Source organism: [Mycobacterium] stephanolepidis (genome assembly GCF_002356335.1).
Classification (GTDB): domain Bacteria; phylum Actinomycetota; class Actinomycetes; order Mycobacteriales; family Mycobacteriaceae; genus Mycobacterium; species Mycobacterium stephanolepidis.
In genome coordinates this window covers 4,630,437-4,994,485 of record NZ_AP018165.1, presented here as the reverse complement: position 1 = coordinate 4,994,485, position 364,049 = coordinate 4,630,437, and the positions used below count along the sequence as shown (strand labels likewise).

Here is a 364,049-nt window from a genome sequence, read left to right as displayed (position 1 = left end):
CGGCGAGCATCTCTCTGGCAGTAGGGGACACGTCGACAGTAGCCCCTTTTCAATGATCGGTCGTGGGTTTCCACACGGTTATCCACACCTGTGGACAACAAAGCAGACCACCCCTGTAGTGGTCAGTGTGCGCATACCAGGAGATCACGTCGGATCACCTGTTCCGGGGGACCGGCTAGTCGGTGTCCGACCGCGATCGGCATCGGCCCGCGTGGGTGGTTCCGATGCATTCGCCCGGTGGAAACGGCATTCGCAGAAGCTAACAGTTTTTGTTCCGCCCCGCCAACCTATCCCGTGACATCGACGACAACTTTCGTAAAGGTGACAGACTGCTGTGCAGAGGGGATACGCGTGTGACGGTTGAGATCAGTTTGACCGGCGACGAGCAGGTCAGTACCCTCAAACAGTCGCCCGAACGTTGGCGGCACGGCCGCGACCCGCACGTCATCAGGGGTGAAACCCAAGATTCCGTAGGCACCGCGCCGGTGGCGAGTGAGCAGTACCAACGGACTGATGCGTCTCAGCACATTGCATGCGTCGTGAACGGACGGCGTGAGTGATGTCAGTTGAGCACGTGACGGACATAAAGGAGTAGTAACGGTGGCAAAGGGCAAGCGGACCTTCCAGCCAAACAATCGGCGTCGCGCGCGTACCCACGGTTTCCGGTTGCGCATGCGTACCCGCGCCGGGCGCGCAATCATTGCGGTCCGGCGCCGCAAGGGCCGCAAGGAACTGACCGCCTGAGTTTCGGGCGCAGGTAGGTAGTCGGTGTTACCGACTCGACACCGGATGACCAAATCATCCGAATTCCGGCAGACCGTCAAGCGTGGAGTGCGAACTGCCCACGCGGACTTGGTGATTCATCTGCAACGCGGCTGCGTGGGCTCCACTGCAGCTGACGTTGAGGGCCCCAAGGTCGGTTTGATCGTCGGTAAATCGGTTGGCGGCGCGGTAGTGCGCCACCGAGTGTCTCGTCGGCTCCGGCATGTTGCCGCAGAGGTGCTCCCCACACTTGAACCCGTGGACCGCATGGTGATCAGAGCGCTGCCCAGTAGCAGCACCGCACTCTCGGCGAGTCTGCGTCAGCAATTGCGAGATGGGGTCAATCGATCGGTGCGCCGGTTGGAACCCACACCAGAGCGGCAGCCATGAAAAGCCGCCCCGCACGCGCGGTGATCTTCCTGATTCGCCTGTATCAAACCTGGGTCTCGCCGATGCGACTGCCCAGTTGCCGGTTTATGCCGACCTGTAGCCAGTATGCGGTGGAGGCATTGAGTGTGCACGGACTGGTCCGCGGCGGCTGGTTGGCCACGATCCGTCTACTGAAGTGTGGGCCCTGGCACCACGGTGGATGGGATCCGATTCCTGAACGCCATACGAAGCACGAAGACGTAGAGCACGTGAGCGTGCGGAGGAGTACAGCGGATGTTTGATTGGTTCAGTCTCGGGTTCATCTACTACCCCGTCTCGGCGATCATGTGGGTTTGGTACAAGCTGTTCGCGTACCTGCTGGGTCCCAAGAACTTCTTCGCATGGGGGCTGTCGGTGATGTTCCTCGTTTTCACCCTCCGCGCGATCCTGTACAAGCCTTTCGTGCGGCAGATCCGGACCACCCGGCAGATGCAGGAACTGCAGCCACAGATCAAGGCCCTGCAGAAGAAGTACAAGAACGACCGCCAGCGCATGGCGCTGGAGATGCAGAAGCTACAGCGCGAGCATGGTTTCAATCCGATCCTGGGCTGCTTGCCGATGCTGGCGCAGATCCCGGTGTTCCTGGGTCTGTTCCATGTCTTGCGTTCGTTCAACAGAACCACCGGTGGCTTCGGCCAGGTGCACATGTCGGTGGAGGCGAACCGCGCCACGGGCAACTACATTTTCAGCGCGGGCGACGTGGCCAACTTCCTGGACGCGAACCTGTTCGGCGCACCGCTGGGCGCCACGATGATTCAGACGACGGGTCTTGACGCATTCACCGAATTCAATAGATGGGCTGTCGCGGGTGTCTCGATACCGTTGATGGTCATCGCTGGCGTCGCGACCTACTTCAACAGCCGCGCCTCCATTGCGCGACAGAGCCCCGAGGCCCAAGCCAACCCGCAGACCCAGATCATGAACCGACTGGCGCTGTACGTGTTCCCGCTCGGTGTGGTCGTGGGTGGTCCGTTCCTGCCGATCGCAATCATCCTGTACTGGGTGTCCAACAACATTTGGACTTTCGGTCAGCAGCACTACGTCTTCAACCACATCGCCAAGGAAGAAGAAGAGAAGAAGCAGGCGGATCTGGAGCGGCGGGCAGCCAATGCCCCGAAGCCGGGTGCCAAGCCGACGCGCGGCGGAAAGAACCAGCCGGCGAAACAAGCAGACGAGTCCGACAGCACCGAGATAGTGGAGTCAGCTGGTACGGACGAGGACACCGGGGGACAGGCTTCCCCGGACTCCACCAATGGATCAGGTACGACGAGCCGCACCCCGAAGCCGGGTGCTCGGCCCGATCGTCGCCGCAAGCGCTAACCGCCCGCGATTCTGCACGGGCGTGACAGAGGGAGAAGAACGATGACCGATCTGGACACTCAAGCCGAAGAGACCACAGCCGAGGTCGAGGCCGCACCTGAGGGTGAGACGCGCACGGTAGACCTCGAGGAACGTCTGGTTGCCGAGGGCGAGATTGCCGGCGACTATCTCGAGGAGCTCCTCGACGTACTCGACTTCGATGGCGACATCGACCTCGATGTCGAAGGAGACCGCGCGATTGTCAGCATCGACGGCGGCGGCGACTTGTCCAAGCTTGTTGGCCGCAAGGGCGAGGTGCTTGACGCGTTGCAGGAACTGACCCGGCTGGCGGTACAGCAGAAGTCCGGTGAGCGCAGCCGCCTGATGCTGGATATCGCAAACTGGCGGGGTCGTCGCCGCGACGAGCTGGCGGCGCTGGGCACCAAGATCGCCAAGCAGGTGCTGGAGTCCGGTGAGCGCGAGGAGCTCGCGCCGATGACTCCCTTCGAGCGCAAGATCGTGCACGACGCGGTTGCAGCGATCGACGGTGTGCACAGCGAGAGCGAGGGCGTGGAGCCGTCGCGCCGCGTCGTCGTGCTGCACGACTGATCGCAATAAATTCCATCCATGTAATTCAGTGGCCGCGCTCCGGGAGGAATGTTTCACGTGAAACACGGCGAGACCCTCCCGGTGCCGGAGGCCGCCGCCGAGGTCTTCGGCGAGCGGCTCCCCATCGCGGTTGACTACGTTGACGCCCTCGCGACGATTGGCGTAGAGCGGGGTCTGATCGGACCCCGCGAGGCCGATCGACTGTGGGAGCGCCACATCCTTAATAGCGCCGCGCTGGGGGAGTTACTCGTCGCGGGTGAGCGAGTGATCGATGTCGGCAGTGGCGCGGGTCTGCCGGGCATACCGTTGGGTATCGCACGCCCCGACGTCGATATCGTTCTCGTCGAGCCGATGCTGCGCCGCACAGACTTCCTCCGTGAAATGATCGAGCGGCTGGGACTCGCCAACGTGTCGGTGATGAGGGGCCGGGCAGAGGAGCCGAGTGTTGTCGCGGAGGTTGGCGGGGCGGATGCGGTCACGTCTCGGGCGGTCGCGGCACTGGACAAGATCGGCCGCTGGTCCCTTCCGCTGGCGCGGGTCGGTGGACGCATGTTGGCGATCAAAGGTGATCGCGCCGATGAAGAAGTGCAGCAGTACGGTAGTGCGCTGAGCCTGCTCGGCGCTGACGATGTGAGGGTGGTGCAGTGTGGCACGCGGTACCTCGATCCGCCCACCACGGTGGTGGTCGCGCGGCGGAAAGAATGCGACGGAGGCCGTGGACGGGGAAGCTCCCGCGGCGGCACGCGGAAGCGGACCCGATGAGCATCCGATCAAGGAGACGACAGTGACTAGCGACGATGTTTCACGTGAAACCGGCGCAACGGGTGACGGCCACCGATCGCCCGCGAACTTCGAGGAGTCGGAGACTCCGATCGGTGCAGCCGCTCAGCGCGCTACCCAGATCAAGCAAGGATCGGTCCGCCTACCGAAGCCGGCTCAGCGCCGGATGCTGACGATTGCCAACCAGAAGGGTGGTGTCGGCAAGACCACCACGGCAGTAAACCTCGCCGCTGCGATGGCGATGCAAGGCCTGAACGTTCTGGTGATCGATCTCGATCCACAGGGCAACGCAAGCACCGCATTGGGTGCCGATCATCGGGCGGGCACCCCGTCGTCGTATGAGGTGCTACTCGGTGAGATTCCGATCAAGGATGCAATCCAATCCAGCCCGCAGAGCGAGCACCTGTTCTGCGTTCCGGCGACGATCGACCTTGCCGGCGCCGAGATCGAATTGGTGTCGATGGTGGCTCGTGAAGGCCGGCTGCGAGGCGCGATCGCTGGGCTACCCGCCGACGCTTTCGACTTCGTGTTCATCGACTGCCCGCCCTCACTTGGCCTGTTGACAGTCAACGCACTCGTGGCGGCGAACGAGGTACTGATCCCGATCCAGTGTGAGTACTACGCGCTGGAGGGCGTCGGTCAGCTGCTGCGCAATATCGAACTCGTCCAGGCGCACCTGAATCCCGCGCTGCACGTGTCGACGATTCTGCTCACCATGTACGACGGCAGGACCAAGCTCGCCGACCAGGTGGCCGATGAGGTGCGCAGCCACTTCGGACCGAAGGTGTTGGGTTCCGTCATCCCGCGTAGCGTCAAGGTGTCAGAGGCTCCGGGGTACGGGACCAGCGTCCTCGAATACGACCCGGGTTCACGGGGAGCCCTGAGTTATCTGGATGCCGCACGCGAACTCGCGCAGCGGCCGAGCCCGTCGGCGAGTGAGACGCAGTGAGCGCCGCGCGCTACGGGAAGATGATCATGTGCGTAAAGCGGAAGCGAAAAGGGAGAAGTATCCGATGAGTCAGTCGCCTTCATCACGGCGTAAGGGCGGACTCGGCCGGGGCCTGGCATCCCTGATCCCGACCGCACCGGTGGATGGCTCGTCCGCCCCCGCGGGCCCGCGGCTGGGTGACGCGGCTGCCGATGTCGTCATCGGTGGCGGCCCAGCCGCTCCGGTTGCACCGGCCACCGATGCCGGCGCGGTGTACCGCGAGATCGCGGTGACGGCCATCAAGCCCAACCCCAAGCAGCCGCGCCAGGTGTTCGACGAGGAGGCGCTCGCGGAGTTGGTCCACTCGATCCGTGAGTTCGGCGTGATGCAGCCGATCGTGGTGCGTGCGGTCGAGGGCGGTGACTACCAACTGGTCATGGGGGAGCGGCGGTGGCGCGCTACCCAGGAGGCCGGCCTGGACACCATCCCGGCGATCGTCCGGGAGACGGCCGACGACAATCTGCTTCGAGACGCGCTGCTGGAGAACATCCATCGGGCACAGCTGAACCCCTTGGAAGAGGCGGCCGCGTACCAACAGCTTCTCGAAGAGTTCGACGTGACGCACGAGGAGTTGGCGTCCCGGATAGGTCGATCACGCCCGGTGATCTCCAACATGATCCGACTGCTGCGCCTACCCATCGCGGTACAGCGCAGGGTCGCGGCGGGTGTGCTGTCGGCCGGCCATGCGCGGGCGCTGCTCGCTCTCGAGGGTGGAGCCGAGGCGCAGGAGGAGCTCGCCGCACGGATCGTGGCGGAGGGCATGTCGGTGCGTGCTGCGGAGGAAGCGGTGACGCTGGCGAACCGTAGCGACGCCCCCAAACCGGCGCCGCGCCGCAAGCCGATTCAGATGCCGGGTCTGCAGGATGTCGCCGAGCGACTGTCGGGTACCTTCGACACCCGCGTGACGGTGAGCCTGGGCAAGCGCAAGGGAAAAATCGTCGTCGAGTTCGGCTCGGTAGAAGATTTGCAGCGAATTGTCGACATGATGTCCGGCGAAGCCACGTCCTAGCCCCACAAGGGAGAAACGTCACTGTGACGCGAAAACCCAGCGGACATGGCTTCTACGCGAAAATGCTTGGGAATTAAGAGGTTTCAGCTCCAAGGGGAAGTCATCGGCTCGGCAACGGCTCCGGGCATGGATTCCAGGCATCTCGGCAAGGTCGCCGGGTGCCAAACCAGAAATTTCGCATATCCTTGAAGGGTTGCCGGACGCCCGAGGCGTTCCGCGGACCATGTGGACCTGACGTGGAGGCGTACAAGACCAGTGTCGGCTCGGATCGTTCCTTTGCGGCTCGATGGTTTCGAGCAGCTGCCCAAGCACGCCCGGCGGTGTGTCTTCTGGGAAGTGGACCCCGCTACCGTCGGAGACAGCCAGCACCTGTCGGACCCAGAGTTCGAGAAGGAAGCATGGTTGTCGATGGTCATGCTCGAGTGGGGGTCATGCGGTCAGGTCGCAATCACCGGCCCGCAGTCCCGCCCCGCCACCGTGGGATACGCGTTGTATGCCCCACCCGGGGTGGTGCCTCGTGCGCGGCTGTTCCCGACGGCCCCAGTCAGCGCGGATGCAGTGCTGCTGACGTCCTTGGGTGTGGAGCCGGGGCATGAGTCAGACGGATTGCCGCACAGCATCGTCGCCAATGTGGTCGCCGAGTTGGTGCGCCGCGGTGTGCGTGCGCTGGAGGCGTTCGGCCGGACCAGTGAGGCTCTGAACTTCGGTGAAGGATCCTTGGCGCGGCATTCCGAAGCGGCAGATGTACTGGGGGAGTGCACCATCGAGCAATGCATGATCGATGTCGACTTCCTGAAGGACGTGGGTTTCACGGTGGTCGCACCGCACCAGCATTTCCCGCGACTGCGGTTGGAGCTTGACAGTGGGCTCGGGTGGAAGGCAGAGGTGGAGGCCGCGTTGGAGCGACTGCTGGAGTCCGTGCAGATTCCGCAACCTGCCGGGGCCGGTCCGGTGGTGGGTGCCGCGTTCTAGCGGCTGGGTTCATTGCCCGGCGAGGGGATCTACCCATTCAAATGCGGTGCCGCTCCGGCGGACGCCCTATCGGGAGATGTGCGGGGAAGTGGGCGGTCACCAGTTGCAGGCCCTCGTCGGCGCAGCGCGCGAGCAGTGCGCGACGGGCGGTGGTACCCATGGTCGGATCGGCATCCGCGAAAAAGGGCAGATCCGGAAACTGGGCCTGCATGGGGTGATGCAGCGCATCGCCGGAGATGATCACGCCGGTGCCCGGAGCGCTGATTTCGATGGCGAGGTGCCCGGGTGTGTGCCCGGCGGTGTCCAGAGTGGTGATGCGCGTGGAGCCGTGCGCGTGGATCTGATGACCCGGCGCGACGAAACGGTGCGGAGCGTGTTCGAGGACCGGAAGGACGCTGTCCTGATACACCCAGCCGCCACCCTCGGCCCATTCACCTTCTGAAGCTGATTCCCATTGTGTCGAATGTATTTCAGCTCAGTTGCGTGAAACAGGTACGTGGCGTTCGAAAAGGTGGGCTGCCAGGTGTCGTCGATGAGCCGGGTGTTCCATCCGCAATGGTCCAGATGGAGATGGGTATTGATGACGACGTCGATGTCTTCGGGATCGAATCCCGCGTGCTTGAGGTGAGTCAGGTAGTCGGTATCGAGCATGTGGAGATCTGGGAACAGGGGCCGGTTCTTGTGATTGCCCGAGCAGGTGTCGACCACCACGACTGTGTCGCCCAGCTCGATGAGGTAGTTGTGGATGGAGAAGATCAGATCGGCACCGTCTGCCGAGACGGCCGAGGGTGCATAGGCGGCTCGGGCGAACGCGAGCTGTTGCTCGCTGATGGCGGGATACCAATCGTGCGGTGGGATGGGCCACACGGCGAGTTCAGTGAGCTGTGTGACGGTCGCATCACCGACGGTGAATGTGTTCACAGCCGCCGGAAACGCTCACCGGGAGCGGCGTATTCCCGCTAGGGGGCGATCCCTCGGCAGACGAGGTCGGCGGTTGCGCGTACGCGTGATGCGAGAATGTCCTGATCGGGGTCGTGCCCGTAGCGGGCAAGTATTCCCAGCGGGATCCCCGCCACCGAATCAGCGACGGCCTCGACGTCGATACCCGGTCGGACGTAACCAGATTCGATTCCATCGCGCAGCAGGCCGGCGAGAACCGAAGCCCCGGCATCGAACACCTGGCAGAACTGCGCGGTCATCTCCGCATCCACGGCGGCACCCTGTTGCAGCATCAAGCGTGACAGCCGGGGATCTGCCACCACCATGCCGATGTAGGCAAGCCCGAGATTGACTGCAAAATCGTGGAATTCGTCCAGCGACGTAATGCGGCCGGGCAGCGTGTGACTGAGAGTTTCGACGGTGCGCTGGGTGGCGTGCTGAACCACGTGTTCGAGGATGTCGCGTTTGTTGGTGAAGTATCGATAGAACATCGAGTGGCCGGTGCCGAGCCGTTCCGCAATGTGCGCGATCGACGTCTGGTGGTACCCGCGCTCGGAGAATTCCGCGAGGGCAGCCTCCACTACCTCTTCCTTGACGAGCTCGCTGCGTCGAGCGCGCTGCCGGTCTGCCATGCGGATCTGCGGTTCCGCGGGGTCCTCCATGCGGCTGAGAATAGTCGACACCGCAGGCAAGGGGCGAGGCGTGTCGTCTTGCGGAATCAATTGTCTCAAAATGATTGACATATTCTCAAATCAGACATTAGTGTCCGAATGAACCGCTTGCCGACGGCGAAAGGACACTTGTGACGACACGATGGAGCGCGGGCGCGCAGTGGGGTCTACCGCCTGTCATTCACGGTGAGCCGTGGTGGGCATGGACCGTGGTCGCGATACTTGTTGCATGCCTGGCGTTTTCCCTGATCTGGGTGGGATGGATGACTCTGCGCAGGCACGAAGACGCATTGATGTACTGGTTGATCATGCTCAGCGGGGTCACGATCTTGCCGTACTTCGTCGAGCCGTGGCTCGACGTCATCGGTGCCACCACCTATATGACCAATGCCCTCCCTTACGTCACGATCGCCGACCGGCCCCTTCCGATCTTCGTCCCCCTAGTCTGGGTAGGTACGGCGCCGACCGCGCTACTCGTCTACGAGATGATCAAAAAAGGTTGGGCCGCTTGGACGCTCATCGTGTTCGCGTTGGTCTTCGGAATCGGTGAATGCATCGGTGAGATGGTCAACAGTCACTTCGGCCTGATGCGGTACTACAGCAACAACGCACTGGTCTACGGTGTGCCGTTGCCCAGCCTGGTGCAGAACGGCGGATTTCTGGTGATGATCGCCTGGGTACTGGCGGCGATCCGGCCGCATATGCGCGGATACCGTTGGGCGATAATCCCATTCGTTGCGCCGGGGGCGTATCTCGCGTACACCATCATCTGCACGCTGCCCAACTATTTCGCGATCCACCTGGGGCTCGGGCCCGAACCGTCGTGGGCGATAGCCATTCTGTGCACGGCCCTCAACCTCCTGGCTGTCGCCATCGTGGCGTACTCACCCACATGCCAGCGCTACCGCGATGCGGTCGGAGCCACGGTGTTGGGGCCGGTCCGTGGCGCGTCCTCCAAACAGCCGGTGCCGGCAGCGTAATCACACTTCTGGAAGGGAGCCCGATGAGCATGCCACAGCGGCCCACTGTCGAGAACACAGCCGATCTTTGTCCGTTCGATGCCTCCGTAGCCACCCAAACTCGAGGTCCCGCAACTGATTTGTTGTTGCCGCGTGAGCTGGCGGGAGATTGGGGGCCTCTGCCGATCAATCCAACGGTGCGCGAAGTCAACGCGATCGGTAGGCGACATGGAAAGTCCGCTCCCCACCGGCATGATCCATGGCGGATCACTCGCGCAGGCATACCCCTGGCGGCCAGCGCCGTCCGGGGTGTGGGGAGTCCGGCGCTCACTCCACCGGGCCCTGTTGGCAGGCCCTTCCTCGGTAGCGTCCCGGAGATGCGACGCGAACCCTTCGAGTTCTTCCGGCGCTGCGCCAATGAGTTCGGGGACATCTATAGCGTTCCATTTCCGTTGGGCGGCAGCATTGTTGTGGTCAACCACCCGGATTACGCCGGCCAGGTTATGGATGACCCTGTCGGTCGATACAGCATGATCGGACCGGGGCAGGCGGCGATGGGCATGATCGGTGCCGCAATTCCGATGCTGGAAGGGGACAAGTTCCGTCAACGACGGCGGATGCTCATGCCGATGTTCGGACGCCGGCACCTAGCACGGGTGGCAGAGGTGATCGCCGACGAATTCGTGATCCGAGTCGATGGATGGGCACGGTGGGTTGACACCGGTCAGGAGGTGGATTTGCAGCATGCCATCGCACAGGTGACCTTGCCCGCGTTCCTCCGCGCGATGTTCTCCTCGTCGATCACCGAGCAGGAGATCCACGAAACCGATGTCGACTTGCGAACTTTCATGTCTCTGATGGCGTCGGTGACACTGATGAGTCCGTTACCGAACCTGCTGCCGGTGCCTGGGCGCGACAGCGCGCCCAGGTCCATGTGGAGACTGTGGCGATTGACGAGACGGCTGATCAAGGAGCGTCGGAGGAACCCCATCGAGACTCCGGACCTGTTGAGCCTGTTGTTGGAGGCCACCTATGATGACGGAAGTCCTTTGTCGGAGCGGGATCTCAGTATGGAACTGATGATCTTGATGGCGGGTGGATACGAGACGGTGGTGGCGTCGTTGTCATGGACGCTCGCGCTACTGCTGGCACACCCGGACCACCTCGACCGACTGTACGCAGAGGTCGATGCATTGCACGGCGCAGTGCCGACGCCGGATGATCTACCGAAACTTCCTTGGGCGAAAGCGTGTTTCGATGAGGGGCAAAGGCTGCAGGGCCACCCGCTTAATCCTCGATTCGCGATGGAAGACGACGTGATAGGTGGGTACTTCATCCCGCGGTACACCATCGTCGGCCCGTCGTTGTACTCGATGCACCGCGATCCACGCTGGTGGGTGGACCCCGACACGTACGACCCGGACCGATTCATGGACCAGGCACTGGCCAGGGAGCGTCCGAGGCTGGCGTTCATGCCATTTGGCTCGGGCAGACACCACTGCCTCGGCACCGGTATGGCCTACATGAACGCGCAGTTCTTGCTTGCGATCATTTTCCAGAGATATCGGTTGATGCTTCCGCCGGGTTGGAAACCCAAGCACCACTTCAACTTCTCGGTGACGCTCGATGGTGGGCTGCCCGTTACGCTGACGAGGGCGTGACCATGGTCGGGGCCCACGCCGGGTTCACCGTGACCGTCGATCAGGATCTGTGCATGGGGTCCGGATACTGTGTTGCACAGCACCCGGAGTTGTTCTAGTGCGGATGCGGATGGCACCGCCGTACCGAGGGGCGCAGGGATGTTGAACGAGGACGAGCTGGCGAAGGCCGATGAGGCGGCGCACCTCTGTCCGGCGAGTGCGATCGAGGTGGTGGGCCGGGACTAGCTTCCGGCGGACAGCTCGTGCGCCAGCAGCTCGTCGAAAGTGAAGGTGCCGGTCGGCCTGTCGTTCTTGCCGAGCAGGTACACCCGCTTGACCGCGGCCAGAATCGACTCGGCGACCACGTCGCGGTAGTGCGCGGCGCTCAGAATGGAGACGTCGTTCGGCGAGGTGATGTATCCGATGTCCACCTGCACGGTGGGCATCCGGGTGAGGCGCAGCAGGTCCCACGTGCGGCCGTGCGCCCTGCAGTCACGTAATCCCGTGCGCGCGGCCACTTCTCGCTGAATAAAGTCGGCCAGCATGTGTCCGATGGTGGACACCGAGCCGTGCAGATTGCCGAAGTGGTAGGACGCGACGCCGCTGGCGGCCACCGTGGGCTGCGAGTCGAAACGCAGGCTGATCATCAGATCGGCACCCACATTGTTGGCATAGGTGGCGCGGTCGATATCGGTGGGGTTGTTCTGGATGGCGCGCGAGATGTAGGTGTCCATACCGATGGCGGTCATCCGCCCTTCGAGGCGACTGGCCAAGTCCCACAGGATGTCTGCTTCGCTGGTCGGGCCCTCGCGGCCTGGAACGATGACTCCACGGTCGGCGCCGCCGAGACCGGGATCGATCACGATGCGCTTGCCCGACAGCTGTGGGCCGGCGTTGCGGACGTGTTCGGTCTCGCGAATCGCGTGCGCAGATCCACCGGTGACGTGCCGACCCAGCAGCTGGAACGAGCGCAGAGTCTCGGGCCCACAGATGCCGTCCGCCGTCAGCCCGTACTCCCGCTGGTACGACATGAGCGAGTTGTAGGTCTGCAGCCCGAAGTTTCCGTCTACCAGGCCGGTGTAGAACCCGAGATCCTGCAGGCGCTTCTGCAGAGTCGCCACGTCGTCGCCGTACATGGGCGCGGAGAACTGGTGAAAAAGGGTGCGTGCCCCGAGCCGGTAGGAGGCTTCCTTGAGAGTGCGATAGGTCGCGGGTCCGACGAGGCCATCGACCAGCAAGCCGCGGCGCTGTTGGAACGCGCGCACGGCGTCATCCAAGGTCGCGTCAAAGTGATCGGGCATGACGTGCCGACCGGTCGCCAGCACCTCATCGGGATCCTCCAGGAACCCGAGTGCGGTGAGCACCTCGCGTACCTCGCTGACGGCGGGGCCTCGATCGCCGCGGCGAATGTTCGACGCGCCTGTCGTCATACTCCGCCTTTCGCAAGAAACCGCACTGTCACCAACCGGACACGGGCTGCCCGTCGTCGGGACGGCACTATTGTCTCAGATGCCTAGGCGATGAGAGAAACTCCCGGCCTTCTCAGCCGACCGGTGTCGAGCCGGTCAGACGACCCCGTCCAGCTCACGCAGCAACGCCGACTTGCTCTTGGCGCCGACGATCCGCTTGGTGGCCTCACCGTTCTGGAAGAGGATCAGCGTGGGGATCGACGTCACCTGGAAGGCGCGCGCGGTCTCGGGGTTGGCATCCACATCAAGCTTGGCGATGGTCAGCGTCTCGCCGTGGTCCTTGGCGATCTCCTCCAGCACCGGGGCCACCATCTTGCAGGGCCCACACCAGGTCGCCCAGAAATCCACCAACACGGGCTTATTGCTGGAGACGACGTCCTCCTGGAAGGAGTCGTCGGTGACGGTAACGGTTGCGTGGTCGCTCATGGATTCTCCTTGTGATGGGTGGCGGTGAGGCTAGGCCTCGACGAGGGTCTGGGAATGCGCCGTCTCGGCGAGCCAGCGCTCGGCGTCGATGGCTGCCGCACAACCACTTCCGGCGGCGGTGACGGCTTGTCGATACGTCCGGTCAACGAGGTCGCCCGCGGCGAACACGCCTTCCAGTGAGGTGTAGGTGCTTCTGTCGCGCACCAGCACGTATCCGTCTGGATCGACGTCGACGACATCCTTAACGAGTTCGCTACGCGGATCGTGCCCGACGGCGACGAACATGCCGGTGACGGGCAGCTGCGAGGCTTCCCCGGTCACCGTGTTCTCGAGCTTGAGCCCGATCACCGAGTCGGTGCCCTCGACCCCGAGGATCTTGGTGTTGGTCAGGACGTTGATCTTGGGGTCTGCGTACGCACGCTCCAGCATGATCTTGGACGCGCGGAACTCGTCGCGGCGATGGATGAGCGTCACACTGCGGGCAAACCGTGTGAGGAAAGTCGCCTCTTCCATCGCGGAATCGCCGCCGCCGATGACGGCGATGTCCTGGTCCTTGAAGAAGAAACCGTCGCAGGTGGCACAGGAGCTCACGCCCCGGCCCAGCAAGGTGTCCTCGCCCGGTACGCCCAGATACCGCGGAGCGGCGCCCATGGCCAGGATCACCGCGCGGGAACGAAAGACCTCGCCGCCCACGGTGACGGTCTTCACAGGGCCACGGAGGGACACCTCGTCGACATCCTCGGTGCGAAGATCGGCACCGAAGCGGATGGCCTGCTCACGCATCTGGTCCATCAGGTCGGGACCCATGATGCCCTCACGGAACCCCGGGTAGTTCTCGACCTCCGTGGTGGTCATGAGTGCACCGCCGAACTGGGTGCCCTCGAAAACGACCGGTTTCAGCTGGGCGCGGGCTGCGTAGACCGCCGCGGTGTATCCAGCGGGTCCTGAGCCGATGATGATGAGCTCATGGATGTCCGATTCGGACTCGGTCGATACAACCTCCGACATGCGGTTCCCTTCTGATCCGATCTGAGTGCCTGTTCCACATAAAGGCCGTGCGATTGCTGAAACAACAGCCTAGAGCGGGATGTTCCGCACGGGGCGGGCGGTGGGAGGTACAGGGGGCGGGCGGTGGGAGATACCCCGGGCTGGCGGCGTCCTAACGGCCGGGTGTCGCGCCGATCCGGGTCTGGGCCACCCGCTGCGGATCGGACTGGTTGCATCCGGGCCGCACGGCCACGGCCAACAGCTCGCCCGGCCGTTCGGCGGGTAGCACCATCAGCACCGCGGGACCGTCGACATCGAGAGTCTGCGCGCCGAGCACGGGCGTCGAGGCGGAGAAGCCGAGGCCGGTGAGGCAGGACGCGCGCCGCCCGGCATCCTCAAGATCGCCGAACGCGGGGGTACGGCCGACGAGCGCGGTGATCGCGTTCCCGGAGATCGGGAACGCGGTGTCACCCAGGGCGCTCTGCGCTGGTAGCTCCGGCGCCACGGGGGCGGCTGTCCTGGGTGCGATCTGTTGCGACAGCGAGGGACCTGCCACCGCGGGGGTGGTGTCGGAGGCGCGGTGGTTGTTCTGCGCGACCACGGTGATGGCGACGGCAACGCAGGCGGCCGCGGCCAACCCAGCGCTGGAGTATGCGATCCAGCGACGCTTTGCCGCGGGGCGACGGCGATGGTCCAGTGGAACCGGACCGGTCACCAGGTTGAGACGGGGGTCGGCGGGCCGAGCGGAATGCGCAGCTACCGTGGGCAACGTCGACCTGGCCGACTCGGCCTGCAACGCGGCAACGATGTCGTCGACGACGGACTCGGGCACATCGGGCGCGGGGCTCTCCATCCATGCCACCAGGTCGGCGCGTACGCGATCCAGGGCGGCCAGCGCCGTGCGTGCGTCCGGATCCTGCTCTGCCCGTTGCCGAAGTACCTCGGCGTCCCGGGCGTCATAGACGCCGGCTTGCAGGTCGGCCAGGACCTCGAGTGACAGCGGTACCTCGGCGAGGTTCACCATCTCGAGGTTACCTTCGCCTTCGGGACTGTCCGGAGGGCTGCTGACCATGTGAGTTCATTGTTCCCATATCCAGCTACCGCTGACCACGCCAGTTGCCCAATTGGTAGGCGGATCGTGACACGGTGGCACACGGCTAGTAGTCGATGGTTTCCGGTTCGACGGAGCCGGCTTTGTCGAGGTAATGCAGGGCCACTGCCAGGCGTGCGCGTGCTCGCGCACAGCGGCTCTTCACCGTGCCCTCGGGCACGCCGAGCAGCTCAGCGGCATCGGCCACCGAGTATCCCTGCATATCGACCGCGATGACTGCGGCGCGCTGCTCGGCGGGCAGCCGGAGCAGGGCCTTCTGAATGACGATCGAGGTATCGATGTTGGTCGAGGGGTCGTCGAGGGTGTAGACGTCCTCTTCGAGTTCGATCGGGATGTGTGCCTTGGTGCGGCGCAGACGGTCCAGACAGGCGTTCACGACAATGCGGTAAAGCCAGCTGGTGACGGCGGCGTCATTGCGGAAGTTCGCGGCTCCGCGGTGCGCCGACAGCATCGCCTCCTGGAGCGCATCGGCCGCATCCTCGGGGGTGCGACTGGTGGCCCGGGCGAGTCGGTAGAGCCGACGGTGGTGCCGGCGGAACAGCTGCTCGAAGGCCGAAGGGTCGCCGGCGACATGGGCAGCCAACAACTCGGCGTCCGAGTGCTGAGGAGTCGTGAGAACCCCCTGAACCATGCCCACACGCGCACAGTAATCAAAAACGGGGGGTGGCGTCGACCACAAGGCCGCCCCACAGCAAACTGTTATACAACTTTCAACAACCTGTAACGGCGATATACGTAACTGAACAACTTGAACCGCAGTTCAGTGGCCAAATTTGAGGTTGCCATCGGGTTTCAACTACCGCGAAAAATATAGGGGTAGAAATTGCGGAACCATACTGAATACCCTTCGATAACTGCTCGCCTGGCAGGCGATCCCGCAGCTAGGAAGCAGTTGAGACAGTGATTTCGCCGATCTCCGCATGGTGATCACCGTTGGTGGAACCGAGCTTGTTGATCCACACCAGCACATGAGAGACCTGCGAGCTGCTGGTGATCGGGATCGTTGTTTTGCCGGACTGCAACGTCGTGGTAGCGGAGATCTCCTTGGTGTCGTTGAAGGAGCCGGGTGTGGCCGAGTCGGCAGAACGAATCTGTACTTGCGTTCCGACACTGTGAGATTCGATCGTGACGCTGCTCAGCGCGCTGGCGGACTGCAGATCGAGCAGTAGGCCGACCCCTGGCTTGAAGAGCACCGGGAAGGGATCGGCATCGGTGTAGGTGTCGGTGGACCATGACGTGGACGCGTTGCCATCCACCGCCAGATTCGCCTTGCCGGGTTGATCGGCGTCGGGGCCCGGAGGGAACACGGTCGCCTGCACGATCTTGGCCGGGCTACCAGGCTTGGCGGTCTCACCGTTGGCGGACTGGGTGGGCAATCCGATGCCGATGTTGATCTTGTCCAAGGGGCCGACATCGCCGAAGATCCGCGTGACCCAGACGCCCAGCGCGATGCACAGCGAGATGACCAGGACACCGACCACGCCGAGCCCGATCAGGAAGATCTTCCGGTGTCGTGCCGCTTCCTCGGGGTCCTCGTCGTCGTCGACTTCGTCGTAGTCGTCATCGTCGGCGAGGTCCCGGGAATCCTGGAAACCCGGGGGGCGGCCGATGCTGAACGACTGCGTAGGTGCTGCGGCGGCAGGCTCCAGCATGGTGGTGTGATCGACGCTCGCGATCGCCGATTCCAGGCCGTCGAGCAGGTCGGCGGCAGAACCGGGATCGTCGCCGAGTGCGTGGGAGGCTACGTCCGAGATCTCTGCGGGGATGGTGGGAATGATGACGCGTGGCTCAACGGGGCGACCGTCGGGCGCGCGGTTGGCGCCGGGCAGCCCGCTTGGCTGACCGGTTTCGGCCAGCGGCCAGCGGCGCGTGGTGAGTGCGTACAGGGTGGCGCCGAGGCCATGGACGTCCTCGTCCGCACTGGCCGAGGAGAGTGTGGCGGGGAATGCGAGCACGGCGTCCCCGTCGATGCTGATACGTACGCGATCGGGATGGTCGATACTCAGCGCCGTCCCGGCCTCGAAGGCGGCGTCGGCAGCCTCGGCCAGAGAACGGACCGCCCGGCTGGCGCCCACGGCGGAGGGTTCGGTGTCGGCAACCTCGCGCAGCGAACCTCCGCGGACCCACTGCGCGACGATGATGCCGCCGGTCCCTTCGCGTACGGCGTCCAGCACACGCGCCAGGCCCGATGATCCAATCTTACTGAGCCGCAAGGTATTCGACAGAATGTCCTGCACCTGATCGGAGGTGAAGGTGGCGCCGTCGATGATGGTGAGCGCTACCGGCCGATTCAGCTCGGTATCGGTGGCCTGCCAGAACTGCAGCCCGTCCGGGCCTCCGTGCGAGGTGAGCAGACGGTAACGGCCGTCCGCGATGCTGGCACCCGGCATTACGGAGGTGGGGACCGCGCCCCCGGAGGGGGACTCGGTGGAAACAGACCGGGTCGATGACCCCGGGGTGTCTGTCACGGCCCTGCCCTTTCTCGTATCAGCGCCGCCCCCGTGCACTGATTTGTTTGCGGTTGTCAGGCCGACAGCGTCGCCGCTGCCGACTCGATCACCCGAATCAGGGTACGGCAGGGATGGCGGTGGGGAGTTGCCGATGACCGAAGCGTGATCTTGGATGCCGATGCCGATGCCGATGCCGATGCCGATGCCGAGCCGGCTGCCCAGGCGACGCTGCAGCAGCGAGACGATGCTCAGTGCCTCGGGAAGCTTGACCGCCACCATGACCGCGAAGGTGATGGTGAGCATCACGGTGCCGAGGATGACCAGCCGCAGAACTGAGCCGAGGCCGCCGCCTGCCCGGGTGAGCAGATCCAGGTCGAACCCACGGTCGATGCCGAGGCCGACTACCGCCGCGATACCCGAGGCGGCAAGGCTGAGCAGCACCGTACGGACCACGCCCGGACCGATGAGCGGTCCGGCCGCGCGCCCGATGCTTCGGCGCAACAGCAGATATCCGCACACGGCGCCCGCCACGAACCCGAGACCGTTGGCGGCACCGAGATAACCGGCGACCAGGCTGGGATCGTCGGTGAGGTACGGGGCGATCACCGAACAGACAATCTTCACCGCGGTGATCACGATGATGATCAGGGTGGGCGTCCATGCCTCGTGGCGCGCATAGAACACCCGAAGCTGAAGCAGCACAAGGGCATACGCGATGAGGGTGAAGGAGGAAAGCGAGATCGAGAGCCCGAGGTAGTGAGCGTCACCGAGGGTGAAGTGCCCGTATGCGGAGAGCGCCGGACCCATCGCCGGACCGGCGACGGTCATCACCGCAACCACCGGGATCAGGACGACCATCGTCAGCCGGGTGGCCAGAGATATGTCGCCCACCACCGCGGAGGTGTCGTCGGCGGCGGCGTTGCGGCTGAGCCGAGGCATGATCGCGGTCAGGATGGTCACGCCGACGACCCCGTAGGGCAGCTGCAGGATCATCCAGGTCTGGTTGTAGATGATGGGACCGGAATCGGCTGCGCCGGCGGCGATCCGGTTGGTGATGACGAACCCGAGCTGGCTGATCGCCACGTACGCGAACATGGCCGCGGCCATACCGGCGAACTGTTTGAGCCGGTCGTCAACCCCCCACAGGGGTCGCATGGGGATCCGCTGGCGGCGGATGGCGGGAATCAGCACCATCGCCTGAGTCACCACGCCGAGCGTGGTGCCGATACCCAGCACCAGGAGTTTGGGATCGCTCATCCGGGTTGGATCCAGGGTGAGTTCCCCGGGCATCAGCCAATACAGAATCAGTGCGGCGATCGCGACAACGTTGTTCCACACCGGAGCCCACGCGGGTGGGCCGAATACGTTGCGGGTGTTCAGGATCGCCATGAACACCGAGGACAGCCCGTAGAACAGGATCTGCGGGAGCAGTAGATACGCCAGTGCGGTGGTCAGCGGTGTGCTGACCTTCGGTGCGGTGCCGAGTAGGAGCGCGGCCAGCAATGGTGCGGCCAGCACCGACAACACCGTCGTGACCAACAACACCGATGTGGAGATGGTCAGCAGCTTGCGGATGAATGCCTCACCGCCGTCGGCGTCTTCCCGCTCGGCGCGGGTGAGCACGGGGATGAATATGGCGGTGAAGGTGGCCTCGAGCACCAGCGCGGCAATGATGTTGGGCAGCTGGTTGGCGGTCGAGAATGCACTTGCGGACGCGGCACCGAGCGCGGCGGTGATCAACAGCAGCTTGATGAATCCGGTGATCCGGCTGACCAGGGTGGCCACCGCCATCGATCCGGAATGCGCTACGACCGCCGCGTCCGAGAGCTCTTCGATCGTGTCGTCGGATTCCGGATCGGGTAGCGGGTCCAGCGGCTTTCTCACGGCTGCCACGGGGTGCCCTTCCCGTCGGCGGAAACCTCATCCTCGCGGTCGAGATCGGCGCGGTCGGGCTGGCCGCGGAACCGATGCCATAGGCGCCGGCCCGTCAACGCGAAGAGCACCGTGGCTGCGCTGATGGTGATGAAGAACAGCGGCTTTCCGTAGGCGTTGGAGTGCACCGACAGACGTACCGGATCACCCAATGGCAGGCCATCGGGGGTATGCAGCGTTACGTCGACAGCCATGCGCTGGGAGACGTTGACCTCCACCGGCACCTTCACCGGCAGGAACCCCGGCGGAATCTCTTGCACGCCAACATCTGTGGCACTCATACCGGCGGGCGTTTCGACGCGGAGAGCGACCCGGATCGGCACGGGAAGCTCATTGCGCAGCACCAGCGGCAGCGGGCTGTGTTCGGTGGCCAGTGTGTAGGAACCACCCGGATTGACGACGGTGACGGCGTTGAACAGGTCACCGACAGTGCGGCGGATGGCCGACAGCCGTTCCTGGGCGGTGTCGTCGCGAGCGTCGGGCGGAACGCTCTGGCTCACGGCGCGTAGGGCGTCCTGGCGCAACGGATCGGTGTACTGGACACCGGTGAGGCCGGTGCGGGCGTCCACGGTCAGCGCTGCGGTGAGTCCCCACAGCCGCCGGACCTCGTCGCCCAGCCCGAGCGATACCCCGTCGTCCCCGGCGCCCGGCGAATCCACCCCGAACGCGGTGTCCACCGGGTTGGCCTGGGCGCCGGCGCGCGCCTCGCCGATCACGGTGGGCAGCGGTCGCGGTATCGCGAGTCCGGCGTGCAGAAGCGTGGATGTGGTGGACAGGATGGCGCGGGCCTCGCCGTCGGACAGATCCCAGGTGGCGTCCGGCAGCAGAATCGTCTGGCGGGGAGTCTGCTGGGGAGTCAGCGCCTGCCAGGCCATCGCGCCGAGGGCGTCCTGCATCCGCGCTACGCGCGAATCATGTTGCAGGGTAAAGCGAAGCGACCGGGGTACGTACTCGGGCGTGGTGGGGGCGCGTCCGGCGGCGCTGAGCGCGGCGCCCACCGACGGGTCGAAAGGTGCCGCCACGACGGTGTCGGACACCCGGCGCGGGTTGAAGTCCGGTGGTGTCTCCTGATCTGCGGGCAGGGCCGACACTGCCACGGTAGGACCCTGTCCGGTGAGCAGATCTATGCCCGCCTTCGACAGATGACCGTCGCCGAGAAGGGTGGCACCGCGCAGGCTGTTGATTCCTAGAATCTGGTCGAGCACATCTGCGGTGCCGGTGGTGGCCTGATGGGCCAGACCCTCATCGGCCATCTGAGCCACAGCATCCAGCCCGGCCTGTGCATACGGCAGCGGCGTGACGCACGTGCGCTTGGCCAACGCGCGCAGCCTCTCGAGCCAGGCCGCCGCGAGCCCCTGTCCGGTGCCGGGGTGCACCGGACCGGCGGGATCGGCGGAGTTGTCGAGAACCTGGTACCCGAGGGTCATCTCGTTGACCGTCACCAGCAGATCGGGGTCGACAGCCAGGCAGACCGTGCGGGCCAGATCTGCCTTGGGGTCGACGACCGCCTCGGTCGCGAACTCCAGGGCACCCAGCAGCGCATCCAACCGGCCTCCGGGTGACAGGGAACGTTCGAGCTGATCGTCGAGTAGCCGCACCGGCGCCGGCCCACCGGGCTGACCGGGCGCCAGCCGCGGGCGGTCGGCCAACGGCCACAACAGCGTCAAACCCACGGGGCGAGAGGTGTCGGGTGCGACCTCGGGTTCGGAGGGAGCACCGGCGGGGGGCGGAACTCCGAGAACCGGGAGCAGGAAGCGCGCGTCATCGAGCCGGGCAGCTGCCCCGTAGTCGGGGGTGCCGTTGACGTTCACCAGGGCTGGATACACCCCGGGCGTGGAGATGTTCCAGGTTGGTCCGGTGCCGCCGCGCAGCGGGAAGGCGAGCGTGAAGGGACGCTGCTGACCCTGCTCGAGAGTGCCTGCGAGAGTGACGAAATCACCGATGGGCTGGTACTGGTCGTGGCGGCCGTGAAGATTGGCGCGTAACTCGGCACTGGTCGCGACCGCCTCGGCGCGCTCTAGCCGCACGACCACGTCGGTCACCGGGCGATCGCCGACGTTGACCACCGTTCCCCGCACCGTCACGGTCGAATCGACGGTGGTGACGGTTTGTGGGGTCACCTCGTCAAGGACGACCTTGAGGAACTGCCCGTCCCGATAGGCATGGGCGCGCGGTGTGGCCCAGGGAGCGCCCAGCAGGACAAGTGCGAGGACGGCGAGTGCCGCCGCCACACGCGTCGCGTTGCGAAGCGTGATTCGAGTCATTGCTGTGGTCCACGCCCGGTTCGTCGGCCCGGTGTCCTATGGGTGCTGGAGTGCGTCTGTGGGCGGCGTCTCGGGGTGGACGGAGGCAACGGGGGCAGTGATTCGGGCCCGTCGTTGTGCAGCTTGTCGATGAGGTCGCCGGCCACTTGGGCCAGCCGACGCTCATCGGCGTACGCCAGCCGGGTGGGCAGCTCCCCGAGGGGGACCCAGGCGACCTCGGTGACTTCGACATCGTCATCGGAGAGCTCTCCGCCCAGCGAGCGCATCAGATAGTGGTGGACGGTCTTGTGTACGCGGCGGCCTTCGGTGACGAACCAGTAGTCGATGCTGCCGAGTGCGGCCAGCACGCTTCCGCGGATACCGGTCTCCTCGGCGACCTCGCGGATGGCGGTCTGCTCGGCGGTCTCGCCCTGCTCGATGTGACCCTTGGGCAGTGACCACAACATTCGGCCACGCCGGTCGGTCCGTCCGATGAGGGCGGCCACCTGGCCGTCCTTGGGGCCGTCGATGCCGGCGATGACCAGGCCACCTGCGGAGGTCTCACGGACGGTGCGCAACGAGGTTCCGGCGGCGCCGCCCTTCGCGCGCCCGCGTCCGCGGCCTTTTGCACCCGCAGCACCGGTTCCGTTGGTTCCGTGAGGAGCGCCTGCGGCCGGGGAGGCCGCCGGAGTGCTAGCGCCTTGTGCCCGGCCCTGCGATCGGTTGCGCCGACCGCGTCGCGACCCCCTGCCCCGCGCTGAGGCGGGGTCCGAGCCGGGTTCATCCGACGACCCACCCGTGCGGGAACCGCCGGAGGAGTCAGACACCCATGTGATAGTAGTTCCCGCTACTGAGAGCCCCCGCGATACGCGCCGGTAGGCTGCCCGACGTGCCCGAATCGATACCGTCCGCCGAGCTGCTGGCCACCGCCGCAGTGACCCTGAACCGGCACAAGAAGATGCTGTCGGAGTTGGGTGCACTCTTCGATTCGGCAGGTTTTGACCTGTATCTGGTGGGCGGTACCGTCCGCGACGCCCTGTTGGGCAAGTTGGGCACTGATCTGGACTTCACCACCGATGCCCGTCCTGAGCAGGTGCAGGAATTGGTGGCCGGCTGGGCCGAGGCCACCTGGGACGCCGGTATCGCCTTCGGCACCCTCGGTGTGGTGCGCAAGGGGCAGCGGGTGGAAATCACCACATACCGCAGCGATAGCTATGACCAGCAGTCGCGCAACCCCGAAGTGGTGTTCGGCGACAGCCTCGAGGGTGATCTGGTGCGCAGGGATTTCACCGTCAACGCGATGGCGGTGAAAATCGGGCCGGACGGGCCGGGAGAGTTCTGCGATCCGCTGAACGGACTGGAGGCCCTGCGTGCCGGGGTGCTGGACACCCCGTCTGCTCCGGAGATCTCTTTCGGTGACGATCCGTTGCGCATGCTGCGCGCCGCCCGCTTCGTATCTCAGCTGGGTTTCACGGTGGCGCCCCGGGTGTTGAAGGCGCTGGATGCGATGGCCGGCCAGTTGGGTCGGATCACCGCTGAGCGGGTGCAGGTGGAGCTGGACAAGATGATCGTGGGCGCCAATCCGGTCGCCGGAATCGATCTGCTGGTGGAGAGCGGTCTTGGCGCGGTCGTGCTGCCCGAGGTCGGTGAGATGCAGCTGACCATCGATGAGCATCACCAGCACAAGGACGTCTACCGGCACTCGTTGACGGTGTTGGAGCAGGCGATCGACCTCGAGGATGACGGCCCCGATCTGGTGTTGAGGTGGGCGGCGCTGCTGCACGACATCGGCAAGCCGGCCACCCGTCGGCATGAGGACGGCGGCGGGGTGAGCTTTCACCACCATGAGGTTGTCGGGGCCAAGATGGTGCGCAAGCGGATGCGTGCCCTCAAGTACTCCAAGCAGATGGTCGACGACGTGTCGCAGCTGGTGTATCTGCATTTACGGTTCCACGGCTATGGGGATGGCAAGTGGACCGATTCGGCGGTGCGCCGGTATGTCACCGATGCCGGCCCGATGTTGCCGCTGCTGCACAAGCTGGTGCGCGCGGACTGCACCACGCGGAACAAGCGGCGAGCGGCCCGGCTGCAGGCGAACTATGACGGGCTTGAGGAGCGCATCGCCGAACTGACCGCCAAGGAGGATCTGGCGCGGGTGCGGCCCGACCTCGACGGCAACGAGATCATGGAGCTGTTGGGCGTTCCGGCCGGGCCGATCATCGGGCAGGCGTGGCGGTTCCTGAAAGAGCTACGGCTGGAGCGGGGACCGCTCGATCACGACGAGGCGGTTGAGGCGCTGCGCGAATGGTGGGCGAGCCGTGCCTGAGCGCGCTCAGCCGATCATGTCGTAGCCGAGCTTGCCCACCATTACCACGACGACCACCAGCAGCACCACGCGGACAAATCCCGCGCCGCGTCCGAGCGCCATATATGCGCCGAGCTGAGCGCCCGCGATGTTCGCGACACCGAGCGACAGGCCCAGTAGCCACAGCACGTGGCCCTGCGACGCGAAGACGATGAGAGCACCGACATTGGTTCCCGAGTTGAGCACTTTGGCGGTGGCCGAGCTTTCCAGGAACGTCATTCCCGCGACGGCGGTCAGGGTGATGATCATGAACGTCCCGGTGCCCGGGCCCATGATTCCGTCGTAGAACGCGATCAGGATGGCCGCGACCGCGAGCGCGGCGACCGTGGTGGCCTTGGTGCGCGCGGTGCCCGCCGTCGCGGTGCCGAACTGTGGACGGGTCGCGACGAACACTCCGACGGCCACCAGCAGCACGAGCACCACGGGTTTGAAGACCGACACCGGTAGCCGCGAGGCGGTGTAGGCGCCGGCGCTGGAACAGGCCGCGGCGAGCACGAATGCTCCCAGGAGAGCGCGCCAGTTCAACGGGGTGCGCGGGAAGAGCCGGACGGCGGCCGAGGACGTGCCGGCCAGCGCGGCGAGTTTGTTGGTTCCCAGCGCCGTCGCGGGAGTCATCCCGGGAAAGACGAGCAGCAGCACGGGGATGAGGACGAGCCCGCCACCACCCACCACCGCATCGACCCAGCCCGCGGCGGCCGCTGCACTGAGAAGCAGCGTGAGTGTTGGGGCATCCACGAGGTCAGAGATTATCCAGTCGCGTGAGCGCCGGAGGGAGAGTGGTTGCAGATTCAACTACCCGCGAAGAATGTTTCCCAGAGACGGAACCAAACAGCCGTTGACGGACTCGTACTTCACCGACGGGCAATAACGCTTAGAAGGGGAGACAAAAGTGGTGGTATCGGTGGAGGTTTCAGACCTCCGAGGATGGTCGAAGCAGGTGAGCCGCGCAGGTGCAGACATGTACGCGGGCAACGACTATGCGGAGAAGTACCTCAATGACGCCAATTTCGGCAAGATTCTGGAGCTGATTACAGGCGAGTACCGGGAACTTCTTCCGAAGGTGCAGACCACCCTGGACACCGACGGTGAACGCCTGCGCAAGTCGGGTCTGGCGCTGGAGTATGCGGCGGACGACTACCATCAGCGAGACCACAACTTCGCTTCCGAAATCGCGAAAGCCGATGGTTCCCTGGCGGTTACCGATGACGGTGTGGCGAGTGGATTCGAGGATGTTACGACCGGTGCATCCCATCTCATGCCGCCTACTTCTAACGGTCAGCAGTTGCCGGAGGTGTCCTTGGGGATGCTTTTCGACACGATCTGCGACGTGATTATTAAGGTGGGCGGGCCTGATATCCGACAGTCACTCACCAGTTTTATCGCTGGAGACGTGAGTAAGGCCGCGACCCAGGTTTCGGCATGGCAGCATCTGGCCAGCTGCGCCGAGACCGTCCGCCAGAATCTAGAGCGAGGCCAAACCGCCATCACGAAGACGTGGACCGGGAATGCTGCGACCGCGCAGTCGGCCTACTTCCAGCGCTGGAACGGGTCAATCGGTGGTCAAAAGTCGGCCCTGGAGCAGATGGGAAACTATCTTAAAGACGCAGTCGAGCAGGCCGTGTCATTCGCGCAAGTGACCATCGACATCGTCAAGACCGTGATCAGTCTTGTCTCAGCGGCATGGAGTAATGCGGCGATTCCATTGTGGGGGCAATGGAAGGCAATTAAGACGGTGAAAGAAGCGATCACCACGCTCAACTCTGCGAGAAAGGTCTTGATGGTCTTTATGAATCTATTGAAGTCGATCGTGGACTTCATCAAGGCTTCGTATCTCGTGTTCACGAGCGAGTCGCTTCCCCCAGCACCCACGGCAGGCGGATAACAATGCCGGTCGTCGATCACAGCGCACGTATTGCGGCTGCGCTGGCTAGCGTCCGAACTGCGGTCGGAGAAGCCGAAAGTCAGCTCCAAGCTTTCAGGTCGCAGAATCAGGTGCCGGCCGAGGTTCTTCAGCAATTGCAGTCCAAGTCGATCGAGGGTGAACTTGGTTCGGACATGCGGTCGGCCGCGACTCTGGTGGCGAGCGGGCAGGAAACGTGGTCTCGGTTGTTCAGCGGGGTGTCCCCCAACTCGGGATTGCTTGTAAGCCACATCAACAAAATGGTCGCCGAGAATGCGGCAGCGGCTCAGGGCTCGGTGAGCAGCGATCCGGCGTGCCAGCCACCGCCGGGTGCGATCTGACCAGGCCCAGGAAGAGGAAGAGTTGCTATGACCGACGAGGACGGCCTGAGAGACAACGTGGTGGAACAAAAGCACGAGGTGTCTGAACCATCGCGCCGTGATGTGGCGCGTGCCGCGGGCTGGGGGTTGCTTGCGTTATCTGAAGGCTTCATCCGCCAACTGTTCGTGGAGATAGTCCTTTTTGCGAGTTGCATCGTGGTGGTGATGTGTCTGATTTCCGGGCAGACCTGGATGAAGATTGGGGGCGTTGCGCTCGGTATCGGCACGTTGGTAGCCATCGTATTTGCGCTGCGGAAGAAGTTGACGGTGAGGCAGCAATGGCTACTTGCTGTGCTGCTGGGCGTCATCGATGTCGCGATGATGGCAGTGGGATGGAAACTGGGCGTGTGGTCAGTGCACGCTGAGTAATGGTTGCGACGACCTAGTTCCGATGGACTCGAACCGTCGTGTGGACGAACCGCCGCGGCGGTGGATTCTGGTACTGCTGCAAGACATCCTGCGATATCTGCTTATGCAGGCTGTGCTTCTGTACAGTCTTGTTGCCGCGGCCATGTCCATGGCGTCTGTGTATGTTGCGATGAAGGCGGCAGGAGTCGCTCTAGGGATAGTGGTGGCGATTCTCGCCATTTGGATATGGGCAGACCGCAAGGCGCGTGTCCGCCAGTGGTGGATGATCGCGGTGCTGTTGGTATTGAGCACCTTGCTAATGATCGCTGGGTGGCAGTTGGGCAGCCTGTGAGTGCACGAGCAGGGATGTCGTCTTGGGTTCGGTCGGGTTACAGGGTTTGAATCGCGTATGGAACCGAATCGCTGTGGTTCCCCTCCTAACTATGTGAACCGAAATCAGCGCAGTTTCTGCCTCCGCGGTTATCCACATGCCCCAAGAAGGCGGAACGCGCGGAGCCGTCGCGGCCTCGTATCGGGTATGGATTACTGCTTTGGTATCGGAGACGGGAGCGTCACCGCGTGGGATGCACCACCCAACGCCGATCTTGACGGAGATGGAGTCATGGACGCGGTGCGTCTGGATTTCGACGGCGACGGGTTGTTCGACGACGTGATGTGGGATTCGGACGGTGATGGCTCGGCGGACCACAGCGTCCTTGACGTGGACAACGACGGCAGGCCGGAGACCTACTTCACCGATGATGGCTTGGGCACGTGGGCGTTTCACGTGGAACGGAGCGGATCTATCAGCTGGTTCGGTCTTGACGGGGTTGAACACGCCGGCGGCGCAGCAGATATCGATGGGGACGGGAAGCCCGAGCAGCTAGTCGACGCGGACAACGACGGAGATGCTGAAAGAGCCTTCCGGGCAACCGATTCAGGCACTTCCGTGTATGCGGACACCACCGGTGACGGCCACTGGGATGTCGAACTCACCGATGCGGACGGTGACGGGATTGCCGATGTCGCCCGGCCACTCGGACCACCGCGTCCGTCAGCGGAGAATGCGGTCGAAGGCGCGCCCTAGCGCCTCTGTCCAGCCGATGGTGGGGTCAGACTCGTCGGCGACCCAGGCGGGATGATCGATGCTGAGCCGTTCGTCACAGGTGGTGACGAAGAAGCTCGGTGGAAGTGTCGTGGCCCGTAACCCGATGCGCCGGCCGCGGACGGTGGCGCGGAAGTCGTGTGTGCGCAGTCCCTCCGGCAGAGGCAGCGTCGGTATCCGACCCCAGTTCGTGACCATGAGTGGATTCTCGAGCGACTGGTGCTGCAGCTGTGGCCGGCGCAGAAATACCTGGTGCACAGTGTGATCCGCAAGGCCACCGGCCAGAGAATCCAGGACGGCACGAGCCAGGCGCAGCGGGTCATCATCGGGTACGACAGTCAGAATCGCGGTATCGGCACCCTGGATCACCGTCCCTTGCGCCGCGTCGATGGGTACGTCCGTCCGTGTGCGCAGCTCCACCGACGATGTCAGGCCAAACGTGACCGGGCCCTGCGACCGTGAAAGCGCATGAGCGGCCAGCACAATCGCGGCGCACACGACTCCGTGCACGGTGAGGTCGGCCGCGCGGGCCGCGTCGAACAACCCGTGGTCTGCTCGCGCCCGAGCCGAGTGCGCCCGTGCCGAACCACGACCGTAGGGTCGACCGTCGTTTCTGCTCGCGGCGCCGGGGGCTCGCCGACCTCGGGTAGGACGTATCCGCGCGTGGCAAGGAACTGCTCCAGCGACAGGGCGAGTGGATACGAGCGGATGGCCCCGGCCGACCCCGTCTCGACCGCGCGGGTGTAGTACGCGCACAACACTTCCAGATAGCGCAGCGAGGCAACCGCGTCGGCGATGCTGTGATGGGCCAGCAGCGTCAATCGAAAGTCGGTGCCGGTCTGTGCCACGTCGATGGCGCAGACCGTGTCGGGGTCGGCGATGGTGAACCCTGCCCGGGGAAGGGCGGTGGATGCACCGATCTGCAGTGCGGGCGGAGGGGGGGCGTATCGAAGCACGTACCCGTGCCCAGCAGGTACGATCTGCGCGGACAGCATCGGGTAGCTCGCCAACAGCGCGCGGAAAGCTGTTGTCAGAGCGTCAATTTTGAGAGTGCCGGTGCCGAACGCCGAGTACGCCACGGTGCTGCGGTTGCCCGCGAACATCGCTTCCGAGGGATACAGCGGGCGAATGGTGGCCCCGGTGTTCACCCCCGGCCGGTGCCGGGCGGGCCGGCGAAGGCCTGTGCGATGGACAGCCATTTCTCCGCGTCCTCGCCGGTGGCCTGCAGATCCAGCTCGGCGCGCGGACGCCGTTGGGTCACCAGGTAGCAGAAGTGCAGTGCCGATCCGGTGACACGCTGGGAGGCTTCGTCGGGGCCCCACGTCCAGGTATCGCCGTCGGGTCCGGTCAGCTCGACGCGGAACGGCTCGGCGGGGGCAGCCAGCGAGTGCACGGAGTACGCGTAGTCACGGGTCCGAACACCCAGGTGTGCAATCGATTTCAGGCGGGCGGTGGGCGTGGGGACCACGCCGAGCGCGTCCGCGACGTCAAGGGCATGGGCCCACGTCTCCATCAGGCGTGCGGTGCCCATCGAAGCGGAGCTCATGGGAGGCCCGTACCAGGGGATCTTCACGCCGTCGGGCACCGCGCGCAGCGCCGCATGCAGTTGGTTACGCGTATCGCGCCAGTGGGCCAGCAGCTCGTCCGGGGGAGTCTGGGCGGTCTCCTCGGCGGCCTTGTCCACGAACCCGAACGGATCGGCCATGGCCTTGGGCAGTTCGTTGGCGAAGCCCTCGGGATCGGTGACCGCCAGCAGGGACTGCGCGTCGGTCCAATGCAGATGGGCGATCTGATGGGCGATGGTCCAGCCGGCGGCGGGGGTGTCGCGGGCCCAGCCCTCAGTGGACAGGGGAGCTACCAGGGTGTCTAGTCCATCGCTCTCGTCGCGCAGGTCATCGATGACAGCGTCAGCGGTCGAGGTCACGGGCGTGTCCTTCCGGGTCGGGTTGGCTGGATTCGGCCGGGCTGGGCCAAAGGGTCCGGGTCATGTGCACGATCAGGCCGATCAAGTAGATCACTGCCCCGGAGAAGGCCAGCCAGTGCGACTGCGTGATGAAGGCCGCGGCCACGCTCATCGCGCCGGTGAAGGTGACCCAGAAGAGTGAGTCCTGTACGGCGAAGACGTGCCCCCGCAGGGCGTCATCGACATCGGTCTGCATGCCGACGTCGGCGCACAACTTGATCACCTGCCCGGCCATCCCGAGTCCGAACGCGGCAACCAGCACGATCGGCACGTACAGACTCGAGGCGATCAGCTGCAGCACGACAGCGCCGCCGAGCGCCATTCCGAGGGTGCGGCCGCGCCCGAAGCGCCGGAGCAGGGCAGGGGTGGATACCGTCCCCAGGAATGAGCCGATGCCGGTGCACGCCAGGAACAGTGCCGCGGCACCGATGCCCGCGAACAGTGATGCGTTGTTGCGCACCAGCACCAGGACCAGCAAGGTATTGATGCCGAAAACCATGCGATGGGCGGCCAGACCGATAAGCGCGTCGAACACCGAGGGCGTGCCGACAATGGTGCGGGCACCGTGTAGCCAGCCGGTCGCGACCGCATAGAAGGCCGAGCCGTGCACGGCGCGCACGCTGTCGTCGGGACCCAATCGGTCGCCCGGAAAGCCGGTGGCCACCCATGCTGCGGCGACGGTCGGCACGATCACCAGGAATATGACTGTGGCAGAACCCAAGTCCCCCGCCCCGAAGGCGGCCCGCAGCATCAGCATGAAGTTGGCGCCGACGAAGGTGGCCGTGGCGCCCACCGCGGTCGCCACCGAGTTCATGGTCGCGACCTGGTCGCGGGGCACCACATGGGGGAGGGCGGCCGAGAGACCCGATGTCACGAACCGGGTGACCCCGTTGACGATCAGCGCACCGAGCAGCAGCACGACATCGTCTGCGCTGAAGGCTAGCTCGATACCGACGAGGGCCACCAGCAGTACGCGGATCAAGTTGGCGCAGATCAACACCGTGCGCCGGTCCCAGCGGTCCAGCAGCGCACCCGCGAAGGGACCGATTGCCGAGTACGGCAGGAACAGCACCGCGAACGCGCCCGCGATGGCCCACGGCTCGGCCTCACGCTCCGGATTGAACAGCAACGCTCCGGCCAGCCCGGCCTGGAAGAGGCCGTCGCTGAACTGGGTCAGCAGCCGCACCCAGACCAGCCGCCCGAAGTCGGGGAGATCGTGGATTGCGTGCCACAGGCTCAGCGGCGAGTGGCGCGCAGTCATGTGAGTCGCTTTCGTATATCTGGATCGGGCTACGGGAATTAGGCGGAGCGCTTACGCCCACACTACAAATGTGTAGCGGTTGGTCGAGCACAAGTCATGAAACGGCAAACGATGTCATGATGTTGAGGTGGCGCACGGGGACGAGCCCGACGAGGGCGAGGCATATGGCGAGGGCTACATGGCGCCGCCCGCACACCGTCTGCGGGCGGGCACCTTGCTGGTCGCCAACACGAATCTGTTTGAGCCGACGTTTCGGCGCAGTGTGATCTTCATCGTCGAGCACAATGACGGCGGCACCTTGGGTGTGGTGCTGAACCGTCCCAGCGAGACCGCCGTGTACAACGTGCTGCCGCAGTGGGCCAAGCTCGCCGGCAAGCCGAAGACAATGTTCATCGGCGGTCCGGTCAAACGCGATGCGGCCCTGTGCCTGGCGATGCTGCGGGCCGGTGTCAGCATCGACGGGGTGAAGGGTCTGCGTCACGTGGCGGGCCGCATGGCCATGGTCGATCTGGATGCTGAGCCCGACGACATCGCCCCGCTGGTGGAGGGCATCCGGGTCTTCGCAGGCTATTCGGGGTGGACGATCGGCCAGCTCGAGGGGGAGGTCGAGCGCGACGACTGGATCGTGTTGTCCGCGCTGCCGTCCGATGTGCTCACCGACGCGAGTGGTGATCTGTGGGCGAAGGTGCTGCGCCGTCAGCCGCTGCCGTTGTCGCTGTTGGCGACGCACCCCATCGACGTAAGCCGCAATTAGACCTACAGGTCGTCACCCACCGACGGATCGGATGGGATGACCGCTCGGCAGAAGTCCTCACCGAACGGCGTCAGGTGAATGCTGCGGCGAACAGTCTTGTGTGCGCGGCCCGCGCGGCGGCACGCCGCTACCACGTCCGGCTGCACCTCCAACACCTGATAGCGCTCGGCAGCAACTGATTCCGGAGACGCCCGGACCAGGCCGAGCCGTACCAGATTGTTGGTGTAGGCATTGTTGCGATCGGTGTAGCGGCAGCCGGAGCGTTCGGCGACCATCGAGAGACCCTCGGCGATCATCGCCGAGCCGACGTCGAACGGGCGGCTGGTGCGGACGTCAACTACCGGTTGCGCGCCGTGCGCGGCCAGGAACCGCAGGATGCGCGCTTCATCGGGTGCCAGCTGATTGATGATCCGGGCGTAGGCAGGATGGGTGTCTTCTACGTCGGTGACATCGGCTGAACGCCGCAGCAATTCGGCACCGCGCCGGCGTAGTTCATCGCAGTCGGCGGAGCCGGACTCGGTGATGTCGATGGTGACCCGCGACGGGGCGGGCCGTTGCGGTTTGGCGAGGGTGAGCCCCGAGGAATCGTTGGTCGGCAGCTGCAGCGCGTCGCGCACGGCGCCCAGCACATGCTCGGTTGCCGACAGGGCTATGTCGGTGGCCGAGCGGCCGGCCCGGACATCGTCGATGATCTTGGTGCCGGTGGTGGTAGCGATATCGGCCGACCACTTCACCCCGCGCCACCAGGTTTTCGCGGCCAGCATCGCGACCCCTTGGACCACGCGATCGGGCCGGAGCTCACGATTGTTGTGCGCGGGAACGGGCGTGTTATCGGTCATCGGGCATCATCTTGTCAGGTCGATTCGGGGCACGTGTCACCCCGCCGGCGGGAAGATCAGCAGGTGCGCCAGGCCTCCGGCTGCACCAAGGACCGCGCCGTGTACGAACAGCAACCACTCGTCCTGCTTGACCGCCGAGCGCAGCAACTCGTTGAAATCGTCGAGTGAGAGCTTGTGCATCTGGGTCGAGACGAAGGCGCCGATCTTGCCTTGGCGTTGCTTGTTGAACTCGGGATCGGAAAACGCAAGCGGCGCAAAGCCGGTTGCCTCGATCGTGACCGATTCGGTGATCTGGTCGTATTGGCGCCGGCCAACGGCTACCCGAATGGCCCGCCGCGCGGGTCCGAGTGCTTGCTCCAGTGCCGGCCGGATGCCATCGGCCAGCATTTGTCTGGTGCGGTCCGACCGTGGCCCGTTGAGCATCTCGTTGCCGATGTTTTCCAGGGTGATGACGTTCTCAGAGATGGTGCGCGCGTACTCCTCGGAGATCTCCGACTTGCGCTTGATGAACAGCCCCTGGCGCCACGGCACCCACTTGTTGGGATGGACTGGTTCGAAAATCATGGTGATGCCGAGGTAATTGACGATGTACCCGATGATGATGCCGCCGAGCGGCAGCACGATCCATGGAGTCCACCAGTGGTGCGGAACCGAGTGCAGGATGGCGACGAGTACGAAGCCCATGGGATAGCCGAAGTAGAAGCCGAAGTTCTGCATGAACTGCAGTTCCTTGTGCCCCATGGTCCGGAAGATGTCGTTGAGCAGCTTGGGATGAGCGGTGAGGTACCGGATGATCATCAGCTTGGCGTCGACGAGTTGCCCGATGTTCTCGCCGATTTGATCGGTCATGTTCTTGACGATCTGCGGCAGCTGATTCTCGATGCGCTTGAACATCATCTCCCGCAAGGCGGGCGGCAGGTTGTGCCACAGCTGCGGGTCCTCGCGCTCCATGATTTTGGTGATGACGCTGCGAATCTCTGATTTGGCAATCAGTGCAAGGTGATTGGCAATGAGGTCCGGTTCGAGCTGCTCGTAGAAATCCGAGATGCTACCGAGCTTGGCAAGGCTCTTGTCGACGGCGATGCTGGCCATCTTCTCCGCGCGTGATGGCACGATGCCCTGCCATCCGAATCGGCCGTCGGAGGTGATGGCGGGGATTACCTGTACGCGGCGGGGCAGGAACGCGTAGAGAGTGCGCAGCCCGGGGATGCGCCAGCCGTAGAAACGCAAGGGTGCGAACAGCATCAGCACACCGGTCCAGTTGGTGATGTAGCCGATGATGCCGGTGAACAAGGGCACCGTGAGCAGGTCCACGATCAGTTGATCGTCGCGATAGATGTATGCGGCGATGCCCGAGGCGAGCGTGAGAACACCAACGAGGATGAACTTCACCATCTGCTTGGTGTCTTTCACGGCTCCCTTTCTGACCACGCCTGTCTACGAGTGCCCGGGAACATAACACCAAAAAATGGGTCGACATGGGCGAATACGGATCACATTCAGATGAGGTAGCGCCGAGGTGTCTAAAGATTGGACACGTCAGGGCCGAGCGCACACCGATGATTCGGCACGTCCGGCACTGGGGCATCCGCCGCACGAACTGCCGCATCCGCCGCCCGAGGACGACATCTGTTGTGCGGCGGTGGTGTAGCGGGCCACCTGCCAGGCCGCCGCACCCACTGTCACGATGGCGGCAGCGCCGCACACCATCAATCCCACCAAACCGATTGCGGTGGAACCGAATAAGGCCGCGAGCGCGCCCGCCGCGAGAATCAGCGCGGCCGCCGCCTGCGCAGGTGCAAGCATGCGTTGAGGGCTGCCGTGCGGCGCCCGCAGAAACGCCGTCGCCGACAGCGCACCCAACAGCCCGGCGAGGGCAATGGTCACGATGGCGGCGATCAGCACCCGCTCAGTTTAAGCGGGATGCGAGCCCGCTTACGCCGCGGGCGGTGCCGGCGGTACCGGCGCAGGCAGAGTGGGCAGCGGTGGCAGACCCGGGATTCCCGGCGCCGGCGCAGCCGGCGCGTTGGGGTCGGTGCCCGGAGCAGGGGTTACGGGCGCTGCGGGCAGCGCATCCGGATCGGCGAGCGCGTTGGGGTCGGCCACCGGCGCGGTGACGGGGGTGCCCTCACCGAAGCGCAGACCGTTGACGATCAGGTCGGTGGCGGGAGCCTCGGCGATGGCGTTGCCGACGGTCGTGGTGACGGCCAGCTGAACCAGGTAACGGTCCTTGCCCTGCGTGATGATCACGGCGCGGCGCGAGGTGTTGAGGGTTTCACCGTCTTGGCGGAAGGTGCCTTCCACGACCGAGGACGGGAAGCCCTGGTAGGTGACCAGCGAGGCGTCGGTCGGCTGCCAGCCCTGCAGTGCCTTGACCTCGACGGGGCCGTGTGAGACGGCCTCGTTGGTGTCGAACTCACCGACGAGCTTGCTCATCGTGACCTGTGCGTTGGACTGGTACAGCCCGGTGCCGTTGGCCTTGCTCACGATCACCTGGTACGCGTTGGGAACGTTGGGATCCGGCACGTTCGCCCAGTTCGCCGGTATCGGGATGCTGACACGCGGTGCTCCGTGGCTGTTCTTGGTCAGCGGTTCCAGCTTGACGTTCTTGGAAGCGAAGAACTCCGTCAGCGTGCCATCGGCGGCGGGCGCGACGCCGTTGATCGGCGGGGCGGGCTGGAGCGGGTTCGTCGACGCCGTGGGTGCGGTCGCCGGCGCGGCGGCTGCGTTGGGGGCGGCGGCTGCGTTGGGGGCGGCGGGGACCGCCGCCGGTGCGACGGGAGCCGACGTGGCCGCGTTCGGAGTGGCGACCGGTGCTGGAGGCGCCGGCTGCGGGTCCGCCAGCGCGATGGCGGTGGTCCCGGCGAGCAGTGCCGCGACGGACGCCGTGGCCGCCGCGAACCTGACTGAATACCGTGTGGTCGTCACCTTCTCTGTCCTTCCGGCTCTGTCGAATGCGTGGTGTGTGAGTTGTGGACGACAACCGTGAGCGCGGGCACGCCGACCACGATGTCGACAGGTGGGCTCTCGGTTGTAGCGGTCCCGAAGTTAATAAGCGCAGCTGAGAAAGCACCCCGGACACCCCCGGAAGTGGCCGGATTGTGACCAGAGTGATTAACTCTCGTCGCCAAACCGGCGATTTCTGTTCGCTGAGCTGCCGCATTTACCCTTGATGCGTGACTGAAGCCCAGCAAGACGCCGCCGATACCCCCGAGCATCGCTACACGGCGCAGCTCGCCGGGCAGATCGAGCGTCGTTGGCAACAGAGCTGGGCCGACCGCGGCACGTTCCACGTCCCGAACCCCGTGGGCTCACTCGCGCCGACCGATGGCACGCCGATTCCCGCCGACAAGATGTTTGTGCAGGACATGTTTCCGTACCCCTCGGGCGACGGGCTGCACGTCGGGCATCCGCTGGGCTACATCGCGACGGACGTATACGCCCGCTTCCACCGGATGCGCGGCGCCAACGTGCTGCACGCGCTCGGGTTCGACGCGTTCGGTCTGCCCGCAGAGCAGTACGCGGTACAGACCGGCACCCACCCGCGGGTCCGTACCGAGGCCAACATCGTCAACTACAAGCGTCAGCTTGGGCGGCTCGGATTGGGCCACGACTCGCGCCGCAGCTTTTCGACCACCGATGTCGACTTCTACAAGTGGACACAGTGGATTTTCCTGCAGATCTATAACGCCTGGTACGACGTCGAGGCCCAGCGTGCCCGCCGGATCGATGAGCTGGTGGCCGAGTTCGATTCCGGCGCACGTACGCCGGCCGACGGCACGGTGTGGAGCGAGCTGAGCGATGGCGAGCGCGCCGACCTGATCGACTCGTATCGCCTGGTGTACCAATCCGATTCGGTGGTCAACTGGTGCCCAGGATTGGGTACCGTGTTGGCCAACGAGGAGGTCACCTCGGACGGCCGCAGCGAACGCGGCAACTTCCCGGTCTTCCGTAAGCGGTTGCGGCAGTGGATGATGCGGATCACCGCGTATTCGGACAGGCTGATCGACGACCTCGAATTCCTGGACTGGCCCGACAAGGTCAAGACCATGCAGCGCAACTGGATCGGTCGATCGCAGGGTGCGTCGGTGTTGTTCGCCGTCGCCGGTGTGGGTGATATCGAGGTGTTCACCACCCGGCCCGACACGCTCTTCGGTGCCACCTACATGGTGTTGGCCCCTGAGCACCCACTGGTGGACAGCCTGGCCGGTGACACCTGGCCGGAGGGAACAGACGCGCGCTGGACCGGCGGGCAGGATTCGCCGCGCGCGGCGATCGAGCAGTATCGCCGCTCCATCGCCGCCAAGAGCGACCTGGAACGTCAAGAGAACAAAGAAAAGACGGGCGTATTCACCGGGGCGTACGCCACCAACCCGGTGAGCGGTAAGCCGGTGCCGGTCTTCATTGCCGACTACGTGCTGTTCGGTTACGGCACCGGGGCCATCATGGCGGTGCCCGGCCACGACCAGCGTGACTGGGACTTCGCGCATGCGTTCGGTTTGCCTGTGCAGCAAGTCATTTCCGGTGGCGATATTACCGAGTCCGCATACACGGGCGACGGTCCGCTGGTGAACTCCGATTACCTGAATGGGCTGGATATCGCCGCTGCCAAGGCGGAGGTGACGCGCCGGCTGGTGCAGGACGGCCGCGGCGAATCGCGCATCGAGTACAAGCTGCGCGATTGGCTTTTCGCACGCCAGCGCTATTGGGGCGAACCTTTCCCGATCGTCTACGGCGAAGACGGGCGACCCCGTGCGCTGGGTGAGGGCGCGCTGCCCGTCGAGCTGCCGGAGGTCGAGGACTACGCACCGGTGTCCTTCGATCCCGACGACGCATCGAGCGTGCCGTCGCCGCCGCTGTCGAAGGCTACCGATTGGGTGAACGTCGAGCTGGATCTGGGCGACGGGCTCAAGCGGTACACACGGGACACCAACGTGATGCCGCAGTGGGCGGGCAGTTCGTGGTACGAGCTGCGCTACGCCGACCCCGATAACGCGGACGCGTTCTGCGACAAGGAGAACGAGGCCTACTGGCTGGGTCCACGCCCGGCTGAGCACGGCCCGGATGATCCCGGAGGCGTCGACTTGTATGTCGGCGGCATGGAGCACGCCGTGCTGCATCTGCTGTACTCGAGGTTCTGGCACAAGGTCCTCTACGACCTCGGACATGTCAGCTCCCGCGAGCCGTACCGGCGGCTACTCAACCAGGGCTACATCCAGTCGTACGCCTACACGGATGCGCGCGGCATGTACGTGCCCGCCGCCGAGGTGGTCGAGGAGAACGGAACGTTCTTCTGGCCCGGTCCCGACGGGAAAGTCGAGGTTAAGCAGGAGTTCGGCAAGATCGGAAAGAGCCTCAAGAACTCGATCTCGCCGGATGACATCTGTGACAACTACGGTGCGGACACTCTGCGGGTATACGAGATGTCGATGGGCCCGCTGGAGTTGTCGCGGCCCTGGGCGACAAAGGATGTCGTTGGCGCGCACCGATTCCTGCAGCGGGTGTGGCGCGTGGTGGTCGACGAGGAGACCGGCAAGATCCGGGTTACCGAGGACGACCTGACGAGCGAGGACACCCTGCGGGCGTTGCACAAGACGATCGCCGGAGTCTCCGAAGATTATGCGGCCCTGCGTAATAACACCGCGGCAGCCAAGTTGATCGAGTACACCAACCACCTCACCAAGGAGTATCCGGAGGGTGCCCCGCGTGCCGCGGTGGAACCGCTGGTGCTGCTGCTGGCGCCGCTGGCGCCGCACCTGGCCGAAGAGCTGTGGAGCCAGCTCGGACGCGATGAGACCCTGGCTCACGGCCCCTTCCCGGGATTCGATGAGCGGTGGCTGGTGGCCGATACCGTCGAGTACCCGATTCAGGTCAACGGCAAGGTGCGCGGCCGGATCACGGTGGCTGCCGATGCACCGGCGGCCGATATCGAGGCGGCGGCCCTTGCCGAGGAGAAGGTGCTGGAGTTCCTGGCGGGCGTTACCCCGAAGAAGGTCATCGTGGTCCCCGGGCGCATGGTGAATCTGGTCGTTTAGTTCTGGCGCACCACGATCTGGTGCACACGAGCGTCGCGTGGCAGCTTCACGGCATCGACGATCAGCTGCGCGACGGACTCGGGGCGCATGTACTCATCCGGGTTGTATACGCGCCCTTCATGTTCGGTGAGTTCCTGCTGCATCGGGGTGCTGATCCGGCCGGGATGCACCGAGGTCACCCGCAGCCGTGGCTCCTCGGCCCGCAGCACATCGGCGACGCCGCGTAATGCGAACTTGCTCGCAGAGTAGGAGCCGATGCCCGGGTGTGCGTTGATTCCCGCTCCGGAATTGACGAACACCACGTCGCCCTGTGCCGCGCGCAGGGCGGGAAGCAGGGCCTTGGTCAGTGCCACCGGGGCTAAGACATTGACGTCAAAGGTTTTACGCCAGTCCGCCAACTGCGAATCGGCGATCGTCGCCGGATAGGACACCCCGGCGTTGTGCACCAGTACGTCGAGTTCGTCGATGCCGGCGGTGGCCGCCAGCAGTGCGCTCTCGTCGCCCAGGTCTACCGGCCATGCTGTGGCCTGCAATTCGTCGGCCAGTGCGTCCAGTCGCGTGGACGGGCGGCCTCCCAGCAGGAGTGCATGGGTGGGGGCCAGGGCACGTGCGATGGCAGCACCGAGACCGCCGCTTGCGCCGGTGATGAGAGCGAGGGGCATGCGCGCCAGGCTAGCCGCCTTCCGTCGAATGTGGACTTTTGGCGGCGTCTACTCGCACTTTCACACCAAAAGTCGGCTTTCGGCGAGAGGGAATGGGCGGGTACGCCGCACAATGGACGGATGCCGTCCCACCCGATGTTCACCCCCACGCAGTTGGCCGCACGTGCGGCATACCTGCTGAGGGGAAATGACAGGGGGACGATGACCAGTGCCGCCCCCAAGTTGTACCCCCATATGTGGAGCTGGGACGCGGCATTCGTGGCGGTCGGCCTGGCGCCGCTGAGCGTCGAACGCGCCGTCACCGAATTGGACACCCTGCTTTCCGCGCAATGGGCCAACGGGATGATCCCGCACATCGTCTTCGCCAACGGGGTCGACGGATACTTTCCGGGACCCGCGCGCTGGCGCACCTCGGAACTGGCGGTGAACGCGCCGTCGAACTACCAGACATCGGGCATTACCCAGCCGCCGGTGCATGCCATAGCGGTGCAACGCATCCTGGATCACGCGCGCCGCCGTGGCCGGAGTGCGCGCGGCATCGCGGAGGCGTTCCTGGACAGGCGCTGGGCAGACCTCATGCGGTGGCATCGGTGGCTTGCCGAGACTCGCGATCAGAACCAGCACGGCCGCATCACCCTGTATCACGGCTGGGAATCGGGGATGGACAACTCGCCGCGCTGGGACGGCGCGTACGCCAATGTTGTTCCCGGAGAGCTGCCGCCGTATGTGCGGGAGGACACCGCGATCATCACCGACGCCTCGCAGCGCCCCAAGGACTCCGAGTACGACGTCTATCTGTGGCTGCTGGAAGAGATGAAGTCGGTGGGCTACGACGATGCCCGGCTGCCGGACGTCATGAGCTTCGTCATGGAGGACGTGTTCGTATCGGCGATCTTCGCGGTGGCCTGTGAGGTGCTGGCCACCATCGGTGAGGAGCATGCGCGCCCGCGAGCCGATGTGCGTGAACTGCACGGCTGGGCCGAGCGGTTCTGCGCCGGGGTAATCGACACCACCGAAGAACGTAGCGGTGCGGCAAGGGATTTCGACGTTAAGACCGGCAAGTGGGTGGCGACCGACACGGTGGCCATGTTCGCACCGCTGCTGTCCGGGGGGCTGCCGCGTCCGCAGGAGTTGGCGCTGCTGCGGCTGTTGGAAGGACCACGCTTCTGCGGCCACCCCGATCTGCGGTACGCACTGGTGCCGTCGACGTCGCCGGTGTCCCGGGACTTTCGTCCGCGCGAGTATTGGCGGGGTCCGGTTTGGCCGGTGCTCACCTGGCTGTTCTGTTGGGCGTTCGAGAGGCGTGGATGGAGTGAACGTGCGTTCCTGCTCCGGCAGGAGGGCTTGCGGCAGGCGGGTGACGGTTCCTTCGCGGAGTACTACGAACCGTTTACCGGGGCGCCGCTGGGCAGCATGCAGCAATCCTGGACGGCCGCAGCGGTTCTGGACTGGCTGGGCTGAGCGCTCAGTCTTGTCCGGCGAGGCGCCGCAGCAGTGGCGTCATCCGGAATGCCACCAACTCGTGCATGGCAATCGCGATCGACGTGCGCGTGATGCCGGGGATATCGAGGATGTTCCCGGCGATTCGGTATAGGTCGTCGCTGTCGACGGCCACCACCTTGATCATCAGATCGTCGGCGCCCGCCAGCCCGTGCACCTGCACCACCTCCGGCACGTCGGCCAGCGCCACGCCTATCCCCTTGAGCTGATGCTGGTCGATGCGTGCGGTGACGTAAGCCGTCATGGGATAGCCCATCGCGCGCGGCACGATCTGGTGGTCGATACCGGCCAGCGCCTCGTGCTGGTCCCAGCGGGTCAGCCGGGCCTGCACGGTGTTGCGGGACAGATTCAGTCGCTGCGCCAGCTCCACGCCGGACGCTCGGGGTGTTTGCGTGAGCGCGAGTAACAACTTCGCATCAGTGGCGTCCAGAGTGGTCATAGAGCGCAGTATCGCACAGAATTGACCACAAGAGCTGGGCACTATGCACAATGCGACACGCATCGGTTGCGCAGTATGACTATCTGATGCACTGTGAAGCAAGACACACCTCTGGGGTGACGGTCAGGCATGGACAGTGCATCAGATGGTTAGCGAGGCGGGTATGGAAACCATCCAGCTCCTGGATCCGGAGGGCAACCGGGTCGAGGATCCGGCGTACGCGCCGCTGGTCGCGGATATCGACGACCAGCAGCTGGTCGCGCTCTACGAGGACATGGTCGTGGTTCGCCGCATCGACACCGAGGCCACAGCGCTGCAGCGTCAGGGTGAGCTCGCGCTCTGGGCACCGCTGCTGGGTCAGGAGGCCGCTCAGGTCGGCTCCGCGCGTGCGCTGGCACACGATGACTTCGCCTTCACGAGTTTTCGTGAGCACGGTGTCGCCTACTGTCGCGGTATCGAACCCACTGCCATGCTCCAATTCTGGCGCGGTTCAACGCAGTCGGGCTGGAATCCTCGCGACCACAATGTCACCACACCGGCGATCATCGTCGGAGCGCAGTCGCTGCACGCCACCGGATACGCGATGGGTGTCAAGTTCGACGGCGCCGATGCCGCGGTCATCGCGTACTTCGGCGATGGCGCGACCAGTCAGGGCGACGTGTCGGAGGCTTTCGCCTTCGCGTCGAGTTTCGGTGCGCCCGTGGTCTTCTTCTGTCAGAACAACCAGTGGGCCATCAGCGAGCCGGTGCGGGTGCAGAGTCATCTGCCACTGGCCGCGCGTGGCACAGGATTCGGTGTGCCGGGAATCCAGGTGGATGGCAACGACGTGCTCGCGGTGATGGCGGTGACCCGCGCGGCGCTGCGGCGCGCGCGCGAGGGTAGCGGGCCCACCCTCGTCGAAGCGGTCACCTACCGGATGGGGCCGCACACCACCTCCGATGATCCGACCAAGTACCGCAACTCCGCCGAGCTTGACGAATGGCGTGCCAAAGACCCGCTGTCGCGGGTGGAGAAGTATTTGGAAAGACTGGGCGTCCTGACAGATTCGGAGAAGCAGCGCATCGCGGCCAAGGCCGATGCCGTGGCCGCCGAAATGCGCGCGGGATGTCTCGGCACCATCGAGCCGACCGCCGCCGACATGTTCAACCACGTATACGCAGAACCGCATTCGCTTGTCGCCGCGGAACGGCGCGACTATTTGGAATATCTTGCGGGCTTTGAGGATGAAGGGATCGCATCATGACCAGAATGACCATGTCCGGCGCCCTGAACGCGGGTCTGCGTGCGGCCCTGGAAGACGACGACAAGGTGATCGTCATGGGGGAGGACGTCGGCAAGCTCGGCGGGGTCTTCCGGGTCACCGACGGGCTGCAGAAAGACTTCGGCGACCATCGAGTCATCGACACGCCGCTCGCCGAATCCGGAATCATCGGCACCGCGGTGGGTTTGGCCATGCGTGGATATCGCCCGGTGTGCGAGATCCAATTCGACGGCTTCGTGTACCCGGCTTTCGATCAGATCGTCAGTCAGGTGGCCAAGCTGCACTACCGCACCAAGGGTGCGGTGGGCATGCCGCTGACCATCCGCATCCCGTTCGGCGGCGGAATCGGTGCGGTGGAACACCATTCGGAATCACCGGAGGCCTACTTCGCCCACACCGCGGGCCTACGGGTGGTGGCGTGTGGATCACCCCAAGATGCCTACGACATGATCCGCCAGTCCGTGGCGTGCGACGACCCGGTCATCTTCTTCGAGCCCAAGCGGCGCTACTGGGAGAAGGGTGAGGTCAACACCGAATCACAAGACCTACTCCCACTATCGTCCGCCCGCATCGTCCGGCCCGGTACTGCGGCCACGGTGGCCGCATATGGCCCGATGGTCGCCGTCGCCACGGCCGCGGCGGAAATGGCCGCGGCCGAGGGGATGTCGATCGAGGTTGTCGATCTGCGCTCCCTTTCGCCGGTCGACTTCGAGACTCTGGAGACCTCGGTCCGCAAGACGGGCCGACTGGTGGTGGTCCACGAAGCATCGGTGTTCATGGGATTGGGCGCCGAGATCGCGGCACGCATTACCGAGCGGTGCTTCTACCACTTGGAGGCGCCGGTGCTACGGGTCGGTGGTTTCGCTCTCCCGTACCCCGCCAACAAGGTGGAGCACCACTTCCTGCCCGATGCGGAGCGGGTGATGGACGCCGTCGACCGCGCTATCGCCGTATAGGAGAGGTGCGAAATCCATGGCAGTCAAACAGTTTCTACTTCCGGATCTCGGTGAGGGGCTCACCGAAGCCGACCTGATCGCCTGGAAGGTGAAGGTCGGCGATGAGGTGAAGCTCAACCAGGTGCTCGCCGATGTGGAGACCGCCAAGGCGACGGTCGAGCTGCCGTCGCCGTACGAAGGAACAGTGGTGGCGCTGGAGGCGGCGGAGAACTCGACTCTCGCGGTCGGGTCGCCGCTGATCTCGATCGAGGTCGCCGGTGCCGAACCGGACGAGCCCGCCAACCTGGTCGGCTACGGCCCATCGGAGTCGACGGGCCAGACCCGACGACGGCGGCGCGCGGGCACGGGCTCGGCCGCTCTCGCCCTCGTCGAACCCGAGGCGCCGGTTGCCCCACCGGAACCGGCGCGGGCCGCCGCGAAACCGTCGGTGCGCAAACTGGCCGCCGAACTGGGCGTGGCCCTCGACCTGATCAGCGGCACGGGGATCGGGGGCAGCATCACCCGCCAGGATGTGGAGGCCTATACGCGCAGTCTCACCGCGCGCGCTCCGCAGGCTGAGCCCCCGGTCCCGGCCCCAGTGGGCGGGGAGACGCGGATTCCCATCGCGGGCGTCCGCAAGTACACGGCGGCCGCCATGGTGCGCAGCGCCTTCACGGCGCCCCACGTCACCGAGTTCCTCACGGTCGATATGACCGCGACTATGGAGCTACTGGCCGAGTTGAAGGCGAAGTTCCCCGATCTCAAACTCACGCCCATGACGCTGGTCGCGCGGATGGTGCTGCTGACTCTGCGGTCGCACCCCTCGCTGAATTCCACCTGGGATGAGCAAGCCGGCGAGATCGTCATCAAGCATTACGTGAATCTCGGTGTGGCGGCAGCGACCGAGCGCGGACTGGTGGTCCCGAACGTGAAGAACGCTGGCGGGATGTCGCTGCGTGAACTGGCGATCGCATTCGCGCAGTTGGTGACTACCGCACGCGAGGGAAAGACCGCGCCCGCCGACATGTCCGGCGGAACGTTCACGCTGACCAATATCGGAGTCTTCGGCGTCGATGCGGGTACCCCGATCATCAATCCGGGCGAAGCGGCCATCCTGGCACTGGGCTCGATTGCCAAACGCCCCTGGGTGGTGCACGGAGAACTCGCCGTCCGCGACGTCACCACGCTCGCGCTGTCCTTCGACCACCGACTGGTGGACGGTGAGCAGGGGTCCAAGTTCCTCGCGGATCTGGGTGCGCTGCTTACCGACCCTCGCATGGCACTGGTGGTGTAGCTTCGCTTCTAGCAAACCTCGGGTGGGGATGCTGGGATAGGGGGTGCGGTGATGCGGGCGGCGGCGGTGTTGATCTGCGTGATGGTTGCCTGTGGCGGCTGCTCCCGCGTAGCCGACGGACTCGCCACCCCGCCGCCCGAGCGTGCTGGCCTTTATCCAGAACTGCACGCCATCGGCTGCAAGCTTCCCGGTGGCACACTGCTTACGGGGCGGCAGATTCGCGAGATATCGGAGTTGCCACGGCTAGAGCCGGGGCAGGCAGTGGACGCGATGTTCCGCTCGACCACCGACGCCACCGTGTGCGCGGCTGGCTACTCACTGGCCGAAATCGCTTCCTATGAGAAGCACGAGGCGGCGCGCATCGAGTTGTATGTGGAGGAGAGCGATGTCGCGCGGCTGCATACGGTGGGAAACGCGGTGGTGACCTTCTCCGACGATGCCACGGCTCGACAACAGTTCCAGCGGTTCAACGGTCTGATGGCCAGGTGCGACGCGATCACGAGCGCCACGCATACACAGCGCGATCCCTCCTCATGGAAGCTGAGCATCACCAGTGCCGACACCGCCGACGAGGTGGCGTGGACGCGCAGCGTGGTCGACTCGAGCTGGACCTGTTACATGGCTGCACGACAGCGGGCCAACTTTGTGGCATCGTCGATGTTCTGCACTCACGGTTCGGATAACAAGGCGGGCAACGTGCTGGACCGATTGACGCTAAAACTCTCGGGGACACGGTAATGCGCTGGGCACCAGCCGTTTTACTGACGGCCGCCGCGCTGTTGGCCTCCTGTACGCACGCGGTTGAGGGCGACGCGGCGGCCCCCGCCAGGCCGGAGAAGTTGTATCCGGTGCTGCCGCCCAGGCAGGCCGACCTTGAAGACCGGCTTCTGTCGGCGTCGGATATCCTTGCGGCAGTGGGCCTTCCGGATATCAGGACCATTCCCGCCGTCGAAACTGTGCTCTCGACGGCCAACACGGTCTCCGACTGTGCATACGGATACTCGTTGGCCACGCGGCAGCAGTACCTGAGCTTCGGTGCGGCGCGCATCCAGGCGTATTCCGAGACGGTCGGAAGGGTTCGCCAGCACACCATGGGGTCAGCGCTGATTGTCTTCGAGACCGCTACCTCGGCAAGTCAGCAGTTCGAGCAATTCGCCCAGCGCATGTCCAGATGCGATGGAGTACATGGCGTTACCTCGGTCAACGGCATCGCGGAGAATTGGACGCTCAGCATCGGGCACAGCGGTCAAGACGAGGTGAACTGGACGCGAACCACTGACCGTTCACCGTGGTCCTGCCGTCTGGTGGCGCGCCAGCGCGCGAACTACGTCGCTTCGGTGATGTTCTGCCGACTCGACCCCAACGATGACAAGACCGAGGCGATGTTCACGCTGCTGCTGGACAAGCTCGCCCGCTGATCCACGGCTGCCGCCCCTTGCGCTATCGGCATCGCTTCTTTAATGTATCGATCGCCACATTAGTCAAGGAGGCACCGGATGCTGCAGGACAAGGTCATCGTCGTCACCGGTGGTAGCCGCGGATTGGGCCGGGCGATGGTGCAGGCGTTCGCCGCGCATGGCGCCGATGTGGTGATCGCGAGCCGCAAGATCGACTCCTGTAACGAGCTGGCCGCCCAGGTGGAGGCCGACCACGGTCGCCGTGCCCTCCCGGTGGCCTGCAATGTCAGCTCCTGGGAGCAATGCGACGAGCTGGTCGACACCGTGTACCGGGAGTTCGGGCGGGTGGACGTCCTGGTCAACAACGCCGGACTGTCCCCGCTGTACCCCAGCCTGGACCAGGTCTCGGAAGCATTGTTCGACAAGGTCATTGGGGTCAATCTGAAGGGACCGTTCCGGTTGTCGGCCCTGATCGCCACCAAGATGGCGGCAGGAGCCGGCGGTTCGATCATCAACATCAGCTCGATCGAAGCGGTGCGACCCGACGCCACCGCGTTGCCGTACGCAGCGGCAAAGGCCGGTTTGAATGCCCTGACCCTTGGCCTCTCGCACAGCTTTGGGCCGACCGTACGCACGAACACCATTCAATGCGGACTTTTCAACACAGATATCGCGGCGGCCTGGCCGGAAGGATTCGCCGAGGCGCTCATCCCCAGCATTCCATTGCGACGCGTGGGCGAACCGGAAGACATCGTCGGCGCGGCACTGTATCTCGCAAGCGAAGCATCGGCCTACTGCACGGGAACGACAATTCGACTGGATGGCGGCATCCTGTGACCGAGGCCGGCGCCAAGCCGCGTCGGGGCCGTCCGCCCGCCGCCGACGGTGATGCCGCGGCGACCCGTCGACGGATCATGGATGTGGCAACGGAACTCTTCGCCGAGAAGGGATTTCACGCGACCGGCGTCGCTGAGATCGGCGCTGCGGCCGGTGTACGGGGTGGTGCGCTGTACTACCACATCGGGTCCAAAGAGGAACTCCTCTGGGAGATCCTGCGCAGCTACATCGACGAAATGCTCACCGAGGCCGCCCACATCGCAGGCATGAACACCCCGCCCGCCAAGCGTCTACGCACTCTCATCGGCTCCTACGTCATCCTTATCGTCAAGTACCGCAAACAGGTTGCCATCCAGGTCCGCGATGGTTCCGCGCTGACCGGCGAGCGGGCCGCCGAGTTGCAGGGAATGCGTGACGAGTTACAGCGCTGCTGGCAACGCGTTCTCGACGAGGGCTACGAAGCCGGGGTGTTTCGCACCAGCGATCACCTGATCACCAACGCGATCCTCGGGATGCTGAACATGGTGGCGGTCTGGTACCGCGCCGACGGCAAGAGCCCGGCGCAGATCGCCAAACGCATTGCCGACATGGTGGTGGACGGCGTACATACGGATCGTCCGCACGAACTTCCCACTGAACCCGAACCGACAGGAAGTAACTGACATGGCATGGGATTTCGAGACCGACCCCGAATACCAGGAGCTGCTGGACTGGGCCGAGGAATTCGTCCGCACCGAGGTGGAACCGCTCGACTACGTGTTCCCCAACCCGTACGACAAGTCCGACACCGAGGCCATGGACTACGTGCGACCGCTCAAGGAAGAGGTCAAGCGCCGCGGGCTGTGGGCCTGCCACCTCGGCCCCGAGCTAGGCGGTCCGGGCTTCGGGCAGCTCAAGCTCGCGCTGCTCAACGAGATTCTGGGCCGCTCGGTGTGGGCCCCCTCGATCTTCGGATGCCAGGCCCCCGACACCGGCAATGCCGAGATCCTCGCGCACTACGGCACCGAGGCGCAGAAGGCGAAGTATCTGCAGCCGCTGATGGACGGCGACATCGGGTCCTGTTACGTCATGACAGAGCCGCAGGGCGGGTCCGATCCGACCCTGTTCAAGACAACCGCGGTGCGTGACGGTGATGAGTGGATCCTCAACGGCGAGAAGTGGTTCAACTCCGAGGCGCGGCACGCCGCCTTCTGGATCGTCATGGCCGTCACCAACCCGGATGTCAGCCCGTATCAGGGAATGTCGATGTTCATCGTCGACCCGAACGCGCCCGGGGTGGAGATCGTCAGAAACATCACCGTGCACGGCTTCAGCGAGGACGAGGCCTACACCCGCTTCACCAATGCCCGGATTCCCGCCGAGAACATGCTGGGTGCCGAGGGCGCCGCGTTCGTGATCGCGCAAACCCGCCTCGGCGGTGGTCGCGTGCATCATGCGATGCGGACGGTGGCCCAGGTCCGTAAGGCTTTCGACATGATGTGCGAGCGTGTCATCAGCCGGGAAGCGCGCGGCGGCACCATCGCCAAGTTGCAGATGACGCAGGAGCGCATCGCCGACAGCTGGATCGAGATGGAGTCATTCCGTCTGCTGGTGCTCCGGACCGCCTGGCTGATCGACAAGCACCAGGACTACCTCACGGTGCGCAAGGACATCGCGGCCATCAAGGCCGCCATGCCGAAGGTCATGCATGACGTCGCCCAGCGGGCGCTGCATCTGCACGGCTCGCTCGGAGTCTCCGAAGAGATGCCCTTGGCCAAAATGTTCCTGTACTCGGAGGTGATGGGTCTGGTCGACGGCCCCACCGAGGTGCACAAAGTCACCATCGCCAAGGAAGTCCTCAAGGACTACACCCCGTATGAGGGTCTGTTCCCGCCGAGTCACATCCCGGCATTGACAGAGAAGGCCAGGGCACATGTGGCGGCCCGCCTCGAGCACCGGGTGGGCAACCTGTAATGGCGGCTCCGCAGCATGTCGACCCGAAAAGCGTTGATTTCGATATTGTTTCGCGCTGGATGGATGAGCAGGGACTTCCGGCGGGTGAGGTGGCGGACGTCTCGGCGATCACGGGCGGCACGCAGAACATCATGGTGCGCTTCACCCGGGGCGGCCGCGAGTATGTGTTGCGCCGGCCCCCGAAACATCTGCGTGAGGCCAGTAACAATGTCATCCGCCGAGAGTCGCAATTGCTGGGAGCGCTACGCGGACAGGGAGTTCCCGCGCCTGACCTCATCGCGGCGTGCACCGACGAGACGGTACTGGGCGGTGCCGTCTTCTATCTGATGGAGCCGGTCGACGGATTCAATGCCTCGGTCACCTTGCCGGAACTGCACGCAAGCAATCCGCGGATTCGGCACCAGATGGGGCTGGAGGCGGTCAGCGGTATCGCCGCCCTGGGCGCACTGGACTATCAGGCGCTGGGACTGGACGGGTACGGCAATCCCGAAGGCTTCCTGGAGCGCCAGGTACCGCGCTGGCTCAAGGAGCTCGACTCGTTCGGCAAGCACGAGGGATATCCGGGCCCGGATATCCCGGGCCTGCAATCCGTGGCCGATTGGCTTGAGCAGCATCGGCCGTCGCAGTGGAAGCCGGGAATCATGCATGGTGATTTCCACCTGGCCAACATGATGTTCCGCAACGACGGCCCCCAGCTTGCGGCCATCGTGGACTGGGAGATGTCGACGATCGGTGACCCGCTGCTGGACTTGGGCTGGCTCTTGGCGACGTGGCCCTCGGATGCCGACGATGCTTCACTGGGTGGAGCACTCGTACAGGCCGGAGGTCTGCCCACGCCCGAGGAGCTCGTCGCGCACTACGCGGAACGCACGGACCGTGATCTCAGCGCGATCCACTGGTACACCGTGCTCGCCTGTTTCAAACTGGGCATCATCCTGGAGGGCACACACGCCCGCGCCTTCGCCGGGAAAGCACCGGTGGCGGTGGGTGATTACCTGCATGGCCTCACGTTGCAGCTGTTCCGGCGGGCCGGGGCGATTACCGGGTAACCGGTTCGTCGGACACCGGCGCGCGGCGCCGGGTCACCCGCAGCACCACGAAGGCGAGCAGGATCACCGCCCAGGACAGCAGGCTGGTCCACAGCTGCGAGCGGGTGCCGTCCTGAAAGCCCATGGCAACCAGGATCGCCACGATCGCACCGGCGGTGAGGATCGTCAACACCGGATAACCCCACATCTTGACGATCAATTTCTCCGGGGGTGTGCGGGGCCTGAGTACCAGCTGCGATATCGCAATCATGAAGTACACGAACAGAATTACCGCACCAGAGGAGTTGAGCAGGAACAGGAAGACGGTGTCCTCGGCGACGTATGCCAGCACCACGCAGACGAATCCGATGAATGAGGACGCCAAGATGGCGTGCACCGGAACACCGCGCGAGTTGACGCGCAGCCAGCTGCGGGGTGCCTCGCCCCGCCCTGCCAGGACGAACAGCATGCGGGAGGCGGTGTACATCGCCGAATTGAGACAGGACAGCACGGCGGTGAGCACGACTATCCGCATGATGTTGTCGGCGCGCGGAATTCCCATCGTCTTGAATGCGGTGACGAAGGGCGAGGTGCCCAGAGTCGGGCTATCCCACGGCACGATCACCGCGATGAGGAAGATGGAGCCCACGAAGAAGAGCCCAATTCGGTAGATGACCGAGTTGGTCGCCCTGCTGATGGCCCGCGCGGGGTCCTTGGATTCGGCGGCCGCGATGGTCGCGATTTCCGGGCCGACCATCGAAAACACCACGACCACGATGGCGGAGAAGATCGCACCGGTGCCATTGGGAGCGAACCCGCTCTTGGTGAGGTTGGAGAAGTCCATGTGCCTGCCCGGCCACCAGCCCAGTACGAACATCGTGCCGAGAACGAGAAATGCAATGATGGCAAGGACTTTCACACTGGCGAACCAGTACTCGAACTCGCCATAGGACCGCACCGAGAAGAGGTTGGTGGCGGTCATGGCCACCATGAGGACAAGTGCGATGAGCCACAACGGAAAATGCGGCCACCAATCTTGGACGATCTTGCCACCGGCCACCGCCTCGAACCCGACGACGATCACCCAGAAGTACCAGTAGAGCCAGCCGACCGAGAACCCTGCCCAATCACCGAGGGCACGGCGGCTGTAGTCGGCGAAGGAGCCGGTCGACGGATTCGCCACGGCCATCTCGCCGAGCATGCGCATCACCAGTACGATGAGCACGCCGGTTATGGCATAGGTGAGGAAGGCGGCCGGGCCGGCCGCCTTGATCGTCGCACCGGACCCGACGAACAGACCGGCGCCGATGACACCACCGATCGCGATCATCGTCAGGTGGCGCTTCTGCAACGAATGCTGCAGACCGCCCTCGCCGGACGATTCCGTGGTCGCCATGGATTCTCCTTACAGCCGGGTAGGTCGATGTTGCACCCCGCAATCAGATCGTGCAGCGCGTTGCCAGGAATTTCGGTGGCGTGCGGGAGGTTCCTGGAGGTCATGGCCGGCTTCGGTATCTCTACCTCATCGGCCGACGGATACGTGGCCCCCGACGTGCTTGCCCGCGCTGTCGAAGAGCGCGGCTTCGACTGGCTGCTCTTCGACGATCATTCCTATTTCCCGGTCGACACACCCGATGACATCGATGCGGAGTTTCGGGCCCGGCTCCCGTTGATACGAGATCTGCCGGTGGTGCTCGCCTACGCCGCCACGGCCACCGAGCACCTGGTGGTCGGGTCCGGGGTGGCGCTGCTGCCCCAGCGCGATGTGTTGCACACCGCCAAGGCCTGGGCGACGCTGGCGACGCTGTCAGGTGGCCGCGCCGTGCTGGGAGTGGGCGTCGGGTGGAATCTGGGCGAGCTACGCAACCACGGCGCCGACCCGACGCTGCGCGGTGCGAAACTCGACGAACAGTTGGTCGCCCTGAGACAGCTGTGGACCGAGGAAGTAGCGGAATTCCATGGCGAGCACCTCGATTTCGGGCCCATCGCCGCGAGCCCGCGTCCACGGAGACCTATTCCGGTGTACGTGGGTGGTCCGAGCCGGGCCGCTCAATCACGCGCGGTGCGGTTAGGTGATGGGTGGTTGCCGTACGCGGCGACGTCTACCCCCGAGGATGTGCGGGTGGCGCGCCGCCGGTTCGCCGAGCAGGGACGCGCGGATCTGCCGGTCGGTGTGAGCGGCGTGTCCGGGGAGCGGGCTGCCGCTGCGTATCTGGATGCCGGCGTGGAGCGGGTGCTCCTTCATCTGGATCCGTTGGGCGAGGACGAGACCCTGGCCGCGCTCGACCGGCTGGCCACAGTCGCGAATCGATTGCGGGACAACAAATAACACCGAGGGCACACCTGACGGTGTGCCCTCGGTGGGTAGAACGAAGAACAGGCTCAGCCTTCGATGAACTGCTCCAGCTGGGTACGCGCGATGTCATCGGCGAGCTGCTTCGGCGGGCTCTTCATCAGGTAGGCCGAGGCCGGAAGAATCGGGCCACCGAGTCCGCGGTCGAGCGCGATCTTCGCCGCACGTACCGCGTCGATGATGATGCCGGCAGAGTTGGGGGAGTCCCAGACCTCAAGCTTGTATTCGAGGTTCAGCGGCACGTCGCCGAAGGCGCGACCTTCCAGGCGCACGTAGGCCCACTTGCGGTCATCGAGCCACGCGACGTAGTCGGACGGCCCGATGTGCACGTTCTTGTCGTACACCTTGTCGGCCAGCGAGCCGTTGAGGTTCGAGGTGACGGCCTGGGTCTTGGACACCTTCTTGGACTCCAGCCGCTCACGCTCGAGCATGTTCTTGAAGTCCATGTTGCCGCCGACATTGAGCTGGTAGGTGCGGTCCAGGGTGACACCGCGGTCCTCGAACAGCTTGGCCATCACGCGGTGGGTGATGGTGGCGCCGACCTGACTCTTGATGTCGTCGCCCACGATCGGCACACCGGCATCTTCGAACTTCTTGGCCCACACCGGATCCGAGGCGATGAAGACGGGCAGTGCGTTGACGAACGCCACCTTGGCGTCGATGGCGCACTGGGCGTAGAACTTGTCGGCCTCTTCCGAACCCACCGGAAGGTAGGAGACGAGGACGTCAACGTTGTTGTCTTTCAGCACCTTCACGACGTCGACCGGATCGGTGTCGGAGACCTCGATGGTGTCGGCGTAGTACTTGCCGATGCCGTCCAGGGTCGGTCCGCGCTGCACGATGACATCGGTGGGAGGCACGTCGGCGATCTTGATGGTGTTGTTCTCCGACGCCGAGATCGCCTCGGAGAGGTCGAAGCCGACCTTCTTGGCGTCCACGTCGAACGCGGCGACGAACTTCACGTCGCGCACGTGGTACGGGCCGAACTTGACGTGCATCAGGCCCGGAACATTGGAGTTCTCGTCCGCATCCTGGTAGTACTGCACGCCCTGAACCAGCGAGGATGCGCAGTTGCCGACGCCGACGATGGCGACTCGCACCTCAGATGATGTGTTGGACATGGACGGTTCTCCTTTACCGATGGTCGTGCGCTGTGTCACGTCTAACGCTCCTCGACTCGTGCCTGCGCGGTGCGCTCGGCGGCGATCAAGTCGTTGAGCCACTTCACTTCTCGTTCACTGGATTCCAGGCCAAGCTGGTGCAGCTGCTTGGTGTACCGGTCGAACGAACTGCTTGCCCGGGTGATGGCCTCGCGCAGGCCCTCCCGACGCTCTTCTACCTGACGGCGTCGGCCTTCGAGGATTCGCATCCGGGCCTCGGCCGGGGTGCGGTTGAAGAACGCCAGGTGCACACCGAAGCCGTCGTCGGTGTAATTCTGCGGACCGGTGTCCGCGACCAGCTCGCTGAAGCGTGCGCGACCGGCGGCGGTCATCTGATAGACCCGCTTGCCGCGAAGCAGCACCGTGGTGCCCGCGGGCGCGGAGTCCTCTGCGATCAGCCCGTCGGCCTGCATGCGGCGCAAGGCCGGGTACAGCGAGCCGTAGGAGAAGGCCCGGAATGCTCCGAGCAATCCGGTCAGGCGCTTGCGCAGCTCGTAGCCGTGCATGGGTGACTCAAGCAGCAAGCCAAGGATGGCCAGTTCCAACATGAAGTCACCTCCTCACACCGTGTATGACGCCGGAGCATCTCTCGTGCACCGATCGGGACATAGTATCGCCGCGATATATGCGGGCGCCACACGGGGGAAGATCTAACTCCCGGAGGGGTACATGGTTCGGATGGGGGTGCCGTCCGGATTCACGTAGATCGACCCGTTCTGGAACTCGCCGCTGATCGAAATGTCGATCTGAACGGTGTCCGGCGGTGCGGTCTTGTCCTCGCTCGGCTTGATGAACAGGTACGTGTTCTTGACCTCGCTCTGTTTGATGCCGAGGGTTTCGGGTGCGCCGCGCATGATGCCGATGATGGTCTTGAGGTCGAACTTGGCGAGATCAACCGTGCGGTCGGCGTGGCTGCCCGATGAGTCGTCGGGATGGTCCCATCCGCCCCGATAGGTGTAACGCAGGGTGCGGCGAGGTTCACGGGGATCGGGGCGGGTCAAGATCGCGTAGTCCCCGAAGATGTTCAGCTCGTACCCGGCGGTGTCACCGAATTTTTGGCGCATCTGCTCAAAGAGACCTGTCAGGCCGCCGAGCGACATCAGTTGGCGTGGGGGCGTCATCACAATGGGCGCCACACCGTCGGGCTTGGCACCGGGGTCGGCGGTGAAGTCCATCGGAGAGCTGGTGTTTCCGTAGGCGCCCCAACCGATGAGCACACCGACGAGGACAAGGGCGGCGGCCACACCGGCGGGCGCGTACCACCGTCGCCACCAGGGGCGCTGCGGACCCTTCAGTACGGGCATGTGGGCGGCCGCTTTGGCGTTCTGCAGATCCGAGACCAGCGAGCTGAGCTGTCCCAGCGTTGAGGCGGTGGTGGCCGAGGCAACGCGTTCGCGGTGCTCCTCCATCGACAGCTGCCCGTCGCTCAGTGCGTCGTCGAGCAGCTTGCAGGTGTCGTTGCGGTCGCTGTCCTTGGCCCGGGTGCCTGTCGCCATGCGAGGAATCGTAGAGCGATCGTGATGGTCAGGATGCGGGCACGACCTCTTTGGGCTCGCCGTTACCCGCGACGACCATCCGCCCGGTGCGGTCTCGCTCCGAGACGGTAATGGTGATGTCGACGCCCTCGTCATTGGGCTTGATCACCATGACGGTCCCGCCATCGCCGGCGGCGGGCACATTCAGGGTTTCGGGTGCTCCGCGAAGAACCCCGATGATCTTGGCCGGATCGAATCGGCTCAGGTCTCCGATCCGAACATTGCGCCAGGTACCGGGCATCGCGCCGCCGTCACGGAACCCGCCCTGATACGGGTACGTGATGGGCAGGTTCGGATCCGCGGATTCGATGCGGACCAGCGCCGCGTTGTTGGAGCGGACGGTCAGTTCGATGCCGACGGTGTCGCCGAACTTGGCGCGCATCTGGTCCAGCAGGCCGGACAGTCCCGGGACGGAGAACAACTTCGTCGGGGCGATCACGACGGGAGCGATGCCGTCGGCCGCCGCGCCCGGGTCAGGTGGCACCGGCCGTGTGACATAGGCACCCACCCCGGCCCCGAGGGCGGCAGCGACGACGGCGGTCACGACGATCGCCGGCCAGCGGCGCCGCTGCGGCTGGGGGATGGGTATCTGGGTTGGCAGGGTGGCGATCTGCAGATCGGAGACCACGCTGTTGAGCTCGCCGAGAGTCTGTGCACTGGTGGCGATGGCGATCCGCTGGCGGTGCTCCTCCGATGAGAGCTGGCCATCGCCGAAGGCGGCGTCGAGCGCCTTGCACGTGACGTCTCGGTCGGAATCCTTGGCACGGGTCGCCATGCGAGGAATCGTAGAGCGGCCCGGGCCCGCAGCACCCAGGTGCGTCAGCCCCAGTACGCGAACTCGCAGACCGGGTTCGGCTCGCTCTTGAACGACACCAGCATGTCGCCCATGGTGATCGTGCAGCCGGTAGCGCCGGTCCCGTTGGCCCGGACTTCGGAGTTCGCTTCCTCGACGACGTCGATGGTGTGCTCCCAGGGCAGCGCGACATCCTTTTCGATGTGGGCCGTGCCGTCGTTCTCTTTCCAGGTGACGGTCGCCGTCCCGCCACCGATCACCTTCAGGACCGCCGTTCCGACGACCTTTCCGGTGCCCTTCACCCCAACCGGTGGGGAGGCGGTCGCCACGGGATTGTCGATGGCGACGGGTGCGATGACGGCCAAGACCGCAAAGCCGCCGAGCACCGGTGATAGTCGACGAAATGTCATATGTCCCCCTCTTCCCGACAGCCGTCCCATCGTAACGAGCGGAACGCGGGCAGAGATCGGCTTCGCAAAGTACGTGCTGTCTGTGTGGCCCGGGCTTGGCCAGCGCGTAATCGGACGTACTCTGGTTACCGTGCGATTGCAGAGACAGGTGGTGGATTACGCGCTCAAGCGGCGATCCCTGCTGGCTGAGGTCTATTCCGGGCGTACCGGCGTGGCCGAAGTCTGCGACGCGAACCCATATCTGCTCCGTGCGGCCAAGTTCCACGGCAAATCGAGTGCGGTGGTGTGCCCGATCTGTCGCAAGGAGCAACTGACGCTGGTGTCGTGGGTTTTCGGCGAGCATCTGGGAGCGGTATCCGGCTCGGCCCGTACGGCCGAGGAACTGGTGCTGCTGGCCACTCGGTACTCAGAGTTCGCCGTGCACGTTGTCGAGGTATGCCGGACCTGCAGTTGGAATCATTTGGTGAAGTCGTATGTCATGGGCGCCCTCCCGGCGCCGAAGGGGACCACCCCACGTCAGCGAACAACTCGTGCCCGGACGGCCAGTGAATAGGCCACAGGGTGAGGGTGGCGTGGTTGGCGGACAGAATCCGGTAGCTTCCGGCGGCTCGGATTCACCGCGCACCCCCAGCATGGACGATCGGCCGACGTCGATCCTCGACCCCGTCGAGGATCTGCCGCTGTACCGGCGCGATGAGGACGCTGTGGCTGCGGCGCGCGCTGCGCTGGAGCGTGATGGCGAGGGCAACGGACATGAGCCACCGCCCCCATCCGGCAGGCCGGGTGGTTCGTCGCGTCCGCCGCAGCGTCGCCGTAGACGAAAGAGCAACAGCTGGAAAGTCTTCCGTCGCGTGATGATCGCCCTGGTGCTGTTGGCCATCGTCATACCGCTGGCGACGTTCGCACTGGCGTATTCGGTGGTCGACATCCCGAAGCCGGGCGATATCCGTACCAGCCAGGTGTCCACCATCTTGGCCAGCGACGGCACCACCGAACTCGCGAAAGTTGTTCCACCGGACGGAAACCGGGTCGACATCAAGATCGACCAGGTGCCCCAGCACGTGCGTGCGGCGGTGATGGCCGCCGAGGATCGCGATTTCTACGGCAACCCGGGCTTCTCCTTCTCGGGTCTGCTGCGCGCGGTCAAGAACAACATGTTCGGCGGCGATACCCAGGGTGGTTCCACGATCACCCAGCAGTACGTGAAGAACGCGATGGTGGGTGCGCAGCGCGCCGGCCTCGGCGGTCTGACCCGTAAGGCCAAGGAGATCGTCATCTCCACCAAGATGTCGCAGTCCTGGTCTAAGGATCAGGTGCTGGAGGCCTACCTCAACATCATCTATTTCGGACGTGGCGCCTACGGCATCTCGGCGGCGTCGAAGGCCTACTTCGACAAGCCCGTCGAACAGCTCACGGTCTCCGAGGGCGCGTTGTTGGCCGCACTGATCCAACGGCCGTCACGCCTGGACCCCGCGGTGGATCTGCCGGAGTCGACGAACCGGTGGAACTGGGTGCTCGACGGCATGGTCACCATCGGCGCACTGTCCGCGCAGGATCGTGCCGGGCAGGTGTACCCCGCGACGGTGCCGCCCGAGCAGGCCGCTGCCCAGAACGCGACCACCGGTCCCAATGGACTTATCAAGCGTCAGGTGATGGCGGAGCTCACCGATCTGTTCAACATCGACGAGCAGACGTTGAACACCGAGGGCCTGCAGATCACGACGACCATCGACACCAAGGCGCAGCAGGCTGCCGAGAACGCGGTCAACAGCACCTTGCAGGGCGAGAACGCGGACCTGCGAACGGCGGTGGTGTCCGTGGACCCGCGCACGGGTGCGGTCAAGGCGTACTACGGCGGGTCCAACGCGCAGGGCCTGGACTATGCGCAGCAGGGTCTGCAGACCGGTTCGTCGTTCAAGGTGTTCGCCTTGGTCGCGGCGCTGCAGCAGGGAATCGGACTGGGCTACCAGCTGGACAGCTCGGAGCTGACCTATCAGGGCATCACCATCAAGAACAGCGAAGACGCTTCGTGCGGAACGTGTTCGGTGGCCGAGGCGCTCAAGCGCTCGCTGAACACCAGCTTCTACCGGCTCATGCTGAAGCTGAAGAACGGGCCCGACGATGTGGCTACCGCCGCGCATGCCGCCGGTATCGCCGAGAACTTCCCCGGTGTCTCGCACACCTTGTCCGAGGACGGTCAGGGCGGTCCGCCGAATAACGGTGTGGTGCTGGGCCAGTACCAGACCCGGGTGATCGATATGGCCTCGGCGTACGCGACCTTGGCGGCGTCGGGGACCTACCGCAAGCCGCATTTCATCCAGAAGGTTGTGAACGCGGACGGCCAGGTGCTTTTCGACGCGGGTTCCTCCGACAACACAGGCGAGAAGCGATTCTCTGATGATGTTGCGAACAACGCGATCTCGGCGATGAAACCGATCGCTGCCTACTCCCGTGGGCATGGCCTGGCCGGCGGACGAGAGTCGGCCGCCAAGACCGGTACCGCGCAGCTGGGCGACACCAAGGACAACAAGGACGCCTGGATGGTCGGCTTCACCCCGTCGCTCTCGACCGCGGTGTGGGTGGGAACCGACGATGGCAAGCCGATCAGAAACAGTTGGGGTGGACCGATCTACGGCTCCGGCCTGCCGTCGGACATCTGGCAGAAGACCATGAATGGCGCGTTGGACGGCTCCACCAAGGAGACCTTCCCCAAGCCGGGCGCCATCGGTGGTTACGCCGGCGTGCCGGTCTACGTGCCTCCGCCTCCCGCTCCGAACGGTCCGCCGGCGCCCGCGCCGGGCGGTGGCGGCGAGGTGACGGTCATCCAGCCGACCATCGAGATCGCGCCGGGTATCACCATTCCGGTGGGACCGCCGACGACGATTCCGGTGGGCCCGGCGGCGCCACCGGCGGGTGACGCGCCGCCACCTCCGGGGCAGTAGGCAGGTGCCGGCCGAATCCCGTGCGACGGTGTCTCCCGAGAAGCTCGCCGATGACCTGCGCAGTGCCGATGATCGCAACTTCCCCAGTCACACCGATGCGATGGGTGCCGAGCTATCCGAGGTGATCGGTGGGCCGTTGGGCAGGCACGCGCTGGTCGGGCGCCAGCCGTTCTGGACACCGCTGCGGGTGGTGTTCATCATCGCGCTGGGATTCCTCATCCTGGGGTGGACCAGTAAGGCGCCCTGCCTGCAGCAGAGTGGTTCCGGCAACGGTGCTCAGCGCGTGGCCAATTGGGACAACAACCGGGCCTACTACCAGTTGTGCTACTCGGACACGGTGCCGCTCTACGGCGCGGAGCTGTTGAATCAGGGGCGTTTCCCGTACAAGTCCAGCTGGCTGGAGACCGACTCGGGCGGGCGCCAGAAGATTCAGTACGACGGCACTCCGGCGGTCCGGTACATGGAGTACCCGGTGGTGACCGGGGTGTATCAATACACCGCGATGGCGCTGGCCAAGACGTACACCCAGGCCAGCGATCTGCTGGGGCTGCCGATCGTCGCCGAAGTGGTGATGTTCTTCAACATCGTGGCTTTCGGATTGGCGCTCGCGTGGTTGGTGACCATCTGGGCCAGTGCGGGATTGAGCCCGCACACACGCCCGTGGGATGTGGTGATAATCGCCGCGTCCCCGATCGTGATCTTCCAGATATTCACGAATTTTGATTCTCTTGCAACGGCTTTCAGCATGACGGCACTGTGGGCGTGGGCTCGTCGCAAACCGTGGCTGGCGGGTGTGCTGATGGGGCTGGGTGTGGCCGCCAAGCTCTATCCGGTGCTGCTGCTGTTTCCGCTGCTGTTGGTGAGTCTGCGCGGCGGCAAGATGCACGAGTTCTCCAAGACGGCCGCGGCCGCACTGGCAAGCTGGGTCGTGGTGAACGCGCCGGTGGCGATGCTCTTCCCGCGCGGATGGGGGGAGTTCTTCCGGCTCAATACCCGTCGCGGCGACGACATGGACTCGCTGTACAACGTCGTCAAGTCCTTCACGGGATGGCGGGGCTTCGACGGCCCGCTGGGTTTCTGGGAGCCCCCGGTCGTGCTCAACGCGGTATCGGCCGTTCTGTTCGGGATCTGCTGCCTGGGCATCGGATACGTGGCACTGGCGGCTCCGCGACGCCCGCGTGTGGCGCAGTTGGCCTTCCTGGTGGTGGCGGTGTTCCTGCTGACCAACAAGGTCTGGAGTCCGCAGTTCTCGCTGTGGCTGGTGCCACTTGCCGTGGTGGCCTTGCCGCATCGCCGAATCCTGTTGGCGTGGATGACCGTCGACGCGTTGGTGTGGGTTCCGCGGATGTATTACCTGCTGGGTATGGAGAACAAGGGGTTGCCCGAGCAGTGGTTCACCGGCACGGTGCTGGTGCGCGATATCGCGGTGATCGGGTTGTGCGCGTTGGTGCTGCGCCAGATCTATCACCCCAGCGAGGACCTGGTGCGCGCACATAGTGATGACACGGACGATCCGGCGGGCGGGCCGTGCGATGGGGTTGCCGACAATCCTCCGGCCTGGCTGCCGTCGTGGCTGCACGCGCGTAGACCCGCACCCCATATCGCCCGAGCATCTGTCTGATTTCGCCGGTCAGGGGGCTGTGAGGTAACCTTGGCCGGTTGCCGACGCAGGCGACTCTCCTGCCACGGATTGGCCGTGGCCGCACTAGACCACAGGAGGTGATGAGTTTCTCATGCGTCAGTACGAAATCATGGTCATTCTCGACCCCACTCTTGACGAGCGCACCGTAGCTCCATCGCTGGATACGTTTCTGAACGTCATCCGCGGTGACGGTGGAACCGTCTCGAAGGTGGAGGTTTGGGGTAAGCGCCGTCTTGCCTACGAGATCGCCAAGCATGCCGAGGGCATCTACGCGGTGATCGACGTGGTCGCGGAGCCCGCCACCGTATCGGAGCTGGATCGCCAGCTGGGCCTCAACGAGTCCGTGCTGCGGACCAAGGTCCTGCGTACCGGAGCCCGCTGAGGTCCTACGGAAGTCAGTTGACTTCCGTAGGCTGCCGTTAACCACGCCAGCTGACAGACACGAGGAGGAACCGTGGCAGGTGACACCACCATCACGGTCGTCGGAAACTTGACCGCCGATCCAGAACTGCGCTTCACGCCGTCCGGGGCTGCCGTCGCCAACTTCACTGTGGCGTCGACTCCCCGCATCTTCGACCGACAGAGTTCGGAGTGGAAGGACGGAGAGGCGCTGTTCCTGCGGTGCAATATCTGGCGTGAGGCCGCTGAGAACGTGGCCGAGAGCCTGACCCGCGGGTCCCGTGTCATCGTCACTGGCCGGCTCAAGCAGCGCTCCTTCGAAACCCGCGAGGGCGAGAAGCGCACCGTCATGGAGGTCGAGGTCGACGAGATCGGCCCATCTCTGCGGTACGCGACCGCCAAGGTCAACAAGGCCTCGCGCGGTGGTGGCGGCGGTGGAGGTTTCGGCGGCGGCGGTGGTGGCGGGGGTTCCCGCTCCAACGAGCCTGCCGACGATCCGTGGGGCAGTGCCCCGGCCTCCGGTTCCACCGCGGCCGACGACGAACCGCCCTTCTGATCTGGGCGATACAACTTATCTAGCTAGAAAGAAAGAGATTCACCATGGCCAAGACGACTAAGCGCCGTCCTGCCCCGGAAAAGCCGGTCAAGACACGTAAGTGCGCGTTCTGCACCAAGAAGGCGCTGAACATCGATTACAAGGACACCAACCTGCTGCGCACGTACATCAGTGAGCGCGGCAAGATTCGTGCCCGCCGGGTTACCGGAAACTGCGTTCAGCACCAGCGCGACATCGCGATCGCGGTGAAGAACGCTCGCGAGGTGGCCCTGCTGCCGTTCAGCTCGGCGACGCGGTAGGACCGGAGGGATATCTGATGAAGCTGATTCTGACGACCGAGGTCGAGCACCTCGGCACTGCCGGTGGCACCGTTGAGGTCCGGGACGGTTACGGACGTAACTACCTGCTGCCGCGCGGACTGGCGATTGTCGCCACCCGTGGTGCCGAGCGCCAGGCGACCGACATCCGTCGTGCCCGTGAGGCCAAGGAGATCCGTGGCGTCGAGCACGCCCACGAGATCAAGCAGGCCATCGAGGGCTTGGGTGCTGTTCAGCTGACGGTCAAGACCGCCGGCGAGGGCAAGCTGTTCGGCTCGGTGACCGCCGCTGACGTGGTGGGCGCCATCAAGGCCGCCGGTGGGCCGAACCTGGACAAGCGCACCGTCACCCTGCCGAAGGCACACATCAAGCAGATCGGTTCGTACGCACTGGATGTGCACCTGCACGCCGGTGTGGCAACCAAGGTCACCGTGGATGTAGTCGCCGCAGACTGATCGATTCGAAATACTGCCGGGTCAACGGCGTCGCGGGTTTCCGCGGCGCCGTTGCCGTACCTGCTGGCGAACGTATTGTACGCGTGTGCCACTCCAGCGAAGCTACCTCTAGTTAACCTAGAGGGTTGAGAGGGGTAACAGAACACGCCCGAGCACGCAACCTGATGCGACACGCCGGACGGATTCCCATCCACAGTCCTGTCAATTAGTTCACCGGCTGCCAAATGGGAAAAGTGCAGGAATGTAGGTAGCTATCCCCAGGTTGTCCCCAACCCCCTAACATCGGGTTGGACAGTAGTCCACACCCCATGCCCAGGCTCATCCACAGGGGCGCTTGGCAGAGTCGCCAGCAACATCTAACGTCTACCGCGGCGCGCGGGCTGAACTGTACTTGTCAGACCTAGCCGCGATCATGTGTTCGACTTGATGTGATTAGGAGGACCAGCGCGCTGTGGCGATAGTCGACGATCTGGGCCAGGCCGGCCCAGTTGCCCCTCCCGAGGAGGAGTTCGGCCGTCAACCACCCCAGGATGTGGCGGCCGAGCAGTCCGTGTTGGGCGGGATGTTGCTGTCCAAGGACGCCATCGCCGACGTGCTGGAGAAGCTGCGGCCGCACGACTTCTATCGGCCCAACCACCAGAGCGTGTACGAGGCCATCCTCGACCTGTATGGCAGGGGAGAGCCCGCTGACGCGGTGACGGTGGCCGCCGAGCTGGACCGGCGCGGGCAGCTGCGTCGGGTGGGTGGTGCGCCGTATCTGCACACGCTGATCTCCACCGTGCCGACCGCCGCCAACGCCGGGTTCTATGCCGGGATCGTGGCCGAGAAGGCGCTGCTGCGCCGTCTTGTGGAGGCCGGGACACGCGTGGTGCAGTACGGGTATGCCGGGGCCGAGGGCGCCGATGTGGCCGAGGTGGTGGACCGCGCACAGGCCGAGGTCTACGACGTCACCGACCGGCGAATGTCGGAAGACTATGTACCCCTCGAAGAGCTGCTACAGCCCACGATGGACGAGATCGATGCGATCGCGTCGGCGGGCGGCATGTCCAAGGGTGTGCCGACGGGCTTCACCGATCTGGACGAGATCACCAATGGGCTGCATCCGGGTCAGATGATCATCGTGGCGGCCCGACCCGGTGTGGGTAAATCGACCCTGGGCCTGGATTTCATGCGGTCGTGTTCGATCAAGCACCAGCTGCCCAGCGTGATTTTTTCGCTGGAAATGAGCAAGACCGAGATCGTCATGCGACTGCTCTCGGCCGAAGCGAAGATCAAGCTGGGTGACATGCGCTCGGGGCGGATGAGCGATGACGACTGGACCCGGCTGGCACGGCGGATGAGCGAGATCAGTGAGGCGCCGCTCTACATCGACGACTCCCCGAACTTGACCATGATGGAGATCCGCGCCAAGGCGCGACGGCTCAACCAGAAGGCCGGCCTCAAGCTCGTGGTCGTGGATTACCTGCAGCTGATGACCTCAGGTAAGAAGCACGAATCCCGTCAGCAGGAAGTCTCGGAGTTCTCCCGAAACCTGAAGCTGTTGGCCAAGGAGCTCGAGGTTCCGGTCATCGCGATCAGTCAGCTCAACCGTGGTCCCGAGCAGCGGACCGACAAGCGTCCGCAGGTCTCGGATCTTCGTGAATCCGGCTCGCTGGAACAGGATGCCGACATGGTGATCCTGTTGCACCGTCCCGATGCGTTCGAGCGCGACGATCCGCGCGGTGGTGAGGCTGACCTGATCCTGGGCAAGCACCGTAACGGTCCGACGGCCACCATCACCGTGGCGCACCAGCTGCACCTGTCGCGCTTTACCAACATGGCGCGGTAACTACATTGTGGATTCTCAATTCAAATGGCCAATTCTGGGGTAGTCAAGCATGTACCCGTACCCGCCGAAGATCTGCACGCAACGATCCACGACTTCGCATTGCTGCTCGGTAAGCCAGACCTTGGCCATACACGCGGTGGCGGCATCGAGCGTGCTCGCAAGGTGATCGCCGATGCACTTGTCGACGAAGACCCGACCCACCCGTGCGGTCGTCGCGCACCGTGCGATCTCGAATCGGATGTGCTGCATCCGTGAAATCGGCTTTCCGTACGCCTCACGGGTCTTGGCGTACTTGACCGTCTCCGCTACCGCACATTCCATGACGGTGGCCGATGCCGCCGCGATCAGCAGGCGTTCATGCGCGAGCCGTTCGGTCGCATAGAGAAGGCCCATACCCTCCTGGCCGATCAGATTGCCCGTGGGTACTCGCACGTCATCGAAAAACAGCTGGGCTGTGTCCTGGGCCTTCATTCCGACCTTGTTTAAGATCCGACCGACGGTGTAGCCCTGGCGGTCCGATTCGACCGCCAACAGGGAGATTGGCCCGTCAACGGTGGCGGTCTTAAGGACCAGCAGAACGAGGTCGGCCGATCCGCCGTTGGAGGTAAACATCTTCGAACCGTTGACCACGTATTCATCGCCCTCACGCCGAGCGACCGTACGCAAATTGTTCAAGTCTGAGCCGCCGCGGGGCTCGGTCATGGCGATCGCGGTGATCAGCTCGCCGGAGGCCATCTTCGGTAGCCAGCGCTGTTTTTGTTCCTCAGTCCCGTAGCGCATGATGTAGTATGCGACCAGGCCGGAGTGCACACCGTTGCCGAACCCGGTATCACCGGCGATCACCTGGGCGTCGAAGATCGCCAGATCATGCGCAAAACTGCCGCCCCGCCGCCGTACTCGGTAGGCACACCGGCGCAAAGTAACCCCACTTCCCCTGCCTTAAGCCAGAATCCGCGGTCGACGCGCTGTTGCTCTTCCCACCGCCCGCGATGAGGCAGGGCTTCCTTGACGAAGAAGTCGTGTGCCATCGCACGCACAGCCAGTGTGTCCGGGTTCATCCAAGGGCTTACATAGTCGGGTTTGAACATGTCGCGGCATCCTCCCAGCGTGCGGAACAGTCACGAGCTGCTGGGCGTCGCCGGCAGAAACCTCCGGTGCCCTACCAGCGACTCGGCGGAGGTTTACACATGGAATACGTCATTAACGGCGGGCCGCATCTGGCATGCTGTTACCGACAAGTAGCGCTGCTTCAGAAGGACATACCCATGGCCAAGAGGGTCACCGTAACAATCGTTGACGACGTGGATGGCGAGTCCATCGCCACTGAGAACGTCGAATTCGGCATCGACGGGGCTAGGTATGAGATCGATCTATCGTCCAGGAATGCAGAAAAACTGCGTGGACAATTGAACTCTTGGGTAGAGCATGCTCGTCGAGTGAATGGACGCCGCAACCTTCGCGGCAGCCTTAATCCGAGTCGGAAGCGGCCAGCCATCGACCGCGCACAGAGTACCGTGATCCGCCAATGGGCCAGCAAGAACGGACACGCAATCTCGGCGCGCGGACGCATTCCCGCCGAAGTCATCAACGCCTTTAACGCGGCGAACTAGCCGAGAGTGGCCGACTCGCTGGTATCGCGGCTAGTGGCCAAGGGCGACATACGGAATCGGAAGGGCCTGTAGCCGCTGATCCAGGTATCTGTCGTTATCCTCGGCAACGGTTCGGCTGCTATTGGCTGTGCGTGGTACAGCTCATGGATCGGCATGCTGTTGGGCGGTCCTAGACGGGGTTCTAGTCGGGCCAGGTACGTCTGCTGTATCTGATGTTGGACACGGCCCCAACGGAACGCTGTAGCTGGGCCGCGACTTCGCGCACTGGTACGGAGCGGTCTTTCGCCAATTCGAACTCCTCACGGGTCCAGGGGAGATAGGCGCGTGACGGCGTAGCGCCATGACCGCTGCTGGTGTTCGTGTACCGCCGGTCGACATTTCTGTTCACCAGCTTCCACGATTGTCGGTAAGTGCGGGCGATGTCGCGTGTCCGGGCTGTTTCGGCGTAGGTACACACATCGCAGCGGCACCCGTGCTGATAGGCCGCGACTCCATGTATCACTACGCCGACAGCCTTTTTGGTGGAATGAATAGGTCTTGATAGCGATCTGCCGTGAATGTCAAGGGGCCAGCCCGGGCGCAATCGGTTGAGGTTGGTCTTGTTGGAGCGGCTCTTTCCGCGGCGACAAGGACCTTGGGTCGCGCTGCCCAGGCAAGCCTGCCTATCTGGGTGACCGCGGCGAGCGCTAGGGCGGTCGCGATCGCCACAAAGATACCGGCACCGATCTTCCTGCCCGCGACTGAAGGTTTCTTCGGTTGCTGGGTCGAATCCGGTGCGTCAACCATCGGGCCCCTCAATAGTTGTTAACCCCGACCGTGGCCGCAGTCTACCCCCAGGTGGCTAACTTGAGCGCGGCAAACTGTCACAGGTTGTTGAGATGAGCTGCTCTTCTTGACCGGGCTGCCCAACCGAAGAAGCAGCCCACGCCGACGGCGAACAGAGGAACTGCGGTCATACGGATGTTCACTGTCGACAAACATCGGGGCACGCTTGGGGCGCCGAGTGGACGAAAACCTCGAAGGCTGTCGACCTCATCGCGGACGGCGACCGGGTAGGCGGCTCTGCCGCTATCGCTGGCACCGACCCCGCTGAAGCAGTGGATTCGGTTATCGGGGATGGGAGCAGACAGTGCCACGCATCCCGCCAGGATGCCCATCGCCGCGCAGGCGGCTAGGACAGTTTTCATCATCGCCCCAATATGAACGAGTCTGTCCGACCCGCAGGACTCTATGCCCGATCTGGGATCACACGTACCGAACTAGCCGGGTTCACACTAGAGGATTCCTTGAAAAGGCGTCTGCGTTGTCAACGGCGCTCGACGTCTACAGGGCACTTGGAATCCCTGAATCCACCCGAATCCGCTGGATGCGGGCCATGTCTATCGCAATAGTACCCATGCTGATCCTGGCACCCTGGCTGTCGATCTACACCAATGACCCCGAGGGCAGACGCCAACCAGCGCGTCTGGTCGCAGAAACCGTGAAAATGCTGCGCAACCCCATGTTCCGCGGAATCTACTCAGACATGAAACCGTTCAAAAGACCCGGCTTCCACCCCGACCACATTGACACCACCGCACTCCTGGTCCACTGGCAACAAGCACTCTTTGGCCCGCGCGGCCAGCTTACAGCCAACCTCAAATAGCGACCCCGAAACCAAGGCGCTTCATGCCGATACTTGGGCCGGCATGCGGCAGGGCCTGTTCGGTGGCGGGTGTGCGAGCCGCTGGCCAGTTCGTTCTGCGTACTTTGCTGACGGGGCTTCGAGTGTGCCCGGAGACCTTAGTTCATGTTCCAGTCCTCACCGTAGGTGGTGACACTATCGCCGGCAGAACTAATCAGGCGGGCGTAAGGACGCAGCAGGACGCCGCCCGCAGCGCCGGTCACGGTGCCGTGGGCGTTGCTAACGGCAACCGCTCCCTTCGCCTTTTTGACGGCCACAGAGAACGTGGCAATCTCTTGAATGCCGGGGCCATTGCTTAAGTCAATGTTGATGCCTGCGCTCGGTAGCAGATTGGTGGTCTGCACATACGACGCTTCGGCACCTGAGTCGACATTGGCGAGGTTGGGCGCAACGCCCGCCGCAGCGGCGGTGGCAAGTTCGCGGGCAAGTGACGGCCCCGCCACGGCGGGATTCGGAATCCCGTACAGTGCCGATGCATTCGGTGTGGAGTAGTTGAAATTGATGCCAACACCCAGCGACCACGGGTACCCCACTTGGTACCCCATCTCGAGTGTCCCTTCGAACACGTCGGACTGCGGTCCCGTCACTTCATAGACTGCCCGGCCGGAGTGAAACCACTCGCGGGTTAGCCGGTTTCGGTCCAGCGGCGACACTCCGTTGAGGAAAGTGTCCCACTGCTGGATTCTCAGCGTTCTGCCTTTGCCGTCCAGGATGGTCAGCTCGTTATCCAGGCCGGCGTGAGCGGTTCCAGGGATTACCAGCACGTTGGCGAGTACCGCTACGAAAGTGAGCATCGCGTGGGCAACCGCGTTGGTGGGATTGCGGCGACGGTCACGTGCGGGTGCATTGCCGGAATACGGTTCACTACGAGCATTGACGAATGACATGAGCGCTCCCCGCGGCTTATCGAATATCTATGTGTCATTGAGTGATTCATGCTGAGATTGCGTGGCCAACATGACGCTATGTTCATACCGCATGTTTTGCCGAGTCGCTCCCCGCCGAGGGCAAGTATGGGCTATATCACGCCCGCTCAGTTATGTGATGTGGTGGGTTGGTGGCGCGCCGATCGGGAGTGGATGGTATGGCCGGTGAAGTGGCACAGGCTTCTGGAGTGATGCTCGCGGCGGCGGGGCGGGGCCTTTTCGAGGAGCCGGTACGTGAGCATTTGGGTCACGCGTGATTTGGCGGCGACGATGAGAGCCGCTATCTCGAAGTTGGGAAATCATCCGATCAGGCCCGCGATCAGTTTTCGGCCGAAACGCCGATCATCAAGTGACGTACGCAGTCCGACAGTTAGGGAAACCAGATTCACGGTGCTGTAGTCGAGGTTTGGGCATGCGTTGCGTAGCTTGCGAGGAATCCCGCGCCTCCAGCTCGGCGGAGCGATGTAACGCCCGGCGCAGGTCAGTGCGATAAACCCTGTGTCGTAATCGCTCTCTCGTCAGGAGGACTGCATGCGGAAACTCGCTGGGGTGGTAGTGGCGTTGTTCGGTGTGCTGGCCCTATTCGGTTCCACATCGGCTGCGGCTACCCCTGCGGAATCCTCGTTGATCGGGATGCGATGGGCGTTGAAAACAGACCAGACCGCCTACTTTGAGTTGGACCTGGACGGTCGGCTCAGCGGCAGCGATTCCTGTAACCGCATGATGGGATCATTCACGGTTTTGCCGGATGAGAATCTAGACTTTGGGCTTGGCCCGGCGTTGACGATGATGTACTGCGGCGATGTCACCGGGGCGCAATCGGCCATGCGAGCTGCGCTTTCAGGCAGCCGCTACTGGCACAGAGTTGACAGTGCACTGACGCTTTCGGAGCTCCCAGGGGAGCAGGTCTGGGAATTTGTACTTGTGCCACTCGGTAGCGCAGGTCCTGGTTAGCTTCGCAACAACGATGACGGCGCGGCGGCTACTACGTGACGTGTGGGAGCCTGCCGCTGGACGAGTTCGTGGTCATAACGGGGATTCTGTTACGGCAACGACGGGTAGGTCATCTAGCCGCCATTCGAGCATGCCGTCGCTGAGACGGATAGCTCGGTGGCCCCGGTCGGTCAATATCTGAACGGCGTCATAGGCCATGGCGCAGTACTCGCCGCGGCAGTAGACGACGATCTGGGCGTCTGCCGGTAGTTCAGTGATCCGTTGGGCGAGTTCATTGATCGGGACGCAGATTGCACCGGGGATGTGGCCAGCGAGGTACTCCTCTGTTGGGCGTACATCGAGGATCACCGCCTCACCGGACTTGACCAGCCGCACGAGTTCTTCGCTACCGGCGATGCGCCGCAAGTACGGCAACGTTTTCTCGCTACAGGTGCCCCCGTATGCGGACAACCCGGTGGTGTACAGCCGCCCTGAGCACATCAAGGAGATCTTCGCCGCGGACCCGAAGATCTTGCATGCCGGTGAGGGCAACCAGATTCTCGGGTTCGTCATGGGCGAGCATTCGGTGCTGATGACCGATGAGGGCGCCCATGCGCGGATGCGGTCGCTGTTGATGCCCGCATTCAACGGGGCTGCCCTGCGCGGGTACCGCGCCATGATCGCCGCCGTCGCTGCTGAGCACATTGGTCAGTGGCCCGCCGGGTCGGAGATCAGTGCGCTGGAGCACATGAATGCCCTGACACTGGACATCATTGTGCGGGTTGTTTTCGGAGTCACCGATCCAAAAACGAAGGCCGAGTTGACTACCCGCCTACACGCCATCATCAGTATCCACCCAGTGATCTTCGCCGGACGCCAGTTCCCGGTTCTCAAGCGTTTCCCGCCGTGGAAGGGCTCTCTCGACAACCAGCATCGGATCGATGCGATTTTGTATCGGGAAATCGCTGCACGCCGCGTGGCCTTAGATCTGCCCGACCGCAGAGGGGGTCTGCTGCACGTGTTGTGACAGGTTGGGTTTAGGCCGCATGGGCTTGGGTGGGGTTCATGATGGTCTCGAGTTCGATGGGGGTCAATTTGCCGAGTGCGGCTTGGCGTCGTCGGCGGTGGTAGGTGAACCGCCCCGGCAAGTCGGGGGACTTCACTTCTTGGGAAGGTTGGAGTCATGGCAGGAATGCCTCGAAGCGGTACCCGGCTGAGCTGAAAGTGCGGGCGGTGCGGATGGTTGCCGAGCGACCCGATGGCGAGACGGAGTGGTCGGCGATGGCGCGGATCGCATCATTGCTGGGCATTGGCAGTGCCGAGACGCTGCGTAATTGGGTGCGTCGATCTCAGACCGATTCCGGGCAGCGGCCCGGTGTCACGACGCAGGAGTCGGCCGAGCTGAAACGCCTGCGGCGGGAGAATGCCGAATTACGCAGGGCCAACGCTATTTTGAAGTCAGCGTCGGCTTTTTCGCGGCCGAGCTCGACCGGCCCCACGCGTGATCACCGAGTTCATCCGCTCCCATGCCGAATGTTGCGAGGGTGGGCTGCGATGGGGTGTCGAGCCGATCTGCGCCGTGCTCACCGAACATGGCCTGCTGGTTGCCCCATCAACTTACTACCGGCAGGTCAACAAGACGGCGACAGACCGTGAACGCCGAGATGCGGTGCTGATCAACCACATTCACCGCGTGCATGCCGCTAACTACGGTGTCTATGGTGCCCGCAAGGTCTGGCTGCAGATGAATCGGGAAGGGGTCGCGGTAGCCCGCTGCACCGTCGAACGGTTAATGCGCGATGAGCAGCTGACCGGTGCGGTGCGGGGCAAGGTCAAGCGCACCACGGTCAGTGATCCGAAGGCGCCCAGACCGGGTGATCTGGTGAGTCGCCGATTCGCCCCGATAGCACCGGATCGGTTGTGGGTCACCGACATCACATATGTGTCAACCTGGCCCGGATGGGCCTATACCGCGCTCGTCACCGATGCCTACGCGCGCCGCATCCTGGGCTGGGCAGTCGCCTCGTCAATGAGTACCGCCCTGGTCCTTGCGGCACTGGAGCAGTCGGTGTGGACCCGGCAGCGACACGGCCGGGACCTGGCCGACCTGATCTGTCACAGCGACGCGGGTAGCCAGTATGTATCGATCCGGTATTCCGAACGTCTCGCCGAGGCGAACATCGCTGGATCGGTCGGGGCCGTGGGCGATTCGTATGACAACGCGCTGGCTGAGACGATCAACGGACTCTATAAGACCGAGCTGATCAAACCCCGAAAACCCTGGAAAACCGTCGATCAGGTCGAGATCGCGACCGCCGAATGGGTCGACTGGTTCAACCATCGCCGCCTCTACCAGTACTGCGGCGACATCCCACCAGCAGAACCAGAGAACGCCTACTACGCTCGATTCACAGCCCACCAACCGGCAGGGCTGACCGTTTAACACAGTCTCCCGACTTTCCGGGGCGGTTCATTCTGCGGTCGCGGCAGCATTTCTCAGCGCTGCACCTGATGCCGCCGTTGGGGCCATCGAGAGGTTCAACGTGTGGACAGACAATTTTCCAGATTTTGGATTAGTTGCCACAACCGCAAAGTTCGCTTTGCTCTTTAACGAAGTGTTGCTACCCGATTGCCGCCGTCTCGTTTGGCCGTGTACATCGCGTTGTCGGCGTCTATGATTAGTCGGCTGACCAGATCTCTGGGTCTGTCTGTTCGTAGCGGCCGACCTGTGGCGACTCCGATGCTCGCCGTGATCATGGCTACCGTGTCGATTGACTCGAGCTCGATGCGGATCTGCTCTGCGGCTTCGATCGCGGACTGTACGGGAGCGATCATGGCCACGCAAAATTCGTCGCCTCCAAGGCGTCCCACCACTGCTCGATCGCCGGTAACCACCCGAATCCGTAACGCAGCGAGCACGATTACTCGGTCACCGGCATCGTGCCCTCGATGATCGTTGATTCGCTTGAATCTGTCGATATCGACCACGATTATGCTGAGTTCGGATCGCTGCGCGTGTGCGGTCATCGCTAGTCGCACAGATTGGCCATTGAATCCGCGCCGGTTGTGTAGACCGGTGAGTTGGTCTCTTTCTGCTGACACGGCATCGTGGGCAAACACGGGATACACCAGATGGAGGATCGTTGGCATGACAAGGACCACCGCCCCGATCTCGACTGATTTCGCTGCGGCCACGGCCCAGCCTTGTTGCAGGCTAAGTGAAATGGCATGAAGCGTGAGTGTCGACAGCGCTAGCAACCAGTACAGGGCGAAAAGTCGGGCACCGTGAAAAGCTCCGATGTAGACAGCTGCCACGGCTAGCGCGCTCATCCAGCATATGCCGGTGACCTTGTCGGAGTCTGCGAAGCTCCCGACACATATCGCGGCTATGGAGGTGGTGGCGAAGATTGCCGACACAAGTTGCGTAGGCAGCGGCCCGAACCACCATCTCAGCATCCAGAAGATCCCGATTGCGCCGACTATGACGTCCAGCGACCGCCATAGCGGCCCCTGCGGCCCCTGCGGCGAGAACTCCATTGCCAGCGGACTAATCGCTAGGGCACCTGCGCATCCGCCTACGACGACTCGCATCACCGGTACCAGGGAGCGTGAACGAAGGTAGGACACCACCGGGTCGTAGCGCGTGGGTGTATGCCACCATCGAGACAGATTTTCGAATGTCAAGATGCTCGCAAGTGTCTTGCTGGCGGTACTTACACGGGCGACGAACAGTGGCATGGTCCTGTGCCCCTCCGAACTCCTCAGCAATGTGGCAAGTATTGCAAAGCGCAGCCGTCGCGGGCGCTGATTAGGACTTTTCGGTTTGTGCGGCTCGGGGATAGACTCAGATGCTCAAGCCAGCTGCGGTACGTGTGTTCGGCGGCAGCGAGTTGCTCTTGCAGGGTCATAATCTGGGAGTGAAGCTCGACCAGTTCGGCGACATATTGGGCGGCTTGCCGATGGGGCTGTTTGTCGATAGAGCTCTGGTGGTCTTGGTCAACGAGCTTTTCGGAATCGTTTTTGACCATGGCCGTTAGCGTAAAAAGTTGACCGAACCGAGTCAACCAAACTAGGGGCAGACCCCTGGTGATGGACAACTACGCCGCCCACAAGAAACAAGAAGTCCGCGACTGGCTCGCTGAAAACCCCCGAATCCGAGTCCATTTCACCCCGACCTCGGCGTCCTGGATGAACCTGGTCGAGGTCTGGTTCGGCATCATCGAGCGCCAGGCCATCCACCGCGGCAGCTTCCGCAGTGTCCACGACCTCACCACCGCGATCCGTCAATTCATCAACGGTTGGAACCCACGCGCTCAACCATTCGTCTGGACCAAAACCGCCGAGGAAATCCTCAAGAAAGCCCACCGCCCAACAACTTCAAACGCGGACCACTAGATGGTAGATAACTGTTGCGGATGCGGTGCCTCGCACGCGGCAACGTACGGCCAACGGAGTCCGGATGCAGGCGCACAGCCACAGAAGGCAGATCGCTGACCACCAACGCATCATCGGGCGCACACCACCCCGACACCATCCGCCTCCCGGAAGCGGAACCAGATCGGAAACGATTTCGGCTCTGCATACCCACGATTGGACGCTCTTAGCGCGAACGCCAGTCTGCGGCGAGGTGATGGGCCGCGAGGGTGGTCCCAATGCGGGTACCGTGGTCGATCAGCTCGGTCGCACTGACGTCGATGAGTCCGGAGCGCCAGGCATTGATCAGTTCGCTGAATCCGCCGATACCCACTAGGGTATCAATTCGGAACCCGATCCGATCGACGTTCCTCACCAAGTAGGGCTCGGCCGCGGTCATGAGGACGGCTGTCGCCTGGTGCAGCAGGTCGGTTCGTCGCTGTTCGAGGACGGCGCTGCCTATATGCCGGACAAACATGATCTCTGCCCAGCCGGGATCGGTGGAAACACGTTCGACGACAAGGGCGATCGTCTTGCGCAGGGTGTCCAGCGGAGGGCGGTCCGGGTTTTCTCCGACGATATCGGATATCCGCGCGATGAGTTCGTCGCGCATACCGTCCCAGACCACGGCCAGCAGATCGTCACGATCGGCGAAATCGTCGTAGAAGTACCTGTCGTTCAACGAGGTTCGCGAGCATACGCCGCGCATGGTGACTGCCGCCCACCCCTGCTCGGCCCAGATCTCCTGGGCGGCCGCGACCAGCCTTGTCCGACGTTCCGCGCGGCGCTCCGCCGCGGTGCGTCCGCCCCACAGACCTGCTGATGCCGTCATTGCCCCATGTTGACAGCCGAGCACACCGTAGGTCAAAGTGGTGGCATGTGCAGTCAGTTATGGCGGGTGCCACCACTATGTGCTGCGGGTGGTTCACGGTGAGTCTGATGGGGCTCGGCCGCCGTGGGCGCCGCACGCGGAAGGCCGATGCGGTGGTCACGGGCGCAGCCAGCGGTATCGGCCGCGCCTTTGCCGTGGAAATCGCGCGGCGAGGTGGCCGGGTGGTGTGTGCCGATGTGGACCTGCCCGGCGCCAAGGAGACGGCCGCATTGATCGGTGGCGGCGCCATCGAGGTCGCCTGTGATGTCTCGGCGTTTGACGAGGTCGCCGCACTGGCCGATACCGCGGAGGAATGGTTTGGCAAACCGGCGGATCTGGTGATCAACAACGCGGGTATCGGTGCCGGGGGACAGGTGGTCGGTGCCGCTCCTCTCCCGGATTGGCGCAAGACCCTCGGGGTGAACCTGTGGGGGGTCATTCACGGCTGCCACGTCTTCGCACCCCGACTGCGCGAGCAGGGGCGCGGCGGAATCATCAACGTCGCCTCGGCGGCGAGCTTCGCGGCCGCGCCGCGCATGGGTGCCTATAACGTCAGCAAGGCGGGGGTGCTGGCGCTCTCGGAAACCCTCGCCGCCGAATTCAGTGGCACGGGTGTGGCTGTCACCGTGCTGTGTCCGACCTTCGTCAAGACGAACATCGTCGAGAGCGGCATCATCGAGGACTCGGCCGCCCGCCTCGCCGCCACCGCCATGAAATGGACCGGCGTCTCGGCGGATTCGGTGGCCCGCGGTTGTCTCGACGCGCACGACCGGGGTCAGCTGTATGTGCTCCCGCAGCTCGATGCCCGATTCATGTGGCAGGCCAAACGCTTGGCTCCCGATACCTACACCAAGGCGCTGGGACTCACGGAACGAATCTCCCGCCAGCGCGGGAACTGATCAGAAAGGCAGCACGGTGGCAATCGCACTGGACAACATACTCGCGACCATCAAGGACAAGCAGTGGGCGCTGGCCGATATCGATTGGGACGCACCGGGTGCAGACCAGATCACCGATGAGCAGCGTCCCGCGCTCAAGGAATTCATGTCGGATCTGGTCTGGATCGAAAATGTGGGTGCACAGGGGTTCGTGGCACTGGCGAAGAAAGCACCGAATGAGGTTCTCAAGCAGATATACACCTACTTCCATGCCGAGGAGCAGCGACACGCTAATGCCGAGCTGGCCCTGATGCGACGCTGGGGCATGATCGAAGAGGGCGAAGTGCCGTTGCCCAACAAGAACATTCGTCTCGTCATCGAATGGCTGGATCGGTATAGCGACGACCTCAACATGGCAACTTTGGGGACAGCCATCCCGGCGCTAGAGACCGCACTCGACGGCGCCCTGGTCAAATTCCTGCTCGATGAGGTGGCGGACCCGCTGTGCCATGAGGTGTTCCAACACATCAACAGCGACGAGTCGCGGCACCTCGCAGTGGGCTTCGGGGTTTTGGACATGTTAGGCGCCAGCCCCATGCGCAAACTCATCATCGAAACCGTGGGCACCGTGATGAAACCGTCGGTGATGCTCGCCGCACTGATCTACTCGCCTTTGCTAACCCGGATGATGACCAACATCTCCGCGATGGGACTCTCCGAGGAGAAGCTGTACAACGCCGTCAGACGATACGAGAACGTGGGTGGACGCAGCGCAAACACGCGGAGAATCCCCGCCTTCCATATCATCAAACACCACATGGGAATGTCCATTAACCATGTGCAGCCCTACCAGTTCATCTCCGAATCCTTGGGCAAGGCCATCGACCTATTCCCGATCCGCGTGCTGGGCAAGACCCCGACCTGGTCCGAGGAACTCACCTACAAGCCGGTGTCGCGATGAGCGAGGTGCTGATCGTCGGTGCGGGCTTCGCCGGTCTGGGCACCGCGATCCGCTTGCTGGAGCAGGGAATCGAGGACTTCACGATCCTGGAGCGGGGACAGGATGTGGGCGGGACCTGGCGGGATAACTCCTACCCCGGTGCGGCCTGTGACATCCCGTCGCTGCTGTACTCGTATTCCTTTGAGCAGAACCCGGATTGGTCCAAGGCGTACTCGGGAGGCCCCGAGATCCTGCGTTACATCCAGCGCATGGTCGACAAACACCAGCTGCGGCGCTTCATCAAATTCGGCGTCGACGTCACCGCGCTGACATTCGACGAGAACAAGGGGATGTGGACCGCCGACACATCGTCCGGCGAGATCTTCAGCGGACGATGTGCAGTGATGGCGGCGGGACCGCTGGCCAACGTCAGCTGGCCCGATATCCGCGGCCTCGACAGCTACACCGGGCACAAGATTCACAGTGCACGGTGGGATCACGACTACGACATGGCCGGCAAGCATGTTGCGGTGATCGGCACGGGAGCCAGTGCCGTGCAGATCATCCCGGAGTTGGTCAAGACGGCCGCCCGGGTCAAGGTCTTCCAGCGGACCCCCGGTTGGGTGTTGCCGCGCTTGGACTTCCGGCATCCCGCGTGGGCGCAAAGACTTTTCGGCAGCAATCCGGCGGTGCAGAGCGCCGCCCGACAGGCCTGGTACTGGACGCATGAGGCCGCCGCGGTGGGAATGGTCTGGGACACCCCGGTGACCACCCTCATCCAATGGATCGCCAAGGCGAACCTGCGCCGGCAGATCAGTGACCCCTGGACCCGCCGCCAGCTGACCCCCGACTTCCGCGCCGGTTGCAAACGGATGCTGATGACCAACGACTACTACGCGGCGCTGGAGAGGGACAACTGCAAGCTGATCACCTGGCCCATCGCCACATTGTCCCCCAAGGGTATTCGCACAGCCGACGGTATCGAACACGATGTGGATTGCATCGTCTTCGCCACCGGGTTCGACGTATGCAAAGCGGGCACCCCGTTCCCGATCGCGGGACGCGACGGCAGGAAGCTCGCCGACGAATGGTCCGAGGGAGCCCACGCCTACAAGAGCGTGAACGTTTCCGGCTACCCGAACCTGTTCTTCACCTTCGGCCCCAACTCGGGACCGGGGCACAACTCCGCGCTCGTCTACATGGAGGCGCAGATCGACTACATCGTGCAGGCGATCGGCATCCTCCGGAACCGCGATCTGCTGACCCTGGACGTGCGCAAGGACCGGCAGGACGCCTTCAACGAAGACATTCAGCAGCGGCTCGGGAAGACCACCTGGAACTCCGGCTGCCAAAGCTGGTACCTCACCGCCGACGGTAAGAACACCACCATGTTCCCCGGATTCGCCACCCAGTTCGCGCGGCAACTGCGAACAGTCGAACTCGACGACTACAGCTTCACAGAGAGCGCCGTCACCCACGCAACCAACTGATCGCAGAGGAACCCGGCTACGGCCTGCGGCCCCGGGGAGCACAGGCAGCACCATCATGGTCTGTCTACGTCGCGCATCATGCCTACGGCCGATGCAGTGACCGCCATCCGAGAATAGCCACAGTCCGCTGATCAACCACCAAGGGACTGTCTGAAAAACGGTGGATCTGACTTGGTTCAACACGCCGGGCGTTGCTTGGCGGGAAGGACTGATGATGACCGAAACCATGGATGACATGGCGAATCAGATTGATACCGCGGCGGTGGCCGCGCAGTTGCTGGCCCAAGCCAGCGAGCAGGGTGTGGAGCTGGTCGGCCCGGACGGGTTGCTCAATGCGCTCACCAAACAGGTGTTGGAGTCCGCGCTGCAAGCGGAGATGGATGAACACCTGGGCTATGAAAAACACCAGGTGGCGGGCCGTAATGGCGGGAACTCCCGCAACGGGGTCCGCGAGAAAACGGTGCTGACCGAGATCGGGCCGGTGCAAATCGAGGTGCCCCGCGATACCGACGCCAGCTTTGATCCGAAGATCGTCCGGAAACGCCAGCGCCGGCTGACCGGGATCGATCAGATCATCTTGTCCCTGACCGCCAAAGGGCTGACCACCGGCGAAGTCGCCGCTCATTTCGGTGAGGTCTATGGTGCTGACGTCTCGAAGGACACGATCTCGAAGATCACCGATAAGGTGGTCGGAGAAATGGCCGAATGGGCAGGGCGGCCACTAGATTCGGTGTATCCGGTGATGTTCATCGACGCTATCCACGTCAAGATCCGCGACGGCCAGGTCGCCAACCGGCCGGTCTATGTCGCCATCGGCGTCACCACCGCAGATGAACGGGACATCCTGGGCTTGTGGGCCGGGGACGGCGGTGAAGGCGCCAAATACTGGCTTGCTGTCTTGACCGAGATCAAGAACCGTGGCACCGCCGATGTGTGCATCGTGGTCTGTGACGGACTCAAAGGCTTACCCGAGTCGATCAACACTGTCTGGCCCGCTGCTGTGATCCAGACCTGCGTTATCCATTTGATCCGCAATACCTTTCGCTACGCATCCCGCAAATACTGGGACGAGATGGCCCGCGATCTGCGGCCGGTCTACACCGCAGCGACCGAGGCCGCGGCCAAAGAACGCTTCGTCGAGTTCAGCGGCAAATGGGGCCAACGCTATCCGGCGATCATGCGACTCTGGGAGAACGCCTGGAGCGAGTTCGTGCCGTTCCTGGACTACGACACCGAGATCCGGCGAGTCATCTGCTCCACGAACGCTATCGAATCGGTCAACGCCCGCTACCGCCGGGCAATCCGCGCCCGCGGTCATTTCCCCACCGAGCAAGCAGCTCTCAAGTGCCTGTATCTGGTCACCCGATCACTAGACCCCACCGGCAAAGGTAGGGCACGATGGGCCATGCGGCGGAAACCAGCTTTGAACGCATTCGCTATCGCGTTCGAAGGCCGGATTACCCCGGCAGCGAATAACTAACCATGCCAAGCAGATCCACCGTTAATCTGACAGACCCCTGCTGTCGAATCGGTGGTGCTGTGAGGGTCAAGTAGCGTGGAATCCAAGGTCACTGGATGGGCGGGCTGTTCGAGGGCCTTGGCTAAGGCTGTAGGAAATGAAGTGCTTCGTGAGACAAAACCCGGTGCATTCGGCGTGAGACAAATGCAATAGCTGCAGGTCAGGGTAGTGGCCAAGTGCAGTTGAATTTGAGACCCTACATTCGGTTTGTAGGGGCGCACTTTCGGCTGCGTCCCGTCCCGGCATTTTTCGATGCGCGGACGCTGACTGGCCGCCACTGCTGATGGCGGGGCACTCCGATAGGTTGCCTACCGCCTCATGGACAAAGTTGGTCGGCATGCTTTATACGCGCGTAGTCAGCTTTCGCAACGTCTGATACTCGGCGTCGCGATACGGCCGCCCGTCCGGCTGTAGTAGATCACTGAACCACACGTCCGGGACCTTGGTGTAAGGCTTGTCCCAGGAATCCCACGGGAAGTAGGTCTGGGTCTTGCCCGCCACCAACCCCCAGCTGTACGCACCGACGTTGTGCCGCTTCGCAACTGGGAGCACGCCCTCGACTGTGCTGCCCTGGCCGCGGGCCAGGTACTCGGTGCACAGGATCGGTCGGCCCAGCGGGGCGAGTTCGTTGATGCGGGCCTCGAACTCGGTGGGGCCTGCATACGAGTGAAACGAGATGACATCGGAGTTGTCGAGTTGGAAACCGGCCATCTCACTACGGCTTCCGCGATCCCAGCTGCCCTGCCACACACCACTGGTCAGCGGCTGCACTGGATTGACCGAACGTGCCCAGCTGAATACCTGCGGAAGCAGCCCACTGACGGCGTCGATCTTGTCTTTGCGCTCCACATTGCGGTACTGCTTGGCCGGGTTGTCCGGCTCATTCCACAGGTCCCAGCCCAGGATCCGGTTGTCATTACGAAACTGGTTCATGACGCCCACCACGTAATCTCTCAGCACCCCGCGGTAGCTCGGGTCGTCGATGCGCTGCGCCCCTGGGCTCTGTACCCAGCCCGAGTTGTGCACGCCCGGCGTCGGCGCCCGCTGGGCTCCTAGCTGAGGATTCGGATCCCAGCACGAGTCGAAGAAGACGAAAAGTGGCTTGATGCCCTGGCGCGCGGCGATCCCGACGAACTGCGACAGCCGGTTTTGGAATCCGGCGCGATCCTGGGCCCACAGCAGATCGTGTAGGAACACCCGTACGGTGTTGAACCCCAATAGCCGGCACGCCCCCAACTCGCTGTCGATGCGTCGCGCGTCGTAGGTGCCCGGTGCGAACATCTCGAGCTGGTTGATCGCGTTCGAGGTGATGAAGTTGGTGCCGACCTGCCAACCCTGCGCCTGGTACCACGCATTGGCGCGTTCAACCGGCCATTGGCCTGGCGCGGCGGTCGCACGCGGGATTACCGAAAGAGGAGCCAGTATCTGGGGGAGAGTCGCTACTGCCAGCGCCAGCGGAATCTTTAGGGCCGTTCGACGGTGCACTTAGTGAACATAGTGGCGTACAGCAAGTACGCAGGCCCACGTATCGCATTGCAACCACTGAGGTTTCATATCGTTATCAACTTGAGGCGCCTGGGTTTGGAGGCTACTACATGGGCCAGTACCGACGCGGGCCGTCATGAAGCAGCGCGATAGATATTGCGTCGCGATTAGCTGGCTGATTGTGGTCGCTTTTGCACTGTCGTCACCGGGGGTGCGACAACCCTGACGAAATCACTAGGTGCCGGGACCGCCGCCGACGGTGCCGTTCATGTCGGCGGGGCCGCTGGGGACTCCACCCGCGGCACCGTTCACCCCGCGGGACCGTTGGAGGAACCGCCTGCGGAACCGCCGCCGGGACCACCGATGGGGGGGACGTTCGAGTTGGCGGAATTGCCAGCGGGACCGCTGGGTGAACCACCGATGGGGCCCGTCACGTCGGAACGGTCAGAGTTTCCGATGGAACCGGTCACGTCCGAACCCCCGGAAGAATCGCTGTCGGGATCGGCCACCTCGGAATTGCCGGGGAGTGCCATCACCGTGGAAAGCACGCCAGCGTGGCTGCCGTGATTGGTGGCGACGGCGCCGCCGAACAAAGCCACGACCCCGCACCCCACCAGCGCTCGTCCCAACATCCGGTGGCGGTTTGAAGGCTTACCCGTCATAGCCATAACCCTAGTTTTATTCTGTAAACAATTGCGAGCATCGTCGGGCATCCGAGGTTGGTTCATAGATGTCTCTTGCCGGCGCACGATCTGCAGGAGTGCAGTACGCGTTTTTCGCGGAAGATCGATCACACACCAAGGGAGAGAAGTAGATGCGCATCAAGAATCTGCATGTCACCGCGTTGCCCGTCGCAGTAGGCGTCATTGCCTCAGTTGCGGTGGGCTGCTCACACAAGACTGGTGACGCGCCTTCGCTCAGTTCTGCTAGCTCGGCCGCTTCGTCGGCGATCTCGTCCATTACCGCTTCGCCCTCCGAAAAGCCCAGCACCACACAGATTCCGGGTAAGAACGGCACGCCTTACACCGTGGAGGGACCGATCCTCGCCAAGTGGAACACCCTGAACGATGTTCAGAAGAAGGACCTGGGCGCACCGTATGACAATCAGAAGGAGACCCTGGATCGCAGCGGTGTCTATCAGCAGTTTGACGGCGGCGTGCTGATCTACCGCAATGGAAAGCCGGTCTATTTCGTGTGGGGCAAGATCCGAGACACCTGGAACGAAAACCAAGCCTCACAAGGCAAACTCGGCTATCCCACGGCCGATGAGGTGACCGAGTCCGACGGCTCGTTCAAGTCCACCTTCGAGCACGGAACGATCACTTTCAAAGTCGGCGATGCCGATGCGAAAGTCTCACTGACAAACTGAGCAACCAGTAGAAACGTCAGCACGGGCACGGGTCGTCGATGGCCCTCAAAACGCCGCGGACGACCCGTGCTGCTGACGACAGCGGAGTTGGCCATTCTAAAAACGAGACGCTTGTCTCGCTGCACGACATCATGAGAAAGGTTGGGACATGGGAATTACTGATGACGCCCAGAACAAGTTCGATGATCTTAAGGGCCGCGCTAAGGAAGCCGCCGGATCCGTCACCAACGACGACGATCTGAAAGCTGAAGGACAGGCCGAGCAGGGGATCGCCTCTGCCAAGCAGAAGATCGCTGATGCTGCCGATAAGGTCAAAGAGGGTGTTGAGGCCGTCAAGGACAAGCTAACCGGAAACGACTAGCCAAGCCGCGCTCAACAACCGGCGTCTGACGTGGGTCAGTACCGCCTGCGCCACAGGGCGGTCACCGACCGACGGACTGTACCAACGCCTTAATCCGTTGTGCAGCTGACGATTTCACTTCCATCGAACACAGTAGTGCTGCCGTACTGGAATGCCGGATCGTAGGGATAACGGGCAGTCGATGACGTGCACTTCATCGACTGCCCGTTGGCGTCGAGATGTGCCCCTTTGCTCGGATAGGAAGCGCCAGGCTGCTACCTACTCGGGGTCGCCGATGTCGCCGATGTCGCCGACGTGGCCGTGCAGGACGATGCGTCCGTCGGCCAGTTTGTAGGTCAGGTACACGATGGCGAGCTTGTTGGCCTCGACGGCATCGGCGACGACCTGTGAGCGCTGCAGGAGTTTGGTGCCGGTCTCTTCGACGTGGCGGGCCTCGAATTCATCGATGCGCGACAGTCCGTCCTTGCGGCCCCCCAGGATCGAGGGCATCACCCGCACCACCAGGTCCCGGATATACCCGCCCGGCACCTCGCCGCTATCCAGAGCGGCCACCGTGGCCCCCACCGCGCCACAGGAGTCATGACCCAGGATCGCGATCAACGGCACACCCAACACCGCCACCGCATACTCAATCGAACCCAACACCGCCGAGTCGATCACCTGACCGGCGGTGCGCACGATGAACATATCGCCCAGGCCCTGATCGAAAATGATCTCCGCGGCCACCCGACTATCCGAACACCCGAACAACAACACATCAGGGCTCTGACCATTAGCCAGCTCAGTACGACGCGCGATGCTCTGACTCGGATGCTGCGGCAAACCACCAACAAAACGCTCGTTGCCCTCTTTGAGTGCCTTCCAGGCGGACTTCGGATCAGCTGTCATATGCGCATTGTGCATTACGGGGGTATCGTATGCAGCGCATGTGAGCGTGGACACATTCTTCATGAACAAGCAGCCGCCCAGTTGTGCTGATGTGTTGCCTTGCATATCGATTCGCGGCCCAGACCGAGCGGCCAAACTCTCCTGAACCCATCTGTGGTTCACGGTGCCGATCCGGCTTGTCGAAGTCGCACTGACCACCGCCCGCAGACCTTCTCTAAACGGTGGCAAATTCATTGCCTGAACAATCAGTATTGCTTGGGGTGGAGTGTCCGAAACCGGGCGGTGAAGAGAGTCCTCGGCGCCTCACAGAACCGAAGAATGCGTCTACGTAGCAAACAATGGACCACTCTTCGTGACCTGTATGCCGCGCGCCCCCGCCCTCAGCGACGTCCCGGTCCCGATTCATTCGTTGAACGCGTCGAGTCAAAGCCGTCACCCGATGCAGGTCCGTGACGATGCTCATCTGAGGCCCCGTCATGTAGTGGAGATCACTGGCTTTCACGAGATAGCGTGGCACTTTTGCGCAATTTCTCTTGATACGGTTGCCCGATGGCATGGGACGCGCATTCCCAGGTAAATTCTGGTACGGTTGTCCCCATCCGCCCAATGGTGGCAGGGGTGTCTCCTCGCCTTCGCACACTCATTCAAGCCGGCGCGGCAGTCTTTATGGCAATGGGGGTGTCCGCCTGCGACCCGCCGACACTGGAGAGTCTTGACCTGCCGGCGCCGAGCATCGGTTCCGACGCGTATGCGGTGACCGCAAAGTTTGCCAATGCCCTGAATCTGCCGGATCTGGCAAAGGTCCGCCTCAAGGGCGCCGATATCGGCGAGGTCGAATCCATCGAGGCCATCGACGATGTGGCCGTCGTCAAACTTCGGATACTCAGGGGTGTGCGTCTGCCGGTCGGGTCTACCGCCCAGCTGCGCAGTGCCACCCCGTTGGGTGACGTGTTCGTAGCCCTCGAACCCCCCATTCAGCCATCCGCGGAACTCCTCAAGGACGGCGACGTTCTCGATTTACAAACCACGTCGTCGGCGGCCTCCGTGGAGGGTGTGCTCAGTTCAGCCGCGGTATTGGTCAACGGTGGTGTGGTCCGCAACTTGACCCATCTGGTCAACGGGCTCGGCAAGGCTTCGGCAGACAATGGCCAGACCCTGGGGGACATTGTGGGGCAATCGAATCAGCTGCTGGACACCCTCAATAAGCGTTCGGCACAGATTCAAAACTCATTGGACAAGACGTCCCAACTGGCCGCCTCGATTTCGTCGCGAGAGAAGACGATCAATGATCTGCTTGCGGCATCGGGCCCGGGCGTGCAAGCGATCGACGCTAACCAGATCGGCGACCTGGCCAACAAGAGCGGGCAGATCAGCGACCAACTTGCGAAATTCCCATCGATCCAGGGCACCGACGGCCGCAGCACACTGGCCGACCTCAACTCGATTTCGCGCGGCTTCAACGACATCGCGGTGAGTCCCGACACCAGCCTGGTCGCACTCAACCGGCTGATACCAATGCTCATTAAGGCGAACGCCGGTAGTGCGCAGGCGCATGACGTCAACATCGCCAAGCTCGCATTGGGCAACATGGACGACGCGGGCTACAAGGGCTCCAGCGATTACCATGGACCCAAGCAGGCCGACTGGGCGTACTTTGTCGGTAGCTTCAAGTACACCCTGTACCGGCTTCAGGAGCGCATCGTTGGGCAAGGCCCGAACCCTCTAGCCCCCCAAGATAGTTCGGTACCGCCAGGGCGGTGAGCCATGAGAGCCTACGTGTTGTGGGCCAGTACTCTCCCGATATTCTCGCCGCCGGGCTCGACGTAATTTTCTGCGGAATCAATCCTGCCGCCACCGCGGTGGCCGACGGACACAACTTCTCGAATCGGAGCAACCGTTTCTGGGAAGTGCTCTACCGGGCCGGCTTCACGGACATTCGCCTGCGCCCGGAGGACGAGCGTCAACTGCTGACGTACGGGTGCGGAATCACCGCTGCTGTCAGCCGTGCAACACCGCGCGCCGACGATATTGCGGTTAGCGAATTCCGGGCGGCGCGGCCAGATTTCGAGGAGAAGATGCGTCGCTTAGAACCCCGTGCACTGGCATTTCTTGGAAAGCGGGCAGTGGTGTCCATGCTCGAATCCCCGCACATCGCATTCGGACCACAGCCATTTCGCGTCGCGGAGGTGACGACGTGGGTGCTGCCTAATCCCAGCGGCCTCAACCGGCGGTTCACGCTCGACGCACTCGTCGACGCCTACGCCGAGCTTCGCGTGTCTCTCACTGGTGGAAGTTCCACTGGCCGACATCCTGGGCCAGAGCATCGCTGACGTCGACCTCGAGCCCGCCCACCACCGGGCCGGGATTGGACACGGTACTCACGATGCGCTGGTAGAGAACCGCACCGGGGAACACCTGGCCGCGTGACCATGACCGGGTCTGCCAGGCCCACACGTGGCCGGGCGAGCGCGAATTGCCGATCACACCATCGGCGGCAGCCCACTGACACGGATTGACACCGCCGTAGATGCCGGTGCGCTGCACCCCGAGCACCGAGTTGATGCCCTTAAACCATTGCAGTGCAACGTTGTTCCAGGTATCGCGGTTGATGTCGTCGTCGACGGAGAAGAAGACCGGCGCGCTCTGGCCGCCGCCGGCCGCGGTGTGCAGCTGCCAGGCGGTGCGAGCGTCCTCGACGCCACCGGCGAATCCACGCGTGAAGTCCGATGGCGCTGTCCCGCCGGGCTTTCCGTATTGGAAATTGCTGACGATCACCAGCCCGGCCGCCGTGAGCGCCTGGGCATACGGCCGGGTGATCGGCTTGGCGCCCATGAACGAGCCGGGACGTGAGGTGGAGACGTAGTTGATCACTCCCGAGTGTCCGGCGGCCTTGATGTCCTCTGCCGGAATCTGGCGCATGGCGAAGTCGATCAATGTGGGCGCGGCGGCGGACGCCGTCGGTGTGCCGGCAGCGGCTGATGCCGCACCGAGCCCGGCCAGTGCGGACAGTGCTGTGGCGTAGCGCAGCGCGTCACGTCGGGTCACCGAGCGTGAAGGGCGCAGAGGGTCGTGGGTCCCCGACGAATCGTGCATCGCAGGAAGTTAACAATGTGACTGTTGTTAAAGATGTTGCCTCGCCGATACGTCCGATAACGTTCTGGCATCAGGGTGAAGAATCTCGTGATAGGCAGGGGCGCAGTGGTTCTCGGCTACAGGACCGGTTAATTGCTGTAGAGATGCAGAACCCGGGCTGCCGTGGTGGCGATATCGCCGCTCAGCCCCACAATGGGTGGTCCGCCGCGCTGATGGATAACGTTCGCCAAGACCACTACATACGTGTCGGATGCTGCATCAATCCACACCGTCACCCCGGTGAAGCCTGAGTGGCCGACGCTGCCGATGGGAAAGAGCATTCCACGCGGCTTGGACAGCTCCGTATCGATATCCCAGCCGAAACCGCGCAGGCTCTGTCCCGCTATCGCCGGATAGTGCGGTGCAAGTAGGGGATCGGTGGTGTTCGCACTCTTCTGGATGGCCTGGCGGCTGGCGTTGTTGGCCGCTTCGAGCTGTGCGGTGGTGTGGCCTGGCTGCTGCGGCGTCGTCATCAGTTCCAGGGTGGATCGCTTCAGCGGGAACAGGCTCGGTCTTCCGGCGAGCCGATCGAGAAGTGCCTGGGAGTATCGGCCGACGTCATCGGCCGTCGAGAACACACCCGCACTGCCGACCGCGCCGCCCATCCGGCGCGCGGTGGGGTCGTGCACGGTGCCGCGAAGCAGATTGTCGTAGTTGGGATTGATACCCGGGGCGTCCTCGTCGCGAGCTGTCGGTGCGATGCGTCTCAACAGATCGGTGTTCCAGGCGCCCACCGGGCAGGGAACGTTCGCGTCCGACAGTTTGCCGAAAGAAACTGCTGTACCGATGATTTGGTGCGGTCCACATGCCTTGGCCGGGGGTAGGTAACGCGTGTCGGACATGCCCAGCGGCGCAAAAACGCTGTCCTGCACGTAGACATCCAGAGACTCGCCGGTGACTTTCTCGATGAGCACACCGAGGATGATGAAGTTGATATCGGAGTAGTGGAATGTCTTACCGGGGTCCAATGCCAACGGGGCGGTGAGTGCCCGATGTACACCGCCTGCCTTGTCCGCCTCCGTCACTCCCCAAGGCCCCTGATGGCTCAGGTCGCCTCCGATGCCCGAGGTATGCGTCAGCAGCATGCGAAGCGTCACCTGTGCGCGTCGCGGGTCGTTGTCGGGGTTGAAATCCGGCAGGTATGTCTGCACGGGCTCGTCGATCCGAACCAGGCTCTTCTCGTACAGCTGAAGAAGGGCCACACTTGTCGCGAGCGGTTTGGTCAGCGAGGCCAGGTCGAAAATCGTGTCGTCGGACATCGGTTCGGCAGGTGCGGGCGACCCGTCCAATCCCGGTTCATCGGGGAGCTTGCGCCACCCGAAGGCCTGCCTGAACACGACCTTGCCGGCGTGCCCGATGTGCACCACCGCTCCAGGGAGCCGAGGCGCTGCAACCGCGTCGTTGACGAGTCGGGTGACGGGTGCGAAAGGACCTTGGGGCTCCACGCTCGGCGCCGTGATCGGATTCGTTGCGTGCCCGCATGCCGGCACCCCGGCCAGGACGACGAGGACTGTGGCGATGGCGCAGACCCGAGCTCGCGACACCTTCACCAGATCAACGGTAGAGGCTCAGGTATGGGTGAGTGCATCCCGCACGGCTGATTGGGTGTGGGGCAGCCAGATTGCCTGGATAGGTGCCTGCGGTGGGTCGGTGATTTCGACGACGACCACCTGGCCCGCCAGGCATGGGCCGGTGGGGGCGGTGACGAAGGCGACGCCGTCGTTGTCGAGGACCGCGGTCACCGGCGGGGTCCCCTGAACACGGTTGATGGTGAACGCGGGTTCGAAGCCGGCGGACCGACAGGTGCTCAGGATGTAGTCCGTGTAGTTGGAGAATCCCGGAGGGGCCCACACGATGATCCGCTCATTCCGCAGATCGCGTAGAGCTACTGAATCACGTTCTGCCAGAGGGTGATCTCTGGGGACGGCGACACGCAGGGCGTGGTATCCGATCACGCGTGATGCGAGATTCTTGGGCGTTGATATTCCCCGGCGCAGCGCGATGTCGGCCGATCCGCAGATGATCGCGGGTTCGAGGGCGCTGGGGAACATCTGCAGTGCGGTGATCGATATGTCCGGCAGTGCGGATCGAACGGGAACGAGAAGCTGATGAACTTCTTCGGCGGTGATCGCCGGAGTGTGTGCGACCACGAACGGCCGGGGTACATCGGATGCGGTGTTCTGTACCTGGCGCACCAACGTCTGCGCGGCCGCCAGCAGTACGACGGATCCATCGCGCAGAACCTCCCCGGCCGGGGTCAACTCGATATGGCGGCCACTACGGTCGAACATCTTCGCGCCGAGCTGCTTTTCGAGGTTCGCCATCGACTGGCTGATGGCCTGTTGCGTCAGTCTGAGTTGCCCGGCCGCCCGGGAGAAGCTCGCGTACTCCGCCACGGAAAGGAATTGCTGGAGACGCCGGAGATCGATCGGATCGTCGCCTTTTTCCGTTGACCGAGAAGCCATGAATAGCACTATATGCCCAAGTAAAAGTTGTAGATCTTGAATAGTTTTATGTTTTCGCCTTGTACCGGGTGCCTCTAGCGTGGAGTCGTCAGGGCTTTACTGACGAATGAGTCGCGTAAATGAAAGGTGCCGCCCCATGCCAGACGAAGTGGACCAGCTTGTTAAGCAGCTTGCCGAAACGTTCGGACGCCCGATCCGCTCGCCGATTCTGCATTGGCCGGACGAATACGGTCTGGAGTACGAGTCGGTGACCTTCCCGTCGGAGGACGGTGTCCCGTTGGATGCCTGGTTCATTCCCTGTAAGGGCTCCAAGAAGATCGCGATCGCCAATCACCCGATATGGCACAACCGCTATGGGCTGCCCGCCCACCTGGAGCCGTGGAAGCAGATCGGTGGCGCCGGCGGTAACGACTTCGAGGTCAACTTCATGGCGGACTACAAGAACCTCCACGACGCCGGATACAACGTACTCACCTATGACATGCGCAACTTCGGACACAGCGGAATCGGCAACGGTGGCATCGGCAGCAACGGAATCTTCGAGTCCCGCGACGTCATCGGTTCAATTCAGTACGTACGTGCACGGCCCGATACCAAGGACATGACTGTTGTGCTGTTCAGCCGCTGCTGCGGCATGAACGCCACCTTCATCGCCCATGATCGGCGCCCGGAGGTGTTCGAGGGCATCCCGGCCATCGTGTCTCCGCAGCCGGTCTCGCTGCGCCCGTTCTATGAGCGCATCACCGAGATCCTGGGTATCACAGACCGTTTGGACGATATTGAGCGCGAGATCCAGCTGATCACCAGCTTCAAGCTCGACGACATGTCACCGATCCCTACGCCAAGAGCATGGACATTCCCACCTTCCTGGTCCAGGTTCGCAACGACGCGCTCACCCGGGAGAGCGACGTTCAGACGATCTTCGACAGCATGCCCGTCACCGACAAGAAGCTGTTCTGGATCGAGAACTCCATCAGAAGGTGGGACGGGTACAACTACTTCCCGAACAACCCTGAGCAGTTGATCGACTGGTTCGACACCCACACCTCCTAACGGGTACGGGGGCCACCTCGACGGGGGGTGGCCCCCAGCCTGTCGGTGTGCCGACCCGATTCGGAGCTTCACCGCGTACCAGATCGAGGGACCCTTGCATGGCAATACGTTTCGATATCAAGACCGCCAATCATCACACGCGATGGCCGGACATTCTTGCCGTGTGGAAGGAAGCCGACAGCATCGAAATTTTCCATACTGCATGGCTTTTCGATCACTTCTATCCCATCGCCTCACCATCGGAACACGAGCCGGATCTGGATGGCCCATGCCTGGAAGGATGGACACTGTTGGCAGCCCTGGCGCGGGAGACGACTCGCCTGCGGATGGGAACATTGGTCACGGGCATCCACTACCGCCACCCGGCGGTGCTGGCGAATATGGCCGCGACGGTCGACATCATATCCGGCGGGCGGCTCGAGCTAGGTCTCGGAGCGGGCTGGAATGAAGACGAATCCAATGCTTACGGTATCGATCTCGGCTCGCTAAGTCAGCGTTTCGACCGGTTCGAAGAGGCCTGTGAGGTGATCGTCGGGCTGCTGTCGCAGCGTCTCACCGACTTTTCCGGGAAGTATTACACGATCACCGGCGCGTACTGCGAGCCCAAGGGACCCCAATGGTCTTATCCACCAATACTTATCGGTGGCAATGGAGAGAAACGTACGCTGCCCCTGGTAGCCCGGTTCGCTCAACACTGGAACTTCCCCAACGGCACCCCAGAGGAATTCGCACGTAAGCGCGACATCCTGCACGCTCGATGCGCCGATATCGGCCGTGATCCGTCAGAGATCGTCACCTCCGCACACATCTGGCTCAAATCGGGTTCGCGTGACGACATCTCACGTCTGGTAGAGGAGATCGCGGCGTTCCAGAGCGTGGGCCTTGAGGCCGCTGTTATCTACCTGCCCTTACCGCTGGATCCCCGGGTGCTCACACCGTTGGCGGTAGAACTCGGCGCGCTCGCCTAGTCGTCCACAGCAGTACCTCCAGAAATGTAACGAGAGAGGACAACAGATCATGGTGGATATTCCTGATTCAATCGAGACGGTGCAGCCGTACCGTCCGTCGGACCGGCCGCTCGCCGGGAAGGTGGCAGTGGTGACGGGGGCCTCGGCGAATATGGGTGCTGCGCTTGCCCGGACGCTTGCGTACGACGGCGCGCGGGTTGTTGTGCACTACCGCAGTGATTCCAAGAAGGACAAGGCCGCACAGGTGGTGCGGGAGATCCAGGACGCCGGCGGCGAAGCGGTCAGCTATCAGGCGGATCTGGTGGTCCCGGCAAACTGCGCCAAGCTTGTGGACTTCACATTCGAGACATTCGGCCGCTGGGACATCCTCGTCAAAACCGCCGGAATGATTGTGCGAAAGCCTTTGGCGGACATCACCGAGGACGAGTATGATGCCGTGTTCAACACCAACGCCAAGACGGTGTTCTTCATGATGCGCGAGGCTGCGCGCCGGATGGCCGATGACGGTCGGATCCTGAGCTTCATCACGGCAATGGTTGGCGCGCTGGCCCCGACATACAGCGCCTATGCCGGGTCGAAGGCTCCCGTCGAGCACTTCAGCAAGGCGTTGGCCAAGGAGGTGGGTGGTCGCGGGATCACCGTGAACTGCATTGCGCCGGGCCCGCTGCAGACGAGCTTCTTCTATCCCGCGGAGTCCGACGTGAACATCGCCTGGCTGCAGTCGATGAGTATCAATGGGCAGATCGGCCGGGGTGACGACATATTGCCGGTCGCCAGGCTATTGGTTCTTCCGGAGGGTCGCTGGACCACCGCCCAGACCATCTTTGTCAACGGCGGCATTCTCTCCACCATCAACTAGTGCCCGCAAGGAGGCTGTTATGCCATCTCCGACGAAAGATCTAGGCCTTGTCACCGATCCCGCGGTACGGGATGCGATCGCCGCCTGGCAGAGTAAAGATAGCGAGCACTGGCTTGCCGCGTTCATAGCGGCGCCCGGGCTCACCGATGATGGCGCGATACGTGATTTCAGTGCGTTCAGCGCAGAGATCGGTCACGAGTACTTCACGCGGATCGAGCGGGTCAGCCCGGACGGACACACCGTCATCGGGCAGTTTCATAGCGAGACATGGGGAGATTTCCGGACGTTCTTCCGATTCGTTTCCGGTGGGCCAGAAGGAAAATTCACAAAGCTGGAGATCGGCCAAGCCTGACCCGCCTACCGTTCGAACGCGGGATTCAGGTGTTGTCGCGATAGGCACGGGGGGGTCGTGCCGACGTGATTCTCGAATATGGCGGTGAAGTGGTTGGAGTTTGAAAGTCCAATGGCAGAGCCGATGTCAGCGATTGACAGTGCACTGTGGGTCAGCAGTCGTTTTGCCTTGGAAATGCGCCGGTTCAGGAAGAACTGATACGGCGTGGTCTGGAACGTCGCGGAGAATGCTCTGGTGAACTCGCGCACGGTCATGCCGCAGCAGCCGGCGAGCTGAGCCAGCCCGATGAGATGATCGGGGCTGGTGTCCAGGTATTCGATCAGTGCGGCTTGGGTGGCTCTGTCCAGGCCGCGATAGAACGGTGGTTGCGCCGCGCCATCGCCGGTGTGTCTGTCGGCAAGATGGAGCAGTAGCGATTCGGTCAGCGATTCCATCAGCAAGAGCGCGAAGACATCGTCCCGGTTCTTCACTTCGTTGATCCGTTCGACGAGGTGATGTGTGAGTGAATCACGTTGCCCGATAGCAGGTTTGACAGTGCCACGGGTGATGGCCCTGGTGGGGATGGAGAGTTGGCAGTACTGGACGGTGTCGCCCTGTGCCAGTGCGGCGTATTGGTGTTCGGCGGGAATGACCCACACATCACCGATGTTCGGCAGCGCGCGACCCGACGGCCCGTGCTCGATTTCGAATTCCATGGTGCGCATGCGGCCATAGCGATGAATCACGATGACGTGATGGGATTCGCGCCACGACCAATCCGTGGGCGCGGCAATGTTTTCGGTGACAAGGGCCAGCTCGACGTCGCCCGCGGCAATCGTGGTGGACGAGGTCAGCCGACGGGCACTCGTGGTCCGCTCGGCGTATCGGGGCGTGTCAAGCATGGGTGTGACTCCGTCCGCGTGTCAGGAGTCCAGCGTATCCATGCAGATGGCCAGCTGCAGCTCACGGGTGCCCTGTCGTTGCGTGGGCTAAGTTCACCGCGAAGCCATCAATCGCGCGACGCCACGCATCACTGTGCGACGCGCCAGGTCCCGTGCGTTGTCCGCGAGTGACCGCGTCGGGGGAGCAGGCGCCGTGCCGAGGTGGGGAAAGAGCGTCAGGGCATTGGCATGATCGATCGCGGCGCGAGCCGAGTCGTCCAGCGGGTAGTTCTCCAGGCCGGCGGCGAACAGCTGTGAGGCTGCGAGCGGCGCGAACGGCCAGTCCGACCCGAACAGGACGTGACCGGGTTCGGCGAATGCCAGTAACGAGGGCAGTGCAGCGGGGCTGGAGGACAGTGCGGTATCGAAGTAGAAGCTTGCGAAGTCATCCAGATTGTCCGCAGGGCTGGCTCCCGTGTCGCTGGTGATGGCGACGGCCATGCGGTGGCTGGCGTATGGCACGAAGCCACCCGCGTGACTGAGGATGAATTTGATGTGCGGGTATTTGCGGCGGATTCCGTTGCGAACCAAAAGGTATGCGGCACGGGTGGTATCGAGAAGGAAGTCGGCGGCAAAGGGCAGCACCCCGGTTACGGCCGGTCCGGGCAGATCGGCGGGATGGATGAAGACCGCCGCTGAGCGGGCGTCCAGAGCGGCGAACAGATCGTCCTGTCCGTCCTGGCCGAGGTAGACGCCGTCGTTGTTGGCCAGCAGGACCACGCCATCTGCACGCAAGACATCCAGTGCCCGAACGGTTTCCGCGACGGACGCATCGATATGGGGCATCGGGACGGTAGCGAAAAAGCCGAACCGCTCCGGTTGGCCGTCGACGACGGACGCGGTGTAGTCGTTGAGGTCGCGGGCCAGTGCCGCGGCATCGGGGGCGGACGACATGAAGGTAGTGCCCGGTGTCGATACCGACAGGATTGCGGTGGCGATGTCCAGGGCATTCATGGTTTCCAGGGATGCCTCCGGGCTCCAGTCCGGTAGTGCCCTTCCTCCGGCCTCATCGATTCCGGCGGTTTGTAAGGCCTTGCGATACAGGGCCGGGATGCAGTGGTGGTGGGTGTCGATGCGTGCCATGAGTGTCCGCCTCAGCTGTCGGTTTCAGGGTGCAGCAATGATTGTGCCCCGATCTCGTGCCCAGCGGCCCTAGCGCGTGAGCACCTACAGTGGTTGTTCGAAGAACATCGAGAGGACCGTATGTCTACGGAAACGCCTGCTACACGCCTTGAGGCGGATGTTCGGGTTGTGCAGCCGCGCGCTTTCCTGCCGGTCTTTCTGCTGGCCTACTTCGCCTCTGCAATCGCGCTGCTTGCCGCCGGGGCGGTGAGCATCCCGCTGCGGCTGGCCGAGCTGGACCCGGTGCACAAGACGCAGGTGCTGTCGCTGACGATGGCTCTCGGGGGCATTGCGATCATCGTGGTGACGCCTCCGTTGGGTCATCTCAGTGACACCTCGATCTCGAGGTTCGGTATTCGTAGGCCGTTCCTCGTGGGTGGCACGCTTGTCGGTGCGGTGGGTCTGACGACACTGGCCACGGCACCGACGGTCGGTGGAGTGGTCGCGGGTTGGTGCATCACCCAGATCGGCTTCGCCGCGACTCTCGTGGTCTTCAACGCGCTGTTGGCAGATCAGATATCGGTCGCAATCCGGGCACGTGTGGCGGCGGTGTTCGGCATCTCGACCAGCCTTGCACCCGTGGTCGGGAGTGTGTTTATCAACGTCCTACCGAACGACCCACGGTGGTGGTTCGGCCTCCCGGCGGTACTGGCGCTGATGTTCAACGGCGCCGCCGTACTCGTTCTGCGTGACATCGTCCGTACGCAGCGGGCCCCTCGAAGCTGGCAAGCCATCCTCTCCAGCTATTGGATAAATCCGAGGAAACACCAGGATTTCGCGTGGGCATGGATCTGCCGCCTTTTCGTCACGATGTCGGTGCTGCTGGTGACGGTCTACATGCTGTACATCGTGGCGGGCACCCTGGGGTTGTCGGAGCATGAGGCAGCCGCCAGGTACGGCAGCATCATCGGTGCCTTCCTGATCACCAATACGATCACCGCAGCGATATCGGCGTGGTGGTCAGATCGCACCGGGCGGCGCAAGGGCATCGTCTGGACCTCATGCCTGATCACCGCGGTCGGCTTGGTGATCTTGCTGTTGTTCAAAGACTTTCATTCCCTGCTGCTCGGCGCGGCTGTGATCGGAGCAGGGCAGGGCGCCTACGCCGCAGTGGATTTGGCGCTGATGACGGAGGTGCTCCCCGAGACGGAGTCGTCGGGGAAGGACCTTGGCGTGGTGGCCATGGCGTACCTGTTGCCGCAGTTGCTTGTGCCCCTGTTGGCAACAGCGCTATTCGGGCTACATCACACCCAAGGGGACTTCAGCATCCTGTATCTGGCGTCCATGGTGCTGTCGGTCCTCGGTGCGCTGGCAGTGCTTCCGATCAAATCCGTACGGTAGGCGGACCTACGTGATCGACGCGATGGTGGTGTCCGCTGCTGTCGGGGAGAACAAATCGATCGCCGGTAGCAATGCGCGCAGCACGGCGGCGTTGACCTCCACCGGCTGGTGAGTCACTGCGCGCGTGATCCAGCGGCCGGCTTCCTGTGCGGATAGCGCTACGGCCGCCTCGTATTCCGCTGTGGGCGCGATCATTTCGGTGCGCACCAGCGGGAAGTACACATTGGTCGCGCGCACACCGGGGTGTGGCTGTTCGGCGTTGAGGGTGCGGCCGAAGATCGCCAGTGCGCTCTTGGACGCCGCGTAGGCGGAGAAGCGCGGAAAAGTGTTGGCGTGGAGGGCCCATGTGCAGACATTGACGATTTGGCCGCGTCCACGCTCGATCATTCCGGGCAATAGACCCAGGGTCAGCTGCACGGGCGCAAAGTAGTTCAGCGCCATGGTCCGCTGGTAGTCGTGCAGCCGGTCGGTCGCGTCGATGATGCGACGGCGGATCGAACGGCCGGCGTTGTTCACCAACACATCCACGTGCTGATCGGTGAGGTCCTCCAGCAGCCGGGCGATCTCGGCCTCGTCGTTCAGATCGCAGGTGCGCCACTCGCAACCGGTCTCATCCGCGAGAGCCTTCAGCTCATCCGCGCGCCGGGCCACACCGATCACGCGGGCTCCCCGGGCGCGTAGTTGGATGACGGCCTGTCGGCCGATTCCGGCAGACGCACCCGTAACCACCACTGTCAGTTGGCTGACGTCACGTCCCGGTCCTGCCAGTAGGGAATCGAGTGGTGCGGGCAGCAGGGTGCGGCGCTGAGCAAGGTTTTGGACAGTACGGCGTACGGACACGGGAATCCCCTTTACATCGGGTGGCCACTTCCTACTGATATGACCACACGGTCATATTAACGGCTCTGCGCGTGCAGCCTGGACTCGGGCGGTACGCATTGATGCCGCCCGACGGTGTGTGTACAGTGATCGAAAAGTGAGCAGTGATCACTAACTGGAGGCGTCGATGGCGATACTGAGTGATGAGGCGCGAGCGCTCCGAGGGCGCATCATGACGAAGGTGCTGACCGACGGAACCGTGCCGACGGTTGCGCAACTACGCAGCGAGTTCTCGCTGTCGGACGGGGAGCTCGCTCTGCTCCTGCGTGACCTGGAGGGCGCGATCTGTGTGGCCCGCCAGGACCGGGAGCATGCGGACAGCGAGATGTTCCAGGGTGAAGTGCTCACTGCGCCGCAGCCGCCACTGGGCGAGCTGGTCTACGCGCGCCCGTTCGCGACCTTCAAGAACCACTACGCGGTTACCGTTGAAGGCCAGCAGAAGTGGTTCGCCGAATGTGCTGTCGAGGCATGCGCGATATCAGGACAGTTCCCCGGCGCGGAGGTGATCGTGGACTCGGTGTGCCGGCACACCAAGCAGCCGGTACGCCTCGTCGGGCGGGATGGCCTGCTGGTGGACTACTCACCCCAGACGCTGCGGGTACACCTCGGGTATCCGGTTCGTGAGATGCCTCATCGGGTCGTCGGCTGGTGCGATTTCAACAGTTTCTTCGCATCGGAAGACGCCGTGAATCAGTGGAGGACAGAACATCCCGAGATCGCCGGAATCACTCGGTCGCCCGTCGAGATGGCGCGCCTGATTTCCGGTTCGATCGCGCAGGGGCGGCACGACTACTCCTACCAACCCAACCTGCCGCTGCTGACGATGGCACGACAGATGCGGCAGATGGGCCTCACCCGCACCACGCGGCTCGGGTTCCGCGTGCCCGATTCATTTTGGCTGCCGACACCGAAGATGCTGTCCAGCTGGCGAAAGAACGGTCTGGGCAGCTTCATCCGGCTGCGATTCCACTGAATACGCCGAGGAACACCGAGCCAAGGGAGCTGAAGATGTCTCGAGCCGATGTGTACGCGATGGTTCAACAGGAGAAGCGCGACCTCGCCGCGCTGCTGCGCACGCTCACTCCGCAGGAATGGGATGCGCCGTCACTGTGCGCTGGGTGGAGGGTGCGTGATGTGGTGGCCCACGTGCTGTATGACGGAACTTCGTTACCCAGGTACGTCTACGAGGTCGTTCGGGTGGGCGGATCGGCCGATAAGTTGAACCAGCTCTATATCGACCGAGCAGAAGGATGGTCGACGGACACGCTCCTTGCGGCCTTCGAATCCACCATCGACAGAAGCTATTCGGCGAAGCTTCAGCCGAAGCTGGTTCTCGCTGACCTGCTCATTCATCACCAGGACATCCGGCGCCCGCTGAATCGGCTCCGGAAGGTGCCCGCCGGCACTCTGCGAACCGTGTTGGAGAACCCCGACCCGTTCATTCACTCGAAACGCAGACTCAAGGGTTTGCGTTGGACGGCAACCGATGTGGACTGGGCCTACGGTGACGGGCCGGAGATTCGAGGCCCAGGAGAGGCAATCGTGATGGCAGTCGGTGCCCGACCCAGCGCGCTGTCCGAGCTCACCGGGCCGGGTGTGGATGTACTTCGCCCCAGACTCGGCAACAGCTGAGCACGCGGGCATTCATAGACTGGCCACGTGCCCACCCCGACGAATGCTGCGGATGTCCCCGCCACGAGGCGGGCCAGACAACGCGCGCAGACAACGGATGAGATCAAGTCTCACGCCAGAAAGCAGCTCGCCGACGGCGGCACCGGTGCCCTGTCTTTACGGGCGATTTCCCGAGAGATGGGCATGGCACCCGCGGCATTGTTCCGCTACTTCGATACGCAGGCAGCGCTGATTACCGCGTTGTGCGTTGACGCCAATGTCGCCCTTGCCGAAGCAATGAACGAGGGGCAAGAAGCTGCGGACCAGGACAGTGCGACGGAGCGGGTACGCGCCGCGTTCGTCGCCGCTCGTCGCTGGGCATTGGCGAATCCGGGAGATTTCGCATTGCTCAGCGGTACGCCCATACCGGGATATCGTGCGCAACCGTCCGAGACCGGTCCTGCCGCTGTGCGAGTCATGGTGTCCTTTATGGGTGCGTACCTCAACGCCGTCGCGGCCGGTGACGCGCTACCGCAACGCACCTCCTTCCGCTCATTGGCTCCGGGGCCACTTCTTGCCGCGCTGCTGGGAGCGAGTTCGGACACCCCGATTGACACGGCGATCATCGGGATCGGCATCTCGGCGTGGACGTCGATCACCGGGTACCTCGCCGGTGAGATCTTCGGGAGTCTTCGGGATCTCGTGATGGACAGCGATGCGCTATACGAAGATCACCTGGACACCGTCATGCGCGGAATGGGTTTCGCCATCACCTAGGGGCGGCCGAAGGCGCGGGCGAGCCTGCGAAGCCTGGGTGGTGGGTCGGCGGCAAGGGCCTCGATCTGTTGGCGGCCCTTATCTGCCGCGCTCGCCAGTTCGGTACTGTGCTCCGAGATACGTTCCGCGAGTTCACTTCCCCGCCACGACGCGATGTCCGCGAGTTGGCTGCCCCGTCGTTGTGCCGCCTCGGCGATCTCTGCACCCCGTTCGCGGGCGTGTTCGGCAATCACCGGAACCTTCTCGCGCGCCGCTTCTCCCAGCTCTACCGTCTTGGCGCGGAGCGACTGCGACGTGTCTTCGGCTCCGGGGAGCGCTGAGGTAACCACAGCGACGGCGTCGCTAGCTGCTCTGCGCGCGCGCCACGATAAGCCGGGCCGTCCCTCAGTGTCGATGCCGGCGATGATCAGACCGCCCAAGATGGAGACGTTCTTCCAGAAGTCGGTCTTCTGCTGCAATTTGAGGGCAGGATCGGTCTCGCGCCAGAACGCCTTGCTGCCCAGGGTCACCGGTACCAGGGTGCCCGCCAGTACCCATGCCGATATCCGGGGGAACCGTCCACTGGCCAAGGCCACACCAGCGGCAAGTTGTGCTGCCCCGTGTATTTGGACGTAGGTCTTCGGGTCCCGCGGCAGGTATCGGGTAGTCGAGCTGGGCGCGTTCTCCAAAAGATCGTTGACCAGAGGTTCGGCAACGGCGGCCGATGCCTCCGGATGGCGGAGGCCATCGGCGCCGCAGCGATGAATATGGACCCGAGCATGGGACGGGCGATGCGGCGTACCAACACTCAGAACCACACCTTCCGACCCGCGACGGGCCTGCCCACCGCTCCTAAGATCCACAGGACCGCGCCGGCTAGCACCAGGATTATCCCCACCGTCTGGAGAATCGGGACGGCCAAGACGTATCCGAGTACTGCCAGCAGAACACCCAAGATAATCATGATGCTGCTCTCCTTGCTCAAGGTTCGTAGCGGCCACTTCGGCCTCACGACCTGGATATACCCACTCGACGTGATTCCGAAACACGAACAATGAGCAGATGTTTCGAACGGCGGGTATGGGCGGCAGTTGGCGCCCAGATCAGCGGGTTTCGCCGTCGTCTTCCGCGGTGCTCCACGTTCCCGGGAGCATGGGGGTAACCCGGCTTTCGGGGGAGTCTCCGGCGAGGGTGGTGAGTCCGGCGGCCTCGGCGGGTGCCGATGTGGTGCGCACACCGGCGAAGCCGAGCCTCCCCGCGCCTGTACGTGAGGCGCTCACCGTCACCGGATCGTCGGTGGCGGTGTCGACGGGGATGTCGTTGTCCAGGGTGGCGTACTCGTGACGGTACCCACGGTCCTCTGCGGTTCCGCGACGGCGCCTGCGGCTCTTGGACTTTCCAGGGTTGCAGGCCAATGCCGCCGCAGCCGCCACGGCACTACTCGGGGCGTGCGCCGGGGCGCCGGCACTCTGGCCCATGGTTGGGCCGAACCCGAATCCGGGTCCGTCCCCCCGGACGGCGTATCCGAGTCCTTCTGCGCCCGCGGGTGGTGGAGTGGTGGGAGCCGGGGCAGAGGTAGGGGTGACCGTGGAGGTGGATGATGGGGGAGGCGCGGCCGAGCTCGCTGTGGTCACCGTGCCACCACTCATCGCGACAGCATTCGGCTGGTCGGCACGTGGATGGACGACCTCCGCGGCTAGGTCTGCGGGCGGCGCCGCCGGCATCTGGGACAGGCTGCCCAAGGTGATGGCGAGCGGCAGCGAGATACCCGCCGCGGGGCCCAAGATAGCGGCGTAGATCGGCGTTCCCATCACGCCGAACGTTGCGGCATAGGCGAATACGAAGAACAGTGGCTGCCAGGTCACCAGGGCGGCGGCCGGATTCGTGGAGAAATCGATGATGATCTGGATGATGGTGCCGACCGGGTCGGTAATCAGTCCCTTCAACGCGCGGTACATGCCCAGGAAGTGTTGGGAGTTCGCCAGCAGCATCTCAATGGGATCGTTCGGATCGGGCACGAGGGGCGGCGGCTTGGTGGCGTCCTGGGCCGCGGCCCGCGCGGTGCGACTACTTTCTGGCGAGAGCACTACCGGTGACGGGAGGGTCGGCGGTGCCGTTGTCACCGAGGTTTCGGAGACGGCCTGATAGGTGCTCATCACCGTCGCGGCCTGTATCCACATCCGGATGTAGTCAGCCTCATTGAGGGCGATCGGAATGGTGTTGATACCAAAGAAATTGGTGGCGGTAAGCGCCCCGTGTGCCGCGTGATTAGCGGCGAGCTCGGCAAGGGTGGGCATGGTGGCCAGCGCCTCGGAATAGGCGGTGGCCGCCGTCTCGGTCTGGGCGGCCACTCCGGCGCTGACGGTACTGGTCTGCTGCAACCAGCTGAGGTACGGCACGTGCGCCGCCTGGTACTGATCGGCGCTGGGCCCGTTCCACGGACCGCTGTGCACCGTACCCAACGTTGTGGTGAGTTCGGTTGCCGCTGCGGAGTATTCAGTGCTCAACGAACGCCAGGCGTATGCCGCTGCGAGTAGGGATCCCGGGCCGGGGCCGCTGCTGAGCAGGGCCGAATGCACTTCGGGAGGTGCCGCCATCCACACCGGAGCCGTCATGACCTGTCGCCCGCGCTGTCAACCGGACCGACTGTGGGGGAATCAGTTTCACAACGCATCATCTGACCGATTTCCAAGGCCACACGCGGGCAGCCTGGCGTCTCCTCTCCAGTGCTGCTGACCGCCTGTGAGATCGGGCCAGCCAAGGAAGGTTAGCGTAACCTTCCTTTGAAGTGGGGGCGTCCCTCCGTGGCAAATCTGGTTCGGCTGTGGTGCCGGTTCGCTATCGGCTCAGGTCCCACTGGCCGAAATCGGTTGCCAGCACGTCGTCTACGTCCACGTGTACGTCACCGATCAGTGGACCGGGGCTCGACTCCGTGTTCACTGCGGTCTGGTACAGCACGGCCGCCGGCTCACGTGCCCCACCGGACCACGCTCGCGTCTGCCAGGCCCAGCGGTAACCGCCGGTCGTGGAATGCCCGATGACACCGTCTCCAATCGCCCATCCGCACGCCCGGGCGTGACCATAAATACCCGTACGGCGAACTCCGAGCACCGAATTGATACCTCGGAACCATTGGACTGCGAGTGTTTTCCAGGTGTTTTGGTCAATGTCCTCATCGACGCTGAAGAAGATCGGTGCGGAATCGGGCCCGTCTGCGGCCCCATGCAGTCGCAGGGCGGTCTGTGCGTCGGCAACGCCGCCGTCGTAGCCGCGGGTGAAGTCGGACGGGGTGGGCCATCCGGGCTTGCCGTATTGGTAGCAGCTGACGATGTGCAGTCCGGCGGCACGTAACCCGGCGGTGTAGTCGCGGGTGACGGGTTTGAAGTCAAAGGTGGCTCCCGGCCGCAACTCGGATACATAGACGAGCGCACCCGCGTAGCCGGCGGACTTGATCTGTTTGGGGGTCACCAGCCGCTCGGTGAAGTCGATCAGTCTCAATCCGTCGGCAGAGGCACTCGGTGCAAGGGCCATCGGAAGACTCGCGAGGATCGGCGCGGCCAAGGTGTATCGAAGGGCGTCGCGTCTCGAAACCGGCCGGTGCATGGCGCGATGGTATCGGTCCGATACCTACGCGCGGGTTCTCTTGCGTCATGGTGATGCGACGATGAAGCCATGACGGCAACGCTTGTCGCGAAGAATGTGGCCGGCGGATTCGCTCATCGCACCCTTTTCGAGGGGCTTGACGTGACTGTTGCGCCGGGGGATGTGATCGGAGTGGTGGGCGCAAACGGTGCCGGCAAGAGCACACTTCTGCGAATCCTCGCCGGGGATTTAGAACCACTCGAAGGTGTGGTCAGTGTTGCACCGGCCGACGCGTTCATCGGCTGGTTACCGCAGGAGCATGAGCGCGTGCCCGGGGAAACCGTCGCGGCCTACATCGCCCGCCGTACGGGGTGCACAGATGCCACCCAGACCATGGAGGCCGCTGCCGCATCGCTGGCCGACCCTGGGCAGGGCCTGCCGGAGGCCGATCTGGCCGAGGTCTACTCCGCGGCGTTTGATCGCTGGCTTGCCTCTGGTGCGGCGGACCTTGACGAGCGGCTGCCCGCGGCGTTGGCCGACCTGGGCCTCGGTCCGGATGCGGTGCGCCCGGAGTCGACCTTGATGACGTCCTTGTCGGGCGGCCAGGCGGCACGTGTTGGATTGGCGGCCCTGGTGCTCTCGCGCTTCGACATCGTTTTGCTCGATGAGCCGACAAACGATCTCGACCTGGACGGACTGGCTCGGCTGGAGGACTTTGTCCGCGATCTTCGCGGTGGTGTGGTGTTGGTGAGCCACGACCGCGAGTTTCTGGCCCGCAGCGTCACCCACGTCCTCGAACTGGACCTTGCCCAGAACACCACCACCGTGTTCGGTGGCGGTTACGAAAGCTATCTGGAAGAGCGTGAGGTTGGCAGGCGCCACCGGCGCGAACAGTACGACGAGTTCGCCGAGAAAAAGGCCGACCTGGTGGCGCGCGCACGCACTCAGCGGGAATGGTCGAGCCAGGGTGTGCGCAACGCGATGCGCAAGGCTCCCGACAACGACAAGATCCGGCGCCGGGCGGCCTCCGAATCCAGCGAGAAGCAGGCGCAGAAGGTTCGCCAGATGGAGAGCCGAATCGCCCGTCTGGAAGAGGTGGCCGAGCCCCGCAAGGAATGGGTGCTCGAGTTCACCATCGGCGCCGCACCCCGGTCGAGTTCGGTCGTTGCGACTCTGGCCAATGCTGTTGTGCGGCAAGGCGATTTTGTTCTCGGCCCGGTCTCCCTTCAGGTCGATGCCGGTGAACGGATCGGCATCACGGGGCCCAATGGGGCAGGAAAGTCCACGCTGCTGCGGCTGCTGTTGGGGCGTCTGCAGCCCGATGAGGGCCGCGCGAGCCTGGGGGCAAATGTCTCGATCGGCGAGATCGACCAGGCGCGTGGCGATTTCACCGGCTCGGACCGGCTCGTGGATCGCTTCGAGCAGCGGTTGCCGTCATGGCCGACAGCCGATGTACGCACCCTGCTCGCCAAGTTCGGGCTGCGTGCCGACCATGTGGAGCGCCCGGTTGACGAGCTCTCACCCGGTGAGCGCACCCGTGCCGGCCTTGCACTGTTGCAGGCATGCGGCACGAATGTGTTGGTTCTGGATGAGCCGACCAACCACCTCGACCTCGCCGCCATCGAGCAGCTCGAGCAGGCGCTCGAGGCCTATGACGGTGCGCTGCTGCTCGTGACACATGATCGCCGGATGTTGCAGAACGTTCGGCTGGATCGCTCATGGAGGCTCGACGACGGACGCGTGGCAGAGCTCTAACCATAGTTAGCTGGCGCTGTAATTCGATCATCGGTGTCTTGCAGGGCGTTCACGCGACAAACTGGGCACAATCCACACAGTGTGGCGACCCTGTGTTACCAGTGTCTAATTAGCTGAAAGGTATTGTCGCCGTTATCGAGAACTGCTAGCGTCCGGGTCTTAGGGAGCTCGGCTTAGCGAGACGCGTCAGTGGTGTCCCGAGATCGGCCCGCGCTTCTGTACCAACGTTCCGTACGACAGCAAGGGGACGTTCATGAGTACCGCCGCCGAGCGTGCGTCACGTCTGGATCTGGTGGCGCGCTTGAAGTCGTCCTATCCGGAAATCGTGGATGCACCCACACCCGACCTCATCGACCACGCGTATTTCGCCGCGTACATGAAGACCTCCCACGACGTCGGTGGCGAGCCGGATGCACCCATCAAGTACGAGAACAAGCAGTACGAGAAGTGGGAAGAACTGACCTACGTCATGTGCGAAGTCCTGGCATGGCGCGGCATCTGGCTCTCTGAGGAGCGGCGCCGGATAGGGAATGTCGACGTGGGTCGCGCCATCTACCTCGGGCTGCCGTACTACGCACGCTGGCTGTGGGCGGTGGGCCGCGTTCTGGTGGAGAAGCATCACATCAGCCTGGGGGAGCTCAATGACCGGATGCTGGAGGTCAAGACGCGGTACGCGGGTGGTTTGAACGGCAGAAGCCCGGAGGCGCAGCCCAAGTGCGAAGGCGACGGCGCGCAGGTGAAACGCAATACCCACCACATCGAAGCGGTCGGTAAGGGTGATCCCCAGGTCTATGCCGGGCAGGCCGGTGAGCCCAAATTTGAGGTGGGTGACCCCGTCGTCGTGCGCGAGGAGCCTGCTTTGTTCTACACCCGCACACCGGAATACGTCCGAGGTGCCCTTGGCGAGATTGCGGCGATCGCATACGAGACCCCGGCGGCAGAGGATGAGACGTGGGATCGCCCGGACGCCAAGCCCGAATGGATGTATATCGTGCGGTTCAACCAGTCCGAGCTGTGGCATGGCTATGCCGGGACGGCCAGTGACACCCTGCAGACAGAGCTCCCCGAGCGCGCGCTCAGGGCGATCCACTAGAGCAGAGAGGGATCGGCAAGATGACCGACGACCACGATCACGACCACGCGCGTGCCGTTGCTCCCATGGTGGATGAGATCACCGATTTCGAGGTCCTGGAGATCGCGCTGCGCGAATTATGCATCGAAAAGGGAATTTTCACCGCCGAAGACCATCGGCACTTCACCGAATTCGCCGAGCAGATCGGCCCGACTCCCGCTGCGCGTCTGGTAGCCCGGGCGTGGCTCGATCCGGAGTTCAAGGAGCTCGCGCTCACCAGACCGATGGAGGCCAGTAAGGAGGTCGGCGTCGATTGGTTCGAACCGACCGGGTGGGGCACCCCCAGTGACTTCATGGCATTTGAAATCCTTGCGGACACAACGACCTTGCATCACGTCATCGTCTGTGCCTTGTGTTCCTGCTATCCGCGACCCATTCTGGGAAATTCTCCTGAGTGGTACCGCACGCCCAACTATCGCCGCCGCCTCGTCCGTTGGCCGCGCCAAGTGCTCTCCGAATTCGGACTCAACCTGCCCGACGATGTCGAGGTGCGGGTGGAGGATTCCAACCAGAAGCATCGATTCATGGTGATGCCAGTGCGCCCCGCGGGCACTGAGGGTTGGGATGAAGACCAGTTGGTCGAGATCATCACCCGTGACTGTTTGATCGGGGTCGCTCTGCCCAAGGCCGGCGTCACCACCAATGTCGTCGTCGACACGCGTCCGGCCGTCCATCCGTAACTCACTGAGAGCCGAAAGATCATGAAGACAGAGGGTTTGCGCGCGGCCGCAGAGGTTACCGTTGCGCCCTTACAGGACATCGTGAATCGCCATCAGGTATGGCCGGAAATGGCAGCCAAGTACGGCGTCGAAAATCCGATGCCGCCGTGGAAGAGCAGTTTGGACGGACTCTGCGACGCGTTGGACCACGCTTCCTGCGGCGGTGATGCCCTCACCTTCACACAGCGGCGGGATGAGGAGGACGCGCTTTCTGCGACCGTGTATGCGAGCCTGCCGTATCCCGAGAGTCAGCTGGTATCGCTTGCACACTCGCTGGTCGCCAGGGGAGTCATCCACGAAGCCGAACTTCGGGGCCGACTCGCTGGCGTTCGGGCCCGGCTGGAAGCCTGACCTACTGCGAGGATCGTCGGATCAGCTGAAGCGGACGTTCAACGTCGCCAGGCCAAAGATCTTCTTACCGCTGGACTTCGCGGTGACGACGATGACGCCGGTGCGAGTTTCCGGATCCAGCGATTTGATCTTGCCGCCGAACTCGATGTCCGCGCCCTCGGCGGACGAGACGATGGCCGGTGCGGACAGCCGCACCGCGTAACGCGTCACCGCACCCGGGTCGCCCGACCAGACCGAGAAGAATCCGGCACCTAATCCCATGGTCAACATGCCGTGTGCGATCACATCGGGCAGTCCGGCCAACTTGGCGATGTCTTCGTCCCAGTGAATCGGGTTGGCATCGCCTGCCACGCCGGCGTAGTTCACCAGATCGCCTCGGGACAGTCGGGTGTGATGCACCGGTAGCTCGTCTCCGACCGTCACGTCGTCGAAGGACGGCGTCCCCGGTGCGCGGCCGGTGTCCTGGGCGATCCGAACCTCGCCCTCGGGCCGGACAGTCTTCTCGTAGGCCTGGGCGGCTGCCCCGATGCCAGAGAAGTCGACATCGTGCATCATCGCCCGCTGCACGGCCGCCATCGTGCCCGGATTGATCTCGTCGGCGGTGATCCCGACGACGGTGGTGTGCAGCGTGTGGACGCGCTCGCCGGCCGTGTCGGTGAAGGTGTTGGTCACGGTGATCAGGTCTCTGCCCGCCACCCGACGCACCGAGGTCAATTCCACATCGATGTGCAGCTCGTCACCGGCCACGATCGGACGGTGCTGCTCGAAGACCTCTTCGGTCTGCAGATAGGTGTCGTAGCCGACGACCACGGATTCGAACATGCGCCGGTTACAGGCCATGGCCGGGGTCGACGTAAACGTCAGCGGGGCCGCCAGACCGGAATAGCCGAGCCCTGCGGCGGCGGCCTCGTCCCAGTGCGCGGGGTGGTAGTCCTGCACCGCGCGGGCGTACTCGCGCACCTTCTCCCGGCCCACCAGGTAGGGGCCGTCCATCTGGTAGTAGTGGCCGACACGTGCTTCGAGCGCCGACGCTTCTGCTGGTGCAGTCATGAGGTGTCCAACTTTTCTACCGGCCTGTTCGCTGAGGCCGACGCAAGCACATTAGCGCGCAGGTTATGGGTAGTTGGTCGCCGATCCATATCCGAAACCCTCGTTGGAGCGATCTTTGGTTTGTAAAATGGGTGGTCACCGCCCGTATTTACCGTTGTTGTCGCTCAGAAACGGTGGTCGGGGGTGGTGCCCGTACAAAGAAGGGAGGGCACTGTGGCAGCCATCATGAGAGGTGTCGTGACCGCGGCCTTTGCGGCCGTGATCGCGGGTGCTTTTCAGGTCTCGGCCCCCGCGGCCTATGCGGCGCCCACCGCTCGCGTGATGTGCGAGAGGGTCAACGAAGTCGGCGATTGCGAGGAGCTTCCTCCCAACCAGCAGGACAACGGAGACAACTGTGTACTGGTCAACGCGTTGGGCGCTTGTGAGGACAGGCAGGAAGTAGACGATCCCCCACACACGATGGATAGATAGCCACCGCGCATCCCCACTGGGCCGAATGGCGCTTGTTGAGGTGCTGAGGCTATTTTTCTGAGGTGATTTCCTCAGCTGCCGGTGTCCTCGCGCGACGGATCGCCCCCCTGTTGGCCGTGATGTGCCTGGGTCTCTTCGTGGGTCCGATGGCGCGGGCGGACAACCCTCTGGACGGCCAAGGGTTCTATGTCAACCCGAACTCGGCGGCGATGCGTGCCGCGCAGGGCGCCGGGAGCCCCGAGTTGACCTCCATCGCCAACACGCCGCAGGCGTACTGGATGGACAATGTGTCGACTCCCAGCGTGGACGCGAAGTACATCGGTGCGGCGCAGGCCTCCGGCGCCACCCCGGTGCTGGCTCTTTACGCAATTCCCCACCGCGACTGCGGCAGTTTCGCCGCCGGCGGTTTCGGATCCGCCGATGCCTATCGGGGATGGATCGACGGCGTCGCATCCGCCGTGGGCTCGGGACCGGCAGTAATCATCCTTGAACCGGATGCCCTGGCCATGGCGGACTGCCTGTCGCCCGGCCAACGCCAGGAACGCTTCGAGCTGATGCGGTATGCGGTCGACACACTGACCCGTAACCCGGCCACAGCCCTCTATGTCGACGGTGGCCACTCGCGTTGGGTGAGTGCCGACGTGATGGCGGCCAGGCTCAACGATGTCGGTGTCGGAAAGGCTCGAGGCTTCAGCCTCAACACCGCGAACTTCTTCACCACGGATGAGGAAATCGGTTACGGGGACGCGATTTCGGGAATGACGAACGGCGCGCACTACGTGATCGACACCTCGCGTAACGGAGCGGGACCCACTGCTGATGCCCTCTACTGGTGCAATCCCAGCGGTCGTGCATTGGGCACCCCGCCCACCACGGCCACCGCAAGCCCGAATGTCGATGCCTACCTGTGGGTCAAGCGTCCCGGCGAATCGGACGGTTCATGCGACCGTGGAGACCCGCGGGCCGGCACCTTCGTGAACCAGTACGCGATCGATCTGGCGCGTAACGCGGGCCGGTAAGAGGTTGGGCTACTTGCCCGTCCACTGAGGTGAGCGGCGTTCGAAGAACGCGGTGATCCCCTCTGCCATGTCCGCGGATTGCAGCACCGCCTCGAACGCCGTCTCGGTGTCGGCCCACCCGGCGCCGTCCGCCTGCTCGAAGGCCTTGTGCGTTGCGAGCAGACTTTCTTGAACAGACACAGGCGAATTGAGCACGATCCGTTGGGCCAACGCGATCGCAGACTCCAGGGCCGCGCCGCTTTCGGTCACCTCGTTCACCAGCCCCAGCTGGTAGGCGCGATCCGCCGTTATCGGATCACCGGTGAGCAGTATCTGCCGCGCGATGTTCAGCGGCAGCGCGCGCTGCGCGCGGAACAGGCCACCGCAGGTGGCGATCACCCCCCGGCGCGCCTCGGGCAGTCCGAAGGTGGCTGATGCCGACGCCACCACCAGATCGCACGCCAGCACGATCTCCATGCCGCCGCCCAGGGCCATTCCTTCGACGGCGGCGATCAGCGGCTTACGGCGTGCACGCCGGATCACGCCGTACTCTCCGCCGCGAGGAGTGCGGGGGCCGGATGTCTCGGCGAGATCGGTGCCCGCACAGAATCCCTCGCGATAACCGGTCAGCACGGCCACCCACAGGCTCGGGTCGTCCTCGAACTCGTTGAGGGCGGCATCCAGTGCCAGGGTCATCTCTGGGTTGATGGCGTTGCGCTTGGCAGGCCGGTCCATTCGGATCACGCATATCCGGTCGTTCTTCTCGATCGCTACAGGCATACCGCTGAGCATGACCGATCTCGTGCCGGGCTTCTAGACCGTCGTACCGCGGATCATGGTTTCGTTCGGCCACCGGCCCGCTGGCCCGTCGGATGTTCGCCGAGGTCGGGTACCAGAAAGCCATGGTCCGGGGCATTGCGGCGGCAGCCGACACAAGCACGTTGTAGGCCGTTCAATGCGTTGAGAGCACCAGCAACTTCTTCCCTGAGCCCGTTTGTTGGCTGATCCGCTGCGGGAGTTGACGATGTCGCACGCGCCGAAACGTCGGAGAACTACCTGCGGGATTACCGTCGGATGAACCGAAGCCCCGCAGGTCCGATGGCAGTTTCGCTGTGCAGCGGTGTGACCTGCGAGGATGTGCAGGAGCTGCTGTATGGCGGCGACCATCGTTGCGCCTGATGTGCGGTCGCGAGCAGCGTCGCTGAGTGCCGTGTGGGTGGGTATCGAGGGCCGACGTTATCTCTGCAGCGACCAGACCCGGTGGCCGCCAGCGACGCTGAGATTGGCCCGCCGATGGCCCCGCTGGTGACAGTGCCTATCTCGCGCTGACACGCCGCCGGAAAAGTCGCAATTTGGGGTGCCTCTGAGACCAGTTAGCGGGCATTTTTCACGGACTTTTTCGTTATCAAACCGTGGGGAACGCGTTATCGAAACGGCAAGCGCGCCCGCTACTTCGGGCATCGACACGTCCATACGATCGCATCATTCATGACGAAGTGGTCATCCCAAAGGGGTCGGTCGATGAGGACAGTTCTTCACGTGGTTGTCGCAGTATCCGTGGTCGCGGCGACGATGGCCGGACGTACCGTCGGCATCGAGGCTGCAGCCGTCAGCCTGCCGCTCGATCTGGACGTCAGGTCCATTGCGCCCATGCCGGATAAGCCGGTGGGTATCGCACATCCGGTGGTGGTGACGTTCAATGGGCCCATCGCCAATCGCCAGGCCGCCGAGCGGGCGCTGGAGATCACCTCCACGCCCGCCATGACGGGGAAGTACGAATGGCTCGAGGACAATGTCGTGCAATGGATGCCAGATCGGTTCTGGCCGTCGCACAGCACCGTGAAACTCATGGTGGGTGGCAAGCCCGCGGAGATCACGACCGGCCCGGCTCTCGTCGGTATCGCCAGCATCTCGCGGCACACCTTCACCGTGTCCTATGAGGGGGTGTGGAGAAGGCCATCGGACGGGGTATCGGGACTGCCTGCGCCGCATCACCTTCCCCGTCTGGGGGAGGAAGGGGTGTTCCCCGCGTCAATGGGCCGCCCTGAGTATCCGACACCCATCGGCACCTACGCGGTCCTGGGAAAGGAGCGCTCGGTGCTGATGGATTCCAGTAGTGTCGGCATCCCGGTGACCGCCGCCGACGGCTACAAGATCGATGTGGAGTACGCCGTCCGCTTCACCAACCGCGGGCTGTTCGTGCACGCGGCTCCGTGGGCCGTACCGGCGATGGGCTACGAGAATGTCAGCCACGGCTGCATCAGCCTGAGTCCGGCGGCAGCCCAGTGGTACTTCGACAACGTCAACGTCGGCGACCCGGTGGTCGTGCAAGAGTAGTGGCGCGCGACCAACGTAATCTTTTGCAGTTCTGAATATTTGGCGAGAAACAATGATGCCGAGGCCGCGTTCGCGGCCTCGGCATCATTGAAGAAGCGGGTGTGGTTTGGCTATCAGCCTTGCGGACCGGCGGGAGTCGGGACACCCGGGGTCGGGCCGCCGGGGACGGTGGAACCGACCGGAACGCCCTTACCTGCCACGGGGCCTGCGGCCAGTGCGCCATCGAGGGGCGCGGCGGCGGGGACCACGGCGGGTGCGGCCGGAACTACCGGCGCTGCCGGAACCACTGGCGCCGCAGGAACAATCGGCGCGGCCGGGATGATGGGCGCTGCCGGTACGACAGGTGCCGCAACAGGGCCCGGCAGGATCGGCACACCCGCCACGGGTGCGGCTCCCGCGGCGGGGGCGCCGACTAACGCACCCTTACCGGAGGCGCCGGGGCCGTCTTCCACCGCGTGGTGCGCACTCTCGGATGACTCTGCGACTGCGGATGGCGCCCATACGAAGGCGGCTGCACATAAACCAGCGCTGGCAATTACCTGAATAGCCATTCTATCAAAGATGATGATCGCCACCGACCCGACTCCCTAGCTTGTGCGTGTAAATCACGCTGGTGAAATTCGATGGCTGAACTTTATAACGCCCCAAAATTGACGTCCAGCTGACGTTCAGGTTGGTTATGAAGTTGATGCGGAATGTGAACTGTGGCTGTGACCTAGCGGGCGCACGAGGGTGATCAGATGCCTCCCGAGTGTCACGCTAATCACCATGTCAGAAGGTGCATCTCGATGAGGCCGGGCATGTGTTCAGGCGAGATCGAACCGTGACGGAAAGGTATTCGATATGAGTTGATAATCGCGTAAAAGTCGAGTAGCCCGAATTAATGTAAATCGTTTGGTTTATGGGGGTCCAATATGATTAATTAGCGATGTCTAAGAATGGCGCACGAACTGAACCAGAAATGCAAATTTCCATTCCGGAATCCAATGACATTCGTTACTCAGATAGTCGTGGTACCTATGCTTTTCCGGCCGCACCCCGGCGCGCTGCTTCTCGGCGTGCGCCGTCGACGAGGCTCGACATCGATTTACGCAGAACCCACACCATCGCGGTATCGGGTACCGGGATCAGCGGAGTGGACTCCATCGAATAGCGCACGGCCGTCCCCTGCGGATGGTCGGTGAGGGTGATGGTTCCGATGTGCGAGCGTACCGGCAGTCCACCGACGACACGATACTGAATACGTTCCCCGGCAACGAGTTCGAGGATCTCTTCCTTGACGCCGACCGGGCCCACACCGATTCGATGAATCGCCCCCACACCCTGCCTTTCGGTGGCGCCGGGCCGGACTAGTGTGACGGTGAAGGGCAGGAATTCGTTGTAGCCTTCGCGGTCGGCGAACAATTCATACACGGTCGTTCGGGGTGCCTCGAAGATTGTTTCCTCGATGTACTGCGCCATGTGATGTCCTTTCCTGTCCGTCAAAATCCTGTCCGTCAAAATCAGCGGGTCGTTATGAGCGTTTGCGGGTTCGCAAGACATGCGAGCCCAACCGAGAGAACCCCTTGACGCGTACCCCGCGCAAGTGACGGAGAACGAACTCGTCGTCGTCTCCCAGTGCCGCCGCGGCGGCGTCGTCGAGAAGGATGGTTCCGGGCCGGGCCACGCCGGTCAGTCGTGCTGCGACATTGACCACGGTGCCGTAGAGATCGCCGAAGCGTACGAGCACTTGCCCGTAGGCCAGGCCCACCCGGATCTGTGGCATATCCGGAATGGTCTGAGCCGCTGCGGTAATCGCTGCATTCATGGCAACCGCGATGCGCGCGCCGGCTCCAGCGCTCGCGGCGGCGAACATGACCTCGTCGCCGACGTTCTTGATCACCCAGCCGCCATGGGTGGTGATCGCTTCGGTGAGTGCGGTCTCGAAGGTTTCGAGCAGGTTGGTCAGCTCATCGAGGTCCAGATGGCGAGAGAGGCGGGTGTAACCAACCATGTCGGCGAAACCAACAAGCAATTGTCTTGTGGTGCTGCCGGATTCATTCGACCGAGTGAGCGCCGCAGCCAAGTGCCGCTGCCACGCATAGTCCTGCAAGTCGGTCAGGGTCGAGATTGTCCGTGTGACGGCATCGACGCTTGACCCGGTTGTGAATGCGTCGCCATCGTTGGCAATGCGATCTTCGACCTCGCGGGTCAATAGGTCTGCCTGCCATTCGGCCAACCGTGCCATGGCCTGGCCGAGGGTTCGGGCCGCGGTGACCTGGCTCTGTTCGTTGGCCGCGGTGGCCGTTCCCAATGCCGCGAAGGTGCGGATCGCGGCGACATCGGCATCGGTGAACACGACCTCGTCGTCGCTTTCCGCCGCGGCGAAGCCCAGTGCCACCCATAGCTTGCGGGCGCGTTCGACCGGGACGCCGGACAGCTCGGACACCTGAGACCGGGTGTACTTGCGGGGGCCACCGAGTAGTGACTGCTCGATCGCGGCGTCCACCACCTCGTTGAGCTCGCGAGACTCAGCCATCTCGCCAGTACAGCACACCTAAACCCGGTGTCGGTAGAACCCTGTGAGCCGCAGGCAGTGTCAGGAACCTTGACTTGGTTCAAAGAAACCCCGAGTATCTCCCAGGAGATTCCTCGACGGCGGGGCAAAGGGACGGTGCGATGAACTGGAACTTCTTGGGGCACAACTGGCACCTCTTCGGGTATCTGGCGATTCTCGCCTTTGTGGCCCTGCTGACCTTCGCGACGTGCATGTTCGTGTACACCACCCGTCTGAGAAACCAGGTGTCCTCGCCACTGGCGGACCGTATCGGTGGCTATCCATCGGTCTTGAAGAAGGTGCGCAAACGGGAACAGATGTCGCCCGATGAGCTCACCTTTGCACGGCAGGCGATTGCCGATCGCGGCTCGTTGTGGGCATTCTCCATCCCGGCCACCATCTTCAGTCTGGGCTGCTTCTATGTGCTCGGCAGCCTGGAGCAGTTACACGGAGCCACCCCCTCCGAGAGAACGTTCCTCGGCGTCATTCCGATGATCTCGTCCATCAACATCACGGCGCAGGTACTGCGGATGCGGCGGCTGAAGGGGCGGTTGCCGCGCACGTCGTGACACCGATCTGACGGATTGCCGGGGTGGGCGAAACTTGCCGCTCGCATTCCCAGGTTCTGCTGATAGCATTTCCGACCGTACTTATGTCAGTGTCATTGACATGCACGCGGCGCGAGGTCCGGGAGGGTGGTCGGGTGAGCCGACGTTCGGTTGGCAGGACGGTCTTGGCGCGCGCCTGGATGCCGCTGGTCGCCGTCATCGCGCTAGGAGTGGCCGGTGGCTCGATGTTGAAGGTGCACGAGCTGTCCGCTCCCGGACCGGTGCTCACCGTCAATCCGCCGCAGGCACCGCCGGAGTTCACGCCCAAGACGCTCACCTACGAGGTCTTCGGCACGGTCGGGAATGGCGGGATGTTGAGTTATGTCGATATCGATGGTCATCCGCACCAGGTGGATGTGACCACGCTGCCGTGGTCGCACACGGAGACGACGACTCTCACCGTGGTTTCGGGCAGCATCTCGGTACAGGTGCGTGGGGGACAGGTCGGTTGCCGGATACGGGTGAACGACGTTGTCCGCGACGAGATGTCCGATGACCATGCGGATGCGAACGTCATGTGCAGGGTGAAGTCGGCATGAGCGAGCATCGGGTGAAGAGGCCCTTCGTTCCCAGGATGGTTCGCATCCTGGCGGTACCGATCATCGTCTTCTGGGCCATTGTGGCGGTGACGACGAATACGTTTGTGCCACACGTGGAAGATGTCGCCGCCGAGCTCGCCGGTCCGATGATCCCGCACTACGCACCGTCGCAGCGGGCGATGCTGCAAATCGGGGAGAAGTTTCACGAGTCGACGTCCACCAGCCTGACCATGCTCGTGCTGGAGGCCGATCGGCCGCTCGGCGCTGCTGATCACGACTATTACGACGAGTTGGTGCGCCGACTCAAGAACGACACCGAGCATGTGCAGTACGTGATGGACACCTGGGGAAAGCCGATCACGGCGGCCGGGGCGCAGAGTCTGGATGGCAAGTCTGCGTTCGTATTGCTGCGTCTGGCGGGCGATATCGGCCAGATGCAGGCGAACAAATCCGTTGACGCGGTCAAGGACCTGATCGATAAGGACACCCCGCCACCCGGATTGAAGGTCTATGTCAGTGGTGCGGCGCCGCTGGCCTCAGACACGCTCAGCGTGGCGAACTCGAGTCTGAACAACATCACGATCGTCACGATCTTCCTCATCATCTTCATGCTGCTCACGGTGTACCGCTCGGTCACCACGATGCTGGTGCCCTTGTTCGGGGTTCTGGTCGAGATGCTGGTCGCGAGAGGCGTTGTCGCCACTCTCGGACATTTCGGATACATCGAGCTGTCCTCATTCGCCGTCAACATCGTCATTTCACTGACGCTGGGTGCCGGCACCGACTACGGCATCTTCTTGCTGGGGCGCTATCACGAAGCGCGTAACGCGGGACTGAGCCGCGAGGACGCCTTCTATGCGGCATACCGCGGCGTTTCTCACGTCATCATCGGCTCGGGTTTGACGATCGCCGGCGCCGGTCTGTGCCTGAGCTTCGCTCGTCTCAACTATTTCCACACGATGGGCCCGGCAGTCGCCATCGGCATGCTCTTGACCATCGCGGCAGCGGGCCCGCCATGCTGCATCTGGGCAGTCTGTTCGGGCTCTTCGACCCCAAACAGAAGGCCAAGGCGGATCTGTACCGGCGTATCGGGGCCAGTGTGGTGCGTTGGCCCAAGCCGATACTTGTGGCAAGTTCAGCAGCGGTTCTCGTGGGGGCGGTCTTCGTGCCCACCTATCAGGTGAGCTATGACGATCGGGCCTATCAGCCGTCCGACGCCCCTGCGAAGGAAGGTTTTGCGGCGGCAGACCGGCATTTCCCGCCGAGCAAGCTGTTCACCGAGATGCTCATGGTCGAATCGGACCACGACATGCGCAACTCGGCCGATTTCATCTCGTTGGACCGAGTCTCCAAGAGCCTGGTACGACTCCCCGGCGTCGCGATGGTGCAGAGCATCACCAGGCCGATGGGACGGGCGCTCGAACATGCCTCTCTGCCTTACCTGTTCACCACGCAGGGAAGTGGGAATGGTCAGCAACTGCCCTTCACGAAGGCTCAGAACACCAACACCGACAAGCAGGCCCAGATCATGGCGCACTCGGTGGCGGTCTTGCGACAGACCATCGACCTGACGCAAAAGCTCGCGGATGAAATGCACAACACCGTCGTGACGATGGAGGACATGCAGCAAGTCACCAAGGACATGAACGAGAAGGTCTCGAACCTCGACGACTTCATGCGCCCGCTGCGCAACTACTTCTATTGGGAACCACACTGTTTCGACATTCCGGTGTGCCTGTCGTTCCGGTCGTTGTTCGACATGCTGGACAGCATCGACAAGTTGGCCGCCGACATCAAGGATGCGGTGGGCTCCCTTGAGGTTGTCGACCAGTTGTTGCCCCAGATGGTTTCGCTGTTGAAGCTCACGGCCAACGACCAGGAAGCGCTGCAAGCCCTCATCGTCAACACCTACGGCCAGACGAATCTGCAGTCCACCGCCACGGACCAGACATTCGACGACATGATCAACGTCGGCAACGACTTCGACGCGTCCCGTAGCGACGACTTCTTCTACATACCGCACGAAGCTTTCGACAATGAGGACATCAAAACCAGTATGGCGCTGATGATGTCACCGGATGGCAAAGCGGCTCGGTTCATCGTCACGCACATGGGCAACGCCATGGGACCGGAAGGCATTGAACATGTTAACGAGTTCCCCGATGCCATCACGACGGCGCTGAAGGAGACCTCGTTGGCGGGGTCAAAGGTCTACATCGGCGGCGCGGGGTCGAACAACAAGGACATCAAAGAGTACGCCGCGTCCGATCTGCTCATCGCAGCGATCGCGGCTTTCACCCTGATCTTCTTGATCATGATGGTCATCACCCGAAGTCTGGTGGCGCCGTTCGTCATCATCGGCACGGTGGCCTTCTCATTCGCGGGCGCGTTCGGTCTCTCGGTACCTATTTGGCAGCATCTCGTCGGTCTGCCCTTGCACTGGTTGATCCTGCCGCTGACGTTCATCATCTTGGTGGCAGTGGGATCGGACTACAACCTGCTGCTGATCGCCCGGCTCAAAGAAGAGACCCACGCCGGATTGAACACCGGACTCATCCGTGCGCTGGGAAGTACCGGAGGCGTTGTCACCTCTGCGGGCTTGGTTTTCGCCTTCACGATGCTGGCGATGCTCTCAAGCGATCTGCGAACCATCGGCCAGGTGGGCACCACCGTGTGCATCGGGCTGCTACTCGACACACTGATCGTGCGCTCATTCGTTGTCCCTGCGCTTGTTCGGCTACTGGGGACGTGGTTCTGGTGGCCGACACGGGTGCTTTCGCGCCCGCGCCGGAAACCTGTGCGTTCCTGAGTCGCGCACGCAGACGGGCCCGGCGCCGCCAATGCCAGGTGCTCAGGCCGGTGAGTCCGAGCATTAGTGGAGCCATGCCGAGAACGAACCAGATCGAGCGCCAATAGCCGTTTACGGCAAGGCCGAAATGCGCGGCGGGCCCGGCCCATTCGTCGGCGATGGCGTTCGATGCGGTGGCTGGTTTATCGCGAAGGATCTGCACGTGGCCGGCGTCGTGGGCGTCTACCCCGACGGAGCGGTTGCCGTGGTAGTTGAGGCTGTGCGCCCGCAAATCTGGCTCGCCGGGATCCAAGAGATCCACGGTGTAGAAGGCATTGTCGTCATCCGGGAGTCCTATCCAGGTCACCTCAGATCCCGGGAACTGGCGCGCGGCAGCGTCCACGGCGCGTTCCACGGTGATGTTCTGCTCGCCCGGGCCTCCCGCGAACGTGTTCTCGGAGGCTTGCCCTCCGGTGAAGGAGTACCACAGGGTGGTCAGCCCGGGGACCTCGAATTGCGTTCCGGTCAGCCCCCATACGATCAACGGCGCCGTGGCGACGATGCCGATCATGGCGTGCAGGTCGAAATCGCGAGCGAACCGCCCGGAGGCCCATCGCACACGTAAGGCGTTGCTTAACTTACGAATTGCCTTCCACCAGATGTACGGTGCGGGAACCACCAGTAGGAGCAGGATAAGGGCCGCCAGGGCGAGTAGTGCCGACCCCCAGGACATTCCGGCGAAGGCGTCGAGCTGCGCCAGCGGGGAAGGCTGAGTCAGGAAGGGGACGTAGCCGCTGTAGCCCTCGCAGGTGAACCCGCAGTCGTGCATGTTGACCAGGAATCCCAGTACTCCCGCGCCGAGATCGATTCGGCCGTTGAGGAGGCCGGTGCCCGCGTCGACGAAGAATGTGTCGCGTGTGCCGGAGGCGCTGAGCAGATACACACCGTCCTTGAGAGAGGCACTCGCAAGCTGGATTTCGGGGTAGTGCGATTGGACCTCGGTGATCGCCCGCGCGAATCCGACCGGTTTGGCTGCGGATGTGGTGCGGAAGATCTCGGGGTGCAATGCCCGGACGAGCTCCGGCTGGTACACGAGTATGGCGCCGCTGGTGCTGATGATCACCACAAGGAGCCCACCGATGAGGCCGATCCAGCGGTGAGCGAGAACCAAGGTGCGCCGGAACTTCAAGGACACACGCCGGCGCCGGGGTGTGGCCACCTTCTCCTCCATAACGCGCACCGACCGCTGTCCGGGAAGTAAGGCTAGTGGTAGTGAACGAGTAATGGGGCTCTACCTCACGGGCGAGCGAAGCGCATTGTGCGCTAAGCGCTTCCGATGTCCGTGATGACGCCGCTGAGCGCGTCGTAGGAACGGATCAGTAGATCGCGCAGCTCGGCGCGGTCGACGATGCCGTCGATGAGCCACGCCATGCACATGTCGACGATGTAGACGACCCAGGCGCGCGCGATCATGCGTTGGGCGGGCGTGGGCGTTCCCGAGACGATCCTCTTGAGGGTGTGCTCTGTTACCACCGCACGGTTGCTGTCGAGGATCTCCCGGACCTCCGGGTCGGTGCTGGTCAGTCCGCGGGTCATCGCGATGTATGCGTGTGGATGCTGTTCGATGTGGTCGAGGTAGGCGTCGAGCGAGGTGAGGAACTGCTCGTAGGGCGGTAGTGCGGGGTCCACCGTGATCGCCCGCAGAAATGACTCGGAATCGCGGCGGACAATCTCGCCGACGAAGGTCTTCTTGTTGCCGAAGTAGTGGTAGATCAGGGCGGACGACACGCCCGCTTCCTGGGCGACGTGCTCGATCCAGACCTCGTCATAAGGGCGGGTGGCGAAGAGTACCGAGCCCACCCGCAGGAGTTCCTCGCGGCGGGCTGCCACGGAAAGACGAGTTCGAGGAGTCGTTGACATGAGTTGGGCCACAGGATAGCGTGCCGTTCTTATTATAGTTGGACTCAATAACGACGACGGGATGCTGCTGTTGCTGCGATTGCATCATCTGGAGCCGGTTACGCCGGATTCGGACTTCTATGTTTCTGCGCCGCTGATCGCCGAGGGCCGTGCTGCGTTTTCGGTACCGGTCGAGCAGTTGTGGGCGCTGCTGGACGACATCGACTTTCCGCCCTGGCGTGCCGAATGGCTCACCGCGCCGCCGCGCGGCGACGGATCACGACGCATGTTGCGGATGGGAGGGCGTCATCTGAACGCCGGATACTTCACACGATTTGAGCCGTTCCGCGAGATGCGTTTCTACCTTGGTGAACTCGCGTCACCCGGTGTACGCGCGCTGGCGGCCGTCATGTGGTTCGACACGTTGGGGCCGACCCGGAGCGCCATCCGGTGGCGGGTGGCCGTCAAACCCGGTCTACTTGCCAAGCGTACCCGGCCTGTCCGATGGGTCACCGCAATCGCCAATCCGGTGATGTCGCTGGGCATGAAGATTGTCTTCGGCTATGGATTGAGGCACGCACGGGCCAAGGCCAGTCGATGAGCACGGGGCGGGTACTGGTCGACTCCGATGAGACCGTCGAGGTCACTCGGGTCGGGTGGCATTCACCGTTGGAGCAGCATCCGACCGCGTGTCCCGAGGCCCTCGACTACCTGAGCTTCCTGCGCTACCGGCTGACCGGTGGTCCTGCCGAGGCTCACGACGCCGACGCCATCCTGGTCTTGCAGCCGGGCAACTATGGCGGACCCAGTTCCCTGGATTGCCTTGCCAACACCGTGCTGCGCCGGGGCGTGGAACAAGTTCTGGCAGTCGAAGTGTGGGCGCTGGCCCGCCGCAGTGCCGGCCTGGAAGACTCGGCGGGCGTGCGTGCCGCGTTCGCCGCCGATGCACCCGATATCGCCTTCGATTACTACTTCAACGGCGCGGTCGTCGACGGCAGCGTCTTCGAAGGAATCAAGGCGAATCGTGACGTCCCCTTCCTGGCAGAGTTCGGATTCGCTCGTGTCATCCGCGACATGCACGAGACGCTGGAGAGATTCGTTCCCGACCCAGAAGTGCGGCGCCAGAAGGTGTTTATCGGAGGTCACTCCGGCGGTGCGATTGTGGCGGCCGCTTTTGGCGCGTGGGATTTCGACGGGATTCCCGGCCATGACATGTGCAGGGGATTCGTCGCGCTGGACACCCCTGTCGACTGCGACTTCGGGTTGCGGACCCACCCGGCGCTACGCGTCGCGGGGTGGCCGGTGCCGTCACTGGCCGAGGCGCTGTATCCGCACGTGGTGGGGGGTCTGAGATCCGGCGTGCTGCCGCGGATCTCTGGGAGTTCGGTGGCCCTGATGTCTTATGCCCTGCGTGTTTACGCGACGTACGCGTACCTGAGCCCGGAGGTCGAGTCGAACCTGAATGAACGGATCACCACGTCGCTTGCGGCAGGCGCGTACCACCGTGTCTGGCGCATCCTCACACGGCTCATCTTCTCGACGGGTCTGCGGCAGGTGTTGACTGGGCGGCCGCGGTTCCGCTACACCAGTGCTGCGGAGTTCGGGATGTGGCTGGGTGCTGCAGTCAGTCCCGTTGGGGTCGGCGGAATCTCGGTCGGATCACTCGATGGCCCGCAAGGCCCGCGGTCCTTCCCGGTACCTGCGTGGGCCTGGCGTGTTCCCGTCGTACGCGGGCTGGTGGGGTTTCTGTTGGGGGAGAAACCGCTGGCAGGCCCGACAGATCCGGAGCACCTTTACCGCTGGAACTCTGCCGTCGGTACCGGGCAGTCCGCGGAGATGGCAGCGAGCGCAAAAGCATTCGCGGGGCGCGCGGCTGTGTGTTTCGAGCCCTACCACGCCTCCCGATACACCATTGATCAGGCGTTCGTCATGGCGGGAGCGCGCTGCGGGGATCTGGCATCCATTCAGCATGAGCGGGGTATGCGTGCCAAGCCCTTGCTGTCGCTCTTCGCCGGATTGGTTCCCTTTGCGCCGCGCCTGCCATTCGTGAATGTCGGTGAAGCACATGTTATCCGGGGCTATACGCATGTAGACGTGGGCTTCGCTGTGCCGCGACCTGACGGCGTGCCTGAGCCGCTCGCCGACTTGATCACCAGCTTTCTGCTGCGGCACACCGCACCGGTGGACAATCGAGGAGGGATGGATGAACCAGGTCGAGCGTCGGGCTTCAGGCTCGCGCGTTGAGGCGTTGTTCCGCCGGCCAGGCGCCAAAAACACAGCCGTGCAACCATTGTGGTACGCCGAGACCGAGTCCGTGATCGCTGCACCACGTGGAGATGTTTGGCAGACGATCGTGGATGTGCACGGCTGGCCTAGGTGGGGAAACTTCTTACCGTTCAGGTCGCGTGGACCCCTCGTCGAAGGCGTCGCGATGGCTCTGGGCTTCGGCCGTCGCGGCTGGATCGTGGTTCCGTTGGCGCGTTGGCTGGTTGTGCGTCACGCGGACACACTCTGCTGGGGTGGCGGCATTCCGGGACTACATATCCGGCATTGGGTGATGCTCGAGGAGATCGCCCCCGACGTGGTGCGGGTGCGCCATGGTGAAGGTGTGCAAGGAGCGGTGGCCCGAGTTCTTCCGGGATTTCTGCGCCGGCCCTATGGTGCGATCCTCGGACTCGTCGTGAATCGCGGGTTGGAGCGCCGATTCCGCCCGCACGTCACCGGTTAGGCCTGCGCAGGATGGTGACGGACTCATCGATCTTCTTGAATGATGCGAAGGTCTCCGTCGGTACACCGAATATCGCGGCGAGGACATCGGGCGGCAGCTTGCTGATCGACGCGCCAATTCCAATGTCGTCCTTGCCTTCCGCAGTACTGGCGTTGAACACGATCAGCAGCTTGAGGTCCTCGGTGCCTTTGTTCTCGAAATAATGCAGCGATCCCTGAGGTGCGAAGACGACATCGCCGACGTGTGCGTCGAAGGTTTCACTGTGTCCCTCCGGGTCCAACAACGTCCACTTCGCCACACCGCTGGTGATGACGTTGATCTCCCAGGCGCTGGGATGCCAGTGCGGTTCCCGTATTCCGCCCGGCTGCAAGGTCACCATGACGATGCTGGCCTGCTGCCCGGTGAGGATAGGGAAATTGCCCTCGTGGGCCTGCCGCAGGTCGCCCCCGTAGAAGGTTTGCGGTGCCAGCGCGCCAAGGTGAAACAGGTGCGGTTGTGCGGTGTTCAACTCGGCGGGGATGCGGGGATCGCCGAAGCGGGCGGCGTCATCGGTCACGGTCTGATCCTTTATGTCGTCACGGGAGCGGGGAGAAGACAGAGCGCGGTCGGCCCCTGCGCCGGCGACGGCTGCGACCCCCGCCACTCCGACACCGCCGAGGACGGTGCGTCGATTGATCGGCTTCATAACGTGAAGGTAGGACCGCGCGACTAATTACGAAAGACGATAGAAGTGATTAATCTAAACGAATTTAGTGATTAATTAGAGCGCTGGGCCAGGATGGCTCCGCCGAGCCAGCGCCTGAGAAAGCGACGCAGTTCATCACGGGAACGCGTGGCTTCATTGGGTGAGACGAAGAACGACAGCATGATTCGTAGGGCGAACTCGACGAGTCCGCGTTTGGCCTCATCGTCGTATCCGTACTGGTCCCATTCGACGTCGAATCGGCCGAGCATGCGCAGACCGAAGGCCTGTGCCTCGTCCGAGGTCATATCGCTGGTGTGCGAGTGTGCGTACGGTTCGGACATCATGATGGCCAAATGTGGTGTGCGAGTGACTTCTTCCAAGGTGTAGAGCACACCCTCGGTAAGTGCTTCGGCGGGATCGGTGATACCGCGCACGACTCCCGTCAGCCGGTCCAGGAAGCTGTCCACCGACGCGATGGAGGCCGCATGCATGAGTGCGTCAGCCGTCGGGAAATACCGGTAGACGGTCTGCCGGATGACGCCGAGCTCTGCCGCGACGTCGGCCAGGCTTACCGCTGAACCGGTCTCGCCGATCAGCTTCACGGCCGCGGCGACTATCCGATCGGACGCCTCGGCGTCACTGTTCGGCGGTTGACCGTCCCACCCCCGTCTACGCGCCATCGTGAAGTCCCCTGGCCGCCGGCATCTATGCAGCATATCGACCGTTGACACCGCACGCCCGATCCAGTAATCATACAGAATAACAAATAAGTGTCTGATTGTATGTTCTAAGCGAGGTGCCTGTCATGACGGAACTCATCGTGCGCAAGTTGCGGTTTGCGTTCGCCGACCATCACGTTCCGTTCCTGTGGAACGAGTCCAACCCGGCGTTTTCGAGCATGGCCAACGCGGTCTCCTTCCTGGCGATCGCATTCGAGAAGATGATCGGGCAGATGATTCCCGAGGCCATGCCGCTGATTGCCGATCCGGCGATCGCCGAGGAGGCCGAGGCCTTCGTTCGGCAAGAGGGCCAGCACTCCATGGGGCATCGCCAGCACGCCAAGGGTCTGATCAAGAGTTACCCGGGCCTCAAGGAGACCCTGGACGAGGTAGTCGCCGCCTTCGATGACCTGACCGCGAACAAGCCGTTGAAGTATCGGTTGGCCTACACCGCCGACCTGGAGGCGACGTTCACCCCGGTGTTCAAACTGATGCTGGATCACGACGACACCCTGTTCGCGCCGGGCGACGATCGCGTCGCCTCGCTGTTCCTGTGGCACTTCGTCGAAGAGGTGGAACATCGCAGCTCGGCGCTGATCATCTATGACGCGGTGGCCGACGATCCCTGGTACCGCATGCGCGTGGCGCCGTCGATCTTCAGGCACGTTTGGGCGGTGTTGCGCATCGCCTGCGAAGGCTTCAACAAGCATGTCCCTCTCGAGGATCGCAAGGTGGACGCGCTGTCGATGTTCGGCATGCAGGCGCGGAAGAAGTCTCTGCTGCAACGGCTTCCGTTTGTGGACGCACCGTATGACGGACCCATCGAGAACGCGTTCAGTAGCTTGCCGGTGCGCGAGGTGCTCGTCGCGATGTCGGGTGCGGTGCGCAGTCAGATCCCGGGGCACAATCCAGCACATGAGAAGTTGCCGGCCTTGGCCGACGAATGGTTCGCGCGTTATGAGGCCGGTTATGAAGTCACGCAGTGGTACACGGCTGATCCGGTGGCGCAGGTGGGAGTCTGAACATGTCTGATCTGTGTGCCCCCACATTCGCCGATCTGGCAGCGCGCCTGGGATTCTCGTGCGACACCGCGGGAGGGATCGTCGCCTTCCGCAGCCCGTTCTCACTGGAGAACTGGACGCTGCCGGTCTTGGAACTGACCGTAATCGCGGGGGCGGTGTTGGCGCTGGTCTACGCGATCATTCGGCTCCGCCGCCACAACGATCCGACAAACATCGTCGTATGGTTCGGAGCGATCGCATACCTGTTGATCATCGAACCGCCCCTGTACTTCCCCGGGCCGTTCGGTATCAGCGAGCATGTGGATACGATGTTCGCGCACAACGTTTTTACTGTCGACTTCTTGTGGGGACGGCTACCCCTGTACATCATCGCGATCTATCCGATGATGGCCACCGTGGCCTTCGAGATCGTCAGGACACTGGGCGTCTTCCGCCGCTACGGCGTCCTGATCGGAGCGGCGTGCGTCGGCATGGTGCACCACGCGTTCTATGAGATCTTCGACCACCTCGGCCCGCAATTGCGGTGGTGGGAATGGACGCTGGACAATCCGCTGAACAAGCCATTCTTCGACTCGGTGCCCATGGGCAGTGTGGTCGTCTTTGCCGCACTATGGCCGATGTCGTTGGCTTTCTGTGCCCAATTGCTCGTGGGGCGGCATGTGGACCATGGGCGATCCTTCACAGGAGGTCAGATCATCTGGCGCACGGTGGTTATCGGTGTGTTGGCGTCGATCGGTACCGCGGTCTTGCCGCTGCCGGCAACCATCGCGGGTGCGGTATCGGGCAGCACCACCGTGGTGGGTGTGGTCTATGCCCTGGAGCTGATCGCCGTCGTGGCAGTGGCGGCGCCTGTGCTGATCAAACAGTGGCGCGGTGTCCGGCGCGATGGCGCGGACGGTTACACCACGCATCCGGCCATCCTGATTTATGCGGGGTTCTACCTGGTGGTGATGACGGTGCTGTGGGTGACGGCGCTGCCCGACTACGTCGGGGCGGACAATGGGGTGACCGGCACCGGCGATCCGATCGGCAGTCTTTGGTATGCCGCGATTTGTCTGGGCACCGCGGCGGCGAGCACAATCGCCGCCTGGACTGTCGCCGCACCCGCCCACCGAGGTGGATTGGGGCAGCGGACGCACACAGTAGCGATTGGCGCCGGCGAATCCTAGAGCCAGTCGGGATAATTCCGCGGCGCGCATTGTCCAAACTGGCTATCGCATTCCGACGGTCATGGGCTCCAGACTCGGTGGATGCGGATGGCATCGACGCACCGAAATGTTTTCGGGCGGTTTGGGGCACGGCCGTGACACGACCGAAGTTCCGCGGCCTGGAACCGGGCCTGGACGAACTGGAGTGGCAGGTTAAAGCGGTCTGTCGCGGAATGTCGACGGATATCTTCTACTACGCCGAAACTCAGCGTGGAGCCTTGCGGAAGCAGTACGAGGTGCAGGCGAAACAGATCTGCAACGAGTGCCCGGTGCGCAGGCCATGTGCGGCGTATGCCATGAGAACCGATGAACCACACGGTGTTTGGGGCGCGATGACAACACGGGAGCGCCGAGTGGCCATGACACGCTCCCGGCGCAAGGCCACCACGGCGGAGCGCGCTACATCTTGATCGACGGCAGCAGCCGCGTCAGATTCCAGAGTTGATTGCGCCGGGCCGACAGGCTGGTGATCAGGAGCCCGCCCAGCGCGATGCAGAGCAGGGTGATCACCGACTGCCACAACCTGCCGTCTATGCCGCCCAGGATCAGCTGACGCAATCCGTCGACGCCGTACGTCATCGGATCGTATTTGTGCAGCACCTGGAAGGGTCTCGAGGTGGTCTCCACCGGATACATGCCGCCGGCGCTGACCAGCTGCAACATCAGTAGCGCCATGAGCAGCACCCGGCCGACGGCCGGACCCACCAGCGCGTTGATGGCCTGAGTCGCGGCGACGAACGCGAACGAGACCAGCACCATAAAGGCGAGCATCGCGACGGGGTGCGCGGCGTGCATTCCAAGTGCGAATCGCACCACGCAGTACAGGATGATCGCCTGGAAGATCCCGATGGTGGCCGCGGGAAGATAGCTGGAGAGGGCCACCCGAATCGGCAGAACCTCGGCGGCGATAGCCCGAGTTTGCAAGGGCCGCAGTATCATCCAGAGCACCAATGCGCCGAAGAACAACGCCAGCGTGACGAAGAACGGTGCCATGCCGGTTCCGAAATTGGGCGCGGCGTTCTCATGCGAGGTCTCCAGATGCACCGGACCACCGATGGTGTCGGCGATGGCATCCTTCTGCTGAGCGCTCCAGTTGGGCACCTGCTTGGCGCCTTCGGCGAGCTTGGTCGCCAGTTCAGCCGAACCGGAACGCAGCTGTGCGGTGCCCGACTTCAGTTGTTGTGCACCGTCGTCCATGTGGGCGATACCGGTGGACAGTTGCGCGTTCCCGGTGGCCAGCTGCTGCGCGCCGTTACGCAGCTGGGTGAGCTTGTTGGTGAGCTCCTGCCCCTTGCCGCCGACCTGATCGAGCGCAGACTTCAGCGGGCTGCCGGGTCCGCGCAGCGTCTCGGTCATCGCGATCGACGCGTTCTCCGCGTCGGTCAGCTGTTGGCGAACCTGGGGTGTGAACTGATGTTCACGCAGCTGATCCTGTATCCCGCGCAAGGTGTTCGCCGCCGGGTCCTGGCGCCCGGCCAGCTGATCGATCACCGCGGTGAGCGCGTTCGCGGCGCTGTCCTGGGCCTTGGCGATGCCGTCGATTTGATCATTGGCCTGCCGGAGCGCGTCGGTGCCCTGCTGAAGTTTGTCGGTGCTGCCGCCGATGTTCGCGACCGCCTTACTGACGGTCAGCAGGGGGTCGGTGGCCTGGTTGATGCCGTCGGAGAGCTGCTTGGCGCCGGTGGCCAGTTGCGCTGATCCGGGTCGGGCGGTGTGCAGCCCGTTGGCGAGCTGGCCGGCACCGTCATCGACCTTGGCCGCGCCGTCTGCGAGTTTCTGGGCGCCATCGGCGGCCTGCTGGATGCCCGCGCCGGAGGAAACCACGACGGACAGAACCTGATTGACGGCCTGCCCGGAAATACGGGTCGAGACGGCATTGAGCACCTGGTCGATGGCGGTGCGGCCGATGCTCGAGGAGATGTAGTTATTGGCGTCGTTGTAGACGGCGACCAGATTGGCCTGCTTGGGCTGACCGGTCAGCGGTGAGGCGATGGCCTCACTGAAATCGGGCGGCAGCTCCAACATGAAGTAGTACTTGCCGTGGTCGACTCCGGCGCGCGCCTCATCGAGATTCAGGACGTGCCAATCCATGCTGCCGTCTGCGGTGAGGCTCTTGGAGATCTCCTCGCCGATGTTCACCTGCTGGCCGGAAACAGTGGCGCCCTTGTCGGCGTTGACGAGGGCCACGGGCATCTTGTTGACGTGGCCGAAGGGGTCCCAGTAGGCCCACAGATACAGCGCGCCGTACACCAGCGGCAACAGCATGAGGACCACGATCGCGGCGCGGGTCATTCGGCTGCGGCCGAAACGCTTTATTTCTGAACCAAATGCGAGTCCAGCGAGCATGGGCTAGTCCCTCCCGGTGAGGATGCGATGGTCGTGCAAGTCATGGATGGGCGCGTCGATGCCGAGGGGGTTGGTCACCCCGATAACGATGGTGCGGTTCTTGGCGAGCGCGCCGAGTCGTTCGACGGCCGTGGCCCGGCGCGAGTTGTCACGGACCTGTTCCAGGTCGCCGATGACCAGAATGGGCCGGTCGGAGAGCAGCGCCAGCGTGATGCGCAACAGGAACAGGTCGAGGTCGGACAGTTCGACGATGTACGTGCCCGCCGATGGTGTTGGAAGCTCACCGAATACCTCGGCCAGCGTGTCGCGTCCGGTGTCGGCAGGGACCCGTGAGAACCACGGTGCCAGCCAGCGAACCTGTTCGGCCAGAACGGTCTGCACCGTCACGGTCTCTTCGAGCTCGTCGATATCGGCGAAGGCAGCGATGGCACAGTGTCGGCGGATCGTGCGTGGATCGCTGTCACCCATCACTGTGACGGTGCCGTGGCTGGGTTTGAGTCGCCCGGCCAGTGCCAGTAGCAGCGTGTGCTGTCCGGGTCCACCGGGCATCTGAATGGCATGGAACCCCGAGGTGAGTTCCAGGTCGATATCGGAGAAGAGCGGTCCGTGTTCACCGTCCACGCCCAGTCCGGTGGTGGTGATCAGGGCCGAAGCACTCTGCTGGGGAGCGTCCTCTCCCGGCTCCTCGGGTAGCGCGGTATCCGATTCATCCGGTGTGGTGGTGTCCGGCTCGTCCTGTGCGTTCACGGGTTGCTCGTTTCAGATCGCTGACTGGCACGTCCATTCGATCAAACATCAGGTTGCCCGGGGAAATCAGTGTGATCTCGAATATTCCTGTGGCCGTGAGTGACATTCGCGGGCTCCTCCGGGCCACAGATCAGCTGTGCTCGGGGCGATAGGGATTCCCGTCGAACCGTTCGAGGGTGACGAATTCCTCGACGGCGTTGCGTCGCAGCCTGGTCAGCTGCTTGATCGGCTTGCCGATGGGTAACACCGCGGCCACCGCGTACGTATCGGGAATACCCAGTAGCTCACGTACTTTCGGCTCCTGTGCGACTGCCATGGTGGTGAGCGTTCCGCCGAAGCCTTCCGCTCGCGCGGCCAGCAGGATGTTCCACACCAGCGGATAGACCGATGCTCCACTGATGACGCCGACACGACTGAGCTCCTGATCCGTCGCAGCGACAAGCCGCAGGTCTACACACACGACAAGCACGACCGACGCGGTACGCAGCGTTTCGGCTACCGACGCGGGAACGGTGGTCGCATCGATGGTTTCCGGATCGACCTGTGTGGGGGTTACCGGATTCCACGGCGATTCGCCCGCCATGATCTGCGCGAAGTAGCGGCGTGCTCCCGGCTGCGCCGCCGCGATGAGGCCTTCACGGGCCTGTTGGTCCCGGACCACGATGACGTGACCGGCCTGCCGGTTTCCTCCGCTTGGCGCAAACCGGGCGTTGTCCAGGATGCGGTCTAATACCTTGTCGGGCAGGGGTTCTCCGGTGAACTCACGTGCCGCGAACGTGGTGCGCATGACGTCGTAAAGTTCCATGACGTCACTCTAGTCAGCGCGGGGTGGACTCAGCCGTCTCTTGATCTCGTTCTGGAACGACACGAGGACGCCACGCACGGCGGACTCGGTGACGGTGACCGGTGTGAGCACGGATTCCGCGAGCCCAGCGATCCGCTCGATGCGCGTCATCACGTTCTCCATGCGCTCCACGACGAGCATCATGCGGGGTGTGAGCTCGCCGATGACGCCAAGTGTGTCGTTCATGTCGATGAGAACTGCTGACATGTCGGTGAGCACGGTGTCGAGCTGCTCGACGGTGACGTCCGCGTTGAGTGCCGCGCGGGCCAGTTTCTGGATCCGCTCACGCCCGCTGCGGGAAGCGGGCGAGCCCTTCTCCGGGGTCTCGTCGAGCACCACGCGGTCAGTATTACAGCTCGGTGTGCTCAGTCGTGCTGATGTTCCAGCAGATCCGCCTGATTGATCTTGAATCTCGGCATGAGTAGCCATCGGAGGGTCTGCGCGCGTGCACGGTCGATGAGCTCACCGGAATGCGAGAAGTCGATCGGTGAGATACGGACGGGACATAGCGGCGGAACCACCCGCAGGTCGACGGTCCCCTCGAATCGGGCCACATCTACGGCCAGGCGTTGGTTGATGGCCAGCGTGGTGGCGTGCAATGCCATGGCCAGCGCGCCTTTCGGGGCTTCGCGAAGAGCGCATGAGTATCCGGTGGGCAGCACCCAGATCTCGTCGGCGCCCAGTGAAACAGCGTGGGAGAGAGGGGTGTTGTTCACGACGCCGCCGTCGATATAGTCCCGCCCGTCGATAGTCACCGGCGGCAGCACGGCGGGGATAGCGGCACTGGCGGCGATCGCGTCGATCGGATTACCGCGCGACAGCAGGATGTCTTTGCCGGTGAGCACGTCCGTCGCGACAACGTGCAGGGGTATGGGCGCGTCTTCGAGCCGGTGGAACTCCAAGTTTTCTCGCAGTAACCGGCGCAGGCCCGAATCCGAAACCAGGCTGCGCCGGCGACCGACAAACCCCAGGAACCCCGTGTACAGGTTGGTGGGAAAGACGTCACCGCGTGAGAGCGAACGCCACAGATCGGCGAGTGCGTTCACACCGCCCATATCGGAGCGGGCGGCCAGCCAGCCGCCGTTCAGGGCACCCACGGACGTGCCGACGATCAGGTCGGGGGTGACGCCCGCCTCTGTCAGCGCCTGCAGCATGCCGACTTGTATCGACCCGAGGCTGGCGCCACCGGACAACACGAACGCCGTTGTCATGGTCCAACACTAGCGATCTGCCAGGGAGCCGGGCCGCCGCATAACCATTCTGGACAGGTGTCTGGTTTTCGGTAATAGTGGATTCGGTATAACCCGTACACGTCCTCGGCCGCAATCAATTAGGGCCTGGACACTTGTCTATTTGGAGGTTGGCGTGACCGGTGATCGTGTTCTGGTGACCGGGGCGTTCGGCCTGGTGGGGTCCGCTGTTGTGGATGCCCTCGCGACACAGGGTTACGCGGTGGCTGCCACTGATCTGCGCACACCGGCGAACCTGCGGAGCGCGGAATGCCTGCCACCCGGAGTGCAGGTGCACTGGGCCGACCTGACATCCGTCGCCGAGGTCACGGCATTGATCGAATCCGCAGCGCCCGCAGCGATTGTCCACCTCGCGGCGGTGATTCCGCCGTTCTGCTACGCGAATCGGGCATTGGCGCAGACAGTAAACGTCGAGGCGACGGGGCATCTGGTGGCAGCCGCCTCCGGGCTTGCAGCGCCGGCGCGCTTCATCCTGGCCTCCAGTGTCGCGGTGTACGGCACCCGAAACCCGCATCGTGACAGGGGGTTGCTCACCGCCCAGACGCCGGTCAACCCGAGTGATCTCTATGGTGCCCACAAGGTTGCCGCTGAGAGGCTGGTGACTTCGTCGCCACTTGAATGGGTTGTACTGCGGCTCGGCGGGGTGTTGACTCCGACGCCTCGGTGGAGCATTGATCCCAACTTGCTGCGATTCGAAGCGGTACTTCCGTCGGACGGCCGGATTCAGACCGTCGATGTGCGCGATGTCGCGCAGGCCTTTTGCGCCGCGGTATCGACGAGTCAGGTACGCGAGGTCTTCCTGATCGGCGGCGACAGCTCCCATCGCACCACGCAGTCGGCCGTTGCATCGGAAACGGCGGCCGCCATGGGGCTTGTCGGCGGCGTTCCGGCGGGACGGCCGGGTGATCCCGACGATGATCGGAGCTGGTTCGTCACCGATTGGATGGATACGGAACGTTCCCAACAAGTCCTTGGCTTCCAGCGGCATTCGTTACCTGTGATGCATGCTCAGACCAGTGCCGCGGTGGGGTGGCGGCGCGCACCACTGCGATTGGTGGCGCCGATCGTGTGGGCCGCGCTCAAATCCCAGTCGCCATACCGCGGGATGGGTGGGCGTTTCGCCGATCCGTGGCGTGCGATCGATCGGTGCTGGGGCGATCCGCAATACTGAGACCATGCGAAAGGTCGACGGATGAGTGGCATTGAGCGGGTCGTGACCCGCGGAACCTTCGAACTCGATGGCGGCAGTTGGGAAGTCGACAACAACATCTGGATCGTTGGTGAGGGCGACGATGTGGTGGTCTTCGATGCCGCCCATTCGGCAGCGCCGATCGTCGAGGCGGTCGCCGGACGCAATGTCGTCGCGGTGGTGTGTACCCATGGACACAACGACCACATCACCGTCGCTCCCGAGTTGAGTCACACGCTGGACGCGCCGGTGCTGTTGCATCCGGCTGATGACGTGCTGTGGCGAATGACTCATCCGGACAGGGATTTCCGTGCGGTAGAGGATGACATGGTGTTGGCCGTCGGTGGACTGGAACTGCACGCCCTGCACACGCCGGGTCATTCGCCGGGCTCGGTATGTTGGTACGCACCCGAGCTGCGGGCAGTGTTCTCGGGCGACACCCTATTCCAGGGCGGACCGGGTGCCACCGGCCGGTCGTTCTCCGATTTTCCGACGATCCTGCAATCCATTTCGGGCCGGCTCGGCCCACTACCCGAAGACACGGTGGTCTACACCGGTCATGGCGACACCACCACCATCGGCGACGAGATCGTGCACTACGACGATTGGGTGGCGCGCGGGCACTAGCGTGCGGTGGTTCGGAACCGGTCGCGGTAGGACTTCGGTGAGACTCCCAACTCGCTGACGAACACTCGTCGTAGCGTCTCGGGGCTGCCGAATCCTGCGATTCGAGCGGCTTCGGCGACGGTGCTGCCCGCATCCAAGGCGCCGCGGGCCGCATCGATTCGGGCGAGCTCCACGTATCGTGCTGGCGTAGTGCTCAATTCGGTGTGGAAGAGTCGGGTGAGCTGGCGGGTACTCAGCGCCGCCCGCGCGGCCAGCTTGCTGACGCTGTGATCGCCGGCGGGGTCGGCGGCGATCGCGTCGGTCGCCGGGCGCAGCGCCGAGCCCGCGGGTGGCGCCGACTCCACGAAGACCGAGAACTGGGACTGCCCACCCGCGCGTTTGAGATAGACGACCAGTGACCGTGCTACCTCGCGCACGATGTCTGATCCGTAGTCGTCCTCGACGAGCGCCAGCGCAAGGTCGATACCCGCGGATACCCCGGCCGAGGTGAAGACATCCGCATCTCTGACGAAGATCGCGTCGGGCTCGACGGTGATGTTCGGAAACGCCCGCTGCAGCAACCCGGTATGACGCCAATGCGTGGTGGCGCGACGATGGTCGAGTACACCGGCCTGCGCGAGCAGGAAGGCACCCGTACAGATGGATGCGATGCGCCGGCAGCGTGCGGGCATTCGGGCCAGGGCGTTCACGAGTGGGGGGTCCAACGGGCGCCCGATCAGCACATCCCCACCCGCCACCAACACGGTGTCCGTGGACTCGATGGAGTCGATCGTCGCGGTCACCGAGAACGCTGATCCGATGGATGTCGCCACATCCTGCCCGTCGACCGAGGCCACCACCAGCCGGTAGTTCGCGCCGAATCGGTTGGCCTCGGCGAACACCTCGGCGGGACCGGCCAGGTCCAGCAGCTTCATGCCGTCGAACACGACGATGGTGATGAGCCGCTCATCGGACATGACCTCAGGATCGCAGATGCGCGGCCGTGCACATGTCCGGATCTGTGGGATCGACGGCGGTTGCGCACCTCCCACTCGCGAGTGTTTGCGCCAGAGACTCGTAGGTGACCGAGTTCCGTCGGACACGTTCCGCCAGACATGAGGAGATGCCATGACCGAGATTGCCGGAGTCGAGATCCCGGACACCCCGCTGGTCCGTGAGATCACCGAGTACATCCGCGACACCGAGGACGATCTGCTGTTTCACCATTCCCGCCGGGTGTATCTGCTCGGTGCGTTGCAGGGTCAGCGTCGCGGTGTGAAACCTGATCTGGAGATGCTGTACGCCGGTGCGATGTTCCACGACATCGGCCTTACCGAGCGGTTCCGGGACTCGCAGCTGCGTTTCGAGGTGGACGGCGCGAACGCGGCCCGCGACTTCCTGACCGAACGTGGGGTGGGTGCCCAGGAGGCGCAGAACGTGTGGCTGGCGATCGCGCTGCACACCACGCCCGGGATTACGGAGTTCTTGAGCCCAGAGGTGGCCCTCGTTACTGCCGGGGTTGAAACCGACGTGGTCGGCATTGCGCGGGATGCGCTGTCTGCCAAAGATTTAGATGCGGTGACCGCCGCGCACCCGCGGCCCGACTTCAAGAACGGAATCCTGAACGCCTTCTTCGAGGGCAATCGGCACCGGCCGGACAGTACGTTCGGCAACATGAATGCCGATGTGCTCGCGCATTTCGATCCGTCCTTCGTGCGGGCGGATCTGGTGGAGCTGATCCGGGCCAATAGCTGGCCGGAGTAGGTAAGGCGCCCTAGAACGGTGGCGGATCTTGGGCGGCGAGTGCGGACAGCGCTGCTTCGCGTTGTAATCGGTGGTGGCGGTTGAGGCTTCGTTCCGAGCGGTGCCGACGGTCGCGTTCCTGTTTTCGGGTGCGTAGCCGGGTAAGGGCGGGAAAGAGGAAGCGGCTGGCAGGAGTGGTGACGTAGGTGTGCCCCGTTGGGGCCTTCCAGTGCACGGTGCCGTCGGGCTCCTGGATCTCGGTCCAGCCGCCGAAGGTCTTCAAGAGATGATGTTTGCGGCACAACGCTTTCAGATTGGCGCCAGTGGTGGGGCCGCCCGCGGCCCACGGCACGGTGTGGTCGGTGTCCGTCCGGTCTGCGGCTGCCTCGCAGCCGGGGAATCGGCAGAGCTGGTCGCGAGATCGCACGAAGGACACAAGCCCGTCGGATGGACGGTATCCGGTGCTCTGGGAGTCAGCGAGCATCCGAGTGCGGGCGCCGGCGGCCACGGTGCGCGCCTGCTCGGCGGCAAGCACCCCGAAGCCGGGGACATGGGCGGGTACGTCGTCTTGACCATCGAGGGTTGACTGGTTGACGATCACGTTGACGACGACCGCGACATCGGCGATATCGCGTCCAGCGCAGTCGGGACGCCCACAGGTGCAACGCATCTGATCAAGACCCCGTGTCAACGCGCCGACCGCATCGGCACGGCGCTGGGCTTTGGTGCGTGTATCTGCCGGGCACACAGTATTGGCCAGAAGATCGAGACGTTTGTCCAGCGCGACGGCATGGGTGGCCTGCAGGGTGCCCCGGATCTCGACGACGGGTTCGCCGGTGCCGACGGGGCGGATTTCGATGTGCTGGCCCTCCTTGGCGGATCTGTTGCGCCGCACGGCGTCCTGATCGAAGCGATGCACCAACGCATCGAGTGCCGCGGTGATGCGTTTATGTGACCAGCGCGCCCAGTGGGGCAGGGCCCGCACAATCGCGGTATCGACCTGGGTGACCACGGCATCGTTGTCGACGAGTTCGGTCCGGTTGACGATCAGTGCGACGGTCCTGAAGTCAAGATCACCGGCGGCGAAGCGTTCAGCGACTCCCGTGAGGCGGTGCCGCAGAACCTGGGCGTACCGCATCTGGCTGGAGGCCAATGCCTGGGTGATGCCCTGAGCCGCCGCGATTTCGGCGGCAACCCTGTCCCAGCGATCCAGGGGGTGACGGTCCCGTGCATCGGCCTTGTCGAGGTCAGCGTGCCGGTCGACGAGCACGCCGATAGCGTCCAAGCGTCGGGCACATGCCTGCGCCTCGGCACGCTGTGCCGACGTGACCACATCGATCAGATCCGCGTCTCCCAATAAATCGAACACACTTTCGACTTTAGGGGAATCTGTTGAGCCGCACCGTGCACCAGACCCTGGTTGTGGACCAACTGCCGATTGTGGATAACCCGGGGGATCCTCTAGTGCGACCGTGGGTCCGTCAGGATCTCAACCAGGGCAGGCCCAGGATGGCTGAGCGCCTCGGCGATCGCCGGATTCAGCTCGGCCGCATCGCTCACGCGCCTGCCATACGCTCCACAGTCGCGGGCGAACTCCGCGAACGACGGATTGTGCAGCGAGGTTTGCCACACGGCGTATTCGGAGCTGCGCTGTTCCTCGCTGATCTTGGCCAGCTCGCCGTTGTTGAGCAGGATATGGGTGATGTTCATGTCGTACTTCACGGCAGTGGTGAAGTCGGCGAGGTACTGACCGAAGCCGCCGTCACCGGTCACCGCGACGATGGGCCGATCCGGGGCCGCTGCCCAGGCGCCCATGGCGGCGGGAAAACCGAAGCCGATGGAGCCGAGGTATCCCGACATGAGCACCGACTGTGCGGTGGGCTCGAAATAGCGGCCGAACGAGTATGCGTGATTTCCCACATCGACTGTCAGTACCGAATTTTCGGGCACCAGGCCGTTGAGCTCATGAAAGACGGCGGCAGCAGGTACCCGTCCATGTGCGGGGGCGGCGGCTCGGCGCGCTTTTTCCGTGCGCCATACCGACCAGCGTTGCGCGAGCTCGGGGCGTTGATCGACTAACGACGGGTTTGTCCGGAGCCCATCGGACAGGGCCGTGGCCGTCACGCCGACGTCACCGAGCACCGGCGCCGTGACCGGCCGGAAGCGGCCGAGCGCCAGTGGGTCGGTGTCGACCTGAATGGTCGGCTTGTAGGGCGAGATGCCAGTGTGATTCGAGAACGATGCGCCGAATACCAAGAGCAGATCGGTCTTGTTCATCATCCAGGACGCAACCGGTGTACCCGAGCGCCCCAGCACCCCGCCGGCGAGCGGATGACGGTCGGAGATCTGACCCTTGGCCTTGAAGGTGGTGAGGACCGGGGCGCTCAGGCGCTCGGCCAGCGCGGTGATGGCCGCCATGTCGAATTTCGCACCGGCGCCCACCACGATCACTGGGCGCGTGGCCGATTCGATGAGACGCAGCGCCGCGTCGAGCGCCGCTGCCGGTGGGCCCACCCGCAGATCCGGCATGCGGCCCTGCGGCCCGGCGGCCGGATTGTCGGGCGCGGGGAGCACCTGAACTTCGTCGGGCAGCACAAGATGGCCGACACCGCGCTCCAGGATGGCGTGCTTGAGCGCCATGGTCATCAGTTCAGCGTGGTCGGAGCCCGACCGCACCATCGCCGAATACACGGACACGTCGGCGAAAGCCGCCAGCAGATCGATGTCCTGGAAGGTGCCCTTACCGGCCACCGATGAATCCACGTTGCCCGAGATGGCCAGCACCGGTGCGCGATCGGCCTTCGCGTCGTACAGCCCCGTCAACAGATTCGTCGAGCCTGGGCCCGCGATACCGAAACACGCGGCGGGGCGTCCGGTCAGCTTCCCGTATGCCGAGGCGGCGAAGGCTGCCGCGCCCTCGTGCCTGATGCCGAAGTACCGCAACTTGCCGTCGCCTTCGGCCCGGTGCATCGCCTCGGCGACACCGAGATTCGAGTGTCCGACCATGCCGAAGACGGTGTCCACACCCCAGTTGGTCATGGTCTCAATCAGCACGTCGCTGACCGTGCGGACATGAGGAGCCGGCGGTGGAGTGCCCACGTATACGCCGTCCTCGCGCACGTCCACGGGATAGGTCAGCACGTCGAAGTCGGGTCCGCCGGCTGCCTCGCCGGTAAACGGGTCGAAGTCGAATCCATGCCAGGGACAACGAATCTTGTCGTTCTCCAGGGTGCCCTGACCCAGCGGACCGCCCTGGTGGGGGCAGCGGTTGTCGATGGCACCGAAACGGCCGTGCAGTTTGGTCAACGCCACGGATTTCAGGCCCACCGGGCAGACCGTCACCTCACCCTCATCCAGCGCATCCTGATCAGCCGCCTTGTGCCAGACCAGTTCCTGTTCGATCACAGTGGTATCGCTCCTGCGTAGGGGACTGCGCTGAGGTATGCGAAGTCGCGGTCGAATGTGACGAGATCGTCGAGCTCCAGGTCGGCAAGACGGCGATGCCCGCATGCCCTGGCCAGTATTGTCATCAGCTCGACGGTGGACTGCAGGAATCGCTGCAATCGCATGGCGGCAAGGTCGATGGGCAGACGATCACGCAGCGCTGGATTCTGGGTGGCGATGCCGACGGGGCAGGTGTTGGTGTTGCAGGCGCGCATGCCGACACAGCCGATGGCTTGCAGAGCGGCGTTGGACAGGCCGATGGCGTCGGCGCCCAGCGCCAGCGCCTTGACCATGTCGGCCGCGGTGCGGATGCCGCCGGTCACCGCCAAGGTCACCTCCCGGGCACCGGAGCGATCGAGATGTCTACGCGCGCGGGCCAGAGCCGGAATGGTCGGTACGGAGATGTTGTCGCGAAAGAGAATTGGTGCAGCACCGGTGCCACCTCCACGACCGTCGAGAATGATGTAGTCGACGCCGATGGTGAGCGCCGCGTCGATATCGCGCTCGATGTGCTGCGCGCTCATCTTGTAGCCGACCGGGATTCCCCCCGACAACTCGCGCACCTCGTTCGCGCAGTCGCGGAATTGGTCCAGGGATGTCCAATCGGGAAAGCGAGCCGGCGAGATCGCGGGGGTGCCCGGTGCGAGACCGCGGACTTCGGCGATCTTCCCGACGACCTTGTTACCGGGCAGATGCCCGCCGGTGCCGGTCTTGGCGCCCTGGCCGCCCTTGAAATGAAAGGCCTGCACCTTTTTGACGTGCTCGAAGCTCCATCCGAATCTGGCGGAGGCCAGCTCGTAGAAGTATCGCGAATTGTGTTGCTGTTCTTCGGGGAGCATGCCGCCCTCGCCCGAGCAGATGCCCGTTCCGGCGAGCTCGGCACCGGCGGACAGCGCGATCTTTGCCTCTTGCGAGAGTGCCCCGAAACTCATATCACTGACAAACAGGGGGATATCGAGGGTCAGCGGGCGCCGTGCGCCCGGGCCGATCACTGTTCGGGTGTCGACGGGTTCGTCGTCCAGCAGCGGCAGACGGGCCAGCTGGCCGGTCACTACCTGAATCGAATCCCACGAGGGCAGCTTGTCGCGCGGAACTCCCATGGCCGCCATCGTCCCGTGATGCCCGACTCTGTCGAGCCCGTGGGCGGCGAGCTCGTGAATCTGGGTGACGAAGAGCTCCTCCGCGGTATCAGAAGGTTTGATCCACGCACCCTGATAGCCGTCGTCCTCGTACGACACCGGATGTACCTTTGCGAATGCCGACACTGCCGATTCATCCACGTAGACAGTGCCGTTGGAGACCCAGGCGGGAAATTTCGTCAGTGCGACCGAGGGATTGACCGGTGAGATGCCGCTGTCCACCTCATAACGCCAGCCGTGGACCCCGCAGACCAGGAGGTCGCCTTCGAGGTGGCCGTCGACCATCAGGGCACCGCGATGTGCGCAGCGCCCGTACAGCGCCGAAACATTCTCGTCCTGACGGATCAGAACGATGTCCACGCCGCTCACTGTGGTGGCGTAGGGCGCCCCCTCGGGGAGCGCCGACAGCTCTGCCACCTGCAGTGCCGCTGTGGGCAGGGTAGTCATGGGTGCACTATGCGTCACCGTGGACATGAGCGCATCAGTCATATGACTGGTGCGGTGAGCGGGCCCAGCTACGTGATCAGATCGCGCAGCTCGTGCCGTCGGCTGATCCCCAGCTTGGGGTAGACGTGATACAGGTGAGAAGCGATGGTGCGAGGTGAGAGGTTGAGCTGATCGCCGATCTGGCGGTTGGTCATGCCAGACGCCACCAGCCTGACAATCTGCTGTTCTTGCGCGGTCAGCGATTCGAGGCCGGCTGTGGTCCGGACGGATTTCGAGACGACGCCTGCCGCACGCAATTCGGCACGGGCGAGTGCCGCCAGTGCCTCGGCGCCATGGCGCTCGAAAACCGCCAGGGCCGTAGATAGGAGTGGACGTGCCTCGGCGGGACGACGCGCTCGGCGCAACCACTCTCCGTAGTGCAGGCGGGCGCGCGCGTTCGATCGGCCACTGATCTCCGGTGGAATCGTCTACCGCGAGCCGGAAGTAGTTCTCCGCATTCGCGGTAGAGGACACCAGCGCCATCGCCTGGTGATGCAGAAGCCGGATCCGGGTGGGTGACGCGGAGTCCAATTGGCCTCCGATGGCGTCGATCAACGGCCGGACCTCCTCGGCGCGGCCGCCCAGGCCAGTTCGGCGACCCCGCGGTGCGATACGACGAAGTGCGTGGGCATCCCGTCGGCATGAAATTGCGCGCGGAAATACTGATACGCGCCGTCGAAGTCGTTGTGGAGGAACGCCGTCCAGCCCTGTGCGCGCGTCAGCGCCGCACGTGTAGCTCCTGACAGCGTGCTCGACGAGGACGTATCGATACCTCGCAACATCGCTGTCGCTGCCGTGACGTCACCGCGATACGCGAGCAGCTGCGCACGACACACGGCTGTTTCGCTGCTCAGTAGTGCGAGATCGTGGAGTTCGTACAGGTCCGTGGTGGCGGCAAGGAGCTCGTCGAGTTGACTCCAGCGGCCCGTGTCCAGCAGTGCCCAGGAAAGGGGAGCTATCGCATAGGTGAAGCCCCGCATGCCTCCACTGCCTTTGAGGGATTCCACCGCCTCCGAGAGATGGCGAACGGCAAGGTCGGAATCGTCGGTGGAGGCAGCCATCACGCCTACCACCAGATGCCGAAAAGGTTCCAAGATCGGTGCCTGCGGTGTGAGCCAGCACCGGTCGAAGGATGTCGGCCTGACGTGCCCCGAAGAGGCGGTATCGGCGTACATGCCGATGTAGGTGCGCTGCAGGGCGGCGGCGCCCTCCGGGAACGTCAAGAATTCGGCCTGTGTCTCCTCCTGCTCGGTGTCGTCGAAAGGGAGGCGGGGAAGCCACTTCTGGAGGGCCTCGCGGTGTGCGATATCCCCGGAGTAGTACGAGGCCGAGGCGCCCAGATAGGCCAGCGTAAGGGCCAGCCGACCCTCCGGAGGCGATGCGCCCTCCATGCAGCGGAGAACCAATTCGAAGGCCTCGGTCGCCTGTGCTGATTGCAGCCGGATGGAACCTCGGGTGAGGGAGGCCTAACCGAGGATATCGGGTTGATTGGTTAGCTGAGAAGCCTTGTCGCAGAGGATGAGTGCCCACGCGGTATCGCCGCCGAAGTTCGCGGCGGCCGCGGCGCGGGCATACCGGCGCGCACCGTCGTCACCGTGTGGACTCAACTCTGCGGCACGCTGCAGCGCACGCGTGACCTCCAGGTAGCCTCCGCGCTCCTGGGCCAGCTGCGCAGACTGCTCCAGTGCGGACGCGATGGCCTCATCTGGCCCGCCCGCTGCTTCAGTCAGATGCCATGCGCGGCAGGCATTGTCGAGTAACGGGGATTGTCCGAAGGCGAGGTGGGCGGCGCGTTGTTCGGTCAGGGTTGAATCGGTGTAGGCGAGGGTCCGAAGCAGCGGATGACAGAACTTGATCAACCTATCCGGGGTGATACTCAGCAGCCCTGCTTTTTCCGCATCGTTCCAGACGGACATGTCGGAGCCGTAGCCGGCCACGTCGGTGATGATGTCCACGGTTTCGTATCCCGAACCAGAGGCACTGTACAACAATAGTTTCCGGGTGGTCGCGTCGAGTGCTGCCAGCTCTATGGAGAAGATGGAATGCGCACCGCGGTATCCGGCCATGTTGTTTCCGCGGAACACCGTGGCGCCGGAAAGGCCGTAGAAGCGTGCCCCTTCGATCAGCGCCAGCGGATTTCCGCCCGCCCACCGGATGATCTCACCGCGAACGCCACGATCGGGAGGCGGCGTCTGTGTATCGAGGAGATCACTCGCTTCACGATCGTTCAGCGCCGGTACGTCGATGACGGTGATGACCGAGTCGAAGCCCGGCAGCCCATCTCGGTGTCGGCCGGTCATGATGACCGAGATGGGAGTGTGGATGAGCCTGCGTGACACTGAGGTCAGCACTTCACGTGAATCGCGGTCGAGAAGGTCGACATCGTCGATCGCGAGAAGGAGCGGGCGTTCACGGGCTACGGATTTCAGGAGAGCAAGGAGCGCGTGCCGGATGACGGCAGGACTGCGTGGTGAGGGTGTGCCGTCGATACCGAGGATATCGTTGAGGGTGTCACGCAGCAGTCTGGGCAGCGCGTTGACGTGCTCGTTCAAGGGGCAGATGAGTTCAGCCAGGGACGTGTAGGCATGCAGCAGATCTGGCTGACTCCCGGCGGCGAAGAGCACCCGGACTCCGGCGTTCGCGGCAGCTGCGGTGGCATTCAGCAGCAGCGCTGACTTACCAATCCCGGCCTCCCCGAGCAGGAGTAGCACGTTGGGCGGGTTATCCGTCGTGGTCGCGACGCGCCTGACCGCGTCGCGCAGGTTGTCGCGCCCGACGAACGAAGGAGGGGAATGAGGAGCGGTCATGGCGTTTGCGATGGTAGCGCCAGGACCGCGTGGCAGCGGTGGTTGAGACTTACCGACGGCGCAGGCGTGCGCCGAGGTTCGTCTTGGCCAGGTCGATCAGCTCGTCGCCGCGGCCCGACAGCAGGGTTCTCGTTGCCCACAGGGAGAAGCCTGCCACCTGTGCCGCCGTGATGGTCGGTGGAATCGAGAGCTCCTGGCGGGCGGTGAGCACTTCCACGAGGGCCGGACCGTCGTGACTGAAGGCATCCGACAACGCGGCGTCGAGTTGATCGGGGCGTTCCACACGGACGCCGTGAATCCCGAGCGCCCTCGCGACGTCGGCGAAGACTGGATTATCCAGGGCCGTACCGTAGTTCACGATGCCTGCGGCCTTCATTTCCAGCTCTACGAAGCTGAGCGCGCCATTGTTGAACACCACCATCTTGATAGGCAGCTGCGACTGGGTCAGTGTGATGAGGTCTCCCAGCATCATCGCCAGCCCGCCGTCGCCGGAGAGCGTGATGATCTGGCGACCGCGGTGTGATGCCTGGGCCCCGATTCCCTGAGGTACCGCATTCGCCATGCTGCCGTGGTTGAACGAGCCGAGCAGGCGCCGTCGGCCGTTCATGGACAGGTAGCGCGCGGCCCAGATGACGGGAGTACCGACATCGGCGATGAACACCGCGTCCTGGTCCGCCAACTCGTCGATCCTGCGCGCTACCAGTTCCGGCCGCACGGGCGTCTGATTGCGATCGTCCACCGCCAGCCGGTCGAGCTGAGCCCGCGTACGCGTGTAGTTCTCCCTCGCGCGCTCCAGATGCTTGCCGTCGGAATGCGGAAGAAGTGTCGAATTAAGCTGCTGCAAGGTGTCTTTCACCGAACCGATGAGTGGAACATCCACCCGGACACGTCGGCCGATGTGTTCACCGCGGATATCGACCTGAATCACGGTGGCCTTCGGTGGATAGAACTGTCGATACGGGAAATCCGTTCCGAGCATCAGCAGCACCTCGGTGTCCTCGAGTGCGTCGTACCCGGAACGGAATCCCAACAGGCCCGTCATGCCGACGTCGAACGGATTGTCGTACTCGACGAATTCCTTGCCGCGCAACGTGTGCACGATAGGGGCCTGCAGCGTGCGGGCTACCGCCAGCAGTTCGGCATGGGCGCCCTCACAGCCGGCCCCGGCGAGGATCGTGACCGCGTTGGATCCGTTCAACACACGTACCGCTCGCTCCAGGGACTCCGGATCGGGCAGACGGGTCCCGATGCCCGCCACGATAGGAGCCGAGGGCGGTGCCACGTCTGTCTTGGCGCTGAGGATGTCTCCGGGGATTGTCAGGACGGCCACGCCCCGTTGATCCAGTGCGGCCCGTATGGCGGTGTCCAAGACGTACGGCAGCTGTTCAACGCTGCTCACCAGCTCGCTGTACACACTGCATTCGGCGAACAGATTCTGTGGATGCGTTTCCTGGAAGTAGCCGCTGCCGATTTCGGCGCTGGGAATGTGCGATGCGATTACCAGGACGGGAACGCGGCTGCGGTGCGCGTCGAAGAGCCCGTTGATGAGATGCAGATTGCCCGGACCACAGCTGGCGGCGCATACCGCAAGAGTGCCGGTCAGTGCGGCCTCGGCTCCTGCGGCGAATGCCGCCGCCTCCTCGTGGCGCACGTGAACCCACTCCACGGTGCCATCGCGGCGCAGAGCCTCGGTAAAGCCATTCAACGAGTCACCGGGAAGTCCATAAATACGTTGAACACCAGCGGCTTTCACGGTATCGACGATGAGTTGCGAGACTGTGCGGGCCATGGTGCCCTCCAAGGGGATGAGGCGTGCTGGGCGGTCGGGGACGGTTGACGCTCTTCATTGGATGCTAGCGGCGGGCGCGGTGGTCGGCCATCAGTCATTCGACTGGTGGGCGGGATGGCAACGGCTAGTTCGTGTTCGCGTATGCGTCGAGAGCCTCAGCGGCGCAACGGCGCCCGACTTCGATGACCTCGGAAGCGCGATGAAAATCCAGACTGCGACTGACACTGCGCGGCACCTCGATGAGAACATCAGGCGGGTGTGCCGCGAGCTGCATGCGGGCAAGGGAGGACTGCATGACCTCGATGGTGCGGTTCATCACCTCGAAGCTCGTCAGTTTCGCGGCGGGATCGGGTTGGCCGGCGGCCTCGGTGCCATCGGTTTCGAACAGCGCCGAGGTGCTGCGCAGCAGCCGGTTCAGCCACTCCGTCGTCACGCGCGGCTCACGGGGCTCGGGGTCCAGCGGCGGCGCCGGGGCGCGTACCTCTTCGCCTCCGCTGAGGCTTACCGCCACTCGCAGCTCGGCGTGCACCCCGGCCAGCGGCGCAACCGCCATCAGATCGAGAACACCGCCGTCGGCCAGCACTCTGCCGTCGAGTACGTGTGGAGAGATCATTCCGGGAATCGCGATGGATGCGCGAATGGCAGAAGCCAATGAGCCGCGCTGTAGCCACACCGACTTACCGGCGATCAAGTCGGTCGCGACCGCGGTGAAAGGGATCGGCAGATCTTCGATCGCGACGTCGCCGAGCAGGTCGCGCACCACGTCCAGAATCTTCTCCGCACGGAAGAAGCCGGGGCTGGTCCAGGTCGGGTCCAACAGCCGCAGTACCGCGCGCTGCGTCAACGAGGTCGCCCACGAGGTGAATCCGTCGAGTGCACCGGCCGCTTCCAAACCGCCGACCAGCGCACCCATCGAGGATCCCGAGATCCCGGAGATCTCGAAGCCACGCTCGCGAAGTTCCTGGATCACACCGATATGCGCGTAACCCCGGGCCCCGCCGGCGCCCAGCGCCAGCGCGATCTTGGTGCCGGGTGCGCCGGTACTCGCCTCGTCAGTCATCCACTCAATCTTGGCAAGAGTGAAGCGAGGTATCCAGGTGAGGTGTGCGACACCCGTTACTGGCGAGCGTGGGGATCGGAGGCGTTGAGCGTCGCGACGACGTGGTCGTAGTCGCCGCGTGACTCGCCGTAGCGCAGGAACTTCACCCGCTCTACCTGGATCTCGTTGGCATCGGGCTGCGTCTCCAGCAGAGTGACCACCTCATCGACGAAGTCCTTCAGTGGCATTGCGAAATCACTCTCTTGCTGTCCCGGCATGAGGTCTGTGCGAACCGCGGGTGGCTGGAGTTCCTTGACCGCGACGGTGGTATCCGCGAGCTGCAGCCGGATCGTCTCACTGAGCATGTGGATGGCTGCCTTGGACGCGTTGTAGCTGGGCGTGACCTTCAGCGGCGCGAAGGCCAACCCGGACGACACCGTGATGATGGTGGCTTCCGGTTGGGCCTGTAGGTGCTCGACGAAGTTGGCGATCAACCGAATCGGGCCGAGCACGTTCGTGGTGACGATCTCCTCGGCCGACTGAAGGAACGACTCGGGGTGGTGCCAGTCCTCGACCCGCATGATCCCGGCCATCGCGATGAGGACATTCACGCCGGGATGATCGGTGAGTACCTGTTGGGCAGCGGTGTGAATGCTCGCCGGATCGGAGATGTCGATCTGCACGGCTGAGATTCCGGGGTGCTCGGCGGAGATTCGCTCGAGTAGCTCTGTACGGCGGCCGCCGACGATCACGGTGTTGCCCTTGGCCTGCAACGCTAGGGCTAGTTCCAGGCCGATGCCACTGGTGGCTCCGGGGATGAACACGGTGTTGCCTGTGATCTTCATGCGCGACCTCCGATCAATTATGTGTACATATCGTACATATAAATAATGTACGGTACGTACACATAGTTGGCAAGAGGACGGGGCGACGGTGACCCAGGCAGAACGGGACGTGGTGAGGCAACCGCGCCGAGGACGTCGCCCTGCTGACGAGGTGCGCGAGGAAGTGCTGCAGGCGGCGGGAGAGCTGCTCTTCGCCGACGGGATGAGCGGATTCACCATTGAGAAGGTCGCTGCACTTTCTGGTGCGAGCAAGATGACGATCTACAAGTGGTGGCCGTCGAAGGGTGCCCTCGCGCTTGACGGCTACTTCCGAAAGGTTGAGCCGGAATTGGGGTTCCCCGATACCGGGGAGATCGAGCGTGACCTGCGCAGCCAGTTGGGCGCGTTCCTCGGCGTCATCCGGGACTCGGTTGGTGGCGGAATCATCGGCGAGCTCATTGGTCAGGCCCAGCTCGATCCCGACCTCAAAGTGGCTTTTCTGCAACGGTATTCGGGCCCACGGCGAGCACTTGCGGTTGCGGCGCTACGCCGCGCGCAGGAACGCGGCCAGCTCGATGCGACCGTGGACCCGGAAGTTGTCGTGGACCAATTGTGGGGCGCTTGCTACCACCGGCTGCTGATACCCGACCAGCCGCTGACAGCGGATTTTGTGGACGCCTTGCTCACCAATCTGTTCGGCGGGATCAAATCCAGATGAATCTAGGTACGGGAATAAGGCCGACAGATACCGGGGTTTGACGCGGTATGCCACGTCAGTTCACCGAAGCAGAACGTCAGGAATTTCTCGCGGCCAAGCACATCGCCGTGTTGTCGGTTACGGCCGACAACGGGCGCCCGCCGGCCAGCGTGCCGATCTGGTACGACTACGTCCCCGGTGGAAACATCCGCATCAGTACGAGTGCGGCGAATCGCAAGGCACGGCTGATCGAGCAGGCTGGGGTGGTGACGTTGACCGTCCAGCACGAAGAGCTGCCGTATCAGTACGTGATCGTCGAGGGCAGTGTCGTGGAAACTGCTCAGCCGGCCCCGGAGGCGGCGCGGGTGGAAATCGCCATCCGGTACCTCGGCGAGGAGGGCGGCCGCGATTTTGTGCGTAGCTACGACGGTGGAGACAACGTGCTGTTCACGATCCGTCCGGACCGCTGGTTCACCGCGGATTTCTCGGACGATCTCTGAGCCGCGAAAGGCGGGCGCGGGTCACCGCGCTCACGCCAGGGCGAGAAACAGTTTCTCGAGCTCGGCCTCGGTCATGGGCGCGGTGTCGCCATTGCGATCGGCGGTGATGCATTCCCGCAGCCCGGTGGCGACGATCTTGAACCCTGCGCGGTCGAGGGCTCGTGATACGGCAGCCAGCTGAGTCACGACGTCTTTGCAGTCGCGTCCGTTCTCGATCATGTTGATGACGCCGTTGAGCTGACCCTGTGCCCGGCGCAGTCTGCTGAGGATCGCGGTGATGCTGTCTTGATCGTCGATCATGTTTCTACCTTTCGGGGGCGCCTAGCTACTGGCTACTATACCCTCCTGGGTATAGGGTTCGTGCGTACTCTCAGCGGCCACCAGAACCATGGGCCGAGCAACCCGGCTATGGACGGGGTCATCAGTGAGCGCACGATGAGTGTGTCGAATAGTAGGCCCAGACCGATGGTGCTTCCGGCCTGGCCGATCGAGCTCAAATCGCTTGCAGCCATGGACATCATGGTGAATGCGAATACCAGCCCCGCGGACGTGACGACCCCGCCGGTCTCTCCCATTGAACGGATGATCCCGGTCTTGAGTCCCGCACCGATCTCTTCCTGGAATCGGGATACGAGAAGCAAGTTGTAGTCGGAGCCGACAGCCAGCAGGATGATCAGTCCGAAGACCGGAGCGATCCAGTTGAGCTCAAGACCGAAAATGTGTTGCCACACCAGCACCGAGAGCCCGAATGCGGCGCCGAGGGACAGCAGTACGGTGCCGACGATGACCAGTGAGGCGACCAGCGCGCGCGTGATGATCATCATCACGGCGAAAATTAGTGTCACGGCTGCGATTCCGACGATCAACAGGTCATAGTGAGAGCCGGATTGGATGTCGCGGTAGATCGCGGCGGTGCCGGTGAGGTAGAACTCCGCGTCGGTCAGGGCGGTCCCCTTGACGGCTTGATGGGCGGCTTCCAACTCGGAGATGACTGAGGAGATTCCTGCGGGGGTGGCCGGGTCCTTGTCGTGGGTGATGATGAAGCGCGCGGCTGTGCCGTCGGGAGACAGGAACAGTCTCAGTCCGCGCTGAAAGTCCTTATTCTGGAATGCTTCTGGCGGTAGATAGAAGTAGTCGCCGCTTCGGGAGGCGTCGAAGGCCTGTCCCATCGCGCTAGCGGTGTCGGTCATCTGCGCCATCTGTGTCACCAGGTTCGAGAAGCTGCTGTGCATGGTCAGCAGGCTCGCGCGCATGGACTTGGCCACGGCGATGATCGGTGGGAATTGGGCCGCCATGTGGGGAATGATTGCGTCGACGTTTCCGACGTCTGCGGTCAGTGTGCGCATCGTGTCGCTGAATGTGTCGACACCGTCGATGGCGTCGAACACCGAACGTATGGCAGAGCATGCCGGGATATCGAAACAGTGCTGATCCCAGTAGAGATAGTTGCGCAGTGGTCGTATCGCGTCGTCGAAGTCGGCCAGATGGTCTCGAATCTCGTTGAGTGTTGCCGTCGCATCTGTCATGTCCGTGCTCATGCGATGAGTCGCGTTGTTCATGTGGCCCAGTAGGGATCGCATGTGTTCCATGGAGCCGATCATGGAGCCGAGATCCTCACTCATGGTGAGCATGTCGGCTGTACGGTCCTTCATGAACTGAAGATTCTGTTGGATCGGAATCGACTGGGCACTGATCTGGAAGGGGATGGAGGTGTGCTCAATCGGGCCGCCCAAGGGGCGGGTGATGCTTTGTACCATGGCGATTCCCGGCGAATGGAACACGTCTTTGGCGATCTTGTCGAGGATGATCATGTCGCCGGAGTTGCGCATGTCGTGATCGCTCTCGACCATCAGGATGTCGGGATTCATTGTGGCGGCGGTGAAATGGCGTTCTGCGGCCGCGTAGCCGACGTTCGAGGGCAGGTCGGCCGGTATGTAGAACCGGTCGTTGTAGCTGACCTTCATGGTCGGCATGATCGCGATACCGATGATCGCTATGCCCAGCGAGGCGGCAAGCACCGCGCCGGGCCAGCGCACCGTGGCGGTGCCGATACGCCGCCACCGTCGAACTTTCACGGCTCGTTTGGGTTCCAGCAGCCCGAACCTGGTTGCGAGGACGACGACGGCGGGCGCCGCGGTGAGGGCGCCTGCGACAACGACGAGCAGCCCGAGTGCGGATGGGATGCCGAGGGCCTTGAAGTACGACAGTCGCGCGAGATGCAGACACAGTGTTGCACCGGCGATGGTCAGACCAGAGCCCAGGATGATGTGGGCGGTGCCCCGGAACATGGTGTAGTACGCGGTTTCTTGATCCTGGCCGGCTTGGCGCGCTTCCTGATAGCGGCCGATGAGAAAGATGGCGTAGTCGGTTCCTGCGGCAATCGCCAACGAGGACAACATGGCCACCACGAATGTCGAGAATCCCAGGAGATCGTAGTTACCGAGAATCGCGACAACACCTCTGGCGGTGCCCATCTCGAAGCCGACCATGACCAGAACCAGCAGCATCGTGCTGACGGAGCGGTACGTGATGAGGAGCATGATCATGATGACTGCGCCGGTCACGCCCATCATGATCAGCATGCTTTTGTCGGCGGCCTCATTCATGTCTGTCGTCAGTGCGGCCGGGCCGGTGACGTAGACCTTGAGGCCCGGCGGTGGGGTGGAGTTGTCCACGATTGTGCGGATCGCTGCCACCGACTTGTTGCCGAGCGTGCTGCCCTGGTCACCAGCCAGATTGAGCTGTACGTAGGCGGCTTGACCGTCGCGGCTCTGAACGCCGGAAGCCGTCAGTGGGTCGCCCCACACGTCCTGAACATGCTGAACGTGGCCGGTGTCCGCCCGCAGCGCGCGTACCAGGTTGTCGTAGTAGTGGCGTGCCGATTCGCCGAGCGGTTTGTCGCCCTCCAGCACGATCATGGCGATGCTGTCGGAGTCAGATTCGCGATACTTCTCGCCGATGTGCTTGGCCGCCATCATCGCCGGCGCGTCATGCGGCGACATCGTCACCGCATGATCTCTTGCCACCGACTCGATCGGCGGTACAAGCAGGTTCACCGCCACGGTCAGTAGCAGCCAGGCCAGCACAATGGGGATAGCGAATCTGCGAACCAATCGCATGAAGGCAGGGCGTTCTTGAGCAGAAGGGTTCATGCGGCTTTCACCAGGCAGGAGATCTGGGCGCGGTGCCCGTCGGCAGACCGATCATCTTCGATTCGGCCGTTCACGGTGATCCGGCACCCAATCGCGGCGCTATTGCCTTGCGCCACAACGCTGGCAATCACCGCCGGTACGGTAGTTTCGATTGTGTAGGTCCAGGGCAAACTGGCGAAATCAGCGGACCGTGGTTGAGCGTCCTTGTCCAGGTAGCTCACCGCACCCCTGGTGCCGGTGGGGCCGTAGATCTCGTATCGCACGTGCTTGATCGTGGACGGCGCGAGTGGCTGTGCACTGCTGCCGGTGGCGGAGAATATGGGTTCGGAGCCGAACGCTCCGCGCAGGTGATTCACGGCGATTGCGCCGACACCCACTGCACATGCGACAACCAACGCAACCCACGCGCGCCGCATAACGGCAAATATCGCTGTGCGCACCTTCCGGCCACCTTTCTGTTGTAGATCAAATATTTTCGGCGCCGACGTGCGCCCTCTCCACTCGCATCGACTCTACAAATACCATACCCCCTACGGTATATGGACGGAATCTCATCCCGCCTTATATACCGTAGGGGGTATGGTATAAACGGAGTGAGAACGAGCTTGCGAGCAGTGATGGGAGACGCCGAATGTCCACAGACAGTGGTTCTGCACAAGCCGACACGTTCGATGTGAGGGTGTGGCTCGACCCGGTATGCCCGTTCTCCTGGAATACCGCGCGATGGCTGGACACAGTCGCGGACCGGTCGGGCCTGTCGATCGATTGGCAGCTGATGAACCTCGCCGTCTTGAATGAGGGTAGGGCGCTCCCGCCCGCACAACAAGCACGCATGGATGACTCGCGACAGGTGGGTCGACTGATGGCCGCCGTCCATCGTGAGTTGGGTCAGCAGGGCCTGCGCACCGCGTACTTCAGCTTCGGTGAACTGTATTTCGATGAGTCGATGCCCGTCGGCGCACATCTGGTGGACCGGGTACTGGCAGCGGTCACACCCCACGGGGTGTCACGTGAATCGCTATCGGACGGTTCCCTCGATGCACTGGTCCGTTCCTCTCATGAGTCCGGGCAGCAGGCGTTGGGAGACGTCGGCGGCAGCCCGTTGTTGCAGATCAACGGCCGCACGTTCTTCGGCCCTGTGTTGACGGCGTTACCGGAGCACGGCAACGCGCGCGCGCTTTTTGACGCGGTCATCGTGCTGGCGGGTGTGCCGGAGTTCACCCAGTTGCAGCGTCCGCGCCCGGCGCATTAGATCCGGGCATGTGGTCGCCACGCTCTACGTCCGTGAAAAACAAAGTGCCCGAACAGGGGCCTGTTCAGGAAGAGGGATCACAGAACATGAAAAAGAAGGTTGTCATCCTGGGTGCCGGAATCGGCGGTCTGAGCGCGATCAACGAATTCCGTCAGTCGCAGGTGCCACTGGGCGACCTCGACATCACCATCGTTGACGAAGACTTCGCGCACTTTCTGGGATTTACCTTGCCGTGGGTCATGAGGGGCTGGCGCGACGCGGCTAGTGTGCCGATACGGCCCAGCTCTGAGGCGCTGTCGGGGATAACCACTGTCACCGGCTCCGTCATCGGCATCGATCCCACTGCGCGCACCGTAACCCTTTCCGATGCATCGACTCTGGACTTTGACGCGCTCATCGTCGCCACCGGCGCGCACAATGCCCTCGACAAGATTCCGGGCCTGAGCGAAGCAGTAGCACGAGGTGAGGCGGTGCACTACTACGGTGTCGATGCGGCCGGCGATGCCAGGCGCGCTCTGGAGCATTTCTCGGGAAGCAAGATCGTCTTCCTGGTGACTTCACAGCCTTACCGTTGTCCGATAGCACCCTACGAAGGAGCCCTGCTGGCCTCGGACTTCTTGAACGACAAGAACATGCGATCGGATGTCGATATCAGCGTGTACACGCCGGAGAAGCACCCGATGCCCTCAGCCGGCCCCTACGCGGGACCGCAACTGGTGCAATTACTCAGGGACAACGACATCACCTTTCATGGTGAACACACCACAGAACGTGTTGACCCGGATAGAAAGGTCGTCGTATTCGCCGACGGCACCACAGTGAGCTTCGACCTGTTGGTGTTCGTGCCGCCTCACGAGCCGTCTGTCACTATCGACGGGCCGGAATGGATCGGCGTCGACGCGCAGACCATGCAAACGCCCTACGAGGGCATCTGGGCTATCGGCGACACCGTGTCGGTGACATCACCCTCCGGCAGGCCACTACCGAAGGCCGCCATCTTCGCCAAGAACGGTGCAAAAGCGGCTGCCCAAAACGTACTTCACTACCTTGAGAGGTCCGACCGGACCGCGGTACTTTCGGGACTGGGGTACTGCTACCTCGACACCGGGCAGCATCGTGCGGCACAGGGTAAAGGCGACTTCTTCACACTGCCGCATCCAGAGATCACACTCACCGAACCTTCCACCGGCCAGCATCGTGACAAGCAAGAAGAGGAAGCGCAATGGCGTGACATGTGGGAGTCACGCTCCGGAGCTTGATATCTCAGCCGCTGTTGCGCAGCGCGGTGGCCAGACCGCTCATCGTGAGCAGTATGCCGCGCTGCACCAACTCGTCCTGATCGCCGGACCGGTACCGGCGCAGCAGTTCCACCTGTAGGTGGTTGAGGGGCTCCAGGTACGGAAAGCGGTTGAACACCGAACGTGCCAGCGCCGGGTTGTCTGCAAGCAGATCCTCATGCCCGGTGATCAATTGATGCATGGCAATGGTTCTGTCGTGCTCGGCCACGATCTTGTCGAAAACCCGGTGCCGCAACGCTTCGTCGTCGACGAGTTCGGCGTAGCGGGCTGCTAACCCCATGTCTGACTTGGCCAGCACCTGGGCCATGTTGGACAGGACCGTCTGAAAGAACGGCCATCGGCGGTAGAGCTGTTGCAGCACCTCAAGTCGTCCGTCGCCTTCGGCGATCCACTGTTCGATCGCGGCTCCCGTCCCGTACCAGCCGGGCAGCATCACCCGCGACTGGCTCCAGGCCAAAACCCATGGGATGGCGCGCAGGTCGGCGATCGATGTGGTGGGCTTACGGGAGGTTGGCCGACTGCCGATATTGAGTGCACCGATCTCGTTGACCGGTGTCGATGCCTTGAAATACTCGACAAAACCTGGTGTCTCGTGCACCAGTTCGCGGTAGGTACGTTGGGCGCGCGCGGCAAGGTCATCGAGTATTTCGTAGGCCGCGCCGGCCGCCTCTCCTAGTCCTTCGACGTCGAGCAGTGTCGACTCCAGCGTTGCGGCCAGCAGCGTCTCGAGGTTGCGGTGGGCCGCACGTGGTTCGGCGTACTTGGCGGCGATCACCTCACCCTGCTCGGTGATACGAAGCGATCCGGATACCGCCCCAGGCGGTTGGGCCAAGATGGCGTCGTAACTCGGACCACCGCCCCGTCCCACGGTACCGCCACGACCGTGGAAGAGCCGCAGCCGAATTCCGTTCCTGCGGGCAGATTCCACCAGGTCTAGTTCGGCGCGGTACAGAGCCCAGTTGGCGGCCAGATAGCCGCCGTCCTTGTTGGAGTCCGAGTACCCGAGCATAACCTCCTGGCTCTCGCCTCGAGCAGCCACCAGGGCCCGGTAAAGCGGAAGTTCCAGGGCTGCTTCAAGAATGGCGGAACCACGTTGCAGGTCGTCAATGGTCTCGAACAGCGGCACGATGCCCACCGGACAGAATGGTCGTGGTCGTGAAGCGTCCAGCAATCCCGCTTCCTTCAAGAGAATTGCCGCTTCCAGCATGTCCGAAACCGATTGGCACATCGAGATGATGTAGTTGGGAACCGCCCGGGGCCCGTAGGTCTGAACCGCCCGCGCGGCAGCGGCGACGATATCGAGTTCCTTGCGGGCAAGCTCGGAGAGCTCGGCGCCCTCGCCGATCAGGGGCCGCCGGGTGCGTAGCTCGGCGACAAGTACCTCGATGCGCCGAGGCTCCGAGAGCGATCGGTAGTCGGAATGCACACCGGCCCAGGCAAGTAACTCGGAGATCACCTCTTCGTGGATATCCGAGTTCTGCCGCATGTCCAGCCCACTGAGATGAAAACCGAAGACATGAACGGATTCTCGCAACGCACGTAGTCGATCGTCCGCCAGCACTACGCTGCCGTGCGCACGCAACGACGCATCCACGATATCGAGGTCTCGTAGTAGTTCGTCCGGTGCGCGGTACGGAATCAGGCCTAGATCCAGGCCGTGCTCCGGCAGTTGGTCAAAGATGGTCGCGGCCGTCGCGGTAAGGCGCGCATGGATGACGCGTAGTGCGCGGCGGTAGGGCTCGTCTGCCCGGTCGGTTTCGCCGCCCTGCTCGGCCAATGCGATCAGATCGGCAGAAACCGTGACCAGGCGGACCGATAACGAGAGCTCCTGCTCCAGTGCCACCAATTGTTCGAAGTAGTAGGCGATCGCCGTCTGTGCGGCACTGCTTGTCGCAAGATGCACTACCTCGGCGGTGACGTTCGGATTTCCGTCCCGGTCACCACCGATCCACGATCCGGGTCGCAGAATCGGCTCGCTGAGTAACTCGGCATCCGGCCACCGGCGGCGTAGCGCCGTGCGGATCTCGGCGTTGATCTCAGGTATCACCTCGAAGAACGAGGCCGGGTAGTAACGCAGCCCCACGGCGATTTCGTCTTGAATCTTCAACCGGGACAACCGGATCAATGCCGTCTGCCACAGCGTGAGAATGTGCCGCTGAAGTTCGCGCTCGATATCCCGGCCGGTTTCGGTCTGCGTCAGTCCCTGCATACGCAGCCGCATGAGCTCGGTGATGCGATGTTGGGTGTCGAACACGGTACGACGGCGGGTCTCCGTCGGGTGAGCGGTAATAACCGGCGACACCAGCGCGCCGGTGAGAGCGTGCGCAACGCGATCCGAAGCAAGTTGTGCGGCATCGAGTTTGAGGTACGTGGCGGCTAAGCTACTGTCCTGCGGTGGTGCGCCCGCAGCGACGTGCACGGCCCGCCGGCGCTCTCGATGGATGTCCTCGGCCACATTGGCCAGCAGCGCGAAATGGGTGAATGCCCGAATGACGGGGATGGCTCGGTGGATGTCGACGCCGTCGAACAGCTGCGCCAGTTCGGCGCGATCGATCTCTGATCGGCGCACCCGGAACGACTCCACTCGCGCCCGCTCCACGAGCTCGAAGACTTCGTCGCCGCACTGCTCACGCACCGTAAGACCCAAGATGGTGCCCAGCAGCCGGATGTCTTCACGCATCGGCTCGGTGGCCTCCCGGCCCACCTGTGTCCGGGTGACGGCGCCTATCGGTGCAAGATCCGTAACCTCAGCCATGGATCGAGTATCCGTGGCAACGCCGCCGCTCGCACGATGAGCGCCGATGATGAGACCAGATCGGCAGCTGAGCTACCAGACCCTGATCCAGTCGACGAGCATCTCCGCGGGGTAGGTGCCGCCGCGCGGATCACCACCGCCGGATCCGGCCACGGCCAGGTTCAGCACCGCGAAAGCCTTGTGCCCGGGATTGTTGAACGGCCAGTCCGCCAGGGAGTTGGCCGGGACATCGAAGTACGGCGCCGCCCCGTCGGTGTAGTCCCGCCAGAAGCGAATCCCCTTGTCGTCCCACTGGGTGCGCCAGGTGTGCCAGCCGCTGTCCAGGGTCAGGTTGTGGGTCTTCCATTCCGAGCCGTTTGCCTTGGCGTGCACCGTAGTTGCGGCCGGCCAACTGCCGTTGCCGTACCACTCGACGATGTCGATCTCACCGTCCTGGTCGCTGCCGAGCCAGAACGCGGGCCACGCGCCCGGGGTCAGGCAGTTGAACTTGATGCGCGCTTCCCAGGTGTAGCCGATGCCAAGTTCGGTGGTGCTGTAGATCTTGCCGCCGTAGTAGGTATTGCCTTCCTTGGCGGCCTTGATGACCAGATTCGAGTTGCCGTCGATGTAGACGTTCTTGCGGTCGTCACGGTACTGGCCGACGTTCTCGGGGAGCTCCCAAAAGGTCGGGTCCTTCATGGACTCGCGAGCCTTCGACACAGCCCATTTGGACCCGTCGGGCGCCGACCCGGCTGGGCCGTCGAACTCATCGACGAAGACGTACTTGCCGGTGGGGGGTGCCGCTGGCGGCCGGTTGGGTGGGTTCTGTGGTGCCGGTTGCGCCCACGCCTGCGGCATAGAAGCCGCTGCTGCCAACATGCCAAGCCCTGAGAACGCCATCATCCGGCGCCGATCCATGTTCACCATCGACGCCGACGATAACAGGATTCGCTCGGCGCGGTCCGGGTCTGCGGTACGGCTGCTAGTGGCGGGCGCGCAGCGACTCGCGACCGGGCGACAGCATTGCGACGTCCAGTCCGCGGGCGGCCAGATCCTCCGGAACCGGGCTGCGCGCGGCCAGTGCGGCACCAACTCGCGCGAGCGCCGGGGCCATCTGGATGCCATAACCACCTTGGGCGGCGTACCAGAAAAAGCCCTCGATATCCGGGTCTTCCCCGACAACCGGCGTGCGATCGGGGGTGAAGGACCGCAACCCCGCCCATGCGGAGTTCACCGTCCGGATACCGAGGGTGGTGGCCTCGTTGATCATCCCGATCGCCCGCGCCATCTCCAGCTCGTCGGGTCGGGGGTCTCCGGGTGCCTGAAGCGTCTCGTCGGCGGGCGAGCACAGGAACTGGGCGCCGTCGGGTTTGAAATAGAAGGTGTCTGAGGTGTCCAGTGTCATAGGAATCGAGCCGGCAGACCTCTCCTGCGGCGCGGACACCATGAAGGCGGTACGTCGAAGCGGCATGATCCCCACCGGGTGCGCGCCCATGGCCTGCGCGACTTCATCGCACCAGGCACCGGCGGCGTTCACGACGGTGGCCGCTTCAAATTGTCGTCCGGACGAGTCCCGCAGGATCCACCTGCCCTGACGGCGGGTGCTACTCACGATGGGCGCCGACTTGACGATGCTTCCGCCACGGCGGCGCAGCCCGCGCACGTAGCCCTGGTGCAGCCCGTGCACGTCCAGCTCCATCGGAGTCGGATCGATCGTCGCCAATCGGGTGTGCCCGGGACGTAGGTACGGGTTGATCTCCTCGGCGACCGCACCGTCGACCAATTCCGTGTGACACCCCTGGAGCAGGGCCTGATCATGTAGTTGGCGCAGCGTCTCCGCATGCGTGTCATCGGCGATGATCAGCAGCGGCAAGGGTGTGGCGAGCTGAGCATCGAAGCCCTCGCGGGGTTCGGTGAAGAAGTCGCGGCTCGCCGCCGTCAACATACGGATGACGGGATTTCCGTAGTTCTCGATGAAGGTGGCCGCAGACCTTCCGGTGGTGTGAAACGCCAGGGTCGATTCGCGTTCCAGCAGTGCGACGGTTTGATATTCGGCCAACTCGTAGGCAATCGACGCACCTGACATCCCGCCTCCCACGACAATGGTGTCGACGGAGAGTTCGGTATCGATGGACTGGCTCACGTATCCGAGGGTAGGTCGTAACGACCGCCGTATGGTCGGTCTAAGACGCAGCAACACACAGAGTGGGAGAGGCCGGATGACGATCACGCTGCCCGACAACTGGGCGGACACTTTGGGGGATTTGGCCGACTTCTACCGCGACCTGCATCAGCATCCGGAACTCTCGTTCCAGGAACACCGGACCGCGGCAAAGATCCAGGAGGCGATTGCGCCGCTCGGGCTGGAGGTGACGTCGGGCGTCGGCGGTACCGGTGTTGTGGCCGTGCTGCGCAACGGATCCGGTCCGGTGGTGTGGCTGCGGGCCGACTTTGACGCACTCCCGGTACAGGAGCAGACCGGTCTTCCCTACGCGAGTACCGTTCGCGCCACCAACCCGGACGGCAGGGATGTTCCCGTCATGCACGCCTGCGGGCACGATATGCACGTCACCGCGCTGGTGGGCGCCCTTCGGCTGCTGAATGAACTCAAGACCGTGTGGTCGGGGACGGTGGTCGCGATTTTCCAACCCGCCGAGGAGGTGGGCGGGGGTGCGAAGGCGATGATCGCCGACGGCATCTTGGATCGGTTTCCCAAGCCCGAGGTCGTTCTCGGCCAACACGTCGGTCCGTTGCCGGCCGGGATGATCGCGTACAAGACGGGCACCGCGCTGGCCGCCTCGGATTCGCTCAAGATGCAACTGTTCGGGCGGGGTGGCCATGGCTCGCAACCGGAGTCGACCGTCGATCCGGTGGTGATGGCCTCGAATGTGGTGCAGCGTCTGCAGACCATCGTGTCGCGCGAGCTGTCCCCGTTCGAACCCGCCGTGGTCACCGTCGGTTACCTGCATGCGGGGGCGAAGGACAACATCATCCCCGACGACGCGGAACTCGGCATCAATGTCCGTACCTTCAACGAGGAGGTGCGGCGCAAGACGCTGGCGTCCATCACGCGGATCGCTCAGGCCGAGTCGACGGCTTCGGGTGCCGACAAGGAACCGGCGGTGACGTCGATGCACACCTTCCCGATCACCGTCGTCGACAACGCGGCGATGCAGGCGATTGCCGCCGTGTTCCGTGAGCACTTTGGTGCTGAGCGGGTGATCGAGTCTCCGAATCCGCTGGCAGGCAGTGAGGACGTGGGATTTTTCGGCACCGCAGCCGGTGTCCCCACCGCATTCTGGTTCTGGGGCGGGTACGAGCAGCAGCGTTTCGAGGATGCCGCGGCGGCCGGAAAGCCGGTGCCGTCCAACCATTCTCCGGAATTCGCGCCGGTGCTGGAACCGACGCTCAGCACCGGGGTTGAGGCGCTCACCGTGGCGGCGTTGTCGCGGTTGACCGCTACGGCGTGATCAAGCCCAGCATCTGCGCGCGTTCCAGAATGATCCGGGCACGATTCAGCCGGGGTAGGTCGCTACCGTCCTGTGGCTTTCCACCGTGGCTGTTGAACTGCTCCACGAAGTTCTGAGCCCACACAACGTCGTCATCGGAGGGGCTCAAACCCTTGTTGATGGTGTCGGCATCGGAGGAGTGCAGCGCCAGCTTTCCCGTCATACCCATGCGGCGCGTCAGCGCGACTCCCTCGGCGAGTTCGGCCGGATCGCGGGTTGGGCCGTCGATCGGTCCGGGAATGTGTGCGGCGCGCGAGGCCACCACAAGCTGGGATCTGCTGTAGGCCAGGGCCAATGGGTCTGGATCGACACCGATATCGAGCGTGTAGTCATTGACGCCGAAGGCAATGCGAAAGCAGGGGCGAGCCGCGGCGATGTCGTGCACGCGGGACAGGCCCCGCGCGGTCTCGATCAGCGCGATCACGGGAGTTTCGCCACCGAGGCGGTTGGCGGTGTCCCACATGTGATTTCCACCCTCGGTCTTGGCCAGCACCACACCCTTGAGGCCCTGCGCGTCCGCGAGGGTTCGGCAGTCGGCCGACCAGAAGTCACTGGAAGCATCGTTCACGCGCACCCAGGCGTGCCCGCCTGAATTGAGATACTCCAGCACACGTGCGCGTGCTGATTCTTTCTCATTAGGTGCGACGGCGTCTTCCAAGTCCAGGATCACTTCGTCGGCACGTGTGGATGTGACGGCAGCACCGAGGTCGGGCTCCCGGGAAGGATTGACCAGAAGCCACGAGCGTGAAACCTTCGAGTTCACTGCCACCTCACCAGTATTTCGCAGAGCGACGCCGTTACCGCGGGATTCGATTCAGCCAAGCAGATTCTCCATCAACAGGTTGATTGTCGATGACAACCATGGGCACACCGGATTTGGGGAAGGCACGCAGCAGCGGCAGATTGTTCGCCGCGATGGCACGGGCATCAAAGGGCACCGGCAGCCCGACCCTGATCAGATCCTGTGCGCTCTGGGGCGCGTTGACTCGGGCGGCCAGCTCCGCCAGCTGGTCGTTGCTCAGGTCCGTGTCACCTTCCTCCTCGGGCTGCTGGTCCTTGGCGTAGAACTCTCGGATGAAGCGCCAGGTGATATCGCTTGATCGTGACTGATCGGCGACAACGAAGCTGGCATAGATCGCACGGCTGTCGTATGTGCCGCTGGCAGAGTACTTATCGAGGAAGTCCACGAATCTGAGGTTGATGTGGAGCTTGCCCGACTCGATGCGCCGCCCGATCTCCTCGCCCTGGCTCTGAACCATCTTCCCGCTGTAGGGGCACAGCGGGTCCAGGTAGAGATCGATCTGCCCCGGGGCGGCCGGGTCGCCAAGGGACAGCACATCCCCGGCGGGCGACGCATCGGCCGCGTGCGCCAATCCGGCGTTGGGGCCAAGGACCAGGACCGCGGTGACTAGACCGATGATCGTCGCGAAGCGCTTCACTGCATGCATCGGTCCATCATCGCTCAGTCGGCTACACCTTCCGGTTCTCGGACTTGATCAGCCAGGCCAGCTTCTCCAAGCCGTCGATGAGCTGGTGCAGGATGTCGGCGGTGGTGGGGTCCTCGTCGTCCACCGCGTCGTGCACCGCGCGCAGGGTCTTCACCGTGGCATAGATGCGGGTGGTGATCAGGTCGACGACATCGCCGGTGCTGCGTTCATAGGGCGGGAACTCCGGCAGTGTGGTGCTCGCCGCGACGGTGTCGGATCGGCCGTCGGGCAGCGCATCGAGCGCGCGCATGCGTTCGGCGACGGTGTCGCTCGATTCGCGTGCGAAGTCGACCAATTCGTCGAGCTGCAGGTGTAGATCGCGAAAATTACTGCCGACGACGTTCCAGTGGGCCTGCTTACCCTGCAGATGCAGTTCGATCAGGTCGACCAGGACCTGTTGCAGACTCGCGCTCACTGCGGCCGAGGCCTGGAAGTTGGTGACGTCGGATTCGGGAGTACGGGTTGTGTTCGGCATATCAGGTGCAACCCGGTCTAAATTGGATCTATTCCAGATTAGGGCACATTTACACGTCGATACGTGAACCGATGATGACCGTGCGGTGCCGAGGTAAGCCGAAGTATTCGACAGCATCCGCCGTGATGTGGGATGTCGCGATGAACAAGCTCTTGCGCCAGCGCGCCATGGTGGGTGCCTGGCCCTTGATCAACTCGAGCTTGGACAGGAAGTAGGTGGCCTCGTCGAGGTCGATGCGGCCCTCGGTGTCGGATGCGTCGAGCAGTCCCAGAGCATGCGGCACGTTCGGCGTCTCCATATATCCGAAACGAGCGCTCACGTGCACGATTCCGTCCTTGATGTATCCGAGGTGATCGATCGTGGTGCGATCGGAATCGGCCACGCGGGGTATCGGCTGTGTCTCGATGGACAGGATGACCACGTGCTCGTGCAGCACGTGGTTGTGCTCGACGTTGGCGCGCATGGCCAAGGGCGCAGTTTCCTTGCCCCTATTGAGGAATACTGCCGTGCCTGGCACGCGCACCACCTGCGGAGGCTCGTTGTGGAGGGTGTCGATGAACTCACGCAACGCTCCCTCTTCCTCCTCGCGTGCGGGAGTCACGATGGCACGGCCGCGTTGCCAGGTGGTCATCACGGTGAACGCCGTCAGCGCGATGAGTAGTGGCAGCCACGCGCCGTGCACCAGCTTGGTCATGTTCGCCGCCAGGAACAGCAGATCGACCGCCAACAGCGATCCCGCGCCAATCACCACGAGCCACAGTGGCGTGTTCCAGCGGATGCGGGCGACGTAGAAGAACAGCAGGGTGGTGATGGTGATGGTGCCCGTCACCGCCATGCCGAAGGCATATGCCAGCGCCGCGGAGCTTCGGAAGGCGAAAACCAGTGTCAGCACTGAGACCATGAGCACCCAGTTGATCCACGGCACGTAGATCTGGCCGATCGTCGATTCGGAAGTGTGGTCGATTCGCAGGCGCGGCAGGTAGCCGAGCTGGGCCGCCTGCGAGGCGACTGAGTATGCGCCGGTGATTACCGCCTGCGACGCGATGACCGTCGCCGCGGTGGCGAGCAGAACCATCGGCAGTCGGGCCCAGTCCGGAGTCAGCAGGAAGAAGGGTGCGCTGATGGCGGATTCGTCGCCGAGGAGAAGGGCACCTTGGCCGAAGTAGCTCAGGGTGAGAGCGGGTAGCGCCAAGCCGAGCCAGCCGTAGGTGATGGCCTTGCGCCCGAAGTGGCCCATATCGGCGTACAGGGCCTCGGCCCCGGTGACCGAAAGCACCACGGCGGCAAGGGCGAAGAAGGCGATGTGAAAGTGCCCGATCATGAAGCCGACCGCGTAGGTGGGTGAGAGAGCCTTGAGGATCTCCGGGTGTTTGGCAATGCCGGTAATCCCACAGGCGCCGATCGCGGTGAACCACGCGATCATGACCGGGCCGAAGAATCGCCCGACGGCCGCGGTGCCGTGACGTTGCACCATGAACAGTCCCACGATGATCACCGCGGTGATGGGTACGATCCACTCCTCCAGATCCGGCTGGACGACCTTTACCCCCTCGATCGCCGAAAGCACCGAGATGGCAGGGGTGATCATGCTGTCGCCGAAAAACAGTGCGGCGCCGAAGAGTCCGGCACCGGCCAGCACCAGAGCGCTGCGGCGCCCTTGCTTTCCGCTCCACCGCGTCAACAGCGTGATGAGTGCCATGATGCCGCCCTCGCCGTCGTTGTCGGCGCGCATGACCAACGTGACGTAGGTGAGTGTGACGATGAGCATCACCGACCAGAAGATCAGCGACACAATGCCGTACACGTTGTTGGTGTTGAGCGGCACCGGATGGGGATCAGCGGGATTGAACACCGTCTGGATGGTGTAGATCGGGCTGGTACCGATATCGCCGAACACCACCCCCAGTGCGCCCACGATGACCCCCAGGCGCACGGTCTGCGTGAGGCTCCCGGGACTGTGTGATGACGTGGTCGCAGAGTCTTGTTGCACGGTGCGGTTCTCGTTTCTGCTGCGCCCACCGTGCCATGCGGTGTGGCCGGTGCTGTGGCAGCCAGATATTAGCTCGATCCCGGGGCGTCGGCCCCCCGATAGGCGGCCGTCAGCTCGGCGCCGCTGCCCGCATACGGCGCGATGTCGATACGGGTGATCAGTCCGTCGCGGATATCCATTCGGATGATGGCGAAGGGGTGGCCACCCGGCGCGATGACGGCACCCGGCCTTCCGTCGACGAAAAGTGTTGTCGACACCGCGATGCGATCGACAAAGGTGCGCGTTTCCTCGGCGACGGCTCGGGCGCCCTGCATGAGTGTCGCTGCGTCGCCGGGGATGAGTGAACGGTCGACCGTTCGGACCACATCGGGCGACATCAGCGTGATCAGACGCTCGATGTTGCCGCCGCGGGCTGCCGACAGGAAGGCATCGACGATCGCCCATTGGCTCTGAGCCTCGCGGGCCGGCACCGGTTCCGCGGCACTGAGGCGCAGTCGCGCCCGGCTGGCGAGCTTCTTGGCGGAGACGGCAGTGGTATCGAGCGCTGCGGCGATGTCTTCGAAGGGCATGGAAAACAGGTCATGCAGGACATAGGCCACACGCTGTTTGGGGGACAATTCGCCGAGCACCACAAGCAGTGCACGCGAAACCTGCTCGCGCTTCAGGAAGTCCTCGTCGGCGCCAAGCTGCGTGCCCGGGAGGTGTTCGGCAGTCAGGGGAATCTCCCCGTGCCGCTCGCGCACCCGGAGCTGATCGAGGCAGAGCCGGGCCGTGACGGTGGTGAGCCACCCGTCGAGATTGTCCACCGCGTTGAGGTCGGCCGACTGCGCCCGTATCCATGCGGCCTGTACCGCGTCCTCGGCATCGTGGTGCGAGCCCAGGATCCGGTGCGCCACAGCCAACAGTCGTGGCCGTGCGGCCTGGAATCTTTCAATGAGATCCACGGGAGGTCACCTTTCCGTCATGTCGGTCGTCAAGAGGGGTGAGGTCAACGAAAACCGACTAGAGAGGAGGCACAGATGAGCGTACAGATGGTCCGCTTCAGCACAGATGCCGAACGGGTACATGAGGTCGAGGGCGCTATCGCGGCGCTATTCACGGCGGTGAGCGTGGCAGCCCCCACGGGCATGACCTACACGGCAGGCAGGGTCGGAGATGGCCCCGACTTCGTATTCCTGCTGCACCTCGCCGAGGGAGTCGACAATCCGCTCCTGGGTATCCCGGATGCGCTCGACTTCCGTAGCAAGGTCGCCGGATGGGCGACCGAACCCGTTGCCCCCCAATCTTTCACCGTGCTGGGAAGGTATGAGGGCTGATGTCGGTTCTCGGAATTGCGCTGTGGGTGACGACCGTCCTCTGCGTCATCGCCAATGGATTCGAGGTGGTGGCCAAGGCCGTCAAGGCACAGTTCGTGGTGCAGAACTCCGGTGAGGTGGGATTGGCCCCGCGCTGGATTCCCTATCTCGCGGTGATCGAAGGAGCCGGGGTGGCCGGCCTGATCATCGGGCTGGCCGGGGTGCGCCCGATCGGGCTCGCTGCGGCAATCGGATTGGTGGCGTTCTTCATTGGCGCTGTGGCTGCGCACATACGCAGCAATGTGTTGCACAACATCGCGTTCCCAGGTGTGTTCCTGGCACTCGCGGTGGGGTCGCTGGCCTACTTCGCGCTACCGGTGGCCTAGGTCCCGAGTGCAGGGGATCACCGGTGCAAGCGGTGCGTGCTGGCGATGATCGCGTCACACAACGCCTGTTCGGGTTCGGACAGCACACTACGACGACGCACCAGCACGAACTCCAGCTCGCCAAGGTCGGGCAGGCTGTCATCGCGAACCGTGACAAGGCCTTCTGGCAAAAGGGATTCGGCGTGGGAGATGACACCCATACCTGCCAGGGCCGCTGCCCGCAGTCCCAATTGACTGTCGCTGACACAGGTGATGCGCCAGGTGCGGCCCTCCCGCTCGAGTGCGCGCAGTGCCGCATGCCGAGTCAAGCTCGGCGGGGGATAGGTGACAATGGGCACCGGGTCGCGCACGTCATGGGTGTTGGGCCGGCCCGCCCAAACAAGCTTGTCGCGCCAGAGCAATTCACCATGCTTTTCACCCGGCAGGCGCTTGGCCACCATCAGATCCAGTTCGCCCGCGGTCATGCGTGTCTTGAGGTACTCGCTGAGCCCGACGACCAGCTCCAGATCCACACCGGGATGGGAGTCCTGAAACTCGACGAGGACATCGGGCAGCTCACGGGCCACCAGGTCATCGGAGGCGCCGAGCCGGATGAGTCCGGTCAGCTCCGAACTCGCGAAGTAGCGATCGGCCTGGCTCTGGGCGTCCAGGATGGAGCGGGCGAAGCCGACCATCGCGGCACCGTCGGCGGTCAACGACAGATTGCGGGTATCGCGGCGAAACAGCTCCCGGCCGACGGACTGCTCCAGCCTCGCGATATGTCCGCTCACGGTGGACTGGCGCAGCCCGAGAATGCGCCCGGCAGCGGTGAATCCGCCGGCTCGTTCGACGGTCAGAAAGGTCCGCAGCAGCTCGGGATCCAACACATCCATCACGGTACGCGTTCATAGATATCACTTCTATCGGCTTTCATAATTAGTTCCTGCGCTCGTATTGTGGCGTAGTGACGTGGCTGGCCAAACTCCGCATTGACGGGTTCCTACTCGGACTGTTCGCTGCCATGGGGATTGGGCTGCTGCTCCCCGCGCGCGGCGACGCGGCCGACGTCCTGGACTGGGCGACCAAGATCGCCATCGCGGTGCTGTTCTTCCTCTACGGGACTCGATTGGAACCTCGTGAGGCGATCGAGGGTCTCAAGCACTGGAAACTGCACACCACGGTGTTGGCCGCGACCTACGTACTGTTTCCCCTGCTGGGCCTGGCGATGCGGCTGTTGGTGCCATCGGTGCTGACCAGTGACCTCTACACCGGTGTGCTGTACCTGTGTCTGTTGCCTTCGACGGTGCAATCCTCATTCGCCTTCACGTCCATCGCCCGCGGCAATGTCGCGGCTGCGGTGGTGAGCGCCTCGTTGTCGAACATGTTGGGAGTCTTCATGACTCCCGTCTTGGTGATGCTGCTCATGCAGACCACCGGAGAGGCGACAGTCTCGCCCACCGCGATCCTGGAGATCGTGGTGCAACTGCTGTTGCCCTTTGTCGCCGGCCAGTTGTTGCGCCCCAAGCTGTATCGAATCCTGTCCCACACCACGCTCACCAAGGTTGTCGATCGTGGATCTGTCTACCTGGTGGTCTACGCGGCGTTCAGCGCCGGGATGGTCGAGCATGTGTGGCAGGGTCTGCAGCTCTCCCGGTTGTTGGCCGTGTTCGCGGTCAGCATCGTGCTGCTGGCGGTGGTGCTGGGCGTCACGGCGGGGGCCGCACGACTGCTGCGGTTCGACCGGGCGGACCGCATTGTCGTGATCTTCTGCGGCTCCAAGAAGAGTTTGGCGACCGGATTACCCATGGCTACCGTGTTGTTCGCGGGCCATCCGGTGGGCTTGATCGTGCTGCCGCTGATGATTTTCCACCAGATTCAGCTGATCACCTGCGCGGCGCTGGCGGGGCGGTGGGGACGGGCCCAGAGTTCCGACGCGGCGACCGTCGGAGACGAGACCGTCTCTGCGGCCTGACCTTTGCGTGTCGGCGGCCTCGCTATCACTCCGGTGCGGAGTTGGGTAGCCTGTGACGGCTAGCGCAAGGAGGACTCGGAATGCCAGAAGGCGACACGGTTTTCCGAACAGCGCGACGCCTGGGCGATGCACTGACCGGCCGGGTGCTCACGGGCTGCGATATCCGTGTTCCACGTTTCGCGACCGTCGATTTGAGTGGAGAACGCGTGGACGGCGTGGTTGCACGCGGAAAGCATCTGTTCATTCGTGTCGGCGGGGCCAGCATTCACTCGCATCTGAAAATGGATGGCAGCTGGCGGATCGTGTCCGCTCGGGAGTCCGTACCTACCTGGGACCACCGAATCAGAGCGGTACTCAGGACGGACGACTCGGTGGCCCTTGGGATCAGCTTGGGCGTTTTGGATGTGGTCAAGCGGGGACGGGAAAACGACATTGTGGGCCATCTAGGCCCGGATCTTCTTGGGACAGATTGGGATCCGGCCGTCGCCTTGGAGCGATTGATGGCACGAGCAGATGATGAGCTGGGTTCGACGCTTCTCGACCAGAGAGTCATGGCGGGCATCGGCAACGTGTATTGCAACGAACTGTGTTTTCTGGCAGGGATGCTGCCCACAACGCCGGTGCGGGGCCTCGTCGACCCCGAGCGATTTGTCGAGCGTGCCCATGCGTTGTTGCGCGCGAACAAGGACAGCCATCGCAGGACAACGACCGGTGATCCGCGCCCCGGCCGTGAGCTGTGGGTTTACGGCCGGTATGGAAAGCCGTGCCGCCGTTGCGGAACCCGGATCTCGCGCGATCAGGCCCTGCCGCGGGTGGCATATTGGTGCCCCAATTGCCAGCGGTGACGTGACACCGCGTACCCGGGCGCCAGTTCCCGCGGGGTGTCGGAGGGCTGGCTTAAAGTCCATCCAATGAGGCTGCGGCGTTTCAGACGGAGGGCTGCTCGTAGGTGGCACCGTCTTTCGCGTGCACTGGTCGCGCTGATCATCGTGGTGCTTGCCGGGCCCATCATCGCGCTGGCTGTCTGGCCCGGTGTCCTGGTGTATCGGAACACGGCAGACCCAGCGCTCGCCGCGCTGGCGCAGGTCGGCTACCTGGCCTCGCCGTATGCGGTGTATCTGATCCTGCGTGCAGCGGGATGGGGCCTGCGCGGACTCGGCGATGTGATGGCGCATCGCCGTTACGAAGCCCAACTGCGTAGGTATATGACAATGTCAGGGCTTTCCGAGATCGATGAGATGTCCGGCGTCGATTTCGAGACCTTCGTCGCGGCTCGTATGCACGGAGCCGGGTGGCATATCGAGACCACTCCGGCATCCAGTGATTACGGCGTAGACCTGATAGCCACCAATCGGCGTGACGTCGTCGCCGTCCAATGCAAGCGATACTCAAAGACAGTGGGTGTCAGGGCCGTTCAAGAGGTCGTTGCGGGTGCACGGCATTATGACTGCACCCGCACGATGGTGGTCAGCAACCAGGATTTCACCCGTCAGGCGCACGCTCTTGCCGCGACCAGCAAGTGTGAACTCATCGGTCGTGATCGGTTGCCGCGCTGGCTGAATCAAGCTGAGATGCACGGCTCTTCGAACGCCGCACTGCCCAGATGACTACCAGCAGCGCCAGTCCGGCGAGCGGATAGCCCATGGCGACGCGTGCGATGGCCAGCCAGCCAACCGAATCAGCGGCGTACAACCATTCCTGCACAACAAATCTGGACGCGAAGACGCCCGCCATGGTCAGTGTCGCCAGCGTGAAGGCGAATCGTGAGGGTTTGTCTTTGCGCCAGCGGTGTCCGGTGCCGGTCAAGCCGTGCCAGATCACTCCGGCAAGTGGCCAGCCCACCAAGACTGAGGCCAGGAAGACGACTGCGGCGATCAGGTTGGTCCAGATGCCCATCAGGAAGAAGCCCTTGGCCGAACCGGTTTGGTAGGCGATGGCCACTGAGATGGCCACCCCCAACAACCCGGAGATCGCCGGCTGCAGTGGTTGGTTGCGTAACCACCGCCATGCGGCGATGGCGCCCGCCGTGGCCATGGATATCCAGATGGCACCGGCCAAGCCGAAAGCACTGTTGCCCAGTGCAAATGTCACACTCGGTAAGCCGGCGTAGATGAGCCCGGATAGTCCGCCGACCTGTTCGAGAAGTGTGGGCTTGTTGTCGGGTTTCTCTGCGAACTCAACAATCTCGGTCACGAAACCTCCCGTCCGCCGAGGTACCGGGCCAGGAATCGCTGCGTCGCGCGGAATAGGTCGATCTGGTTTTCAGGGTTCAAGAACCCGTGCCCCTCGTCCTCCTTGACCATGTATTCGACCTCGACGCCACGGGCCCGAAGTGCGGCCACGATGTTGTCGGACTCCGCTTGGACAACACGAACATCGTTGGCGCCCTGCACAACCAGCAATGGGGTGCGGATCTGATCCACCCGACTGATGGGTGAGCGGGCGAGCATATCGGATTCCTGTTCCGGCACCGCAGGGTCGCCGACGTAGCGGTACCAGTTGTTGGTCAGGTTCGGACGGACGAACGCGGGAAGGGTACGCATGAAGTTGGCGAGGTTGGAGATGCCCACGTAGTCGATGGCGGCCGCGAAGACATCGGGGGTGAAGGTAACCCCGACCAGCGCGGAGTAACCACCGTATGAGCCGCCGAAGATCGCGACCCGGCTCGGATCGGCGTAGCCCTGCTTGACCGCCCAGTCGACGGCGTCGATCAAATCGTCGTGCATCTTGCCCGCGAACTCGCCGATGGCCGCCTTCGTGAAGGCCTTTCCATAGCCGGTGGATCCGCGGAAGTTGACCTGCAGCACTGCGTATCCGCGGTTGGCCAGGAGCTGCACCGACGGATCGAATCCCCAACTGTCACGGTGCCACGGACCGCCGTGGACCACCAGCACCAGGGGTAGTCCTGCGGGTTCCACCCCCACGGGCAGCGTCAGGTAGGAGTGCAGACTCAAGCCGTCGCGCGAGGTGATCGTCACGGGCGTCATGGGCGCCAACGTTGCCGAATCCAGGTGCGGGTACGGACGGAACAGCAGCCTGCTTTCGCCCTTCTCGTGGTCGTAGAGGTAGGTGACACCGGGATCCCGGTCGTGGGTGAAGCTGACCACCCAACGGCGGCCGTTCTCGTCGCACGAGATTTCTGCAACGTCACCGTCCGAGAGCTCCTGAATTTTCTCCAGCACCGGAGCGAAGTTCGGATCGAGAACCCGGATTTCCTGCCGTTCGCCGAGATACCGAACGGCCAGTAGCTCTCCGGTCTTGCGATGCCGGATCAGTGCCGGTGCCAGACCCAGGGCAGCAGAGAGGTCGAACGCAGGGTGGCTGTCAACCACCGACTCCTCACCGGTGGCCAGGTCTAGCCGGACCAGACGCGTGCGATCGGTATCGCGGCTTGAGCCCATCCACAACCCGGTACCGTCGGGTGTCATCTGAGTCGGATGCATACCGACCGGGTAGTCCGCGCCGTTGTACACGACGAGAGACTCCAGCGCCCCGGACTCGTATCGAGAAAACTCGATATCGCCTTCAGGTGTCAGCGATTGCGTGAACACCTCATGGTGAGGGCCGCAGAACCAGGACATGACGTTGCCGGGGTTTTCGGCGAGCATGGTCAGTTCGCCGGACGCGACATCGAGCTCGTATAGGTCGATGTGGTCGATTCTGCGGTGGTTCAGCTGAACGAACAATTTTCCGGGACGGCCGTGGGGCTGCTCCAGGCCCAGCAGACGCGCACCGGGATACGGAGTGAGGTCGACAGCCGGGGCGCCGGGATTGTCCAGATCAACCCGGTATAGGTGCCAGTTCTCGTCTCCGCCGGAGTCCTGCACGTACAGCAGCCAGCGCGGGTCATCGACCCAGAGAAATCCCGTGACGCTTCGTATTTCGTCGTACGTAACACACCGTGCCGCGTCATGGTTGTCGTCATCGACGGTGTGGACCCATACGTTGAGACGGTTCTTCCGCGGCGCCAGGTACGCGATCTTGGTGCCGTCCGGTGAGATCGATGCGGACGCGCGCACCGGCGGATCGAAGAATTCCTCGACGGTGATGAGCTTGGGCAGCACGATGGGTGTTCCTCTCGGTGTGACGAAGTAACACCAGGAGAAACTATGCCGCTACGGCACAGTCAACTGTGGCGCCGCCGACCTGCTGAATGGCGCGCGAAGTGTCGCGAGGACGTGCCTGCGGTTGACGATCAAGCCGGCTACCGCCAGGACGGCGTACACGCCGCACAGGATGAGCCGACCATGGGTCGAGGTGATGGGGAACTGGATCACGAACAATGCCAGCAGCGCCCACGCGGTGCCACGGTGGAATCGCAGGGCGAGGATCAGGGCCACACCCATCATGGTTTGTGTGGCGGTCAGCAGGGTTTCCTCGATCTGACGGGCATCGAGCACCAGGGAGTAGCCGCCACCGCCCGCGAGATGGGCGATCGGGAGTGAACCGATCAGGAGCGTCCACTGATTGACCTTGGACGAGATCAGGGTCGCGATGGCTGCGGTTCCTTTGCCCCGCGCGGCGAAGATCGCGGCGATGATGAACTCGGGCGCTTCGGATGCCAGCGGTGCCAACCATTGCACCAGCAGGAACTGGTCGATGCCCAGTTGTGTTCCGGCGCTTACCAGGCTGTTGGCGAAGGGCTCTGCGCACAACAGGATGATCGACGCGGCAAGGATGAACATCGTCACAACGGTGCTGCGGCGCATGTGCTTGGGCAGCATGCCGATGGCCGCGGCGGTTCCCACCAGCTGCGGTTCCTCGGCTTCGCCGCGGCTGATCGTGAACAGGTAGAACCCGAACCAGGCCAGCAGTGCGATGCCCAGCACGAGGTGAATCTGGCCGCTTGCCGGTATCACGAACGCCACGACCCCGGCCACGAGCAGGAATCCGAGCTCGATGCGGTTGGACGGCTCCAGCGACAGCAGGTTGGTGGGTCGACCGGATGTCTTGCGGGCCACCGCGAGTGCGATAAGAACGACAACGGGCCAGCCCAGTCCCATCAACAACCTGTTCGAACCGGTCATGTTCGCCGCGGCGTATTGGCTGTATTCGGGAACCTGGCCGGAGATGTAGGCGTAGTAGAGATCGACCGCGTATTCGGGCAGCACCGCGATCAGGGCCAGCACCGCGATGGCCAGGCCACCGGAGACGTCGATCTGTGCCGCCTCGGCCGCCCAGGCCAATACGAAACTGGCGGCCACCACCGCAGCGCCGTAGATGACGAGAGCTACTACCGGATTCGGATGCAATCCACCGATCCGTGTGATCAGTGCGGGCGCCATGAACAACGCGGTGATGAACACCGACCGGAGGAGCTGGCGGCGCAGTCCACCAGGCACGGTGGTCACGTTGGCGGTGGTCTGCACGGGACCAAGTTAGCACCGCCACACGCACTCAGCAACAGATCGATACCCCTGCGAGATGTACCCGAAATGGGAAAATTAGAAGCTAGTAGGCACCGTTATGAATTCTTCGGTTACCCTAATATCAGAATGTGGCAAACCAGATTGCGCGCGTTGACTCAGGAGTTGCTGGTAGCCGAGGGTTTCGAATGTTGACCATGCCGCAGCGGCATAGTGTCGAGTGGGCGGTATGTCGGCAGATGCAGAAGGAGTGACGGTGGGCTGGAGTACGCGGGAGCTTGCCGAGCTCGCCGGTACCAGCCTTCGTGCTGTGCGCCACTACCACGACATCGGCCTGCTCGATGAGCCGAAACGTCGGTCAAATGGCTACAAGAGCTATGGAGTCGCACACCTGGTCAGGGTGCTGCAGATCAAACGTCTCACGGGGCTGGGTCTTTCCTTGAAGCAGATCGCGGAGATGGATGAGGCCGACGAGAATCCGCAGGAGGCATTGCGGGCCCTGGACACGGAGCTCGCTGCCACCATCGAACGGCTGCAACATATCCGCGACGAGCTCGGTCAAATACTGTCCAGCGAGGTGCCGGCCGATATGCCGCCCGAATTCGGTTCCGCGGCGGTCGCCATGGAGCTCACCGATACCGACCGCTCGCTGGCATTCGTCATGTCGCGGGTGCTGGGTCCGGTGGGTCTGCAGGCGTTCATCGGGATGTTTCTGGACCAGCAAGACCGCGATCTGGACCGCGAGCTGGAAGATCTGGCGGCCGACGCCGACGAGCAGATGCGCGCCGACCTCGCGGCCCGGATGTCCGCACATGCCAGGAAGCTCTACGCCGATCACCCGGGGATGCTGAACTCGACGGCGGACGCTCCGCGCGGGCAACAGTTCGCCGAACGCACGGTGGCGCGGGCGCTGTTGGACCGGTTCAACCCTGCGCAGCTCGACGTGCTGGTTCGGGTGGGTGCGGCGATCAGATCAGAGTCAGAGCCTGGCTGAGTGGTTCACTGGCTTGGCTGTGGGATGTTGCACTGACTGACTGTCGGATTGAGTCCCGCATAGTTGAGCGGGCCGGCGAGCACAGTCAGCGCGATGGTTCCCGCGCTGGCGCAGGTTTGTGGGCTGTTGGTGAAGTATCCGCGTTGAGCGACGGCGATGGCCCCTACGATCAGCCAGACGGCGAGCAACAATCCTGCGTACCGCATTGATGTACTCCTTTGCGGCTCTTAGTAGTAGTGGCGACGGCCACCGATGGCGTGCCCCATGCGGCCCGCCACCATCAGGATCAATCCGATGACGATGAGCACGACCCCGCCGGTCCACAACCATCCAATGTCGAGAAAGAAACCGGCGGCCAACAGGATGGCTCCGAGGACGATCATGGCCCTCACCTCGTTCCGTGCGGGTTGCTACGCACTATGTTTTGTTTACGGCGTCAACCATACGCCGTCGGCCCTCATCGGGGGAGACGTTTGAGTGCGGTGTTCGCGGCATGTACACCGCACATGCCGTGAGCGCCGGGGCCGGGCGGTGTGGCCGCCGAACAGATGTACATGCCCGGTGTACCAAGGCTGTACGGAGCGAGCCCGACACGGGGGCCGAACACCAGCTGTCGAACGTCCTTGGCGCCGGTCATGATGTCCCCGCCCACGTAGTTGGCGTTGTACACCGACATCTCCGTGGTGGAGCGCACCGCCAGACCGACGATCCGTTCACGAAACCCGGGCGCGAATCGTCCGATCTGCTCGATGATCGCCTCGGTGGCGTCTCCGGTGTAGCCGAATGGCACGTGTGCGTAGGTCCACAACGGGTGGACATTGCCGGAGGAGCGCTGCGGGTCGGCCAGATACTGTTGGCCGACAAGGACGAAGGGACGCTCCGGCATGGTCCCCGCGTGGATCTGCCGTTCGGTTGAGGCCACCTCGGCGTAGGTCCCGCCAAGGTGCACAGTGCCTGCCCGGCGCGCGACGGATGCGGTCCACGGCACGCCGCCCTCGATCGCGAAATCGACCTTGAAGGCGCCGGGCCCGTGCCGGAACTGGGTGAACGCACGGACGACTCGCGTGGGCAGTCGATCACCGAGAATCTTTGCGACAGAGCCGGGTTCAAGGTCGAACAGCGTGAGATCGGCGGCGGGTAGTTGTGCGGCGTCATCGATGCGAACGCCCGTGTGCACCTCCGCGCCCAGGTCGCTCAGCGTTGTGGTCATGGCGCCGATGAGAGAACCGGTGCCGCCGGAGACGACGGGCCAACCGTGGCGGTGTCCGGCCGTCATGATTCCGAGGCCAACCGCGGCGGTCATCGGGTAGTGCAAGGGGCGGAAGGCATGCGCGGCGACGCCGCCGTAGAGGGCGCGGGCCGATTCGGTGCGGAGCAGTTGTGCGATGGCTGAGGCGGGCAGGGCGGCGGGCATGCCGAATCGCGCCAGCTGAACAGGGTGGCGAGGTATCCGCAGCAACGGCGCGGTGATGTCTTCCACGAGGGTGTCGAAATGTCGCGAGGGATAACCGAACAACGCACGCCAACGGTTGCCGTCCCGCCCCATCCGTGCGGCGGTGTCGTCGACCGATCGGAACAGCACGCCTGCCGAGCCGTCGTCGAGGGGGTGAACGCAATCGATATCTGGCAGGAGCCAGTGCACACCATGGCGAGCCAGATCCAGACTGGTCAAGAAGGACGACCCGATCGCCATCGGGTGCGCGGCCGCGCAGTGGTCATGGATGAGCCCAGGATGGAGCATCTCCGAGGAACGGCACCCGCCCCCGGGTTCATCAGTGGCTTCCAACACAGTGACAGAGATCCCCGCGCGGGCGAGGGTAATTGCTGCGGCCAGCCCGTTGGGTCCGCTGCCGACAACGGTCGCGGTGCTCATCGGGCTACCCGGAGGCTGGCCCAAACGCTGCGAGATACACAGGTAATCAACGAATTACAGACGACCTGCACCGTGACATCCACCTCCGTCGGGTCCGTCACCCGAGTCTACAAACCGGGTTGCGGAGCCCTTGGCTGGCCGTCGTTCGCGTCGATTTCGGCAGTTGACGAAACTGTAAACGTAGTGCAAATTTTGTCTCTGTGGCGGTACTCAGTGAGCAGGCAGGGATCGGCGACCTTGTGGAACAGCTCCATGGGCGGCATCCGAATCTGACTCGCGACATCGTGGAGGCGGTAGTTCGGGCCGAGCACTCTCGCTTCGATGACAGCCCCCTGCGTGACTACGTCCCACTACTGGTCGAGCGGCGGGCGCGTGAGGAGCTGGCCCTGCTCAGCGTGTAGCCATCTATCTGTCGGGCGCTACTGCGGCTCCGTGGATTGCTGCGCGAACGGCGGGCTCGACCGCGCTGTTGGCGATGAAGAGCATCTCGTCCCCGGCCTCCAAGACATCCTCGGCCTGGGGAACTACGACGGTTCCATTCCGAATCAAGGTGACCAGTGCGGTGTTTGGCGGCAAGTCCAGGTTTGCCACACGCTGTCCCACCAACGGATTGTCTTCGGGCAGCGTCAGTTTTGTCAGTTCCGCGCTTCCCTCGCGCAATCCCATGAGGCGGACCAGGTGTCCGATGTCGATCGCGCCCTCGATACCCGCCACCATGGCGCCGGGTGTCGAGACCGCTACGTCGACACCCCAGGTCGGGCCGAACAGCGACTGGTTCCGAATGTCGTTGATGCGGGCCACCACCCTGGGTACCCCGAACTCGTTCTTGGCCAGCAGGCCCACAACGAGATTTGCCTTGTCGTCACCGGTGGCAGCGACTACGACGTCGCAGGTCTCGATCCCCGCATCTTCCAGGGTGTCCAACTCGCAGGCGTCGGCGTTGAGCCAGTCGGCGCCGGGCACGGCGTGCGGGTCGAAGTTGCTGCGCTCGCGTTCGATCAGCAGGATCTTGTGGCCGTAGTCGAGCAGCTCACGGGCAACGGAACGGCCGACCTTGCCCGCACCGGCAATCGCCACTCGCATCTTCCGTTCCACCACCCCGCTATCGTGCCCTATTAATCGGAGTCGACCGACGGGAATGACGTGAGCCTGCACGAGCTGTACCTGGCCTTGCTCATTGGTGGGCTTGTGCTGCTCGCCAGCATCGTCGGCACTCGGGTGGCCACGCGTATCGGGTTCCCCAGTCTCTTGTTCTTTCTCTTGGTGGGTGTGGTGCTCGGCGAAGACGGGCTCGGCCTTGACTTCGACAATGTGGAACTGGCCCGGAACGTGTGCACCGCAGCACTTGCGGTCATTCTCGTCGAGGGTGGCTTGACCACGCGGTTCTCCGATATTCGTAAGGTCCTCGCGCCCGCCGGCGCGCTGGCCACCGTCGGTGTGGTGATCAGCACGATGGTCACCGCGGTCGGTGCGCACGTGTTGTTGCGCATGGATTGGCAGTTGGCATTGCTGTTGGGCGCCATCGTGTCCTCCACCGATGCCGCGGCCGTGTTCTCCGTGCTGAGGGTGCTGCCGCTGCCGCGCCGGCTCGCCGGTCTACTGGAGGCGGAGTCCGGATTCAACGACGCTCCCGCCGTGATTCTGGTCTTGATGTTCAGCATCGTGCCCTTCGTATTCGAGCCGAAGAGCGCTGTTGTTCAGATCGTGTACGAGCTGCTGGCCGGTTCCGCGATCGGTCTGGTGTGTGGGTTTCTCGGGGCGATGGCGCTGCGCCGTGTTGCCCTGCCCGCGTCGGGCCTGTACCCGATCGCGACATTCGGTATCGGGCTGGTCGCGTTCGCAGCCTCTGGCAGCGTGCACGCCAGCGGATTCATCGCCGCCTATCTGGCCGCGGTGGTGCTGGCCAATTCCGGTCTACCGCATCGGTCTGCCACTCGATCTTTCGCCGAGGGGCTCGGTTGGCTGGCGCAGATAGGTCTCTTCGTGCTGCTGGGCTTGCTGGTCAATCCCAGTGAGCTATGGGGCGACCTGGTTCCGGCGATCGTCGTCGGGCTTGTGCTGTTGCTGGTGGCCCGGCCGTTGTCTGTGGTGGGATCGCTTGTTGGATTTGGAATCCCCTGGCGCGAGCGGGCCTTTCTGTCCTGGGCAGGTCTGCGTGGTGCGGTGCCCGTTGTTCTTGCCACTTTTCCGATCGTGGAGGGCGTACCGGACAGTTACCGCCTGCTGAACATCGTGTTCGTTCTGGTGGTGGTCTTCACGTTGATACAGGGGCCGAGCTTGCGGCCTGTCGCGCGTCTGCTCGGTCTGATCACCCGCGAAGCTACCCGTGAAATCCAAGTCGAGGCAGCACCTTTAGATGTGCTGGATGCCGAGTTGCTCACCATGAAGGTGCAGTCGGGTTCGCGGCTGCGCAATGTCACCATCCTCGAACTGCGATTGCCCGACCCAGCTGTCGTCACGCTGATCATCAGGCAGGGCAACACCTTCGTACCGCTACCGGACACCCGGATCGAGTCGGACGACGAATTGATGATCGTCACCACCAGTAAGGCGCGGGCGTTGACGGAGTCGCGACTGCGTGCGGTGAGCCGGCGCGGCAAGCTCGCGTACTGGTTCGACGAGTACGGGGACCTCGGCTGATCGGTTGCGCTGCCGTCAAGAAGTTGTGAGGAATAGGGTTTGCGTTGACGCACAGCAGTACTCGGGCATACAGTAACGCGCGTCAGCACCTCGCTAGGCGAGGCTCCTGCACGAACACAGGCCACTGATCCGACGACGTCGAGAGACGCCCAGGGTTAGGACAGATCTCCCCGGCCTAAGGGGTGATCCGAGGTGGCTTCCCATTGGGGATTACGTCGTGCAGTGCCGAAGCTCTGACGAGAGAGGTGGTCGGCCCGTGCAATGGCGGGCACTCTCTCCTGTCTGGGCGCCATTGACGTGCGCTGACACGAAGATGTTGCGGCACAGCCGCTCTGGCAGCGAGGAGGTGAGGGACGACATGCAGTCCGGCGATAGTCCGTATCCCAGTCCGGATCGACAACCTGGCCTAGACCAGCACATACGTGTGTTCCCAGCCTTCCGCTGCGGTACCGCTCACGCCTGACCTGTCGCGAAATCTATTGCGCCAGGCTTTATTTGCTGTGCGCGGGAAATGTCCGCAGTGGACCGAACCCTGAGAAAGGGCGGCATCTGCAATGTCATTCTTCAACGGCGTCCCCCGCCGATACGACGACACTCACGCCCCTACCGGCGCTGTCATGGACAGCGCGCATGTCGGCGACATCGTCGGCGCCCTGGGCACCATCGGGCAGCATGAGAGCACCGAGGGCCGTACTAAGCGGCAGCGATTCCGGATGTTGTTGGCGGTCTTGGGTCCCGGCCTCATCGTGATGGTCGGCGACAACGACGCGGGAGGCGTCGCCACGTACGCCCAGGCCGGACAGAACTACGGCATGGCGTTGATATGGACGTTGGCCCTGCTGATTCCCGTGCTCTACGTGAATCAGGAGATGGTGGTTCGGCTCGGTGCGGTCGCCGGGGTGGGCCATGCGCGGCTTATCTTCACCCGGTTCGGGCGGTTCTGGGGCGCCTTCAGCGTCGGCGATCTGTTCGTGGTGAACGCGCTGACGATCGTGACCGAATTCATCGGAGTGGCGATGGCGTTGAGCTACTTCGGACTTCCCCGGTGGATCTCGGTGCCGTTGGCCGCCGTGCTGTTGTTCGCGGTGATCGCCGGAGGCTCGTTCCGACGCTGGGAGCGATTCCTCTTCGCGCTCATCGCGCTCAATGTGGTGATGATTCCGATTGGCGGTCTTGGTTCGGCCCACGCTGGCCGAGACGGCCTCCGGGCTCGTGCCGTCGTTTCCGGGCGGGCTGAACGCCGAGCTGCTGATGTTGATCGTCGCGATCGTGGGGACCACGGTGGCACCGTGGCAGCTGTTCTTCCAGCAGTCCAACATCGTGGACAAGCGTCTGACACCGCGCTGGATCCGTTACGAGCGAATCGATCTGGCCATCGGAATCGTCGTGGTGATGGTCGGTGCCATCTGCATCATGGGTGCGGCGGCATTCGGCCTGGCGGGTACCGATGCCGTGGGGAACTTCACCGATGCGGGTGCCGTCGCGCGGCTGCTGCACGAGCATGTCAGTCCCACGGTGGGTGCGCTCTTCGCCCTCTTGCTGTTGGATGCCTCGCTCATCGGTGCCAACGCGGTGGGTTTGGCCACCACCTATGCGCTGGGCGATACCTTCGGCAAGCGCCACTCGCTGCACTGGAAGCTCAGCGAGGCACCTGCTTTCTACCTGGGCTATGGCGTGTTGCTCGCGGTCGCCGCGGCGGTGTCGTTCAGCCCGGATCCGGTGCTGGGTGTGCTCACCCAGGGGGTGCAGGCACTTGCCGGAGTGTTGCTGCCGTCGGCGACGGTGTTCTTGGTGCTCCTGTGCAACGACAAGGCGGTCCTGGGTCCGTGGGTCAACACCGTGCGCCAGAACATCGTTGCGGGAGTGATTGTTTGGTCGTTGGTGCTCTTGTCCTTGTCGCTGACCGCGGTGACATTCTTCCCGGACCTGACGACCCAACAGCTCAAGGTGTTCTTTGTGGCCGGAGTCGTTGTCGGCGCCCTTGGTGGGCTGATGATTTACGCGATGCAGAAACGGGTCGAGCGCGCCGAGGCGCGTGTTATGGCCACCGATCTGGGGGGACTGGATCCCGCGCAGATCTGGGACCTCGAATCTGCGCCGCGTGATCGGGCGCTGCGGCGGGAAGTCCTACGGCAAGAGCGCGAAATCTGGCGTACCCCAGCGCTTGACACGCTGGAACGCCCAGCGTGGTCGGCGCTGCGGACCGCGGGAATGGTTGCCCTCCGCGGCTACCTCGTGCTGGCGGTGGTGCTGGTCGGTGTCAAAGTCGCGCAGACGATCGTGGGGTAGCGGAAATGAAGTGGCTTGAGTGGGCGCGCTGCCGTGGCATGTCGACCGATCTGTTCTTCTCACCGGATAACGAGCGGGGAAGAGCCCGAAACCTGCGGGAGGCCCGCGCCAAACAGATCTGCCGGAATTGCCCGGTGCGGGACCCATGCGGTAGGTACGCCATCGCGGCGGGTGAATCGTTCGGAGTATGGGGAGCAACCACGCCACGGGAACGGCGCGACCGGAGCGGGGTGCCGCCGCGGAAGCGAGCACTAGACGTAGTTGGGCAATGCGAATAATATAGTTAGGTGACCCGAAACCATGAGGTGGATCTAGGGCCCGTAAATGCGTCCTGGTGTGAGGCGGTTGCGATAGCTCAAGCAATCGCTCTGGGCGACAAGGTTTCCGCTGCGGGCATCCTACGGACCAGCCAGCGCCCGCTCATGGTTTCCGAGGGTCTGCTGCATCTGCTCTCGGTGCTGATGCGCACGGCTCCGGTCGGTGATGCGAGGCGGCTACTCGACACCGCCCGGGCCTGCGCACCGCCACCACCTACACCGAATCTCATTCCAGTACAACCATTCCAGGAGGTCGCGCCCACCATGCCCACGCTCACCGATGAGATGAAGCGGATGCTCGGTTCCCAGCTGGCGATTCTTGCGACCGTGACCGACGGCACGACCCCCAACATCGGGCCCAAACGCTCTCTGCGGGTCCGGGATGAACACTCGCTGATTTTCAACGAGAACACCGGAGGGCAGACCCTGGCCAACATCCATGCGGGATCGAAGGTCTCGGTCGCGGTGATCGATCGCGAAGCGTTGGACGGCTACCGGTTCGTCGGTTCGGCCCACGTTCACGAGTCGGGGCCCGCGTTCGACGATGCCGTCGCGTTTGCGCAGGAACGAGGCTTGAAGTACCCACGCTGTGCCGTCGTTATCGCGATCGACGACATCTACACACTCAAGCCGGGCGTCACCGCGGGGAAGCGCGTGTAGACATGGATCATGACGAAGCCCATTCCAGCGTCTGACGAGGTCGTCCTGTACTGGCGACCGGGCTGCCCCTACTGCATCAAGCTCCGGGCCGAACTGCGTTTCAGCGGACTTCGCTACACCGAAGTCAACATCTGGGAATCCGCGGCGGCGGCGGCCTACGTACGTTCCGTTGCCAACGGCAACGAGACGGTGCCGACCGTCGACGTCGCGGGGCATCCCCTGGTGAATCCCTCGCGGCGGCAGCTGCTGGCGTTGGTGCGAGAGCACGCACCGCAGGCGTTGCGAGAGTGACGCTCCTCACCCCGCGGTGACATTCGTGCTGGACCTGCTCGGCCTGGACCAGCATGAATGCCCGCTCGGCGGGAGGGGAGAGCCGAACGCTCACAGGGAATAGTTAGCGTAGGTATGTACTTTTCTCCTGTAGGCGTAACCGCCTTCCCACTTACATCGACTACCGAGGTGTCTAGGCATGACTGAAACGATTTCCACACCCGCCGCAACCACGACGCCCGATCTCGCCGACCAGCAAGAGCTCGAACGACGTGTCGCGCAGGTCGTCTCCAACGACCCGCAGCTGCAGGGCCTCATCCCCGATGACGCGGTGTCCGACGCGGTCAACGAACCCGGCCTGACACTCATCGAGCTGATCCGGCGACTGTTGGAGGGCTACGGGGATCGCCCGGCTCTCGGGCAGCGCGCCGTCGAGCTGGTGACGGACGAACACGGCGTGACCACCGTGGCGCTGAAGACCGAGTACGTCACCACGTCCTATCGCGAGTTGTGGAATCGCGCCGAGGCCATCGCCGCCGCCTGGTACGCACAGGGAATCCGTGACGGTGACTTTGTCGCGCAGCTCGGCTTCACCAGCACGGACTTCGCCTCATTGGATGTTGCGGGGCTACGTCTGGGGACTGTCTCGGTGCCATTGCAGACCGGCGCATCCGTGCAGCAGCGCAACGCGATCCTCGAAGAGACGCAGCCCACGGTCTTCGCCGCCAGCGTCGAGTACCTCGAAGCCGCCGTGGAATCCGTGCTCGCGACGCCGTCGGTGCAATTGTTGTCGGTATTCGACTACCACCCAGAGGTGGACGCTCATCGCGACGCACTGAGTGCCGTGCGTGACCGGCTGGAGGCGGCGGGCCGCACGATCACCATCGACTCGTTGGGTGATGCCATCGCCCGAGGACGCGAGCTTCCCGCGGCACCGCAGCCCAGCGAGGACCCCGATGCACTGCGTCTGCTGATTTACACCTCCGGTAGCACCGGAACCCCCAAGGGGGCCATGTACCCGCAGTGGCTGGTGGCCAACCTGTGGCAGAAGAAGTGGCTCACCACAACGGTGATCCCATCCGTGGGCGTCAACTTCATGCCGATGAGCCACCTCGCGGGTCGCCTTACTCTGATGGGCACCCTCTCCGGAGGCGGTACGGCGTACTACATCGCGTCCAGCGACCTCTCGACGTTCTTCGAGGACATCGCGCTTATCCGCCCGACCGAGGTGCTGTTCGTGCCGCGCGTGGTGGAGATGGTCTTTCAGCGATACCAGGCCGAGCTGGATCGCTCGCTCGCGCCCGGCGAAAGCAATGCCGAAATCGCCGAACAGATGAAGGTGCGCATCCGCGAGGAGGACTTCGGCGGACGCGTGCTCAACGCCGGATCTGGTTCTGCGCCACTATCTCCCGAGATGAATGACTTCATGGAATCGTTGCTGCAGGTAGCGATGCTGGACGGTTACGGTTCCACCGAGGCCGGGGCGGTGTGGCGTGACGGTGTCTTGCAGCGCCCTCCGGTCACCGAGTACAAGCTTGTGGATGTTCCCGAACTCGGTTATTTCACAACGGATTCCCCGCATCCGCGGGGTGAGCTGCGCATCAAGTCGGAGACCATGTTCCCCGGCTACTACAAGCGCCCCGAAACCACGGCGGATGTCTTCGACGCGGACGGCTTCTACATGACCGGCGACGTGGTCGCCGAGTTGGGACCGGACCACCTCAAGTACCTTGACCGCGTCAAGAACGTGCTCAAGCTCGCCCAGGGTGAGTTTGTCGCGGTGTCCAAGCTGGAGGCCGCCTACACCGGTAGCCCGCTGGTTCGGCAGATCTTCGTGTACGGCAACAGCGAGCGTTCGTACCTGCTGGCGGTCGTCGTGCCCACTCCGGAAGCCCTTGAACGATATGCGGATTCGCCGGATGCGCTCAAGCCGCTGATCCAGGATTCACTGCAGCAGGTCGCCAAGGGTGCGGAGCTACAGTCCTACGAAATCCCCCGGGACTTCATCGTTGAGACCGTGCCGTTCACGGTCGAGTCCGGATTGCTATCGGATGCCCGTAAGCTGTTGCGCCCCAAGCTGAAGGAGCACTACGGCGAACGACTGGAGGCGCTGTACGCCGACCTGGCCGAAAGTCAGAACGAGCGTCTGCGCGAGCTGGCGCGGGAGGCGGCGGGCCGTCCGGTGCTCGATACCGTGACCGATGCCGCTGCGGCCCTGTTGGGGGCGTCAGCGGCAGACCTGGGCCCCGATGTCAGGTTCATTGACCTCGGCGGTGACTCGCTTTCGGCGCTGTCGTACTCCGAGTTACTGCGCGACATCTTCGAGGTGGACGTTCCGGTCGGTGTCATCAACAGCGTCGCCAATGATCTGGCCGCCATCGCCCGGCACATTGAGGCACAGCGCACCGGCGCCGCGACGCAGCCGACGTTCGCCTCGGTTCACGGCAGAGATGCCACGGTTATCAACGCAGCCGAACTCACCCTCGAAAAGTTCATCGACGAGTCGGTGTTGAAGGCGGCCAAGGAAATTCAGCCACCTACCGCGGACGTGAAGACCGTATTGGTGACCGGCGGCAATGGCTGGCTAGGACGCTGGCTGGTACTGGACTGGCTAGAACGGCTGGTTCCCGCCGGAGGAAAGGTATATGCACTCATCCGCGGCACCGACGCCGCGGCCGCCCGTGCGCGCCTCGATGCCGTCTATGAGTCGGGAGACCCGAAGCTGTCGGCGCACTACCGTCAGCTCGCGGAGCAGGGCCTTGAAGTGATCGCCGGTGACTTCGGTGACCAGAACCTGGGCCTGTCCCAGGATATTTGGCAGAAGCTGGCCGGAGATGTCGATCTGATAGTCCATTCCGGTGCGTTGGTGAACCATGTGCTGCCGTACAGCCAGCTGTTCGGCCCGAATGTGGCGGGCACCGCCGAGATTATCAAGCTGGCGATCTCCGAACGGCTCAAGCCGGTCACCTATCTGTCGACGGTCGGTATCGCCGATCAGATCCCGGTGACGCAGTTCGAGGAAGACTCAGATGTCAGGGAGATGTCGGCGCAGCGGCAGATCAACGACGGCTACGCCAACGGATACGGCAATTCGAAGTGGGCCGGCGAGGTGCTGCTACGTGAGGCACACGACCTGGCCGGGCTGCCGGTGCGGGTGTTCAGGTCCGACATGATCCTGGCCCACAGCGAGTACCACGGTCAGCTCAATGTCACCGACGTATTCACGCGAACGATCCAGAGTTTGTTGCTCACCGGTGTAGCACCGGGCAGCTTCTACGAACTCGATGCCGAGGGCAATCGTCAGCGCGCCCATTACGACGGCGTCCCAGGCGATTTCACTGCCGCTTCCATCACCGCGATCGGTGGGGTGAACGTGACGGACGGTTACCACAGCTTCGATGTGTTCAACCCCCACCACGATGGCGTCTCGATGGATACCTTTGTGGATTGGCTGATCGAGGCCGGGTACAAGATCGCCCGGATTGACGACTACGGCCAGTGGCTGGCCCGGTTCGAGACGGCCCTCAAGGGGTTGCCCGAGCAACAGCGTCAGCAGTCCGTGCTGCCGCTGCTCAAGATGTACCAGAATCCGCAGGCGGCGATCGACGGAAGTGCGCTGCCGACAGCTGAATTCAGCGGAGCCGTGCGAGAGGCGAAGGTCGGCGGCCTTGACCAGACACCAGGTGAGATCCCGCATGTCACCAAGGAACTGATCCTCAAGTACGCCGACGATATCAGTCTGCTGGGTCTGATCTGGGGGGCGTGAAAAGTCTGGGCGGATCGGGGCGGCCCCTCCACCCGGTGATGGTACCTAACCCCCGATGAAAAGTTGACAGATTAACCGCCCGTCCGGCCGGAAAGCGCCTGTTCAGGGGCTTGACTACCCGCGCGGGCGCTATACCGCCGGGTACGCATTCCCCAGGGTTGAAGACTTAGCTGGAAAGGTGCTATACCACAGGTATAGTTCCGGGAAAGCTGACCGTGGCTATGCCAATCACCAGCAGGGGGCAACATCGTGTCCGACGACAAACTCAGGCTTGCGCTGGACAAGCTGTCCCCGGAGCTGAACACGATGGCCGACAAGCTGAACAAGGCCGCATCGAGTCCTGCTGAGGTCAAGGATGGGGACGCTCCTTCCTTGGTGGCGGCGCGTCGGCTGGTGACCCAGGCGTTGCCGGGTTTGCAGCGCGCCTTCGCGGGGCGGTGCTCGAATGTCGCGGACCTGTCGGTGCAGACCCGCAACGGCTTCGGGGAAACCGAGGATCACGTCACGCAGCTGATCCAGTCGGTGACCGGGTTATCGCGGGGAGGCAATGGATGAGCGGGTACTCGCTGCGGCGGCTGCTGGAAAACAATCCGTAGAACTCGATAGAGGCGGTACGCCAGGCGATCCTGGGTGCCACGCAGACCCAGTTGATTGGCCGCGACTATAGGCACGCCATTGACCGGCCTGGCGCCCAGGAGTGGGAAGGTAAGGCCGCCCGGGCCGCGCAGGACACTGCCACTGGTGACGAGAAAGTCGTCTACCGGGCCACCCAGCATGTGCTCGATGAAGGGCCAAAAGCGCTAGACACGTTGGCGTTTCAGGTGACCGAGCACCACAAGCGAGCAGTCGGCTACTACAACGAGGCCACCAGCAACGGCTACAAGGTCTCCGAAGAGATCACCGTCGAATGGATCGTGCCCAAAGGCGCCAAGCCCGAGACCGTTGCCGAGGGCAAGCGGTGCGCCGCGAAGCTTCAGGACATGATCCGGGGCGAGTACGACAAGTGGTGGGCCGCAGAAGAAGAGGCCGCACAGCAGATCGACGCGATCTCCAAGGAGCTGGACACCTCCTACAACCCCATCGGTGGTTTGAGCGCCAGCGCGGGGCATCTGGACGGCGCCTACTTGCAGGGCGGAACCCAGTGGGACAAGGACGTGTTGGGCCGTGTGCAGGCCGCCTCCACGCTGGATGATCAGCAGCTCAAAGACCTTGCCGGGGGCAAGAAGGTCGATATCGGCTCTAACCGGATGCAGTACCTGTACCAGTTCGCGCACTCATTCAAGAACGTCGGCGAAATGCGGGACATGGTGTCCACGTTCGACAAAGGCCACTACGCGGGCGAGATCATCAACGAACAAGCCCAACAACAGCATCAGCAGCTTCTCAACGATGCTGCCCGCAGCGGCAGCGACCACGACCTCAAAGCCGCCGGACGGCTCTCACAGGGCATGCTCGACGGGGCGCTTGACTCGGTCGGCGAAAAACCCACCGACCAGAACGTCGAAGACCTCAAGAAGCTCATCGGCAAGGTGCCCTTCGCCAGCGATGCCATGGACGTTCTCGACAGCGCCCAAAAGCAGATGGAGAACGCCACCAAACTGCCCGAGGGATTCGCTCAGGATCTCGCCCAATCCGGCAGCTTCGGCAACCCCTACGCCTACCAGGCCAGTGTCCTAGACGCCCTGGCCCAAGCCCACCCCGGTATCACCGACGACCCCATCGTTGGCAAATACATCAACGGCGGACACTTCGACCCGTCAATAATCAACGGACAGACGGGGGTAGAGCAAGCTCAGCAGGATTTGGAGAACTGGTTCAAGACGACGGCTCCACGTGACTACAACGTGAACTTGGACCACTGGCAAGCCCAGGAACAGATGGGTGGCAAATACCCGAACTGGCAGTGGGACCCCAACAAGTGAGCCCATGCCCCGTCGTGCTACCCACCGCTCTGTTAGGTGCTCTGCTGCTCACCTCGTGCGCACACGACAAACCCAAGCAACCCCCACCATGGGAGGACAAGGACCACACCACCATGCGGTGGGTTCCCAACCCGGTAGCGGATCTGAGGTCCCCAGCGGGCACCTTTGTGCGTGCAGTAACAGAGTCCTACCGAGCCGCCCAGTCTGCGCCAGGCGCGGGCATGGACGCGATACGAGCGGGCGGCTACCCCGGCTTCGATCACGCGTTCAACAACGCATGGCGGCCGGAAGGGGTTGGCGGTACGGTCCGCTACCCGTACGAGAATGTCGGCACCCGCTATGCCGAGATTGTTGAGCTTCACCGGGAGGGGGATCAATTCACCGCTGGGGTTTGCGAATACGGCTCGTTGACGGCGGGGAAGCTACCGGACGGCACATACGAAAGCAGCGGCTCGCAGTCCCTCGGGCATGCCGAGTGGTTTACATTCGGCCCCGACCCGAAACTTCCTGCCGAGCAACAACATCCGCCATTATCGAACCAGCGGGGGCCAGCCAAGCGGCCCGTAGACAACGTGTTCGGCACCCGGGTGTTGACCCACATCGACATCGCGGCCACCGACCTACCCGAGTGCAAGAAACTCGCCCCTGGCACACCCGACAACTGGCCCAAGCCATACGTTCGACCCGACCCGCCGCCCACGCTGCCGAACGATCCTGGTTGGCCTGAGGGCAGTAAGGCGTAAGAAGACACTTACCCCTGAAGGATTCCGTTGTGTCTGAAGAAATTCCAGAAGGCAGTAGTGACGATGCCTCTGCGGCAGAAGTGGCCGATCGTACTGAAGCGCTAGCGCACGGTTGGCGTGCCTCAAACGAGGGGGGCTTTGGCGCGCATGGAGGCCGCCGCACCGGGATGGGTTGGGGAAGCAACGGAAGCGCTCAAAACTGATTCCCAGGCTGCAGAACCGGGACAACCAGATGCACGCAAGGATGATGCACAGCGCGGACCTCATCCGCAGATCGGACAAGCTCCCCGAGCATCAAACGCCACCCGATCCTGGAAAGCTAGACGGCAGCGCCGAATAGGTACCCAACTTCCGAGCAGGTACCCCAACCATTGGGTTTTGCCTAAGACCGCCGCTGCGGCACAAAACCACGAGCGCCCGGTTACTTGTCGTGGAGATGTTCCAGGCCGGTGACGAGCAGTCCCAGGCCGAACTCGAAATCATCCTCGGTCGCCTCTGACCAGTGCTCGCAGCGACCCTCAGCCCAATAGTCGGTCGATGGTTGCGACAGCGCAGGCGGCGCCGTCCTCGGCCCCGATGACATCCGCGGCCCGGCGGACCCGATCTTTGAGCTCTTGGTCGGTAGTGGCCGCCCGGATGGCCTCCGAGAGCCGTTCAGTCGTCAGTGCGCGTTGTGGGATGGTGCCGGTGCTGAGCCCCAGATTCCGGAGCCGTCCAGCCCAGAAGGGTTGATCTCCGAGGCCGGGTACAGGCACCGTGGGCACGCCGGCACGCAGACCGGCAGCGGTTGTCCCGGCGCCGCAATGGTGCACCACGGCGGCCATGCGTGGAAAGAGCCAGCTGTGCGGCAGCTCGCCCACGGTCAGAATGTCATCATCATCATCATCATTGGGATTGATTCCGGCCCAACCCGTTTGCACGATGCCCCGCACACCCGCCTGATGTACCGCGCCGCGCACGAGCTCCGATAGGCGTGCAGCGTCGGCAGCCGACGTCATCGTGCTGCCGAAGCCGAAGTACACCGGTGGGTCGCCCGCCTGGAGGAAATCGGTCAACTCTGGGGTGGGCTGCCACTGTGGATCGGTTTCCGGCCAACAGTACCCGGCGACCTCCAGGCCTGGCCGCCAATCCGGCGGACGCGGCACAATGTACGTCGAGAAGCCATGCAAAATAGTCCATTTCGACTGCGTACGGTTTTTGCGTGACTTGCTTGCCGATACTTTCGGTAGACCGAGATCTCGCCGGAAACCGGCCACCACCCCGCCATAGAGGCGATCGACGAGCCGGGCCCCGGCGTGGGATGCCAGACGATTGCCTGCCGCCCCGGCGGACCAAGCCCCGAGGGTCGCGGGCGGAAACTGCGCGGTGGCAGAACAAGGCTGAAGCCGGATCCCCATGGAGGGAATGCCTTTCGCCTCGGCTAGGGGATGACCGGCGAGTTCGCAGAAGGGTGATAGCAGCAAGATGTCTGCCGCCAAATCCTGAACGGCGCTGAGCATTGCGTCGCCGAGGGATCGCATGCCTCGTGGGGCAAGAAACTCGGCCAGGCCCTTGGTGACGTTGACATCGGCATCCTGCGATGGTGCGCCCGGCTCTGCAATGCCACGGAAACACAGGCCCGAGTCGGATATCAAGGAGCTGAAGCGGTCAAACGCGGCGACTGTCACCTGATGTCCGGCCTGGCGTAGGCGGACACCGACACCGGTCAACGGGGCGACATCGCCGTGGCTGCCGATGGCGGCGATGACGATACGGGCCACTACACCCTCCTCACCACGCGCCGGAACATCTTCACGAGATCCTCGGTGTACCCACCTGTATCGAACGCGGGATCCTGCAGGATCTTCTCCACGACGGCATTGACGGCTCCTCTCAGTGCGATCGCAGTGGAATCGACTGGAAAGGAAGAGAATTCGCTGGACTTCTGACCCGCTCGGAGAATGGCTGACGGGTCGAGCTGGGTCAATTGCGCGGCCAGTTCGGGCGTCAATCCCACGTCGCGGAGATGTCTGCCGCCGCTGGGTTTGTAGCCCGCTGCGAGCTGTGTCAGCGCTGCCAGCTGAATCCGGTGACTGTCGAAATAGCTGATACTGGAGCGGATGTAGGCCGCAAGCTTGTCAGTCTGCGTCCGCGCTCGATCAACCTCGGGGACCACGGCATCGAGTCCGGACCGGTACATGGACGCGATCACCGCCTCGACGAGTCCATCCTTGGAGCCGAAGTGGTACAGCACCACGCTCATCGCGATTCCGGCGCGCTCGGCGATCTTCCGAATCGAGGTCTGCGGATAACCCACCTCGGCGATGACTTCGATGGCGCACGCGACGATCTGATCGCGGCGAGCGACCTCGGTGAACGTGGGTTCCCGATCGCTTTTAGATCGCATGATCGAAGTATAGATCAACTGATCTAGACAGTTCAGGCCGTTTCGCCTGGTTAACGACAAGTTAACGGCTATATACCACTTTTCGCCGACCCCAACCCCCATGGGGTATCCTGAGTTTTAGCTGAGAATCAGCCGAGGATCTCATAAATTGGGAACCAGGTGGACCTTAATGCCGTTGAACAGGGTGAATGCATCAACGTTGATGTCTTTGGCAAGTGATGTTCACTTCCTAGGCCATTAGCAAGATGACCGAGCGGAAAGGAAACACCACATGAAAAAGTCACTCGCTGCAATCGTCGGGGGCGCTGGCATCGCTGTAGCCGTCGCTGTCATGGGCGCCCCTGTCGCCCTGGCGGGGCCGACGCCTCCTCCGGTCTGCTACGCCAGCGAGACCAGCGTCAACGCCACTGATCTGCGTCCTTGCGTGGCTCCGGGCGATGTTATTTATGAGCAGGGCGTCCACCAGCCGACGTATGAGGGCGCCAACCCGTTGGTCCCGCTGGGCACCAACCCGCACGTCCCCTTTGGCACCAACAAGAACAACGCTTCGTAACCAGATGTAAGTCCGCTTCATCTTCGTCGACGCAGAAGGAGCAACAATCATGAAGAAGATCACGACCGCGGCGGCGTTACTCGCTGCCGCGGGGCTGTCCCTGGCCACAGCCGGCGCAGCCTTGGCCGGTCCCGCTGCGGACCCGGACTCTGTCATCAATGACCTCAAGTCCAACGGGTACCGAGTGATCGTCACCAAGGTGGGGTCGGATCATCCGTCGCAGTGCACGGTTCAAGGAGTGTCCCAACAGTCTGGCGTTCAGAACGTGCAGCCGGGACGCAACATGCGCAACCAGCCGACGACGGTTCCTACGACAGGACAAAAGGTCGCGTACGTCACGCTGGCCTGCTAGTTACCCCACGGGGTGGTGGCGGCACCTGGTAGTGAGCGATCTGCGAACGTTCCTCCTGCCGTGTCGCCACTATCCCGATGAAAACTGAGACTGCGGGCCGGTTCTCGAAAGAGAACGCGGCCCGCACTTATCCGAGCATCGCCATCTCCTCCAGCAGGTGTGGTTGCGCGGAGTGGTAGTTCGCTACTCATGCGCGCCCGACGCTGTATGGCTGAAGTCCTTGAAACTTCGGTGAAGACCGCGGCGGCGGCGTCTGGGCGGTATGCGTCGAGGCCGTTCTTCCACAGTCCGAGTAGCGAATTGGGTATCGAGGCGGCTGTTGCGTTGACTCATGCGGCAGACCTCTCGGCCGAGACGCGATAGGGCTGTCAAGGACGATCCGTATCACGCTGCGGGGTAAAGACATTCAGCGGAAAGTATTGTCGTCCGGTTGAATACGGATCTGCACTCGCCAATGAGGCTGGAGTTGCCCGTACACGGAGCGGATTCAGAAGCGCAAGAGCCGATTCGGGGTCCGACGGCAGGTGCTTGCCCTCAGATCGTCAATGGCGACGACCATCGTGGGAAAAAGTGCATACATTGTCTATTTCATCGGCCTGACGCGCGCATGCGGCACCGAATGAGATAGCGCGCAAGCCATCCCACAGAGTGGGATGCGAGGTGCCCAAAAGGTGGGATGGGTAACAGAAAATTTCCTGCGTTAATAGAAGAGATGCATGGATGTGTGAGAAAAGTGACCAATGTGATTAGCGCACAGCAAATTACGGCTCGGGGCTATAGAACATTCAACAAACCGACCATATACTGCGGGTTTATTGGATTGGACGAACGTTCATACATGCTCTACCGTAATCAGTAAGGCGTTGGCGGAGAGTAATTCTCGCCATAATTTTCAGCAAATATGACGCAAGCCACATATTTTGGTGGGTCGTCAAGCTCGTTGTTAGCGTCGCGTCCCATGTCTGATCTCGCTGCTTTGCTGGCGTTTATCCATCAGGTCTCGGGTACGCCGTACGTCTCGGGCGGAGACTCCGCCCGTGGCACCGACTGCTCCGGTCTGGCCTCCTGGGTGTCCAACGTCGCCACCGACCGCCCCGCTTTCGGTTCTCGCTTCAATACCGGGAACCAGGAGCGTGCCCTCCTTGCGCGTGGTTTCAAGTACGGCACCGCGCCAGGTGCACTGGTAATTGGCTGGAACGGCGGTCATACCGCTGTCACGCTGCCCGACGGCACTGCCGTGTCCAGCGGCGAGGGAGGTGGCGTCAAGATCGGTGGTGGCGGCGCTTACCAGGCGCAGTTCAAGCGGCACATGTACCTTCCGATGGACAACGAGGGTGAAGCTGCCCCGTTGGATGTGCCCGCTCATGGGGAGGGTCCCGAGGTGATCCCCGCGTCGGTCCTCGCGCCACATGCTGAGCCGGCTCCCGCCGACGAGGCCCCCGCTGAAGCAGACGCTGTCGAGATCTAAGGAATCTAATCCATAGTCGCCACACCACAATTGGTGGTGTGGGTGTTGTCGCTCACTCTTCCCGTTAGGCGGGAGAAGTTCCGCGTGCGTTCGCAGCGTTGTGGTTGCCTGGAACTATGAATGGCAATTCTGCTCTGCTACAAGGAAAGAACGTCATTGTCACGGGTGGCGCTCGCGGGCTCGGTGCGGCCTTCGCGCGCCGGATAGTGTCGGAGGGCGGCAAAGTCGTTGTTGCCGATGTACTCGAGGACGACGGACGGCAGCTTGCGGCCGAGCTCGGTGACTCTGCGCGATTCGTCCGCCTGGACTTAACAGATGCCGATCAGTGGCGCGCGTTGGTCGAAACCACGCTGGCGGAGTTCGGCGCTGTCACCGGATTGGTGAACAACGCCGGGATATCCAGTGCCTCGCTGGTTGCCGACGAGCACCTTGAACACTTTCGCAAGGTGCTCGAGGTGAACTTGGTCGGTGTCTTTATCGGCATGCAGGCCGTTATCCCGCCGATGCGCGCGCGGGGTGGCGGTTCGATCGTGAACATCTCCTCGGCCGCCGGTCTCGTCGGTCTGGCGCTCACCTCCGGCTATGGCGCCTCGAAATGGGGTGTGCGCGGTCTCTCCAAGGTTGCGGCCGTTGAATTGGGACCCGAGCGGATCCGGGTGAACTCCGTGCATCCCGGCGTCGTGTACACCCCCATGACGGCCCAGGCCGGTTTTCGCCGGGGGGAAGGCAATATGCCCATCACCGCCATGGGGCGAGTGGGAACTCCCGATGAGGTGGCCGGTGCGGTGACCTATCTGCTTTCGGACGCCGCGAGCTATGTCACGGGGGCCGAGCTTGCCGTGGACGGCGGCTGGACCGCCGGCCCCACCCTGAAGGCTATGACGGGTCAGTAGTTACGAGAGTAGATTCGTGATCTCCGCCGCGACCTGTGCGGGCAACTCCAGCTGCGGGAAGTGAGTCGTGCCGGGCAGGCGAACGTAGCTGAACCACGGATTGCGGGACTGGAACTCTTGGTGAAGATCATCGTAGGCAGTGCGCTGTGGGTTGCAGAAGATGTGATGAACGCGCCGTGGTTCGGACAGCTTTTCCATTCGTGACAGGGGAGAGCCCCACGTGGCGTACGCATCCTCGATGACTCGTCCGGCTCGTGCCCACACGTCGAACCCGAATCCGCCCATCTCGGAGCGGATGTGCCGGATGACGGCTTCATTGTCGCTGCCGGATAGCCAGGCTCGGAGGAACCCGAGGCGGCTAGCCTGCCAGCGTTGCGGATCCTGGAATTCTCTTATGCCGTTGAGGAATTCGAGCGGAGCCTCCGTCATGATCAGGTCCACGATCACGAGACTCGGCACCCGAGTTGCCCCGAGGCGGTCGGCGATCTCGAGCGCGGCCCACCCCGCATGGGCATGGGCGACGGGAACGACCGATTTCACGCTTAGAGCCTCAAGTAACCCTATGACATCTGAAACCTGTTCTGTAAGAATGAAATCGGCAACCGGCGTGCGGTCGGTACCATGGCCGCGCCAGTCCATGCGGATGATGCGGTGATGGGGAACGAGGTAGGGCAACAGCTCGTCATACGCACGGTGGTCGTGCCCCCAGCCGGTGAGCAGCAGGATGGCCGGTCGATCGCCCAGGCCTTGATCGTCGAAGGTGAGCTGCGCTCCATTCACGGTGATGGTGTACATCGTGGGACTTCCCGAGCGTCAGAGGGCGGTGTGGATGCGGACGGGATGTATGCGCACGATCGTCTCGCCTGGTGCGCTGTGGTGCTCGTCCACGTACGCGGCGGCACGGTCGGCTCCCAGGTATCGGGTGGTGATGTCGATCAGAGTGTCTCGAACCTCTGACGTGTCGGGTTCCACGTGGGCGTCCCCTTGGACCTGGACGTAAAGGTAGGGCTCTGATGGCGTTGCCACGGTGACCACCGCACGTGGATCACGGTGCAAAGAACGGACTTTCCGAGTACTCACGTGCGTGACGAACTGTAGGTGATCCTCGCCGAGCCGGTACCAGATAGGCAGAACAAGCGGACGTCCGTCGTTTCCGAGATATCCCAGCTGCCCCACCAGGGCGGGAGTGGAATCGAGGAACTGCCGGACGGCCGGATCATGGATCGAGGTCATGGATCCACAACCTAGAATCTCAAGTGCGCTTGAGGTCAAACCCACACTTCCGTCAGGAGTGATGTGCCGGAATAATAGGTCGGATGACTCGCGTTTTCGCGATCGGAATTGCGGCGCTGGCGCTCGTCTTCGGGGGGCCGCCTGTGGGGTTCGCTCATGCCGACCCACAGGCGTGCGTTCCGGGTGATGCCGCCCGCCCCAGGCGGAGCTCTTCGCTACCAACAACGTTGCGGTCATCACCGACCCCGCCGATGGGCGTCTGCTGGACCCCCTCGATGACTTCTCGCTGCAGGTGAGCGCGATGACCGCTCAGCACCTGGTGCTGCCCGTGCGCTCGACACCGGTCGACGGCGTGTACTGGTCTCAGGACAACAACCGCATGACCTATGAGAGGTCGCGCGCCTTCGAACTCGCGTGCGTGGATCGCGATGACTTGCAACGCATCGGTGAGCAGGTGGGGCGGCAGTATGGTCAGGAATCTGTGCTCACCTTTGAATACCTGCCGACCGGGGATGCAGAGATAAATGCTGTGGCTGTGGAGGTTCCGGGTATCGACCGGGTGCGGTTCCACGATGCGCTGGAAGCAGATGCGTCTGCACGTGAGGCGTTGGTCGGCGGCTCGATCACTGAAGACGGGTGGCTGATCCTGATCGCGGGCATCAAGGATCTGGGCACCGCGCGTCGCCTCGTGGATGCGGCCGGTGGCCGGTGGCAGGACGCCACCATTCAGTATGGAAAACGCGAGTTCGTAGCGGCAGGCAGTGAGTAGCTACCAGGTGTCGACGACGGATCTGCGTGGCGGCAGCGGTTCTCGCATGGCCGCCGCGAATGTCGAGGCGATGAGCGATCGCGTCTCTGCTGGATCGATCACATCGTCGATCTCGAAAATCTGTGCGGCGTTGAGCGCCTTGGCATTCTCTTGTGCCGCGGCGGTGGCCTGACGCACGGCTTCCTCCCGGGAAGCCTCGTCGGGAATCGCCTCCAATTCCTTGCGTAGCCCCAGACGCACCGCACCCTCTAAGCCCATGGGTCCCAGATGCGCGCCAGGCCAGGCCACCGTCAGCAGTGGTTCGTGCAGGCTGCCGCCGGTCATGGCCTGCGCCCCAAGGCCGTAGCCTCGGCGCAGGATGACTGAGACAAGCGGTACGCGAAGTGCCGCCCCGGCGACGAGCATGCGCGAGGCGCGCCGTACCAACGCATCGGCCTCCGCGGCAGGACCCACCATGTAGCCCGGACAGTCGACAAGCGAGAGCACCGGCAACCCGAATGCGTCGCACAGCTGCAGGAACCGAGCGGCCTTATCCGACGCGGCGGCCGTGATCGCCCCTGCCATCACCATCGAATTGTTGGCCAGGATCCCGATTGCGCGGCCCTCGATACGCGCGAGTACCGTCACCATCTCGGGTGCGAACTTCTCTCGAAGGAACGTCACCGAGTCCTCGTCGGCCAGCGTCTCGATGATGGGCCCCACCGGATAGGCTCTCCGCGCACGTTCGGGAATCATTGTGCGCAAGATAGTTTGGTCCGCTGCAGGCCTCGGCTCTACCGCTCCTTGGAAGTATCCGATGAGCCGTTTGGCCACGGCGACGGCTTGCTGCTCGTCGTCGACGACGACGTCGACCACCCCATTGGGCGACTGCACCGACAGCGGCCCGACCTCGTCCGGATGTACCTCGCCGAGTCCGCCGCCCGCGATCATGGCCGGACCGCCCATGCCGATGGATGTGTCTCTGGTCGCCACGATCAGATCCGAGCATCCCGCGATGACAGCATTGCCCGCGAAGCACCGGCCCTTGACCACGGAGATCCGCGGCACTACGCCCGACAGCGCGGCCCACAATTTGAACGCTCGTACATCGAGCATCGAGACGACGGGATAGTCCGTATCCCCGGGCCGCCCGCCGCCGCCTTCGGCGAAGAACACCGTCGGCAGCTTCATGCGCTCGATGAGATCGAACAGCCGGTCCTTCTTGTGGTGTCCAAGCGCGCCCTGCGTCCCGGCGAGCACGGTGTAGTCGTAGGAGAGCACGGCACACGGATGACCTGCGATCCGTGCGGTCCCAGCCACCAGGCCATCGGCGGGTGTGCGGGCGATCAAGTCGGCGATGTCGCGTCGCTGGCGCTGCGCAGCGGTAGCGAATCGGCCGTATTCGACGAACGACTCCGCATCGACCAGGTCGGCGATGTTCTCGCGCGCGGTGCGTCCGCCGCCCGCATGGCGGCGGGCAACCGCATCGGGACGAGCCGCGTCTTCGGTAAGCGCACGTCGCCTCAATAGCTCAGCGTGGTCAGCGCGCAGAGGTTCATCAGCCATGGCCCGGACTCTTCCATAATGGCCCGAGACTCTGCGGGAACTTTTCCTCACGATGATTCGACCACTCCACCGGTGCCCTGTGTGGGCTAGGCAGTCAAAGGAGACGTGCAGTGGAATTGGTCACCATGCTCGGGATGCCGGGGGAAGCCCTTCGGGTGGCGCGGGACGACTGGCGCGCGTCGCTCACCGGCGTGGTGCGTCAGGCCTTCGCGCTGCACTTCGAACGCAATGGGTTCTACCGTGCCCAGTGCGACGCCGCCGGACTCACTCCGAGTGACATCCGCGACTGGGCCGACTTGCAGCGCATCCCTCTGCTTCCCGTCAGCATGTTCAAGCAGGCCGGCGCGCATGTGCTCATGACCTGCGGTCTTGAGGATGTCGAGATCGAGATTCGTTCCACCGGCACAAGCGGTGTGCCATCGGTGGCGCGGCGCGATTCGACGACGGTGACCCGGGCGTCGGTCGGAATCTTCGGTGGATACCGGGACTTCTTCGGTATCTCCCAGGGCGCGGGGCTGTTCCTGTGCCCGTCCACCGCCGAGGTGCCCGAGATGGGAATGGTCAAGATCTTCAACCTTCTCACCGGCATGCTCGATGACCATCGCTACATCGTGCGTGAGTACTCCTTCGACCCCGAGGAGGCGCTGGCGCAGCTGCGGAGCTGGGAGGGCCGGATGACCCGGCACCTGATCGGTCCTCCGTTCATCATCGCCAGATTCCTGAAGTATTTGGAGCTGGAGGACATTCCGCTCACCCTCGACCCCGACTCACTGATCATCATGCTGGGCGGCTGGAAGCAATACACCGGAAACTCGATCAGCCGGGACGACTTCAACGACAAGGCGCACCGCGTGCTGGGCATCGACCGCACCCGCATCCGCGACATGTACGGCATGATCGAGTCCAACATGCTCGCCATCGAGTGCGAGCATCAACGTAAACATGTGCCGCCGTGGTGCTACATCTCGATCCGGGACGTCACCGACGCGTCCGTCGAGCTTGGACCCGGGAAGACCGGCGGAATAGCGATTCTTGACGCGCTGAACACCGCGTACCCCGGCTTCCTGCTCTCGGACGATGTCGGCGAGGTAGACGAGGGTGACTGCCCCTGCGGCCGTACCGGCCAGACCGTGAAGTTCCGGCGGCGGCGCCAGGGTGCTGAATTGGGCTGCTGCGCAGTAAGTATCGAAAAGTACATCGACTCACGGGAAGTCGTTTCCGAGTGCGAGTTGGTGTCGGCGGGGGCGGTTCAAGGGGTGGACGCCTAGTGCCCCGGTTCAGTCCGACGGTGGTCGATCACTTCACCAACCCGCGCAACTCGGGTCGCCTTGCGCAACCTGATGTTTCGGCGTTCATCGGCAACCCGGTGTGCGGGGACCAGATCCTGCTGACTGCGCAGGTGCAGGGCGAGGCCGTGAGTCAGGTCGGCTTCGAGGCCTACGGATGCTCGGCTTCCCTGGCAGTCGCGTCCATCCTCACCGAGCGGCTCACCGGCATGCCGGTGGAAACGATCGCGGCGATCGAAGCGGGCCATGTTGCGGAATGGGCGGGGGGCCTCTCGCCGGAACAGCAGCACGTCGCCGCCCTGGGCGCCGATGTCGCACAACGTCTAGCCAACAACTACCGCAACGGAATTCACGAAGATGTCAGCACCCTCCCCGGTACTTAGCCCACCCGCGCAGATAGCGTCGGCAGAGATCTACTTGGACTACGCGGCCACCGCACCCCTGCATCCGCGTGCCGCACAGGCGATATTGAGCGGGCACCGGCTGGTCGGGAATCCGTCGAGCCGACACAGCGCTGGACGGGACGCCGCCGACGCCCTCATCGATGCCCGCCGGACCGTCGCTCAGCTGTTCGGTGCCGATGCCGAGGAGGTGGTGCTGACCTCCGGCGGAAGCGAGGCGAACACTCTGGCATTGTGGGGAACCTTTGCGGCCGTGGGATTTAAAGGCCACCTGGTGACCTCATCGATCGAGCACCCGGCCGTGCTGGCGAATGCTCATGCATTGCGGGACCTGGGTGTGGAGGTGACCTTCGTCGATCCCGCGTCGACCGGACACGTGGATGCGGCGGACGTGGCTCGTGCGCTGCGCCGCGAGACGCGGCTGGTCTCGGTGATGCACGCGAACAACGAGACTGGCGCCATCCAACCCGTACGGGAGATCGCCGAGATCGCCGCACGGTCGGGTGCGGCGTTCCACATGGACGCCGTGCACACTGCGGGCAAGCTTGATCTGGCAAGCGTTGGTGCCACGATGATCTCGGTTTCCGCGCACAAGTTCGGCGGCCCGCGGGGAATGGGTGCGCTACTGGTACGCGGTGGACATCACTTGTTGCCGGTCATGCGGGGGGGACCGCAGGAGAACCGGCTGCGCGCGGGTACCGAAAACGTGCCCGGTGCGCTGGGCATGGCCGCCGCGGCCGACGTGTGTCTGCGCTCGGTATCGATGGGCTATCGATTGGGCATGCGGGACCGGCGCGAGCGACTGGTGGACGGGCTAGGCGCGGTGGGCGGTGTGCATCTCAACGTGGCAGAGCCAGTGCTGGAGGAGACAATCAGCGTGCGCTTTGATGGAATTCGCGCCGACACCCTCGCCGATGATCTCGATATGCACGGCATCTATGTATCCACCGGATCGGCCTGCCATGCTGGAGAAGACTCGGTTTCTCATGTGCTGCAGGCGATGCGGCTAACCGAGGACCAGGCGAGGGCGACGGTGCGGTTCTCGATGGGGCCGGACGTGTCACCGGATGATGTCGACAGGGTCGTCGCGGTCACTACCCGGGCCGTACAGAGGTTGCGCGCCATGGCCGGCGGGATGATCCGATGATCGTCGCCGTCAAGAACCTTGTCGCAGAACGCGCCCGATTTGTCCTTTCAGTGATCGGGGTCGCCGTCGCGGTAATCCTGGTGTTGGTGATGTCGGGCATTTTCGTGGGCACCACGAATCAGGTCACCACCTACATAGACCACTCCAAGGGGGCGGTGTGGGTTGTCCAGCCCGGCGTCTCCCAGATGTTCCGTGCGGTGTCGTGGTTGCCCGCCGACGGCAAGGACCGGCTGTTGAAGGTCCCCGGTGTGCAGTCGGCCGACCCGATTCTCGGGCTCCCATCGGATTTCGTTCACAACGGCGGGCATACCGCCTACTTCGTCGTCGGATACGACACGGCCACCGGTGTGGGGGGCCCGTGGTCATTGTCGGAGGGGCGCAACGTGGCGGGACCAGGTGAGGTCGTGCTCGATCGCGTCCTCGCCAAGAAGAACAAGATCCACGTCGGCGACACGGTGCAGCTCGTGGACGGTGACTTCACGGTCGTGGGGTTGTCGAACCAAACGGCCGCCGTGGGCAACTTCTATGCGTTCATCTCCCTGCCCGATGCAACGCGTCTACTGCGCGCGGGAAATCGTGTGTCCTACTTCCTGGTTCAACCGGCCGAGGGGTTCAGTTCCGAGCAGGTCGCGGATTCGGTCCGTAAGTCGGCGCCCGGAATGGACGCACTCACCTCCGACACGTTCGCCGAGAACAGCCGGGCGATTGTGATCTCGATGATCGGACGACCATTGAAGACGATGATCGGGATCGCCGCGCTGGTCGGGGTGGCACTGGTGGGGCTGACCGTGCTCGCGGTGACCACCGAGCAGATGAGTGATTTCGGAGTGCTACGCGCGCTGGGTGTTCGTCCGGCGCAGCTGTGCCGCACTGTGATTACTCAGGCTGCCTTGATCGCCGGACTCGGATATGTGCTGGGCGCGGGTGTCACCTACGGGGTGCAGTTCCTGGTGAAAGACCGGCTCGGGGACGTCACAGTGCAGGTCACTCCCACCATGCTCGCCGCGATGGCGGCGGCCACGGGCGTCATGGCGATCATCGGATCACTGATTCCCGTTCGGCGGGTCTCACGGATCGACCCGGCTCAGGCCTTCCGGAGGTGAATTCGATGAATCCTGTGCTGCAACTTGAGAATGTGGAACACCAGTACGGCACCGGGGACGCGGCGGTGCGCGCCCTGCGGGGGCTGGATCTGACAGTCAAACCGCACGAGGTGGTTCTGGTAGTCGGCCCCTCCGGCGGAGGCAAGACCACTGCACTTCTTGTCATGGGACTGTTGCTAACCCCGGGTTCGGGGCACGTCCGGATCGACGGACAGAACGTTGGCGAGCTCGGTGAACGGGAACGTGCACGAATCCGCCTGGAGCGCTTGGGCTTCCTATTTCAGGAATACAACCTGCTCAACGCGTTGACGAGCGCTGAGAACGTGGCGTTGCCGCTACGTTATGCCGGGGTCAAGAAGGACACCGCGATGACGCGGGCTAGGGAACTGCTGACCGAGCTGGGATTGGGGCACCGGACCGGCCATCGCCCACCGGCGCTCTCGGGCGGAGAAAAGCAACGCGTCGCCGCCGCACGAGCCCTGGTGGCACGCCCAGGCCTGGTCCTGGCCGACGAGCCCACCGCGAACCTGGATTCGGCTACCGGGAAGAAGGTGGCCGAACAACTCGCGGATGCCGCCAGGACTCAAGGCGCGGCCGTGGTGATCGTCACGCACGATCTGCGCCTCACGGGGATCGCTGATCGGGTGCTGCACCTTGAGGACGGTGTGTTGCTGGAGAAAGAGGAAAAATGACCGAAACCGTTGCGCTCCCCGATGATATGGAAGTCATCGGTGCGCTTCGAGATGCCTTGACCCGGCTGCTTCCCCCGGAGGATCTGGCACAGGTCGACCTTGAGGCGGTTGATGTCGACTCGCCGCTACTGGCCTTGCCCGTCGACTCCGTGGTGCTGATGGCGTTGATGAACGAACTGGAGGATAGGTTCTCGGTCTTCATTCCCGAAGAAGAAGCCTTCGCGTTCACGGTGGTGGGCGATATCGGAGTGCTTATCCGTCAGCGTCTTAGCGATAAGGCGAAACATCGCGAACAGGCATGAGTGACATAGCAATTAGTCGGCATATGAAGGCTAATGCTCCGGCCCTGGCCTCCGGCGCGATCGATTACGCCGCGCTGCTGCGCTCGGAGTTGGAGCAGAACGACTTCTACGACTCGCGCCGCCATCTGTATACCCTTGCGGCGGTAGACCTGGTTAATGCCACGAGGATTCGTGCTGCGGCGCTGGCTGCACGGGGTCTTCGTCGTGGCGACCGGGTGGCAATGATTGCGGTGAGCGACGAGGAGTACCTGACCGCGCTGCTGGCAGTGCTCTTGCTGGGCGCGGTACCGTGCGGGATAGCACCGCCGCCGACGCCTTCGCGACCGGAATCTGCGGGGGTCGCGCATCTGAGTGCGGCGCTGGGCGTGTTGAACCCGGCCATGGTGATCACACAGCCGCGGGTAGAGGTGGCGATCACGCACCCGGTAGTCGTGATGTATGACGAGCTGACCGACGCTGAACCGATTGACTGGAAGCGTTGCTCGCGTGCCGATCCCGGCGATATCCACCACATCCAGCTCACTTCCGGATCCACGTCGGCCCCTAAGGCAGTGTTGTTGACGCACGGCAATGTGGTGCACAACGCCAGTGCGATCGCTTATGGCACAAGGGCATTACGCGGGCGGGATCGAGTGTTCAGTTGGCTGCCGCTCTACCATGACATGGGATTCATCCAGGTGCTGGCCGCGCTACTCTACGGCCTGCGGGTCGGAGTGATGACCCCGATGGGGTTTTTGCGGGATCCGGTGTCCTGGTTACGCCACATGTCCCAGCATGGGTCCACGCATACCGCAGGACCTCCATTCGCGTATCGGGCGGTAGCGGAGGCGATCTCGCGTGGTGGTGCGGTGGTAGACGTGGACTTGTCGTCACTGCGTCACGCCTACGTCGGCGCCGAGCCTATCGCGTTCTCGGTGCTGCGCGAGGTTACCGAAAGTTTTGCGCCGCTGGGGATGCGGACAGATGTATTGGTGCCGTGCTACGGCATGGCCGAGACGGTGCTGGCGACAACCGTTGCGCTGCAAGCCTGTATTCCCGACGCGCGGTCCTTCGGCAGGGTGCGAGTTGGCCATGGTCCGGATGACGGCGAGCTCGTGGTCTCCTGCGGAAAGGTTGTTGATGGCCTGGAGCTTCGGATCGTCACCCCGGGCGGTGCGACCGCGCCCGATGGTGCGGTCGGCGATATTCAGGTGAGGGGGCCATCGGTGATGGCGGGCTACCTCACAGCAGACGGTGGAGTGGCCACGCCTGTGGGTGGCTGGCATGACACCGGCGACCGAGGCTTTCTCACCGATGGTGAACTGTTCGTGGTGGGCCGACACAAGGAGATGCTGATCGTGCGCGGCCGCAATTTCCCGCCCTATGACATCGAGCGGGAGATCGACAATATGTCCGGCTCCGGTGCGGTATCTGTCGTCTTCTCCTTGCGCGACGAACAGCGGGCCCGTGAGTCGGTGATCGCCGTCGTCGGAACCCGCGCGACAGCCGACGAGTATGAGGAACTTCGCACGCGCATCGCCGGCGGTGTACGTGCCGCCTTCGGGTTCTCCCTCGATGAGGTGATTGTGGTGCCGGCGCGAACCATTCCCCGGACCACGAGTGGAAAACGTCAGCGATTCATGGTGCGGGAGGCCTACCGGGCGGGTTCGCTCGTCTAGCCGTCAATGCGGAAAAGCGCGGCGCTATTGCGGTAGAGCACATCGCGCATCCAGCTGTCGTCGACTCCGGGCAACGCCTGCAGCGCGGTGACCGCCTCGGCATATCCGTAGGGGATGTTCGGGAAGTCGCTGCCGAAGAAGATCTTATGACCGAGCTCGATGAGTCGCGGGTAGGCGGATTCCGGAAACGGCGCCTTCTCGTTGGAGAACGCAGTGAAGGCCATAGTGGTGTCGAGACGTACCTCGTCGTACCGCGCGGAGATATCGAGAAAGTCGGAGTACTCGGGCATACCCATATGCGCGATGATCAGGCGCAGCCGGGGGAACTGCCTGAGTAGCAACCGGATTGGCTCGGGCCCGGTGAACTCGCCCGGTGCTGGTCCGGAGCCGCAGTGGATGACCACTGGAACAGCGGCGTCCTCAAGAAGCCCCCACACGGGGAAGAGCAACGGATCGAGGGGAGAGAACGCCCCCACCTGGATGTGGACCTTGAAGACCTCGGCGCCCGCCTCGATTGCCTCGCGCACGTAGTCGACGGCGTCGGCTTCGGGAAAGAAGGTGGCGGTGTGCACGCAGTCCGGAGTCTGCGCCGCGAACTGAGCGGCCCACTGATTGAGCCAGGCGGCCATCTGTGGCTTGTGGGCATAGATCAACGAGGTGAACCGGAGCACGCCGAACTCTCGCAGCGTCTGTACTCGCTGGGACTCTTCGGTGCGGTAGGTGATCGGCCAGGGGCGCCCGATGAGAGGCCCCGCGGAGTCGAAGTACGCCCACACCTTGTCCATGACGGGCTTGGGCATGAAGTGGGTGTGCACGTCCACGATCCCCGGGACACCCAGCTCCTGCCAGATCTTTCTGACGGGTCTGGGGTCGAAGGCTGATTCGGGCATACGCCTATCTATATCAATCGATGTGTCTCGCCTTGCAACGGCTCCGAAATATACCCCCTAGGGGTACTTGCCAAGGTGCGCCGGCCGCTGCTACGTTCGGGAGGTTATATACCCCTATGGGGTATAGAAAGGAATGGACGAAATGTCGGCGACGGATACCTACGACTGGAATCTCAAGGGCGATTGGTTCGACGTGTGCAGCTGCAAGCTGCCCTGCCCGTGCAGCTTTGCGCAGGAGCCCACACACGGGGACTGCCTGTTCACCTTGGTGTGGCATGTCAGCGAAGGCCATTGGAGTGACGTCGAGTTGAGCAATCTGGGCGTGGTTGCCCAGGGCGAGTTCAAGGGGAACATGTGGATAGGCGACCCGGACGCGACCATGAAGCTGATGTTCTACATCGACGAGTCGGCGGATGCCCGCCAGCGCATCGCCCTCGAGCGGATCTTCACCGGTAATGAGGGTGGCTGGCCCGCGGAGTTCGCGAGCCTCATCGAGGAACTGCGTGGCATCGAGTACGTCCCGATCAACTTCGACAAAGCCGATGATCTCGCGAGCTGGGGTGCGGAGATCCCCGGCAAGGTGGATCTACGTGTCGAGGCTTTGACTGGCCCGACCGCCGACCCGAGTCGTCGGGTTACCACCGCGAACGCACCGGGAGCGGAAGTCGGGCCCGGTCAGATCGCGACCTGGGGCGTGGTCAAGAAGGACCACTCGGTCGGGTTTGAGTGGTCACATGAGCATCGCGGTGAGTCGAGCAAGCTTTTCCCGTTCGATTGGCGTCCTGACGGCAAGGTTGAGGTTGTCTCGGAGGAGTTGGCGTCGGCTCAGCAGGGTGGATGCTGCTGTTCGGACTGAGCAGTGTGGAACCGGAAACGCCCTCGGCCTCAATCCGGGGGTGTTTCCGGTTGTCACGGCCGCCCATTGCCCGTTCGGGAATGAACTCGGGTGCGGCGCGACTTCAATGAATACGTGAACATCGACCTGACCGGTAAGACAGCGCTAGTAACGGGCTCCGCACAGGGCATCGGCCTGGAGATTGTTAGGCAGCTCGCGGCCAGTGGCGCGCGCGCCGTGGTCAACGGCCGGTCCCAGGAACGCGTCGACGCGGCTATCGCGGAGGTCGGGCTTCAGAACGGCAGCGTGATCGGTGTTGCCGCCGACGTCTCGACCGCAGAGGGTGTCGAGTTGCTTCGTGCGCAACTCCCCGAGGTCGACATCCTTGTCAACAACTTGGGCATCTTCGGTGCGGCGCCGGCCCGCGAGATCACCGATGAACAGTGGCGGAACTATTTCGAGGTGAATGTGCTGTCCGCCGTGCGCCTTATCCGCGAGTACTTGCCGGGAATGATCGACACCGGATGGGGCCGCATCATTCAGATCGCCAGTGACTCGGCGATTGTCATCCCGCAGGAGATGATCCACTACGGGGTCTCCAAAACCGCGCTGCTGGGAGTCACCCGAGGATTCGCGAAGGATGCGGCGGGGTCAGGCGTCACCGTCAACTCGGTCATCGCCGGGCCCACGCACACCGCGGGTGTGGAAGATTTCGTCTATCAGCTCGTCGACAAGTCACTGCCTTGGGACGAGGCGCAGCGTGAAGTTCACCGCTGGCCTCCGCCACGACAGGTGCTGCGGTTCGCGCCGATGGCGGGTACGTGGACTCGATCTTGCCCTAGCCCCGTCGGGCTTAGCGCCGAACAACACAAAGGGCCGCTTCCGGATGTTATTCCGGAAGCGGCCCTTAGTGTTTCGGATGGGCTAGTTGATGCCGCCGATGTACTGGCCACTGGCGGGAGGGGTGTACCGCATCTGTGGGCCGGAGTTGTTCATCGTGTACTGGCCGGTGCCCAGCCGAGCGTGGTCGCGGTTGTTGCCCCCTGAGCCGTTGTTGCCGGCGCCGGCGACCAGAGCGGAGGTGGGAGCCGTTGCCAATTCGATGGCGGCGAAGGTGGGCACCAGGATCGCGAGACCGATGCCGGCCGCGGCGACAACGCGTCGAGCGTTAGTGGAGATTGCCTGCGAGGTGGCGGTGATGGCGGTCATTTTCTCTGTGCTCCAATGCTTTTGACGATCTGCTTGCGATGTTTCTAATAACGTGAGCGCTATCCGCTGCAATCCGCCATCGCCTGTGATAAGTCAGTCAGTCAGGACCGGAATAATCTCGATCACCGGCCTGTTCGATTAAGCAAGACAACCGAATACGCCAAACGCGGACTCCCACGGCCATACGACCGGGGGCGGTCCGCGTTTAGCGTTTGAAGCGTGACTTCAGTTGTGGATGGGGCACGAGATGTCCACGTACACCGTGGAGAAAGCGGTGGCGCCGCGCAGTCCTTCGACACCGGTCACCACACACTCAGACAGTGGCGTGTCTGCGATGCCGTTCAACTGAACGGTGTAACCCTGCGCCTGTAGCTGATTCACGGTGTCGGCGGCAGACGACCCGCCTCCGGCGGATGCAGAGGCCTGTGCAGTGAATGCGAATGAGGCCACGGTCATCGCTGTGAGTGCGGCCAGCGCCGCCATGAACGAAACTGCCGATCGGATGGCCGACCGAGTGAATGAGGTGATCTGGGTGTTCATGGTGGTTCCTTCCACCGTCGGAAAGTCCTAACGTTTAGAGGAACCTCTAGACATTAGACGGTATTTCCTCTGCACTGTTAGATAGGCCACATGGTTACAAGTGGCACCATCCATTAGTAGGGATAAGGTCGTGGCGTGGAAACGAGCACGTCGGGCACTATCGCCGCCATCTTGGGTGAACCACTCCCGGTCGAGCTGATGAATACCGTCCGCGGTGGGCGCGGCGATGTGCGGGATGCTCTGGAGGGCGATGAGCCTGTGCACGCATGGCTCGAGGCGATGGCGGATCGGATACTGGTCGAATCGGGGGCACACACCATTGCCTTCTCGCTGGAGGACGCCCAGTTCATCGCCGACGATCTGCGGGCTCTGCGTGACGCACTACGGTGTCTGGCCGCAGAGGTCACCGCAGATCCGAGACCGCCGACATCCGGCATGACGCACACCCAGGCCGTCGCCACGATCAATACGCTCGCTCGTGCCCGAGCGGAGCTTGTGTGGCCGGCGAACGGAGAACCCAGCAGGGCGGCGACGGCCCGCGGATCGCAAGCGCGGTTGACGGTCGGTCTGATCGCGCGTCAGGCAATCGACTTCTTCGGTGGCCCGGAACGTCACCGGCTGCGGGCCTGCCTGGCGTCGCACTGCGTGCTCTACTTCGTCAAGGAACATCCCCGTCGGGAATGGTGCACCCCGAAATGCGGCAACCGCGCGCGGGTGAAGCGGCATTACGACCGCCAAACCGCGACGGGTGCCTAGCCGTTATCGGTGACTGCGCGCCGCTTCTCCAGGTACACCTTGGCCGCCGTGGCGGCGGCTGGAAGCGTCGACAAGATGGCGATCACCAGGATGAAGATGTCCAGATGCTCGCCGACGAAGGCGACGTTACCCAGAAAGTAGCCGACCGTCGTCAACCCGACACCCCATGCTGCGCTGCCAATAGCGTTGTACAGCAGGAATATTGGATAACGCATGCCGGACATGCCGGCGATTACCGGAGTGAAGGTGCGGACCACGCCGATGAACTGGGCGACGAGCAGTGTCTTGGGTCCGTGTCTGTCGAAGAACTCTCGCGAGGCGGTCAGATACCGCTGTTTGAAGAAACGTGCGTCTTCCTTCTTGAACAATGCCGGGCCCAGCCGGCGTCCGATGACGTACCCGCATTGACTTCCCAGCAGGGCCGCTAATGCCGCGTATGGCGCCAGCACCTGGATCGAGACAGGGGAATTCGGCTGAGCGGCAATCAGCCCCGCGGAGAACAACAGCGTGTCACCGGGCAGGAAGGGAAACAGTAGGCCAGTTTCGATGAAGACGATGACCATGACACCGGCCAAGACGGCGCCGCCGAATAGTCCGCCATCGCCCAGCCAATACATCGGATCCATGACGTCCGAGGGCGCCAGACCCATGTCCATGGCTGGAAGTTAGCCACGGAACATGGCTGGACAGGAAACAACACGAGAACCCCACCTGGCGTGCTCGCGGTTGGTGGGCGCTCCGGTGTGACGGATGAGTGGCAACCGGGTGAATACTCTCGACGTTCGACGGTTCGCGGAATACCTTGGCGATCATGGTCCGCACCACGTTCAGCGTCGCGACGTTCAACATGTACAACCTGCAGGACGCAGACACTCCGCTCTACGCCACGACAAAGCCATGGACTCTCGAGGAGTTCAAGCGCAAAACCGAATGGGCGGCATGGCAACTGGGCACTCTCGGCGCCGATGTCGTCGGGCTGCAGGAAGTCTGGAGCAAAAGTGCCCTGGAGGCGGTCCTTGCGGTAGATCCGCAGGGCCTGACCGACGAGTACGACGTCCTGGCCACTCCGGCGGTAGGAACCTCGATCACCTGCGCCGCGTTGGTGCGCAAGGGTCTCCTCACTGGAAAGCCCAAGTGGATAACCGACTTCCCCAAGGCGGTGCGGCTCGAATCCCGGGACGACCCGGCCGACCCGCAGGCACCCGTCATCGACGTCTCGATCAAGAGCTTCTCCCGGCCGGTCTTGAACTTTCAGGTTCAGCTACGCGACGACGAACCGGCCACGGAAGTCTTTGTGGTGCACCTCAAGTCCAAGCTGCCCACGCAGATCAGCAAGGAGGCCTGGTACAAGAAGTCCTCGGCGACGTATCGGCCACATCAACAAGCGCTGGGCGACGGGATCTCAACCATCCGCCGAACGGCCGAGGCGGTGGCCGTGCGGGTGCTGCTCAACGGCGTCATGCGCGACACGGAGACTCCGGTCGTCGTGCTGGGCGATATCAATGACGGCAAAGAGAGCAACACTGCGAACATCCTGACGAGCCAGCCCCGGTATCTCGTCGGAGACTCTCAAGGGGGAGTGATTTTGGTCTTTATTCGGCGCAGACGTTGCAGGAGTACCGGGACACCCGCGACGTGTATTACACCCACGTGCATCAAGATCTGCGGGAGTCTCTCGACCACGTGATGGTGAGCGAGCAGTTCTATGACCACAGCCGTAAACGGGTGTGGCTCTTCGAAGGGCTGCTGATCAACAACGATCATCTCAACTTCGAGAATCACCGGGAGACCGGTACCGGGGACCACGGCATCGTCAGGGTGAGCTTCAAACACGACCCCGTGAAGTGACAGTCAGGACGCGCTGAGGACACTTCGGTCGGCAAGTGGGGTCGCCAGTGGCACGGTAAGGCTGCCTTGAACGGCGATCAGGATGCAGGCCTTGCCCACGGCTTCCGGCGGCGTACCACCGCGCAACGCGATCTCGACGGCGTCAGCGGTCTCGCGGACGGTGGCGTGCACGCCGTGGCATTGCGGGGTGCCGCTGGTGAAGTGCACGATCACTGCACTGTCGTCGGCGGAGCGACTCCACGTGTCGAATGTCATCGGACGGCTGTCCAGGATTCGTGCGTCGTCCTCAAACACCACAGATGAAGCGGTGGGCGGGATCTCCGTCGGCGTAGTGGCCGAGGTATCGGCTGCCGCCCGTGGCGTATCGAGCCCATGGTCGCCACAGCCCACCATGAGGAATAGGGGCAGGACTGCCGTCACAACCAGGCGCATGCCACCACGGTATGCGTCCGACCGCACTATTTGGTGATCGGCGGCGAGAGCAGGGCGCGGACCTCGTCATCGGAGACCTGGCGAAAGTCCTCGTACGCATCCCCCACTGCCTGGAACACGGACGGACAAGACGCAACCACGAAATCGTCCACCAAGGAACTGAATCGGTGGAACGCCGATCGCGGTGCAACAGGAACGGCCGCCACCACCCGGGCAGGCGATGTTCGCCTGATCGCGAGCAGTGCGACCCGCATCGTGGCGCCGGTGGCAATGCCGTCGTCGACCAGGATGACGGTCTTGTCGTCGATTTCGATGTCGCGATGTCTCAGATACAGCTGTTCGCGCCGGGCAAGCTCACGACGCTCGTTGGCGGTGACATCGCGGAGCTGTTCCCGGCTGATCCCCATGGTGCGCACAATGTCCGCGTCGACGACCACCTCTCCGCCGCTGGCGATGGCTCCCATCGCGTACTCCTCGTGTCCGGGTACGCCGAGCTTGCGAACGACCAGCACCTCTAGAGGGGCGTTCAGGGCTGCCGCGATCTCCCGCCCCACCGGTATTCCGCCGCGCGGCAACGCAAGCACCACCACATCCTGCTCCCGGTAGGGCGCAAGGATGCTTGCCAGCACGCGGCCCGCGTCCTGGCGATCACTGAACATCCGATGCGTGTGTGACATGGGAGGGACTCGGAATGCTTTTCCGGATCTCTCCATCTTCCAACTGCGTTCCCGCGCTGACAACACTCGCACCACGAGCGGCCTCGAAGATCCTGTTGCGGATCGTTGACACCGAGTGCGGGAGCCATACCGCCTGGACGGGAACCAATGGGGGATTGGCGATCTCGATCACCTTTACCTTGCCGTGGTAGACGGCGCCCGGCTCGTCGGTGACGAACGCGCAGTGATCGGGGTGGGCAAGCACGGCCGTGTACGGCGGAGTGCCCTGCACCGGATTGACCAGCAGTTGGGGTTCGAAACCGCTTCGGCGGCAATGTGAAACCAGCAAGTCCGTGTAGAACGAGTGGCGGGGCGGAGCCCACACCACGATGGGGTGCTCGGCGATCTCGGTGATGTCGATGCGATCGTGGGCGGCAAGGGTGTGAGACCGCACGACGGCGATACGCAATGGCTGGTACAGCAGGGTGTCGGTGGCCAGATCGGCGGGCATATCCACCCCGCGCCGTAGCGCTAAGTCGAGTGAGCCGTCCAGAAGGCCATCACCCATGGTGCTCGGGAAGACCTGTCGGATGGTGATCGACACCGTGGGATCCGCGATGACCATCGGCTCGACGATCCGGTAGACCTCTTCACTGGAGATCGCCGGAGAGTGTCCGATGACAAAGGCCCGCTGGGGATTCGAGCGGTTTCGTGTCGCGTTGGCCAGTACTCGTATTCCGGCCAGAAGCGGTTTTGCGCCGGTGTACAGCTCATGGCCGGCATCGGTCAGTTGCAGGCTGCGTTGCGCGCGCGAGAAGAGTGCGACGCCGAGGTCGCGCTCCAGCTGGCGTATCGCCGACGACAGCGCCTGTTGCGTGATGAACAGCTCGGCTGCTGCGGCCGCGAGCGTCGGGGCTTCCGCGGCCACGACGAACTGAAACAATCGCCGGGAATCCAGCACATTGGCCAGCGAACTACCCTCTGCTGTCGCGCTCATCTGCAATGACAACTCCTAGTTGTGCTTATACAAGAATAATGTGGCTTCACCTTGTGCTACCTAAACCTACGATTTGTGTGGAGTTGTGGGCAATCGTGGAGCCCACTCGCAATGACAAGGTCACAACGTACTAAAGGGAGATAATCGAGTCACGGATCATTCACTAAAGGGCAAGACTGTTCTTATAGCCGGTGGCGGCAAGAATTTAGGTGGCCTCATTGCCCGGGACCTGGTAGCCAACGGCGCAGGTGCGGTCGCGATCCATTACAACAGCCCGTCGAGCAAGGATGCCGAGGATGAGACGGTCGCTGCCCTCCAAGCGGCCGGAGCGAAGGCAGTGGCATTCCAGGGAGACCTGACCACCGGAGATGCGGTAAGCAAACTGTTCGCGGATACCGTTGAAGCGATCGGGCGTCCCGACATCGGGATCAACACCGTCGGCAAGGTCATCAAGAAGCCGTTCACCGAGATCACCGAGGAGGAGTACGACTCGGCGAGCGCAGTGAACGCCAAATCCGCATTCCTGTTCCTCAAGGAGGCCGGGAAGCATGTCAACGACAACGGCAAGATCGTCACGCTGGTGACATCGCTGCTGGGTGCGTACACCCCGTTCTACGCGGCGTACGCGGGGACCAAGGCGCCCGTCGAGCACTTCACCCGCGCAGCTTCGAAGGAATTCGGGGAGCGCGGCATTTCGGTGACCGCCGTGGGACCGGGCCCGATGGACACCCCGTTCTTCTACCCGGCGGAGGGCGAAGACGCGGTGGCGTACCACAAGACGGCCGCTGCACTCTCGCCGTTCTCGAAGACCGGACTGACCGATATCGATGACATCGCTCCGTTCATCCGGTTCCTCGTCAGCGACGGATGGTGGATCACCGGGCAGACCATCCTGATCAACGGTGGCTACACCACGAAGTAGTCACCGGTGCGATGGTGACCCTCGGGGTTGCCACAGCTGGCCGCCGCACGTACTTGGCGAGTAGAACACCCGCCAGGACGACGGCGGCCAGCTCTGTGAGCACGCTGATCACCGCATACGGTGCCGGATCCCAACCACGTTCGGAGAACCCGAAGAGGCCGATGGTGCGGGACAGCGCGAATGCCACGAGCGCTCCGGCCGAACCCAGACCCGCCGTCGCGATCATCCAGTCCGGCGCGCCCACCGTGATCAGTGCGGCCAATGCGATGAATGCGCTGGCCTGCACCAGGAAAGCAGGCCCTATTTCTGGAATGTGTTGATAACCATGCATATACAAGTGAGCATGGACGGACCCGCTGATGGCCAGCGCCGCTGCCAGGGCAAGACGGCAGATGATGTTCATGTCAGCTTGTCTTCCTTGATCGCAAGGGCCTGGGCGCCTTTCACGTAGCTGACCTCCCGAATGCCGAGGATCTCGTGTAGCTGACCGGCCGGCAGCGTGACAGGTTTGGGAGCGGGACCGTCGCCCGGTTTGGGTAAGGGGTATGCCGTCGTAGTGCCGCTGTAGAAGGTGATGTTGCCCTCGGTCTTGGTGAACAATTGGTGCACGTGTCCGTTGAGGCACGTCACGGATGCGAATCGCTTCATGTAGCTCAGAGCTTGCGCGGAATCATCAGTACCCCAACCCCATTCGGGATACATGGCGAACAGCGGGATATGGCTGAATACGATGATCGGGGTGTCCGCCGACAACTGTTCGAGATCCTTGCGGATGAAGTCGAGCTGTTCGCCGCCCAAGTGTCCGAGCTTCTTCAGGTTGAGAGTGTTGACCAGTCCTATTACGTGGACGCCCCCGATATCGAAGCTGTACCACCCGTCGCCACGGGTGCCGCCGCCGAACACGCCACGGTATCTCTGGCCTGCATCGTCAACCGAATCATGTTCTCCTGGAACGGTAAAAACGTGCGGTGTGTCGATACCGGACATCATCTGCTTGACCTGATCGAACTGTTCGTCGGTGGCCAGATGTGTGAGATCGCCGGTGTGGATGACGAAATCCGGGGTGTAGTCCAGGCTGTTGATCTGGCTGATCGCATGGTCAAAGGAGTCGACGACATGGGTGTTGGCACTGCCCGTGAACCCGATGTGACTGTCGCTGATCTGCGCGAACCGCAGCGTCGGGCGCGCGCTGCTGATCGGAGCGGTAGAACCGGCCACGTGCGAAACAACCTCTCCGCCGGACACTGTCAATGCGACCGCAGCGCCGAACCACGCGGTGTGCCGGATCAGCTGGCGCCGGCTCATGCTCTGCGGATCCCGTTCGTCGGTCATTGCACTACCACCGTGGCCTTCATGAAGGGGTGGATGCCGCACACGTACCGGTAAGTACCCGGCATGGTGAATTGATACGAGAAAGTCCCCTTGGAGTCCATCCCCGGAGACCGGAAGGCACCGTCTTCGGACACCACGTTGTGCGGTTCCTCGTCCTTGTTGGTCCAGGTGACGATGGTGCCCGCGGGCACCGTCAAGGTGGCGGGATCGAAGGCGAAGTCCTCGATGTCGACGGCGGGCCCGGCGGGCGCGGGTGCCGTTACAGTGCTGCCGCGCGGCGCCATGGTGCCGGGCATGTTGTGCCCAGACATCCCGGGAGCACCGGTGGCATCGGAAGCGACCGTGATTGACAGCGGTGCATCGGATCTTTCGTCGCCGCCGCACGCTGCTAGTGGAATCGCTGCTGCCGCAACCAGTGCGGCGCAACACCGTCGAGACATCTGCATGTGGGCCCCTTTCCATGGAGGAGTCCGCCGTGGGTCGCGGACCACCGCACAGAGATAGCGGCGGGGGTTACAGCCGGATCAGACCGGGCGGTCGGGCGCGAACACCTCGATATGACCGTCGGCCTCGCGCACCTCCAATGTGGGCAGCGGCTTTGGGGCGATGGGGAGTTGGTGGGTGAGGACCCGCCCATCGGTAGCGAATGACGTGGTGTGGCAAGGGCATTGCAATCGGTCATGTGCCCCGTCGAACCAGAGTTTGCACCCCTGATGGGTGCAGACGCCCGATACCGCCTCGATCTGACCGCCCACCCGGCGCACGAATCCGTTGACGAATCCGAGGTCGAACGGATGCACGCCGCCTTCGGGGACCGCGCTGCTGGCGGCCACGCGCTGCCAACTCCCGGTGTTGGGGACGATCTCGTCCGAGGTTTGCGGAGGGTTGACCTCGGGCCTCTGGTTGATCAGACGGTCCGTGGTGACGGCCACCGCAGCGGCGGCCGCGGCCGCCGAGGTGCTGACGAGGACCGTTCGGCGGGTAGGAGCTTGCCATCGCTTTTGCTCGGCGGGCGCCGGGGTTTCGCCCATCTGCTCGGCCAGGCGACCCTGCAGGCTCGCGAGGAACTCCTGGCTTGGAGCGTCATCACCAGGACGGCTCGCGCGCAATTCGATTGCGGTCCGGATCTGTGCCGCCTCGAAGTCGTCGGGCCGAAATGGCTTGGGCCGGCGACCCCGGAGCAGGTCGTCGATGTAGTGGCGCAGCCCGCGCGGATTCATGAGAGATCCTGTTCGTTGATCTGGGCGGCCAGGCGCAGTGCCCGGTGTTGCAGCACTTTGGCATTGGCGACGGTGACACCCATCGTGGCGGCGGACTCCTTGATCGAACAGCTCTGCAGGAATCGCAGTTCCAGAATTCGACGATAGTTGGCCGGCAGTGCGTCCAACACGGCCTTCGCATGTTGCGGTGCGGTGCTGATGGACTCTTCGGCCTCGGGCGGACGATCGGCGATGTCCTGCATATCGGGGATTGTGGTGATCTCACGGCCCAGCGTCTCGCGCCAATGCGCGGCGAGCACTGTGCGAGCGACCGTTCGTAGGTAGGCCCGCACCTCGGCCTTCGTCACGGTGAGCCGCAGCGGGCGCAGCGCGGCCAAGAACACCTCGGCCGTCAGGTCCTCGGCATCCGGTTTATTACCCACCCGGGCGTAGATGGTGCGGTACACCCAGACGGCGTTGTCCTGATACACGGACTGCCAGTCCGCGTAGTGGTCGCCACCCGTTGGAACGGCCCGCAGGCCGCGCCGGGCGGTGGGATCACGTTGCGTCATCACCGTCGGATGTCCCGTCCCCAAAGCGTTCTTCCCGGGCAGGCGGATGTCTGCCCCTGAAGAAGTAGTGCCAGTGGTTACACGATGCTGACGGTCATGTGGTTCGGGGTAGCGTCACTGGGATGACGGGTGCTCTTGACGGGATCCGGGTGCTGGAGCTGGGCACCCTGATCGCCGGGCCTTTCGCAGGGCGGTTACTCGGGGATATGGGTGCCGAGGTGCTCAAAATCGAGCCGCCCGGTGCGCCGGATCCGTTGCGGACGTGGGGGCAGGCCGAGGTCGATGGGCACCATGTGTTCTGGACGGTGCACGCACGCAACAAGAAGGCCATCACCCTGGATCTGCGGACGGGGTCCGGACGCGCACTGTTCCTCGATCTCGTCGAGAAGTCGGATGTGATCGTCGAGAACTTCCGGCCCGGCACCCTCGAGAAGTGGGGCCTTGGCTACGACGTCCTGGCCGAACGCAACAAGGGCATCGTCTTGGTTCGTGTTTCCGGATACGGGCAGACCGGTCCGGACGCACATAAGGCCGGATACGCCTCGGTGGCCGAGGCCGCCAGTGGGTTGCGGCACCTCAACGGTTTCCCGGGCGGCCCGCCGCCCCGGATGGCACTCTCGATCGGTGACACCCTTGCCGGGATGTTCGCCGCCCAGGGTGCGCTGGCCGCGCTGTACCGGCGAACCGTCACCGGCCGCGGACAGATCGTCGATACGGCACTGACCGAGAGTTGTTTGGCAGTGCAAGAATCCACCATCCCTGATTACGACGTGGGTGGCGTGGTGCGTGGCCCGTCGGGAACCCGGCTGGAGGGCATTGCGCCGTCGAACATCTACCAGAGCGCGGACGGCAGCTGGGTGGTCATCGCTGCCAATCAAGACACCGTGTTCCGCAGGCTGTGCGAAGCGATGGATCAGCCGCAGTTGAGCTCTGATGAACGCTTTGTCGATCACGTTGCGCGGGGCCGCAATCAGGACGAACTCGACGCGATCATCGCCGAATGGGCGGCTGGGCGTCTACCCGCCGACATCATCGATGTGCTCAATGCTGCCGGTGTCATCGCAGGTCCCATCAACACCGTCGCCGATGTGGTGCAGGACCCGCAGCTCAAGGCGCGAGAGATGCTCGTTGAACATTTCGATGAACGGCTCGACCGTTCGGTGCTGGGTCCTGGGGTTGTCCCGGTGCTGTCCGAATCGCCGGGCGGTGTTCGCAACGCCGGCCCGGCCCGGCCCGGCCAGCACAACGAGGACGTCTTTGGGGGACTGCTGGGCAGGAGCGCCGCGGATATCGAGAAGTTGCGGGCGGAGGGGGTCGTATGAGTCTGCCCGCCCACGTCACCATCCGCGAGGTGCTGCTGCGGGACGGACTTCAGCTTGAGGCACCGATCCCGTTGGCGGACAAGCTGACACTGCTCGATGCGATAGCGGCGACAGGGGTGCGGGAGGTAGAGGCCACCGCATTCGTCTCACCCTCCAAGATGCCGGCGCTGGCCGATGCCGCCGAGTTGTCGGCGCAGCTGCATAACTACCCGGATATCGAGTTCTCTGCCCTCATCGCCAGCCCCAACGGCGCCAAGCGTGCCCTGGCGGCGGGACTCACCTCGCTGGAGTATGTGGTTTCGGCATCCGATGCACACAGTCGGGCCAACGTCGGCAGTAGCAGCGCCGAGGCCACCGCGCGCATCGAGGAAATCGTGGCGCTTGCCCGTGACGCCGATGCCACTGTGGAGGTGATAGTGGCCTGTTCATGGGACTGCCCCTTCGACGGACCCACCCCGGAACATCGGGTGCTCGACATCGTGCGCCGAGCCGCCGATTGGGGGGTGGACCGTTACGCCGTTGCCGACACCATTGGCACGACGACACCGCGTCGAGTCGCGAATCTCGTTGCGGCGGTGCGGCCCATCGTCGGTGATGCACCGCTGGGCGCGCATTTCCACAACACCCGTGGATCCGGTTTGGCCAGTGCGTACGCCGCTGTGCAATCCGGAGTGACGCGGCTGGACTCCTCGATAGGCGGACTCGGTGGCTGCCCGTTCGCGCCGGGCGCGACCGGCAACATCGCCACCGAGGATCTGGTGTATCTGCTGCGGGACAGCGGTATCGGCGTCGATGTGGACCTAGAAGCCGCGATCGCGGCCGCCCGGGTGGTGCAATCGGTCGTCGGGCACGAGGTCCCCAGCGCCTTGTTGCGTGCCGGTGATCGGGTGTTGAACTAGATCGCCGGTTTCAGCGGGTTGTGTTCGGCGTAGATCTGTTCGATGCGCGCCTCGTCGATGCGGTTGCGGACCTGCTGTGACTCGTGGGTGTCCCGGATGACCTTGGCCAGCCCGAAGCAACTGGTGACCAGAAACAGGGTGCACACCGCGAGGAACGCGCGGGGCCACGGCGATATCGGTAGGTAGACGATGCCGCCCAGCGTGGAGGCGAAGGCGACCGCGAAGGCGATTGCGGACTGCACGTAGTACGCCGTGGAGGCGCGGACGGTGGGCTCCGATGTGCTCATGAGACCACGGTCGCAGCCGAGGCCCGATAGGACATGAGTAGAGCTACCCGAATTGTCGAGGCAAGTTTGCGTGCGGGCCGCCGGTAGCGATACGGGGTTGGGCCACAAGAAATGGGTGCCTCAGACTGGCCTCGGTCACTAACTTGTGCGATTGCGCTTCTGTGGGTGCTGGTAGGAGGGCTAGCTTGCTAACTGACTCGCGAGTCAGTTAATGGCAACTCGTACTCAAGGAGGACCATGTCCACTCCGGTGCTGATCGGGATCATCGTGGGAGTGCTGGCCCTCGGGGGCTTGCTGGGGGCCGTGGTGCTCTTCGCCCTGGCCTCCGGCGACAGCGGGCCGCGACGCTTCGGGGTGACCATGCCGGACACCGACTTTTTCGACAAGGGGGCATCGTTCGCGGTCACCGCGCAGGTCACCGTGCCGGGGCCCGTCGATCGGGTGTGGACTCAGGTGTCCGAGGGCGGCTACCTGGAGACGATTCCCTTTGTGTCCGGTCCGGTGAGATCGGGTGATCAGGTGGTGACCCGCACTCCGCTGTTCGCGATCACCGAGAAGGTGGTCCACAGCGAAGAGGGCCTCAAGCTGGTCGCGATCGGGACCGGCGTTTCGGTTCCCTTGGTGATCAAGGCATTCGGTGAGCGTTGGGAGCTCGCCGCTGATGGAAACAAGGTATTGGTGCGCTGGACGGTGGCATTCACTCCGAAGTGGGTGGGATGGTTCCCGTTGCGCTGGACGGCGTTCGCGGTGCGCCCCTTCTTGCGCACGCTTTTGTTCCTGGCTATCCGTTAGCGGCGGCCCGCGACAGCGGGACGTCTCCGAGCACGATCCCGCTGAACATGGTCGCGATCGTATCGGCGACTTCTGTCATTGTCGTTGCGGGATCATCGGATTCGGCGATGATGCTGTTGGCGGTGACGAACATCGTCATGAGCATCCGGGCGGCCATATGGGTGTGCACACCGGCCTTCAGTTCATGACGGGCGGCGAGGGTCTCCATGAGTGTGACCAAGGGGGGCAGCACGATGGTCTCGTCGATGTGGCGGTAGGTCTCTTCGCCGAGGACCATCGGCGCTTGGCGCATGAGTTCCCGGTAGGTCCTGTCGTCGCGCGATCGGGACAGATACACCCATGCCGACGTGGCGGCGACCTGTGGGCCGTTGGCGCCGGGCTTGTCCAGGAGGCGGATCGCCGTGGTGACGGTATCGGCGGTCTCGGTCAGGCATTCGGTGAGCAGGGCGCTGAACATCGCCTGCTTATCGGAGAAGTGGTAGTAGAACGTGCCCTTGCTGACTTCGATGCTGCTGACGATGTCGTCGACGGTCACGCTGTTGTAGCCGGTCGTCGTGAAATGCCGGCGTGCGGAATCCAGAAGATCCGAACGAGTCTGTTCTGCGTACATCTGCCGCCGTGTCGCCATGCAGGCAGTTTAGTCAGATGCCGACTCGAGGTCGGTTTCTGAACGTGCTGTACTACCAGACCAGTCGAGCCAGATAGGTCTGTGCGTACCGCCGTACCGCGGCGGTATCGGTGATATCGAGTACGCCGGCGCGGTTGGTGAGCAGGGAACCCACCAGCCGCACAAGGATTTCCGACACCGCGAGCACCGCATCATCAGGCATTGTGGCGCCGCTGTGCCGCAGGCTGGACGCCACCAGCGCGCTGGCTCGCACGATGGCCTTCTCCCCGGAAGGGGTGTTCAGTCCGATGACGAGTTCCGGCTCGTTCTCGATGATGGTGCCCGCAAGCCGGCTCTCCGTGATGAGCCGCATGGCCAGCGTGAAGCATTCGACAATGGCGCCTTGAGCATCCTGGCCGTTGGCGGCGACGGCTAGCTGACCGAATATGCCCAGGCTCTCTGCCTCGATGAGGTGCTCGAACAGCGCTTCCTTGGTGGGGAAGCGGCGGTAGAGGGTGCGTCGGCTCACCCCGGCGCGACGTGCGATGGCGTCCATGTTGGCGCGGCGCATGCCGTGTCGCTCGAACTCAACGCGCGCGGCATCGAGTACGGCATCGGCGGGCGGGGCGCTGGTCACCCCCACGAGTGTGGTCATGCCGCCCGGTTGTACAGCGGGCGGGGGTCGACTCCTTCACGATTCCAGCCCTCGGATGCCCATGGCAGGTACAGCGCGCGCACCGGCAGCCTGTTGAACAGCGGGTTGAGTGCGCGCATGACCGCGGCGAAGCGCTGGAAGTTGCGTTCCTTCTTGTCACTCCACTCCAGTCGGCAGACCTGCTTCATCTGTGGCGGGAGCGTTCCGACGACGACAGTCCGGATGAAGGCGTTCAGTGGTGCCGACAGCAGACGCCACACCGGAGTGGGAATCTGCTTGGGTCCGGGCACGCCCTGGCGGATATAACCCGTCGCGTAGAGGATCGTCTTGGTCGGCACGAACCGGTCGAACATGCCCTCCATGTAGGTGACGAACTCGTCGTACGTCTGCGGCTGATTACGCGCACTGACCCCGTAAAGGCTGTACCAGACCTTGCTCTCCTCGAAGATCCGCACCTTCTCGGCGTAGGAGAGACGTCGGATGAAGGTGTCGGTGATGTACAAGACCTGATCGACGAAAGTCGCATGCGCCCAATAGAAGAGCTCGGGGTTGAGAGCGTGGTAACGCGAACCGTCGCTGATGGTTCCGGTGATCGGCTTGTGGAAATCGCGCACCATCCGCCCCCACTTCTGTGGGTCCGCGGAGTAGATGGTCTTCATGATGGGCGGCCCGGATCGGCGTGCGCGGCCAAGGGTGTCGGTGAAGATCACCGAATGATCCTCGACCGCCTTCCCCAGCTGCTCGATGCAGTTCTCGGTACCGGCGAGCCGTTGAAAGCCGAGTACGCCACGGATATCTCCGTAGAACTTCCACACCAGGGAGTCGGCGCCCAGCCGCGGGGTCTCCACGGAGTCGTCGGCAGGGTCTTCTAGGGGCATGGGGATTGCTTCCCGGAGCCCTTCGTCGAGGCTGACGGGACGAGTGATGGCGCTCTGATCGACCATGTGGCCCACGCTAGCTCAATGGCACAAAAGTGCGCAAGTGTGCCAAACCTTGGGTTTGGCCCTACTGGTCGAGAAGGAAGCCCAGCTTCTCTCGGTTCTGCTCAAACCAGGCGGCCTCGGCGCCCGCCTCGGGGAAAATGAGCCCGGCTTCCATGACTGTGGAGGCGTCCTGTTCGGAAATACCTAGGACGAGTTCCTCTTCCGACTGGCCCGTCAGCTCATGCCAGGCGGACGAGAGTTCACGGAGCAGTTGTTGACGTTGTTCCAGGGAACGCCCTGAACGGATGGTGCCCGCGATGAAGGTGGTGTCGCTTTCCGGTTTTCCCGCCAGATAGTGGTGGCCCGCCTGGTATTCGTTGAAGACCACGTGGACGAATACCGCCGGAGCGCCGGTGATTTCGCAGTGAATACGTGTGAATTCCTGGGCGATGGCCTGCCGCACCTCGTCGGTGAGGCTTTCCGCACGTGTTATGCACTGATAGAGAGGCATATCGCGTAACCCTTGTCCTCAGTCGGTGAACTCGATGCGCACCGATATGGGGGTGGTCTCCAGTGCCTTGACCACCCGCGCGCCGACGGCCCCGAACTTGCGGCCCCGCGCGACGACGTCGTCATCGGGCCGGAACTGGGCGGTTCCGGTACGCCACCTGTTTCCCTGCTTCAGGCGGACATTGGGATTCGCGGCGATATTGCTGCCCCAGCCCGAGCGGGTGCCGTGCTGGCTGATTACCCACGCGCCGGTCGCGTCGAACTGGACCGAGACCGGGACCCGCCGCAGCTGGCCGGTCTTACGTCCGGTGGTTTCCAGCTCCGAGGCGAGCGCTGTGCGCAGGCCCAGCTTCGTCAGGGCCGAGACGGCGGGGTTGAGCAGGTAACGGCCCATGGCGCGCTCTCTGCGGAACTTGCGCAGTGTCTTGTCCGTCATGAACTTCTCCTTCTCCGAAAGGCGTCGACACCGTTGTTCTTGAGGAGTCGAAGTGCCGTGATCCACGGGCCGATGGTGGGGTCCGGGTCGGTCCCCGCGCCCAGGCGGTGCAGTTGGGTGTTGTGCCACTGGAGTTCCAGTGCGCTGAGGAAGGATTTCGCCCGGCCGGTCGATGCCAGCCAGCCGGGTAGGGGCAGCGAAGCGTCCGGAACGGTCAGCTTGTCCTGACGCGCAGTCAGCAGGCTGTCGGCGGACTCGGGATTGACGGTTGTCGGGCGCCCGAGCCCCACGACATCGCAATCACCCGATCGGATGGCGTCGGACATGGCGGCTTCCGTACGGAAACCTCCCGTCACGGCGATCGGGACATCACCGGCCGCCTGGCGCGCGGTGCGGGCGTACTCGAGGAAGTAAGCCTCGCGGGCCTGCGTTGAGGCTGATGTCACCAGCGGCCTACCTTCCATCGCCGGCGATTCATAAGTACCACCGCTGATTTCGATGAGGTCGATCTCTTCAGAGGCGAGTGCTGCGATGACTGCCCGCGACTCTTCCTCGGTGAAGCCTCCACGCTGGAAGTCCGCGGAGTTGAGCTTGATGGCGACCGAGAAGCCGGGGCTCACGGCCGCACGAGTGCGGCGGACAACCTCGAGAACGAACCGCATCCGATGTTCCGGGTCGCCGCCCCACCGGTCGGTGCGCCTATTGGTACGTGGCGAGAGGAACTGTGCCACCAGATAGCCATGTGCACCGTGGATCTGAACACCGTCGAACCCGGCGGCATCGGCGATCGACGCCGTGGTCGCGTACCGGTCGATGATGTTCTCGATCTCGTCATCGGTGAGTTCACGCGGCGCTTGCCATCCGGGGACGTTCATCTTGATCGCGGACGGCGCCACCGGCTGAGACGCCGTGGCGAGCGGGTTGGCTTGCCGTCCCGGATGGTTCACCTGCATCCAGATCAGGCCGCCGCCGTCCTTGGTTGCCTTGGCCCACCGTGACAGGCCATCGAGATGCCGGTCGTCCTCGATGACCACATTTCCCGGCTCACCCAGATGGCTGCGGTCAACCATCACATTGCCGGTGACGACGAGGCCGAACCCGCCGGTGCCCCAGCGGCGGTACAACTCGACGAGCCGGTGGTCAGGTCCCTGAGCGGTGTCGCCGAGGCCCTCGCTGAGGGCCGACTTCATCAGTCGATTGCGCAGAACCTGGCCCGAGGCCAGGGGAAGGGGGTCGTGTAGGTCTGCCACTCGGCCGACGGTAGTACACCGATTGGTTTACCGCAATGTTCCTATAAGTTCCCCGCCCTGGCCACGACTCGGTAGACTGAGCGGTATAGTTAACACCTGACAAGTTGGGAGGCGGGCAGGATGTCGGCACGTGACACGTTGATCGCTAGCGTGACGGGTCTGGTGCGGCGCCGGGGCGTCGCGGGAACCGGTCTCAACGCACTGCTGGAAGACAGCGGCGTGTCACGGAGAACCATCTACCTCAACTTTCCCGGCGGTAAGCAGGAACTGGTCGCCGAGGCGACCCGCCTCGCGGGGCAAGAGCTGACGGCCATCATCAAGGCGGCCGGTGACGATATCGATCCAGCACACGGCATTCAGTTGTTCATCGAACTGTGGAAGGCGCAACTCGGCGAAACCGAGATGCAGGCGGGGTGCCCGATCGTCGCTGCCGTGCTGGGACGTACCGAGGCGCCCGAGGCCTCGGCGGTGGCGGCGGATGCATTCGAGGATTGGCAGGCCATTCTCACCGAGCGGTTGACGCGCTATCACGTGGCTGCCGAGGCGGCACGCTCGCTGGCCCGGACGATGATCGCGGCGATCGAGGGCGCCGTCATCATGTCGATCGCGGCGCAGTCGACAGAGACGCTCGACGATGTCGGCGAGCGGTTGGCAGAGCTCATCAGGCTGTACGTCCCCGCAGGCACCACGCCGTAATCGCCCACCGCACAAAACCCGCCAGTAGGGTCTGCTGATGCGCGCATGGACCGTGGTGCTCACCATCCCGGTGGTAGCACTGCTGCTACAGCCGCTATGGGCGCCACGGTGGGGATCGGGAGTTCTCGGGGAAGTCGCCGCAACCGGGCCGGTGGCCGCGGTGGCCACCATCGTGGTGTTCTTCGGCCTCGTGGCCCTCTATTGCCTTACCCTGCAGCGCATTCTCGCGCGCCTGCCCGAATGGGGGCGTACGCGGACTCCCCGGTCGGTGTGGTTGATGTTCGCCCTGCCCTTCAACTTCGTTGAAGACTTCTTCATCGTCAACGACATCGCCGGAAGCCTTGCGGCAGCGCCGACCGTTAGCGACTTCAATCGAAATATCTGGCGTGCAACGGGTTTCGCGTGGTGCGTATTGCAGATCGTCTCACTGCTCCCCGGGCCGCCCGGATTGGTCGGCGGTGCGCTGGCGATGCCGGTGTGGCTGGGCAACTGGATTCACGCCGGGAGCATTGCCCGAACGCTATCGCGCGCGCCCCTTCCCTGTGATCAGCGGTAGGTCCAGCGTGGTGCGGATACCCGCATCGGCTGCGACGACGGCAGGTACCGCGTTGACCACGCGCATCGCCGTCGCGATCAGATTGGCGTAGTTGTGGTCACCGCGTGCGCTGAACGAGCCCAAATCCAGTATGTAGCTGGGCTCCCCGGTGATCTCGACACGATAGGTGCCTCCCTCGTGTGCGGGCTGCGGCCAGTCTGGCGCTAGATCTTCGCGCAGACGGGTGAAGTGCTCAAGGACCGTCACCACCTTGCCGTCCTTCATCCCACGCACCTCGAAGTGCAGCGCGGCCATGGTGCCCGCGCGGATATGTCCCGAGGAAATGTCGAAATCCTCAGGTGCAGGTAACTTTTCATACGTCTCGATGACCTCGTCCAGTTCGATGCCCAGGCCGACTGCGAGCTGCCGAACCACCGAACCCCAGGCCAGGGACAGCACTCCCGGTTGCAGCAGGAGGGGGGTCTCGTCCATCGGCCCACCGAAGCCCATGACGTCGAACATCACCGTTGCGCTGTCGTACGTGGCGTAGTCGACGATCTCGATGCAGCGCACCTGATCGACATGTTGGCAGGTACCCATGAGTGCCAGCGGCAGTAGATCGTTGGCAAAACCGGGATCGATACCACCGACAAAGATCGACGAGTTGCCTTCCCGCGCCGCGGCTTCGATGGGTTCCAGCATGTTGTCCGGCAGGACGCCCCACGGATACTGCAGGAACACCGGCGCGCTGGCGGCGACGTTGATCCCGGCGGCGAGGATCGAGCCCAAGTCCGCGATCGCCTCCATCAGGCGGTTGTCGGTCATAGCGGTGTACACCACGCAGTCGGGCTTGAGTGTGAGGATCTCGGCGGCATCGGTGGTCGCGGCGATACCGGTGGTGGTGTCGAGTCCGGCCAGCTCACCGGCGTCCTTGCCGGCCTTGTTGGCTCCGGACACCCATACGCCGACGAGCTCCATATTCGGGTCCGTGATCACGCCGGCGAGCGCATGCTGGCCGACGTTTCCTGTGCCCCAGACGGCTACACGTGTCTTCGTCATATCAGGTTCTTTCTGGAAGTGGTCAGGCGAGGTCGGGTAGGGGGATATCGAGATTGGGCGCGATGAGGCCGCCATCGACTTCGAGCACCTTGCCGGTCAGAAAGCTGCCGGCGGGCGATGCGAGATAGATTGCAGCCGCCGCGATATCGGTCGGATCACCCAGTCGGTGTAGTGGCGTGTTCTTCTCGAGCGTCCCGCGCACCTCGTCGTTGCCCGCCACGACCTCCAGCGCAGAGGTAAGTATGGAGCCGGGGGCGATGCCGTTGACGCGGATTCTCGGACTCAAATCCATTGCGGCCGTGCGTGTGTAATGAGCAAGTGCACCCTTGGCGGTGCAGTACCCGAGGAAGGCGCGGCCCGGGAGCCTGCCCATGGTGGACGTGATGTTGATGACCGAGGCGTTGTCAGACTTGAGCAGGTGTGGCACCGCGGTACGCAACAGCGCATGACCATTGAGAACGTTGAAGGAGAAGGCCTCGGCGAGGTCGTCGTTAGTGGTGTCCAAGAAGGGTTTCGGCATGGTGCCGCCCACGTTGTTGACGACGATGTCGAGTCGTCCAAACCGGTCGACGGCCTTCTGCGCCAGCGAGGCGGATGCTTCGGTATCGGAGAGATCGGCCACGACAACCTCGGCCTGGCGTCCCGCGGCAGCCACTTTCGCGGCGACCTCGTGCAGTTGGGATTCGGTACGCGAGGCGATCAGCACATCGGCACCGGCCTGCGCGAAGGCCTCTGCGATCGCCGCGCCCAGCCCACGACCTGCGCCGGTAACGATCGCAACGTTGCCGTCGAGCCTGAAGCGGTCCAGAATCATGTCTACCTCCGTGTCGAATATTCGACTACCTTGGGGCGAATAGTCGATGCACTGTAGACCTGAGCATTGCAACGCGCAAGAGGGAGGGAACCCATGCCGACCATCTCGCCGCCGACCGCGCGCGTCGTACGAATCGTGGAAATGCTCGCTGCTGCAACACAACCCAAATCGCTGAGTGAGATCGCCGCAAGTACGGGTATTCCTCGTGCCACCGCCACCGCGGTGGTGAACGAGCTGGAAGCGGCGGGGTGGTTGACGCGCGATGGTGAGCTTCGTTATCGAGTCGGGTCGGCCCTGCCGCGCGCGGTCGAGGCAACCATGCCCCGCGAGGTCCAGGACGTGCTGGCCCGAATCGCGGGAGCAGCACAGGCGGGGGCGACCATCAGCCGAATCAGTCCGAAGACATTGACGATCGTTGCCAAGGCGCAGGCGGGACGCAGGGCTGTCACCGGATTCGCGGTGGGGCAGACCATACCGCTGGCCTTTCCCGCGGGTTCGGCCGTGATGCCCTGGCGTTCGTCCGACGAACGTGCACAGTGGCTCGGCACCGCCCGCGGCTTGAGCACGCGTTCCGGCCAGCGGCTTCTGCGACAGGTTTCCGACTGCGGATACGTGATCTACCGCCCCGACCACGACGACACCGGGATGGTTGACCTGCTCTCGGACCTGCTCGGCTCGGTGGGCTCGGAGGTGATGGAGGCCGCGCTTCGCGAGCGGCTATTGCGACAGCTGTCCCGGCTCACCTCGCGTCTCTACTCACGCGATGAGCTGATATCCGACGATGTGCTGCCGATCAGCTATCTGGCGGCGCCCATCTTCGTGGGTGCCGATGCCGCCTACGAACTTCAGCTGGGGCCGCTGCTGCCCAGTGCGACCCGCGCGGAGCGGGAAGCACTGATCGCGACATTGACTCGGGGGGCCAAGGAGCTTTCGGGGCAGATGATGCTCTAGCCGGCCGTGACGACGGGAACGCCCTCGGATGGTTGCACGATGACAAATCCCTGCCCCTGGAATGAGACTTGGAGTGCCTCACCCGAACCGCGGCCGATGAGGGCGCCGGCCTTGAAGCTCGTCTTGAGCTGTGTCTGAAGGTTGGCCGACCACGCCACCACCGCATTCGTGTCGGCGAATGTCGGCGCCTCGGCGGCATTGAGCACCACCGGCGGGCCGTCGGTGGTCAAAGCCACCCACCCCGTTCCCCGCAATGTCGTGTTGAACAGGCCGCCGGTGACCATGCTGGCGCCCTTGACCCGCTCGATGTTCCAATTCAGGCCTGCCGAGAAGGCCAGCACGTTCTTGCCGCTGATCGAAAGGCCCGCGTTGTTGAGGTTCAGCAGATGGACGTCGAAGGCGCGCTCGGCCAGGAATACGTCGCCCTGGCCCGAACACCGCATGAGCGGCAAGCCTTCTCCGGTGAGTGCCTTCTTCAAGAACTTCGCCGCACCGCCGCCTTCGAAGGCGAAATCGACATTGCCCTGGTAAGCCACCATCGATCCTTGACGCGCCAGGAATGGCTCGCCAAGGCGAACGCGCAACAGTTTGGCGTTTTGGTTGGAGATCGGTTTGGCTTCATTCTCGCTGAATCGGCCGTCCACCAAATCTCCACTGATGCCAGAGAATTGGTCCCCAAGAGGTTGGGCTTGTGCTGCCGGTTGTGCGGCCGGGGCCGCTGGGCTGGGCTGTGGGGCGACCGGCGCGGAGCCTCCGAGCGGAGCTGAACTGACTTTGCCCTGATGGGCAACCTGATCCGTCCAGCGGTGGCCGTCGTGCCAGCGGAACTCGAATCGTCCGTCGGGGTCGGGTTGCCAGCTTCCCGGGTTCGGAGTCGTCATAGATCCCAACCTAGTCGGCGGCTAGCGCTGTTCAATCAAAATTGTGGGGACTGCCAGCCCGGGGTCTTTGACTGTCGCGACTCGAGTGCCCGGCTTGTGGCCGTTACGGATGGCACTGAGAGTGACGTCGGCAGCCGTCAGGCGAGCATGAGAGCCGTCAATATCGTTGGTGCGCCATGCGATTCCCCACAGCGAGTCCGGTCCGGTGGGGTCGTCGTCGCGCAGGACCACCTCAACCACCAGGCCCGTGCAACGGAAGAACAGTTGGTGTACGCCCCACGACTGCACGCGGTCCAAGCGCAGATCGAAGCCGAGTCGTCCGCATAGCGTCGCAATGATCCTGTCGCGATTGGGGGAGAACAGCACCAGGTGATCGATCTGCTCGCTCGCCGGGACCGCGTGCGGTGCCGGCTGCGCGCACAGGCCCAGGGTGAGTCCGTCGGCCTGTCCCACCACGAACTCGCCGTGAGAGGTAAGTGCGAGGCCACGGCGATCGACCGTCCGGGCCGCGGACGACAAGTCTGCGACACCGAACAGCAACCCAGGGTGCGGTGCCCAATCGGGGAGCCCGAGGCGGAGCTGGGGGTGTGGCGTGTCGGTTCCGAGCAACCGCGCGTAGGCGGCCTTTGCGTCAGCGAGATTTGGAACGTCGAGAAGCACCGACTCCAGTTCGGTGATCATCAGAACATCTCCTCCCTGCCGGACCGGGGTCCGTTTCGGCATACTGGCGATATGCGCTTCCAGCTTCTCGACATTGTCTTCCACCTGCCGAACCCTGCAACGGGGGCATTGGCACCCGCCGCCGACCGGCTGAACCGCGTGGTCGAGACCGCAGTGTTGGCCGAGAGCCGGGGCTTGGATTCCTTCGCGGTGGGGGAGCGGCATGCGGGAGACGTGCTGTCCTCGGCGCCCACGGTACTGCTGGGAGCGGTGGCTGCGGCGACCGAACGGATCCTGTTGTCGACCGGCGTCACGGTGCTCTCCCTCCTGGACCCGGTGCGTGCGGCCGAGGACTTCGCCACGATCGACCAGCTGAGTCGCGGCCGGCTGGAGATCGTCATCGGGAAGGGCAATGAGGACCGGCAGTACCCGTTGATGGGGCTGGATATCGCGAAGCAGTACGAGTATCTGCAAGAGAACTACGAGCTGCTGCGGCGGCTACTGCGTGAGGAACACGTCGACTGGACGGGTACGCATCGGCATCCGCTTGCCGACGCGACAACGCTGCCCAGGCCGTACGACGGACCGTTCCGGATCTGGCACGGGTCGGCGACCTCGACGTTCGCGGTTGAACTTGCCGCTAAGTGGGGCGATCCGATAGTCACCGCAAATGCTTTGCAGCCCAAGGAGAACTACAAGATTCTCATCGACAGGTATCGGGAGCTGTACGCGCAGAACGGGCACGATCCGGCCAATCTGCACGTGGGTGCGGGTTCGGGAGGGCTCTATCTGGCGGATACGACCGAACAGGCCATCGCGCAGTACCGGCCGATCTATGAGGCACGCCTGGCGCAGATGGCCAAGCTCAAGGACCATCCGAAGGCCGTCGGCAAGTTCCCCTCCTTCGAATCCATCGAGGACGCGGCGGATCGCGGCCCGGTGCTGGCCGGTTCGCCGGAACGCGTGGCCGAGAAGATCATTCAGTGGCATGAGGCCTTCGGCCACGAGTTCCAGTCGATTTCGTTGAGCCCTGAGGCCGACTTCGAGGAGCAGAAGGACACCCTGCGTCGATTCGCCGAAGAGGTTGTCCCGCTGGTGAAGGCGGAGATCACCTCGACGCTGTGGAGTGCGCAGGACACACAGCGGGCCAAGGGATTCACCGCCGCCTGAGAGCCGGCCGTCGCGAGCAGCCGCCGTTGAGCCATTGACCCCGGCGCAGCAGGGCAGAGGCACGTTCTTGCCCAAAACTAGAACATGTTCTAACGTCGAGCGAAGCGCCTGATCGGCGACTATTCACTCAAGGAGCGCGATGCCTGACTCATTTGACCCGCTGCACGGGTCGATCAACTCCGGGCACCTGCTGGTCGCCGCGCTGAAAAAGAATGCGAGCGCACCCGCGCTGGTGCTCGGGGATGTGACGCTCACCGGCGCCCAGATGGCCGACGAGATCAGCAAGTACATCCAGGCCTTCACCGCGCTGGTGCCCGACCCGACCGATGGCCAGGGCATGCTGGCACTCAATCGCCCCGAGGTGCTGTTGGTGATCGGCGCGGGCCAGTTGCTGGGCACCCGGCGTACCGCACTGCACCCGCTCGGTTCGCTCGACGACCATGCCTACGTGCTGGCCGACGCCAAGATCACCACACTCGTCATCGACCCCACCCCGCAGTTCGTGGAGCGCGCCGCCGCCCTGGTGGAGAAGGTGCCGACGCTGACCCGCGTGCTGACGCTCGGGCCGGTGCCCGCTGAGCTGGCCGAGGTGGGACATGACCTGGTGGCCGCGGCCGCAGGCTTCGAGGCGAGGCCGCTGGTTCCGATCAACCTGTCACCGGATCACATCAACGGCCTCACCTACACGGGTGGGACGACGGGTAAGCCCAAGGGCGTCATCGGAACCTCACAGTCGATTCTCACCATGACTCAGATCCAGCTGGCCGAGTGGGAGTGGCCGGATCGCCCCAAATTCCTGATGTGTACCCCGCTTTCGCATGCCGGCGCGGCATTCTTCATGCCGACCCTGATGAAGGGTGGGTCAATGGTGGTGCTGCCCAAATTCGATGCGGGCGCCGTGCTGGCCGCGATCGAGGAGCACAAGATCACCGCGACCATGCTGGTGCCGTCGATGATCTATGCGCTGCTGGACCACCCGGACTCTCAGACTCGCGACCTGTCGTCGTTGCAGACCGTCTACTACGGCGCCTCGGCCATCAATCCGGTACGGCTCGCGGAGGCGATCAAGCGATTCGGGCCGATCTTCGCGCAGTACTTCGGCCAGTCCGAAGCGCCGATGGTGATCAGCTATCTGGCCAAGGGGGATCACGACACCCAGCGGCTCTCCAGCTGTGGCCGGCCCTCGGCGTTCCTGCGCACGGCGCTGCTCGACGAGAACGATCGGCCGGTGAAGCAGGGTGAGCCCGGCGAGATCTGTGTGGCCGGGCCGCTGGTGGCGGGGGGCTATTGGGGCCTGCCCGAACAGACCGCCGACACGTTCAAGAACGGCTGGCTGCGCACCGGCGATGTCGCACGCGAGGACGAAGACGGTTTCTGGTTCATCGTCGACCGGACCAAGGACATGATCGTCACCGGTGGTTTCAACGTGTTCCCCCGCGAGGTGGAAGACGTTGTCGCCGAGCACCCCTCGGTGGCGCAGGTCGGGGTCATCGGGGTGCCCGATGAGAAGTGGGGCGAGGCAGTGACGGCGATCGTGGTGCTGCGCGCGGATGCCGACCGCAGCGGCGACGCGGTGTCCAAGATGACGTCCGAGATCCAGTCCGCGGTCAAGGACCGCAAGGGTTCGGTGCAGTCGCCCAAACATGTGATCGTCGCCGACTCGCTGCCGTTGACCGCGCTGGGCAAGCTCGACAAGAAGGCTCTGCGTCAGAAGTACGCCACGGTCTAACTCTCGCGGGCGAGGAGCTCCCGGGCGCTGGCCCGGACGAACTCGCGCAGCCACGGTGCGGGCACGCCCCTATCGGGCAGATGACGGCGCACCGCCGCGTACGGCATGTCGATCAATGCGAACATCGTCTTGTCGATCAGCTCGGGAGTGATCGCGCCGAACCGATGCTCGGTGTACTCGCGCAACGCCGTGCGGACCCGCGAGTTGAGTGTCGTGAGCTCCGCGGCGAGGGTGTCGGGCCAGTGCGCGACCAAGTCGGCCTTCTCGTACTGGAGCAGCAGCTGCGCCTCGTTGCGGTTCGCCGTCGTCCAATCGAAGGCGTGGTCAATGGTCGCCGTAAGTGCATCGTCGAGATCCGACAGGCACAGGGCCGCGAGTATCCCGTTCTGATAGCGGGCGATCGATCGCAGCCAGAGCCGGGCCATGAGCTCATCGCGGCTGGCGAATCGGTGGTAGATCGAACCCGACGGTGCCCCGAGGACGCGTCCGATGGCGGCGGCGGTGGCCGCTGACGGGCCGCCCGAGGTCACCAGTGCCAGCGCCGCGTCCAGGATGTCGTCCGCGGTGTACTGCGGTTTACGCCCCACGGCGCCGGACCATGCTCGTGCCCTGAGCGACCGCAACCAGCTTGGTCGTGCCGTCGTGGCCTTCGACGGAGATTTCGCAGCGGCCCAGCGCCTTCGTGCGGCCGGTGCTCACCAGGGAGGCGTCGGCGAGTAGCCGTACCCCATCGCCCGCGGGGGACACGTACTCGACGGTGTATCCGCTGGTCACAATGTCTGCACCCAAACCAAGGGCGCAAGCGTAGGTGATGGCGTTGTCGGCGAGATAGCTCAATACGCCGCCGTGGATGAACCCGTTCTGCTGCCGTAGCTCGTCGCGGATATCAAGAGCGAGCCGGATTCCGGACTCATCGACCCGGCACACGGATGCGCCGAGGAGTCGGCTGAAGGGCTGCGCATCGAGCACCCGCTGAGCCTGGTCCAAGGTGATCACAATATTAGAGAATAGTCGCTAATATTTGTGTTGGATAGCGCGCATATGATGAGAAATGCAGCTGGTCTGCTGGTAGTGGCACGGGTTTGATCCGAGCCGGTACCAGCATCGAGTGCTGGACCCTCGGGCCCGGCACAAGAGGGAACCCGGTGAGAATCCGGGACTGTCCCGCAGCGGTATGCAGGAACGACAGTCGTCATATGCACTGGGTTGAGCACCAAGAAGCCTGGGAAGCGGCGACCAGTAGGAAAACCTGAGTCCGGGTAACGCCTGTAAGTCCGAAGACCTGCCAGCTGTGCCGGGTGCGCCGCACCCGGCGGATCATCGCCTCGCGGAATGGGCGTATGGCCGAAGCGGTTTCACCGAGCAGATATCTGTTGCGGTGGTTCCGTGCTCGGTTCTTCGTCCCCGGGCGGTGGCTACCCCGCTGTTGATGAAGGACTAATTCATGACTGCTCAACCTTTGACCGCCACCACGCTCGGATCCGCGCGCATCGGCCCGCGGCGTGAGCTCAAGAGGGCTACCGAGAGCTACTGGGCCGGACGTACCAGCCGTACCGAGCTCGAAACTGTCGCCGCAGGGCTTCGGCGCGACAATTGGACCGCATTGGCGGCCGCCGGGCTCGATTCCGTACCGGTGAACACCTTCTCGTACTACGACCAGGTGCTGGACACCGCGGTGCTGCTGGGAGCCCTCCCACCCCGTGTCGCCGGTATCGCCGATGACCTCGACCGCTACTTCGCCGCCGCTCGCGGTAATGATGACGTGACACCGCTGGAGATGACCAAGTGGTTCGACACCAACTACCACTACCTGGTGCCGGAGATCGGGCCGGACACGAAGTTCGAGCTGAACCCGACCAAGCTGTTCGGAGAGCTGAAAGAAGCTCAGGCGCTGGGTATTCCGGCACGTCCGGTCGTCGTCGGACCCATCACCTTCCTCGCGTTGAGTAAGTCAGTCGACGGCGCCCCGGCGACCATCGAACGGCTCGACGAGGTGGTGTCGCTGTACGAGCAGCTGTTGGTGCAGCTTGCCGAAGCAGGCGTCGGCTGGGTGCAGATCGACGAGCCGGTGCTCGTCACCGACATCCTGCCGAATGGTCCCGAACTGGCCGAGCAGGTGTATGGCCGTCTCGGCACGGTGGCCGATCGCCCCGCGATCCTGGTCGCCACCTACTTCGGGGACCTCGGTGCCGCGCTGCCGGCGCTGGCACGTACCCCCGTCGAGGCGATTGCCGTCGACTTGGTCTACGGGTCCGCATCGGGCGTGGCCTTGGTGCCGGAACTGGCCGGAAAGACCGTTGTCGCGGGCGTTGTCGACGGACGAAACATCTGGCGTACCAACCTGGAGTCCGCGCTGGGCACCCTGGGGACGTTGTTGGGATCCGCCGGTGCCGTGGCAGTGTCCACGTCCTGCTCGACGTTGCATGTGCCCTACTCGTTGGAGCCGGAAACCGAACTCGATGACCAGCTGCGCAGCTGGTTGGCTTTCGCAGACGAGAAGGTCAAGGAAGTTGTGGTGCTGGCGCGGGCACTGGGCGGGGCGCGCGACGCCGCGGAGTTCGCGGCATCGAATGCGGCTGTCGAATCTCGCAAGACGGATCCGCGTCTGAACAACGGCCAGATCCGTGCACGCCTGGATTCGATTCTGGCGGCTGGTATTTCACGTGGGGATGCCGCCGAGCGTCGCCGCAGTCAAGATGAGCGGCTGCAGCTGCCCGAGCTGCCGACCACCACCATCGGATCGTTCCCGCAGACCGTCGAGATTCGCAAGGCACGTCAGGCTCTGACCAAGGGCGAGATCGACGAGTCCGAGTACGTGCGGCGGATGCGTGCCGAGGTTGCCGATGTTATTGCGCTACAGGAGAAGCTGGGCCTGGACGTATTGGTCCATGGCGAGCCGGAACGCAACGACATGGTGCAGTACTTCGCCGAGCAGCTCGACGGATTCTTTGCCACCCAGAACGGCTGGGTTCAGTCGTACGGCAGCCGCTGTGTGCGCCCACCGATCCTGTACGGCGATGTCGCACGGCAGAACCCGATGACCGTCGAGTGGGCCACCTACGCCCAGTCGCTGACCCCCAAGTACGTCAAGGGCATGCTGACCGGGCCGGTGACCATCCTCGCGTGGTCGTTCGTGCGCGACGATCAGCCGTTGGCGGACACCGCTAACCAGATCGCGCTGGCCATCCGGGACGAGACGGTGGATCTGCAGGACGCCGGGATTGCGATCATCCAGGTGGACGAGCCCGCATTGCGCGAGCTCCTGCCGCTGCGCTCGGCGGATAAGCCCGCATACCTGGACTGGGCGGTCGGCGCGTTCCGGCTGTCCACCTCGGGCGTGTCCGATGCGACGCAGATTCACACGCATCTGTGCTACTCGGAGTTCGGCGAGGTGATCGGTGCGATCGCCGATCTGGACGCCGATGTCACCTCCATCGAGGCGGCTCGCTCGCACATGGAGGTGCTCGACGACCTCAACGCGATCGGATTCTCCAACAGCGTCGGCCCGGGTGTGTACGACATCCACTCGCCGCGGGTGCCGTCGACGGCCGAGATGGCGAACTCGCTGCGTGAGGCGCTGCAGGCCGTTCCGGCCCAGCGTCTCTGGGTCAATCCTGACTGTGGCCTGAAGACTCGGAAGGCCGACGAGGTCACTGCCTCGCTGGCCAACCTGGTGGCGGCTGCGACCGAGGTGCGTGCGGACGCCTAGTTCGGCGATGAGCGCGCGGGCAGTCCCCTTCGCGGGGGACTGCCCGCGCGTGAATTTGATTGGTGTATAAACCATTAGCGAGACTAATCGGAGGTCCTTGGTGTCCATGAATACCGTTGCGCTGGAGCTGGTGCCTCCCAATGTCGATGGCGGCCTCGAGAAGGCATCCGAAGAACTGCAGAAACTGTCCAGGTTTTCGGCGGAGTTCGGCATCGACGGGCGCATCGACCACGTCATGATCCCGTCGATGATCGTGGAGGATGCCGATCGCCCGCTGGAGATGAAGCCGAAGCTGGATGTCGTCGACTATTGGTCGATCATCCGGTCGGAGCTACCCACCATGCGGGGACTGTGCACGCAGGTCACGTCCTTTTCGGATGAGACGTCGTTGCGGAGCCGGCTGACCGGTCTGACCGAAGCCGGGATGGACGGGGTGATCTTCGTCGGTGTACCGCGCACCATGAGCGACGGCGACGGTTCGGGCATTCCACCGACTGACGCGTTGTCGAAGTTCGATGACATTGTCGATAACAGGGGAGTGATCCTGATCCCCACCCGCAGTGGGGAACAGGGCCGCTTCTCCTTCAAATGCGACAAGGGCGCCACCTTCGCCATGACCCAGCTGCTGTATTCGGATGCGGTGGTTGGGTTTCTGCAGGAGTTCGCGCGCACAAGCGAACACCGGCCAGAGGTGTTGCTCTCGTTCGGTTTCGTCCCGAAGCTGGAGTCCAAGGTCGGGCTCATCGACTGGTTGATCCAGGATCCCGGCAACGAAGCCGTTGCGCGCGAACAGGATTTCGTGAAGTCGCTTGCCGGCTGCGAGCCAGATGTCCGGCGGCCGCAGCTTGTGGATCTCTACAAGCGAGTCATCGATGGAGTGGCAGACCTCGGCTTTCCTCTGAGCGTGCATTTCGAAGCGCCGTATGGTTTGGCCAGGCCGGCCTTCGAGACCTTCGCGGAGATGTTGGAGTACTGGTCGCCGGTACCCGAGACCTCCTGACGCAGGCGCGGTCGCACGGAATTCCTTTGACCACGTTGTAATTCGTGGTTGAGACTGGTCGCATGGAACCTACCCAGTTGCAGACGGACCGGTTGGTTCTGCGCGCCGTCACCAGCGCGGACGAGGCCGCGATTGTCGAAGCGTGCAACGAGCCGCAGATCGCGCACTACCTTCCGCTGCCGGTTCCGTACACCCGTGAAGACGCCCGGAGTTTCATCGTCAGGTCGGCGCAGGAATGGGCCGACAACTCGCGATACGGCTTCGGGTTCTTCCGTACAGATACGGATGAACTCGTGGGCACCTGCTCACTCAAGTCAATCGCGCCCGGCGTCGTGGAGGTCGGATACTGGTCGGCCTCGCAGCATCGTCGCAAGGGGCTGACAACGGAGGCGATTAGGCGGCTGTGCCAGTGGGGATTTGATGTGCTGGGCGTGCACCGCATCGAATGGTGGGCCGTCGTCGGCAACGACGGTTCACGGGCGGTGGCGCAAGCCGTCGGATTCGACATGGAGGGCTTGCTGCGCCAGCGTGGGTATCGGCGAGAGGCTCCGGCAGATTGGTGGGTTGGCGGGCTCTTGTCCCGGCCCGCGTAGCGGGTGTTGACGCCTGGCGTGATGCTGGCTAACCTTGGCCCTCGGTACACCGGGTCCGGAGCGTTCGTGCTCCGTTCGTCTAACACCTGGTTCTTCAGTGATTAACAAGATTCTCAATCGAAATGAATCTCTTGTATACCTTGGTATTTCACATTGGGAATACCAGTGCTGCGGTAGAACTCCGGAGGTAGGCCAGTCTGTCGATTGGCAGATCTGTGCCCACCCCGCCGAGAGTGGCTACCTACTGGCATCGGCTGCTGCGGTCGACTGGGACGAAGACCGCGAGATCGTCCGGTTTCCCTACGGTTGTGCGAGCTGGGATCCAACACTCGGAGATCCTGCGAATGCGCTGGTAATCCTTTGGGCTACTTGGCACGAGAGTCAAAGCTGGCCCCGTCTACGGGGCGTCGTCGAGGAGCTGTATGACGTGTCGGCCATTACCTATCTGAATGAGTCCGGTCAGGTGAGCCAAGAGCCGTCATCGTTTCAGTACCGGCCTACCGAACTTGCAACACGTTGGCCAGATCAGCCACCGTCGGGCGAGATCGGGCATCGAGTGATCACCGGATCCGTTGTGGGGCTCCGTGTCACCTCAGCGGTGGAGCCGACCGGCGACGATGTTGAGGCGCTGCGTGATGCGCGGGATCGGGGCCGTAGGACGTTGCATCTATTCGCGCCTCCAGACGTGTTTGGCGCGGTGATCCCGTCGCGGGGAGATCGAGTGACAGTCGATCTCGAGGATCCCCGGCTGAGCGTGAACGATACGCGTGGCTATGCGGGTGTCGTCGCGGGCATTGCCGGGCAAGTAAGTCGTGCGGTGCATTCACCAGATGGCTTCTACACCAGCTTTCTCAACATCGACCCGGAGGCGCCCGCGCCGGACGAGTTGTTCATCCAATTGCTTTGCGACAGAATGCCGAACTAACCAAGTCGAGTGTGCGGTTCGTGTCGATAATCAGCGAGATATCGACACGAACCGCACACTCGGTGGTCACACTTAAGACGCCAGCGTCCGTTGGGGCTTGCCGGAGTACTCGCTCAGCGGCCGGATCAGGGCGTTGGCCGCTGCCTGCTCCATGATGTGCGCGGTCCAGCCGGTGATCCGGCTCATCACGAAAATCGGTGTGAAGCAGGGGATATCGAATCCCATGAGGTAGTAGGCGGGCCCGGTGGGGAAATCGAGATTGGGCTTGATTCCGGTGGCGGCGTCCATCTCGGACTCCAGCACCTTGTAGATCTCGAGCCACTGGCGACCGTCACGAACCCGGGCCACGTCCTCCAGTGCGGCGCGCATCGTCGGGACCCGGGAATCACCGTTCTTGTATACGCGGTGCCCGAAACCCATGACCTTTTCTTTTCGGGTCCGCTTGCCCTGCAACCATTCCGCGGCCTTGGCGGCATCGCCTATCTCGATCATGTCGTGCATGACGGCCTCGTTGGCTCCGCCGTGCAAGGAGCCCTTGAGCGCGCCGATCGCTGCCGTGACCGCGCTGTAGATATCGGATTGTGTCGAGGTCACCACACGGGCGGCGAAGGTTGAGGCGTTGAAGCTGTGCTCGGCGTACAGGATCATCGACTGCTCGAACGCCGTGACGATCACGGGGTCCGGTACCTCGCCGAAGCACATCCGCAGGAAGTTGGCCGAGTAGCCGAGGTGGCTGTGGGGCTGAATGGGGTCCAACCCACGGCGACGCCGCATGTCGGCCGCGACGATCGTCGGCAGCACCGCGAACATACGAAGCGATTTGGCGTAGTTGGCCTCCGGCGTGCTGTCGTCCTCAGAAGGATCCTCAGCACCGAGGACGCTGATGGCGGTGCGCACCACGTCCATCGGATGGCAGGTCTCCGGCAACTTGGCCAGCAGCGCCATCAGGGAACGGTCCAGGCGGCGCTGCGCCCGCTCGCGTTGGTTGAACAGCGCGAGTTCGCCCTCGTTCGGCAACTCGCCATGCCACAGCAGGTAGGCGACCTGCTCAAAGCTGCACCGGGCGGCCAAGTCCTGCACCGGATATCCGCGGTACGTCAGCGAGTTGGTCTCGGGCACCACCTTGGAGATGGCGGTGGTGTCCACCACGACGCCGGCAAGTCCCTTGTGAATAGTCGGGGTCGCGGTGGTCATCGGGCTCCTCCTCCATTGAGGCTGAAATTGAAGATCTCGGTATCGAACTGGTTGTATTCGGAATAGCGGAGCAGCTCGTACAGGCGGCTGCGGTGCTGCATCTGGTCCAGCAGGGCAGACTGTGTTCCCGCCGAATCGATGTGGCGCAGACCCTGTTCCACTGCGAACATCGCCAGCCGCAGGGTCGTGACGGGATAGATGACGACGTTGTACCCGACGTCGCGGAGCTGGTCGGCCGTCACGAGTTCGGATTTCCCGAATTCGGTCATGTTGGCGAGCAGGGGAACATCAACCGCCGCCCGGAACTTCTCGAACTCGCCGATATCACTGAGTGCTTCGGTGAAGATGAGATCCGCACCCGCATCGGCGTAGGCCTTTGCGCGGTCGATTGCCGCGGGCAACCCCTCGATGCCCGCGGCATCAGTGCGGGCGCAGATCACGAAGTTGGGGTCGCGCCGGGCGGAAACCGCCGCACGGAGTCGCCGAACCATCTCGGCGCTCTCGACGACGGCCTTGCCATCAAGATGCCCACACCGCTTGGGGTTCACCTGATCCTCGAGATGAAGGCCGGCGACTCCACAGTCTTCGAGCACGGTGACCGTACGTGCCGCACTCATCGGCTCGCCAAATCCTGTGTCGGCATCGATCAGCGTCGGCAGGTCGGTAACCGACGCGATCTGACGACCGCGGGCCGATACCTCGGTGAGCGTCGTCAATCCGATATCGGGCAGGGCCAGATCGGCAGACAGTACTGCACCCGAGACGTAAACCCCCTCGAACCCGATCTCCTGGATCAGCTTGGCCACCAACGGTGAGAACGCGCCGGGAAAGCGCAGCAGCTCGCCGGAGGACAGGCCCGCCCGGAACGCGGCACGCTTGGTGGCCGCATCCGTTGCGGAGGCTAGAAGCGCGCTCACTTAAAGATCCCCTCCGGTGTCGTGGGCGCCTTGTCGAGAACCACGGCATCCACGAGCGGGTTGAGCGCACCCAGCGAGCCGGCCTTCAGATCGGCCAATCCCTGTGCCACTGAAAGGAATCGGTCTTGCTCGCGCTGTTCGATGACGCCGTCAGACAGCACCGTGAACTTGTTGATGTAGTTCTCTCGGGCGAACGGCCGTGCCCCCAAGGGGTGCGCATCGGCGATCGCGAGCTCGTCGGTGATCACCTCGCCGTTCTTGAGAGTGACGACGGCCTTGCAGCCGAAGGCCTTCTCGTCGGGATTGCTCGAGTGATAACGGCGAGTCCACTCCGGATCCTCGACGGTACTGATCTTGTTCCAGAGGTCGATCGTTTCGGTGCGGTGTGCGCGTTCGGGAGCATAGGAGCGCTCGTGATGCCAGGTGCCGTCCTCCAACGCCACGGCGAAGATGTACATGACCGAGTGGTCGAGTGTCTCGCGCGAAGCGTCGGGGTCGAACTTCTGCGGATCGTTTGATCCGGTGCCGATCACGACGTGCGTGTGGTGGCTGGTGTGCAGCACGATCGTCGCAATCTGATCCAGGTCGCCGATGCGCTCGCGCATCCTGCGGGCCAGGTCGATGGGTGCCTGGCTCTGATACTCGGCCGAGTGCTCCTTGGTGTAGCTGTCCAGGATCGCGCGCTTCTCCTCGCCTGAGCCCGGCAGTGGCACCTCGTAGACCTTGTCGGGACCGCCGAGCAGCCAGGCGATCACGCCGTCCTCGCCCTCCCAGATTGGGGACGGAGCACCCTCGCCGCGCATGGCGCGGTCGACGGCCTCGATGGCGACCTTGCCGGCCCACGCCGGGGCATAGGCCTTCCAGCTGGAGATGAGTCCCTTGCGGGACTGCCGGGTCGCGGTCGTCAGGTGCAGAGCCTGACCGATGGCCTGATAGATCGTCTCGGTGTCGAGCTTGAGCATGGCGCCCAGGCCGGCGGCCAACGAAGGGCCGAGGTGTGCGACGTGGTCGATCTTGTGCTCGTGCAGACAGATTCCGCGGGTGAGGTTGATCTGAGTTTCGTATGCGGTGGCCAGACCGCGAATGAGGTCCGGCCCGCCGATGCCGAGCTGTTGGGCCACGGCTACCAGCGGTGGAATGTTGTCGCCGGGGTGCGAGTAGTCGGCGGCCAGGAAAGTGTCGTGGAAATCCAGTTCGCGTACTGCGACCCCGTTGGCCCAGGCCGCCCACTCGGCCGAGTAGCCACCGCTGACACCGAAGACGTTGGCGCCACGTCCGCCGGAAGACACCCCGTGGGCCTGCGCCTGGCGGCGCGCGACCGTGACGGGACGACGGATGACCGACGCGGCACTTACGGCGGCGTTATCGATGATCCGGTTGATGACCATCGCCTCGGTGTCGGCGGGAACGGCAACGGGGTCCGAGGCGACCTCGGCGATCTTCCAGGCGAGGTGTTGGTCGCGGGGGAAGACGTCGGCGCTGCGGCGGGTGTGTACGGAGTGAACGTGCATGATTCGCACATTACGCACGTGGTCGACGGATAAAAAGGCCATGTAAATGCGTATTTCTGTATCCTTAGTTCGCGCATCTTGCAAACATTGCGAATGGTTGTGGAGTTATCCTGACGAACATGTCCAGACCGTTCGCCGGAGCGCGGTTGCGGAGGTTGCGTGAAGAGCGCGGCCTGACGCAAGCGGCGCTCGCACGCGTCCTGGATTTGTCGACGAGCTATGTCAACCAGCTGGAGAACGACGCGCGCCCGGTGACGGTCGCGGTGCTGCTGCGGCTCACCGAACGATTCGATCTGTCGCCGCACTATTTCTCCCCGGACTCCGACGCCCGGCTTGTCGCGGACCTCGGCGAGATATTCACCGAAGCAGCAGTGGGCGAGATCAGTGATCTGCAGCTCGAAGAGCTGGTCGCCCGGATGCCATCGGTGGGTCAGACCCTGGTGGGCATGCACCGCAGGCTGCGGGACGCCACCGCTGAGCTGGAGAGCTATCGCGCGACCGAGAACGCCGCCACCATCGGTGATTCGATACGAGAACCGCTGCGTCCCATGCCGTTCGAAGAAGTCCGTGACCTTTTCTACGATCACAAGAACTATCTCGGTGAACTCGACACCGCCGCCGAAGATCTATTCGAGCACTACGGACTGCACATCGGCGGTCTCGACACGCAGCTGGCCACGGTCTTGAAGCAAGACCACGGCATCGCCGTCACGGTGGCCAAGGGTGGGGCACTCTCAGATTCGTCGAAACGCCGGTTCGACACTGACGCAGGGATTTTACGCATTGCGCATTGGCTCACACCAGGCCAGCGTGCTTTCCAAATGGCCACGCAGCTGGCGCTGTTGACGCAGACCGAAACCATGGCGGCAATCCTCTCTGGCGCTGAGCAGCTGAGCCCCGAAGCCGTCGGTGTGGCACGGATCGGACTGGCCAACTACTTCGCCGGTGCTTTCCTGTTGCCGTACAAACAGTTTCACCATGCGGCGGAGTCCAGTAGATATGACGTAGACATCTTGGCACGACAGTTCGAGGTCGGACACGAGACTGTTTGCCACCGGTTGTCGACTCTGCAACGCCCCTCCATGCGGGGAGTTCCGTTCATTCTGGTCCGGACAGATCGGGCGGGGAACATCTCGAAACGTCAGTCCGCCACGGCATTTCACTTCTCCAGAGTGGGTGGGAACTGCCCGTTGTGGGTCGTGCACGAGGCATTCTCGAATCCGGGGCAGTTTGTGACCCAGGTTGCCGAGATGCCGGACGGTCGCACGTACTTCTGGGTGGCACGCACGAGTAGTACGTCAACGGGCGGATTTCTCAGCACGCCAAAGTCATTCGCGATCGGGTTGGGATGCGATATAGCCCACGCGCATCGTCTGGTGTATTCGACGGGAATCGCCATCGATGATCCGTCAACGGCAGTGCCGATCGGCCCGGGCTGCAAGGTGTGTATCCGCGATTCCTGTGCCCAGCGAGCTTTTCCCTACATCGGCCGCAGCGTTCATGTCGACGAGGACGCCAGTAGCCGCCTGCCCTATACCTGATCGGCGTGCCGCAGCACAGTGGGCGCGGCGGCGACCAACGCGACCAGCTGAATCACGCCGACCACCCCGATGAGCATGGGAATTGACACCTCGTAGAGATACCCCGTGAGTGTCCCGCCGACGGCGGTTGCGGTGCCGAGCACGGCCGCGTAGACCCCGTACGCGGTGGCCCGTCGCGCGGGCGGGACCAGGTCTGCGACCACTGCACGCAGGGTGGATTCCTGAATCCCGATGGCGGCACCCCATAACAGCGCGCCAAGCACGATGCCTGTGAGCGAGTCTGTGAATGCCAGCATGGGTACGACCGCGCCGACAATGGGCAAGACCACAAGTGTTTTGGGGCCTGTCCGGTCGTACGCCCAGCCGGAGAACAGGGCGGATACGGCGGCCGCGGCCATCGCGACGGCGTACACCAACGGCACCGCGGCGGGCGCGAGGATGCCCCGGTCGACCATGTGAAATGACAGCACGCCAAAGGTCGCGAATCCGGACACAGTGATCCCGGAGAAGCCCGCGTACAGCCAAAACCGCGTCGGTAGTTGGAGTTTTTGGCGCGCGGGCGTGCCATGCGTGTCTGCGGTGGCCTCATACCGTTCCGGATGGGGCACCCGGCGGCGAAGCCAGAACAACAGGGCCAACGCCGCAGCGCCCGGGACCGCCAGGACGGCGAATGTCGGCAGATAGTTCCCGTGGGTGAGGGTGAGCATGCCCGCGACGACGAGCGGGCCGGTGATCGCCCCCACCTGGTCCATGGCCTCGTGCACCGCGAAGCCTCTGCCACGGCCGGTGATGGAGGTGGCGTGCGACAGCAAGGTGTCCTTGGCGGGGCTGCGTACCGCTTTACCCACTCGTTCGGCGATCACCAACGTGGCGGCAACCCAAAGCACGCTGGCCACGCCCAGGAACGGGACCGTCACCACCGTCAGCGCGTATCCGGCGATGGTCCAGGTCCAGAACATGCGGGTGCGGTCGGTGAGTGGTCCCGACACCAGACGCAGCGCCAGGGCGGCGGCCTCGCCGATTCCGGTCACCACGCCGACAACGAGAGCGGACGCCCCGAGCGATGCCAGAAGTGGTCCGGTGATCGAGCGTGCGCCCTCATAGACGATATCGGCGAACATGCTGATGACACCGAATGTCGTGACGAATCGCCAGGCCGAAAGACGTTGTGGCACAGCTGGTGAATCTAGCCGATCCACCGTCTAACCTGCTCGGCGATCCACGCGCCGTCGTCGAGGGGAATGTCGTGGCCGGCGGTGGGATGCACCGCGATGGGTGCGCCGAATCTGTTGGCGATCGTGCCTGACGCCGAGGAACTCACAAGCCGGTCGCGCGTGGAGGTCAGAACCAGCAGTGGAGTGTCGATGCGTTTCGGCATCCGGAAGCTGATGGCCGCGGCGATCTGCCGGGCGATACTGGCGCTCGACGGACGCTGGGTCTGTAGGTAACCAGCCCACCGCTGAGACAGCGCGTCGAGATCGAGATCGGGGTTGTTGGCCGTCTGCTCCAGGATCGCACGCTCGCGAGGCACGTCGGCACGGAACCGTCCGAGCACCAAGTTGGGAATTGACGACGGCCGAAACCGCTGCCACACCGGCGTCGCGGCGGTGCTCGAATTGATGATGACGGCGCGTTCGAAATCCCCGGGATAACGCGCGCACCAATCGAGTCCGATCATGCCGCCCAGAGATATCGAGAGCAGTGACCAATCGTCGCCGCCCCGGTCCAGCCGGGATCGGACATCGTCTGTGATGGCCGAGATACTCGCCGGTGAGACACGCTGGAATTCGGTGCCGAATCCGGGCGCATCCAGGCATTGCACCTGAACGCCAAGTGATTCGGCAAAGACCTGTGGGAACTGTTCCCAGTGGCGCTTCTCGCGGCTCAAGCCACGAAGCAGCAGCCACCGTGTCATCGCTTGATGCCCACAGTGAGTCGATCGAACTCCACGAACGGAAGCGTGAAGGGATGGTGCACCGGTCGCTGCACCGCGACCTCGAACCCAGCGGTCTCGAACATCTGGCGCATCTCGGCCTTCGACGGAACGCTCGCGGGCACGCGATCGCCGAAGATCCGGCGCAGGATGGGCGCAGAGGCGCGATCGGGCGTGAAGGTGGTGATCGCGGTGAAACCGCCGGGAGCCAGCACCCGATGGAACTCGGCGAGGGCGGCGGGCTGATCAAAGAAGTGGAATGCCGATGTGGATACCACCGCGTCCAGTGCGCCGTCGTCGAACGGCAGCTTCTCGGCGGGCGCGAACCGCCAGTCGACCAGCGCAGAGCGGGACTTCGCCTGGGCGAGCATCCCCTCGGACATATCGACCCCGTGCACCTGCTCGGGTTCGAGTTCCTCCTGGATGCGCGTCGCCAGAATGCCTGTACCGCAGGCGATATCGACAACGCGCTGCGACTCGTACTGACGCAGCAGGGCGATCATCTCGTCCTGGGCCGGGCGATACACCCATTGTTGTAGCGGCGCCCAGTCGTATGCCTTGGCAGCGCGTCCCCAGAACCGCGTCACCTGGTCGTTGAAAGCTCGTCGTTGAACCGTCGTCATGGGCTCAACGTACGCCAGCAATCAGGGGGTCGCCAGACGGGTGCGTTCAGTCTGCGGTGAGGTTGACCCGGTCGGGATAGAAGGCCAGATGACGGGCAATCTGGGCGACCGCCGGGTAGGGGTCTTCGTAGGTCCAGACGGCGTCTTCGACCGTTCCCTCGGGTATGTGCACCGAATAGTACGAGGCGTCGCCCTTGTACGGACAGTACGTGTGGGTGTCGGTGCGCTGCAGCACCTCCCAGTTCACCGCGTCGGGCGGGAGGTAGTACACGGGTGGATAGCTCGCCTCCTGCAGCCGCAAGGCGCTGGTGGTGTCGGCGATGGTGACGTCGCCGGACGTGACCACGATGCGGGTGCTGGCGGGCTCGATGGTGATCGGATGGTCCGGGCCGGGAACCAGTTGCGGCCTGTCGGGGGTGGACATATCTCCGAGGGTAGGCCTGTTCTGGACTATGGCTAGGCTGCCCTGGCTCCGCAGGTTGAGCGGCTGTACCGCCTCGGTTTCTGGCCGAGGGGAGGCCCGGGGGCGCTAGGGTCGGCGGCATGGCTGCGGATGCTGATCGAAGTGACCCCGACGAGTTGTTCGGTATCGACGCGCTACTCAGCGACGAGGAGCGCGCGATCCGCAACAGCGTGCGTGCCCTGGTTCAGGCGCGCGTGGTTCCGAACGTTCAACGGTGGTACGAAGACGGTGACCTCCCCGTACGCAAGCTTGCACTTGAGCTGGGCAAGATCGGCGTGCTCGGCATGCACCTGCAGGGTTACGGATGCTCCGGAACGTCTTCTCTCGCATACGGACTGGCATGCATGGAACTCGAGGCGGGCGATTCGGGGATTCGTTCGCTGGTCAGTGTGCAGGGATCGTTGGCGATGTACGCCATCTACGCCTACGGCAGTGACGCGCAGAAACAGAAGTGGCTGCCGCGGATGGCCACCGGAGAGGAGCTGGGGTGTTTCGGCCTGACCGAACCCGATTTTGGCTCCAACCCCGGTGGAATGCGCACCCATGCCCGACGTGACGGTAGCGACTGGATCATCAACGGCACCAAGATGTGGATCACCAACGGGTCGATTGCCGATGTCGCTGTCATTTGGGCGCAGACCGACGAGGGTGTTCGCGGATTCCTGGTGTCGACCGATTCGGCGGGATTCAACGCTCAAACCATCCGTTCCAAGATGTCGCTGCGCGCGTCTGTGACCGCCGAGCTCAACCTCAGCGATGTGCGGGTGCCGGAGAAGAACCGACTGCCGCAGGCCATTGGACTCAAGGCGCCCCTGTCGTGTCTCAACGAGGCGCGTTTCGGCATCATCTTCGGTTCGATGGGTGCGGCGCGTGAATGCCTGCGTACCGCACTCGATTACGCCAATACCAGGGAACAGTTTGATCGGCCGATTGCGGGATTCCAGCTGACCCAGGAGAAGCTGGCCAACATGGCGCTCGAGTACGGCAAGGGTGTGCTGTTGGCGTTGCATCTTGGGCGTCGTAAAGATGCGGATACCTTGAGCACTCCCCAGGTCAGCCTGGGCAAGCTCAATAACGTGCGCGAGGCGATCGAGATCGCCAGAACGGCCCGGACAATTCTTGGTGCAAACGGTATTTCGGGTGAATATCCCGTCATGCGGCACGCCAACAACCTGGAGTCGGTGTTGACCTACGAGGGCACCAGCGAGATGCATACGCTCGTCATCGGCCAGGCGTTGACGGGTATCGCGGCGTTCCGATAGCTTCGGCCTCGAAGGGGCGTTTCGGTCCCCTTCGAGGGCCGATCAAACCGCTCAGTACTGGTGGCAGTTGTTTACGGGTCCGTTGGCGGAGTCCATCAGCAGATTGCCAAGGTCGATTGCCTCAGGCCCGCGACCCATGCCCTGCTGCAGGTTTTCGATTGCCTGTCTGCGCTGCCCTTCGGGAACGGCAAGTAGCAGGTTGAGATCGTTGCGAAGTTTGTTCTCTGCGTTGGGGTGGTTGGACAGGTACGTCCGGACGCGTGGGTTGTTCTGCTGTATGGAAGACATGATCTGTTCTGAGGAACAGCTTGTCGTGTCCAGGGTGTCGGCATGGGCCAGGGGCGCCAGTCCAACGAGGCAGGCACCCAATGCCGCACCCACACAGGGCAACACAACTTTGTTAAGCGGGATCATTCCGAAACCCATTCGCGCAACCTGCGCCGTACGTCCTTCCTGTAGGGGAATCACCTAACACCCCGATCTAGGATGTAGACAACTGTATACTCGACTGAGGGTACGGTTCGCATCCCTGGAATTTCCTGCCAGTTTCCTGCCAGCTGTCTGGATGTCGAGGCACGCCTGGGATCGCCTGCGGCCCTTTGTGTGGGACCGAAGCCGTTGTCAGCGTGGCGTCCGTCCAACGCCGACACGCCGCCTCGCGGCGGAATCGTGCGATACGAATCCGCCGCCAGACGGCGTGTCGGGGAAGAGCGTGGGATCAGTACTTGCCGAGGGCGATCGCCACGTTGTGGCCACCGAACCCGAACGAGTTGTTGATCGCATACTTGTAGTCGCCCTTGCGAGGCTCCTTGCTGACGACGTCGAGTTCGATCTCCGGATCGGGCGTCTCATAGTTGAGGGTGGGCGGAATGATGCCCTCCTGCAACGACTTCACCGTGATGACGGCCTCGACGGCGCCGACGGCACCCACCGAGTGCCCGAGGGCGCCCTTGGGTGCGTAGACCGCGGCGTGGTGCAGGTTCGAGTTATGGATGGCCTTGCCCTCGGCGACGTCTCCCACGCTTGTTGCGGTGGCGTGGGCGTTGACATGGTCGATGTCCTTGGCGTCCAGTCCGGCGGTTTCCAGGGCACGGTTCATTGCCTTGGAGGCGCCGATGCCGTCCGGATGCGGTGCCACGACGTGGAAACCGTCCGACGTGATGCCGGCACCGAGAAGGCGAGCGTAAATCCGCGCTCCCCGCGCCTTGGCGTGCTCCTCGGTCTCGATGACCATGAGAGCCGCGCCCTCACCGAAGACGAAGCCAGTGCGGTTCTTGTCGAACGGGCGCGACGCACCTGCGGGGTTGTCGTTATCGGTCGACATCACGATGCGCATGTTGGCGAACGCCGCGATCGGGACAGCTTCGATGGCCGCCTCGACACCGCCGCAGATGGCGATATCGGCGTCGCCGTAGGCGATCTGGCGCCACGCGTGCGCGATGCCCTCATTGCCCGACGCGCATGCCGATACCGGCGTGATGACGCCGCCGCGGGCCTTGCGCTCCAGCCCGATGACGGCGGCTGCCCCGTTGGGCATGAACATCTGAACGGCTAGGGGCGAAACGACTTTCGTGCCCTTGGCACGCATATCGTCGTAGGCTTCGACCATCTTCTCGGCGCCGCCCAGGCCGGTGCCGACTGACACCGCAAGACGTTCCAGGTCGACGTCGGGGGCCCCGGCGTCCTCCCAGACCTGACGGCCCATGATCGCCGCCAAGCGCTGGACATAGGACAGACGACGGTGCTCGATTTTCGTCATGTCTTTGTCGAAGTCGCGGACCTTGAGGTGCCCGCCGATCTTCACGGGCAGGTCGTAGTGGGCGACGAAGTCGTCTTCGAGAGTGCGGATGCCACTCTCGCCGGCGAGTAGCCCCTTCCAGGTGCCCTCGACATCCGGTGCGATCGACGTCGTCATGGCCATGCCGGTCACGACGATGTTCGGAAAGCCGCCGTTTGCGGTAGATGGTTTGGTCATTATCGACATCCCCCCGTGGACATGTACGTGACGAGCACGTTCTATCCCCTTTCGAACTTCATCTGAGCTATCTCTTGGACCGGATTTTAGTAAGCCCTCTGCCAGCGAACTTCGCCAGGGTGGGTCATCAAACGGATTCGATGATGAACCCTATGACAGATCCGTGTAGGAACTGCATAAATTGACCAAGTGTGTCTGGGCGGTTGACTTCCCGCAGCACAGCCCATCCAAAGTGACGGGCAAATGAATGAATGATGCGGCTACCTGGGCGCGACCAGCGTGAATGTGACCCAAGGCACAATGCCCGCCACCGATGGAGATCTGTAGCATTGCTCACTATTGGGTCTAGTTTGCCTTGAGAGGAGCCGCATGCGGGTCGACGGGGACACCTGGGACATCACCTCCAGCGTGGGGGCGACCGCGCTCGGGGTGGCGGCCGCACGCGCCACCGAGACGCTGCGGACCGACGCGCTCATCCACGATCCTTTCGCACAGATACTCGTTGACGCGACCGGTAAATCGACAGGCTGGGAGCGGTTGGCGACTGGCGACATCGAATGGCCCGATCCAGAGGCCGGACGGATCTACAGCCGGATGGTCGACTATCAGGCGACGCGCACCAACTTCTTCGACGCCTACTTCTTGGCCGCGACCGCGGCGGGCGTCCGGCAGATCGTCATCCTGGCTTCCGGGCTGGATTCTCGCGCGTACCGGCTTGACTGGCCCGCCGGCACCACCGTGTTCGAGATCGACCAACCGCAGGTTCTGGAATTCAAGGCCTCCGCCCTCGCCGCCCACCAACCGAAGGCGCAACGACGCGGCGTTGCCGTCGATCTGCGCGAGGACTGGCCGGCCGCGCTGCGAGAGGCCGGGTTCGATTCCGCGCAACCCACCGCGTGGCTTGCCGAAGGCCTGTTGCCGTATCTGCCCGCGGACGCGCAAGACAGTCTGTTCGTGAACATCGGTGTCTTGAGTGCCGCAGGCAGTCACATTGCCGTGGAGGGATACGAGGGCAAGCTGGTCCTGGATGAGAGCGAGCAGGAGGCGGCCCGCCGGGAGCAGGTGCGTGCCGCGTTCAAGACCGCCATCGATGTCGACGTCACTATCGAGAACTTGATCTACGAGGACGAGAACCGAGCCGACCCGGCGGAATGGCTTGGGGCACACGGATGGTCGGTGACCAAGACCGATGCGCACGACGAAATGGCGCGGCTGGGCAGGCCCGTGCCCGAGGATGTCGAGCAGGGAACGTTCCGCGGCCAGCTGATCCAGGGAGAACTCCGGTGACCGACGCGACCCCCGCCCGGTCCGATGATGACAGTTGGGACATCGCGAGCAGTGTGGGAGCCACCGCAGTCATGGTGGCCGCGGCGCGAGCGGCCGAAACCCGCAGTGACACGCCGCTCATACAGGATCCGTTCGCGCAGCTGCTCGTCGAACGTGCGGGGGCCGGGGCCTGGTCGGTGATCGCCAGCGATGAGCTGCGCCAGCAGCTCGCCGAACTCGACCCCGAAGCCGACCGGATCATGCAGTACGCGGTGGATTACCAGGCGGTCCGCACTCGATTCTTCGACGGGTTCTTTGAACGGGCGTCACGCGCGGGAATCACCCAGGTGGTGATCCTGGCCGCCGGCCTGGATTCTCGTGCGTATCGCCTGGACTGGCCCGCCGGTACCACCGTGTACGAGATCGACCAGCCGCTCGTGTTGCAGTACAAGCGCCAAACGCTCGATGAGCACGATGTGCGTTCTGCCTGTCTTCGCCGAGAGGTGCCCGTCGACCTTCGGCAGGACTGGCCGGCGGCGTTGCAGCAGGAGGGATTCGACGTCACCTCGCCCACGGCGTGGCTGGCCGAAGGTCTGCTCATGTATCTGCCGACAGAGGCGCAGGACCGGCTCTTCGAACTGATCGTGGATCAGAGTGCACCGGGCAGCAGAATCGCCGTCGAGGCCGTGGGACCGGACAACGCCAAGCGGCACGAGTTCCGCAGCAAGATGCGCGAACATTTCGACCGGGCCCGCAAGCTGGCGGGGATGGACGGAGAGTCCCTTGATGTCGGATCGCTGATGTACCACGACGAGAACCGCACCGATGTCCCCCAATGGCTCGCCGGGCGTGGGTGGACAGTTCGGGCGATTCCGGCCGAGGTGGAGATGTCGGATGCGGGTCGGCCGGTGCACTCGGAAGAAGACATACGGGGGAACACCCTGATAGAAGCCGAGCTCAAGGGCTGATGGAGCGCGGCCCGCAGGGGTGCGGGGTTCTCAGGTCCCAACTGGTTGGTTACCATCGGTGATACAGCTCACGTAGCTGCCATCGCTAGTCCGTGTGCGCGTACGTGACCTGCGCAGATGCACTCACTGATGAGCGTGCCATCGAGAGGAACGGATATGACCACCGAGATCTCTACGCCTGCCGACCAGCACGCTGCGTCCGAGCCCTCACGCATTCCGGGGATCGTCCGGGGCCTGCGCGAGACCTTCGCAACCGGCCGGACCCGCGAGTACCACTGGCGCAAGGCGCAGCTCGTCGGCTTGGAGCGACTTTTCTCCGAGAACGAGGCGGCGATCGCCACCGCATTGCACGAGGACTTGGGGCGCTCCTCGGCCGAAGCCTGGATCGCCGACGTTGTCGGGTCGGTCGTCGAGGTCGTCTATGCCCGCAAGAACCTCCGGCGCTGGATGCGGCGCAAGCGGGTGCGGGGTCTTCCGCTGGCCCAGCAGCCGGCCAAGGCATGGTCGGTACCTGAGCCGTACGGCACGGTGCTCGTTATCGGTGCGTGGAACTTCCCCCTGTACCTGACGCTTGGGCCTGTGGTCGGCGCGCTGGCCGCCGGCAACACCGTGGCCATCAAGCCCTCCGAGATCGCGCCTGCCTCATCGGCGTTGATGGCCAAACTGATTCCGCAGTACCTCGACCCGCACGCAGTGGCCGTCGTCGAAGGCGACGGCTCGGCGACGCAGGAACTGCTGGCGCAGGGTTTCGACAAAGCACTGTTCACCGGTGGCACCGAGATCGGCAAGCGCATCCTGGAAGGCGCTGCGCAACACCTGACACCGGTCGCGCTGGAATTGGGCGGCAAGTCACCCGTCTATGTGGCCGCCGACGCCAACATCGAGGTCGCTGCGCGCCGCATCGGATACATGAAGGGCCTCAACTCCGGTCAGGTGTGTCTGGCCCCCGACTATGTCCTTGTGGACCCGGCGGTTCGCGATGAACTGGTTGAGAAGATCACGGCGGCATGGGCAGAGTTCCAGGCGGACAAGGAATCCAAGGGACTGCGTGTGGTGAACCAGCGCCAGTTCGATCGCCTGGTGGGCTATCTGGCCGCGACCGAAGGAGAGGTCGCCACCGGCGGCGCTTCCGATGCGTCCGCGCTCACCATCGAGCCGACGATCGTTGTTGATCCCAGCGCGGACGAGCCGCTCATGCAGAATGAGATCTTCGGCCCGATCCTCCCGGTGCTGACGGCGGACACTCTTGACGACGCCATCGACTTCATCAACTCGCGACCAAAGCCGCTGGCGGCCTACGCCTTTACGGAGTCGAAGCGGATCGGCAACCGATTCATCGACGATGTGCCCGCGGGTGGCACAGTGATCAATCATCTGCTGTACCACGCGGTCATCCCGAACCTGCCCTTCGGTGGAGTCGGTGCCAGCGGTATGGGCGCCTACCACGGCAAGGCTGGATTCGACGAGTTCAGTCACCTCAAGTCGACGCTGTACAAGAGCACCAAGATGGACCTCAAGCTCCCGTATCCGCCGTACCTGGAGAAGAACCTTAAGCTGATGAAAAAGCTTATGTAGCTGTAGTTTCCGTCCTCCATATCATTCAGCAACCCAATGAAGTGCCAAGTGAATCAGGAGTTCTGCATGCCGGGAGTGCAAGACCGGGTAATTGTCGTGACCGGAGCCGGTGGAGGTCTGGGCCGTGAATACGCGCTCACCCTGGCCGGCGAGGGCGCCTCGGTGGTCGTCAACGACTTGGGTGGTGCCCGAGACGGATCCGGCGCCGGGTCCGCGATGGCCGATAGCGTGGTCGACGAGATCAAGGCGGCCGGGGGGCGCGCGGTTGCCAACTACGACAGTGTCGCCACCGAAGAGGGCGCGGCCAACATCGTGAAGACCGCGGTCGACGAGTTCGGCGCCATCCACGGTGTGGTCAGCAACGCCGGCATCCTGCGGGACGGCACTTTCCACAAGATGACCTATGACAGTTGGCATGCGGTGCAACAGGTTCACCTGTATGGCGGATACAACATCACCCGCGCCGCATGGCCGCATTTCCGCGAGCAGGGCTACGGTCGCATCGTGGTCGCCACCTCGACCAGTGGTCTGTTCGGCAACTTCGGGCAGGCCAACTACAGCGCCGCCAAGTTGGGACTCGTCGGGCTCATCAACACCCTCGCGTTGGAGGGTGCCAAGTACAACATCCACTCCAACGCGATCGCACCGATCGCGGCCACCCGGATGACGGCCGACATCGCCCCGGAGGCGGTGCTGGACAAGCTGCCACCGTCCTTCGTCGCACCGGTCGTCGGATACCTGTGCACCGAGGAAAGCACCGACAACGGTTCGGTTTTCGTCGTCGGGGGCGGCAAGGTGCAACGCGTCGCACTGTTCGAGAACGCCGGTGCGGACTTCGAGACCCCGCCCACCGTCGACGAGGTCGCCGAGAAGTGGTCGCAGATCGCGGATCTGTCGAATGCGGTCAAGGCCGGCCCTCCCTCGCTCGCATGAAAGCCATACAGGCGCAGTCGCTGTCGGGCCCGGAGGGGTTGGTCTACACCGATGTCGAAGAGCCGCGCGGTGACAACGTCGTGGTTGTCGACGTCAAGGCCGCAGGAGTCTGTTTTCCCGATTACCTAATGACCAAGGGCGAGTACCAGTTACGAATGGAGCCTCCTTTCGTCCCAGGCATCGAAACCGCCGGGGTCGTGCGATCGGCACCCGCAGGTTCGGGACTCAACCCCGGTGACCGGGTGATGGCCTTCAATTTCATTGGTGGGTATGCCGAGCGGGTGGCAGTGGCGCCGTCCAACATTCTTCCGACGCCGCCGCAGCTCGACGATGCCGAGGCCGTCGCCCTCATCGCGAACTACCACACCATGTACTTCGCGTACGCCCGCCGCGGGCAGCTGCGTGCGGGGGAGACGGTGCTGGTGCTCGGTGCGGCCGGTGGTATCGGAACTGCCGCAATCCAGATTGCCAAGGGCCTGGGGGCCAAGGTGATCGCCGTGGTAAACCGAACCGCTGCAACGGAATTCGTCAAGAGTGTCGGTGCCGACATCGTCCTGCCGCTCGAGGATGGCTGGGCCAAGGCGGTTCGTGAGGCGACCAGTGGCGCCGGTGTCGACATGGTGGTGGATCCCATCGGTGGGCCCGCCTTTGACGACGCGGTACGCACCCTGGCCTCCGAGGGCAGGCTGCTGGTCGTGGGATTTGCGGCCGGCGCGATACCGACCATCAAGGTGAATCGATTGCTGCTGCGCAACGCCTCGCTGATCGGTGTGGCCTGGGGCGAATTCCTGCGCACTCACACGGATTACCTCTACGAGACGCAGGCGGGGTTGGAGAAGTTGGTGGCCGAGGGCATGCGACCGCCGGTGAGTGCGCGGATACCGCTGTCAGAGGGCCGACAGGCACTCCAGGACTTCGCCGATGGAAAGGTCTACGGGAAGATGGTCCTCGTTCCGTGACCGCCAAGGTGTTCAACGGAATTGCCGACGTTGCGGTGGGTGACCTCGGGGTCACCGATTGGCTTGTGGTCGATCAGGAGCGGGTCAACACCTTTGCCGACGCAACCGGTGACCACCAATGGATTCATGTCGACGCCGAACGGGCCGCCGATGGCCCGTTCGGTGGCACCATTGCCCACGGGCTGCTCACCTTGTCGCTATTGCCGCAGTTTCAGTTCCAGCTGATCCAGGTCGACAACATCGCGATGGGGATCAATTACGGGTACAACAAGATTCGATTCCTGAACCCGGTCCGGGTGGGATCGAGACTGCGTGCCCGCGCCGAGGTGACCCATGTTGAACAGAAACCGGGCGCCGTGGACGTGGCGATCTTGACGACCGTCGAGATCGAAGGTGTCGACAAACCGGCTTGTGTGGCCGAATCGATTTCGCGCTTCATCGCGTAGCCGACTGGGATATCCGCGTTAGAGGTTCGGGGCCACAGCTCATTTCGGCCGGTCCGCGACAAGGGTGAAAAACTGCACGCCAGTCGGTGTGATACTCATTCTCGCCCAATGAAATCGCGACCTGCGATTTGTCTATCGTTTAGACACCGCATATAGCAGAGTGTCCAAAATCTCACCGTGATCTACGACGATGTGTAGATCACGTCAGTCAGGTGTTATGTTACTGCTCAGTTTGGGCCGTGCTTTCTCTGTGACCAGCGAAGATTGTGGGCCCAAGAGGTTTGGACGAGAGGGCATCACGTGGGTCAGCCAGCACACGGACGTGTTGCCCTGGGGTATTCGGTGCATTCGATCGTGAGCGCGTGATGACCACTTTCGATACGGCCGGTACAGGTCGGCCCGCAACACCGTCTCGTGACGCGGTATCCGGCGCCCTCAAGGAGTACGTCCGCAAGCATCCGGTGCAGGCGGTAGAAACCGCGGGCAGCCAGATCGTCCTCGGTGTACGGGCGATGCAGTACATGTTCTCGGACCTTGTTCACCGTGCGTTCCCGTGGAAGGAATTCATCCACCAGGGCGCGTTCATGGCGGGCAGCGCAGTGGTCCCGACGCTGTTGGTGGCCATTCCCATCGGTGTCACCTTGTCGATCCAGTTCGCCCTGCTCGCGGGCCAGGTCGGCGCTTCCTCGTTGGCAGGCGCGGCAAGTGGTGTCGCGATCGTGCGCCAGGGCGCCTCTCTGGTTGCCGCGGTGCTGATGGCCTCCGCGGTGGGTTCGGCCATCACTGCGGACCTGGGGTCGCGAACCATGCGCGAAGAGATAGATGCCATGGAAGTCATGGGTGTGTCGGTGATCCGACGGCTCGTCGTCCCACGTGTCGCCGCAGCCGTTCTAGTCGGCGTCGGGCTCACGGGCACCACCTGCTTTGTCGGCTTCCTGGCGAGCTATTTGTTCAACGTCTACTTCCAACACGGCGCCCCCGGAAGCTTCGTCGCGACCTTCGCGTCGTTCACCCGGGTCGACGACCTGATCCTGGCGCTGCTCAAGGCCATTCTTTACGGCCTCATCGTCGCCATCGTCGCCTGCGACAAGGGGCTGACCACCAAGGGTGGCCCCGCCGGCGTCGCCAACTCGGTGAATGCCGCGGTCGTCGAGTCGATCTTGGTGCTGATGCTGATCAACGTGCTCGTCAGCCAGGTGTACGTCATGGTCTTCCCCAGGCATGGGATATAGGGGCGCGCTATGACTATCTCTACATACCGCCCCAAGGGTGTCCAGCCGATCATCGATGCGGGGCATCGGATCGCCCAGTCGATTCGGCGGCTCGGACACATGCTGGCGTTCTTCGTGGAGGCCATCGCGTCCGTCCCGAACGCGTTGCGCTACTACTCCAAGGAGTTTTTCCGGCTGCTGGCCGACGTCACCTGGGGTAACGGCTCGTTGGTTACCGGTGGCGGAACCGTCGGCGTGGCCGCCGTGCTGGGTGCCACGATCGGCGCCCTGATCGGTATCGAGGCCTACAACCTGCTGAACATCATCGGCTTGGGTCCGGCTACCGGATTCATCTCCTCCCTGGTGTCGACACGCGAGTTGGCGCCGGTAATGGCTGCCCTCGCCTTTGCGATGCAGGCCGGTTGCCGCTTCACCGCGCAGCTGGGTGCTCAGCGCATCAACGAGGAGATCGACGCACTGGACGCGCTGGCGATCCGGCCCATCCCGTACCTGGTCACCACCCGATTGATGGCTTCCACCGTGGCGGTGGTCCCGCTGTACCTGCTCTGCCTGGTCATCAGCTACATCACCTGCCGTCTGCTTGTCGGGATCTCCAGCGGCGGCTCGATCGGCGGTGCCTACAACCACTACTTCACGATGATGCTGAGCGGCACCGACATCGTCTACTCGGTGATCAAGGCCGTCATCTTCGTCTGGATCGCCTCAACCATCCAGTGCTACTTCGGATTCAACGCCTCGGGTGGACCCGAGGGCGTGGGTGTGGCCGCGGGGCACGCGATGCGCGCCGCCATCACCGTCGTGATCATCGTGAACATGCTTCTCACCATGGCGTTGTGGGGAGTCGACGCTGGCGCAAGGTTCGGTGGTTGACGTGAGTGGTGGTTCATTCTCATCGAGCGGCCGTGGCTGGTCCGACCGTGCACTGCTTCTCTCCGGTATCGCCGTGCTGGCCATCCTGGGATTGGTGACCGGGCTACTGCTTGCCAAGTCCAAGGGCCTACTGGAAGACACCGTCAAGGTCAACGCGCAGCTCATGAACGTCGGTGACGGTCTGCCCGAACGTGCCGACGTGAAGTTCCGCGGCATGCTCGTCGGCGCCGTCACGTCGGTGACGCCGGCCGAGGACGGCAAGCCGAACATCGTGCACATCGACCTCAAGTCCGAGCACGCCAGCGGAATTCCGAGCACGGTCACCGCACGGGTGGTGCCGAGCAACGTGTTCGCGGTGTCGTCCGTGCAGCTGGTCGACAACGGTGACGGCACGGCATTGCGCGACGGTGCGGTGATCACCGAGGACACCAAGCTGCCGACCGTGCTGTTCCAGACCACCACCAACAAACTGCGTCAGGTGCTTGCCGCCACCGAGCGGCAACGCGGCGATGCGCCGATCGGTTTGATCGGGGTATTCGGCGAAGCCACCCAGGGCCGTGGGGACAAGCTGCTGATCTCCGGGGCACGGCTGCAGGCGATCCTCACCGAGTTCAACGCCATCGTGTCCGCCAGTCCGAACGATCCCTCGACGATCGCCGCGCTGGAGAAGGTGTCGGCGGCGCTCAGCACCACCTCACCGCGACTGTTGGACAACTTGGAGAACGCCCTGGTGCCGCTGCGCACCCTGGCCCAGAAGCAATCCGATGTGCGGGGGCTGCTCTCGGCCGGTTTGCACACCACGGGCACCGCATCGACCGCCATCGACAACCACATCGACCAGATGATCGGCATCGGCACGCACCTGACGCCCGTTGTCGGTGTCCTGGCACAGCATTCGGGCCAGTTCGTGCCGATCGCATCGCGCATCAAGGTGCTGTCGGACGCGATATTCGAGAACGGCTGGGATCCAGGTCGCCAGGTCCTGGGCCTGAACCTGATCCTGTCCTTCAGCCCGGCGTGGACCTATGTCCGCGACGACTGCCCGCGGTACGGGGAGCTGGCCGGACCCAGCTGCACCACCGCACCCGAGACGCGACAGTGGATCGACATTCCCGAGGTACTGCAGCCGGGCAGCTACAAGCCGCCACCGGATATCGCGCCACCGCCGGGAACCATCTTCCCGCCGACCGCGGCCGACATCATGCTGCACGGCTCGGGCCCCAACCCGCAGGAAGTCGACCGGGCCGCCAACCCGGTGCTGCCGCCGTTCGGCCCGCCGCCTAACCCGGCACCCGCCGGAGTGGCACCGGCTTCGTTCGGTGGAAACGTCGGACCGGTCGGAAGTGCGATGGAGCGCGCGCAGCTCGGTAAGGCACTGGGCGGAGATCCGAGCGCCTCGCAGCAGCTGCTGCTGGGCCCGGTGGCCCGCGGGACCACGATTTCTGTCAGCCGTGATTCGGCACAGCCCAATTCGGTCGAGGGAGGCGGACGATGAAGAACTTCCGGGCCGCGGTGATCGGACTATCGCTGTTCGTCGTGTTCGCCATCGGCGTGACGACCCTGGTGTACGGCACCCTGCGCCGTGACACCACGGGCTCGACAAAGGGCTATAGCGCGATCTTCACCGATGTCACCGGTGTGCGCGTCGGCGACGACGTACGCATCGCGGGTGTGCGCGTGGGCCGCGTCGACTCGATCGAACTGGACGGCTCGCTGGCCAAACTCAAGTTCCGGGTGAAGAGCAACCAGAACCTGTACGGCAATTCGATCGTCTCGGTGACCTACCAGAACATCATCGGACAGCGATACATCTCGCTGTCCCGTGGTCTGGACGGCAGCCCGGAGCGTCTGCCCGAAGGCAGCGTGATTCCGGTGGAGCGTACGGAGCCATCCTTCGACGTCGGCGCGCTGCTCAACGGATTCGAGCCGTTGTTCACCCTGCTGGATCCGAAGCAGGTGGACAACCTGTCCAACGGGCTCATAGACGCCTTCGCCGGTGACCGTGGCGCACTGGCGCATGTGGTCGCGCAGACCACCGAGATCACGAAATCTTTTGCCGGACGCGATCAGTCGCTGGGTGGGCTCATCGAGAACCTCAACACGGTTCTGGAGAACGTCGCCAAGCAGAACGACAACCTGGACCAGCTCGTGGTCCAGAGCCAGAACGTCGTCGGGGAGCTGGACAACCGCCGCCAGAGCCTGGTCTCGTCCATCGGTTCGGCCACGCATGTGGTCAGCCGGATCCAGACCATCGGCGACAACGTGTACCCGCAGTTGCAGGAGCTCGTCTATCGCGAGCCGGGTACCGCCGCGCACATCCTTGCCAACAAGGACCAGTTCGCCTTCCTGGGCTCCAACCTGCCGCTGCTGCTGAAGGGCTTGGCCCGCACGATGCAAGACGGTGCGTACGGCAATTCGTATGCCTGCCAGCTGAATATCAACGGGTTCTTCCCAGGCCTCAATGACCTGGTGCCCGCCATTGTCCGGCACGCCACGCACGGTGGTGTCGCGAAGTACACACCGAAATGCCGAGGGATCGAATGAGCCCCCGTGAACGCAGGCTAGAAGACCGCAGCAAGTTCTGGATCGGCATGGTCGCCGTCGGTGTCGTTACGGCGATCATCGCGTCGATGCTGCTGTTCCGCCAGATCGGCTTCGGATACACCCGGTACAAGGCAGAGTTCGCGCAGGCGGCACAGCTCAAGAAGGGCGACTACGTCAGTGTCGCCGGGGTTGATGTCGGCGAAGTCAAAAGCGTTGTGCTCGATGGCACCAAAGTCCTCGTCGATATGCGAGTTCGGGACGAGGTGAAGCTGGGCGCCGAGACCCAGGCCGCGATCAAGACCACCACGCTGCTCGGTTCGCGATACGTCGAGCTGCGGCCGCGCGGTGCAGGGGTCATTCCGAACAAGCGAATCGCGTTGTCGCACACTGAGGTGCCATACGACCTGCAGGCGCTGCTCGCGGATACCGCTGCCACCTACGAACAGGTCGACACGACCAAGCTGGCTCAGTCCATCGACATCTTGGCCAAGCAGCTCGAGGGGCTGCCCGAGGCGCTGCCCGAGGCCATGAAGAACCTGAAAGAGCTTTCGGGAATCGTCTCCACCCGCCGCACGCAGATCGGCGAGTTGCTCAAGAGTGCGTCCACCGTCACCGCGACGTTGCATCGGCAGCAGGCGAACCTCGGGCACCTGGTCTTCCAGGGGCGGGACCTACTGGGAGAGTTCGTATCCCGCAAGGCATCGTTCCAGCGCCTGATGGCATCGATCACCAAGGTGGTCGACCTGCTGAGCAAGGTCGTCGTCAAGGACCGGCCCGCCTTCGAGAAACTGTTGCAGCAGCTGCGAGACGTCACGGCGATGGCCAGTGATCATGACGACTATGTGCGAAACCTATTGCAGATCTTGCCCGTTCCGCTCAGGAACCTGACCAATGCCACCGGTTCGGCGTACTCCATGAACATCAACCTGACCAACGGTCTGGTGGTGGACAACTGGATGTGCGCGATCAGCAGCCGCGCGGAGCAATGGGGTCTGCTCGAGTACTTCAAGGACTGCGCATGAGTGTGAACGTGACACAGCAGGGGTCCACCGCCCGCCGCGTCTTCATGATCGGCGTGGTTTCGGTGCTGGTGGTTGCCGCCGCGATTGGTGGCTACCTGGGTCTGCGCAAGGCCGGTGTGGTGGACGACAAGATCTCTGTCACCGCTCAATTCGATGAAGGCTCGGGCCTTTTCGTCGGCAATGTGGTCGAGGTACTCGGCCTGCCGGTGGGTGCCATCGAATCGGTAGAGGCCAAGGGCACGTATGTCGAGGTCAAGTTCAACGTCGACAAGGACGTGAAGGTACCGGCGAATGTCATCGCCGCCGCCTTCACCAGCTCGGTTCTCACCGACCGGCATGTGGCGTTGAGCCCGCCGTACACCGAGGGCCCTGTGCTCAAGGACGGCGACGTCATTCCGCTCGACCGCACTCGAACCCCCGTCGGGTTCGACCGCGTACTGGCCACCGTCGACAAGCTCGCCTCGGCGATGAAGGGCGACGGAAAGGGCGGCGGTCCGGCTGCCGACTTGGTCAGCATCGGCGCGCAGGCCGCTTCGGGTAACGGCGAGCAGGTCAAGACTGCCCTCGATGAGCTGTCGAAGGCGTTGAAGATGACCACCGATGGCGCCGAGACCAAGGATCAGCTCACCACGATCATCAAGAGCGTGAGCTCGCTGGTGAACGCGATGGGGGAGAACGACAAGGCGATTCGTCAGTTCGGTTCCGCGGTGCACGGCACGGCTGACGTGCTGGCCGCCGAGCGATTCGGCACCGGGGACACCGGCCGCAAGGCCAACGAGGTGCTGAAGAGCACGGCCGAACTCCTCGAGAAGAACCGCGATGTCATCAAGGGCCTCATCGGAAACGGCAATGTCACCTTGCAGTCGTTGACCGACAACCAGCGCGAGCTCAAGGAAACTCTGGATCTGCTGCCGCTCACGCTCGACAACGTGGACCGAGTCATCGACCCGGTGAACGGGTCGATCCGCCTGCACCCGCTGTTGGACAAGCTGCTCTTCGAGAGCCAGTTCACCAAGGAGATCTGCAACATGATGGGTCTGCGGCAGCTCGGGTGCAGCACCGGAACGCCGGCCGACTACGGTCCCGATTTCGGACTGACCTACATGCTCGACGGCATGGCCAGGATGGGGCAGTGATGAGCCGCTTGAGGGTTTCCAAGCTGAGGGTCGCCGCGTTGGCGGCGGTCGGTGTGCTGTCTGTATCTGCTTGCACTCCACCGGGACTCGATAGCCTCCCGCTTCCGGCCCCCAACATGGGCTCGAAGTCCTACCAGCTGACCGCGCGATTCGTCAACGCGCTCAACCTTCCCGCAAAGGCCAAGGTGCGTCTCGGCGGAGCCGACGTCGGCGAGGTCGAGTCGATGGAAGCGGTCGACTATGTGGCGGTAGTCCAGCTGCGGATTCGCGACGGCGTGCGGTTGCCCGTCGGAACCACGGCACAACTGCGCACGGCTACCCCACTGGGTGACGTATTCGTGGCGGTCACTCCGCCCGCCAAAGTCACCGGGCAGCTCCTCAAGGATGGCGGCACGCTGGATCTGGACAACACGTCGTCGGCGGCCACCGTCGAAGGCGTGCTCGCTTCCGCCGCCGTGCTCGTCAACGGTGGTGTCATCCGCAACCTGACGCACGTGGTGAACGGGCTCGGTAAGTCTTCCGGCGGTAATGGCAGTAACGGCATCGTGTTCGGTGAGATCGTGAAGCAGTCCGATCAGTTGATGGGCACGCTGAACGGTCGCTCGTCGCAGATCCAGAACTCGTTGGACAGGACCTCGCAGCTGGCCGCGACACTGTCGGCCCGGGAGAAGACCATCAACGATCTGCTGGAGGCCGGTGCGCCGGCATTGAAGGCGGTCGATCCCGATCAGGTCGGAGATCTCGCCGACACCGCCGGGCATATCTCCGATCAGCTGGCGAAGTTCCCGTCGATTCAGGGCACCGACTCGCGCAGCATGATCGCCGATTTCAACTCGCTTGCGCGGGGCTTCAACGACATTGCCGTGAGCCCGGACACCAGCCTGGTCGCTTTGAACCGGCTGCTCCCGATGTTGGTGAAGGCGAATGCGGGTAGCGCCTTGGCCGTCGACGTAAACATGGCCAAACTTGCGCTGGGCAACTGGCCCGACGCCGGGTACAAGGGCGATCCGACCTTCCATGGCCCCAAGCAGGCCGACTGGGGTTATCTCGTCGGTAGCTTCAAGTACTCGTTGTACCGGTTGCAGGAACGCGTCGTGGGTCAGGGACCGAACCCGCCCATGCCGCCTGCCCCTGAGCCCGCGCCGGCACCTGCGCCCGAACCAGGACCGGGCCGATGACCGCCCCCGCTACGGGACCCGCCCAGTCCAACGGTCTGCTGGAATCGCTCTCGCGAGGACTGGTTGCGCTGTCCGATGTCTTCAAGCGCAGCTGGAAATGGCTGTCCGTGGTCGGTCTGGTTGCCATCCTCGTCATCTGCGTTGGTTACGTGATGTTCGGGACTCTGAAGGTCAATCCGATCGAGTCCAAGTACCAGGTGAAGGTGCAGCTGCACGAATCCGGTGGGCTGCTGCCGAATCAGGAAGTCACGCTGCGCGGAGTACCGATCGGCCGGGTGCAGTCCGTCAATCTCGAGAAGGGCGGCGTGGTCGCGACCGCGGCGATCGACGGCGCGGTGAAACTGCCGGTCAACAGCGAGGTGCGGGTCTCCGGACTATCGCCCGCCGGTGAGCAGTACCTCGACTTCCGCCCAACGACGAACGACGGCCCATTTCTGAAGAACAACAGCGTGGTCGCGTTGGGTCAGGCGACCACTCCGACAACCCTTGCACAGGTGCTGGCCGATTCCGATGGGCTACTGGCACAGCTCGATACCGAGAAGCTGAGCACGATCCGTAAGGAACTCGGGGTCAGCACGCAAGGCCCGGAGAAGCTTGGCGACATCTTCGATGGCGGCACCTTCCTCATCACGACCCTTGATGGTGTCTTGCCGGAGACGGTGACACTGTTGAAGTCGAGCAAGGTGACTTTCTCCACGCTCGTCGACCTCAATTCGGGATTGGACGCGACCGGCCAGCAGCTGGGGAGCACCTTCGGCGGGTTGAAGAAGATGGACGGCGGCTTCCGCACGCTGCTCGGGCGCGCTCCGCAGACGTTGCACAGCGTGGACAATCTCTTCACCGACAACTCCGACACCATGGTGCAGCTGTTGGGCAATCTCGCGACGGTCGCTCAGTTGAACTATGTGCGAGTCCCCGCCCTCAACGCCCTTTTCCCTGGACCCGAGGTGCGTGGGTCGGCGCTGGAGAGCGCGGCGACGATCTTCCATGATGGCGCCATCTGGGCGCTTGCGGACCTGCTGTATCCGCGACCCACATGTGATTACGCGACACCGCGTAAGCCCGTCTCGGATGCCAGCTTCTACGAGCCGGCGTTGTACTCCACGTACTGCGCCAACCCGGACCCGGCGATGCTGGTGCGCGGTGCTCGCAATGCTCCGCGTCCGGCCGACGACGACACCGCGGGCCCGCCGCCCAACGCCGATCTGTCCAAGGTGTCCGATCCGACGCCACGCGGTAAGTGGAGTATTCCCACGCCGTATGGTGGACCCCAGTGGCCTCTGCCGATTCCCGGGGATGCGCCTCTGCCTCCCGATGCACCTGCGCCGCCACCCGGTTTCGGTAATACTCCACCTACCGGACGCTAGGTACGTTCGGACCGGTACCAAGCAACACGCGCAAGGAGCACAACCATGGCAGATGACGTTGCCGGCAAGGATGCCAAGGACCCGGACGAGTCCGCGGTGACCTCGGATACGGAGAAGGTCGAATCCGCGGCGGACAAGGCAACGGAAGCCGCTGCAGAAGAGGTCGCTGACCTCGATGCGGACGCATCTGAGAAGGACTCCAAGGACTCCAAGGACTCCGAAGGTTCTGAGGCCTCGAAGGACTCCGATGACGAGGACATCAGCCTCGAGCCGGATGAAGAGGAAAAGAGTCCGAAGCGGATTCGGGGCCGCCATTGGATCTTGACCGCGGCCGCGGTGGTGGTCATTGCGATTGCCGCCGGGACTGCCATCATCGGGCGGCTCTACGAAGAGCAGCGCATCGAGGAGCGGTCATCTCGTGAGGCATTGGCTGCGGCACAGGAATTCGCCAACGTCATGATCAACGTGGACAGCGCCAAGCTTGATGAGAGCTCCAGCAATACCCTGGACAGGTCTACCGGTGACTTCAAGCAGAAGTACTCCGAGTCCAGCACCACGCTGCGCCAGGTCATGATCGAGAACAAGGCCAAGGCAACGGGTGTTGTGGTCGATTCCGCGGTGAAGTCGGCGACGCCCGACAAGGTCGAGGTGCTGATGTTCATCGATCAGGCGGTGTCCAATGTGGCGGTTCCGGATGCGCGCATGGACCGCAGCCGCGTTCAGATAACTATGGAGAAGATCGACGGACGCTGGCTTGCCAGCGACGTCGAGCTGGCCTAGCCGTTCTTCCGATGAGTATCGGTGGGCTGCTGCTCGTCGCCCTGGGGATAGCCATCGGGATGGTCGGCATCGTGGTGCCGATGGTTCCCGGAACGACGCTGGTGGTGCTCTCCATCGGGGCGTGGGCCCTCGTCGAATCGACCACCAAAGCCTGGGTGGTCCTTGGCATTGTGGTGGCGCTGGCCGTTGCGACCACGGTGGTGAAGTACGTATGGCCCGCTGCGCGCATGCGCGAGGCAGGAGTGCCCACGCTGAGCCTGGTGCTTGGCGGTGTCGTGGCGATCATCGGGTTCTTCGTCGTCCCCGTGGTCGGGTTGGTGATCGGCTTCGTGCTCGGTATCTATCTCGCGGAGTTCTTGCGCCGCAGCAGCCAGAAGCAGGCATGGGGCGCGACCGTCATGGCTGTGAAGGCGGTCGCGACGTCGATCGGCATCGAGATGGTGGGCGCGATGGTGTCGGCAGGCATCTGGCTGGGCGCCGTACTGATCTGAATCGTCGGCTAGGTCAGTGCTGTCCGCAGTGCCGCCAGGCCATCGCCGTCGATCCCGGCAGCGGTGAGCATTGCCTCGGGTGACCCGAAAAGCCTTGTAATTTCGCTGAATCCGGTGTCGAGGTATTCCGCGCGAACACCGAGCACCTCATCGGAGAGCATCGCAGCCATGGTCTGCGCCAGCTCGGGTTCGGCGGCAGCCATCTGTGCGGAGATGTGGGCCCGCATCGCGCCGATCGCCGCATTACTGCGCAGGTAGTCCGCGGCGATATCGGCGTAGTCGACGCCGACCGTGTGCAGCAATATCCCGATGAGAAGTCCCGTACGGTCCTTGCCTGCCGCGCAGTGCACCAAAGCTGTTGCACCGCTGGCGAGTTGATTGGCCACTGCCTTGAGGGCGACGAGGGTGCCGGGGAGTTCGACGAACCGGCGGTACTCGGCCAGCATGAACTCTACTTGGGATGCGGGATCCGGGCCCCGGCCCGAGGTCATACTCGTGATCATCATCTGCCGGTAAGCGATTTCGTGTGGCGCGCGCTCCTCCCCGGCCGCCGGGGTGGCGAAGGGAACCTCGTGTACCCGGATTGCGTCGTCCACCCGATCGGAACCGGTGCGTGCAATCTCGGTGGGGCTGCGCAGGTCATACAGATCGGTGATGCCGAGGGCGCGCAGTGTCTGGGCTCCCGCCGCGGTCAGGCCGCTGAGTTCGGAGGACCGAAACAACACCCCGGGCCTGACGGTGACGGGTGAATCCGCACCGCCCACGTCCCGGAAGTTCCAGATGCCCTCTACGGGGCTGTCTGCGGGGGAGGCGGTCGATTCAGCGTTGAAGATCGTCACACCCCCACGGTAGCGGGCGCCCTTTCGGCGGCGTTCTCGCCCGGTTTGTGGCGGAACAGCAGGAAGAACGCGATCGCGACCACCAACGAGTACCCGGCGAAGCTCAACCAGATACCGTGCCAGTCCTTGCTCTGATCCGGACAGGTGAAGAAGTACTCGATGACGGCTCCACTGATGAGGCTGCCCAGCATGGCGCCGACCCCATTGGTCATCAGCATGAACAGGCCCTGCGCGCTCGCCCGGATCGCGGGGTCGCACTGGTCCTCGACGAACAGCTGACCCGAGACATTGAAGAAGTCGAAGGCCATGCCGTAGACGATGCAGGACAACACGATCATCCACAGCCCGGCGCCGGGATTGCCGTAGGCGAACAGCCCGAAACGCAATGTCCAAGCGATCATGCTCATGAGCATGACCCCTTTGATTCCGAAGTGACGCAAGAAGAATGGGATGGCCAGGATGAACAGCGTCTCGGAGATCTGTGAGATGGACATGATGATGGCTGGATGCTCGACGGTGAAGAGACCCTTGTACTCATCGATGGTGGCGAAGTCGTGCAGGAACGTATCGCCGTAGGCATTGGTGAGCTGCAGGGCACCGCCGAGCAGCATTGCGAAGATGAAGAAGACCGCCATGGTGCGGTGGCGGAACAGGGTGAAGGCGGTGAGGCCAAATCTGTCGGCGAATGTGGCGCTGTGCGTGCGGTCCAGCTTCGGTGGACAGCTTGGCAGCGTGAACGCGTAGAGCCCCAGGAGCAGCGCCGCCGTTCCGGCGACGTAGAACTGGCCGGCCGAGGTTTCCAGCTTCAGCAGGCTCACCGTGTGTAACGCGGCGATGAATCCGACGGTGCCCCACACACGGATCGGGGGGAAGCTGACGACGGTGTCCTTACCGGCATCCTTGAGCGCGTTGAAGGCGACTGTGATGGCCAGGGACAGCGACGGCATGTAACACAGCATGTTGAGCAGCAGAACCCAGAAGAAGACGGTGGGGCTGTTCACCTGGGGGAGGGTGAACAGCGCTGCGGCTCCGCCCAGATGCAAGATCCCGTAGAGCTTTTCGGCGTTCACCCATTTGTCGGCTATCACCCCCATGATCGGCGGTGTCAGGATCGCGGCAATACCCATGGTGGAGAAGACGGCCCCGAAGTGCGCTCCCGACCAGTGCTTCGCGTTGAACCAGTACGCCCCAAGCGTCAACAGCCAGGCTCCCCACACGAAGAACTGCAGGAAGTTCATGACGATGAGGCGGGCAGAGAGGTTCATTGGACACCAATACTGGGGGACATCGGCCCAGTTGGCAGCGTGAACCGCTAAGGAATGTCCCGGCCCCTCACTCACGGTTTGTGCCGTCAGGTAAACATGACCCATGCACAAGGACGTGTCCGCTTCATCCGAAGACCCCGCCGGCGACGTGTCGCTGGACGCCGATGCCATTCCCGCGAGCCTGTTGGAGTACCTCAGCCGCGAGCTGGGGCAGGAGGTCGGCGTTCGCAGACTCTCGGCCGGACATTCGAATCTGACCTACGTGGTCACGGGAAGCTCTGGTGTGCAGTGGATTATGCGGCGGCCGCCGTTCGGACGGCTGCAGGCCGGTGCGCACGATGTGATGCGTGAGTACCGGGTGCTCGACGCGCTCAGCGCGGCGCAGGTGCGGGTTCCGCGCGTGACGCTGGCCAGCACCGATGCGGAGATCTTCGGCGCCCCGTTCTATTTGATGGAGCGTCAGGAAGGCGAAGTGATCAGGGACGTCTCGCCGGAGTGGTTCGTCGGTACGGCGCGGCGGGAGCTGGTGCTCGATCTGGCGGTCGCATTGGCCGAGATCCACAATGCGGACCCGACGCGGTTGGTGGAGGCCAAGTTGGGTCGTGAATCGGGCTATTTGGCACGACAATTGAAGACATGGGATGGGCAATGGGAGTCCATCAAGGAGCTGCCCACCGGCCGTGATCTGGAGGATCACACGGCCATCACCGCATGGCTCACCCAGAACTATCCGGGGGACCGTCCCGCGGCCGTCGTGCACGGCGATTACAAGCTGGACAACGTGCTGGTCGATGCGGCGACGGCGCGGATCACCGCGGTACTGGACTGGGAGATGGCGACCGTCGGCGATCCACTGGCCGACCTGGGATATCTGCTGTACATGACCCCCGAGCCCGGAGGGGAGGTCGCCATGTCGGAGCTCACCGGGTCGGTGACCGCGCAAGAGGGTTGCCCCTCGCACGTCGAGATCGCCGAGGCCTACCGTGAAGCTCGAACTGGCGACCAAAGCTATTGGACACCAGAGGATTTGATCTATTATCAGGTGTTGGGCGGGTGGAAGCTCGCGACCCTGCTGGAGGTGTCCTATCAGCGCCATCTCGCCGGAACCACCGACGACCCCTTCTTCGCTGAGCTGGACGAGGGTGTGCCGAGGCTACTTTCGGTGGCTCGCAGCCTGATTCCGGCTACTGGCTAGCATCAAGAAACAAACTCACCGACCACCTGGAGGAATGTCATGGCCGACGAAGTCCTGATCGAACAGCGTGACCGTGTCCTACTGATCACCATCAACCGTCCGGACGCGCGCAACGCGGTAAACAGGGCCGTCAGCCAGGGGCTCGCCGCAGCGGCGGATCAGCTGGACAGTTCCGATGACCTGTCCGTCGCCATCATCACCGGCGCGGGTGGAAATTTTTGCGCGGGAATGGATCTCAAGGCATTCGTGAGCGGCGAGGCGGTGCTGTCCGAGCGCGGCCTTGGTTTCACCAATGTGCCGCCGCGTAAGCCGATCATCGCCGCGGTGGAGGGATTCGCCCTGGCAGGCGGGACCGAACTCGTGCTGTCCTGTGATCTGGTGGTGGCCGGTCGGAGCGCCAAGTTCGGCATCCCCGAGGTCAAGCGTGGTCTGGTCGCCGGCGCCGGTGGCCTATTGCGTCTGCCGAAGCGAATCCCGTACCAGGTAGCCATGGAGTTGGCGCTCACGGGAGATTCGTTCACCGCGGAGGACGCCGCCAGGTACGGGTTCATCAACCGGCTCGTCGACGATGGGCAGGCACTGGATGCCGCGCTGGAGTTGGCTGCCAAGATCACCGCGAATGGGCCCCTCGCCGTCGCGGCCACCAAGCGCATTGTCATCGAGTCGGCGAGCTGGGCGCCCGAGGAAGCCTTCGCCAAGCAGGGCGAGATCCTCATGCCGATCTTCGTCTCCGAGGATGCCAGGGAGGGTGCGCAGGCCTTCGCCGAGAAGCGTGCACCCGTCTGGAAGGGCAAGTAGCCCTCGCGTCTCGGTCGTCTCGACAAGGATCAGTGGCGCGCCCAGTCAATCGGCGTACTGTAGTTAGTTGTGCGAACTTTTCATGGGTAAAACCCCGTGACCTGCATTTTTAGATGTACGCACACCTGACATGCGCGTTTGATGGGAGACACTGCTGTGGCCAGAACCGAAGGTGACACCTGGGACATCGTGACGAGCGTGGGCGCGACCGCGCTCATCGTCTCTGTCATGCGTGCCGTCGAGGCGCGTAAGACTGAGCCGCTTGCGCGGGACGACTATGCGCAGCACTTTGTGGCCGCGACCAAGACTGAGGCGCCGATCTTTTCCGAGCTCCTGGAAGACCCCACCCTGGCCCAGGAGCCCGACGTGCAGCTGTTCTCGAGTTATCTGGGGGCGCGGACGAAGTACTTCGACGAGTTCTTCCTGGCCGCGGGGAATGCGGGTGTGCGCCAGGCGGTGATCCTGGCGGCGGGGCTCGATGTCCGCGGCTATCGGCTGCCCTGGGCGCCGGGCACCACGGTCTACGAGCTCGACCTTCCGAAGGTGCTCGAGTTCAAGAAGCAGGTTCTCGACGAGCACGGGGTGCGGGCCACGACCACCGTCCACGATCTGCATGTCGACCTACGCGACGATTGGCCCGAGGCGCTCACGGCAGCGGGATTCGACCCCACCCAGCCGACCGCCTGGCTGGCCGAGGGGCTGCTTCCGTTCCTGCCGGGTACCGCGCAGGACCTGCTGTTCCAGCGCATTGTCAAGCTTTCCGCACCCGGAAGCCGGGTTGCCGTAGAGGATTTCGGTGCTCCCGGTACCCAGGCAGATCGGATGTCGAGCGCGATGGAGAACGAAGACGGCGCATTGCGCCGGATCTTCAAGAGCATCGTTGAAGAGGATGCACCCCCATCGAGCCTGTGGTTCGCCGACAAGCGCGAGGATCCGGCGCAATGGCTGACCGGGCACGGCTGGACCGTTGAGGCCACCACGGCGGGTGAACTGTTGAAGCGGTACAACCGGGCTCCGTTGGCCGGCGAGCATGAGCTGACGGATGCCATGGGGCAGAGCCGGTACTTCACCGCCTCTCTGGGCGCATGACCATGGCGCGCGCCGACGGAGACACCTGGGACATCGTCACGAGCGTCGGCTACACCGCGCTGGCGGTCGCGGCCGCCCGCGCACTCGACGCGAAACTGGATCCACCACTGGCCCACGACGAGTACGCCGAGAAGTTCGTTGCCGCCGCCGGCGAATCGCAATTGGCCGAAGCCGTGGCCGCCGGGGATATCGGCGGCCTCGCCGGGGCCAATGCCGGATGGGTCGGCGTGCGGACACGATTCTTCGACAACTTCTTTGCCGACGCGGCCGGCGCGGGAGTGCGGCAAGTAGTCATTCTGGCCGCCGGATTAGATGCCCGCGCATACCGATTGCCCTGGCCCACGGGCACCACCGTCTTCGAGGTGGACCAACCGCGGGTGCTCGAATTCAAAGATCAGGTGCTCGCCGCGGCGCAGGCAGGTCCGGCCGCCGGCCGGGTGCCGGTGGCCGTCGACCTGCGTGATGACTGGCCGAAGGCGTTGGTGGGGGCCAGGTTCGACCCCGAACAACCCACCGCATGGGCTCTGGAAGGACTGTTGCCCTACCTGCCCGGAGCAGCACAGGACGCACTCTTCGAGAAGTTGCATGAGCTATCGGCTCCCGGAAGCAGCATCGCGGCCGAGCTGGGCCCCCGGCCCGGTGAGATCGCACAGTTTGAGCGGGACATGCCGTCGCATGCCGATTCGCCGGGCCAGCCCAAGGTGTCCGAACTCTGGTACGAGGATCCTCGGCGTGATACCAAGTCGTGGCTTGCTGAAAGAGGTTGGACTGTCGCGGAAATCGACCTTGTCGAGGCGGCCGTGGGATACGGACGGCCGTTCGGGGAACTGCCCGGCTCATTCGAAACATTGCTTCGTACCAAGTTTTTCACCGCTACCCGGACCAACTGAGAGGGCGCAATGACAGACGTCGAGGACGAGAACTGGTCGCGCAGCGAGGGCGATTCCTGGGACATCGTGTCCAGCGTGGGATACGCCGCGCTGGGGGTCAGTGCGCAGCGTGCCGTGGAGAGTGAACGGCCGGACGCATTGATCGTCGACCCGTTCGCCAAGCATTTCGTGCTCGCGGCGGGCGAACCGCATTTGATCGATACGATCACCAAACGCGATGTGCCCCGGGCATCCCCGTTCGAGTATCTGCGTGGGATGGGTATGCGCAGCCGGTTCTTCGATGAGTTCTTCCTGGAGGCCGCCGCCTCCGGTATCCGACAAGCCGTCATCCTTGCCGCCGGATTGGACGCGCGGGCACATCGGCTGCCCTGGCCCGCCGGGGTTGCGGTCTACGAGCTGGATCAGCCGGAAGTTTTGGCCTTCAAGGACCGGGTGTATGCCGAGCAGGGCGCCGCGCCGACCAGTGATCGTCGGGCGGTGGCTGTGGACCTGCGTGATGACTGGCCGGGCGCCCTCAAAGAGGCTGGATTTGATCCCAGCCGGCCCACCGCATGGTCGGCCGAAGGACTGCTGCCGTATCTGCCCGCGGTCGCCCAGGAATTGTTGTTCGAGAGGGTTGTCGAACTGTCGGCTCCGGGCAGTCGCGCCGCGATCGAGGGCCCCACGGGAGTGTTGGGTGTGAGTCAATTCGCGAAGGTAGAGCAGAAGTACCGATCCGAGAAGGACACCTTCGGCAAGATCGACATCACCGAGCTGTTCTACGACGAGGAGAAGACGCCGCCCGTCGAGTGGTTCTCCGTGCGAGGTTGGGACACGTTGGGGCTGGACATGTTTGATCTGGCAGAGCGTTACGGCGTGCAGTATCCGGAAATCCCCGAGGACATCAGGGAGCTTGCCGGTTCGATGCATTACCTGACCTGCACACTGCCGGCCTGAAAGGAAACGTAATGACCAACATCGAGGACAAGGACTGGTCGCGCAGCGAGGGCGACTCCTGGGACATCGTGTCGAGCGTGGGGTTCACGGCGCTGGGAGTTGCGGCGGCCCGTGCGATTGAGAACGCGCAGCCCGACCCCCTGGTGCGCGATGAATATGCGCAGCATTTCGTGCGCGCCGCGGGTGAGCCGCATCTGATTGGGCTGCTGGACAATCCGGATGCGCAGGCGCTGAACCCCGCGACCGCATTTCGGCAGATCGGCTTGCGTAGCAGGTTTTTCGACGAGTTCTTTGTAAACGCAGCGAATTCCGGCTGCAAGCAGGCAGTGATTCTCGCCGCCGGGCTGGATGTGCGGGCGCATCGGTTGCCGTGGCCGGAAGGCACCAAGGTCTTCGAGTTGGACCAGCCCAAGGTGCTGGAGTTCAAGGACCGTGTGCTGGCCGAACAGGGCGCCACCCCCACGAGTGACCGCAGGGAGGTGGTCGTGGATCTCCGAGAGGATTGGCCTGCCGCCTTGCTCGCCGCGGGCTTTGACCCTGAGGCTCCGACGGCATGGTCGGCAGAGGGTCTGATCGTCTACCTGCCTTCTGCGGCACAGGATCTGCTGTTCGAGCGGGTTGTCGCGCTATCGGCGCCGGGCAGTCAGGTCGCCGTGGAAGCCACGCGCGGACGGCCCGACATCGCCAAGTGGGGTGAGGTCCAGAAGAAGTATGCCGACGATAGCCATCCCATGTCGAAGGTGGATATCAGTTCGTTGTTCTACGACGAAGAGCGGGCTGACGTCGCGGAGTGGTTCGCCGCGCGCGGGTGGACGGTGCACGGCGCGCATGCCCTGGAACTGGCCGCGGCCTACGGAATCGACATCCCGGATCTGCCGCAGGACGTTGTCGAACTCATCGAACAGGGCAACTACCTCACCGCTGTTCTGCCCGGCTAGCCGGGCTATCCACAAGGGGTGGTTGGGCCACCGGTTCCGGGCTAACATGCGGAAAGGGCATGTCTGGAGGGGGCCCATGAAGATCGACCCGGTCGCGACGGAGAAATGTGCGGCACAACTCGACGCGACGGATACCCATGTCGAGTTCGCCAAGGGAAAGCTGCGTGCCACGGAGGGCAAGGACCTCGGTGACCTGAGCGATGCCATGAACGCTGCGCGGAATCGGGTATCCGGCGCGCTCGGCACGGTTGCCGCTGTGCAAAAAGAGATCTCGCAGAACATCCGGACGTGCACCAAGGCTCTCGTCGAGATGGATCAGCGCAATGCGGGGAATCTCAGCGACACCGGAATCAAGTTTCCGGTGCTCAACTAGGGCCGGTGCGCGATGACGCTGGGTGACACGCAAAAGCAGCTTGAGCAGGTAATCGCCGATCTGAGACAGATCGGCGAGATCACCGTGAGCACGGTCTGGCCGATAGCGCGCAAGGTCGTCAGTGCTGTCCGGAAGGTCATCGCGGTGGCCACCGAGCCACCTCCTCCGGATCCGGCGACCGTGCGCGAGGTGGCCGCTCGTTGGCGGGAAATGGCGCCCGCCATGGGGGAGTGGCATGCCAACGATGTTCAGCAGGCTCAGAACACGATCCCCGACACGGTGTGGGGGCGCACGCCGGGCGATCCGTACGGTGAAACGACCGGGGACAAGGCGCGCACCAGCATCGCGAACTTCAAGACACGATCCACGACGATCGGTCCGGCCGCTACCGGGGTGGCCGGCTCGCTCGACACGTTTGGCGGGTCGATGGAGAAGGCGCGTGAACGGTGGCACAACGCGTTCGCGTCGCTCAAGGACGACGTCGACTGGAGCAACATTCCCAAAGCGCCGTGGGACGCCATCCCGTATGTCCGGAAGCTTGTGGGCGATGTCGTGCACGGTGTCGAAGAACTCGCGGGCGCGTATGGGGACGCCGACAAGGCGGTGAACACGGCGAAGGGCGAACTCGGAAAAGCAGTGGAGGGCATCACGCTGCCCGACCACACTTCCGTCGCGGCGGGCGCGATCGGTTCGGTCAACAATTGGTCGGGCGTCAAGGGTGACCCGGATGGTCATAAGGACGGAACAGGTTTGCGGCCGGGCGTGCAGGAGCGCGCAGATGCCAACCTGGCGGCGATGAGCCCCGAGGATCGCGCCAAGGCGCAGGCGATGCTCGATAACGCGAAGGATGAGGCCCGACGGAACTGGATCATCTCCGCTCTCGCACGGGGAGGCGATATCGCTACGCTGCAACGGTTCTCGGACAAATTGGCGCTCATGGATGATCAACAGGTGCGTGAGCTTGACCCGGTGGAGTACGCGAAGAATCATCCGGGCGTCCTGACGCAACCCGACGGCACCACCTGTGGGTCTTCCTCGCTTGTTGTCGCCAAGATGATCAACGACCCGGTGTATGCGATGAAGATGCTTACGGGATATGACGCGACCGGGTCCGAACCGCCACAGCCTGGACAATCGATCGCTACCGCGGAGGTCACATCCAAGTTCGCAGATGAAGCCAAGAAGATGCACGATTCGACGAACAACGCGATCGTCCCGGGTTGGGGCACGACCTGGCCGGAGTCGTTGGGTACGCCCCCGGGAGGCGCCGCTGACGAGATGGGCAAGCCCGGCGGTCCCGGTGTCCCGGGCAGCGCGTATCGGTTCGAGGTGGCTAATCCGCTGGGCCCGTCCGGGGACTATCAGGCGATCAGTGCGGCCGTCCAGTCCGGGCAGTCTGTTCCGCTGTTCGTCGGCAGCGGAGTGAACGGGCACATTGTCTTGGTGACCGGAATGCAGGGCGATTCATTGGAAATCTACGAGCCCTCTTCAGGGCAGAAGATGACCATCCCGAAGGATGATTTCGTCAACAACCGAATATCGTTCGGTGGCGAAACGCGCTATCGGCCATGGGGTGAGGTGATCCCGAAGTGAGGGTCCTGCGGCTTTCGCCGGTGCTGTTGCTGGTTTTCGTGCTGGCCGCGTCGTGTCCTAAGCATCCCGAAACCTTCGAGCCGAACGCCGCGGATGCGGCGCGATCTGCCCGGCTGGCGGCGGATGCCTGGCTTGCTCCCGCCACGGTGTACCGCGCCTCGTACAACGGGCTGAACAACATCTCGCGTGAGTCGGTGGTCAGGACTGCGTCTTTCACACACGGTGATCCATTGGACGTTGTCACCCGAGAGACACGGAAGGCTCTGCAGAACGGCTGGGTACTGACCTATGCCCACTGTGGGTCCGTGGCGCGGCCCATGTCGTCGGCGAGTGCACCCCAGACCCTGTCGGGTGTTGAAGTGAATCTGGAGAAGTCGCCGGCCGATCCCGAGAATGCCGCCATGGCACAGCTGACGGCCTACCGTGTGGAGCCCGATCCGGACGGACAGGGAACGGTCAACATGGAGATCAACGCTTTTGCCCAGTATCACTCGGATAGGGGTTGGCCGAATCTGCCGGGCATCGCGGTGGACACCACGTGCCTGGTGATACCTGGTGCGCCCAGTGCAGGCTCCAATACGACGTCGGCGTTTCCATCGGGAATCGCCCAAGGCGTCAAGGGTGGCCATCCGCTGAACGAGAAGGGTGAACCTGACGGATCGGCCGGCTGAAGGACGTTGCCTCGAATGCTGACGGTGCCAGACTGGAGTGTGTGAGCCAGAACCCGGAGAACACCAAGTACGTCGAGCCCGGTGAGTTCAAGCGGGACACCAACTACATCAATACGCGGATCACCGCGGACGGCCGTGACGGCTACCCGGTCGAGCCCGGGAGGTACCGGCTCGTCGCCGCACGTGCCTGTCCCTGGGCGAACCGGACGCTCATCGTCCGTCGCCTGCTCGGTTTGGAAGACGTTCTATCTCTCGGGCTTTGCGGCCCCACGCATGACAAGCGCAGCTGGACTTTCGATCTGGATCCGGGCGGTGTCGATCCCGTCCTGGGTATCCACTTCCTGCGCGATGCCTATCTCAAGCGGTATCCGGACTATCCCCGCGGCATCACCGTGCCCGCTGTCGTGGAAGAGGCGTCCGGGGAAGTCGTGACCAACGACTACGCGCAGATGACGCTGGACTTCTCCACCGAATGGGTCGAGCATCACCGGTCGGGCGCGCCACAGCTGTATCCCGAGGCATTGCGCACCGAAATCGACGAGGTGAACCGCCGCGTCTACACAGAGGTCAACAACGGCGTCTACCGTTGCGGTTTCGCCGGAGGCCAGGATGCGTACGACGCCGCCTACGATCGCCTGTTCACCGCGCTCGATTGGCTGTCGGAAAGGCTTGCCGGACAAAGGTATTTGGTGGGCGACACCATTACCGAGGCGGATGTGCGGCTGTTCACCACATTGGTCCGGTTCGATCCGGTGTATCACGGGCACTTCAAGTGCAATCGCGAGAAGCTGACCGAGATGCCGGTGTTGTGGGCGTACTCGCGGGATCTGTATCAAACCCCAGGCTTCGGTGACACCGTCGATTTCGGGCAGATCAAGGAGCACTACTACGTGGTGCACACCGATATCAATCCCACTCAGATTGTCCCGAAGGGGCCGGATCTGAGTGGCTGGCTGACCCCGCATGGACGCGAGATACTGGGTGGCAGACCCTTCGGGAATGGCACCCCGCCGGGGCCGCCGAGAGAGTCGGAACGCGTGCCAGATCACGGTCCTTGCCCTGGTTAACGACCTTTGCAGGATTTACAAAAACGGAAGACTTGTTAACAAGCATGCCTTTCCTTAGTATCCGTCGGCATGCTGCACCACAGGGTGAAGGGCGAGTAGATGACCGATCAACCAGTCACTATCGGAGTTGTCCGAGAGTCGGGTGAGGACGAGCGCCGCGTTGCGCTGGTGCCCAAGGCGATCGCCGGGCTGATTGGCAAGGGTGTGAACGTCGTTATAGAAAGCGGCGCCGGAGAGCGCGCGCTGCTGCCCGACGAGCTGTACACCGAAGCCGGTGCGACGGTGGGTGACGCTTGGTCCGCCGATGTCGTCGTCAAGGTTGCGCCGCCCTCGCCCGCCGAGGTCGCTAGCCTGCGTGAGGGGCAGACCCTCATCGGCTTCCTGGCGCCGCGCAATGCCGACAACAGCATCGGCGCGCTCAAGAGCGCGGGCGTGCAAGCCTTTGCCGTGGAAGCTATTCCCCGCATCTCCCGCGCCCAGGTGATGGACGCGCTGTCGTCGCAGGCCAACGTAGCCGGGTACAAGTCCGTGCTCGTGGCGGCCTCGGAATCGACTCGCTTCTTCCCGATGCTCACCACGGCCGCGGGAACCGTGAAGCCCGCGCTGGTGCTGGTGCTCGGTGTCGGTGTGGCCGGTCTGCAGGCGCTGGCGACGGCCAAGCGGCTCGGCGGGCGCACCACCGGCTACGACGTTCGCCCCGAGGTGGCAGATCAGGTCCGTTCGGTCGGTGCCCAGTGGCTCGATCTCGGCATCGATGCGGCCGGCGAGGGCGGCTACGCCCGCGAGCTCACCGAGGAGGAGCGCCAGAAGCAGCAGCAGGCGCTCGAAGAGGCCATCAAGGGATTCGACGTCGTCATCACCACGGCGCTCGTGCCCGGGCGTCCGGCGCCGCGTCTGGTGACCGCTGCGGCAGTCGAGGGCATGAAGCCCGGTTCTGTCGTCGTGGATCTCGCGGGGGAGACCGGCGGCAACTGTGAACTGACCGAGCCCGGCCAGACCGTCGTCAAGCACGGTGTGACGATCGCTTCGCCCCTCAACCTGCCGGCCACCATGCCCGAGCACGCCAGCGAGCTGTATGCCAAGAACATCACGTCCGTTCTCGAACTCCTCATCAAGGATGGCGCCCTGGCGCCGGACTTCGATGATGAGATCGTCGCGGGCTCCTGCGTTACCCGGGAGGTCTCCTAGACATGTACGGACAGCTACTGGCCAACATCGCGATCCTGGTGCTTGCCGGGTTCGTCGGATTCGCCGTTATCTCCAAGGTGCCCAACACCTTGCACACCCCGTTGATGTCGGGCACCAACGCCATTCACGGCATCGTGGTGCTGGGTGCGCTGATCGTCCTGGGCAACCTGCCCGCCGACGCCAGCTGGGGCACTCGGATCATCGCGTTCGTCGCGTTGATCTTCGGAACCCTGAACGTGATCGGTGGCTTCTTGGTGACCGACCGCATGCTGGGCATGTTCAAGTCGAAGAAGCCTGAGCAGAAAGAGGCGGCCAAGTGAGCACCGAAAGCCTCAACTACCTCGTCGATGTTCTCTACATCGCCGCGTTTGCCCTCTTCATCTACGGTCTGTCCGGCCTGACCGGACCCAAGACCGCAGTGCGCGGCAACTGGATTGCCGCCGTCGGCATGGGCATCGCGGTGCTTGCCACGCTGATCAAGGTGAGCGAGAGTGCCACCACGCTGGACTGGATCCTGATCGGCGCGGGCCTGGGTATCGGTGTCGTACTGGGCATTCCGCCCGCACTGAAGACCAAGATGACCGCCATGCCGCAGCTGGTGGCATTGTTCAACGGTGTCGGTGGTGGCACCGTGGCGCTTATCGCCTGGTCAGAATTCATTGAGACGAAGGGCTTTTCGGAGTTCAAGCCAGATCAGTCGCCGACCGTGGCGCTGGTGGTGGGATCGCTGTTCGCCGCGGTCATCGGTTCGGTGTCGTTCTGGGGCTCGCTGGTGGCCTTCGCCAAACTGCAGGAGTCCATTCCGAAGAATGTCGAGAAGCGGCTTGTTGCTTCCGCCAAGCTTTTCCAGGCTTCCAATATCGTGCTGCTGCTGGCTGCGGTCGGCGCCGCCGTCTACATCGGGCTGCATCCCGGCCTGCCGGTCTGGTGGATCGTCGCGGTACTGGTCTTCGCCGGTGTGATGGGTCTGTTCGTGGTGTTCCCCATCGGTGGCGCCGACATGCCGGTGGTCATCTCACTGCTCAACGCGATGACCGGTTTGTCTGCCGCCGCAGCAGGTTTGGCGCTGAACAACACCGCGATGATTGTCGCGGGCATGATCGTGGGCGCCTCCGGCTCGATCCTGACCAACCTGATGGCCGTTGCGATGAACCGGTCGATTCCGGCCATCGTGTTCGGTTCGTTCGGTGGCGGTGACACCGGAGCCGCCGCTGGTTCGGCCGAGCAGGGCACGGTCAAGGCGACGTCTGCCTCCGACGCAGCGATTCAGATGGCCTACGCCAACCAGGTGATCGTGGTGCCCGGTTACGGCCTGGCCGTCGCGCAGGCCCAGCACACTGTCAAGGAGATGGCGGACCTGCTGGAGAGCAAGGGTGTTGAGGTCAAGTACGCCATTCACCCGGTTGCCGGTCGCATGCCCGGACACATGAACGTGCTGCTCGCCGAGGCCGACGTCGAGTACGACGCCATGAAGGAAATGGACGACATCAACGGCGAGTTCAACCGGACCGATGTCACCATCGTGATTGGCGCCAACGATGTCACCAACCCGGCGGCTCGCAATGACCCGTCCAGCCCGATTCACGGCATGCCGATCCTGAATGTCGATGAGTCGCGCTCGGTGATCGTGCTGAAGCGTTCGATGAGCTCGGGCTACGCGGGTATCGAGAACCCGCTGTTCTTCCAGCCGCAGACCTCGATGTTGTTCGGGGACGCCAAGAAGTCGGTGTCCGCAGTCATCGAGGAGCTTAAGGCGCTGTAGCCCAACCTCTTTGCCATCGAGTGGGAATCTCACGCGGAAATCCAGCCGGAAATCCTCGTGAGGTTCCCATTCGGCGTATGAAGGGGTTTATGCGTTGGCCGTTGGTCGCAGTTGTCCTGGGGTGGGCCGTGTTGGCTCCGGTGGCCGCGGCGGACCCGCATGACTGTGCTTCGGTCGATCGGGCGTGGGTGCAGATTAGGGGACTTTCGCAGGAGAACGGGGTGGCGGTGCGTCAGACCGCTGTCGCGCGAAATCGGGCGATCGCGGTGCTGCTGCGGACGGCCGCGCGGGACACGGCCGACCGCACGGTGCAAGGGCGGGCCCTGGACGCCGCGGCGGCCGCGGAGCACTACGCCGAGGTGATGGCCGTCGCGACCTCGGTGGACGGTGTGCTCGCGCCGCCGGGCGAGGAGATGGCCGGCGCGGTCAACGCCATGGCGGCATTGGAACAGGTGTGCCCGGTGCGTTAAGCGGGCTCGGTGTCCTCGATGCGCCGCCAGGTGACCAGCGCGGCCGCCAACGCCGCTAAACCGGCGAGCCAGTACAACGTGTGCGGGAGTGTCGAGATGGCAACTGAGGCAACGGCGATCGCCGGTAGCCCGATGTTCAGGATGGTGTCGCGGCGTTGCAGGAGCAGCACCAGCCATGCCAACACCAGGTAGATGGCGAATGGGACCGTGATCGTGAAGGCGGCAACGGTCGAACTCAGGTGGCTCTTGCCGAGTCCCTCGTCGACGGCGATCTCGAACCCCGCTGAGATTGCCGCGACGGCGGCGAAGATGAAGTAGTGGCTGTAGCCCCACAGCAGGGTTGAGCGCAGTGACGCGTCCTTGCACTCTTGTTCCTGGTCGAAGTAGATCCACCACACCGCGGCGACGATGATCAAGGCCGACACAGCGATACCGATCATGGTGCCGGTGTGGTCGGCTTCCTCGGCGCCGCCGATGATCGAGTTCGCGGAGGCCAGGATGGATTCGCCGAGCACGATGAGGGTGAACAGGCCGTAGCGTTCGGCAATGTGCTGGGGATGCCATGACGTGGTGGTGGCGCGTTCGGCGAACACGGGCACCGACAGGTCGGCCAGCGCGATCACCACGAACAGCGGTATGCGCAGATGTTCCGGTGCGAAGAGCCCCCAGCAGACCCATGCCGCCTGGACGACTGCGATACCCGAGACGTAGCGCAGGCAGGTGGCGCGCATGCTCGGGTCGCTGATGGCCGCACGCACCCATTGGCTGCCCGCGGCGATGCGCATGAGTACATAGCCGCCGATGGCGATACCGAAGTCGGCCCCGGTCATCGCTCGCTCGACACCGGCCGCGACGGTGAGCGCCCCGGCCATCTGAACGAACACGGTCAACCGATACAGCCAGTCGTCTGTGTCGAAGGCGCTGGCGAACCAGGTGAAGTTCATCCACGCCCACCAGATGGCGAAGAAGCCGATCGCGTACCCGACGAGTCCCTCGGCGAAATGGCCCTCGGCCCAGAAGTGGTGAAGGGTTCCGGAGGCGCGCGAGACCGCGACCACGAAGACGAGGTCGAAAAGCAGTTCTAGCGGGGTGGACGCGCGGTGCGGTTGCGCGGGATCGCGTGCCACCATGGCCCGCAGGCCACTGGTCATGTGGTTACCTATTCAGGGTCGGTGGAGCGCCGGACGGGGGCAGCTTAACGGGCTTCTGGCGTCGGGGCCGGCGAACATAACGCCCGAATAATCCAACCAGTTGATCGGGATTTCGTCCGTGCGTGGAAGGCCTGCGCATATAGTGAGGCACCATGCAACCGGTCCCCGCTGCCTCGAAGGCAGGCAATTCCTCGCAGCGCCGCGCCGGCCGCCGCGAGGAACTGGTGGCGGTGGCTTCCAAATTGTTCGCGGCGCGGGGCTATCACGGCACCAGGATGGACGACATCGCTGATGTCGCGGGCCTGAACAAGGCGACGGTTTATCACTACTTCGCCTCCAAGGCACTCATCTTGTATGAGATCTACTTCAAGGCTGCCGAGGAGACGCTGGCCTGCCTGCAGGACGACCCGAGATGGTCGGCGCGTGAATCGCTGTACCAATGCACGAGCCGCATGCTCGCGCTCATTTTCTCGAATCGCGAGCAGGGGGCGGTGTACTTCCAGGAGAACCCGTTCCTGTCGGAATGGCTCTCCCCGGAGCAGGTCGCCGAGATCCGCAAGCGCGAGGACATGGTGCAGGAGCGGGTTCAGAACATCATCGAGCGGGGTATCGCCAGCTCTGAGTTCGTCGAGTGCGACTCGCACGTCATGGCGCTCGGTTACATCGGAATGGTTCTCGGCTCTTACCGCTGGCTCAACCCGAGTGGCCGCCGCAGCGCGCAGGAGATCGCCGTGGAGTTCAGCACCACTCTGTTGCGTGGGTTGATTCGCGATGAGGAAACGCGGATCAGCGATCCGCTGGGCGTCGCGACGGCGACGTCTGCTGACGGCACCCCATAGTGGCGGAGCTGTAGTGGCCGCTGATTCCACCCTGACCTTGGATCTGCCCAACGTCAGATTGCAGGCATTGTGCTGGGGACCGCAGGACGGTCCGCTGGCGATCTGCGGACACGGCTTCCCCGATTCCGCTCACACGTGGCGCCTGCTGGGGCCGAAGCTGGCCGCCGACGGGTGGCGTGTGGTGGCGCCGTTCACTCGCGGTTACTCGCCCAGTGAGATACCGGCCGACGCCGAGTACGGGCTGGGTGCCCTGATGCAGGACGTCCTGGATATCCACACGCTGCTGGGCGGTGACGAGCGCGCCGTGTACATCGGCCACGACTGGGGCGCATTGGTGGGCAACGCCCTCGCTCGCAGCCGTCTGTCGCCGTTCGCCCGCATTGTCACCATGGCGGTGCCCCCGTTTGAGGTCCTCGGGTCGAGTTTCGCGTCGATCGGACCGCTCGGCTGGCCCGTTGTGCTCGGGCGCCAGCTGTTGATGAGCTGGTACACGGTATTCCATCAGATTCCGGTGTTGCCGGAGTTGTTGCTGCCCTGGCTTCTTCGCCTGTATTGGCGACGATGGTCGCCGGGATATGACGCACGTGCGGACCTGCTGTACACCGGTGAGGCGATGCTTCAGAAGGGGAATCGCCGCGCCGTCATCGGCTACTACCGCGCAAACATTCGGCGGGCCCTGGTTCCTTCGCGGAAGTACTGGAATACCCAGCGATCTCTGCTGGACGATGCGAGCACCCCGCTGCTCTATCTGCATGGCCGGAACGACGGGTGCATGACGCGGCGGCTGGTAGAGTCTGCGCGCCCGGATCTGCCCGATCGCAGCGTTGAAATCATCAATGGCGGTGGACATTTCGTGCATCTGGAATGCCCGGACGTGGTGCACGAGCTCGTGCGTGAGTTCCTGCGCCCGCCAACTACGAAGGTAGAGTGAACCAATGCCAGTCGTCAGTCAGACCGTCGAGGTGGCCGCCCCGCCGCAGGTGATCGTCTCCATCGTCACCAACTACGAGGCCTACCCCGAGTGGAACAAGGAGATCTCCAGCGTCGAGATTCTGGATCGGCTCCCGGACGGCCGTCCCCGCATCGTGCGCTTGAGGGTGGAGATGACGGGCATGGCCTCGACGAATGTCGCGGAGATCGCGTACCTCAATGCCGCGCAGGTGGCGACGCGTCTGCTCGAGAGTGACATCTTCGAGAAGCAGGAACAGACGTTCTCGATCGTCCCGATGGGGCCCACGTGTCTGCTCACCGTCGACATGGATGTCGAGACCAAGCTCCCGATCCCGAAGCCGATGGTGAAGAAGCTCGCCAACCAGGTCCTCGAACATCTCGCCGAGGGATTGAAGGGCCGCGCCGAACAGATCGCGTCGGGTGCCATCGCGCCACCGGCGCCACCGCAGGCAGCTCCACTACCCCCCGGGCCACATCCCGGCGTGGTCTAAATACTCGGTCAGTCGGCGTGCTCCGTCGACGAATTGAACCTCGGTCTGGGTAATCACCTCGGCGAGGTCGCCCACACGCAATGCCGCGATGAGCTTGTCGTGCGCCTCCACCGCGTGCTGGGCCCACGCGTCGGCCGAGGCGAACATCATGTGCGGTGTGTACCGGGTGGCCTGCAGTAGAAACCAGGCCAGCTTGGGGCGGTCGGCCACATGGTTGAGAAATCGGTGGAACTCGAACTCCGCGACCGAGATCAATTCGGGTGAAGCGGCATGGCGCAGTGTGTCGTTGAGATCTGCCAGGGTGTCGATCTGCTCCGGGGTTATGCGTTCGGCTGCGGTCTTGGCCAGTTCGACGGCAAGGTGCGCCTGCAGCGCGAAAATGTCTTCGATATCGGCCCGGCTCAACGCGGCGGCCATGTATCCGCGGTGAGGGACGGCCTCGACCAGACCCTCGCCACGCAAGGTCAGTAGCGCCTCGCGTACGGGTGTGACGCTGACGCCCAGCTGGGCGGCAGTCTCATCCATCCGGATGTACTCACCGGGACGCAGTTCACCTGTCATGATCGCTGCGCGGAGCCGGCCGGCAACCTCCTCGGACAGCTGCGGCCTGCGAATTTCACGGGTTTGTGCCCGGGGAGCATTCATCCGATCTGCCTGCCATTTCCATGTGTGGTGACGCCCTTGCATCTAAAGTCATATCAAATATATTTGAGTCGACCCGACGAAGCGACAACCCAGGAGGCAGTGACTTGAGTCCCCATGAATCTGTCGGCGCACCCGATGTGGCCGTCGAGGACGGCGTCATGCGGATCACGTTCACCAGACCAGATCGGATGAATGCGCTCAACGCGCCCGCTACCGCCGGATTGATCGAAGCGCTGGACTCGGTTTCCGGGCGAGATGACGTGAGAGTCGTCGTCATCAGTGGAGGTGCACCCGGGAGCGCGTTCACGGCGGGTGCCGATGTCGCCGAGTTGGCCGCGGGGGCCGGAGACCTGACCCCGCTGCAAGCCGCCGAGCTGACGATGGACAACGCCGAGCGGTTGGTGCGCGCGGTCCTGAACTGTCCGGTGCCCACCATCGCCGAAGTCACGGGCGCGGCCGCGGGGATCGGTGCATCGGTGGGCCTGGCCTGTGATCTGGTCTATGCCGCGGATTCGGCCTTTTTTCTGCTGGCGTTCGCGAACATCGGGCTCATGCCCGATGGAGGATCGAGCGCATTGGTGTCGGCCTCGATCGGTCGTGTGAAGGCCAATGCGATGGCGCTGCTGGCCCAGCCCCTCAACGCTGCCGACGCCTGTGCGGCCGGGTTGGTCAACGAAGTGCTGCCCGGGGATCAGCTGCGCGAGCGCGTCGATAAGTCGGCGCGCAGGCTCGCCCATGGTTCCCGCCGTGCATTGCAGCTCACCAAGGAAGCCATGAACTCGGTGTCGCTCAAGCTGTTCGATGAGGCCATCGCCCGTGAGCGCGAGGGGCAGATCGAACTGTTGATTTCACCCGATGCCCAAGAGGGCTTCGCCGCATTCCTCGAGGGCCGACGCCCCAATTTCAGTTAGTAGGAGAGAGTCTGTGACCGACACAATCGATGCGACCGCGACGTCCGCGGGCCTTGACCAGCCGTACCGCGCGCGACGGCAGAACTGGTGTAACCAGCTGGCCCGGCACGCGCTCATGCAACCCAACGCCACGGCGATCCGGTATCTCGGGCGCAGCATCTCTTGGGGAGAGCTGAACCAGCGTGTGCAATCCCTGGCCGATGCGCTGTCCCGCCGGGGTGTCGGTTGTGGGGATCGTGTGCTCATCCTGATGCTCAACCGCCCCGAGTACGTCGAATCATGGCTCGCCATCAACGAACTCGGGGCCATCGCCATTCCGGTGAACTTCCGCATGACGCCGCCCGAAGTGGCGTTCCTGGTCGAGAACAGCGGGGCCACGGTAGCGATCACCGAGACGGTGCTGGCTCCGGTGGTGGCCGCGGTACGCCAGCAGGTGCCCGCGCTGGAGACGGTCATCATTGCGGGTTCGGAGTCCGAAGACGGCGCTCTCGGATACGAAGAGGTCATCGCCGAAGTCGGTGACCCGCATACCGAGGTGGATCTACCCGGCGATACCCCCGCGCTCATCATGTACACCTCCGGGACTACGGGTCGGCCCAAGGGTGCGGTGCTGACGCACCTCAACCTGTCCGGGCAGGCCATGAGCTATCTGCTGAGTACCACTGTCGATCTGAACGCCGATGTGGGATTCATCGGTGTTCCCATGTTCCACATCGCCGGCGTGGGCAACATGATCACCGGTCTGCTACTGGGCTTGCCCACGGTTATCCACCCTCTGGGCGCCTTTGATCCCGGTGCGCTGCTGGATGTTCTGGAGTCCGAGGGAGTCACCGGGATCTTCCTGGTCCCGGCCCAGTGGCAAGCCGTCTGTGCGGCTCAGCAAGCAAACCCGCGCAAGGTCAAACTGAAGACACTTTCCTGGGGCGCCGCCCCCGCCAGTGACGTGTTGCTGCGGACGATGTCTGAGACGTTTCCCGACGCCAAGATCCTGGCCGCGTTCGGGCAGACCGAGATGTCGCCGGTCACCTGCATGCTGATGGGAGAGGACGCGATCCGGAAGATGGGTTCCGTCGGCCGGGTGATTCCGACGGTGTCTGCGCGTGTCGTCGACGACAACATGAACGATGTGCCGGTCGGTGAGGTCGGGGAGATTGTCTACCGGGCGCCGACGCTGATGCAGGGCTATTGGAACAACCCCGAAGCCACCTCCGAAGCGTTCACGGGTGGGTGGTTTCACTCCGGTGACCTGGTCCGCCAGGACGCGGACGGCTTCGTCTGGGTAGTGGACCGCAAGAAGGACATGATCATCTCCGGTGGCGAGAACATCTATTGCGCCGAGGTGGAGAACGCGCTCGCCGAGCATGAGCAGATCACCGAGGTGGCGGTGATCGGCAGGCCACATGAGAAGTGGGGCGAGGTGCCGGTAGCGGTGGCGGCCATCCACGGTGACGGACTGACCATCGGTGATCTCGATGGGTTCCTGACCGAGCGGCTGGCGCGGTACAAGCACCCCAAGGATCTCGTGGTGGTCGAGGCGTTACCGCGTAATCCCTCGGGCAAGGTCCTCAAAAACGAACTGCGCAAGCAGTTCGGGGGAGCCTGACAGCAAATATGAATCTGGATTCAGAAAAGTTTGGTAAAGCGTAATACGTAGAACTGTACGTCATGTACATTCCTGTAATCGCCGTCACATCGGAGGGGTTGGCGTGACCGAACCTGTAGGGACTACAGGCCGCGTTGGCTGACGAAAGGGACCTGTGATGCTCCGGATCCTGTGGTGGCGCCATACGGATGCGCGCGTTGCGGGAGGAGGTCTGCGTGCCGAACTCCTTTGAAACCGACGGACGCGGTCCGTCGGACCGCCAGCTCCTGTGGTGTGGTGTGGCGATTGCCCTCGTGGCCGCCCTGGTCGGCACCGCGCTGGTCATCAAGTCGACCGGCCGTTTCAACAATTATGTGCGTGTGGTGGCAGAACTCACGAATGTGGGCGACGGTCTTCCCGCGAAATCGGATGTCAAATTCCAGGGCGTGCTCGTCGGCTCGGTCAACGATCTGACGCCCTCGCAGCGAGGTAGGCCCAATGTCGTCCACATCGATCTGAAACCGGATCTGGCGCACACGATCCCGCGTTCGGTCACCGCCAGGGTGGTCCCCAGTAACGTGTTCGCGGTCTCCTCCGTGGAACTCGTCGACCACGGCCCCGGTGCGGCGATCACCAGTGGCACCGTCATTGCCGAGGAGACCGAGCTGCCGACGGTGCTGTTCCAGACGACCATCAGCAAGCTGCGCGACATCCTCCTTGCCAACGGGCGCGGTCGCGATGACGATTCCGTGGGTATTTTCGCCGTCATCGCCGCGGCAACAGAGGGTCGGCGCGCGACTCTTCTGAATGCGGCCGGGCAACTGACCCGGATCATCGACGAACTCAACGGGATCGTCGCGACGGATACCGGCCCGTCGACCCTTTCCGCCCTCCTCAATGCGACCAAGGGGTTGCAGACCACAGCTCCTGAGCTCGTCGATGCGCTGCACCAAGCGGTCAAGCCCATGCAGACATTGGCCGAGAAGCGTGACCAGCTACAAACGCTTCTCAACGCCGGGCTGCACACCACCGGTACCGTCCGGCAGTCGTTGGATAACCAGACCGACCGGATGATCGACATCACGACCAAGCTGACTCCGGTCGTCGGCGTGCTTGCCCAGAACTCCGTGCAGTTCCTTCCGATCGCTACTCGGCTGAAGGTGTTCTCGGACAAGTTCTTCAGCGACGTGTGGGATTCCGAGAAGGACACGGTGAACATCCGTGCGGTCCTGTCGTTCACACCGTCGACGATGTATACCCGCGCCGACTGCCCGCAGTACGGGGAGCTGAAGGGGCCGAGCTGTTTCACAGCGCCAGAGCTGGTGGTACGGCCGGATCTCCCCGAGGTGCTGCTGCCCCAGAACTTCAAGCCGCCGCCCGATCTTGCGCCGCCTCCGGGAACGACAGTCGGCCCAGACGGGAATTTGATCGTCACGGGGCTACCGCTGCACAATCCGAACCCCAACCTGACGGACCCCAATCCGCCGCTGCCCTGGTGGCAACCCAACCCGTCGCCGCGTGTCCCCGGCACCGCGGACCCCGGAGACGCAGAACCCCCGCCCCAGTCTGCGGGTACCGCCCCTGCTTCGTTCGGTGGGGATGTCGGCCCCGTCGGTAGTACCAGTGAACGCGAACAACTGGGCATGATCACCGGAGGTACGGCGACCTCTGCTACCCAGCTGCTACTCGGGCCGGTTGCACGTGGTACCAAACCCGTTGTTGCCCAGCAGGTCCAGTCCGGAGGTCGGCGATGAAATTTCGCGGGCCATTGATCGGGCTCTCGGTGTTCATGGTGATCGCGTTGGCGATGACGTGGCTGGTGTACGCCACCCTGCGCCGCGAGGTCGCGGGGTCGACCTACAACTACGCCGCGATGTTCACCGATGTCACCGGGTTGCGTGATGGGGATGACGTGCGGGTCGCGGGTGTGCGCGTCGGCCGTGTCGAATCGGTGGCGATCGACGGTGATCTGGCCAAGGTGGAATTCCAGGTACAAACCGAGCAACCCCTGTACGGCAACACCATTGCGTCGATCACCTATCAGAACATCGTGGGACAGCGTTACCTCGGTTTGTCCCTGGGTAAGACCGGCGGCACCGATCGGCTCAAGCCGGGGAGTGTGATTCCGGTGGAGCAGACAGAGCCTTCCTTCGACATCGGCATGCTGCTGCACGGCTTTGAGCCGCTCTTCAGCGTGCTCGATCCCACGGAGGTCGACAACCTCACCGACGGCGTCGTCAAGTCTCTACAAGGGGATACCGGCTCGATCGTCGGCCTGGTTGACCAAACATCACAACTGACCGAGACGTTCGCGGGCCGGGATCAGGTTCTCGATGACGTAATCACCAATCTCAATGGTCTGACGAAAACACTTGCCGGCCAGAATAAGAACCTGGATACCGTGCTGGCACACACGCGCGAGATGGTGGCGATTCTGGACAACCGGCGCGCGGCATTGGTGGACTCGGTTGGTTCGACCGGCTTCGCGGTGCGGCGCTTATCGAAGATCACGGATACCGTGTACCCGCAGTTGAACGAAATCCTGCATCGAGAACCGGGATTCGTCAGTCACTTGAACAATATCGAACCGCAGCTCGCCTTCACCGGCGCCAATCTGCCGTTGCTTCTCAAGGGTCTTGTCAGAACCACCCAAGAGGGTGCCTTCATCAACGGCTACGTCTGCGATCTCAACATCACCGGATTCTTCCCCGGCCTCAATGACGTCGTTCCGATCATCGTGAACGCCGCCACACCAGGCAACAAGGCCAAATACACCCCGAAGTGCAGGAACCTTGCAGATGGATAAACCCAGTGTATGGCAGCGTATTTCGCGACGCCCCGTCGAGACGTACAACAAGACGTGGTTGGGCGCTATCGCGCTCGCGGTGATCGGCTCCCTGGTGGGGGCGATGCTGCTGGTGAAGGCGATCGGTATCGGCTACACCCACTACACCGCGGAGTTCTTGCAAGCGGCGTCGCTGCAACCGGGTGCCAATGTGTCGTACGCGGGGGTGCCGGTGGGCAACGTCACCAGCGTCGAACTGGTCGACGACCGCATCGAGGTCGGCATGCGGGTGCGCAACGACATCACGTTGCGCAAGGATGCCAAGGCGTCAATCAAGATCACTACGATTCTGGGAAATCAGTACGTAGAACTGCGCAACGGCGGCGACGGGAAGTTGGCCAACCGTCGTATTGATCTGGCACACACCGACGTTCCGTACGATCTACAGGCCACCTTGCAGGACGCAACCTCTACCTTCGAGCAGGTCGACGCGGACAAGATCGCGGAATCGATGGCAATACTCGGTAAGCAGCTCGAGGGCTTGCCTGCGGTGCTGCCCAAGGCGATGGAGAACATTCAGACGCTGTCGTCGGTGATATCGCATCGCCGCGACCAGCTCGGAACACTGTTGGCAAGCACCGAGATGGTGACGGGCACGCTGTATCGGCAGCAGGGCGATATCGGGAAACTGATCGTGCAGGGCCGTGATCTGCTCGGTGAATTCGTATCGCGGCGAGCGAGTTTCCACTCCATGATGCAGGCGGTGACCGAGCTGGTAAACGTCCTGAGCAAGATCGTGGTCAAGGACAGGCGCGCGGTCGACGCACTCATCGCCGATGTGAGGACATTCAGTAATTTGGTCGGCGGCCACGACGACTTGTTCCGGAGCCTTCTCCAGGTAACCGCGGTCGCAGCGCGAAATGTCACGAACCTGACGGGCTATGGCAACGCACTCGAGCTGAACGCACCCGGCGGCCTGGCCGTGGATTCGTGGATGTGCGCGATCAGCGGACGAGCCAAGCAGTTCAACATGATCGAGTACTTCAAGGACTGCCAATGAGCACACCGATAAGCACACGGACACAGCGGCTCATCTGGGTCGCGGGGGCGCTGGCGGTAGTGGTCGCGGTGGTGGTGGCTGCGGTGGGATGGACCTACCTGCGCGAGCGGAGCAATCGCCTCACCATCACGGCGCAATTCGAATCGGTCTCGGGCCTGTACCCCGACAACAAGGTGTCCGTACTCGGCATGCCGATCGGCAAGGTCACGAAGATCACCTCGCGTGGCACCTATATGGAGGTCGAGTTCACGGTCGATTCGAAGGTCAAGGTTCCGGCAGATGCCAAGGCCGTCACGGTGTCCACCTCGATTCTCACCGACCGCCACATCGAACTGACACCCGTGTATCGCGGCGGGCCCACGCTCAAGAACGGGGACGTCATCGGCTTGGACCGCACCAAGACGCCCGTGGAGTTCGACAGGGTGCTGGCCATGGTCGACAGGCTCTCCAAGGCGATGAAGGGTGACGGTAAGGGCGCTGGGCCTTTGGCTGACGTCGTCAACAACAGCGCCAACGCTCTGTCCGGGAATGGCGAGTTGATGCGGGCATCTCTGGACGAGTTGTCCAAGGCGCTCCGCTTGAGTGCCGACGGCGGCGCGATGACTCGCGATCAGCTGACCAAGATCATTACCCGCCTCAGTTCCCTTTTCGAGGCTGCGGCCCGCAACGACCAGAACATCCGCGAGTTCTCGTCCACGGTCCGGCAGCTGTCGCAGGTGCTCGACGACGAGCAGTTGGGGTCGGGTAACACCGGAAAGCAGTTGAACAACATTCTGCTGCAAGCGGGTTCATTGCTCGAGCAGAACCGCGATGCCATCAAGCAGTCGGTGGGCAACTCGAACCAAATCGCCCAGGCGGTGTACGACAACCGGCGTGAGTTGTCGGAAGGATTCGACCTGCTCCCACTGATGGCGGACAACGTCTACAACGTGGTCGACCCGGTCAATAACGTGGTGCGCGCGCATGTGCCCGTGGACAGGCTTCTGTTCGACACTCAGGCGGCCAAGGAAATCTGCAACCTTTTGGGGCTGCGCCAATTGGGTTGCAGCACCGGCACCCTGCAGGACTATGGGCCTGACTTCGGATTGACCTACGTTCTCGATGGTCTTGCGGCGATGGGACAGAAATGATCGGGTTACGAAGATTGGCGGGGCCCGTCGTGGCAGTCGCTGTACTGCTGACGAGCGGATGCAGCACCAACGGTCTTGCCAGCCTGCCACTTCCGGCGCCAGGCATGTCGGGTGGCTCCTACGGTTTGAAGGCGATCTTCACCAATATCTTGAACCTGCCGTCGCGCGCCAAGGTGAAGCTGGGCGGTGCCGACATCGGTGAGGTCGACTCGATGAGCACCACCAACTACACAGCAGTGGTCACGATGCGAATCCGTTCGGACGTGGAGATTCCCAAGGGAACCACGGTGGAGTTACGCACCGCGACGCCGCTGGGCGACGTGTTCGTCGCGCTGAAGCCGCCGCGACCCGCCGACCCCAATGCTCCGCTGTTGCGTGACGGAGACACCTTTGGTCTCGAATCGACCACGGCCGCGGCAACAGTGGAGGCGGTGCTGAGTTCTGCGGCGATCATCGTCAACGGCGGTGCGGTGCGCAATCTCACCGGAACCGTCAACGGACTCGGTCGTGCCACCGGTCCCAACGGCGCCGCGTTCGGAGATTTGATCGGCAAGTCGAATCGGCTCCTCGGCACACTCAATGCTCGTTCTAGCCAACTAGATTCCGCTCTGCGGGATACCGCTGAGCTTGCCGCCGAGCTGGACACCCGGCATCAGACCATCGCTGAGCTGTTGACGGCGGCGGCGCCTGCCACGGATGCGTTGTCGGTGAACGCGACGCACATCGCCGATCTGGCCGATCAGGTCGGCGCGGTGACCAAGCAGCTCTCCAAGTTCCCGTCCATTGCAGGCACCGACACGAGCGGCCGGAGTGTCATTGCGGATTTCAATACCCTGTCGCGTTCGTTCAACGACATCGCGGTCAGTCCCGACACCAGCCTTGCCGCGCTCAACAGGCTCATGCCACCGATCGTCAAGATCATGGCGGGCTCGGCCTTCGCCACCCGGGTATCGATAGACAAGATCGCGCTGGGGTCCATTCCGGACATCGGTTACAAGGGTGACCCCGGGTTGCACGGGCCGAAACGTTATGACTGGGCCAAACTCGTCGGCTCCTTCAAATACACCCTGTGGCGCCTCCAGGAGCGCGTGGTGGGGCAGGGGCCGGACGTCCCGACGGTTCCCTTACGCCCCAGTCCCACCGAGCCCGGTGTCATCGAGCCCGTACCGGGCGCCGTTGCCGTGACGCAGGAGCCGCCACGATGATCAGGTCAGTGGCCAACACGGTAGTGGACGCCGTGAAGATGGGGCATCGCAACCGCTTCTGGCTCTCAGGGTTCGCGCTGCTGGCCACCTTGGTGGTGGCGTGCGCTTATCTGGCGGTGGGCGCATTGCGCGCCCGGGCATTCGCATCGACCTATCAGGTATCGATCGAGCTGCCCGAGTCCGGAGGGCTGATCCCCAACCAAGATGTGGCGTTGCGCGGTATGCGGATTGGCCGAGTGGACTCGGTGACTCCCTCCCCGCGCGGACCGGTTGCGGTGATTCATATCGAATCGGATGTGAAGATTCCGGTGGGCAGTCCCGTGCGAGTATCCGGCCTCTCTCCGGCAGGCGAGCAGTATGTGGACTTCGCGCCGGTGACGACAACCGGTCCTTATCTGGGCAATGGCAGTGTGATCACGCGCGGTCAGGCGACGGTTCCGGTATCGCTTTCGAAGCTGCTTGCCGACGCCGATGGTGCTCTCGCTCAGGCGGATACAAAGAAGCTGGAGATCATCAAGAAGGAACTCCACCTCTCACGCGAGGCGCCCCGCAAGATGACGGACATCATCGACGGCGGCGTATTCCTCTTGTCCACATTGGATTCCGTACTTCCTGAGACAGTCAGCGTCCTCAAGAAGAGCCGAGTGACGTTGTCCACGCTCGCGGAGATGAACAACGGTCTGGCCGGCGCCACTCCGGGTTTGAATCGGTCGTTGAACGGGGTGGCCCGGATGGACGGCGGTTTCCGCACGCTGATCGACAGGGTTCCCGGGCCACTGGCCACCACCGATGCTGTTTTCGCCGACAACTCAGACACCATGGCGCAGCTGCTGGGGAACCTCACGACGGTGGCACAGCTTTCGTACGTGCGCGTCCCGGCGCTCAATGCGCTGTTCCCCACATATCGCGGATCGGTGATCGAGGCGCTCAGTAACACCTTCTACGATCACGGAGTTTGGGCCGTCGGGGACATCTATCCCCGCTACACCTGCGACTACGGGACTCCTCGCCCGCCGGTATCGGCCGCCGACTATCCGGAGCCGTTCCTGTACGCGGGCTATTGCCGCGATACCGATCCTGCGGTTCTGATCCGTGGCGCCAAGAACGCTCCGCGGCCGGCCGGCGATGATACCGCCGGGCCGCCGGTGGGTGCCGACCTCGGCAAGCGGGCGGATCCAACTCCTAAGGGCCGCTTCACCATTCCCACGCCGTATGGAGGGCCGACGCTCCCCATCGAACCGCCGCAGTAACCGGTCTAGCTGAATCCCAGCCAGCTGGGCAGCGCCCGGCCGACGCCGCCCGCGGCATCGCACAAGGTGTAGGTGGTATCGCAATTGCCTTTGGGTGAACCATATCCGGCCCACATGCCACCGGCATCGCGACGCAGCACGATGGCCGATGAGCCGCCGCCGTCGAGTGCGATGGCCTTGTCGACACCCAGTCCGCGGTAGAGGTCCTGGAGGTTGTCAGGGGTGTAACTGCCGCCTTGGAAGACCATCAGTTCGTCGGTCGCGGATTTGTAGCCGAGTGCGGTGCGGGCGGCGGCCGGGCCCGGGTCGTTCAGCTGTTCGGTGAATCCCGGAAGCAAGAGCTTCAAGCCGCTTACCGCGACGAACTGAACTCCCTTGTCCATCAGACCTTCTAGAGGTGCGGTGGCATACCCATAGTCCTTCGGTCCTGCGGAGGCGATGACCTCGGGCGCCGAACCCGGAGAAAAGACCATGGTGGCCAGCGCCGTCCAGATCTCGTCACCGCCGGAGAGTGCCTGTTTCCCCGCGTACACCCGCGTTCCGGTGACCTGCTTGTTGTAGTTGGCGCTGCCGTTGGCGGTATCGACATAGGCGCCCAGGGGGGAGGTGCATCCGGTGCTCTTCCAGGTGCCGCCCTGTTGGCCGCGGACGTCAAAGAAGTTGGCGTTGATGATGAAGGTGGGCTTGCCCATGAGCGTCCAGGCGGCCATCGGCTTGTATGTCTCGGAGGCCTGCCACAGACCTTCGGAGGTACGCGCGCGTGCATCGCGTTCACATCGGGACTGATATCCAGAGTGGGTGTCCACCAACAGGTTTGCGCGCAGCCGTGATGAGGCGCTCTTGATGACCATCAGGTGGCCGCCGTTGTCCAGCGTGTACTCGCTACCCGCGGCGTTACGGAACGGCGCCGGGTTGCCGCCTCCGAAGTTGTAGACCAGGAAGGTGCCCTTGGTGTTGGCGATGGCCGCGAGCACCGCATCGTGAGCCGCCTCGGCGCGGGCGGTGTTGTGGGTGGCTGGAACGGGCAACGCGGCTATCAGCATCATGCCGAAGGTGGCGGTGATCAGGCGACGTCCGGAAGTGGGTCGCCGAAGGCGAGAAAAGGGTGAAATGCCCACGGCCGCCCCTTCTGTGAAGTTCCTGAACAGTCAACGATAATCACAGCATCAACACAGTCAACTTTGGTAACAAGTGGGGATCGATCGCACATCGGCGGCGTCGCGATTGGCGCGCTAGCCGCCCAGGCGTGTGTGCATCTCCCAGACGAGGATTTCCGCGTCGATGGTGGCGGTGATCCGGGCACCTCCGGCGTCGGTGAGCCGCACGGCATCTCCCTCTGCCAGCTCGCCCGCGCCCTCGAGAGCCACTGCGCCGCGGGCGACGTAGAGATGCACGAAGGGCGCTGCTGGAAGCTCGATGCCATTCCCGGCGCGGATGCGGGCCGCGTGCAGCGCCGCGTTCTTCTGAGCGATGGTGATAGCCGTCTGATCCCGGTGTCGCCGCATGCCGGAGGCCACAGTCACCAGCCCGCCGGTGAGCAGCTCTGCGTCGATCTCCAGTTGTTGGTAACCGGGATCAATCCCCGAGTCATCGGGAGTCACCCACATCTGGACGAATCGCACCGGATCATTGTGACGCTCCCCGGACAACCGCCAGGAGTCGTTCTTCTCCGAGTGCAGGATGCCGGTGCCCGCCGACATTCGTTGTGCCAGACCGGGGTAGATCACCCCGGCGTTACCCTCGGAATCCTGATGGACCAGTGATCCCTGAAGCACCCAGGTGACGATCTCCATATCGCGATGGGGATGTGTCTCGAAGCCTGCGCCCGGCAGCACGATGTCGTCGTTGTTGACCAAGAGCAGCCCGTGATGGGTGTTGTGCGGGTCGTAGTGCTCGCCGAAGGAAAACGAGTGCTTGGAATCCAGCCATGAGATCGTGGTCGCGAGCCGCTCACTCGCGCGCCGGATGTCGATGGCCATGTATCGACAGTAACGCCACGCAGAGAATCCGGGGAATCGTCTGCGTGGCGCTACTGCCGGTGAAAGTTTCGGCTTACCAGTCGGCTTCGGTGTACTTGATGACGCCGCGGATGTTCTTGCCGTCGAGCATGTCCTGGTAGCCGTCGTTGATCTGCTCCAGGCTGTAGGTGCTGGTGACCATCTCGTCGATCTTCAGCAGGCCCTGCTTGTACAGGCCGACCAGACGCGGAGTCTCGGTGTGCGTGGTGCCACCACCAAAGATGTTGCCCTTCAGGGTCTTCTGCAACATGGTGAACAGGAACAGGTTGAACTTGACGTCCACGTCGACCATGGCGCCCATGCCGGTAACCACGCAGGTGCCGGTTTTGGCGGTGAGGATCATGGCCTCTTCGATGTATTCGCCCTTCATCTCACCGACCGTGATGATGGTCTTCTGCGCCATGATGCCCCAGGTCAGGTCCATAACGGGCATGATGGCCTCGGCCATCGAGGCGTAGACGTGGGTAGCGCCGAACTTGAGGGCCTGCTCGCGCTTCCACGGCACCGGGTCGATCGCGATGACGTAACGGGCTCCGGAGACGACGGCGCCCTGCAGGGCGCTCATGCCGATTCCGCCGACACCGATGATGATGACGTCCTCACCGGCCTTGACCTCGGCGATGTTGGTGGCAGAGCCGAATCCGGTGGGCACGGCGCAGCCGAGCAGTGCGGCCGATTCGAAGGGCACGCTGTCGTCGATCTTGACGACGGAATCCTCGTGGACCACGGCGTACGGCGAGAAGGTGCCGAGCAGGTTCATCGCGGAGACGGGGGTGTCGCCGGCGTGGATGCGATTGGTGCCGTCGGCAATAGCCTTGCCGCCCAGCAGGATTGCGCCCCGATCACACAGCGATCGGTAGCCGCGCATACATGGTGGACACTTACCGCAGGCCGGGATGAAGGCGAAGATGACGTGGTCACCCTCCTGGACGGAGGTAACGCCCTTGCCCACCTTGGTGACGACGCCCGCGCCCTCGTGTCCGGGCAGCACCGGCAGTTCCATCGGGGTGGCGCCGGTCAGCACGTGGTAATCGGAGTGGCACATGCCGGCGGCGTGCAACTGGACCTGAACTTCGCCTTCAGCGGGATCGCCGAGCGTGATTTCGTCGACGACGATCGGCTTGTTGAGCTCGCGAATCAGCGCGCCTTTTGTCTTCATTGACTGGCTAGTCCTTCCAGATACACGTGAACCAGATCACTCTCGTGGACGAGGATAGCGGCTTTAGGCGAAAAGTGAAACGCGTTCTAAAAGTGCGTGGTCAGCGAGTCAAGAGTGGCTCTGACGACTATCTATGCACGATTACGAGGTCTTGTGCGGCACTCCTGCGATGAGCCCGCCGTCAATGAGAAACTCCGCTGCCGTCGAGTAGGAGGACTCGTCGCTGGCCAGGTAAAGAACCAGTGCCGACACCTCGGCGGGGTCGGCGGCCCGGCCCAGCGGGATCTGTAGAAAGTCCTCCGGGATACCCGCCGTCATATCGGTCCGGATGAGTCCCGGATGGACGGAGTTCACCCGGACGCCGTGCGGCGCCAGCTCGAGCGCGACGGACTTGGTCAGCCCGCGCACCGCGAACTTCGTCGCTGTGTAGCCGTGCAGGCCGGGGCTGCCGCGGTAGCCCTCGACCGACGAGATGTTGATGATCGACCCGGCCTTGTTCTCGATCATCGTCTGAGCTACCGCCTGACAACCCAGGAATGTGCCCGTCAGGTTGATATCGAGGATGCGTTGCCACTCGGAGAGCTCGAAGTCGGTGAGCAGGTTGCCGTTGGCGATACCTGCATTGTTGATGAGCACACTCACCGGTCCGAACGTCGTATTGGTGGCCGCGACGGCGTCGACCCATTGCTGCTTGTCAGTGACATCCAGGTGCACATAGTGAGCGTTCGGGCCGAGCTCGGCGGCCAGTGCTTCACCGGCCTCGTCGAGAATGTCGCCGATCACCACGTTGGCGCCCTCGTCGACGAGAGCGCGCGCATGGGCGGCGCCCATTCCACGTGCTCCTCCACTGATCAGAGCAATTTTCCCGGTGACGCGTCCCATGCGTTTTCTCCTTGACGATCGACGTGGGCGCCACGGTACACCAGGTATCTCAGGAGACTCCGGCGTCTCTTTTCTCCCAATATTTCTGGCGGAGAACTCGTTTGAGAATCTTTCCGGCTCCCGACAGGGGAAGCTCGTCGACGAACTCGAAGCTGCGCGGCACCTTGTAGTTGGCGATGTGCGCGCGGCAATGCTCCTGCAAGTCGCTATCGCAGCACGCGGCTTCCGTCTGTTTGACGATGACGGCGTGCACGCGTTCCCCCCACTGCTCGTCGGGGATGCCGATCACCGCGCATGCCGCCACCGCCGGATGTTTGGCCAGTGCATTCTCTACCTCGGCCGAGTAGACGTTCTCGCCTCCGGTCACCACCATGTCTTTGATGCGATCGACGATGTATACGTAGCCCCGGTCGTCCATCCGGCCGGCGTCGCCGGTGTGCATCCACCCGCTCCGGATGGCCTTTGCCGACTCATCGGGTAGCTCCCAATAGCCGAGCATGACGTTGTCGCCCTTGACGATTACCTCGCCTATCTCGCCGCGCGACACCTCGTTGTCATCCGGGTCGACGATCTTGACCTCGCAGTGCGGCGCCGCGCGTCCCGCCGAGCGCAGCAGCGCGGGGTCGTCATGATCATCGGGTAGCAACAGCGTCGCCACGGGAGACACCTCGGTCATCCCATAGGCCTGGGTGAATCGCGCGTTGGGGAACACCTGCTTGGCTCGCTGTAACACCGCCTCGGAGATGACCGAGGCGCCGTAAGTGATTCCGCGGATACCGCTGAGGTCGAGCTCGGCGGCCGCCGGATGATCGACCAGCATCTGAATCATGGTGGGCACCAACAACATGTCCTGGACGTCATGTTTGACGACGGCATCCAGCACCCCCTGCGGTGTGAACGACGGGATGATCACATGCGTGGAACCGGACAGGTTCCCCGCCATCACGGCGCTGAAGTCGGCCATGTGGAACATCGGTGCCGAATGCAGCAGCCGACCGCCCCGGGTGAGGAAATTGCCGGTGGACAGCGACCCCATCGCCGACGTCAGCACATTGTCGTGAGACAGCATGACGCCCTTGGGGTTTCCGGTGGTTCCGCCGGTGTAGAAGACGCCCAGCAGGCTGGCGCCGCCGGTACGGGTGTCGTCGATGGGTTCGTGTGCGGCCAGGAGGTCCTCATACCCGATCATGTCCTCGGGTGTCGGACCGTCACCGCAGTAGATGACGGTGTCCAGGCATGCGCACGCGGTGCGCAAGGGCGCGGCAGCAGCCTTGAACACGTCGTCGACCAGCAGCACGCGGGTGCCCGACTCGCGCAGGGAGTACCCGATCTCGGCAAGGCTCCAGCGGATGTTGACGGCGTTCAGTGCGGTGCCCAACCACGGCACCGCGGTGAGGTATTCGACGTAACGGTCGGAGTTCAGCGACAGCATGCCCACCCGGTCGCCCGGTCGGACGCCGAGTGATCGAAGGCCCGCGGCCAGCCGGGCGACACGGTCGGCGAACTGCTCCACGGTGCGTTCCCGCCCCTGGTCGATCGTGATGGGGCGTTTCGGGTCCTGCTGTAGGGCACGGTGCAGCCACTGGGTGAATTGCATACCCCGATCTTGCCGTCCTGGACTGTCTCGAGTGTGGAATTCGGCGAGCTAACAGGTAATGCTCGGTGTACCGGTACGATGTGTGCAGGGGCAACGGTGGGCGAGGGGGAGATCGTGTCTGAGAGCCTGCTGATCGCGACGGGTGTCGCTCTCTTCGTGCTGGCCTTTGCGGGGGTGTGGTTCCTCTCGTCCCGGATGCGGCAGAAGAGAATCGCTATCCTCAGCGCCTGGGCGCAGGCGCACGGTTGGACGTACACCGCCGAGGACCAGAGCCTGCTGGGTTTGTCCCATGATGAGCCCTTTGGGCAGGGGCATAGCCGCAGGTGTCAGGACGTCTTCAACGGCAGCATCGGTGGTCACGAATTCGTGTCGTTCCAGTACACGTACAAGGTGACCACCGGCAGTGGCGACCAGCGGAGCACCGAGACCTACTACTTCATGGTGACCTGCATCGTCACGCCACCGTCGCCGTATCGGCTGGAGATCAAGCCCGAGGGCCTACTTGCGGGACTCGCTCGTGCCGTGGGGTTTACGGATCTGGAGTTCGAATCCGACGAGTTCAACAAGCGGTTCAACGTCAAGGCCAATCCGGAGCGGTTTGCGTATGACGTGCTCAATCCGCGGGCCATGGAGCGGATGTTGGCCGACCAAAGATATTCGCAGCCCTTGCGATTCGAGAACGGGAGACTGCTGACTTGGCGTCGCGGCAAGCTCGATGAGCAGAGGATCGCCGGCGAGGTGCAGTACCTGATAGATACCGTCGAACCAATCCCGGCGTATGCGTGGGAACAACACTAGGAGAAGGAAATGACTCCACTTCTGATCGCCGCCATCGTCGCGGTGTTTTTCGCGCTGGTGATTGGACTTTGGCTGCTGACCACATACAACGGGTTCGTCAGAATCCGCAATCTGGTCCAGGAAGCGTGGAAGCAGATCGATGTCGAACTGCAGCGCCGCCATGACCTCATTCCCAACCTTGTCGAAGTAGCCAGCACCGCAGCGCAATTCGAGCGAAACACGTTGCAGCAGGTGACCGCTGCACGCAACCTTGCTCGGGATGCGGCCGCCACACATCAGGGCGTCACGGCTCAGGCTCAGGCTGAGCAGCAGCTCTCTGGAGCCTTGGGGCGTTTCTTCGCCATCGCCGAGAGTTACCCGCAGCTGCAGTCGATTCAGAACTTCGTCGCACTTCAGAGCGAACTCGCCAACACCGAAGATCGCATCGCGGCGGGTCGGCGCTTCTACAACGGCAATGTGCGTGCGCTCAATACGAAGGTCCAGACGGTCCCTTCCAACATTGTGGCGAAATGGTTCGGGTTCACCGCAGCCGACTACTTCGAACTCGACGATCCAGAGGCGCGAAAGGTGCCCAATATTCGCGGAGCCTTCGACCGACTGAATCCACCTCCACAGCAGTAGATGGGTGCGCTGCTCAGCGTGCTGATCTTCGGTGCGCTCGCTGTGGGTTTCGGCGGACTTGTGCTGCTGGGCGTGTGGTTGTTCAAGGCAGTTCAGCGGAACCGTCAACGGCGCTCGGCGTGGTTATGGTCCTTCGCGTCTGGTCGGGGATGGAGTTTCGCCGAGAATGAACCCGGTCTTGTCAGGCTTTCGGCCCATGCACCATTTGGTTTGGGACACAGTCGATCTGCGACGGACGTGATTCGCGGCGTCATTGATGGGGTGCCCTTCGTGTCGTTCACCTACATGTATCGGACGGGTGACTCATCGGAGAACTCCGAGGTTACCTACACCGCAATGGTGACGTTTGTGAGGACGCCGCCGTCGCCGAACATGCTGGTGGTGACTCCCGAAGGGGCGCTGTCCGGACTGAAGGAGGCGATGGGGCTCGGGGATCTCAAGTTGGAGTCGGAGGACTTCAACCGGCGCTTTCACATCCGCACCAACAACAACCGATTCGCCTATGACGTATTGAACCCCGGCACTATGCACCGCATGCTGACCGACCGGCGATTTCAATTGCCGATGAGGTTCGATAACTCCAACCTGTTTACCTGGCGGTGGGAGGCGCTAAGGCCAGAATGGGTTGAGCCGCACGTGCGGTACCTGATCGATATTTTGCGCGCCGTTCCCGAGTACGCATGGGAACGGCGATGAGTTTCCGGACTCCGGGTAGTCGGTACTGATGAACGGTGGAAACGCCACTGTCTACGCACTGAGGAGACCCGATGTCCCGCATGCTGTTCGTCAACCTTCCCATCGCCAACGCCGCGGCCAGCCGCAAGTTCTTCGATCACCTCGGCTTCTCTTTCAACGACCAGTTCTGCGACGAGAACATGCTCTGCATGGTCATTAACGAACAGAGCTGGGTGATGATGTTGGAGGAAGACCGGTTCCGCGGATTCATCGCCGACGACATCGCCGATACCTCCAAGAATCGTGAAGTGCTGCTCTGTGTTTCGGCCGACAGTCGGGAGGGTGTCGATGAACTGACGGATGCGGCGCTTGCCGCCGGTGGGGTGGATTGGATGCCGGCGCAGGAGCTTGGCTTCATGTACGGACGGTCGTTCCGTGACCTGGACGGACACGTGTGGGAGGTCAGCTGGATGGATCCGGCACACCTGCAGTAGCTGCCCGCGATTCGTGCCGCCTTACGTAGAGTCGTTCATCAGGGTCACAGGGGCCCGCTCTACGTAAGGCTCACATGATTCTCAAGACTCTCGGGATCCCGGCCGCTCTGGCGGCGCTCGTGATCGGCGTGGCCCCCGCGCCCGCGCAGGCGACCGATGTCTTCACCCCGGGATCGCCCAACGGGATCGACAGCTATTTTCCGCAGGATGGCAACGGCGGCTACCGCGTCACCCAGTACGACCTGACGTTGCGCTTCGATCCAGAGACCACCGATGTGAACGGCACGATGGTGATCCGAGCGGCCGCCACCCAGAACCTGTCGAGCTTCAACCTGGACTTCTCGGATCTGGGAACGGTGACGGCCACCGTGGACGGCCGGCCGGCCGGCACCGAATTCAGCGGCGAGCACGAAATGACCGTCACTCCGGACAAGGGCATCCGTACCGGAAGCTCCTTCACAACCACGGTCACGTATGCGTTCAACGAGCAGCAAGAGGCGAAGGAACGCGGTCTCGGTGCGCTGCCGGGTTGGGTACGCAGCACCAGCGGTGGCTATGCCAAGGGCGGTGAACCCGATGGCGCGGAGAACTGGTACCCGTCCAACAACACCCCGGTGAACAAGGCGCCGTTCAAACTCACCGCGACGGTGCCGTCGTCGTGGGTGGCCGTGGGCGGTGGCCGGGAAGGCAAGGCCACCGAGTCCGGCGGCTGGACCACTACCAGCTGGAACGAGCCGAATCCGGTTGCCATGTACCTGGTTCCGTTCGCCGTGGATCATTTCTCGGTGTTCCGGTCCACGCTGCCCAGCGGTACTCCGGTGGTGAGCGCGTTTGCGCCCGACGCGGGCTCCGGTAGCGCCGAGGCGCGGTTGCCCGAGGTGCTCAGCTTCTTGGAATCCAAGCTCGGCAAGTACCCGCATGTCGCGGCGGGCGGCATCTTCGCCGACCCGATCCGCGAGGACATTTCATTCAGTGCCCTGGAAACTCAGACTCGCCCGTACTACACGTTCAGCCGCGATACCGAGGAGGAAAAGCGACTGTCGGTGGTAGTGCACGAGAACACCCACGAGTGGTACGGCGACGTGGTGTCGGTCGAGCAGTGGCGCGATATCTGCCTCAACGAGTGCTTCGCCTCGTACCTGCCGTGGATGTGGTCGGAGGAGAAGGAAGGCAAGTCCATCGACAAGCACTACCGCGAGACCGTCGAGAAGATTTGGGATGAGGACAAGGTGTGGGGGAACCTGCTCTACGACATGTGCCCGGACGCTGCCGAGTGCAGTGCGGACGAGGTCTTCAATCCGCTCGGTGTGTACGGCAAGGGCCCGCTGGCGCTTCATGCGTTGCGTCGCACCATCGGGGACAAGGCATTCCTGGAGATTTTGCGGTCATGGCCGTCGGCGCACAAATGGGGCAATGCGACCTGGCCGCAGTTCGAGGCGTACGTGCAGAAGGTCACCGGCAAGGACCTCTCCGGGTTCTTCACCGCGTGGTTCCACAGCACGACCCGCCCCGCGGACCAGTACCTATTCCCGGGGAGCCTTGCTCAGCGGTAAGCGGCTGCGCCGAGACCGAGGTTGTGGCGCGAAAATGCGAGACGAATCCGCCACAACCTAGGTGTCGAGGTCGGTGAGTTCGGTTGGCAGTCCAAACTTCTCAAACAGCGAGATGTCGAAGAAGCACACCACATGGGCCACGCCCTCCGGGGTGACGTCCAGGACGTGCATCTGGAACGGGCGGTGCACCCCGTCGCTCTCGCGCATGTAGAGCCCGATGGCGGGCTGGCCGTTGGCTGACGTCTCGAGCAGGCGCATATCGCCGGCGTGCTCGGCGGGGCACTGTTCCTTGATGAGCGTGGCGATGCTCTGCCCGCCCTGATACCAACCGGTGAACGGCGGCATCTCCCAAATCGCTTCGGTGGTAAACATTTTCGCGAATCGCGTCGACGTCATAGCGCTCAAATGCGTTGATGTACTGGCGGAGCTGCTCCCGCAGCATCGGGTCCTCGGGTTCCAGCAGGGTCTCTTCGCGTGGCGATACTTCCTGGAGCTGTGCACGGGCGCGCTGCAGCAGACTGTTCACGGCGGCGGTGGTGGAACCGATCGCCTCGGCGACCTCCTGGGCTTTCCATTGCAGCACCTCACGCAGCACCAGCACCGCGCGCTGTTTGGCGGGCAGATGCTGCAATGCGGCGACAAACGCCAGACGTACCGACTCCCGTGAACCCACGATGCTGGCCGGGTCTGTCGCATCGTCGGGCAGCGGTTCGAGCCACGGGATCTCGGTGCGCTCGTCCAACTCGGCGAGCGGGTCGGCGCTGGGTGCTCCCAGCCCGGTGGGCAACGGGCGGCGCTGCTTGCCCTCCAGCGCCGTCAGACAGGTGTTGGTGGCTATCCGGTAGAGCCAGGTGCGCACCGACGACTTGCCCTCGAACCGTTCGTAGGCCTTCCAGCCGCGCAGGTAAGTCTCCTGCACCAGGTCCTCGGCATCGTGGATGGAGCCCGTCATTCGGTAGCAGTGGGCCAGAATTTCGCGCCGATATTGTTCGGTGTGCGAAAGAAATTCATCCTCGATGGCTTGTGCCGTCACGGGGGCGACAATAGTCGCGTCCACCGACACGTGTCAGCCGGTTACCGGGTGTTGACGTGCACGGGCAGCTCGTCATCCCAAGGCTGACGGTTGACCATGTCGGCCACCCGAACGTAGCCGCTTTCGAACTCGCCGGTGGCCGCGTCCACGAGTCGATATTGCTGGGTTTGACGATGGATGGGCTGAGCATCGAGTAAGACGATGCGCACCTCACCCGGCTCGAACTGGCACCGCTCCTGCATCGCGGCGATCAGCTGCTCGTTGTGCATGTGCCCGTCGCCGAAGTTCCAGCCGATCGCCGTGCTGCAGATCCGTTCACCGTCGGTGATGACGTAATCATCTTCGCGGTCGCGACCGCTCGGGCCCGCCATGGCCCGGTGCGCGAGCGTGAACATGGCCCGCCCGTGCGTGTTCATGGCGCGGAACGCATAGCCGATATACATGAGCAGCGGTGCCTGGTCGGTGCCGTAGTAGCGCTCCATCTGGGCCTGCGGCATGCTCGCGATCGCCACGATGCCCTTGTCGATTTTCGCGCTGGCCGACGGTTTGATGCACCACAGTGTGGTGTCCCAGTTGCCGGCGTAGTACCGCATGCCCGGCAGAAAGGAAATCTTGCGGGGCAACAGGTTTCCTGCGATAACCACCCCGGCGCTGAGCGCAAATAGGGCAAGCACCGGCACGGGATGTTCCATATCGCGCAGACCGATGTTCGTGTGCGCGAAGAACAGCGACAGCACGCCGAAGATCATGAACACATTCCACTCCAGCGGCACACCCATCGGGATGGCGGTGAGGATGCCCAGGTGGAAGCACACCATCACGATGGCGGCCACCGTGGTGCCCCAGCCGCCATGACCGAAGAACAGGGCGATGGGCACCAACATCTCGACCGCGGTGCTCAGATGTGCGACGACGCGGGAGAGCCGTCCGGGGCGCAGGTCGTCGGGGAACTTCTCGAAGAATGCCCGCTTGAGCCGCTTGGCACGGATGAGCGGGTTGTTGGACATCATCGTCGAGATGACAAAGGGGAAGTGGTGGTTGAGTTTTGACGTCGCCGCGCCCATCCAGATGACGACGAAGATGAGCTTGGCGGCGACGATCATGTCGGCCCCGGTGAAGAGGAATGTCACGGTGAGAGCGCCGTACACCTCGCCGCGCGCCGCCAGGAAGATCACCTTGTCGCGTAGGCCGGCGATGGCCAGCAATCCGAGTATGGTGACGACCGGCCAGAGGGGCAGCAGCCCCGTCGGTGCGGGCTGGGAGAACAGCGCGACCACGAGCATCGCCAGCAGGGCGGCGTACAGCACCACATCCACGGGGGTTCGTGCGCTGCCTCGGGTGAGGGGGATGCGCGGCCAGGGTGGCAGGCGAATGGTGCTGGGACGCAACCAGTACAGGATCGAACCCAGGGGAGGGAAGAACCTGTTGTTGAGTGGGCCGAAGCCGCAGCCGAGGCCGATGACCTCGAACAGCATGGTGTAGAGCACCACCTTCTGGAAGACGATGGGTGCGGACCAGTCGGCAGGTCCGACTCCGTCAGTCGAGACCATGGCGAACAGCCAGCCACCGAGGATGTACAGGCCGATCTTCAGGACGTAGAAGAGATGCAAGGCCACTGGTGTCCCGAAGCCCACCTCGGCCCAGTGCCGGGCCATCGGACGTATCTTCTCGGCGCGGGTGCCCTTGCTCCATTCGGCGATATCGACGACGGGCAGTGTGGGCTTGAGGAATCCCATGACCCCACACTAGAACGTGTTCTAGTTGATGTTGGCCGGTTCGACAGTTCCGTAGAGTTTCCGGGGTGAGTGGATCTCGGGTGCAGCGCGCCTTCGATGGTGCCGACAACGTGCGGATCGTTTATGACACCTGGACGCCGGAGAGACCGCCGCGTGCCGTCGTCATGCTCTCGCACGGTTTCGGCGAGCACGCGCGGCGGTACGACCACGTCGCCCAGCGGTTCAATGACGCCGGGTACCTGGTGTACGCCCTGGATCACCGTGGTCATGGTCGTTCCGGGGGTAAGCGCGTGTATCTGCGGGACATCTCCGAGTACACCGACGACTTCGGCACCCTGGTGGACATCGCGGCACGCGAGTACCCCGACCTCAAGCGAATTGTGCTCGGGCACAGCATGGGCGGTGGCATCGTCTTCGCCTACGGCGTGGACCACCAGGACCGTTACGACCTGATGGTGCTCTCGGGGCCCGCGATTGCCGCGCAGGTCGGATTGCCGTACGTGTTGACACTGGTGGCTCCGGTGGTGGGACGGCTGGCGCCCGGGCTGCCGGTCCAGAAGCTCGATGTCAACGCGATCTCTCACGACCCGGCGATCATCGCCGCGTACAACGCGGACCCGTTGGTCCATCACGGCCGGGTGCCCGCGGGGATCGGCCGGGCACTGTTGGGCGTGGGTAAGACGATGCGCCAGCGCGCCGCCGGTCTGAGGCGCCCGGTGCTGACGATGCACGGCGAAGGCGACCGTTTGACGGCGCCCGAAGGCAGCGTGTGGCTCTCCGAAGCGGCACCCGATGCGACACTGAAGATCTGGAATGGCCTCTACCACGAGATCCTCAACGAGTTCGACAAGGAACTCGTGCTCGACGAGGTGGTGTCCTGGATCGACGCGCGCCTCTGACGGGACAGCGGCCGCTATCTACGCATCTGTGACAGATCGCGGAAGTCATGGGTGTGCGCACCTGACTGCCAGTCGATCCAGCGTTCCCAGCGCCGCATCTTGCCTTTCTGCCAGCGTCGGTCTACTGCGGGGACTGCATGACGAGCGAGTTCTATCGCGGCGATGAAGGGCGCTCGTGCCACAAGTACTGCGGTGCCGAGCCAGCCGTTGGGAATTCGATAGAGCTTGCGGTTCCACGGCAGCATGAACAGCCGTGTGAAACCTGCCTGAAGCTGCAGATGGAACATTCCCCGAAGCCGATTGACCCGCGTCGAACTGGCGCTCGGCGTGAATGACGGGACGAAGGACTCCACGAGTTCGTGGGACGCCTCACCGCCATCGTAGGCACGGGTGGAGTCGAAGTGGTACAGGATCCGTAGACCATCGATGACCGTACGCGGGTAGATGTCGTCGCACCGCACTCCAAGCAGATATCCCAGGTATCTGCAGAAATGCAGCGAAGCAAGGATTTCCGACCTGGTAGTGAGGTAACCAGTGGTCCACAGTCCGAGTCCGGGCGCCACACTGCCGCCGATGAGTGTCAACAGCATCTCCGATTGGCTGATCGGCGCCCCCCACTGCTCTTGTTGCCATTCCGGGTGCTTGGACACGCCGCGGCGTACGGACACGTGCATGATGCGGATCTTCATCGTCAACTGTCGGGCGGTGGAGTACCGGTCCAGGGCGGCACCGGGGCGTGAGCACTCCAGCCACCATCGGCTGGTTTCGAGATAGCGGTGCATCGCACCTTCGCCCGCATAGCCGCCGGCGAGCGAGAGCGGGATCGCCAGCCAGCCTTCCGTATAGGTGTCCATAGTGCTTGCGTTGGCGAAGGAACCCATGTCGTAGCCCCATCGCCGCCATACCGCGGCGCCAGCTTCGATAAGCTCTGGGTCAGCCCACGTCGGCATTGTGTCGAACTCGGCGAATAACGCTCGCATCGACTCGGGTGCGTCATTGACGGCGCCGATCCCTTCGGTGAGCGCATGTTCAACCATGGCGCGGCCACGCTCGGGACCGATCTCCCCGTAGTACACCTCCTCGACGAACTTCTCTGCGACGGGATCTGTTATCCAGAGGCCTTCTCCATACTTGCGTACCACCTCATCGGAGGGCATCAGGTCGAAAGCTGTCCATCGCTTTAAGGCGTTCCGCACTCTGGTCTGTGCTGGAGCAGGGTCCGCGAGGTGTGCTTCGTATGCCGTAGGCAGTGCAGCGTGTTCTAGAACTGTCACGTGGTCTCCACTTTCTCGCCGCGATCATGTCCGAGTATCGAAACACAAAGCTAACTATTTGACAATCAGTGTTGTCATAAGTTTCGGCGGGGCTTGCTGCGGCCGCATGTCCCCGCGCTCGCCTAGTCTGGCCTTCGTGACAGAGGACAAGCAGCTCTCGCGGATCGCCGCACTGCTCCGCCAGGCCGAGGGCACGGACAACGCCCATGAGGCCGAGGCCTTCATGGCGGCGGCGCAACGCCTTGCCACCGCGACCTCGATCGACTTGGCGGTCGCCCGTGCGCACTCCGCCAAACGAGATGCCCAGGCGCGGCCCACCCAGCGCACCATCACCATCGGCGAGGCGGGCACCCGTGGCCTGCGGACCTATGTGAACCTGTTCGCGTTGATCGCCGGTGCCAATGACGTCACGTGTGACGTCGCATCCAACTCGACGTATGTGTATGCCTACGGCTTCGCCGAGGACATCGATGCCGTCCACGCGCTCTATGCCAGCCTGGTCGTCCAGATGGTCAGGGCCTCGGACACGTACATCGGTTCCGGTGCGCACCGGCCCACGCCCACCATCACGGCCCGTCTGAACTTCCAGCTGGCGTTCGGCACACGGGTGGGGCAGCGGCTGACCGACGCTCGGCAGGAGGCGCGCGCCGAGGCGGTCAAGACCGAGAAACGGGGCACGGGAACCGAACTGGTATTGCGTGACAAGGACATCGAGCTGCGTGACTTCTACAAGGGTGCCTCGACGGCCCGCGGTCGGTGGCGTGCGGTGAGCGCGCAGGCCGGTTACTCCTCGCACGCCCGGCGTGCGGGTGATCGTGCGGGCCGCCGGGCCAGGCTTGGGAACAGCCCGGAACTGGCAGGTGCGCGTGGCGTATTGGAGCAGAACTGAGCGATCAGCCACGGCCACGTGATTCCCGGCGCGCCAAAGTATACGCGGCCGAGGAATTCGTGCGCACCATGTTCGAGCGGGCGGCGAGCCACAGTCAGCGCGATATCGTTTTCTTCGGTACTAGGTTGACGCTCCCACCCGAGGCGCGCTTCGCGTCGGTGGAATCGGTGCAGCGATATGTCGATGACGTGCTGGCCCTCGTGGCGAGTAGATGGATCGCTGGACCCGTCACGGTGCGTGCCCGTCGCGGTGCGACGGCTGCGCATTACGAGTGCGACGGAGACCGGGCGGCCATAGCCGTTCCCGACGATCGCAACGGGAGTGCCTGGGCCATGCGGGAACTGGTGATCCTGCATGAGCTGGCGCATCACCTGTGCCCGCACGACGCTCCGGCGCACGGGCACGATTTCGTGGCCCTCTATCCAGAGTTGGCCGGGCTTGCCATGGGGCCGGAGGTTGAGTTCGTCTTGCGCACCGTGTACGCCCGTGAGGGGGCGCGTTAGCGCACGACGGCGATCGCCAGCCCGTCCCAGCCCTTGACGTCCACCGTCGGCAGCGCGGTGGCATCCAGACGCGGATCGGAACCCAGCCACTCCAAAGCTTGGCGGGTCCCTTCGGCGTTCGGGCCTTCGTCCGAGATCCAGCGAATAACGTTGTCCACCAAGATGACTGCCCCGGGTTTGGTGATCCGCAGTGCCCAATCGAGGTAGCCCGGGTTGTTGGATTTGTCGGCGTCGATGAACACCAAATCGAACGGCCCCTGCACTGAGGGCAGCGAATCGAGTGCCGGGCCCACCAGAACCTCCACACGCTCGCCTAGGCCGGCGCGTTGCAGGCTTGCCTGCGCGACGGAGGCATGTTTGGGCTCGAACTCCAGTGTCACCACGGCACCCTCGGCGGGTACAGTACCGCCTTGGCGAGCCACGCGGTGCTGTACCCACCGAGCGTGCCGATCTCCAGCACGCGGCTGGCCTTGGCGATCGTTGCCAACAGGTACAGGAACTTGCCCTGCGCGGCCGATACCGCGATATCCGGCAGACCGCCGTCCTCCTGCGCCTGCCGAATATGGTCCAGCTCGGCGGCATCGGCAGCGACTGTGCGCTCCAGGTACTCGTCGACTTCTACCCAGCGGCTCTCTGCGTTGCCCATGACCCGACATTACGCCGCACCGAGATGGTGCTGGGCAACGTGATTCGCGTCAGCCGCGTAGCGCGGAGATGAAGATCCGAGGGACTTTCAGCAGGCTGGGCTTACCGGCGAAGTCGACCAGCAGTTCGCCGGTGCCCGCCGCTGTGGCATTGCTCACGAACCACGGTGGCTTCGGGGACAGAGCCCATTCGCCATGTGCAAAGGACCGCGGGAATGGCCGGAAGGGGCCGCGGACCACGGTACGTTCCGGCTTCTCGACCAGGAAGCCGTTGTGTACCACGCCGATCCCGCTTTGTACGTCTTTGAGCACGTGGCCGGGGAATGCGCCCCACGTCGCGGAGGGGGTCAGATATCCCACCCCGGTCCAGGCGTTGATCGCGACGGTGCCGTACCGCAGGTCTTCGACCAAGGTCTCGAAACGCGATCCCAGCGCCTTGATGGTGTCGGGGTGCGCGAGCACATTGACGCCGAGCGTTCCGACGAACTCGTCATTGGCGACTCGTGCGGCCTCCTGCAGGAAGAGGGCTCCGTCCGGGTCATTGGCGATATCGAGTTCGATGACGCCCAGGACCGGCCCGAAGTACTCGGTACGCAGCAGAGCCGTGCGATCCTCCGGATCGACCACGAGCACGCGCGCGCCGTTCTGTCCGAGGCGCTCGGCGTCGGGGTAGGACTGTTGCGCACCGGCGACCCGGTCGTCTGAACCGGGGTAGTAGGCCGGACGGGGTGGCGCCTCGTCGACGGCCTTGCGCAGCGCGGCGAGGAACTCTTCGCGCTGTGGCCAGGCCTTCGAGAGCACCACGACCTGCGAGGCGATGCAGTTGTAGCCGTTGTTGTGTAACCGCTGGGTGGCGATGTGCCGGGTCTGGAACTCGATATCGGAGGAGCTCCACTGGCCGGGCACCACGATGGTCGGCGAAACACCGCCGAGCTCGCTGGTGATGGCCTTGTCCAGGACCGGTTGGTTGGCGGCCTTGCGCTGTGCACCTTCCTCGCCGGTGCCGAACACGATCGCGTCGTGGGTGACCGAGCTGCCGGTCATATGGACGTGATCAACCAGCCGATGGTGCACCAGGTAGGTGCCGACGTCGGCGCCGCCGGTCAGGATCCGTACCGCGCCGATCGCGATGAAGGGCTGCAGGACCTTGGTGAACACCGGCAGCAGTGGATCGGTGATGGGGTTGAGCTTGAGGGCCACCACGCGGTTGTTCGCGAAGAGTTCGTACAGGGTGTCCAGGGGCGCGATCGAGGTGATGTTGCCTGCGCCGAGCACCGCGCCGACACCCTGGGTGCGGCTGGGGTCACGCTGCGCCAGGCCGGCCGTGCGCAACGCCTCGGCCTTATCCACACCGGGCTGCAACCACAGCTCGGCGCTGAACCCGGACAGCAGCAGCTTGTCGAAGATGTTGAGCGGCAACACCGAAACCGTCGTACGACCGCCGGGAGTGACACCGAATTCGGCGTCCTGAAGCGGGCTCTGACCGGCTTGGAGCTGCTCCAGGCTGGCGATCAGGGAGGCGATGGCCCCCGCCACGGCGTACGGGCCCGAGATCCATTCCTCGCCGACCAGGGGAGATTCCGGGTCGAGCTTCTTGATCTGGAAGGCCGCCGCCTGCACCCACTGGTGCGCATTGTCGATCACGCGCTGGCGGGTATCCGCCAACAAGCGCAAACGATCTGCCAACGAGGTTTTGGCCCAGGCCTTTTCGCCTTCGGTCAAGTCCTCCAGGGCTTGGTCGACGGGGGATTCGATCTGTACGTCGGTCATGGATGTCAGCTCGCGCTCTAATCGAAGTCGGGTGGTGATTGTGTTCGGTGGGTCACATGGTACGTGACGTACCACCCCATTGCTAGAGTGAGCTTCGTGCAGCCCGACAGCCAAGAACTCCCAGCTGGCAGGTGGGATGGCCAGCGCGAACGGCGCCGGGCCGAGTTCGTCGAGGCCGCCCTTGCCGCCATTGCCGAGCACGGTCCGCAGACGTCCACGGAGCAGATCGCGGTCTATGTGGGGGTCACCCGAACAAAGCTCTATCGGCACTTCGACGGCGCCGCGGACTTACAGCGCGCCGTGGCTCGGCGGGCAGGCGACATGATCATCGCCGAGCTTGCGCCGGTATGGCAGCCGCTCGGCTCGATGGCACAGATCATCGAGGCGGGTATCGGTGCGTACGTCCGTTTTCTGGTCGGGCACCGCAATCTGTATCGGTATCTTGCGCGATGCTCGCTCTCCGAGGGCTCGGATGCGCCCGACGCCATTGCCGATATCAAAATATCTGCGGGACTGCATCTTTCACGGGTGTTCGCCGTCTACCTTGAAGCATTCGGGGTTGATGTCGATGCCGAGCTCCTGGCGATGGGCATTGTCGGGATGGCCGAGACCTCGGTGAGTTACTGGCTGGACCAGCCGGGGGAGACCTCGCAAGAGCGATTGATCGAGAGTCTGGTTCGGCGTATCTGGCTCATCGTGGAGGACAGCCTGCGTGCGGGCGGTGTCTACCTCGACAGCGAGGAGCCGCTGCCAGAACCGGGGGAAATCGAACGGAACGCGCAGCGTTACCGAGATCCCGCACGCCTCCCGTAGCCCCGAAGATTTCCCGCCGTCGCCGCACTGCCGGCGGCATAGGCTCAGTGGGTGCTTCCCTCCCCGCGCGCCGATGCCGCCGTCCTGATCACCGGATCCTCATCGGGCATTGGCGAAGAACTGGCACGAGAATTCGCCCGGCGTAGTTATCCCGTGGTGTTGGTGGCGCGGCGCGCCGATCGGCTGCAGGAGCTGGCCGAGAGCCTGGGACCGACTGCTTACGCACTGTCCGTTGATCTTTCGAGTGCCCAGGAGCGCGCTCGGTTGCCTCAGCGCGTAGCGGAGCTTGGACTCGAGGTTGACGTGCTGGTCAACAATGCCGGTTTGAGCACGGCGGGGCCCGTGGCCGAATCCGACCCCGCCGCCGAGCTCAACCTCGTGGAGGTGGATGTCAGCGCAGTGGTGGATCTCTGCTCGCGCTTTGTGCCGCAGATGGTGGCACGCGGCAGGGGTGCGGTGCTGAACCTCGGCTCGGTCGGCGCCTTCGGCCCGCTGCCCGGGCAGGCCGCCTATGGGGCCGCGAAGGCATTCGTGGTGTCGTACACCCACGCGCTGCACGAGGAGCTGCGCGGCACCGGCGTCAGCGCCGCCACGCTGTGCCCGGGTCCGGTGAAGACGGGATTTGGCGCGGCGGTGGGTATCTCCGATGAAGACGCCGAAGCCGCGATGCCCAAGGTCATGTGGGTGGACGCGGCGACCGTGGCCAAGACTGCTGTCGACGGAATGGTGGCCGGTCGCACGGTGATCGTGCCCGGCCTGGCCAACCGCATCGGTGCGGCCGCCAATCATCTGCTGCCGCGCGGATTGCTCACCCGCATGGTGGCGCGAAGCCATCCCGCACTCAAGAGAGGCCGGAAGGCTTAGCCGCAGATCGCTCCGACAGCCGCCGACTGCACCAGCTTGGTGTACTTGGCCAGCACCCCGGTCTTGTACCGCGGCGGCAACGGTTCGAATCCCTCACGGCGCGCGGCAAGTTCTGACTCGTCGACCAGCAGGTCCAGCTTGCCGTTGGAGACATCGAGACGGATGCGGTCACCGTCTTCGACGAACGCGATGGGCCCGCCATCGACAGCCTCCGGCGCGATGTGCCCGACACACAGACCGGTAGTGCCACCGGAGAAGCGACCATCGGTCATCAGGAGCACGTCCTTGCCCAGGCCCGCACCCTTGATGGCACCGGTGATGGCCAGCATTTCGCGCATACCGGGGCCGCCCTTGGGGCCCTCGTAGCGGATGACGACGACATCGCCGTGCGTGATGGTGCCGTCCTCCAGCGCGTCGAGCGCTGCTCGCTCCCGTTCGAAAACCCGTGCGGTGCCTTCGAACACGTCCGACTCGAAGCCGGCCGACTTCACCACGGCACCCTCCGGCGCCAGTGAGCCGTGCAGGATCGTGATGCCACCTGTCGGATGGATGGGGTTGTTCATGGCGCGCAGCACCTTGCCGTCCGGATCGGGCGGCGCGATATGTGCGAGGTTCTCGGCCATGGTCTGGCCGGTGATCGTGAGGCAATCGCCGTGCAACAGCCCGGCATCCAGCAGAGCGCGCATCACCACGGGCACGCCGCCGATCTCGTCGACGTCCTTCATCACATGGCGTCCGAAGGGTTTCACGTCGGCCAGGTGGGGCACCTTGTTGCCGATGCGGGTGAAGTCGGCCAGGGTGAGGTCGACCTCGGCCTCCTTGGCGATGGCCAGCAGGTGCAACACCGCATTGGTGGACCCGCCGAACGCCATCACCACGGCGATGGCGTTCTCGAAGGCCTCCTTGGTGAGGATGTCGCGCGCGGTGATCCCGCGGCGCAGCATCTCCACCACGGCCTCTCCCGACTTGCGTGCGTACTCCTCGCGGCGCTTATCGATGGCGACGGGAGAAGCACTGCCCGGCAACGACATCCCGAGTGCCTCGGCGGCACTGGCCATCGTGTTGGCGGTGTACATGCCGCCACAGGCGCCTTCGCCCGGACAGATGGCGCGCTCGATGATGTCGACGTCCTCACGCGACATCAGACCGCGTGCGCAGGCACCGACAGCCTCGAAGGCGTCGATGATGGTGACTTCCTTCTCCGTACCGTCGGTCAGCTTGGCCTTGCCGGGCATGATCGACCCGTTGTAGAAGAACACCGAGGCCAGATCCAGACGCGCTGCAGCCATGAGCATCCCGGGGATGGACTTGTCGCATCCGGCCAACAGCACGGACCCGTCCAGTCGCTCCGCCTGCATCACGGTCTCGACGCTGTCGGCGATCACCTCACGGGACACCAGCGAGAAGTGCATACCCTCATGGCCCATCGAGATGCCGTCGGACACCGAGATGGTGCCGAACTCCAGCGGATAACCTCCGGCCGCGTGCACACCCTCCTTGACCGACTGGGCCAGGCGCTGCAGCGACATATTGCACGGGGTGATCTCGTTCCACGACGAACCGACGCCGATCTGCGGCTTGACCCAATCGTCGTCACCCATGCCTACGGCGCGAAGCATCCCGCGAGCGGCAGTCTTCTCCAGACCATCGGTGACGTCGCGACTACGCGGCTTGATATCAGGTGCGTCGTGGGCTGACATGCGTCTAAGTATCCCCGGCGGCTACTTAGCCGGTCAAAGGGGATTCGCTCTTCGTGCCAGCAGCTCATCGCTGTGGATTCCGCCTCCGGAAGCCGAGCAAAGTGGCAGCATGACCGCCATGCCATTCATGCCGGTCAGCGACTCGATGTTTCTCATCGGGGAGACGCGGGAACATCCCTTCCACGTCGGCGGCCTACAGCTGTTCAAACCGCCCGTCGATGCGGGCCCGGATTATGCCGAGGTGTTCTACGAACAGCTGATGTCCACCACCGAGGTGTCATCGGACTTCCGCAAACGACCCGGGCAGCCGCTGGCGGTGATGGGCAACCTCACCTGGATCATCGACGACGAGATCGACTGGGAGTACCACGTGCGCCGTTCGGCGCTGCCGCGCCCGGCCCGGGTGCGCGAACTGCTGACCGTCACCTCACGGTGGCACAGCTCGCCGCTGGATCGGCACCGGCCGTTATGGGAAATGCATGTGGTGGAAGGGCTTTCGGACGGACGCCTGGCTGTCTATACGAAGATGCACCACGCCGTCATCGACGGTGTCGGTGCCTTGCGCATGATGATGCGCTCGCTCTCCGACGATCCCGATGCGCGCGACTGCCAGGCCGTGTGGGCCCCGGCCAAGCGGCGTGCGAAGAGCAGCATCGTGAGTACCACCAACACCTCGGCGCTGGACCTCGTCAAGGGAGCCGCCGGCGCGGTGCGGCAGGTCGTGTCGATTCCGCCCGGTCTGCTCAAGTACGGACGCCACGCGCTGTCGGACCCACAGCTCGTCAGGCCGTTGTCGGCTCCGCACACCATGCTGAATGTCTCGATAGGAGGCGCCCGACGCTTCGCGGCGCAAACCTGGTCGATGACGCGGATCAAGGAGGCGGGCAAAGCTCTGGGGGGAACCGTCAACGATGTGGTGCTGGCGATGTGCGCCGGTGCGTTGCGCACGTATCTGGAGGAGCAGAACGCACTACCCGACAAGCCGCTCATCGCGATGTGTCCGGTGTCGATCCGGGCCGAGGGGGACCAGAACGCGGGGAACTCGATCACCGCGCTGCTGGCCAACCTGGCGACCGACAAGCCCGATCCGCTGGAGCGGTTCAGTGCGATCCGCGACTCGGTGCAGGCCGCCAAGTCGGTGCTCTCGGAGATGACACCCATGCAGCGGATGCTGGTGGGGGCGCTCAATGGAGCTCCCGCGTTGACCGGTGCCGTCCCGGGCTTGGTGGACCGGGCGGCTCCCGCATTCAACGTGATCATTTCTAATGTCCCGGGCCCGCGCACCGATATGTTCTGGAACGGGTTCGAGATGGACGGGTGCTACCCGGCGTCGATCCCGATCGACGGGGTGGCGTTGAACATCACGTGCACCAGCAGTGGGTCGGCGATGCACTTCGGATTGACCGGATGCCGCACGAGCGTGCCGCATCTGCAGCGGATCCTGACTCATCTGGAGGAGGCGCTGACCCAGCTGGAGGAGTCCGTCGTTTAGCGCCTTGTACCCACGAGGGGCATGCCCTCTCGCGATCTCGTACCCTACGGGGGTATCTGAGCTACGATAGTGCCATGCGAAACCGAACTCGGACTGCGATCCTTGCCGGCGCTGCTGCTGCGGTGCTGATTCTGTCAGCGTGTAGCTCGGACAAAAAGGGTGATGAGACGACGTCCGACCATTCAGGTCATTCCGGCATGTCGGGGATGACGACGACGCTCGATACCAATCCGGCGACGGCCCCGTCCGATCACAACGATGCTGATGTGACGTTCGCTCAGCAGATGATCATGCATCACCAGCAGGCCGTCGAGATGTCGAAGTTGACCGAGGGACGCACCGCCAATCCGGCGGTACTGGAGCTCGCGAACAACATTCAGACGGCGCAGCAGCCCGAGATCGACACCTTCACCGAGTGGCTCACCAGCTGGGGTCAGCCGCTCATGCCGGAGGGGCATGACCCCGCCGGACACATGCCTGGCATGGTGGACACGCCGGTATTGGACCGGATGAAGACCCTCAACGGCGAGGTTTTCGACCAGCTGTGGTTGCAGTCGATGATCGCTCACCACCAGGGCGCCGTCGCGATGTCGAATGCGGAACTCTCCGGAGGCCAGTACCCTTCGGCAAAGCAGTTGGCGCAAAAGATCATCGATAATCAGCAGCCTGAGATCGACACGATGCAAGGCCTTCTCAAGGGGTAATGGACATGAGCACGAAGACTTCGACCGGACACGGTTACTCGCTGAAAAAGGATGACTACGCCAAGCGGCTCCTGCGCATCGAGGGGCAGGTGCGCGGTATCGCCAAGATGATCGACGAGGATAAGTACTGCATCGACGTATTGACCCAGATCAGCGCGGCGCAGAGCGCGCTACGGTCGGTTGCGCTCGGGCTCCTCGACGAGCACCTCGGTCACTGCGTCTCCAATGCCGTTGCCGATGGTGGCGCCGACGCCGATGAGAAACTGGCCGAGGCCTCGGCGGCGATTGCCCGGTTGGTCCGCAGCTAGGAGTTGAGCGCGGCAACCACCATCTGCCGCAGCACCGCTCGCGTCTGAGTGGGCGCTGATCGACCGGCGCTGTACGGCGTGGAGTTCATCAGGCCGAACGCGGCATGCGCCTTGATGCGCGCATCCGACTCGTCGAGCTCGCCATCGATCTGGCAGAGCACCTGGACCCAGGCCTCCACGTACCGGCGCTGGTATTGACGCACCTGACGTCGTGCGGTCTCCGGTAGCGAGTCGAGGTCGCGGTCCTGGACCCGGATCAGGTCGCTCTCGTTGAGTGCGAAGTCGAGGTGGAAATCGATGAGCCCCGAGAGTGCCTCTGAAGCCCCGGCTGCCGCCTCGACGACATGGGTGCCCCCGGCCAGTAGTCGGCGGCTCACGTCCGTGAGTAGGTCCACCAGCAGGGCTTCTTTGTTCGGGAAGTGCCGGTAAATCGCCGGGCCGCTAATCCCCACGGCCGAGCCGAGATCTTCCAGGCGCACCCGGGCATACCCACGCATGGCCACCAGCCGGGCCGCAGCCTGCAGCAGCTGATCCCGACGATCGGCTTTGGCACGTTCGCGTTTGTTCGGAGTTTCCGACTCGGGTACCAGGTTGGTCATCACACCTCCTCGGCAGCTCGCTCTAGACAAATCAGTTAATGGAGATTATCTTAATTCAAGTTAATCCTCATTAACTGAAACTTCAGACTTCGGAGCTGGGTATGACTCTGGTTGGTGAGCAGAACAGGGCCGAGCATGCTCGACTGGTCGCCGAGCTGCGGGAGCGGCTCGCCCGCGCTGCGCTCGGCGGCAATGAACAGTCCCGACAGCGGCATGTGGACCGCGGCAAGCTCCTGCCGCGCGACCGCGTCGAGGCGCTGCTCGATCCGGGCAGCCCGTTCCTGGAGTTGTCACCACTCGCGGCGAACGGCATGTACGACGACGACGCACCCGGGGCCAGCATGATCGCCGGTATCGGCCGTGTCTCGGGGCGCGAATGCGTGATTGCCGCCAACGATGCGACGGTCAAGGGTGGCACGTACTACCCGATGACGGTCAAGAAGCATCTGCGCGCCCAGGAGATCGCGCTACAGAACCGGCTGCCCTGCATCTATCTGGTGGACTCCGGTGGCGCCTTCCTGCCCAAGCAAGACGAGGTGTTCCCGGATCGCGAGCACTTCGGCAGGATCTTCTACAACCAGGCCACCATGAGCGCCAAGGGAGTTCCGCAGATCGCCGCGGTGCTGGGTAGTTGCACCGCCGGTGGCGCGTATGTGCCGGCCATGAGCGACGAAGCCGTCATCGTGCGCAAGCAGGGCACGATCTTCTTGGGGGGTCCGCCGCTGGTGAAGGCCGCCACGGGTGAGGTGGTGACCGCCGAGGAGCTCGGCGGCGGCGACCTGCATTCGCGTACCTCGGGTGTGACCGATCACCTGGCATCCGATGACAAGGACGCATTGCGGATCGTGCGCCGCATCGTGTCGACGCTGGCGCCCAAGGTCGAGGCACCCTGGCCGGTTACCGAAACAATTGCCCCAGAGCGCGATCCGGGCACCCTGTACGACGTGGTGCCCACCGATCCGCGCATCCCCTACGACGTCCACGAGGTAATTGTGCGGCTCGTGGACGGTGGCACCTTCACCGAATTCAAAGCGGAGTACGGAAAATCGCTCGTCACGGGAACTGCGCGGCTGCACGGGCACCCGGTCGGAATCATCGCGAACAACGGCGTGCTGTTCGCCGAAAGTGCCATGAAGGCTGCACATTTCATCGAATTGTGTGATCAGCGACGTATTCCGCTGGTATTTCTGCAGAACATCTCGGGATTCATGGTGGGTCGCGATTACGAGGCCGCCGGTATTGCCAAGCACGGGGCGAAGATGGTCACCGCCGTGGCGTGTGCACGCGTACCCAAGCTGACGGTGGTCATCGGTGGCTCCTACGGTGCCGGCAACTACTCGATGTGTGGGCGCGCGTACTCGCCGCGATTCCTGTGGATGTGGCCGAACGCACGTATCTCGGTGATGGGCGGTGAGCAGGCCGCCTCGGTGCTTGCGACGGTGCGCGCCGACCAAAGCGCGGCGTCGGGCAAGGAGTTCACCGAGGACGAGCAGGAAGCGTTCAAGGCGCCCATACGCGAACAGTATGAACGGCAAGGCAATCCGTACTACTCGACGGCACGGCTGTGGGACGACGGAGTGATCGACCCCGCCGACACGCGCACGGTGCTCGGGCTGGCGCTGGGAATCTGCGCCAACGCGCCACTTGAACCCGTTTCCTACGGCGTCTTCCGGATGTGACAGTGATGTGGGGCTACCTCCCGCGTGCGGGGGCCGTTTACACGACAAACAGAAGGTGCGGCCAGTGATTCGTTCAGTGCTTATCGCCAACCGCGGCGAGATCGCGGTTCGCATCGCATCCACGCTGCGAGGCATGGGGATTCGATCGATCGCCGTCTATACCGACGGAGACACCGATCATCTCGATGCCTGCGACACCGCGGTGTACCTCGGTGCTGAATCCGCGGGCTACCTCGATATCGACGCGATCATCAGCGCCGCCAAACAGTCCGGGGCCGATGCTGTGCACCCTGGATACGGATTCGTCTCGGAGAATGCCGATTTCGTTCGCGCGTGTCAGTCGGCGGGGATCGTCTTCGTCGGGCCGCCCGCCGAGGCGATGGACGCCATGGGCGACAAGATCAGGGCTAAGGACACCGTTGCCGCAGCGGGCGAGCCGGTGGTCCCGGGCAGCGTGGGCGCACTCTCGGATGAGGAGCTGGTCGTCACCGCCGAGGAAATCGGAGCCCCGCTGATCATCAAGCCGTCTGCGGGTGGCGGTGGCAAGGGCATGCGGGTGGTGCACGACCTGAGGCAGATGCCCGATGCGCTGATCGCATCACGGCGCGAGGCCACCGCGATCTTCGGCGACGACACCTTGCTCGTCGAGCGTTACCTGGCCCGCCCCAGGCATATCGAGGTGCAGGTCTTCGGTGACACTCACGGCAACGTGGTGCACCTGGGCGAGCGTGAGTGCAGTCTGCAGCGACGACACCAGAAGGTGATCGAAGAAGCGCCATCCCCGCTGTTGACCGCGCAACTCCGGGCCGCGATGGGCGAGACTGCATGTCAAATCGCTCGTAGCGTTGGCTATTTCGGCGCGGGAACCGTTGAGTTCATTCTGGACAGCGATGCTCCCGAGCACTACTACTTCATGGAGATGAACACCCGTCTTCAGGTGGAACATCCGGTCACCGAGATGGTGACGGGGATTGACCTGGTGCAGTGGCAGATCCTCGTCGCAGCGGGCGAACGGCTCCCCTTGACGCAAGAACAGATCTCGCTGAGCGGCCACGCGATCGAAGCACGGGTGTACGCCGAAGATCCGGCTCGTGAGTTCCTTCCGACCGGAGGAACGGTTGCGCTGGCGCGCTTTTCGAGCAGCGCGCGCACGGACACGGCATTGTCGACAGGGTCGGTGGTGGGTTCGCGATTCGACCCGATGCTGGCCAAGGTGATTGTGCATGCGGCCGACCGTGCCACCGCACTGGCCGAGGCCGACCAGGCCCTCGCCGACACCCGGATACTGGGCGTGGGAACCAATATCGACTTCTTGCGCGCGCTGGTCACGAATCCCGTCGTGATATCCGGGGACATAGACACGGCGCTGCTCGACAAGATCGCGTCCGAATACCATCCGCCGGTCGTGCCGCATTGGGTGTGGGTGGCCGCAGCGGCCCTGCTGGACGGCGAATCGGAATCCGGGACATTGTGGAACAGCAAGTCCGGGTGGCGTATTGGCGAACACGCGCCGCGTTCGTACCGGTTGCGCATCGGAGAGTCCGTCGAACTGGTCCAGCTCTGGGGTGACCCGGTGGCCGAGGTCGGCATCGGGGACGGCGAGCGCACTTCTGCCAGGGCTCATCGCGCCGCAGGACACGTGAGTGTCGAATTCGCCGGCCAGCTGTACCGCGCGAACGCGGCACGGACGAGCACCGCGGCGTGGATAGCCACCGAAGAAGGAACCTGGCATGCCGATATCGCGCCGGAACCCCGGTTGCGGCACCACGACGGCGAAGACGAGGACGGCGAAATCCGGAGCTCGATGCCCGGGGTCGTACGTGTGGTGTCGGTGAACACGGGTGCCGTTGTCGAGCGTGACGCCCCGGTTGTGGTGGTCGAGGCCATGAAGATGGAACACACCCTGCGTGCACCGATCGCCGGAACCGTGACCGTCGCGGTGGCCGTCGGCGACCAAGTGGCCGTCGATCAACTCCTGGCCACCATCCATCCCGTTATCGACCCCGAGGAGGAGAAGGCATGACATTCAGCACCGCGGAGTTGCCTGGCGAGTACGACTCGCTACGTAAAACCGTTGAAGAATTTGCGAATTCGGTGGTGGCTCCGGTGGCCGCCCATCACGACGCCACCAAGACCTTCCCGTATGCGGTGGTGGCGCAGATGGGTGACATGGGGCTGTTCGGTCTGCCCTTCCCCGAGGAGTACGGCGGAATGGGTGGTGACTACTTCGCACTGTGCCTGACGCTGGAAGAGCTGGCCCGGGTGGACCAGAGTGTGGCCATCACCCTCGAGGCTGCCGTGTCCCTGGGCGCCATGCCGATCTACCGGTTTGGGAACGAAGAGCAGAAGCAGCGCTGGCTTCCAGCACTCGCCTCCGGAAAATCCCTGGCCGCCTTCGGTTTGACTGAGCCCGGTGGTGGTACCGACATCCCCGGCTCGATTCGAACCCGGGCCGTCGAGGACAACGGCAGCTGGGTCATCAACGGCTCCAAGGCATTCATCACCAATTCCGGAACCGATATCACCGCGGTGGTGGGTGTTGCGGCAGTAACCGGACGTTCGGCAGACGGTTCGCCGGAGATCTCGGTCATTCACGTACCTTCGGGTGCACCGGGATTCACCGTCGAGCCGGGATACGACAAGGTCGGTTGGAATGCCTCGGACACGCATCCACTGAGCTTCGACGATGTACGGGTGCCCTACGAGAATCTGCTGGGCGAGCGTGGTCGTGGTTACGCGGGATTCCTGCGGATCCTCGATGAGGGGCGAATCGCCATCGCGGCATTGGCAACCGGTGCCGCACAAGGATGCGTCGACGAAAGCCTGCGGTACGCCAGCAGTCGCCCGGCCTTCGGCAGCGCGATCATCGACTACCAATCGGTGTCGTTCAAGATCGCCCGGATGCAGGCTCGCGCGCACACAGCCCGTCTGGCCTACTACCACGCTGCCGCGCTACTGCTGGCCGGAAAGCCGTTCAAGACCGAGGCGTCGATTGCCAAGTTGGTGGCCAGTGAGGCGGCGATGGACAACGCACGCGATGCCACCCAGATCTTCGGCGGGGCGGGGTTCATGAACGAGTCTCCGGTCGCTCGTCAGTATCGCGACAGCAAGATCCTGGAGATCGGCGAGGGGACGAGCGAGGTGCAGCTGATGCTCATCGCCCGTGCGCTGAGCCGGTAACCTGTCGGAGTACTTAGCTGGCTGGGTGAGCTGGGCATCCGCGACGGTCGCCCAGCGCGCTGAGTCACATCAGGTACCCCCACGGGGTTATGAATGTGACCTTTTCTAATCAACGGCGATAAGGCCTGGTCAAGACGTATTTTCTTGAACCGGTGAAACATCGAGTTGCCTGGTGGCGACGAACCCTATGACACACTGGATGTGTCGCGTCTACAGGAGTGAGCATGCTTGTCTTAACTCGTTGGTTCCGGCGCGCCCTCATCAGCGGTATCTGTGTTGCAGGACTGCTGGGTGCTGGCGTGATTCCTGCCCTCGCAGAGCCGGGTGACCCCGGCGATCCGGGTATTCAAGAACCGGCACCCCCACCGCCGCCGTTCGAACTACCGCCGCCCCCGCCGCTGCCGTGGGAGCTGCCGCCGCCGCCCGCGCCTGACGCGCCGCCTCCCGGCGAGGTTCCGCCGGCTCCGGCGCCGACCACGCCGCCTCCCGGGGCGCCTCCGACGGGCGACGTGCCGCCGTTGCCGGTGGGCCTATTGAAGAACTCGCCCAATAACGGCGACGTCGTTGGTGTGGCTCAGCCGGTGACGATTGTCTTCGCGGCTCCGGTGACGGACAAGAAGGCCGCCGAGGCCGCCGTGAAGATCACCACGTCGAAGCCCGCGCCGGGATACTTCTACTGGTACACCGATCAGCAGCTGCGCTGGAAGCCCACTCAGTTCTGGCCCGCGAACACCGACGTGAACGTGAATGCCGGCGGGACCAAGTGGAGTTTCAAGGTCGGTGACGCCTTCGTGTCGACAGTCGACGATGCCACCTTCACGATGACGGTGACCCGCAACGGGGTTGTGGAACGCACCATGCCGATGTCGATAGGTAAGCACGACAAGAAGCACGAGACGAAGAACGGCACCTATTACGTCAGCGAGAAGTTCCAGAAGATGGTGATGGACTCGTCAACCTACGGGGTGCCGACGACCTCGCCCGAGGGCTACAAGCTCGACGTGTTCTGGGCCACCCGGTTGTCCAACTCCGGCATTTTCGTCCATGCGGCGCCGTGGTCGGTGGGCGATCAGGGTAAGCGCGATGTAAGCCACGGCTGCATCAACCTGAGCACCGACAACGCCACCTGGTACTTCAACCAGTCCCACCCCGGCGATCCGGTGATCGTGAAAAACTCGCCCGGTGGCCCGTACAAGGATTATGACGGCTACGACGACTGGCAGCGCTTCTAGATCTCCTCAGCGCACGGAGAAAGCCCCCGGCCACCGGCCGGGGGCTTTCTCGTTGTGGCAGCTCAGCTCCAGATGCGTACGCGCTGATCGGCTTCCAGGAACAGCTCGTCCTCGGTGCTCAGCTCGAAGGCTTCGTAGAATGCGTCGATGTTGCGCACCACGCCGTTGCAGCGGAATTCAGGCGGCGAGTGCGGGTCTACCGACAGACGCCGAATGGCCTCAGCCTCGCGGGCCTTTGTGCGCCACACCTGCGCCCAGCCGAAGAAGACCCGCTGTGCCCCGGTGAGTCCCTCGATGACCGGAGCCGGGTTGCCGCGCAGCGAGATCTCATAGGCCAGTAGCGCGATCGAGAGACCGCCCAGATCGCCGATGTTCTCACCGACGGTAAACGCACCGTTCACGTGTTGATCGGAGAGCTCGCGGGGTACGAACTCGTCGTACTGCTTGATCAATGCCGTTGTACGCACTCCGAATTCGTTGCGGTCGGTGTCGGTCCACCAGTTGACCAGGTTGCCGTCGCCGTCGTATTTGGAACCCTGATCGTCGAACCCATGACCTATCTCGTGACCGATAACGGCACCGATACCGCCGTAGTTGGCACCGTCATCGGCGTCTGCATCGAAGAAGGGCGGCTGCAGAATCGCTGCGGGAAAGACGATTTCGTTCATGCCCGGGTTGTAGTAGGCGTTCACCGTCTGGGGGGTCATGAACCATTCGTCGCGATCGACCGGTCCGGCCAACTTTGCCAGACCGCGGTCGCATTCGGCGGCTGTCGCGCGCCGGACATTCCCCAGCAGGTCATCGCGCCGGATGGCGATGGTCGAATAGTCACGCCACGCGGCGGGGTAGCCGATCTTCGGGGTGAACTTGTCGAGCTTCTGCAGGGCGCGTTCACGGGTCTCCGGCGTCATCCACTCCAGGTCGGTGATGCTGACCCGATAGGCCTCGCGCAGGTTGTCGACGAGAACCTCCATGCGCGCCTTGGCGTTCGGCGGGAAGTGGCGCTCGACATAGAGCTGGCCTACGGCCTCGCCGAGTAGTGACTCGACCACCGCGACGCCGCGCTTCCAGCGGTCGCGGATCTGCTCGGTGCCGGACAACGTGCGTCCGTAGAAATCAAAGTTCTCTGCCACCAGCGGTTCGGTGAGGTATGCCGCGCGGGCACAGATGAGCCGCCAGCTTGCCCATTGCTTCCAATCACTCAACGGCTCCGAAGCCCAGAGGCCGGCGAAGGCGGTGAGGTAGTCGGGCTGTCGCACCACAAGTTCGGTGACTTGGCCGGCGGTGGCACCCAGGCCGGAGATCCATCCGTCCCAATCGAATCCGGGTGCGGTGTGCTCCAGGTCCGCGAACTGCACCAGGTTGTAGCTCAGCTCGGCATCGCGCCGCTTCACCACATCCCAGTGCGCTGCGGCGATCTTGGTCTCCAGCGCGAGGATCCGGTCGGCGGTATCGGCGTGGTCACCCTCGCCGTACACCAGCGCGAGCATGGCGGCGATATGGGCGCGATACGCGTCGCGCGTCGCCGCATGCTGCTCCTCCCGGTAGTAGGACTCGTCGGGCAGGCCCAGACCGGACTGGCTGATGTGGAGGAGGTAGCGGGAGGAATCCTTGGCATCGGTGTCGACGTAGCAGCCCACCCCGCTGCCGGCTCCGGCCCGCTGCAACCTACCCATGACGGCGGCCAGCGCGGTGACATCGGCTGCCGAGGTGATCCCGTCCAGCTCCTGATGAAGCGGCGCCAGGCCGATAGCTGCCACGGTCTCGATGTCCATGAAGCTCGCGAACAGGTCGCCGATCTTCTGCGCCTCGGTACCTTCGGGTGCACCCGAGTCGGCGGCCTCCGTGATGATCCCGCGGACCTGCTCCTCGGCGCGGTCGAACAGAGTTCGGAACGCTCCGTCGACGGCACGGTCGGCCGGAATGGAGTATTCGGCGAGCCAGCGGCCATTCACGTGGCCGAACAGGTCATCCTGTGGGCGGATGGATTCGTCGCGGTGGCTCAGGTCGATACCGGATTTTGGCAGCACGGATTCTGTCGTCACCCGTCCATGGTGGCACGGGTCGCTAGGGTGAGGCCCGTGAGCAAAGAGGCCCCGGCAACCAGCCAAGGCAGGGCGGACGGACCCGTCTTCTCCCGGTACGGCGTTCTGTCCGCCGTTCTCGGCGCGATCACGGTTGCCGCCCTGGTGCTTTCGATCTTCGTCGTTACCGGCCATCGCAGCCAAGTGGCCCGCGACCGCTACGACTCCCGCGTGCTTGATACCGCGGTGACCTGGGTCAACACCCTGATCAACATGAAGAAGAGCAATGTCGACTCCAGCGTGCAGATGTTGCAGGACGGTACCGCCGGGCAGCTGAGTGATCATTTGGGGGAGATGCTCGCGGGTGTCGTGAAGCTCGCGCGAACGGTCGACGCCGACGCGGCGGGAGAGATCGATGCGGTGGCCATCGACAGGGTCGGCGCAAGGATTCCGGATGAGGACATCGGCCTGCCTTCCGTGGAGCGGGTGGATCGCGTCATGGTGGTGGCCACGTCGGTGACGCGCGATGCCAACGCCCCCCCGAAGGTCAATCAATGGCACCTACGGCTTGCGGTGTCCAAGGTGGGGAACCAGCTGCTGGTCACTGGTCTGGAGTTGCTGTGATGAGCCGTAATGCATTGCGGGTCATAATCTTTGACTTACTGGCGCCTCTGGTTACGGTGCTGGCGATTGTCGAACTCGGCGTGATATTGCGCTGGCCCACCTGGTGGGTGGTGGTGTGCACGGCGTCGTGTCTGCTTATCGCTCAGGGTTCAGCGGTGAACGCCTACCTGGCCCGACGTGATTCGGTGACCGTCGGCACGGACGATGACGGACCGGCGCTGCGTACCGGGATCGTCGCACTGGCCACGGTCGCGGTGCTGGCGGTTGCGGTCGTGGGGTACCGACATTGGACGGTTCCCGACCGAGAGGGGAACGCGGACCGCGCGGCGGTGACCGATGTCGTCGTGACGGTGGCCGAGGCGGTGGTGAACTTCGTCCCGGGTAGCCCGGATTCCTACGTGCGCAAGGCCGCCGAGCATATGACGGAGGGACAGGGGCAGTCCTTCACGCGTGACTTCGACAGGGCCACTGCCGAGCTCAAGACCAAGGGAATCTCACAGCAGGGTCAGATCATCTCGGTCGGAATCGAAGCCCTCGGACCCGAAGACGCCGTGACCGCCGCCCTGGTGCGACGCACGAGCGTTGCCGCAAAAACGCAACCCGAAGAGTCGGTGCTGGCGCTGCGGATGACACTTGCCAAACGTGATGGCCGCTGGCTCGTGGACAACATCGCACCGATCGACCGGATCGGCGCGCAGCCGCCCACGGGCTAGCGCGAACTGATACGCGCGAACTCGATTTCGGTACAACGGTCCATGACGACCTGCAGCCCCGCATCGGTGGCCTTGTTCGCGGCGTCGATATCGACGAGATCGAGTTGGAACCAGAGTGTGCGTGCGCCGATGTCGATGGCCTCTTGGGTGATGCCCGCCAATTCCTCGCGACGGCGGAACACATCGACCAGGTCGGGTGTCTCCGGCAGCGCCGCCAGGTTCGGGTAGACCGCCCGGCCGTCGAGCTCGGAGATCGTCGGATTCACCAGGAAGATTCGGTAAGGACTGTGCGTGGCCAGATAGCGGTAGACGCCGTGACTCGGCCGGTCGGGATTGGCCGAAACTCCCACGATGGCAATGGTCTTTGTTTCGAGCAGTATCTCGGCGATTGCCGCGTCATCGGGGGCAGTCCACACCGCGGTTCCTTTCCTCCTAGACCCGTGGCACGCCGAAAACTCAAGTGACAGGCCTTGGCATGGCACGGTAGACATGGGTATGTGTCTGAGCTGACCCTACGCACCATTCAAGACGAGGACGACTACCAGTCGTACGTGAGCTTCGCGTACTCCGTGTTCCTGCAGGATCCCCAGCTGGACGAGATAGCGGCCAGCCGCAAGTTCACCGAGCTGGACCGGATGATCGGATTCCACAACGGACGCAAGTGGGTGGCGACGGCGGGTGCCTACAGCCGTCACGTGGTGCTACCGGGCGCAACGGTCGCACCGGTCGCCGCCATCACCGCCGTCACGGTGGCGCCGACGCATCGGCGCCGCGGTCTGTTGACCGCGATGATGCGCCGTCAACTGGAGGACGTGCGCTCGCGCGGTGAGTCCATCGCCATGTTGTTCGCCTCGGAAGCGTTGATCTACGGACGATTTGGCTACGGAGTCGCGACGGAAGCCGCGGAATTGTCTGGCCGGGTCAAGGAGCTGGCTTTCCGGCCGGATGTGGATCTAGGCGACGGCACCCTGGAGGAGGTAGACGCCGACACCTTCCTGGCATCGGCCCCTGCCGTGTACGACGTCGCCATCGCCGAACTGCCCGGCCAAATGTCGCGTACCCCCGAGTGGTGGGCGATCTGGACGTTGGACAACGAGGAACGCCAGAAGGAGTCCGGCAAGATCCGCTTCGTCCTGCATTACGAATCCGATGGAACAGTCAGCGGATTCGCCCTCTATCGGCCGAAGCCGGGGTGGGGTGACGCGGGGCCCGACGCGGAGCTGCATGTGCAAGAGGTGCTGGGAGCCAGCCCGCGCGCCTATGCCCGGACATGGCGCTACCTGCTGGATATGGATCTGGTGCGCAAGATCAAGTATCACGGCGCATCGGTGCATGAGGAGCTGCGATACCTGTTGGCCAACCACTCGGCGCTGGAATGCGCTGTGAGCGATGCGATCCAGGTGCGATTGGTCGATGTTGCGAAGGCGCTGTCGCAGCGGCGATACGCGGCTGAGGTGGACGTGGTGCTGGAGGTCACCGACGAATTCCTACCAGAGAATTCGGGACGCTACCGTCTGCGCGGCAGTCTGACCGATGCCAGCTGCGAAATCACCACGGACGACGCCGATATCGCGTTGACCGTGCGCGATCTCGGGTCCGTCTATATGGGTGGGGTGAGCCTGCAGGCGCTGGCCAGAGCAGGTTTGGTCACTGAACTTCGAGCAGGTGCGGTGCAACGGGCCGCCATCGCATTCGGCTGGCCCGTCGCACCTAGTGCACCCGATGACTTCTAACTAGTTGTCGCGACCGGGACGGCCCATCGGACCTGGGCCGTTCCATCCGTCGTCATCCCAGGTGCGGTGCCAGCCGCCGTGGTGCCCCCAACCACCACCGCCGCCACCATGCGTGTGCCACCAAATGGCGCATGCGATGCGGAAGGCGATGAACAGGAACAGCAGCACCAGGCCGGTCAGCAGGGCGATCTTGCCGAGGAGTTTGGCGCGGTCCGAGGATTCCTGCGCGCGGTCGTACTGGCCGGTGAGCCAGTACTGGGTCACGTTCAATGCATTGGTAAATGCGCTGAACGCCAACGGCCAGAAGAAGACAAGGGAGGCCACTGCCCAGCCGACATTGGTGGGGGGAGGCTTCGGAGCTCCCGCGGGGGCCGTCGGCGCGGGCGGGGGCGCGGGCGTCGTAATGGCGCCGGTAGGTTCGTCAGTTTTCGTCTCGTCGGTCATGGCACGAGGTTAGGCCGATTTCAGGCGGGCTGCCATAACGATCGGGCAGCTCTCAGGGAACTGGCATTGGTTACGCAGGTACCCGGATGTAACGCGATGTGCCCGGTGGCTATCCGCGGGGACGGGTGCGCCCGAACCGCCGGGCTACCCGGCGCATCCGCACCAGCATCGCGACCGATGGGCTGGTTGTGCCTGTCAGGTACGAGGAGAGTTCGCCACTTGAAACACCTATGCGGGAAGCAAACTCGGCCTGGCGCAGACCGGACGCCTCGAACAGCAGGTTGATCTCGTTGGCTGCTTCTCGTTGTTCTGCTTCGGCAAGGTTGTCGCGCGCCCGGGTGAGGACTTCTTGCAGCACGGTCGAAATGCCGTAGAGCTCATCGGCGCCCACGACTTCCTCCACCTGGCGGGCGGTTCGTCCGAATGGGTCGCGTTTGAGCGCGTGGACGATGGCCTGCCAATCGGAAAGGTCGCCGCTTTGCAGGGCGTCGAGTATCTCGGAGGTGGTCCAGTGGGAGACCGGCTTATCGGTGCGTCCCGGCTCCTCGATGTGAGCGGAACTGGAGCCGATGTCACCGGAACCCGAAGGCTCGTCGGGCACTTCGGGTGAGACGGCTGGAGCGTCGCTCGTGACCGTCACCTCGCATCCTCCAACATCGCTACCGCCACGGACAGGCACTGCCTGCGCACCGTGGGGCATTCCATTGCGCCGTCGCCGGGCTTCGGGTCAGCTAGCCGTCGGACCAGCTGACTGGAAACCCACCTCTGATTGGACTGTACACAGTAATGCTGATCGAGACCGGCGAGGACCTTTGCCGCGGTTTGCGGTTCCATTAGCGAAGCGAGCCGGGCGAACTCGGTGTAATCGCGTTCGGCGTTGCGGCGCATCAACAACAGCCCTTGCATGCGCAGCGCTTCGGCGTCGGTGGGTACAACACACTTCTGTCCCGTCGGCAGCTTTACCTGGGTGATTTCGACCGGTGTCACCCGCGAGAGGGGGCCGGGCATGGCGACGGTGTCGATATCGGTTCCGTTTTTGCCGGCCTGTAAGGCCTCTAGTGCCACAGTCAAGTTGTCGCGCCAGCGGTCCACGAGCACCGACTGGGCATCGGGTGCGGTGACTGTGCCGCCATCGGCGAGCCGCTTGAGCCGGGCCGCCGAGACAGCGATGGCGTGATAGTCGATACGCGGTTCCTCGAACCCGGATCCTTGAAGTCGCAGCGCACTCTCGGTATGCGGGCCCGGAAGTTCATCGACACATGGGGTTTCGAAATCAACAGTGGGCAGCACCCGATCCAGCCAACCCGGAAGCCACCAGTTGCGCTGGTTGAACATCGCCATCAGCGCCGGTACCAGCACCAAGCGCACCACCGTCGCGTCGACGGCGATCGCCACCGCACACGCGACGCCCAGCTGTGCGACCAACGGCATTCCGGCGAAGGCAAATCCGATGAACACCGCGATCATGATCAGCGCCGCGCTGGTGATGGTGCGCGCACTCGTGCGTACGCCGAACGAGACCGCATCGGCACAATCACCGGTGCGCAGATACCGCTCGCGCACACGTGCCAGCAGGAAGATCTCGTAATCCATGGTGAGGCCGAAGGTCAGTGCGAGCGCTAACGGCGGGATACTGCTGTCGATGTTGGCCTTGTGGAAGCCGAGGAACTCCAGCCATCCCCATTGGAAGACGATCACCAGGCTGCCGTAGGCGGCGGCGACCGAGAGCACCGTCATCACCACGCCCTTGAGCGCCAGCACCGGCGAGCGCAGTGTGGCCAGCAGCATGACGAATGCGAGGACACAGACGAAAGCGAAGACTCCCAACAGTGCGTGTTCCACCCTGTTGTCGTAGTCGAACAGCAGCGCCGTCGGCCCGCCCACGCTGATATCGGCACCCGAATTCTTGAGTGCATCGGGCACATTCGCACGTAACCAGCTGACGGTGTCGCGGGCTGCCTTCGCCTCGGGGTCTACCGACAGCACTGCCGAGATCAGCGCGTCATGCCCGCCCGTGGAGAAGATGGGGTCGGAGACCCGCGCGATATTGGGGGCCTGCGCGATGGTCTCCTTCGCGATCTCAAGGGCTTGCGCATGCTGAGGATCTTGCGCGTTGCTCTTGTCTCCGTCGAAGGTGAGCAGTATCTGCACCGGTCCGAGCGCACCCGGTCCCATTGCCACGGCCGCAGCGTCGATGCCCCGGCGGATCTCATGGGACGAATCGAATTGGCGCAGCATGCTATTGGAGACCTGCATGTGCAGGCTCGGTGCGGCGAGCGCGAGCAGGAAAATCGAAGCGCCCAGCGCGGACAGCCAGGGCCGGCGCATGACCTCTTGGGTCCATTTGCGCCAGAAGGGGATTGAATGCTTGCGTAGCGGTGAGGCTCGCAGGAATTGGGACTGGTTGGCCGCGGCCTTACCGAAGATGGCGAGCAACGCGGGCATCAGAGTGGTGGAGCTGAGAACGGCGATGGCGACGACGATGATGGCGCCAGAGGCCATCGATGCCAACGCGGGGGTTCCGATCAAGTAGATGCCGGCGAGGGCTGCGATCACGGTGAGGCCGGAGAACGTGACGGTGAGCCCCGAGGTGGCCATCGCCGCGGCTATCGCCTCCTGCCGGTTCTTCCCCGAATTCAGCTCCTCGCGGTACCTCATGAGGATGAAAAGGGAGTAGTCCACCGCGACGGCGAGGCCGATCATGGTCACCGTCGGTAGGGCGAATACCGAAATAGTGGTGATGTTGGACAGCGCGAGGACGATCGCGACGCTCAATGCGACCGTGCACAGGCCCAGGAGTAAGGGCAGGGAGGCCGCGGCCAGAGAGCCGAACGCGGCGATCAGGACGATCAGGATGACCGGAATGTTCCACTTCTCGGCCTGCTTGATGTCTCCGGCGATCTGTTCGGTCATCGCGGCGCCCAGCGCACCTTGGCCGATGACATAGAGGGATACCCGGCCTCCGGCGATCTGCCCGGGCTCACCGCCGTGCACACCTATCTTCTTGCGAAGGTCCTTGGCGATGTCGGTCGCGCCGGTGTTATCGAAGCCGATCCGCAGGGTGACGACGAACGGGCGATCCGGTTGCGGGGTCAGCTGCGGGGGGATGGGCTCGACCGAAACCTGAGGGATCTGCGCCGCCACCTGCTTGAGATAGTCGACGGCGGCGGTCATATCGGCCACAGTCGCATCGGGCCGGGGCGTGGCGACCAGCGCCAGCGGAGAGGCGCCGTGATCACGGAACCCGGTCTCCATCGCGTCGTGCACCTTCAGCGATTGCGAACCGGCGACTTCGAAACCACCACCGGTGAGCTTCTCTCCATGACTGGCGACCAGGCCTGCCGCGGAGGCGATAAGAATCAGCCAGACAGCGACGGTCAACCACCTATACCTGCGAAGGTAGTCGCTGGTGCGCATCATGACTGACTGCACGATGGTTCCTGTCGTTCGGTGTGACGCACGCAGTCTCCTGTGGCGTGGTCGTGATGCTACAGCAACGCGACCAACCGTGCCCCCTGTCTGTATATATCCCGGCAACCTGCGATGACGCGTTTACTAACAGCCTGCCTTGGCGAAAAACCAGTGGTGGCTGGACGTGCTTTTCGCGCTCCCTGGCAACGTTGCGCTGAGCCAAAAATCGGATCGTGAAATTCAGAATCTGGCCGACGATAAAGAGTGGGTAACGCTCTGGTCACTACGCGCGTCCGTGTTTCGAAATGGCGCCGAATTTCGATACGTTGGCTGTAATCCCCCAACCAAGTAGGAGGAATGTCATGTCAGCCACAACCTCGCGGCGCACGGCCTACGGCTTGCTGAGCGCAGGTGTTCTCGCTGGCGGGCTCGCGATGAGCGCCCTGGCACCGATTGCCGCGGCCGAACCAATCCCCCCGACCCCCGCCCCGGCCCCGGCGGCTCCCGTCGCACCGGCACCCGTCCCGAACGCTGCCGCACCCGCCGCGGCGACTGTGACTCCGGCCACACCCACGCCGGACGGATGCCAGGCCAGCAAGATGACCAAGACCGTCGGCAACGTGGTGCAGAACGCCGCGGGCTACCTGGAGCAGCATCCGGACGTCGATGCGGCCTTCACTGAGATCAAGGCCGCCCCGCAGGACCAGATCGCCGCGAAGACGCAGAGTTACCTGGTGTCGCGGCCCGATGTGGCCGGTTCGCTCGGTGGCATCGCCGCACCGCTCAATGACCTGCGCACCAAGTGCGGTCTGCCGCTGGACCTGGCCCAGGTGGTCAACGGTGGCGGCCTGAACCCGGCCGCGATGGGCGTCAACCCCGCGCTGCTTACCGCGCTGTCGCAGAACCCGGCCGCGCAGGCTCTCGTGCAGAATCCGGCGGTGCAGTCGGCCATTCAGAACCAGGTACCGGCTGCCAGCTTCCCGCAGGGCCCCGGTCCCGCGCCCGGACCGGCTCCCGCCGCCGTCGCTCCGGCTCCGGCCGGCCCGGTGGGTACAGGTCCCGCCCCCGGTCCTCGCGTCTAAGGCCACATACCCAATTCGAGTGCGAGTCTGGCGCGGATTTCCCTGGAGATATCCGCGCGAGGCTCGCACTCGGTGTTTTGGGGGCTAGCGGGTCAAGACCTCCGGGCCCGCGAGAGGGGACATGTCATCGTGGCGGTTGAGATACCGCACCGACAGCAGCACTACGGCATAACCGGCGAGGGGCACCAGCACGGCGGCGAGACCTTCCATGCAGCCAGCTTGCGGGGGAGCGGGGTGTGTATCCAAGCGTGTTGACGGGATCCTGACGGAGGCCTCGCTATTTCTTGATCACCTGCGGGCCGTTCCGCTGAGCCGGGTCGCGATGACGCGCCACCCCAGCAGGAACAGGGCAGTCACCAGCGAGGCGACGATGACAAAGCTGAACGCGACGCCCTGGTTGCTCAGGCGGCGCAAGATCATCCCGAACAGCACCGTGCAGACCCACACCGCGACGCCGGTGTGCGCGACGGATGTCGGACGCGACCAACCCCGACTCAACAGCCAGCCGACTCCGGCACCCGACAAGAACGGCCACGCCGTCTCCCACACACCCACCAGCGTGATGCCCTCGGCATGACTGCGGCGGCCGATGGTGCAGAAGACCAAGACGCCGATGACATCCAGTACCAGGGAGAGCAGTACGGATGTCACCGGCGTTTGGGGTGACGAATTCTGTTGCACGCTGGGCATTCCCCGACCGTAGCGGGTGCCGTGCGGCGATCAGTTGGAGGGTGCCTCCGGGTGACCGGCTTCGATGTTGAAGGTCAGTGTGACCTTCTCGCCGACCAGTCCGGCACCGCCGGTGACGCCGAAGTCGCCGCGGTTGATCTCGGTGCCGGCTTCGAAGCCGGCGACAGCGCCACCCTGTGCTCCGGGGCCGACGCCCTCCAGGGACAGGTTCAGCGAGACCGGCTGGGTGACGCCATGCAGGGTCAGTTCACCGTCGACGATGTAGTCGTCACCGTCGGCGCGCACCGAGGTGGATCGGTAGGTGGCGGTGGGGTGGTTGTCGGTGTCGAAGAAGTCGGCCGAACGCAGGTGGCCGTCGCGCTGGTCGTTGCGGGTGTCGACAGAGGCCACGTTGATGGTGGCCGATACCGAGGGAGTGCCGTCCTCGGCGACGGTGATGTCACCGCTGAAGTCGGTAAACGAGCCGCGGACCTTCGAAACGCCCAGGTGGCGTACGGAGAACGTGATGTCCGAGTGAACCGAGTCGATGGTCCAGGTTCCGGGGGCCAGAACTGGCGTGGTGGTGGTCATGAATGCTCCTCAAAGTTGGGTAGGACATTCATGACAACCGGACCATAGTCCGCTTTATTTCGGGGGATCGGAAGAATTTTTTGGAGGGTCGCCGGGCCGGGCGTCGGGGCCGGGTTCGGGCTCCTTGGATGGACTCGGCGTGGCATCGGGGTCGATCTGGCTCTCGTCGCGGAAGAGGAAGAAGAAAATGACCCAGCCGATCGCGGAGATGAAGATCCAGCTGACCGCACGGTAGATGAGCATGGCGGAGATCGCGTCGGGCAGCGTCATCCCGGAGGACACCAGGCCGGGAACCAGGAAGGCCTCCACCACCAGCAGGCCACCGGGCATGAGCGGAAGCGAACCGGCGGCCCGCGCCGCGGCATAGGCGACCATGACACCGACCAGGGAGGGTCGGCTGCCCACGGCATAGGCCGCGAAGGCCAGACACGCCACATCGGCGATCCAGTTGAACAGCGACCAGCCGAACGCCTCGCCGAGGGCACGCCGGGTCAGCGTCACCGCTTCCATCTGCTTGAGGATCTCGCGCCAGCGCGCCACCCCCATCATCGGCGGCTTGCCGCGAACATCGTTGACCCAGCGAAGGACTCGCACACCGATACCGTCGAGCATCTCCGGACGCGATGCGACCGCCTGTGCCAGGAGCAAGATGGCCAACAATCCGCCGATGCTGAAGATCAGCGAGAACGGGTTGGTCTTGGCGCCCAACAGGAATGCCCCGCCCAATCCCAGGATCGCCAAACCCACCGCCTGCAGCACCCCGGACATCACCAACTGCCAGGACGCCACGACCGGGGTCGCACCCCAGAGTCGCTGCTGCCGATAGATAAAGGTGGCCGAGAGCACGGGTCCGCCGGGCAACGTGGTGCTCAACGCGTTGCCGGCGTAGAAAGCGGCCTCAGAGCGCCATTGACGTATCTTCACGCCCGCCGAACGCAGCAGCGTGCGCTGGATCTGCGCGAAGCTGTGCATCGAGGCCATCGCTGCGAACGCTGCCGCCAGCACCCACCACGGGTTGGCGGTCTTGAGGCTGCGCCAGGCCGATGCCAGCTGATCGGAGACGAATCCGATCTCCACAGCGAGCACGATCGCCAGGAGCACGAGGACCGCCCAGCGCAACCACCAGTACTTTCCCCGTTGCTTGATGACGGGTTGGGGCGCGGTATCCGCTTCGGGATCGTCTGGGCACGAGGCCGGACCGCTTCCTTCGGGCGGCGTACAGCCGCCGTCGAGTGGGTCACGGTCATCGGGCACGGGCACCACAGTAACGGCGCGGACTGGCCACTTCTTTCAGGTTCCCGCAGGCCACGCTAGGTGTGTCGCCCTGGTGCGGCCCCGGAGCAGCACAGAGTCGCCGTGATCCCAGTGTTTTTGCTCATCGGGGTCGGCGAAATAGAGCGCATTTGTCGAGGCGAGCAGGCGGCTGGGTCGGTGTTTGGCGAGTTCGGTGAGCCGCGAAGCCTCATTTACCGGGTCGCCGATCACCGAGTACTCATAGCGTTCGGGTGCACCGACGTTCCCGGCGACCGCCAGCCCTGCCGAGACCCCGATGGCGAACTCGAAGGGGTGGGGGAAGTCCTCGTTGAGCCGGTCCCGCAGCTCGCGGGCAGCCGCCAGGCAGGCGGTAGTGGCATCCGGGCGGTGCAACGGGGCGCCGAAGACCGACAGCGCTTCGTCTCCGACGAATTTGTTGACGAAGCCGCCGCGGCTGTCGACCACTTCCACCACGATGCGAAAGAAGTCGTTGAGGATGGTGAGTACTTCTTCGGGGTCGCGATCGGAAGCCATCGACGTCGACCCGATCATGTCGACGAAAAACACTGCAACGTAACGGTTCTCGCCGCCGAGGTTGGTGCCGAGCTGCAGGGCCTGACTGGCCACGTCGGCACCCACGTGCTTACCGAATAGTTCGCGCAGTTGACGACGTTCCTCACCCACCTGCATCATCCGGTTGAACCCGGCCTGCAAGACGCCCAGCTCGCTGCCGTCGTAGACGTCGACGCGTGCCTCGAAGTCGCCCTGCGCCACATCGCTTATGGCGGTGCGCAATTGGCGTACGGGGTCGGCCAACTGTCCGGCGGTGAGCAGAGCGAGTCCGTAACTGCCGACCAGGGTGGTCGAGACGATGAGCAGGACCGTAAGGGCAAGGTCGCGTGTCGAGGTCAAGTCCTCCGGCTTCCAGAGGGCCATGCCGCACAGCGCGATGATCCCGATCGCAGGTGCCAGAGTGCCGATCCACCAGCTCAGGCGAACTCGCACGAATACAGAGGGGGCGAATCGTCCGTGAAACTCGCTGGCGCTCAACGCTTTGGCTGCGATGGGGCGCAGGATGCGCTCACCGAGCAGGTAGGTGAGGCCGAAGCTGGCCGTCGCCGATTGCACACACCCGATGATGGTGGCCAGAGTCCACTTGGAGTCGTGCATGGCGCCCACCGCGATGAACACTCCGGCGCCGATGGCCCAACCACCGAGGTGCAGCAGCGACTGCTGAAGGGGTGCGGTCAACGCGGTGCGTAACTCCAACGCGGTGGGCGGCCCGCCTCGGCAGTACCAGCGGGCCAGTCGGTGTTCCATATGCAGCGCCCAGCCGACGCTGGTGACGATCATGACTCCGAACAGAAGCCAGAACAGTGGGGGACCGTTCTCGAAGACCCAGTCGTCGGCCGGCCGTTTGAACGGCATCCAATGGCGCAAGAAGTAGAACAGCAACAGCAGGGTGGCGGCATTGATGCCGACCATCGATGCCACGAACACCGTCCAGCGGGGGCCCAGCACATGCATGGCCCGAAACCATTCGCGCAGCCGTTCCATCACCTAGGTATTCCGATCGGTCTACTTCACTTGTACTCTTATCCGCCCGCTATGACGAAGCATGCCAGTTCTTGCAGGTCTTACGGATGCATATGTGGAGGCCGCGCTCGCGCCGCGGAACCTACTGCGCGGTAGGGTGCGGTTCATGACGCAGCGCAGCATGCCCGTCCTCGAGGGCGTGACCCATGAATATGTGCAAGCCGGGGACGTGAAGATCCACGTGGCCGTAGCCGGACCGCAGGATGGACGACCGGTCGTGTTGTTGCATGGCTGGCCCGAGAACTGGTGGATGTGGCACAAGGTGATCCCGGCCCTGGCCGATGCCGGATACCGGGTGCACGCCATCGATCTTCGTGGCGCGGGGTGGAGCGAGGTCGCCCCGACGGGCTACGAGAAGGAGCAGTTTGCCTCCGATGTGCTGGCCGCGGCCGATGCGCTGGGGCTCGAATCCTTCGATCTGGTCGGACACGACTGGGGTGGTTGGACGGCGCAGCTGGTGGCGCTGAAAGCGCCGTCGCGGATCAAGCGACTGGCCATCCTCAACATTCCGCCGGTGTGGCAGGAGCCGGGCCGCGTCGCCAGGCATGCCCACAAGCTGGCCTACCAGCTCGTGGTGGGAGCCCCCGTCGTCGGACCGCTATCGCACCTGTCGCCGACCCTGTGGTGGTTCATCCGCCGTAGCGGCATGCCCAAGGAATCGGTGGACTTCTTCCGCGGCTGTTTCCGTGACCGCGACCGCCGGGTGGCCGGATCCAAGATCTACCGGTCGATGGTCGGCAAGGAATTCGCCAGATTGGCGCGCGGCCCGTACGACGATCAGAAACTCGCGATGCCGGTGCGGGTGCTGTTCGGGCTCGACGATGTCGCTGTGCACCCGTCGCTGCTCGACGGCTTCAAAGACCACGCCGACGATCTGAACATCACCGAAGTGCCCAACTGTGGCCACTTCATCGTCGACGAGCAGCCCGAACTCGTCGTGAAGTGGCTGACCGAGGTACTCGCCGAGCCTGCGCCGAAGGGATAGTTGCTGAATTGTTCAGCTCTTCGCGCAAGCGGCTCATCGCGGCTACGCTCGGCGCATGACGCACGCTGACGCAGCCGAGTCGGTTCATCCGTATGTGCGCAAGGGGGCGGCATGGGCTTGGCGCCTGCTGGTGCTGCTTGCCTTCGGGCTCACCTCGTTATGGTTGTTCTGGCATCTCAAGACGATCACCATCCCGCTGCTGCTCGCCCTGATGGGTTCGGCGCTGCTGGTTCCCACGGTCAACTACCTTCAGCGGCATAAGGTTCCGCGTTCGCTGGCGGTCGTCGTGGTCATGCTGACCGGAAGCGCGGCGGTCGGCGGGATCCTGACTTTTGTGGTGGACCAGTTCATCAAGGGTCTGCCGGACCTGTCGACGCAGCTGACCAACAGCATCGAGTCGCTGAAGAACTGGGCGATCCACAGCCGGTTCCACGTCAGTGAGGACCAGATCGGTAAGGCCGGCGATGCTCTGGTCAATGCCATCAAGGACAACCAGGGAAGGGTCACCAGCGGGGCGCTGGCCACGGCCACCACGGTCACCGAGATCATCACCGGTGCGGTGCTGACCTTGTTCACCACCATCTTTTTCCTCTACGGCGGCAAGGAGATCTGGGAGTTCGTCACCCGAATCTTCCCGACGGCGGTGCGGCCGCGGGTGCGTCGCGCCGGTGTCCTCGGCTTCGGCTCACTGATCGGCTACGTGCGCGCCACGGTCGCGGTGGCACTGGTCGATGCCATCGGCATCGGCGTGGGCCTCGCGGCTTTCAGTGTGCCGCTGGCGCTTCCGCTGGCCTCGCTGGTGTTCTTGGGTGCTTTCATCCCCATCATCGGTGCGGCGATCTCCGGTTTCGTGGCGGTATTCATCGCGCTCATCACCAAGGGCGCCTTTACCGCGTTGATGATCTTGGTCATCGTGATTGTGGTGATGCAGGTGGAAGGCCATGTGCTGCAACCGCTCATCATGGGCCATGCGGTGCAGATCCACGCGCTGGCGGTGGTGTTGTCCATCGCCGCGGGCGGCGTATTGGGCGGAATCATCGGCGCACTTCTGGCGGTGCCGACCGTCGCGGTGCTCAACACCGCGATCCGGGCCCTCATCGAACCCGAGGATTCCGCCGATCCGTATCTGGTTGAGGGAGAAGAGGAAGCGGAAATCCTCGACCCAGAGATGGTGCCCGACGGGGGCCCGCCCGCAGTCGGCGCCGGTCCAAGCAACGGTGTGCCGGAATTGGGCCCGGCTCCGCCCAAGGACTGACGGACCGTTATGGCATCCGGACACGGAACCGTCCCACGTTGGGTGAGCGGTAACGATCCGACGGCATCGCTGTGGCGTGCCGCGCAGGTGTTCCGATTGGCGAGTTTTGGGTACGCGTTGTTGGCCTCACAGCTGACCTCTTACACCCATTACGACCGGCAAGCACTGAGCTGGGCACTGTATGCGGGCATGGCGATATGGACAGGATTCGCGGCAGTCGCACTGTCGCGCAACTGGCTTCGACGCTGGCAGCTGGTGCTGTGCGATCAGGTGATCGTCATTGCGCTGATGCTTGCCGGGCGGCTGGTAGTCGATGTGCAGTGGTACAGCGGACATCAAACCCTGCCGACCACGCTGTGGGTTGCCAATGCGGTGGTGTCCATGGGCCTGCTGCGCGGGCAGCTCGCCGGTGTCATCTCGGGGTTCGTCCTGGCCGCCATCAGCATCGCCGCGCGTGGGCTGCCCGTGAGTGCACTGTGGCTCGATTCCACCATGCCGGCCTTGGTGGTGGTGGGGCTCGCGATTGGCGCCGCATCCACCACCGCGAAGCGCACCTTTCATGAACTGCGGCGCGCGGAGCGTGCGGCCGCAGCGGCCATCGAACGCGAACGGCTCGCACGGCAGGTGCACGACGGGGTACTTCAGGTGCTGTCCTACGTGAAACGGCGGGGCACTGAGATCGGCGGTCCGACAGCGGAGCTGGCCGCCATCGCAGGTGAGCAGGAAGTGGCTCTCCGGGAGCTGATCTCGGGTGCTACCCAGACGATGTTGGCCGACGACGAATTGGTCGATCTGCGCCCGCTCCTGCGCACGCAGGCCAGTACCGCGGTATCGGTCTCGGCGCCGGGCTCTCCCGTGCTCATCGGTCAGCACATGGCCAGCGAGCTGGCGGCCGTGGTACGTAGCGCACTGTCCAACGTGGCCTTGCACGCCGGGCCGCAGGCACACGCCTACGTGCTCATCGAAGATCTCGAGGATTCGGTGGTCGTGACGGTGCGCGACGACGGTAGTGGTATCGCCGACGGCAGGCTGGACCAGGCAGAACGTGAGGGACGGATGGGGGTATCCCGATCGATTCTGGGCCGGGTGGCTGATCTGGGCGGGGCCGTCCTGCTGGAGACAGCGCCGGGTGCAGGCACCGAATGGGAGATCACGGTGCCCAAGTCGCAGGAGGTGGGGTTGTGACCGAAAACCCGGAAAGCATTGACGACGAGCAGATTTCGGTGATGGTGGTCGATGACCATCCCATGTGGCGTGATGGGGTTTCTCGCGACTTGCAGGCGGCGGGGCTGCGGGTTGTGGCCACTGCCGACGGGGTCGCCTCCTCCGGACGGATCGCCGCGACGGTGAGACCCGATGTGGTGCTGATGGATATGCAGCTGACAGACGGTGACGGAGCACAGGCAACCGCCGCGGTACTCGCCGCCTCTCCGGGTAGCCACATCTTGGTGCTCTCGGCGTCGGCTGAACGCGAGGACGTGCTGGAAGCGGTCAAGGCCGGAGCCACGGGGTATCTGGTCAAGAGTGCGTCTGCCACTGAGCTCATCGATGCAGTGAAGGCAACGGCCAAGGGGCAGGCGGTGTTCACTCCGGGCCTGGCGGGACTGGTGCTCGGGGAGTTTCGGCGGATGTCGAGCGCGCCGGCGACCGAGAGCGATGACACACCGCGGCTCTCCGAACGGGAAACCGAGGTACTGCGGCTGGTGGCGAAGGGTTTGAGCGCCAAGCAGATTGCCACGCGGCTGTCGCTGAGTCACAGAACCGTCGAGAACCATGTTCAGTCCACCCTGCGCAAGCTGCAGTTGGGCAACCGTGTGGAACTCACGCGGTACGCCATCGAACACGGACTGGATGAATAGGGCTCTCTGACTTCTCCGCTTCCGCCGTCAATGCAGGCAAGTGTTGTTTCAGCAAACATTGACAGATCGGCGCGAGTGTGACGTGCGGCTCCCGGACCCGCATTTATGGCTCAGAACGCAATGGTCGGCACCGCACTCCGCGGACGGCCAGCCAAGGATGGCGCGTCCGCCCGGTCGAGCTGTGATCGGGCACACGTTATGCCAAAAATGCTTTTCGACAATGTAATTCAGCCCGTCAGGTGTGCACTTTCAGAACGGCGCGGGCTGCATGTATCGCAGAGTGTGACCCACGGCACAGTACACCGATCGGTGTGATTTAGGATATTACCAACTGTTAAATTAACGCTTCATCATCTAGCGTCAACGCACATTGGCGCCGCAGCCCTTGGCGCCCAGCGAATACCGGGTCAACGAGGAGTCTGGAATGCGTGGTGCGACGATTCATGCGTCTGGTCCCACTGGACTAGGGGTGGCGCTGCGCCAGTGTCGGCCGTGAGCGCATCGGAAACCGGAGTCGCTACTGGAGACGGCGTCGCGGCAATCGAGGACTGGGCTACCGGGTACGTCAGGCGTCACCCGCTGGAATCCTTGAGCACGGTCGGTGAGCAGTTCATGCTGGGCGTGCGCACCATTCAGTGGTTCTTTGTCGACCTGTTCAGCGGGCAATTCCAGTGGCAGGAGTTTGTGCGGCAGGGCGCATTCCAGGCCGCGACGGCCGTAACGCCCGTCATCCTGGTGACACTGCCGATCGGTGTCACGCTGTCGATCCAATTCGCACTGCTTGCAGGCCAAGTGGGTGCGACGTCGTTGGCGGGCGCCGCCAGCGGCATCGCGATCATCCGCCAGGCCGCCTCCCTTGTCGCCGCGGTGCTGATGGCCTCGGCCGTCGGCTCGGCCATCACCGCCGACCTGGGCTCGCGCACCATGCGTGAAGAGACCGACGCCATGGAAGTCATGGGTGTATCGGTGATCCGGCGGCTGGTGGTGCCCCGGTTCGCGGCCGCCATCATGATCGCCGTCGCGCTCACGGCAATTGTCTGCTTCGTCGGGTTCCTCGGCGCGTACCTGTTCAACGTCTACTGGCAGAACGGTGCGCCGGGCAGCTTCGTGTCCACGTTCGCCTCCTTCGCGACGCCCGGCGACATGATTCTGGCGGTCCTGAAGGCAATCATCTACGGCGCCATCGTGGCGGTGGTGGCGTGCCAGAAGGGTCTGTCCACCAAGGGCGGACCCATCGGTGTCGCCAACTCCGTCAACGCGGCAGTGGTGGAATCGATCCTGCTGTTGATGATCGTGAATGTTGCCATCAGCCAGCTGTACATCATGATGTTCCCGCGGACGGGGCTGTGACATGACGGTATCCAGCTATCTGTCGCCACGGTTTCGCCCGTTTGTCATCGTTTACAACAAGATTCGCTCTCCTATGGCCCGATTCGGCCATATGGTTGCCTTCTTCTTCAGGGCTCTTGCCGGTGTTCCCGTGGTGCTGCGGCAGTATCGAAAGGAGTTCCTGCGGCACCTGTCCGATATCGCCTGGGGCAATGGCTCATTAGTGGTGGGTGGAGGAACGGCCGGGGTGGCATTGGTCCTCGGGATCACGGCCGGCGCACTGGTGGCCATCGAGTCGTACAACTTCCTGGACTTGCTGGGGCTGGGCCCGGCGACGGGCATCATCAGCTCGCTGGCCAGCACGCGAGAGCTGGCGCCGATCATGGCCTCGTTGGCATTCGCGATGCAGGCGGGTTGTCGGTTCACCGCGCAGCTCGGCTCGATGCGGATCGCGGAGGAGATCGACGCGATGGATTCGGTTGCCATTAGACCGATTCCGTTCCTGGTCACCACTCGACTCATGGCATCGATCATCGCCGTCATTCCGCTGTACGTCGCATGCTTGGCCGTCAGCTACCTGTCCTGCCAGGTTATGGTGCAGATTCTCAGCGGGAGCTCGGTGGGCTCGTACCTGCATTACTTCGGCATCGGTGTCAGCGGTATCGACGTCGTGTACTCCGTCATCAAGACCATCGTGTTCGTCTGGCTGGCATCAACTATCCAGTGCTACTACGGCTTCTACGCAAGCGGCGGCCCTGAGGGTGTCGGCATCGCCGCCGGGCACGCCATGCGTGCTGCCATCACCATCGTGATCGTCGTCAACATGCTGCTCACCATGGCGCTCTGGAGTGTGGACGCCGGCGCCAGGCTGGGTGGCTAGATGCCAAACTCCTTCGAAGTGGACGGCCGGGGACCGTCCGAGAGGCAGCTGCTCACCATGGCCGCCGTCACGCTCATCGCAATCGTGGCCCTCACCGCGACCATGCTGCTCAAGTCCGCCGGCCGCCTCGACGATTACCTGCGCGTGGTCGCCGACCTGACGAATGTCGGAGACGGGCTGCCGCAGAAGTCGGACGTGAAGTATCACGGTGTACTGGTCGGCGAGGTAGACGACGTCACCCCGGCCACCGGTAACTTGCCGAACTTCGTACACATCAACCTCAAACCGCAGTACGCCAAGGCAATCCCGGCGACAGCAACCGCCCGTGTGGTGCCGAGCAATGTGTTCGCGGTGTCTTCGGTGCAGCTTGTCGACCGCGGGCCGGGTGCGCCCATCCGTGCCGGAGCCCATATCGCCGAAGACCAAGAGTTGCCGACGGTGCTGTTCCAGACCACCGTGAGCAAGTTGCGTGATGTTCTCAATGCCACCGGCCGTGGTCGCGAGGACAATTCGGTGGGCATCCTCGCGGCGGTAGCCGCCGCTACCGACAGTCGCCGCGTCAAACTGCTCACCGGCGGCGCCCAGCTCAACCGGCTTATTACCCAATTGAACGAGGTCGTGGCGACTGACTCGGGCCCTTCAACGATCTCGGCACTTCTCGATGCCACCGAAGGCCTCAAGCAGACCGCACCCGATCTGTTGGATTCGCTACATCAGGCAGTGCGGCCGATGCAGACGCTCGCCGAAAACCGTGAGCAGCTCACAAGTCTGGTACACGCGGGGCTGACCACGGTGGGCACCACCAAGCAGGCTTTCGATAACCACACCGATCAGTTGATCGGTATCACCACACACATGACGCCCCCGATCGGCGTCTTCGCCACCGATGCCGACAAGTTCGTTCCGATCTTCCGGAACATGAACAAGCTGTCCCGCAACTGGTTTGAGCAGATGTGGGTGGCAGATCGGGACATTCCGCATATGCCGATCGCGGTGACACTGGCTCCGAGCTACACCTACACGCGCGTGGACTGCCCGCGGTACGGCGACCTGAAGGGGCCGAGCTGTTTCACCGCTCCGGAACAGGTGGTGCGACCGGATCTGCCCGAGACGCTACTCCCGCAGAACTACAAGGTGCCGCCGAATCTGCAACCGCCTCGCGGAACAGTCGTGGGCCCCAACGGAAATCTGGTTGCGGTGGGTCCGCCGTATGTGGTGCCGCCGGGCGGCCCGAATCTGGTGGATCCCAACCCGCCGCTGCCGCCGTGGCATCCCTTTCCGGAGCCGCGTGTTCCGGGCACCCACGATCCCGATGATCTGGAGCCGCCTCCGCCGCCCCAGGCGCCACCGATCCCGCCCGCACCGGTAGCTCCCGGTGCCCATGACAGTGGAGGCGTGCCCATCGTCCCCGCATCGTTCGGCGGGAACGTCGGGCCTGTTGGTAGCCAGCATGAACGGGATCAGCTCGGCGTGATCACCGGCGGTCTGCGAACTCCTGCCACACAACTGCTGCTTGGCCCCGTGGCCCGCGGGACCGCGGTGTCGTTCGTGAAGGAAGGATCGCAATGAAATTCCGTGGCCCGCTGATCGGGCTTGCGGTCTTCATGACCGTGGCGCTGACACTCGGCTGGTTGGTGTTCGCTACGCTGCGCCGCGATGTATCGGGAAGCACCACGGCGTATTCGGCGGTGTTCACCGATGTGTACGGACTGCGTGACGGTGATGACGTGCGCATGGCGGGGGTCCGGGTAGGCCGAGTGCAGAAGATCGAGCTGGTCAACAACGACCAGGCCAGGGTCGACTTCGTGGTCCAGAACGACCAGAAGCTGTACGGCAACACGGTTGCCTCGGTGACCTACCAGAACATCGTGGGCCAGCGTTATCTCGGTCTGGCGCTGGGTAAGTCGGGCGACACCAATGTGCTGCCGGGTGGGTCGACCATCCCGGTGGAGCGCACGGACCCGTCCTTTGACGTGACCACGCTGCTCAACGGTTACGAGCCGCTGTTCAGCACGCTGTCGCCCGAGCAGGCCGACAATCTGACCAAGGGCGTCATTCAGTCACTACAGGGTGATAACGCCTCGATCGTCACGCTGGTCAGTCAAACATCAACTTTGACAAAGACTTTTGCAGGTCGTGACCAGGCCTTGGGTAATGCCATCACCAGCCTGAACACCGTCACCGGCAATCTTGCGCAGCAGAACGACAACCTCGACACGATGCTGACTCAGACACGGCAGACGGTGTCGGATCTGGATCGCAAGCGGCCCGAGCTGGTGTCCTCGGTGGGCTCGATGGCGCAGTCCATGAGACGCCTGTCGAAGATCACCGACGAGGTGTACCCCTCGCTCGATGAACTCATCACCCGCCAGCCGGGTTTCGGAAAGCACGTGGTGAGTATCGAACCGCAATACGCGTTCCTCGGGGCCAACCTGCCGCTCACTCTGAAGGGGCTGTCTCGCTTCTACTCAGAGGGAGCGTTCATCAACGTCTACATGTGCGATCTGAACCTCACCGGCTTCTTCCCCGGTCTCAACGACGTGATACCGATCATCGTCAACGCCGCCACGCCTGGAAACGTCGCCCAGCACACCCCACGATGCCGGAACATGGCCAATGGCTGAGCAATCCAGATGGCAGAGGATCAAGAAGCGGCCGGTCGAGACGTACAACAAGACCTGGCTCGGGTTCATCGCTATCGCGGCAATCGCTGCGTTGGTGGGTGGCATGCTGCTGGTCAAGGCCATGGGCCTGGGCTACACCACCTACACTGCGGAATTCGCGCAGGCTGCCTCGTTACGCGCCGGTCAGCCGATCACGGTGGCGGGTATCCCCGTCGGGAACGTCACGGGCATGAAACTGGTCGGTGACCATGTTGAAGCCGGGCTCAGCGTCCGAGACGACATCACGTTGGGCAAGGACACCAAAGCCTCGATCCGCGTCACCACCATCCTGGGATCCCGGTACTTGGATCTACAGCCCAAGGGTGCGGGGGCATTGCCTGGCAAGACAATTGACCTCGCGCATACCGAGGTTCCCTACGATCTGCAGGCCGCGCTTGCCGGCGCGACGAACACCTTCGACCAAGTCGATTTCGACAAGGTGGCTCAGTCACTGAGCATCCTCGGCAAGCAGCTGCAGGGTCTGCCCAACGTGGTGCCAGAGGCCATGCAGAACATCCAGTCGCTGTCCTCGGTGATCGCCGAGCGGCGCGATCAGTTGGGGACTCTGCTCAAGAGCACCGAAAAGGTGACTAACACCCTGCGGCGCCAGCAGTCCGGCATCGGCGTGCTGATCAACCAGGGACAAGATCTACTCGGTGAACTCGTGGCCCGCCGTGCCACCTTCCACGCAATGCTGCAGTCGTTTACGAACCTGGTTGAGCAGCTCAGCAAGGTCTTGATCAAGGACCGCCCGCAGCTCGACGAGATGCTCAAGACGGCGCGCGGGCTTTCCGACATGTTGGGTAAGCACGACGACCTGCTGCGCAGTCTCTACCCGATTGCACCGGTGTTGATACGCGGTATCGCCAACTCGACGGGCACCGGCAACGCCATCGACATCAACCTGTCGAATGGTCTGTTGGTCGATTCGTGGATGTGTGCGATCAGCGGGCGCGCTAAGCAATTCGGAATGATCCCGTACTTCAAGGACTGCAAATGATGACAATGGGTGCCAAGCGGAATCGGCTGATCGCGATGATTGGCACGGTGGTGGTGCTGGCCGCGGTCGTCATCGGCGCAGGCGCGTATTTCGTGAAATCGCAACTGGACCACATCACACTGACCGCGCAGTTCGACAATGCCTCAGGGCTGTATGAGTCGAATGTTGTTGCGGTGCTGGGTATGCCGGTGGGAAAGATTACGAAGATCACGCCGCAGTCCGGTTACGTCGAGGTGCAGTTCACGGTCGACAAAGATGTGAAGGTGCCTGCCGATGTTCAGGCGGTCACGTTGTCCACCTCGATCCTGACCGACCGTCAAGTTGAACTGTCTCCGCCCTATCGCGGTGGGCCGACTCTCAAGGACGGTGACACCATCGGATTGGACCACACCAAGACCCCGGTGGAGTTCGACAGAGTGCTGGGCATGCTGGACCGACTTTCATTGTCCCTCAAGGGGGATGGCAAGGGTCAGGGGCCAGTGGCCGACATCGTCAATTCGGCTGCCGGTGTCGCTGATAACAACGGGGAGAAGATCAAGTCAGGACTCGGCGAGTTATCCAAGGCACTGCGCTTGAGTTCCGAAGGTGGCGTGACCACGCGCGAGCAGTTGACCACCATCATCAAGAATGTCAGCTCGCTGTTCGACGCTGCAGCAGCCAACGATGGCAAGTTGCGTGAATTCGCCTCCACTGTCCACCAACTGAGTCAAATTCTCGATGATGAGGCGCTGGGAACCGGCTCGACCGGACACAAGTTCAACGATCTGGTCAACAAAGCTGGAGACATTGTCGAGGCCAATCGGGACAACCTCAAACAAACCATCCTCAACTCCAATACCGCGCTCAAAGCGGTGGTGGACAACCAGCGTGAGATCTCCGAGTGGATCGACGTCCAACCGTTGGCGTGGGACAACATGTACAACGTTGTGGACCAGGACAACAAGCGGTTGCGTATCCGGTTCATGACCGACCGGCTGCTATTCGAGAGTCAGATGGACAAGGAAATCTGCAACATGATGGGCCTACGTCAATTGGGCTGCGGCACAGGAACGTTGCAGGACTATGGTCCCGATTTCGGGCTGACCTACATGCTGGACGGACTCGCGGCGATGGGGCAGAAGTGATGGCGGCGCGCAAGGTACTGGCGGCGTCGGCGGTCGCGGCTGTCGCAGTGCTGAGTGGTTGTGCCACCAATGGTCTCGGCGATCTTCCGCTGCCCGCGCCGGGTATCGGTAGTGGTGGGTACCGCCTTACGGCGCTGTTCGCCAACGTCCTCAACCTGCCGGACAGTGCGAAGGTGAAACTCGCCGGTGCCGACGTGGGACAGGTCGACGAGATGCACGTGAGTAACTACACGGCAATCACCACGCTGCGCATCCTTGACGGGGTTCGGCTGCCCAAGGGAAGTACCGCCGAACTGCGGTCGGCCACACCACTCGGTGATGTTTTTGTTTCGATCCGTCCCCCTGCAGGGGCACTTTCCGATGGTCCGCTCCTGCAGGACGGTGACACTATCGGTCTGGACTCGACGACTGCAGCGGCGACGGTGGAATCGGTGCTCAGCTCAGCCGCGCTGGCCTCCAACGGGGGCGCCGTGCGCAACCTGACGAACATCGTCAATGGTTTCGGTAAGGCGACCGGCGATCAGGGCCAGGCATTCGGCGATCTGATCAATGACTCCAATCAGCTACTGGGAAAGCTAAATTCACGCTCGGCAGAGATATCCGACGCTCTTACCCAGACCTCGCAGCTGGCTGATCGGATCGACGCCAAGAACCAGGCTATTACCGATATCGTGACAGCGGCGGGGCCGGCCACGGAGACACTGGCCGCCAACACCGCGCAGCTGTCCGAACTCTTGGTGATGACGGGCGACACCACCAAGCAACTGCAGAAGTTCCCGTCGATTGCCGGTACCGACACCAGCGGCCGCAGCGTCATCAAGGACGCCAACACCGTTGCGAAGGCATGGAACGACGTGGCGGTGGATCCCGATACCAGCCTCGCTGCCTTCAACCGGATCATGCCCACCGCGATCAAAGCAACCGCTGGAAACTCGCTGTCCCTCACCGCGGGAATAGACCAGTTGGTTCTCGGCTCGATACCCGATGCGGGTTCTCACGCCGACATAGGTCTGCATGGCCCCAAGCGATACAACTGGGCGCAACTGGTGGGCTCCGTTAAGTACACGCTGTGGCGCTTGCAGGAACGCGTCGTCGGTCAGGGTGCGTACGGGCAGGAGGTTCCGGTGCGCCCCAGTCCCACCGAGCCCGGTGTCATCGAGACCATTCCGCCTGCTCCGGGAGGTGGGCGATGATCAACGCGCTCGCAAATGCTCTGGTCGGCGCTGTGCGTGCAGGCCATCGCCAGAAGGCGGCGTTGTCGGGGATAGCTCTGGTGCTGACCATGGTGGTGGCGGTGGTCTACCTGTTCGTAGGTGCGTTGCGCGTCAACCCGTTTGCCTCGACGTATCGGGTGATGGTCCAGCTGCCGGAGTCAGGCGGGTTGCTGCCGAATCAGGATGTGGCGTTGCGGGGGGTCAAGGTGGGCACGGTGCAGTCGCTCGAGATCACCCCGCAGGGTGTCGACGCGGTCGCCGAGATCCAGTCGAAGTACAAGATCCCGAGCGCGGCGAAAGTCCGCGTGACGGGTTTGTCGGCGGCCGGTGAGCAGTACCTCAACTTCGAGGGCGTATCGGATCAGGGTCCGTTCCTCAAGGACGGCGCCGTGATCTCCGAGGGTGCGCAGGTGCCGGTGACGTTGGCCAAGCTGTTGGCCGATGCCGACGGTCTGCTGGCGCAGGTGGATCCCAAAAAGCTCGAGCTCATCAAGAAGGAACTGAGCCTGAGCAAGGAAGGCCCACGCAAGCTCACCGAGATCATCGACGGTGGCACCTTCTTGCTGAGCACCCTGGATTCGGTGCTGCCCGAGACCACCAGCCTGCTCAAGACCAGCCGGGTGGTGCTCACCTTGGCCGCCGACAAGAACTCGGGCATCAAGGCCACCGCGAACGAACTGGGCCGCACCCTGCGCGGCATCGAGAAGATGCAAAACGGCTACCGCACCCTCGTCGATCAAACCCCGAAGACCCTCGGCGCCGTCGACGGTCTCTTCGCCGACAACTCGGACACCATGGTCGCTCTCCTCGGCAACCTCGCGTCGACAGCGCAGATGCTGTACGTGCGTACCCCAGCCATCAACGCGTTCTTTCCCAATTACCGGGGCTCGGTGTTCGGTGGGATCGCTGACACCATGCGTGACGGTGGCGTGTGGGCCACGGCAGATCTGTACCCGAGGTATGCCTGTGACTACGGCACTCCCCGGGTACCGCCCTCATCAGCCGATTTCCCGGAACCGCCTATCTACACGTACTGCGCCAACGATGATCCGGCGGTTTTGATCCGCGGCGCCAAGAACGCTCCGCGCCCCGCGGGCGACGACACCGCGGGCCCGCCGGCCGGTGCCGATCTGGGGAAGACGACGGATCCCACGCCCAAGGGAAGATTCACCATCCCGACACCTCAGGGCGGGCCGACACTACCGATCGCGCCCCCGCGCTGATCCAGGACATGCGGTTGGAGTGATACATGGATGACGAAAACAACGCAACCGCACCGAGAAAGCGCCTGCCCCGGGGGCAGGGCTGGCTGCTGAGACAGCAGATCATCGATACGGCAATGGATCTCATCCGTAGATCTGGTGAGGCCCGGGCTCCGTCGGCCCGTGAACTGACGCGCGCGCTGGGTATCACGGCGCCGTCTTTCTACCGGCATTTTTCGAGCACCGACGAGTTGGCGGACGCGCTGTGTTCAAGGTATTTCGAGCAACTCGGTGAGGCATTGCAGCGCGCAACATCCAATATCTCTACGGCAGTCGAACGCCTACACACACTCGGTCTGGCCTATGTGCGCTTCGCCGCACAGAATCCGTTGATGTACCGGTTCGCGACCACCAGACCACCACGGCGTGGCGGCGGATCTGACGAAATACTCAACAGCTCAGCGTTTCTACATCTGCGGGGCGTCGTTCAAGAACTTGTCGACGAGGAACTCTTCCCGCCGGGCAACACCCTGGAACCGGCCCTGCAACTGTGGGCGACCACGCATGGGGTTGCCTCGCTACTCGTAACGAGGCCGCAACTGCCGTGGGGCGAACAGGAGTCCTTCGCCTCCAGGACCCTGCACACCGCATACCTGGGTCACGTCGCGGCGGAAGCGTCGGAGCGTATGGGCGGCGATGAGTAGCGCTACCTAATGGCGTGAGAAACCCCTACCCATGGGGGTAGGTCTACGTGTTCACTACAGAACCGGTAGCCGCGACGCTCAGAGGTATGACAGATCCACAGCTGCAGCAGATGACCGCGACGCTCGATGAGTTGGACGGGCGTGAGCGAGCACTGCGTGCAGAGCTCGATGCGTTACGGGGCCGGATGGTCGAATGGACCCAGGCGGAATACCTTAAGGTGCAGCGGTATTGGGATGACTACCGGCGCACTCAGGGGGCGCCACCGCTGGCTGCGCCGGTACCCGTGATACACGCTCCGGTGGCGGCTCCTGTACCGCCCGTTCAGGCTCCGGTCTCCACCAAACCCATGCGGCGGGAGCCGTTTTGGGCACGTGAAGGATTCGCCAGCAAGGCAATGGCCCTGGCGGGCGCGGTGGTGACACTCGCGGGCGTGGTGATGCTCCTGGTTCTCGCCGCCAAGAGCGGGTACTTCGGCCCGATACCGCGCATGGCCTCCGGCGCCGTCCTCGCCGCAGGTCTGGTTGTCCTAGGTATCCGGGTGCAATCCAGACCCGGTGGACGTATTGGTGGTATAGCCACCGCAGCAACAGGATTCGCGGCGGGATTCTTCGATGTGCTGGCGCTCACGGTGATCTATCACCGGATTCCGGTGATGGCGGGTCTGGCGCTTGGGCTGGCCATCGCCGGCGCGGGTCTGGTGCTCGCGCGGCAGTGGAACTCTCAGCCCTTTGCGGCGGGCGTGGTCGGCGCGATCACGGTACTGGCGCCCTTTCTCACCAACGGCTTTACCGTAGAACTCGCGGCCTTTGCGTTGGTGCTACTGATCGCCAGTCTACCCGCCCAGATTGGGCGGAATTTGCCTGTGCTGCATGCCTTCCGGACCGTTGGCGTCAGCTCGACGCTGCTGGCCGCCATCGGGGCCGCGGCAGGCGAGGGGCATCCTCATGCCTTGATCATCATGGCGGTGCTGGCGCTGTTGGTCACACTGGTGGGGTCGTTGTGGCTGCTCACCGGAGATGAGGGTGATCTCACCTCGTCGGTGATGATCGCGGTCGCTTGTGCACCCGGCCTCTACAGCGCCCTGTTTCTCCCGGTGTGGCCGTTGGGCGTGCTGATACCGGTCGGGGTCGCCACGGTGATGGGTGCGGTGCTGCCGCTGGTGGGTGGCCTTCCGATACATGCGCGCATCACCATGGCTGCGGTGGCGGGACTGGCGCTGCTGCAGGCCTCGGTGCAGGGCACCCGGGACGCCCTACTCGTGGTGGTGTTGCTGACGCTTGCGCTGTCCCTATCTGCCATTGGATATCAACTGAGGGAACGTATTTCGTTGGTACTCGGCCAGGCGTTCGGTGTGCTGGGCGGTATGGCCTACATCGCGTACGTGCCCCCTGAGCTGCTGACCAACTCGGCTAGCGCCGTGCGCGGTGCGGGTCCGCTGTTGATCGTGGCGAGCGTGCTGAGTGCCGCCACGGTCGGCATGGTGGTGGCGGCGATGCATCGGGTCGGCTGGGTGAGTCCGCAGTCCGCTCCTGTGCGTGGCGTGCTCGCCGGGGTATCGATGCTGTACTCGGGGACCGCGGCGATTGTGCTCTCCGGTACCGCGCTGCTTGGGCAACAACGACGGATTCCTGCTGGGCCACGGACTGGCCACCGTGTCCTGGATGGCCATCTCCGTGGCGCTGCTACTGGCTGGCCTGCGGCGCTACCGTGATCAGAGCTGGTTCACCAGAACGGGATTCGTGCTCGCCGCGATGGCCGTTGCCAAGCTGTTCCTATTCGACCTGGCCACTCTCGACGGCATCGCCCGTATCGGGGCGTTCATCGTCACTGGGCTGCTCCTGCTCGGTGGCGGCACGCTGTACGCGCGTGAATACGCAACGCGCGATGAGGGGTGACCCTGTTATGTGCCGTGGCGGCGAAGTTGGTATTTACCGTAGCTATTCGCCACGACAACTCCCGCAGAGTCTAGTAGCTCGCATTCGATATCGAAGTCGGCCTTGCCGGTTTCGTCTGCGATGGCCATGACTTCGGCCGCCTTCTGTGCGTCAATCCGGGCTTCTACGCGCACGTCGCTCACGGCCGGGTTGCGGTACGCGATACTGAACCCCTTGACAATCGGGTAGTACTGCGTCATATCGAATGTGCCGATCGCGAGTGCGCCGCCTACCGATTCGGCGAGCGTGAAGAGCGCGCCTGCGTACAGAGTCCCGATGTGGTTGGTGTTTCCCTCCAAAGGGATCATCGATGTAGCACGCCCCGGGACAACGTCCAGAGCAGTAACCCCCATACGGTGGATGAGCGGAACAGACAGGGCAACAATATTATTGACGAATTCAGTGAGATTGCTCGGGTTGGGCGCGGTCGAGGTATCGGCGATCATGCGGAGGCGCCGTCGGTGCAGTCTGTATGGCGAGTTGTGTTTTTGCCCCACGAATCAGGAGGTACGACGTCGAATCGCCGGAAGTGATCGAGTACCAGCTCGGCTAGCTCTTCAGCTGCCTCATCGGGGATCCAGTGGCTGACTCCTCTGAGAATATGCAGATTCCATGGCGCATTCACGTGTCGTTGGGACAGGTCGTGCCCCCTTCTTTCTACTGCGGTATCCCCGTCACTCCAGACTTGCAGGGTGGGCACCGTGATCTTGTGCAGCGGAAGGGATGACAATGCGAACGGGAGCGCGCGGTACCAGTGCACGGAGGTGGTGGTGGCGCCGATCCTGTGTAGGTCGCGCAGATCCCGGGCTGCGTTTTCTGGGGTCTGTCCTGTGCCCAGGAGTCTGCGATAGAAGAAGCCGTGCTCTTTACGCATCAGCAGCTCCGGGATCCAGGGAAGTTGGAGGAGCAGCATGTACCAGGACTTGAACATCTGTGCGCTCGTCAGTGCAGCAGCAGCGAAGGCCAGCGGGTGTGGCACCGATACGGCGGTCAGGGTTCGTAGTAGGTCGGGACGCCGATCCGCCACGCCCCACGCGACTCCCGCGCCCCAATCATGGCCCACCAGGTGCACGGGTCCTGTGTGTGCCTCTTCGATGAGGGCAATGGCGTCAGCAACCAACTCTGAGAACCGATAGTCACGGCGGCGCGAGGGCGTGGCCCTTGGTGAGTAGCCACGTTGGTCCGGAGCCCAGGTTCGAAAACCTTGGTCGTTGAGCAACCTGGCGACGGCTTCCCAAGATACGGAAGTCTGCGGGAACCCGTGCAGTAGCACGACCGGGATTCCGTCCTCGGGGCCGGAATCTCGGACCTCGAAGATGAGTCCCTGGCGCTCAAAGGTCATAATTCGGCGCATATCTTCCTTCTTCCCAGATGCTTTCGGGCTCAGAGGTCCAGGACCAGCCGCTGTCCTTCGGCGCGGGAAACACAGATCAACATCTGGCCGTTTTGGTGCTGTAGGTCGGTCAGCAACTGATCTCGGTGCCTGACGTTGCCACTGAGAACTCTTTGCACGCATGTCCCGCAGAAGCCCTGTTGGCAGGAATAGGCAAGGTTTGGTCGCAGACGCCGGATTGCTTCCAGCGCACTCTCGTCGGCCTCCACCGTGACAGTCTCACCACTACGGGCGAGCTCGATGTCGAAGGCGATGCCATCGACCACCATTGGGGCAGAGAACCGTTCGTGGTGAAGCTCGGTTTTCGAGCCGACTGCCAGACCGGCACGGGTAGTGGCAATCATGGCGGCGGGGCCGCAGGCATATATGGCGGTGCGCTCGTCAACTCGCTCCAGAAGGACTGCCGCATTAGGCAATCCGTGTTGATCGTCGGTGCGTACGGTCACCCGTTCGCCGTATGCTGTCAGCTCGTGCAGGAACGGCAGGCTGGCACGGTGTCGACCGGTGTAGAGCATGCTCCAGTCCAACTCGAGATGATCGGCAAGGCGGAGCATAGGCAGGATAGGAGTGATCCCGATGCCGCCCGCGATAAACCGAAGGCGAGTGCTGGATGAGCCTGCTCCCGGAATGGCCATGTAGAAGGCGTTACGCGGTGAGCTGATCTGGATTCGGGCGCCGATGGTGAGGTCGTGCATCTCGATCGATCCGCCGCCGCCACCTGGGATGCGCCGCACCGCGATCCGGTATTCGGCCACGTTTCCGGGATCGCCGCATAGCGAATACTGCCGTCTCCGTCCCGACGGTAGGAACACATCAATGTGGGCTCCCGGATGCCAGGCCGGCAGCGCGCCTCCGTCTGGGGCGCAGAGTGTCATTTGGACGACGTGTTCGTCCTCGGCGACGATCTTTTTGTCCAGTATCACCGCAGAGTGTCGGTCGGACCTGCCAGGCAATTGCCTGGGTCGACGGTTGAGACGCCGTTGGATGTTGTGTGAGTGATCGAGTATCCAGCTGCTGGTGCCCACAAGACTCCCGAGTACCCGCAAGAACGGGTCATGGCGGAAGCGTCCGCCGATGCTGGGGGGCGGCTTGACGTCCACTCCGTCCGTGATCGTCATGCGGCGAAGGCGCCTGCCGCGGGAGACTGAGCCAGATAGGCCACGGCCTGTGCGGTGTTGCCTACATGCGCAGGTGAATAGCTCTTGCTGAGTAGATGTGGGAGCTGACGCAGCATCGTGCCGAAGGGAGGCAGAGTACCGCGCCGCCCGGCCGCGCGCCATTCACGTATTAGCCTGACGTAACCCATCTTCGGCAACGTGGGGTCATGTTTCACCAGTGCTCTCATCGCAAACAGCAGGATCGGTTCGTAGATGATCGCCACGAGGATGGCCACGGCGTTCTTCTGGTACCGCTTGACACCGAAGTACTCCGCGACGTCGTAGGCGACAAATCGGTGCTCGATCTCCTCGGCGCCATGCCATCGGTACAGGTCTGCGATGACTGGGTCGACGTCCTGCCTGTCCCATGCCGAACAGTTCAGCACGAAGTCCCCGTAATAGGCGGTCAGGTGCTCGACTATGGCGATCACGCATATCTGTGGCTTGAGCACCCACAACAAGGTATTGCCCGTTAGTTTGTCGAAGAGCGGGTAGATCTTCTTCTCGGCCCATTCCGTCAGTGCCACAAAACTTTTAGCGTATTCGATACCGTGCTGATCAAACCAGTAGTGCAACACGTGATCATGAGTCTGGGCGTGCGTGGCCTCCTGTCCGATGAATCCCAACATGTCTTCGCGCACCTTCTCGTCATTGACGAAGGGCAGGGCTCGTTCATATACGGCACAGAACCACCGTTCACCCACGGGGAGAAGGAAATTGAAGATCGAGGTGCCGTGCGAGGCGATCGGGTCGCCGGGGATCCAGTGCAGGGGAGAGTTGGATATGTCGAACTCGATTTTGCGTGCTCGGACGGCCACTCGATCGTCGTTGTGACGGTTTGACGTGTGTCCCGGAGGCGATGACGGCGTCGAAACCTGGGTGCCGTACTTCAAAGATGCGCTGCTCACGGCGTCACTCCTACTGTCGTAACGGTTTTCAATCTGGTGGCACTCTGCCATCAGATTGGAACTAAGTTTGCGCGCGCGCACGTGGGTTGTCAATACCCCAGCTAAAATCGGAGGCGTGGTGGCAAAGGCGGACCGGTCATATGCTGGGGAAACAGCAGACGCCCGCCGAGAGCGTCGTCGGCTACAGCTTTTGGAGGCGGCATTTGACCTTCTCGCCGAGAGCGGTCGCGATCAGATGTCCAAACGACGCGTCATCGCTGCGGCGAATCTGAATGACAGGTACTTCAACGAGAACTTTGCATCGATCGACCAGCTCATGGAGGCTGTGTATGCATGGCAATTGGGCGAACTAGCCGCACATTTCGCGATGGTATCGGCCTCTGTGCGCGGTGGTATGCGGGAACGTATTCAGGCGAACGTCCAGGCCACGATGAGCTTCCTCGTGGATGACCCACGCCGGGCAGCGTTGCTTAGCGTCGGTCACGGTGGAGACGAATCACTGATGGAGCTTCGGCAGCAAGCGGCATTTCTGGTGGCGTCGGCGATGGTCAGTGAGGCGATCAAGGGGGAGGTGCCGCTGCCGCATGGGCGTCGGCATCTGGAGCTCTCGACACTCCTGATCGCTAATGGTGCCATCGACCTCGTCACCCTATGGGTCGGTGGACGGTTGGGTTCCATCACCGCCGACGAGCTACAAGGAACCTTGGTAAACCTCATCGTCGATGCTGGAGGCGTCACCAGCTAGCCAGGCAGCCGAAACACTTTGAGGCGCACGAACTGTCGCGCTAGATGCGGCGCCCCTCGCGCCGTAGCAGATCCTGTGCGCTGACACTGCCGCCGCGGCTGCGACGGGTGGCCTCGTCCGCTTCTTGTTGCTGTTGCGGCGTCTGCTTCTGCTCGCGATTCTGCCCGGATGCCGGGAGTGCCTCGGTGGCATCGGCGGCAGGAGGAGCGGGCTGGGCGGACTGCGAAGGACGCGGAGCCCGAGGCGGTCCCTGCCGTGTGGCATCGGGTGTAGCGATGGGCATCGCGGTCGTGGCGTCCTCGGCGGGTGTGCCGTTGGCACGGCTCGGCGGTGTCGACTGCGGCGGCTTAGATACCGGGATCGCGGTGGTTGCTTCGCCGGATTCGGCGACGGCGCCGGAGCCGGGTTGCTTGGGGCCGCGCAGCTCGCCGAGCCAGGACTCGATCTCGCGATCGGCATTGCGGCGGTCTGGGCGGTGCGTTCCGGCAACGCTGCTGCGGGTGGTCGGAGCGTCCGGGCCCGTCGGATTGCCGCCGGGTACGCGCGTGGTGGGCGCGTCGGTAGGCGCGACGTTCTTGCCGGGCACCGACATCCGCGTTGTCGCAGGGGCATCCCCACTGTCGTCGCCCGCGAGGTTGACCGGAGTGGTCGGGGGAGCGGGAGGCGGCGGAGTGGGCCGTGCCGGTGCGGACGGATCATGTTGGCGCGGTGTGGGTGTCGAGGGCAACCGGGTGCGCTCGGAGGCGATCTGCAGCTTGGTGGTGCGTGCGTTGGACCCGACCGGAGAACTGGCCGCCGCGATGGCCTGCTCGCGTCCGGTGGGGCGCTTGCGCTCATCAGCAAGGGTGACCTCGCCGAGGCCGAGCTTCACCTGGATGCGCTTCATCCAGGCCGGTGCCCACCAGCAGTCGTCGCCGAGCAGCTTCATGACTGCCGGGATGAGCAGCATGCGGACCACGGTGGCGTCCAAGATCAAGGCGGCGATGAGACCGAAGGCCAGATACTTCATCATCACCAGATCGGAGAAGGCGAAGCCGCCGGCCACCACGATCAGGATCAACGCGGCCGCGGTGATGATCCGCCCGGTGTTGGCGGTACCCACGCGCACGGCCTCGGTGGTCGACAGTCCCTGGTGCCGCGCCTCGATCATGCGGGACATCAGGAACACTTCGTAGTCGCTGGACAGGCCGTAGATGACGACGATGATCAGCACGATGACCGGCGCGGTAAGCGGTGTCGGAGTGAAATTGAGCCACTTGGAGAAGTGTCCGTCGACGAATATCCAGGTGAGGATGCCCATCGTCGACCCCAGGCCCAGGGCACTCATGACCGCTGCCTTGATGGGCAAGACCAATGAGCCGAACGCCAGGAACATCAGGATTGTGGTGACGCTGATCAGGATCACGATCACCAGCGGGAGCTTGTCGAACACGGTGTCGATCGAGTCCTGCTCGAGTGCGGGAGTACCACCGACGTACATCGTGACGCCCTTGGGAACGGACATCGCTCGGAGCTCTTTGACCTTTGCTCCGGCGGTATCACGGTTGATCAGGGCGTTCTGGATGACCTTGACGCTGGCGTCGCCGTCGGTCTTGACGGACTGGCGGCGCTGCCACATCTGGCTCTTGTCACCGCCGGGTTCGACGAACCCGGGAACCTTCATGGCGTCCGCCCGGATCTGGTTGAGCTGCGAGTCCGTGGCGCCCTTGGTCACGATGGTGATGGTCTCGGTGCGGAACCCGGGGAACAGCTTGTCGAAGTCCTCTTGTGCCACGCGAACCGAATTCGTTGGCGGTAAGTACTTTTCACTGAATCCACCGAGCTTGAGGTTGCCCAGCGGGATGATCAGCAGCAGCATCACGATGACGATCGGTACGGCGAATACCAGCGGGCGCTGCATCACGAAGACGACGGTGCGTCCCCAGAAGCCGTTCTCCAGCTCCTCGCGCGACTTGGTCCGGCTGAACCGCTTGATGCTCAACGCATCGACATGGCGCCCGAGAACACCCAGGCATGCGGGCAACACGGTGACCGCCAGAATCGCGGCGAGCAGCACCGAGGCGATACCGGCATACGTCAGCGACCTCAGGAACTGCTGCGGCACGATCAGCATCGGCATCAGGGCGGCCGCGATCAATGTGGCCGAGAACATGACGGTGCGACCGGAGGTGATGACGGTGCGCCGGACCGCGGTTTCGGTGTCGTAGCCCTCGGCGATTTCCTCGCGGAAGCGGCTGACGATGAACAGCGAGTAGTCGATGGCGATACCGAGGCCGATGAGCGTGACCACCGGCTGAGCGAAGAAGTGCACCGGGGCGAACAGCGTGATCAGCCGCATGATGCCGAGTGCGCCCGCGATGGTCAGACCGCCGACCATCAGCGGCAGGCCCGCGGCGATCACGCCACCGAAGACGAAGAACAGCACGACCGCCATGATCGGGAGCGACAGCACCTCCATGCGCTGCTGGTCGGTACCGATGGTTCCGGTCAGCTCGCTGGCCACGGGCTGCAGGCCGGCCAGCTGGATGTCCACTCCGTCGAGCAGGAACTTGTTCTTGGCGGGATCGTGGTCCTTGTCCGGATCGGACAGGGCTTTGTAGTTGTTGAGGATGGTGTCGTCGTCGTCGCCCTTGAGGCTGACCGAGACGAAGGTGTGTTTACGGTCGTCGGTGACCATCCGTTTGACGGTGGGGTCCGTGGTGGTGGGG

At 63.6% G+C, this 364,049-nt stretch carries 358 protein-coding genes, 15 pseudogenes and 2 riboswitches (1 of these 375 only partly in view); of the genes and pseudogenes, 211 read left to right on the top strand and 162 right to left on the bottom strand.

Features of this window, described 5'->3' with window-relative positions; translation table 11 throughout:
• Positions 1–122: 122 nt before the first annotated feature.
• A pseudogene (locus tag MSTE_RS24845) lies at positions 123–527 on the bottom strand (hypothetical protein).
• A 73-nt stretch (positions 528–600) separates the two neighbouring features.
• Between MSTE_RS24845 and rpmH the strand changes: the two are divergent.
• The 9 genes from rpmH to MSTE_RS24800 all read left to right on the top strand — a co-directional run bounded on the left by rpmH (position 601) and on the right by MSTE_RS24800 (position 6,848).
• The gene (rpmH, locus tag MSTE_RS24840) at positions 601–744 is read left to right on the top strand and encodes a 50S ribosomal protein L34 (protein WP_030097696.1); all 144 of its coding nucleotides are present in this window, start codon (positions 601–603) and stop codon (positions 742–744) included.
• Positions 745–768: 24 nt separating this feature from the next.
• A complete protein-coding gene (gene rnpA, locus MSTE_RS24835) occupies positions 769–1,152 on the top strand; it encodes a ribonuclease P protein component (RefSeq protein WP_096505235.1) in 384 nt (127 codons plus the stop codon).
• Positions 1,149–1,433, top strand: coding sequence for a membrane protein insertion efficiency factor YidD (yidD, locus tag MSTE_RS24830; protein WP_096505233.1), 285 nt, complete (start codon positions 1,149–1,151; stop codon positions 1,431–1,433). The genes rnpA and yidD overlap by 4 nt, the downstream gene beginning before the upstream one ends.
• On the top strand, positions 1,426–2,511 hold the full coding sequence (yidC, locus tag MSTE_RS24825; RefSeq protein WP_096505232.1) for a membrane protein insertase YidC: 1,086 nt from the start codon (positions 1,426–1,428) through the stop codon (positions 2,509–2,511). Before yidD ends, yidC begins: the two co-directional genes overlap by 8 nt.
• Positions 2,512–2,553: 42 nt before the next feature.
• Positions 2,554–3,099: a Jag family protein gene (locus MSTE_RS24820; RefSeq protein WP_096505230.1), complete on the top strand. Its 546-nt coding sequence runs from the start codon at positions 2,554–2,556 to the stop codon at positions 3,097–3,099.
• Between the two features lie 48 nt (positions 3,100–3,147).
• On the top strand, positions 3,148–3,861 hold the full coding sequence (gene rsmG / locus MSTE_RS24815; protein WP_162291520.1) for a 16S rRNA (guanine(527)-N(7))-methyltransferase RsmG: 714 nt from the start codon (positions 3,148–3,150) through the stop codon (positions 3,859–3,861).
• A 22-nt stretch (positions 3,862–3,883) separates the two neighbouring features.
• Positions 3,884–4,828 (top strand): ParA family protein, encoded by a 945-nt coding sequence (locus tag MSTE_RS24810; RefSeq protein WP_096506373.1) that lies wholly within the window; start codon positions 3,884–3,886, stop codon positions 4,826–4,828.
• Between the two features lie 64 nt (positions 4,829–4,892).
• Complete coding sequence (locus MSTE_RS24805) at positions 4,893–5,876, top strand: ParB/RepB/Spo0J family partition protein (RefSeq protein ID WP_096505228.1); 984 nt, start codon at positions 4,893–4,895, stop codon at positions 5,874–5,876.
• Between the two features lie 255 nt (positions 5,877–6,131).
• On the top strand, positions 6,132–6,848 hold the full coding sequence (locus tag MSTE_RS24800; RefSeq protein WP_096505226.1) for an acetyltransferase: 717 nt from the start codon (positions 6,132–6,134) through the stop codon (positions 6,846–6,848).
• Between the two features lie 9 nt (positions 6,849–6,857).
• Here MSTE_RS24800 and MSTE_RS24795 read toward each other — a convergent pair.
• Together MSTE_RS24795 and MSTE_RS24790 are read right to left on the bottom strand one after the other, a co-directional pair.
• Positions 6,858–7,769 (bottom strand): annotated as a pseudogene (locus MSTE_RS24795) (MBL fold metallo-hydrolase).
• Positions 7,770–7,807: 38 nt separating this feature from the next.
• The gene (locus MSTE_RS24790) at positions 7,808–8,449 is read right to left on the bottom strand and encodes a TetR/AcrR family transcriptional regulator (RefSeq protein ID WP_096505224.1); all 642 of its coding nucleotides are present in this window, start codon (positions 8,447–8,449) and stop codon (positions 7,808–7,810) included.
• A 140-nt stretch (positions 8,450–8,589) separates the two neighbouring features.
• Here MSTE_RS24790 and MSTE_RS24785 point away from each other — a divergent pair, with 140 nt between their 5' ends.
• The 3 genes and pseudogenes from MSTE_RS24785 to MSTE_RS25775 all read left to right on the top strand — a co-directional run bounded on the left by MSTE_RS24785 (position 8,590) and on the right by MSTE_RS25775 (position 11,303).
• Complete coding sequence (locus MSTE_RS24785) at positions 8,590–9,438, top strand: hypothetical protein (protein WP_096505222.1); 849 nt, start codon at positions 8,590–8,592, stop codon at positions 9,436–9,438.
• A 176-nt stretch (positions 9,439–9,614) separates the two neighbouring features.
• Complete coding sequence (locus tag MSTE_RS24780) at positions 9,615–11,078, top strand: cytochrome P450 (RefSeq protein WP_269458251.1); 1,464 nt, start codon at positions 9,615–9,617, stop codon at positions 11,076–11,078.
• 2 nt (positions 11,079–11,080) lie between these two features.
• A pseudogene (locus MSTE_RS25775) lies at positions 11,081–11,303 on the top strand (ferredoxin).
• Here MSTE_RS25775 and MSTE_RS24770 read toward each other — a convergent pair.
• The 8 genes from MSTE_RS24770 to MSTE_RS24735 form a co-directional block, all read right to left on the bottom strand.
• Positions 11,300–12,487: an N-acetylmuramoyl-L-alanine amidase gene (locus MSTE_RS24770; protein ID WP_096505218.1), complete on the bottom strand. Its 1,188-nt coding sequence runs from the start codon at positions 12,485–12,487 to the stop codon at positions 11,300–11,302. The pseudogene MSTE_RS25775 and the gene MSTE_RS24770 overlap by 4 nt on opposite strands.
• 135 nt (positions 12,488–12,622) lie before the next feature.
• Positions 12,623–12,952, bottom strand: a complete 330-nt coding sequence (gene trxA / locus MSTE_RS24765) for a thioredoxin (RefSeq protein ID WP_046255384.1) — start codon at positions 12,950–12,952, stop codon at positions 12,623–12,625.
• Between the two features lie 30 nt (positions 12,953–12,982).
• Positions 12,983–13,960, bottom strand: coding sequence for a thioredoxin-disulfide reductase (gene trxB, locus MSTE_RS24760; RefSeq protein WP_096505216.1), 978 nt, complete (start codon positions 13,958–13,960; stop codon positions 12,983–12,985).
• A 151-nt stretch (positions 13,961–14,111) separates the two neighbouring features.
• On the bottom strand, positions 14,112–15,011 hold the full coding sequence (locus MSTE_RS24755) for a hypothetical protein (RefSeq protein ID WP_096505214.1): 900 nt from the start codon (positions 15,009–15,011) through the stop codon (positions 14,112–14,114).
• 85 nt (positions 15,012–15,096) lie between these two features.
• Positions 15,097–15,681 (bottom strand): RNA polymerase sigma factor SigM, encoded by a 585-nt coding sequence (gene sigM, locus MSTE_RS24750; protein ID WP_078298210.1) that lies wholly within the window; start codon positions 15,679–15,681, stop codon positions 15,097–15,099.
• A 250-nt stretch (positions 15,682–15,931) separates the two neighbouring features.
• Positions 15,932–19,393, bottom strand: a complete 3,462-nt coding sequence (locus MSTE_RS24745) for a murein biosynthesis integral membrane protein MurJ (RefSeq protein ID WP_162291519.1) — start codon at positions 19,391–19,393, stop codon at positions 15,932–15,934.
• Complete coding sequence (locus tag MSTE_RS24740) at positions 19,381–21,696, bottom strand: DUF6049 family protein (RefSeq protein WP_096505212.1); 2,316 nt, start codon at positions 21,694–21,696, stop codon at positions 19,381–19,383. The genes MSTE_RS24745 and MSTE_RS24740 overlap by 13 nt, the downstream gene beginning before the upstream one ends.
• Complete coding sequence (locus tag MSTE_RS24735; RefSeq protein WP_096505210.1) at positions 21,693–22,502, bottom strand: NUDIX hydrolase; 810 nt, start codon at positions 22,500–22,502, stop codon at positions 21,693–21,695. Before MSTE_RS24735 ends, MSTE_RS24740 begins: the two co-directional genes overlap by 4 nt.
• 62 nt (positions 22,503–22,564) lie before the next feature.
• Between MSTE_RS24735 and MSTE_RS24730 the strand changes: the two genes are divergently transcribed.
• A complete protein-coding gene (locus MSTE_RS24730; protein ID WP_096505208.1) occupies positions 22,565–24,001 on the top strand; it encodes a CCA tRNA nucleotidyltransferase in 1,437 nt (478 codons plus the stop codon).
• 6 nt (positions 24,002–24,007) lie between these two features.
• Here the strand turns inward: MSTE_RS24730 and MSTE_RS24725 are convergent, their stop codons facing one another.
• Positions 24,008–24,754: a sulfite exporter TauE/SafE family protein gene (locus MSTE_RS24725; RefSeq protein WP_162291739.1), complete on the bottom strand. Its 747-nt coding sequence runs from the start codon at positions 24,752–24,754 to the stop codon at positions 24,008–24,010.
• A 175-nt stretch (positions 24,755–24,929) separates the two neighbouring features.
• On the opposite strand from MSTE_RS24725, the gene MSTE_RS24720 reads away from it, so the two are divergent.
• The 5 genes from MSTE_RS24720 to MSTE_RS24700 all read left to right on the top strand — a co-directional run bounded on the left by MSTE_RS24720 (position 24,930) and on the right by MSTE_RS24700 (position 27,755).
• Entirely contained in the window at positions 24,930–25,922 is a 993-nt protein-coding gene (locus tag MSTE_RS24720) for a WXG100 family type VII secretion target (RefSeq protein ID WP_096505204.1), read from the top strand.
• 110 nt (positions 25,923–26,032) lie between these two features.
• Positions 26,033–26,281 (top strand): hypothetical protein, encoded by a 249-nt coding sequence (locus MSTE_RS24715; protein ID WP_157997750.1) that lies wholly within the window; start codon positions 26,033–26,035, stop codon positions 26,279–26,281.
• Between the two features lie 27 nt (positions 26,282–26,308).
• A complete protein-coding gene (locus MSTE_RS24710; RefSeq protein WP_096505200.1) occupies positions 26,309–26,689 on the top strand; it encodes a hypothetical protein in 381 nt (126 codons plus the stop codon).
• Positions 26,690–26,729: 40 nt separating this feature from the next.
• Positions 26,730–27,020, top strand: coding sequence for a hypothetical protein (locus tag MSTE_RS24705; RefSeq protein WP_096505198.1), 291 nt, complete (start codon positions 26,730–26,732; stop codon positions 27,018–27,020).
• Between the two features lie 186 nt (positions 27,021–27,206).
• Positions 27,207–27,755 carry a pullulanase gene (locus MSTE_RS24700; RefSeq protein ID WP_096505196.1) on the top strand — a complete coding sequence of 183 codons (549 nt, stop codon included), beginning with the start codon at positions 27,207–27,209 and terminating at the stop codon, positions 27,753–27,755.
• On the opposite strand, the gene MSTE_RS25925 is transcribed toward MSTE_RS24700, so the two are convergent.
• The 4 genes from MSTE_RS25925 to MSTE_RS24685 are packed head-to-tail and all read right to left on the bottom strand — an operon-like array spanning position 27,723 to position 30,997.
• The gene (locus MSTE_RS25925; RefSeq protein WP_408645839.1) at positions 27,723–28,271 is read right to left on the bottom strand and encodes a phthiocerol/phthiodiolone dimycocerosyl transferase family protein; all 549 of its coding nucleotides are present in this window, start codon (positions 28,269–28,271) and stop codon (positions 27,723–27,725) included. The genes MSTE_RS24700 and MSTE_RS25925 overlap by 33 nt on opposite strands.
• Positions 28,202–28,921: a hypothetical protein gene (locus MSTE_RS25920; protein WP_408645838.1), complete on the bottom strand. Its 720-nt coding sequence runs from the start codon at positions 28,919–28,921 to the stop codon at positions 28,202–28,204. The genes MSTE_RS25925 and MSTE_RS25920 overlap by 70 nt, the downstream gene beginning before the upstream one ends.
• On the bottom strand, positions 28,918–29,697 hold the full coding sequence (locus MSTE_RS24690; RefSeq protein WP_096505194.1) for a TIGR03084 family metal-binding protein: 780 nt from the start codon (positions 29,695–29,697) through the stop codon (positions 28,918–28,920). The genes MSTE_RS25920 and MSTE_RS24690 overlap by 4 nt, the downstream gene beginning before the upstream one ends.
• On the bottom strand, positions 29,681–30,997 hold the full coding sequence (locus MSTE_RS24685) for an MFS transporter (RefSeq protein ID WP_096505192.1): 1,317 nt from the start codon (positions 30,995–30,997) through the stop codon (positions 29,681–29,683). The genes MSTE_RS24690 and MSTE_RS24685 overlap by 17 nt, the downstream gene beginning before the upstream one ends.
• A gap of 127 nt (positions 30,998–31,124) precedes the next feature.
• Here MSTE_RS24685 and MSTE_RS24680 point away from each other — a divergent pair, with 127 nt between their 5' ends.
• A complete protein-coding gene (locus tag MSTE_RS24680) occupies positions 31,125–31,751 on the top strand; it encodes a YqgE/AlgH family protein (RefSeq protein ID WP_096505190.1) in 627 nt (208 codons plus the stop codon).
• A gap of 2 nt (positions 31,752–31,753) precedes the next feature.
• Here MSTE_RS24680 and MSTE_RS24675 read toward each other — a convergent pair whose 3' ends face one another.
• The 4 genes from MSTE_RS24675 to MSTE_RS24660 all read right to left on the bottom strand — a co-directional run bounded on the left by MSTE_RS24675 (position 31,754) and on the right by MSTE_RS24660 (position 35,518).
• Positions 31,754–32,590: a DUF4393 domain-containing protein gene (locus MSTE_RS24675; RefSeq protein WP_096505188.1), complete on the bottom strand. Its 837-nt coding sequence runs from the start codon at positions 32,588–32,590 to the stop codon at positions 31,754–31,756.
• Positions 32,591–32,626: 36 nt separating this feature from the next.
• On the bottom strand, positions 32,627–34,003 hold the full coding sequence (locus tag MSTE_RS24670; protein WP_096505186.1) for a hypothetical protein: 1,377 nt from the start codon (positions 34,001–34,003) through the stop codon (positions 32,627–32,629).
• A 126-nt stretch (positions 34,004–34,129) separates the two neighbouring features.
• Complete coding sequence (locus tag MSTE_RS24665; RefSeq protein ID WP_096505184.1) at positions 34,130–34,495, bottom strand: hypothetical protein; 366 nt, start codon at positions 34,493–34,495, stop codon at positions 34,130–34,132.
• Positions 34,496–34,525: 30 nt separating this feature from the next.
• Positions 34,526–35,518 (bottom strand): LpqN/LpqT family lipoprotein, encoded by a 993-nt coding sequence (locus tag MSTE_RS24660; protein ID WP_096505182.1) that lies wholly within the window; start codon positions 35,516–35,518, stop codon positions 34,526–34,528.
• A gap of 248 nt (positions 35,519–35,766) precedes the next feature.
• On the opposite strand from MSTE_RS24660, the gene leuS reads away from it, so the two are divergent.
• On the top strand, positions 35,767–38,625 hold the full coding sequence (leuS, locus tag MSTE_RS24650; protein ID WP_096505180.1) for a leucine--tRNA ligase: 2,859 nt from the start codon (positions 35,767–35,769) through the stop codon (positions 38,623–38,625).
• Here leuS and MSTE_RS24645 read toward each other — a convergent pair.
• On the bottom strand, positions 38,622–39,287 hold the full coding sequence (locus MSTE_RS24645) for an SDR family oxidoreductase (protein ID WP_096505178.1): 666 nt from the start codon (positions 39,285–39,287) through the stop codon (positions 38,622–38,624). The two genes, leuS and MSTE_RS24645, sit on opposite strands and share 4 nt — an antisense overlap.
• A gap of 120 nt (positions 39,288–39,407) precedes the next feature.
• On the opposite strand from MSTE_RS24645, the gene ggh reads away from it, so the two are divergent.
• The gene (gene ggh, locus MSTE_RS24640) at positions 39,408–40,748 is read left to right on the top strand and encodes a glucosylglycerate hydrolase (protein ID WP_096505176.1); all 1,341 of its coding nucleotides are present in this window, start codon (positions 39,408–39,410) and stop codon (positions 40,746–40,748) included.
• 4 nt (positions 40,749–40,752) lie between these two features.
• Here the strand turns inward: ggh and MSTE_RS24635 are convergent, their stop codons facing one another.
• Positions 40,753–41,226 carry an Lrp/AsnC family transcriptional regulator gene (locus MSTE_RS24635; RefSeq protein ID WP_030097660.1) on the bottom strand — a complete coding sequence of 158 codons (474 nt, stop codon included), beginning with the start codon at positions 41,224–41,226 and terminating at the stop codon, positions 40,753–40,755.
• 163 nt (positions 41,227–41,389) lie between these two features.
• Between MSTE_RS24635 and pdhA the strand changes: the two genes are divergently transcribed.
• From pdhA to MSTE_RS24590, 9 genes are all read left to right on the top strand, one after another.
• Positions 41,390–42,469, top strand: a complete 1,080-nt coding sequence (gene pdhA, locus MSTE_RS24630; protein WP_096506369.1) for a pyruvate dehydrogenase (acetyl-transferring) E1 component subunit alpha — start codon at positions 41,390–41,392, stop codon at positions 42,467–42,469.
• A gap of 11 nt (positions 42,470–42,480) precedes the next feature.
• Positions 42,481–43,443 carry an alpha-ketoacid dehydrogenase subunit beta gene (locus MSTE_RS24625; RefSeq protein WP_162291738.1) on the top strand — a complete coding sequence of 321 codons (963 nt, stop codon included), beginning with the start codon at positions 42,481–42,483 and terminating at the stop codon, positions 43,441–43,443.
• 16 nt (positions 43,444–43,459) lie between these two features.
• The gene (locus tag MSTE_RS24620) at positions 43,460–44,716 is read left to right on the top strand and encodes a dihydrolipoamide acetyltransferase family protein (RefSeq protein ID WP_096505172.1); all 1,257 of its coding nucleotides are present in this window, start codon (positions 43,460–43,462) and stop codon (positions 44,714–44,716) included.
• Positions 44,717–44,767: 51 nt separating this feature from the next.
• A complete protein-coding gene (locus tag MSTE_RS24615) occupies positions 44,768–45,454 on the top strand; it encodes a sensor domain-containing protein (protein ID WP_096505170.1) in 687 nt (228 codons plus the stop codon).
• The gene (locus MSTE_RS24610) at positions 45,454–46,134 is read left to right on the top strand and encodes a sensor domain-containing protein (protein ID WP_096505168.1); all 681 of its coding nucleotides are present in this window, start codon (positions 45,454–45,456) and stop codon (positions 46,132–46,134) included. Before MSTE_RS24615 ends, MSTE_RS24610 begins: the two co-directional genes overlap by 1 nt.
• A 78-nt stretch (positions 46,135–46,212) precedes the next feature.
• Positions 46,213–46,950: an SDR family NAD(P)-dependent oxidoreductase gene (locus tag MSTE_RS24605; RefSeq protein ID WP_096505166.1), complete on the top strand. Its 738-nt coding sequence runs from the start codon at positions 46,213–46,215 to the stop codon at positions 46,948–46,950.
• The gene (locus MSTE_RS24600) at positions 46,947–47,612 is read left to right on the top strand and encodes a TetR/AcrR family transcriptional regulator (RefSeq protein WP_096505164.1); all 666 of its coding nucleotides are present in this window, start codon (positions 46,947–46,949) and stop codon (positions 47,610–47,612) included. The genes MSTE_RS24605 and MSTE_RS24600 overlap by 4 nt, the downstream gene beginning before the upstream one ends.
• 1 nt (position 47,613) lies before the next feature.
• Positions 47,614–48,903: an acyl-CoA dehydrogenase family protein gene (locus MSTE_RS24595; protein ID WP_096505162.1), complete on the top strand. Its 1,290-nt coding sequence runs from the start codon at positions 47,614–47,616 to the stop codon at positions 48,901–48,903.
• Positions 48,903–49,952, top strand: coding sequence for a phosphotransferase family protein (locus MSTE_RS24590; RefSeq protein WP_096505160.1), 1,050 nt, complete (start codon positions 48,903–48,905; stop codon positions 49,950–49,952). Before MSTE_RS24595 ends, MSTE_RS24590 begins: the two co-directional genes overlap by 1 nt.
• Here the strand turns inward: MSTE_RS24590 and MSTE_RS24585 are convergent.
• Entirely contained in the window at positions 49,942–51,327 is a 1,386-nt protein-coding gene (locus MSTE_RS24585; protein WP_096505158.1) for an amino acid permease, read from the bottom strand. The two genes, MSTE_RS24590 and MSTE_RS24585, sit on opposite strands and share 11 nt — an antisense overlap.
• Before the next feature lie 102 nt (positions 51,328–51,429).
• On the opposite strand from MSTE_RS24585, the gene MSTE_RS24580 reads away from it, so the two are divergent.
• Entirely contained in the window at positions 51,430–52,260 is an 831-nt protein-coding gene (locus MSTE_RS24580; protein WP_096505156.1) for an LLM class F420-dependent oxidoreductase, read from the top strand.
• A gap of 53 nt (positions 52,261–52,313) precedes the next feature.
• Here MSTE_RS24580 and MSTE_RS24575 read toward each other — a convergent pair whose 3' ends face one another.
• The 5 genes from MSTE_RS24575 to MSTE_RS24555 form a co-directional block, all read right to left on the bottom strand.
• Entirely contained in the window at positions 52,314–53,405 is a 1,092-nt protein-coding gene (locus MSTE_RS24575; RefSeq protein ID WP_070923948.1) for an inositol-3-phosphate synthase, read from the bottom strand.
• A 41-nt stretch (positions 53,406–53,446) separates the two neighbouring features.
• Positions 53,447–53,992 carry a PadR family transcriptional regulator gene (locus MSTE_RS24570; RefSeq protein ID WP_030097647.1) on the bottom strand — a complete coding sequence of 182 codons (546 nt, stop codon included), beginning with the start codon at positions 53,990–53,992 and terminating at the stop codon, positions 53,447–53,449.
• 102 nt (positions 53,993–54,094) lie between these two features.
• Entirely contained in the window at positions 54,095–54,940 is an 846-nt protein-coding gene (locus MSTE_RS24565) for a DUF1707 SHOCT-like domain-containing protein (RefSeq protein WP_096505154.1), read from the bottom strand.
• A 28-nt stretch (positions 54,941–54,968) separates the two neighbouring features.
• Entirely contained in the window at positions 54,969–55,754 is a 786-nt protein-coding gene (locus MSTE_RS24560; RefSeq protein ID WP_096505152.1) for a DUF1707 SHOCT-like domain-containing protein, read from the bottom strand.
• Between the two features lie 44 nt (positions 55,755–55,798).
• Positions 55,799–56,182, bottom strand: coding sequence for a hypothetical protein (locus MSTE_RS24555; protein ID WP_096505150.1), 384 nt, complete (start codon positions 56,180–56,182; stop codon positions 55,799–55,801).
• A 130-nt stretch (positions 56,183–56,312) separates the two neighbouring features.
• Between MSTE_RS24555 and MSTE_RS24550 the strand changes: the two genes are divergently transcribed.
• The 8 genes from MSTE_RS24550 to dnaB all read left to right on the top strand — a co-directional run bounded on the left by MSTE_RS24550 (position 56,313) and on the right by dnaB (position 64,321).
• Complete coding sequence (locus tag MSTE_RS24550; RefSeq protein ID WP_046256144.1) at positions 56,313–56,735, top strand: DUF5318 family protein; 423 nt, start codon at positions 56,313–56,315, stop codon at positions 56,733–56,735.
• Between the two features lie 19 nt (positions 56,736–56,754).
• Positions 56,755–59,124 (top strand): transglycosylase domain-containing protein, encoded by a 2,370-nt coding sequence (locus MSTE_RS24545; RefSeq protein ID WP_096505148.1) that lies wholly within the window; start codon positions 56,755–56,757, stop codon positions 59,122–59,124.
• A 28-nt stretch (positions 59,125–59,152) separates the two neighbouring features.
• The gene (locus MSTE_RS24540) at positions 59,153–60,745 is read left to right on the top strand and encodes a glycosyltransferase family 87 protein (RefSeq protein ID WP_162291737.1); all 1,593 of its coding nucleotides are present in this window, start codon (positions 59,153–59,155) and stop codon (positions 60,743–60,745) included.
• A 112-nt stretch (positions 60,746–60,857) separates the two neighbouring features.
• A complete protein-coding gene (gene rpsF, locus MSTE_RS24535; protein ID WP_030097640.1) occupies positions 60,858–61,148 on the top strand; it encodes a 30S ribosomal protein S6 in 291 nt (96 codons plus the stop codon).
• Between the two features lie 72 nt (positions 61,149–61,220).
• Positions 61,221–61,721 carry a single-stranded DNA-binding protein gene (locus MSTE_RS24530; RefSeq protein WP_030097639.1) on the top strand — a complete coding sequence of 167 codons (501 nt, stop codon included), beginning with the start codon at positions 61,221–61,223 and terminating at the stop codon, positions 61,719–61,721.
• Positions 61,722–61,765: 44 nt separating this feature from the next.
• Entirely contained in the window at positions 61,766–62,020 is a 255-nt protein-coding gene (rpsR, locus tag MSTE_RS24525) for a 30S ribosomal protein S18 (protein WP_005064619.1), read from the top strand.
• Positions 62,021–62,037: 17 nt separating this feature from the next.
• Positions 62,038–62,493 (top strand): 50S ribosomal protein L9, encoded by a 456-nt coding sequence (gene rplI, locus MSTE_RS24520; RefSeq protein WP_096505146.1) that lies wholly within the window; start codon positions 62,038–62,040, stop codon positions 62,491–62,493.
• 451 nt (positions 62,494–62,944) lie between these two features.
• Positions 62,945–64,321, top strand: a complete 1,377-nt coding sequence (gene dnaB, locus MSTE_RS24515; RefSeq protein WP_096505144.1) for a replicative DNA helicase — start codon at positions 62,945–62,947, stop codon at positions 64,319–64,321.
• A 15-nt stretch (positions 64,322–64,336) separates the two neighbouring features.
• Here dnaB and MSTE_RS24510 read toward each other — a convergent pair whose 3' ends face one another.
• Together MSTE_RS24510 and MSTE_RS25915 are read right to left on the bottom strand one after the other, a co-directional pair.
• Complete coding sequence (locus MSTE_RS24510) at positions 64,337–65,239, bottom strand: acyl-CoA dehydrogenase family protein (RefSeq protein WP_096505143.1); 903 nt, start codon at positions 65,237–65,239, stop codon at positions 64,337–64,339.
• Positions 65,161–65,349 (bottom strand): acyl-CoA dehydrogenase family protein, encoded by a 189-nt coding sequence (locus tag MSTE_RS25915; RefSeq protein WP_408645934.1) that lies wholly within the window; start codon positions 65,347–65,349, stop codon positions 65,161–65,163. The genes MSTE_RS24510 and MSTE_RS25915 overlap by 79 nt, the downstream gene beginning before the upstream one ends.
• Before the next feature lie 237 nt (positions 65,350–65,586).
• Between MSTE_RS25915 and MSTE_RS24500 the strand changes: the two genes are divergently transcribed.
• Positions 65,587–65,931, top strand: coding sequence for a histone-like nucleoid-structuring protein Lsr2 (locus MSTE_RS24500; protein ID WP_096505141.1), 345 nt, complete (start codon positions 65,587–65,589; stop codon positions 65,929–65,931).
• Positions 65,932–66,794: 863 nt separating this feature from the next.
• On the opposite strand, the gene MSTE_RS25060 is transcribed toward MSTE_RS24500, so the two are convergent.
• The gene (locus MSTE_RS25060; protein WP_157997748.1) at positions 66,795–67,121 is read right to left on the bottom strand and encodes a hypothetical protein; all 327 of its coding nucleotides are present in this window, start codon (positions 67,119–67,121) and stop codon (positions 66,795–66,797) included.
• Positions 67,122–67,327: 206 nt separating this feature from the next.
• Between MSTE_RS25060 and MSTE_RS24495 the strand changes: the two genes are divergently transcribed.
• Positions 67,328–67,576 carry a metal-dependent hydrolase gene (locus tag MSTE_RS24495; protein ID WP_231896957.1) on the top strand — a complete coding sequence of 83 codons (249 nt, stop codon included), beginning with the start codon at positions 67,328–67,330 and terminating at the stop codon, positions 67,574–67,576.
• A gap of 137 nt (positions 67,577–67,713) precedes the next feature.
• Here the strand turns inward: MSTE_RS24495 and MSTE_RS24490 are convergent, their stop codons facing one another.
• Positions 67,714–68,409, bottom strand: coding sequence for an MspA family porin (locus tag MSTE_RS24490; RefSeq protein ID WP_096506363.1), 696 nt, complete (start codon positions 68,407–68,409; stop codon positions 67,714–67,716).
• A 663-nt stretch (positions 68,410–69,072) separates the two neighbouring features.
• Here MSTE_RS24490 and MSTE_RS24485 point away from each other — a divergent pair.
• Complete coding sequence (locus tag MSTE_RS24485; RefSeq protein WP_096505138.1) at positions 69,073–69,495, top strand: META domain-containing protein; 423 nt, start codon at positions 69,073–69,075, stop codon at positions 69,493–69,495.
• A gap of 72 nt (positions 69,496–69,567) precedes the next feature.
• Here the strand turns inward: MSTE_RS24485 and MSTE_RS25370 are convergent, their stop codons facing one another.
• Positions 69,568–69,975, bottom strand: coding sequence for a rhodanese-like domain-containing protein (locus tag MSTE_RS25370; protein ID WP_231896956.1), 408 nt, complete (start codon positions 69,973–69,975; stop codon positions 69,568–69,570).
• Here MSTE_RS25370 and MSTE_RS25365 point away from each other — a divergent pair.
• A pseudogene (locus tag MSTE_RS25365) lies at positions 69,881–70,498 on the top strand (cytochrome P450); the annotation flags it as partial. The gene MSTE_RS25370 and the pseudogene MSTE_RS25365 overlap by 95 nt on opposite strands.
• 13 nt (positions 70,499–70,511) lie before the next feature.
• On the opposite strand, the gene MSTE_RS25690 reads toward MSTE_RS25365, so the two are convergent.
• Positions 70,512–70,637 (bottom strand): hypothetical protein, encoded by a 126-nt coding sequence (locus MSTE_RS25690; RefSeq protein WP_269458221.1) that lies wholly within the window; start codon positions 70,635–70,637, stop codon positions 70,512–70,514.
• A gap of 76 nt (positions 70,638–70,713) precedes the next feature.
• Here MSTE_RS25690 and MSTE_RS24470 point away from each other — a divergent pair.
• Positions 70,714–71,917, top strand: a protein-coding gene (locus MSTE_RS24470; protein WP_231897170.1) for an IS3 family transposase whose coding sequence is annotated in 2 segments (ribosomal slippage) — positions 70,714–70,949 and positions 70,948–71,917 — 1,206 coding nt in all. Because the reading frame shifts where the segments join, the coding sequence is not laid out codon by codon here.
• A gap of 164 nt (positions 71,918–72,081) precedes the next feature.
• Here MSTE_RS24470 and MSTE_RS24465 read toward each other — a convergent pair.
• Positions 72,082–73,011 carry a GGDEF domain-containing protein gene (locus tag MSTE_RS24465; RefSeq protein ID WP_157997744.1) on the bottom strand — a complete coding sequence of 310 codons (930 nt, stop codon included), beginning with the start codon at positions 73,009–73,011 and terminating at the stop codon, positions 72,082–72,084.
• A gap of 311 nt (positions 73,012–73,322) precedes the next feature.
• On the opposite strand from MSTE_RS24465, the gene MSTE_RS24460 reads away from it, so the two are divergent.
• Positions 73,323–73,511, top strand: coding sequence for a hypothetical protein (locus MSTE_RS24460; RefSeq protein WP_096505130.1), 189 nt, complete (start codon positions 73,323–73,325; stop codon positions 73,509–73,511).
• Positions 73,512–73,557: 46 nt separating this feature from the next.
• A pseudogene (locus MSTE_RS24455) lies at positions 73,558–73,869 on the top strand (transposase); the annotation flags it as partial.
• 205 nt (positions 73,870–74,074) lie between these two features.
• Here the strand turns inward: MSTE_RS24455 and MSTE_RS24450 are convergent.
• A complete protein-coding gene (locus MSTE_RS24450; RefSeq protein WP_096505128.1) occupies positions 74,075–74,719 on the bottom strand; it encodes a TetR/AcrR family transcriptional regulator in 645 nt (214 codons plus the stop codon).
• A 98-nt stretch (positions 74,720–74,817) separates the two neighbouring features.
• Here MSTE_RS24450 and MSTE_RS24445 point away from each other — a divergent pair, with 98 nt between their 5' ends.
• The 4 genes from MSTE_RS24445 to MSTE_RS24430 all read left to right on the top strand — a co-directional run bounded on the left by MSTE_RS24445 (position 74,818) and on the right by MSTE_RS24430 (position 79,546).
• Positions 74,818–75,657 carry an SDR family NAD(P)-dependent oxidoreductase gene (locus MSTE_RS24445; RefSeq protein ID WP_408645836.1) on the top strand — a complete coding sequence of 280 codons (840 nt, stop codon included), beginning with the start codon at positions 74,818–74,820 and terminating at the stop codon, positions 75,655–75,657.
• A gap of 16 nt (positions 75,658–75,673) precedes the next feature.
• Positions 75,674–76,597, top strand: a complete 924-nt coding sequence (locus tag MSTE_RS24440; protein ID WP_096505126.1) for a reductase — start codon at positions 75,674–75,676, stop codon at positions 76,595–76,597.
• Complete coding sequence (locus MSTE_RS24435) at positions 76,594–78,066, top strand: flavin-containing monooxygenase (protein ID WP_096505124.1); 1,473 nt, start codon at positions 76,594–76,596, stop codon at positions 78,064–78,066. The genes MSTE_RS24440 and MSTE_RS24435 overlap by 4 nt, the downstream gene beginning before the upstream one ends.
• Positions 78,067–78,301: 235 nt before the next feature.
• The gene (locus MSTE_RS24430; RefSeq protein WP_408645835.1) at positions 78,302–79,546 is read left to right on the top strand and encodes an IS256 family transposase; all 1,245 of its coding nucleotides are present in this window, start codon (positions 78,302–78,304) and stop codon (positions 79,544–79,546) included.
• Positions 79,547–79,927: 381 nt separating this feature from the next.
• Here MSTE_RS24430 and MSTE_RS24425 read toward each other — a convergent pair whose 3' ends face one another.
• Positions 79,928–81,070 carry a glycoside hydrolase 5 family protein gene (locus tag MSTE_RS24425; RefSeq protein WP_193442049.1) on the bottom strand — a complete coding sequence of 381 codons (1,143 nt, stop codon included), beginning with the start codon at positions 81,068–81,070 and terminating at the stop codon, positions 79,928–79,930.
• Between the two features lie 308 nt (positions 81,071–81,378).
• Positions 81,379–81,732, bottom strand: coding sequence for a hypothetical protein (locus MSTE_RS24420; RefSeq protein ID WP_157997743.1), 354 nt, complete (start codon positions 81,730–81,732; stop codon positions 81,379–81,381).
• Positions 81,733–81,884: 152 nt separating this feature from the next.
• Between MSTE_RS24420 and MSTE_RS24415 the strand changes: the two genes are divergently transcribed.
• Complete coding sequence (locus MSTE_RS24415) at positions 81,885–82,439, top strand: LGFP repeat-containing protein (RefSeq protein ID WP_096505120.1); 555 nt, start codon at positions 81,885–81,887, stop codon at positions 82,437–82,439.
• A 148-nt stretch (positions 82,440–82,587) separates the two neighbouring features.
• Positions 82,588–82,800: a CsbD family protein gene (locus MSTE_RS24410; protein WP_030097629.1), complete on the top strand. Its 213-nt coding sequence runs from the start codon at positions 82,588–82,590 to the stop codon at positions 82,798–82,800.
• A 258-nt stretch (positions 82,801–83,058) separates the two neighbouring features.
• Here MSTE_RS24410 and MSTE_RS24405 read toward each other — a convergent pair whose 3' ends face one another.
• Entirely contained in the window at positions 83,059–83,688 is a 630-nt protein-coding gene (locus MSTE_RS24405; RefSeq protein WP_096505118.1) for a carbonic anhydrase, read from the bottom strand.
• A 672-nt stretch (positions 83,689–84,360) separates the two neighbouring features.
• On the opposite strand from MSTE_RS24405, the gene MSTE_RS24400 reads away from it, so the two are divergent.
• Together MSTE_RS24400 and mug are read left to right on the top strand one after the other, a co-directional pair.
• Positions 84,361–85,449, top strand: a complete 1,089-nt coding sequence (locus tag MSTE_RS24400) for an MlaD family protein (protein WP_231897168.1) — start codon at positions 84,361–84,363, stop codon at positions 85,447–85,449.
• Complete coding sequence (gene mug, locus MSTE_RS24395; RefSeq protein WP_096505114.1) at positions 85,446–86,018, top strand: G/U mismatch-specific DNA glycosylase; 573 nt, start codon at positions 85,446–85,448, stop codon at positions 86,016–86,018. The genes MSTE_RS24400 and mug overlap by 4 nt, the downstream gene beginning before the upstream one ends.
• On the opposite strand, the gene MSTE_RS24390 is transcribed toward mug, so the two are convergent.
• The 3 genes from MSTE_RS24390 to MSTE_RS24380 all read right to left on the bottom strand — a co-directional run bounded on the left by MSTE_RS24390 (position 85,969) and on the right by MSTE_RS24380 (position 89,285).
• Entirely contained in the window at positions 85,969–86,781 is an 813-nt protein-coding gene (locus MSTE_RS24390) for a DUF1906 domain-containing protein (protein WP_096505112.1), read from the bottom strand. The two genes, mug and MSTE_RS24390, sit on opposite strands and share 50 nt — an antisense overlap.
• 128 nt (positions 86,782–86,909) lie before the next feature.
• Positions 86,910–88,370 carry a serine hydrolase domain-containing protein gene (locus tag MSTE_RS24385; RefSeq protein ID WP_096505110.1) on the bottom strand — a complete coding sequence of 487 codons (1,461 nt, stop codon included), beginning with the start codon at positions 88,368–88,370 and terminating at the stop codon, positions 86,910–86,912.
• A gap of 18 nt (positions 88,371–88,388) precedes the next feature.
• Positions 88,389–89,285: a LysR family transcriptional regulator gene (locus MSTE_RS24380; protein ID WP_096505108.1), complete on the bottom strand. Its 897-nt coding sequence runs from the start codon at positions 89,283–89,285 to the stop codon at positions 88,389–88,391.
• 136 nt (positions 89,286–89,421) lie between these two features.
• Between MSTE_RS24380 and MSTE_RS24375 the strand changes: the two are divergent.
• The 4 genes and pseudogenes from MSTE_RS24375 to MSTE_RS24360 all read left to right on the top strand — a co-directional run bounded on the left by MSTE_RS24375 (position 89,422) and on the right by MSTE_RS24360 (position 92,517).
• A pseudogene (locus MSTE_RS24375) lies at positions 89,422–90,338 on the top strand (alpha/beta hydrolase family protein).
• A 104-nt stretch (positions 90,339–90,442) separates the two neighbouring features.
• Positions 90,443–91,306, top strand: coding sequence for an LLM class F420-dependent oxidoreductase (locus tag MSTE_RS24370; protein ID WP_096506357.1), 864 nt, complete (start codon positions 90,443–90,445; stop codon positions 91,304–91,306).
• 49 nt (positions 91,307–91,355) lie between these two features.
• Positions 91,356–92,165: an SDR family oxidoreductase gene (locus MSTE_RS24365; RefSeq protein ID WP_096505106.1), complete on the top strand. Its 810-nt coding sequence runs from the start codon at positions 91,356–91,358 to the stop codon at positions 92,163–92,165.
• Positions 92,166–92,184: 19 nt separating this feature from the next.
• Positions 92,185–92,517 carry a hypothetical protein gene (locus tag MSTE_RS24360; RefSeq protein ID WP_162291515.1) on the top strand — a complete coding sequence of 111 codons (333 nt, stop codon included), beginning with the start codon at positions 92,185–92,187 and terminating at the stop codon, positions 92,515–92,517.
• A 5-nt stretch (positions 92,518–92,522) separates the two neighbouring features.
• Here the strand turns inward: MSTE_RS24360 and MSTE_RS24355 are convergent, their stop codons facing one another.
• Positions 92,523–93,398 (bottom strand): helix-turn-helix transcriptional regulator, encoded by an 876-nt coding sequence (locus MSTE_RS24355; RefSeq protein ID WP_096505104.1) that lies wholly within the window; start codon positions 93,396–93,398, stop codon positions 92,523–92,525.
• 93 nt (positions 93,399–93,491) lie between these two features.
• Positions 93,492–94,520 carry an amidohydrolase family protein gene (locus MSTE_RS24350; RefSeq protein WP_096505102.1) on the bottom strand — a complete coding sequence of 343 codons (1,029 nt, stop codon included), beginning with the start codon at positions 94,518–94,520 and terminating at the stop codon, positions 93,492–93,494.
• A 120-nt stretch (positions 94,521–94,640) separates the two neighbouring features.
• Between MSTE_RS24350 and MSTE_RS24345 the strand changes: the two genes are divergently transcribed.
• Complete coding sequence (locus MSTE_RS24345) at positions 94,641–95,900, top strand: MFS transporter (RefSeq protein WP_096505100.1); 1,260 nt, start codon at positions 94,641–94,643, stop codon at positions 95,898–95,900.
• 6 nt (positions 95,901–95,906) lie between these two features.
• On the opposite strand, the gene MSTE_RS24340 is transcribed toward MSTE_RS24345, so the two are convergent.
• Positions 95,907–96,740 carry an SDR family NAD(P)-dependent oxidoreductase gene (locus MSTE_RS24340; protein ID WP_096505098.1) on the bottom strand — a complete coding sequence of 278 codons (834 nt, stop codon included), beginning with the start codon at positions 96,738–96,740 and terminating at the stop codon, positions 95,907–95,909.
• A gap of 166 nt (positions 96,741–96,906) precedes the next feature.
• On the opposite strand from MSTE_RS24340, the gene MSTE_RS24335 reads away from it, so the two are divergent.
• The 3 genes from MSTE_RS24335 to MSTE_RS24325 are packed head-to-tail and all read left to right on the top strand — an operon-like array spanning position 96,907 to position 99,167.
• Positions 96,907–97,752 (top strand): alkylmercury lyase family protein, encoded by an 846-nt coding sequence (locus MSTE_RS24335; RefSeq protein ID WP_096505096.1) that lies wholly within the window; start codon positions 96,907–96,909, stop codon positions 97,750–97,752.
• Positions 97,753–97,787: 35 nt separating this feature from the next.
• Positions 97,788–98,411, top strand: coding sequence for a maleylpyruvate isomerase family mycothiol-dependent enzyme (locus MSTE_RS24330; RefSeq protein WP_096505094.1), 624 nt, complete (start codon positions 97,788–97,790; stop codon positions 98,409–98,411).
• Between the two features lie 27 nt (positions 98,412–98,438).
• Positions 98,439–99,167: a TetR/AcrR family transcriptional regulator gene (locus MSTE_RS24325; protein ID WP_096505092.1), complete on the top strand. Its 729-nt coding sequence runs from the start codon at positions 98,439–98,441 to the stop codon at positions 99,165–99,167.
• Here MSTE_RS24325 and MSTE_RS24320 read toward each other — a convergent pair.
• From MSTE_RS24320 to MSTE_RS24305, 4 genes and pseudogenes are all read right to left on the bottom strand, one after another.
• Positions 99,164–99,954: pseudogene (locus tag MSTE_RS24320) on the bottom strand (DoxX family protein). The gene MSTE_RS24325 and the pseudogene MSTE_RS24320 sit on opposite strands and share 4 nt — an antisense overlap.
• On the bottom strand, positions 99,955–100,110 hold the full coding sequence (locus MSTE_RS25275; RefSeq protein WP_096506353.1) for a hypothetical protein: 156 nt from the start codon (positions 100,108–100,110) through the stop codon (positions 99,955–99,957). It abuts the pseudogene before it with no gap.
• Between the two features lie 139 nt (positions 100,111–100,249).
• Positions 100,250–101,761: a PPE domain-containing protein gene (locus MSTE_RS24310; protein WP_096505090.1), complete on the bottom strand. Its 1,512-nt coding sequence runs from the start codon at positions 101,759–101,761 to the stop codon at positions 100,250–100,252.
• A gap of 223 nt (positions 101,762–101,984) precedes the next feature.
• On the bottom strand, positions 101,985–102,749 hold the full coding sequence (locus MSTE_RS24305; protein ID WP_096505088.1) for a DUF1906 domain-containing protein: 765 nt from the start codon (positions 102,747–102,749) through the stop codon (positions 101,985–101,987).
• A 69-nt stretch (positions 102,750–102,818) separates the two neighbouring features.
• On the opposite strand from MSTE_RS24305, the gene abc-f reads away from it, so the two are divergent.
• The 4 genes from abc-f to MSTE_RS24285 all read left to right on the top strand — a co-directional run bounded on the left by abc-f (position 102,819) and on the right by MSTE_RS24285 (position 106,685).
• Positions 102,819–104,483: a ribosomal protection-like ABC-F family protein gene (gene abc-f, locus MSTE_RS24300; RefSeq protein WP_096505086.1), complete on the top strand. Its 1,665-nt coding sequence runs from the start codon at positions 102,819–102,821 to the stop codon at positions 104,481–104,483.
• Positions 104,484–104,736: 253 nt separating this feature from the next.
• Positions 104,737–105,576, top strand: coding sequence for an SH3-like domain-containing protein (locus MSTE_RS24295; protein WP_096505084.1), 840 nt, complete (start codon positions 104,737–104,739; stop codon positions 105,574–105,576).
• Positions 105,577–105,596: 20 nt separating this feature from the next.
• Positions 105,597–106,295 (top strand): thiocyanate hydrolase subunit gamma, encoded by a 699-nt coding sequence (scnC, locus tag MSTE_RS24290; protein ID WP_096505082.1) that lies wholly within the window; start codon positions 105,597–105,599, stop codon positions 106,293–106,295.
• Between the two features lie 21 nt (positions 106,296–106,316).
• Positions 106,317–106,685: a thiocyanate hydrolase gene (locus MSTE_RS24285; RefSeq protein WP_096505081.1), complete on the top strand. Its 369-nt coding sequence runs from the start codon at positions 106,317–106,319 to the stop codon at positions 106,683–106,685.
• Positions 106,686–106,706: 21 nt separating this feature from the next.
• On the opposite strand, the gene MSTE_RS24280 is transcribed toward MSTE_RS24285, so the two are convergent.
• Entirely contained in the window at positions 106,707–107,735 is a 1,029-nt protein-coding gene (locus MSTE_RS24280; RefSeq protein ID WP_096505079.1) for a fused (3R)-hydroxyacyl-ACP dehydratase subunits HadA/HadB, read from the bottom strand.
• Between the two features lie 213 nt (positions 107,736–107,948).
• Here MSTE_RS24280 and MSTE_RS24275 point away from each other — a divergent pair, with 213 nt between their 5' ends.
• A complete protein-coding gene (locus tag MSTE_RS24275) occupies positions 107,949–108,206 on the top strand; it encodes a hypothetical protein (protein WP_231896955.1) in 258 nt (85 codons plus the stop codon).
• Positions 108,207–108,325: 119 nt separating this feature from the next.
• Positions 108,326–109,225 (top strand): glycoside hydrolase family 6 protein, encoded by a 900-nt coding sequence (locus MSTE_RS24270; protein ID WP_408645932.1) that lies wholly within the window; start codon positions 108,326–108,328, stop codon positions 109,223–109,225.
• A 9-nt stretch (positions 109,226–109,234) separates the two neighbouring features.
• On the opposite strand, the gene MSTE_RS24265 is transcribed toward MSTE_RS24270, so the two are convergent.
• On the bottom strand, positions 109,235–109,984 hold the full coding sequence (locus MSTE_RS24265; RefSeq protein WP_096506347.1) for an enoyl-CoA hydratase-related protein: 750 nt from the start codon (positions 109,982–109,984) through the stop codon (positions 109,235–109,237).
• Positions 109,985–110,743: 759 nt separating this feature from the next.
• Here MSTE_RS24265 and MSTE_RS24260 point away from each other — a divergent pair.
• The gene (locus tag MSTE_RS24260) at positions 110,744–111,541 is read left to right on the top strand and encodes a L,D-transpeptidase (protein ID WP_096505077.1); all 798 of its coding nucleotides are present in this window, start codon (positions 110,744–110,746) and stop codon (positions 111,539–111,541) included.
• A 113-nt stretch (positions 111,542–111,654) separates the two neighbouring features.
• Here MSTE_RS24260 and MSTE_RS24255 read toward each other — a convergent pair whose 3' ends face one another.
• The 3 genes from MSTE_RS24255 to MSTE_RS24245 form a co-directional block, all read right to left on the bottom strand.
• On the bottom strand, positions 111,655–112,092 hold the full coding sequence (locus MSTE_RS24255) for a hypothetical protein (protein WP_096505075.1): 438 nt from the start codon (positions 112,090–112,092) through the stop codon (positions 111,655–111,657).
• A 466-nt stretch (positions 112,093–112,558) separates the two neighbouring features.
• The gene (locus MSTE_RS24250; RefSeq protein ID WP_096505073.1) at positions 112,559–113,002 is read right to left on the bottom strand and encodes an SRPBCC family protein; all 444 of its coding nucleotides are present in this window, start codon (positions 113,000–113,002) and stop codon (positions 112,559–112,561) included.
• A gap of 52 nt (positions 113,003–113,054) precedes the next feature.
• A complete protein-coding gene (locus tag MSTE_RS24245; protein ID WP_096505071.1) occupies positions 113,055–114,059 on the bottom strand; it encodes an adenylate/guanylate cyclase domain-containing protein in 1,005 nt (334 codons plus the stop codon).
• Positions 114,060–114,199: 140 nt separating this feature from the next.
• Here MSTE_RS24245 and MSTE_RS24240 point away from each other — a divergent pair, with 140 nt between their 5' ends.
• From MSTE_RS24240 to MSTE_RS25635, 3 genes and pseudogenes are all read left to right on the top strand, one after another.
• Positions 114,200–114,646 (top strand): hypothetical protein, encoded by a 447-nt coding sequence (locus tag MSTE_RS24240; RefSeq protein WP_096505069.1) that lies wholly within the window; start codon positions 114,200–114,202, stop codon positions 114,644–114,646.
• Positions 114,647–114,825: 179 nt separating this feature from the next.
• Positions 114,826–115,224, top strand: a complete 399-nt coding sequence (locus MSTE_RS24235) for an MmpS family transport accessory protein (protein WP_046255325.1) — start codon at positions 114,826–114,828, stop codon at positions 115,222–115,224.
• A 35-nt stretch (positions 115,225–115,259) separates the two neighbouring features.
• Positions 115,260–118,033: pseudogene (locus MSTE_RS25635) on the top strand (MMPL/RND family transporter).
• Here MSTE_RS25635 and MSTE_RS24225 read toward each other — a convergent pair.
• Positions 117,942–119,207 (bottom strand): annotated as a pseudogene (locus MSTE_RS24225) (PepSY-associated TM helix domain-containing protein); the annotation flags it as partial. The pseudogenes MSTE_RS25635 and MSTE_RS24225 sit on opposite strands and share 92 nt — an antisense overlap.
• A gap of 128 nt (positions 119,208–119,335) precedes the next feature.
• Entirely contained in the window at positions 119,336–119,932 is a 597-nt protein-coding gene (locus tag MSTE_RS24220) for a TetR/AcrR family transcriptional regulator (protein ID WP_096505064.1), read from the bottom strand.
• A gap of 61 nt (positions 119,933–119,993) precedes the next feature.
• Between MSTE_RS24220 and MSTE_RS24215 the strand changes: the two genes are divergently transcribed.
• From MSTE_RS24215 to MSTE_RS24205, 3 genes are read left to right on the top strand one after another with little or no spacing between them, the layout of a single operon-like run.
• A complete protein-coding gene (locus MSTE_RS24215) occupies positions 119,994–120,512 on the top strand; it encodes an SRPBCC family protein (RefSeq protein ID WP_096505062.1) in 519 nt (172 codons plus the stop codon).
• On the top strand, positions 120,509–122,155 hold the full coding sequence (locus tag MSTE_RS24210) for a hypothetical protein (protein WP_096505060.1): 1,647 nt from the start codon (positions 120,509–120,511) through the stop codon (positions 122,153–122,155). Before MSTE_RS24215 ends, MSTE_RS24210 begins: the two co-directional genes overlap by 4 nt.
• Positions 122,115–122,639, top strand: a complete 525-nt coding sequence (locus MSTE_RS24205; protein WP_096505058.1) for an SRPBCC family protein — start codon at positions 122,115–122,117, stop codon at positions 122,637–122,639. Before MSTE_RS24210 ends, MSTE_RS24205 begins: the two co-directional genes overlap by 41 nt.
• Here the strand turns inward: MSTE_RS24205 and MSTE_RS24200 are convergent.
• Positions 122,629–123,324, bottom strand: a complete 696-nt coding sequence (locus tag MSTE_RS24200) for a cupin domain-containing protein (protein ID WP_096505056.1) — start codon at positions 123,322–123,324, stop codon at positions 122,629–122,631. The genes MSTE_RS24205 and MSTE_RS24200 overlap by 11 nt on opposite strands.
• A 71-nt stretch (positions 123,325–123,395) precedes the next feature.
• Entirely contained in the window at positions 123,396–124,004 is a 609-nt protein-coding gene (locus tag MSTE_RS24195) for a TetR/AcrR family transcriptional regulator (protein WP_096505054.1), read from the bottom strand.
• 125 nt (positions 124,005–124,129) lie between these two features.
• On the opposite strand from MSTE_RS24195, the gene MSTE_RS24190 reads away from it, so the two are divergent.
• The 3 genes from MSTE_RS24190 to MSTE_RS25770 are packed head-to-tail and all read left to right on the top strand — an operon-like array spanning position 124,130 to position 126,683.
• Positions 124,130–125,065 (top strand): metal-dependent hydrolase, encoded by a 936-nt coding sequence (locus MSTE_RS24190; RefSeq protein ID WP_096505052.1) that lies wholly within the window; start codon positions 124,130–124,132, stop codon positions 125,063–125,065.
• Positions 125,066–125,067: 2 nt separating this feature from the next.
• On the top strand, positions 125,068–126,234 hold the full coding sequence (locus MSTE_RS24185) for a hypothetical protein (RefSeq protein WP_096505050.1): 1,167 nt from the start codon (positions 125,068–125,070) through the stop codon (positions 126,232–126,234).
• Between the two features lie 38 nt (positions 126,235–126,272).
• A complete protein-coding gene (locus MSTE_RS25770) occupies positions 126,273–126,683 on the top strand; it encodes a WhiB family transcriptional regulator (protein ID WP_096506345.1) in 411 nt (136 codons plus the stop codon).
• Here the strand turns inward: MSTE_RS25770 and MSTE_RS24175 are convergent.
• From MSTE_RS24175 to MSTE_RS24155, 5 genes are all read right to left on the bottom strand, one after another.
• On the bottom strand, positions 126,673–128,619 hold the full coding sequence (locus MSTE_RS24175) for a YhgE/Pip domain-containing protein (RefSeq protein ID WP_096505048.1): 1,947 nt from the start codon (positions 128,617–128,619) through the stop codon (positions 126,673–126,675). The two genes, MSTE_RS25770 and MSTE_RS24175, sit on opposite strands and share 11 nt — an antisense overlap.
• 3 nt (positions 128,620–128,622) lie before the next feature.
• Entirely contained in the window at positions 128,623–129,366 is a 744-nt protein-coding gene (locus tag MSTE_RS24170) for a hypothetical protein (RefSeq protein ID WP_096505046.1), read from the bottom strand.
• Positions 129,367–129,496: 130 nt separating this feature from the next.
• The gene (locus MSTE_RS24165) at positions 129,497–130,171 is read right to left on the bottom strand and encodes a nitroreductase family protein (protein ID WP_096505044.1); all 675 of its coding nucleotides are present in this window, start codon (positions 130,169–130,171) and stop codon (positions 129,497–129,499) included.
• A 9-nt stretch (positions 130,172–130,180) separates the two neighbouring features.
• Positions 130,181–130,549, bottom strand: coding sequence for an ATPase (locus tag MSTE_RS24160; protein WP_231896954.1), 369 nt, complete (start codon positions 130,547–130,549; stop codon positions 130,181–130,183).
• A 26-nt stretch (positions 130,550–130,575) separates the two neighbouring features.
• Positions 130,576–131,421 (bottom strand): patatin-like phospholipase family protein, encoded by an 846-nt coding sequence (locus MSTE_RS24155; RefSeq protein ID WP_096505042.1) that lies wholly within the window; start codon positions 131,419–131,421, stop codon positions 130,576–130,578.
• 154 nt (positions 131,422–131,575) lie between these two features.
• Here MSTE_RS24155 and MSTE_RS24150 point away from each other — a divergent pair, with 154 nt between their 5' ends.
• Together MSTE_RS24150 and MSTE_RS24145 are read left to right on the top strand one after the other, a co-directional pair.
• Positions 131,576–132,631 (top strand): NAD-dependent epimerase/dehydratase family protein, encoded by a 1,056-nt coding sequence (locus MSTE_RS24150; RefSeq protein WP_231896953.1) that lies wholly within the window; start codon positions 131,576–131,578, stop codon positions 132,629–132,631.
• A gap of 21 nt (positions 132,632–132,652) precedes the next feature.
• Positions 132,653–133,276, top strand: coding sequence for an MBL fold metallo-hydrolase (locus MSTE_RS24145; RefSeq protein ID WP_096505040.1), 624 nt, complete (start codon positions 132,653–132,655; stop codon positions 133,274–133,276).
• Here the strand turns inward: MSTE_RS24145 and MSTE_RS24140 are convergent.
• Entirely contained in the window at positions 133,273–134,232 is a 960-nt protein-coding gene (locus MSTE_RS24140) for a GlxA family transcriptional regulator (protein WP_096505038.1), read from the bottom strand. The two genes, MSTE_RS24145 and MSTE_RS24140, sit on opposite strands and share 4 nt — an antisense overlap.
• A 151-nt stretch (positions 134,233–134,383) precedes the next feature.
• Here MSTE_RS24140 and MSTE_RS24135 point away from each other — a divergent pair, with 151 nt between their 5' ends.
• Positions 134,384–135,019 carry an HD domain-containing protein gene (locus MSTE_RS24135; RefSeq protein ID WP_096505036.1) on the top strand — a complete coding sequence of 212 codons (636 nt, stop codon included), beginning with the start codon at positions 134,384–134,386 and terminating at the stop codon, positions 135,017–135,019.
• Between the two features lie 10 nt (positions 135,020–135,029).
• Here MSTE_RS24135 and MSTE_RS24130 read toward each other — a convergent pair whose 3' ends face one another.
• From MSTE_RS24130 to MSTE_RS24090, 9 genes are all read right to left on the bottom strand, one after another.
• Positions 135,030–136,367 carry an HNH endonuclease signature motif containing protein gene (locus tag MSTE_RS24130; protein WP_096505034.1) on the bottom strand — a complete coding sequence of 446 codons (1,338 nt, stop codon included), beginning with the start codon at positions 136,365–136,367 and terminating at the stop codon, positions 135,030–135,032.
• A 92-nt stretch (positions 136,368–136,459) separates the two neighbouring features.
• Positions 136,460–138,403 carry a thiamine pyrophosphate-dependent enzyme gene (locus MSTE_RS24125; RefSeq protein WP_193442047.1) on the bottom strand — a complete coding sequence of 648 codons (1,944 nt, stop codon included), beginning with the start codon at positions 138,401–138,403 and terminating at the stop codon, positions 136,460–136,462.
• Positions 138,400–140,028 carry a glutamate synthase-related protein gene (locus tag MSTE_RS24120; protein WP_096505030.1) on the bottom strand — a complete coding sequence of 543 codons (1,629 nt, stop codon included), beginning with the start codon at positions 140,026–140,028 and terminating at the stop codon, positions 138,400–138,402. Before MSTE_RS24120 ends, MSTE_RS24125 begins: the two co-directional genes overlap by 4 nt.
• A 68-nt stretch (positions 140,029–140,096) precedes the next feature.
• Positions 140,097–140,432, bottom strand: a complete 336-nt coding sequence (locus MSTE_RS24115; protein WP_157997739.1) for a helix-turn-helix transcriptional regulator — start codon at positions 140,430–140,432, stop codon at positions 140,097–140,099.
• Positions 140,433–140,618: 186 nt separating this feature from the next.
• Entirely contained in the window at positions 140,619–141,458 is an 840-nt protein-coding gene (locus MSTE_RS24110) for a hypothetical protein (protein ID WP_096505026.1), read from the bottom strand.
• Positions 141,459–141,533: 75 nt separating this feature from the next.
• Entirely contained in the window at positions 141,534–142,874 is a 1,341-nt protein-coding gene (locus tag MSTE_RS24105) for an AAA family ATPase (protein ID WP_096505024.1), read from the bottom strand.
• A gap of 49 nt (positions 142,875–142,923) precedes the next feature.
• The gene (poxB, locus tag MSTE_RS24100; protein WP_096505022.1) at positions 142,924–144,663 is read right to left on the bottom strand and encodes a ubiquinone-dependent pyruvate dehydrogenase; all 1,740 of its coding nucleotides are present in this window, start codon (positions 144,661–144,663) and stop codon (positions 142,924–142,926) included.
• Between the two features lie 124 nt (positions 144,664–144,787).
• On the bottom strand, positions 144,788–145,723 hold the full coding sequence (locus MSTE_RS24095; protein ID WP_096505020.1) for a patatin-like phospholipase family protein: 936 nt from the start codon (positions 145,721–145,723) through the stop codon (positions 144,788–144,790).
• Positions 145,724–145,779: 56 nt separating this feature from the next.
• The gene (locus MSTE_RS24090) at positions 145,780–146,547 is read right to left on the bottom strand and encodes an SDR family oxidoreductase (RefSeq protein WP_096505018.1); all 768 of its coding nucleotides are present in this window, start codon (positions 146,545–146,547) and stop codon (positions 145,780–145,782) included.
• Between the two features lie 151 nt (positions 146,548–146,698).
• Here MSTE_RS24090 and MSTE_RS24085 point away from each other — a divergent pair, with 151 nt between their 5' ends.
• Together MSTE_RS24085 and MSTE_RS24080 are read left to right on the top strand one after the other, a co-directional pair.
• Positions 146,699–147,244 carry a TetR/AcrR family transcriptional regulator gene (locus MSTE_RS24085; RefSeq protein ID WP_096505016.1) on the top strand — a complete coding sequence of 182 codons (546 nt, stop codon included), beginning with the start codon at positions 146,699–146,701 and terminating at the stop codon, positions 147,242–147,244.
• A 47-nt stretch (positions 147,245–147,291) separates the two neighbouring features.
• Positions 147,292–147,723 (top strand): pyridoxamine 5'-phosphate oxidase family protein, encoded by a 432-nt coding sequence (locus MSTE_RS24080; protein WP_096505014.1) that lies wholly within the window; start codon positions 147,292–147,294, stop codon positions 147,721–147,723.
• A 30-nt stretch (positions 147,724–147,753) separates the two neighbouring features.
• Here MSTE_RS24080 and MSTE_RS24075 read toward each other — a convergent pair whose 3' ends face one another.
• From MSTE_RS24075 to MSTE_RS24065, 3 genes are read right to left on the bottom strand one after another with little or no spacing between them, the layout of a single operon-like run.
• A complete protein-coding gene (locus MSTE_RS24075) occupies positions 147,754–148,023 on the bottom strand; it encodes a metal-sensitive transcriptional regulator (protein WP_030097577.1) in 270 nt (89 codons plus the stop codon).
• A 35-nt stretch (positions 148,024–148,058) separates the two neighbouring features.
• Positions 148,059–150,842, bottom strand: a complete 2,784-nt coding sequence (locus MSTE_RS24070) for an MMPL/RND family transporter (protein WP_193442046.1) — start codon at positions 150,840–150,842, stop codon at positions 148,059–148,061.
• Between the two features lie 29 nt (positions 150,843–150,871).
• Positions 150,872–151,291 (bottom strand): MmpS family transport accessory protein, encoded by a 420-nt coding sequence (locus MSTE_RS24065; protein WP_096505010.1) that lies wholly within the window; start codon positions 151,289–151,291, stop codon positions 150,872–150,874.
• A 215-nt stretch (positions 151,292–151,506) separates the two neighbouring features.
• Here MSTE_RS24065 and MSTE_RS24060 point away from each other — a divergent pair, with 215 nt between their 5' ends.
• Both MSTE_RS24060 and MSTE_RS24055 read left to right on the top strand, forming a co-directional pair.
• Positions 151,507–152,127, top strand: a complete 621-nt coding sequence (locus tag MSTE_RS24060; RefSeq protein WP_096505008.1) for a mycothiol-dependent nitroreductase Rv2466c family protein — start codon at positions 151,507–151,509, stop codon at positions 152,125–152,127.
• 86 nt (positions 152,128–152,213) lie between these two features.
• Positions 152,214–153,386, top strand: a complete 1,173-nt coding sequence (locus MSTE_RS24055; RefSeq protein WP_096506339.1) for an NAD(P)/FAD-dependent oxidoreductase — start codon at positions 152,214–152,216, stop codon at positions 153,384–153,386.
• A gap of 4 nt (positions 153,387–153,390) precedes the next feature.
• Here MSTE_RS24055 and ppc read toward each other — a convergent pair whose 3' ends face one another.
• The 3 genes from ppc to MSTE_RS24040 all read right to left on the bottom strand — a co-directional run bounded on the left by ppc (position 153,391) and on the right by MSTE_RS24040 (position 158,302).
• Complete coding sequence (gene ppc / locus MSTE_RS24050) at positions 153,391–156,180, bottom strand: phosphoenolpyruvate carboxylase (protein WP_096505005.1); 2,790 nt, start codon at positions 156,178–156,180, stop codon at positions 153,391–153,393.
• A 72-nt stretch (positions 156,181–156,252) separates the two neighbouring features.
• Complete coding sequence (locus MSTE_RS24045; RefSeq protein ID WP_030097571.1) at positions 156,253–157,086, bottom strand: glycoside hydrolase family 16 protein; 834 nt, start codon at positions 157,084–157,086, stop codon at positions 156,253–156,255.
• 55 nt (positions 157,087–157,141) lie between these two features.
• Positions 157,142–158,302: an NAD(P)/FAD-dependent oxidoreductase gene (locus MSTE_RS24040; RefSeq protein ID WP_096505003.1), complete on the bottom strand. Its 1,161-nt coding sequence runs from the start codon at positions 158,300–158,302 to the stop codon at positions 157,142–157,144.
• A gap of 76 nt (positions 158,303–158,378) precedes the next feature.
• Between MSTE_RS24040 and MSTE_RS24035 the strand changes: the two genes are divergently transcribed.
• Positions 158,379–159,629: a M20 family metallopeptidase gene (locus tag MSTE_RS24035; protein WP_096505001.1), complete on the top strand. Its 1,251-nt coding sequence runs from the start codon at positions 158,379–158,381 to the stop codon at positions 159,627–159,629.
• Here the strand turns inward: MSTE_RS24035 and MSTE_RS24030 are convergent.
• The 5 genes from MSTE_RS24030 to MSTE_RS24010 form a co-directional block, all read right to left on the bottom strand.
• Positions 159,619–160,431: an HpcH/HpaI aldolase/citrate lyase family protein gene (locus MSTE_RS24030; RefSeq protein ID WP_096506335.1), complete on the bottom strand. Its 813-nt coding sequence runs from the start codon at positions 160,429–160,431 to the stop codon at positions 159,619–159,621. The genes MSTE_RS24035 and MSTE_RS24030 overlap by 11 nt on opposite strands.
• Positions 160,432–160,465: 34 nt before the next feature.
• On the bottom strand, positions 160,466–161,116 hold the full coding sequence (locus tag MSTE_RS24025; protein ID WP_096504999.1) for a thioredoxin domain-containing protein: 651 nt from the start codon (positions 161,114–161,116) through the stop codon (positions 160,466–160,468).
• Between the two features lie 22 nt (positions 161,117–161,138).
• Positions 161,139–161,630 (bottom strand): Dps family protein, encoded by a 492-nt coding sequence (locus tag MSTE_RS24020; protein ID WP_096504997.1) that lies wholly within the window; start codon positions 161,628–161,630, stop codon positions 161,139–161,141.
• 49 nt (positions 161,631–161,679) lie between these two features.
• Positions 161,680–163,620, bottom strand: a complete 1,941-nt coding sequence (locus tag MSTE_RS24015; RefSeq protein WP_096504995.1) for a potassium transporter Kup — start codon at positions 163,618–163,620, stop codon at positions 161,680–161,682.
• A 68-nt stretch (positions 163,621–163,688) separates the two neighbouring features.
• Positions 163,689–164,564: a sigma-70 family RNA polymerase sigma factor gene (locus MSTE_RS24010; RefSeq protein WP_096504993.1), complete on the bottom strand. Its 876-nt coding sequence runs from the start codon at positions 164,562–164,564 to the stop codon at positions 163,689–163,691.
• Between the two features lie 75 nt (positions 164,565–164,639).
• On the opposite strand from MSTE_RS24010, the gene MSTE_RS24005 reads away from it, so the two are divergent.
• Both MSTE_RS24005 and MSTE_RS24000 read left to right on the top strand, forming a co-directional pair.
• A complete protein-coding gene (locus tag MSTE_RS24005; RefSeq protein WP_096504991.1) occupies positions 164,640–164,936 on the top strand; it encodes a hypothetical protein in 297 nt (98 codons plus the stop codon).
• Positions 164,936–165,301, top strand: coding sequence for a DoxX family protein (locus MSTE_RS24000; RefSeq protein ID WP_096504989.1), 366 nt, complete (start codon positions 164,936–164,938; stop codon positions 165,299–165,301). Before MSTE_RS24005 ends, MSTE_RS24000 begins: the two co-directional genes overlap by 1 nt.
• 17 nt (positions 165,302–165,318) lie before the next feature.
• Here MSTE_RS24000 and MSTE_RS23995 read toward each other — a convergent pair whose 3' ends face one another.
• Entirely contained in the window at positions 165,319–166,173 is an 855-nt protein-coding gene (locus MSTE_RS23995) for a LysR substrate-binding domain-containing protein (RefSeq protein WP_162291734.1), read from the bottom strand.
• 71 nt (positions 166,174–166,244) lie between these two features.
• On the opposite strand from MSTE_RS23995, the gene MSTE_RS23990 reads away from it, so the two are divergent.
• The 3 genes from MSTE_RS23990 (at position 166,245) to MSTE_RS23980 (ending at position 168,859) form a co-directional block, all read left to right on the top strand.
• A complete protein-coding gene (locus MSTE_RS23990) occupies positions 166,245–167,252 on the top strand; it encodes a bile acid:sodium symporter family protein (RefSeq protein ID WP_096504987.1) in 1,008 nt (335 codons plus the stop codon).
• A gap of 80 nt (positions 167,253–167,332) precedes the next feature.
• On the top strand, positions 167,333–168,097 hold the full coding sequence (nei2, locus tag MSTE_RS23985; RefSeq protein WP_096504985.1) for an endonuclease VIII Nei2: 765 nt from the start codon (positions 167,333–167,335) through the stop codon (positions 168,095–168,097).
• A gap of 66 nt (positions 168,098–168,163) precedes the next feature.
• Positions 168,164–168,859, top strand: coding sequence for a restriction endonuclease (locus tag MSTE_RS23980; RefSeq protein ID WP_096504983.1), 696 nt, complete (start codon positions 168,164–168,166; stop codon positions 168,857–168,859).
• Here MSTE_RS23980 and MSTE_RS23975 read toward each other — a convergent pair.
• The 3 genes from MSTE_RS23975 to MSTE_RS23965 are packed head-to-tail and all read right to left on the bottom strand — an operon-like array spanning position 168,780 to position 172,621.
• Positions 168,780–169,445, bottom strand: coding sequence for a DUF3159 domain-containing protein (locus MSTE_RS23975; protein WP_096504981.1), 666 nt, complete (start codon positions 169,443–169,445; stop codon positions 168,780–168,782). The two genes, MSTE_RS23980 and MSTE_RS23975, sit on opposite strands and share 80 nt — an antisense overlap.
• Positions 169,442–171,319, bottom strand: coding sequence for a S9 family peptidase (locus MSTE_RS23970; protein ID WP_096504979.1), 1,878 nt, complete (start codon positions 171,317–171,319; stop codon positions 169,442–169,444). The genes MSTE_RS23975 and MSTE_RS23970 overlap by 4 nt, the downstream gene beginning before the upstream one ends.
• A gap of 48 nt (positions 171,320–171,367) precedes the next feature.
• Complete coding sequence (locus MSTE_RS23965; protein ID WP_096504977.1) at positions 171,368–172,621, bottom strand: sodium:proton exchanger; 1,254 nt, start codon at positions 172,619–172,621, stop codon at positions 171,368–171,370.
• Between the two features lie 226 nt (positions 172,622–172,847).
• Between MSTE_RS23965 and MSTE_RS23960 the strand changes: the two genes are divergently transcribed.
• The gene (locus tag MSTE_RS23960) at positions 172,848–173,612 is read left to right on the top strand and encodes a MerR family transcriptional regulator (protein WP_096504975.1); all 765 of its coding nucleotides are present in this window, start codon (positions 172,848–172,850) and stop codon (positions 173,610–173,612) included.
• Positions 173,613–173,617: 5 nt separating this feature from the next.
• Here MSTE_RS23960 and MSTE_RS23955 read toward each other — a convergent pair whose 3' ends face one another.
• From MSTE_RS23955 to MSTE_RS23945, 3 genes are all read right to left on the bottom strand, one after another.
• Positions 173,618–173,818: a hypothetical protein gene (locus tag MSTE_RS23955; protein ID WP_096504973.1), complete on the bottom strand. Its 201-nt coding sequence runs from the start codon at positions 173,816–173,818 to the stop codon at positions 173,618–173,620.
• A 21-nt stretch (positions 173,819–173,839) separates the two neighbouring features.
• Positions 173,840–173,995, bottom strand: a complete 156-nt coding sequence (locus MSTE_RS25270) for a DUF6131 family protein (RefSeq protein ID WP_044105428.1) — start codon at positions 173,993–173,995, stop codon at positions 173,840–173,842.
• Positions 173,996–174,069: 74 nt separating this feature from the next.
• Positions 174,070–175,485, bottom strand: a complete 1,416-nt coding sequence (locus MSTE_RS23945) for a phytoene desaturase family protein (protein ID WP_096504971.1) — start codon at positions 175,483–175,485, stop codon at positions 174,070–174,072.
• Positions 175,486–175,685: 200 nt separating this feature from the next.
• Here MSTE_RS23945 and MSTE_RS23940 point away from each other — a divergent pair, with 200 nt between their 5' ends.
• A complete protein-coding gene (locus tag MSTE_RS23940) occupies positions 175,686–175,886 on the top strand; it encodes a three-helix bundle dimerization domain-containing protein (RefSeq protein ID WP_064393551.1) in 201 nt (66 codons plus the stop codon).
• A gap of 4 nt (positions 175,887–175,890) precedes the next feature.
• Here MSTE_RS23940 and MSTE_RS23935 read toward each other — a convergent pair whose 3' ends face one another.
• Complete coding sequence (locus MSTE_RS23935) at positions 175,891–176,568, bottom strand: potassium channel family protein (protein ID WP_162291733.1); 678 nt, start codon at positions 176,566–176,568, stop codon at positions 175,891–175,893.
• Between the two features lie 60 nt (positions 176,569–176,628).
• Here MSTE_RS23935 and MSTE_RS23930 point away from each other — a divergent pair, with 60 nt between their 5' ends.
• The 9 genes and pseudogenes from MSTE_RS23930 (at position 176,629) to MSTE_RS23890 (ending at position 188,092) form a co-directional block, all read left to right on the top strand.
• Positions 176,629–178,125, top strand: a complete 1,497-nt coding sequence (locus MSTE_RS23930; RefSeq protein ID WP_096504967.1) for a potassium/proton antiporter — start codon at positions 176,629–176,631, stop codon at positions 178,123–178,125.
• A gap of 82 nt (positions 178,126–178,207) precedes the next feature.
• Positions 178,208–178,377, top strand: a riboswitch (M-box (ykoK) riboswitch).
• 302 nt (positions 178,378–178,679) lie between these two features.
• Positions 178,680–180,414, top strand: a pseudogene (locus MSTE_RS23925) (NRAMP family divalent metal transporter).
• 38 nt (positions 180,415–180,452) lie between these two features.
• Positions 180,453–180,692: a WhiB family transcriptional regulator gene (locus tag MSTE_RS23920; RefSeq protein WP_231897154.1), complete on the top strand. Its 240-nt coding sequence runs from the start codon at positions 180,453–180,455 to the stop codon at positions 180,690–180,692.
• A 303-nt stretch (positions 180,693–180,995) separates the two neighbouring features.
• Positions 180,996–181,391: a pyridoxamine 5'-phosphate oxidase family protein gene (locus tag MSTE_RS25140; RefSeq protein ID WP_057967586.1), complete on the top strand. Its 396-nt coding sequence runs from the start codon at positions 180,996–180,998 to the stop codon at positions 181,389–181,391.
• Between the two features lie 9 nt (positions 181,392–181,400).
• Positions 181,401–181,682 (top strand): glutaredoxin domain-containing protein, encoded by a 282-nt coding sequence (locus tag MSTE_RS23910; RefSeq protein ID WP_096504961.1) that lies wholly within the window; start codon positions 181,401–181,403, stop codon positions 181,680–181,682.
• Between the two features lie 178 nt (positions 181,683–181,860).
• Complete coding sequence (gene car / locus MSTE_RS23905; protein ID WP_096504959.1) at positions 181,861–185,427, top strand: carboxylic acid reductase; 3,567 nt, start codon at positions 181,861–181,863, stop codon at positions 185,425–185,427.
• A 249-nt stretch (positions 185,428–185,676) separates the two neighbouring features.
• Positions 185,677–185,982 (top strand): hypothetical protein, encoded by a 306-nt coding sequence (locus MSTE_RS23900; protein ID WP_096504957.1) that lies wholly within the window; start codon positions 185,677–185,679, stop codon positions 185,980–185,982.
• A 92-nt stretch (positions 185,983–186,074) separates the two neighbouring features.
• Positions 186,075–187,349 (top strand): hypothetical protein, encoded by a 1,275-nt coding sequence (locus MSTE_RS25625; RefSeq protein ID WP_231896952.1) that lies wholly within the window; start codon positions 186,075–186,077, stop codon positions 187,347–187,349.
• A 14-nt stretch (positions 187,350–187,363) separates the two neighbouring features.
• Positions 187,364–188,092: a hypothetical protein gene (locus tag MSTE_RS23890; protein WP_231896951.1), complete on the top strand. Its 729-nt coding sequence runs from the start codon at positions 187,364–187,366 to the stop codon at positions 188,090–188,092.
• A 518-nt stretch (positions 188,093–188,610) separates the two neighbouring features.
• Here MSTE_RS23890 and MSTE_RS23885 read toward each other — a convergent pair.
• Together MSTE_RS23885 and MSTE_RS23880 are read right to left on the bottom strand one after the other, a co-directional pair.
• On the bottom strand, positions 188,611–189,852 hold the full coding sequence (locus MSTE_RS23885; RefSeq protein ID WP_096504953.1) for a glycosyltransferase: 1,242 nt from the start codon (positions 189,850–189,852) through the stop codon (positions 188,611–188,613).
• Positions 189,852–190,496 carry a TetR/AcrR family transcriptional regulator gene (locus tag MSTE_RS23880; protein WP_096504951.1) on the bottom strand — a complete coding sequence of 215 codons (645 nt, stop codon included), beginning with the start codon at positions 190,494–190,496 and terminating at the stop codon, positions 189,852–189,854. The genes MSTE_RS23885 and MSTE_RS23880 overlap by 1 nt, the downstream gene beginning before the upstream one ends.
• Before the next feature lie 253 nt (positions 190,497–190,749).
• Here MSTE_RS23880 and MSTE_RS23875 point away from each other — a divergent pair, with 253 nt between their 5' ends.
• The 4 genes from MSTE_RS23875 to MSTE_RS23860 all read left to right on the top strand — a co-directional run bounded on the left by MSTE_RS23875 (position 190,750) and on the right by MSTE_RS23860 (position 193,744).
• Positions 190,750–191,031: a hypothetical protein gene (locus tag MSTE_RS23875; RefSeq protein WP_030097516.1), complete on the top strand. Its 282-nt coding sequence runs from the start codon at positions 190,750–190,752 to the stop codon at positions 191,029–191,031.
• A 49-nt stretch (positions 191,032–191,080) separates the two neighbouring features.
• Positions 191,081–191,383 carry a hypothetical protein gene (locus MSTE_RS23870; RefSeq protein WP_057967580.1) on the top strand — a complete coding sequence of 101 codons (303 nt, stop codon included), beginning with the start codon at positions 191,081–191,083 and terminating at the stop codon, positions 191,381–191,383.
• 958 nt (positions 191,384–192,341) lie between these two features.
• On the top strand, positions 192,342–192,851 hold the full coding sequence (locus MSTE_RS23865) for a hypothetical protein (protein ID WP_096504949.1): 510 nt from the start codon (positions 192,342–192,344) through the stop codon (positions 192,849–192,851).
• A gap of 116 nt (positions 192,852–192,967) precedes the next feature.
• Positions 192,968–193,744: a glucose 1-dehydrogenase gene (locus tag MSTE_RS23860; RefSeq protein WP_096504947.1), complete on the top strand. Its 777-nt coding sequence runs from the start codon at positions 192,968–192,970 to the stop codon at positions 193,742–193,744.
• On the opposite strand, the gene MSTE_RS23855 is transcribed toward MSTE_RS23860, so the two are convergent.
• Positions 193,745–194,539 carry an alpha/beta fold hydrolase gene (locus MSTE_RS23855; protein ID WP_096504945.1) on the bottom strand — a complete coding sequence of 265 codons (795 nt, stop codon included), beginning with the start codon at positions 194,537–194,539 and terminating at the stop codon, positions 193,745–193,747.
• A gap of 18 nt (positions 194,540–194,557) precedes the next feature.
• The gene (locus MSTE_RS23850) at positions 194,558–194,977 is read right to left on the bottom strand and encodes a TIGR03618 family F420-dependent PPOX class oxidoreductase (protein WP_096504943.1); all 420 of its coding nucleotides are present in this window, start codon (positions 194,975–194,977) and stop codon (positions 194,558–194,560) included.
• An 83-nt stretch (positions 194,978–195,060) separates the two neighbouring features.
• On the opposite strand from MSTE_RS23850, the pseudogene MSTE_RS23845 reads away from it, so the two are divergent.
• A pseudogene (locus tag MSTE_RS23845) lies at positions 195,061–195,746 on the top strand (hypothetical protein).
• On the opposite strand, the gene MSTE_RS23840 reads toward MSTE_RS23845, so the two are convergent.
• The gene (locus MSTE_RS23840) at positions 195,747–197,291 is read right to left on the bottom strand and encodes an acyl-CoA carboxylase subunit beta (RefSeq protein ID WP_096504940.1); all 1,545 of its coding nucleotides are present in this window, start codon (positions 197,289–197,291) and stop codon (positions 195,747–195,749) included.
• Positions 197,292–197,401: 110 nt separating this feature from the next.
• Between MSTE_RS23840 and MSTE_RS23835 the strand changes: the two genes are divergently transcribed.
• From MSTE_RS23835 to MSTE_RS23805, 7 genes are read left to right on the top strand one after another with little or no spacing between them, the layout of a single operon-like run.
• The gene (locus MSTE_RS23835; RefSeq protein ID WP_096504938.1) at positions 197,402–198,559 is read left to right on the top strand and encodes a LuxE/PaaK family acyltransferase; all 1,158 of its coding nucleotides are present in this window, start codon (positions 197,402–197,404) and stop codon (positions 198,557–198,559) included.
• Positions 198,559–198,960 carry an iron-sulfur cluster assembly scaffold protein gene (locus MSTE_RS23830; protein ID WP_096504936.1) on the top strand — a complete coding sequence of 134 codons (402 nt, stop codon included), beginning with the start codon at positions 198,559–198,561 and terminating at the stop codon, positions 198,958–198,960. Before MSTE_RS23835 ends, MSTE_RS23830 begins: the two co-directional genes overlap by 1 nt.
• Positions 198,935–200,125: a cysteine desulfurase family protein gene (locus tag MSTE_RS23825; RefSeq protein ID WP_096504934.1), complete on the top strand. Its 1,191-nt coding sequence runs from the start codon at positions 198,935–198,937 to the stop codon at positions 200,123–200,125. The genes MSTE_RS23830 and MSTE_RS23825 overlap by 26 nt, the downstream gene beginning before the upstream one ends.
• A complete protein-coding gene (locus tag MSTE_RS23820) occupies positions 200,122–201,228 on the top strand; it encodes an ABC transporter permease (RefSeq protein ID WP_096504932.1) in 1,107 nt (368 codons plus the stop codon). Before MSTE_RS23825 ends, MSTE_RS23820 begins: the two co-directional genes overlap by 4 nt.
• A 5-nt stretch (positions 201,229–201,233) precedes the next feature.
• Positions 201,234–201,920: an ABC transporter ATP-binding protein gene (locus MSTE_RS23815; protein ID WP_096506331.1), complete on the top strand. Its 687-nt coding sequence runs from the start codon at positions 201,234–201,236 to the stop codon at positions 201,918–201,920.
• Entirely contained in the window at positions 201,917–202,222 is a 306-nt protein-coding gene (locus MSTE_RS23810) for an acyl carrier protein (protein WP_096504930.1), read from the top strand. The genes MSTE_RS23815 and MSTE_RS23810 overlap by 4 nt, the downstream gene beginning before the upstream one ends.
• Before the next feature lie 23 nt (positions 202,223–202,245).
• Entirely contained in the window at positions 202,246–203,880 is a 1,635-nt protein-coding gene (locus MSTE_RS23805; protein WP_096504928.1) for an AMP-binding protein, read from the top strand.
• Here the strand turns inward: MSTE_RS23805 and MSTE_RS23800 are convergent.
• The gene (locus MSTE_RS23800) at positions 203,877–204,770 is read right to left on the bottom strand and encodes an amidohydrolase family protein (protein WP_096504926.1); all 894 of its coding nucleotides are present in this window, start codon (positions 204,768–204,770) and stop codon (positions 203,877–203,879) included. The genes MSTE_RS23805 and MSTE_RS23800 overlap by 4 nt on opposite strands.
• 142 nt (positions 204,771–204,912) lie before the next feature.
• Between MSTE_RS23800 and MSTE_RS23795 the strand changes: the two genes are divergently transcribed.
• Positions 204,913–205,626, top strand: coding sequence for a DUF1326 domain-containing protein (locus tag MSTE_RS23795; protein ID WP_096506329.1), 714 nt, complete (start codon positions 204,913–204,915; stop codon positions 205,624–205,626).
• Positions 205,627–205,740: 114 nt separating this feature from the next.
• Positions 205,741–206,447: pseudogene (locus MSTE_RS23790) on the top strand (SDR family NAD(P)-dependent oxidoreductase).
• Between the two features lie 82 nt (positions 206,448–206,529).
• Here the strand turns inward: MSTE_RS23790 and MSTE_RS23785 are convergent.
• A complete protein-coding gene (locus MSTE_RS23785) occupies positions 206,530–206,814 on the bottom strand; it encodes a hypothetical protein (RefSeq protein ID WP_096504924.1) in 285 nt (94 codons plus the stop codon).
• 225 nt (positions 206,815–207,039) lie between these two features.
• Positions 207,040–207,354, bottom strand: a complete 315-nt coding sequence (locus MSTE_RS23780) for a hypothetical protein (RefSeq protein ID WP_096506327.1) — start codon at positions 207,352–207,354, stop codon at positions 207,040–207,042.
• Positions 207,355–207,489: 135 nt separating this feature from the next.
• On the opposite strand from MSTE_RS23780, the gene MSTE_RS23775 reads away from it, so the two are divergent.
• Positions 207,490–208,110 carry a CGNR zinc finger domain-containing protein gene (locus tag MSTE_RS23775; protein ID WP_096504922.1) on the top strand — a complete coding sequence of 207 codons (621 nt, stop codon included), beginning with the start codon at positions 207,490–207,492 and terminating at the stop codon, positions 208,108–208,110.
• Here the strand turns inward: MSTE_RS23775 and MSTE_RS23770 are convergent.
• Positions 208,107–208,766 (bottom strand): DedA family protein, encoded by a 660-nt coding sequence (locus MSTE_RS23770; protein WP_096504920.1) that lies wholly within the window; start codon positions 208,764–208,766, stop codon positions 208,107–208,109. The genes MSTE_RS23775 and MSTE_RS23770 overlap by 4 nt on opposite strands.
• A 155-nt stretch (positions 208,767–208,921) precedes the next feature.
• Here MSTE_RS23770 and MSTE_RS23765 point away from each other — a divergent pair, with 155 nt between their 5' ends.
• Together MSTE_RS23765 and MSTE_RS25360 are read left to right on the top strand one after the other, a co-directional pair.
• Positions 208,922–209,797 carry an endonuclease/exonuclease/phosphatase family protein gene (locus tag MSTE_RS23765; protein ID WP_197704792.1) on the top strand — a complete coding sequence of 292 codons (876 nt, stop codon included), beginning with the start codon at positions 208,922–208,924 and terminating at the stop codon, positions 209,795–209,797.
• On the top strand, positions 209,794–209,958 hold the full coding sequence (locus MSTE_RS25360; protein ID WP_231896950.1) for a hypothetical protein: 165 nt from the start codon (positions 209,794–209,796) through the stop codon (positions 209,956–209,958). Before MSTE_RS23765 ends, MSTE_RS25360 begins: the two co-directional genes overlap by 4 nt.
• A gap of 3 nt (positions 209,959–209,961) precedes the next feature.
• On the opposite strand, the gene MSTE_RS23760 is transcribed toward MSTE_RS25360, so the two are convergent.
• From MSTE_RS23760 to MSTE_RS23750, 3 genes are read right to left on the bottom strand one after another with little or no spacing between them, the layout of a single operon-like run.
• Positions 209,962–210,390, bottom strand: a complete 429-nt coding sequence (locus MSTE_RS23760) for a hypothetical protein (protein WP_096506325.1) — start codon at positions 210,388–210,390, stop codon at positions 209,962–209,964.
• Positions 210,391–210,416: 26 nt separating this feature from the next.
• Positions 210,417–211,049 carry a phosphoribosyltransferase gene (locus MSTE_RS23755; RefSeq protein WP_162291512.1) on the bottom strand — a complete coding sequence of 211 codons (633 nt, stop codon included), beginning with the start codon at positions 211,047–211,049 and terminating at the stop codon, positions 210,417–210,419.
• Positions 211,039–212,043 (bottom strand): LysR family transcriptional regulator, encoded by a 1,005-nt coding sequence (locus MSTE_RS23750; RefSeq protein ID WP_096504916.1) that lies wholly within the window; start codon positions 212,041–212,043, stop codon positions 211,039–211,041. Before MSTE_RS23750 ends, MSTE_RS23755 begins: the two co-directional genes overlap by 11 nt.
• A gap of 184 nt (positions 212,044–212,227) precedes the next feature.
• Between MSTE_RS23750 and MSTE_RS23745 the strand changes: the two genes are divergently transcribed.
• Entirely contained in the window at positions 212,228–212,965 is a 738-nt protein-coding gene (locus tag MSTE_RS23745; RefSeq protein ID WP_096504914.1) for an SDR family oxidoreductase, read from the top strand.
• Here MSTE_RS23745 and MSTE_RS23740 read toward each other — a convergent pair.
• The 5 genes from MSTE_RS23740 to MSTE_RS23720 all read right to left on the bottom strand — a co-directional run bounded on the left by MSTE_RS23740 (position 212,940) and on the right by MSTE_RS23720 (position 216,068).
• On the bottom strand, positions 212,940–213,368 hold the full coding sequence (locus tag MSTE_RS23740; RefSeq protein WP_096504912.1) for a hypothetical protein: 429 nt from the start codon (positions 213,366–213,368) through the stop codon (positions 212,940–212,942). The genes MSTE_RS23745 and MSTE_RS23740 overlap by 26 nt on opposite strands.
• Positions 213,365–214,297 (bottom strand): metallophosphoesterase family protein, encoded by a 933-nt coding sequence (locus MSTE_RS23735; RefSeq protein ID WP_096504910.1) that lies wholly within the window; start codon positions 214,295–214,297, stop codon positions 213,365–213,367. The genes MSTE_RS23740 and MSTE_RS23735 overlap by 4 nt, the downstream gene beginning before the upstream one ends.
• On the bottom strand, positions 214,294–214,593 hold the full coding sequence (locus MSTE_RS23730) for a cupredoxin domain-containing protein (RefSeq protein ID WP_408645931.1): 300 nt from the start codon (positions 214,591–214,593) through the stop codon (positions 214,294–214,296). The genes MSTE_RS23735 and MSTE_RS23730 overlap by 4 nt, the downstream gene beginning before the upstream one ends.
• A gap of 228 nt (positions 214,594–214,821) precedes the next feature.
• Positions 214,822–215,517, bottom strand: coding sequence for a Rieske (2Fe-2S) protein (locus MSTE_RS23725; protein ID WP_096504906.1), 696 nt, complete (start codon positions 215,515–215,517; stop codon positions 214,822–214,824).
• Complete coding sequence (locus MSTE_RS23720; RefSeq protein ID WP_162291511.1) at positions 215,514–216,068, bottom strand: RNA polymerase sigma factor; 555 nt, start codon at positions 216,066–216,068, stop codon at positions 215,514–215,516. The genes MSTE_RS23725 and MSTE_RS23720 overlap by 4 nt, the downstream gene beginning before the upstream one ends.
• 122 nt (positions 216,069–216,190) lie before the next feature.
• Between MSTE_RS23720 and MSTE_RS23715 the strand changes: the two genes are divergently transcribed.
• Both MSTE_RS23715 and MSTE_RS23710 read left to right on the top strand, forming a co-directional pair.
• Positions 216,191–217,390, top strand: a complete 1,200-nt coding sequence (locus tag MSTE_RS23715; RefSeq protein ID WP_096504902.1) for a CaiB/BaiF CoA transferase family protein — start codon at positions 216,191–216,193, stop codon at positions 217,388–217,390.
• On the top strand, positions 217,387–218,289 hold the full coding sequence (locus MSTE_RS23710; RefSeq protein WP_096504900.1) for a hydroxymethylglutaryl-CoA lyase: 903 nt from the start codon (positions 217,387–217,389) through the stop codon (positions 218,287–218,289). Before MSTE_RS23715 ends, MSTE_RS23710 begins: the two co-directional genes overlap by 4 nt.
• Here MSTE_RS23710 and MSTE_RS23705 read toward each other — a convergent pair.
• Entirely contained in the window at positions 218,286–218,576 is a 291-nt protein-coding gene (locus MSTE_RS23705) for a YiaA/YiaB family inner membrane protein (RefSeq protein ID WP_057967542.1), read from the bottom strand. The genes MSTE_RS23710 and MSTE_RS23705 overlap by 4 nt on opposite strands.
• 237 nt (positions 218,577–218,813) lie before the next feature.
• Between MSTE_RS23705 and MSTE_RS23700 the strand changes: the two genes are divergently transcribed.
• On the top strand, positions 218,814–219,368 hold the full coding sequence (locus MSTE_RS23700) for an SRPBCC family protein (protein ID WP_096504898.1): 555 nt from the start codon (positions 218,814–218,816) through the stop codon (positions 219,366–219,368).
• Here MSTE_RS23700 and MSTE_RS23695 read toward each other — a convergent pair.
• From MSTE_RS23695 to MSTE_RS23670, 6 genes are all read right to left on the bottom strand, one after another.
• Positions 219,358–219,978 (bottom strand): TetR/AcrR family transcriptional regulator, encoded by a 621-nt coding sequence (locus MSTE_RS23695; RefSeq protein WP_030097483.1) that lies wholly within the window; start codon positions 219,976–219,978, stop codon positions 219,358–219,360. The genes MSTE_RS23700 and MSTE_RS23695 overlap by 11 nt on opposite strands.
• A 70-nt stretch (positions 219,979–220,048) precedes the next feature.
• Entirely contained in the window at positions 220,049–220,630 is a 582-nt protein-coding gene (locus MSTE_RS23690; RefSeq protein ID WP_096504896.1) for a TetR/AcrR family transcriptional regulator, read from the bottom strand.
• The gene (locus tag MSTE_RS23685) at positions 220,627–221,574 is read right to left on the bottom strand and encodes an oxygenase MpaB family protein (protein ID WP_096506323.1); all 948 of its coding nucleotides are present in this window, start codon (positions 221,572–221,574) and stop codon (positions 220,627–220,629) included. Before MSTE_RS23685 ends, MSTE_RS23690 begins: the two co-directional genes overlap by 4 nt.
• A 61-nt stretch (positions 221,575–221,635) precedes the next feature.
• Positions 221,636–222,064, bottom strand: coding sequence for a tautomerase family protein (locus MSTE_RS23680; RefSeq protein WP_096504894.1), 429 nt, complete (start codon positions 222,062–222,064; stop codon positions 221,636–221,638).
• An 18-nt stretch (positions 222,065–222,082) separates the two neighbouring features.
• Positions 222,083–222,499 carry a nitroreductase family deazaflavin-dependent oxidoreductase gene (locus tag MSTE_RS23675; RefSeq protein WP_162291510.1) on the bottom strand — a complete coding sequence of 139 codons (417 nt, stop codon included), beginning with the start codon at positions 222,497–222,499 and terminating at the stop codon, positions 222,083–222,085.
• Positions 222,496–223,749, bottom strand: coding sequence for an NADH:flavin oxidoreductase/NADH oxidase family protein (locus tag MSTE_RS23670; RefSeq protein ID WP_096504890.1), 1,254 nt, complete (start codon positions 223,747–223,749; stop codon positions 222,496–222,498). Before MSTE_RS23670 ends, MSTE_RS23675 begins: the two co-directional genes overlap by 4 nt.
• Positions 223,750–223,869: 120 nt before the next feature.
• Here MSTE_RS23670 and MSTE_RS23665 point away from each other — a divergent pair, with 120 nt between their 5' ends.
• Together MSTE_RS23665 and MSTE_RS23660 are read left to right on the top strand one after the other, a co-directional pair.
• A complete protein-coding gene (locus MSTE_RS23665; protein WP_096504888.1) occupies positions 223,870–224,445 on the top strand; it encodes a TetR/AcrR family transcriptional regulator in 576 nt (191 codons plus the stop codon).
• Between the two features lie 37 nt (positions 224,446–224,482).
• Positions 224,483–225,001, top strand: a complete 519-nt coding sequence (locus tag MSTE_RS23660) for a hypothetical protein (RefSeq protein ID WP_096504886.1) — start codon at positions 224,483–224,485, stop codon at positions 224,999–225,001.
• On the opposite strand, the gene MSTE_RS23655 is transcribed toward MSTE_RS23660, so the two are convergent.
• Both MSTE_RS23655 and MSTE_RS23650 read right to left on the bottom strand, forming a co-directional pair.
• Complete coding sequence (locus MSTE_RS23655) at positions 224,966–226,039, bottom strand: NAD(P)H-dependent amine dehydrogenase family protein (RefSeq protein ID WP_096504884.1); 1,074 nt, start codon at positions 226,037–226,039, stop codon at positions 224,966–224,968. The genes MSTE_RS23660 and MSTE_RS23655 overlap by 36 nt on opposite strands.
• 22 nt (positions 226,040–226,061) lie before the next feature.
• Entirely contained in the window at positions 226,062–226,853 is a 792-nt protein-coding gene (locus tag MSTE_RS23650) for an SDR family oxidoreductase (RefSeq protein ID WP_096504882.1), read from the bottom strand.
• A gap of 93 nt (positions 226,854–226,946) precedes the next feature.
• On the opposite strand from MSTE_RS23650, the gene MSTE_RS23645 reads away from it, so the two are divergent.
• Positions 226,947–227,804 (top strand): helix-turn-helix domain-containing protein, encoded by an 858-nt coding sequence (locus MSTE_RS23645; protein ID WP_096504880.1) that lies wholly within the window; start codon positions 226,947–226,949, stop codon positions 227,802–227,804.
• Here the strand turns inward: MSTE_RS23645 and MSTE_RS23640 are convergent.
• Positions 227,801–228,685 carry an AIM24 family protein gene (locus MSTE_RS23640; protein WP_096504878.1) on the bottom strand — a complete coding sequence of 295 codons (885 nt, stop codon included), beginning with the start codon at positions 228,683–228,685 and terminating at the stop codon, positions 227,801–227,803. The two genes, MSTE_RS23645 and MSTE_RS23640, sit on opposite strands and share 4 nt — an antisense overlap.
• A gap of 21 nt (positions 228,686–228,706) precedes the next feature.
• On the bottom strand, positions 228,707–229,366 hold the full coding sequence (locus MSTE_RS23635; protein ID WP_096506321.1) for a VOC family protein: 660 nt from the start codon (positions 229,364–229,366) through the stop codon (positions 228,707–228,709).
• 51 nt (positions 229,367–229,417) lie between these two features.
• Between MSTE_RS23635 and MSTE_RS23630 the strand changes: the two genes are divergently transcribed.
• Together MSTE_RS23630 and fadD8 are read left to right on the top strand one after the other, a co-directional pair.
• Positions 229,418–230,515 carry an LLM class flavin-dependent oxidoreductase gene (locus MSTE_RS23630; RefSeq protein WP_096504876.1) on the top strand — a complete coding sequence of 366 codons (1,098 nt, stop codon included), beginning with the start codon at positions 229,418–229,420 and terminating at the stop codon, positions 230,513–230,515.
• Positions 230,516–230,654: 139 nt separating this feature from the next.
• On the top strand, positions 230,655–232,244 hold the full coding sequence (gene fadD8, locus MSTE_RS23625; protein ID WP_096504874.1) for a fatty-acid--CoA ligase FadD8: 1,590 nt from the start codon (positions 230,655–230,657) through the stop codon (positions 232,242–232,244).
• On the opposite strand, the gene MSTE_RS23620 is transcribed toward fadD8, so the two are convergent.
• Together MSTE_RS23620 and MSTE_RS23615 are read right to left on the bottom strand one after the other, a co-directional pair.
• Complete coding sequence (locus MSTE_RS23620) at positions 232,241–232,831, bottom strand: TetR/AcrR family transcriptional regulator (RefSeq protein ID WP_096504872.1); 591 nt, start codon at positions 232,829–232,831, stop codon at positions 232,241–232,243. The genes fadD8 and MSTE_RS23620 overlap by 4 nt on opposite strands.
• Positions 232,821–233,240: a PaaI family thioesterase gene (locus MSTE_RS23615; RefSeq protein ID WP_096504870.1), complete on the bottom strand. Its 420-nt coding sequence runs from the start codon at positions 233,238–233,240 to the stop codon at positions 232,821–232,823. Before MSTE_RS23615 ends, MSTE_RS23620 begins: the two co-directional genes overlap by 11 nt.
• Before the next feature lie 80 nt (positions 233,241–233,320).
• A riboswitch (cobalamin riboswitch) is annotated at positions 233,321–233,548 on the top strand.
• Positions 233,549–233,688: 140 nt separating this feature from the next.
• Here MSTE_RS23615 and metE point away from each other — a divergent pair.
• The 4 genes from metE to MSTE_RS23595 all read left to right on the top strand — a co-directional run bounded on the left by metE (position 233,689) and on the right by MSTE_RS23595 (position 238,471).
• Entirely contained in the window at positions 233,689–235,953 is a 2,265-nt protein-coding gene (gene metE / locus MSTE_RS23610; protein WP_096504868.1) for a 5-methyltetrahydropteroyltriglutamate--homocysteine S-methyltransferase, read from the top strand.
• Between the two features lie 100 nt (positions 235,954–236,053).
• Positions 236,054–236,953 (top strand): mycobacterial-type methylenetetrahydrofolate reductase, encoded by a 900-nt coding sequence (locus MSTE_RS23605; RefSeq protein WP_162291509.1) that lies wholly within the window; start codon positions 236,054–236,056, stop codon positions 236,951–236,953.
• Positions 236,954–237,015: 62 nt separating this feature from the next.
• Positions 237,016–237,546: a GNAT family N-acetyltransferase gene (locus MSTE_RS23600; RefSeq protein ID WP_096504864.1), complete on the top strand. Its 531-nt coding sequence runs from the start codon at positions 237,016–237,018 to the stop codon at positions 237,544–237,546.
• 97 nt (positions 237,547–237,643) lie between these two features.
• On the top strand, positions 237,644–238,471 hold the full coding sequence (locus tag MSTE_RS23595) for a DUF6578 domain-containing protein (protein WP_162291508.1): 828 nt from the start codon (positions 237,644–237,646) through the stop codon (positions 238,469–238,471).
• Positions 238,472–238,543: 72 nt separating this feature from the next.
• On the opposite strand, the gene MSTE_RS23590 is transcribed toward MSTE_RS23595, so the two are convergent.
• The 3 genes from MSTE_RS23590 to prpD are packed head-to-tail and all read right to left on the bottom strand — an operon-like array spanning position 238,544 to position 242,093.
• Positions 238,544–239,665, bottom strand: a complete 1,122-nt coding sequence (locus tag MSTE_RS23590) for a bifunctional 2-methylcitrate synthase/citrate synthase (RefSeq protein WP_096504862.1) — start codon at positions 239,663–239,665, stop codon at positions 238,544–238,546.
• Entirely contained in the window at positions 239,662–240,582 is a 921-nt protein-coding gene (gene prpB / locus MSTE_RS23585) for a methylisocitrate lyase (protein ID WP_096504860.1), read from the bottom strand. Before prpB ends, MSTE_RS23590 begins: the two co-directional genes overlap by 4 nt.
• On the bottom strand, positions 240,579–242,093 hold the full coding sequence (prpD, locus tag MSTE_RS23580; RefSeq protein WP_096506317.1) for a 2-methylcitrate dehydratase PrpD: 1,515 nt from the start codon (positions 242,091–242,093) through the stop codon (positions 240,579–240,581). The genes prpB and prpD overlap by 4 nt, the downstream gene beginning before the upstream one ends.
• Positions 242,094–242,212: 119 nt before the next feature.
• Between prpD and MSTE_RS23575 the strand changes: the two genes are divergently transcribed.
• Positions 242,213–243,634, top strand: a complete 1,422-nt coding sequence (locus MSTE_RS23575) for a short-chain fatty acyl-CoA regulator family protein (protein ID WP_096504858.1) — start codon at positions 242,213–242,215, stop codon at positions 243,632–243,634.
• On the opposite strand, the gene MSTE_RS23570 is transcribed toward MSTE_RS23575, so the two are convergent.
• Genes MSTE_RS23570 through MSTE_RS23555 form a run of 4 tightly spaced genes read right to left on the bottom strand, consistent with a single transcriptional unit; the run spans position 243,625 to position 246,614 of the window.
• Complete coding sequence (locus MSTE_RS23570) at positions 243,625–244,809, bottom strand: MFS transporter (RefSeq protein WP_096506315.1); 1,185 nt, start codon at positions 244,807–244,809, stop codon at positions 243,625–243,627. The genes MSTE_RS23575 and MSTE_RS23570 overlap by 10 nt on opposite strands.
• An 11-nt stretch (positions 244,810–244,820) precedes the next feature.
• Positions 244,821–245,549, bottom strand: coding sequence for an alpha/beta fold hydrolase (locus MSTE_RS23565; RefSeq protein WP_096504856.1), 729 nt, complete (start codon positions 245,547–245,549; stop codon positions 244,821–244,823).
• Positions 245,546–246,190: a class I SAM-dependent methyltransferase gene (locus MSTE_RS23560; protein WP_096504854.1), complete on the bottom strand. Its 645-nt coding sequence runs from the start codon at positions 246,188–246,190 to the stop codon at positions 245,546–245,548. Before MSTE_RS23560 ends, MSTE_RS23565 begins: the two co-directional genes overlap by 4 nt.
• 46 nt (positions 246,191–246,236) lie before the next feature.
• A complete protein-coding gene (locus MSTE_RS23555; RefSeq protein WP_096504852.1) occupies positions 246,237–246,614 on the bottom strand; it encodes a DUF427 domain-containing protein in 378 nt (125 codons plus the stop codon).
• A gap of 119 nt (positions 246,615–246,733) precedes the next feature.
• On the opposite strand from MSTE_RS23555, the gene MSTE_RS23550 reads away from it, so the two are divergent.
• Positions 246,734–247,915 (top strand): acyl-CoA dehydrogenase family protein, encoded by a 1,182-nt coding sequence (locus MSTE_RS23550; RefSeq protein WP_096504850.1) that lies wholly within the window; start codon positions 246,734–246,736, stop codon positions 247,913–247,915.
• Between the two features lie 51 nt (positions 247,916–247,966).
• Here MSTE_RS23550 and MSTE_RS25035 read toward each other — a convergent pair whose 3' ends face one another.
• Together MSTE_RS25035 and MSTE_RS23540 are read right to left on the bottom strand one after the other, a co-directional pair.
• The gene (locus MSTE_RS25035; protein ID WP_157997738.1) at positions 247,967–248,203 is read right to left on the bottom strand and encodes a hypothetical protein; all 237 of its coding nucleotides are present in this window, start codon (positions 248,201–248,203) and stop codon (positions 247,967–247,969) included.
• A gap of 430 nt (positions 248,204–248,633) precedes the next feature.
• Positions 248,634–249,890: a KasA/KasB family beta-ketoacyl-ACP synthase gene (locus MSTE_RS23540; RefSeq protein ID WP_096504846.1), complete on the bottom strand. Its 1,257-nt coding sequence runs from the start codon at positions 249,888–249,890 to the stop codon at positions 248,634–248,636.
• Between the two features lie 369 nt (positions 249,891–250,259).
• Between MSTE_RS23540 and MSTE_RS23535 the strand changes: the two genes are divergently transcribed.
• From MSTE_RS23535 to MSTE_RS23460, 16 genes are all read left to right on the top strand, one after another.
• Positions 250,260–251,177 (top strand): class I SAM-dependent methyltransferase, encoded by a 918-nt coding sequence (locus MSTE_RS23535; protein ID WP_096504844.1) that lies wholly within the window; start codon positions 250,260–250,262, stop codon positions 251,175–251,177.
• Positions 251,174–252,124 (top strand): SAM-dependent methyltransferase, encoded by a 951-nt coding sequence (locus tag MSTE_RS23530; protein ID WP_096504842.1) that lies wholly within the window; start codon positions 251,174–251,176, stop codon positions 252,122–252,124. Before MSTE_RS23535 ends, MSTE_RS23530 begins: the two co-directional genes overlap by 4 nt.
• A 156-nt stretch (positions 252,125–252,280) precedes the next feature.
• A complete protein-coding gene (locus tag MSTE_RS23525) occupies positions 252,281–253,699 on the top strand; it encodes an aldehyde dehydrogenase family protein (RefSeq protein ID WP_096504840.1) in 1,419 nt (472 codons plus the stop codon).
• Between the two features lie 66 nt (positions 253,700–253,765).
• A complete protein-coding gene (locus MSTE_RS23520; protein ID WP_057967128.1) occupies positions 253,766–254,632 on the top strand; it encodes an SDR family oxidoreductase in 867 nt (288 codons plus the stop codon).
• Complete coding sequence (locus tag MSTE_RS23515; RefSeq protein WP_096504839.1) at positions 254,629–255,591, top strand: NADPH:quinone oxidoreductase family protein; 963 nt, start codon at positions 254,629–254,631, stop codon at positions 255,589–255,591. Before MSTE_RS23520 ends, MSTE_RS23515 begins: the two co-directional genes overlap by 4 nt.
• Complete coding sequence (locus MSTE_RS23510; RefSeq protein WP_096504837.1) at positions 255,588–256,037, top strand: MaoC family dehydratase; 450 nt, start codon at positions 255,588–255,590, stop codon at positions 256,035–256,037. Before MSTE_RS23515 ends, MSTE_RS23510 begins: the two co-directional genes overlap by 4 nt.
• Before the next feature lie 365 nt (positions 256,038–256,402).
• Positions 256,403–257,269 (top strand): MlaE family ABC transporter permease, encoded by an 867-nt coding sequence (locus MSTE_RS23505; protein ID WP_096504835.1) that lies wholly within the window; start codon positions 256,403–256,405, stop codon positions 257,267–257,269.
• A 9-nt stretch (positions 257,270–257,278) separates the two neighbouring features.
• Positions 257,279–258,139 carry an MlaE family ABC transporter permease gene (locus MSTE_RS23500; RefSeq protein WP_096504833.1) on the top strand — a complete coding sequence of 287 codons (861 nt, stop codon included), beginning with the start codon at positions 257,279–257,281 and terminating at the stop codon, positions 258,137–258,139.
• Position 258,140: 1 nt separating this feature from the next.
• Entirely contained in the window at positions 258,141–259,634 is a 1,494-nt protein-coding gene (locus tag MSTE_RS23495) for an MlaD family protein (RefSeq protein ID WP_162291507.1), read from the top strand.
• Positions 259,631–260,683: an MCE family protein gene (locus tag MSTE_RS23490; RefSeq protein WP_096504829.1), complete on the top strand. Its 1,053-nt coding sequence runs from the start codon at positions 259,631–259,633 to the stop codon at positions 260,681–260,683. Before MSTE_RS23495 ends, MSTE_RS23490 begins: the two co-directional genes overlap by 4 nt.
• Positions 260,680–261,705, top strand: a complete 1,026-nt coding sequence (locus MSTE_RS23485; RefSeq protein WP_162291506.1) for an MCE family protein — start codon at positions 260,680–260,682, stop codon at positions 261,703–261,705. Before MSTE_RS23490 ends, MSTE_RS23485 begins: the two co-directional genes overlap by 4 nt.
• Positions 261,702–262,841: an MCE family protein gene (locus MSTE_RS23480; protein ID WP_096504825.1), complete on the top strand. Its 1,140-nt coding sequence runs from the start codon at positions 261,702–261,704 to the stop codon at positions 262,839–262,841. Before MSTE_RS23485 ends, MSTE_RS23480 begins: the two co-directional genes overlap by 4 nt.
• Positions 262,841–264,019 carry an MlaD family protein gene (locus tag MSTE_RS23475; protein WP_096504823.1) on the top strand — a complete coding sequence of 393 codons (1,179 nt, stop codon included), beginning with the start codon at positions 262,841–262,843 and terminating at the stop codon, positions 264,017–264,019. Before MSTE_RS23480 ends, MSTE_RS23475 begins: the two co-directional genes overlap by 1 nt.
• On the top strand, positions 264,016–265,386 hold the full coding sequence (locus MSTE_RS23470) for an MlaD family protein (RefSeq protein WP_096504821.1): 1,371 nt from the start codon (positions 264,016–264,018) through the stop codon (positions 265,384–265,386). Before MSTE_RS23475 ends, MSTE_RS23470 begins: the two co-directional genes overlap by 4 nt.
• Before the next feature lie 45 nt (positions 265,387–265,431).
• Positions 265,432–266,166 carry a hypothetical protein gene (locus MSTE_RS23465; protein WP_096504819.1) on the top strand — a complete coding sequence of 245 codons (735 nt, stop codon included), beginning with the start codon at positions 265,432–265,434 and terminating at the stop codon, positions 266,164–266,166.
• An 11-nt stretch (positions 266,167–266,177) separates the two neighbouring features.
• Positions 266,178–266,657, top strand: coding sequence for a DUF456 domain-containing protein (locus tag MSTE_RS23460; protein ID WP_096504817.1), 480 nt, complete (start codon positions 266,178–266,180; stop codon positions 266,655–266,657).
• An 8-nt stretch (positions 266,658–266,665) separates the two neighbouring features.
• Here MSTE_RS23460 and MSTE_RS23455 read toward each other — a convergent pair whose 3' ends face one another.
• On the bottom strand, positions 266,666–267,496 hold the full coding sequence (locus MSTE_RS23455; RefSeq protein WP_096504815.1) for a tyrosine-protein phosphatase: 831 nt from the start codon (positions 267,494–267,496) through the stop codon (positions 266,666–266,668).
• Positions 267,493–268,761 (bottom strand): nucleoside permease, encoded by a 1,269-nt coding sequence (locus tag MSTE_RS23450; RefSeq protein ID WP_096504813.1) that lies wholly within the window; start codon positions 268,759–268,761, stop codon positions 267,493–267,495. Before MSTE_RS23450 ends, MSTE_RS23455 begins: the two co-directional genes overlap by 4 nt.
• 103 nt (positions 268,762–268,864) lie before the next feature.
• On the opposite strand from MSTE_RS23450, the gene MSTE_RS23445 reads away from it, so the two are divergent.
• The 14 genes from MSTE_RS23445 (at position 268,865) to MSTE_RS23380 (ending at position 281,731) form a co-directional block, all read left to right on the top strand.
• Positions 268,865–269,956 carry a phosphotransferase family protein gene (locus MSTE_RS23445; protein ID WP_096504811.1) on the top strand — a complete coding sequence of 364 codons (1,092 nt, stop codon included), beginning with the start codon at positions 268,865–268,867 and terminating at the stop codon, positions 269,954–269,956.
• 39 nt (positions 269,957–269,995) lie between these two features.
• The gene (locus MSTE_RS23440; RefSeq protein WP_096504809.1) at positions 269,996–270,754 is read left to right on the top strand and encodes a crotonase/enoyl-CoA hydratase family protein; all 759 of its coding nucleotides are present in this window, start codon (positions 269,996–269,998) and stop codon (positions 270,752–270,754) included.
• 156 nt (positions 270,755–270,910) lie between these two features.
• The gene (locus MSTE_RS23435) at positions 270,911–271,843 is read left to right on the top strand and encodes a class I SAM-dependent methyltransferase (protein ID WP_096504807.1); all 933 of its coding nucleotides are present in this window, start codon (positions 270,911–270,913) and stop codon (positions 271,841–271,843) included.
• A 2-nt stretch (positions 271,844–271,845) separates the two neighbouring features.
• Positions 271,846–272,733 carry an SAM-dependent methyltransferase gene (locus MSTE_RS23430; RefSeq protein WP_096506313.1) on the top strand — a complete coding sequence of 296 codons (888 nt, stop codon included), beginning with the start codon at positions 271,846–271,848 and terminating at the stop codon, positions 272,731–272,733.
• A 9-nt stretch (positions 272,734–272,742) separates the two neighbouring features.
• Entirely contained in the window at positions 272,743–273,669 is a 927-nt protein-coding gene (locus MSTE_RS23425; RefSeq protein ID WP_096504805.1) for a class I SAM-dependent methyltransferase, read from the top strand.
• Between the two features lie 11 nt (positions 273,670–273,680).
• Positions 273,681–274,607 carry a class I SAM-dependent methyltransferase gene (locus tag MSTE_RS23420; protein ID WP_096504803.1) on the top strand — a complete coding sequence of 309 codons (927 nt, stop codon included), beginning with the start codon at positions 273,681–273,683 and terminating at the stop codon, positions 274,605–274,607.
• 76 nt (positions 274,608–274,683) lie between these two features.
• A complete protein-coding gene (locus tag MSTE_RS23415) occupies positions 274,684–274,980 on the top strand; it encodes a hypothetical protein (protein WP_096504801.1) in 297 nt (98 codons plus the stop codon).
• 12 nt (positions 274,981–274,992) lie between these two features.
• Entirely contained in the window at positions 274,993–276,573 is a 1,581-nt protein-coding gene (locus MSTE_RS23410; protein WP_096504799.1) for a hypothetical protein, read from the top strand.
• Entirely contained in the window at positions 276,570–277,244 is a 675-nt protein-coding gene (locus MSTE_RS23405; protein ID WP_096504797.1) for a hypothetical protein, read from the top strand. Before MSTE_RS23410 ends, MSTE_RS23405 begins: the two co-directional genes overlap by 4 nt.
• Positions 277,245–277,285: 41 nt before the next feature.
• Entirely contained in the window at positions 277,286–278,311 is a 1,026-nt protein-coding gene (locus MSTE_RS23400) for a glutathione S-transferase family protein (protein WP_096504795.1), read from the top strand.
• A 99-nt stretch (positions 278,312–278,410) separates the two neighbouring features.
• On the top strand, positions 278,411–279,499 hold the full coding sequence (locus MSTE_RS23395; protein WP_096504793.1) for a Re/Si-specific NAD(P)(+) transhydrogenase subunit alpha: 1,089 nt from the start codon (positions 278,411–278,413) through the stop codon (positions 279,497–279,499).
• Positions 279,500–279,501: 2 nt separating this feature from the next.
• A complete protein-coding gene (locus MSTE_RS23390; RefSeq protein WP_030097415.1) occupies positions 279,502–279,819 on the top strand; it encodes an NAD(P) transhydrogenase subunit alpha part 2 in 318 nt (105 codons plus the stop codon).
• Positions 279,816–281,261, top strand: a complete 1,446-nt coding sequence (locus MSTE_RS23385) for an NAD(P)(+) transhydrogenase (Re/Si-specific) subunit beta (protein ID WP_046255191.1) — start codon at positions 279,816–279,818, stop codon at positions 281,259–281,261. The genes MSTE_RS23390 and MSTE_RS23385 overlap by 4 nt, the downstream gene beginning before the upstream one ends.
• Before the next feature lie 89 nt (positions 281,262–281,350).
• Positions 281,351–281,731, top strand: coding sequence for a hypothetical protein (locus MSTE_RS23380; RefSeq protein ID WP_096504791.1), 381 nt, complete (start codon positions 281,351–281,353; stop codon positions 281,729–281,731).
• Here MSTE_RS23380 and MSTE_RS23375 read toward each other — a convergent pair.
• Complete coding sequence (locus MSTE_RS23375) at positions 281,728–282,882, bottom strand: low temperature requirement protein A (RefSeq protein ID WP_096504789.1); 1,155 nt, start codon at positions 282,880–282,882, stop codon at positions 281,728–281,730. The two genes, MSTE_RS23380 and MSTE_RS23375, sit on opposite strands and share 4 nt — an antisense overlap.
• A gap of 152 nt (positions 282,883–283,034) precedes the next feature.
• On the opposite strand from MSTE_RS23375, the gene MSTE_RS23370 reads away from it, so the two are divergent.
• The 3 genes from MSTE_RS23370 to MSTE_RS23360 are packed head-to-tail and all read left to right on the top strand — an operon-like array spanning position 283,035 to position 285,163.
• Complete coding sequence (locus MSTE_RS23370; RefSeq protein WP_096504787.1) at positions 283,035–283,721, top strand: TetR/AcrR family transcriptional regulator; 687 nt, start codon at positions 283,035–283,037, stop codon at positions 283,719–283,721.
• A gap of 13 nt (positions 283,722–283,734) precedes the next feature.
• Positions 283,735–284,652, top strand: coding sequence for an alpha/beta fold hydrolase (locus MSTE_RS23365; protein WP_096504785.1), 918 nt, complete (start codon positions 283,735–283,737; stop codon positions 284,650–284,652).
• 4 nt (positions 284,653–284,656) lie between these two features.
• Positions 284,657–285,163 (top strand): SRPBCC family protein, encoded by a 507-nt coding sequence (locus MSTE_RS23360; protein ID WP_096504783.1) that lies wholly within the window; start codon positions 284,657–284,659, stop codon positions 285,161–285,163.
• On the opposite strand, the gene MSTE_RS23355 is transcribed toward MSTE_RS23360, so the two are convergent.
• A complete protein-coding gene (locus MSTE_RS23355) occupies positions 285,131–285,808 on the bottom strand; it encodes a GntR family transcriptional regulator (RefSeq protein WP_096504781.1) in 678 nt (225 codons plus the stop codon). The two genes, MSTE_RS23360 and MSTE_RS23355, sit on opposite strands and share 33 nt — an antisense overlap.
• A 104-nt stretch (positions 285,809–285,912) precedes the next feature.
• Between MSTE_RS23355 and MSTE_RS23350 the strand changes: the two genes are divergently transcribed.
• The 8 genes from MSTE_RS23350 (at position 285,913) to MSTE_RS23315 (ending at position 295,731) form a co-directional block, all read left to right on the top strand.
• Complete coding sequence (locus tag MSTE_RS23350; RefSeq protein WP_096504779.1) at positions 285,913–286,719, top strand: enoyl-CoA hydratase; 807 nt, start codon at positions 285,913–285,915, stop codon at positions 286,717–286,719.
• Positions 286,720–286,732: 13 nt separating this feature from the next.
• Positions 286,733–288,322: a fatty-acid--CoA ligase FadD5 gene (gene fadD5, locus MSTE_RS23345; protein WP_096504777.1), complete on the top strand. Its 1,590-nt coding sequence runs from the start codon at positions 286,733–286,735 to the stop codon at positions 288,320–288,322.
• 215 nt (positions 288,323–288,537) lie between these two features.
• Entirely contained in the window at positions 288,538–290,055 is a 1,518-nt protein-coding gene (locus MSTE_RS23340) for an MlaD family protein (RefSeq protein WP_096506311.1), read from the top strand.
• Entirely contained in the window at positions 290,052–291,107 is a 1,056-nt protein-coding gene (locus tag MSTE_RS23335; RefSeq protein ID WP_096504775.1) for an MCE family protein, read from the top strand. The genes MSTE_RS23340 and MSTE_RS23335 overlap by 4 nt, the downstream gene beginning before the upstream one ends.
• A complete protein-coding gene (locus MSTE_RS23330; protein WP_096504773.1) occupies positions 291,100–292,146 on the top strand; it encodes an MlaD family protein in 1,047 nt (348 codons plus the stop codon). Before MSTE_RS23335 ends, MSTE_RS23330 begins: the two co-directional genes overlap by 8 nt.
• Entirely contained in the window at positions 292,143–293,276 is a 1,134-nt protein-coding gene (locus MSTE_RS23325; protein ID WP_096504771.1) for an MCE family protein, read from the top strand. Before MSTE_RS23330 ends, MSTE_RS23325 begins: the two co-directional genes overlap by 4 nt.
• The gene (locus MSTE_RS23320; RefSeq protein ID WP_096504769.1) at positions 293,273–294,481 is read left to right on the top strand and encodes an MlaD family protein; all 1,209 of its coding nucleotides are present in this window, start codon (positions 293,273–293,275) and stop codon (positions 294,479–294,481) included. The genes MSTE_RS23325 and MSTE_RS23320 overlap by 4 nt, the downstream gene beginning before the upstream one ends.
• On the top strand, positions 294,478–295,731 hold the full coding sequence (locus tag MSTE_RS23315; RefSeq protein ID WP_096504767.1) for an MlaD family protein: 1,254 nt from the start codon (positions 294,478–294,480) through the stop codon (positions 295,729–295,731). The genes MSTE_RS23320 and MSTE_RS23315 overlap by 4 nt, the downstream gene beginning before the upstream one ends.
• Positions 295,732–295,736: 5 nt before the next feature.
• Here the strand turns inward: MSTE_RS23315 and MSTE_RS23310 are convergent, their stop codons facing one another.
• From MSTE_RS23310 to MSTE_RS23290, 5 genes are all read right to left on the bottom strand, one after another.
• Positions 295,737–296,849, bottom strand: a complete 1,113-nt coding sequence (locus tag MSTE_RS23310; protein WP_096504765.1) for a phosphodiester glycosidase family protein — start codon at positions 296,847–296,849, stop codon at positions 295,737–295,739.
• Positions 296,850–296,963: 114 nt separating this feature from the next.
• Positions 296,964–297,710 (bottom strand): pirin family protein, encoded by a 747-nt coding sequence (locus tag MSTE_RS23305; protein ID WP_096504763.1) that lies wholly within the window; start codon positions 297,708–297,710, stop codon positions 296,964–296,966.
• 73 nt (positions 297,711–297,783) lie between these two features.
• Positions 297,784–298,908, bottom strand: a complete 1,125-nt coding sequence (locus MSTE_RS23300) for an NDMA-dependent alcohol dehydrogenase (protein ID WP_096504761.1) — start codon at positions 298,906–298,908, stop codon at positions 297,784–297,786.
• Between the two features lie 141 nt (positions 298,909–299,049).
• Positions 299,050–299,790: a glucose 1-dehydrogenase gene (locus MSTE_RS23295; protein WP_096504759.1), complete on the bottom strand. Its 741-nt coding sequence runs from the start codon at positions 299,788–299,790 to the stop codon at positions 299,050–299,052.
• A gap of 49 nt (positions 299,791–299,839) precedes the next feature.
• Entirely contained in the window at positions 299,840–301,387 is a 1,548-nt protein-coding gene (locus MSTE_RS23290; RefSeq protein ID WP_096504757.1) for a long-chain-fatty-acid--CoA ligase, read from the bottom strand.
• A 114-nt stretch (positions 301,388–301,501) separates the two neighbouring features.
• Between MSTE_RS23290 and MSTE_RS23285 the strand changes: the two genes are divergently transcribed.
• The 5 genes from MSTE_RS23285 (at position 301,502) to MSTE_RS23265 (ending at position 305,528) form a co-directional block, all read left to right on the top strand.
• The gene (locus MSTE_RS23285) at positions 301,502–302,185 is read left to right on the top strand and encodes a DUF3137 domain-containing protein (RefSeq protein WP_096506310.1); all 684 of its coding nucleotides are present in this window, start codon (positions 301,502–301,504) and stop codon (positions 302,183–302,185) included.
• Between the two features lie 9 nt (positions 302,186–302,194).
• On the top strand, positions 302,195–302,806 hold the full coding sequence (locus MSTE_RS23280) for a LemA family protein (RefSeq protein WP_096504755.1): 612 nt from the start codon (positions 302,195–302,197) through the stop codon (positions 302,804–302,806).
• On the top strand, positions 302,807–303,502 hold the full coding sequence (locus MSTE_RS23275; protein ID WP_096504753.1) for a DUF3137 domain-containing protein: 696 nt from the start codon (positions 302,807–302,809) through the stop codon (positions 303,500–303,502).
• A 71-nt stretch (positions 303,503–303,573) separates the two neighbouring features.
• Positions 303,574–303,975 (top strand): VOC family protein, encoded by a 402-nt coding sequence (locus MSTE_RS23270; RefSeq protein ID WP_096504751.1) that lies wholly within the window; start codon positions 303,574–303,576, stop codon positions 303,973–303,975.
• 74 nt (positions 303,976–304,049) lie between these two features.
• Positions 304,050–305,528, top strand: coding sequence for a M1 family metallopeptidase (locus MSTE_RS23265; protein WP_096504749.1), 1,479 nt, complete (start codon positions 304,050–304,052; stop codon positions 305,526–305,528).
• A gap of 57 nt (positions 305,529–305,585) precedes the next feature.
• Here the strand turns inward: MSTE_RS23265 and MSTE_RS23260 are convergent.
• A pseudogene (locus tag MSTE_RS23260) lies at positions 305,586–306,561 on the bottom strand (sigma-70 family RNA polymerase sigma factor).
• Positions 306,562–306,602: 41 nt separating this feature from the next.
• On the bottom strand, positions 306,603–308,297 hold the full coding sequence (locus tag MSTE_RS23255; RefSeq protein WP_096504747.1) for a DUF3556 domain-containing protein: 1,695 nt from the start codon (positions 308,295–308,297) through the stop codon (positions 306,603–306,605).
• 80 nt (positions 308,298–308,377) lie between these two features.
• Between MSTE_RS23255 and MSTE_RS23250 the strand changes: the two genes are divergently transcribed.
• Positions 308,378–309,196 (top strand): alpha/beta hydrolase, encoded by an 819-nt coding sequence (locus MSTE_RS23250; protein WP_096504745.1) that lies wholly within the window; start codon positions 308,378–308,380, stop codon positions 309,194–309,196.
• A 14-nt stretch (positions 309,197–309,210) separates the two neighbouring features.
• Here MSTE_RS23250 and MSTE_RS23245 read toward each other — a convergent pair whose 3' ends face one another.
• Complete coding sequence (locus MSTE_RS23245; protein ID WP_096504743.1) at positions 309,211–310,353, bottom strand: oxygenase MpaB family protein; 1,143 nt, start codon at positions 310,351–310,353, stop codon at positions 309,211–309,213.
• A 253-nt stretch (positions 310,354–310,606) separates the two neighbouring features.
• On the opposite strand from MSTE_RS23245, the gene MSTE_RS23240 reads away from it, so the two are divergent.
• Together MSTE_RS23240 and MSTE_RS23235 are read left to right on the top strand one after the other, a co-directional pair.
• The gene (locus MSTE_RS23240) at positions 310,607–311,359 is read left to right on the top strand and encodes a DUF2786 domain-containing protein (protein ID WP_096506309.1); all 753 of its coding nucleotides are present in this window, start codon (positions 310,607–310,609) and stop codon (positions 311,357–311,359) included.
• Positions 311,356–311,862 carry a TIGR04338 family metallohydrolase gene (locus MSTE_RS23235; RefSeq protein WP_162291729.1) on the top strand — a complete coding sequence of 169 codons (507 nt, stop codon included), beginning with the start codon at positions 311,356–311,358 and terminating at the stop codon, positions 311,860–311,862. Before MSTE_RS23240 ends, MSTE_RS23235 begins: the two co-directional genes overlap by 4 nt.
• Here MSTE_RS23235 and MSTE_RS23230 read toward each other — a convergent pair.
• Positions 311,859–312,508 (bottom strand): annotated as a pseudogene (locus MSTE_RS23230) (O-methyltransferase). The gene MSTE_RS23235 and the pseudogene MSTE_RS23230 sit on opposite strands and share 4 nt — an antisense overlap.
• Positions 312,509–312,557: 49 nt before the next feature.
• Positions 312,558–314,276 (bottom strand): aldehyde dehydrogenase family protein, encoded by a 1,719-nt coding sequence (locus tag MSTE_RS23225; RefSeq protein WP_096504739.1) that lies wholly within the window; start codon positions 314,274–314,276, stop codon positions 312,558–312,560.
• An 87-nt stretch (positions 314,277–314,363) separates the two neighbouring features.
• Here MSTE_RS23225 and MSTE_RS23220 point away from each other — a divergent pair, with 87 nt between their 5' ends.
• Together MSTE_RS23220 and MSTE_RS23215 are read left to right on the top strand one after the other, a co-directional pair.
• Positions 314,364–315,089 (top strand): TetR/AcrR family transcriptional regulator, encoded by a 726-nt coding sequence (locus MSTE_RS23220; RefSeq protein ID WP_096504737.1) that lies wholly within the window; start codon positions 314,364–314,366, stop codon positions 315,087–315,089.
• Positions 315,090–315,140: 51 nt separating this feature from the next.
• Positions 315,141–315,953, top strand: coding sequence for an SDR family NAD(P)-dependent oxidoreductase (locus tag MSTE_RS23215; protein ID WP_096504735.1), 813 nt, complete (start codon positions 315,141–315,143; stop codon positions 315,951–315,953).
• Here the strand turns inward: MSTE_RS23215 and ilvD are convergent.
• Positions 315,950–317,653, bottom strand: a complete 1,704-nt coding sequence (gene ilvD, locus MSTE_RS23210) for a dihydroxy-acid dehydratase (RefSeq protein WP_096504733.1) — start codon at positions 317,651–317,653, stop codon at positions 315,950–315,952. The two genes, MSTE_RS23215 and ilvD, sit on opposite strands and share 4 nt — an antisense overlap.
• A gap of 109 nt (positions 317,654–317,762) precedes the next feature.
• Here ilvD and MSTE_RS23205 point away from each other — a divergent pair, with 109 nt between their 5' ends.
• The 3 genes from MSTE_RS23205 to ricR all read left to right on the top strand — a co-directional run bounded on the left by MSTE_RS23205 (position 317,763) and on the right by ricR (position 320,157).
• A complete protein-coding gene (locus MSTE_RS23205) occupies positions 317,763–319,145 on the top strand; it encodes a WS/DGAT/MGAT family O-acyltransferase (protein WP_162291504.1) in 1,383 nt (460 codons plus the stop codon).
• Between the two features lie 74 nt (positions 319,146–319,219).
• A complete protein-coding gene (locus tag MSTE_RS23200; protein WP_096504731.1) occupies positions 319,220–319,849 on the top strand; it encodes a DUF305 domain-containing protein in 630 nt (209 codons plus the stop codon).
• 5 nt (positions 319,850–319,854) lie between these two features.
• Positions 319,855–320,157: a copper-sensing transcriptional repressor RicR gene (gene ricR, locus MSTE_RS23195; protein ID WP_096506305.1), complete on the top strand. Its 303-nt coding sequence runs from the start codon at positions 319,855–319,857 to the stop codon at positions 320,155–320,157.
• Here the strand turns inward: ricR and MSTE_RS23190 are convergent.
• Entirely contained in the window at positions 320,154–320,756 is a 603-nt protein-coding gene (locus MSTE_RS23190; protein WP_096504729.1) for an SACE_7040 family transcriptional regulator, read from the bottom strand. The two genes, ricR and MSTE_RS23190, sit on opposite strands and share 4 nt — an antisense overlap.
• 101 nt (positions 320,757–320,857) lie before the next feature.
• Between MSTE_RS23190 and MSTE_RS23185 the strand changes: the two genes are divergently transcribed.
• From MSTE_RS23185 to MSTE_RS23170, 4 genes are all read left to right on the top strand, one after another.
• The gene (locus MSTE_RS23185) at positions 320,858–322,435 is read left to right on the top strand and encodes a carboxyl transferase domain-containing protein (protein WP_096504727.1); all 1,578 of its coding nucleotides are present in this window, start codon (positions 320,858–320,860) and stop codon (positions 322,433–322,435) included.
• Positions 322,436–322,499: 64 nt separating this feature from the next.
• The gene (locus tag MSTE_RS23180; RefSeq protein WP_096504725.1) at positions 322,500–324,458 is read left to right on the top strand and encodes an acetyl/propionyl/methylcrotonyl-CoA carboxylase subunit alpha; all 1,959 of its coding nucleotides are present in this window, start codon (positions 322,500–322,502) and stop codon (positions 324,456–324,458) included.
• Positions 324,455–325,615: an acyl-CoA dehydrogenase family protein gene (locus tag MSTE_RS23175; protein ID WP_096504723.1), complete on the top strand. Its 1,161-nt coding sequence runs from the start codon at positions 324,455–324,457 to the stop codon at positions 325,613–325,615. Before MSTE_RS23180 ends, MSTE_RS23175 begins: the two co-directional genes overlap by 4 nt.
• A gap of 224 nt (positions 325,616–325,839) precedes the next feature.
• Entirely contained in the window at positions 325,840–326,847 is a 1,008-nt protein-coding gene (locus MSTE_RS23170) for a L,D-transpeptidase (RefSeq protein ID WP_096504721.1), read from the top strand.
• Between the two features lie 62 nt (positions 326,848–326,909).
• On the opposite strand, the gene MSTE_RS23165 is transcribed toward MSTE_RS23170, so the two are convergent.
• On the bottom strand, positions 326,910–328,892 hold the full coding sequence (locus tag MSTE_RS23165) for a M13 family metallopeptidase (protein ID WP_096504719.1): 1,983 nt from the start codon (positions 328,890–328,892) through the stop codon (positions 326,910–326,912).
• A gap of 36 nt (positions 328,893–328,928) precedes the next feature.
• On the opposite strand from MSTE_RS23165, the gene MSTE_RS23160 reads away from it, so the two are divergent.
• Both MSTE_RS23160 and MSTE_RS23155 read left to right on the top strand, forming a co-directional pair.
• Entirely contained in the window at positions 328,929–329,495 is a 567-nt protein-coding gene (locus MSTE_RS23160) for a hypothetical protein (RefSeq protein WP_096504717.1), read from the top strand.
• On the top strand, positions 329,495–330,208 hold the full coding sequence (locus MSTE_RS23155) for a hypothetical protein (RefSeq protein WP_096504715.1): 714 nt from the start codon (positions 329,495–329,497) through the stop codon (positions 330,206–330,208). Before MSTE_RS23160 ends, MSTE_RS23155 begins: the two co-directional genes overlap by 1 nt.
• Here the strand turns inward: MSTE_RS23155 and MSTE_RS23150 are convergent.
• Positions 330,205–330,624 carry a CoA-binding protein gene (locus tag MSTE_RS23150; RefSeq protein WP_096504713.1) on the bottom strand — a complete coding sequence of 140 codons (420 nt, stop codon included), beginning with the start codon at positions 330,622–330,624 and terminating at the stop codon, positions 330,205–330,207. The two genes, MSTE_RS23155 and MSTE_RS23150, sit on opposite strands and share 4 nt — an antisense overlap.
• Before the next feature lie 81 nt (positions 330,625–330,705).
• Here MSTE_RS23150 and MSTE_RS23145 point away from each other — a divergent pair, with 81 nt between their 5' ends.
• Entirely contained in the window at positions 330,706–331,941 is a 1,236-nt protein-coding gene (locus MSTE_RS23145; protein ID WP_096504711.1) for a GNAT family N-acetyltransferase, read from the top strand.
• On the opposite strand, the gene MSTE_RS23140 is transcribed toward MSTE_RS23145, so the two are convergent.
• The 3 genes from MSTE_RS23140 to MSTE_RS23130 all read right to left on the bottom strand — a co-directional run bounded on the left by MSTE_RS23140 (position 331,942) and on the right by MSTE_RS23130 (position 335,805).
• A complete protein-coding gene (locus MSTE_RS23140; RefSeq protein ID WP_096504709.1) occupies positions 331,942–332,385 on the bottom strand; it encodes a CD225/dispanin family protein in 444 nt (147 codons plus the stop codon).
• 109 nt (positions 332,386–332,494) lie between these two features.
• The gene (locus MSTE_RS23135; protein WP_096504707.1) at positions 332,495–333,025 is read right to left on the bottom strand and encodes a helix-turn-helix domain-containing protein; all 531 of its coding nucleotides are present in this window, start codon (positions 333,023–333,025) and stop codon (positions 332,495–332,497) included.
• The gene (locus MSTE_RS23130; RefSeq protein ID WP_096504705.1) at positions 333,022–335,805 is read right to left on the bottom strand and encodes an MMPL family transporter; all 2,784 of its coding nucleotides are present in this window, start codon (positions 335,803–335,805) and stop codon (positions 333,022–333,024) included. The genes MSTE_RS23135 and MSTE_RS23130 overlap by 4 nt, the downstream gene beginning before the upstream one ends.
• A gap of 353 nt (positions 335,806–336,158) precedes the next feature.
• Between MSTE_RS23130 and MSTE_RS23125 the strand changes: the two genes are divergently transcribed.
• Entirely contained in the window at positions 336,159–336,878 is a 720-nt protein-coding gene (locus tag MSTE_RS23125) for a hemophore-related protein (RefSeq protein ID WP_096504703.1), read from the top strand.
• Positions 336,879–336,962: 84 nt separating this feature from the next.
• On the opposite strand, the gene MSTE_RS25685 is transcribed toward MSTE_RS23125, so the two are convergent.
• The 5 genes from MSTE_RS25685 to MSTE_RS23105 all read right to left on the bottom strand — a co-directional run bounded on the left by MSTE_RS25685 (position 336,963) and on the right by MSTE_RS23105 (position 340,952).
• A complete protein-coding gene (locus MSTE_RS25685; RefSeq protein ID WP_269458219.1) occupies positions 336,963–337,088 on the bottom strand; it encodes a hypothetical protein in 126 nt (41 codons plus the stop codon).
• A gap of 78 nt (positions 337,089–337,166) precedes the next feature.
• Positions 337,167–337,568, bottom strand: a complete 402-nt coding sequence (locus tag MSTE_RS23120) for a DUF3054 domain-containing protein (RefSeq protein ID WP_096504701.1) — start codon at positions 337,566–337,568, stop codon at positions 337,167–337,169.
• Between the two features lie 30 nt (positions 337,569–337,598).
• Positions 337,599–338,138 carry a YceI family protein gene (locus MSTE_RS23115; protein ID WP_096504699.1) on the bottom strand — a complete coding sequence of 180 codons (540 nt, stop codon included), beginning with the start codon at positions 338,136–338,138 and terminating at the stop codon, positions 337,599–337,601.
• A gap of 54 nt (positions 338,139–338,192) precedes the next feature.
• A complete protein-coding gene (locus MSTE_RS23110) occupies positions 338,193–339,401 on the bottom strand; it encodes a lysylphosphatidylglycerol synthase transmembrane domain-containing protein (protein ID WP_162291502.1) in 1,209 nt (402 codons plus the stop codon).
• A gap of 27 nt (positions 339,402–339,428) precedes the next feature.
• Complete coding sequence (locus MSTE_RS23105) at positions 339,429–340,952, bottom strand: adenylate/guanylate cyclase domain-containing protein (protein ID WP_030097357.1); 1,524 nt, start codon at positions 340,950–340,952, stop codon at positions 339,429–339,431.
• Positions 340,953–341,094: 142 nt separating this feature from the next.
• Between MSTE_RS23105 and MSTE_RS23100 the strand changes: the two genes are divergently transcribed.
• From MSTE_RS23100 to MSTE_RS23035, 14 genes and pseudogenes are all read left to right on the top strand, one after another.
• On the top strand, positions 341,095–341,973 hold the full coding sequence (locus tag MSTE_RS23100; RefSeq protein WP_096506301.1) for an alpha/beta fold hydrolase: 879 nt from the start codon (positions 341,095–341,097) through the stop codon (positions 341,971–341,973).
• A 55-nt stretch (positions 341,974–342,028) separates the two neighbouring features.
• Positions 342,029–343,228 (top strand): AI-2E family transporter, encoded by a 1,200-nt coding sequence (locus MSTE_RS23095; RefSeq protein ID WP_096504697.1) that lies wholly within the window; start codon positions 342,029–342,031, stop codon positions 343,226–343,228.
• A 9-nt stretch (positions 343,229–343,237) separates the two neighbouring features.
• Entirely contained in the window at positions 343,238–344,413 is a 1,176-nt protein-coding gene (macS, locus tag MSTE_RS23090) for a MacS family sensor histidine kinase (RefSeq protein WP_096504695.1), read from the top strand.
• Positions 344,414–344,454: 41 nt separating this feature from the next.
• The gene (locus MSTE_RS23085; protein ID WP_046256098.1) at positions 344,455–345,087 is read left to right on the top strand and encodes a response regulator; all 633 of its coding nucleotides are present in this window, start codon (positions 344,455–344,457) and stop codon (positions 345,085–345,087) included.
• Positions 345,088–345,579: 492 nt separating this feature from the next.
• A complete protein-coding gene (locus MSTE_RS23080) occupies positions 345,580–346,437 on the top strand; it encodes an MlaE family ABC transporter permease (RefSeq protein ID WP_096506299.1) in 858 nt (285 codons plus the stop codon).
• Position 346,438: 1 nt separating this feature from the next.
• Complete coding sequence (locus MSTE_RS23075) at positions 346,439–347,296, top strand: MlaE family ABC transporter permease (protein WP_096504693.1); 858 nt, start codon at positions 346,439–346,441, stop codon at positions 347,294–347,296.
• Positions 347,297–348,865: an MlaD family protein gene (locus MSTE_RS23070; protein ID WP_096504691.1), complete on the top strand. Its 1,569-nt coding sequence runs from the start codon at positions 347,297–347,299 to the stop codon at positions 348,863–348,865. It begins immediately after the preceding gene.
• On the top strand, positions 348,862–349,920 hold the full coding sequence (locus MSTE_RS23065) for an MlaD family protein (RefSeq protein ID WP_096504689.1): 1,059 nt from the start codon (positions 348,862–348,864) through the stop codon (positions 349,918–349,920). The genes MSTE_RS23070 and MSTE_RS23065 overlap by 4 nt, the downstream gene beginning before the upstream one ends.
• On the top strand, positions 349,913–350,959 hold the full coding sequence (locus MSTE_RS23060; protein WP_096504687.1) for an MCE family protein: 1,047 nt from the start codon (positions 349,913–349,915) through the stop codon (positions 350,957–350,959). Before MSTE_RS23065 ends, MSTE_RS23060 begins: the two co-directional genes overlap by 8 nt.
• Entirely contained in the window at positions 350,956–352,083 is a 1,128-nt protein-coding gene (locus tag MSTE_RS23055; RefSeq protein ID WP_096504685.1) for an MlaD family protein, read from the top strand. Before MSTE_RS23060 ends, MSTE_RS23055 begins: the two co-directional genes overlap by 4 nt.
• Positions 352,083–353,276, top strand: coding sequence for an MlaD family protein (locus MSTE_RS23050; protein WP_096504683.1), 1,194 nt, complete (start codon positions 352,083–352,085; stop codon positions 353,274–353,276). The genes MSTE_RS23055 and MSTE_RS23050 overlap by 1 nt, the downstream gene beginning before the upstream one ends.
• Positions 353,273–354,520: an MlaD family protein gene (locus MSTE_RS23045; protein WP_096504681.1), complete on the top strand. Its 1,248-nt coding sequence runs from the start codon at positions 353,273–353,275 to the stop codon at positions 354,518–354,520. Before MSTE_RS23050 ends, MSTE_RS23045 begins: the two co-directional genes overlap by 4 nt.
• Before the next feature lie 26 nt (positions 354,521–354,546).
• Complete coding sequence (locus tag MSTE_RS23040; RefSeq protein WP_096504679.1) at positions 354,547–355,203, top strand: TetR/AcrR family transcriptional regulator; 657 nt, start codon at positions 354,547–354,549, stop codon at positions 355,201–355,203.
• 86 nt (positions 355,204–355,289) lie between these two features.
• Positions 355,290–357,099: pseudogene (locus MSTE_RS23035) on the top strand (DUF2339 domain-containing protein).
• 5 nt (positions 357,100–357,104) lie between these two features.
• Here the strand turns inward: MSTE_RS23035 and MSTE_RS23030 are convergent.
• The 4 genes from MSTE_RS23030 to MSTE_RS23015 are packed head-to-tail and all read right to left on the bottom strand — an operon-like array spanning position 357,105 to position 360,596.
• Entirely contained in the window at positions 357,105–357,584 is a 480-nt protein-coding gene (locus tag MSTE_RS23030; RefSeq protein ID WP_096504677.1) for a YiiD C-terminal domain-containing protein, read from the bottom strand.
• Positions 357,581–358,492 (bottom strand): alpha/beta fold hydrolase, encoded by a 912-nt coding sequence (locus MSTE_RS23025; protein WP_096504676.1) that lies wholly within the window; start codon positions 358,490–358,492, stop codon positions 357,581–357,583. Before MSTE_RS23025 ends, MSTE_RS23030 begins: the two co-directional genes overlap by 4 nt.
• Positions 358,493–358,521: 29 nt before the next feature.
• Positions 358,522–359,649, bottom strand: coding sequence for a PDR/VanB family oxidoreductase (locus MSTE_RS23020; protein ID WP_096504675.1), 1,128 nt, complete (start codon positions 359,647–359,649; stop codon positions 358,522–358,524).
• Positions 359,646–360,596, bottom strand: a complete 951-nt coding sequence (locus tag MSTE_RS23015) for a metal-dependent hydrolase (protein ID WP_157997737.1) — start codon at positions 360,594–360,596, stop codon at positions 359,646–359,648. The genes MSTE_RS23020 and MSTE_RS23015 overlap by 4 nt, the downstream gene beginning before the upstream one ends.
• A 115-nt stretch (positions 360,597–360,711) precedes the next feature.
• Here MSTE_RS23015 and MSTE_RS23010 point away from each other — a divergent pair, with 115 nt between their 5' ends.
• Positions 360,712–361,341: a TetR/AcrR family transcriptional regulator gene (locus MSTE_RS23010; protein WP_157997736.1), complete on the top strand. Its 630-nt coding sequence runs from the start codon at positions 360,712–360,714 to the stop codon at positions 361,339–361,341.
• A gap of 40 nt (positions 361,342–361,381) precedes the next feature.
• Here MSTE_RS23010 and MSTE_RS23005 read toward each other — a convergent pair whose 3' ends face one another.
• Positions 361,382–364,049, bottom strand: partial view of an MMPL family transporter gene (locus MSTE_RS23005; RefSeq protein WP_096504672.1) — the 3' portion only. Its footprint extends 341 nt past the window's final position; the window shows 2,668 of its 3,009 coding nt (coding positions 342–3,009); its start codon lies off the right edge, out of view; it ends in the stop codon at positions 361,382–361,384.

Excerpts from the sequence above, each read along its gene's own strand:
- MSTE_RS23555 (WP_096504852.1), bottom strand. The coding sequence starts at position 246,614 with ATGTCCACCCCCGACAGGCCGCAACTGGTTCCCGGCCCGGACCATCCG.
- rsmG (WP_162291520.1), top strand. The coding sequence starts at position 3,148 with ATGTTTCACGTGAAACACGGCGAGACCCTCCCGGTGCCGGAGGCCGCC.
- MSTE_RS23855 (WP_096504945.1), bottom strand. The coding sequence starts at position 194,539 with ATGTACACCATCACCGTGAATGGAGCGCAGCTCACCTTCGACGATCAA.
- MSTE_RS23490 (WP_096504829.1), top strand. The coding sequence starts at position 259,631 with ATGAAGAACTTCCGGGCCGCGGTGATCGGACTATCGCTGTTCGTCGTG.
- MSTE_RS24625 (WP_162291738.1), top strand. The coding sequence starts at position 42,481 with ATGTCCGGCGCCCTGAACGCGGGTCTGCGTGCGGCCCTGGAAGACGAC.
- MSTE_RS23030 (WP_096504677.1), bottom strand. The coding sequence starts at position 357,584 with ATGATCGCCGATACCTCGACCGCGCCCAACCCGAGCAATCTCACTGAA.
- MSTE_RS24155 (WP_096505042.1), bottom strand. The coding sequence starts at position 131,421 with ATGACAACGGCGTTCGTGTTGTCCGGTGGCGCCAGCCTCGGGTCGATA.
- MSTE_RS23810 (WP_096504930.1), top strand. The coding sequence starts at position 201,917 with ATGACCGAAACCGTTGCGCTCCCCGATGATATGGAAGTCATCGGTGCG.
- MSTE_RS24165 (WP_096505044.1), bottom strand. The coding sequence starts at position 130,171 with ATGGAACTTTACGACGTCATGCGCACCACGTTCGCGGCACGTGAGTTC.
- MSTE_RS23205 (WP_162291504.1), top strand. The coding sequence starts at position 317,763 with ATGACCGCCATGCCATTCATGCCGGTCAGCGACTCGATGTTTCTCATC.
- MSTE_RS23055 (WP_096504685.1), top strand. The coding sequence starts at position 350,956 with ATGATGACAATGGGTGCCAAGCGGAATCGGCTGATCGCGATGATTGGC.
- MSTE_RS24025 (WP_096504999.1), bottom strand. The coding sequence starts at position 161,116 with ATGCATGCAGTGAAGCGCTTCGCGACGATCATCGGTCTAGTCACCGCG.
- MSTE_RS23765 (WP_197704792.1), top strand. The coding sequence starts at position 208,922 with ATGGTCCGCACCACGTTCAGCGTCGCGACGTTCAACATGTACAACCTG.
- MSTE_RS24685 (WP_096505192.1), bottom strand. The coding sequence starts at position 30,997 with ATGACTGCGCGCCACTCGCCGCTGAGCCTGTGGCACGCAATCCACGAT.
- car (WP_096504959.1), top strand. The coding sequence starts at position 181,861 with ATGACTGAAACGATTTCCACACCCGCCGCAACCACGACGCCCGATCTC.
- MSTE_RS24270 (WP_408645932.1), top strand. The coding sequence starts at position 108,326 with ATGTGCCTGGGTCTCTTCGTGGGTCCGATGGCGCGGGCGGACAACCCT.
- MSTE_RS24035 (WP_096505001.1), top strand. The coding sequence starts at position 158,379 with ATGACGATCACGCTGCCCGACAACTGGGCGGACACTTTGGGGGATTTG.
- MSTE_RS23375 (WP_096504789.1), bottom strand. The coding sequence starts at position 282,882 with ATGACCAGTGGCCTGCGGGCCATGGTGGCACGCGATCCCGCGCAACCG.
- MSTE_RS24175 (WP_096505048.1), bottom strand. The coding sequence starts at position 128,619 with ATGCTCGCTGGACTCGCATTTGGTTCAGAAATAAAGCGTTTCGGCCGC.
- MSTE_RS24095 (WP_096505020.1), bottom strand. The coding sequence starts at position 145,723 with ATGACTGACGAGGCGAGTACCGGCGCACCCGGCACCAAGATCGCGCTG.
- MSTE_RS24390 (WP_096505112.1), bottom strand. The coding sequence starts at position 86,781 with ATGCACGATTCGTCGGGGACCCACGACCCTCTGCGCCCTTCACGCTCG.
- MSTE_RS23280 (WP_096504755.1), top strand. The coding sequence starts at position 302,195 with ATGACTCCACTTCTGATCGCCGCCATCGTCGCGGTGTTTTTCGCGCTG.
- MSTE_RS24080 (WP_096505014.1), top strand. The coding sequence starts at position 147,292 with ATGCCACGTCAGTTCACCGAAGCAGAACGTCAGGAATTTCTCGCGGCC.
- MSTE_RS23755 (WP_162291512.1), bottom strand. The coding sequence starts at position 211,049 with ATGTTCAGTGATCGCCAGGACGCGGGCCGCGTGCTGGCAAGCATCCTT.
- MSTE_RS23500 (WP_096504833.1), top strand. The coding sequence starts at position 257,279 with ATGACTATCTCTACATACCGCCCCAAGGGTGTCCAGCCGATCATCGAT.
- MSTE_RS23995 (WP_162291734.1), bottom strand. The coding sequence starts at position 166,173 with ATGGATGTGTTGGATCCCGAGCTGCTGCGGACCTTTCTGACCGTCGAA.
- yidD (WP_096505233.1), top strand. The coding sequence starts at position 1,149 with ATGAAAAGCCGCCCCGCACGCGCGGTGATCTTCCTGATTCGCCTGTAT.
- MSTE_RS24090 (WP_096505018.1), bottom strand. The coding sequence starts at position 146,547 with ATGAAGATCACAGGCAACACCGTGTTCATCCCCGGAGCCACCAGTGGC.
- MSTE_RS23185 (WP_096504727.1), top strand. The coding sequence starts at position 320,858 with ATGACTCTGGTTGGTGAGCAGAACAGGGCCGAGCATGCTCGACTGGTC.
- MSTE_RS24305 (WP_096505088.1), bottom strand. The coding sequence starts at position 102,749 with ATGCACCGGCCGGTTTCGAGACGCGACGCCCTTCGATACACCTTGGCC.
- MSTE_RS23565 (WP_096504856.1), bottom strand. The coding sequence starts at position 245,549 with ATGACACGGTGGCTGCTGCTTCGTGGCTTGAGCCGCGAGAAGCGCCAC.
- MSTE_RS23935 (WP_162291733.1), bottom strand. The coding sequence starts at position 176,568 with ATGCGAGTGGCGATTGCCGGTGCGGGCAAGGTCGGCCGTTCCGTTGCC.
- MSTE_RS23465 (WP_096504819.1), top strand. The coding sequence starts at position 265,432 with ATGGCAGATGACGTTGCCGGCAAGGATGCCAAGGACCCGGACGAGTCC.
- MSTE_RS23520 (WP_057967128.1), top strand. The coding sequence starts at position 253,766 with ATGCCGGGAGTGCAAGACCGGGTAATTGTCGTGACCGGAGCCGGTGGA.
- MSTE_RS23425 (WP_096504805.1), top strand. The coding sequence starts at position 272,743 with ATGACAGACGTCGAGGACGAGAACTGGTCGCGCAGCGAGGGCGATTCC.
- rplI (WP_096505146.1), top strand. The coding sequence starts at position 62,038 with ATGAAGCTGATTCTGACGACCGAGGTCGAGCACCTCGGCACTGCCGGT.
- MSTE_RS23320 (WP_096504769.1), top strand. The coding sequence starts at position 293,273 with ATGATCGGGTTACGAAGATTGGCGGGGCCCGTCGTGGCAGTCGCTGTA.
- MSTE_RS24120 (WP_096505030.1), bottom strand. The coding sequence starts at position 140,028 with ATGACTACCCTGCCCACAGCGGCACTGCAGGTGGCAGAGCTGTCGGCG.
- MSTE_RS24055 (WP_096506339.1), top strand. The coding sequence starts at position 152,214 with ATGAAAAAGAAGGTTGTCATCCTGGGTGCCGGAATCGGCGGTCTGAGC.
- MSTE_RS24570 (WP_030097647.1), bottom strand. The coding sequence starts at position 53,992 with ATGTTGGAACTGGCCATCCTTGGCTTGCTGCTTGAGTCACCCATGCAC.
- MSTE_RS24605 (WP_096505166.1), top strand. The coding sequence starts at position 46,213 with ATGCTGCAGGACAAGGTCATCGTCGTCACCGGTGGTAGCCGCGGATTG.
- MSTE_RS23380 (WP_096504791.1), top strand. The coding sequence starts at position 281,351 with ATGCGTTGGCCGTTGGTCGCAGTTGTCCTGGGGTGGGCCGTGTTGGCT.
- MSTE_RS23300 (WP_096504761.1), bottom strand. The coding sequence starts at position 298,908 with ATGAAGACAAAAGGCGCGCTGATTCGCGAGCTCAACAAGCCGATCGTC.
- MSTE_RS24495 (WP_231896957.1), top strand. The coding sequence starts at position 67,328 with ATGCTGATCCTGGCACCCTGGCTGTCGATCTACACCAATGACCCCGAG.
- MSTE_RS23680 (WP_096504894.1), bottom strand. The coding sequence starts at position 222,064 with ATGCCTCTCTATCAGTGCATAACACGTGCGGAAAGCCTCACCGACGAG.
- MSTE_RS23225 (WP_096504739.1), bottom strand. The coding sequence starts at position 314,276 with ATGACCGACGTACAGATCGAATCCCCCGTCGACCAAGCCCTGGAGGAC.
- MSTE_RS23645 (WP_096504880.1), top strand. The coding sequence starts at position 226,947 with ATGCCGACCATCTCGCCGCCGACCGCGCGCGTCGTACGAATCGTGGAA.
- MSTE_RS23290 (WP_096504757.1), bottom strand. The coding sequence starts at position 301,387 with ATGCAATTCACCCAGTGGCTGCACCGTGCCCTACAGCAGGACCCGAAA.
- MSTE_RS25270 (WP_044105428.1), bottom strand. The coding sequence starts at position 173,995 with ATGATCGTCCTCGGAGCCATCCTGTTGGCCGCCGGTTTCTTTCTCGAC.
- MSTE_RS24255 (WP_096505075.1), bottom strand. The coding sequence starts at position 112,092 with ATGGCTATTCAGGTAATTGCCAGCGCTGGTTTATGTGCAGCCGCCTTC.
- MSTE_RS24110 (WP_096505026.1), bottom strand. The coding sequence starts at position 141,458 with ATGGAGGGCGCATCGCCTCCGGAGGGTCGGCTGGCCCTTACGCTGGCC.
- ppc (WP_096505005.1), bottom strand. The coding sequence starts at position 156,180 with ATGGCTGAGGTTACGGATCTTGCACCGATAGGCGCCGTCACCCGGACA.
- MSTE_RS23650 (WP_096504882.1), bottom strand. The coding sequence starts at position 226,853 with ATGATTCTGGACCGCTTCAGGCTCGACGGCAACGTTGCGATCGTTACC.
- MSTE_RS23360 (WP_096504783.1), top strand. The coding sequence starts at position 284,657 with ATGCCAGTCGTCAGTCAGACCGTCGAGGTGGCCGCCCCGCCGCAGGTG.
- MSTE_RS24250 (WP_096505073.1), bottom strand. The coding sequence starts at position 113,002 with ATGGCGCAGTACATCGAGGAAACAATCTTCGAGGCACCCCGAACGACC.
- MSTE_RS24145 (WP_096505040.1), top strand. The coding sequence starts at position 132,653 with ATGAGTGGCATTGAGCGGGTCGTGACCCGCGGAACCTTCGAACTCGAT.
- MSTE_RS24460 (WP_096505130.1), top strand. The coding sequence starts at position 73,323 with ATGCTCAAGCCAGCTGCGGTACGTGTGTTCGGCGGCAGCGAGTTGCTC.
- MSTE_RS24210 (WP_096505060.1), top strand. The coding sequence starts at position 120,509 with ATGAGCACGGGGCGGGTACTGGTCGACTCCGATGAGACCGTCGAGGTC.
- MSTE_RS23760 (WP_096506325.1), bottom strand. The coding sequence starts at position 210,390 with ATGCGCCTGGTTGTGACGGCAGTCCTGCCCCTATTCCTCATGGTGGGC.
- MSTE_RS24185 (WP_096505050.1), top strand. The coding sequence starts at position 125,068 with ATGTCTGATCTGTGTGCCCCCACATTCGCCGATCTGGCAGCGCGCCTG.
- MSTE_RS23660 (WP_096504886.1), top strand. The coding sequence starts at position 224,483 with ATGCGCGCATGGACCGTGGTGCTCACCATCCCGGTGGTAGCACTGCTG.
- MSTE_RS24675 (WP_096505188.1), bottom strand. The coding sequence starts at position 32,590 with ATGACCGATAACACGCCCGTTCCCGCGCACAACAATCGTGAGCTCCGG.
- MSTE_RS23700 (WP_096504898.1), top strand. The coding sequence starts at position 218,814 with ATGTCCACTCCGGTGCTGATCGGGATCATCGTGGGAGTGCTGGCCCTC.
- MSTE_RS24235 (WP_046255325.1), top strand. The coding sequence starts at position 114,826 with ATGCCGCTGGTCGCCGTCATCGCGCTAGGAGTGGCCGGTGGCTCGATG.
- MSTE_RS23095 (WP_096504697.1), top strand. The coding sequence starts at position 342,029 with ATGACGCACGCTGACGCAGCCGAGTCGGTTCATCCGTATGTGCGCAAG.
- MSTE_RS24710 (WP_096505200.1), top strand. The coding sequence starts at position 26,309 with ATGACCGACGAGGACGGCCTGAGAGACAACGTGGTGGAACAAAAGCAC.
- MSTE_RS23040 (WP_096504679.1), top strand. The coding sequence starts at position 354,547 with ATGGATGACGAAAACAACGCAACCGCACCGAGAAAGCGCCTGCCCCGG.
- MSTE_RS24610 (WP_096505168.1), top strand. The coding sequence starts at position 45,454 with ATGCGCTGGGCACCAGCCGTTTTACTGACGGCCGCCGCGCTGTTGGCC.
- MSTE_RS23960 (WP_096504975.1), top strand. The coding sequence starts at position 172,848 with ATGTCGGCAGATGCAGAAGGAGTGACGGTGGGCTGGAGTACGCGGGAG.
- sigM (WP_078298210.1), bottom strand. The coding sequence starts at position 15,681 with ATGGTTCAGGGGGTTCTCACGACTCCTCAGCACTCGGACGCCGAGTTG.
- MSTE_RS23295 (WP_096504759.1), bottom strand. The coding sequence starts at position 299,790 with ATGGGACGCGTCACCGGGAAAATTGCTCTGATCAGTGGAGGAGCACGT.
- MSTE_RS23695 (WP_030097483.1), bottom strand. The coding sequence starts at position 219,978 with ATGTACGCAGAACAGACTCGTTCGGATCTTCTGGATTCCGCACGCCGG.
- MSTE_RS24560 (WP_096505152.1), bottom strand. The coding sequence starts at position 55,754 with ATGGCGACCCGTGCCAAGGATTCCGACCGAGACGTCACGTGCAAGGCG.
- MSTE_RS24500 (WP_096505141.1), top strand. The coding sequence starts at position 65,587 with ATGGCCAAGAGGGTCACCGTAACAATCGTTGACGACGTGGATGGCGAG.
- MSTE_RS23850 (WP_096504943.1), bottom strand. The coding sequence starts at position 194,977 with ATGACCTCGATCCATGATCCGGCCGTCCGGCAGTTCCTCGATTCCACT.
- MSTE_RS23140 (WP_096504709.1), bottom strand. The coding sequence starts at position 332,385 with ATGACCGACGAGACGAAAACTGACGAACCTACCGGCGCCATTACGACG.
- MSTE_RS24345 (WP_096505100.1), top strand. The coding sequence starts at position 94,641 with ATGTCTACGGAAACGCCTGCTACACGCCTTGAGGCGGATGTTCGGGTT.
- ricR (WP_096506305.1), top strand. The coding sequence starts at position 319,855 with ATGAGCACGAAGACTTCGACCGGACACGGTTACTCGCTGAAAAAGGAT.
- MSTE_RS23430 (WP_096506313.1), top strand. The coding sequence starts at position 271,846 with ATGGCGCGCGCCGACGGAGACACCTGGGACATCGTCACGAGCGTCGGC.
- MSTE_RS23675 (WP_162291510.1), bottom strand. The coding sequence starts at position 222,499 with ATGACGGACAAGACACTGCGCAAGTTCCGCAGAGAGCGCGCCATGGGC.
- MSTE_RS23800 (WP_096504926.1), bottom strand. The coding sequence starts at position 204,770 with ATGCCCGAATCAGCCTTCGACCCCAGACCCGTCAGAAAGATCTGGCAG.
- MSTE_RS23050 (WP_096504683.1), top strand. The coding sequence starts at position 352,083 with ATGGCGGCGCGCAAGGTACTGGCGGCGTCGGCGGTCGCGGCTGTCGCA.
- MSTE_RS24430 (WP_408645835.1), top strand. The coding sequence starts at position 78,302 with ATGGCGAATCAGATTGATACCGCGGCGGTGGCCGCGCAGTTGCTGGCC.
- MSTE_RS24585 (WP_096505158.1), bottom strand. The coding sequence starts at position 51,327 with ATGGCGACCACGGAATCGTCCGGCGAGGGCGGTCTGCAGCATTCGTTG.
- MSTE_RS23355 (WP_096504781.1), bottom strand. The coding sequence starts at position 285,808 with ATGAATGCTCCCCGGGCACAAACCCGTGAAATTCGCAGGCCGCAGCTG.
- MSTE_RS23100 (WP_096506301.1), top strand. The coding sequence starts at position 341,095 with ATGACGCAGCGCAGCATGCCCGTCCTCGAGGGCGTGACCCATGAATAT.
- MSTE_RS24565 (WP_096505154.1), bottom strand. The coding sequence starts at position 54,940 with ATGGCGACAGGCACCCGGGCCAAGGACAGCGACCGCAACGACACCTGC.
- MSTE_RS23665 (WP_096504888.1), top strand. The coding sequence starts at position 223,870 with ATGTCGGCACGTGACACGTTGATCGCTAGCGTGACGGGTCTGGTGCGG.
- MSTE_RS23795 (WP_096506329.1), top strand. The coding sequence starts at position 204,913 with ATGTCGGCGACGGATACCTACGACTGGAATCTCAAGGGCGATTGGTTC.
- MSTE_RS23750 (WP_096504916.1), bottom strand. The coding sequence starts at position 212,043 with ATGAGCGCGACAGCAGAGGGTAGTTCGCTGGCCAATGTGCTGGATTCC.
- MSTE_RS23265 (WP_096504749.1), top strand. The coding sequence starts at position 304,050 with ATGATTCTCAAGACTCTCGGGATCCCGGCCGCTCTGGCGGCGCTCGTG.
- MSTE_RS24450 (WP_096505128.1), bottom strand. The coding sequence starts at position 74,719 with ATGACGGCATCAGCAGGTCTGTGGGGCGGACGCACCGCGGCGGAGCGC.
- MSTE_RS23060 (WP_096504687.1), top strand. The coding sequence starts at position 349,913 with ATGGCTGAGCAATCCAGATGGCAGAGGATCAAGAAGCGGCCGGTCGAG.
- MSTE_RS24365 (WP_096505106.1), top strand. The coding sequence starts at position 91,356 with ATGGTGGATATTCCTGATTCAATCGAGACGGTGCAGCCGTACCGTCCG.
- MSTE_RS23325 (WP_096504771.1), top strand. The coding sequence starts at position 292,143 with ATGAGCACACCGATAAGCACACGGACACAGCGGCTCATCTGGGTCGCG.
- MSTE_RS23770 (WP_096504920.1), bottom strand. The coding sequence starts at position 208,766 with ATGGACATGGGTCTGGCGCCCTCGGACGTCATGGATCCGATGTATTGG.
- MSTE_RS24740 (WP_096505212.1), bottom strand. The coding sequence starts at position 21,696 with ATGACTCGAATCACGCTTCGCAACGCGACGCGTGTGGCGGCGGCACTC.
- MSTE_RS23825 (WP_096504934.1), top strand. The coding sequence starts at position 198,935 with ATGTCAGCACCCTCCCCGGTACTTAGCCCACCCGCGCAGATAGCGTCG.
- MSTE_RS24060 (WP_096505008.1), top strand. The coding sequence starts at position 151,507 with ATGTCCACAGACAGTGGTTCTGCACAAGCCGACACGTTCGATGTGAGG.
- MSTE_RS24245 (WP_096505071.1), bottom strand. The coding sequence starts at position 114,059 with ATGGCTGAGTCTCGCGAGCTCAACGAGGTGGTGGACGCCGCGATCGAG.
- poxB (WP_096505022.1), bottom strand. The coding sequence starts at position 144,663 with ATGGCCCGCACAGTCTCGCAACTCATCGTCGATACCGTGAAAGCCGCT.
- MSTE_RS24820 (WP_096505230.1), top strand. The coding sequence starts at position 2,554 with ATGACCGATCTGGACACTCAAGCCGAAGAGACCACAGCCGAGGTCGAG.
- MSTE_RS23720 (WP_162291511.1), bottom strand. The coding sequence starts at position 216,068 with ATGACGCAACGTGATCCCACCGCCCGGCGCGGCCTGCGGGCCGTTCCA.
- MSTE_RS24020 (WP_096504997.1), bottom strand. The coding sequence starts at position 161,630 with ATGCCGAACACAACCCGTACTCCCGAATCCGACGTCACCAACTTCCAG.
- MSTE_RS23840 (WP_096504940.1), bottom strand. The coding sequence starts at position 197,291 with ATGGCTGATGAACCTCTGCGCGCTGACCACGCTGAGCTATTGAGGCGA.
- MSTE_RS24405 (WP_096505118.1), bottom strand. The coding sequence starts at position 83,688 with ATGACAGCTGATCCGAAGTCCGCCTGGAAGGCACTCAAAGAGGGCAAC.
- MSTE_RS23245 (WP_096504743.1), bottom strand. The coding sequence starts at position 310,353 with ATGCCCTCCGATGAGGTGGTACGCAAGTATGGAGAAGGCCTCTGGATA.
- MSTE_RS24295 (WP_096505084.1), top strand. The coding sequence starts at position 104,737 with ATGAGTACCGCCGCCGAGCGTGCGTCACGTCTGGATCTGGTGGCGCGC.
- rpsF (WP_030097640.1), top strand. The coding sequence starts at position 60,858 with ATGCGTCAGTACGAAATCATGGTCATTCTCGACCCCACTCTTGACGAG.
- MSTE_RS24805 (WP_096505228.1), top strand. The coding sequence starts at position 4,893 with ATGAGTCAGTCGCCTTCATCACGGCGTAAGGGCGGACTCGGCCGGGGC.
- trxA (WP_046255384.1), bottom strand. The coding sequence starts at position 12,952 with ATGAGCGACCACGCAACCGTTACCGTCACCGACGACTCCTTCCAGGAG.
- MSTE_RS23445 (WP_096504811.1), top strand. The coding sequence starts at position 268,865 with ATGCACAAGGACGTGTCCGCTTCATCCGAAGACCCCGCCGGCGACGTG.
- MSTE_RS23420 (WP_096504803.1), top strand. The coding sequence starts at position 273,681 with ATGACCAACATCGAGGACAAGGACTGGTCGCGCAGCGAGGGCGACTCC.
- MSTE_RS23920 (WP_231897154.1), top strand. The coding sequence starts at position 180,453 with ATGTCGACCGATCTGTTCTTCTCACCGGATAACGAGCGGGGAAGAGCC.
- MSTE_RS24285 (WP_096505081.1), top strand. The coding sequence starts at position 106,317 with ATGAAGACAGAGGGTTTGCGCGCGGCCGCAGAGGTTACCGTTGCGCCC.
- MSTE_RS23560 (WP_096504854.1), bottom strand. The coding sequence starts at position 246,190 with ATGACGACGGTTCAACGACGAGCTTTCAACGACCAGGTGACGCGGTTC.
- MSTE_RS23475 (WP_096504823.1), top strand. The coding sequence starts at position 262,841 with ATGAGCCGCTTGAGGGTTTCCAAGCTGAGGGTCGCCGCGTTGGCGGCG.
- MSTE_RS24635 (WP_030097660.1), bottom strand. The coding sequence starts at position 41,226 with ATGACCACTCTGGACGCCACTGATGCGAAGTTGTTACTCGCGCTCACG.
- MSTE_RS23130 (WP_096504705.1), bottom strand. The coding sequence starts at position 335,805 with ATGATGCGCACCAGCGACTACCTTCGCAGGTATAGGTGGTTGACCGTC.
- MSTE_RS24415 (WP_096505120.1), top strand. The coding sequence starts at position 81,885 with ATGCGCATCAAGAATCTGCATGTCACCGCGTTGCCCGTCGCAGTAGGC.
- MSTE_RS24005 (WP_096504991.1), top strand. The coding sequence starts at position 164,640 with ATGAGCGTACAGATGGTCCGCTTCAGCACAGATGCCGAACGGGTACAT.
- MSTE_RS23635 (WP_096506321.1), bottom strand. The coding sequence starts at position 229,366 with ATGATCACCGAACTGGAGTCGGTGCTTCTCGACGTTCCAAATCTCGCT.
- MSTE_RS23690 (WP_096504896.1), bottom strand. The coding sequence starts at position 220,630 with ATGACCACACTCGTGGGGGTGACCAGCGCCCCGCCCGCCGATGCCGTA.
- MSTE_RS24645 (WP_096505178.1), bottom strand. The coding sequence starts at position 39,287 with ATGCCCCTCGCTCTCATCACCGGCGCAAGCGGCGGTCTCGGTGCTGCC.
- MSTE_RS24000 (WP_096504989.1), top strand. The coding sequence starts at position 164,936 with ATGTCGGTTCTCGGAATTGCGCTGTGGGTGACGACCGTCCTCTGCGTC.
- MSTE_RS24265 (WP_096506347.1), bottom strand. The coding sequence starts at position 109,984 with ATGCCTGTAGCGATCGAGAAGAACGACCGGATATGCGTGATCCGAATG.
- MSTE_RS23085 (WP_046256098.1), top strand. The coding sequence starts at position 344,455 with ATGGTGGTCGATGACCATCCCATGTGGCGTGATGGGGTTTCTCGCGAC.
- MSTE_RS24410 (WP_030097629.1), top strand. The coding sequence starts at position 82,588 with ATGGGAATTACTGATGACGCCCAGAACAAGTTCGATGATCTTAAGGGC.
- MSTE_RS23450 (WP_096504813.1), bottom strand. The coding sequence starts at position 268,761 with ATGAACCTCTCTGCCCGCCTCATCGTCATGAACTTCCTGCAGTTCTTC.
- MSTE_RS23505 (WP_096504835.1), top strand. The coding sequence starts at position 256,403 with ATGACCACTTTCGATACGGCCGGTACAGGTCGGCCCGCAACACCGTCT.
- MSTE_RS23175 (WP_096504723.1), top strand. The coding sequence starts at position 324,455 with ATGACATTCAGCACCGCGGAGTTGCCTGGCGAGTACGACTCGCTACGT.
- MSTE_RS23045 (WP_096504681.1), top strand. The coding sequence starts at position 353,273 with ATGATCAACGCGCTCGCAAATGCTCTGGTCGGCGCTGTGCGTGCAGGC.
- MSTE_RS23395 (WP_096504793.1), top strand. The coding sequence starts at position 278,411 with ATGACCGATCAACCAGTCACTATCGGAGTTGTCCGAGAGTCGGGTGAG.
- MSTE_RS23730 (WP_408645931.1), bottom strand. The coding sequence starts at position 214,593 with ATGCCCGGCACCATGGCGCCGCGCGGCAGCACTGTAACGGCACCCGCG.
- MSTE_RS24755 (WP_096505214.1), bottom strand. The coding sequence starts at position 15,011 with ATGGTCAGCAGCCCTCCGGACAGTCCCGAAGGCGAAGGTAACCTCGAG.
- MSTE_RS23125 (WP_096504703.1), top strand. The coding sequence starts at position 336,159 with ATGTCAGCCACAACCTCGCGGCGCACGGCCTACGGCTTGCTGAGCGCA.
- ggh (WP_096505176.1), top strand. The coding sequence starts at position 39,408 with ATGCCGTCCCACCCGATGTTCACCCCCACGCAGTTGGCCGCACGTGCG.
- MSTE_RS24490 (WP_096506363.1), bottom strand. The coding sequence starts at position 68,409 with ATGCTCACTTTCGTAGCGGTACTCGCCAACGTGCTGGTAATCCCTGGA.
- MSTE_RS24075 (WP_030097577.1), bottom strand. The coding sequence starts at position 148,023 with ATGATCGACGATCAAGACAGCATCACCGCGATCCTCAGCAGACTGCGC.
- MSTE_RS23540 (WP_096504846.1), bottom strand. The coding sequence starts at position 249,890 with ATGACCAAACCATCTACCGCAAACGGCGGCTTTCCGAACATCGTCGTG.
- MSTE_RS24205 (WP_096505058.1), top strand. The coding sequence starts at position 122,115 with ATGAACCAGGTCGAGCGTCGGGCTTCAGGCTCGCGCGTTGAGGCGTTG.
- MSTE_RS23200 (WP_096504731.1), top strand. The coding sequence starts at position 319,220 with ATGCGAAACCGAACTCGGACTGCGATCCTTGCCGGCGCTGCTGCTGCG.
- metE (WP_096504868.1), top strand. The coding sequence starts at position 233,689 with ATGACTGCTCAACCTTTGACCGCCACCACGCTCGGATCCGCGCGCATC.
- MSTE_RS23785 (WP_096504924.1), bottom strand. The coding sequence starts at position 206,814 with ATGACCGCCATCACCGCCACCTCGCAGGCAATCTCCACTAACGCTCGA.
- MSTE_RS23170 (WP_096504721.1), top strand. The coding sequence starts at position 325,840 with ATGCTTGTCTTAACTCGTTGGTTCCGGCGCGCCCTCATCAGCGGTATC.
- MSTE_RS23815 (WP_096506331.1), top strand. The coding sequence starts at position 201,234 with ATGAATCCTGTGCTGCAACTTGAGAATGTGGAACACCAGTACGGCACC.
- MSTE_RS25370 (WP_231896956.1), bottom strand. The coding sequence starts at position 69,975 with ATGTGCTCAGGGCGGCTGTACACCACCGGGTTGTCCGCATACGGGGGC.
- MSTE_RS24770 (WP_096505218.1), bottom strand. The coding sequence starts at position 12,487 with ATGACGACAGGCGCGTCGAACATTCGCCGCGGCGATCGAGGCCCCGCC.
- MSTE_RS24190 (WP_096505052.1), top strand. The coding sequence starts at position 124,130 with ATGACGGAACTCATCGTGCGCAAGTTGCGGTTTGCGTTCGCCGACCAT.
- MSTE_RS24200 (WP_096505056.1), bottom strand. The coding sequence starts at position 123,324 with ATGAAGCCGATCAATCGACGCACCGTCCTCGGCGGTGTCGGAGTGGCG.
- MSTE_RS24105 (WP_096505024.1), bottom strand. The coding sequence starts at position 142,874 with ATGACCGCTCCTCATTCCCCTCCTTCGTTCGTCGGGCGCGACAACCTG.
- MSTE_RS23630 (WP_096504876.1), top strand. The coding sequence starts at position 229,418 with ATGCGCTTCCAGCTTCTCGACATTGTCTTCCACCTGCCGAACCCTGCA.
- MSTE_RS23805 (WP_096504928.1), top strand. The coding sequence starts at position 202,246 with ATGAAGGCTAATGCTCCGGCCCTGGCCTCCGGCGCGATCGATTACGCC.
- MSTE_RS23780 (WP_096506327.1), bottom strand. The coding sequence starts at position 207,354 with ATGAACACCCAGATCACCTCATTCACTCGGTCGGCCATCCGATCGGCA.
- MSTE_RS24330 (WP_096505094.1), top strand. The coding sequence starts at position 97,788 with ATGTCTCGAGCCGATGTGTACGCGATGGTTCAACAGGAGAAGCGCGAC.
- MSTE_RS23315 (WP_096504767.1), top strand. The coding sequence starts at position 294,478 with ATGATCAGGTCAGTGGCCAACACGGTAGTGGACGCCGTGAAGATGGGG.
- MSTE_RS24580 (WP_096505156.1), top strand. The coding sequence starts at position 51,430 with ATGGCCGGCTTCGGTATCTCTACCTCATCGGCCGACGGATACGTGGCC.
- MSTE_RS24335 (WP_096505096.1), top strand. The coding sequence starts at position 96,907 with ATGGCGATACTGAGTGATGAGGCGCGAGCGCTCCGAGGGCGCATCATG.
- MSTE_RS23865 (WP_096504949.1), top strand. The coding sequence starts at position 192,342 with ATGTCTGATCTCGCTGCTTTGCTGGCGTTTATCCATCAGGTCTCGGGT.
- MSTE_RS23270 (WP_096504751.1), top strand. The coding sequence starts at position 303,574 with ATGTCCCGCATGCTGTTCGTCAACCTTCCCATCGCCAACGCCGCGGCC.
- MSTE_RS23590 (WP_096504862.1), bottom strand. The coding sequence starts at position 239,665 with ATGACCACCGCGACCCCGACTATTCACAAGGGACTTGCCGGCGTCGTG.
- MSTE_RS24135 (WP_096505036.1), top strand. The coding sequence starts at position 134,384 with ATGACCGAGATTGCCGGAGTCGAGATCCCGGACACCCCGCTGGTCCGT.
- MSTE_RS23655 (WP_096504884.1), bottom strand. The coding sequence starts at position 226,039 with ATGACGAAGACACGTGTAGCCGTCTGGGGCACAGGAAACGTCGGCCAG.
- MSTE_RS25140 (WP_057967586.1), top strand. The coding sequence starts at position 180,996 with ATGCCCACGCTCACCGATGAGATGAAGCGGATGCTCGGTTCCCAGCTG.
- MSTE_RS24350 (WP_096505102.1), bottom strand. The coding sequence starts at position 94,520 with ATGGCACGCATCGACACCCACCACCACTGCATCCCGGCCCTGTATCGC.
- MSTE_RS24700 (WP_096505196.1), top strand. The coding sequence starts at position 27,207 with ATGGATTACTGCTTTGGTATCGGAGACGGGAGCGTCACCGCGTGGGAT.
- MSTE_RS24220 (WP_096505064.1), bottom strand. The coding sequence starts at position 119,932 with ATGTCAACGACTCCTCGAACTCGTCTTTCCGTGGCAGCCCGCCGCGAG.
- MSTE_RS23980 (WP_096504983.1), top strand. The coding sequence starts at position 168,164 with ATGAGGCTGCGGCGTTTCAGACGGAGGGCTGCTCGTAGGTGGCACCGT.
- MSTE_RS23705 (WP_057967542.1), bottom strand. The coding sequence starts at position 218,576 with ATGAGCACATCGGAGCCCACCGTCCGCGCCTCCACGGCGTACTACGTG.
- MSTE_RS23415 (WP_096504801.1), top strand. The coding sequence starts at position 274,684 with ATGAAGATCGACCCGGTCGCGACGGAGAAATGTGCGGCACAACTCGAC.
- MSTE_RS23485 (WP_162291506.1), top strand. The coding sequence starts at position 260,680 with ATGAGCCCCCGTGAACGCAGGCTAGAAGACCGCAGCAAGTTCTGGATC.
- MSTE_RS24485 (WP_096505138.1), top strand. The coding sequence starts at position 69,073 with ATGCGGAAACTCGCTGGGGTGGTAGTGGCGTTGTTCGGTGTGCTGGCC.
- MSTE_RS24620 (WP_096505172.1), top strand. The coding sequence starts at position 43,460 with ATGGCAGTCAAACAGTTTCTACTTCCGGATCTCGGTGAGGGGCTCACC.
- MSTE_RS23575 (WP_096504858.1), top strand. The coding sequence starts at position 242,213 with ATGTCCAGACCGTTCGCCGGAGCGCGGTTGCGGAGGTTGCGTGAAGAG.
- MSTE_RS23820 (WP_096504932.1), top strand. The coding sequence starts at position 200,122 with ATGATCGTCGCCGTCAAGAACCTTGTCGCAGAACGCGCCCGATTTGTC.
- MSTE_RS23335 (WP_096504775.1), top strand. The coding sequence starts at position 290,052 with ATGAAATTTCGCGGGCCATTGATCGGGCTCTCGGTGTTCATGGTGATC.
- macS (WP_096504695.1), top strand. The coding sequence starts at position 343,238 with ATGGCATCCGGACACGGAACCGTCCCACGTTGGGTGAGCGGTAACGAT.
- MSTE_RS24435 (WP_096505124.1), top strand. The coding sequence starts at position 76,594 with ATGAGCGAGGTGCTGATCGTCGGTGCGGGCTTCGCCGGTCTGGGCACC.
- MSTE_RS25275 (WP_096506353.1), bottom strand. The coding sequence starts at position 100,110 with ATGATTATCTTGGGTGTTCTGCTGGCAGTACTCGGATACGTCTTGGCC.
- abc-f (WP_096505086.1), top strand. The coding sequence starts at position 102,819 with ATGACGGCAACGCTTGTCGCGAAGAATGTGGCCGGCGGATTCGCTCAT.
- ilvD (WP_096504733.1), bottom strand. The coding sequence starts at position 317,653 with ATGTCAGCCCACGACGCACCTGATATCAAGCCGCGTAGTCGCGACGTC.
- MSTE_RS24140 (WP_096505038.1), bottom strand. The coding sequence starts at position 134,232 with ATGTCCGATGAGCGGCTCATCACCATCGTCGTGTTCGACGGCATGAAG.
- MSTE_RS23025 (WP_096504676.1), bottom strand. The coding sequence starts at position 358,492 with ATGCGCCGAATTATGACCTTTGAGCGCCAGGGACTCATCTTCGAGGTC.
- MSTE_RS23115 (WP_096504699.1), bottom strand. The coding sequence starts at position 338,138 with ATGACCACCACCACGCCAGTTCTGGCCCCCGGAACCTGGACCATCGAC.
- prpD (WP_096506317.1), bottom strand. The coding sequence starts at position 242,093 with ATGCACGTTCACTCCGTACACACCCGCCGCAGCGCCGACGTCTTCCCC.
- MSTE_RS23065 (WP_096504689.1), top strand. The coding sequence starts at position 348,862 with ATGAAATTCCGTGGCCCGCTGATCGGGCTTGCGGTCTTCATGACCGTG.
- MSTE_RS25060 (WP_157997748.1), bottom strand. The coding sequence starts at position 67,121 with ATGATGAAAACTGTCCTAGCCGCCTGCGCGGCGATGGGCATCCTGGCG.
- MSTE_RS25685 (WP_269458219.1), bottom strand. The coding sequence starts at position 337,088 with ATGGAAGGTCTCGCCGCCGTGCTGGTGCCCCTCGCCGGTTATGCCGTA.
- MSTE_RS24555 (WP_096505150.1), bottom strand. The coding sequence starts at position 56,182 with ATGACATTTCGTCGACTATCACCGGTGCTCGGCGGCTTTGCGGTCTTG.
- MSTE_RS23460 (WP_096504817.1), top strand. The coding sequence starts at position 266,178 with ATGAGTATCGGTGGGCTGCTGCTCGTCGCCCTGGGGATAGCCATCGGG.
- MSTE_RS23715 (WP_096504902.1), top strand. The coding sequence starts at position 216,191 with ATGACGGGTGCTCTTGACGGGATCCGGGTGCTGGAGCTGGGCACCCTG.
- MSTE_RS23410 (WP_096504799.1), top strand. The coding sequence starts at position 274,993 with ATGACGCTGGGTGACACGCAAAAGCAGCTTGAGCAGGTAATCGCCGAT.
- MSTE_RS24615 (WP_096505170.1), top strand. The coding sequence starts at position 44,768 with ATGCGGGCGGCGGCGGTGTTGATCTGCGTGATGGTTGCCTGTGGCGGC.
- trxB (WP_096505216.1), bottom strand. The coding sequence starts at position 13,960 with ATGTCGGAGGTTGTATCGACCGAGTCCGAATCGGACATCCATGAGCTC.
- MSTE_RS23860 (WP_096504947.1), top strand. The coding sequence starts at position 192,968 with ATGAATGGCAATTCTGCTCTGCTACAAGGAAAGAACGTCATTGTCACG.
- MSTE_RS24590 (WP_096505160.1), top strand. The coding sequence starts at position 48,903 with ATGGCGGCTCCGCAGCATGTCGACCCGAAAAGCGTTGATTTCGATATT.
- MSTE_RS23390 (WP_030097415.1), top strand. The coding sequence starts at position 279,502 with ATGTACGGACAGCTACTGGCCAACATCGCGATCCTGGTGCTTGCCGGG.
- MSTE_RS23190 (WP_096504729.1), bottom strand. The coding sequence starts at position 320,756 with ATGACCAACCTGGTACCCGAGTCGGAAACTCCGAACAAACGCGAACGT.
- MSTE_RS23480 (WP_096504825.1), top strand. The coding sequence starts at position 261,702 with ATGAGTGTGAACGTGACACAGCAGGGGTCCACCGCCCGCCGCGTCTTC.
- MSTE_RS23640 (WP_096504878.1), bottom strand. The coding sequence starts at position 228,685 with ATGACGACTCCGAACCCGGGAAGCTGGCAACCCGACCCCGACGGACGA.
- MSTE_RS23370 (WP_096504787.1), top strand. The coding sequence starts at position 283,035 with ATGCAACCGGTCCCCGCTGCCTCGAAGGCAGGCAATTCCTCGCAGCGC.
- MSTE_RS23470 (WP_096504821.1), top strand. The coding sequence starts at position 264,016 with ATGACCGCCCCCGCTACGGGACCCGCCCAGTCCAACGGTCTGCTGGAA.
- MSTE_RS23070 (WP_096504691.1), top strand. The coding sequence starts at position 347,297 with ATGCCAAACTCCTTCGAAGTGGACGGCCGGGGACCGTCCGAGAGGCAG.
- MSTE_RS23275 (WP_096504753.1), top strand. The coding sequence starts at position 302,807 with ATGGGTGCGCTGCTCAGCGTGCTGATCTTCGGTGCGCTCGCTGTGGGT.
- MSTE_RS23740 (WP_096504912.1), bottom strand. The coding sequence starts at position 213,368 with ATGAACATCATCTGCCGTCTTGCCCTGGCAGCGGCGCTGGCCATCAGC.
- MSTE_RS23515 (WP_096504839.1), top strand. The coding sequence starts at position 254,629 with ATGAAAGCCATACAGGCGCAGTCGCTGTCGGGCCCGGAGGGGTTGGTC.
- pdhA (WP_096506369.1), top strand. The coding sequence starts at position 41,390 with ATGGAAACCATCCAGCTCCTGGATCCGGAGGGCAACCGGGTCGAGGAT.
- MSTE_RS23735 (WP_096504910.1), bottom strand. The coding sequence starts at position 214,297 with ATGACCGACGAACGGGATCCGCAGAGCATGAGCCGGCGCCAGCTGATC.
- MSTE_RS24400 (WP_231897168.1), top strand. The coding sequence starts at position 84,361 with ATGGGGGTGTCCGCCTGCGACCCGCCGACACTGGAGAGTCTTGACCTG.
- MSTE_RS24355 (WP_096505104.1), bottom strand. The coding sequence starts at position 93,398 with ATGCTTGACACGCCCCGATACGCCGAGCGGACCACGAGTGCCCGTCGG.
- MSTE_RS24465 (WP_157997744.1), bottom strand. The coding sequence starts at position 73,011 with ATGGAGTTCTCGCCGCAGGGGCCGCAGGGGCCGCTATGGCGGTCGCTG.
- MSTE_RS23910 (WP_096504961.1), top strand. The coding sequence starts at position 181,401 with ATGACGAAGCCCATTCCAGCGTCTGACGAGGTCGTCCTGTACTGGCGA.
- MSTE_RS24790 (WP_096505224.1), bottom strand. The coding sequence starts at position 8,449 with ATGGAGGACCCCGCGGAACCGCAGATCCGCATGGCAGACCGGCAGCGC.
- rpsR (WP_005064619.1), top strand. The coding sequence starts at position 61,766 with ATGGCCAAGACGACTAAGCGCCGTCCTGCCCCGGAAAAGCCGGTCAAG.
- MSTE_RS23685 (WP_096506323.1), bottom strand. The coding sequence starts at position 221,574 with ATGGTCGATCAGAGCGCCATCACTCGTCCCGTCAGCCTCGACGAAGGG.
- MSTE_RS24280 (WP_096505079.1), bottom strand. The coding sequence starts at position 107,735 with ATGACTGCACCAGCAGAAGCGTCGGCGCTCGAAGCACGTGTCGGCCAC.
- scnC (WP_096505082.1), top strand. The coding sequence starts at position 105,597 with ATGACCGACGACCACGATCACGACCACGCGCGTGCCGTTGCTCCCATG.
- MSTE_RS23870 (WP_057967580.1), top strand. The coding sequence starts at position 191,081 with ATGAAGAAGATCACGACCGCGGCGGCGTTACTCGCTGCCGCGGGGCTG.
- MSTE_RS23550 (WP_096504850.1), top strand. The coding sequence starts at position 246,734 with ATGGCTGCGGATGCTGATCGAAGTGACCCCGACGAGTTGTTCGGTATC.
- MSTE_RS24240 (WP_096505069.1), top strand. The coding sequence starts at position 114,200 with ATGAACTGGAACTTCTTGGGGCACAACTGGCACCTCTTCGGGTATCTG.
- MSTE_RS23075 (WP_096504693.1), top strand. The coding sequence starts at position 346,439 with ATGACGGTATCCAGCTATCTGTCGCCACGGTTTCGCCCGTTTGTCATC.
- MSTE_RS23525 (WP_096504840.1), top strand. The coding sequence starts at position 252,281 with ATGACCACCGAGATCTCTACGCCTGCCGACCAGCACGCTGCGTCCGAG.
- MSTE_RS23945 (WP_096504971.1), bottom strand. The coding sequence starts at position 175,485 with ATGAGCACCGCGACCGTTGTCGGCAGCGGACCCAACGGGCTGGCCGCA.
- MSTE_RS25035 (WP_157997738.1), bottom strand. The coding sequence starts at position 248,203 with ATGTCTTCCATACAGCAGAACAACCCACGCGTCCGGACGTACCTGTCC.
- MSTE_RS23305 (WP_096504763.1), bottom strand. The coding sequence starts at position 297,710 with ATGGCCATCGACATCCGGCGCGCGAGTGAGCGGCTCGCGACCACGATC.
- MSTE_RS24420 (WP_157997743.1), bottom strand. The coding sequence starts at position 81,732 with ATGACGGGTAAGCCTTCAAACCGCCACCGGATGTTGGGACGAGCGCTG.
- MSTE_RS23955 (WP_096504973.1), bottom strand. The coding sequence starts at position 173,818 with ATGCGGTACGCAGGATTGTTGCTCGCCGTCTGGCTGATCGTAGGGGCC.
- yidC (WP_096505232.1), top strand. The coding sequence starts at position 1,426 with ATGTTTGATTGGTTCAGTCTCGGGTTCATCTACTACCCCGTCTCGGCG.
- MSTE_RS24595 (WP_096505162.1), top strand. The coding sequence starts at position 47,614 with ATGGCATGGGATTTCGAGACCGACCCCGAATACCAGGAGCTGCTGGAC.
- MSTE_RS24360 (WP_162291515.1), top strand. The coding sequence starts at position 92,185 with ATGCCATCTCCGACGAAAGATCTAGGCCTTGTCACCGATCCCGCGGTA.
- MSTE_RS24380 (WP_096505108.1), bottom strand. The coding sequence starts at position 89,285 with ATGGCTTCTCGGTCAACGGAAAAAGGCGACGATCCGATCGATCTCCGG.
- MSTE_RS24065 (WP_096505010.1), bottom strand. The coding sequence starts at position 151,291 with ATGCGGCGCGCGTGGGTTGCGTTGGTTGTCGCATGTGCAGTGGGTGTC.
- MSTE_RS24310 (WP_096505090.1), bottom strand. The coding sequence starts at position 101,761 with ATGACGGCTCCGGTGTGGATGGCGGCACCTCCCGAAGTGCATTCGGCC.
- MSTE_RS24575 (WP_070923948.1), bottom strand. The coding sequence starts at position 53,405 with ATGTCCAACACATCATCTGAGGTGCGAGTCGCCATCGTCGGCGTCGGC.
- nei2 (WP_096504985.1), top strand. The coding sequence starts at position 167,333 with ATGCCAGAAGGCGACACGGTTTTCCGAACAGCGCGACGCCTGGGCGAT.
- MSTE_RS24070 (WP_193442046.1), bottom strand. The coding sequence starts at position 150,842 with ATGCGATTGGTTCGCAGATTCGCTATCCCCATTGTGCTGGCCTGGCTG.
- MSTE_RS23440 (WP_096504809.1), top strand. The coding sequence starts at position 269,996 with ATGGCCGACGAAGTCCTGATCGAACAGCGTGACCGTGTCCTACTGATC.
- MSTE_RS24045 (WP_030097571.1), bottom strand. The coding sequence starts at position 157,086 with ATGGTGAACATGGATCGGCGCCGGATGATGGCGTTCTCAGGGCTTGGC.
- MSTE_RS23255 (WP_096504747.1), bottom strand. The coding sequence starts at position 308,297 with ATGGGATTCCTCAAGCCCACACTGCCCGTCGTCGATATCGCCGAATGG.
- MSTE_RS24215 (WP_096505062.1), top strand. The coding sequence starts at position 119,994 with ATGCTGCTGTTGCTGCGATTGCATCATCTGGAGCCGGTTACGCCGGAT.
- MSTE_RS23120 (WP_096504701.1), bottom strand. The coding sequence starts at position 337,568 with ATGCCCAGCGTGCAACAGAATTCGTCACCCCAAACGCCGGTGACATCC.
- MSTE_RS25915 (WP_408645934.1), bottom strand. The coding sequence starts at position 65,349 with ATGGCACACGACTTCTTCGTCAAGGAAGCCCTGCCTCATCGCGGGCGG.
- MSTE_RS23155 (WP_096504715.1), top strand. The coding sequence starts at position 329,495 with ATGAGCCGTAATGCATTGCGGGTCATAATCTTTGACTTACTGGCGCCT.
- MSTE_RS23710 (WP_096504900.1), top strand. The coding sequence starts at position 217,387 with ATGAGTCTGCCCGCCCACGTCACCATCCGCGAGGTGCTGCTGCGGGAC.
- MSTE_RS23535 (WP_096504844.1), top strand. The coding sequence starts at position 250,260 with ATGCGGGTCGACGGGGACACCTGGGACATCACCTCCAGCGTGGGGGCG.
- MSTE_RS23725 (WP_096504906.1), bottom strand. The coding sequence starts at position 215,517 with ATGAATCCGCGCGGGCTGCGCCACTACATCGACGACCTGCTCCGGGGT.
- MSTE_RS23600 (WP_096504864.1), top strand. The coding sequence starts at position 237,016 with ATGGAACCTACCCAGTTGCAGACGGACCGGTTGGTTCTGCGCGCCGTC.
- MSTE_RS23875 (WP_030097516.1), top strand. The coding sequence starts at position 190,750 with ATGAAAAAGTCACTCGCTGCAATCGTCGGGGGCGCTGGCATCGCTGTA.
- MSTE_RS23020 (WP_096504675.1), bottom strand. The coding sequence starts at position 359,649 with ATGACGATCACGGACGGAGTGGACGTCAAGCCGCCCCCCAGCATCGGC.
- MSTE_RS23330 (WP_096504773.1), top strand. The coding sequence starts at position 291,100 with ATGGATAAACCCAGTGTATGGCAGCGTATTTCGCGACGCCCCGTCGAG.
- fadD8 (WP_096504874.1), top strand. The coding sequence starts at position 230,655 with ATGCCTGACTCATTTGACCCGCTGCACGGGTCGATCAACTCCGGGCAC.
- MSTE_RS24195 (WP_096505054.1), bottom strand. The coding sequence starts at position 124,004 with ATGGCGCGTAGACGGGGGTGGGACGGTCAACCGCCGAACAGTGACGCC.